Raw genomic sequence first — 458183 nt, forward strand, 5'->3', positions numbered from 1 at the left:
AAAAACGCCCACATCGCCCAAGGCGATGTGGCCGTTTTGTTTGGGCGCGGCGCCATGCCTGCGCCAAGTCGCTTCAGTGATTTGTCTGGTTTATTAACCGCAAGATTTGCGGCAAATAGCGTTTGTAATCACCGCAGGCATAGGCTGGGTCGTTGCAAATATTCTGATCTATCTCCGTTGCTGCGGCAGGCCGATGAAGTGAACCACCAATGCTGCTCGTGCGAATTTTATTTTAAATACCGAAGAATGGCCAAAACAGAATTTCCCTCATTAGAGATTTTCAGCGGATGGTCAAATCAGCCACTGACGTCGTGCAGTGTGGCTATCTGTCCTCTTGCCACATTCCCGAGAAATGAAAACATCAATCCGCCAGAGCCCGCTTCTCACTGGGCCCACTAAAAGAAGCAATCGCGCCCTCTCTGAACTAGTTCTTTTTGGGAAGTATGTCGGGCATTGACATTGCTGCCACCAGTTCCAAAAGATACAGGCACCAGGGCGAATATGACTGAGGAGCGTTGAGGCGTAAGGCCACGATGACTCTGCGCCATAGACTATGAAGAACTTCGAGCTTGAAGCTAAAGACTGTCTATTAAAACAAGGGGAATCCATTGGACTCGCAAACGACCACGCCAAGCGAATGCGAACTCCACGGATTCAATGGCAGTTTTTGAGTATTGGAATGGCTGCAAAGAGAAGAAATGAAGCTGCAAATTACCTGAATCTAGGGATAGATAAACAGTTAACAGAATGTTAAAAAAGGACATCGCATTGTTGTAAATGCCCATGGCCTTGAAGGTCAAAGCCTTGATGCCCCGCCTGTCGCCACTTCGCCAACGCGAATCTGCGCTACAGGCGCATTGCTTTTTTAATATGGAGAAGTTCCGTTCATGTCTGTTTCCCGATCTTTTACCCAAACCCTGGTGCTGGCTGGTCTGACGGCAGGCAGTGCCGCCAGCTATGCAGAAACGCAATGCTTTAATGCCTCAGCCCCGAATCCTTTGGAGGCCTGTGTGACCGATACCGGTAGGCCTTCAGTGTGGCTTGACCAGGCAGGCAATCGCGCCTGGCAGTATTTCGGTCAAAGTGATTGGGGTTCAGTTATTTTCCTGGATGGCGTCAATGCCCTGGCGCGCTATTCCACTGGCTACGGAGGGAGCCCAACCGTCGCTCCCGTGAGCAACGTGCGCACTGGCAGCGGCACCGCTGGAGACCCTTACACGATCACCACCGTCACCACCCTCGGCAGCAGTGGCGTGCAATTCACGCAAATCTTCAGCTATGTGAATGGTGACAGACAAATTCTCAAGCGCTGGGAACTGGAGAACACGGGCAGCAACACTTTTAACGACCTGCGTTTCTTCCATGGCGGTGACAGCTACTTCGGTGGCATTGACTCGGCGCGCAGTTGGTATGACGCCAACAACAGCATGGTCTACATCAGCAATGACTCGTTTGCAGCAACCGGCTATATGGGCTTTTATGCCAACCCAGCCACACCCGCTTCCGCGTATTTCGCAGGTTTCTATAGCGCAGGAAACCAACAAGCTTTAACAGGCCAGTTAAGCAGTACCGCCGATGCGAACTACCAAGACGCAGGCTATTACCTGCAGTGGAACAGAGCCAGCTTGGCACCCGGCGCACGCTGGGCCGTTGAGGCCACCGAAATTTGGTCAGACCCCGGCGCCTTGCAAGTCTTTGCGCCGGCCAATGACGCCGTAGTCCCTGGCCAAACCATCACACGCAGCTTCAGCATTCAAAACTTCAATGCCGGCAGTGATGTCAACGCTGAATTGGCGCTCAACAGCTTGCCAGCAGGCTGGAGCGCCAGCATAGTCAGCCCTGCGTCCCCCGTAGCACTGAGCCCATTGGCGTCGCAAACCGTGGTGGTGAACATCACGGTCGCCCAGGATGCGAGCCCAGGAGATGTGCAAGACATTGTGCTGAGCGCCACGGCAGGCGGCGTGACCAACCAGGCCAGCCTGCGCCTGGAAGTGGCAGCAATGGATTTTGCGATCAGCCCGACGGCTCTGGATTTTGGCAACGTCATCGTGGGCAATACGGTGCAGCAAACCATCAGCCTGAGCAATGGGGTGGGCTCGTTGCCTTTGGATGTCGCCAGACTGATCCACAGTCTGGGCGCAGAGTTCAGCCTGACAGCCGACACCTGCTCCAACACCACCTTGCCTGCAGCGGGCGCATGCACGGTCACGCTGCAATACGCGCCTACCCAGGTTGGCGCGGCCAATGCCACGCTGACCTTCCCATTCACCGCCCCCGTGACCACGACGCGATCGGTCACGATCACAGGCGCTGGCGTCACTGCGCCACCAGTGATTCCCACTGCCGCCGTGCCCGTGCCCATTGCAGGAGCCGCAGGTGCAGCCTCGCTGGGCGTACTGGGCCTGGCCGCCTGGCTGGGCCTGCGCCGCAGGAACAAAAAAGACGCCGCCTGAACGGCCTGGGCTTCGCAGCGCGCGGGGTCCATCATTCCTTGAGCCGCCTGAAAGCCTTTCAGCCTCCTTGGCGTCTATACGTGCCAGGGAGGCTTTCTCTTGGGCCGCATGCAAGCGTTGGACGGCAAGCGCTATTCGCCGCACAAACTGCGGCGAATAGCGGGGATAAACGCCGCATCCCGTTGCCGGGAGGTCGCGGAGTCACGCCTCAGTGGCTAATCATCCAAGGCCGATTCCCCACCTGGCTTTTCAGCGCTGGCTGCGCCGCAACCGCAGCGCTACCGGTCTTGGCGCCCCCACTGCAACATCCGCACCCACTCGGATGCCGCAGCCGCCCATAGTTGCCCGCAGCAGGGTCGTTGTCGCGCGACATGCGCGGCGCATGGCGGGCGCGCTCGTTGACCTCGGCGGCGCGGCGCTGCTGGGGAGATGTGCAGGCCAGGCGCGGGGCCTGGGTGATGACGCGCTCGGAGGCCGCGCCACACTGCGGGCAGGCGCAGGCCAGGTTGCGGTCGGACAGGCGGCGCAGCGCGTCGAACGCGCCGCAGTGCTGGCAGGCGTAGTCATAGGTGGGCATCAAAGTCTCCTGCACAAAAAGATAAAAGCGGGCCGGCGCTGCGGCCCGCGCAAGCCAGCAATTACTTGTCGTACGAGATCGGCATGTCGATGCTGCCATCCAGGTACTTGACCGGGCCGGAGGCATTCGGGTTGATGTCGAAGTCAAAGATCTGCGTGGGCAGCCACAGGGTGGCGCAGGCATTGGGTACGTCCACCACGCCGCTGATATGGCCTTGCACCGGGGCAGTGCCGAGGATGGAATAGGCCTGCGCGCCCGAGTAGCCAAACTTCTTCAGGTACTCGATGGCGTTGAGACAGGCCTGCTTGTAGGCCACGTTCACATCCAGGTAGTACTGCTTGCCCGATTCGTCGACGCTGATGCCTTCAAAGATCACATAGTCGTTGTAGGTCGGCACGATGGGGCTGGGCTTGAAGATCGGGTTCTTGATGCCGTACTTGGCCATGCCGCCCTTGATGATGGACACCTTCATGTGCACCCAGCCGGCCATCTCGATGGCGCCGCAGAAGGTGATTTCGCCATCGCCCTGGCTGAAGTGCAGATCGCCCACCGACAGGCCGGCGCCATCGACATAGACCGGGAAGAAGATCTTGGAGCCGCGCGAGAGGTCCTTGATGTCGCAGTTGCCGCCATGCTCGCGCGGGGGCACGGTGCGCGCGCCGCTGGCGGCGGCCTTGTCGCGCGCCTCACCCTTGAGCTGGCCCATGTGCGCCGTCGCCATGAAGGGCGGGTTGGCCAGGTTGCCGTCCGGGTTGGTGTCGATCAGCGCCTGCTCGCGCGCATTCCAGGTCTCGAGCATCTTGGGATCGGGCAAGGTGCCGATCAGGCCCGGGTGGATCAGGCCGGCATAGCGCACGCCAGGGATATGGCGCGAGGTGGTGAACATGCCCTGGAAATCCCAGATCGACTTCTGCGCCGACGGGAAGTGGTCGGTCAGGAACCCGCCGCCGTTCTTCTGCGAGAAAAAGCCGTTGAAGCCCCACTGGCTCTCGTCCTTGGCACCGATGTCGAGCAGGTCCACCACCAAGAGGTCACCGGGCTCTGCCCCTTTGACGCCGACCGGGCCCGAGAGGTAGTGCACCGTGGTCAGGTCCACATCGCGCACATCGTCGGCGCTGTCGTTGTTTTGGATGAAGCCCCCCGTCCAGTCGTAGGTCTCCAGCACAAAGTCATCGCCGGGGTTGACCCAGCAGGCCATCGGAATATCGGGGTGCCAGCGGTTGTGCACCTTCTCGTTGGAAGGGGCCGGTTGGGACAGATCAACCTTGATCAGGGTTTCGGGCATGTGCAACTCCTGTGATGCAGTCAATGGAACAAGAAACGCGCGGGCGGCCCGCGCAAGCGGTGTCAAACCGACAGGTACGACTTGATGTGGGCCTCGTTGGTGTTGGCGCGGTCGGTCTCGTGCACGATGCGGCCGCCCTCGATCACGAAGAGCCGGTCGGCCACATCCATCGCAAAATGCAGCACCTGCTCGGAGACGACGATGGTGATCTCGCGCATCTTGCGGATCTCGTTGAGCGCCTTGGCGATGTCCTTGATGATGGACGGCTGGATGCCCTCGGTGGGCTCGTCGAGCAGCAGCACCTTGGGGTTGGTGACCAGCGCGCGGGCAATGGCCAGCTGCTGCTGCTGCCCGCCCGAGAGGTTGCCGCCCTTGCGCCGGCGCATGTCCCACAGCACCGGGAACAGCGCATAGATCTCATCGGGAATCTTGCGGTCACGGGAATTTTCCAGGCCGGTCTCGATGTTCTCCTCGACGCTCAGGGTCGGGAAGATCATGCGGCCCTGGGGCACATAGGCAATGCCCTTGGCCACGCGCAGATAGCTCTCGTCGCGCGACACATCCTGCCCCGCCACCTGCACCGCCCCGCTCTTGAGCGGCAGCACGCCCATCAGCGCCTTGAACAAGGTGGTCTTGCCCATGCCGTTGCGGCCCATGATGGCCAGGGTTTCGTTGGGCCGGCCTTCGAAGGAGATGCCGTGCAGCGCCTCGCTCTGTCCGTAGGCCACGTGGATATCGTTGACTTTCAGCATATGCGGCTCCTCAGTGGCCCAGGTAGACATCGATGACTTTGGGATCGGACTGCACGGCCTCCATCGAGCCCTCGGCCAGAATCTTGCCTTGGTGCATGACGGTGACCTTGTGCGCAATGCGGGCAACAAACTCCATGTCGTGCTCGATCACGATCACCGAGCGGCCCACGCAGATGCGCTTGAGCAGATCGGCCGTCAGCTCGCGCTCGCGCGCGCTCATGCCGGCAATCGGTTCGTCCAGCATCAGCAGCTCGGGCTCCTGCATCAGCAGCATGCCAATCTCCAGCCACTGCTTTTGCCCGTGCGACAGCAGGCCCGATTCCATCTCCAGCACATGGTCCAGGCCAATCTCCTGCGCCACCGCCTGCACGCGCTGCTGCACGGCCGGCGTGCACTGAAAGCGCAGCGCGCCAAACACCGAGCGCCCCTCGGGGTAGGACACCTCCAGGTTCTTGAAGACCGACAGGTTCTCGTAGATCGAAGGCGTCTGGAACTTGCGGCCTATGCCCTTGCGCACGCGCAGGTACTCGTCCATGCCCGTCAGCTCCTGGTTCTGGAACTTGATGCTGCCGCTGCTGGCCTTGGTCTTGCCGCAGATCAGGTCGAGCAAGGTGGTCTTGCCCGCGCCGTTGGGGCCGATGATCACGCGCAGCTCGTTCTTGTCGACATAGAGGGTCAGGTCCTCGATGGCCTTGAAGCCGTCAAAGGAGACCGTCAACCCCTCCACCGCCAGTGCAAAATCGGTATTGCTCATTGCGTGCTCCTGGTTCAGACGCCTTCGGCCGCAGGCTTGCCGGCGACCGGCTCCTGCGCTTTGCTGCTGGTGGTTGCGGGCTTGGTGCTGGCAGGGCCGGCGCCGTGGCTGGGTGTGCTGACCGGTTTGGCTGCGCGCCGGGCCAGCAGCGGCCTGACCTTGCTGGCATACAGGCCCGCCAGGCCATTGGGGAAGAACATGGTCACGACGATGAACAGGCCCGCCATGCAGAACATCCACAGATCAGGGAAGGTCTCGGAGAAATAGGTCTTGCCAAAGTTGACCAGCAGCGCGCCGTAGACGGCCCCCACCAGGCTCATGCGGCCACCAACAGCGGCAAAGATCACCATCTCGATCGAGGGCACAATGCCGACGATCGATGGCGACATAAAGCCCACCTGCAGTGCAAACATCGCGCCACCAATGCCCGATATCGCAGCGGCCAGGCAGAACACAAAGACCTTGAACATCGACACGTCGTAGCCGGAGAAGCGCACGCGGTCTTCCTTGTCGCGCATCGCCAGCAGCAAGGTGCCCAGCTTGCTCTTCTGGATCCAGAGGCAGGCGACGACCGACAGCAGCAGCAGGCCGCAACAGACGTAGTAGAGGATGTACTTGGCGCTGTCGGTGCGGATGTCCCAGCCCAGCATCGTGCGCAGATCGGTCATGCCGTTGACGCCGCCGGTGTAGCCCTGCTGGCCGATGATCAGCACCGTCAGGATCAGCGCCACCGCCTGGGTGATGATGGCAAAGTAGACATCGCCCACGCGGCGGCGGAACATCGCAAAACCAATGATGAAGGCCAGCAGCGCGGGCACTGCCACCACCGCAAACAACGCAAACGGCAGGTACTCGAACGGCGTCCACCACAGCGGCAGCGCGGTGAGCTGGTTCCAGTCCATGAAGTCGGGGATGCCCGGCGTGGACTGGATCGCGGTGCTGACCTTGTCCGAGGCTTCGAGCTTGAGGAACATGGCCATCGCGTAGCCCCCCAGGCCAAAGAACACGCCCTGGCCCAGGCTCAGCACGCCGCCCCAGCCCCAGAGCATCACCAGGCCCACGGCCACAAACGCATAGCACAGGTACTTGCCCACCAGGTTCAGGCGGAAGATGTCCAGCCCCAGCGGCAGCAGTGCCAGCAGCACGACGGCCAGGATGGCCACATGGCCCAGGCCGGTTCGCTCCAGCCACACACGCATATCTTTCATGGTTGTCATCCTTTGCACCGGCTTTAGCGGCGCACCTTGCTGGCAAACAGACCTTGGGGCCGCAGCATCAAGACCACGACGATGAAGGACAAGGTCAGCACCTTGGCCATGGAGCCACTCAGGAAGAACTCCGTGATCGACTGCACCTGGGCAATGCCAAAGGCCGATGCCACGGTGCCCAGCAGGCTGGCGGCGCCGCCAAAGGTGACGACCAGGAACGAATCCACGATGTAGAGCGAGCCGGAGGTGGGCCCGGTCGAGCCGATGGTGGTGAAGGCCGCCCCGGCAATGCCCGCCACCCCGCAGCCAATGGCAAAGGTCAGGCGGTCGGTCTTCTTGGTATTGATGCCGATGGCGTTGGCCATCACGCGGTTGCTGACCGTGGCGCGCACCCGCAGGCCCCAGCGGCTGCGGTAGAGCGCAATCAGCACGCCGGCCGTCACCAGCAGCGCCAGCGCCAGCACAAACATGCCGTTGATCGGAATGTCCAGCCCCTCACTGGGCGACCAGGAACCCATCAGCCAGTCGGGCAGGGTGGGGCTCACCTCTTTGGGGCCGATCACCGTGCGGAACACCTGCTGCAGCCCCAGGCTCAGGCCCCAGGTGGCCAGCAGGGTATCGAGCGGGCGCTTGTACAGGTGCCGTATCAACGCCCACTCAGCCAGCCAGCCCAGCACAAACGCCAACACAAAGGCCGCCACGATCGACAAGGGGAAGTAGTAAGGCATCCAGGCCGGGGCATGGGCTTCCACCAAGGTGGAGGCCATGAACACGGTGTAGGCACCGATGGTCATGAACTCGCCATGCGCCATGTTGATGACACCCATCTGGCCAAAAATAATCGCCAGGCCCAGGCCCATCAGCAGCAATACCGCAAACAGGCTGAGGCCTGCAAAGCCCTGCATCAGCCCGATATTCATCATTTCAGAAAAAGTCATGGCGCTCTCTTGTCGGGTGGTGGTCGGCGGAAATGCGGGCCTCGGGGGAATGCCCCGGGGCCCGCTCTCGGAGTCCTGATTTACTGGTAGCCCTTGGGGAAGGGATCAGGCTTGATCAGTTCGGGCGACTCGGACACCACCTTGAAAGTCCCGTCCGGCAGGCCTTGCGCAATGCGCGACTTGCTCCAGAGGTGGTGGTTGGCGTCGATCTTCACGTAGCCTTCGGGCGCCGTGTTCAGCTCGATGCCCGGCGAGGCGGCCACGACCTTGTCGACATCGAAGCTGCCAGCCTTCTCGACAGCGGCCTTCCACAACCAGGGGCCCAGGTAGCCGGCCTGGGTCACATCGCCGATGACCGACTTGGGGCCGTACTTGGCCTTGAAGGCCTCGACAAACTTCTTGTTGTTGGGGTTGTCCAGCGTCTGGAAGTACTTCATGCTCGAGTAGAAGCCGGCAAAGTTCTCGCCGCCAATGCCCAGCATTTCGTCCTCGGTCACCGACAGGGTCACCAGGAACTGCTTGTCGCCGGTGATGCCTGCGGCCTTGAGCTGCTTGTAGAAGGCCACGTTGGAGCCACCCACGACAGCGGCAAAGATCAGATCGGGCTTGGCCACCTTGATCTTGTTGATCAGCGAGTTGAAGTTGGTGTTGCTGAGCGGGTAGTACTCCTCGCCAACGACCTTGCCCTTCTGGAAGGTCTCGATGTGCTTGCGCGCAATCTTCATCGAGGTACGTGGCCAGATGTAGTCCGAGCCCACCAGGAACACCTTGGAGGCGTTCTTTTCCTTCTTGGCCCAATCGAGGCTGTACAGAATCTGCTGGGTCGCTTCCTGGCCGGTGTAGATGACGTTCTTGCTCTGCTCCAGGCCTTCGTAGAAGGTGGGGTAGTAGAGCAGGCCGTTTTCCTTCTCGAAGACCGGCAGCACGGCCTTGCGCGAGGCCGAAGTCCAGCAGCCAAACACGGTGGCCACATGGTCGCTGATGAGCAGCTTCTTGGCTTTTTCGGCAAAGGTGGGCCAGTCGGAGGCGCCATCTTCCTTGATCACGCGGATCTTGCGGCCCAGCACACCGCCCATCGCGTTGATCTGGTCAATGGCCAGTTGCTCGGCCTGGATCGAACCGGTCTCGGAGATCGCCATGGTGCCGGTCGACGAGTGCAGCTGCCCGACCACCACCTCGGTATCGGTGACGGCCAGCTTGGTGGTGTTGACCTGGGCGGTGGGCGGGGTCTGGGCGCGGGCCAGCATGGGCAGACCCGCCACGCTGATGGCACCCAGGCCTTGCAAGAGACGGCGGCGGCGAAGCGACTGATGGAAATCCTGAGACATGCTTTTCTCCTCAAGTGGTTCAGCGGGCTGAACTGGTAACGGGTTGAAACCTGTAGCCACTCTAAAAGTGCAGCTGCCAAACACCCATACGTCATTTGACGTAGCCCCTGCGTAGCCACAGCGGGCTAAGCTTGCTCGCCCAACGCGCCTTGGGGTGCACCTCGCCGGCCGCACCTCGCCGGCCGCACCAGCCTTGCCGTGGCCTGAATATTGCTTAGTCTGCGGATCCCTTGCCCCCAGCGCCTGTGCGCTGCCTGTGATGACCAAGCCGTCCCAAAAGATCTTTCCGATCCGCCGCGAATACAACGCCTGGGTGGCCGACGAGACCATGGAGGACTACGCACTGCGCTATACGCCGCAAAAGGCCCGGCGCTGGAGCGAATGGCAGCTGCTGAACACGGCGATGGGCGGGCTGTCCTTTCTGGCGCTGGAGGCGATTGGCGCGACCATCACCTTGGCCTATGGCTTTAGCAGCGCCGCCTGGGCCATTGCGGTGATGGGCATCGTCATTTTTCTGACGGCCTGGCCCATCTCGGTCTGCGCGGCGCGCTATGGGCTGGACATGGACCTGCTCACCCGGGGCGCCGGCTTTGGCTACCTGGGCTCGACCATCACCTCGCTGGTCTACGCCACCTTCACCTTTATCTTCTTTGCGCTGGAGGCGGCCATCATGGCGCTGGCGGTGCAGATGGCGCTGGGCTGGCCGCTGGTGGTCTGCTATGTGCTGTGCGCGCTGGTGGTGATACCGATGGTGCTCTATGGCGTCACCTTCATCTCCAAGCTGCAGGCCTGGACCCAGCCGCTGTGGGCCGTGATGCTGCTGGCCCCCTACCTGTGGCTGGCCTTCCAGCAGCCGCAGTTTGTGCAGGAGCTGCCGGGCCTGTCGGGCCTGACCTCGGGCAGCGCCGATTTCAACTGGCTGTATTTCGGCTCGGCCAGCACGGTGATCTTTGCGCTGATCGTGCAGGTGGGCGAGCAGGTCGATTACCTGCGCTTCATGCCGCGCAAGACGGCCTCCAACCGGGGCCGCTGGTGGTTTTGCGTGCTGATGGGCGGGCCCGGCTGGATTCTGGTGGGTGCGGCGCGCATGCTGGGCGGCGCCTACCTGGCCTATGTGGCGCTGCAGTTTGGCTCGACCGTGGCCGAGGCCTCCGATCCCACCCACCTCTACCTCACCGCCTTTGGCAAGATCGTGCAGGACCCGGGCGTCGCCCTCTGGATTACGCTGGTCTTCGTCATCATGGCGCAGATCAAAATCAATGTGACCAATGCCTATGCCGGGTCGCTGGCCTGGTCCAATGTGTTCTCGCGCCTCACCCGCAGCCACCCCGGCCGCGTCGTGTGGCTGGTATTCAACGTGATGATCGCGATGCTGATCATGACCTTGGGCGTGTTCAGCGCGCTGGAGAAGGTGCTGGGCATCTACAGCAATATCGCAGTCGCTTGGGTCGGCGCGCTGGTGGCCGATCTGGTCATCAACAAGCCGCTGGGCCTGAGCCCGACGGGCACCGAGTTCCGCCGCGCCTACCTGCACGACCTCAACCCCGTCGGCCTGGGCGCCATGGGCATTGCCGCGCTGGCCGCCGGCATTGCCTACAGCGGCCTGCTGGGCGAGCTGGCCAGCGCCTTTGCGCCCTATATCGCGCTGGCCATTGCGCTTTTGGTATCGCCGCTGCTGGCCTGGGCCACCGGCGGGCGCTGGTATATCGCCCGCCAGCCCGCGCAGTTCGAGGCTGCGCAGCTGCAGTGCGCTGTCTGCCAGAACCAGTTCGAGCGCGCCGACATGGCCGCCTGCCCCGCCTATGGCGCGCCGATCTGCTCGCTGTGCTGCTCGCTCGATTCGCGCTGCCATGACCGCTGCAAGCCCAGCACGGCACGCGCCCAGGTGCAGTGGCGCAGCCTCTACGAGAGCCTGCTGCCCCAGCGTATCCAGCGCAGCATCAACTTTCGGCTGGCGTCCTATGCGGGCACGGTGCTGCTGCTGACCAGCCCCATGGCGCTGGCCCTGTTCGTGGTCTATATGCAGCAAAGCCTCTCGCCCGGGCAGACGGATCTGCGCTGGGCCTTTGTGCGCGCGTTCTCGCTGCTGGCGCTGCTGTGCGCGCTCTACGCCTGGTGGCTGGTGCTGGCCAAGGACAGCCGGCGCATGGCGCGTGAGGAGTCCGAGCGCCAGACGCAGATGCTGATGCAGGAGATCGAGGCCCACCAGCGCACCGATGCCCAGCTGCAGGCCGCCAAGGAGCATGCCGAGGCGGCCAACCAGGCCAAGTCACGCTATGTGGCCGGCATGGCCCATGAGCTGCGCACGCCGCTGACCAGCATCCTGGGCTATGCCCAGCTGCTGCTGCGGCGTAGCGACCTGCCCGGCCCCGCGCACGAGAACATCAGCACCATGCTGCACAGCGGCCAGCACATGCATTCGCTGATCGACGAGCTGCTGGACCTGGCACGCATCGAGGCCGGGCGCCTGCGGCTGGACCCGGCGCCGCTGCAGTTCCCCGAGTTTCTCGAAGCGGTCAACCGCATGGTGCGGCCCCAGGCCGAGGCCAAGGGCCTGCAGTTCGAGCTGCAGACGCAGGGCCGCATTCCAGCCTGGGTGCGGGCGGATGCCAAGCGCCTGCGCCAGATTCTGATCAACCTGCTGGGCAATGCCATCCGCTTTACCGACAGCGGCAGCATCCGCCTGCAGGTGGACTGCCACAGCGATGTGGTGCGCTTTGACATCCGCGACACCGGCATCGGCATCGCGCCGCAGGACCATGAGCGCATCTTCATGCCCTTTGAGCGGGGCAGCGCCGGGCGCCGCGCCGCCAGCACCGGCACCGGCCTGGGCCTGACCATCACCCGCATGCTGACCTTGCTGATGGGCGGGGAGCTGAGCCTGCAGAGCACGCCCGGCCAGGGCAGCACGTTCTCGGTGCGCCTGTACCTGAGCGAAGTGCACAACCCGCCGCGCGCACTGGCCGGCCAGCCCCAGGCCCGGCCCTTTATCGGCGGCTACCTGGGCCCGCGCAGAACGCTGCTGCTGGTCGATGACCAGCCCATCCACCGCCAGCTGATCGCCGGCGTGCTGATCCCGCTGGGCTTTACCGTGCTGGAGGCGGCCAGCGGCCAGGAATGCCTGGAGATCATCCGCGACACGCCGCCCGATGCCATCTTGCTGGACCTGAGCATGGATGACCTGAGCGGCTGGCAGACCGCTGCGCTGGTGCGCCAGCAGTACAGCGCCGTGCACCTGCCCATCGTCATCGTCTCGGCCGACCTGTTCGAGAACCAGCCCGAGCAGCTCGAGCGCGCCGGCTGCCAGGCCTTTGTCGGCAAACCGGTGCTGGAGTCCGAGCTGATGGACACGCTGGCCTGGCTGCTGAAGCTCGAATGGATAGAAGACATGGCCACTGGCTCGGCTGGGTCTGCCAGCTCAGCGGCTACGGCCCCCGCAGTGCCGCCACCGGCGCCGCAGGAGCCGCCCCTGCCGCCGGATCTGCAGTCGGACATCACGCGCCTGGCGCGCTTTGGCGATGGCGCCGGCCTGCGCAAACTGCTGGCGGCCGCCCAGGCCAGCCACCCCCAATCGCGCGGCACGCTGCAGGCCCTCGATGCCGCTGCCCAGCGTTTTGACTTCCCCCTCATTCTGGAGAGCCTCGGGCCTGCAGGGCCTGCGGACCGCTGACCATGCCCACTTTCACGCCCCATGCCGGTGTTGTCCTCGTCGTGGACGATGCCGTCGAGACCCTGGGATTTCTCTGCGACGCGCTCAGTCAGCAGGACTACACCGTGCTGGTCGCCCGCAATGCGGCCGAGGCGCTGGAGCGCCTGGAGATCGCCACGCCGGACGCCGTACTGCTCGACTGCGTGATGCCCGGCGAGAGCGGCTTTTCGCTGTGCCGCAAGATCAAGGCCCACCCGGCCTGGGCCCATGTGCCGGTCATCTTCATGACCGGGCTGTCGGAGACCGACCATATCGTCGAGGGCTTTGCCTGCGGCGGCGTGGACTATGTCGTCAAACCGCTGAAGCTGCCCGAGGTGCTGGCGCGCCTGGCCCGCCATATGCACAACGCCCATGTGGGCCGCATGGCCCAGGCCGCGGTCGATGTGGCCGGCATGGGCGTGGTGGTGCTCGACCGCCAGGGGCGCCTGGCCTGGCGCTCACCGCAAGCGGCGCTGTGGCTGGAGCAGGCCTTTGGCGCCAGCGCGGCAGCGGCAACGGCCTGGTTGCAGTCGGCCTGGGATACGGCGGCCCAGCACCCGCTGGGCAGCGGCAGCCTGCTGGCCCAGTCGGTGGGCGAAGTGGGCATTGGCGAGCGCATGCTGGTGCTGCGCCTGGGCCATGAGGGCCTGCGCGCCAGCACCCAACGCCTGCAGGACGCGGCGCTGACTCCGCGCGAGACGGAAGTGCTGGGCTGGCTGGCCAAGGGCAAGACCAACCGCGACATTGCGCAGATCCTGGGCATGAGCCCGCGCACCGTCAACAAGCACCTGGAGCATGTGTTTGAAAAGCTCGGCGTGGAGACCCGCGCTGCGGCGGCTGCCATCGTCAGCGGCTCGCTGGCGGCGTAAGCTCGGTGAAAGCCATAGGAAGGCTACGGATATTGCTTGGCTTGAAAGCCCCTGGTTGCGGGCCAAACGGCTTGCGCCAGCGCAAATAAATGTCCATCACTGCCTCTGGGCGCACGACATTTCGCCCAAGGCTTACGACATTTCAACTATCAATATTGATAGCAGCCCTGATAAACCGTGGTTGAGCCGGGCGGCCATTTGGCTTTAAGTTCGCGAAAAAAGCCTTTGTCAAAAACTCGAAACACTCAGGAAAAACAAGGGTTTACCTTAGAAAAAACCCCAGTCTGTTCTCGTTAGGATGGCACTCTTTTTCCCATTCAAGAGAGACAAGCCGTTATGAACAAGATGATGCAATGGACTGCACTGGCCCTGGCGGCCGCTACCGCCACCGGCGCCTATGCCGACGCCTCCTACCCCAACAAGCCCATCACCATCGTCGTGCCGTTCACGGCAGGCGGCCCCACCGACCGCGTGGCACGCGACCTGGCCGAAGCACTGCGCAAGCCCCTCAACGGCGTGACCGTGGTCATCGACAATGCCGACGGCGCAGGCAGCACCATTGGCATGGCCAAGGCCGCCCGTGCCAAACCAGACGGCTACACGCTGCTGCTCAACCACATCGGCGTGGCCACGGCCCCCATCCTCTACCGCAAGCTGTCCTTCGATGTGACCAAGGACTTCGAATACCTGGGCATCATCAACGACGTGCCGATGACCCTGATCGGCAAGCCCACCCTGGCACCGAACAACTACAAGGAACTGGCCGCCTACCTGAACAAGGAAAAGGACAAGGTCAACCTGGCCAATGCCGGTATCGGTTCTGCCTCGCACCTGTGCGGCCTGCTGCTGCAAAGCACCCTGAAGATCCCGCTGACCGCCGTGCCATACAAGGGCGCCGCTCCGGCGATTGCCGACCTGATGGGCAACCAGGTCGATGTGCTCTGCGACCAGACCACCAACACCACCGGCCAGATTGAGGGCAAGAAGGTCAAGGCCTATGCGGTGACCACCAACAAGCGCCTGACCACGCCATCGCTCAAGGACCTGCCGACCCTGCAGGAAGAAGGCCTGAACGGCTTTGAAGTGACGATCTGGCACGGCCTGTACGCCCCCAAGGGCACGCCGGCCGACATCCTGAAAAAGGTCAACGACGCGCTGAAGGTCGCCTTGAAGGACCCCGAGTTCATCAAGAAGTCCGAAAACCTGAGCGCCGTGGTCGCCACCGACCAGCGCATCACGCCCGAAGGCCACAAGGCCTTTGTGCAGGCCGAGATCGCCAAGTGGACGCCGATCATCAAGGCCGCAGGCACCTTCGCCGATTGATCCTCAGCCCCCATGCAAAAAGACTGCCTCGGCAGTCTTTTTTTCGTTGGATGCAGTGCGTTGCTACTGTCCGTATCAACCGCCCCAGACCACATCGGCCTGCTCGGCCGCACTGCGGCGCAGCATCTCGATAAAGGGCACCGCCCGCTGCTTGAGGCCGACGCTGGCCTTCACATCCTGGCCGTCGGCGTCTTCGGGGTCCTGGTCCAGATCCTGGGTTTTGGCCGCCTGCGCGCGCTCGTCCTCAGCGGCCACGGCGGCCTGGAGCGCAGCAATGGCCTGCGGAATCTGGTCGGTGGTAATGATGCCGCGTGGCGAGGCGTCCTTGCCGATGATCTGCAGCACCTTGCGGGCATCGGGCTCGAGCATGATCATGTCTGCAGTGGCCTGCGATTTGAATTTGAATAGCACGGTGCGCTCCTTATCGATACATATAGTCCCGGGTGAACGGGTATTGTGATTGTGCACCAGGCATGGTCCCTGTCGTCATCGATCTATCGGGCATGACAGCCAGCATCTGGTGCAGCGCCACCCAGCCATGCTCAAAACCGGTGGCGCAACCGGCCAGGTAGAGGCGGTAGGCGCGCAGCGTTTTGGCCGCCTGCGCGGGGTTGCCCTTGTGTGAGAGGATGGCCAGCGCCTCACCCAGCTGCGCCTCCAGCGCATCGGACCAGGCCCACAAGGTCTTGGCGTAATGGGGGCGCAGGTTGTCGGTGTCTACCATCTCCCAGCCGGCATGGGCCATCTCTTCGAGCACGGCGCTGACATGGATCAGCTCGCCGCCAGGGAAGATGTATTTCTCGATGAAATCGCCCATGCCCGCGCCCAGCTGTTCGTTGTCGGTGCCGCCAGCGGTGATGCCGTGGTTCATCAGCAAGCCGCCGGGCTTGATCAGGCGCTTGAGCACGCTGAAGTACTCCTGCATATGCGCGCGGCCCACATGCTCGAACATGCCCACCGAGGCGAGCTTGTCAAAGGGCTGGTCCACCTGCAGCTGGCGGTAGTCGCTCAGCAGCATCCGGACGCGGCCCTGCAGGCCTTTTTGTTCGATCAGCCGGTTGACATAGGCATGCTGGTTCTTCGACAAGGTGATGCCGGTGCCCTCGATACCATAGTGCTCGGCCGCCCACAAGAGCAGGCCGCCCCAGCCCGCGCCCACATCCAGAAAACGCTCGCCGGGCTGCAGCCGCAGCTTGCGGCAGATCAGATCGAGCTTGGCCTCCTGCGCCTGCGCCAGGCTGTAGCCGGGCTCGGCATAGTAGGCGCAGGAGTAGACGCGGCGCGGGTCCAGCCACAGGCCGTAGAAGTCGTCCGAGACGTCGTAGTGGAACTGGATCTGCTCGGAATCCTTGGTCAGCGTATGGAGCGCTGCCGAGCGGGAGCGCGCCAGCAGCCGGCTCCACCAGGTCGAGCGTGCGGCCACCGGGTCGGCGGGCATCAAGGCCACCGCTGCGGCCATGGCATCGCGCATCGTGCCTTCGATCTCGACATGGCCCTCGACGATGGCCGCGCCGACCACCCCCACATCGCCCGCCGCCAGCGAGGCCAGCGCCGCCGCATTGTGGCAACGGATACGTACTTGCGCCTGGTCCGGCGGACCGATCCATCCGCCCTGGGGCATGGAGATGGCAACCAACACTGGCAAACCCGCCAGCTTCTCTTCGAGCTTGGACTGCAGGATATTCATGCCACTTATTGTGTGACGCCGCTCCGTGCCGTCAATGGCATTTGTCTGACACACCTACTGACAGCATATGTATAAAAGATACAGCGAGCAGCGCCGATCAAGCGCGCTTAGCATTGCCCAGCGACCATGTCCACATCCCTGCCCTCCGACCCGACCCGCCCTTCAAACCCCGCGATTTTGCAGGGTTTGGCCGCGCTGCAAGCGCGCTTTCCAGACCATGACTGGGTGGTGCTGCAAGCCGACCCGGATGCCTGCCATGTCTGGCGCCTGGCGCCGCAAAACGCGTCACCTATTCGACACGATCTGCCACTGGGCTATGGCCAATTGGCAACACAGTACCTGAGCCGCGCATCGGCAGGGGCCGGCCAGGTGGAGCAGGTGATTGAGCTGGTGGAGGACCAGATCATGCCGCTGACCCGCAGCTGGCCAGCGCCGGGGCCCCAGCTGGCTTTGCTGTGCCGCGCGCCGGACATGGCAGCGCTGGCGGCGCAGCTGCACGATCCGCAAGCTGCCCTGCAGACGACCGACGCCATCGAGCAGCTGTTCAACCGCTATGCCCAGTACATGATGGGCGGCAGCCACGGCGGCCTGCAGCTGACGCCAGCGCAGGCGGCGCTGTTGATCTTGCTGCGCGAATGCCTGCACCACTGGGGCTGCCAGCAGGTCGCGCTGCAGGTCGCTCAGCCTGAGGTCAGCGCGCCTCGCGGCTGAGCCCATCGACGGTCTGGAACAGCGCCTGCCGCGCCTGGCTGATGATCTGCCCCTTCCAGGCCACGCTCTCGTCGTAGAAGGCTTCGCGCATCTGCTGGTGGATGGCGGCTTGCTGGTCTGCCGGCGCCTCGGGGTGCTGGTGCAGCCAGTGGTCGGCGCGCAAGGCATCCAAGGTGGCATGCACGGGCAGCACACCGTACTCCAGGGCCATACCGGTAAAGGCGGCCTGCGGGCATTCCTGCGCCACGCTGTTCCACAGCAAGCCGGTCAGCGGCGGCGACGAGGAGCTTCCATCGTCCAGCGAGGTGACTGGCGTCGCACCAGCGCCATCCCACCAGCGGCGCGCCCGCGCCAGCATGGCCGCATCGCCGGGCGGGCCGGTAAAGATGCGCTCGCCATAGCCATTGGGGCCCAGGCCGGTGTGCACGTCGATCCAGGCAATCTGGCGCGCCTGGCTGCCGTGCTGGCGCAGCACCTGGCGCAGGGTCTGGTTGCTCCAGGTGGGGGCCTGGCCGCCAAAGAACACGCCTTGCGGATGGCGGTACTGGCCCTGGGCGACCGCGGCCTGCCAGGCCTTGAGGCCATGCGCGTCGATAAAGTCCTGCATCGCCTGCTGCACCTGGGCCGTGGGCGGCCACTGGGCGGGCACGATCACGTCGTGCAGTTGGTCATAAGCCGGGTTGCCCGGCAGCGGCTGGGAGAAATCGACAAAGTTGCGGTTCAGGTCGACGTTCTCCTGCGTCACCCGCCGGCCGTAGGAAAAGCCATGGGGGTTGAGCGCATGCACATAGAGCACGGCCACGCCGGCGTTGCGTGCCTTGTCCAACCACTCGGCATCGCGCAGCGCATAGACCTGCACGCCGCTGCCGCAGTAGCCTTCGATGCCATGGCAGGCGCTGCTGAGGATCAGCAGCTGGTCGGCGTCCATCGCGCCATCGCGGGCCACATCCATGGCCAACGCTTCGCCCTCTACCCCGGTCAACGGATGGAGCTGTGACTGCAGCGCCAGGCCGGCGGAGGCGGCGGCCTCGAGAAACTGCTGGCGTGCTGCAGCATAGCTGGCTGAAAAGGCTTGTTCTACGGCGCTCATGCGGCGATACCTCCGTGGCGGATGTCGGCATTGACCATGCGCTCGACCTGCACCGCACAGTCATAAAAGGACGGTGCGCGTCCGATATCGGTCAGTTGCTGGTGGGTCAGCTCGTTGACGTTGGTGCCATTGGGCCCGTCCTTGCGCCACCAGATGCCCAGCCCCACCACCACGCCGGGCCGGGCGCGGCCATTGATGCTGGCATGGCAGACATGCTCGCCCCGGCCGTTGAAGACGCGCACCAGATCGCCATCGGCAATCTCGCGGCTTTGCGCATCGCTGGGGTGCATCTCCAGCATCGGGCGCTCTTCGGCACTGCGCAGCTTGCGCACGTTGACGAAGGTGGAGTTGAGAAAATTGCGCGCCGGCGGCGAGATCATCGCCAGCGGATGGCTGGCCGTGGGCAGCTCATGGTTGGGCAGGTAGTCGGGCAAGGGGTTGATGCCCATGGCCTCCAATGCCGCACTGTGGAACTCGCACTTGCCCGAGGGCGTCGCAAAACCGCCCTCGGCAAAAGGGGCGTCGGGCAGGTCCTGCGCGACAAAGCCCTGGTCCAGCAGTTGCTCGAACGGGATGCGCGTGGGATCGACCGCCTGGCGGCACAGCTCTTCGTCGCTGTCGGCAAAATGCGGCGCGGCAAAGGCGCTGTCGTAGCGCGCCATTTGGGCTGCCAGGTCACGGAAGATCTGCGCATTGCTGCGCGCCTGGCCCAGCGGCGCAATGGCCGGGCGGTTGAGCAGCACATCGGTGTGGCCGTAGCTGGTGTGGATGTCCCAGTGCTCGAGCTGGCTGGTGGCGGGCAGCACATAGTCGGCATAGTCGGCCGTGTCGGTCATGAAGTGCTCCAGCACCACGGTGAACAGATCCTCGCGGGCAAAGCCCTGGACCACCTTGGCCGAATCGGGGGCGACGGCTACCGGGTTGCTGTTGTAGCAGATGAGCGCTGCAATCTGCGGGCCGAACTCGGCACTGGCGGGCTTGAGCAGTGCATCGCCAATCGTGCTCATGTTGACGGTGCGGGGCTGGCGCGCGCCCAAGAGCGCCGGCATCTGCAGCGCCCCCCGGCGCGCCGGGGCTGACGAGGAGCTCGACAGCAGCAGGCCGCCTGCGCGGTGGCGCCAGGCGCCGGTGAGCGCTGGCAGGCAGGCGACGGCCCGCACCGCATTGCCGCCGCCGCGCGCACGCTGCATGCCGTAGTTCAGGCGAATGGCCGCCCGCTCGGTCGTGCCATAGTCGCGCGCCAGGCTGCGGATCTGCGCGGCATCGATGCCGCAGACCTGGGCGGCGCGCTCGGGCGGCCACTGCAAGGCACGTTCCTTCAGCGCATCCCAGCCCAGCGTGTGCTGGGCGATGTAGTCGTGGTCCAGCCAGTCGTTGGCGATCAGCTCATGCATCAAGGCCAGCGCCAAGGCCGCATCGGTGCCGGGCAGCAGCTGCAGGTGCTCATGGCATTTGTCGGCGGTCTCGCTCTTGCGCGGATCGATGCAGACCAGCTTGGCGCCATGGCGCTTGGCCTCCATCGCATAGCGCCAGAAATGCAGGTTGCTGCCAATGCTGTTGCTGCCCCAGATGAGGATCAGCCGGCTCTCGGCAAAAAACTGCACCCGCATGCCCAGCTTGCCGCCATAGGTGTGCAGCAAGGCCTCGGAGCCCGCGCTGGCGCAGATGGTGCGGTCCAGCAGCGAGGCGCCCAGCTGGTGGAAAAAGCGCCGGTCCATGCTCTCACCCTGCACCAGGCCCATGGTGCCGGCATAGCTGTAGGGCAGGATGGCCTGCGGATCGGTTTGCGCAATGCGGTGCAGCCGCGCGCTGATATCGGCCAGCGCCTCGTCCCAGCCCACCGGCTGGAACTGGCCGCTGCCCTTGGGCCCCACCCGCTTCATCGGCTGCAGTACGCGGTCTTCGTGGTAGCTGCGCTCGGTGTACTTGCTCACCTTGGCGCAGAGCACGCCGCCGGTATGCCCATGCGCGGGGTTGCCACTGACCTTGGTGGCTATGCCATCGACCACCGTGGTGACCAGCGAGCAAGTGTCGGGGCAGTCATGGGGGCAGGCCCCCAAAACGGTAGTGGTGGCAGCGGAGGTGGTCATGGCAGTGGCGGCGCCCAGGCGGGCGCAAAATCGGGGGGAGAGTTGTGCTGCACATGGTAGCGCCAGATGGCAGGGCCTGGGGTCGCGTGCAGCACGTTTCCGAGCGGGGCCCAGGCCCAGGGTTATTCCCAAGACATTTCAGCGCAGGGGCGCCCGGCTTTGCTGCACCATAGAGGGCTTGGCACGCCGCCCGCCCATGCCTTGGCCCCGCAGGCGCCGCCAGACAGATACACCCCCATGTAGCCAACAGGATTTTCCATGAAGCTGATTGATTCCATCGTGGCCGAAGCGGCCAGCATCGCCCAGATCCGCAAAGACATCCACGCCCACCCGGAGCTGTGCTTTGAAGAAGTGCGCACGGCCGATCTGGTGGCAGCCAAGCTGACGGAATGGGGCATTCCGATCCACCGAGGCCTGGGCACCACCGGTGTGGTCGGCATCGTGCACGGCAAGGACGGCGGCGCCAGCGGCCAGGCTGTGGGCCTGCGCGCCGATATCGATGCGCTGCCGATGCAGGAGTCCAACACCTTTGACCACGCCAGCCGCCATGCCGGCAAGATGCACGCCTGCGGCCATGACGGCCACACCGCCATGCTGCTGGCCGCTGCCAAGCACTTCTCCAAGTTCCGCGATTTTGACGGCACGGTCTACCTGATCTTCCAGCCCGCCGAAGAAGGCGGTGGCGGCGCGCGCGAGATGATCAAGGACGGCCTGTTCGAGAAATTCCCGATGCAGGCGGTGTTTGGCATGCACAACTGGCCCGGCATGGCCGCCGGCAACATGGCTGTCAGCCCCGGCCCGGTGATGGCCTCCAGCAACGACTTCAAGATCACCATCACCGGCAAGGGCGGCCACGGCGCGATGCCGCACATGGGCAATGACCCCGTGCCGATCGCCTGCCAGATCGTGACCGCCTTCCAGACCATCATCACCCGCAACAAGAAGCCGCTCGATACCGGCGTGATCTCCGTGACCATGATCCACGGCGGCGAAGCCAACAACGTGATCCCCGACCGCGTGGAGCTGCAAGGCACGGTGCGCACCTTCCGCACCGAAGTGCTGGACCTGATCGAATCGCGCATGCGCCAGGTGGCCGAAGGCTGCTGCGCGATGAACAACGCCCAGTGCGAGTTCCACTTCAACCGCAACTACCCCGCCACCGTCAACAGCGCCCCCGAAGCCGAGTTCGCCCGCCAGGTGATGGTCGACATCATCGGCGCCGATAAGGTGAAAGCGCAAGAGCCCACGATGGGCGCCGAAGACTTCTCCTTCATGCTGCAAGCCAAGCCCGGCGCCTACTGCTTCATCGCCAACGGCGAAGGCGACCACCGCGCCATCGGCCACGGCGGCGGCCCCTGCACCCTGCACAACCCCAGCTACGACTTCAACGACGACCTGATTCCCCTGGGCGCCACCTACTGGGTAGAGCTGGCCACCAAGTGGCTGGCCCAAGCGAAGAAATAAGAAGCGAAACCAGCGAACAAAAACAAAGAAAGCGCCCGAGGACAACCCCGGGCGCTTTTTCGTTGAAACACAGCTGAAACCACCCCGCCCCACCCAGGCACCACCTGCCATCCACCGGTATGCCGGAGCGGGCCCAAGAAGCAAGCGCAGCACCCACGCCACTACCCCAACGCCGAGATAGGGCTTGAGACGAGGCGTCGCAGGCGCAGACAGTACGTCTGTACGGCAAGCCTGCGCAACGAAGGATCAGGCCCTATATCGGCGCCTCAGCACGATTAACAGTCCAAACTCCAAAACAGCACAAGAACTCAACACCCCAGCTGATCGGCTAAGTCAAGGATGCTGCTGCAGTGGTAGGTGTTGTTTGGTTGGGGGGTTACATCTTTGGGTTGGTTGGATCCGTATTCATGGGGCCGTTGGATATACGCCGTCTGCAACCCACACCCCCGAGCCGCCGCCAAATCACTGTGATGCGCAGCAACGAGCATGACGGAGGAAGCCTCCACCCCAAAAACATCCGCCACACCCAGATACGCCCGGGGATCGGGCTTATAAGCCTGAAAAACTTCGGCCGACAGCACACAATCCCAGGGCAGCCCGGCGTTCTTGGCCATATGGGTCAGCAAGGCAATATTGCCGTTGGACAGCGGCGTAATGACAAAGCGGCTTTTGAGCCGCTGCAGGCCGGCAACGGCATCGGGCCAGGGGGACAGCCGGTGCCAGACCCGGTTCAGCTCGGCGCGCTCGGCCTCGGGCATGCCGCCCAGCCCAAACTGCGGCAGGATGCCGTCCAGGATGCGGCGGTGCAGCACATCCATGCGCGTCCAGCCCAGCTGGCCCTGGCGCACCAGGTCCATCGCCGGTTGGTAGCCCTTGCGCCAGGCCAAGGCAAAGGCGTCGCCATCGGCCTGGGGATAGCGGGCGGCCATTTCGCGCGCGATGCTGCCGTGCCAGTCCACCACGGTGCCAAATACGTCAAACGCCAGAATCTGGGGGTGCGCTACAGCCATGGATGGGTTTCCAACAAAGAAAAAACACCGCCGAGCATGCGCCAGCACGGGCAGGCGCCCTATCGCGCAGGCGTCAGCCCAGGGTTCTTTGAGAGCGCAGGCACAAAAAAAGCGCGATGTCTAGGACATCGCGCTTGGTGACTTAACTTTTTTAACCCGAATGGTTAACCAACTGGCGCTTCGATTTTAACGCAATTCGACAATTTTTAACTAATCTAATTGAATATTGTTGGTTTTTATCACGGGACCCAGTTTATTACGCTCTGTGACGAGGAATTTCTCCATCTCGCTGCGGCCCGTCGGCGTCACTTCCAGCCCCATGTCTTCGAGGCGCTTGACAACGGCCGGGTCCTTCAACGTGGCCTGCAGCTGCTCGCTCAAGCGGTTCACCCGGTCTTCGGGCGTGGCCTTGGGGACCACCAGGCCCTGCCAGGCATAGGCTTCAAAGCCCTTCACCCCCTGCTCATCCAAGGTGGGCACATCCGGAAACACCTTGGAGCGCTGCGGCGTTGCAATGCCAATGGCGCGCAGCTTGCCCGCCTGGATGTTCTGGAAGCCGGCCACCGAGTCGACAAACATGAAGGGCACCTGGCCGCCCAGGACATCCTGCACCGCAGGCGCCGCGCCCTTGTAAGGCACATGGACGAGGCTCAGCTTGACCTGCTCCTTGAAAATCTCGGTCGCCAGGTGGTGGGGCGAGCCTGCGCCGGGCGTTGCATAGCTGACGCCACCCTGCTGCGCCTTGGCCCAGGCGGTGAACTCGGCCAGGTTCTTGACCGGCAGCTTGGGGTTGACGACCAAGATCAGCGGAAAGCGCACCAGCATGCCCACCGGCGCAAAGTCCTTTTCGGCGCTGTAGCTGAGCTTTTGGTACAGAAAGGCATTGGCCGCCAGGGTGCCGGTGTCACCCGTGAGCAGGGTGTAGCCATCGGGCTTGGCGCGCGCGGCGTAATCGGCACCGATATTGGTGGCCGCGCCAGGCTTGTTGAGGATGATGATGGACTGGCCCAGGGCCTTGGCCATCGGCTCGGCCACCACGCGGGCGACCACATCGGAGCCGCCGCCCGCTGCATAGGGCACGACCCATTCAATGGGACGCTCGGGGTAGGCGGCGTGGCCGAGGACCGGCAAGGCCAGCGCGGCGGCAGCCAGCAGCTGGCGCAGGGAAAAAGGGGTGGGCATGGTGTTGTCTCCTGTTGCTAATCTTTTTGTCTCAGTGGCACCGGGCTAAGGGCGCCGGCCGGGGCCTGGTGGCATTGTCCACCTGCCCCCAGCCAGGCAGCTGTCGCTTACAGCGTACGCGCAGGCAGCATCTGGCCTTCGCAAGGGCCAAAGCCGATGCGGGCGGCACCGGGCCGTTCGCACCAGCCGCGCAGCACCACGGCGTCGCCATCTTCCAGCCAGGTGCGGGTCTCGCCATTGGGCAAGGTCAGCGGCTGCTTGCCGCCCACGGTCAGCTCGATCAGCGCGGCGGCCTGGTCCAGGCTGGGGCCGGACAGGGTGCCGGTGCCCAGCAGGTCACCGGGCTGCAGGTTGCAGCCGTTGATGGTGTGGTGGGCCACCAGCTGGGCCACAGTCCAGTAGGCATGGCGGTAGTTGGACTGGGTGATCTGCACCGCTGGCTGGCCGGCGGCACGCATCTTGGCCGTCTGCAGGTCCACGGCCAATGCAATGTCAAAGGCACCGGCATCGCGGTTGTGGGCGCTGTCCATATAGGGCAGCGGCTGCGGATCGCCGTCGGGGCGGGCAAAGGCGACGCGGTAAGGCGCCAGCGCCTCCAGGGTCACCACCCAGGGGGAGAGGGTCGAGGCAAAGTTCTTCGACAGAAACGGGCCCAGCGGCTGGTATTCCCAGGGCTGGATGTCGCGTGCCGACCAGTCATTGAGCAGGCAGAGGCCAAACACATGGTCCTCGGCCTCGCCAATGCTGACGGGCTCGCCCAGCGCGTTGGACTGGCCCACGAAGATGCCCATTTCCAGCTCGATATCCATGCGCGCGCTGGCCTTGACCGTCGGCACCGCTGCATCGGGCGCCTTGGTCTGGCCCACCGGGCGCTTGAACGGCGTGCCCGAGACCACGATGCTCGACGAGCGGCCATGGTAGCCAATCGGCACCCACTGGTAGTTGGGCAGCAGGGGGTTGTCCGGGCGGAACTGCTTGCCGATATTGGTCGCGTGGTGGATGGAGGTGTAGAAGTCGGTGTAGTCACCGATCCGCGCGGGCAGGTTGTACTCGGCCTGCGCTTGCGGCACCAGGAAGCCCTGCCACTGCGCCTGCTCGGCAGCGCCCACGCGCAGGCCGCGCGACAGCGCTAGGCGCAGCGCGCTCCAGGCCTGGGGGCCCAGCGCCATCAGGGCGTTGAGCGATTCCTGCGCGCCCGCCTCGGCGGCGCGCTGCGCATCGCCGCTCAGGCTGCCGCCGGCGGCCAGCGCCTGCAGGTCGACAATCTGGTCGCCAATGGCGACGCCGCCGCGCCAGGCTTGCTGGCTGCCTTGGCGGCGAAAGCTGGCAAAGGGCAGGTTCTGCAGCGGGAAATCGCTGCCAGCGGCCTGGGCGCTAGGGACCCAGCTTTGCAGCGCGGGGTCATGGGTTTCGTTGAGCAGGGTCATGCTTAATGTCTCCAAGTGGGGGAATCGCCTCAGGCTTTGCGCTGGGGCTTGAAATGCTTTTGCAGCCCTTGCCAGCAGCGGTAGTACTCGTGCTGCAGCTGCACCGTCTCCAGCGCGTAAGCGGTGGGCTGGATGACGGCGGGGGTCTCGAACATGAAGGCCATCGTGTTGTCGATGTAGTGCGGTTTGTGCGTATCGGACTTGCTGGCCTTGTCGAAGGTGTCGGCATCGGGCCCGTGGCCGCTCATGCAGTTGTGCAGGGAGGCACCTCCGGGCACAAAGCCCTCGGCCTTGGCGTCGTAGGCGCCCTCGATCAGGCCCATGAACTCGCTGGCGAAATTGCGGTGGAACCAGGGCGGACGGAAGGTGTCCTGCGCCACCAGCACGCGCGGCGGGAAGATGACAAAGTCCAGCGCATCCACGCCGGGCAGGGAGGTGGGCGACTGCAACACCAGAAAGATCGACGGATCGGGGTGGTCGTAGCTGATCGAGCCGATGGTGTTGAAGCGGCGCAGGTCGTATTTGTAGGGCGCGTAGTTGCCATGCCAGGCCACCACATCGAGGGGCGAATGGCCGATGCGCGCCGTCCAGAAGTGGCCGCGCAGTTTGGCCACCAGCTCGAAGTCGCCCTCCTTGTCCTCGTAGGCGGCGACCGGCGTCTGGAAATCACGCGGGTTGGCCAGGCCGTTGGAGCCGATCACGCCCAGGTCAGGCAGCTTGAGCAGCTCGCCGTAGTTTTCGCAGACATAGCCGCGCGCGGTACCGTCAAGCAGAGTCACGGCAAAGCGCACCCCCCGGGGCACCACGCAGATCTCTTGCGGCTCCACCGCCAAGGTCCCCAGCTCGGTGGCAATCTGCAACCGCCCCTGCTGGGGCACGATCAGCAGCTCGCCATCGGCATTGTAGAAATAGCGCCCTTCCATGCTACGGTTGGCCGCATACAGGTGGATGCCGCAGGCGGCATTGCCGGCCATGCTGACAATGCCCTGCAGAAAATCGCAGGGCGCATCGGGCAGCGGCAGCGGATCCCAGCGCAGCTGGTTGGGGGGCGTGGGCACCTCGTCAAAGCCGCCGGTCACATGGCTTTTCCAGCGCGGCAGGGCCAGCGGCGCAAAGGGCTCATGCATGGCGCCGGGGCGGATGCGGTAGAGCCAGCTGCGGCGGTTGCTGTGGCGTGGCGCGGTAAAGGCCGTGCCTGACAACTGCTCGGCATACAGGCCCAGCGGCGCGACCTGCGGCGAATTGCGCCCCACGGGCAGCGCCCCCGGCTCGGCCTCGGTCGCCCATTCATTGGCAAAACCTGTCATATAGTGCCGGGGCTCGGCGTTCAAACTGCGCATGCATGTCTCCTTTCAGTCGTTGTTGGGGCGGGTGTGCCGGCCGTGCGGACCTGGCGGTGAAGCGATCACTAGGAATCCCTAGGGAAAATACTGGACGTGGGCGTGCCCTGGGCGCTTCCGCAAAGCGGGGCTCCGTGACATAGTCGCGGTAGCTGTTTTCCCAGCCAGCATTGATACAAAACCAAGGAGACGCGTTGAACACGCCGCTGGACCGTACCTATACCCACCGCCTGCATGCGCTGGCCAAAGTCACCGACCGCACCACCCAGATGGTGTACGAGGAGGAGGTGGGCATCCCTATCAGCGAGGCCCGCTGCCTGGCAGCGATTGGCGCGTTCCATCCCTTGTCGGTCAATGACCTGGCGATGCGCGCCAACCTGAACAAGGCCCAGGCCAGCCGCTCCACCCAGGCGCTGGTCGAGCAGGGCCTGGTGCTCAAGCAGGCCAGCGAAGTGGACGGGCGCGGCGTGGTGCTCAGCCTCACGCCCAAGGGCTGCGAGTGCTGGGAGAAGGTCATGGTGGTCATCGCCCGCCGCAATGAAGAGATTCTCTCGGCGCTGACCATCGACGAGCGCGAGCAGCTCAGTGTGCTGCTCGACCGCCTGCTGCAGCACGCGCGCCAGACCAGCCTGCCCGAGTAGCGCGGCCCTGCTGCCCGCAGGGCTGCATGCATGGCGCCGCAGCGGCTTGCGCCGCCACTGGCAGGCATGCAGCCTGGCCATCATGCAGCGGCCTCCGGCTCGGCCACGGCATCGGCCTGCGCCTGGTAAAGCGAGGCCACACTCTGGTCAATCGCACCAAACAGGCTGTGGCCGTCCTTGCCCTTCATCTCGATGCGCACCGTGTCGCCAAACTGCATGAAGCCGGTGGCAGTCTTGCTTTTTTGCAGCACTTCCATGCTGCGCTTTTCGGCGATGCAGCCATAGCCCTTGGGCCAGTCCATGCGGCCGTGCTTTTCGGCGCCGCTGTTGCTGACGGTGCCGCTGCCCAGCACGGTGCCGGCGCGCAGGTGGCGCGTCTTGGCGGCATGGGCGATCAGCTGGCCAAAGTGAAAACCCATCTCCGGGCCCGCATCGCACATGCCGACCTTGCGGCCGTTCCAGCTGGTCTGCAAGGCCAGGTGCACCTTGCCGCCGCGCCAGGCATCGCCCAGTTCATCGGGGGTGATGGCCACCGGGCTGAAGGCCGTCACCGGCTTGCTCTGCACCAGGCCCGCGCCCTTGTCCTGCTCGGCCGCCTGCAGCTGGCGCAGGCTCACCGGATTGGCCAGCATCAGCAGGCGCACGCTGTCGAGCGCATCTTCAGGACTGCTGTCCTGCTTCACATCGCCAGTGATGACGGCCAGCTCGGCCGAGAAATCAATGCCCATGGCCTCGCTCGCCACGACGATGTCGTCACAGGGGCCGATGAAGGCGTCGCCCGCGCCCTGGTGGACCAAGGGATCGGTCTTCAGCGCCGCGGGCAAGTCCTCACCCGGTGCCTGGCGCAGCAAGGCCACATGGCTCAGGTAGGCGGCGCCGCAGAGCCACTGGTAGGCGCGTGGCAGCGGTGCCATGCACTGGGCGGGGTTGAAGTCAAAGCTGTGGCGCGCGCGGTCGGCATTGAGCGCGTCGTACAGGTCCTGCAGCTGGGGGGCGTAGAAATACCAGTCGTCGAGCACCTGCTGGAGGCGGTGCGCGATCCCGGAGGCGTAATGGGCCGTGCGCAGGTCGCGCGAGACGACGACCAGCTGGCCGTCGCGCGATCCGTCTTTATAGCTTGCAAGCTTCATACCGGTGTCTCACAGTCAAACATGCCTCTATCGTGCCAGATTGGCCCCAGGCTGGGCGCTTGCCACGCTGCTTGTGCCTATCGCAATGCACGCCTTGCAGCGTGAAATTACGATTAGTGAAATGCATTCCTTTATTTAGAATACCTTAAACTACCGCCATGGACAAGGATCGTGCAGGCATTCAGTCAGTCGAGGTGGGATTTGCGCTGTTGCAGGCGCTGGTGGAGGCCCAAGGCCCGCTGGCGCTCAAAGACCTGGCGCAGGCCGCTGCGATGCCGGCAGCCAAGGCCCACCGTTATCTGGTCAGCTACCAGCGCAGCGGCCTGGTCAAACAGGAGGCGGCCACCTCGCGCTACGACCTGGGCCCGATGGCCTTGCAGCTGGGGCTGGCGGCGCTGCGCCGCAGCGATGCAGTGCGGCTGGCGCGCGAGCGCATACCCGATTGGCTCGACCGCCTGGGCCACACGGTGGCGCTGGCCGTCTGGGGCAACCATGGCGCCACCATCGTGCACTGGGAGGAGCCGCCCCATGGCACCACCGGCCACCTGCGCCTGGGCGATGTGATGCCGCTGCTCTCATCGGCTACCGGGCGCTGCTTTGGCGCCTGGCTGCCCGCCGCGCGGACCGAGGCTGCCCTGGCGCGCGAGCTGGCGCAAGCACGCCTGGCCGGGCGCAGTGACCTGCCCCAGACCGCCGCCGCCGCGCACCAGCTGTTCGCCCAGGTGCGCAGCCAGGGCACCGCCTGCGTGGTCGACACCCTGCTGCCCAGCGTGGTCGCACTGTGCGCGCCCGTCTTTGATGCGCGCGGCCAGCTGGTGCTGGGCATCACCAGCCTGGGCACGCAGGCCACGTTTGACCCCGCCCCCCAAGGGGCCATGGCCCAGGGCCTGCAGGCCATCGCCGCCCAGCTCTCGCACGCGCTGGGCTACAGCGGCGCAGAACCGGGCGACCAGGCCCTGCTTTCGACCTAATCCAGCTGCCCTGTGGGCCTGCGCAGCAGGCACTACACTGGGCGTCTCATGCGCCAACGCCCTCTCATCCTGCTGACTTTTGCCGTGCTGGCCGCCCACGGGCTGCTGCTGGCCTGGCCCGGGGTGCAGGAGGCGATCAGAAAGGCGCGCATCACCGGCAGCACCCCCAAGGAGCTGCGCTTTGAGGTGCGCCAAATAGCCCCACCGCCCCCGGCGGCCGTGCCGCCTGCACCCACGCCGGCCTCCAGGCCCAGCGTGGCGCAAGCGGCGCCTGTCGCCCCCCGGCCCCAGGTCCAAAAAGCGCCGCCAGAACAAGCGCCAGCCAGCCGCGCGAGTGTGGGCCCCAAGTTCCGCGAAGCGTCCAGCGAAAACCCAGCCACCTCGGAGGCAGCACCTACCGCAGAAGCCGACGCGGCACCCGCGGCCCCGTCAGCACTGGACCAGCTGCTCGCATCCGGCGAAGCCAGCCCCGCGCCCACGCCGGAGCCCATCCCCGGCTCTGCTGCCGATCTGCAGCCGCTCAATGCCGTCGCAGACCAGGGCGATGCCAGCGCATCCACCTCGGAGGCCAAGGCCGAGACGGAGGCGCCCAGTGCTAGTGCTGCCAGCGAACCCGCGCCCGCCATAGGCATTGGCAGCCCCGGCTATGCCGGCCCGCTGCCTGCGATCAAGCTGCCGCCCTCGGCGCGGCTGCAGTTCCAGGCCAAGGGCTCGGCCAAGGGTTTCCAGTACTCGGCCAAGGCGCAGCTGACGTTCAAGACCGATGGCCAGCGCTACCAGGCCGAGCAGGAGGTGTCGGCCTTTTTGATGGGCAGCCGCAGCCAGACCAGCAGCGGCCAGATTACGCCCCATGGCCTGGCGCCCCAAAGGTTTGTCGACAAGGCGCGCAAAGAGCGCAGCGCCGAGCTCGATGCCCCGGCAGCCCGCATCCGCTACAGCGATGGTGACGAGCCCCAGGCCGTGAGCGCCGGTGTGCAGGACCGGTTGTCGATCTTTTTGCAGCTCTCGAGCATGGTGGCGGCCAACCCCGAGCGCTATACCCCCGGCAGCACGGTGGCCATCAACGTGACCAGCGCGCGCAGCGCCGAGGTCTGGACCTTTGTCGTCGACGGCCCCGAAACGCTGGATTTGCCCGCCGGGCCCACCCCCAGCCTGCGCCTGACGCGCCAGCCGCGCAAGGGCCAGGACCAAACGGCCCACCTCTGGCTGGCCCCTTCGCTGCAGTACCTGCCGGTGCGCATCCGCCTGTCCCAGTCCAATGGCGATTTTGCCGATCTGCAGCTGCAGGCGGCCACGGTGGACAGCCCGCCTTGAATCGCCGCGCTGCGCGGGTTTGTACGACAAAGCCTGCGCGATACGTCCCTGATTTGCGACGTTTGGCCGTAAAAAGGGCGCCAATTGCCAGGAATGCCATCAAAACCTGCTACAACGGACATGTGGACGCAGACTTGCAATGCCGCAAACTGCCACCACCTGCACTTCACAAGGAGGAACATCATGCAAATGATTTACGACTCGGACTCTTTTGTGGTGTTGCACCTGACGCCAGAGCTGCCCCTGTCCAACGATGGTGCTTCCGTCACCAACCCCACCGTTACCGAACCGCTGCGCCATCTGCAGCGCCAGGGTTTTGAGATTGTGGACAAGCGCAGCGGCAAGGAGCTCTACCTCGATGGCGCCTGGGCAGAAATGTTCCACCAGCAAATCCAGGCCTGGCAAGCCAATGCACCGACTGAAGAAGAAGTCGAGGCCACACTGGACCGCTACACCGGCCTGGCCCAGCAACCGGTGATCGTGCATTAAGCGCTGCACCTCTCGCCCCCATCCCCGCTGTTTGCGTACCCTCCAGGCGCAAACAGCTTTTTTTTGCCCAAAAGCAGCGGCAGCCCTTGACTTAGAGTGCGCTCTAACTTCGACAATGCCTGCATGGAACCACCTCTCAGCATTGAAGAAGCAGCGCAACGCACCGGGTTGAGCGCCCACACCTTGCGCTACTACGAACGTATCGGCCTGATTGCCGCCGTAGCGCGTGCGGCCGGCGGCCAACGCCGCTATGCCGCAGCCGACCTGGCCTGGCTCGCCTTTCTGACCCGCTTGCGCACCACCCGCATGCCCATCCAGAAGATGCGCCTGTTCGCCCAGTTGCGCAGCACCGGCGATGCCACGGTGCCCGCGCGGCGCGCCATGCTGCAAACGCACCTGGCCGAGGTGCAGGCCGACATCAGCGCCATGCAGCAAGCCGCCCAGGCGCTGCAAGACAAGATTGCCCATTACCAGGCACTGGAAGCCGCAGCCTCAGCGCCGCCCCACAAAAACACCACGCCGAAGAAGGAGTCGAACCATGGCTGAAACCACCCGCTACCAACGTGGCCTGGACAAACTGCGCGAAATCGATGGCCATGCCGGAGAGCACGTAGTGGCCAGCCTGGCCGGTATCGCGCCTGACTTTGCGGATTACCTGATCGAATTCCCCTTTGGCGACATCTACAGCCGCCCGGGGCTGGACCTCAAAAGCCGCGAGATTGCCACGGTGGCCGCCCTCACCGCGCTGGGCCATGCCGCGCCGCAGCTGAAGGTACATATCCAGGCGGCATTGAATGTGGGTTGCAGCCAGCAGGAAGTGGTGGAGACCATCATGCAGATGGCCGTCTATGCCGGGTTTCCGGCCGCGCTCAACGGCCTGTTTGTGGCCAAGGAGGTATTTGCGCAGTCAGCGGTGCCGCGCTGATCCCGCAAGGCCACGGCGGAAACACAGGGCCCACCAACGACAACGCCCGGTCTTGCGACACGGGCGTTTTTTCTCAGCGGCTGAAGGCCAGGTTCAGCGCCAGCGCAGGCTTAACCGCAGGCACCGACGGCGCCGCAGGCGGTGCAGTACTCGCAGCCATCCTTGCGGATCACCGCATGGGCGCCGCACTCGTTGCATTTTTTGCCGGCCATGGTCTGCAGGGCCTGGCTCACCACGGGCGCGGGCACGGCCGGGGTCAGGGTGGAGCTGCTGATGCCGGGCAGGTTCTGCTGGCGGCGGCGCTCCAGGATCTGCTGCACCGCATAGGCGATGGCGGCCACTTCCGAGTCGTGCCACATCGGCACATGGGTGCCATCGGCGCGCTGGTAGGTGCCCAGGCGCACGGGGCCCCGGTCCCAGGCGACCTTGCGCATGTCGGCCAGGGCACGCTCCAGGAAGCCACCGCGCGCGGCCAGCGACAGCAGGCGCATGCTGGAGGTGATCCACTGCTGCGACTCGCCGCTCTGGCCCACGGGCATGAAGAACTCCACCGCCCGGTCCACCATGCTCTTGCCATCGGCGCTGGGCACCGGCAGGAAGGAGACGATGATGTAGAGGCGCTGCTGGCCTTCCTGGGTCCAGTACTCGACCTTGTCGGCCACGGCGCTGAGCTCGCCCTCGGGGCGGCGCTCGATCACCAGCTTCATCGGGTCCACCAGCGCCGCTGCGGCGGCCTTCTCGGCGGCTGGGGCTTCGGGTTTGGCGGCGGGCGTGGTCTCCAGCACCGCACCCAGAATGCTGTTGGGGCGGTAGGTGGCCAGGCCCTTCAGGTTGCCGCGCCAGGCCTGCAGGTACAGGTTCTTGAAGTCCTCATAGGGGTAGTCGGCGGGGATGTTCACCGTCTTGGAGATGGCCGTATCCACATAGGGCTGCACCGTCTCCATCATCGCCAGGTGCTCGGTGGCCGACATCTCCAGCGCCGAGACAAAGTAGGCGGGCAGCTGCTCCACATCGCCGCCCAGCTCGCGGTACAGGCGCCAGCTGTGGTCTTCGACCTGGTACTGGCTCTTGCTGCCATCGGCCTCGCGCTTGTTGCGGGTGTAGGTCCATGAGAAAGCGGGCTCAATGCCGTTGGAGGCATTGTCGGCAAAGGCCAGCGAGACGGTGCCGGTGGGCGCAATCGACAGCAGGTGACTGTTGCGGATGCCGTGTTTTTGGATGTCGTCCTGGATGTCCTGGGGCAGGCGGCTGGCAAAGGTGCCCTTGGCCAGGTAGCCCTTGGCATCGAACTTGGGGAAGGCACCCTTCTCTTTGGCCAGGCCGACCGAGGCGCGGTAGGAGGCATCGCGCATGCATTCGGCAATGCGTTTGGCCATGTCGCGGCCTTCCTGGTCGGAGTAGCGCAGGGTCAGCATCGTCAAGGTATTGCCCATGCCGGTAAAGCCCACGCCAATGCGGCGCTTGGCAGCCGACTCCTCACGCTGCTGCTCCAGCGGCCAGAAGGTGGCGTCCAGCACGTTGTCCAGCGCACGCACCTGGGTGGCCACGACCTGCTCGAAGCTGTCGAAATCAAAGCTCGGCAGGCCACCAAAACCAAAGGGGTTGCGTACAAAGCGGGTCAGGATGATGGGGCCCAGGTCGCAGCAACCGTAGGACGGCAGCGGCTGCTCGCCGCAGGGGTTGGTCGCGGCAATGCGCTCGCAGTAGCGCAGGTTGTTGTCGTCGTTGATGTGGTCGAGGAACAGGATGCCCGGCTCGGCAAAATCATAGGTCGAGGTCATGATCGTGTCCCACATCGCCCGGGCACGCACCGTCTTGTAGACCCACTGGCCGTCATCCCGCAGCACCGCACCTTCGGCGCGCAGCTTGGCATTGGGCTTGCCGCTGTGCACCAGCTGCCAGTCGGCATCGTCCACCACCGCCTGCATGAAGGCATCGGGCACACCCACCGACACATTGAAGTTGTTCCAGCGGCCCGGCGTGCGCTTGGCGGTGATGAACTCCATCACATCGGGGTGGTCGATGCGCAGCACGCCCATTTGCGCGCCCCGGCGTGCGCCGGCCGACTCCACCGTCGAGCAGCTCTGGTCAAACACATTGATATAGCTGCAAGGGCCCGAGGCCATCGAGGCCGTGCCCTTGACCTCCGCCCCCCGTGGGCGGATGCGCGAGAAGTCATAGCCCACACCGCCACCGCGCCGCATGGTCTCTGCCGCTTCGCGCAGCGCCTCGTAAATGCCGGGGTAGCCTTCGTCGTCAAAGCCCTGGATGCAGTCGCCCACCGGCTGCACAAAGCAGTTGATCAAGGTCGCCTGGATGTCGGTACCGGCGGCCGACATGATGCGGCCCGCGCCAATGGCGCCGGCATGCAGGTTGGCGTAGAACCTGGCCTCCCATTCGGCCTGCAGCTCGGGCTTTTCCACCGCCGCGAGCGCGCGTGCGACGCGGCTGTAGAGGTCTTCGATGCTGGACTCATCACCCTTGAAGTACTTCTCCTTGAGCACATCCAGGCTGATGGCCTGGGGTGCCTGGGCAGCCAGGGCCTGGGGAGACTGGGTGATGTTGTCGCGTTTCATCTGTTAAATCCTCAAAAAATCGGTCGTGTGCCCGCAGATCACGGCGATGGGCTGCCGCTGGGGCAGCACTGGCGCCAGGCGACCCGCAGCCCGGCCCCATGCAGCGGGGCATGGCGCTCGGGCATGCCCAGGGTCAGGGCGGCAGTTTGGTGAAATCGATAGGCCAATCCAAACTCACTCGGGGGTTGGAGACCAACTGCCAATCTACCCCCAATTGCCGAACATGGAAACCACGAAACCACCCTTGTGGTGTGGCTGCATACCCGCTGGGACCGATTGCGAAAATGCCGTGCAGCCAACGCCTGGAAAGCGAGGAAGCGCTTATCCACCACCCTCTTCCAAGCCGCACGGGTTCTGGTCGATGTCCTTGATTTGCTGCGGTTTTCCGGGCCAGCGGCTTGCCCAGATGACCACAGGATGACAGAACAATAAATTTATAATCTTGACGTTTATTTACAAAGTCGCGACCTCGTTCTACCCAGTCAAAATACCAAACCCCGACTGGGGAACTCCCTTAGCCAACACTGCGACAATGGCAGGTTATGACCAACGCTTACATCCTCACTCTCTCGTGCCCTGATCGCCGGGGGCTGGTCCACGCGGTATCCGGATTCCTGCTGGAGCACGGCAGCAATATTGAAGAAGCCGCCCAGTTCAACGACCCGGCCACCGGCCTGTTTTTCATGCGCGTGCGTTTTGCCAGCACCGGCGCTGCCAGCCAGCTGCGCGAGGACCTGGATGCCTTTGCAAAGCCTTTCGAGATGCACTGGCGCCTGCATGCGGCCGATGAAAAGATCAAGACCGTCATCATGGTCAGCCGCCAGGGCCACTGCTTGAACGACCTGCTGTTCCGCTGGAAGGAAGGCTTGCTGCCCATCGACATCCGCGCCATCGTCAGCAACCACCGCGATTTCTACCAGCTGGCGGCCAGCTACAACATCCCCTTCCACCACATCCCGGTGACGGCGGCGACCAAGGCCCAGGCCGAGGCCAAGCAATTCGAGATCATCGAGGCCGAAGGCGCCGAGCTGGTCGTGCTGGCGCGCTACATGCAGGTGCTCTCCAACGACCTGTGCAGCAAGCTGTCGGGCCGTGCGATCAATATCCACCACAGCTTCCTGCCCAGCTTCAAGGGTGCCAAGCCCTACTACCAGGCCCATGACCGGGGCGTGAAGCTGATCGGCGCCACCGCCCACTATGTGACGGCCGACCTCGACGAAGGCCCGATCATCGAGCAGGACGTGGCCCGCGCCTACCACACCGACACCGTGGACGACCTGACCGCCCGTGGCCAGGACACCGAGAGCCAGGTGCTGGCCCGCGCAGTGAAGTGGCACAGCGAGTACCGCGTGCTGATGAACGGCCACAAGACGGTTATCTTCCGCTGATCGGCAGCCAACCCCAAAAAGCCAGCAGTACCCTGCTGGCTTTTTTACATGGCAACCTGAGCTGCGACCAAATCAGCGGCTTGGATAAAACTACCCCGGTTGGTTGGATGGCGACTTGGCCAAGCAAAAAGAAGTCGCGTTCCATTTATCGCATTGTTATACTTGGTTCACAATTTGACGCATTTGGGCAAAATCCCGTAACAGCCTTATCTGCGCCACCAGCCATTCATTTCTTCGGAAAGCGCAGCCGTGAAACCACTTTATCGACAACCGATATGGGGATTTTTTCTACTTTGCGTCCTATGCCTGGTGCCGCTCGCACGGCTCTGGGCGGCGACTTCCAGCTTTTCGCCGCAATCCGCCACGGTGGCCTCGGGTGGCAGTATCGCCATAGATATCTCGGCTTTTGACGGCCCGGACAACTTTGGCTTTGGCGAAGGCGCAGTTGCCCCGCCCAATCAGCTCGTAGCCCCACTGCATGGCATTGCCGTGGTTGGCCCCAATATCAGCGGCGAGCAGTTTGTGACCTATAGCCATGACGGCTCGGCCACGTCCTCTGACACCTTTACATTGGAAGACCCACAAGGCGACTCGCTGGTTTTCAATATCATCATCACAGCTTCGGGGTCTGCCATAAGTGTCTCCCCAGGCAGCCTGACCCTGAAAACCGGCATGGCCGCAAGTACGGCGTTCACGGCCACCGGTGGCATGCCACCCTACAGTTATGTTGTAGTGAGCGCTGATACATTGCCTGCGGGGCTGGCTCTGTCTCCGGATGGTCAACTGTCAGGCACGCCCAGCGTGCGCGGCAACTACAGCTTTTCAGTGAGAGCGACAGACAGCCTTGCAGTCAGCGGCACCAAGTCCTATACAGGCGTGCTGGCTAATCCCGATCTGTCAATTTCTCCTGCAACGATCCACTTGGCCACCGGAATGCCTGCCTCTGCCCAGGTTCCCGTTGCCGGCGGGGTAACACCATTGGCGCTTTCATTGCAGCCAGGCAGCACGATGCCGGCGGGCCTGACTCTGTCAGCAAACGGCGGCATCACCGGAACACCTAATGTTCCAGGTAGCTACACCGTGCAATTGCTGGTCAGCGACGCCTCCCTTGATCCTATCTTTCCCCTTGTCGATTACAGTGAAATACACCCACTGACCATCGTGGTAGCCAATGCCACCGCGCCCGGCGCGCCGGTCATCGGCACGGCAATCGGCGGCAACGGTGCGGCCCAGATAGCCTTTACTCCGCCGGCGTCCGATGGTGGTAGCGCCATCCAGTCCTACATGGCCAGTTGCGGCTCGAACAGCCAGTCCGGCACTGCATCACCGATTGAGGTGTCTGGTCTTATCAACGGTGCCACTTATATGTGCACCGTTACGGCCACCAATGCCATCGGAACCAGTGCAGCCTCTGGCAGTGTTGCCGTGATGCCCAAGGGCGCTCCACTGGCTCCTTCGCTGACCAGCGCCCAACCTGCCGATTCCTTCGCTGTCTTGACCTTCAGCGAGCCATCTTCCGATGGCGGTGACCCCATCACCGGTTACGCAGCCACCTGCGATGGTGGCGCGACTTTCCACAGCGGCTCTCCGCCGAACATCACTGTGCCAGGGTTGAGCAATGGCACCGCCTATAGCTGCACAGTGGTAGTCAGCAACTCGGTGGGAAGCACACCATCCAACGCACTGAGCGTGACGCCCAGAGCGGCACCAGCGGCCCCCAGCATCACAAGTGCAGTCCCCCTGAATGGAAAAACCTCGATCGTATTCACCGCACCTGCCAACAATGGCGGCTCGGCCATCCTTGACTACCGCGTCAGTTGCGGTGGTGGCCTGACTGCCACCGGGCCAGACTCACCGATCGAAGTGGGCGGTATGGCCAATGGCAGCGCTTATAGCTGCACGGTTGCTGCACGGAACGCGGCAGGCTTCGGTGCCGAATCTGCAGCCGCATCGGTCACGCCATTTGGCCCGCCTGGAGCGCCCACGATATCCAGCGCAACACCGGGAAATGCGCAGGCAACAGTGACATTCACCGCTCCGCTGGTTGACGGAGGCCGCCCTGTCTCCGACTACACCGCCAGTTGCAGCGCTGCAGGCGCTCCCACCCGCACGCAAGTTGGCACCAGCTCGCCATTGGTAGTGACAGGCTTGGTCAACGGCACCGCCTATAGCTGCAGCGTGACCGCCAGCAACCTTGCAGGGGCCGGCGCACCATCTGCCGTGGTCAACGTGACGCCTGGTGTGGTGCCCGATGCCCCAACCATTGGCCCCGCGACCCGAGGCAACGGACAAATCGTGGTGGACTTCACGCCCGCGGCGCCCAATGGCGTCGCTGTGATCGACTTCACCGCCACCTGCTTGCCGGGCTCTGTGTCCGTCACTGCCACCACAGGGCCCATCACGGTTGCGGGTCTGACCAATGGAACCGCCTACAGTTGCTCCGTCACCGCGCGCAATGCTATCGGATCTAGCCAGCCTTCTGCCTCGGTCACCGCCACCCCTGCCACACTCCCTGGCGCACCGTCCATCACGACGATCTCCTCAGGAAATGCGGAGCTGACTCTCTCCTTTGCGCCTCCTGCCTCTGACGGCGGCAGCGCCATCACGGCCTACAGCGCATCCTGCGGTGCAGGCACTACGGCGGTCAGTGGCACCAGTTCGCCCTTGAAGATCACGGGCCTGACCAATGGCACCACATACAACTGCACCGTCACTGCCAGCAATGACGTGGGCCCTGGCCCGGCCTCTGCCGCACAAACCGGTATTCCCAGCGCCAAGAGCTATTCCGCAGCATCGCCCAGCGGGACGGGCGTCATCACAGCCACGCTCAGCGGTGGTGGTGCTGGCTGCGGATTCGACACGAGCCGCTATCTGCCCGAATCCGAGATGGCTACCCCCTTGGCAGGTATCCGCTTCCCTGAAGGCCTGTTTGACTTCAAGACGACGGGCTGCGAAGTGGGATCGACCATCACCATCGAGCTGGCCTATCCGTCGGCCGTTCCAGCCGGCGCGCAATACTGGAAATATGGCCCGCAGCCCGGCAAGGCGCCATCGTGGTATGTGTATCCAGCCACCGTGGGAGCCAATACCATCACCTACACGGTGACGGATGGCCAGACCGGCGACGATGACTTGACTGCCAACGGCTCCATCGCCGATCCTGGCGGGTTTGGGGTCGCCGAGGCCAGCGCAGGCGCTGTGCCCGTCCCCAGCCAGTCGCAAGGAATGTTGGCCCTGCTCGCGCTGCTGCTGGCTGCACTGGCCTGGCAGCAGGCACCGCGCCGCAGTCGCGGTGCTACACACAACAAGCAAGGGGAGCACTGAGGTGAGATTCTTGACGCTGGAAGATTTCCAGCCCCATGTCGGCACGGTATTTGTGGGTCTGCTGGCCGATTCCGAGGTGCCTTTCCAGCTGGTGGAGGTGCAGCCGCTGCAATCGGCAGCGGGGGCGCAACTGTACCGCCAGCCGTTTTCCTTGGTGTTTCGCAACGAATCGGCTGTTCTTTTCCCGCAGCAGACCTATTCCATGCGTCATGCGAGCATGGGGGAGCAAGCGATCTTTGTCGTGCCCGTGGCACGTGATGCCACCGGCTTTCTCTACCAGGCCGTTTTCAATTAGCGGAGCGCCGCGCCTGCCGCTGGCCGCAGCCACTGCATCCGCAGGTGGCTGCCCATATCTTCCTGCACGCTAAACCCCAGCCGCTGGTAAAGCTGCAATGCGCCTGTATTGCCATGGGCCACATGCAAGCTCACCGCTTTACCGGCCTGCGCAGCATCCGCCAGGACATGCCGCAACAGCGCCGAGCCCAACCCTTGTGATTGGTACGCGCCAAGCAGGCAGATATCCACCACCGTGACGGTGTGTGCACCCTGGGCAAGGTAGAGACGGCCAATGGCTTGGACCATGCCGTCTGCGTTCTTCTGGCACACGATCCACCAGGCATCGCTCGTCCCTCCCTGCACAAAGTGCCGGTGCTGCAGCGCGAACTGGCTCTCCAGAAAAGCAGCCTTCACAGCAGGCGGCCAGGGAACTGGGGCCAGTTCTGCCTCGCGGGACTGGCTATAGAGTATCTGCAGCCATGGCAAGTCCTCATCACAGGCATGCCGCAGTGACAGGCCGTGCACCACCCATGCAGCAGGCTGTGGTGGCGCTTGCCGCGAGCCAGGAAATGGTGGAAGCTGCTGCACCCCGTCCGCCTTTCCCGCAATAACGCAGTTAACTAAATGAGGGGAATACCCCTTGCAGCGCAATGCAGAAATTCATGGCCAGGTAGGGCTGGCGGTTTTCATGAGGTTGAGAGCCGCCTGTGGGCTGAAGCGCAGTAGGTGCGAGTGAGGTCATCGTGCCAGCCGAGGCAAAGAACTTGGAGGAAGCTTGCGACGGCAGGTTCAGCGCAGCACTCGCCTGCGGTGTGGACAGGCGCTTGGCAGGATCACCTTGGTTGAAGAACTGCAGGGTGTGGGTATGGTTGGGTATTTGCTGCGAGTTCAGGGTCGCTGCTGCAGAGCCAAAAGTCTCGCCAATGACACGAGGCGTCAAACCTGGCCCTTGCCCCTGGTTGCAAGCTGCACGCCCGATCAGATTGGGCAACTGGAAGGTGGTTTGCCCATTGCCGCCATACTGGAGCCCCAGCAACGAATAAAGCGCTGTGTTTTGCTGAATGGCCAATGTAGAGCCATCGCAAAACGCCCAGCGGTACGGAGCGAAATTGAAGCCGAAAATCTGGATCTCGCCAATAAATGGTTCAGACATGGTGTACTACCTCTGAAAGGTCTCAGGTGCACAGCTGGGCACTGCTACTTACCCTTGCGAAGGGAAGATGCCTGCCCAGGCGATACAAAAACTCACGGCCAAGGTCGGCATCGCATTGTCATGGGGCTCGTTGCCTCCCGCAGCAGTTACCGCCTGCGGATAGGTTGCGATGGGGTCTCCTGCAACCTCGGTGGCATACAGGGCGTCCCCACTGATGGCTGCTAGCACCTTGTCGGATGCCGGGGTTTGCGATGTTGCAGCCGCTGTACTTACCCCCACTGCGTGCGTATGGGCCGGCATCTGCGAGGCAAGCAGTGTGACGGTTTCGGTGCCCACTGTTTGCCCAATGACGCGTGGACTCAGCCCCGGCCCGCTACCCTGATGAATCGGCAATCGCCCCCGCAGATCAGGAACAGCAAAAGTGCTCATCCCATCGCCTCCATAGGTGGTGCCGAGAAGGGTATAAAGCACCTCATATTCGGCAATGGACTGCAGACTTCCATCGCAGGCAAACCAGCCATTGGGAACGCGTCCAAAACCAAACATGCGTATTTCGCCAACATAGGGTGTGCTCATGGGTAAGGCCTCATGGATCGTCTGGGAAAGCTCGGCATCCGCATGCAGCTCAATTGCGGGAGGGATAGATTCCCTGTAGCGCAATGCAGAAGTTCAGCGTCGTAGAGGGCTGCATGTTGGGATGCGGCTGGGTGTTGCCCGCCGACGAGATGGATTGCGGCGCCAAGGGGACATTGGGCGAACCTGTCGCGTAAAGGGCCGTTGAAGCACTGGTTGCCAATGCATTGCCTTTGGGGATGCGGGTAGTGCCCGTGGCCGTGCTTGCTCGCAGAGTATGGGTATGTGATGGCATCTGGGCAGGCAGCAGCGTGACATTTTCGACGCCACCTTGTTGGCCGATGGAAGCAGGATTCCCCATCGCATCGGCATAGTGGATGGGAGTGCGGCCCCTCAGATCTGGCAGGGCAAAGCTGTTCACGCCATTGCCACCGTAAAACGTGCCCAGTAAGGAAAAAAGAGCGGTGTTCTGGGTGATGGGCAATAGTTGGCCATTGCATTGCGCAAATCCCTTGGGTGCGAAATTGAAGCCCGTCATCATGACTTGCCCCATAAAAAATTCGCTCATCAAATCTCCTTCAAACAGGCCACTGGACCCGCCAAAACTCCGCCACGCACCAAGCTCAAGAAATATTTAGAAGCATTTTGCATTATTTTTTGTCAGAATGGCATCTATATCTGCAAAGCCGGTCAGCGGCTTTCACTGTTTACAAGGCACAAGGAGGCCGCCATGGATCGCAGAAATTTTGCAAAGCAGGCCTTAACCGGCATGGCGCTGGCGGCCGCTGGCTCACCCGCGCTTGCCGCCCTGGCATCACAACCCTCTGCGGCAGACGCCTTGGTGCGCAACCCGGTGGCGTTTGCAGGGACGGTATTCACGCTGGAAAACGGAACGACGCTCACCTTGGTCAACGTGACCCATGCAGCCACAGACCCTCGCCTGGACCAATGGACGCTGCAGTTCCAGTGCAGCCAGCCGATCACGGAAGGGACCCATCGCCTGCGCGTTCCCCAGTCGGGACAGGACGTAGAACTGTTTCTGCAGCCGCATGGCCAAGCCGCCATCGCCTACATCAGCAAGCTTGCTACGCCTTGAGGCTGCCGCCGCGCCGCTCAGCCAAGTTTGCGGCCTCGCTGTTTGAGGCAATTTCTGCCTGATAACGCGCCCCATCAAGTGCCAGCAGCTCTGATTCTTGATTTCCTGATTCTCCATCCCGCCCCTTTCCCACAGCAGCTGCCAATGGCGATACAGTTGGGGCATGTCCGCTCACGCCTCCCCCCAACCCTCTACCGCAGACCGCGCCACGCGCCAGCGCGAAGTCGTGGCCGCCCTGCGCAAGCTGCTGCCCGATGACTGCCTGCTGTGGCACGACGAGGACACCACGCCCTATGAATGCGATGGCCTGACGGCCTACCGCCAGCGCCCGCTGGTAGTGGCGCTGCCCGAGACCTATGCCCAGGTGCAGGCGGTGCTGCAGGCCTGCCATGCGCTGCAGGTGCCCGTGGTGGCGCGCGGCGCCGGTACCGGCCTGTCCGGCAGCGCGCTGCCGATTGCGCTGGGCGTGACCTTGTCGATGGCGCGCTTCAACCAGATCCTGCACATCGACCCGGCTGCCTGCACAGCGGTGGTGCAATGCGGCGTGCGCAACCTGGCCATCAGCGATGCAGCAGCGCCCTATGGCCTCTATTACGCGCCCGACCCATCGAGCCAGATCGCCTGCACCATTGGCGGCAATATTGCCGAGAATTCCGGCGGTGTGCATTGCCTCAAATACGGGCTCACGGTGCACAACGTGCTGCAGATCAAGGGCTTCACCGTCGAAGGTGAGCCCATCGAGTTTGGCAGCCAGGCGCTGGATGTGCCGGGTTACGACCTGCTGGCCGCCGTGATCGGCAGCGAGGGCATGCTGGCCGTGGCCACCGAGGTGACGGTCAAGCTCATTCCCAAGCCCCAGCTGGCGCGCTGCATCATGGCTAGCTTTGACGATGTGCGCAAGGCGGGTGACGCGGTGGCGGCAGTGATTGCCGCGGGCATCATCCCGGCCGGGCTGGAGATGATGGACAACCCGATGACCGCCGCGGTCGAGGACTTTGTGCATGCCGGCTACGACCTGAGCGCCGAAGCCATCTTGCTGTGCGAGAGCGACGGCACGCCCGAAGAGGTGGCCGAAGAGGTCGCCCATATGAGCCAGGTGCTGCGCGCAGCGGGCGCCACTGCCATCAGCATCAGCCAGGACGAAGAAGAGCGGCTGCGCTTTTGGAGCGGCCGCAAGAACGCCTTCCCCGCCAGCGGCCGCATGAGCCCGGACTATATGTGCATGGACTCGACGATTCCGCGCAAGCGCCTGGCCGATATCCTGCTCGCCATCCAGCAGATGGAGAAGAAATACCAGCTGCGTTGCGCCAATGTCTTCCATGCCGGCGACGGCAACCTGCACCCGCTCATCCTGTTCGATGCCAATGACCCCGACCAGCTGCACCGCTGCGAGCTGTTTGGCGCCGACATCCTGGAGACCAGCGTTGCCATGGGCGGCACGGTGACCGGCGAGCATGGCGTGGGCGTGGAAAAGCTCAACAGCATGTGCGTGCAGTTCTCGGCCGAGGAAAACACGCAGATGCTGGCCTTGAAAGCCGCGTTTGACCCGCAAGGCACGCTCAACCCGGGCAAGGTGATTCCGACCCTGAACCGCTGTGCCGAGTACGGCAAGATGCTGGTGCGCGCGGGCAAGCTGTCGCATCCAGATTTGCCACGCTTTTAAGCCGCCGCTGGCGTACCGCCATGTCCGCCCTTGGCTGACAGGCGCCAGCGCCTGCCAAGCGCACAGTCAAGGCAGATCCATGACTGCAAAGGACTGCCTTGAAAAACCACACCCCCACCCTGAGCGCCGCGCTGCTCTGCGCGGCATTGCTGCCCGCCACCGCTGCCCATGCCCAGCACCCCGCACTGCAAAAAGCAGGCGATGTGCAGTATGTCTGCGGCGGCATTGGCATTGATGAATCGACCGCAATGCGTGCGGCGATGAAGGACTACCCGCTGTCGCTGCTGTTTGCGACCAGGTCGGGCGACTACCTGGCAAAGATCCAGGTGGTGATTGCCGATGGCAAGGGGCAGGAAGTGGCGCAGTTCCAGGCCCAGGGGCCCGTCTGCCTGCTGCGTCTGGACAGCGGGCGCTACACCGTGAAGGCCAGCGTCGAGGGTACCAAAACCATTGACCAGAGTGTGGAAGTGGCGCCAGCCGGTACGCCCGGCAAGACACTGGACTACCGCTTCTGATCAGACGGCAGGGCCCAGGCTGCCGGAGACGGCGCTGATGCGGCCCTGGCTGTCCAGATCGGCAACGATGCGGTTCACACCGTGCTGGCCGGTGATGCGTGAGCCGGTCTCCTGCACGCTGAAACCCTTGGCGGGCAGGTAGTGCTGCAGCAGCACGCGGTGGTCCAGCTCAAAATCGCTGATCAGCTGCGAGACGACGGTAGGCACCCGCTCGGGCTTGGGCGCAGTCGTTGGCAGGCCATGGTCGGGATCGATCAGCGCCAGCAAGATGCCTTCGCCATAGTTGCCCAGGTAGTAGCCGGCGCTGTTGTCGGCACCGGCGGCAATCAGGCCGATCACATGCAGGTCTTCCTGGCGCAGCGCGGTGCGCGGCTCGGTGAACAGCGCCAGGTTCTTGGCCGCGCCAAAGCCTTGCAGCTGGCGTGCCACCTCGGTAAAGGCGGGCGCCACCTCAGCCTGGGTATGGGCCCAGATCCACAGCCAGGTGCCTGATTGGAACGAGTAGGAGCCCAGCACCTGCATGCGAAAACGCAGGTCATCGCCAAAGGCGATCAGGCCCTGGGCCGTATCGGCTGACCAGGGGCGGTCGCCCACTTTTTCGGCAAAATCGAGCTGCCGGTCCCAGGCCATGCCGGCATAGGCAGACAGCGCCTCGCGCAGCGCAGGGTCGGCAATCGCGGGGGGAACTTCGGCGTCGCGGGCAGCGGCGGCCTCGAACAGATCGGCCTGGGGGCTGGGCGCTGCCTCGGCTGCAGGTGGGGTGGCAGCTGCTGCGGGCACATCGCCAGCGCTGGGGATGCTGGCCACCGGCGCAGCCAGCTCGGCCGCCGGGTCAAAGGCCGGCTCACGCGTGCCGCGCGCGGGCTCTTGCGACGCAGGGCCTGTCAGCGCCTCGGACGGGTGCGGGCTCGGGGTATCAGCGGGGGCAGCCGTTGGCGCGGACGGGTTCAGCCAGCCAAACAGTTTTTGCCACAATCCCATGGTGTTGATTCTCCTGCGGTAGCGGCACGCCCCATGCGCCCCAAGCGTCAAAGACCACAGCTTTGGGCCTATTGACGCTCAAAATGGGCACCTGCGCGCACCCATCGCCGCTTTGCTGCTATCAGTATAGGTGCAAACCACCATACCCCTGTTTTGCAGTTGCAACGGGGTGTAGGTCCACACTGTACAGGATGGGCTTGGCCGCTGCGCAAAACCGGCTCTCGCCTACCAGCGCCCGCCGCGCCGCTTGCGCTCAGTTCAGCGCCATGCTCAGGCGGCGGCGGTAGCTGCTCAGCAGCGCGCCCACCTCGTCTTCCTGCTTGCTGGCCTTGCCCGTCAGCGCAATGCCGCCGGCCGTGGTGCCCGGCACCGTGTCTGCGGCCTTGGGCTTGGGCGGGGTCAGCAGCTCCAGGATGGCGACAAACAGCTTGCGCGCAGCCTGGTCGTTCCAGGTTTTGTCGCGCATGATGATCTCCAGCAGCTCGTCCATGCTGGCCGTCCACTGGCCTTCGGCCATCAGCGCCTGCGCCTTGGCAAATCGGGTGTCGAAATCGCGCTTGTTGGCGGCGATCGCGGCATCGAACTGCTCCAGCGGCCAATCGCCCCGGTCGTCTTCGTGCACAAAGCGGATCGCCTGGGCCCAGGCCTTGAGCGCGACAAAGCGCAGCGGCTGCTGGATACGCTTGAGCGGCTCCTCGATCTGGGCTTCGGCCTCGGTCACCGCGCCCGTCTGGATCAGCAGGCGGGCATAGTCAAAACGGGCATCGTCATTGCTGGGGTCGGCCGCCAGCGACTCTTGCAGCATCTGCAGCGCGGCCTGCACATCGCCGCTGTCGAGCAATTGCTGGGCTTCATCAGCGCCCGCTTCGGCGGCCATCGCGGCCTCGGAGGGCAGGTGCTTGTCCAGAAACTCGCGCAGCTTGCCCTCTGGCTGGGCGCCCATGAAGCCGTCGACGGGCTTGCCGCCCATCATCAGCACGCAGGTGGGGATGGAGCGGATGCCGAACATGCCTGCCAGCTGCTGCTCCTGGTCGGAATCGATCTTGGCCAGCTTGAAGCGGCCGCCGTAGTCGACCTCGAGCTTATCCAGCATGGGGCCCAGGGTTTTGCAAGGGCCGCACCAAGGTGCCCAAAAGTCCACCAGCACGGGCACCTGCATGGATGCCTGGATGACTTCGGCTTCAAAATTCTCAATGGTGACGTCGATCATGTCGCTAAAAATCCGTGTTGATCAGGCAGCTTCACTGCAAAAAGTAAAATGGCGGGTTCCACCCTGGCGCGGGACCGGCATTCTTGCCCTTTGACACCCGCCAACCCACACTATGACACCCATCCAAGTTGGCGTGGTCATGGGCTCCAGCAGCGACTGGGAGACCATGCAGCACGCAGTTGCCATTCTCCAGCAATTCGGTATTGCCTTTGAGGCCCAGGTGGTCTCGGCCCACCGCATGCCTGACGACATGTTCCGTTTTGCTGAGAGCGCCGTAGAACGGGGCCTCAAGGCCATCATCGCCGGCGCTGGGGGCGCAGCCCACCTGCCTGGGATGATAGCCGCTAAAACCCCGGTGCCCGTGCTGGGCGTGCCGGTGGCCAGCCGCCACCTGCAAGGCGTTGATTCGCTGCACTCCATCGTGCAGATGCCCAAGGGCGTGCCGGTCGCCACCTTTGCGATCGGCCAGGCAGGCGCTGCCAATGCCGCCCTGTTTGCCGTGGCCATGCTGGCCAACGAAGACCCTGCGCTGCGCGCCAAGCTCGATGCCTTCCGCGCCGAGCAGACCGAGGCGGCCCGCAACATGACCTTGCCGGTGAACGAATGAGCACCATGAGCCCCAGCGCCCCGGCGCACCACCAGACCCAAGTGATCTTGCCCGGCGCCACCTTGGGCGTGCTGGGCGGCGGCCAGCTGGGCCGCATGTTTGCCCACGCCGCCCAGTCGATGGGCTATTTCACCGCCGTGCTGGATGCGGATGCGACCAGCCCGGCCGGCCTGGTCAGCCACCACCATGTGCGCAGCGGCTATGAAGACCCGCAAGGCCTGGCCGAGCTGGCTCGCCTGTGCGCTGCGGTGACCACCGAGTTCGAGAACGTGCCCGCTGCCGCGCTGAACCAGCTCGCGCAAAGCCTGCCGGTCTCGCCCGCAGGTTCCTCCGTGGCCATCGCCCAGGACCGCGCCGCAGAAAAAGCCCATTTCGTGAAATGCGGCGTTCCCTGCGCGCCCTATGCCGTCATCGAGACGGCCGAGCAGCTGGCCGCCGTCAACGACGCGCTGCTGCCCGGCATCCTGAAAACCGCGCGCATGGGCTATGACGGCAAGGGCCAGATACGTGTCAAGACCCGCGAAGAGCTGAACGCGGCCTGGGACGAGCTCCAGCATGTGGCCTGCGTGCTCGAAAAGATGCTGCCACTCGCCCATGAATGCTCGGTCATCGTCGCGCGCAGCCGCAACGGCGATATCGTGCACCTGCCGGTACAGCGCAACCTGCACCGCGAAGGCATTCTGGCCGTGACCGAGGTCTATGCCGGCAACCTGCCTGCCGCGCAGGCCGAGCAGGCCATTGCGGCGGCCCAGTCCGTGGCCCAGGGCCTGGACTATGTCGGCGTGCTCTGCGTGGAGTTCTTTGTGCTCGACGGCGGCCAGCTGGTCGTCAACGAGATCGCCCCGCGCCCGCACAACAGCGGCCACTACAGCCAGAACGCGCTGGATGTGTCGCAGTTCGAGCTGCAGGTGCGCTGCATGGCCAACCTGCCCTTGGTGCAACCGCGCCAGCACAGCGCCGCCATCATGCTCAACCTGCTGGGCGACCTGTGGTTCAAGGACAGCGCCAGCGCGCAGACCCCGGCCTGGGACCAGGTGCTGGCCCTGCCCGGCTGCCACCTGCACCTGTACGGCAAGGTCGATGCCAAGCGTGGCCGCAAGATGGGCCACCTGAACATCACGGCTGCCACACCCGAGCAGGTGCGCGAGACGGCCCTGAAAGCCGCTGCCATCCTGGGCATTGCCGCGTTCTAAGAGGACTACACGTGATTCTGGATGGAAAGCTCGACGCCTCGGTGCGCGCTGCGGCGCTGGCGCTGCAGGCGGGGCAACTGGTGGGCCTGCCGACCGAGACGGTCTACGGCCTGGCCGCCGACAGCGACAACGATGCCGCCGTGGCGCAGATCTTCAGCGCCAAGGGCCGGCCCGCCGACCACCCGCTGATCGTGCATGTGGCCGATGCCGCCGGCGTGCAGCGCTACGCCAAGGCCGTGCCGGTGTTTGCCCAGCAGCTCATCGATGCGTTCTGGCCCGGTCCCCTCACCCTGATCCTGCCGCGCCTGCCCGGTGCGGCCGTGGCCTCGACGGCGGGACAGGACAGCGTGGGCCTGCGCTGCCCCTCGCACCCGGTGGCGCAAGCGGTGCTGCAGGCCTGCCAGCAGCTCAGCCCGCCCGTCTGGGGTGTCTCGGCACCCAGCGCCAACCGCTTTGGCCGCGTCAGCCCGACCACGGCCGCCCATGTGGCGGCGGAACTGGGCGACGATCTGCTGGTGCTCGATGGCGGCGCCTGCGACATCGGCATTGAGTCGACCATTGTCGATTGCACGCGCGGCGTGCCCGTGCTGCTGCGCCCCGGCGCCATCACGCGCGACGATATCGAGCGCGCCTGCGGCAGCCGCCCCTTGTCGATGCAGGAGCTGAGCGCCGATACCCCGCGCGCCTCGGGCACCTTGCTCGCGCACTATGCGCCCAGCGCCAAGGTCCGGCTGATGGATGCCAAGCAGCTGCAATCGGCGCTCGATGTGCTGGGGGCCGACGCGCGCCATATCGCCATCTACCACCGCAGTCCGCTGCGCAGCGCCAGCCCCCATCTGCGCTTGCAGCCCATGCCCGATGCGCCGCTGGCTGCGGCCCGCGAGCTGTTTGGCCTGCTGCGCGACTTGGACGACTGGGGTGCCAAGCTCATCTGGATCGAGACCCCGCCGGAGACGGCCGACTGGGAAGGCGTCAGCGACCGCCTGCAGCGCGCGGCGGCGGCTGGCTGATGGGCCTAGCCCCTGGCGTTTTACCTCTCTTTACCTCATCACCTTGGTGGCCTGGATCAGCCTCGCTACACTACGCTCTACTTACTGGAGAACTCACATGGCAGCAAATTGGATGCGCCGTACCGTGTTGACCGCCGTGGCTGGTGCCTCGGTGGCCATGCTGGCGGCCTGCGGATCGAGCTCAACGGCGGACTCGATTCGCCCCGACAGCATCGTCACCTTTGGTGATGCAATGTCCGACCTGGGCCAAAACCCCAATGGCCGTCCCTACTCGGTCAGCAACGGCAGCTACAACAACTGGACGCGTGAAATCGCCTACCGCTATGACCTGACGATCACGGCGGCCAAGGAAGGTGGCACCGCCTATGCCTACGGCAATGCCCGCGTGTCCCAGGCCGATGCGACCGGCGTGACCAATGCCCCCTCCATCACCGCGCAGATCGACAGCTACCTCGCTGCCAACCCGACCTTCAGCAGCAAGCAGTTTGTGCTGATGAGCGGCGGCATGAGCGACGTGATTGCCGGCTACAACGAATACGCCGCTGGCACCAAGACCCGCGACCAGTACCTGGCCGACATGACCACCGCCGGCCAGCAAATGGCTGCGCAGGTGCGCCGCCTCAACACCGCAGGCGCCCCCCGCGTGCTGACCGTGGGCACGCCCAACCTGGGCCGCACCCTGTGGGCCACCACGCTGGACAACGCGCAACCCAGCGCCGACCCCAAGCCATCGAACACCCTGGAAGCGGCTACCACCGCCTTCAACAATGGCCTGCTGAACGCCTTGTATGGCCTGTCGGGCACCCAGGTGCTGTACGCCGATGTGCAGTACTACTTCAACTCGATGACCGGCAACCCTGGCAGCTACAGCTTCACCAACTACACCGATCCGGCCTGCACCACCGCAGATGCCACCAATGGTCTGAACATTGGCGTCAACCAGATCAACTCGTCGCTGTGCACCGCCGACACCCTGGTGGATGCCTCCAAGATCGACCAGTACCTGTTCTCCGACCTGGTGAACTACACGCCCCAAGCGCACCGCCGCTTTGGCGACTGGGTCTATGACCGCATGAAGGCCAACTGGTAAGCCATCGCTCTTTCAGCGAACTACACAGCAAAAATGGACACCGAGGTGTCCATTTTTTATGGCCGCTGCAACGCGACCGAGGCAGATCAGACCCGCGGATCAAGCCTGCATGCTGCCAAACTTGCCGCTGTTGAAGTCATTGACCGCCTGCACGATCTCCTGCTGGCTGTTCATCACAAAGGGGCCGTAGCCAACGATGGGCTCGTCGATGGGCTCGCCGCTCATCAGCAGCAGGGCCGCATCGCCATTGGCCTCCAGGCTCAGCTTGCGGCCTTCCTGGGCCATCACCACCAGCTGCGCCTCGCGCGCCACATCGTTGCCGTTGACCAGCACGGTGCCCTGCACGATGGCCAGCGCCGTGCTCCAGCCCTCAGGCAGTTCCAGCTCCAGCTTTTCACCGGCGACCAGGCGCAGATCCCAGACCTGCATCGGCGTAAAGGTCTTGGCGGGGCCTTGCTGGCCTTGGTAATCGCCGGCAATCACGCGCAGCTGGCCGCCACCGGGCAAGGCCACCGCAGGGATCTGCGATTGCACGATGGCCTGGTAGCCAGCGGCTGCGCCCTTGTCCTTGGCAGGCAGGTTGACCCAGAGCTGCAGCATGCGCAGCTTGCCGCCCTTGGCGGTAAAAGCAGGCGAATGGAACTCCTCGTGCAGAATGCCGGCGCCGGCCGTCATCCATTGCACATCGCCGGGGCCGATCTCGCCGCCCTGGCCGGTAGAGTCCCGGTGCGCCACCTCGCCGTCATAGACGATGGTCACGGTCTCAAAGCCCCGGTGCGGGTGCTGGCCCACACCGCGCGGTGCGCTGGCAGGGGCAAACTCGGCCGGGCCGGCAAAATCGAGCAGCAAGAAGGGGCTCAACAGCTTGCCATGGCTTTGGTAGGAAAACAGTGAACGCACAGGAAAGCCGTCGCCAACCCAGTGCTGGCGGGGTGCGTCTTGGACATGCAGTACGTTTTTCATCGGGGATTCCTGTCTGGCCTCCAAGCTAGGTGTCGGAAGGCTGTACCGTTATTGTGGGGTTGAAACACTGCGAGCGGTAGACGGCATAATTCGCCTTGATAGTTCTATTTCTTGAACGATAAAGGCCATCCAGCCGAGCGCCCCATGCAGCAATTTGACCTCAACGACCTGTTCTATTTCGTCCAAGTCGTCGACCACGGCGGCTTTGCGCCCGCCGGGCGCGCGCTGGGCATGCCCAAGTCCAAGCTCAGCCGCCGCATTGCGCTGCTCGAAGAACGCCTGGGCGTGCGCCTCTTGCTGCGCTCCACGCGCAAGTTTGCCGTGACCGAGCTGGGCCAGACCTACTACCAGCACTGCAAGGCCATGCTGGTCGAGGCCGAGGCCGCGCAGCTGAGCATCGAGGCGGTGCAGTCCCAGCCCCGGGGCGTCGTGCGCCTGAGCTGCCCCATCACCTTGCTGCATGAACTGGTCGAGCGCATGCTGACCGACTTCATGGTCATGTACCCGGAGGTGACGATCCAGCTGGAGGCCACCAACCGCCCGGTCGATGTGATTGGCGAGGGCTTTGACCTGGCGATCCGCGTGCGCACCATGCCGCTCGAAGACAGCGACTTGTCGGTGCGCATGCTCTCGGTCCATGCCCAGCACCTGGTGGCCAGCCCCATCCTGACCGCGCGCCAGGGCATTGTACGCAGCCCCGCCGATCTGTCGCAGTGGCCCAGCCTGTGGCTGGGCTCACCCGAGCAGCAGTTTGTGTGGAAGCTCGAACACGACAGCCTGCCCAGCATCCAGGTCCCGCACACGCCGCGCCTGATCACCACCGACATGGTGGCGCTGCGCAGCGCGGCGATGGCCGGCCTGGGTGTCGTGCAGTTGCCGATGATCATGGTGCACGAGCAGCTGGACAAAGGCACCTTGGTCAAGGTGCTGCCCGAATGGGGCCCGCGCAAGGAGGCGGTGCATGCGGTGTTTGCCTCGCGCCGAGGCATGCTGCCGGCGGTGCGGGCGCTGATCGACCATCTGGCGGCCGCATTCGCCAAAGTGCCCGGCTGCTGAGGCGGCCGGGCACTGTGGTTGCGGTAAGCGCGAGGACTACCCAGCGCTGATTACAGCTTCAAAATCCGCGCCGCATTGCCATGCAGCAGCTTGGGCAGTACGGCCTCGTCAAAGCCCAAGGCCAGAAAGTCGTCAATGCTCTGGCCGATGGGACGGAAGGGGTAGGACGAGCCAAACAGCAGCTGGTCGCCCAGGAACTGGTTGGCCGCCTGCACATAGGCCTGGTGGCCGGGCTGGAACACATACATGTCCGGCACCAGGTAGACATTGGCGTAGCGGAAGGCCAGGCCAATGGCCTCCTGCACGCGCGGCCAGTAGCCGTGGTAGACGACCAGCGGCAGATCGGGAAAGGCCTGCGCCACCTTGGCCAGGCACGCCGGGTCGTTGAAGCTCGGGTCCGGGGTGGTCGGGCCGCTCATCAGGAACACCGGCACACCCAGCTCCCGCGCGCGCTCATAAACGGGCCAATACACGGGGTCATCGGGGTGGCGCGCCGGGTCGCCAAAGCCGGGCTCCAGGTCGATGCCGCGCAGGCCCAGCTGCTTGACGGCCCGCTCGATCTCGTCGAGCGCCGCCTGCTCGCCTTGCAGCACCGGGTCCACCCCGGCAATGCCCAGCAACTCGCTATGGCCCTGCACGATCTGGTGGATGGTGTCGTTGGGCAGGTGCTGCGAAGGCGTGTGCCGCCCCACGACCACGGCCTGGCTCAGGCCGGCATCGCGCACCGCCTTTAAAAAGCCCTCCTGGGTCAGCGATTCCTCAAAATGCTTGTCGCTGCCGCGCGTGCCCACGCGCCGGTTCAGCCAGCGGGCGGTGTCATGCTCGGGCGAGCCGGGCGTTGCGCCAAAAAAGTTGTGCAAGAACGCTGGCCGGCAGCGCATATCGATCACGGGCAGGCTCATGAAGCCGACTCCTTCCATTGTTGAACACCACGAACATCAAACGCGCCGCCAGTCTGCGAGCGCGCGGTGGTCACGCTCTTCTTGCCCAGCAGCGGAAACACCAATTCGGCAAAGCGGATCGACTCCTCCAGGTGCGGGTAGCCCGACAGCACAAAGGTATCGGCGCCAATGTCCATGTACTCGCGCAGGCGCTCGGCCACGGTGGCCGCATCGCCCACCAGCGCGGTACCGGCACCGCCACGCACCAGGCCGACACCGGCCCAGAGGTTGGGTGCCACCTCCAACTTCTGGCGGTTGCCACCATGCAAGGCCGCCATGCGCGCCTGGCCGACCGAGTCCATGCGCGCATAGTTCTGCTGCGCTTTCGCAATGTCTTCGTCGGTCAGCTTGCTGATCAGGCGATCGGCATCGGCCCAGGCTTCCTCGTTGGTCTCGCGCACGATCACATGCAGGCGCACACCCAGGCGCAGCTGGCGGCCGGCAGCGGCGGCACGCGCCCGGATATCGGCAAACTTGCGCGCCACGGCCTGCGGCGGCTCGCCCCAGGTCAGGTAGGCATCGACATGCTTGGCTGCCAGGTCATGGGCAGCGTCGGACGAGCCGCCAAAGTACAAAGGCGGATGGGGCTTTTGCAGCGGTTCGAAAAAGTTCTTGCTCTGCTTGACCTTGAAGTACTTGCCCTCGTGGTCCACCGTCTCGCCGGCCAGCAGGCGCCGCCAGATGCTCAGAAACTCATCGGCATAGGCATAGCGCTCGTCATGGGCCAGAAACACGCCATCGGCCTCCAGCTCGGTGGCATCGCCCCCAGGCACCACATTGAGCAGCAGGCGCCCTGCCAGCGCCTGGTCCAAGGTAGCGGCCTGGCGCGCACTGGGCACCGGCATGCCCAGCGAGGTGCGCAGCGCCACCAGCAGCTTGATGCGCTGGGTGACCGCCACCAGGCTGGATGCCACCACCCAGGGGTCCAGGCAGGAGCTGCCGGTCGGAATCAGCAGCCCGTCATAACCCAGGTTCTCGCTGGTGGTGGCAATGCTGCGCAGGTACTCGGGCGTGGGCTGGCGGCCAAAGTCCGAGGCACCCAGGTAGCGGGTGTCGCCGGAGGTGGGCAGGAACCAGAACAGCTCCGGTGGGGATGAGGTAGAGGCCATGGCAAAGGGTCAGGGAGGCTGCAAGGCAAGGGCGTGCAGCAGACGCCGCAGGACATGCTGCGCCAGCCCGCCGGCAGCGCATGCAGGCAGGTGGCGTTTGAAAAGAAGCCTGGACGCGCTTAAGCGGCCTGGCGCTCCAGCGCATGCAAGGCAGGTTGGCTGCTGCGCTGGCTGTGCGCCAGCGCGCTCAGCACCGGCACCGCCAGGTCCACGGCCAGTGCGATATGCTTGTGCAGCGCTTCGCTGACCACCACACCGCCCTGGATGTCTTCGGGCGTTGCATAGACGCCGATCGGCAAGGTCAATGCCGAGAAAAAGCCGAACAGCGGGCGCAGCTGGTGGTCCAGCACCAGCGAGTGGCGCGGGCTGCCGCCGGTCGCGGCCAGCAACACGGGCGTGCCCTGCAGCGCATGCTGGTCGACCAGGTCAAACAGGTGCTTGAGCAGGCCCGGCAGGCTGCCCCGGAACACGGGCGAGCCGACGATCAGGAAGTCCGCCGTCTCGATCGCCTCCAGCGCATCACGGGCGGCGGCGGGCAGCGCATCCTTGTACAGCACCGGGCCGATGTCGGCCACCAGATCGACCAGGTCGATATGGCGCACATCCAGGCGCACGGCCTGGGCGGACTGGCCCAGGGCCTGGCCCAGTTGCAGGTGCAAGCTGTCGAGCAGGCTGCGGGTGCGCGAAGGCTTGCCCAGGCTGCCATTGACGATGACGGTTTTCAAGATGCGGCTCATGTTCATTCCAGTCGTTCACACGCAAGGGGCCAGGGCCCGGCCTATCCGGGTCGCTGCCTCCAGCGTCAAGACAACCATTACAACCACTGCGCCGCCGCAGGCCAAGGAATGAAATCTCATGTTCTTATGCGTTTTTTGCTGCGAGCCCCACCTGCCAGAAGTAGACCGGCTCGGCGCCGTTGAGCAGCATGTCGCCCACCGACTTGGCCTTGTAGATGACCGGGTTGTGCGAGGCCAGGGTGCGGGCATTGCGCCAGTGGCGGTCCAGCCGCAGGTCCTCGGCCAGCGCGCTCGACCCGCCCACATCGAACATGCGCGTCGCCGCCTGCAGCACCGCATCCACCACGGCAACCTGGGCCTGGGCCGCACGCAGCTCCAGCGCATCGAGCTGGGCCTTGTCGGCACGCGCCTGGCCCGCCTCGGCACTGCGCAGGACCGGGCCCAGCGCCTGGGCCACATCGCGCACCACCAGCTCGCTCATATAGGCGGTGCTGGCCAGCTGGCCCACGATCTGCTGCACCAGCGGATCGTCCTTGGGCAAGGCCGCTGCGCCATGGCTGAACACGCGGCGGCGCGCCTGCACATAGGCCAGGGTGTCGCGGCTCAGCGCGCGGGCAATGCCCGCCAGGCTCGCCAGGTGGAAGAGCTGCGCGAATGCCACTATTGGCGAAGGCTCGCCCGCGCGGAACTGCAGCACCGCATGCGCTGGCACCGGCACATCGCGCAGCACCGTGGTGCCCGATCCGGTCAGCCGCTGGCCAAAGCCACGCCAGTCATCAAGCCGCTCCACACCGGCCGCATTCCCGGCCACCAGCGCATGCACCGTCTGGTCGGGCTGGCCCGGCACCACCGCGCGCGCCAGCACGCTGATCCAGTCCGCATACAAGCTGCCGGTGCTGTAGAACTTTTGGCCATGGAGCCGCCACTGGCCAGGCGCCGCATCGTCAGGCACCAAGGTGGTCTGCAGGCTGCCCACGGCCCCCTCGCCCACCTCGGTGGTGGCATTGCCAAAGGTGGCGCCCTGGGCCACCAAGGGCAGCCAGTGGCGCTGCGCCTCGGCCGTGCCTTGGTAGAGCACGCGGTCCACAAACAGAAAATGCGGGCGCAGGATCTGGGTCAGGTTGGGGTCAGCCTCGGCCAGGTCCACCAGCAAGGCCACCAGCTGCTCCAGCGACGCGCCACTGCCACCCAGGCTTGGGGGCAGGCGCAAGGCGGTAAAGCCGCTCTCGCGCAGCCATTGCAGCGGTGCATGGGCGAGAGTGCGGCTGTGCTCGCGCTCGGCAGCACCTTCGGCAATGCGCGCAAACACCGGGGCAAAGCGCTGCTGCAGATCAGCCAGGCGCGGGGCCTTGGCGTCAGCAACTTCGGGCACTGGGCGTGTCAGCGTGGCCTCGGTCATGGCGCGGCCTTCGCGGCGTTCTTCCAGGGCAGCGAATAGAGCTTGGCGTCATCGGCAAACGAGGCGCTGATCTGCTTGGCGACCGCGGGCGACGCCTGGTAGAGCTGCACAAACTGCGCAATGCGCGGGTCCTGCTTGCGGTCGCTGCGGGCCACAAAGCGGATCGCGTAGTACAGGTCATCGACGGTGGAGTACAGCAGCGCACGGCTGGCCAGCTCGCGCTGGCCGGCGTTGACCAGGTGGGCCGGATAGCCCTGGGCAAGGGCCACATCGTCAATCGCCCGCACCAGCTGCGGGCCCTCCACCTCCAGCAGCTTGAGCTTGCGCGGGTTGCCGACGATGTCGTTGACGCTGGCCTTGGCGCCTACGCCGGGGCGCAGGCTGATAAGCCCGGCCGTCTGCAGCAGCAGCAAGCCCCGGGCCTGGTTGACCAGGTCATTGGCGACACCGACCGAAGCGCCCGTCGGGATATCGGCCAACGCCGCATACTTTTTCGAATACAGGCCGATATTGGGCAGCAGGCCCACACCCACGCTCTCAATCTTGTAGCCCCGGTCGCGGATCGCATTGTCCAAAAAGGCCTGGTGCTGGAAGTAGTTGATATCGATATCGCCGGCATCCAGTGCAGTGTTGGGCGTGGTCCAGTCGGTGAACTCGATCACCTGCACCTCCAGCCCAGCCTGGCGCGCCTCCTTGGCGGCGACCTGGACCGAGTCGGCCAGCGAGCCGGGCGTGACCCCGATTTTCAACGGAGCAGCCACGGCAGTAGCGGCACTGACCACCGCCACGGCACCGGCGCCCAGCGCCAGCAGGTATTTTTTCAGCGCAAACATCGTCATCGTCTTTCCTTCGTTGGGTGGCTGGCTCACTTCAGCCAGGGCAGGCTGTAGAAGCGGCTTTCATTGGCGTACGAGGCATGGATCTGCTGGCGCACCGCCTGGGATTGCTGGTAGATATCGATGAACTGGCGCACCCGCGCGTCCTTCACGTTGTCGGCCCGGGTGACAAAGTGGATGGCCCAGAAGGCATCCGTGCCGACGCTGTAGTACAGGCCCTGGCGGGCGGTCTCCAGCTGGCCCGCCTGCAGCAGGCCACCCAGGCTCACCACGGTGATGTCTGCATCATCCAGCGCCCGCGCCAGCTGGGGCCCGGCCACTTCGATGAACTTGAGCTTCTTGGGATTGCTGGCGATGTCGTCGATCTGGGCCAGTTGCGGCGCATTGGCGCGCAGGGTGACCAGGCCCGCATCGCGCAAGGTGGCAATGGCACGCGCCTGGTTGGAGGTGTCATTGGCCAGCGCCACGCTGGCGCCGGTGGGCAGGCTCGCCAGGCTTTTGTAGCGCTTGGAGAAGATGCCGATATTGCCGCGCGAGCCCACGGCCACGGCACGCAGGTCCTGGCGGTTTTCGCGGTTGAAGGTATCGAGAAAGGCCTGGTGCTGGTAGTAGTTCAGGTCCAGATCGCGGTTGACCAGCGCGGTATTGGGCAGGGTCCAGTCGGTGAACTCGACGATCTGGACGTCGAGCCCCTGGGCCTTGGCCTCGCGCGCTGCAATCTGGGCCGAATCGGCCAGCGACCCGGGCGTGACGCCGACGCGCAGTGGCTGGGCCTGGGCGGCGCCCAGGGTGGCGAGTGACAGCAGCAGGGCTGTCAATGAGGAGAAAAACTTCATGGCTGCTTTCAAAAAAATCTCGGTGCTTAGAGCCGGTAACACGACCCAGCAAACCGAAGGTTTGCGGTTGAGACTAGGCGTCAAACCGCAGGCAGTACAGGCGTACGACAAGGCTTGGCAACGACGTATCAAGGGTTGTGTTAACGGCTCTTATCGGCGCTGCCGCGCGCCGGGGTGGTTGGCGGGCAGACCATCGCCACGGCCAAACAGCTTGTGGCGCAGGCTGCCTTCTTCGTAGCGCGTGCGGTAGCGGCCGCGGTTTTGCAGCTCGGGCACGGCCAGGCTGGCAAAGTCCTCCCAGGTCTCGGGCACGACGATGCGGGTGAGATTGAAGCCATCGATCTCACCGACATCGATCCAGCGCTCCAGCGCATCGGCCACCTGCTGCGGGTCGCCGACGATGGTGTTGTAGCGGCTGCCCAGGCTGAACTGTTCGAGCAGCTTGCGCCGCGTGGTCAGGCCCTGCTGCTGGGCGGCCTGCACGGCCGACTGGATGGCATTGCCCTGGCCGTAGACGATGGGCTCGTCCAGGTCGTACTGCGCAAAGTCCACGCCGGTGCTGGCGGCGAAGTGCGCCAGGCCCCCTTCGGCACTGGCATAGGCCAGGTAGTCGGCGTATTTCTCTTCGGCCTCGGCCTGGGTGGGCGCCACCACCACGGCCGCGCCCACATAGATCTTGATGTCATCGGCCCTGCGCCCAGCGGCCACGGCGGCCGCACGCAGCTTGCGCGAGGCGTCCCTTGCGGCTTCCGGCGTGCGCGCTCCGATAAAGATGCCCTCGCCATGCTGGCCGGCAAACTGCAGCCCACGCTGCGAGGTGCCCGCCTGGAACAGCACCGGCGTGCGCTGCGGCGATGGCGCGCTCATGTGGATCGCATTGGCGCGGTAGAACGGGCCATCATGCACCACAGGGTGTACCTTGTCCGGCAGGGTATGGATGCGGCGCGCCTTGTCGGCGATCACGGCGCCATCCTCCCAGCTGCCTTCCCAGAACTTGTAGGCCAGCGCCAGAAAGTCATCGGCGCGGTCGTAGCGGCTGTCATGGTCGGCCAGGCCGTCCTGGCCCAGGCCGCGCGCGCCGCTGTCCACATAGCCGGTGACGATGTTCCAGCCGATGCGGCCATTGCTCAGCTGGTCCAGGGTGGTCACATCGCGGGCAAAGGTGTAGGGCTGGTGGGCGTTGACCGTCGCCGTCAATCCAAAGCCCAGGTGTTCGGTCACCGCCGCCATGGCCGATACCAGCAGCCAGGGGTTGTTCACCGGCAGCTGGATCGCCTCGCGCAGGGTCAGGTCCACGCCGCGTTGGTAGACGTCGTAGTAGCCCACCACGTCGGCGATAAAGATGCCGTCGAACAGGCCGCGCTCCAGCAGCTTGGCGATATCGGTCCAGTACTTGAGCGTGTGGTACTGGGTGGACTGGTCGCGCGGATGCGTCCACAGGCCGTGGTGGATATGTCCGACGCAGTTCATGTTGAACGCGTTGACATGCATGATTTTTTTGTCAGTCATAGCCAGTGCGGGTGAGCGCAATCAGTGAATGCCAGGGGTAGCGCCGCCGATCACCACGAAGGGATGACCACGCCATTGAAGGCCTGCTGGATATAGCTGCGCACCTCGTCGGTGCGGTAGGCCGCTACCAGCTGCGGCACCCAGGGGGCGTTGCGGTTTTTCTCCTGCACCGCAATCAGGCAGACATAGGGGCTGTCGCCGCCCTCGACCAGCAGCGAATCCTTCGTGGGGTTGAGCCCCGCCTTGTAGGCATAGTCGGCATTGATCGCGGCCAGCTCCACATCGTCCATCGCGCGCACCAGCATCGGTGACTCCAGCTCGACAAAGCGCAGCTTGCGCGGGTTGTCGGTGATGTCCTGGGTCGAGGCAAACACGCCCTTGATCGGGTCAATGCCGGGCTTGAGCTTGATGAGGCCGCCCTTCTCCAACAGCAGCAGCACGCGCCCGCCATTGGCCGGGTCATTGGGCAGCGCAATCTGCGCGCCCACCGGCACGTCTTCGAGCCGCTTGTAGCGCTTGGAGAACAGCGCAATCGGGCCCACCCAGGTGCGACCAAAGCCCACCAGCTTGTAGCCGCGCGCACGGATCGCCGCCTGCAGGAAGGGGCCGTGCTGGAAGCTGTTGGCATCCAGGTCACCTGCATCCAGCGCGGCATTGGGCATCACATAGTCGCTGAAGGACACGATCTCGATCTTGAGACCATAGTCACGCTCGGCCACCTTCTTGACGGCCTCGAACACCTGCTCATGCGGGCCCGAGGTCACCCCCACTTTCAGTACCTTGGTCGTCACCGGTACCGCTGCCTGCGCCGTGCTGCGCCAGGCCCCGGTGGCCAGCGCGGCGCCGGCCGCCAGCGACGAGGACAGAAAACGCCGGCGTTGGCCTGGCAGCGGAGAAGAAAGTTTCTGGGACATGGGAGTTCCTGGATGGCACTCAGGCCAAGGCCTGGGCGCGGGGCGTGGAGAGGGATGGAGAAGCAGCAACGCTTGCCCCACCGACGGAGGGCTGCTGGCGAAACTGCTGGGCATGGTGGTGGGCTGGGAGGCGGTCGCCCTGGCCAAACAGCTTGTGGCGCATGCTGCCGGGCGCATAGGCGCTCTTGTGTAGGCCCCGCGACTGCAGCTCGGGGACGACCAGGTCGATAAAGTCGCCAAAGCATTCGGGCACGACAGTGCGGGCCAGGTTGAAGCCATCGACGCCAGCCTCCTCGACCCAGGACTGCATCTCGTCGGCAATCTGCTGGGCATCGCCGACGACGGTGGCGTAGCGCCCGCCCAGCGCCAGCTCATCGAGCAGGTCGCCCAGGCGGTAGTCCTCGCGGCCATTGGCCAGGCGCTGGATCGAGTTCTCGATGCCATTGCTGCGGTGCTGCTGCAGCAGCGGCGTGTCGCGCTGGTAGGTGGAGAAATCAATGCCGGCCGTGGCAGACAAATGCGCCAGCGCAGCCTCGGGGCTGGCATAGCGGCAGTACTCCTGGTACTTCTCTTGGGCCTGGCGCGTGGTGGCGCCCACCACCGGGGTCATGCCCACCAGCACCTTGATGTCGCCCGGCTGGCGGCCGGCACGCACCGCCTCTTCGCGCAGCTGGCGCACCAGCGCAGCGGTGGCCGCCTTGTCCTGGATGGCCATGAACACGCATTCGGCATGGCGCGCGGCAAACTGCAGGCCTCGGCCCGAGCTGCCCGCCTGCAGCAGCACAGGCGTGCGCTGTGGCGAGGGCTCGCTCAGGTGATAACCATCCACCTGAAAATGCGGGCCGCTGTGCTGCACGCGGCGCACCTGCTGCGGGTCGGCATAGATGCGGCGCGCGCGGTCGCGCAGCACGGCGCTGTCGCTCCAGCTGCCTTCCCAGAGCTGGTAGAGCACGTCCATGAACTCATCGGCCCGGTCATAGCGCGCATCGTGCGCCAGCTGCTGGCGCTGGCCCATGGCGCGGGCGGCCGAGTCCAGGTAACCAGTGACGATGTTCCAGCCAATGCGTCCCTGGGTCAGGTGGTCCAAGGTAGAAAAGCGCCGCGCCAGCAGATAGGGCTGCTCATAGCTGAGGTTGACCGTTACGCCAAAGCCCAGGTGCTCGGTCACCGCCGCCATCGCTGGCACCACCAAGGTCGGGTCATTGATCGGCAACTGCACCGATTCGCGCAAGGTCACATCAACGGACTGCTGGTAGGTGTCGTAGGCGCCGATGATGTCGGCGATAAAGAGGCCATCGAACAGGCCGCGCTCGAGCTCCTTGGCCAGGCGGGTCCAGTAGTCCAGGCGGTGGTAGTGGCTCGATTGGTCGCGCGGATGCGTCCACAGCCCATGGTTGATATGGCCAACGCTGGCCATGTTGAAGGCATTGAGGATGATGGGCGCCCGCGCGCTGGCGGCGGTGCTGGCCATCACAGTGCTCCGTGGCGCGGGGGCAGCACGCCGCTCAGCGCATAGTTGCCGATGGCATGGTATTTCCAGCGCACCGGGTCATGCAAGGTATGGGTGCGCACATTGCGCCAGTAGCTGTCAAAGCCATGCTCGGCAAAGGTGGCTGATGTGCCGCCCAGCTCCAGCAGCTTGTTGGCCGCCAGCAGGCCGGCGGTATGCGCCAGTGCACGCGCCTGCGCGACGGCCACCGAGGCGGCAGCCACCGTGTGCGCCGTGGGCTCCTGCTGCGCGGCATCCACCAGGCTGCCCGCGCGCCGCAGCAGCGCCCGCGCCGCATGCAGGCGCAGCTCCACATTGCCCAGCGCCTGCAGGGTCAAGGGGTCGTCGCTGGCCTGTGCTACACCGGCATCCACCCAGGCACGCGACTGGCTGCGCACAAAGGGCAAGGTGGCGCGCAGCGCGCCCTCGCCAATGCCCAGGTCGATGGCGGCATGGATGATCTGCGCAAACGGGCCGATGGTGCTGGGGCTGTCAAAGCTCGATTGGAAAGGCACAATCCAGGCCTCGTCGATGGCGACGTTCTCCAGCAGCACCGAGCCGCTGCCGGTGACCCGCTGGCCCATGCCATCCCAGTCGTCGATCACCGTCACGCCCGGGGCCGTGCGCGGCACAAACACCATCACGCTGACGGGGTCCTGGGCCGCATCGATGACCTGCATGGTTTGCACCGGAATCCAGTGCGCAAAGATGGCGCCGGTGCAGTAGAACTTGCGGCCATTGAGCACCCAGCCCGACCCGCCCCGCTCCAGCCGCGAGCGGCGGCGGTAGTCGCGGTGACCAATCTCCGACAGCGCATTGCCAAAGCGCTCACCCGCCTGCACCCGTTCGTAGAAAAAGCGCTGCTGCGCCGCGCTGCCGCCCACGCGCAGCACCTCCAGCGCATAGAAATGGTTCTGCGGAATATGGCCCAGCGATCCATCAGCCGCCGCCACCGTGGCGATCAGCTGCGCCACGGTCCAGGCGCTGGCCTGCAGGCCGCCATAGGCGCGCGGCACGGTAATAGCCCAGAGGCCGCTGTCGCTGTAGGCCTCGATTTCTGCCCAGGGCAGGCGGCGCTCGCGGTCGCGCAGTACCGCATCGCCGGCCCAGGCGTCGGCCAGTTGCTGGGCTTTTTGCAGTGCGGCCTGCTCACTGGCAAACACGGGCGGGCGCTGGCGCGGTGCGGGGACGGGTGCTACCGGGTTGGCAGCGGCGATCACGGGGGGAGAGGTAGTCATGGTGCTTGCTCGGCGGCGGGGCGGCAGCGGGCTGCCGGCCTGCGCATCAAAATCGTTGTGCGTTGCGGCGGCTCAGTTCCACTGGTGGCGGCGCGGTGCGCGGCCATTGAGCAGGTAGTTGCCCAGCAGGTGGTATTTCCAGCGCACCGGGTCGTGCAAGGTGTGCACCCGGGCATTGCGCCAAAAGCGGTCCAGGTTGTAGCCGGTGCGGGCCGATGAGGTGCCGCCCAGCTCCAGCAGGCGTTCGCTGGCGTTGAGCGCCGCCTCGGTGGTCAAGATCTTGGCGCGCGCCACGGCCACCGATGCCTGCGCGCTGCTCTCGTCGGTGACGGGTTGCGCAGCCAATGCATCGAGCTGCTGCGCGGCATCGAGCAGCACCTCGCGTGCGGCATCCAGCTCCACCTGCAGCTGGCCAAACTCCTGGATGATGTAGGGGTCCTGCCAGGCATGCTCGACGCCCGAATGCACCCAGGCGCGTGTCTTGTCGCGCACAAACTGGCGTGCCTCGTCAAACGCGCCCTGGGCAATGCCCATGTCGATGGCGGCTTGCAGAATCTGCGATACCGGGCCGGAGAGAGTCGGCCGGTCTTTCAGGTCATGCAGCGCAATCACATCACGCGGCTCGACCTCGACATCGGTCAGCACCACACCACCGCTGGCAGTGGTCTTCTGGCCAAAGGCGTTCCAGTTGTCGATGATCTGCAGACCCGGCGCCGTGCGCCGCACCCAGACCTGCACGGGGCGCTGCGCCTCGTCCTCGGCGCGGAAAGGCACCCAGTGGGCGAACAGCGAGCCGGTGGAGTAGTAGCGCGTGCCGTTGACCAGCAGCCGGCCATCGGCCGTCTGGCGCAGGCTGGCGGTGGCATCACTCAGTTGCGCGGCGCGGCCCTTGCGCTCGGGCCCGGCATTGCCCAGCCGGTGGCCGCTCAGCACATCGGCAAACCAGCGGCTTTGCTGCGCGGGGCTGGCGGTATCGCGCAGGTTCTGCACCAGCGCAAAGTGGTTCTGTGGAATCTGGCCCAGCGATGCATCGGCCGCGCTGATGGTCGCAAACACCTGCACGACGGTGTGCCAGCTGGCCTGCAGGCCGCCATGGCTGCGCGGCACGGTGATGCCGCCCAGGCCGCTGGCGGTGTAGCGCTCGATCTCGTCCCAGGGCAACAGGCGTTCGCTGTCGCGCCGGGCCGCGCCGCCGCGAAAGCTCTCGGCCAGCGCAGCGGCCACTTGCAAGGCCTCGGCCTCGCTGCGGATCTGCGCGGGCTGGCTGGGCGGCAAAGGCAGGCGGGGTGAGAAATCGGCGGGCAACGCTGCGCCCTGGGCAACCGCTGAAGTCATTCGGTGCTTTCTGAAAGGGGTTCGGAGAGAGACAGGCCAGAGACGCGCCCTGGCCTGCAGACCACGGCACTGCGCCGTGGTGGGCCGCGATAACGCGGACGGTCAGCGGCTGCGCAGCCAGTGCGCCACGCGGTCGCCGGCGGTCTGCACAATGGTGACCAGCGCAATCAGCACCGCAATCACAATCAGCATCACCTGCGTATCAAAACGCTGGTAGCCGTAGCGGATCGCCAGGTCGCCCAGGCCACCGGCCCCCACGGCACCCGCCATGGCCGACGAGCTGATCAGCGCCACCAAGGTGATGGTGAAACCGCCGATGATGCCGGGCAAGGCTTCTGGCAGGTAGACATGGCGCACAATGTCCCACTTCTTGCAGCCAATCGCCTGCGCCGCCTCAATGAGGCCGGGATCGACCTCACGCAGGCTGACCTCGGCAATGCGCGCAAAGAACGGCGTGGCACTGATGGCCAGCGGCACAATCGCCGCCCAGACGCCAATCGTGGTGCCGGTGACCAAACGGGTAAACGGAATCAAGGCCACCAGCAGCACGATAAAGGGCGTGGCCCGGAAGCCGTTGACGACGCTGCCAACGGCGCGGTTGGTGCGGGGCGATTCGAGAAAGCCACCAGGCGCCGTCACGATCAACAAGATGGCCAGCGGAATGCCCGCCAGCAGCGCGATACCGGCCGAGGTGGACACCATGATGAAGGTGTCGGCCAGCGCCTTCCAGTAGCGGTCGATGGAAATACTCAGTTCAAACAACATAGCCCAGTACCCTGATTTCATGTGCGATGGTGGCGGGGCCTTGCGTCAGCGCAGCCCAGTCGTTGCGGGCGGCAGCACCATCGATGGCGATGATGAGCTGGCCCTGGGCATGGCCCTGGATGCGGTCCACACCGCCGTGCAGCAGGCGCACCTTGGCGCCCAGTGCCTCGGCAATGCGGGGAAAGTCCGGCTCCAGCCCGTCATGGCCGCTGTAGCCCAGCTGCAGCACCTGCTCAAAGCGGCCGGCTGCGGGGGCCTGCGGCTGCAGGCGCTGCTGCAGGTCATCGGGCACGCCGTGGCGCAGCGGTGCCAGCAAGGCCTGGGTGGCGGCATGGCGCGGGTTGCCAAACACCTGCCAAACCTCGCCCAGCTCGGCAATCTCGCCCTTCTCCAGCACCAGCACCTGGTCGGCAATCTCGCGGATCACGCTCATCTCATGGGTGATCAGGATCACCGTGATGCCCAGGCGTCGATTGATGTCGCGCAGCAGCGCCAGAATGGCCTGCGTGGTTTCCGGGTCCAGTGCCGAGGTGGCCTCGTCGCAAAGCAGGAACTCGGGCCGGGTAGCCAGCGCACGGGCGATGCCCACACGCTGCTTTTGCCCGCCGGAGAGGCGGCTGGGGTAGGTCTTGTGCTTGTCCTGCAGGCCGACCAGGTCGAGCAGCTCGGTCACCCGCTGCTGGATCTGCGCAGCCGGCACACCGGCCACCTTGAGCGGCAGGGCCACGTTCTCGAATACCGTCTTGGCCGACAGCAGGTTGAAGTGCTGAAAAATCATGCCGACGCGGCGGCGCAGTTGCACGAGGCCCGCTTCATCCAAGGTGCCAATATCGACACCATCGACCAGCACCTGGCCGCTGCTGGGCGCTTCCAGGCGGTTGATGGTGCGCAGCAGGCTGGACTTGCCCGCGCCGCTGCGCCCGATGATGCCGAAGATGCTGCCAGCAGCTATGTCCAGCGTAATATTCTGCAGCGCAGGCACCTCACCCGCCGATGATCGGTAGACCTTGCCCAGATCGCGGAATACTACGGTGCCTAAGGGGGCGGCGGCTACCGGCGCCTGGCCGCTTGCGGCGGTTGGTACCGCTGCGCTGGCGCGCGCAGCACGGCCCTCTGCGGCCGGCTCGGCCTCGGCGCGGAACTGCCTGCGCAATACGTTCGATACGGCGGAAAGGGCCATGTGCTTCTCCTGGTGTCCTGCCCTTACCAGGGCAAGGTGTAGAGCTTGGGGTCGTTGTTGAACTGCTGGCTGATCGCCTGCTTGACTGCCGCAGAGTTCTGGAACACCTGGACAAACTTGCGCAGCTTGGGGTCGTCGGCACGGCTGGCTTGCGAAACAAAGCCCATCGCATAGAAGCGGTCGGCAATGCCCGAATAGGCCAGGGCCTTGCTGGCCTGCTCCTTCTTGCCGGCGCTGACAAAGTAGCTCGGCCAGAGCACGGCCAGGTCCACATCGGGCAGCGAGCGGATCAGCTGCGGGCCTTCGACTTCATAAAAGCGCAGCTGCTTGGGGTTGTCGGTGATATCGGCCACCGTGGCGCCAGGTGCATCACCGGTGCGCAGGCGAATGAGGCCTGCCTTTTGCAGCAGCGCCAGGCCCCGGCCCTGGTTGACCGGGTCATTGGCAATCGCGACCTTGGCCTTGGCCGGCACATCGGCCAGCGACTGGTGGCGCTCGGAGTAGATGCCGATGTTCTGCAGCAGGCCCAGGCCGACAAACTTGAGCTGGTAGCCGCGTTCCTTGATGACATTGTTCAAAAAGGCCTGGTGCTGGAAGAAGTTCAGGTCCACATCGCCGTTGTTGACGGCCTCGTTGGGCACCGTCCAGTCGGTGAACTCGACCAGCTCCACATCCAGCCCCTGGCTCTTGGCATCGGCCACCACCGCCTTGATAGCGTCCGCCGTGGCCCCTGGCGTGGAGGCAATGCGGATCTTGTCCGCTGCCTGCGCCAGTTGCCACCCTCCCAGCATGGCCGCTGCTGCAATTGCCGCCACCACGCGTCTGTTGATCTTGTTCGTCATATTCTTCTCGCTTGCTTTTGTAGTTGGATAAGGGGTCGGTCGCCCGCCGCGCTTACTTCTTCAGCCAGGCCAGCGTGTAGAGCCGGTCGTCGTTGCTGAAAGACTTCTTGCTGACCGTTCGCACAGTCTCGGAGTTCTGGTAGATGCGGATGAACTTCTGCACCACCGGGTCGTTGACCCGGTCCTTCTTGACCACGAACTGGATCGCGAACTGCTGGTCCTCGATGCCCGAGTACGCCAGGCCACTCGATGGATCAAAGGCCTTGGCCGCAACGATGAAGTGCGGGTAGCCCTGGGCAATATCCACATCGCCGGTGATGCGCACCAGCTGCGGCCCTTCGACCTCGACAAAGCGCAGCGACTTGGGGTTGCTCGCAATGTCGTTGATCGAGCCCAGGTAGCCCACGCCCGGCTTGAGCGTGATCAGCCCCACCTTTTGCAGCAGCAACAGGCCCCGGCCCTGGTTGACCGGGTCGCTGGCAATGCCCACCTTGCCGTTGTTGGGCACATCGGCTACGTTCTTGTGCTTGAGCGAATACAGGCCCACATTGGCCAGAATGCCGGTGCCCGCGCTGGCCAGCGCATAGCCGTTCTTCTTGACCGCGTTGTCGAGGAAAGGCTGGTGCTGGAAGTAGTTGATATCGATATCGCCGTTGTTGACCGCAACATTCGGCGTGGTCCAGTCGGTGAACTCGATCACCTCCACGTCAATGCCCTGGGCCTTCGCATCCTTGGCCGCCGCATTGATGGAATCGGCATAGGCACCGGGCACAACAGCGATCTTGAGCTTGTCTGCCGCCACAGCCGGCAGCACGGCCACAGCAATGGCAGCGGAGATCAGCACACGCTTGAAACTCTGAAACATGGGACGTCTTTCTGGAGGTAAAGACTGCGCCATCACATGGCGGCAGCAGCAACGAAGCCTCCATTGGAGCTTTCGGGCTGGCTTTGCACCACGAAGAATTTCAAATATGGATATGAGAAGTCTGTGCTGGGGTGTCAGGTACTCAGCCTCGAACGTGTTCTCTCAGAAAACCATAGGGGTCGGAAGAAGTCGAGGATGTTCTTGTTCGGGCGGCGCTCTATGGAAACGCCTTGCGGTGGTTCTAGCGCGGGCTCGCAGGCCTCAGAGTTGGATGTCTGCTGAGGTCTTGGCTGGAGGCTAAAAGGCAGTGCTTTTGGAGCCTGGGTGAGAAGGAGTTTGTCAGGACACACGAGCGATCACTGGCTGAGCGCAGCGCTCAGGTGTCTACACTCAGCGCGCCCCTGGGGCGCACTAGACGCCACTCATTGGCTAGTTGCTGCAGAACTGTATCTCGGATAGTGGAGGGATTGGCCTTGGGTAGTTTGATGAGACAGGGCTTGCCAGCGTTAACACTGGCAAGCCCAAAAAACCCCATATCCTATTGCACCTTCGAATTAAGCAATGCAACATTTTTTTGAAATAAACCAAAATAAATTTATTACGGAATTCGCCCATTCAGCATTAATCCATAAATATCATCATTTCAAAAATTCAAATACAATATTCATCAACAACACGCACACCCAGATAATACCAATCATCTGGAGGCTCTCAGAAAATCAATTCAAAACCACCATTAAGAAGCCTTACGCCATTTACTTTTTATATTAACAATAAAATCACATGCTTTAAAAATACATCTTTAATATTAGAAAAATCTGAATAGCCACAGGAGAAAATATTTAACATCACCCCTTAATTACTTTTAATTGGGGCTATGCCGATTGGATTTTGGCATCCAGCCCGATGCATATCCCCTGAACCTCAGTCATTATTTTAATGGCAGTAAAGTCAAATTCAGATTAGCTAACTTTCTCATATTTCTTCTTTTTTCTAAGTCAACGCAATTTCCCCAACTTGCAAACCACATTGACAAAATTAAAACAACGAGAAAGACGAGACGGCCGGCACATAGAACACCAACGCTGCAGCTATCTTCGTCAATACAACGCCTATCAGATATAGTCCAATTTTTGTAATTACAAAACACACTCCTCAATGTCTACTTCATTAAACAACGTCACTACAACCTCATCACCATTAAATATATAAAGAGCATACACATAAAAAATCAACATTCAGACACAAGAATTCTTCGATAAATTAAACACAAAATAAAAGCCATAAATTCATTTTCCTGGCGTGGAAGAAATCAGATCACCCGCGCAATCAAATACCACTTCAAACTCCCCTCCTGGCACTCTCGGCTCAACTATGAATTTAACATAATAATTATTTCTTTTATATTCAACTTCAAATTTTCCAAATTGAATCAAGTCCTCATCCATCTTATAAAGTTTTTTCATTCTTTCAATGGCTTCCGCATCGCGCATCTTTCTACCACAGCCTCCTTCACACGAAGTGCCAAAGCATGCGGATAGCTGAGGGATTATTAAGATTACCAACAAGATCGTCTTCACATTGGGCATTGTCTTTTTTCTCCAAGTTCTTTTTTACTTGAAGCTATAGAAGCTTTAATTTTCATCTTGCAAAGTGCATCATCGCCGCACTCAGGAAGACTATCTGTGAGACATTTCAGCTCTGCACCATATGCCTCACACTCACCTTTCTCAGGGCTTATTTTATCGATATCAAACGGATTGACAAAGTAACTACAATCCATGGGGCATTTTTTCACATGCGCCTGATGTGTATCTTCATGCACTTTTGCACATTTTCTAGAGATATCTCGCCCATACTTTGCATGATCGTATGATTTAGAAAGACAGCTAATAGATCGTCCTTGACAACACATAACGGTTCCAGTCGCTAATGAAGGCATTTCAAAGTTAAGACCGTCGCTCGAAGTTGGTATTGAATTACAGCAGTCTTGATCTGTCATTTGAGGCTGACAACATGGTTTAGCTTGTAGCCCCTGGGGGTCATAATACATTATCGGATTAGATGATGCATAAGCATAAAAATTACTACCACCCTTTAAGCCAATAGGATCACTCTGTATATAGCGCCCAATTTGCGGCATATAATTCCGTCTGTAATTATAATGAGACCGACTCTCTTCATCCCAATATTGACCAGGAAATCTTAGATTGATATTTATAGAATTATCTAATATCTTCACAGACCCAAACGAATCATAAATTGCAGACCAAGTGATCAATCCATCCCCGTTAACCGAAACTACAGGAAACCCCAAATGGTCATTATGTATATAGTTATAAGCGGTCATCTTTTCACTTAAAGCACCTTTAACAACATCGGCCTGCCAAACTGGATTAGCTCCCCACTCCTCATCACTAACATCAGCCCTACCCCAGCCATAAGCCTTTGTCATCACTCCCTTTGAATCAAACTCAGCCACAAGACCTTGATTATTGTAAGCATAGTAGAAGGTATCAATATCTACACCATTCTTCTTGCTCTTACTTATGCGCCTACCGTACGGATCATAGCCATATATAACATCTAGACGGTCATTTTTATAGCCTATCAACCGCCCTGTAGCATCGTAACTATATAGTATTTTCGCTTCGGAGCTACTTTCAGCAACCAAATTCCCCTGAGGGCTATATGTAGCGCTCACCTCTTGTAAATTTTCATCAAACATATCACGTTTTGGATATGCTACCAACTGATTCCCTGCATAAACCCACCCCCCAGGTTGATGCAAACTAAATATGCGATTACCAGCATTATCATATTTATAAGCTTCGCTTTCAAAACCAAGATTTCGTGCATCGCCATTAGGCTCAACCTCAGTCAGTCGATTATCATCATCGTACGCATATTTAAATATGCCGTTTTGGTCGTCAATCTGCTTTATATTGCCTGTTACATCATATTCATACGACTTATGCGCAATCAGCCGATCCTTTGCAACGATGTTTATATTTTTAAGCCTATACAAACCATCAAATTGGGCTTCTGACCTACTACCAGGAAAAATTATATTAGCAGGTTTCCCGTGGAAATATTTCTCATAATTTATCACTTGCTTATTAGGTAACTTTATTTGAGATAAGTTAGCATCGGTATATTGATACGACTGAACTGAAGAGTCAGGATAGGACACCTCAACAATTCTCCCATCCCTGTCATACTTATATCCGATATTAAAACCAAAAACTTCAGCCTTATTGACCATCCCGTATTTAACAGTTGAATTTATCACTCTCCCCCGCATATCTCGCTCATAGACTACCGAGCTCAATAGCCTATCATCAAAACCCATTTGTTGATATTCAATCACTTGCCCGTCCAGATCATGCCGGTACGCTATGGATTGAATAGTCTTTAACGATGCATCACGGTATACCTCCTTTTGGAGATTATAAAGATTATCGTAATAAAACTCTTTTATATTCCCTCCCCCATCTACTCGTGAAATTAATTTACCATTCTTATTATACGTAAAATGCACTACCACGCCCAATGGAGAAACTGTCTTCACAACCCGCCCATTTCTATCATAAGCATATTTGAATCTATTATCACTCCCATCCAAAAACTCCGTCATTTCATTATCGAAACGATAGCTATACCCACTAAATCCACCAGCAGGAGTATTTACTGAAAGAAGCCTACCCAACGAATCATACGCAAAGAGTGTTACAGCACCAGCAGCATTAATAACGGCGACCCTTTCCCCGGCAGCATTATATTGAACGATCCGAGATCTTTTTTCACCGTCATCAAAGATCTCCGTAGTTTTCACCTTCCGACCTAACTGGTCGTAACTATATACCTCAGAATAGCTTGCATAATTCGTTGAAATTAGTAACCCGGCATTTTCCGTTTCATAGTCTCCATATACATACGACGTTTTTTCACCAGAGATATTATATATATTAGATATTCTACCGAACTCATCATACTCATTAACAATACTCAACCCGCTGGGACTGATTGTTTTTTGCACGCTTCCATATTTATCATACTGTACTTTACGTCCACTTCCACTCAAATCACCAGGCTCACTAATTTCAGTCAACCGCCCTAACTCATCATATTTAATATTGGTTTCGTAACCCATAGCAGTTGTCGATTGAATTCTTCGATTTAAAGAATCATATTTAAATCGCTCAACAATCTCTCCGGCAACAGATATCATCTCCACACTGCCAGATTTGTTATATCTGTAGGTTTTCCTATTATTTTCAGGGTCTATTTTTTCAACCAATGACCCTATAGAGTCGTATATCTGCGTAAAGGTATTGTCTTCGCCATCTTTGAAAATAATTACATTGCCCGCACTGTCGTACTGCCAGCTTTGGGTAATCGCATCTGCCTTGGTGGCATCCCCCGCGCCCTTGGTGCTGCTGGTGAGCTGGCTATGTTGGTCGTAGGTATAGAGGGTGGTGCGCTGCTCAGGCAAGCCTTTGGCCTCCACCCATTCCGTCACATTCCCCTTGCTGTCATAACGCCAGGTACTCACAACCCCCAACTGGTTGGTGTAGCTGCTCTGCCGTCCAAACACGGGCTCATACGTGTACTTCTCCACGCTGCCATCGGGATGGGTGATTTGCAGCGGTTGGTAGTTGCTGTCGTAGGTGGTGGTGGTGCTGTAGCCCCGGGCGTTGGTGTACTTCTGGTGGTAAGCGCCATCCCATTGGTTGGAGGCGGTCTTTTTACCGTTGAAGGTACGGCTGAGTTCATTGCCTTGCAGGTCGTACTGGGTGACAGTGGCATTGCCCCGGCAATCGGTGAAGGTGACTTCAAACACCCTTCGCTCGCGCAGGTAGTTGTTGGCACCCGTTGATGCGCAGCCGCTCTGCCCATCGAACTGGCCTACGCGTCCACCGCCCCAGAGGTTGGCCAGTTTTTGCGTGGTGCCGCTGGTACCTGTGGGGTCGATGGTGACGCCTTTCTTGCCCAGGCTCAGCATGGGCTCGGGCGCGGGGATGCTTTGGATGTACTGGGCGGTGATCTTGAGGCCCAGCGGGTCGGTGCGGCTGGTGATCTGGCCGTTGGCGTCGTACTCGTATTTCCAGGCGTGGCCCATGACGTCCGTAACTTGGGCCAGGCGCTGGCCTGCCCATTGGTAGCTGACGCTGCGCCCGGCCAGGTCTTCTATCTTGGTGATCAGGCCCCCTGCCATGGTGACGGTGTAGATGGTTTTGCCCCCGTGGTCCAGGATGCGGGCGCTGGTGGCGCTGTCGTAGGCGAAGCTGACTTTGACGCCGCTGGCGTTGGCGTAGCTTTGGATGACGCCGTCTTGGCTGTAGTTGATGGTGTTGCCAAAGCGGTCGTACCACTGCCAGCCGGTGTGTTGGCCTGCGGCATCTTTGAGCCGTTTGATGTAAACGGGTGCGTTGCCTTTGCTCTTGGCCATGTACAGATCGCTTTGACCGCTGCGCTCGTAAAGCACTCCCACACGTTCGATAACCTTGGCGTCGCTACCCAGCGGATCGAGCTCAAAGCTGAGTGGCGCCCAGGCAGGGTTGAGCCACCAGCGCCCCTGGCTCCAGGAGCGGGCAATATCCAAGCTGCCGCCCAGCACTTTGACGCTCAGGTCGGTGTTGCTCTCTTGGTACTCGCCGTTGATCCAGTTGATGCGTGGTTCGCCGGCTTTGGCGACCGGGGTGAAGCCCAGCTCGGTGTTGGGGACGAAGGCGCCGATGCCGGAGATGCCTTGGGCGGAGGCAAGGCTGGCCAAGCCTAGGGCAGAGACCAGCAAGCTGGTGCGCAGAATTTGTTTTGTAGTCAAGCCGTTGAGTACTTGTTGGCCCGCAGCTATTGCCGCCGCTGTCGCTGTTCCTCGTGCTGCGAATTTTGTAGAAATCGTCATCTGTCTTTCCCTCATATCCTTTAGTCCAGGCGCTGGGGCTGTGTGCCCCAGCACCTGCGCGTTATTTCCAATGTCTTTTTGAATCAGATCGGCATCCAGGCTTTAGCTGCTTCCCAGGTTTCCGGGACCGCGACCACCGCCGCCGGGTCCGGAGCCTCCAGGACCGCCGGGGCCAGATCCACCGCCGCCTCCACCGCCAGGACCTGAACCGGCACCTGCGCAGCACTCACCCCGACAATGGGGCGTGCACTGTGGAGCCAGAGGCAGTTGGGTGCCGGTTCCTCCGCCAGAACCACCGCCCCAGCCTCCACCGCCTCCGCCCCAGCCTCCGCCACCCGCTCCTCCAGCGCCACCTCCGCCGCTGCACGACGTACCGGTTCCGACCAAGCGGCTGTACTGCGAGAACACCACCCGGTTCTCTCGCTCGCCATTGACGCATTCAAACGAGCACTCAGCCGTGGCCCACACGCTGTACGACGAGCAGCTCGATGCCTTGCTGCTGAAGGTGTTGGCCAACGCGCGTTGCACAGCGGTGAAGTCGCCCGCCTTGGCATTGGTAAAGCCAATGCCCTTGGGGTGCAGCTTGACGGCAGTCACCCGGTAAGGAATGACCACACGCTGCTTGGCTGCCAGCACCTTGGGGATGTCCGCCAAGAACTCGTAGCGGTAGTACTCATCGGACTGGGGCGGTTTGAAGACGACTTCCTCGGCCTGGATCAGGCCGTAGTTGGTCAAGGTCAACTCGCCGGTGTGCTCCTCGCCAATCTGCAGCTCGGGCAGATTGATGGACAGCGGCTCCAGCAGCACCACGGGTGCGGGCACCTGGGTCTGGAACGTGGCCTCCAGGTTGATGTCGTAAACATCGGGAATGGTGGTTTCCGTAACGCTGAAATCAATGCTGATGGTTTGGTACTGCAGATGCACCCGCTCTGTGGTGGTGATGCCCGGGCGCACAAAGATGCGGCCGGTCTTGTCAGAGTGGCGCGGGCCACTGGCACGGTAGGTGTAGGTGCCTGGTGGCAGGTCCGTCACGACTGCCTTGCCTTCCGCATCGGTGGTGAGCGTGCGCAGATAGGTGAGCACGGCATCGTTTTGCAGGCGGATGCGTGCGCCCGCCACACCCTTGATAGGCTGGTTGTTCGCGCCCAAGGTTCCGGTAAACAGATCGGTGATTTGGAAGCTCACGCCACCCTGCCCGCTTTGGGTCACTGCCACCGATACCGGAATGACACCATCCCCGCTGTTGCCTGCGGTGACGATCAGCCGGTAGTTGTAGATGCCGTCAGCCACATTCTTGCCTGGGCTGGCCGTAACCTGGATGGGCACTTCGCCGCCCACATCGATGGCACCGATCTGGTTGCCGCTGGCCAGGAACACCCAGGCAGGCGGCGGGTTGCCGCTGTTGTCTACCAGCTTGACCTGCACATTCTGCGCAGCCACCAAACCGCGGTTGCCGATGACTACGCTCTCGGTGACGGAGCTTTCTTGTTGCACGCCAGTCTCGATGAACGTGGGCTTGGCAAACAGATCTGGGCGGGCCTGTACCAGCTTGTAGTTGATGCTGAATGTGCCGCGCGGCGTATCGCCTGAATCGGCTGCAAAGGCGGTGAGGACCACGGTGCCCGACTCACCAGCTGTCGCGCTGCCGGTGAACTTGATGACCATGGGCACGGAGGCACCGGCGGCAATATTGACGGGCGGGCCGGCATCCACGCTGATGCCCTGCGGCAGGCTGCCGCTGGGCTGGTTGGCGGGCACAACGGCCCAGCGCACACCTTCCACACCCGTGCCGGCACTGGCACGCGCCTGGATGGTGATGTTGCTCGCAAAATCGCGTGCGGCTGTCAGGTTGTAGCTGGAGAGGTTGAAGCTCAGGCGGTTGATCGTGAAGCGCCCTTGCTCTGCCGTGGCGGTTTCATCGGGGTGAACCACCGAGACGACATAGGTGCCGTTGTCATTGGCAGCGGGTACAAACTCATAGCGGTAATTGCCGCTCGCATCGGTTGCGATATTGATGCGGCGTTTGAAGCCTGCGATATCCAGCATGATGCGCAGCGCAGCATTGGGGATCGCCTGCGCGGTATCGCGGGTAACGGCGGCGCCGGTGATGACAATGCTTTGCGCCCCATAAGACAGCGCAGGGTTGATATTGGCCACCGTGCCGGTGTAAGGCGTCTTGGGCACCTCGGGCACGACGGGAGCGTTTTGCACGGTCACCACTCGGGTGGCCTGCGCGGTCTTGCCTGCGGCTGAGGTGGCCACGGCCTTCAAGGTATAGCTGCCATCGGCGGCAGTGTTAGCCGCCCACTGCGCGCTGTAAGGCGCTTGGGTGGGCGATGCCAGCAAGACATCGTTGGCGTAGAGTTCTACCTTGGCAATGCCCGCTGGGGCAGATGCCACGACGGTGATCGTTGCCGCGCTGGACAACACCGCATTGGGCGCGGGCGCCACAAAGCTGATGCTGGGTGGCGCGCTGGCATAGGTCACCGTGACCGCCGCGCTCTTGGGGCTGGTGCCGCGCGCATTGCTGGCGGTCGCCTCGATCTGGTGCACGCCTTCGGCAGGCAAACTGATGCTGGCCGCAAAGCTGCCATTGGCGCCCACGGCCACCGGAGAACCCGATGCCTGGCCATTCAAGAACAGCTGCAGCTGCGAGCCTGGCATTGCTGTGCCCGCCACATTCAGCTGTGGAACGGCCACGGTTGTACCTGCCGCTGGTTGGGTGATCACTGGCGCTGCAGGGGCACTCAGATTGAGGCTGAAAGGAATATCCAGCACTGCCGCAATGCCATCGGCATCAGTCGCGTTGATGCGGAAGCTGTGGTTACCATTGGGGAGCTGGGCAAAGTCCACCATCTGGCTGTGGTTGACGGGGCTGGCCCGGCCATAGCTGCGCTCAAAAATCAGCACGCCGTTGACGGCAGCTTTTAAGCTAGTGACGCCCACTGCACTTTCTGCGGTAACCGCCAACAGGCCCGGCTGGGTGATCGTGGCGTCGGCTTGCAGCGCCTGGCCGGCAAAGCTGGCAGTGATAACCGGGCCGTTGCCGCCTTGCTTTTGTACTTGCACGGTGCGGGTGGCTTGGGCCGTCTTACCGCTGGTGCTTGTTGCTTTGGCGCTTAAGGTGTACGCGCCATTGAGTACACCCGCCAAAGCCCAAGTGGAGCGCCATGGAGGCGACATCAGCGTGCTCAACAATCGGTCGTTGGCAAAAAGCTCTACCTTGGTGATTCCGCTGGCATCGGTCGCAGCCACTTCAATGGTGCTGTCCTCGACCAGCGTCGCATTCTCTTCGGGACTCACAAATGCAATGGCGGGGCCAGTGTGGTAGGAGACTGTAGTTGCGCTGCTGACAGGTCCCACGCCTCTGCTGTTGCGGGCCTGCGCGGTAATCAGGTAGGTGCCTTCTGCAGGTAGGGAGACAGTAGAACTAAATAGACCATCCTCTCCCACAGGCAGAAGTGTTCCAACCGCCTGGTCATCTAACAGCAACTGCACTCGGGCACCGCGCTGCGCAGATCCAGCAACACGGACTTGCGTCGTGTTGACCGAAGCGCCATTGACCGGCTCTGTGATCACGGGAACTGGCGGTGCCCCCAGTGCCAATGTCAGAGGCAGGTTCAGAGTCGTTTGTCCACCATCCGTACCATATGCTTCGATGGTCAGAATATGTGCCCCGTTGGGCCATTCCGAAAAATCCAGGAAGAGGCGGGAAACAACAGAGCCGGAGCCTCCTGTTGAATGTTGATGGTGAAACTCACCGTCTATGCTGACGGTGACTATGGAAACTCCCGCTGCACCGTTTGCCGTTACAACAAGCTCACCCGGCTCAGTGACGACATTGCTAGTCTCGACAAGCTGCATAGCATCCAAGGAAGCACTCACTGCAGGCCCATCAGGACGGGCAAAGGTAAACGCATGTGGCAGACTTGGCCCACTGGTGCTTTCGAGTTCTCTAGCGACCACATGGATCAAATGCGGACCCTCAGCAAGCAGCCCCCTCCACTCAATGCTGAATTTTCCTTCGTAGTCTGAGAAAACGCGGTCAACAATTAGCTGATCGATATAGATTTCAATTTGAGAATAGGGATCTGCCTTTCCTTGAATCAACAACGGCATCCGTGTGATCGCGGAGTCTGAGGCCGGAGCCGTAATCAGAGGCGTTGACAGCGTGTCCAGAATCTGAGTTGGCGACGTGCGAACGTTTCCCGCGATATCAAAAGCTTCAAACCTTGCATACAGTCGATCAAGGCGCCCTGGGAGCTCAAAATTTACTCTGGCAGTGGAAGCAGTCACAGGCTGATCTACTAACAGCTCAGAGAATCCAGGATCAGTTGCGACCGCAATCCTTCCCGAAGCAAAACCCGATAATCTGTCCTGGACTAGATACCAGATAGATACCCCTTTTTCACCTGCTTGGGCAAATGTGACAATTGCTTCTGGCGGGGTCTGATCCACTGTCGTGAGATTGGAAAAGGCTGACCATTCCTCCCAGGTACCACCATTGTTGATACTGCCGCGGACGCGTGCGCGGTAGTTTGTCCCTTCTGTCCAGCCTGATGGCCATTGGTAGGATGCTGCGTTGGACACCGTGTCACTTTTGACCACCTGGCCATTGCCATCCTGGATCTCGATTTCATAAGAATTGAGAGTGGAATTTAGGGTCCAGGTCCACTTGGGGGATTTATTGGTATAGCGACCGGAGGTTTGGGGCTGGTCAAGCGTTAGCCCTGAGATATCGAGAAATTCATAAGGACTTGCCAGGTCCGCCGTGTAGCCTCCTGCTCCATCAGGAGTGAAGAGTATGGATTGCTCTGCGTGAATTGTGCCCGCAGTGTTACACCCGATTTGGTTAAATGCACCGTTGGCTGATGTCATGCCAATCGTGGCTGATTTACCTTGCGCGTCTGCTCCAAGGAGATATCTGTAATTCAGCGCAACGGTGTTGCTGCTTTCACTGAGCACCGCCTGAAACGTGCCCATAGGAAGATTGCTGCCGAAGAAATACATGTTCGTCCATTGAACGATCAGCTTCCTGTTAGGCGCTTCCCCAACGGTGTCGTAATGGATAGTGCCGCTAACCTGCCCACCCACATCGGTACGCAGATCGTCCCAATAGGCAAAGATGGTGGATGGGAAAGAATTAGCAGAAAGGCAAGAATTACTAAAGCTGGAAGTGGGGCCAGCAAACTGCAGTAAACCGTTGGTACTGGCATAGAAGTTCGTATGGCTTTCCCCCCAATACGTGAATTCAAACCCTATGGGAAACGGCCCTGCATAACTGTCGTCACCCCTAAGACCAGTATTGGTTGCAGCCTTGGCTCCGACCATGCATTGCATCAGAACCAGCAGGCACATGGCGACATACCGCAACAGATGCCACACAGGTTTTCTGATGTGGGCACCACTTCTCTGGCTATTTGTGTTCAATGGCTTCATCTGAAAAACTTTCATAGACGTCCACACGGCGCTTGCAGCCGGTGGTTGGCGGTCTGTTGGATGGCGGCGGTTTGGGCCACTTGCTGTGCATATGCTTGCCAGCCGCCGTCTAGCCAATAGGCGGGCAAGGTGGCCATCGCAGCACTGGTAGAGCTGGCAGCACCGGATGGGTCGGCGGTTGGGGCCATGGCTTTTTCGACCTGCGCCCGCAAGGCATCGCTGACCACGCCATCGGTGATGACCATCAGCGCCTGGGCATAGCCCGCCTTGCTCGCGCGCTTGAGCCTGTCCCGGTAAGCACGCGCAATGGCGGCCACCAGCTTGGCATCGCGCTCTTTGCCTTCCACCTGGACGGCGACCAGCTGCTCGGGCGGTACCGGCCACTGCGCCTGGGGCGCACGTTGCATGGCTTCGCTGGCGGAGATCACCGTCCATTGCATGCCCTGGCCCAGAGCGGCTATCCAAGTCTGCGCATCCAAGGGCTGCAACAACGGTTGGCTACCTGCCGTCCCCGCTTGCGCGGCCTGCCATGCTCGGACACCGCCCCGCACCGCTTGCAGCTGGGCAAAGCCTTGCTGCCGCAGCTGACGGCAGGCCTGGTCAACCTCGGCGTTGTCGAGCCCAGTGCCCAACAGCACTACGGGCGTTTGCTGTAAAAAGCGTTTGCTGGCGATGTCGGAGAGCTCCAGCTCCAAAGCGCGCGCAATGGGTGCTGCGCGTTGCAGGCTGCGCGGCCGCACATCCACCAAGGTAGGGGGCTGGGCGCTTTGCATCGATGCAGCCGCCTCAGCAGCGTTTACCCAGCAGGCCCGGTCCAGCGTGAGCGGCGCGGTTTGCACCGGCCATGCCAACGCGGGCGTCTCTGTGGTTTGCGCTGCATATTGCGCAGCCGAGCAGCCCAACTCCTTGGACGGGGCAGAAGCCGATTCAGCCTCCACCAAAGGCGGAGGCGCAGTCGCTGGCCGCGACCAAGCTGATGCATCGCAGGCAGTGCCACCCAAGGCTGCGCCGACCAAGACGGCCAGCGCAGCGTGCACGCCCCACCTGGGGCCGCACGCCATGGTCTTAGCGGCCATCGCTCGCTCCCAGCACGCCCTTGCGTCGCAGCCCGGCCAGCGCCGCCAAACCGGTCAACAGCGACAGCATCAGCACAGCCAGCCAACCCAGGCCAGGCACTGGCACGGCTTGCTCATCGGCAGGCAGCGGTCCACTTTGGATCACCGGGCCACCCGGGTCTTTGATGACGCCATTGGCAACCAGGTCGTCATCGCCCAGCTCGCCATCGGTGATGGTGAAGCTCACCCGGTTGCCCTCCAGCTTGAGGTTCTTGGGCACATACCAGAGGCTGCGGCCACGCGAAGAAGGCGTGGGGCCGTACTTCATGTAGTTGCTCACCCCAAACAGGTTGGGCCACTCGGTCGTGATGGTCACCGTGCTGCCCACGTCGCAGCCGACCAGTTCGTACTCGAACACGCCATGGGGGAACAGCAGCACATCAAACAAGGGCAGCCAGCCCTGCGCCCGCTTGACGGCGGTCTTGTCAGGGTTGAAGCGGCAGCTAGCGCCCCCACCCGTGACCGAGGCCTTCAGCGTGCCCGTGCCCGTGGGCGTGGGGATGGTGACTTGCTTGTCACCCGCGGGGGCCGGGGTGTTCTTGAGGCCCAGTTTGACATCGGGCGCACCCGCCGTCGCCACCACCACTTCGTAGTCGCCCACCGTCGCGTTGGCGCTGAACATCAGCGATGCCGCCAGGCCCTGTGCATCGGTCGTCGCTTGCGCAGTCAAGCCACCACCCGCAAAGACAGCGCCTGCTCCGCTGGCGGGCATGCTGAAGCTCAGCACACGCCCTGCCACGGGTTCACCCAGGCCGTTGACCAGCTTGACGCGGATCACCTCGGCAAAGGCCGTACCCACCACCGCAGACTGGCCGCCACCGGCAAGCACCTGCAGGTTCAGCACAGGCGCCGTTGCAGCCGTGTTCGTCAATGCAAACCGCACGCTGTCTGCCACACCGCCTGCACTGGCCAGCACCTCGAAGTTGCCTTCGGTGTTGTTGGCCGTGAGCAGCGGCGCGCTGGCCAAACCATTGGCATCGGTTTGCACCTCGGCTTGCAAAGCGCCGCCTGCAAACGTGGCGCTTGCTCCGTTGGAAGGCAACTCGAAACGAATGCTGTGGTTTGCCACGCCCAGGCCTTGGCCATCCACCAGTTTGACGGCAAGCGCTTGCGCAAAGGCCGCGTCTACATGGGCCGACTGGCCGCTGCCGGCAACGCCAAGCAGCTGGAGCACTTGCACCGGCTGGGCCGTGTTGGTCAGCGCGAACGTCGCCTCGCCAGAGACACCTACCGCTGTAGCGCTCGCCTGGTAGCTGCCTTCGGCACCATGGGCCATCAGCACCGGGGAGGTTGCGACACCCTGGGAATCGGTAGTGGCGCTGGCCGTGTGGGCACCGCCGGCAAAGCTGGCCGTAGCACTCCCCACTGCCGCCGTTGGCAGCGTAAACACCACCACTTGGCCAGCCACCGCTGCGCCTTGCGCATCCACCACCTTGGCTTGCAAGCGCTGGGCAAAGGCCTGGCCCACTTGCGCCGTCTGGCCGTCGCCAGCCACCCGCTGCAGAGACAGCATAGGCGTTGCGGCATCCGCGTTGCGCAAGTCAAAGCTGGCCGTGGTGTTGACGCCTTCCACACTGGCCAGCACTTGGTAGCTTCCCACCACCGCATTGGCGGTGATGGCACCCGAGGACACCAAGCCTTGGGCATCGGTGGTGACCTGCAAGGCTGTTGTGCCGTTGCCAAACACCGAACTGGCGCCGCTGGCAGGTGCGGTAAAGCGCAGGGTCTGACCGGCTACCGGGGCACCGTTCTCATCTGCCAGACGTACCTGCAGCGGCGCCGCAAATGCAGTACCGACTTGGGCGACCTGCCGATTACCGCTGCTGATGGCCAAGGTCCAGTTCTTGGTAGTGGAGCCGTCGTCCTTCCAGGCGGCAGATACCAGGCCGATCCACTGCGCCACGGGCTGCAATGCCGCATCACGCCCCGCAGCTTGGGGCAGCGCACGCAGTTTTTCTTGCGCTTGCAGCAGCGCAGCAATCGCATCGCCCAGCTTTTGCTGCTGGGCCGCATCGGCGGCTTGGTCGAACAGGGCCACCAGCTGGGCCTTTGCTGCATCGGTCAAACCTGCAATGGCGGGCAGCGCTGTGCGTGCATTGGCCTCCGCCTGCTGCTGCGCGATGGTGCGCAGGCTGTGCGACCAGCTCTCCACCACCACCGCATCTGCGGTATTGCGCAGCTGGGATTCCAGGCTGAATGCCTTGGCATCTGCGGGCAGCTGCAGCCACAGCTCAATGCCCTGGTCTGCACCGGCAGCCAGGTCCATGGGCCAGCTCAGCTGGTCGCCGTTTTGTGCGGCTGCTGGCTTGGACGACAGCAGCTGGGCGCCGTTGGCCAAGGCGGTGCTCAGCGTGAGCTGGCGGGCCTTGTCGTCGCCATTGTGGATGACGGTCTTCAGGTACACGCTGGATTGGGCGAGCATCGGGTCTGCCAGCTTGGGCTTGCTCAGCACCATCTGGGCCTGAAGCCATGCCGTCCATTCCGTGCCGCTCAGCTGCTCAGCCAGGCTGTCAAAGCCCATGGCCAGCACCTGACCCTTGCCGTAGCTGCTGCGTGCTGCGGCGGTTTCTCCGGTCGCATAGCGCAGCTCGCTGGTCGCTTGCGCATCAGCGGCCAAGGCCCAGCTTGGGCGGGTCAGCGGCAGCGCGTTAGCACCCAACTGCAGTGCGGCGTTGGCCAACGGCTGATCGGCATAGCTGCCCCACATATCGGCAATGGCGCGCAAAGAGGTATCGGCAGTGCCGTCCACGACCAGAGATGCACCGCGCAGTACGGCAGCGCGCACTTCTTCTTGCAGGTTGGCGCTCAGATCGCCCAGCGACCCGCTCAGCCACAGCAGGCTGAAGTCGCCGGCACGCAGCGCCTTTTGGAAGGCAGCAGCTGTCTCAACGATCTCTGCCTCATCGTCATACGCGGCCAGCACGGTGTGTGCTGTCTGGCGCTTTTGCGCGGCGCAGGCGCTGTCGGCGCCGCAGCCGATATAGGCCAGCAGGCGCAGACCTTGGTCTGCCGTTTGCGTGGCAGTCACGGCTTCGCTGTCCTGGATACGGATGAGGGTCGAGGCGCTGTTGTTGCTGCTGATATCGTCCTTGGTGGACGAGCCAATACGCGCGGCTAACGCAAACTCCTTGGCGCTGCTGTCCTTGGCTGTTTGCACTTGCAGGGTCAGGATGGCGGTAGAACGCGTTGCCATATCGCCCAAGGTCCAGACCCCATTGGCATAGCTGCCCACAGCGGCCGATGGGCTCAGCACGGTTAAGCCCGCAGGTATTTCCACATTCACCGTGGTCGCCACAGCCGTTGCCGGGCCCAGGTTTTCTGCGGTGATCGTGACGGTGGATGTATCGCCGCGTTTGACGGTGGCCGGGGTGGCGCCGGCGGCCACTGCCAGGTCAGCCTTGGGCTCGGGATCGGGGTTGTCGGGCGTGGCGGCACGCTTGGCAAACAGATAACCGGCTGCAGCGGTGCCGGCAGTCAGCTCAATGCTACTGAACTTACCCGCCTCGCTCTGCCCGCCGGCGGACCCCGCCAGCGCCGAGCCATCCACCAGGCCATCGCTGACACCAGCGACCAAGGTGTAGACGCCTGGCTTGAGGTTGGTGAAGTGGAACGCGCCTTGCGCATCGGTGTACGCCGTTTGCAGCTCGGCGGCACCCGTGCTGGCTTGGGTACCGCTCAGTTTGATCTCGGTCACGGCAATGCCGGGCTCGCCGCTGTCGCGCAGGCCATTGGCATTGCTATCGCGGTACACCAGGCCGGCAATGCTGGCCTCGGCCGCGCTGGCCACAAAGCCAATGCTGTACTGGCCGCTGGTATTGGCATCGAAGATATTGAGAAAGTAGCTCCAGCTCAGGTCTTCATTGCGCTCCTTGGACAGCCAGACGTTTTCAGCAGGAACGATATAGCCATCCGAACGGGTCACTTGCCCCGGCAGCTTGGCGCCACGTGCAGGATCGGGCACCCGGGCATAGGCAAAGCCCTGGGCTACAGGGCTAAAGCGCAGGCTGGCGTTGTTGCCCTGCACGGTCATTTGCGCCGATGCAGTCTGGTCCTGCACCTCGGTGTCGGCGCCATCGGATTCATAGACCCGGTAGACGTCGCCATCCTTGGCGAGGAAGTCGCGCACCTTGTCGCGCCCCGGCAGATCCACGCGCACGTCCTGGATCAAGGTGTGCGTGCGCACCTCTTTGATGAGCGAGGTGACTGCGCCGCCCAGGGAATCGGCATGGGTGAAGCTGGCATTGAACTCGACAAATTTACCCGCTAGGCTGGTGACCATGGACCAGCGGCCCATTTTGGAAGTACCTGACTCTATATCGCCAAAGTCCAAAAGCAGGCTCTTGCCTGCTGGTTGGTCGCCCACATAGCCGCCCAGTATCTGGAAGCTGATCGCCAGGCCCTGCCGGTTCTCCACAATGCGGGGCTGGGCCGTGTCGATCTTGGTCTTGTTCGCGGTGCCTGCGCCCTGGTTCTTGATTCGGACGCCCAAGGTGAAGGGCTCTGCCGCTTCGGTCTCTGGCGTGAAGGCGTCATCGGCATAGACATCGCGCGGCAAAAAATAATCCAGCACCAGCTCGGGCTGGGGGCGTACCACGATGGATTCTGGCGCCACCTCGACGGAATCGGCCTTGCCATCGAGCGTGTAGCTGACCTTGGCCCCCACGTAGTACACAGCGCCTTGCGGGTTGCTGCCACCACTGCCCGCAGCAGGAATGATGAGCCAGTTGATATGGGCCACCGCCTTGGGCGCGATCACGCCATTCTGCAGGTTGGTGATGCCCGTGACCTGGTCGGTGCGGTAGAAGAACGTCGCCCCCTGGGCATTGGGGTCCGAGGTGGCTATGACCAGGTTGTTGTTGGCGTCGAGGAACCTCAGCTCGATGGAAACGTTCTCCAGCTTCTGGTCCGCCAGGCCATTGGTGATGACCATCTTGGCGTCAAACGCCTGGCGCTCCAGCGAGAGCTTTTGCTCAATGACAATTTTGACTTCTGCACACACGGCATCTGCGGCTTGTGCAAAGGCACTGCTGATCGAATACAGCAGCCCCAGCACGAACATGCCCACCACCGTCGCCCAGCTGGTAAACAGCGGGCGGCCCCTCATTTTTTGATACATACCGTGTGTCCATCTGTAGTCGGTCCAGGTCCATGGATGCACCCCTGGCCCTCCACTTCACTTGACATCCATCAATTAACAACAGCAATTTACTGATATCAATTGATAGTTTTATTTCATCTTGAAGCGCATTGGAATGAACACTGCTTACAGGAAGCTGACAGACAGTTAGGCAAATGCAACAGTCATCTGGAAGATGGGTACTGACCACCGCCAGTTGCTTGGCCAGAAAAGCATGCCAAGCATTGCCTCATGGAAGAGAAGCGGATCGAGGAGCAGTAGCAGGAAGGCAGCGCAATGGCCCGCCCGGGTTCGCACTGAAACCCGGGCAAAGAGTTGTGCAACGGATCGTTAGGCCAGCCGCGGCTGGCGCAGCTGCTGCATGCGGTAGATCAGCCCCTGGGGCAGGCGCCGGGCGAGTGCGATGTCGACCGCGTCGCGGCCTTTGAAGTCGGCTACTGAGACGTCGGCGCCGGCGTCGAGCAGCAGCTCCAGGGTCTTGAGGCGACCGAGGCGGGCGGCATAGAAAACAGGGGTTTCGCCGTGCTCGCGCAGGTTGAGGAGGGGCTGGGCCTGCAGCAGCGCGCGGCACATGGCCTCGTCATCGCGCCACACGGCGGCCCATAGCGAGTAGCTGGCATTGGCGCCGTGCGAGAGCAGCAGTTCGACCAGCGGCAGGTTTTCGCCTCGGGCCACGGCAAACCACAGCGCGGTGGCGCGAAAGTCGCCATTGCATTCGCCCATCGGGGCTTCGGCCTCCAGCACGGCACCGGCGGCCAGCAAGGTGGCGACGGTCTCCAGGCCGTTAGTGTCGGCAGACTGGGCGTTTTGCGCGGATACGCCACAGGCCACCTGCAAGGCGGTGCGCCCCTTGCCATCCACCGCCTGGGCCCACTGCGGCGCCTGCGCCAGCAGCTGGGCCACCAAGGCGGCATCCCAACGCTTGGCAGCAGCAAACAGCGAGGTCTTCGAAGGCAGACTCATGCAGGGCTCCTTATGGCTTGTGACCATGCTCCAACGCGCAATGTACACCGATACCGCCGCAGCCCAACCTTGGTGGCAGGCAGGTTTTTCCCGACCTGCCTGCGCTCTCCAGTGTTACTGGGCTGCCACCCAGTCGATCAGCGCATCCCAGGCGGGGCGTGCCTGCGGGGCATTGTCGCTGTTGGCCATGGCCACAACCACCCAGCGGCGTCCGTCGCGGCCATTGACATAGCCGGCAATGGCCGAGGCGTCGCGCAGGGTGCCGGTCTTCAGGTGGGCGCCGCCGGTATGGGCGCTTTTGCTGTTTTTCATCGTGCCGTCCACACCCACGATCGGCATCGAGGCCATCAGCTCGGGCATGACGTTGGAGTTCCAGGCGACCGAGAGCATCTTGGCCAGCGACCCGGCGGTGATGCGGGCATCGCGCGAGAGGCCGGCGCCATTGTCGATGGTGGGCTGCGCCATGCCGGGCACGCGCTCGCTCCACCACTGCGCCACCGCCTGGCGGCCGCCTTCAAAGGTGCCGACGCCCGCGCGCTCCTTGCCCAGGGTCAGAAACACCTGCTGGGTCATCACGTTGTTGCTGTACTTGTTGATATCGCGCACCACCTCGCCCAGGGTGGGCGAGCTGAAGCTCATCAGCGGCTGCACGCCGTCGGGCGTGGTGCCCATGCGCACCTGGCCGGTCACCTTGCCGCCCAGCTCGCGCCACATGCCTTCAAACACGCGGGGCGCAAAGCGGTCGGGGGCCGCCGGCGCCACGGCCCAGCTGTTCTCGCCGCAGGCGGCCGGGTAGCCGCCCAGAAACTGGATCTGCGTGGCATCGGCCATCTGCGCCTTGAGCGCGCCGCGCCAGTCGCCGCAGGCATTGCCCTTGGTCTTGAGCAGCGGCACCGTGCTGGGCAGGCGCAGATGCGCGATGGCCGGTTCGTAGGCGATGCGGGCCACACCAGCGGCGGCATCGGGGATAAAGCGCATGGTCAGCGACTTGTAGTTCAGCAGCAGCGCATCGGGCACGGCGTTGTAGGGCCGGTAGGGCTCGTTGTCAAAGCGTGCGGGGTCGATGGGTGGCAGCGCAAAGGCCGAGCGGTCCAGCACCACATCGCCAACGACGACCTGGATGCCCTGGCCCAGCAGGCGGCGCTGCAGCAGCCACAGGCGCTCCATCACCAGCTTGGGGTCGCCCGAGCCCTGCACATAGAGGTTGCCATTGAGGGCGCCCTGGGCGACCTGGCCGTCGGTGGCAATGCGGGTGTCCCAGGTGTAGGCAGGGCCCAGGATCTCGAGCGCCGCATAGGTGGTCACCAGCTTCATCACCGAGGCGGGGTTGCGGCCCACATCGCTGTGCACATCAAGGAGGGGGCGCTGCGCGCCGCTGACATCCATCACCACCACCGAGACTGCATCCGCAGCCACCTTGCCGCGCTGCAGGGCTGCTTCGACCTCAGCGGGCAAGCGGCTGGCGGGCCAGGCGCTTGCCGGCGCGGCGAGGGCTGCAGGTGCGGCAGCAATGGGGGCGGCGGAGGCCGGGGCCTGGGGCGCCGCAGCGACCGGTTGGGCCAGCCGGATGGGCGTGGGCGTGGGGTCGCTAGAGGGGGCGGCCGGCGTCTGCGCGCAGGCCACCTGGCTCAGCGCAATCGCGACCGGCAGCAGCCAGCGGCCGCTGCTGCCAGGCAGGCCAGCGCTCAGCCGCGCCAGAGACAGAGAAAGGGGCGCCATCGAAGAAATCTGTTGCATGGGCAGCAGTCTAGCGGCTATGCCCAAGCCCGGCATGCAGCCTTGGCTTTGCCCCGATAATGGCGAGTTGCCACCCCTCTACAGGGGCTGAAACCGGGCGCCAGCATAGCGCCCGTGCGCGCCCTACCCCATGAACCTGCTTGCCCTCGAATCCAGTACCGACACCCTCTTTATTGCCACCGCACGGGATGACCAGCGCTGGCTGCACAGCGGTGCCGGTGGCCAGCACACCTCCAGCCAGTTGCTGCCGGCGCTGCGCGGCCTGATGGCCGATGCGGGCCTGGGCTTTGATGCGCTGGATGCGATTGTGTTTGGCCGGGGCCCGGGCTCATTCACCGGCCTGCGCACCGCCTGCGCCATTGCCCAGGGCCTGGCCTTTGTGGCCAAGGGCGGCCAGGGCGTGCCGGTGCTGCCGGTCGATACCTTGATGGCCGTGGCCGAAGAGGCCCGCCTGCAATACGGCTGCACCCAGGTGCTGGCCTGCCTCGATGCCCGCATGGACGAGGTCTACAACGCCGTCTACCAGTATGTGGATGGCCACTGGCAGACCTTGGGCGATCTGCAGGTCTGCCCGCCGCAGCATGTGCAGGTGCCCGCAGGCTTTGTCGTGGCCGGCAATGCCCAGCCTATTTATGGCGAGCGCCTGGCGCCCGCTGCCACCCATCTGCAGGCCATGCCCACGGCCCAGGCCTTGCTGAGCCTGGCACCCCACCTGCTGGCGCAAGGCCAGGCGGTGGCGGCGCAGGATGCGCTGCCGCTCTATATCCGCGACAAGGTCGCCAAGACCACGGCCGAGCGCGAAGCGGAAAAGCGGGCCCAGGCCGCCGGCAGCCCAGGCACGGCGCCATGAGTTTGCCTGCCACGCCCCAGCTGCGCTGGTCCGCGCTGCGCATTGATGACCTGGATGCACTGCTGGCGGTGGAGAACCAGTGCTACAGCCACCCCTGGACGCGGGGCAACTTCATCGACTCGATGGCGATGGGCTATGCGATGCAGCTGCTCTGGGCCGGCGAGGAGCTGATCGGCTACTTTATTGCGATGCAGGGCGTCGACGAGCTGCACCTGCTCAACATCACCGTCAACCCGCGCCACCAGCGCCAGGGCTGGGCCAAGGTGCTGCTCGATCAGCTGCGCAGCTGGGCCGTCAGTGCGCGCGCGCAGGCGATCTGGCTGGAGGTGCGCATCAGCAATCTGCGCGCCCAGCAGATCTACCTGGCCTTTGGTTTTGAATCGGTAGGGCTGCGAAAGCGCTACTATCCGGTATCCCATGTCGAACGCGAGGACGCCATGGTCATGCGTTATCTGCTGCCTACCACCCCATGAGCCTGAACCTGGACGCCCGCCAACGCGCCATGCTGCAAGAGATGGGCCACCCGCTGTGGTGGCCCGAATCGCCCGCGCCTGCCGCCCAGGCGGCGCCGGAGACATCTTCCGCTCCTGCGCCAGTGGCTGCACCGCCATCGCGCGCGGAGGCGGTGCCTGCCCCAGATGTTGCTCCCACCGCAGCGGCTGCAGCAGCGACTACAGCAGTTGTTGCACCTACTGTTGCACCCGCTCCAGCGGCAATGCCGGCTGCTGCGCTCCCAGAAACGGCCGCGCCCGTTGCCGCTATTGAGCCAACGCCAGCGCCTGCAGCAGCTGCACGCCCCACGTCCCCACAGGCGCTGCCCGCTGGTTTTCCGCGCGTGCGCTTTGCACTGCGCGCACCGGTCCTGCTCGATCTGCAAGGCAAGCAGCAGCCCGCCGTGCCCCCCACCCAGCCGGCCTGGCTGGTGGTGGCCGAGCTGCCCGAGGGCGCGCCCCAGCAGGGCGAAGCCTGCCAGCTGCTGCTGCAGATGCTGCGCGCCATGCGGCTGACCGATGCCCCCGTCTACTGGGTGCCGCTGGCCCGCATCCCCGCCAACCAGGAAGGCGACGATGACCTGCCCAGCTACAGCATCGAGGCGCTGGTGCAGGAATGCCAGCCCGCCATGGCCCTGCTGCTGGGCCTGCCAGCGGTGCGCCATCTGATGCCGGGCGACCAGCCCTTCTCCAGCCTGCGCCAGCAGCTGCACCAGTTGGGTGGCAGCCAGCTGCCTGCCGTGGTCAGCTACGACCCCAGCCACCTGCTGCGCACCCCCCTGGCCAAGGCAGCAACCTGGGCCGATCTGTGCTTTGCGCTGGCCCAGGCCGGGCGTTAATTTTTCTTCACCAACCTGCCAATCTGCCGCCATTTGGCCGCCAAATAGCCGCCATTTGGTGAGTGTAGGCGCCCACTGACAGCCTGTGGCGTGGGGCGTTGACAACGCTGCGCGCGGACAAAGCGCATCGTCATGCGAAGCGGATGCGGGAATGCCATAATGGCGCCCATTCACAAACCGGAGTCTCTCCTTGGATCCCTACCCTAGTTGGTAGCTTCCACCCTGGCAAGCACATGGCTGCACAAGGGTCGGAAGCGCCCCCCGCCCCTTTTGCAGACCAATAACAACAAGGAAGTGAGCCCATGCTCAACATCTTTACGCTTGCCAATGGCCGTCTGGTGCAGGAAGAGATCGAGTCTCTCCAGGACCTGGCCCGTTTTCAGCCTATCTGGGTGGACCTCGAATCCCCCACCCTCGAAGAAAAGCGCTGGATCAAGCAGCACTATGGCCTGTCCATCCCCGAAGACGCGATGGACCAGGACATTGAGGAATCGGCCCGCTTCTACGAAGAAGACAATGGCGACCTGCACATCCGCAGCGACTTCCTGATCGATGACGAAGACGACCCGCGCAGCGTGCGTGTGGCCTTCATCATGAACCTGCACAATGCCGCGCTCAAAAGCTATGGCGTGCTGTTTTCCATCCACGATGAGGATGTGCCGGTGTTCCGCCTGCTGCGCCTGCGCGCCCGCCGTGCACCGGGCCTGATCGAGGACAGCAAGGACGTGCTGCTCAAGCTGTTTGACGCCGACGCCGAGTACTCGGCCGACACGCTCGAAGGCATCTACGACGACCTGGAAAAAGTCAGCACCCAGGTGCTGGCCGGCAATGTGACCGACACCCACGCGAGTGAAGTGCTCTCGGCCATCGCCCGCCAGGAAGACTTGAACGGCCGCATTCGCCGCAATGTGATGGACACCCGCCGCGCGGTGAGCTTTGTCATGCGCAGCAAGATGCTCAACTCCGACCAGTTCGAGGACGCGCGCCAGATCCTGCGCGACATCGAATCGCTGGACAACCACACTGCCTTCCTCTTTGACAAGATCAACTTCTTGATGGATGCGACGGTCGGTTTCATCAATATCAACCAGAACAAGATCATCAAGATCTTCTCGGTGGCCAGCGTGGCGCTGCTGCCGCCCACCTTGATCGCCAGCGTCTACGGCATGAACTTCAAGTACATGCCCGAAATCGACTGGCAATACGGCTATGCCTACGGCATTGCGCTGATGGTGGGCAGCGCGCTGATACCGATGCTGTACTTCCGCAAGCGCGGCTGGCTCAAGTAAGCACGGCAGCGCCCACTACACCTGCTTGGGCCGCAGGCACCACAGGGCCGTGCCGGCGATCGATGCGGCCAGCATCAGCACCCACAGTGCACCCAGCTGCCACTGCTCCAGCGCCAGGCCAAACAGAAAAGGGGCGCTGGCCTGGGTCATGCGGGCGGGCACCATCAGCAGGCCCTGGCGCTGGCCATAGCCTTGCGCACCAAACATGGCCAGTGGCAAGGTGCCGATCACCACGGTCATGATGCCGTTGCCCAGGCCAAAGGCCAGCGCATAGACCCAGGCGCCCGAGGCACCCAACAGCGCCAACGCCAGCGCCGCCACGGGGTAGGCCATGACGGCAATGCGCGCCGACCACAGCGGATGGGCGCGGCGCAGAAAAACATAGTCGGCAATGCGGCTGGCCACCTGGGCCGGGCCCACGAGTGCCGCCGCAGCCACCGCTGCCGTCGCCGTGGCACCGCTGACCACCAGCAGGCGCGGCAGGTGCGACATCATCGAAGTGCCGATGAACCAGATGGCGGCAAAGGTCAGCGCCAGCAAGACCAGGCTGAGCCACTGGCCCCGCAGCGCAGCAGCAGGCGCTGCAGGCACGCCCGCTGGGGCTGCTGCCGCATCGGTACGGGCGCGAGCCGCTGCATGGGGCAAGCTGGCATGCAGCGGCAGCAGCACCAAGAGCTGCACCGCCGCCCAGACCAGGCAAGCCTCGCGCCAGCCCCAGCTGTGCAGCAGCCAGGTGGTGAGCGGCCAGCTCAGGGTGCTGGCAAAGCCGCCAAACAAGGTGATGCCGACAATGCTGCCGCGCGCGGCCTTGCCATACAGGCGCACCGAGGTGGCAAAGGCCGCCTCGTACAGACCCGCCCCCATCGCCAGCCCCAGCAGCCACCAGACCGCAAACAGCTGGCCCTGGGTCTGCACCTGCGACAGCAGCGCCAGGCCCAGCGCAAACAGCACATTGGTGGCCATCAGGAGCGGCCGCCCGCCCCAGCGGTCAATCAGCCGCCCCGCTACCGGGCCAGTGAGCGCCATCATCAGCAGCGCCACGGAGAACGCCGCAAAGATGCGTGATGGCGCTATGCCCAGACTCTCGCCCATCGCACCGGCCAGGATGGCAGGCAGGTAGAAGGCCGAGCCCCAGGACAGCATTTGCCCCAGGCCCAGCTTGCAGGTGGTCAGCACCTGGCCGGGCGCAAAGGAGTGGGCGGGAAAAAGGGGCATGGTCGGCAACAGCGCATCAAGGCAGCGCGCCATTGTGACGAGGCTTGCCGCACTGCACAGTCACCCGCGCTACCGGGCAGACGTTTAACGGCTGGGCAAGCTCCGTACCAGGCTGCCGATGATGTGCTGCGCGTAGCGGCTGGAGATGGTGTTGATAAAGCGCGGAAAGTCCAGGTGCGCGCTGTCATCGGCCCGGTCGGATATGCTGCGCATGGCTGCAAAGGGCAGGCCATGGTCGGCGCAGACCTGGGCGACGGCGGCGCCTTCCATCTCGACGGCCAGCGCCTCCATGCCTGCGGCCTGCAAGCCGCTGCGCAGCGCCTGCACTTCGGTGGCGCTGCTGACAAAGCGGTCGCCGCTGACGACCAGGCCCTGGTGCATCTGCGGCGCGGGTAGGCCCAGCTCGGCCGTCCAGGCTGCGGCGCCCCCGGCCAGGCACTGCTGCACGGCCATGGCCAGCTGCGCGCTCAAGGCGGCGTCGCAGTCAAAGCGGGCGCGGCCATAGCCCGGCACCTCGTAGCGCGGAAAGAGCGGCGAGGCATCCATGTCGTGCTGCGCATAGCTGCTGGCCACGACCACATCGCCCACCTGCACGCCCGCGCCCAGGCCGCCGGCCACGCCGGTAAACACGATGCCCCGGGCGCCAAAGCGCTCGATCAGGGTGGCGGCCGTGCTGGCCGCCGCCACTTTGCCAATGCCCGACAGCGCCAGCACCACCGTATGGCCGTGCAGCTGGCCGCAGGTATAGCGGCGGCCGGCATAGTCGCTGGCGCGGGCATCCGCCAGCAGCGCGGCAATGCCGGCCTGTTCCTCGGGAAGGGCACTGAGAATGGCAAGGGTCACGTGGAAATCCCAAAAAACAGCAAAGCGGAGATTGTCGCTGCAATCTCCGCTTTGCCGGGCTGGTTGGCGGCTGGAGCGCTATGGCCTAGCGCCGCCGCCCTGCTCAGGCCTTGGTGGTTTCGTCGCGCAGCTCGCGCCGCAGGATCTTGCCGACCGGGGTCTTGGGCAGGTTGTCGCGGAACTCGATGTACTTGGGCCGCTTGTAGCCGGTCAGGTGCTCGGCGCAATGGGCGCGCAGCTGGGCCTCGGTCACATCGGCCGACTTGCGCACGACCACCAGCTTGATGGCCTCGCCAGTCTTCTCATCGGGCACGCCCACCACCGCGCATTCGGCCACACCGGGGAAGGACGCGGCCACGTCTTCGACCTCATTGGGGTAGACGTTGAAGCCGCTCACCAGCACCATGTCCTTCTTGCGGTCCACGATGCGGAACATGCCATCGGGCTCCATGATGCCGATGTCGCCCGAGCGGAAGAACTGGTCCTCGGTCATGGACTTGGCGGTCTCGTCGGGGCGTTGCCAGTAGCCGGCCATCACCTGCGGCCCGCGTATGCAGACCTCACCGCGCTCGCCCTGCGCCACCGGCTCGCCGGCATCGTCGAGGATCGCCATGTCGGTGCCCGGCATCGGGTAGCCGATGGAGCCCGAGGCCTTCTGGCCGGTGCCGACAAAGTTGCAGCTGGCCACCGGGCTGGTCTCGGACAGGCCATAGCCCTCGACGATGGGCTGGCCAGTGCGCTGCAGCCAGCGCTCGGCCACGGCCGACTGCACGGCCGCGCCGCCGCCCACGACCACGCGCAGGTTCTTCCAGTTCACCTTGTCGAAATCGGGGTGGCTCATCAGGCCATTGAACAAGGTGTTGACCGCTGGCAAGGTGTGGAATTCGTACTTGCCCAGCTCGCCCAGCACCGCCTTCATGTCGCGCGGGTTGGGGATCAGCAGCACCTGGTGGCCCAGGCGCATGGACAGCAGAAAACAGACCGTGAACGCGAAGATATGGTAGAGCGGCAGCGCGCAGACGCACAGCGGCTGCTCGCCTTGCGGAATGGTCTTGAGCGCCGGCCCATACCAGGCCTGCACCTGCATCACATTGGCGCCCAGGTTGCGGTGCAGCAGCACGGCGCCCTTGGCCACGCCGGTGGTACCGCCGGTGTACTGCAGCGCGGCCATGTCGTCAGGCCCGATGTCCACCGGCGAGAACGTGTGGCGCTCGCCCTGGCTGATCGCATCGGGGTAGCGGATGCTGCGCTCCAGGGTGAACGGCGCGACCAGCTTCTTGCTGTGGCGCACCACATAGTTGACGATGCTGCCCTTGATCAGGCCCAGGCAATCGCCCATGCTGCAGACAATGATCTGGTCGAGCTGGCGGTGCGCTGCGCAGTTCTGCACGGTGGCGCCAAAGTTCTCCAGCACGATCATCACCTTGGCGCCGCTGTCCTTGAGCTGGTGGTCCAGCTCCGAGGCGGTGTAGAGCGGGTTGACATTGACCACCACCAGCCCGGCGCGCAGCACGGCGGCAACGGCCACCGCATACTGCGGCACATTGGGCATCATCAGCGCCACGCGGTCGCCCTTGGCCAGCGGCAGGGTCTGCAGGTAGGCGGCCAGCGCCACGCTGTAGTCGTCGAGCTGGCGGTAGCTGAAGCGCGCCCCCATGAAGTGCAGCGCCGTGCGGTCGGCATACTGGATAAAGGCCTGGTTGAGCAGCTGCACCAAGGTCGGAATGCGCTCAGGGTCAATGTCCTCGGGGATCTCGGGTGGGTAAGCGGCCAGCCATGGGCGTTCGGTCATGCACAAGTCTCCTGTCGGTCATACAGCGGGTGCCGGCGCCCTGTGCGCACAGCCCGCTGCTGAGCCATGTTGTTCGATCTCGCCCTATTGTGCAAATTCTGCGCCCATTCCAAGTCTGGATATACCCGTAAAAAAGCAAAAAAAAGCCATGACCGGGGTCATGGCGGTTGCTGGGCGAGGGACGCGATCAGCGCTTGGCGGCTGCGGCCCCTGCAGGTGCCGCCCCTGCCGGCGCGACCACCGAAGCTGCTTTCTCTTCGGCGGCCTGGGGGTTGGGCTTTTCCTTGCCAAACAGCACATCGGAGTCGTCCTGCTTGGTCTCGTAGTAGGGCTGCTGGTCGATCTCGTAGGGGAACGGTGGCACGGTCAGCACGCCGTTGAAGTAACCGGTGCTCTCACGCATGGAGCGGGCCAGGTCCTGGGCCCAGTGGTCCAGCGAACGGCCGGCGGCCAGAAAGTCGACACTGCTGCGGATCGGCGGGCGCACCAGGCGCTGGTCCACCAGCACCTGCGCTTCGACATAGCCGCCATTGCTGGTGGTGAACTGGTAGGACACATAGGCCACCGGGCGCGCAAAGTAGACACCGGCCGCCTCCAGCCGGCCCGCCATGGCCGCATCGTTCTGGGCCAGCCAGTCGCTGCTGTTGGCGGTGCGCTTGATGCGCAGGCAGTCCACGCGGCCAATGTTCAGGCCCTGGGTGCGCTCGACCAGCACGCCCTTTTGCTTGGGGCAGTCCTGGGTCCAGACGGTGTTCTTGTTGTTCAGGTCATCGACGCTGGAGCGCAGCGACATCACGCCGACCAGTTCGCCCAGCTTGGTGCGCATCTGCCAGAGCTTGGCCTGCAGCGGTTTGTCCTTGGCCAGGTCTTCGGGCAGCACATCGAGCACCTCGCTGTCCGTGCCCCAGTAGGTCCAGCGCAGATCGGTGTTCTGGTCCATCGACACCAAGGTGCGGCCCACCGGCTCCACATTCGACGGCAGCGGTGCGCAGGCGCTCAGCACCACGGCTGCGGCAGCGCACCCCAGCCAGGACAGAGAACGGGCAGCGGAAAAAGACATAGACGGATCCTGAAAACAGTAGCGGCGGCCAACAGACAGTGCGTGGCCTGTGCCACACCGCCAAGCCCTGCATCATAGCAAGGCCCTTGCGGATTCTGTTCTAGGCCGTTGCGGATTCTGTCCGAGGCCGCCGGGCTGAATCAGGAGACTTTGGCCGCGAGTGTATCCAAATGCATCACTTGCTCTGGCAACTGGCCGGCAGATACTGTTGCGCCGCACCATCAGCGCTGCAATGCCAGATCACCTTGCCGCCCTCGCCCTGCATGGGCTGCATCTGCAACTGGCCATGGAGGGTCAGCGCAGTCAGCGACATATCGTCGCTGTCATACATCAGCCGGCCTTCCTGCTCCGGCGACACACCCGCATCGGCCAGTGAATCCGGCACTTCTTCATAGGTCTGGTAGTAGCGCGACAGCGCCTGGCGCACCGGCTCGGCCTGGGTCCATTCCTTCTCAAAGGCTTCCTTGCCCTTTTGCGACTGCATGCCCTGCATCAGCATCTGGCTGAAAGCACCGCCCCCGGCTCCGCCCTTGAGCGCCGGTATCGCGACGGCGGCCGCGATACCGATGATCGCGATCACCATCAGCAAGCCCACGGCCCCGCCACCGGCCCGGCCACCATAGGGCACAAACAGCGCAAACAGGTAAGAGAAGGGGTTGCGGCCCGGCATCTTGATGCCGGGGCTGATCATGCGCGCCACGCGCTTGGTCAGCCAGGGGTAGCCGCCCAGCAGCTCATGCAGATCGGGGAAGAAGCCCCGGTTCGTCATGGTCTGGCGCGCATACTGCACCAGGTTGATGGTCTTCCACTTCTGCGCGCCAGCGGCCAGCACCGACAGCGCGCGGCCGGCCGATTCCGAGCCTTCGCAGCAGGCACGGCCATGCAGGTCGCAGGTGTATTCCTGGGCGCGCGCATAGGCCGCGCCAATCAGCGGCAGCCACAGCACCGGCATGCGCCAGAAATGGCCGGTCAAATGGCCTTGCTTGATGTGGCCCAGCTCATGGCCAAAGTAGAAGTTGATGCCATCGGGCAGCGCGCGCATCGCATCCACCGTGTCGCTCAGCACAATGACAAAGTTGCGGCCCAGAAAGCGGGTGGCAAAGGCATTCATCAGGCCATCGCCTTGCAGCAAATAGGCCTCGGGCGGGTCGACCAGCTCCAGCTTTTTGCAGCACTGCAGGTACTGCAGGTAGAGCTCGGGGAACTGCTCGTCCGACAGCCGCACGGCGGTGCCACGCAGCCAGGCAATCAAGGCGGATTGGGCAAAGAGATAAAAAATGAAACCGATGAGCAGGTAGATCAGCACCGTGCCCAGGGTCAGCAACAAGATCAGCAACCATGCCAGCAGACCCAGAACCAGGGTGATGGCGCCCAGTGTCCGCTCACGCGGATACACCCACTCCTTCATATGTATCTCCTCTGTAAAGAGCGCGTATCATGCCCGAGACACGCGCGCTTTATAGAGAGAATTTATAAGATGTTGCAAAGCAGCAACTACCGCGTTCTGTTGCTTACATGCGGCTTACTTCGCGCAAGGTGACCAGCTCTTCGGCCATCGTCGGATGGATGCCAATCGTCTGGTCAAACAGCGCCTTGCTGGCGCCAGCCTTGATCGCCACCGCAAAGCCCTGGGTGATCTCGGCCGCATCGGCGCCCACCACATGCAGGCCCAGCACCTTGTCGCTGGCGTCATCGACGACCAGCTTGACCAGGCAGCGCTCGCTGCGGCCCGACAAGGTGTGGCGCAGCGGTTTGAAATCGCTGCGGTAGATGCGCACGGCCCCATGGCGCTCGCGGGCCTGGGCCTCGGTCAGGCCCACGGTGCCGATCTGTGGATGGGTGAACACTGCGGTCGGGATATTGTCGTAGTCCATCACGCGCGCGGGCTTGCCCGCCTCGGGTCCCCAAATATGGTCCACCCAGGCCATCGCTTCGGCCAGCGCCACTGGCGTCAGCTCCATGCGCCCCACCACATCGCCCAGTGCATGCACGCTGGGCTGGGCGGTGGCCAACTGCGCATCGACGACGATGGCGCCGCTCTTGTCCAGCGCAATGCCCAGCGCCTCCAGCCCCAGGCCGGCCACGTTGGCCTTGCGGCCGGTGGCATACAGCACCTGGTCGGCCTTCAGCTGTGACCCATCGGCCAAGGTCAATGTGCGCTCGCCGCTGGCCGCATCGTAGCTGATCTCTTTCACTTCGGTCTTCAGGCGCAGGTCCACGCCGCTCTTGCGAAGCTCTTCGGCGACAAAGCTGCGCACCTCGTCGTCAAAGCCGCGCAGGATCTGGTCACCCCGGTGCAGCAGGCTCACCTGCACGCCCAGGCCATGGAAGATGCTGGCCATCTCGCAGCCGATATAGCCGCCTCCCACCACCACCAGGCGGCGCGGCAGCTCGGCCAGGTCAAACATCTCGTCGGAGACGATCACATGCGCGCTGCCCGGCAGATCGGGGCGCATCGGCGTGCCGCCAGTGGCGATCAGGATATGGGCCGCGGTCAAGGTGCGCACCTCGGCGCCATCGGCAGAGACGACCACGGTGTGGGCATCGGCGAGCCGCCCTTGGCCGGCAATGCGCTCCACATTCGCGTTGCGCATCAGGCCCTCGTAGATGCCATTGAGCCGGGAGATCTCCTGCGCGCGCGCCGCTTTGAGTGCCTGCCAGTCCAGCGCAATCGCCTCGGGCATTTGCCAGCCGTAACCGCGCGCCTCTGCAAAGGCCTCGGCATAGCCGGCCGCATAGCTGTAGAGCTTTTTGGGGATGCAGCCGACGTTGACGCAAGTGCCGCCCATGGCCTTGGACTCCACCACCGCCACCTTGGCGCCCCGTGCTGCCGCCATGCGGGCTGCCCGCACGCCGCCCGATCCGCCGCCAATCACCACCAGATCCAGATCCCAGGAATGGCTTGTCTGCATGCTTTGCGCTCCTTTGTTTGCTATGCAAGGCATTGTGCAAAAACACCGGGCGCAGTGCGCGTGTGCGGTTATCGCCGCATCGCGTAGGCCCAAAGCAAAAGCCTGCAATGCGGGTGCGATTGCAGGCTTTGGAGGCCAGCGCCCAAAGGCACTGGCAGGGCAGGCAGATTTACTTGACCAGCTGGGCCAGATCGCCGGCGCTGTACTTCTTGGTCATTTGCTCCAGGCTGTAGCCCTTGATCTTGCCGCCCTGGCCTTCGCAGCCGAACTCGATGTAGCGGGCCTTGCAGACTTGCTTGGCCGCTTCACGGGCGGGCTTGAGCCATTCGCGGGCGTCGAACTTGTCGGGGTTCTCGGCCAGGAACTTGCGCACCGCGCCGGTCATCGCCAGGCGGATGTCGGTATCGATGTTGATCTTGCGCACGCCATACTTGATGGCTTCCTGGATCTCTTCGACCGGCACGCCGTAGGTTTCCTTCATCTTGCCGCCGTACTGGTTGATGATGGCCAGCAGCTCCTGGGGCACCGACGAGGAGCCATGCATCACCAGGTGGGTGTTGGGGATGCGGGCATGGATTTCCTTGACGCGCGAGATCGCCAGGATGTCGCCCGTGGGCTTGCGGCTGAACTTGTAGGCGCCGTGGCTGGTGCCGATGGCGATCGCCAGTGCGTCCAGTTGCGTGGCCTTGACGAACACGGCCGCTTCTTCGGGGTCGGTCAGCATCTGGCTGTGGTCCAGCTTGCCTTCGGCGCCAATGCCGTCTTCTTCGCCGGCTTCACCGGTTTCCAGGTTGCCCAGGCAGCCCAGTTCGCCTTCGACAGTGGCACCGATCTGGTGGGCCATCGCGACGACCTTCTGGGTCACATCGACGTTGTAGTCGAAGGACGATGGCGTTTTGCCGTCGCTCATCAGCGAGCCGTCCATCATCACCGAGCCAAAGCCCAGGTTCAGCGCGCCCTGGCAGATCTCGGGGGTGGTGCCGTGGTCCTGGTGCATCACCAGCGGGATGTGCGGGTACATCTCGGCTGCGGCCTGGATCAGGTGCTTGATGAAGGGCTCACCGGCGTACTTGCGCGCGCCAGCGCTGGCCTGCAGGATCACGGGCGCGCCGACTTCGTCTGCCGCCGCCATCACGGCCTGGACTTGTTCCAGGTTGTTGACGTTAAAGGCAGGGATGCCGTAGCCATTTTCGGCGGCATGGTCGAGCATTTCGCGCATCGAGATCAAAGGCATGGTGGTCGGGTCCGTTCTAATGCAAAGAAAGAGTGCTGCAGCGGCCACAGCAGCCGCGTCAACACCCTGGATTCATATTTGCGGCATGGTAACCGCTTGGTAACTGCCTATTTTAGCAAGCTCAGGCCATCTGGGCGAGAGGCATACTGAGGCGGTAGCAAGTGGTATAGGGTGCCAGCGCCTGCGGCTGCCCGAAAGCGCCCCCGTGCAAAGCCATGATGCGCTGCACAATCTGGTGGCCCAGCTGCAGGCTGTCCACCGGCTCGGGTGCTGCCTTCTCCTGCAGGCGGCCACCATCGTCACAGACCTGCAGCCAGCACTGCCCGCCATCGCTGCCGCCCTGCACCTCGATCTGCGTGCCCTCGGGGGTGTGGCGCAGTGCGTTCTCGACCAGGTTGCGCACGGCCACCTCCAGCAGCACGGCGTGGCCTTTCACCCACAGTTGCTCGGGCATGTCCACCGCCACACTGCCGCCCCGGCGCCAGGCCGCCTGGGCATATTCGGCGCCCACGTTGCGCGCCAGCTGCGCCAGATCGACCGGCGCGGCCTGCTGGGTCAGCGCCACACGGCTGCTGCGGGCCAAGGCCAGAATCTGGTTGAGCACATGGCCTGCGCGCAGCGCATCGGCATGCAGGCGTTGCACCGCCTGGGCCTGCTGGGCGGGGTCCAGCCCGCCTTGCAGCGACTGCGCATGCAGGCTGATCGAGGCCAGCGGCGTGCGCAGCTCATGCGCCACCTGGTTGGCCAAGGTGCGCTCGCGCTCCATCGCCTCGTCATTGCGGTCCAGCAGGCGGTTGAACGCCAGGGTCACCGCCCGGAACTCCTGCCAGTTGTGGCCGGTGGACAGGCGCTGGCCCTGCTCGGGCTCGAGCTGCTCGACATCGCGCGAGAGCTGGGTCAGGGGCTTGAGGCCGGCGCGTATCGTCAGCCCCAGCACCAGGGTGACCACCGGCAAAAGCCACAGCCCGGGCAGAATCATCTGCCCGGCAATGTCATCGGCCAGGTCATCGCGCTCTTGCAGGTTGACCAGCACGGCCACCTTGCGCGTGTGCTCGGTGTTCCACTGCGTGAAGGTGCGCCAGACCTCGTGCTTGGGGCCCAGCTGGGCATCAAAAAAGCCACTGCGCCCATCGGCAAAATGCAGGCGCGGCGCGCTGCCGACATTGAGCACCAGATCGCCCTCGGCGCTCCAGACCTGCAGGCTCATCGACTGCTGGTAGTCATGCGCATGCAGGCCTGGCAGCGGCACGCGCTCGGTCGGCAGGCCCGGCGGGGTCTGCGCGTTGGAGGGGATATTGAGCACCAGCGCAGCGACGCCGGCCAGGTGCCCGTCGGTCAGCTCATCGGCCTCTTCAATGCCGGTCTGGTAGGCCCAGTAAACAAAACTGGCCCAGACGATGACCAGCGCCGCCAGAATCCAGACCAGCAGCCGGGTGCGCAGCTGGGGCAGGCGCTGGGGCTTGGCCGCCAGGTTCACGAGGCCTGGTCCTGGGGCATGAAGTAGCCCACACCGCGCATGGTCAGGATGTAGTCGGCACCCAGCTTTTTGCGCAGGTGGTGGATATGCACCTCCACCGCATTGCTCTCGACCGAGGCATCAAAACTGTAGAGCTTTTCCTCCAACTGCTGGCGCGACAGCACCCGGCCATGGGCCTGCAGCAGGATCAGCAAGATGGTGTAGGCCCGGGGCGAGAGCTCGACGCCTTCGCCCCCCAGGCGCACCTGGTGCAAGGCCGGATCCAGCACCAGATCACGGTAGTGGATCAGCGGATTGGCGCGGCCAGCGGCGCGGCGCAGCAGCGCACGCAGCCGGGCCTGCAGCTCTTCGGCATCAAAGGGCTTGGAGAGGTAGTCATCGGCGCCCATGTCCAGGTTTTCGATGCGGTCATGCACGCCGTCGCGGGCGGTCAGCACGATGACCGGCGTGGCCGGATCGGGCAGGGTCTTGCGCAGGCCCGTGGGCGGCGGCGCATTGCGCAGCTGCTGCAACAGGCGCGAGCCATCGCCATCGGGCAGGCCCAGGTCCAGCAGCACCACGTCAAAGCCCTCGGCCGTCAGCGCGCGCCAGGCTTCGGCCAGGCTGGGGCACCAGTCCACCGCATGGCCGCGCTGCTGCAGATTGGCCTGGAGGCCCTCTGCAATGCCGGCATCGTCTTCCACCATCAGTATGCGCATGGCTGGCATTGTGCATGACTTGCGTCATTGCGCCTATGGCCTGGGCCCTGCACCTGGGACATTAAGAAAGCCTTAAGCCTGCCGCCGCAGCATCGCCAGATGCCTTCCTGCCCCCCTGCCTCGTTCGCCGATACACGCGCTCCCTTGTACAACCGCCGCTGGCTGCTGGCCACGGTGCTCAGTTTTGTGCTGATCGCGCTGTGGGATGCCGGGGGCCAGGACCTGGCGCTGGCCCAGCTCTGGGGCACGGCCCAGGGCTTTGCGCTGCGCGATGACCATTTTCTGGTCACCTATATGCACCAGGGCATGCGCAACCTCGGCTGGTTGGTCGTGCTGGCCTTGAGCCTGGGGGTCTGGCTGCCCTTTGGCGTGCTGCGCCAGCTGCCCACGGCCCGCCGGGTGCAGCTGCTCGTCAGCATTCTGGCGTCTCTCGCGGTGGTGGCCATCCTCAAGCGCAGCAGTGCCACCAGCTGCCCCTGGGATCTGTCGGTCTTTGGCGGCGTGGCCGAGTATGTATCGCACTGGCGCTGGGGCCTGCATGATGGTGGCGCGGGCCATTGCTTTCCCGCTGGCCATGCGGCCGCGGGCTTTTCCTTTGTCGGCGGCTATTTTGCGCTGGCGCGTGACACACCGCGCGCCGCGCGCTGGTGGCTGGCGGTGGCGCTGGTGATGGGCCTGTTGCTGGGCCTGGGCCAGCAGATGCGCGGCGCCCACTACATGAGCCACACCTTGTGGACCGCCTGGCTGTGCTGGACGGCGGGCCTGGCTATTGACATGGGCATGGCACGCCGCCGCAGCCAAGCTGCGGATTAAAGGCTTGCTGACTTAGCCGACCAGCCGCCAGTGGTTGTCAAACATCAGCCCGGTCACCGTATCCAGTGCGGTCACCACCTGCTCACTGCTGCGGCTGCTGCGCGCGGTCACCCCATGGCCGCCGCCTGTCCATAGCCGCGCGCCATCGCGGGCCACCGGGCAGACATCGCCCTGCGGACTGCTGCCCAGGTAGCGCGCCTGCGCATCAAACCAGGCCATGCAATCGGACTTGGGGCAGCTCACCACAAAGCCGCCTTGCGCCAGCGGCGCGCATTCCACGCTGCCGCCGTAGCCGGCCAGCGGCGGCTGGTCTTGTGCCAGCTGCAGGCGCTGGCCATCCCAAACGGCAAAGATAGCTGCGCTGTGGCGCCGCGCATCGTCATGCTCGGCCTGCAGCGCAATGCCCAGGCGCTGGCGCGCGGCATCCCAGGCCAGGTGGCGGATCGACAGGCGCGGGTCGGGCAGCTTCCACTGGCCCAGCAGGCGTCCATCGGCCGGGTGCAGCGCGACGAGGGACGGGTCCATGCTGTCCAGCCATTTCTTGCTGCGCCCCGTCTCGCTTTGCGTGGGGATGCCGCCATTGGCCACGACCAAGGTCCCCGCCGGCAGGCTGCCCAGCGCGGCGGGCAGCACCAGCAGCTCATGCGGGTCCATACCATGGCTGCGCCATTCGGCCAGTTTCTCCAGGCTCGTGGCATCGCGCAGGCCAATGCAGCCCTGGCTGTCTTCCAGATCGGTTTCGGTGGTGAACAGCATCCCGCTGCCGCCTGCGCCCGCCTGGGCCTGCCAGGCCCGTGCCGTCGCGGGGCCCGCCAGTGCCACATGGCCGTTAAAGCAGCGGTCCTCCTGCATCCAGGCCCATTGCAGCGTGTCTGTCTGGGGCTGCCAGCGCAGCAGCCAATCCCCGGGCCGGCGCGCGGCAAAGACCAGCTGGCCATCCGGCAGCGTTTGCACACCATGGCCGCGTGTGGGCAGCGGGGTGCGCGCCGCAATGCGCCAGGCATGGCCGCCGCTGGCTTGGGGCAGCACTTCGAGCACGCCGGCCCAGTCCTGCGCCATCGCGCTGGGGCCATCGCGCCAGACTGCTGCCAGCCGGGTGGCGCCCGGCGTGCTAGCCGCGTCCTTGGCAAACGACAGTTCGGCCAGGCCCAGCGCGCCCATCGCCGATGCGCCCAGCCCACGCAGCAGCGCGCGCCGGGGCAGGGATGTGGATAACACGGTCACAGCCTGTCCTCAGTCGCCATCGCTGTCGCTAAAGCCCAGTGGAATATCGAGCGCCGGCGCCACCTCGGCCTGGTACAGCGCGGTGATGCCCTTGAGCTTGGTAGCCAGCGCCAGAATCTCGCTGTTGGCCTGGGCGCCCTCCTTGGCAGGCAGCTTGCCAGAGGCCGGCATGGCGGCATCGACCACGCCAATGGCATCGCGCCAGCGCTGGGCCAGGGCGATATGGCCCTTGCTGAGCAGCAGTGCCTCAATCGAGATCAGGTCCTTGCCAGGCACGGGCGGCTGCTGGCGCTGCGCCGGGGTCAGCAAAGCCTGGGCATGCAGGGCCTGCCACTGGGTCTGCCACTCGCGCCAGTTGTCGGCCATTGCGATGCGTGCAAAGGCGGGCGCCTTGTTGCTGCCCTCGACCACCTTGACCGGCTTTTCCATCTGCGCCCAGCGCAGGCGCTCCAGGCCGCCCAACCACTGGTTGACCCATTCCTCGATGGCCGCGCCCGTCTCCTTGGCGCCGGGGCTGACCACATCCTCGGGCTCGCTCTCCGAGCCCTCGACGCTCCAGGTCTTGCTGCGCAGAGGCTCCAGCGCGGTCTGCAGGCTTTGGGCCTCGGCGCTGATCGCCTTGGCCACCTGCACTGCAAACGCACACTCGGGGCTGGCTGGCTGCAGGCCCTGGCTCAGCAGCCAGTCCAGCGCGCCAAAGCCCTTGGCGGGCGTGCCCACCAGCTCCATGTCGGCAGCGCTCTGCGGGCCTTTTTTGACGGCGCGGGTGATCAGCGCCGTGCGGATCGGCGTGAAATCAATCTGCCGCAGCGAGCGGCGCTCCACCAAGGGACCCACGCTGGGCGTGGACAGCTGCAGCCAGGCGGTATGGCTGCGCTGCCACTGGCCGCGCAGCTCCGCCCCCGCTGTTTTGGCGGCAGCCGCCGGCCCGGCGCAGAAGCTGGCAAGGGCCTGGTCCTGCGCATTGGCGGCCTGGCTAAACGCCGCTGCACGGGCGGGCAGATGCTGACCATACAGGCTTTGCAGCGCCTGGGCGGCCGTGTAGTACGGCATGGGGGTGTCGGCAGCCTGGGCCAACGGGGCAGCGCTGCCCATGGCGGCCAGGGCAACCAGAGCGCAAGCTCTGCCCCAGGATTGCGCGGCCTGGACGGGCCCCGTTTTCAAACCAACTTGCGTCATAGCGACTCCACAAACTTGACCAAGGCCTCGCGCTCGGCGGCATCCATGTTCAGCACCTGCTGCTTGGCCTGCTCGGCCTCGCCGCCATGCCAGAGGATCGCTTCGAGCACGCCCCGCGCACGGCCATCGTGCAGCAGGCGCTGGTGGCCGTTCACATCCTGGATCAGGCCAATGCCCCACAGCGGCGGCGTGCGCCACTGCTGGCCGTTGGCCAGAAAGTCCGGCCGGCCATCGGCCAGCGCCGGGCCCATGTCATGCAGCAGCAGATCGGTATAGGGCCAGATCTTCTGGCCGGCAATGTTCTTGGCCGTCAGCCGGGGGAAGGGGCCGGGGCCGGTCACATAGCTGGGCTTGTGGCAGACGGCGCACTGCGCCTGGGCAAACAGGCGCTGGCCCAGCTTGACGGCCGAGTCATTGACATTGCGGCGGGCCGCAGGCGCCAGCGTGGCCTGGTAGAAGATCACATCGTCGAGCGTCTTGTCATCGATCTCGGGCGCATCGGCGCGCGCCTGGGCCGCCGTGCGGCCGGCGCTGGACTTGTCCAGACCGCCGCCATGCGGCGCGGCCAGGCAGTCTTTTTGCGCCGGGGTGCAGTTCTCGTTCGGGAAGATGCGCGAGGTGATGCCCATGTCGCCCGAGAAGGCGTTGGCCGTCTGGTGCGCCACGCTGGGCGAGTTGGCCTTCCAGCCAAAGCGGCCAATCGCCTCGCGCTGGCCATAGGCATCCCAGACGCGGTTGACCTGGCCCTTGATGGGGCCGGCCAGCGCCGCCTGCTCCTGCACATTGGCAAGGATGTCGGCCTCGGCAATCGCCTCGATCAGGCCCACACCCACCACCTGGGGCGCAATGCGCGGGCCGATCATCACATCCTTGGCCATGGGCCCATAGCCCAGGTCGGTCAGCTCGTAGCGGGGCTGGATCAATTCGTAGGGCGTGCCATCGGCAAAGCGGCCCTGGATGGGCGTGCCATGGATGCGCACAATGCCCTCGGGCTTGACGCCCTGCACGGCCGCATTGTTGAACTGGTCGCCATAGGTCGGCTCGGGTACCACGCCCGCATGCGGGTCGGCCTTGCCGGGCACCGACAGGCGGATCAGCAGCGCCACCGTGGGGTCGGGATCAGGTCCCAGCGTGCGGTGGAACTCGGGCGGCTCACCGCGCCCGTCCATGATGTGGCAACCGCCGCAGCTGCGCGCAATGAAATGCGGGCCCAGGCCATCGCGCGCCCGGGTCGAGGCCGGTGCCTCCACCCAGTTGCGCTTGAAAAAGGAGTTGCCAATGACAAAGCGCGTGCGCTCTTCATCGGCGAGGGAGGCAAAAGGAAACGAGAACGCGTTCTTGCCGGTGGCAAACACCGTGGTGTCGCCGCCGGTCATCTCGCTGGGGTCTTGCGCGGGCGCCGCTTCGGCAGGCTTTGCAGGCGCGCTGGTCTGCGCGACGCTCGCCTCAGGGCGCAGGGCCACCGCCAGGGCGGTGGCCGCGCACAGACCCGCTGCTGCCCATGCCAGCCGCTGCACGCGGCCACCGGGCTTCTTGTCATTCATCTTCACAGACATAGTGCAGCAACGGTCCTTCGTCAGGGCTGGACCAGGGTCAGCTTGGTGATGCCGATGGCATTGGCCGCCTGCACCAGCAGCTTGGACTGCTCGGTGGCGCTGTCCACCGCCGCCTGGATGCGCTTGCGGCCGGGGGCGTCGGCGCCGCCAATGATTTCGCGGTCAAACGGTGCCTGGATGCCTTCGGTCGCCTTGACCGTGCTGGCAATCTGCGCGCTGGTCTTGCCCGACAGCTCGGCATTCTTGGCCGCCACCAGGTCGGCCAGCGAGGCCACCTTCAAGGTCGTGCCATCGCGGCGCTTGTACTGGCCCAGCCAGACGTTCTGGATGCCGGTGGCATTGGCGACCATGTCGCGGTGGGTGTTGTCGGAGAAGCAGGAATGCTCGTCTTCCTGGTCCTGCGAGTTCAGCGGCACTTCCATGCGCTCGCCGGCCAGCTCGCCGCGCGAGAGCGAACCCAGGCCGACGATGATCTTGCGCACCGATTCCACACCGCCCTTGTCGAACTGGGCGCGGTAGTTCTTCTGGCCGGGTGCCCAGGCCTTGCTGACGCCCGCCAGGTCGTCGATCAGCAGCTCGGTCACCACCTTCAGGTAGAGGCGGCGGCGGTCGGCATGGGGGCGCTTGCCGTCCACATAGTCTTCAAACGAGCGCTCGCCCGGGCCGGTTTCGGACAGGTCCTGGCCCCAGAGCAGGAACTCGATCGCATGCCAGCCGGTGGCAATGTTTTCCTCGCCACCGCGCTCGTTTTGCTTGGCCAGGTTGGCCTTGGTGATCTTGAACTTGGGGTCGTTGATAAAGCCTGAATTGGCCTTGCCCTCGACATAGTCGACATAGGACTCATCCATCGGCCAGGCGTTGATCTGGCCTTCGGGGCCGTTTTCGTCATCGATCGGGCCGCCGTAGAAGCGGAAGGCTTCCGTCTGGCCGTAGAACTCACGCGCGTCGATCCAGCTTTTGCGCGCCGCTTCCAGCGTGTCTTTGGAGGGGGCGGCGAGCAAGGCGGCAATGGCCTTTTGCATGTCGCGTGCCGATGCGAGGCTGTCGCTGTAGTTGGCATAGACCAATTCGCTGTAGCCCGTGGCTACCGCACGGGCGTCCAGCTTGCTGGCCTTGGCGGCCGCCGTCTGTGCAAACGCCGGTGCAGACACCCCTGCGACTGCGCCCAAACCCAGGCCCAAGGCCAACCCCAACACCGAACGGCGTACTAGTCGTTGCGACATAGATTCCCTCTTCCAAAAAAACAGGCAGGCACAGCGGCGCTGTGCTGCTAAACAACAAGGGCTTGGCTGGGCTGCGAGGTGCGTGCGTGTTGTGAATTTTTATCGCAGCAGCTTGGCTAGGTGATCGAAGGCCAGGCTGGTGAACCACCGGCTTGCCCCTGTCTCCGGGGGGCAAAAAAGCCTGGCTTCGAAAGGATTCAGCGCAGTCCTTTGATCCACACGGACGTGCGGGCAGGCTCGCTGAAGCGCCATAGTATCGCCGCAGTCACAAATCCGCACAAAATTGGACGGATCTAGAGACGCAAAAAGGGGCGCCCGTGAGCGCCCCTATGCAGGTCAAAGACCGCTGCGGTTTAGACCACGCGGCTGATCTTCATCATATTGGTGCCGCCGGGCGAGCCCATCGGCTCGCCACAGGTGATCGCATAGATATCGCCGCTTTGCACGATATCGCGGGCCTTCAGGTGCACCTCGGCCTGGGCCAGTGCGGTGTCGCGGTCGGCGCTGGTGTCCATCAGCAAGGGGCGCACATTGCGGTACAGCGCCATCTTGCGCTGGGTGGCCACCTTGGGGGTCAGCGCGTAGATGGGGATCTGGGTGCGGTGGCGGCTCATCCACAGCGCAGTCGAGCCGCTGTCCGTCATCGCGACCAGGGCCTTGGCACCCAGGTGGGTGGCGGTGAACAGCGCGCCCAGCGCAATGCTCTGGTCGATGCGCTGGAAGGTCTTGCCGACAAAGTCGGTGTCCACATCCCAGTCGGCCGAGGCCTCGGCCTGGGCGCAGATATCGACCATCTCCAGCACGGTCTCGAGCGGGAACTTGCCAGCAGCGGTCTCGGCGCTCAGCATCACCGCATCGGTGCCGTCCAGCACCGCATTGGCCACATCGCTCACCTCGGCGCGGGTGGGCACCGGGTTGGTGATCATGCTCTCCATCATCTGCGTGGCGGTGATGACGACCTTGTCCATCTCGCGCGCCATGCGGATCATCTTCTTTTGCAGCGCCGGCACGGCCGCATGGCCCACTTCGACGGCCAGGTCGCCGCGCGCGACCATGATGCCGTCGGACACGCGCAGGATGTCTTCGAGGTGCGGAATGGCTTCGGCGCGCTCGATCTTGGCGATCAGGCCGGGGCGGTGGCGGTACTCGGCCGCGGCCACCATGCACAGCTGGCGCGCCATTTCCATGTCGGTAGCGGTCTTGGGAAAGCTGACGGCCACATAGTCGGCCTGGAAGCTCATCGCGGTCTTGATGTCTTCCATGTCCTTGGCGGTGAGCGCCGGCGCGGTGAGGCCGCCGCCCTTTTTGTTGATGCCCTTGTTGTTGGACAGCTCGCCCCCCAACTTGACCGTGGTGTGCACGGCATCACCCCGCACCGCGTCCACCGTCAGCACAATCAGGCCGTCGTTGAGCAGCAGCACATCGCCGGGCTTCACATCGCGCGGCAGCTCCTTGTAGTCCAGGCCCACGCCCTGCAGGTCACCGGGCTCCTGGCGCGAGGCATCGAGCACAAACCGGGCACCGGGCTCGAGCATCACCTTGCCTTCGGCAAACTTGCCAACGCGGATCTTGGGGCCTTGCAGATCAGCCATGATCGCCACCTCGCGGCCGGCGCGCTGCGCAGCCTCACGCACCATGCGGGCGCGGTCCACATGGTCCTGCGCCTTGCCGTGGCTGAAGTTCAGCCGCACCACGTTGACCCCCGCGCGGATCATCTCTTCGAGCAGCGCCGGCTCGCTGGAGGCCGGCCCCAGCGTGGCAACAATCTTGGTGGCGCGGCGGATCTTGGGCGAAATCATGGGCAGGTCCCCTGTGTCTTTGTCTCAAAAGTGGGGCCGGCTCCGTCACCAGATGCCGACCCGATGTAATTCAGTTCCATTCTGACACGAGAAACGTGCACAGGGAGTTACATCGCGGTTTCATTCGATGTGCGTTTGCACAATTGCGCGGCCAACAAAAACACCTGCGCGGCGCCAGGCCGGGCAGGTGTGGGATGGGGGCGGAGGCGGATCAGGCCAGATCAGCAGGCCGGGCCGCGCCATCGCGCATCAGCGCCTCGATCTCGTCGGCCTTCACCGGCACACCGCGCGTGAGCAGCTCGCAGCCGTCGTCGGTGATCAGCGCGTCGTCCTCGATGCGGATGCCGATGTTGTGGAAGGCCTCGGGCACGCCGTCGGCCGGGCGCACATAGATGCCCGGCTCGATGGTGGTCAGCATGCCGGGGCGCAGGATGCGGCTGGGGCGGTTGAGGATCAGCTCGCCCGAGAGCGGATCGCGCCGCTCACTGGTGTGCCCGAGCTCGCTGGGCTCGATGTAGCTGCCGCAGTCATGCACATCCATGCCCATCCAATGGCCGGTGCGGTGCATGTAGAACTGGAAGTAGCTGCGGTTGTCGATGACATCCTGCACGCCGCCGACCTTGTTCTTGTCGAGCAGGCCCAGATCGAGCATGCCCTGGGCCAGCACGGCGACGGTGGCGTCATGCATGTCGTTGAAACGCTTGCCGGGCCGGGCCAGCGCAATGGCGGCATCCTGGCTGGCCAGCACCAGATCGTACAGATCGCGCTGCGGGCCTGTGAACTGGCCGTTGGCCGGGAAGGTGCGGGTGATGTCGCTGGCATAGCCATCGAGCTCGCAACCGGCATCGATCAGCACCAGCTCGCCGCTGCGGATGGGCGCGGCATCGGCGCGGTAGTGCAGCACGCAGGCATTGGCACCGGCGGCCACGATCGAGCCATAGGCGGGGTACTGCGAGCCGTATTCGCGAAAGGCCTGCAGCAGCTCGGCGTCCAGGTGGTATTCGCGCACATCCTGGCCGGCGCGAATCATGCGGGCCGAGCGCTGCATCGCCAGGATGTGGGCGCGGGCGCTGATGTCCCCTGCGCGGCGCAGGATCGGCACCTCATGCGCATCCTTGAACAAGCGCATCTCGTCGAGCACGGCACACAGATCGCGCTGCTGCTCGGGCACCAGCGCGCCATAGCGGGTGCGGGCGCGCACGCCGTTGAGCCATTGGGCCACCGTGCCCTCGAGCCCCTGGTGGATCGCAAACGGGTACCAGACCACGCTGCGGTTCTCCAGCATCTTGGGCATGCGGGCGGCCTGCTCGGCCACCGAATAGGCTTCGCTCACGCCCAGCGCCGCCACGGCGGCCTCGGGCCCCAGGCGGTAGCCGTCCCAGATCTCGCGCGCCAGGTCCTTGGGTGCGCAGAACAAGGTGGTCTTGCCATCGGCGCTGATCACCAGGCTGGCGTTGGGCTCGGTAAAACCGGTCAGGTAGTAGAAATAGCTGTCGTGGCGGTACAGAAAGTCGCTGTCGCGGTTGCGCGGGTGCTCGGGCGCGGTGGGGATGATGGCGATCCCGCCCTCGCCCAACTGGCGCGCGACCTGGGCGCGGCGCTCGGCATAGACGGACTGTGCGGGAATGGCTGGGGTGGGGGCGGGTGCTTGCATGCTGCTATCGTACTGCAGAGCTTTACCACTGCGCCTGAGGTTGCATCTGCGTGACAAGCCCTTGAGATCGTTTTTATGATTTCAGAGAGTTGGCACATAATGCCGCATGCCCCACCGCTGGAAACCCAACGTCACCGTGGCCGCCGTCATTGAGCGCGATGGCCGATTTTTGCTGGTAGAGGAAGACACCTCGGACGGCATCCGCCTGAACAATCCGGCAGGCCATCTGGACCCTGGCGAATCCCCTATCCAGGCCTGTGTGCGCGAAGTGCTCGAGGAGACGGCCTTTGACTTCAAGCCCTCGGCCCTGCTGGGCATCTACATGAACCGCTTTGTGCGCAGCAAAAGCGGCGCCGACACCACCTATATGCGTTTTGCCTTTACCGGCACCGTCGGCGCGTTCTACGAAAACCAGCCGCTCGATGAAGGCATACGCCGCACCGTCTGGATGACCGCCGACGAAATGCGCGCCGAGGCCCACCAGATGCGCAGCCCGCTGGTGCTGCAATCGCTGGACGACTACCTAGCCGGCCAGCGCTTTGCGCTGAACCTGATCTACACCGATGTGTCCGTGCTGGTGCAGCCCGACGGGGTGAGACCGCTCGAATAGGCCCGCACCAACAACAAGCCCATGGCCCAGCACCATGGGCTTTGTTTTTGGCGGCGCGCCGTCTGCGCTTGGCGCTAACGCGATTGCGCGCAGCGGGCAGGCATGGCAAGGTGCATCCACACCATAACGAGGAGACACACCATGCCAGACCGCAACCCCTGTCGTTTTGCCACCCGCCTGGCGCTGCCGCTGGCCGCTGCGCTGCTGGCAGCCGGCTGCAGCTCGCTGGGCACCCCGCCCACCCGCCAGCACAGCGCCAGGATTGCCGGGCTGGAAAAGCCCGCCGAGGTGCTGGTCGACCAGTGGGGCGTGCCGCATATCTACGCGGGCACCACCTATGACGCCTTTGTGGTGCAAGGCTATATGGCCGCGCGCGACCGGCTCTGGCAGATGGACCTGTGGCGCAAGCGCGGCCTGGGCCAGATGGCCCAGGACTTTGGCCCGGCCTGGGTCGAGAGCGACAAGGCGGCGCGCGCGGTGCTGTTTCGTGGCGACATGTACCGCGAATGGCTGGCCTATGGCTCGGACTCCAAGCGCGTGGCCGAAGCCTTTGTGGCCGGGGTGAATGCCTTTGTCGCCCAGACGAAGGCCGACCCCGGCCTGCTGCCCGAAGAGTTCAAGCTGCTGGGCTACCAGCCCGCGCAGTGGGCCGCAGAAGACACGGTGCGCATCCGCCACCATGGCCTAACCCTGAACTTTACTGGCGAGGTGGACCGCGCCCAGGCCTTTTGCGAAGGCAAGCACAACGGCGCCCGCGTGGACTGGCTGCGCCGCGAGCTGGTGCCCGATGTGAAGCCGCAGGTCCCGCAAGGGCTGGAGGTCTGCGGCCTGCCCGGCAAGGAGCTCAAGCGCGCCTATGCGCTGGCTACCGCCAGCCCGCGCTTTACCAAGGAAAACGTCAAGGTCTCCGTGCAGGACATGGCCCCCGAGCAGCTGCTGGCACTGGCCGAATCGACCTTGAACCAGCCCGATGCCAACACCCTGGCCAGCTACGGCAGCAACAACTGGACGATTGCGCCGGGCATGACCACCACCGGCCGCCCGATTCTGGCCAATGACCCACACCGCGCCCACGGCGCGCCCAGCCTGCGCTATATCTCGCACATCTCGGCTCCCGGCATGGATGTGATCGGCGCTGGCGAGCCCTTCCTGCCCGGCATCTCCATCGGCCACAACGGCCGCATCGCCTTTGGCCTGACGCGCTTTTACATGGACCAGGAAGACCTGTATGTGTACGAAACCAACCCGCAAAACAGCAAGGAGTACAAGTACTTGGGCCGCTGGGAGCCGATGACCCGCGTCACGGAAAGCATTGCCGTCAAAGGCGCGGCCCAGCCGGTGATCGTCGAGAACTGGTACACCCGCCACGGCCCGGTGCTGGCCGCCGAAGGCAACAAGGCCTATGCGCTGCGCGCCGCCTGGCTGGACCTGGGCATGGCGCCCTATTTCGGATCGATGGACTACATGCGCGCGCAGGACTTTGACCAGTTCCGCGCCGCAATGAACCGCTGGGGCGCACCGGGCGAGAACCAGGTCTATGCCGACAGCAGCGGCAATATCGGCTGGATCCCCGGCGGGCTCACCCCCATCCGCCCCAACTGGGACGGGCTGATGCCGGTGCCTGGTGACGGCCGCTATGAATGGACGGGCTTCCGCCATGGCGATGAGCTGCCCTGGGAGTTCAACCCCCAGCGCGGCTATGTGGTGACTGCCAATGAAAACAATGTGCCGCCCAACCACCCACTCTACCAGAAGGGCATCGGCTACGAATGGTCCGACTCGGCCCGCGCGCAGCGCCTGCATGGCCTGTTTGAAAAGGCGGCCAAGGAGGGCAAGAAGCTCAGCGTCGCCGACTCCGAAGCCTGGCAGACCGACATCGTCGCCGTACCGGCCCAGCGCCTGCTGAAACTGCTGGCACCGCTGCAAAGCAGTGATGCCCAGACCGCCCAGGGCCTGGCGCTGCTGCAGGGCTGGGACGGCACCATGGCCAAGGACAGCGCCGCCGCTGCGCTGTATGAGGTCTGGAGCAATGCCACCTTGAAAAAAGCGCTGACCGACCAGGTGCTGGCCGCCCACGAGCGCAGCTTTGCCAAGGAGACCAGTGCCACCCGCATGATCGCGGTGCTGGAGAGCCCGCAGGGCTGGATGAGCGAGGCCGAGCGCGACCAGGTCCTGCTCTCGTCCATCGCCCCGGCGATGCAATGGCTGCAAACCAAGCTGGGGGCCGATGCCAAGAGCTGGACCTGGGGCAGCCTGCACCAGGCGATCTTTGTGCACCCGCTCGCCGGCGTGGTGGACAGCGCCACCAAGCAAAAGCTCAATGTCGGCGTGGGCGGCATCGGCGGCTCCTGGGCCACGCCCATGGCCACCAGCTACAACGTCGATACCTACCAGCTGACCTCGGGCGCCTCCTTCCGCATGGTGGTCGATGTGGGCAACTGGGATGCCTCGCGCGTGGTCAACACGCCCGGCCAATCGGGCAACCCGGCCAGCCCGCATTACCGCGACCTGGCCAACACCTGGGCCGCGGGCCAGTACTTTCCGCTGGCCTACTCGCGCAGCGCGGTAGAAAAGGCCACGCGCGAACGCATTGCGCTGACGCCGCAATAAGCCGGGCGGGCAGCGTCTGCTGGGGACCTTGGGCGCTTATCGGCGCTGTTGGTCGCTGTTGGGCGACAAAACGCCACATAGCCCTAGCGAAGCAGGCGCCTGCCGCCAGGCGGATAATTGCACCCATGGTTAAACAGCGCATCGTAGTGGGGCTGAGTGGCGGCGTGGATTCGGCCGTCACCGCGTATTTGCTCAAAAAACAGGGGCACGAGGTCGTCGGCATCTTCATGAAGAACTGGGAAGATGACGACGACAGCGAGTACTGCTCGTCGAACATCGACTTTGTCGATGCCGCAGCCGTGGCCGACGTGGTGGGCATCGAGATCGAACACGTCAACTTTGCTGCCGACTACAAGGACCGGGTGTTTGCCGAGTTTCTGCGCGAGTACCAGGCCGGCCGCACGCCCAACCCCGATGTGCTGTGCAATGCCGAGATCAAGTTCAAGGCCTTTTTGGACCATGCCATGCGCCTGGGTGCCGAAAAGATCGCCACCGGCCACTACGCCCGCGTGCGCCAGAACCCCGACAGCCAGCTCTTTGAGCTGCTCAAGGGCCTGGACCCGGCCAAGGACCAGAGCTATTTTCTGCACCGCCTGAACCAGGCCCAGCTGTCCAAGGCGCTGTTCCCGGTCGGTGAGCTGAAAAAGACCGAGGTGCGCCGCATTGCCGAAGAGATCGGCCTGCCCAATGCCAAGAAAAAGGACTCGACCGGTATCTGCTTTATCGGGGAGCGCCCTTTCCGCGACTTTCTCAACCGCTATATCAGCAAGGAGCCGGGCCTGATCCTGGACGACCGCAACCGCAAGCTGGGCAAGCATGTGGGCCTGTCTTTCTACACCCTGGGCCAGCGCTCGGGCCTGGGCATTGGTGGCGTGAAGGAAAAAGGCGCCGCCCGTGGCGCGGGCGAGCATGCGCCCTGGTTTGTGGCGCGCAAGGAGCTGGACAAGAACATCCTGCGCGTGGTGCAAGGCCATGACCACCCCTGGCTGCTGTCGCAGGCGCTGGACGCCGACAACACGAGCTGGGTGGCTGGTCACCCGCCCGCTGCCGGCACCTATGGTTCCAAAACCCGTTACCGCCAGCCCGATTCGCCCGCGATCATCGGCGCCGATGCCACGCCCGCGCATTTCCACCTCGATTTTCCCGAGGCGCAATGGGCGGTGACGCCAGGCCAATCGGCCGTACTGTATGACGGCGAAGTCTGCCTGGGCGGCGGCATCATCGCCAGCGTGGCGCCTTCGGCGGCCGCTTAAATAGTCAAGCAGGCGCGCCAGGCGCCTGTGCCGCGCCCGGCAGTTCGTCGCGCAAGATCCAGGCCGCCTCCTGGGTCGAGGCATGCGCGGGGTAGCGGATCTTCATGCGCATGAACACGCGCACCGCCTGGTCGGGCTTGTTGGCGCCTTGCTTGAGCACGCGCACCGTCAGCTCCAGCGCCTGGGGCACCAGATCGCTGCCGGCATAGCTTTTCTCAAAACCATGCAGCAGGGCCAGCGTGTGCGGCAGCTGCATGCGCTTCCAGGCCGTCTGCGCCAGCGCCAAGGTGTGGCTGGCCTCGTTCAGCCGAAAGCCCTTGTCGCGCTTGTAGCAACTGCCCCAGACCTCCAGCGCATCGCTGCTGCGCTGCTTTTGCAGCAGCAGCGCGATATAGCTTTGCGCATGGCGCGCCAGCTCACCCGCCTTGTCGCTGAGCTTGAGCACGCGGTGGTAGCGGCGCTGGTCGGCCAGGCTATCGGGCTCGCTGCGCTGCCACTCGCGCGCTTCGGCCAGGGCGGCGTTCATGTCGCCGTTCTGCACCAGCTGGGCCACCTGGGCATCGCGGCGCTGGGCCAGCGCGGTCTGCGGGTCCAGCACGGGCGCGCCCGCTTCGGCCTGCGGCGCCTTGTCCGGCGTGATGCCCAGGTCCGCATGGTTCTGGTACATCACATAGCCGATCATCGCGGCGATCACGCCGTTGAAATAAATCACCACAAAGGCCAGCAGGGGCGCCAGCAACGCCTGGGGCATCACTGTGACTAGCAAGGCAAAGGCCATCGGCACGCCCTGCATCAGCAGGAACAGAAACAGGCACAGCAGGCCATAGGGCAGACCGATGGCGCCCATCGTGCTCAGCAGCATGAAGGGGTTGATGGCAGCGCGCAGGCTGCCGCTGGTGATCAGCACCATCAAGGTGGCGGGGATCAAGAAAGATGAGAGCAAATCACCCAGTGCGCCCAGTCCCGGGCTGACCCGGGCGAGCATGCCGATCAGAAAGCCATGCACCAGCAGCACGCCAAAGAACTTCCAGGGCAGCACCTTGAGGTCGGCATCGCAGGGGTAATCGTCGTAGTCATTGCTGTCAAGCACGCCGTGCGAGGCATAGGCTGCGATCTTGAACGCATGCCGGCTGATGGCCAGCAGCAGGCCCACTCCGACGAGCAAGCCGATCAACAGGCCCCACATCAGCATATAGGCGCAGAGCGACAGCACCAGCGCATACAGCAAGGGCTTGCGCTGCAGCGGAAACAGGAAAAAACTGTTGAGCTTGCGCCAGAAAGGCTCGATCACCCATTGGGCGCTGTCAACGTCGTCTTGCTGTGGTGAACGCAGTGGGCCCATGGCCAGCCTTTCTGTCTGCCGCCCTCACTGGCGCAGCTTGGCAGCGATCATAAGGCATGGCTTCACCAAAACTTTACATGGAGCTGACGCACCAGGGTGCTAACCACTGCCGCCCATGCGCTCGACCCGCGTTCAGGTGCTGGCCTGGCTGAGCCAGCGCGTGACCGGCTCCTGCGGTGCGGCGCGCTGCAGCGCGGGCAGCCAGCGCCGGGCGTCTTCCAGCCGGCCGGCCTTGGCCAGGCCATTGGCCACCAGCGCCAAGGTGGCGGGCCAATGCGGGTGGTCGGCGGCGCTTTCCAGCTGCTGGCAGATTTTTTGGGCATCGTCCCATGCACCCAGGCGCACAAAGCTGCGCGCCAATGCATGCAGGCTGTTGTCGCTGATGCGCGGGGCGGGCCGGGCGCGGTCTGCATAGCTTTGCCAGCTGTGGTGCTGCAGCTGGCGCACGGCATCCGTGTTGGCCGGCAGCTTGAAGATGGCGCGAGCGGCGCGGTGAAAATCCTCGCTCGCCGGCGCATGGCGGGCGCTCTCGAACCAGGCGCGCAAGATGGCGGCATCGCTGGGTGCCAGCTTGGCGGCCTGGCGCCAGGCGGGCGCTGCCAGCTCAAAGGCCAGCGCATCGGTGTGCTTTTGCGCGCGCTGCACGGCGGCGGCCAGTGCGGCACTCTGGGCCTGGGCCTGCTGCTTGTCACGGGCGGCCACCTCGACCACCGACTCCTTGCGCCGCAACTGCAGGTAGAGAGCCATCAGCAGGCCACCGGCCAGCAAGCCGCCAAAGTGCGCCATATAGGCCACGCCCTGCTGCCCCATGAAGTGCTGGGCCAGCTCAAAGCCCATCCATACCGGCAGCACCACCAGCGCGGGCCAGGTGGCGTAGTTGAAGTAGAAGGCCAGCATGTAGAAAAAGCGGATGCGCCGCATGCGGTAGAGCACCACATACATGGCCATCAGCCCGGCAATCGCGCCCGATGCGCCCAGCCCATAGCTGCCGGAGCCCGCATAGAACAGGCCCGCAAAAAGTGAGGCGCTGACACCGGCCACCAGGTAGAAGCACAGGTAGAGCCCCGCGCCCAGCGCCATCTCCAAGGTGAACCCGAACAGAAACAGGAACACCATATTGCCCAGCAGGTGGCCGGTGCTGCCGTGCAGGAAGGCGGAGGTCAGCGCCTGCAGCGGCTGCAACCCGGCGCCGGCCTCATAGCTCATCGCCCAGCGCGACGTAAAAGGCTTGGGCTCCAGCGGCGCAAAGCGGGCGCGGGCGGCCTGCCAGTCGGCATACAGCGGATCGGCCGCGGTGATCACCTCACCGGCCAGCAGCTGGCGGCGAAAACGCCCCTCCTGCTGCATCAGCATGTAGATCTGGCCGTAGTCCTGGTTTTTTTGCAGGCCCTGCACCATGCGCACCATCTGCGGCTGGATGCGGCTGTCCGGTTTGCGGCTTTGTGCCTGCAGATAGGTCACAAAGGCCGGCACCTCGATCGCCGGTAGCGCCGTATGCGCATAGGTTTTGGAGGCCCGCTCAGCCGCCCGCTCCTCACCCCCTTGCCAGACCCAGAACACCAGGCAGTTGATCGCAATTAACAGCACCGTCATCCACGGCGGCGACTGCCAGGAGGGCTTGTTTTCCAGAGGGATGGCAATAAACATGGCGACTATTGTGCAGTCGCCATGCCGGCGCGGTGTTGGATTTTTGCCTTAGCTTACGGGGGCGCTGATGCGGTGCAGCGCCGGCTTGGCCACACGCACATAGTCCTGCGCATTGAGCACCATCGAGCGGTCCAGCCGCCCGGCATTGAAGGCGATCTCGGCATGGCGCTCCACCAGGTCCGGGTCCACCACCAGCGCCACCTGCGGGCCAGGGCTGAAGGGCGGGATCGCGCCGATCACGCAGCCGGTCCGCTCCGTCGCCTCTTCCGCGCTGGCCATCGTCATCTTGGGCAGGCCGAGCGCGGCAGCCAGCAGGCGAAAGTCCAGCTTCTGGTCGCCCGGCAGCACGGCCAGCACCCAGTGCTCGGCATTGCGGGTCTTGCACAGCATGGCCTTGGCACCCTGGCCTGGCGTCGTGCCCCGGATGCGCGCCACCTCATCCGATTTGCCCTCGGCCGGGTGCTCCAGCACCCGAAAGCGCGCGCCCTCTCCCTCTAACAACTGCTGCAGATGCGCAAACACGCTCATGGCTGCACTCCGGGCGCGACCACCGCGCCTTGCACCTGGTGCTGCGCCAGCGCCTGGGCGACAAAACCGCTGGCCTTGGCCGCTTCCACAAAGGCGGCCAGCCACTGGATGGCGGCCTCGCCCCGGCTCTTGGGCAGGCCCATGGCCTGCTGGATCAGCATGAAATGCCCGGGCAACAGGCGCAGACCGGCATGGCTGGCCACCGCCGCCTCCAGCTGCACCTTGACGCCTGCGGCCACATCGCCCTGGGGTTGCAAAAAGACATCGACAACCGCAGGCGATGTGGGCGCGCGCAGGATGCGGGCGTTTTTCAGCGCACGCGTGAGGTAGAGGTCATAGGCGCTGCCCTGGCCGACCACCACCTCGTGCGCGGCCACATCCACCTGCGCGTTGTCGCTCAGCGGCGAATCACTGCGCACCATGTAGGCGCCTTCGATCAGCACATAGGGGGCCGAAAACCCAATGCCCGCGCCCCGCACCGGATCCACCGCGAAAAAGCCGACATCGGCCTGGCCCTGGGTGACGGCATCGACCGAATGGGCGGCCGCCTCAAACAGCTGCAGATCCAGCGGCAGACCCAGTTGGGCCGCCATGCGCGCGGCCAGATCGACGGAGACGCCTGCGGCCGAGCCATCGGCTCTTTTGTGCGCCAGCACCGGGTTGCCCACATTGATGGCGGCACGCAGGCGGCCGCTGGGCGCGATGAGGGATGCGATCTTGGTGCTATCCGAGGTATTGGCGGTATAGGCGGTATCGGTGCTAGGAGTCATGGCCGCTTTCATGCAAGGTTGAACAAAGGGCATGCCGTCAGCTGCGCGCCCCTCTCCAGGGCGGCACGGCCGCCATCAGGGGTGTTGCCGAGCCGGCATTGCGCGCGGCGCGTTCTGCGCCCATGCCGCATTCTCTACCGGCGGCACAGCCGCAGTGGGCACTGGCCTTTTGCGCCCAAGCCGCTGGCCCGGCGCTGGCCAAGCCAGCCAGGCCCGCGCAGCCGGCCCGCCTGCCGCCGGTCCTGCCCGCTGCGGGTTTTACGCTTTGAATCATATGGCGGCTTGGCAACCTACCTTCTAGTAGGTATAGTCAATGTCAACGCCACAACCCAGGTCCATTGACAATGTCTACCCGCGAAAAAATCATCCTGCTCAGCAACCACTTGATCCAGCAACGTGGCTTCCAGGGCTTCAGCTATGCCGATCTGGAGGCGGGTATTGGCATTCGCAAAGCCAGTATTCACCACCATTTCCCCAGCAAGACAGACCTGGGAATTGCCTACTGTGACTACAAGCGGGCCGATTTCAAAGCCCTGGAGGCCGAGCTGCAAAAGCTGCCCGCCGGCGTGCCGCAACTCCAGGCCTATCTGGATGCGTTTGCCGACTGTGCGGCGCAGGGGCAAATGTGCGGTGTCTACGCGATGCTGTCCGACAGCCACCTGTTTTCGCCCGAACTACAAACGGCGGTCTACCAGCTGGCACAGACCGAGCAGCAGCTGCTGCAAGACATTCTGGTCGCGGGCCAGCGCAGTGCAGCCCTGCATTTTGCGCAGCCCCCGGCAGAGCTGGCCATGGTGGTCAGCTCTGCGATCAAGGGCGCGCTATTGCTCAACCGCATCCCGCCCCATGGGGCCTATGAGCGCGCTGCCAAAGCCATTGTGGACTGGCTGAGCGCCGCCCCATGACATCCGCATCCCAGCCCCTTTTTTAACCAGGAGACCACCATGAAAAATGCCATCCATCGCTTTATTCGCTCCGATGCCGATATCGCTGTGCTGCGAGTCTCGGTGATCTTTATTTTTGCGCTGTTCGGCACCTTCAAATGGTTTGATTTTGAGGTCGCCGAGTTGGAGCCCCTGATCTCGAGCACCTGGCTCAGCTTTCTCTACACGCTCTTCGGTGTGCACGGGGGCAGCTACTTTTTGGGCGTGGTGGAGACCTTGGCATTTCTGGCACTGATAGTCGGCTTCAAAAGGCCCGCTTTTGGCGTCGTGGGCGCCCTGGTCGTCATCGCCACTGGCATCACCACCTTGAGCCTGCTACCCCAACTCTCCACGCTGGACGGTTTCATCGTCAAGGACGTGCTGCTGATTGGCGCCGGCGTTGTGCTGCTCAAGTTCGATCTGCGCCGCCAGCTGAACACGCCAGAAGCGAGCGCAACCGGCAGCGCCGCACCGATGGCAACGGGCCGCTAAGAACCGGCTCAAAGGCGGGGGCCGCCGGGCGTGGCACCAGATGCACCTGGGTATTGTTGCCCAGACGCTGCAGATTCAGGTCATCGCTGTCACGGCCCATGCAGCGGGCAACCCGCCCGAGCAGGTCAGCCAAAACCAGCCGTCCCGTGCCATCGGGGCTGCTGCAATAGCGCCACACCCATCGCTACGGAGAATGGGCCAAGCAATCCCGCAGCCTTGGCCGAAACGCCTGGCGCCCCATCAAGCCCACCCACCAAGGAGGCCATGGCAATGGGTGGGCTCGCTTTGGCAACCTCATGATGTACCGAGTCAGGCACACCGCTATCACCTACAAGCCCGCCAATTTCCTGGCGGCACTAAAGCTTGGATGTTCGAACGCTGGCACAAACTCATCGAGCTCTTGCTTTGTCATGCCAACCTCGGGGGACTGTCCTACCATGCGCCACTGCAAAATCGCCTCCACCTGCTTGCGCACAATGGCCAACGCCTGTTCACGAGACAAGGCAAACTGCGATGCTTGCCCCATCAACTGCGGCATGCTGGTGATCGGTCCGGTGTCTTCACTCAGCCAGGTCTTGGATTCCCGGTCCTTGTCGGGCATCGGGTTGATGTCGAACGCAGGCGAGAGCTGCCATTTGTTATCGCCCATGTAGAGGAAGCCCATGTTTTGCAGGTGGTCGTCGACGTTGGTGATGAGGTGGTTGAACACCTGACGCCGCCACAGTTCTTGGGCATCCGCGACGTAGTTGGCGCAGGCCCCTTTCATTGCATGGAGAACCTCGGTGTAGGCGTGTTCATCTTGTCGACTCGCCTGCAGCAAGGTGGCTCCCGAGATGTAGGGGATGCGTGCATCGTCAGGGGTGCGGTCAAATCGCCGTATGACCGCCACGGGAGTGCCTTGCACCACTGCGACATGCGCCTTCGATACGGTGATACCAGCCAAAGCCGCTAGCTTGAGTGCCAGCACCTCCGCACGAGTGACATTGCGCTCGTCTTTGACACTCGGGAACTTGCCCAATGCGAGATATCCCTCTTCGTCCAGGATGCTGCATTTCGGACGCATGCCGCCAAGCGATGTGCCCTTGCCTCGCAGATAGGCCAAATCCTGGGCGGTCTCCTTGCCGAGTTCAACTGCCCGTGAAGAGCTCAGCATCTTTTCGAGTTCGAGCATTGGCGGCGTTGCCCGCCTGCCTTCTGGTGCCGACTCAAGGTAAACGCCACGGGCGTTACGCAAACGCAGTGCCCCCATACGGCTGAAATCATCAACCGCACAAAGGTAGTCGAGCTCGGTCAACGCACCCAGCTTTGGGTCCTCCTCGCGACGCTTGGCATGTGCCCGAGCAATGACTCGACGGCCCCAAGCATCTGGCTCGGTATCCCCAAGGGCGAGGAAGAAAAGCGAGTCCTCCTTGGTCGCAGGCTTTCGGGTCTGGAAGCCCGGCGCGGCGGAGAGGTCCGCAGAGACGTTAAATGTGTCAGCGTGGTCGAGCCACTCCTGAAAGTAGCCGAACTGCGTGAATACGCGCGGCCCGTTTCGCACAAACACGAGCTTTCCCACGGGGGTGCCCGTTTTTCCAAGACACACATCCAGCTCCGTCTTGGTGTTTGGGGCAGCGGCATTTGCTCTAGTCACCATATCGCGGAAAACTTTCAGAAAGCTTTGGGTGTGTCGCGGCGCTTGCTGTGAATCCGAGATGGAAGTTCTGCGTCCATGAGGGCAAGTCCAACCGAATCCGTCTGCGTGTCCATCAGGAGGCTCAGCTTCTCCAAATCGCCAAAGACCTGCAGCGCACTGGCCAGATAAACGAGCGCTGTGCCTGGGTTGCCATCCTCCAGCCGGCGAACGGTGCTCACCGAGACGCCCATACGAGCAGCCAAGTCGGCTTGGGACAGGCCGCGACGCCTGCGTGCGAGCTCAATGTTCTGACCCAAGGCCTTGAGAGCCCGGTCTACAGTCAGGTTAAGAGTCAAAACCATTTAAGCATCCTCATAAGAACACCTAAATTCTACAAGAGCTCTAATTGGAGCCATTGTAGGATAGCAGCATGATTTACTCAATAAGCGCTCTCATAAGAATACTTGTACATGATAAGTATTCTTAAAAGATTGCTATCTGCCAACAAGGTGCAATAAGCTATCCAAAGAAGCCAATGAAAAGAAGCCGGGGAAGTCCACAATTTCATCCTCGCCTCGCCTCGCAGCAAACATTTTGAAGTACCGACTTGTCTTAGAACTCACTCAAGAAGATCTAGCAAAAAAGTGTGGGTAAGAAAAAACCCGCTTTCTCAGAAGAGAGCGGGTTTGCTTCAAAACTACTAGCAGTGCTTTTTAGAACGGAATATCGTCGTCCATGTCGTCAAAGCCAGACGCAGCGCGTGGGGCTGGCGCGGGCATAGGTGCCGGTGCTGGACGGGGAGGCGGTGCCTGGCGGGGTGCGGCAGCTGGAGCCATCGCCGGTGCGGGGGCACGGCGCTGGTAGTTGCCTGCGGGTGCACCGCCGCCGCCACCTTGGTCACCGTAGCCGCTGTCGCCATAGCCGTAGTCATCGCCACCGCCCTGGCCGCCACCGCCGCCCTGGCCTTGGCGGCTGCCCAGCATCTGCATCGAGTCAGCGCGGATTTCTGTCGCATAGCGTTCCTGGCCGGTGGCTTGGTCGGTCCACTTGCGGGTGCGCAGGCTGCCTTCCACGTAGACCTGGCTGCCCTTGCGCAGGTACTGGCCGACGATTTCAGCCAAGCGGCCATTGAACACGACGCGGTGCCACTCGGTGGCCTCCTTGTTCTCGCCGCTGTTCTTGTCGCGCCAGCGGTCGGTGGTGGCGATGGTGACGTTGGCCACCTGGTCGCCCGAGGGGAAGGTGCGGATTTCAGGGTCGCGGCCGAGGTTGCCGACGATGATGACTTTGTTGACGGATGCCATGGTAGAGGTAGTTCCTTTGAAAAATGGGCGCCTACTATGCGTTGGCAGTGTTGCAGGCATTGCAGCCTTCAAAGCGCCCATCACTGTGATTCAGGGGCGTATCCTACCCCAAAGCGGCCGGTCCTTCTCTGCGGGTGGCCGCAGATCCTGCAACAGGGCCTGCCAGGCCTGCCCCATTCCCAGCCAGTGCTTACTTTTGTGCAGCGCCAGCAGCAGCCACGGCGCGGCCCAGCGGCTGCAGCGGCCAGGTCAGCACCAGCCACAGCAGCGCCAGCGCGCTGGTGGCGATGAACAGATCCGTCACGCTGCCCCAGCGGGTCAGCGCCCCACCGAGCGCACCGCCGGCAAACAGGCCCAGTGATTGCAAGGTGTTGTAACTGCCCAGTGCCGCGCCGCGCAGCGATGCCGGCGCCATGCGCGAGACCAGGCTGGGCTGCGTGGCCTCCAACGCATTGAAGCCGCAGAAAAACACAAACAGCAGCACGCCCATCAGCCACAGCGCGGGCGCATGGCCCGAGGTCGCCACCAGGCCCAGGGCCATCTGCACCAGGGCCACCAGCGCGATCGAGCCCAGCAGGGCGCCGCGCAGGTAACCGCGCCGCTCCAGCGCAAACAGCCCACCCATCAGCACAAAGGACAGCAGCACGGCCGGCAGGTAGACCTGCCAGTGCTCGGCCTTGGGCAGGCCTGCGGCCACCAGCATCGCGGGCACCGCCACCCACATCGACATCTGCACCGTGTGCAGCACGAACACACCGGCATTGAGGCGCACCAGGTCGGCATGGCGAAACACCTCGCGCAGGCCGCCGCGCGCGCCGCCCCGGTGCAGCAAAGGCTCGGGAGGCACAACCCACAGCACCACGGCAATACCGCCCAGCGCCAGGCCGCAGGTCATCAAAAACAGGCCGCTCAGGCCGATATGCACCACCAGCAGCGGGCTGAGCACCAGCGCCAGCGCAAACATCAGGCCGATGCTGGCGCCCACCAGGGCCATGGCCTTGGTGCGCACTTCGTCACGGGTCTGGTCGGCCAAGAGCGCCGTGACGGCCGCAGACACGGCGCCGGCGCCTTGTAACGCCCGGCCCAGCAGCAGGGTATGCAGGTTGCCCGCCATGCCGGCGATCAGGCTGCCGGCGGCAAATACCAAGAGGCCCAGCACAATGACCTTTTTGCGCCCGAAGCGGTCAGACGCCATGCCCAGCGGCAGCTGGCAGAGGGCCTGGGTCAGGCCATAGACGCCCATCGCCAGCCCGACCAGGGCCGGGTCATCACCGCCCGGGTATTTGTGGGCCTCCAGCGCAAACACCGGCAGCACCAGAAACAGGCCCAGCATGCGCAATGCAAAGATCAGCGCCAGGCTGAAACTAGCGCGCCGCTCGGCCGGCAGCATGGCCGTGGAAGAAGAAACAGAAGTGAGAGACAAGGGCGATACGCAGGCAAACAAGGGACGGATGGCGACTATCGCCAGCGGCAAGTGTAGAGCGCAGCCGCAAGCCCTGCTGGCAGACGGAATCTCTGCGCCCAGCAGCGCATCAGAAACCATAGCTAGGCGCAAAGCTGCCGCAAGCCCTCACCTCGGTTTTGGCGCCAGACAGCGGGCCATGCCCCTGGGTTTATCCGCAACGCATGTGCAGCGATACCCGGCAGATTGCACAACGAACGGGCAGGCTGGCTATCATGAGGGGTTTTGGATCTTGAAGCCCACATGCCACCACGCACCCCCACCGACCCTTCCGCTGCCATCGACTTGCACCATGAACTCGGCCTGTCCGAGGCGCAGCAGGACGACAGCCGCTACCTGGGCGCGCGGCTGGCACACAGTCGCATCGCCATCCGTGGCGCGCGCACGCACAACCTCAAGAACATCGACCTGGACATTCCGCGCCACCAGCTGGTGGTGATCACCGGCCTGTCCGGCTCGGGCAAGTCCAGCCTGGCCTTTGACACTTTGTATGCCGAAGGCCAGCGCCGCTATGTCGAGAGCCTCTCGGCCTATGCGCGCCAGTTTCTGGGCCGGCTGGACAAACCCGATGTCGACCTGATCGAGGGCCTGTCACCGGCTATCTCGATCGAGCAGAAGGCGACCAGCCACAACCCGCGCTCGACCGTGGGCACGGTCACCGAGATCCATGACTACCTGCGCCTGTTGTATGCCCGCGCAGGCACGCCGTTCTGCCCCGACCACAACCTGCCACTGGCGGCGCAGACCGTCAGCCAGATGGTCGACGCCGTGCTGGCCCTGCCCGAGGACACCAAGCTGATGATCCTGGCGCCAGTGGCACGCGGCAAGAAGGGCGAGTTCGTCGAGCTGTTTGCGCAGATGCAGGCGCTGGGCTATGTGCGCTTTCGGGTCGATGGCCAGATGTACGAGCACGAGACCCTGCCCGCACTGGCCAAGAACGAGAAACACGATGTCGATGTGGTCATCGACCGCGTCAAGGTGCGCGCCGGGCTGCAGCAGCGCCTGGCCGAAAGCATTGAGGCGGCACTGCGTGTGGGCGGCAACGAAGGCAATGGCCGCGTGCTGGCGCTGGAGATGGACACCGGCGAAGAGCATCTGTTCAGCAGCAAGTTCTCCTGCCCAGTCTGCAGCTATGCGCTGGCTGAGCTGGAGCCGCGCCTGTTCTCCTTCAACTCGCCCCAGGGCGCCTGCCCATCCTGCGATGGCCTGGGCCTGCACGAGGTGTTCGATGTCGAACGCGTGGTGGCTTTCCCCACGCTCAGCCTGGCCAGTGGCGCCATCAAGGGCTGGGACCGGCGCAATGGCTACTATTTTGCGATGCTCGAGAGCCTGGGCCGCCACTACAAGTTCGATATTGAGCAGCCTTTTGAGAGCCTGCCCGAGGCGGTGCGCCAGGTGGTGCTGTATGGCTCGGGCGACGAAGAGATTGCCTTCAAGTACGAGCTGGCCAGCGGTGAGAACGCGGGCAAGATGGTCACCAAGAAGCACCCGTTTGAAGGCATCCTGCCAAACATGACGCGGCGCTACCGCGAGACCGATTCGAGCATCGTGCGCGATGAGCTGGCCCGCTACCAAAGCGTGCAGCCCTGCCCCGACTGCCACGGCGCGCGCCTGCGCCGCGAGGCGCGCTTTGTGCGCGTGGGTGATGGCGACCAGGCCCGTGCGATCCAGGACATCAGCCAGGTCACCCTGAGCGAGGCCCACGCCTGGTTCAGCACCGTGCAGCTGACGGGTGCCAAGGCCGATATTGCCGCGCGGGTGATCCAGGAAATCAGCACGCGGCTGCAGTTCCTCAACGATGTGGGCCTGACCTACCTGAGCCTGGCGCGCAGCGCCGAGACGCTCTCGGGCGGTGAGGCGCAGCGCATTCGCCTGGCCTCGCAGATCGGCTCGGGCCTGACGGGCGTGATGTATGTGCTCGACGAGCCCTCGATCGGCCTGCACCAGCGCGACAACGACCGCCTGATCGCCACCTTGCAGCACCTGCGTGACATCGGCAACAGCGTGATCGTCGTCGAGCATGACGAGGACATGATGCGCGCGGCCGACCAGATCATCGACATGGGCCCGGGCGCCGGCGTGCACGGCGGCCAGATCATGGCCCAGGGCCGCTATGCCGACATCTGCGCCCACCCGCAGTCGCTCACCGGCCAGTACCTGAGCGGCCAGAAATCGATTGCCGTGCCCACGCGCCGCACGCCCTGGCTGCCGGTGCTGGCCAGCACCGTAGGGGCACCCGTAGGCAAGGCCGCCGCGGACAAGGGCGGTTCGCAGTTCCCCACCGTGCGCACCTCGCTGGAGAAAAAGCCCGGCGGCAAAGCCAGCAGCACCAGCAGTACCAAGGGCCGCAGCGTGCAGGAAGCGGCTGCCCCCGCCCCGGTGGACCCGCATGCGGTGCAAAGCCTGCGTCTCATCGGCGCCAGCGGCCACAACCTGCGCGATGTCACCGTCGATTTCCCCGTTGGCCTGTTCACCTGCGTGACCGGCGTCTCGGGCTCGGGCAAATCCACCCTGGTCAACGACACCTTGTATGCGGCCGCGGCCCACAAGATCAACCGCGCGCAGGGCGATGTCGCGCCCTACCAGGAGATCGAAGGCCTGGACTATTTCGACAAGGTCATCAATGTGGACCAAAGCCCGATTGGCCGCACGCCGCGCAGCAACCCGGCCACCTACACCGGCCTGTTCACGCCCATCCGCGAGCTGATGGCCGAGACCAACACCGCCAAGGAGCGCGGCTATGGCCCGGGGCGCTTCAGCTTCAACGTCGCCGGCGGCCGCTGCGAGGCCTGCCAGGGCGATGGCATGGTCAAGGTGGAGATGCATTTTCTGCCCGATGTCTATGTGCCCTGCGACATCTGCCAGGGCCAGCGCTACAACCGCGAAACCCTGCAGGTGCAGTGGAAGGGCCGCAATATTGCGCAGATCCTGGAGATGACGGTGGAAGACGCGCACGACTTCTTCCGCGATGTGCCCACCATTGCCCGCAAGCTGCAAACCCTGCTGGATGTGGGCCTGAGCTATATCCGCCTGGGCCAGAGCGCCACCACCCTATCGGGCGGCGAGGCCCAGCGCGTCAAGCTGGCGCAGGAGCTGTCCAAGCGCGACACCGGCCGCACGCTCTACATCCTCGATGAGCCGACCACCGGCCTGCACTTTGCCGATATCGACCTGCTGCTCAAGGTGCTGCACCAGCTGCGCGATGCGGGCAACACGATTGTCGTCATCGAACACAACCTCGACGTCATCAAGACGGCCGACTGGGTCATCGACATGGGGCCCGAAGGCGGCGCCGGCGGCGGTCAGCTGGTGGCCCAGGGCACGCCCGAGCAGGTCGCCGCCAACCCAGCCAGCCATACCGGACGCTATCTAGCGCCTTACCTCCAGCGCTGAGGCAGCTTGCCGCGCGTCAACGAACCAGTCCATCCCCACTGCAGCCATGCCAGCAAACCTGATTTTCCGCACCGCAACCCTGGCCGATCTGCCCGCCATCATTGCGCTGCTCGCCGATGATGCGCTGGGCCGCGAGCGCGAGGTGCTGGCCGACCCGCCCGATGCGCGCTATATCGCGGCCTTTGACGCGATCTGCGCCGATACCAACCAGCGCCTGGTGGTGGCCGAGCTGGACGGGCAAGTGGTGGGCACGCTGCAGCTGTCCTTTGTGCCCGGCCTGTCACACACGGGGGCCTGGCGCGGCCAGATCGAATCGGTGCGCATTGCGGCGCAGCTGCGCGGCGCCGGCGCGGGCCAGCAGATGCTGGAATGGGCCGTGGCGCAGTGCCACGCGCGGGGCTGCACGGTGGTGCAGCTGACCACCGACAAAAGCCGGGCCGATGCCCACCGCTTTTACGAAAAGCTGGGCTTTGTGCCCAGCCATCTGGGTTTCAAGCGCAAGCTTTAACTGCCCGAGGGCTCCAGCCGAATCAGCTTGCCATCAGGCCCATCGGTCAGCAGGTAGACCAGGCCATCGGCGCCCTGGCGCACATCGCGGATGCGCTCACCCAGCGATTCGTAGAGCCGCTTCTCGCCCGTCACCTTGCCGTCCTTGACCGCCAGCTGGGCAACGCTGCGCGACTTGAGGCCGCCCACCAGCAGGCTGCCCTTCCAGGCCGGGCCATAGCGGTCGCTCGTGACAAAGGCCATGCCCGAGGGCGCAATGCTGGGCACCCAGTAGTGCAAGGGCTGCTCCATGCCGGCCTTTTGCGTGCCTTCGCCGATCTTGCCGCCGCCGTATTCCTCGCCATAGGTGATCACCGGCCAGCCATAGTTCTTGCCGGGCTGGGGCCGGTTGATCTCGTCGCCGCCCTGCGGGCCATGCTCGTGCTGCCACAGGCTGCCATCGGCGGCGACGGCCAGGCCCTGGCTGTTGCGGTGGCCGTAGCTGTAAATCTCGGGCAACGCATCCTGGCGGCCCACATAGGGGTTGTCCTTGGGAACGCTGCCATCCTTGGCAATGCGCACCAGCTTGCCATGGTGGTTGTTCAGGGTCTGCGCATCGTCGCGCTGCGAAAAGCGGTCCCCCAGGCTGAGGAACAGGTTGCCATCGGGCGTCTGGGCGATGCGGCAGCCAAAGTGGGCATTGCTCCTGGCCTTGGGGCGCTGGCTGAACAGGACTTTGACGTCTTCCAGTTGGCGCTCATTGGCCGCAACACGCGCCGTGGCCAGTGCCGTGCTGTTGGTGCCCGCCTGGGGCCCGGCTTCGCTGAAGCAAAAATAGATGCGGCGGTTGCTGGCGAACTGGCTGTCGGCCACCACATCGAGCAGGCCGCCCTGGCCGGCATCGACCACCTTGGGCACGCCTTGCAGCTCGGACTGCTTGCGGCCATCGGCATCGAGCAGCCAGAGCTTGCCGCCGCGCTCAGTCAGCAAAAAGCGCTTGTCCGGCAAGGGCGCGATGGCCCAGGGGTTGAGGTAGCCGCTGCCCACGACTGTCGGCTTGGGCAGCGCGGGCGCCGCCGTCTGCGCTTGCACAGTGCTGGCGGCGCAGATGGCCAGCAGCCCGCTGGCGCCCAGCGCCCATGAATAAAAACCCTTGCGTGCTTGTTTCTGTCTCATGTTTGCCCTTTGCGAAGTGCCTCTGACCTTACCATGCTGACCATGGAAACCCCCAACAGTTCCCCTTCGGCCTCCCCTAGCGCATCCGCTTCTGCCGCCGCCAGCCTGGCAGTCTGGGATTTTGTCGTCATCGGCGCCGGCATGGCCGGCAGCGCCACCGCCTGGCACCTGGCTGCCAGCGCCCAGGTGCTGGTGCTGGAGCAGGAATCGCAGCCCGGCTACCACACCACCGGCCGCTCGGCCGCGCTGTTTGAGGAGCACTATGGCCCCACCCAGGTGCAGGCGCTTACCCGCGCCAGCCGCCAGTTTTACGAGCAGCCGCCTGCCGACTTTGCCGAACATGCGCTGGTCAGCCCCCGGGGCGTACTGTATGTGGCAACGCCCGCGCAGTTGCCCGCGCTGCAAGCCGCCTACGACGAGGCACGCCAGCACTCGCCCGGCGCGCGCTGGCTGGACAGGGCTGAACTGAAGGCCTTTTTGCCGGCCTTGAACACCGAGGTGCTCGAAGCCGGATTTACCGACGATGGCGCCCGCGATATCGATGTGCATGCGCTGCACCAGGGCTTTTTGAAGGGCATGCGCCGGCGCGGTGGTCAGCTGTGGAACGACGCCCAGGTGCAGGGCCTGCACTGGGATGCCAGCGCCGGCCACTGGCAGATCGGCCTGGCCGATGGCCGCCAGCTGCTGGCGCGCCATGTCGTCAATGCCGCCGGCGCCTGGGCCGATGAGCTGGGCCAGATGGCTGGAGCAGCTGCCATTGGCCTCACGCCCAAACGCCGCAGCGCCTTCACCTTTGCGATGCCCGAAGGCATGGATGGCCAGCACTGGCCGGCCGTCATCGATATTGGTGAGCAGTGGTACTTCAAGCCCGATGCCGGCCAGCTGCTGGGCTCGCCCGCCAATGCCGATGCCACCCACCCGCATGATGTGCAGCCCGAGATGCTGGACATTGCCGAGGGCATTGACCGCATCATGCAGGCCAGCCATTTCGATATCCGCCGCCCCAGCCACAGCTGGGCAGGCCTGCGCTCCTTTGTCGCCGATGGCGAGATGGTGATCGGCTGGGATGGCCAGGCGCCGCAGTTTCTGTGGGTGGCGGCGCAAGGCGGCTACGGCATCCAGAGCGCCTATGGTTACGGCCTGCTGGCGCGCAACCTGGCCTTGCAGGAGCCGCTGGACCCGGCGCTGGCCAGCCAGGGTGTGCAGCCTGAAGCACTGTCGCCCACGCGCCATTTGCGCTGAATAGCGCAGTGCCAGCACGCAGCTGCGCTTGCTGGCACACTGCTGGAAAACCTTGAATAACATCCGGCGCTGCGCACACCAGCGCCTCCAGCCATGTCCGCTTCCAGCTCCCCCGTCCCCTTTCGCCCTACGGACCTCGCCTTGGCGCTGGTCGTGGTGGTGGTCTGGGGCATCAACTTTGTCATCATGAAATGGGGCCTGCAAAGCCTGACCCCGTTCGAGCTGGGCGCCCTGCGCTACCTCTGCGCGGCCTTTCCGCTGGTGCTGTTCATCAAGCCGCCGCGCGTGCACTGGCGCTGGGTGGTGCTGTTTGGCCTGCTGCAGGGCGTGGGCCAGTTCGGCTTCTTGTTCACCGCGCTCAAGGTGGGCATGACGGCATCGCTCGCCAGCGTGGTGCTGCAGACCCAGGTGTTTCTCACCGCGGTCTGGACCTGGGTACTGCTGCGCGAGCGGCCCGGCCGCCCGTTGGTGGCCGGCATGGGCATTGCCGCGCTCGGTCTGGCCTGCCTGCTGATCAATGAGCTGCGCAGCAATGGCGCTGGTGGCACCACCTTGGCCGGCCTGCTGCTGGTGCTGTGCGCGGCCACATCCTGGGCCTGCTCCAACGTGGTGGTGCGCCTGGCGCAAAAGGAAAACGCCCGCTACGACCCGGTGAGCTTTATTGCCTGGAGCAGCCTGATGCCGATTCTGCCCTTCATCGGGCTGAGCGCCGCACTGGACGAGGGCAGCGTCGGCAAGTGGCTGCAGGCAGAGACCTGGCAGCAGATTCCCGGGCTGGCCTGGATGTCGATCGCCTACCTGGGCTGGGTGGCCACCATCGTCGGCTATGGGCTGTGGACCAGGCTGATCCAGCGCTACTCCGCCAACCGGGTGGCGCCCTTTAGCCTCTGCGTGCCGGTCATTGGCCTGACCACCGGCATGCTGGTGCTGGGCGAGACGGTGACCGGCTGGCAGTGGGCCGGCGCGGTGTTTGTCGTGCTGGCGCTGGTGGTCGTGGTCTGGGGCGGCCGCTGGCTGCAGGCGGCGCGGCGCTAAGCTGCGCCCAACGAGACCGCACTCAGCGGTCCTCGATCTTCGCGGTCTCGACGATCTGCTGGTACTTGGCCACCTGGGCCTTCAAGAAGGCGCCCATGTCCTGGCCGGGCGCGGCCACCACATTGCCACTGGCTTCGAGCTTGGCGCGAAAGCTGGGCGACTGCAGCATGTCATCGATGGCCGCACGCAAGGCCTTTTGCACCTGCGGGGGCAGCTTGGCCGGGCCCATCAGCGCAAACCAGCTGTTGATATCGACCCTCGCAAACGCCGAGGTCTCGGCCAAGGCGGGGATATCGGGCGTGACGCTGGAGCGCTTGGCCTCGGTCGTGCCCAGCGCCACCACCTTGCCGGCGCGGATATGCGGCAGGCCCGAGGACAGCACAAACACGCCAAAATCCAGGCTGCCGCCCAAGAGGTCATTGGTCAGTGGTGCCACGCCCTTGTAGGGCACATGGGTCATCGCCACATCGCCGGCCTGCTGCACCATCTCGCCAGCAATGTGCAGTGCCGTGCCCACGCCCGAGCTGCCATAGCTGTACTTGCCCGGGTTCTGGCGCAGCAGGCTGAGGAACTCCTGCGTGTTCTTGACGCCGCTGGCCTGCGAGGCAACCAGCACCATGGGCTGGGTCGCCACCAGGCTGATGGGCGTGAAATCCTCGAACACCCGGTACTTGATGGCCTTGTTGATCAGCGGCGCAATCGCCATCTCATTGTTGGCCGACAGCAGCAGGGTGTAGCCGTCGGCCGCCGCCCGGGCCACCTTTTGCGCGCCGATGGCGCCACCGGCACCACCCAGGTTCTCGATCACCACCGGTTGCTTGAGCCGCTGCGCCAGCTCGGTGCCGACCATGCGGCCGACTGCATCGGTGCTGCCGCCGGGCGGGTAGGCAATCACCAAGGTGATGGCCTTGTTCGGGTAATGCGCAGCCGCTTGCGCGCCTGCCGCCATGCTGGCCGCCAGCGCCAGCAGACCCAGGCTGGCCATCCGGCGCGGGCGAGAGAAAAGCATAGGGAGCATCGGAAGTCCTTGTGGCGGTGGAAAAGGCGTCAGAAGAAAAGCGGCAGGCGCATTGTGTCTTGGCCCAAGAAGCCCCCGCACCATTCCGGAAAAAGAAGCAGGGTCCGTGCCAGCGTGCAGCACGGACCCTGTCGTTCTTGGCGTGGAGGCCGCTCAGTCCACGGCGTTCAGCAGATCGCGGGTCTGGATCGCAGCGGCGCGCGCCGCGCTGGCAAAGTCTTCACCGCTGCTCGCATACAAAATGGCGCGCGAGGAGTTGATGATGATCGGGCCGCCGCCAATGCGGGCCGCCTTGACGGTGGCCACCGCATCGCCGCCCTGCGCACCGACGCCGGGAATCAGCAGCGGCAGGTGGGGGGCGACGGCGCGCACGCGCTCGATCTCTTGCGGGCGGGTGGCACCGACGACCAAGCCCAGCTGGCCATTGGTGTTCCAGGGGCCCTGGGCCAGGCGCGCCACATGCTCGAACATCTGCGGCTGGCCGGGCACATCGGCCAGGGTCTGGGCCTGCAGGTCGTCCCCACCGGGGTTGGAGGTGCGGCACAGCAGGAAGGCGCCCTTGCCCTCGTACTTCAGGTAGGGCGTGATGGAGTCAAAGCCCATGAAGGGCGACAAGGTCACCGCGTCCGCCCCATAGCGCTCAAAGGCTTCCTTGGCGTACTGCTCGGCGGTCGAGCCGATGTCGCCGCGCTTGGCATCGAGAATCACCGGCACCTGGGGCGCCACGCGGCGCATATGGGCCATCAGCTTTTCCAGCTGGTCCTCGGCGCGGTGCGCTGCAAAGTAGGCGATCTGCGGCTTGAAGCTGTTGACCAGGTCATGGGTGGCATCGACGATGGCTGCGCAAAAATCATAGATCTTGCTGGCATCGCCGCGCATCGTGGCGGGAAAACGGCTGGGTTCCGGATCCAGGCCCACGCACAGCATGGAGTTGTTTTGGGTGGCTGCGGCGCGCAGCTGGTCGATAAAAGGCATGGGCGCTATTGTAAAAGCTGGCCGTGCCAGGGCCTTCGCAGAGCTGACTGCGTCGCACGGGGATTGCAGGCACAATCGCGCCCCATGCCTACCCTGTCGAGACAACAACTGGTGATCCTGTGCCTGCTGACCCTGGTCTGGGGGCTGAACTGGCCGGTGATGAAGACGGGGGTGCTGCACTTCCCGCCGCTGAGCTTTCGCGCGCTGTCGATGCTGATCGGCCTGCCGCTGCTGGCGCTGGGCCTGCTGGTGCTCAAGGTGCCGTTCCGGCTGGAGCGCCGCTACTGGGGGCCGCTCGTGGTGCTGGGCTTTTTCAACATGGTGATGTGGCACACGCTGATCATCGTGGCGATTCCGCTGCTGCCCAGCGGCCGGGCAGCCATTCTGGGCTATACCATGCCTATTTTTTCAGCAGCACTGGGCGCGCTGTTCTTCAGCGACCGGCTGCCACCGCGCGCCTGGCTGGGCGTGGCCGCTGCCGCTGGCGGCGTATTGCTGCTGCTGTGGAACGAGATGGACAAGCTGGGCGGCAAGCCTACCGGCGTGGCGCTGATGCTGCTGGCAGCGGCCAGCTGGGCGTTGGGCACCCAGCTGCTGCGCCGCACCCGCATCCCGGCGCCCACCTTGACCCTGGCCTTCTGGATGACCGTGATGACCACCGGCTGCCTGTGCCTGCTGGCCACGCTGCTGGAGCGCCCGCGCTGGCATGCGCCTGACCCCGTCGCCTGGGGCACCATCCTGTTCAATGCAGTGCTGGTGATCGGCTTTGCCCAGGTGGCCTGGTTCTTTCTGGTGCGCACCCTGCCGCCGCTGGCGTCCACTTTGAGCGTGATGCTGATCCCCGTGCTGGGCGTCTTCAGCGGCGCCTGGTGGCTGGGCGAGATCCTGCACTGGCAGGACTGGACGGCGGTGGCCTTGATGGTGCTGGCCATCGCCTCGGTGCTCTGGCCCAGCCGGGCGCGCCGCTGAGCCTGCACGAGGCGAGGCCAGGCTGCGGGTATCAGCGGCCTGCGGACTGCGTGGGCGAGGCCAGGCTGTCGTTGTCCATCGTCAGATAGACCAGCACCAGCAGCAGGGTGATAAAGAAGCGGAAGGCATCGGGCACACCATTCCACGCTTTGGACATCCACATGCCAAACCACTCACCGCCCACCGACATAAAGCCCACCTGCCAGGTGAGAAAGCCCAGGGTCAGCCCGGCAATCGCCCATTTTTTGGCAGCACGAAAACCGGCCGCATCGGCATGGCGGGCGCGCAAGAGCTGGCTGCCGCCGACCCAGCACAGCAGCGCCGTCAGCGTCTCCAGCGCAATGATGCCGGCATAGCCCAGGTGGTGGATCCATTCCGCATCGATGGCGCGGTAGAGGATGCCGTTGCCTGGGAAGGTGGTGTCCATCAGGAACACATGGTGCACAAAGGCAAAGTTGGTGGCGTAGTCGGTGATATTGCCAAAAGCCACCAAGGTGGCAAAGAAAGCCATGGCCAGCACCAGGGCGGACTTGGACAGACGAATCATCATTCGAAGCTCCAGACGTGAGAGTGTGAGAGAGGGATAGGAAAAGACAGACGGATGCCGTGGCGCCGAACAGCAAGGCTCGGCACCTGATCCATCAAAAGTGTGCCAACGCGGAGTTGGCGGGGAGGTGTGCAAAAAGCACGCAGGCGCGCAGATCGGGACTGGAAAACCTGAAGTCGGCAGCGGGTCTGGGAAACACGCAGGCCAACCGGATCGAATGTCGCGCCAGGAGGGAGGCTGGATTCTGCCAGCCCGCTGTGGAGGCTGTCAACGCTGACCGATCCGGCCATAAAAAAACGCACGGCCCCAAGGGGAGTGCGTTCTTGGTTCCAACCGGGCTGCGGCCCGGTGGTTGATCAGCGAGGCGCGTTCAGCAGACGGGTCACATCGCGGTCATTGGGCAAGGCATAGTCATAGCCCGACAGGATGCGGCTGTCTTCGGTACGCACCAGCTTGAGGCTGACGTAGGTGAAGTTGGCAGCGGGCGAGAAGGTGCCGACCAGCACCATCGAGGCGTTCTGGCTGCGGGCAATGTCACGCATCTCGCGCGACAGCAGCAGCTCGCCGGTGCCTTCACGCACATACAGATCGGTGCGCAGCTTGACTTCCTTGACGTGGAAGCCCCGGGCGGCCATCTGGTTGGCGTAGATCTCGGACAAGGTGCGGCCCAGTGGCGACGAGGCGCCCATGTTGTTCACATTGACCACGGTGGCCACCAGCACAGGGCCGGTACCGGTCGACTGGGGAGCGACCGAGGCGGTCAGCTTGTTGATCGCATCCTGGCTGTTGGCCAGGAAGACGCTGGCGTCGGCAGCCTGGTAGGTCGGCTCGCTGCGCACCGTGCTCACGGGCTGGGCAGGATCCATCCAGCTGGCGCAACCGGCCAGCACAGCGGCAGAGGCCACAGCGGCCAGGGTGGTCAGACGCTGCATCATTTGCCCACCACCTTCATGTTGACAGCGCGGTAGGCTTCGGTCTTGGCGAACTGGCCGACGGTGGCGTTGTCAACATAGTAGACATTGGACTTGCGCGCGACATACTGACCCTGGCGCAGCACCGTGGTGGTCAGCAGCACTTCGGAGTACGCAGGGGCACCTGCGATGGTGGCGGCCTGGTAGTCGGTGCCGATGGTCGGGCTCACGCCGGCGACGACCTGGCCGTTGTCGCCCTCATAGGCCCAGTTGCCCGCTTGCTGCAGGTTGTGGTGCACGACCTTGGCGTCGTAGCTCACTTCGAGCTGCTGGCCGGGGGTGGTGTAGACCGATGCGCCGTGCTGCACCAGCTTGGTCACGACCAGGTCGTGGAACACGCTGTCAAAGGCGCTGGCGTTCTGTGGCAGGGCCACATACAAAGGCGTCTTGGCGTTCAGACCATTGCGCTCCAGGGTGGCCAGCGTGTCGGCCACCACGTCGCTGGCCATCAGGTCCCAGTGACCCGCAGCGCGCACCTTCATCTGGGTTGGTTGTGCATAGTTGGCGCCGTATGGAACGGGCGCCTCTACCGCGCAACCCGTCAACGCAAGCACGGCGCTTGCCAGCGCCGCCGCTCCGATGGTCTTTTTCAAAGCCATGTTTCCCTCCTCGGAATTAGATAGCCGACGGGCCAACACCCGCCCAGGCTTGCATCCATTGTTGTAGATGTGGTGCTACCAAGACAAGTGAAACGATCCAAAGTGCGAGCAGAGCCACGCATTTTGTTGTTTTTGCTCACACTTTAGAAACGCCATTTGCCCACTGAATAAGCTCAGCCTGCCGCGCGTTTTTGCAGAATCTCGAAAGCTGGCAAGGTCTTGCCTTCCAATACTTCCAAAAAGGCACCGCCGCCGGTGGAGATATAACCAATCTTGTCCTCGATGCCGTACTTGGCAATGGCGGCCAGGGTATCGCCACCGCCGGCAATGCTGAAGGCGGGCGACTGGGCAATGGCCTGGGCCAGGGTTTCTGTGCCATGTGCAAACGCATCGAACTCGAACACGCCCACCGGGCCGTTCCAGACGATGGTGCCGGCCTTCTTGAGCTGCTCGGCCAGGCGGGCGGCCGTCTCGGGGCCGATATCGAGGATCAGGTCGTCATCGGCCACGTCGGTGGCGCGCTTGATGATGGCCTCGGCGTCAGCCGCAAAGGTCTTGGCCACCACGACATCGGTCGGAATCGGCACATCGGCGCCGCGTGCGGCCATGGCATCGATCACGGCCTTGGCGTCACCCACCAGGTCGGCCTCGGCCAGCGATTTGCCGATGTTCAGGCCTGCCGCCAGCATGAAGGTGTTGGCAATGCCGCCACCGACGATCAGCTGGTCCACCTTGCTGGACAGCGCCTGCAGGATGGTCAGCTTGGTCGAGACCTTGGAGCCCGCGACAATGGCGACCAGCGGGCGCGCCGGCGCGGCCAGTGCCTTGGTGATGGCATCGATCTCGGCCGACAGCAGCGGGCCGGCACAGGCGATCTTGGCGTACTCGGCAATGCCGTAGGTCGTGCCTTCGGCGCGATGGGCCGTGCCAAAGGCGTCGTTCACGTAGATATCGCACAGCTGGGCGAGCTTTTGCGCCAGCGCCGGCAGGTTCTTCTTCTCGCCGACATTGCTGCGGCAGTTCTCCAGCATCACGACCTGGCCGGGGGCCACGGTGACGCCGTCAACCCAGTCAGCGATCAGCGGCACCTCGCGGCCCAGCAGCTGCGCCAGGCGCTGGGCCACCGGGGCGAGCGAGTCCTCAGGCTTGAACGCGCCCTCGGTGGGGCGGCCCAGGTGGCTGGTCACCATCACGGCAGCGCCGGCCTTCAGCGCCATCTCGATCGCAGGCACCGACGCACGCACGCGCGTGTCTTCGGTGATCTCGCCGGCATCGTTGAGCGGCACATTCAGGTCGGAGCGGATAAAAACGCGTTGGCCTTGCACCTTGCCTTGGGCACACAGGTCGGAGAAACGAAGGATGTTCATGGGAATGGCTACCAAAGAGTCTAGAAACTGGGGCGCGCGCCATGCAGGGGCCTGCGCATGGCCGCCATTGTAGAGGCCTGCCCAGCCCGCCCCAAGCAGCGGGTCGCGCTTGCGTCTCTCAGCCCTGGCTTACCAGCCCAGGCCGATATGCAGCGGCAGGTAGACCGCCATGCCCACCACAATCGTGCCCAGGATGCCGCGCTTTTTGAAGTAATAGATGGTCGCGCAGATCACCGCCGGAATGCGGGCATCGAGCAAGGTGTCGGTCAGCTCGCCCTTGACCATCAACAGCTCGGGCGCAATGACGGCCATCAAGGCGGCCAGCGGCGCGTATTTGAGGCCGCGCTTGAGCCAGTCGGGCAAGGGCAGCTCGTTCTTCGGGATCATGAAGAACGCGCGGGTGACCACGGTGATGACGGTCAGGCCCACGATGGCGGTGAGCTGGTAGAGCAGATCCCAGTCGTCCTGGCTCATCGCACATGCTCCTCACGCACGGGCACGGCCGTGGTGCCATCGTCGGGCTGCTCGGGCCCGGGCGATGGCAGCGGTTTGTTCTTGGCCACCACCACTATCTTGGGCTTGCGCCCGCGCTGGTCCACCGCCTCGACCAAAAGTCCGATGGTCACCGCACAGGCAATCGCCACCAGAATATTGAGCTTGAGCGGAATGCCGTAGGCCGCAATCGCCGCCGTCGCGGCCACCAGCGCCGCCACCTTGGTGGCGCGGTCGATCAGCATCGAATAGAGCACGCCCAGCAGCGCCAGCACGCCGGCAAAGCCCAGGCCCCATTCCAGCGGCACCACATTGGCCAGCAAGATGCCGGCAATCGAAAAGCCCTGCCAGGTTACAAAGTTGAGCGACGAGGCGCCCCAGAAGTAGTAGACCTGCTGGGGCTTGGCCACCGGCGCGGTGTAGCGGCGCATAAAGGCGACAAAGATCACATCACCGCTGAAGTAACCAATGCAGAGCCGGTGCCACAGCGGCAGATGGGCAAAATAGCTGCGCCACATGCTCGACAGAATGACAAAGCGCAGGTTCACGCAGGCGGCGGTGAACCAGACCACCCACATCGGCGAGCCCATCGCCATCAGCGGCAGCACGGCCAGCTGGGCGCTGCCGGCATAGACCACCAGCGACATGAAGATGGCCATCGGCGCGGAGATACCCGCCTTGACCATGGCCACACCGGTGACCAGCGCCCATGCGGCAATGCCCACGGCCGTGCCCGACATGTCGACCACGCCGGCACGGAAACTGGGGTGGTCGATGGCGCGGCGCCGGTGGTGCAGGCTCATGGAGCCGCCACGGAGAGCCTGTCGTCACCCAACACCTGGCCGGGTTGCAGCGCATGGCCGCGCAGAAAATCTGCCGCCTGCAAGCGCTTGCCACCGGGCCGCTGCAGTTCGCTGATGCGCAAGGCACCTTCGCCGCAAGCCACCTCAATGCCCTGGCCATCGGCCGCCAGCACCTGGCCGGGAACGGCATCGGCGGGCGCATGCCGCTCGGGCTGTGCTGCCCAAATCTTGACCACCTCATCACCGACGCGGGTCGAAGCAGCCGGGAAGGGGTTGAAGGCGCGCACACGGCGGTCAATCTGCTCGGCGCTCAGCGTCCAGTCGATGGTGCTTTCGGCCTTTTCGATCTTGTGCGCGTAGGTGATGCCTTCTGCCGGTTGCGGCTCGCGCTGCAAGCGGCCCTCGGCGCTCAAGGCCAGTGCCTGCACCAGCATGCGGCCGCCCAGCGCTGCCAGCTTGTCGTGCAGGCTGGCGGTGGTGTCATCGGCGGCAATGTCCAGCGCTTCGACCAGGCACATGTCGCCGGTATCGAGGCCCGCATCCATCTGCATGATGGTGACGCCGGTCTGGGCATCGCCCGCCTCGATCGCGCGGTGGATGGGTGCGGCGCCGCGCCAGCGCGGCAGCAGGCTGGCGTGGATGTTGAGGCAGCCCTTGGCGGGCAAGTGCAGCACCCATTGCGGCAGGATCAGGCCGTAGGCGGCGACGACCATCACATCGGGCTGGGCCGCCAGCAGCGCCGCGCGTGCAGCAGCCGCTTCTTGCGGGTATTTGCCATCGAGCCGCAGGCTGAGCGGCTGGCTGACGGCAATGCCGTGCGCCAGCGCGCATTGTTTGACGGGGGAGGCCTGCAGCTTCATACCGCGGCCGGCGGGCCGGTCCGGCTGGGTCAGCACCAGCGGCACCTCGTGACCGGCGGCCAGCAACTGCTCGAGAGCCACACGGGCAAATTCCGGCGTGCCGGCAAAAACTACTTTCATGTCTTTTTTTAGGTAAGAGGCCAGTTGCGATCAGGCCACGCTGACCGGCTGTCAATCGCGCTGGCGGGGCTCGGGCAAAGGCTCATCCATGAACATCAGCTTTTGCACCACACCTTGCGGATCGATGTGCACATGCGCGAATCGCTTGATGCCATTGTCCCAGAATCGGTAGGTCCAGACCTGTCCCGTGAAGCTCCAGACCGACGTGATTTCCATCGGCGGGCCAAAATCCTGCAGCAGCTGCTGCTCGCTGAACTGGCCCATCGGGATGGCGCCGAAGTTATCGGCCGTCAGCACCTGGGTGGTCGTCTGCAGTTGGCCATCGGCGCCAAAGCGCAGCTGGTAGGCCTCGCGCCCCATCGGCTGGGTGGTGTAGAGCCAGCGCTCAGCTCCGCCGTCGAGCTTCTTGACGGTATTGGCAGGGCCGAGCTTGCTCAGCACCTCCTGCTGCGGGGTGCCGGGCTTGAACTGGGTGGGATAGGCACAGCCCGCCAGGGCGGCGCACAGGATGAGCAGCGCCATCGCGCCCCACGCGCGGCCGGGCAGCCAGCTCCGTGAAGATCGCGCCGTGCCCATATCAGCCCTTGGCGTCGGCCAGCTCGCGCTTTTGCTGCTTGACCAGCTTGGACTTGATGCGGTTGCGCTTGAGGGGCGAGAGGTACTCGACAAACACCTTGCCCAGCAGGTGGTCCATTTCATGCTGGATGCAGATGGCCAGCAGGCCTTCGGCGTCGATCTCGCGGCTGTTGCCGTTCTCGTCGAGTGCCCGGATCTTGACCGCCACCGAGCGCTCAACGCCGTCGTAAATGCCGGGCACGGACAGGCAGCCTTCGTCGCCGACCTGCTTTTCATCGCTGGCCCAGAGGATTTCCGGGTTGATGATGGTCATGGGCTCGTTGCGCTCTTCAGAGACGTCGATCACCACCACGCGCTCGTGCACGTCGATCTGCGTGGCTGCCAGGCCGATACCGCTGGCGTCGTACATGGTGGCCAGCATGTCCTGGACCAAAGTACGGATGCGGTCATCGACCACGGCCACGGGCTTGGCGACCTTGTGCAGACGGGGATCGGGGTAGCAGAGAATCGGGAGGATAGACATAGTTTTCGCTCTTGAATGTCGTTATTTTCGCCACTTTTGCGCTTCAATGCCCAGATGGCTTGCAATAATCATTGATCGATCAAGGGCTTGGCCCGAGAATCAGAGGCAATTACAAACATTGACAGCAGGCCCACTGTGGCCTGCCAGCGACTGAGAGGGAGTCACCCGGCCATGCGAGCATCCACCACGCCCCTGTTCCACCAGCTGCGCAGCAGCGCCGTTGCAGTCGCCTGCATGGCCTGCGCCGGCATGAGTGCCTGGGCCGCCACCCCGGCCGCGCAGTTGCCGGTCACCGCGCAGCAGCGCAGCACCGCCCAGCAAGTGGCGGCGCAGGGCATCCCCGAGGCCGACCTGGTCGCCAATGCGCCTGAGAGCTACGTGGTCAAGCGGGGCGATACGCTGTGGGATATCTCGCGCATCTACCTGCAGCAGCCCTGGCGCTGGCCGGCGCTGTGGGGCATGAACCTGCAGGCCATCGCCAACCCGCACCTGATCTACCCCGGCCAGACCCTGTACCTGGAGCGCCGCAATGGCATGGCACGCCTGGTCACCTCGCGCTCGGGTGAGGACGAAGTCATCCGCATCTCGCCGCGCGTGCGCAGCGAGAGCCTCTCGGGCACCGCGCTGCCTGCCGTCAACCAGCGCCTCATCGAGGCCTTCCTGGTCGAGCCCGAAGTGCTGGCCGCCGGCGAGAGCGAAAAAGCCCCGCGTCTGGTCGGTGCCGCGCAAGAGCGTGCCCTGCTGTCGCCCGGCGACCGCGTCTATGGCCGCTCGGCCGACCAGTCGCTGGAGACGGGCCAGGAGCGCCAGTACTACCGCGTGTTCCGCAATGCCGTGCCGATGGTCGACCCCGAAAACAACGCCGTGCTGGGCTATGAAGCCCAGTACCTGGGCAAGGTCCAGGTGATGGCCGGTGAGCGCAAGGAGACGACGCTCGATGCCAAGGGCCATGCCCACACCGACCCGGTGCCCGCATCGCTGGACATCACGTCGGTGAAGGAAGAAATCCGCATCGGCGACAAGCTGCTGCCGATGCCGCGCGCCAATGTCACCAGCTATGTGCCGCATGCGCCCGACGAGCACCTGCAAGGCAGCGTCGTGTCCATCTATGGCAGCAACAGCGTGGCCTATGCCTCGCGCAACAACGTGATCGCCATCAACCGGGGCCAGGCCGACGGCGTCGAGCTCGGCCATGTCTTCCGCCTGATGACGCGCGGCGCGCGCATCAAGGACAAGACCGACAGCGACCAGACCGTCATCAAGCTGCCCAACGAGGCCAATGGCCTGGCCATGGTGTTCCGCACGTTCGACAAGGTGTCCTACGCGCTGATTCTGGAAGCCAAGGAAGGCGTGAAGGTGGGCGACTCGCTGATCTCGCCCGACTACCGCCCCTGATACGGGTAACCGGGAAGGCGGCTCTTGCCCATGACTGAACAAGAGCTGCATGACTGGTTGCGCTTGAGCGCCACGCCCGGCCTGGGCAATACCGCCATCCGGCGGCTGCTCGCGCGCTTTGGGCTGCCCGCTGACGTGCTGGCCCAGACCAGCGCCGCGCTGGAGAGCTGCATCACGCCCGCGCAAGCCCGGGCGCTGCACCACCCCAGCCCCGAGCTGCAAGCGCTGCAGGCGGCCACCTGGGCCTGGCTGACCAGCGCGCCCGCCCCTTTGCAGCGCCATGTGCTGACCCTGGGCGATGCCGATTACCCGGCGTCCTTGCTGGAAACCGCCGACCCGCCGGTGCTGCTCTACATCACCGGCCATGCACGCTGGTTTGGCGCGCAAGGGCTGGCCTGGCCGCACCGGGCGCTGGCGCTGGTCGGCAGCCGCAACCCCACGCCCCAGGGCGAGCTCAATGCCCGCGCTTTTGCGCAGACCCTCGCGCGCCAGGGCGTGACCGTCATCTCCGGCCTGGCGCTGGGCATTGACGCCGCCGCCCATGCGGGCGCGCTGGAGGCCGCAACGGCGACGCAGCCCGCCACCATTGCCGTGATCGGCACCGGCATCGACCGGGTCTACCCCCGGGCCAACCACCCATTGGCCGCGCAGATTGCCGAGCAGGGCTGGATCATCAGCGAATACCACCTGGGCACGCCCCCGCTGGCGCAGAACTTTCCCAAGCGCAACCGGCTGATTGCCGGCCTGGCCTGCGGCACCTTGGTGGTCGAGGCCGCGACCGCCTCCGGCTCCCTGGTCACCGCCCGCCTGGCCAGCGAGCAGGGGCGCGAGGTCTTCGCCATCCCCGGCTCCATCCATGCGCCGCAAAGCAAAGGCTGCCATGCGCTGATCCGCCAGGGCGCCAAGCTGGTGGAATCGGTGGAAGATATTCTGGAAGAGCTGCCGGCGCTGGGCGGTGCAGCCGCGCGGGCGCCAGCTGCAGAACCTGCCCCAGCGGCCGCGCCTGGCGCAACGGCCAGCAACGACAAGAATGACCAGGGTTTGCTCCAAGCGCTGGGCTTTGACCCGGTCGATCTGGACAGCCTGTGCAGCCGCACCGGCATCGATATCGCCAGCCTGCAGATCCAGTTGCTGGAGCTCGAACTCCAAGGCCAGGTAGCGCGCCTGCCGGGCGGCTTGTTCCAGCGCCTGGCGGCAGGCTAGATCCAGCAGCCTTACTGCAGGAGCCGCTCGGGGTTGGCCTCGATCTTGGCCAGCGCATCGCGCGCGGCGCGCGCGGTGATGCCTTCGGCATCGCGCGGCAGCAACAGGCCGGCCTGCAGGTAGTGGCCCATGCGCCGCATCTGGAAGAGAAAGCACGAGCCACTCAGCGCCGCAAACAGATGCAGCTGCTTGTGCTGGCTGTGCCAGACATACTGCACCTGCAGCGGGCTGGCATTGTGGTCCAGCAGGAACCAGTTGCCGAGCGACAGGTTTTTCGCCCACTCCAGCACTTCGGGCTGTACCAGCGCACCATCATCGGCAATCACCTGGATGCTGCTGGTGTCGATGCCCAGCATCAGCTCGATGCTCTCGGCGCTGAGCGGGTACTCCTCGGTCACCACCTCATCAAGGGCATCTTCCAGATGGGCCAGGCGCTCAGCCAGCGCAATGATGCGCTCCTGCGGGATCTCATTGGTCTTGGCCAGGAAGGCCTCGGCCACGATGTCCATCAGGCTCTTGATCATCTCGTCCTGGCGCTCACCGACGATGTTCGACAAGGTCAAACCCTGGCGCAGCACGGTTTGCAACAGCGGCAACTGGCGGATCACCTTGGCGCGCTCTTCCTTGCTGGGCTTGGCCGACGCCGACCAGACCAGGTCCAGCGCGGCTTTCTTGAATTTTTGCGTGTTCTCGTGCTCGGCGCCAAAGCGGATGGCCGACATGGCCAGCACATCGGACCACTGCTTGAACAGGAACTCGCGCACATCGCTGTCCACCGGCATCTCCAGCAGCATGTCGCGCAGCTGGATCGTGTACTGGATGGCCAGCGTTTCCTTTTGCTCGATCTGCTGGGCCAGGCTCACCAGCTCGCGCGCGGTGGCAGTCTGGCCGGTCAGGTTCTTTTCGAGGAATTTCTGGAATTCCTTGAGCACCAGCTGGAACACGCGGCTGCCGGTGTCCGGGTACTGCTCGATGACCTGCACCACCCGCTTGACCTCGGCCTCCAAGGTCGTGCCATTGAGCGCAGCGGCCTCAAAGCCCAGCACGCAGGCGCCCATGCGGTCGATCAGCTGGCGCGCGGGGTGCTCGGTGTCGTTGAAGAACGCCGGCTCGGCCAGCGCCACGCGCAGCACCGGCACCTGCAGGCGTGCAAACCAGATGCGGATACCGGCCGGGATGCGGTCTTCGTTCAGGATGCTCTGGAACATCAAGGCGATGATCTCGATGATCGCCTTTTCCTCGTCGGACGAGGCCACGCTCTTGAGTGCCGACGATTGCTGGCGCACCGCCAGTGCCACCGGCGCCACCACCTGTCCGGGGTCAAAATCGTCATCGGCCGGCGCGGTATGGAACCAGGCCGACTGGATCGCCGTGGGCGGCGAGACCAGCGCATGCTGCAGCGCTGGAGAGATCACATAGCCGCCAGCGTCTCCCAGGGAGGCGCGCACCGAGGTCGGCCCGCCATTGGAGCGGCTGCCGGCGACATTCTGCAAAAAGCCCCGCAGCTGCGCCAATACGCCCTGGCTCTTCTGGCGGGCTGCACCCATGGCCACCCAACCGGGGGCACCGGCGCCGCCAGCTGGCATCAGGCCCGAAGGCATGCTGGCCGCACCCGAGGCCGCGCCTGCGGCCCCTTGCGCTGCAGCCATGCCGCCCGCCTGCTGGGCGGCAGCGGCTGCCGCAGCAGCTGCCGCCGGTGCATGGCGCTCGCTTTCAGTGCGTTTGATGCGGTAGCTGCGCAGCTCGTCTTCGCTGGCCGCGCCTTGCTCGTCATAGAAGCGCCGCACCGCCGTGTAGCCGCTGATGCCCAGGGGCGCCAGCGCTTCGAGCATCGGCGTCCAGAGCAGGTCCAGCGTCTTGCGGCTGAGGCCCGCGGCTTCCCAGGCTTCGATCAGCCGCAGGCACCAGGTCTCGGGGCGCAGCGCGTCAGCTGGGCCCAGCTCCTGGTCTTCCAGAAACTGGGTCACGCGGCGCACGCTGTCCAGCTCCAGCGCCACCAGCTCCAGCAGCTGGGCTGCCAGGCGCGAGGCGATGATGCGGCCTTCGATGGCCTCGTTGCTGACCAGCTCGAAGCTGGTGATGGTGGGGGGCGCTGCCACCGGCTCGGGGGCCGGCTCGCCCGCCAGCAGGCTTTGGCGCAGCAGCCTGTTGGCGCTGTCCAGCCAGGCTTGCTGGCGGCTGTCAAACTCGGTAATGGCAGCCGACAGCGCGACATGCGAGCGGGCGGGATCGGTACTGGGCCGCGCCATGATCTGGAGCAGCTCGGCGCGCAAGCGCGCTGCCACCCCGGGCAGACCCACGCACAAGCCCCCGACAAATCTCAGCCGCGCTTCACGGGCGAGCTTTTTTTGCCAGGTGCGATGGTGCGAAGGTGCAACAGCCACAGAAATCCCATCCCTTATCGGTCTGCTTTATACCGTAGCCCCGGCATTGGGGTCGTTCGGGTCCAGGTCCTTTTGGCTGACCTTGACCAGGTCTTCGCGCTTGACGCCCAGCCACATGGCGATGGCCGCAGCGACGAACACCGACGAGTAGATACCAAAAAGAATACCAATGGTCAGCGCCAACGCAAAGTAATGCAAGCTGGCACCGCCAAAAAGAAACATCGACAGCACCATCGCCTCGGTGGAGGCGTGGGTAATGATGGTCCGGCTCATCGTCGAGGTGATCGCGTGGTCGATCACTTCGGGCGTGCTGAGCTTGCGGAACTTGCGGAATGCCTCGCGGATCCGGTCAAAGATCACCACCGACTCATTGACCGAGTAGCCCAGCACCGCCAGCACACCGGCGAGCACGGCCAGCGAGAACTCCCACTGGAAGAAGGCGAAAAAGCCCAGGATGATCACCACGTCATGCAAGTTGGCGACGGCCGCAGCCACACCGAACTTCCACTCGAAGCGCATGGCCAGGTAGATCACGATGCCCAGCACCACGGCGCCCAGCGCCATCAGGCCGCCATGCACCAGCTCCTCACCGACCGAGGGGCCGACGAACTCGCTGCGCAGCAAGGTCACCCCGGGATCGGCCGCCTTGAGCGCGCCCATGACCTTCTCGCCCTGCTGGGCCGTGGTCACGCCTTTTTCGATCGGCAGGCGGATCATCACGCGGTCAGCGCTGCCCACGTTCTGCACCAGGATGTCCTGGTAGCCGAGCGAGGCGACCTGTTCGCGGATCTTGCCCACGTCCGCTGGCTGCTCGTAAGCCACCTGCATGACGGTGCCGCCGGTGAATTCCACCGACAGGTGCAGGCCACGGGTGGTCAGGAAGAACACCGCCAGCACAAAGGTGATGACCGAAATCGCGTTGAGCACCAACGCGTATTTCATGAAAGGGATGTCTTTTTTGATACGGAAGAATTCCATGGTCTTCCTCCTTAACGTTTAGCAGATGCCACGGAGCGGTGGTCTTCGCCCTCGGGCTTCCAGACCTGACCGATCGACACGCTCTTGAGCTTCTTGCGGCGGCCATACCAGAGGTTGACCAGGCCACGCGAGAAGAACACGGCCGAGAACATGCTGGTCAGAATGCCGATGCAGTGCACCACGGCAAAGCCGCGCACCGGGCCCGAGCCAAAGGCCAGCAGCGCCAGACCCACGATCAAGGTGGTGACGTTGGAGTCCAAGATGGTGTGCCAGGCATGTTCATAACCGGCATGGATGGCCGCCTGCGGCGACGCACCGGCGCGCAATTCTTCGCGCACCCGTTCATTGATCAGCACGTTCGAGTCAATGGCCACACCGATGGCCAGTGCCATGGCGGCAATGCCCGGCAGGGTCAGGGTGGCCTGCAGCATCGACAGGATGGCCAGCAGCAGCAAGACGTTCACGCCCAGCGCAATGGTCGAGACCACGCCAAAGATCATGTAGTAGATGCACATGAAGACGGCAATCGCGATGAAGCCGCCCACAATGCTCTTGATACCGGCTTCCACGTTCTCTTTGCCCATGCTCGGGCCGATCGTGTATTCCTCGATGATTTCCATCGGCGCAGCCAGCGAGCCGGCGCGCAACAGCAGCGAGGTATCGCTGGCTTCCTTGGTGCTCATGCTGCCCGAGATCTGCACGCGGCCGCCACCGATTTCGGAGCGGATCACCGGCGCGGTCACGACCTGGCCCTTGCCCTTTTCAAACAGCAAGATGGCCATGCGCTTGCCAATGTTCTCGCTGGTGACCTGCTTGAAGATGTTCGCGCCCTTGCCGTCCAGCGTCAGGTTCACGGTCGCTTCATGGGTCTGGCTGTCAAAGCCGGGCTGCGCGTCGTTCAGGTTTTCGCCGGTCAGGATGACCTGCTTTTTCACGACAATCGACTGGCCATGCGGGTCGCTGTACTTTTCAGAGCCAAAAGGCACGGGGCCGGTGCCCATTTCGGCAGCGCGCGCGTCCGAGCTGTCGTCGACCATGCGCACTTCCAGGGTCGCGGTACGGCCCAGGATGTCCTTGGCCTGCGCGGGATCCTGCACGCCGGGCAACTGCACGACGATGCGGTCGGAGCCTTGCTGCTGGATCACCGGCTCGGCAACGCCCAGCTCATTGATACGGTTGTGCAAGGTGGTGATGTTCTGCTTGAGCGCTTGCTCTTGCACGCTGCGCAGCGATTCAGGCTTGATGTTGGCGCGCACCACATAGGCGCCGCCCGTGCTGACCACGTTGGCCTGCAGGTCGGGCATGGTGTCCACAATCAGGTTGCGCACCGTCGTGGCCGTGGCCTCGTCTTGCAGGCGCACTTCGAGCGACTGGCCTTCGCGGTTCACACCGCCGTGGCGAATCTTCTTGTCGCGCAGCGCCAGACGCACATCGCTGGTCAGCGCTTCGGTGCGCTTGGTCAGCGCCGCCTGCATGTCCACCTGCAAGGTGAAGTGCACGCCACCGCGCAAGTCCAGACCCAGGTACATGGGCTTGGCATGCAAGGCGGTGAGCCAGGCGGGTGAGCGGGAGATCAGGTTCAGCGCCACCACATAGGAGGGGTCGCTGGTGTCAGGGATCAGTGCGCGCTCGAGCACGCCCTTGGCCTTGAGCTGCTCGTCTTCCTTGTCGAAGCGGGCACGGATCGAGCCGTTCTCCAGCGCGATGCTCAGCGGCTTGACGTCGGCATCGGCCAGCACCGTCTCCACGCGCTGCTGCAATGCAGAATCGACCGTAACAGTCGCCTTGACCGAGGCGACCTGGACTGCAGGCGCCTCACCAAAAAAGTTGGGCAGGGTGTATACAACCCCTACCAGAAGCGCGATCACAATGATCGCGTACTTCCAGACCGGATAACGGTTCATGATCGCGCTCTTACCTTACGCAAAATAGAAGGCGCAGCCATGCTGCGCCAATTGCTGTTTCAACGATGGATTACTTCAGCGTACCCTTGGGCAGCACCTGCACCACAGCACCACGCTGCAGTTGCACGACGACGCCCTGGGCCAACTCTACTTGCAGGAACTGTTCGTCCAGGCCCACCACGCGGCCCACCAGGCCACCGTTGGTCGCCACTTCGTCGCCCTTGACCAGCGCGTCGATCATCGCACGGGCTTCCTTTTGGCGCTTCATCTGAGGACGGATCATCAGGAAATACAGCACCACAAACATCAGCACCAAAGGCAGCATGCTGGTGAGGGTGGAGGTCATGCCGCCGGAGGCAGCAGCAGCCGGTGCGGTCTGGGCAAAAGCAGAAGAGATAAACAAATGAAGCTCCCAACGTGGATGCAGGCCTTGCCTGGATGACCAAAACCAAGGCCCAAAGAGAAGCATTGTATGCGTGCCCCTCTGCGAACACCCAGGCAATACCTTGGATGCCTCTGGTTTTTCCGGTTGTTTTCATGGAATTAAGCAGTTTTCATGCCAGTGCATTGGTAGAAGCCACTATGGCGAACACAGCCGAGCCGATGGTATTTACGTGCCAAAATGCCTGGCCCACCCTGTGGGAGCCCCGCCCGATATGACAAATTTGTCACACCACCCACCCCGGCAGGCTGACAAAAAAGCCGCCAGGCACGGTGTCCTGGCGGCTTGGTCGGCATGGCGTGCAGAGGCTGATGGCCAATAGCTTTACACCCGCGCCGGTTCTGGCTTGGCGGCCACCGGCGCATTGCCGGCATCCGCTGGGGCATGCCAGCGTGCCATCAGCTGCTGCCATTTGGCACGGGCAGCGGCCAGGTGGCGCTCCTTGACATGGCCGTAGCCACGGATGTCTTCGGGGATGCTGGCGATCTCGACGGCGAGCGCCAGGCGCTCTGCGCTCAGGCCCTGCAGCAGCTCCTCGATGCAGGCGCGGTACTCCAGGATCAACGCGCGCTCGGTGCGGCGCTCTTCGGTGCGGCCAAAGATATCGAGTGCGCCGCCGCGCAGGCCCTTGAGCCCCGCCATCACGCCAAAGGCCTTGCGCATCCAGCCGCCATAGGCCTTCTTGACCAGCTCGCCCTTGTCGTTGCGCTTGGCCGTGGTGGGCGGCGCCAGGTGGTGCACGATCTTGTAGTCGCCCTCGAACATGCTGGCAATCTTCTCGCTGAACTCGGCCGTGGTGTGCAGGCGCGCCACCTCGTACTCGTCCTTGTAGGCCATCAGTTTGAACAGATAGCGCGCCACCGCTTGCGACAGGCGGGTGCTGCTGCCCAGCTTGGCTTCGGCGGCATGCACCTGGTTCACAAAGGCCTGGTAGTCGGCTGCGTAGGCGCTGTCCTGGTAATCGGTGAGGAAGGCCACGCGCTTGGCCACCAGCTCTTGCAAGGAGGGTTTCTTCACCAGCTGGATCACCTGCTGGGCAGCAAACATGGCCTGCACCTGGGGCAGGTTGGCGGCGCACTGGCGGCCCCACTCAAATGCGGCCTTGTTGTTGTCCACCTGCACGCCGTTGAGCTCCATCGCCCGCATCAGCGCGGCATGGGACAGCGGCACCCGGCCCTTTTGCCAGGCGTAACCCAGGATCAGCGGGTTGGTGTAGATGCTGTCGCCCAGCGCCTGGGTGGCAATGTGCTCGGCATCGAACATGCCCACGCCCTCTTGGCCCACGGCCGCCAGGATCGCCGATTCACAGCCCGCCTCGGGGAACTGCCAGTTCGGGTTGTGCACAAAGGCTGCCGTGGGCGCGCCATGGGTGTTGAGCGCCACAAAGGTGCGGCCCTGTTGCATCGCAGCCAGGGTGGTCTTGTTGGCCGCGACGATGGGGTCGCAGCCAATGATGAGGTCAGCCTTGGCCGTGTCCACCTTGGTGGTGTAGATGGCATCGGGCGAATTGGCGATCTGGATATGGCTCCAGGTCGAGCCGCCCTTTTGCGCCAGACCTGCCGCATCCTGCGTGACCACGCCCTTGCCTTCCAGGTGCGCGGCCATGCCCAGCAGCGAGCCGATGGTGATCACACCCGTGCCACCGACACCGGCCACCACAATGCCCCAGGCCTGGGTGGCCACGGGCAATACCGGATCGGGCAAGGCAGGCAGCTTGGCCATATCGCCCTTTTTCTCCTTCTTGGCTTTTTTCAGCTGGCCGCCTTCGATGGTGACAAAGCTTGGGCAAAAGCCTTTGACGCAGGAGAAATCCTTGTTGCAGGTGCTTTGGTTGATCTTGCGCTTGCGACCAAAATCGGTCTCAACCGGCTCGACCGACAGGCAGTTGGACTGCACCGAGCAGTCGCCGCAGCCCTCACACACCGCCTCATTGATGATGACGGTCTTGGCTGGCGTGGCCAGCGTGCCGCGTTTGCGGCGGCGGCGCTTTTCGGTCGCGCAGGTCTGGTCGTAGATGATGGCTGTCGTGCCCTTGAGCTCGCGGAACTCGCGCTGGATGCGGTCGAGCTCGTCGCGGTGGTGCACGGTCACGCCTGCGCCCAGTTGCACGCCTTGGTATTTTTCCGGCTCATCGGTCACGATGACCAGCTTCTTGACCCCTTCGGACAACAGGCTGGTCATGATCTGCAGCACCGAATGGCCTTCGGGGCGCTCGCCCACGCGCTGGCCACCGGTCATCGCCACCGCATCGTTGTAGAGCACCTTGTAGGTGATGTTCACGCCCGAGGCAATGCTCTGGCGGATCGCCAGCAGGCCGCTGTGGAAGTAGGTACCGTCGCCCAGGTTGGAGAAGATATGCTGGTCGGTCGTGAACGGCGCCTGGCCGACCCAGGTCACGCCTTCGCCGCCCATCTGCGTGAAGGTGCTGGTGTTGCGGTCGGGCATCCAGTTGACCATGTAGTGGCAGCCAATACCGGCCACCGCGCGGCTGCCTTCGGGCACGCGGGTGCTGGTGTTGTGCGGGCAGCCGCTGCAGAACCAGGGCAGGCGGTCCACCGACTCCTGCGTGCTGTCCTTGAGGCCTTGCTCACGCGCGGCAATCACCTGCAGGCGAGCATCCATGCGGCGCACAATGTCATCAGGCACGCCCAGCTTCTTCAAGCGCTTGGCCAGCGCCTGCGCAATCAGCGCCGGGGTCAGGTCCGCCTTGGGGCGCAGCAGCCAGTGGTCGCTGGGGTTGGGCACCGACCACTCGCCGCCGGAGTGGTCGCCATCGGTCTCGTCAAACTTGCCCAGCACATGGGGGCGCACATCCGAGCGCCAGTTGTACAGCTCCTCCTTGAGCTGGTACTCGATCATCTGGCGCTTTTCCTCGACCACCAGAATCTCCTGCAGGCCCATCGCAAAGTCGCGCGTGATGGAGGCCTCGAGCGGCCAGACCACGTTGACCTTGTGCAGGCGGATGCCCAGCTGGCGGCAGGTGTCGTCGTCCAGCCCCAGGTCGATCAGCGCCTGGCGCGTGTCATTGAAGGCCTTGCCGCTGGCGATGATGCCAAAGCGGTCCTTGGGCGTGGAGATGACGTTGTAGTTGAGCTTGTTGGCGCGGATATAGGCCAGCGCCGCATACCACTTGTAGTCCATCAGGCGCGCCTCCTGCTCCAGCGGCGCATCGGGCCAGCGGATGTGCAGGCCGCCGGGCGGCATCACAAAGTCATCGGGGGTGATGATGTTGACCCGGTCCGGGTCCACCGAGACGCTGGCCGAGGACTCCACAATCTCCTGGATCGTCTTCATGCCCGACCAGACGCCGGAGAAACGGCTCAGCGCAAAGGCATGCAGGCCCATGTCCAGGATGTCCTGCACGCTGGAGGGGAAGAACACCGGCGAGCCCACGGCCTTGAAGATATGGTCGCTCTGGTGCGCCGCCGTCGAGGACTTGCTGATGTGGTCATCGCCCGCCAGCGCAATCACGCCGCCGTGCTTGGCCGTGCCCGCCATGTTGGCGTGCTTGAACACGTCCACGCTGCGGTCCACGCCCGGGCCCTTGCCGTACCAGATGCCAAAGACACCGTCGAACTTCTTGCTCTGCGGGTACAGGTCGAGTTGCTGGGTGCCCCAGACGGCCGTGGCACCCAGCTCTTCGTTGACGCCGGGCTGGAACTCGATGTGGTTTTCCTTCAGGTGCTTCTTGGCCGCCCACAGCGCCTGGTCGTAGCCGCCCAGCGGCGAGCCCCGGTAGCCGCTGATAAAGCCTGCGGTGTTGAGGCCCTGCAAGGCATCGCGCTGGCGCTGCAGCATGGGCAGGCGAACAAGGGCTTGCACCCCGCTCATGAAGGCACGGCCATGGGCCAATGCGTACTTATCTTCCAGCGTTACCGTCTCCAGCGCTTTGCGGACGGACTCGGGGAGTGAGGCATTCATCGTCTTGTCTCCTGGGGAGAGCACCCGGTGGCCGCTTGTGGCAGGTCCGGGATTGTGGGGCGTTATAAGAATCTGGAACCAAGTCCAGCAGCCAGCGCAAAACACCCTGGCTTTCATCGCTGCAGTGTATGACGGGCAGCGAGAATAAAGTATTCTTTTCCTTGCCGGGGTTTACCTAGTATTTGAAAGAATCTTGCTCAATAATGGCGATAAATGAACCAAATTGACAAATTCGACTGGGCCATCCTCTACGAGCTGCAAAAAAACGCCCGTTTGACGAATGCCGAGCTGGCCCAGCGCGTGGGCCTGTCGGCCGCGCCCTGCTGGCGCCGGGTGCGTGCGCTCGAAGAGGCCGGCTACATCACCGGCTACCACGCGACCCTGGACCGCCACAAGCTGGGCCTGGGCGTGCTGGCCTTTGTGCGCGTCGATGCCGCGCAGAACACGGCCGACATCACCTTGCGCATGGAGGAATCGATCCGTCTGCTGCCCGAGGTCACGTCCTGCCACTACATCAGCGGCGCGGGCACCTTTGAGCTGCAGGTGGTCGCCAAGGACCTGGAGAGCTTTTCCAGCTTTATCCGCAATGTGCTGCTGCACCTGCCCAATGTGAAGGATGTGCACACCACCTTTTCGCTCGGCGAGGTGAAATCCAGCAGTGCCTTGCCGCTGCCGATGACAGCCAACCCCAAAGGCGCGCCTTCGCGTTGACCGCTTTCGGCAAGTCAGCCGCCACCATGCAAAAGGCCAGCCTCGCAGCTGGCCTGTTTGGCTAAACCCGGCGCATCAGCGCTTGGCCACGCCCCGTGGCCACAGCACCCACAGCCGCAGCGGCTGCTTGACCCGGCCGGCAAAATCACCCGCCTCATGGCCCCAGCCGGCAAAGTAGTCGGCGCGCACGGCGCCCAGAATCGCGCTGCCGGTGTCCTGCGCCATCACCAGGCGGTTGAGCTGCACGGTGGGGCCGGTGGACGACAGCCACACGGGGGTGCCGTAGGGAATGCTGCCCCGATCCACCGCAATCGAGCGGCCAGGCGTCAGCGGCACGCCCTGGGCGCCATTGGGGCCAAACTCGGCATCTAGCGGCGACAGCGGCTCTTCCTTGAAGAAGACATAGCGCGGGTTGCTCCAGAGCAGCTCGTTGACCCGGGTCGGGTTGGCGGCAATCCAGGCCTTGATGCCCGGCCAGGTCGCATCGCGCACCAGGCCCTGGTCGAGCAGCCATTTGCCAATGCTCTTGTAGGGGTGGTCATTGGTGGCGGCATAGGCCACGCGGATCAGGCGCACCGAGCCATCGGCCTCCTGGATGCGAACCCGGCCCGAGCCCTGGATGTGCAGCACCATCGCATCGACCGGGTCGTTGACCCAGGCAATTACCTTGTCCTGCAGCTCGGCCTGCACCTGCGGCAGGGTCTCGATCTGCTGGCGGCTGAACCAGGGCTTGCGCGTGCCCAGCGTGGCCGGCGAGCGGTACAGCGGGATCGAATAGCCATTGCCCGGCTGGCGCGTGCCATCGAGCATGGGCTCGAAATAGCTGGTCAGCATGCCATCGGGGTTGCCATCGAGCGATTCGACACGGTAGGGCTGAAAGCGCGACACCATCCAGGCGCGCTGCTCTTCGGTCGAGGCCAGGCTCATGCGCCGCACCTCGGAGCAGAACTGCGCAAAGGGCACGGGCGGGCGGCTGCAGCTTTTGATCCAGGCGTTCCAGGCATCGGCCAGGTTGTCCTGCTCCAGGCCGGGCACTGACGACCAGTGCACGGGTATCCAGCGGCTCTTGGCCTGCTGGATCGCCGGGGGCAGCGGCTCATTGGCATCGGGGGGCAGCACCTCGATGCTGCCCGATACCGGCGGGCGGGTGGTCGGCGAAGACGGCTGGTCCAAAGGGACTTGGCTGGAGCAGGCGGCCAGAATTCCTACAATCGCAGCCATCGACAGCGTACGTAAGGAGCGGGTACCGATGGGACTGATATTGCTGGAAGCGCTATTGGCGTTGGTCATACTGGTGGCGATCGTCTGGTGGACGATGTTTGCCGGTCGCAAAAAAGGGGAAATCGTAAGCAAAGATGAGCAGCCCCCTCGCGACTAGCTTGCGCAAATCGTAGGACATGGCCGCTCATTGCCGTCATTTTTACCATTTTTGAACTTTGTCTCTGGCATTTGGCAGTTCTACTGCCCACAATTTGCATCTACGGGCTGCCCAAATTTCAGGGGCGGCCCTTGCATCAGAGGAGTTCAAGCATGCGTAAACAAATTCTAGTCTCTGCCGTTGCCAGTCTGGCCATCCTGAGCGGTTGTGCCAACATGTCTGACACCCAACGCCAAACCGCCACCGGCGCTGGCGTGGGCGCACTGGGCGGTGCTGCCGTGGGCGCGATTGCCGGCGGCCATGCAGGTTCGGGCGCGGTGATCGGTGCGGGCATCGGCGCGCTGGGCACCTATATCTGGTCGCAGCACATGCAAAAGCAAAAGCAGGAGATGGAGCAGGCCACCCAGGGCACCGGTGTGGTGGTGACGCAGACGCCGGACAACCAGCTCAAGCTCGACATCCCCAGCGACATCTCGTTCCAGACCAACCGCTCGGATATCCAGGGCAACTTCGCCCCCATCCTGGACCGCTTTGCCGAAGGCCTGCGCAACAACCCCAATGCCCAGGTGCGCATCATCGGCCACACCGACAGCACCGGCAACGATGGCATCAACGATCCGCTGTCGCTGGCCCGTGCCGAAAGTGCACGCAACTACCTGACGCAACGCGGCGTGAACGGCGCGCGCATCCAGGTACAAGGCATGGGCTCGCGCCAGCCGGTTGCCAGCAATGACACCCCGGCCGGCCGCGCGCACAACCGCCGCGTCGAGATCTATGTGGGTGAAGTGCAGCCAGGCCGTTAATACCTGCTTTGGCAGAATGCACACAGGGCGCCAGTTCAAGGACTGGCGCCCTTTTTTGTGGGCCCGCGCTAACGGCAGACTCAGGAAAGATCGCGCAGCAGGTTGGCCAGCTCCACCGCTGATTTGACCTGCATCTTGTCAAACACCCGGGCGCGGTGCACCTCGACCGTGCGCACGCTGATGGTCAGCTCATCGGCAATCAGCTTGTTGGGCAGGCCATCGATCACCAGGCGCATGACGGCCTGCTCGCGGTCCGTCAGCTCGGCCACGCGCTCGCGCACGCCTTGCTGCGAGCGCAGCGTCTCCAGATAGGCGCTCGACGCCTGCAGCGCATGCTCGATGCGGTCGACCAGCACATTGTCGGAAAACGGCTTTTCGCAAAAATCAAAGGCACCGCGCTTGACGGTGGCCACGGCGGTGGGCACATCGGCATGGCCGGTCAGAAAGATCACCGGCAAGGCGGCGATCACATCCATCTCGACGAGGCGATCAAACAGCGCCAGCCCGCTCATGCCGGGCATGCGCACATCCAAGAGCGCGCAGGCCGGGTCCACCTGCGGCGGGCGGCTGCGCAGCATGGCTTCAAAGGCCTCGGCCGAGGCAAAGCTCTCGCTCAGCAAGCGGCGCGAGCGCAGCATCCAGGCCAGGGCATCCCGCACCTCGGCGTCATCATCGACGATATACACGGTGGCATTCACTAGCGGCTGCATCTCTGAACTTTCAATCGTTGCGCCAGGTTGGCAGGGTAAAACTGAAGATGGTCCCGCGCGGCTGGTTGGGCAGGTAGCGCAGATGGCTGCCATGCTGCTCCACGACGGTGCGGCACAGGCTCAGGCCCAGTCCCATGCCTTCGTCCTTGGTGGTAAAGAAGGGGGTGTAGAGGCGCGCGGCCACCTCCTCGGTGATGCCCTCGCCCACATCGGCCACGACAAACTCCACCCAGGCCCGGCCATCGTCGCTGGGCGCCAGCCGCACCAGCATCTGCAGCACCCGGGGGTGCGTGCCGCCATAGTCCATGGCCTGCATGCCGTTGCGGCTGAGGTTGAGCAGCACCTGCTCGACCATGGTCCGGTCACAGAAAACGGCGGGCAAGCCCGGCGCGACCTCGGTGGCCACATCGACATAGAGTTTACGCGCCTGCAGCCGCACCAGCGGCAATACCGCGTCCATCAGCTCGGAGGCCTGCAAAAACTCGCGCGACTGGTCGCGCCGGCGCACAAAGCCATGCACGCTCTTGATGACCTTGCCCGCCCGCTCGGCCTGGAAGGCCATGCGCTGCACGGCCATGCGCACATCGGGCAGGTGCTCCTGCACCTCATCGGGCGAGGCGCCATCGGGCAGCAGGTTCATGATGCCCGTCGCATAGCTGGAGATGGCGGCCAGCGGCTGGTTGAGCTCATGGCTCAGCAGCGAGGCCATCTCGCCCACCGTCGCTAGGCGCGCGGTGGCCTGCAGGCGCTCCTGCGAGGCACGCGAGAGCTCCTCGACCCGGCGCTGCTCGCTCATGTCGACAAAGGCGCTCATCCAGCCGGTGTGCAGGCCGGCGGCATTGATGAGCGGTGCCTCAAAAATCAGCACCGGAAAGCGCCGGCCTTCCTTGTGCATGAAGGTCGATTCATAGCCCTCGCGCGGCGGCGGCAAATGGCCTGACAGGCGGATCTGCTGGCGGCGCGCGTATTCAGGCGCCATCTCCGGCGGCCAGTAGGGTGTGGCCTTGCTCGGGTCCAGAATCTCCTCGGCAGAAAATCCCACCATCTCGCAAAACGCCGGGTTCACATAGGTGACCTTGCCATGCAGGTCGCGCGCGCGCAGCCCTGTCACCAGCGAGTCTTCCATCGCCTTGCGAAAGGCCAGCGCATCACCCAGATCGCGCTCGGCCTTCAGGCGGCGGCGGTTGTCGCGCACCAGCACCACCAGCACGGTGATCAGCGCGATCGACATGCCGGTGACCAGGGCCGTGAGCACATTGGGGAAGACATTGGGCGCCGCATGCCAGCTGTCCACCCGCAGCATCAAGGCCACGCCGGGCAGATCGAGCAGCTGGTTCGAGGTGAACACGCGCGTGCCGCGCCGGGGCGTGCTGACAATCGCCAGGCGCGTGCCATCGGTTTCGGTGAAGGACAGCTCATGGTTGCGGCGCAGGCTCTCGTTGACCAGGTCCGACAGCACGTTCTGCAGGATGTAGGTGGCCACGGCAAAGCCGTGCAATTGGTCGCCAGTGATCACCGGCACGCACAGCTCCAGCAGCTCCAGCCCGGTGCCATTGCCCTGCGACAGGAAATAGCTGCCCGCGTACGAGGCCGCGCCGGTGTTGCGGGCACGCAGGCAGGCAGTATGGCTCTCGGTGTTCATGCCGGTGCGGTCGATGGCCGACCACTGCAGGTTCAAATAAGGCGACTCCTCGCTGGCCTCGATCTGCAGCTGCGGGTTGCGCCACTCGATATGGGCGAGATCGCGTTGGTTGCGCAAGATGGTGGCCGCGGCCGACTGCCAGGCCATCACATCGCTGTCATAGCGCGGCATGCTGCGCAGGCGGTTGACGTTGTCGTTGAACAGGCTGCGGATATCGCTGACGGCATCCTGGGCCTCGCGGTCCAGGCGCTGCTGCACTTCAGATATCTCATAGCGTCCGGCCAGCCAGACCTGGGTGACCAGGGTGCCTGCCACCAGCAGCACCAGCGCCGACCACAGCGACCAGCGCCGCCAGCTCTGGTGCCAGCGCTGCGCCAGCGACTGCGCCCAATGCGCCATCAGCATACGCGGTGCTGCAAGGCAGGCAGTTGCTGGCGCCAGCGCTGCAGTTGCGCCCAGTCCAGATCGGCCAGCACCACACCGGGCTCGCTCGCCTGCAGCGCCATCACCTCGCCCCAGGGGTTGATGGCCATGCTGTGGCCCCAAGTACGGCGGCCGTTTTCATGCTGGCCGCCTTGGGCTGCGGCCAGCACATAGGCCAGGTTCTCGACGGCGCGTGCGCGCAGCAGCAGCTCCCAGTGCGCCTGGCCCGTCGTATAGGTAAAGGCGCTGGGCACCAGCATCAGATGCGCGCCCGCCTGCGCATGCAGGCGGTAGAGCTCGGGAAAGCGCAGGTCGTAGCAGATGCTCAAACCGATGCGCCAGTGGTGGCCATCGCGGCTGGGCAGGTCAAACTGCTGCGGCGTGTTGCCCGGCGCGATGACGCGGTGCTCGTCATAGGACTCGCGCTCGTTGGCATAGCAAAACAAATGCATCTTGTCGTAGCGCGCCACGCAGTCGCCCTGCGGGTTGTAGACGCAGCTGCTGTTGTAGACATGCGCGGCATCGGGCCCCTGCAGCGGCAAGGTGCCGCCGACGATCCACAGGCCCAGGCTGCGGGCGCTGTCGGCCAGAAACTGCTGCATGGGGCCTGCGCCAAACGGCTCGGCCAGCGCCAGCTTGTCGGTATCGCGCTGGCCCATCAGGCAGAAGTACTCGGGCAGCACCGCCAGCTCCGCACCAGCGGCCGCTGCCTGCTGCAGCAGCTGCCAGGCCTGCGTGCGGTTGTGTTCCCAGTCTGTGCTGGTCACCATTTGGAGTGCGGCTACTTTCATCGATGCATCCTGCAAGAGAAACTGGCAGCTATTATCCGCAAGCCCAGGCTTGGAACTGGCGCCTGCGGATATCGAAGGTGACTCAGCGCAGCAGAGCCCGGACGCTCAATGCAGGGTGCCGACGGCGTTGCTGTCCGCTTCCTGCCTGCGGCCTATGCGCTTGACCTCGGGCTCCGACCAGGAGCCGCTGACCTCGAACTCCTGGGTCACCGCCTGCGTCAACGGCCCCTTGAACAAGGCCTGGGCCAGGAAGGTGCCAATGCCGATGACCGGGTTGATGGCGGTGGTCACCAGGGCCATCGTCGTGGTGTTCAGCTCGGGAATGACGACCACATGCAGGTTCTGCGTTTCATCGCGCAGGTTGGCACTGCCTTCGAGCAGCACGGCGGCAGTCACGCCCTTCATCTGCATATTGGTGGTCGAGGCCAGGCCATCGCTCACCAGCACATCGCCACGCACAAAGTCAAAGCCAAAGCCGGCGCTGAACACGTCCTTGAAGTCCAGGGTCAGCCGGCGCGGCAAGGCCTGCAGGTTGAGCACGCCCAGCAGCTTGGCCGCACCGGGCTCGACCTTCAAAAACTGGCCCTGGCCGACATCGATGTGCAGCTTGCCATCCATGCTGGTGTAGTCGGGGCTCACGGGGCTGCCCGTCCAGCCGATGCTTCCCTGCACCGAGCCCTTGCCCTGGCGCACCACGCCGGCCATACCCAGGCGGCCGAGCAAGGCGCCAGTGTCCTTCAGGTCCAGGCGCATCTCCAGCTCGGTACGGCGCCCGCCGCTGCTGCTGCGTTTGGCGCCCCAGTCGCCGCTGGCCTGCAGGCTGGCGGCATCGTTCGAGAGCACCATGTTCTTCAGCTGCCACCAGGATTTGTCCGCTTCGCGCTGGTTGACGGCCTGCACCTCCAGCCGGCCCACCGAATGCTGGCGCCAGCGCAGGTCCTCCACCACCACATCGAGCGCGGGCAACTGCCCGGGCTCCTGGCCCAGCGCGTCATCCTGGCTGGCGGCTGCCTTGCTGTCGGCACCCTCCTGGCCCACACGCAGCTGGCTCAGCCGCGCGCGGATGGTGCCGGGGCCCTTGGCCTCCTGCTCGTACTCCAGCTGGCCATCGAGCAGGCTGGAGCTGACCTGGCTGCGCCAGCGCGCGCCTGTGCGCGAGCCGCTCAGGTGCAGGTCGTGGATATCCAGGCCGCGCACCTGCAGGGTATCGAGGCGGATATCCCAGTGGTCGGGCAAAAAGGCGGCGTAGGCGTCGCCATCGGTGGGCGACGCAGGGGCCGCGCCTGCGGCCGCCGCACCCCCTGCCACGGGCGCACGGGCTGGTGCCATGGCCTTGAGGCGCTGGGCCAGCGCCTGCCATTCCTGCACATCAACCTGCGGCAGCTGCACCTCGGCAATCACGCCCTTGGCCGGCAAGGTCAGCGCGCCAGCACCCAGGCGCAGCACGCCGCTGACCACCTTGTCGGGCACGGCATCGTCACTGCTGATGTCGCGCACATAGCGCAGCTGCAGCCGCCCCCCCACATCAAGCTGCATGTTCTGCCGCACCAACGCTGAAGGCGCCGCCTCCGGCACCGTGCTGGCAAAGTGCGTTGGCCAGACTTCGTCGGCCGCCTTTTTCAGCGGCACCGGCAGCGCCAGCGCCATGCCGGCCAGATCACTGCGCACCTCCACCAGCGGCACGCCCTGGGCCATGCTGATGTCCAGCTGGTAGGCAGCCTGGCCTTGGGCCAGTTGCGCCAGCTGCACCACCGGGCCCAGCTCCTTGGCGCGCAGCAGGCCGTCGGCCGTGGCCACGCCATTGGCGCGCACCTTGAGGCGGGGGCCATGGTCTGCGCCAGCGGGCAGGCCGCTGACATCCATGCCACCCGAGAACTTGACCGCGCCGCCCAGCGCCTGGCCCTGCAGCTCCTGCAGCGCAAAACCATGCTCGGAGAACTGCACCGCACCGGTAACCTTGTCGACCACCGGCGAGTCATCATGGAACTGGATGCGGTTGCCCGGCAGCAGCACCTTGCCATCGACCTTGGACTGGGCCATGTCATGCACCGGCAGGTCGAGCTTGAGCTGCAGCTGGGCATCGCCATCGGCCTGGGTCTGCGCCAGCGCCTGCTGGGTCAGCGCATCGATCGCGCTGCCGCGCACGGTGGCCAGCATATCGGCCAAGGGCCCATTGGCCTGCGCATTGACAAGCACGCGTGTGGCATGGAAGTCGGGAATCTGGGCACTGGTCTGGTCGACCACGATGCGCTGGTTGCCGTCCAGAATGCCCTTGGCCTTGTTCACCTGCATGCCATTGCCTTCGAACACCAGCTCGCCCGAGAGGCGGTTGAGCTCCGGCCAGGGCTTTTCGCCGGGGTGCAGATGCGAGTTGGGCACATAGGCATAGCGCACATCGCGCACCGGTGCGACGATGCGGAACAGGCCATGGCGCGCATCGGGGAAAGGCACCTCCCACAGATCGCCATCGATCTCGAACTGCACATTGCTGGCCTGGCCGGCCAGAACGGCATCGCGCACATAGTGGCGCGCATCGGGCGGAATGTGCAGCGGCAAATAGCGGTGCACCTGGGTGCCATCGGCCCGCTCGAGCACGCCCTTGAGCTGCAGGATGCCGGGAAAGCGCGAGTGGGACCCCGTCTTCTGCGGGTCGGCCGTCTGCCAGGACCAGCGCGCATGGCCGGCCGCATGCGCATTGGCAAACTCCAGCCGCTCGGACTGCATCTGGATATGCTCGCCCTGCACCGTCCACTGCAGCTGGGTGCTGGCCGAGGTGATGGGGACCTGCGGGTCTTCAAACACCGACGGCAGGTAGAGCGCGCCATCGGCAAAGGCAATCTTGGCCTGGCCGCCACCGGCCCGCGCATCAATCGTCAGATCCAGCCCGCGCAGGCCAACATGCGGCTGCCCGGCAGCCAGCACCAGGCCGCCATGGCTGTCGCGCGCCGCATTGGCGCGTGGCGAGGCAGCCGGCATGCCAAAGGCCAGTTGGCCCACATCGGCCTTGACCTGCCAGTCCTGCAAGGTATCCATATCACCGCGCCAATGGGCCGATGCGCTGCGGATCAGGCCGGCGGGCCGGTTGCTCTGCAGCCACTGGCGGGCGTCGTCGGGAATGGGCAGCAGCCGCGCCAGCTGGGCCAGCGAGGCAATATCGAGCGACTGGGCGCTGGCTTCCGTCTCGCTGGGCTGCTTGCCCTGGGCATAGACATGGTTGATGCGGGCGCTGCCACCGGGCCATTGCTCGCCGTTGGCCGACTCCACCGCCAGGTTCTCCGTCAGCACGCGAAAGCCGCTGTCATCGGCGGCGCCGCCGATGCGGCCCTGCACCGAGCGCAGCAGCAGCACCGTGCCCTGCGCCGTTTTGTCATCGCTGGCCGCCGCAGCTTGGCGGCGCACGCCCACATCGCGCAAGGCCACATCGGCCGTGCCGTTCGTGAGCTTGCCGCGCGTCACATCCAGCCACAGCCGCGCCGAGCCCTGGCCTTGCTGCAGGCCCATCGCCGGCGGCAGGTAGGGCGCCATCGCGGCGGCATTGAGCTGGAGCGCCTCCAGGTAGAGCTGGCCGCTCCAGTGTTTCCAGCGGCCATCGTGCAGCGCCCACAGCGGCTGGTGCATGCGGCCGCGCAGCTCCAGCGCATCGCCCCAGTCCTCGGGCGGGCGCACACGCAGTTGCCATTCATGGCGCAGGCCGGGGTTGCGCAGCAGCAGATGCACGTCGCTGAAGGTGACCGGCGGCAGACCGCGCTGCTGGTCATCCCAGGTGATGCTGCCGCCCTGCAGCAGCACTTCGCGCTGGCGAAACAGCCAGTCGGCGGCACTGCCGCTGTCCTGGTTCTGCGATGTTTCCACCAGCACACCGGCCACGCGCACACTGCCATCGGCGCCGCGCTGCACCGTCAACTGCGGCGCGTTGATGACGATCTGCTCGGCCCGCAGTCGCAACAGTGACGGCACCGACAGGGCGACCTGGATCGTATCCAGGGTAAACCCGGCAGAGCCATCGGGCTGCGCGATGCGCAGGCCCTGCACCGCAATCGCAGGCACCAGGCCGTTGTTGCCATCGGCCTGCAGGCGGTCGATGCGCACCGGCACCCCCAGCGCCTGCGATAGCCTAGATTCCACTTGCGGGCGAAAGTCATTGATACGGGGCACAATCCACCAATGCAGCGCCGCCACGGCCATGGCCATCAGCAGCACCAAGCCCAGCAATAAGCCCAGCGACCATTGCACCAGCTTGGCAGCGAGCTTGAGCAATCGGGGCGCGCGCACAGTCAATCGAGTCCAATCAGTAAGGGGAAAGCGAAATTATGACCCGCGGCAAGTCCCTCGCTCGCGTTGCATATGTGAGCATTTGAACAGGTCTGCCGCAGGACATTGTCGATAAAGCGCTATGGCACACACGGATATCACGCCCCCGCAGGCCAGCCTGCCTCTGTCTGAGCATTCGCGCTTCGTCCAGCGCCTGCACCGCCGCTACGAGGGTTTGCTCGATCTGCTGCCCAGCGGCCCTCCCACGCATGCCACGATGGCCCCGACCCTGGCTGCACTGCAGGCCCAGGGCTATGCGCTGGGTGCTGCGCTGCGCATTCTTCGCCAGCTGGTGATGGAGCGCCTGGTGCATCTGGACTGCGACGAGCAGGCCGATCTGCAGACCATCACCCGAGGCGTGACCGAGCTGGCCGAGTTGGCGCTTGATGCCGCCTGCACTGCTGCGCGGGCCGAGCTGGACAGCCGCCATGGCGCCCCGCGCGACGCCGATGGCAACCCGGTGCAGCTGTGGGTGATCGGCATGGGCAAGCTGGGCGCGCGCGAGCTCAATGTCTCCAGCGACATCGACCTGATCTATATCTACGAGCAAGAGGGCGAAACCCAGGGCCAGCCCGATGGCCGGGGCAAGCTCAGCAACCATGAGTACTTCATCCGCGTGATCAAGCTGATCTACCAGCTGATCGGCGAGACCACCGAGCACGGCTTTGTCTTCCGCGTGGACCTGATGCTGCGGCCCAATGGCAACTCCGGCCCGGCCGCCATCTCGGTCGCGGCACTGGAAGACTACCTGCAAACCCATGGCCGCGAATGGGAGCGCTTTGCCTGGCTCAAGAGCCGCATCGTGGCGCCACTGGCCGATATCCGCAGTCCCAATGTGCAGGCGCTGCGCGGCGCGGTGCTGCCCTTTGTGTTCCGCCGCTACCTGGACTACGCGGTCTTCGATTCGCTGCGCAGCCTGCACCGCCAGATCCGCGAGCATGCGGCCAAGCGCAGCGCGGGCCACCCCGAGCGCGCCAATGACGTCAAGCTCTCGCGCGGCGGCATCCGCGAGATCGAGTTCATCGTGCAGCTGCTGCAGGTGGTGCGGGGCGGCCAGTTCCCCGAGCTGCGCTGCCGCGCCACCCTGGAGGCCCTGCCCCGCCTGGAGCGCGCCAACCTGATGGCGCCCGAGACCGCGCAGGCCCTGGCCGAGGCCTACACCTTTCTGCGCAAGGTGGAGCACCGCATCCAGTACCTGGACGACCAGCAGACCCATGTGCTGCCCACGCGCGACGACGACCTGCGGTGGATGGCGCAGACCCTGGGCTATGACGACGAGTGCCGCTTCTTGCACCAGCTCGATGCGCACCGCGAGCTGGTCGCGCAGGAGTTTGACAAGCTGCTGGGCGGCAACGAGGCCTGCAAGAGCGGCCAATGCGGCGGTGCCAAGGGGGCCGCTGCCAGCGCGCCCGAGCTGGAGACCGTACTGCCCAAGCTGCCCGAGGCAGTGCGCGAGCGCGTGCTGCAGTGGCAGCGCAATCCCCGCTACAGCTACCTGAGCGATGCGGGCCTGGGGCGCCTGGTGCTGCTGCTGCAACGCACGGCCCAGTGGCTCAGCCAGGGCCAGGTCAGCGAGATCGCCGCGGTGCGGCTTGCCGACTGGATGGAATCGCTGCTGCGCCGCGAAAGCTACCTGGCGATGCTGCAGGAACGCCCGGCCGTGCATGAAAAGCTGATGCACATGCTGGGCGCGGCCAAATGGCCGGCCCGCTACATGCTGCAGCACCCTGGCGTCATCGACGAGCTGGCCAGCGATGCGCTGATGCATGAGCGCTTCAACCCGCAGGAGTTTGAGGCGGATCTGGAGCGGCGCCGTGCCGCCTTGCAATCCACCGCCGAAGACGACGACGAGAACCTGCTGAACCTGCTGCGCCGCGCCCACCATGCCGAGACCTTCCGCACCCTGGCGCGCGACATCGAGCAGCAGATCACCGTCGAGCAGGTGGCCGATGACCTGTCGGCACTGGCTGATGCCGTGCTGCGCGTGACCACGCGCTGGTGCTGGGGCCGGCTCAAGAGCGCGCACCGCGCCGAGCCGCAGTTCGGCATCATCGGCTACGGCAAGCTCGGCGGCAAGGAGCTGGGCTACGGCAGCGACCTGGACATCGTCTTTGTCTTCGATGACGACGACGAACGCGCACCCGAGGTCTATTCGGCCTTTGTGCGCAAGCTCATCAGCTGGCTCACCGTCAAGACCGGCGAAGGCGACCTGTTCGAGATCGACACCGCGCTGCGCCCCAACGGCAACTCCGGCCTGCTGGTCACCAGCTTTGACTCCTACGCCAACTACCAGCAGCAGCGCGGCAGCAACACCGCCTGGACCTGGGAGCACCAGGCGATGACACGCGCCCGCTTTGTGCTGGGCAGCCCTGCGCTGGCGGCCCGCTTTGATGCGGTGCGCGAAGCGGTGATCACCGCCCCGCGCGATGCGCCAGCGCTGCGCAGCGAGATCGCCACCATGCGCGAGCGCGTGCGCAGCGCCCATGCGGTGCCCGCTGGCTTGTTCGATGTCAAGCACAGCGTGGGCGGCATGATGGATGTGGAGTTTGCCGTGCAGTACCTGGTTTTGCTGCATTCAGCTTGCAATTCCCAGTTGCGTCCCAACCTGGGCAACATCACCTTGTTGCGGCGTGCCGAAAGTGCCGGTTTGCTGCCCGAAGGCATGGGTGAGGCGAGTGCGAATGCCTACCGCGCATTGCGCCGTGTGCAGCATTTAGCCAGGCTGAACGAGGCGCCCACCCAGGTGCCTGAGACGGCCTTGCTGGAAGAGCAGCAGACGGTGCGGGCGCTGTGGGCAACGGTGTTACAGACTGCATAGATCCTGCAAAAAGGCCGATGGAACTCGGGAATTCATAAGGGTTTATACTGCGTGATCACCCGTCGCTAGCATTCACTTACGCGCAACGGCATTCAAAACGATGTACTATCGCCTATCATTCAGCGATTAATTCGACGAATGATAACGTAATGAAACAAATTATTTATTTGTTTACAATACATTTATGGTGGCTGGCGGAAACTTAAAAACGCCCGCCCACTCTTTGAACCATGTAAAGGCGACAGACGCAGTTTTTACGGACCCTTTTTAATGTTGCGAAGTCTTTCAGGCCCAATTCGGCATGACTGCAAACCTGAAGTGCTTCTCCTCCCTCCCTCTCTATCATTCACTTCGGGACGCTTCGCAACTTTTTTTATACCCAGGCCCAGTCCAGACGACTGGGCCTTTTTTTGCCCGCGCGCAGCCTGCCCGTGGCTGCAGGCTCGGGAGCCTCTCAGCCCTGAGCCAGCAGGTCGGAAGCGCCTCAGCCTTGGGGCTGCAGTTCGGGAGCGCCTCAGCCTTCAGGCTGCGTCGCCGCAAAGCTGGGCCGGGCTTCCAGGCGCTCCAGCAGCTGTGCCAGGTTGGGGTGGCGCGCTGCCCAATCCAGCTCGGGAAAGCGAAAGCGCAGCCAGGCCAGCGCGCAGCCCACGGCGATATCGGCCAGGCTGATGTGCACGCCCGTGCCGGCAAAATAGGTTTTCTGGCCCAGGCCGTTGCCCATGGCGTCCAGCCCCGCCCAGACCTTGCCCAGCTGGCGCTCCACCCAGGCGGGGCTGCGCTGCTCGGCCGAGCGGCCAGCAAAGGCATATTCCATGCGCGCCAGCACGGCGGCATCGAGCACGCCATCGGCCATCGCCTCCCAGCTGCGCACTTCGGCGCGCTCGCGGCCCAGGCTGGGGATCAGCCGGCCCACGGGCGACAAGGTGTCCAGGTACTCGACGATGACCCGCGAATCAACCAGCACCGAGCCATCGTCCAGCACCAGGCAAGGCACCTTGCCCAGCGGGTTGACCGAGGCGATCGTGGCCCTGTCGCCCCAGACATCCAGGGTCTCCAGGCGGTAATCGAGTTTTTTCTCGGCCAGCACCACGCGCACCTTGCGCACATAGGGACTGGTCAGGCTTCCTAGCAATTTCATAGCTTCAGGCTCAGGCAGGTGGCGTCGATCCGGTCCGCAGGGACCTCCAAGCTGCCATGGGCATGGGGGTCCGCACGGGACATTTGCACCTCTCGATTGTAATTAGGCAAATCCAGACTGCAGCCGCGGCAAACGGCCCGCTTCTACAATAGCGGCCCATGAGCCTGTCTTCCCTTACCGCCCTTTCTCCGCTGGATGGCCGTTACGCCTCCAAACTGTCCACCCTGCGCCCGATCATGAGCGAATTTGGCTATATGCATCGCCGTGTCCAGGTGGAGATCACCTGGTTCATCGCGCTGTCCGATGCCGGTTTTGCCGAGTTCTCGCCACTGTCCGAGGGTGCACGCAGCTACCTGCACGGCCTGGTGAATAACTTCAGCGAAGCCGATGCCCAGGCGATCAAGGACATCGAGAAGACCACCAACCACGATGTCAAGGCGGTGGAGTACTGGATCAAGAGCAAGTTCGAGGCCCGCCCAGAGCTGCTCAAAGCGGCCGAGTTTGTGCACTTTGCCTGCACCAGCGAAGACATCAACAACACCAGCCATGCGCTGCAAATCCGCGCCGGCCGCGACCAGGTGATCCTGCCGGGCCTGGACCGCGTGGTGCTCAAGCTGCGCGAGATGGCGCACCAGTATGCCGCCGTGCCCATGCTCAGCCGCACCCATGGCCAGACCGCCAGCCCCACGACCGTGGGCAAGGAACTGGCCAACGTGGTGGTGCGCCTGCAAGCGGCGATGGACCGCATTGCCAACGTCAAGCTGCTGGCCAAGATGAACGGCGCCGTGGGCAACTACAACGCCCACCTGTCGGCCTGGCCCGAGTTCGACTGGGAGAGCTTCAGCAAGAACGTCGTGGAAAAGCACGAGCCCCAGGGCCTGGGCCTCACTTTCCAGCCCTACTCGATCCAGATCGAGCCGCATGACTACATGGCCGAGCTGTTTGACGGCATCGCCCGCGCCAACACCATCCTGATCGATCTCTCGCGCGACATCTGGGGCTATGTCTCGGTGGGCTACTTCAAGCAGCGTCTGAAGGCCGGTGAAATCGGCTCGTCGACGATGCCGCACAAGGTCAACCCGATCGACTTCGAAAACGCCGAAGGCAACCTGGGCCTGGCCAACGCACTGCTGCGCCACCTGTCGGAGAAGCTGCCGATCAGCCGCTGGCAGCGTGACCTGACCGACTCGACCGTGCTGCGCAACATCGGCGTGGCCACCGGCTATGCCGCCCTGGCCTACACCTCGCTGATGACCGGCCTGAACAAGCTGGAGCTGAACGAAGAGCGCCTGGCCGAAGACCTGGACAATGCCTGGGAAGTGCTGGCCGAGCCGATCCAGACCGTCATGCGCCGCTATGGCGTGCAAGGCGCCTACGAAAAGCTCAAGGAAGTCACCCGTGGCAAGACGGTGCGCGCCGAAGACCTGCACCAGCTGATCCGCAGCCTGGAGATACCGCAGGCCGACAAGGAGCGCCTGCTGGCCATGACCCCGGCCAGCTACATCGGCAAGGCCACCGAGCTGGCCCAGCGCGTTTAAGTACGCTCCCCCCAAGAGGCCAGGCGCTCCCTGGCCTCTTGCCTTTTTTCTCTCACCGCCCGGCCAAGCGCAACGCGCCAGCCGGGCGCGCCGGATTCACCCCCGAAGCCCAGGCTTCGTCACCAGACCCTGCCCCATGGCTATCAAATCCACGATCTACAAAGCCAATCTGTCGATTGCCGATATCGACCACAACTACTACGCCGACCACAACCTGACCCTGGCGCGCCACCCCAGCGAAACCGACGAGCGCATGATGGTGCGGCTGGTGGCGCTGGCCTTGAACGCCCACCAGTTGCAGGACCTGTGCAATGGCGACGGCACCTTGGGCTTTGGCGCCGGCCTGTCCGACCCGGACAACCCCGATGTGCACCTGACCGACTTCACCGGTGCCAAGCGCATCTGGATCGAAGTGGGCCAGCCCGAAGAAAAGCCGATCACCAAGGCCTGCAACAAGTCGGACCACATGCTGGTCTACTGCTTCAACCATGCAGCCGAGATCTGGTGGAAGGGCCTGGAAGGCAAGCTCGCGCGCCAGGAAAAGCTCGAGGTGTTCCGCCTGCCGACCGAGGTGTCCCAATCGCTGGCCGATCTGGCCGAGCGCAGCATGCAGCTGCAGGCCACCATCCAGGAAGGCCAGCTGACCCTGTCCAGCGACAAGGGCACCGTCTTTGTAGAGCCTATTCGCTGGAAGTGATGCCGCCTGCGGCACGCGCCCGCTCGGCATAGCGGTTAAAGCGCCAGGCCGTGCCCTGCAGGCTGATGCGCCGCCACACCGCCCGCTTTTGCACAGGGCTGTAGGCCAGCCAGTGCTGCACCTCCTCAAAGCTGCGGCCGCAGCCCTTGCAGACCGCATCGCCCTGGCTGGTCGAGCAGATGGCGATGCAGGGCGTATCCGGTGTGGTCTCCCACCAGGCCAGCCAGGCCTGCATGGCCGCATCGCCCATCTCGCGCACATCCACCCCATCGCTGCGCTGGTAGACCAGCCGTGCATAGACCTTGGCCAGCGCAGCCACCTGCGGCGCCAAGGATGCGCCAGGGCCACTGGGCGCACGCTGGCGCCAGTGGTTGATGGCTGCTTCCAGATCGGTCAGGTGGATGATTTCCATAGCTGCCATCGATGATAGCCCTGCGGCGGCGAAACCGCCAAGCGGCGGTGCACCCCCGCTTGTTCACAGCTTGTTATCCACAGGTGTGGGCAAACACACACATGCGGGAATACTCTGTGCAGTGGCCCGGTCTTTGTCACCCCAAAGCGCTTGGTTTGTGTTCCAATACGCGCTGACGAAGGGGAGTAGCTCCCGTTGATGCCTTGCCAGCGGCAAGCGCAGAGACATGTAATGCGTCGTCAGTACGAAGCCTCACGGCTTCCGGCGCGTTAGGTTCATGGCCCACATGATCTGAGCAAGACCTTTGAAAACCATGGTGCCGCACCACAGGTCTTCGAAGCTACTGCCCGGCGGTTGGCCATCACGGCGCCAACGCTGAACCACGTCGCCTCCCTGACTTGTAACGACACCCCACTGGCTGGTCTGTGCATGGTGCATGGGCCGCTTTTTCAAAAATTAGGTGCTTACATGGACTTGGATTTTCTGACGCACGCGCCCTTCTGGATTGCACTGGGCCAAATCATCATCATCGACATCCTGCTGGGCGGTGATAACGCGGTGGTGATTGCCCTGGCATGCCGCAAGCTGCCCCCTGACCTGCGCCGCAAAGGCATCATCTTCGGTACCGCTGGCGCGATCATCTTGCGCGTCATCCTGATCGCGTTCGCGATGTTCCTGCTGGCCCTGCCCTTCCTGAAGTTTGTCGGCGCCATCTTGCTGTTCTGGATCGGCGTCAAGCTGCTGGTGCCTGAAGACGAAGACCATGGCAACATCCAAGGCAGCGACCGCCTGTTTGCCGCGATCAAGACCATCATCGTTGCCGACCTGGTGATGAGCGTGGACAACGTGATCGCCATTGCTGGCGCCGCGCAGAACGCCGGCGACGAGCACCACATGCTGCTCATCGTGCTGGGCCTGCTGATCTCGATCCCGATCATCGTCTGGGGCAGCCAGCTGGTCATCAAGCTGATGGAGCGCTTCCCGATGGTCATCACCGCCGGCGGCATGCTGCTGGGCTGGATTGCGGGCGGCATGCTGGTCTCTGACCCCGTGTTTGCCAACCCCGACAAGTGGACCTGGATGTTCAAGATCGACCAGAGCAAAACCCTGCACTATGCAGCCGCTGCGGCGGGCGCACTGGTCGTGCTGGTGCTGGGCAAATGGCTGGCCAGCAAAAAAGCCAAGGAACTCCCGGCGGCCAACGTACACTAAGCCCATACCCGCCCTCTACCACCAATGCTGGCAGCCCCACGCTGCCAGCCCCACTTAGGCCACTTGGATGAACGTAAAAATAGTCTTTGTAGATGATGCCGCCTTTGCCCTGCAGCGCTTGAACGAGTGCGCAACCATCAACGACGAGCACTGGGTGCTGGTGGCTTGCGCCCCCAAGATCACCCGCAGGGCCAGCCGCTGGGGCAATCGCAGCACCCTCGAAAAGTGGCGCAACAAGTGGGCCAAAAACCTGTTTGAGGGCCTGATCCCGCAAAGCACCCAGCTGCAGCGCGCCCGCGTCTCGACCCATATCTCGGAAGTGAGCGTGCAGCAAATGACCGCCCAGCTCCACGCCGAGTACCCCGAGGCCGAAGTGCTGGACTGGCGCCGCCCCAAGGCCATCTCCGAGCCACCATCGGCCGACTTTGTGCCACGCCCTGCCAAGCTGGCGGGCTCGCTGCTGGGCATTCTGGGTATCTGCTTCAGCTTGGTGCTCGACGGCGCGTAAAGCCGTCAGCCCCACCACCCAACACAAAGCGCCTTCGGGCGCTTTGTTGTTTCAGTTCTCGAACGAGTCGATGTCGAGGTAATACGGCTTGTCCAACTGGTGCTTGTCCAGCACCACGGTCCAGAACGCATCCTTGACAATAAGCGGCACATAGACCGCGTTGTCCAATGCCAGTTGGTGATCGGCCAGCAACTGCCGGATCTTGTCAGCCTGCGTCGGAAAGCGATCGATCAGGCGCTGCACCGGATGCGCCTGCGCCAGCACCTCGGATTGCACCTGCTCATACGGCACCCATAGATTGGCTTGTGCGGCTTCTGATACACCACCCAAAGCGAGCATGGTCGAGTTCAACTTCTCGACAGGATCTGTGGGCTTGCGCAGTCCCAGTAACTTAGGACCTGATAGCGGCAAACCACGTTGAATCACTGCTCTGGCTTTGAGCAGCTCTTTCGGATCGGGTTCATTGGCATGCACCACGCGAAAGCGGTCATATTCAAACCCCACGAAAACCGGACGCGCCTGCAGCACGGTGTAGATGCCATAGCCCAATGCTGCCAGCTGCACACAGGCAATCACAGCCACATCCCACAAGTTGGTGCGCAGCGGCTTTTTCTTGTTGAAGACCACCCAGGTCAGCAGCGGGCCCAGAATCAAGTCCACGCCAAAAATCAGCTCCATCAGATCCTGGCCACCGGACAGCCGGTAGAAAGGCGCCGGGTACCAGACAAAGTAGATCAGGCAGAACACGGCACTGAGAAGCACCAAGCCTACTAAAAAATGAATGCCGGCCGCTTTGAATTTTTCCCTCATTCCTTCACCCTTTTTATAGGCCCTGCGCGTCTGTCTTCTGCACATGACCTGCGCGAAATTATGCAGTAAGCTATGTCCGCATGAAGATCCTGCTCAAATGGCTGCTCTCCGCAGTCGCCCTGCTCTGTGTCGCCTACCTCTACAGTGGAGTGGAAATCCGCAGCTTTGGCGCGGCGCTGATTGCAGCGCTGCTGATAGGGCTGTGCAATGCGATAGTGCGCCCTGTGCTGATCGTGCTGACCCTGCCCGTGACGATACTGACCCTGGGCCTGTTCATCTTTGTCATCAACGCGCTGATGTTCTGGGCCGCGTCCGGCATCGCTGGCAGCGGCTTTGTAGTGCATGGCTTTTGGGCTGCGCTGATCGGCTCGGTGCTCTACTCCATCATCAGCCTGGTCATCGAATCACTTACGAGCCGCCTGCTCCTTGGCAAGTGACTGCATCTCGCGCAAGCGGGTGTCGATGATCGAGGCCTCGTAGTAGTCGTTGCGGTTCGGGCTGTTGCGCGCCATATCTTGGCCGGCGCGCAGGCGGTCTACCGCAGCGGCATAGTCATACTGCGCGGCCCGGCTTTCGGCCTCCGCACGGATGGAGCGCAGCGGCTGGTTCTGCTGGCGCAGCACCCAGGACAGCGCCAGCCAGGCCCCTGCATCCTTGGGCCACTGCACCACCAGGGTCTGCAGGCGGCTGCTGGTCTGGCGCAATACGCCTTCATAGGCCGTCAAACCCGTGGCAGGCAGCTGTGCCAGGGCTTGCGCAGCCAGCACCAGCTCTGGCCGGTCACTGCTCTGGCCGGCATCATCCCCCACCACCGCCTTGACCTCCGGCAGCAGCACATCGCGGCTGCTGTCCTGGATGCTCAGTGACTTGTCCGAGCCCTGTGTAATCACCGCTTCGTTGACCAGGCCAGTCATCGCATTGCTGACCGTCACCGAGGTGCTGCCCGCCTTGCTGGGCGGGGGTTTGAGCGGCTGGATCTTGGCCAGCGCCGCCAACGCATCCTGCGGCTGGCGGTTGCGCAATGCCAGATCAGCACGCAACAGCTGCGCCTGGCGCATCGCATCGGGGTGGGCCTGCACGGTGGCATCGAGCTGGTCCAGCGCAGCCAGGGCCTCCGCATGGCGCCCCAGCTGGTTGTGCGACATGGCAGCCAGATACCAGACACTCGCGCGCTGGTCCAATGAGCGGTTGGCAAAATCGGCCGCCGTGGTCAGCTGCACCCATTGGTGCAATACCTGGGGCTCAGGCTTGGACAGCATGCGCGCCCGGGCCGACATCATCTGCGCCACCATGCCCGTGTCCTGCGGTTTGCGTGCAGCACCAGCGGGCAAGCGCGACTGCATGTCGGCAATGCGCTCCGTCGTCAGCGGGTGGGTCCGCAAATACGGCCAGCTGCCATTGTCGTTCATGCGGTTGGCTTGCTGCAGCTTCTCGAACATGCTGACAAAACCCGCTTGCGAGTAGCCGGCAGGCGGCATCAGGCTCATGCCGGTACGGTCTGCCTCGCGCTCCATATCGCGTGAGAAGTTCAGTTGCGACTGGATGGCCGCGGCCGAACTGCCCACCATCAGCGCCTGGGCCGCAGCCGGGTTCTTGCTGGCCGCCAACGCGCCCAAAATCATGCCGGCAATCATCACCGGCGTCATGCGCGACTGGCGGGCCAGCATGCGCGCAATATGGCGCTGGGTGATGTGGCTCATCTCGTGGGCCAGCACCGAGGCCAGCTCGTCGCGGCTGCTGACCACGCCGACCAGGCCGGTCTGCACGCCCATAAAACCACCAGGCAGTGCAAAGGCGTTCACGGTGGCATCCTGGATCAGCATCACCTGCCAGGCAAAGCGCTCCTGCAGTTCAGACGTCATGGTGCCGCGCTGGCGCGCCGCCAGCATCAGCTCCTGCCAGATGCCGTTGACATATTCATAAAGGATCGCATCATCCAGAAACTGCGGATCGCGGTAGATCTCGCGCGCAATGTCATCGCCCAGGCGCCGCTCCTCGCTGGTGGTCATCTCGGCGCCCTCGCCCATTGCCGGCAAACTGGTGTCGGCCCGCGCCTGCATGGGGGCCAGGGCGGCCACTGCAGCCATATGGGCCGCGAGCAGGGCACATGCTGTGCGTTTAAAAAACCATGTATTCATTCAAAATTCCGTGCGGCAGCAGATGCTGAATCTGAATCAAGCCAGAGGGTGGCCAGAGCGGGCTCCTTGCCATCAAGCCTTCACCCCAACACGTATGATGAAGCACCACTGCACAAGTTGCATGCTGTATTGCCGCTTGTGACGTATTGAACACGGAAAGCACCATGACTGAACTCACCCATTTCGACGCCCAGGGCCAGGCCCATATGGTCGATGTAGGCGCCAAGCCTAACACCCACCGCATCGCAATTGCGGAGGGCTTTATCACCATGCAGCCGTCCACCTTGGACATCATTGCCGCGGGCACCGCCAAAAAAGGGGATGTGCTGGGTATTGCACGTATCGCCGGCATCATGGCGGCGAAGAAGACCAGTGAGCTGATACCGCTGTGCCACCCGATTGCATTGACGAAAGTGTCAGTGGAGTTCGAGGTACTTGCTGATCGGCAGGCCATCCGCTGCCACACCCGCACCGAGACCGTAGGCCCAACCGGCGTCGAGATGGAAGCGCTCACCGCCACACAGATCGCCCTGCTGACGATTTATGACATGTGCAAGGCGGTGGACAAAGCGATGGTCATCGGCGGTGTTCGATTGCTGGAAAAGCAAGGGGGCAAGTCGGGCACATATATTGCGTAACGGCAGACACCTCATCATCACCGCGCACCGGCGATCGCTTCCACAACCAGCACGGTGCAAGTGCTTGTACACCCCACCCCTTCCACCACTGAATTTCGAATGCTGCAAAACAGAAAATCGGCTATTAACTTTTGCCTGGTGCTTATTGTTCTGCTTGGCGCATATCTCAGAATCCACACGGCGACGAACACTGTGGTTGATAACCCTTTCCGCGCCGATGCAGGGCAGTATTACACCTACGCACATAACCTGCGTTTCAGCGGTGTTTATTCTCGTGATTTTTGGCCACAATCCAACAATTTCGAACACGGTCCTTCTGCAGACGCTATTCGATCCCCAGGCTACCCCTTATTCCTTCTAGCCTTTGTTGAAAAAACCCCGTCAGACAAAGGAATTCTTCAGATAACCCTAGCACAGGCAGGCTTGGGTATATTATCTCTAATCTTGGTATTTGGCCTTGCCAGAAAAATCCTTCCTGGTGCCTGGCCCCTCGCCCCCACACTTCTGACGGCAATATCACCTCAGCTAGTCAACATGGAAACCTATATTTTATCCGAAAGCCTTTTTGGGTTTCTTTTATTACTCGCTATCTACGTTTGCACGCGCTATAAAAGTGAAGACTGCAACAACAGAACCCTGATTATTTCCGGTTTCCTGTTTGGCATTGCCACTTTGGTCAGACCGACTACACAATACTTTCTACCGGTGCTATTGCTGTATGTGGCGCTGGCTTCGGGACGGCAGCTGCAGTGGCAGCACTATGTTGCTATCGCATCTGCGTTCATTTTGCCCAGCGCCTTCTGGATGGTAAGGAATGTCATCACTCTGGGCATCACCTCTGACCCGACACTCACCATCAATACGCTGGTACATGGCCATTACCCCGGCATGATGTACAACGCTGATCCCGCCACCTTAGGCTATCCCTACCGATTCGACCCCAAGATCCAAGAACTATCGTCATCGATCGGCAGTGCCTTGTCTGGCATTTGGGAGCGTGTCATGGATCAGCCTGCACAATACCTGCAATGGTACTTAATGGGTAAGCCTGTTGAGTTCTTGTCTTGGTCGGACGCCTCTACAGAGCAAGGATTCTTTACATACGGCGTATTGCAAAGCCCCTACCTCAGTTCGAAATTCTTCATATTCATTTATGTTTTGATGCAGCATACGCACTGGATATGGGTGGCATTAGCCATCTTTTCCAGCCTGTATTTATTACTCAAGCTTTTCAAGCAACCCCATTTCACCGACGCAACAAGCGTACTCTTGACATTTGTTTTTATCTATTTCATCGGCATTCACAGCGTAGGATTCCCTATCGCCAGATATAACACACCCATTCTCGCATTGATTTTTATTCTGTCTTTTTCGTTCTTATACACACTGACCCAGAAAATAAGAAGCCAGCCTGCCGTATCGATGGAGGCCGACGTCACATAGAAATACCAACCCCATTTATACGATATACATCTATCTCACAGCGAAAGTAATTAACATTTCACAGCTTTAGATATGTGGCAATTCAGGCTATGCTTCATATCTTGTTCTCATTTTCAAAAACTACGCCACACATCCTGACAATGTGCGGACAATAAGAATGAACAAAGAGAGGGCACCTCATGCATGTGCTTGTGACTGGAGGAGCGGGCTTCATTGGCTCGCATACTTGTCTGCATCTGCTGCAAAGCGGAACGGATCTCACCGTCATCGACAACTTCTGCAACAGCTCGCCCGAGGCGCTGAACCGGGTGCAGGCGCTTAGCGGACGCAGCCTGCATGTTGTGCAAGGCGATGTCCGCGACGCAGCACTGCTCGACCAAGTTTTCCAACGCGGCCAGGCCATTGATGCCGTGATCCATTTCGCAGGACTCAAGGCGGTTGGCGAATCGGTCGCCGAGCCTACCCGCTACTACGACAACAACGTCGCAGGCTCGCTGTCCGTGATACAGGCCATGGATCGCGCCTCAGTCAGTACCTTGATTTTTTCATCCACGGCCACCGTGTATGGCGATCCTTCCCCTGAGGATCTTCCCTTGCGCGAGACCGCGCCTTGCGGCTTCACGCTCAGCCCCTATGCCACCAGCAAATGGATGGTTGAACGCTGCCTGGCAGATCTGCAGCTGGCGCAACCCCATTGGCGCATAGCGTGCTTGCGCTATTTCAACCCTGTTGGTGCGCATCACAGCGGACGGATTGGCGAGAATCCGCGTGGCATCCCCAACAACCTCATCCCCTACATCAGCCAGGTCGCCTTGGGCATGCGCGAGAAAGTCTCGGTCTATGGCAACGACTACGCCACCCCAGATGGCACTGGCATACGCGACTATATCCATGTCATGGACCTGGCAGAGGGGCACGGCGCTGCCCTTGATTATTTGGGCAAACAACCGCAGGGCACGCTGCTCACCTTGAACCTTGGCACCGGCCAAGGTGCCTCAGTGCTGGATGTGATCAACACCTTCAGCGCTGCCTGCGATCGCCCCATTCCATACCAAGTTGTTGCCCGCCGCCCAGGCGATGTACCCGTGCTGTGCGCTGACACCACGCTTGCCAACCAGCTTTTGAACTGGCAAGCAACACGCAGTCTCGCGCAAATGTGCCAAGACAGCTGGCACTGGCAAACCCACAACCCCCGGGGCTACGATGCGTAGTCGCTGCTCACCGTAATTTTTCGCTATCTCACCATGACCACCATCGACAACACCACCAATCCATTGACGCGGCTGAGGCAGCGCATTGCTTCAGGGCAGGCCACTGTTGGTATTTTCGGCCTTGGCTATGTAGGGCTGCCACTGGCCCTGCGCTTTGCCGAAGTAGGCGTCAAAGTGATCGGCTTTGACATTGATCTGAACAAAGTGCAATTGCTCAACCAGGGCCAAAGCTACATTGAGCGCTTGACACCAGCGCTGGTGCAAGCCGCCCAGTCGCAGGGCTTTGAGGCCACGGCCGATTTCAGCCGAACCCAGGAACTCGACGCGTTGATCATCTGCGTCCCCACACCACTGAATGCCCAGCGTGAGCCTGACTTGAGCTTTATCGTCAGTACAGTCGAGGCGGCACTTCCTTATATGCAGGAAGGCCAGTTGATGAGCCTGGAGAGCACCACCTGGCCGGGAACCACAGAAGAGATACTTGCTCCCCGCTTGCAAACCCGTGGCCTGGTCCCCGGCCACAACTGCGCCCTGGTGTTTTCCCCAGAGCGCGAAGACCCTGGCAACCCCCACTATGGCACCAAAGACATACCCAAGGTCATTGGCGGCATGACCGCGTCCTGCCTGCAACTGGGCCAGGCCTTGTATGAGCTGGCCATCCAGACCATGGTCCCGGTCAGCAGCACCAAGGCCGCAGAAATGACCAAGTTGCTCGAGAACATCCATCGCAGTGTGAACATTGGCCTAGTCAACGAGATGAAGATTGTGGCCGACAAGATGGGCATCAATATTCACGAAGTGATCGATGCTGCCGCCACCAAGCCTTTCGGTTTTGTGCCCTACAAGCCAGGCCCAGGCTTAGGCGGCCATTGCATTCCTATCGACCCGTTCTATCTGACTTGGAAGGCGAGAGAGTACGGGGTCAATACACGGTTTATTGAGCTCGCCGGCGAGATCAACCACTATATGCCGCAGTGGGTGGTGGGTAAAGTTGCTGACGCTCTAAATGAATGTGGAAAGGCCATCAATGGCAGCCGCATCCTGGTACTTGGCCTTGCGTACAAAAAGAACATAGACGACACGCGTGAATCCCCTGCGGTGGAGATTCTGGATTTGCTGCGTGCCAAAGGCGCGCAAATAGATTACAGCGACCCGCATGTTCCAGTTTTTCCGCGCAAGCGCGACTATCACTTCGATTTGAAATCCGTTGCGCTCGATACAGCCAGCATCGCCAGCTACGACTGCCTGGTACTGGCGACCGATCACGATAGCTTCAACTACGCGCAGCTGCTAGAGCACGCAAAGCTCGTTGTCGACACGCGTGGACGACTGTCTGGGCCTAATGTCCTGCGGGGTTGAAGAGGTAAACAGCCGTGCATAACACACTGCAGAAAATCTGGGCACTGTTCACATCAGGCGAACGGAGAAGAACCGTGCTGATGCTAGTGCTGGTCATATTAATGGCCCTGGCTGAGACGATGGGGGTGCTCTCAATCATGCCATTCCTAACGGTCCTAGCCCGCACGGACGTAATTCACGAGAACGCTTGGTTGAGCGCGGCCTACCAGCACTTCAGCTTTACCAGCACAAACGCGTTCATCATCGCCTTGGGCTTTACTTCCATGGCTCTGGTTATCGCATCGTCACTGTTCAAGGCAGTCACGCTGCACACCATCAACCGCTTCATCTACATGCTTCGCCACTCGCTCAGTGCGCGGTTGCTGTCGCGCTACCTGCACCAGCCATACGAGTTCTTTTTGACACGGAATCCTGCCGAGCTGTCGAAAAACGTCTTGTCCGAGGCAGACCAACTCACATTCAGCCTGCTGCAGCCTCTGGCTCAGCTTATCGCGCATGGCACTGTCATGCTAGCGATAGTGGCGCTGATCGTGGCTTATGACCCCTTGATGGCGGCCGGCATCGTGGTGGCAGTGGGGTTGCTATATATAGTGATCTACCTGCTGGTACGCGGCCGACTTCGGCGCATGGGACGCGCACGACAGGAAGCAGATGCTGGGCGCTACAAAAGCTGCTCCGAAGCATTGGCAGGCATAAAGGACGTGAAGGTCACCCATACTGCAGAGGCTTGGCTAAATACCTACACGCATCACTCGCGAGAATTTTCGCGTCACATGGCCTCCGTTGAAACCATTACCGCCTCGCCGCTGTACATTGTGGAGGCCGCAGGCTATTCAGGGTTGATTTTGATTGCCCTTATCTTGCTTCAGCAAAGCAACGATGTGGCCCACGTGCTTCCCGCATTGGGCATGTATGGTTTTGCGGCGTATCGCTTGTTACCAGCTGCGCAAATCATGTATCGCGGGTTTGCCCGGCTGCAATATTCTAACGCTACGCTGAAAACCATCCACGACGACCTAATGCTGGTTGACGAGCCCGTCCCAAAACGTACCGCAATGCTGCGCCCCCAACACGAAATACGGCTGAGTGGAATTAACTACGCTTACCCATCCACCCCCGAAAAGCCAGTGCTGCATGGCTTTGACCTGCGCATCCCTGCCAATGTCAGCCTTGGCATTGCCGGAGCCAGCGGCAGCGGAAAAAGCACGCTTATGGATATCTTGCTGGGCCTGCTGCAGCCACAAGCGGGTACCGTGAGCGTGGACGGTCAGCAGATAGACGCAGGCAACCTGCACGCCTGGCAGCAGGCTATTGGCTATGTGCCGCAAAATATCTACCTAAGCGATACAAGCGTAGCCGCAAACATCGCCTTTGGCGTGCAGCCAGATGCCATCGACATGCAGGCAGTAAGACGTGCTGCCCGTACCGCCCAGATCCATGAATTTATAGTGAATGAATTGCCCCAGGGCTACGCCACGCTTGTGGGCGACCGCGGCATCCGCCTGTCGGGCGGGCAACGCCAGCGCATTGGCATTGCTCGGGCGCTCTACCATGACCCTGCAGTGATTTGTATGGATGAGGCCACAAGTGCCCTTGACGATGAAACCGAAGAATCTGTTAATTTATCCATGAGTAATCTATCCGGTCAAAAGACAATTATTATAATCGCCCACCGTCAAACCACATTAAATTCTTGCGATCAAATAGTAAGAATTTAAAATTAAAATAATAATATTATATTTTCATCGCAAAAGATAGTTATCAAGAAATTGCTATAAAGGTCATCAATGATTGGCATTCCAAAGAATCTCGGCCATATTTGGATTGGTCCTCGACCAGCTCCCCTGGAGTGGATGAACACATGGAGGGACCATCACCCAGATTGGAGCTACACTTTATATGATAATGATTTTTTAAGCAATTTTCATTTTCAAACCCAAAAACAAATAGAAGAATACTTAAAAAGAGGCCAATATGCCGGGGTCGCAGATTTAATGAGATTAGAAATTCTCTATGAAAATGGGGGATTACTTGCACCAGCCGACTCAATATGTTTACGCAACACTCAAAACTTGTTCCCTCAAAAGAGGGCCTATACAGTTTATGAAAATGAATTCGTACGTGGCGAATTAGTCTCTCCAATTCAGGCATGCGAACCTGGCAACGAATTTGTAAAAACCCTGATTGAACAGCTCAAAAGCACCGACCCCAACGATTTAGATGAGCCATGGATTTCGACTGGAAATCTATTCATGGCGCAAATGATTAAAAAATTGAATCCTGAAATAACAATATTTCCGTCGCAAATACTCATCCCAATTCATTTCACGGGTGTATTATATGAGGGAAGTGATAAACCCTACGCTATACAATTATTTTCAACAACACAAAATACTTACAAGAAAAATAATGTTATCTCAAGAGCTATTTCGTATATCTCTAGAGTACGAATGAAAAAATACAATAGAAAAAAACTTGCCATCGTTAAAAGCAAAAAACTAGAAGAAGGCAAAAAGAGATTTTTAAACGGCCAATAGCTTCCAGTGTTTCACAATTTTGGAATAAATCTTCGTTAAAAAGCTCACATGCCCATAGTCAGCATAATAATACCGACTGCCAGACGCCCTGATTTACTACACAGAGCCATTGAGAGCTGTTTGGTTGGCATATACAAAAATGAAACCGAGGTTCTTGTAATAGCTAATGGACCCGATATTTCTTGGAAAAAAACGGCAGATTTATATGAAAACGATAGCAGGGTGATTTTTCACTATTCCTGCATAGCAGACCAGAACAATGCGAGAAATATAGGAATAGCCTTAGCCAAAGGCGATATCGTTCGTTTTCTCGACGATGATGACTATTTGATGCCCATCGCAGCCAGCAATCAGTACAAATTGATGCAACAGCATGATCTAGATTGGTGTGCAGGGGGAATATCAATAGTCGATGAAGAAGATCACACTATCGAAGAATTATTTCAACCTCAAATGCCTACTGCAGCCCAAACGGCTATTAGCAGGAATAGACTGCAATTGGTTCATGCACATGTATACAGACGCAAGTCAATAGAAAAATTAAGATGGACGGTGGGACTTCGTCAGTCCGAGGATATAGTTTGGATAATTAACTATGCTACAAGCTCAAAGCTGCGCTGGATGATTATTAACGAGGTTGTAGGTGCTTGGTATCAACACCGTGGAACACGCCTATCCTTAAATCGCCCATCTGGTTTCATCCACGAAGCTACGGCGAATGCAATTCTAAATGCCGAACGATACATGAAAGAATTCGATATGTGGAGCAGTGACACATCAAAAGTGGGAGCTGAAGCAATCTGGGATCTAGTTCACCGCGCCTTTTTCTTCCGCCCTTTTTTTTGGTCTAATATTGCAAAAGAGGCTATCCGCTTAGACAAAAATACTAAGCCAGATTATTCAATTTATAAAAATAAGTTCCTTAAATATCTTGACCCCAGACTCATCCTCTGGGCGGCATTGCCTATAGTTTTTCTTCGCAATTTATTCAGATTTATTCGAGCTATTTTCATAACACCGAATTATCGTCGCACTCTTTAAAAATATTTAATAATGTTTATCGCAACTGTCATTGTCACCTTTAATAGAAAAGATTTGCTTGATAAAGTGCTTGGTTTGCATTGCTCACAGACAAAGAGCTCTGACAGCATCATTATTATAGACAATGCATCCACTGATGGAACCCACACAATGCTGTCACAGAAAGGCTGGCTGCAGAATTCAGCTATTTCATTGATAGAACTGACTCAAAACACCGGGGGTGCTGGAGGCTTCTCAACGGGGCTTCAAAAGGCGATCGAATACGGTGCAGAGTGGATTTGGATGATGGATGATGATGCAGAACCTCATGCTACTGCGCTACATGAATTAATGAAAATAGCGAATAATCCTAAGAATATTTATGGTTCACTGGCTGTAAACAAATCTGACACATCTTGGCTCACCACGGTCGTCAATCCACCACTAGGGATTATTGACACTGCAGACAAAATCCCTTCTGAAGCAGAGGTACAATTTTTGCCATTTTTGGGATTTTTAATCCATCGGGATCTGGTAAAGAAAATTGGCCTACCCGACGCAGGTTTTTTTATAGCTGCTGACGATGTGGAGTATTGCATAAGAGCTCAAAATTTTGGAGCAAAAATTATAGTCGCAGGCCATAGCCGTATTGAGCACCCAAAATCCCATACATCTCAGATTAACATATTTGGAAAGAAGATATTTTTCTTATCCCTACCTCCATGGAAGCGCTATTACGATACACGCAATCGATTACTGATTGCAAGAAAGCATTATGGCTTTAGATTTTTTACACAAACCATCCCGGGTTCTATTCTTAGATTTTTTATTGCCCTAATTAAGGAACCGCAAAAATTAGCACAATCCCGAGCATTCATCGCCGGCTTCATTGATGGTGTAATGCAAAGAAAAGGGAAACGCCATGTGCATTGGGGTATTAAATGACAAATCTCAAAATTCTAGTAGTTGGCGCTGGTTTTGCTGGCAGTAGCTTAGCAAGAGAATTAGCACAAACAGGAAATTCTGTTTTTATAGTTGACAAGCGACCTCATATCGCAGGCAATGCCTACGATGAACACGATGCCCATCTCACATTGATTCACCGCTATGGCCCCCATATATTTCACACCAATAGCGAGCGCGTCTTCAGTTATTTGTCGCAATTCACCGAATGGCGTAAATACGAACATCGTGTACTAGGGGTTGTCGATGGAAAAGGGTATCCTTTCCCGATTAATCGAGACACCCTGAACCAGCTTTATGGAATGGATTTGGACGAAGCAGGTGCAGCAGAGTTCTTCGAAAAGCATCGCGAACCTCGTGACCCTGTTCGAACGAGCGAGGACGTAGTCCTCAACAGTGTTGGGCGCGACCTATATGAAAAGTTCTTTCTCAACTACACCCGCAAGCAATGGGGCATGGATCCCTCAGAGCTGAAGGCGGGTGTAGCGGCGCGCATCCCTGTCCGTACCAACACCGATGACCGCTATTTCACTGATACCTACCAGGTTATGCCTGCACAGGGCTATACCAAGATGTTTGAGCGAATGCTCGACCATCCCAACATCGAAGTTCAACTGGGTGTTGATTTTTCGGAGCTGACAGACCTGGAGCGCTACGATCACATTGTCTATACCGGCCCTATTGATGCGTACTTCAAGCACTGCTATGGCCCACTGCCCTATCGTTCCTTACGCTTTGAGCACGAGCACTTGGCTGATGTGCAGCAGTTCCAGCAGGTAGGCACTGTTAATTACCCGAATGACCATGCCTACACGCGTATCACGGAGTTCAAGCACCTGACGGGCCAAGAGCACACGGGAACGTCCATTGTGCGCGAGTATCCCGAAGCCGAAGGCGACCCCTACTACCCCATTCCGAGCGATACCAATGAAGCGCTTTTCAAGCGCTATCGCGAACTGGCGGAGAAGGAATCGGGAGTGACTTTCGTCGGACGGCTCGCCGAGTATCGCTACTACAACATGGACCAAGTGGTAGGCGCAGCATTATCGGCTGCACAAAAACTGATAGAGCGCCTCCGTCCCTCTTCTTGAAAACCATCTATGCGCATTGCTTTCTTATGTAAACGCCGCTATATGAGCAAGGATGTGGTTCTTGACCGCTATGCCCGCTTGTATGAAATCCCCCGACAACTGGCCCTTCTTGGACACCAGGTGCTAGGGCTCTGTTTGGACTATCAAGGCAGAGAGAACGGCGAGTGGACCCATGAGGCCAAGCCAGGGGAATTGCATTGGCGCTCACAGGCTTTGCGCGGTAAAGGGCTGTCGGTACGAGTCAATTATGCGAAGCAGGTGTTGGACTCGCTTCGCGCATTCAAGCCAGATATCATCATTGCAGCGTCTGATATTCCGCATATCGCCTTGGGGGCCTGGCTAGCGCGCAAACTCCAATGCCCCTACGTTGCAGACCTCTACGACAACTTCGAAGGGTTTGGACAGGCCCGCATTCCAGGATTTGTGCGGGCACTACGCTGGGGCATAAGGCAGGCGGATTTGGTGACGACCACGAGCGAAGTGCTACGCCAGCATGTTCTAACAGTGTGCAAACCAAAGGGTATGGTTCTTGCGATGCCCAGCAGCGTGGATTGGGCCGTTTTTCATACACAAAGTAAGAAAGCATGTAGAGAAGCCTTAGGTCTACCAGAGAATGCCAAGCTAATAGGAACGGCTGGAGGACTCTACCGAGAAAAAGGGATTGAACCCCTATTTGAGGCTTGGCCACACATTGCTGCGAAGCGACAAGACGTGCATCTGGTCCTCGCCGGACCGACTGAGGCTCAACTTCCGCCCCCGCAAGGAGACCGCGTCCACTACCTTGGAATGCTCTCACATGCGCAGGTTGCGACTTTGTTCAATGCGCTGGATGTCGGTGTTATTTCTGTCCTGGACACCCCTTTTGGCAGACACTGCTTTCCGCAAAAAGCCTATGAGATGCTGGCTTGCGAGCTGCCGGTGGTGGCATCCAATGTAGGAGCCACTGGGGGCCTGTTTTCCAGTTATCCAGACTTGCTCTTCAAGCCGGGCAGTGCAGATGACCTGGTGCGGGCAGTATTGATACAGCTTACTCTGGGAAACCGCCCTCAGCTACCGATCCAGGATTGGAGTGAGTTGATCAAAGACATGGAGCAGCACCTCCCTGCTCCGCAGGATCAAAACACGCAATCAGGAATGGGCCATCTGCGTTAAGCCCCTTAATCCTGCAGGTCCAGTCTTAAGCAGAGGTACCTCCATCGAGTTGCGACGCAGACGCATTTTTCAACACCGCAGAATACCGTGCAGCCACAGCATCCCAATTGAGGTGGTCAATCAGATATGCTCGCATCTGGTTTGCTTGGAGCTGCGCCGCCTCGGGGTGGTTAAGTGCCGCCAGAATTGCAGCTACCAGCGCCGCCGTATCCCTGGGGTCCACAACACATTGATGAGCGTAATTTCCAAATATATCTGCCAAGCCAGCGACATTGCCAGCGATGGCAGGGCACCCGCAACCAACGGCTTCCATCAGCGCAACTGGTAGCCCTTCTTGGTCTCCGGATGCAGCCTGTACAAAGGGAGCAACAAACAATGCTGCACGCTGGTAAAGCTGAGGCAATGCGTCTTGGCGCACCGCACCAAGAAAATTCACCTTGTCGTTTAAGCCAAGGGCAGAAACCTGGGCCTTGAGCCGCTCCTCATCCGGGCCGAACCCAGCGATGGATAAAGTCGTATCCGGTCTTGCTTTGATTAACTCCGGCATCGCGTCCAGCAGATGGCTCAGGCCTTTCTTCTCAACCAATCGTCCCACGAATAAGAGTTCGGAAACGCTGCGCTCGCTATTTACCGCAGGCACAAAGCGATCCACCATGTCCACGCCCATAGGGATCACATCCAGCTTTTTTGGAGAGATGCCCATCTGAACCACGCGGTCGAGCATGGCCGAGCTCACCACAGTTGCAGAGTGGGACTGCTGAAGCACCATCTTCTTCAGCCCGTTCAGCAAGCCGCCTTGCAACGCAAACAGGTCCGCACCATGCGAAGTGACGACATACGGTACCTTTCTACCGCTCGTCACCTTCAGCAATGCAGCCAATAAACCTTGGGGAATGAGCCAGTGCGCATGGACTACATTCACATGAAGACGACGAGTTATGCGCCAAGCGCTCCAAGCCTGACACCAGACGAAACTTGGAACCAGCAGATATTTCCATTTGCTGTTACGCAGATTTGTAACAATGCCGCCATTGTTCACCAAGGTTTCCCAGCGCTCTGGCGCATAGCGATAGCGGATAACCTCCACACCTTCTATTACGTCACGTTCTTTTGCCCCTGCAGCATGCGGGCATACCACCACCACATGCCAGCTGCTAGACAAGCGCTTGGCAAGCTCAAGGATAAAACCTGGTTCTGGATCACCTTGCCAACGGGGAAAAGTCGAAGCCAATACAAGCACGACGGGCTTTTTACCCTCTGGCATCACTATCACTTGCGTCCTTGGTACATCAATGCTGTGATTTGCTCCGAAATCAACCCCATCAGAAATATGACCACCGACCCCGTATATAAAAGTGCACTCATATTAGTGAATCGTTCTGAATGAAACCAAGTCCATCCATACCAACCTGAGGCCAACATGAAAATAATCAGTGCAATAGGCGCAAATATTTTAAGAGGAGAAAACAATGTTCCAATTTTAAAAATAATTAACAGAAATCTAGCGCCGTCTTTCCAAAGACGAATATGACTTTTACCGATGCGCTTTGCTGCATGAATAGGAATATATGTCACTGAATATCCTGCACGGAAAAACGCCATTGTGCTTGTGGTGGGGTAAGAGAATCCATTTGGGAGAAGATACAAGAATTCACGGAATTTCATTGCATCAACTACTCTAAACCCTGAGGTCAGATCTTGGACCTGGTGACCTGTCATCCAACTGGCCAATTTATTATAGAATTTATTAGCAAGGCCTCGACCCATATTTGCTTGAGAACCTTTTTGCCGAGCCCCTACCACCATGTCATGACCTTGTTCCATCTGCTTAAGTAGGCGATGTATATCCACAGGATTGTGCTGTCCATCTGCATCCATGAACACGATTGTTTCCCCCGTCGCAGCTCGAGCACCAGTTTTAATTGCCGCTCCATTTCCTTTTGAATAAGGATGAGTTATCACTTTAGCCCCTGCATTTATTGCAAGGCTTGCGGTCCCATCATTAGACCCATCATCTACGACAATTATCTCCGCATTTGGAAATTCGGCTCGAATCGAGGCCACTGTGGATTCAATTGCCAAAGATTCGTTCTTTGCTGGGAGCACCACAGATATCAAGTGATTATTTAATACCTCCTTCATTTCACCCCTCCGTTTCCTCTACAACAATCTCGAGCGCATTTTTTAAACTTTGCAAACGGATACCCCAGGCTTCCCTTGTCATGCCATTAGGTGTATTTTGCAAAATTTCATCGATCCAAAATATAGCCTCCCTAGGTTTTCTTTCTCGAAAAAGAGTGATGGCTATGGCCTCACCAATACTCAAAGATGGAAAATCGAAAAAGGCTTTCTTAGCATACTCAACATACCTCGGGATATCCCCCGTCTCCTTTTCCATCAGTGCAATTTCATAATGAACATGGTGACGTATAGGAGCATACCCATTCACAGACTCATTCAACAAGAGTTTGTACAGAAATTTTTTATACTCTTGTGAAGATATACCTTCACATCGGCCACTCCTTATGGCATCGCCGAGACTAGCCAATCCTGTAGATATACCTGATGGCTTACTTACGGAATCAGCCAACGTCTCAAGTCTTGAAAAGGCCAATTCCTGCTCTCCAATACTTGAGAACTGACATACTTTAGGAATCATCTGTATTGCCAAATCGATAGATCCAGTTCTTTCTATGAAACTATTTGCAACCCTGAAGGCCTCTTCAGTTCTGTGAAGAGTTAAAAGGTCATTAACCGCAGATTGTTGAGCTCTGGTTGAGCCAGGATTACTAATTCGCCAAACTTCGTTAGCGACAAATGGTGAACCCCATAATTTTGTTATTTGCTGAAGAGTTATTATAATAAATATAAAATACAGCACACCTAAAAGCACTACAACAATTCTCTTTTCATAGAATTTCAAAAGGCCGAAAAATATATAAATCAGCAAAAAACAAAAACCCAATACCGCCAAGTAGTTTCGATGCTCAAAATATAACTCCAACGGTATGAATGTCGACTCAATCTGATGACAACCAAGAAACCAAAATACAGCAAATAATGTATATTTTAATATGTTTTTTTGGAACTCATTTTTGACGCGGGAAAACAGAAATACTCCACCACCTATCACTGCAAGCCAAGCCGCGGCAGCTATATATGGCAACAACATGCTCCAAGAATATACAGAATGACCATCATGGTACGGGCCTAGTAGAAAAGTACGCGGCAAAAATGATTGCCGCATGTACTCCCAAAGGATTATTGATTCACTTGCCAGCCTTTCAGAAAGAGAGAAATCTCTATTGAATTTATAATTATTCTGAATACCATCCCAGCTAATATAAAGATGCACAAATAAAAGTAGGGTAACAATTAATCCTGCGATTGATAGCCATGCCGCCCACAAAATTTTTCTTCCACGCCCCGCACTACTCCACGACTTTTTATCAATGAAAAAGAAAAACTCAACCAATGCAACCAATGTTGCAACCATCACACCATTTTCTTTAGAAAAATAAGCCAATAAGCCACCAATAAGCAGCAGTGCACTTATAAAAAATATATTTAAAACTGAAGGAATAGAGTGCGTATTTTTATCTCTAACAAGAACATAACCATACAAGGTCAACAGCACAAAAAAAGCTGACACATGCGTCATGCGCTGTACTGGCAACAAAATGCCGCTAGCATGAATAGGTAATAGCAACCACAAAATTGCTCCTAGTGCACTCATGTAGGAAGACAGGTTACTCAAAACGCTATCTTTTTGATAGAGTCTTCGAATAAATAGAAAAATCAACATCCCATTGACGCAATGGAGAATTAGAGTAGTTTTTGAAAACCCCCATGGATTCTTCGGCCAGTCAGCATAGTTCGCCAAAAATGTTACAAGGGAAATAACGCGCCCACCAGGCCCCGCCACTCCACCAAATAGAAAATCAATCAGGCCATCGCGTGAACTCACGTCCGCTAGTCCGCGTAAGTTGATATAGTCATCAAAGCCCCACATCATTCCTTCTGCCTGTTTGTAAAGGAGAAATGCAATGGTGATTCCAGTAATCAAAATACCAAGAGGAATAAGACGTATTTTCACCGAACCAATACTCATAATGTAGTCATAAAAAAAGCCCGACATATGTCGGGCTTTTAGGAATTATACTAAGAAAGTATCAACGGAATGCGGAAGCACGGTACTTTTCAGCGAAGCTGCAAGTTCCCTTCCAAGTGACACTGCCGCCTGCATCAGTGGGCGTGATAGAGCACGTACCTGTGGCAACCTTGCTATTGACTTTGTTGCCGTAGGTCGCTTCAATAACACCATTAGCTTTAACGAGGACCTGCGTCACATATGAGCCACGAATCGATCCTGCGGCAGCTACGCCAGCGGAACCATTGCTAGCAGGAAAGCGACCGCGTTCAGACCAAAAATCGATAACACCATTCTTGGCACCGCCCATCAAAACCGGACCTTCCGACACTTGCGTACGGATGGTGTAGTCTTGGTAAGCAGGCAGAGCGATAGCAGCCAAAATACCGATAATCGCCACAACGATCATCAGTTCGATCAGGGTGAAACCCTTTTGCATAGTACGCAGCATGTTGAATCCTCTCTATGTAACCAGTGATTAGGTAGCCTTGTCGAACTGACTTGGCGTGTGGTGTAGACAGCAAGTGCTGTGCCAACTTCTCAGCGCCTGCAGGGCGCGGCCCGCGCTGACAAAAATGCGGCGTTTTGTTAACTTATTGTGGAAGACGTTCATAAATGTCACCCCGCTATGCGTTCTGTCATTTTTGTCACCTCGACCGATAGCGCTGTACGGTGAATCCGCGAAGAACCAACAAAAAATGGCACCCGCAGGTGCCATTGTCTAAGGTGAGCCAACCTAAGCTGCTAGACGCAGCCTACCCCAAAAACTCATAAGCCATCCCCGCCAGCTCAATCCTATCCCCCTTGTGCATCGACAGCCCCACGCCATTGAGCGCCTGGCCATTGAGCACCACATCGGCCGAGCCGTCAACCTTGGTGGCGATATAGCCCTTGCCGCGCTTGGTCAGCGCAGCAACAGCGATCCCAGGGCGGCCAACAGTGGTGACGACCTTGGACAGGATGATGTCTTCGCTGGCGCCGCTGACGGCGCGCAGGTAGGGGCTGGGGGTGTAGGGCTGCTCTTCGGCAGGGGGGAAGTCGGCGGGGACCGTGGGGCTGTCTTCGCCGTGGTCGGCATGGGCGGGCTTGGCCGTCAGGCTGCCGGCTTCGCTGGCATGCATGTAATGGCTTTCGGGCACGAGAGAGTTCATCAAAAAGCGGATGCGGCATTTGCCGATGTCCAGCAGGTCACCGCTTTGCAGCACCTGGCGGCGCACCTTCAAGCCGTTGACCTTGGTGCCATTGGTGCTGCCCAGGTCTTCGACGACGACGATGCCGATCTTCTTCTCATAGGTGAAGGCCACATGCTCGCCGCTGACCGCCATGTCGGTCAGCACGATGTCGTTGGTGGAACGGCGCCCCAGGGTGGCCCTGGACTCCGTCAGCATGTAGTCCTGGATCACCACTCCATCTAATGAAACTATGAGTCTTGGCATATTGATAAACCTCGTCACGATTATATGCACATAAGCTATACAAATGACACTTTCGATACGCGGTTGACAAAGGATCACGATGTGTTGGGTGCTACCGGATTTTAGTTACGGGTTTACCCTTGATTCCCCTTGATGACTGATGCCGATCAATGCGTTGGCTGCTGCAGGCGCTCTTTCCCCTTGACGATGCACCCTCTCTGCAGCCCGGCGTAGAAATGCAAAAAGCGCCCGAAGGCGCTTTGTGTTGGGCTGAGAGGATCAGCCGCTCAGTGTGCAGGCGCGGTATTGCGCTTTTGCAGCCACAGCCCCAGGCCCACCACCAGGGCGGCGCCAGCGGCAGCTGCCAGGTAGTGCAGCGCAGGGTTGGCTGCTACAAAGCCGTGCAGCAGCTTGTCGTTCATGATGGTCTCGCCACCCACCCAACCGATGAGGCCAGCGCCCAGGATCACGATGACCGGGAAGCGCTCCATCAGCTTGATCATCAAGGTGGAGCCAAAGACCACCAGCGGGATCGAGATCGCCAGGCCCAGGATCAGCAGCAGCATATTGCCGCCGGCAGCTGCCGCCACGGCAATCACGTTGTCCAGGCTCATCACCAGGTCGGCGATCAGGATGGTGCGGATGGCGGCCATCATCGTGCCGGTGCCCTTGCCCGCGCCCTCTTCTTCGTCATGGCTGGTGAGCAGTTGCAGGCCAATCCATAGCAGCAGGCAACCGCCGACGATCTGCAGGAAGGACAGCTCCAAGAGCTTGGCGGCGACCACGGTCAGCAAGATGCGCAGCACCACGGCGGCGCCGGAGCCGAACATGATGGCTTTTCTTTGTTGTTCAGGGGGTAGGGAGCGCGCTGCGAGCGCGATGACAACGGCGTTGTCGCCCGAGAGAATGATGTTGATCCAGATGATCTTGACCAGCCCGATCCAGAAGTCGGGATGATTGACGTAATCCATGTTGCGCTCCGTAGTTATGAATAAAGACGCCAGACCTGAACGATCTGGCGTCTTCTTTTTATGGAGTACGCAGTTTAGCGGGGCACGCAGCCCCTGGCATGCGTAATTTTGCTTACTTCAGCAGGCCTTGCAGCAGGCGGCCCATTTCGGATGGGTTGCGGGTGATGGTGAAACCGCACTCTTCCATGATGGCCAGCTTGGCATCTGCCGTGTCGGCGCCGCCGGAGATCAGCGCGCCAGCGTGGCCCATGCGCTTGCCGGGAGGGGCAGTCACACCAGCGATGAAGCCCACCACAGGCTTCTTCATGTTGGCCTTGCACCAGAGAGCGGCTTCGGCTTCGTCTGGACCGCCGATTTCGCCGATCATGATCACAGCGTCGGTGTTCGGGTCGTCATTGAACGCCTTCATCACGTCGATGTGCTTGAGACCATTGATGGGGTCACCACCGATACCGACAGCCGAAGACTGGCCAATGCCCAGCTCGGTCAGCTGTGCCACGGCTTCATAGGTCAGCGTGCCGGAACGGCTCACCACACCAATGCGGCCTGGCTTGTGGATGTGACCGGGCATGATGCCGATCTTGATTTCGCCGGGGGTAATCAGGCCTGGGCAGTTAGGGCCCAGCAGCAAGGTCTTCTTGCCGCCAGCCGCTTCCTTGGCCTTCATCTTGTTGCGCACTTCCAGCATGTCGCGCACGGGGATGCCTTCGGTGATACAGATGGCCAGGTCCAGGTCGGCTTCCACCGCTTCCCAGATCGCAGCAGCAGCGCCAGCAGGCGGCACATAGATCACGGACACGGTAGCACCGGTGTCCTTGGCAGCGTCCTTGACCGAACCGTAGATGGGGATGTCGAAAATCTTTTCGCCAGCCTTCTTGGGGTTCACGCCAGCGACGAAGCAGTTCTTGCCGTTCGCGTATTCCTGGCACTTTTCAGTGTGGAACTGGCCGGTCTTGCCCGTGATGCCTTGGGTAATGACTTTGGTGTCTTTATTGATATAGATAGACATGTGTGTTCTCCAGGGCTTACTTCACTGCGGCAACGATCTTGGTGGCGGCTTCGGCCATGGTGTCGGCCGAGATGATGGGCAGGCCCGATTCGGCCAGCATCTTCTTGCCCAGCTCTTCGTTGGTACCCTTCATGCGCACGACCAGTGGCACGCTCAGGTTCACCGCCTTGCAAGCGGTGATCACGCCGGTAGCGATGGTGTCGCACTTCATGATGCCGCCGAAGATGTTGACCAGAATGCCCTTGACCTTGGGGTTCTTAAGCATGATCTTGAAGGCTTCGGTGACCTTCTCAGGGGTGGCACCGCCGCCCACGTCCAGGAAGTTGGCAGGCTCGCCGCCGAACAGCTTGATGGTGTCCATCGTGGCCATGGCCAGGCCAGCGCCGTTCACCAGGCAGCCGATGTTGCCGTCCAGGCTGATGTAGGCCAGGTCGAACTTCGAAGCTTCCACTTCTGCTGGATCTTCTTCGTCCAGATCGCGGAAGGCCACCAGCTCTGGGTGACGGAACAGCGCGTTGGGGTCAAAGTTGAACTTGGCGTCCAGTGCAATCACGTTGCCCTTGGAGTCACGGTTGAGCGGGTTGATTTCAACCAGCGATGCGTCCGTGTCCATGTAGCACTTGTACAGCTTTTGGCAGATGTCGATGAACTGGGCCACCGAATCAGCAGGCATGCCGATGCCCTTGGCCAGCTCTTCACCATTGGCTTGCGTGAAGCCAGCAATGGGGTCGACCAGCACGGTGATGATCTTTTCGGGAGTGCTGTGCGCCACTTCCTCGATGTCCATGCCGCCTTCGCTCGAAGCGATGAAGGCCACCTTCTGCGTGCCACGGTCGGTCACGGCAGACAGGTAGTATTCCTGCTGGATGTCGGCACCGTCTTCGATGTACAGGCGGCGCACCTTCTGGCCTTCAGGGCCGGTCTGGTGGGTCACCAGCTGCATGCCGAGGATTTGCTCGGACAGCGCCTTCACGTCGTCGATGGTCTTGGCAACCTTCACGCCACCGCCCTTACCGCGGCCACCTGCGTGAATCTGGGCCTTCACCACCCACACGGGGCCGCCCAGCTTCTGTGCTGCTTCCACTGCTTCTTGCACAGTGAAGGCGGGGATACCGCGCGGAACGGGCACGCCGAACTGACGCAAGATTTCCTTGCCTTGGTATTCATGAATTTTCATGATGTCTCTCAGTAAAACAAAATGGGAAAAAACCCGGCGGCCGAGCGCGCAGAACAAAGAACTCGCAAACAAGGCAGAAGGCCTGGCAGTCCGCGAATTTACCATGCTGCACTGCGCCATGGGGGGCAGCGCCTGCAGGAGCCCCAATGCGCTTCCGGGGTTTGTCGGCCGCCGGAATGCATATAGCTATTATTTGTATAGCTAACCAGCCATGTTGGGCAGTCGTCTCCGTACACCAGGTCTGTCAGCCAAGGCAGTCAATGCCTGTCGGAGGCCTGCGTAAAAGTTGTCGATAAATACCCGAGCGGTGCAGGATTTTTGGCACAGCCGCCCGGGGCTGACACATTTTTGCGCTAGTGCGCACTGCGCTTAGGGCCAGCACCGGGCCATCACAGGCCCAAAAACAGCATGTCCGGCGCATCGCACAAGCCCTTGTCAGAACGGACTGCAAATTTGCCATCCGCCTGCACGCATCGCGCCGCTTTGTATGACAATAAGCACTTTCCCGAACCCAAGCGCCCGCTGCCCAGCTGGCGCCAACGCACAGCAGGAGTGATGGCAATGGCAAAAGTGTTTATCGACGGCGAAGCTGGCACCACCGGTTTGCAGATTCGCGAACGCCTGGTGGACATGCCCGGCATTGAGTTGGTAAGCATTGCGCCCGAGCTGCGCAAGGACCCGGAGGCCAAGCGCGCGCTGATCGCGGGTGTGGACTTGGTCATCCTCTGCCTGCACGACGATGCCGCCAAGGACACCACGGCCATGGTCGATGCCATCGAGCAGGAAACCGGCCGCACTATTCGCATCATCGATGCCTCCACGGCCCACCGCGTCAACGACCAGTGGGTCTATGGCTTCCCCGAGCTGAGCGCCGGCCAGAAAAGCGCCGTGCAAGCGGCCAAGCGCGTCTCCAACCCTGGCTGCTATGCCACCGGCGCCATCGCCATCCTGCGCCCGCTGATCGATGCCGGCCTGGTCCCCGCCGATGCCGCGCTGGCACTGCCTTCGGTGTCCGGCTACTCCGGTGGTGGCCGCCAGATGATGGAAGCCTATGAGGCCGGCGGCGCCGCGCCTTATGAGGCCTATGCACTGGGCCTGACGCACAAGCACATCCCCGAAATCCTGAAATACACCGGCCTGACCCGCCGCCCGGTGTTTATCCCTGCCGTCGGCAACTTTGCCCAGGGCATGCTGGTGCAGCTGCCGCTGCACCTCGATGAGCTCCCCGGCAAGCCGCTCTTGAGCGATCTGCATGGCGCCCTGGCCGCCCACTACGCCAAGACCAACCAGGACGAGCAATGGGTGCAGGTGCTGCCGCCCACCGACGACAACAAGCTGGCCGCCGATACCCTGGCAGGCACCAACAAGCTGGAAATCCGCGTGTTCGGCAACGAGCAGCTGCGCCAGGCCGTGGTCATCGCCCGCCTGGACAACCTGGGCAAGGGCGCCAGCGGCGCTGCAGTGCAAAACCTCAAGCTGATGCTCAACCTCTAAGTTCAGCCCTCATCCTCCCCCAGAAAAGCCGCTCGCCAGCGGCTTTTTTCATGCGCGCGGGGTGTGCAACACCATCGACATTGGCCGACACCGCCCCAGGCATTCTCTGCCTACCATGGGTCCAAACTACAGCCATAACACGATGAGACAACTCCCCACACGCCCGCTGCGCCGGCTTGGCGCTGTCTGGCCTTGGGCGCTGCTGCTTTGTGCAGCCGCCCAGGCCCAAAGCGCCAACCCCCAACAAGGCGAGCAGATCGCCAACAACGGCCTGCCGCCCAGCGTGGCCTCCTGCACCAGCTGCCATGGGGCCAAAGGCCAGGGCATGGCCGCCTTCCCGCCACTGGCCGGCCAGGGCGCCAGCTATCTGCGCAGCCAGTTGGATGCCTTTGCTGATGGCTTGCGCGGCAACCCCATCATGGCGCCCATTGCCAAGGGTTTGACGCCGCAGCAGCGCGCCGATGTTGCCGCTTACTTTGCCAGCCTGCCATCGGGCATTGCCGCCACACCAGGCCCGGCCGAAGCCAAAGACAAGGGCGCCTGGCTGGTGGAGCGTGGCCGGCAGCAAGATGGCATCCCCGCTTGCGCCAGCTGCCACGGGCCAGGCGGCGCGGGGGTGGGCGAGCATTTCCCGGCCATTGCCAAGCTCAGCGCCGGCTATATGCAAGCGCAGGTCGATGCCTGGAAACAAGGCAGCCGCCCGCCCGGCCCGCTGGGCTTGATGGAGGGCATTGCCAAAAAGCTCAGCGCCGACGATGTCAGCGCCATCGCCCAGTACTACGCCAGCGCCTCAGGCGCTGCCAAGCCTTGAGCGGAGAACCCCATGGATTACCAGCGCCCCAACCATGTGGAAACGCCCGAGGAGCAGGCCCGCGTCCAGCACAGCGAGTGGCAGTACCTCAAGATCTTTGTGGTGGTCGTCGTCGCCATCGTACTGGTGGCCGCCATCGGCTTTGGCGTGCAGGTGAGCAAGAGCATGGGCGAGCTGGCCCATGAGCGGCCCGCCGCAGCGCCCGCCCAGACCGCGCAAAAACCAGCAGCACCCGCCACCCCCAGCCCCGCACCCGCTAGCGCCGCATCGGATGCAGCCCAACCAGCGCCAGCAGCTGCCACAGCCAGCGCAGCCAAAGCGCCAGCTGCTGCCAGCACTGCCGCCTTTGCCCCGCCCGCCGCCGATGCGATTCCCGACGGTCCGATGGGCGATGTGATCCGCCGGGGCGAGCAGATCTTTCTGCACACCAGCACCCAGGCCAAGGCCTTTGTCGGCAACACCCTCAACTGCGTCAACTGCCACCTGGATGCAGGGCGCGCCGCCCACTCCGCACCGCTCTGGGGCGCCTACACGCAATACCCCGCCTACCGCAGCAAGACCAAGAGCGTGGACACCTTCTCCGAACGCCTGCGCGGCTGCTTCATGTACAGCATGAACGGCAAGGCCCCGCCCCATGGCGATGAGGTGTTGGTAGCACTGGAGGCCTATGCCTACTGGATGGCCAAGGGCGCGCCAGTGGGGGAGAAGCTGCCCGGCGCCGGCTACCCCAAGGTGGCCAAACCCGCCCAGGTGCCCGACTATGCGCGCGGCCAGAAGGTGTTCAACGCCCAGTGCGCGCTGTGCCACGGCGATGATGGCCAGGGCCAGCGCAGCGGCGATGTGCAGGTCTTCCCTCCCCTCTGGGGCAAGCAATCGTACAACTGGGGCGCCGGCATGCATGAGGTGGACAAGGCCACCGGCTTTATCAAGGCCAATATGCCGCTTGGCAAAGGCAATACGCTCAGTGACCAGGACGCCTGGGATGTGGCGACCTACATCAACAGCCACGAGCGCCCGCAGGACCCGCGCTTTACCGGCAATATTGCAGACACACGCAAGCGCTTCCACGACAGCGAGTTCTCGCTCTACGGCCAGACCGTCGACGGCCAGCAACTGGGCCGGGGCGCCCCATAAAAAAACTGCCAGCGCCGCCCCTGTAGAGGGCATGCGTTGGCAGCTTTTGCTAGCTATCCAATCAGATGCCGGGCACTATCCCGCCGTGCACATGCCGCTGATCAGCGCTCCACCGTGCGGTTCCAGCGCTTGTTCCACTCGGGGCGGTCGGCGTTGACCACATCCCAGTCCACGGCCACGGCGTTCTTCAGGATGGCGTTCATCTTGTTCTGCTCTTCGGCTGGCTTGCCTTGCAGCTTGGTCTTGGGGTTCACGGGGTTGTAGCTGCCGTTTTCCATCGCCAGCGCCTGTGCTTCCGGGCTCACCAGGTACTCCACCAGCTTTTGCGCCAGCTCGGACTCGGGGTTGTTGTTGAGCACGCACATGGCGGTCATCAGCACGACAGCGCCTTCCTTGGGCGCCACATATTCCATGGGGATGCCCTTGGACTTCATCAGCTCGGCCTGCGTCAGGGTGTAGGGGAAGATGGCGGCATCACCGGCCTGCATCATCTCCACCACCTTGGACGAATTGGGGATGTACTCCACCACGTTCGGGCCAATGGTCGTCGGCCAGGCCTTGAAGGCCGGGTCCACGTTCTTTTCGTTGCCGCCCTTGAGGCGGTTGAACATCAAAAAGGCATGCAGGCCAAAGGACGAGGCCGGCATCGACTGCACCACCACCTTGCCCTTGAGCTTGGGGTCGGCCAGGTCGTTCCAGGAAGTGGGTGCAGCCCAGCCCTTTTCGGCAAACATCTTGGTGTTATAGGCCAGGCCGGTCAGGCCCATCGACAGGCCAATGGCGCTGTCCTTGATCTTGGCGATGTCCGGGATCTCGCTGTAGCCGGCAGCGGGCTTGAGCTTTTCGCACAGACCCATGCTGATGGCGCGGTACATCACGCCGTCATCCAGGGTCATGACCTGCATCTGGGCCTTGTCCTTGGAAGCCTGGGCCTTGGCCAGGATGTCGGTCGAGGTGCCTGGCACCACCACCACCTTGACATTGTTGGCCTTCTCGAACGCGGGGAACACGAACTGCGAGTAGGTGCGCTCCATGTTGCCGCCATTCATGCCGATGTAGATGGTTTTGGTCTGTGCCTGCACCGCGCTGGCCGCAGCCACCACAGAGGCCATCAGGGCGATGGCGCGCACAGGAGTTTTGAGGGTCGTCGTCCAAGAAGACATGTGGATTCCTTTCAGGTTGAACATGCGGGGTCGGTAAATCGGTCTATACGGAAAGCATCAATCGGCGTGCTGCTGCGGCCCTGGGCAATCAGCTCAGCCATCACATCGCCCACGCCCGGCCCGAGCTGAAATCCCCCGCCGGCAAAACCAAAGGCATGGTAGAGGCCGGCCTGGCGGCTGCTGGCGCTGATGATGGGCTCGTGGTCAGGCAAGGCGCCTTCGTTGCCGCTCCAGGTGCGGATCAGCTGGGCGTTCTTCAACTGGGGCAGCAGCTCCACCAACTGCGGCAGCTGCGCCCAGACGGTGGTGTGGCGGTTGCGCGCGCGGGTGTCGTCCAGCACCAGTCCGGGCCCGCCGCCAAACACCACATTGCCCCGGCGCACCTGGCGGCAGTAGATGCTGCCGCCCTCCACGCCCAGGCTCCAGTGCAAAAAGTAGGGCAAGGGCTCGGTCACGCCCATGGCCGGCGGCCGGATGCGCATGGGCACCGGCTCGCCGCACTGCTCGGCAAACTGGCCGGCCCATGCGCCTGCGGCGTTGACCACCACATTCGCGCGGATCTCCATCTCGGGCGTGCGCACCACAAAGCGCTGGCCATTGTGCGCCACCTCCAGCACGGGGCTGTGCTCGAACACCTGGGCCCCCGCCCGCGCGGCCGCCGTGGCAAAGGCCGGTGACAGCAGGCGCGGGTTGGCCTGGCCATCATCCGGGCAGAAGGAGCCGCCCACGACCTTGGCGCCGCCGACCGGAAAGCGCTTGTGCAGCTCCGCGCCATCGAGCAGCTGCAGGTCCAGCCCACAGTCGCGCGTCTTCTCGGCATAGCGCACTAACGATTCCATATCCGCCTGCGAGCGGGCAATCTTGAAGTGGCCCGAGCGCTCGTACTCGGCCTCGGTGCCGATCAGCGCGGTCAGGCGCCCCCAGTGCTGGTGGGCGCGCTGTGACAGCGGTAGCATCGCCAGCGACCGCCCCTGGCGGCGCACACCGCCAAAGTTGACGCCGCTGGAGCGCGAGCCGCAGAGATCGCGCTCGACCACCACCACCTGGATGCCGCGTTTGCGCAGGAACAGCGCCGTGCTCGCGCCCATGATGCCGCCACCAATCACCACCACCTCGGTGGCCAGTTGCTTAACCATGGTTGGCCTCCTGGTCCGTGCTGACCACGGTCATGTCCAGCGGCAGGGGCTTGATCGGCGCCTGGCCCCGGATGCGGCCTATCTGCGCCACCGGCACCTTCAAGGTATCGGCCAGGATCTCGGTCGCAGCCACACCGCACATGCGGCCCTGGCAGCGGCCCATGCCCACCCGGCACAGCGCCTTGATGCGGTTGATATCGCCCTGCGGCTGGGTGGCAGCGGTAGCGCGCAGCTCGCCAGCCGTGATGTTTTCGCAGCGGCAGACCACCAGCTCATCGGGTGCACGCTCCGCCCAGTCGTCGGGAAAGGGAAACGCCACCTCCAGCGCCTGGCGGAACTGCTGCGTCTTGTCCAGCTGCTGGCGCAGCCTGGCCTGGCGCGCTGCATCGGTTGCAATGCCCCGGTCCTGCAGCAAAGCCAGCGCCGCCAGCTCGCCCGACATCTCGGCCGCATCCGCGCCCATGATGCCGGCGCCATCGCCCGCCAGGTAGACGCCGGGCACGCTGCTGCGCCGGTCGGCATCGATCTGCGGCACATAGCAGCGGTGCAAGGGCGCAAAGGTGAACTCGCAGCCCAGCAGATCGGCCAGCTGCGTCTCGGGCCGCAGCGCATAGCCCAGGCCGATAGCGCTGCAGTTGGTACGTTGCTCGGCGCCCTGTGCATCCTTCCACACAATAGCCTGCACACGGTCTGCGCCTTCGGCGCGCAGCAGCTGCACGCCATGGTGCACCGGCACATCGTGGAACATCAGCCAGCTCAAAAAGTACAGGCCCTTGGCGGTGACTGCCGGTTGGGCCAGCATCGCTGGCGCAGCCTTGTAGCGCTGCACGGCCGGGGCGGTGTCCAGCACCGCCAGCACCCGGCCACCGGCCTTGGCGTACTGGTAGGCCACGAGATACAGCAAGGGGCCGGTGCCGGCAAACACCACGGCGTCGCCAATCGCACAGCCCTGGTACTTCAAGGCCACCTGGGCGCCGCCCAGGGTGTAGACACCGGGCAGGGTCCAGCCGGGCAGCGGCAGCACGCGGTCGGTGGCGCCGGTGGCGACGATCAGATCGCGCCAGCGCAGGGTATTGGCGGTGCGCTGCGCCGTGTGCAGCAGGTCCAGGCTGTGGCCCTGGGCATTCCAGACCAGGGTGTCGGGCCGGTAGTCCAGCTGCGGGCGCAGGCGGTCAAAGGTCTGGTGCAGGTCGCTGGCGCGGCCGGCCTCAAAGCCATACAGGTCCTTGGGCGTGCGGCCAAAGCCATCGGGCTGGCGGCGGTAGATCTGGCCTCCGGCCTTGGGCGCCTCGTCGATGACGACCGGGCGCAGGCCATGGGCCAGCAGGGTTTGCGCGGCGCGGATGCCGGCAGGCCCGGCGCCCACGATGACGGGCGGGCCGTCGGTGGGCCGGGGGTCGTCCAGGTAGAAATCGCTGCCGATCATGGTTGCACCTGGGTCGCATTGGTGGCGGTAGCCTGGGCCACGGCCTCTGCCGTGGTACAGATCTGCATGCCCGCCTGCAGCAGGGTCGAGCAGGCGCGCAGCTTGCGGCCGGCCTGCTCGCCACCCAGGGTGACCCAGCAGTCCTGGCAGGCGCCCATCATGCAAAAGCCGGCGCGCGGGCTATGGGCAAACTCATGGCTGCGCAGCTGGGCCGACTGGGTCAGCACGGCAGTCAGCACCGTGTCGCCCTGCAGCGCCTGGGCAGGCTGGCCGTTGAGCACAAACTGCAGCGGCGGGCGCCCCTGCTCCTTGAGGCGCTGGAGCTGGCCGGCCGGCAAAAGGGGAGTCGCGTGTGCCATCAGTGCTTGCCGATCAGGATGCGGTCCAGGCCATAGACCTTGTCGAGCAAGAGCATCAGCCCCAGCGTGATGAACACGATCAGCGCCGACACCGCGGCCATCATCGGGTCCAGCGACTCGGTGGCATACATGTACATGCGCACCGGCAAGGTCACCGTGCTGGGCGAGACCACAAAGATCGACATGGTCAGCTCGTCAAAGCTGTTGATAAAGGCCAGCAGCCAGCCGCCGGTGATGCCGGGCAGGATCATCGGCAAGGTGATGCGCTGGAACACCTTGGCGTTGCTCGCGCCCAGCGAGTACGCGGCCTGCTCTGCGCTGCGGTCAAAGCCGATCAGCGCGGCCATCACCAGGCGCATGGTGTAGGGCATCACCACCAGCGCATGGGCAAAGATCAGCCAGCCAAAGCTGCCCTGGCCACCGACCAGCGAGAACATACGCAGCATGGCCACACCCAGCACCAGGTGAGGAATGATCAGCGGCGACAGGAACAGCGCCTGCAGCGCGCCACGGCCGGGGATCTCATAGCGCACCAGCGCAATGGCGGCGGGCACGGCCAGCGCGGTCGAGATGGAGGCAGCCGCCACCGCCAGGCCCAGGCTGTTCCAGAACGACTGGACAAAGTCGGCATGGTGCAGCACCTGCTCGAACCAGCGCAGCGAGAAGCTGGTGGTCGGCAGGGTCAGGGTCTCGGCCGGGGTGAAGGCCACCAGGCAGACAATGACCAGCGGCGCCAGCATGAAGATGATGACCAGCGCGTTGAAGATAAGGGCAATGGGTCCGTTTTTTTGCATGTCAGTTACCTCGCCTCTCAGCCCAGGGTCTTCTTGTAGCGGCCTTCAACCATGCGGTTCCAGCCCAGCATGATCACCAGGTTGGCGGCCAGCAGCACAAAGGCGATGGCCGCGCCCAGCGGCCAGTTCAGCTCGTGCAGGTACTCGTCATAGATCAGAGTGGCCACCATCTTGACCCGGCGCCCGCCCAGCAGGCCGGGAATCGCAAACGAGCTGGCGGCCAGGCCGAACACGATCAGGCTGCCCGAGAGAATGCCGGGCAGCACCTGCGGAAACACCACGCGTCGCAAGGTGGTGAAGTGCGAGGCGCCCAGCGACAGCGAGGCGCTCTCGACCGAAGGATCGAGCTTTTGCAGCGAGGTCCAGACGGGGATCACCATGAAGGGCAGCATCACATGCACCAGCGCAATGACGATGGCCGTCTCGTTGTAGAGCAGCTTGACCGGGCCGATGCCCACCAGGCGGAAGATGTCATTGATCAGCCCCTCGGGGCCCAGCAGCATGCTCCAGCCAAAGGCCCGCACCACCACCGAAATCAGCAGCGGCGCCAGGATGATCAGCAAGAAGATGGAGCGCCAGGGCGCGCGCATCTTGCTCAGGATGTAGGCCTCGGGCGCGCCGATGGCGATGCAAATCAACGTCACCAGGCCCGAAATCCACAAGGTGCGCCAGAAGATCTCGTAGTAGTAGCTGTCGGTGACGATGTGCACATAGTGCTCGATCGTGAAGCTGCCCGCGACCGGACCGGTGTCCACGTTGTAGGCATTGAAGGACAGGATGGTGGTCAGCAGCAGCGGCACCGCCAGCATCACCGCAAACAGCAGCAGCGCCGGAGCGCTCATGGCCCAGGGGGCCCAGGTGCGGCGCTCGCTCATGCAGCCACCCCGTCACCGGCGATCAGGCGCACATTGCGATCGGACCAGTCGATCCCCACCTGGCTGCCCACCTGGTGGGGCGCCTCGCCATCGTTGGCCGCCGTCACGGTAATGCTGCCCAGCGGGCATTCCACGGTGTAGAGCCAGAGGTTGCCCAGGAAGAAGCGCTCGCGCACGGTGCCCTGGGTGCGGCCGGGCGAAATGGCCGACAGTTGGATTTTCTCGGGGCGCAGGCCCAGCAGCAAACGCGTGCCGTGGCTGGCCGCAGCGGCGGGCACATCCTGCACCGCCATCTGCACATCGCCCACATGCGCCAGCCACTGGCCGCCCTGGGCATGCACGGTGGCCTGCAGCAGGTTGGCCTTGCCGACAAAGGTGGAGATAAAGGCGTTGTGCGGGTGCTCATACACCGTGTGTGGCGTGTCCACCTGGGTGATGCGGCCGGCTTCCATCACCACCACGCGGTCACTGATCGACATGGCTTCGCTCTGGTCATGCGTGACCATGATGGTGGTCGTGCCCACCTTGCGCTGGATCTCGCGCAGCTCAAACTGCATCTCTTCGCGCAGCTTGGCATCGAGGTTGGACAGCGGTTCATCGAGCAGCAGCACCGGCGGCTTGATGACCAGCGCCCGGGCCAGGGCCACGCGCTGGCGCTGGCCGCCCGAGAGTTCACGCGGATAGCGGTCGGCATAGGGACCCAGGTGCACCAGGGCCAGCGCTTCGCTGGCACGTTCGCTGCGCTCGGGCTGCGCCACCTTGCGCATCTCCAGGCCGAACTCGACGTTCTCGCGGACGGTCATGTGCGGAAACAGCGCATAGGTCTGGAACACGATGCCCAGGCCGCGCTCATTGGCCTTGGCGCGGGTGATGTCCTTGCCGTCCAACTCAATGCGGCCTTCGGTCACATCCACAAAGCCAGCAATCATCTGCAAGCTCGTGGTCTTGCCGCAGCCCGAGGGGCCGAGCAAGGAGACGAACTCGCCCTTTTGCACATCCAGGTTGAACTGGCTGACCACCCGGTTGGGGCCGTACTGTTTGGAGACGTTGTGGAGACGCAGAAAACTCATGGAAATCACCTCGGTGGCACAGGGTTGCGGGGCCCGTCGGCCATGTCGCACGGATGAACGACATTTGCAACTATTTGTCTATTTTCGGAATGTGGTTTGAATCCACACACGGTGTAAACACTGATAATGGAAGATAAATTTGATTTATTCCGATAAATGGAATAAAAATCAGATGTACCGAATTTTTATTCCGAAAAACCATGAGCACCGACACCTCTGAGGACAACAGCCACCAGCGCGGCACCCTGCACCGCAGCTTTTTGGTGATGCGCGCGCTGGCCGCACACCAGACCGAAGGCGTGCGCGTGACCCATCTGGCCAAGGAAATCGGCCTGACCCAGGCCACCACGCACCGGCTGCTGCAAGGCCTGATCCAGGAGGGCATGGTCGAGCAGGACCAGGTGCACAAGCTCTACCGGCTGAGCCTGGATTTGTTCTCGCTGGCCGCCCAGGCCGGTGCGGTAAGCGACCTGCGCAGCCTCGCGCGCCCGGTGCTGCTGCGCCTGTGCGCCAGCCTCAACGACACGGTGATCCTGATGGTGCGCTCGGGCTTTGACGCGGTCTGCCTGGACCGCATCGAAGGCCAGTTCCCGATCCGCACCTTTACCGGTGATATCGGCGGGCGCGTGGCGCTGGGCGTGGGCCAGGGCTCGCTGGTCATCTTGGCCAACCTGCCCGAGGCCGAGCGCGAGGAGGTGCTGCGCTTCAACCTGCCGCGCATGCAGCACTACAACGTCTATGACGAGGTCTACATGCGCACCGAGATCGACAAGGCGCACCGCCAGGGCTATACCGCCAAGAACTCCGGCCTGCTCGAAGGGATGGCTGGCCTGGCCGTGCCGGTGTTTGACCGCAATGGCCAGGTGGTCGCGGCCCTGTCGATCGGCACCCACACCGCGCGCCTGAGCGACGAACGCCTGCCCATCGTGCGCGACATGCTGCTGCGCGAAGCCAAAACCTTGAGCGCGCAGATCAACCCCTTTGACCCGACCTTGCGCCACCCGATGCATGCGATCTCCACCGGGGACCGCACCCGCTCGATGTAAGCCCAGCCCTGTCACCTTCCGTTTTTCTGCACTTCAACGCCCCCCGCCATGGCCTCCAGCACTCCCTTGCACCTCATCATCAAAAGCGGCGGCAGCGCTGCGATCCCGGAATGGACGGCCCTGTTTGCCGAATTTGCGCCGCATGTGGTGGTGCATGACTGGAACACGCCACCCGCCGATCTCAGCCTGGTGGATTTCGCAATGGTCTGGGAGCCCGAGACTGGCGCGCTGGCCCGCTATCCGCAGCTCAAGGCCATCTTCAGCTCGGCCGCGGGTGTGGACCATATCCTGGCCGATAGCGAACTGCCGCCAGCGCTGCCCATCGTGCGCATGGTCACGGGCGAGTCGCAGCAGCGCATGGCCGAGTTCTGCCTGATGGCCACCTTGATGCTGCAAAAAAACATGCCGCGCGCGCTGGCCCAGCACCGCCAGCAGCAGTGGATCGAGTTCAACCCGCCCCATGTGGCCAGCGAGCTGCGCGTGGGCATTCTGGGCCTGGGCACCCTGGGCGCTGCAGCCGCGCAGATGCTGCGCGCCGTGGGCTACCCGGTGCAGGGCTGGTCGCAAACGCGCAAGCAGATCGAGGGCGTGACCAGCTACTGCGGCCAGGACGAGCTGGCCGCGTTCTTGCGCAGCAGCCAGGTGCTCATCTGCCTGCTGCCCGATACGCCGGCAACCCGGGGCATTCTCAATGCTGCGCTGTTTGCCCAGTTGCCCACCGGCGCCCAGCTGGTCAATGCCGGCCGGGGCACGCAGCTCCACAGCGCCGACCTGGTGGCCTCACTGGACAGCGGCCAGCTGGCCGGCGCGCTGCTGGATGTCACCGAGCCCGAGCCCTTGCCGGCCGATTCGCCGCTGTGGACGCACCCCCGCGTGATTCTCACGCCCCATATCGCCGCCAGCGCCAGCCGCCGCGCCAAGGCGCGCCAGGTGGCCTTGTCGATGGCGCAGTGGCAGGCCGGGCAGGCGCTGGACAACTGCTTTGACCGGGTGCGCGGCTACTGACCAACTCGGGTAAATGGGGCCGGCCAGGCCGCTGAAAGCCGGGCCGCTGCAAAGCCACCACTGGCGCCACTGGCGCCATATCCGAGTGTTTTGCGATGCCAAGCCCTTGGCCCCACCAGGGCCGCCCAATAGCCGCTAGGATGCGAGCCGCCCTCGTCTGCATCCCCTCCTCTCCATGTCCACCCCTTCCCTTGTGCCCAGCCAGCGCGCGACGCTGATTGGGCTTTCTGCCGTGCTCTGCTGGTCTGCACTGGTGAGCCTGTTCCGCAGCGTTGCCGAACACCTGGGGGCGATCGGCGGGGCCGCCTGCGTCTTCTCGCTCAGCGCCTTCCTGGTGACCTGGCGCTTTGGCCTGCCGCGCGCCGCACAGCTCAAGGCCATGCACCCGGCCTATCTGCTGGGCTGCGGCCTCTTGTTTGTGCTCAACGAGATCGCTTTTTCGCTGTCGATGGGCTGGGCCAGCCACCGGGGCCAGACGCTGGAGCTGGGCATGATCAACTACCTCTGGCCCAGCCTGACCTTGGTGATGGCCACGGTGCTGGGCCTGCAGCGCTTTCGCGCCGGCCTGGTGCCGGGCGTGCTGCTGTCGATGGCCGGCATTGTGCTGGTGGTCAAGGGCGACAACGCGCTGTCCCTGGCCAGCCTCTGGGCCAATGTGCAAAGCAACCCGCTGGCCTATGCGCTGGCGCTGTGCGCGGCCTGTCTCTGGCCTTGCTATTCGGTGGTATCCAAGCGCTACACCCAGGGCGCCAATGCACTGCCGGCCTTTCTCTGGGCCGTGGCCGCCGTGCTCTGGATCAAGTACGCGCTCAGCCCCGAGCCACCGCTGCGCTTTACCCTGCCCGCCTTGCTGCAGCTGGGCCTGCTCAGCGGCTTGACCGCCCTGGGCTACAGCTGCTGGGACCATGGCCTGCGTGCCGGCAACCTCACGGTGATGGCCGTGGGCTCCTACTTCACCCCCGTGCTGTCTGCGCTGGTCGGCACGCTCTGGCTGCAGGTGCAGCCGTCCTGGAGCTTTTGGCAAGGCGTGGCCCTGGTCACACTGGGCTCGCTGGTGTGCTGGTGGGCCACCCGCAGCCCGGGGCCGGCCGATGGCAAAAAGCTGGCCGGCTAAGCACCTGCCCGCGCTTGCCAGTGCCAACACAGGGCGGCATCGCCAGCCTTTGTATACACATGCAAACACCTAGGTGGCGCGCCATGGCCAAAAGCGCGCGCCGCACTATAGTGGGCGGGTTGCCCGCGTTTTTCCGAGCTGCCCATGGACTACTCCCGCCCCAACCATATCCCCACCGCCGCCGAGCAAGAGGCCGACAAGCGCCTGGAGCTGCGTGGCCTGATCGCATTTGCCGTGCTCACCGTGGTGGCGACCATCGCTGCCGCGCTGGTCTTTGGCAGCCATATCAGCTAATCGCTGATTTCTTCACCCCTCGGAAACGACACCGCCAGCGTGGCTGCCGGGTGTGGCTGCGGTCCGCTGGCCGTCTGCCTGCAGAGCTGCGCTTTTCCAGCTAGGATGCAAGGCTGCTTTTCGCAGCTTTCCCTGCATCCACCGCGCGCCCATGTCTTCCTCTCCGATCTCCCCCGCCCAGGTCCCTTCGCAACGCGCCACCCTGATTGGCCTGTCGGCCGTGCTGTGCTGGTCCACCTCGGTGGGCCTGTTTCGCAGCGTGGCCGAGCATCTGGGCCCCATTGGCGGGGCGGCGGCGGTGTTCAGCTTGGGGGCCTTGCTGGTCACGCTGCGCTTTGGCCGCCCGCGCCTGGCGCAGCTGCGCGCCATGCACCCGGCCTACCTCTGGGGCTGCGGCCTGCTGTTTGTGCTCTACGAGATCGCGCTGTCGCTGTCGCTGGGCTTTGCCAGCAACCGGGGCCAGACCTTGGAGCTGGGCATGATCAACTACCTGTGGCCCAGCCTGACGATTGTGCTGGCGACAGCCTTTGGGCTGCAGCGCTTTCGCTTCGGCCTGGTGCCGGGGGTCTTGCTGGCCATGGCCGGCATTGTGCTGGTGCTCAAGGGCGACAGCGCGCTGTCCATCGCCAGCCTCTGGGCCAATGTGCAAAGCAACCCGCTCGCCTATGGCCTGGCGTTCTCGGCCGCCTGGCTCTGGCCCTGCTACTCGGTCATCGCCAAGCGCTATGCCCATGGCGCCAATGCGCTGCCGGCTTTTCTCTGGGCCGTGGGCGCCGTGCTCTGGGTCAAGTACGCGCTCAGCGATGAACCGGCGCTGCACCTGTCCTTGGCGGCCATCGTGCAGCTGTGCATGCTCAGCGGCCTCACCGCGCTGGGCTACAGCTGCTGGGACCACGGCCTGCGCGCCGGCAACCTCACGGTGATGGCCGTGGGTTCCTACTTCACCCCCGTGCTGTCTGCCTTGGTCGGCACCGTCTGGCTGCAGGTGCAACCGTCCTGGAGCTTTTGGCAGGGGGTGATGCTGGTGACGGCCGGCTCGCTGATCTGCTGGTGGTGTACCCGCAGCAAATAGCGCCGCGCGGGAAGCGCCACGCTGGACAGCGCCCGCGCTGAATGCTCAGCCTTTGCGTGCCGCTTCCAGCGCGGCAATATCGATCTTGGTCATGCCCATCATCGCCTCGAACACCCGCTTGGCTGCGGCGCGGTCGGGGTCGGACATGGCCGCAGTCAGCATGCGGGGCGTGATTTGCCAGGAGATGCCCCAACGGTCCTTGCACCAGCCACAGGCGCTTTCCTGCCCGTCATGGCCGACGATGGCATTCCACAGGCGGTCGGTCTCGGCCTGGTCGTCCGTGGCGATCTGGAAGGAAAAGGATTCATTGTGCTGAAAATGCGGCCCGCCGTTCAGCCCGATGCAGGCAATGCCCGCCACGTTGAACTCCACCACCAGCACATCGCCCTGCCGGCCATCGGGGTAGTCACCCGGCGCGCGGTGTACCGCGCCCACGGCGCTGTCCGGAAAAGTCTGGGCATAGAACTGCGCGGCATCGAGCGCATCGCCCTGGTACCAGAGGCATACGGTATTTTTTGCGGTCATCGTCGGTCTCCTGTTTGCACAGACGACTAGCCTAGCGGCTCATGGCCCGCCTGCAAGTAGGACAGCGCTGCACAGCAAGGGCGCCGCCGCACTGCGGGCAACGAGGTCTCAGGCGCCGCTGCGCCTTTTCTCGCGCAGCATGAACAGGTACAGGCCCTCGACCTTCTCGCGCGCCCAGGGCGTTTTGCGCAAAAAGCGCAGGCTAGAGTTGATGCTCGGGTCCAGGCAAAAACAACGCACGGGGATGCGCTCACCCAGCTCTTCCCAGCCAAAGTACGCGACCAGCTCGTTCAGGATGTGCTCCAGGGTCAGGCCATGGAGGGGGTTGTTGGGCTGTTCGGCGGTGCTCATGGCCGCCATTGTCGCCCAGCAGGGGCACTGGCTGCGGGGCTGGGGCTTTGCGGGCCGCGCATGGCACAGCCCAGCTGGGCACTGTTCAGCGGCTAATCGCCATCCCCACCGCGCAGCACCTGGCGCACCACATCCCCGCCAAAACCCCGGCTGGCCAGAAAGCGCATCTGCTTGGCCCGCTCCTGCGGGCTCTCGGGCGGCGCGCCAAAACGGCGTTGCCAGACCTCGCGGGCGCGCTGCAGCTCGGTGCTGCGCAGGCGCTCGCGGGCATCTGCGATCAGCTCGGCATCCACGCCCTTGTGGCGCAGTTCCTGCAGCACGCGGTTGGCACCGTAACGGGCAGCCTTGGTGTGGATGACGCTGTCGACAAAGCGCGCGGCGCTCAGAAAGCCCTTGGCTTCCAGCTCGTCGAGGATGGCCGCCAGGTCCTCGCCCTCTTCCACATGGGGCGCGAGCTTGCCCTGCAGCTCAGCGCGCGAATGCTCGCGCTGCGCCAGGTAGCGCAGCGCACGTCCTTTGAGGGAGAGTTTGCTAAAAGACATGCGTTCTCATTGCTATAAAACAAATAGCTGCTTGCGCACAGCATCTGTGCACAAGCAGCTATCTCAGCGCTCAGGCTTCAGCAGCGATCAGCCTTCGGTGCCGGTCGCTACCGGGCCGTCCACCACGCCGTCTTCGGCGGGGCGCAGGCTGATGTTCAGGCTCTCGCGCACCTTGTTCTCGATCTCGATGGCGAGGTCGGGGTTTTCGCGCAGGAACTCACGCGAGTTGTCACGGCCTTGGCCAATCTTCTCGCCGTTGTAGGCGTACCAGGCACCGCTTTTCTCGATGATGCGGGCATTGACACCCATGTCCAGGATTTCGCCTTCGCGCGAGATGCCTTCGCCAAACAGAATGTCGAACTCGGCCGTCTTGAACGGAGGCGATACCTTGTTCTTGACCACCTTGACCTTGGTTTCGTTGCCGATGGCCTCATCGCCGCGCTTGATGGTGCCGGTGCGGCGGATATCGAGACGCACCGAGGCGTAGAACTTCAGCGCATTACCGCCGGTCGTGGTTTCGGGGCTGCCGAACATCACGCCGATCTTCATGCGGATCTGGTTGATGAAGATGACCATGCAGTTGGTCTTCTTGATCGTGGCGGTGAGCTTGCGCAGCGCCTGGCTCATCAGGCGGGCTTGCAGGCCGGGCAGCTGGTCACCCATTTCGCCTTCGATTTCGGCCTTGGGGGTCAGGGCCGCGACCGAGTCGACGACGATCAGGTCCACCGCGCCGGAGCGCACCAGGCTGTCCACGATCTCGAGCGCCTGCTCACCGGTGTCGGGCTGGCTGATCAGGATATCGCCCAGGTTCACGCCCAGCTTTTGGGCGTAGCTGGTGTCCAGCGCGTGTTCGGCATCGATAAAGGCGCAGGTGCCGCCCAGCTTTTGCATCTCGGCAATCACCTGCAGGGTCAAGGTGGTCTTGCCCGAGGACTCCGGGCCGTAGATCTCGATGACCCGGCCGCGCGGCAGGCCGCCAACGCCCAGCGCAATGTCCAGGCCCAGCGAACCGGTGGACACCACCTGGATGTCCGACACCGCTTCGCCTTCGCCGAGCTTCATGATGGTGCCCTTGCCGAACTGCTTTTCGATCTGGGCCAGTGCGGCGGCCAGCGCCTTGGCTTTTTCGCTGTTGGCTTCGGGTTTGGTGGCGGTGGCGTTCATGGATTTCTCCTTGCGTTTGATGGTCATGTCTTCGATCTGGAGATCCAGCTGTTTGCATATACAGCCTGGATGCTTGAACAGTAGTTTATGGGATGGATATATTTTATAGAAGTACTTTTTTAGTCAGTTTAGTTGACTATATGCACAATAGCGACTTCAGCCTTTTTCAGCCATTGCAGGCGCGCTCACCATGCCCATTCTTCTGCCCCATTTGCCCGACGACAGCTGGCGCCTGACCCATATGGGCCGCCTGCTGGGCCATGCGATGCGCCGTTTTGATGCCCGGGTGCTGCAGCTGATGGCCCAGGACGAGGCCGTGCCGCTGGCGCTGTCGCACCTGGCCGAGCGCGACCAGGTGAGCGCCGCCCACATCCACATCACCCGCCACCTGTCGCTGGCCGGCGACCGCCTGGTGGACCTGGCAGCGCGCGCCGGCATGAGCAAGCAGGCGATGGCCCAACTGGTGGACCAGTGCGAAGCCTGGAACCTGGTGACCCGCGAGCGCGACCCGCGCGATGCCCGCGCCCGCACGGTGCGCTTTACCGAGACCGGCCTGCTGTGGCTGCAGGCGTTTGAGCGTGCCGTCAGCCAGGCCGAGGCGGAGTTCCGCGCCGAGGTCGGCGAGCAGGTCGCCACCGTGATCCAGCTGGGGCTGGAGGTGTATGGGGCCGACAGCTGAGCGGCTGCGCCTGGCCGCGTTCAGCGGCGCTTGCGCGCGAATTTGTAGAACAGGTTGGGCTCGGAGACGATGTAGATATTGCCGCTGTTGTCCATGGCCAGGCCTTCGGGCTGCGGCACCCGCTCGGCCAGCCCTGCCATATCGGCCCACAGCGGCATCACGCTGAGCAGGTCGCCGGCGCGGCTGTACTCGTACAGCACCGACGATTCCTCCCCCAGCAGCAGCAGGTTGCCGCTGCGCGGATCGACCTCGATGGCGGCCAGGTCGGTGCTGGGCATGTCGTCCACCGCCGGCACCTCCCAGGTCGAGACCTTCATATCGACCAGTCCCGGCTTGAGCTTGGACAGCGGCGCATCCATCACCAGCACCTGCATCGGCCATTTCTCGGTCACGGCCAGCAGCTGCTGGCGCTTGGCATCCCAGCCCAGGCCTTCGAGCGCAAAATTCTTGATGGCAATGTCATTGAGCTGCACATAGGGGCTGTGCTCCAGCGACACCTCGGTCACGCCCTTGCCAAACTGCACCCAGTGGATGCGGTTGGTACGCTCGTCGGCAATTGCAAACCAGTCGCCCTGGATATGGGCGATGCCTTCGGTGTCGCGGGCGCCCAGCAGCGGCGCCAGCCGCAGCAAGCGGCCATCGGTGCTCAGCTCGGCAATCTGGGGCGGGCGGTTGGTCACCGCAAACAAGGTCTGGGTCTCGGGGTTGAAGGCCAGGCCCGAGAGGTTGTCGGCAATGCCGCTCACCACCTTGGCATCGATGCTGACCTGGTAGTGCGGCAGGTTGGCAGGCGGTGCCGAGCGCGGTGCCGACTGCAGCGCATCGGTATGCCCCGGCATCGCAATGACGTGGTGCCACTGCAGGTACAAGGCAGTCAACACCAGCAAGGCCGTGACCAACACCAGGCGGCGCTGTCGCTGCGACGCCTGCCACCTCACCTGTACCTTGGGCCCTGGTCTCATCACCACCTGCTGCAGTCTCACCCCACCAGCCACAGGCCGGATGCCCGCATGTTCTGGTCAAGACGAGGCGCTATCCTACGTGAGAGCAGCCTCGGTTTGATGACGCCGGGGTCGGTTTTACGTCTGTGCAACAAAAAAGCAGGGGCTCATAGGTGGCCAGCAAGGCCATGGACTCGCCTAGAATCATTGACACCATCCACATCACGACTACAACACCGATAGGAGACCGCATGCGAATACTGATTGCCGAGGACGACCAGGTGCTGGCCGATGGCCTGCTGCGCAGTCTCCGCAACTCCGGCGCCGTGGTCGACCATGTCTCCAATGGCACCGAGGCCGATGCCGCCCTGATGGCCAACAACGCGTTTGACCTGCTGATTCTGGACCTGGGCCTGCCGCGCATGCATGGGCTCGAAGTGCTCAAAAAGCTGCGCGCCCGGGGCTCGGCGATTCCGGTGCTGATCCTCACCGCCGCCGAGAGCGTCGATGACCGGGTCCAAGGCCTTGATCTGGGCGCCGATGACTACATGGCCAAGCCCTTTGCGCTGTCCGAGCTCGAAGCCCGTGTGCGGGCACTCACGCGCCGGGGCGTGGGCATGAGCACCAGCCTGATCCAGCATGGGCCGCTCGCCTATGACCAGGCCGGGCGCGTGGCCACGTTCGACGGCCGCATGCTGGAGCTGTCGGCCCGCGAGCTGGGCCTGCTGGAGGTGCTGCTGCAGCGCTCGGGGCGGCTGGTCAGCAAGGACCAGCTGGTCGAGCGCCTGTGCGAATGGGGCGAGGAGGTCAGCACCAATGCGATCGAGGTCTATATCCACCGCCTGCGCAAGAAGATAGAAAAGGGCCCCATCCGCATTGCCACCGTGCGTGGCCTGGGTTATTGCCTGGAGAAGATCCAGCCACCGGCCCCGCACTGAACAAACCCCCACCCTCCGGCCACAGCGGGGCGATGGCCGCCCCCGGCCCCATTCACGCAAGGACAGCCTTGGCCCTGTTTCGCAGTGAGCAGCGATCTTTGTTCGGAGAGATCCTTGACTGGATGCTCACGCCGCTGCTGCTTTTGTGGCCCGTATCGCTGGCATTGACCTGGCTGGTGGCCCAGGACCTGGCCAACAAGCCCTTTGACCGCGCGCTCGAATACAACGCCCATGCGCTGGCGCAGCTGGTGGGGGTGCAGGGCGGCAAAACCTATTTCAACCTGCCGCTGCCGGCCAGCGAGATCCTGCGCGCCGACGATGCCGACAAGGTGTACTACCAGGTGACCACGCCGTCGGGCATGTTCCTCGCGGGCGAATCGGCGCTGCCCATGCCCGCCAAGGACCTGGAGCGCAGCATCGGCATGGTCCAGCTGCGCGATGGCGAGCTGCGCGGCGTCGATGTGCGCATCGCCTGGATCTGGGTGCAGCTGTCGCTGCCCGAGCCCAACCTGGCGCTGATCCAGGTTGCAGAGACACGCGAGAAGCGCAGCGTGCTGGCCACTGAAATCATTAAGGGCGTCATGCTGCCGCAGTTTGTCATCCTGCCGCTGGCGGTGCTGCTGGTCTGGCTGGCGCTGGCGCGCGGCATCAAGCCCCTGCACCTGCTCGAAGAGCGCATCCGCGCGCGCAAGTCCGAAGACCTCTCGCCGATCCAGCACAAGGATGTGCCGCTTGAAGTGGTGCCGCTGGTCGACTCGGTCAATGGCTTGCTCGAGCGCCTCAACGATTCGCTGGCCACGCAGAAGCGCTTTCTCGCCGATGCCGCGCACCAGCTCAAGACCCCGCTGGCGGGCCTGCGCATGCAGGCCGAGATGGCCCAGCGCGCCGATGCCAAGGAAGACGACCTCAAGCTGTCCTTGCAGCAGATCGGGCGCTCGAGCATTCGCGCCACGCACACCGTCAACCAGCTGCTGTCGCTGGCGCGCGCCGAGGGGCCCAGCGCGCTGCTGCAGCGCACGCCCTGCAACCTGGCCGAGATTGTGCTGGATGCCATGCATGACGGCATTGACCGGGCCCTGGCCAAGCACATCGACATGGGCTACGACGGCATGCAGGTCGATGACCGCGAGGTCTGGGTCAACGGCAATGCCACCTTGCTGGGCGAGCTGGTGCGCAACCTGCTGGACAACGCGATCAACTACACACCGTCCAGCGCCAGCGCGCCGGGCATCATCAATGTGCGCCTGATGGCCGACCCCTTTGGCCATGTGATCGTGCTGCAGGTGGAAAACTCCGGCCCCGGCATTCCCGAGGAAGAGCGCGAGCGTATTTTTCAGCCCTTCTACCGCGTGCTGGGCAGCGAGGTCGATGGCTCGGGCCTGGGCCTGCCCATCGTGCAGGAAATCGCGCGCCAGCATGGCGCTACCGTGGGCCTGGAAGACGCCCACCCGCGCCAGGCCCAGCGCGGCGTGGTGTTCAGCGTGTGCTTTCAGACCACGCTGGCGCCGCAGCCGTCCAGCTGAACGGCGCAGCCATCAGGAGCAGCTGCGCAGCTCCTTGCCGTCCATCACATGCCAGCTCTGCACGCGCTTCTTGGTGACCGCATCCATCTTGGGCCAGCGCACGGTGTAGCTCACGGCCTCGGGGCGCTCGACCACCACCTTGGCGCCGCTCACGCCTTTTTTGCCCATGGTCGCCAGATGGCGCTCGGCCGCCTCTTCACTGGAGAAGCGCCCCAGCGAGATGCCCGGCTCCAGGCTGGCGATACGGGCGCGGTCGGTGCTGATGTCGAGCGCGCGCAGCTCGTCGCGGCGCGTGTCCAGCGCCTCCTGGCTGCTGAACTTGCCGACATAGACCATCCAGCGGCCCGCGCTGGTGCTGCTGTCCAGGCGCCAGCTGCCTTCTGGCAGCTTGGCCAGTTGCAGGCGCAGCGCATCAACCTGCTTGGCGTCAAAGCTGCCAGCCACCAGGCATTCCTTTTTCTCCGGCTTCTCCGCTTTGTCTGCCAGCTTGTCGGCGGGCTTGTCAGTCGCTTTGTCCGTTATTTTTGCCGCGAGCTTGTCGGCTTCGGCAGCCGTTTTGTCTGCGCTGTCGGCGGCCGGCTCCGCCGCCGCAACAGCAGCGGGCTCAGGCGCGGGGGCGGCCACCGGTGCCGGCGCCGGGGTGGGCTCTGCGGGGGCCGTGCGGGCCTGCTCCTGGGCCTGTTTGGCCTCTTGCGAGGTCAGAATGCGCAGCGCCTCGGGCTTGACCTGCTGCTGCACCCGCTCGGGCTCGGAGGGGTCTTCCGGGCCCCAGCCCAGGCTGCGCAGCATGCCTTGCGAGAAGGCGTAGTAGCCGGCATTGGCCAGTAGCAGCAGCACGATGGCAAAACGAATCATCTCCGCTCCCGTCTGTTGGTTCTCTGATCCTGCGGCGCGCTCAGGCCACGCCCGCCTGGGGCCGCACGCTGACTTCCGAGCTGGTCACATCGACCACGCCTGCGGCAGTCTGCACGCGCAAGGCGCCATCAGCGGCCACACCCAGCGCCAGGCCAGCGGTGCCATCGCTCAGGCCGACCTCGCGGCCAGCGAGCGCATCGCGCGCCGCATAGGCCGCCTGCAGCGGCGCAAAACCCTGCTGCGCAAAGGCCTGGATGGCGGCCACCAGCGGCGGCACCACGGCCTGCAGCGCCTGCGGGGCATCCCAGCGGCTGTCGAGCATCTGCAGGCTGCCGGGAATGGTCGACAGGCCCTCGGCCTGCGGGGCCCGCACATTGATGCCGATGCCAATCACCACATAGCGCTCGGCCTGCTGCTGGCCATCACCCGCATGCGTGCGGGCTGAGACAAAGCTGGCGGTCTCGACCAGGATGCCGGCCAGCTTGTGGTCGCCGGTCAGCCAGAGGTCATTGGGCCATTTGAGGCCAATCGTCGGAGTGCTTGAGCCTGCCTCGGGCAGCTGGGGCTGCAGGCTTTGCGCCACCGACACACCAACAGCCAGCGACAGGCCCGACCAGTCGGCTGGCGCCAGCGGCAGGCCCAGCGACATCAGCAGCGAGTCACCCACCTCGCTGCGCCAGGGCTTGCCCATGCGGCCGCGCCCTGCCGTCTGCTGCTCGGCCACCAGCAAGATGGGTTCCTGCCGGCCGGCACGCGCGCGGCGCATCAGCTCGGTGTTGGTCGAGTCGATGCTGGGCAGCACCTCGATCGTGAAGCCCGGCAACTGCGGCTCCACCGCCTCCCAGATCGCTTCAGCAGGCCAGCGGATCGGCGTGTTCTGCGCCTCGCTCATGCGCCCGCCTTGGCGGCCTTGGCGCCCTGGGTCTTTTTATCGGCTTTGGCCTTCTTGTCGCTCTTTTTCCTGTCCTTGGCCTTGTCCTTTTCCTTGCCCAGGGCCTTGTCTGCGGCCTGGGCCTTGTGCTTTTCCGCTTTGGCAGGTTTGGCGGGCTTCGCCGCATCGGCAGATGCTGCCTTGGCCTTGCGCTTCTTGGGCAGCACCGGCTCGGGTAAATCCGAGGCGGGCACCTTGGGCTTCCAGCCGCGCTTGGGCGCCAGCATCGTGCCCCGGCATTCGGCCGCGCCGCAGTGGCAGGCGTAGTCGGCCTTGAGCTTGGCGGTGTAGCGCTCTTCGATGATCAGGCCATAGTCATAGCCCAGCTCCTCGCCCGCGCTGATATTGCGCAGCGCGCTGATGAAGATGCGGTCATCGGCCTCTTCGGCAAAGCAGTTGGGCTCGCAGCTGTGGTTGATCCAGCGGGCCGAGTTGCCGCCATCGCCCCCGTCGATGACGCGGTCGCCATCGATCTGGAAAAAGAAAGTGTGGTTGGGGTGGTCCGGGTCGTGCGGGTGGCGGCGCTGGCTTTCTTCGTAGCTGATGACCTTGCCCGCATATTCGACAATGACTTCGCCTTCTGCGATATCCTGCAACGCAAAAACGCCCCTGCCGTGCACGCCCGAACGCCGTACCTGGATACGACGACCTGTTGAAAAATGGGGAACATGGTTCGGCATGGGATTTTTTCTGCTACTTTAAAAATAAGCACATGCGCATGTGCGCACACGTACACATGCAGGCGCCCGCGCACATGCGCGTAAAGCGTGCATTGTAAGAGCGTGCTCAGAGAGCCAGCAACCCACAGTGTTGGCAGACCCCAGTTTGATGAGAGTGAACCCATGTCCAAGACCCTGGTCATTGCAGAAAAGCCGTCCGTTGCACAAGACATTGTTCGTGCACTGACGCCGGTGGCAGGCCAATTTGCCAAACACGACGACTACTTTGAAGCCGAGACCTTCATCGTGACGAGCGCGGTGGGTCACCTTGTGGAGATCCAGGCCCCCGAAGAATTCGATGTCAAACGCGGCAAGTGGAGCTTTGCCCATCTGCCCGTCATCCCGCCTTACTTTGAGCTCAAGCCCGTCGACAAGACCAAGACGCGCCTGAACGCCGTCGTCAAGCTGGCCAAGCGCAAGGATGTCACCGCGCTGATCAACGCCTGTGACGCGGGCCGCGAAGGTGAGCTGATCTTCCGCCTGATCGAGCAATACGCCGGTGGCGCCAAGGGCGGCCTGGGCAAGCCGATCCAGCGCCTGTGGCTGCAGTCGATGACGCCCCAAGCCATCCGTGACGGCTTCAACAAGCTGCGCTCGGATAACCAGATGCTGGGCCTGGCCGATGCCGCCCGCAGCCGCTCCGAAGCCGACTGGCTGGTGGGCATCAACGGCACGCGGGCGATGACCGCGTTCAACTCGCGCGATGGCGGTTTCTTCCTGACCACCGTGGGCCGTGTGCAGACCCCCACGTTGTCGCTGGTCGTCGAGCGCGAGGAAAAGATCCGCAAGTTCGTCAGCCGCAACTACTGGGAAATCCACGGCGAGTTCAACGCCCAGGCCGGCGCCTACCCGGGCAAGTGGTTCAACCCGGCCTGGAAGAAAAGCGACGACGCCGAGGCGCGCGCCGACCGCGTCTGGAGCCAGCAGGAGGCGCAGGCGATTGCCGAGGCCGTGCGCGGCAAGCCCGCCACGGTGACCGAAGAGTCCAAGCCCACCACCCAGGCCTCGCCGCTGCTGTTTGACCTGACCAGCCTGCAGCGCGAGGCCAACAGCAAGTTCGGCTTCTCGGCCAAGACCACCTTGGCGCTGGCCCAGGCGCTGTACGAGCGCCACAAGGCACTGACCTACCCGCGTACCGATTCGCGCGCGCTGCCCGAGGACTACCTGCCCGTCGCCCGCCAGACCTTCGAGATGCTGGCCCACAGCAATATGCAGCAGCTCGCGCCGTTTGCGCAGCAAGCCATTGGCGCCAACTACATCCGCGCCAACAAGCGCATTTTTGACAACAGCAAGGTCTCGGACCACTTTGCCATCATCCCGACCACGCAGGCGCCCGGCGCCTTGAGCGAGGCCGAGCACAAGCTCTACACCTTGGTGGTGCGCCGCTTCATGGCAGTGTTCTTCCCCAGCGCCGAGCACCAGGTCACCACGCGCGTCAGTCAAATTGACGACCACCACTTCAAGACCGAAGGCAAGGTGCTGGTCAAGCCCGGTTGGCTGGCCATCTACGGCAAGGAAGCGGCCCACGAAGTGGAAGACGCCAAGGAAGGCGACAAGGGCCAGAACCTGGTGCCGGTGCAGCCCGGCGAGAAGCCCACGGCCGACCCGGTCGAGCCCAAGGGCCTCAAGACCAAGCCACCTGCCCGCTACTCGGAAGCGACCCTGCTGGGCGCGATGGAGAGCGCCGGCAAGCAGATCGACGACGACGAGCTGCGCGAAGCCATGCAGGAAAAGGGCCTGGGCACGCCTGCGACGCGCGCGGCCATCATCGAAGGCCTGCTGACCGAAAAATACATGCTGCGCGAAGGCCGCGAGCTGATCCCCACGGCCAAGGCCTTCCAGCTGATGACCTTGCTGCGCGGCCTGCAGGTCGAAGAGCTCTCGCGTGCCGACCTGACCGGCGAGTGGGAGTACAAGCTCGCACAGATGGAAAAGGGCCAGCTCTCGCGCGAAGCCTTCATGGCCGAGATCCAGGCGATGACTGAGCGCCTGGTGAAAAAGGCCAAGGAATACGACCGCGACACCATCCCCGGCGACTACGCCACCCTGTCCGCGCCCTGCCCCAACTGTGGTGGCGTGGTCAAGGAAAACTACCGCCGCTATGCCTGCACCGGCGTGGGCGGCAACGGCGAAGGCTGCGGCTTCTCGTTCACCAAATCGCCTGCCGGCCGCACCTTCGAGACCGCCGAGGCCGACCAGCTGCTGCGCGATCGCAAGATCGGCCCGCTCGACGGCTTCCGCTCCAAGGCCGGCTGGCCCTTTGCCGCCGAAGTGGCCATCGTGCGCGACGAGGACAACAACAACTACAAGTTCGAGTTCCTGTTCGAGGACAACAAGTCCGACGAGGAATCGGGCGAGCTGGTGGACTTTGGCAGCCAGAACACCTTGGGCGCCTGCCCCAAGTGCGGCGCACCGGTGTTCGAGCATGGCGCCAACTATGTCTGCAGCAAGGCCGTCCCCACGGCCCAGCAGCCCACGCCCAGCTGCGACTTCAAGAGCGGCCAGATCATCCTGCAGCAGCCCATCGAGCGCGACCAGATGGCCAAGCTGCTGGCCACCGGCAAGACCGACCTGCTCGACAAGTTCGTCTCCAACCGCACGCGGCGCAGCTTCAAGGCCTTCCTGGCCTGGGACAAGGAAGCCGGCAAGGTGAACTTCGAGTTCGAGCCGCGCGACAGCAAGTTCCCGCCGCGCAAGGGCGCAGCCGCCAAGACCGCTACCAAGACGGCCACCAAGACCGCGAGCAAGACCGCTGCCAAGGCCACCAAGACAGCGGCCAAAACCGCTACCAAGACAGCCACCAAGTCCGCCGCCAAGACGCCGCGCAAGGTCGCCGCGACGCTGACCCCCAGCCCCGCGCTGGCCGCCGTGATCGGCAGCGAGGCCACGTCCCGCCCCGAAGTCATCAAAAAGCTCTGGGACTACATCAAGGCCAACGGCCTGCAGGACGCCAAGGACAAGCGCGCGATCAATGCCGACGCCAAGCTGCAGCCGCTGTTTGGCAAGGACCAGATCAGCATGTTCGAGATCGCCGGCATTGTTGGCAAGCATGTGAGCTGAGCGCCGGGATGCAGCACCACCGCGCAGCCCACCGGGCCTGCCAGCAGCGCTGAGCATGGCCAAGGGCGAGCCGCTGCAGCTGCTGGCCCTGGCTGCAGGCATCTATCTGCTGCTGGAAGCCAGCTTTCATGGCATGGCCTGGCTGCTCGCCCGCATCATCGACCGCGAGGCGCGGCGCCAAGGCCAGCTGACCGAGCCCAGCCCTGCACACTGGCGCGCCATCTTCTACCGCTTGTTTGCGGTGCTGGCCGTGCTGATGATGAGCCATTGGTTCAGCCTGAGCCTGAACTGGCCCCACACGCAGCCCTGGCAGCAATGGCTGCTGGGCGCCGTCATCATCGCCACCGTGCTGTCGGTGGTGATGCTCAGCGATGCCGCCATCATCCAAAAGCTCAAGAAGGACAGCCAGCCGCACTTCAGCAATATGCAGGAGATGGGGCTGCTCTACATCCTGCGCCACCTGCCTGCGCACCGGCCGTGGTACTTCAGCGCGGCCTACCTGCCACTGGCCCGGCGCCTGAACGGAGGCATCAGCCTGCTGGCGTTTTTGCTGCTGTACCTGGATTTGCGTGTTTACCAAGGGGGCTGATACAGTGCCAGCCATGCCCCAACGCCTGCGTCCCTCACCATGTACCTGCGCCCTGCCTACCGCCGGCTGATCTGGCTGGCCCTGGTGGCGGCTTGCGCTGCCGCCCTGTATGCCTGGCGCGGCCCGGCGCTCATCGGTGACGCCGAGCAGGCCGCCAGCGGGCTGTGGCGCAAGGCCTCGTCTCCTCCTCCACCCAGCGCTGAAGAGCAGCAACGCAGCCAGGCGCGGCGCGCTGCGCCCGACGGCAGCAGCGGCCAGGCACGGCCCGCAGCCGTGCCGCGCAAATGCCAGCTGGGCGGCCAGACCATCTACACCGACGGCCCCTGCCCGGCAGGCAGCCAGGAGCAGATCGTGCCGGAGAACCTGTCCGTGATCCCGCGCTGAACCGGCCCGCTGCCAATACCGCAGTGCCCCACCCGCGTGCGCCATCTGCGCGATACTGCCTGCGCAATGCAACGTGGTGCTGCATTGCATCGATAAAGGACATGCGTGCAATCAGCGGACAGGCAATGGTTTGACGAGGCGTACTACCAGCGCTTTTATTTCGACAAGAAAACCAGTGTGGTGGACCCCGCGCATGCCGCGCGCCTGGGCGCCTTTGTCTGCAGCTACCTGCAATACGTGCGCGTACCGGTACAGCGTGTGCTGGATGTGGGCTGCGGCATCGGCCTGTGGCGCGATGCGATTGCGCAGCACTTTCCGCAGGCCAGCTACCACGGGGTGGAGTACAGCGAGTACCTGTGCCAGCGCTACGGCTGGGAGCAGGGCTCGGTGGTGGACTATGCGCCGGCCGATGGCCAGCCCTTTGACCTGGTGATCTGCCAAGGCGTGCTGCCCTACCTGAGCCCGGCCGACCTGAAGCTGGCGCTGGCCAATCTGGGCTGGCTGAGCAAAGGCGCGCTCTATGTCGAAGCCGTGGCGCGTGAAGACTATGAGCGCGACATCATCGACGACGAGCTGACCGACCCGCGCCTCTACCGCCACCGCGCCGAGCTCTACCGCCGAGGCCTCGCCCAGGGCTTTACCGAGCTGGGCGGTGGGGTGTGGCTGAGCCGGCGCGCCGATGTGCCGCTGTTTGCGCTGGAAGCGGTGCAGAACTGAGCGGCGCCAAGGGCAGCGCTAAACCCGCTGCGCTGCTTGGTTGGGCAGGGCGACGACAATAGCGCCCGTGTCATCCCAGCCCTCTTCCCCCCTTGCCAGCGAGGCCGCCAACACCGCTGGCGCCCTCGCCCCCCATGCCGTCTCGCGCCTGCGCGCCGAACGGCTGCAGCGCAGCACCCGCCCTTTTCTGGCCCGAGGCGGCCCCAAGGGGGAGCGCTGCGAGGGCTGCCGCCTGCGCCCCAGCCACTGCCTCTGCGCACTGCGGCCCACGCAGGCCACCACGGCGGGCGTATGCCTGCTGATGCACGATGCCGAGCCACTCAAGCCCAGCAACACCGGCTGGCTGATTGCCGATGTGGTGGCCGAGACCTGGGCCTTTGGCTGGTCACGCACGGAGATGGATGCTGGGCTGGAAGCGCTGCTGGCCGATCCGCAATGGCAGCCCTATGTGGTCTTCCCCCAGGAGTTTGTGCATGAGCCCGGCCGCGCCGTGCAGCAGCTGCCAGCACCATCCCCGCAAGAGGGAGGCCGCAGGCCGCTGTTTATCCTGCTCGATGCCACCTGGCCCGAGGCACGCAAGATGTTCCGCAAGAGCCCCTATCTGGACCGCTTTCCGGTGCTCAGCCTGCACCCCGAGCAGATCTCGCGCTACCAGCTGCGGCGCTCGCGCCGCGACGACCATTTCTGCACCGCCGAGGTCGCAGCCCTCTGCCTGGATCTGGCCGGCGACCAGCGCGCGGCACAGACCCTGGAAACCTACCTGGACATCTACACCCACCACTACCTGCAGGCCAAGCACCAGCTGCCGCCCGACTGGCGCAGCGCCGCGCACCAGCAGCTCCTGCGGCTGCAAAACGCTCTGTGACAGCGCTGTCACTGTCGTATATCCATAGCTAATCTGGTTGCTGTGGCAGCCAACACCCCGCGTCAACCCTGACAGGGTTAACCAAGAAGTTCTGCGGCACAAGCAAACGCCGGTTTTGCCGGAATTCTCCTACGTATGGGCCTTTCCAGCGAGAACATTGCGTACCGGGCCCTGCCGGGACGATTGCATGGCCGCCAAAAAATTAGATCGTTTTTCAGAACAATCTATTCCGATTTAGGCTATTTATCGGAAGCGGGGCGGTGCATACACTAACTACATCGATCAACGAGAACCACACAAGGTGCACCGCACCACCCGTTGAGCGAACCAGCCCCTCATGGTGAGTCGCTGGAGTTCTCCAGGAGTTAAAAATGAACGCACGTATTTTCTCGATCGCCGGTGTAGCTGCTCTGATGTTGGGTGCCGGTGTTGCCCAGGCCAATCCCTTTGAAGGCGACCAGTCGATTGCTCCCCATGTTGCCGCCACCAGCGCCGTGAGCCGCGCCGATGTGCAAGCGCAATTTGTCGAAGCCCAAAAGAACGGCACCCTGTTGTTCAAGGGCGACCAGCTGCAAGCCAATGCCTTTGAAAAGGGCAGCAGCAACCTCTCCCGCGCCGAAGTGGTGAAAGCCGCCCACGACGCCCGCGTTGCCGGCACCCTGCCTGAAGGCGAAAGCTTCGGCGAATAAGCCCGGGCAGACGCGCTGACGCGCTGAGAGTGGGCCGCAGGCCTCTCTCGCAGCCCTCCCCCCAATTTCGAATCAACCTATTTTTTGGACGCCGCCGCTCTTACCGCGCAAATCCGTGATTTGCCAGCAGCGCGGGTCCGTGGAGAGAAACCATGTTTGCACGCAATATGTCCGCTTTGATGATGGCCGCTGGTCTGGTGTTTGCCGGTGCTGCCAGCGCCGCTACCACCGCCCCCGTGGGCAATGGCTCGGACTACCCCGCCTACCCTGCTGCCCACAGCACCCTGACCCGCGCCGAAGTGCAGGCCCAGGTGAGCGAAGCCCAGCGCAATGGCTCGATGGCCGTGATCGGTGACCGCATCAACACCTTGGGTGCAGAAAGCCGCACATCCAGCCTCAGCCGTGCCCAAGTGCAGCAGCAGGCCCATGAAGCCCTGGTCGCCGGCACCCTGCCTGAAGGCGAATCCTTCGGCGAATAAGCGAAGCAAACCGCTCTGCCAGGCAGACGCTGGCAGGGCGGTCAGATTCCAGGCCTTCGCGATTGGGCGAGGCTTGAGAGACATTACAGCGGGTATGCCCGCCACACAACGAAAACGCATTTAGTGCGTAGCCCGGCCAGACCTTGTCCCATTGCGTCTGGGCCGTGCTCTTGGTAGCCACTGCCGGTTCGCCGGCAGTGGTCTTTTTACGTCTCAATCCAATGCAAAACCAGTTTCGGTGATCTGCAGCTGGCCGTTCTCGCCCTTCTGCAACCAGCCTTGCTCACAGGCATAGTCCATGGCAGGCTGCTGCTCTGCAGCGCTGACGCCATTGCGCTCCAGCACATTGCCAAGGGCCTCGGCATCCAAACCATCGCCCGCGCGCAGCAGCTCCTCGTTGACCATCAGGTAGAGCAGGTGCTTGGCGTTCTTGCGTGTTGCTTCGGTATCGGTCATCCGTCTTTTCCTCCATCAGCATAAAAAAACCGCAACTCGGTTGCGGTTCAGGTGTGGTGGCCCTTACTGGGCCTTTTTCATCCAGTCCGACAGCTCATCGGCATGCTCTTGCTCCTGCTCCAGGATCTGCTCGATCAGGCGGCGCGTGGTGTGGTCCTTGTCGCCAATCAGGTCGACCATCTGGGTGTAAGCCTCGATGGCGACGCGCTCGGCCACCAGGTTGGAGCGGATCATCGCATGCAGGTCCATGTCGTCGTTGTAGTCGGCATGGCTGCGGCCGCTCAGGCTGTCGGGGTTGAAGTCGGGCTCGCCACCCAGCTGCACAATGCGCGTCGCAATGCGGTCGGCATGGGCCTGTTCTTCTTGGGCATGTACCAAGAACTCCTCTGCAATGGCGGGCGATTCCAGGCCCGTCGCGGTGAAGTGGTGGCGCTTGTAGCGCAGGATACAGACCAGCTCGGTGGCCAGCGAATCGTTGAGCAGGCGGATGATGTCCTCGCGGTAAGGCGAGTCATTGGGCAGCACGGCGCCCTGGTCCAGGCTTTTCTTGGCGGCATCGAGACGCTTGGAGTCAAGCGCCAGCGGGGTGCGGGTTTTGTCTAGCATCGCGGCTTCCTTTGGTGGGTGGTTGTTGTAAACACTACCCCTCCAAGGTAAGCCCGCAGCAGCCCCGCGTCTGTGAGACAAGGGCTACTGTGCTTGCGCTAAAAGTTCAGAATCCTGCCCCGGGCTGGGCCAGGTAGTCCCGCTCTGGCGGCGTGCTGCTGCGGCCCAGAATGGCATTGCGGTGCGGAAAACGCCCAAAGCGGCTGATGACGGCCTGGTGGCGCAGCGCGTAATCCCAGGTGCCTTGCAAATAGGTCTGCAGCTCGGCGGGCGCCGGGTGGCTGTCGCGCAAGCGGGCGGCCAGATCAACGCTGCGCTGCTGCAGGGCTGCATCCTCGGCATGCTCCAGCGGCAGATAGACAAACACCCGCACCACTGCCGGCAACGCTTGGTCCTGGCCGCTGTCGCACAGGCCCAGCGCCAGCTGCAGCGCCAGCGGGTCACCAGCAAAGGATTCGGGCGTTCCCCGGTAGATATTGCGCGTGAACTGGTCGAGCACGATGATGCGGGCCAGCGTATCCCAGACACCTTCGGTCCAGCCAGGCAAGTCAGCTGTTAGCGCTGCCTGCACCGTGGCGCCAAATTGCGCGCGAATGCGCGCATCGAAGGCATCGGACTTGCTGAACCATTGCTGCTTGTGCTGCAGCGCCTCGCTGCTGGAGGGGCGGGCGCTACCCAGCCAGAATTGCAGCACCTCGTCGGCAGAGGCGATGGGCGCGGACGCAGGCGCGGGTGCAGGTGCGGATGCGGAAGCTGAGGTCATGGCAAGGCCTGTATCTATCAAAGCCCGTTTTTACCATGCAGCCGCAGCATGCAAACACAACAAAGCCGGGCAAGGCCCGGCTTTGTTCTGGGTGACCACCGTTTATGCGGTGCGCGAGCCTGCAGGCTGCTGCACAGGCTTGCTGCTGGAGCGGTCGCGCAGGCCCAGTGCCCAGCGCTCGATGGTGTAGAAGGACAGCGCGGCAAACGCAGCCGAGATCGGCAGGCCCAGGATCACTACCCACTGCCAGTCGGTATGGGCGCGCAGCAGGCGCACAACCGGGTAGTGCCAGAGGTAGATACCGTAGGACATCTTGCCCACCCAGACCAGGGCTGGCAGGCTCAGCATGTCGAACAGCACACCCTTTTGCTTGCTCACCGCAACGATGATGGCAGCGGCGACCAGCTCCACCAGCGCAAAGCCCCAGAGCAGTGCACCGGCGTCGTCCCACTCATAGCCAATCACGGCAAAGGGCAGCACCGGCAGCAGCCACAGCAGGTATTTTTGGCGCGCATGCAGCGCATCCATCCACTCGGGGCGGTGCACGGCCACAGCGGCCAGCGCGCTGCCCAGCAGCATGCCGGTGGCACGGGTGTCAAAGCGGAAGAAGATTTCGTAGAAGTGCTGGCCCTGGGCCACCCAGTAGGCGCGCCAGACAAACATCAGCGCCACCAGCAACAGCACCGGGCGCCACAGCTGCTTGCGCGCGGTATGCGCCAGCAGCAGCACCAAGAGCGGCGGCCAGACCAGGTAGAAATGCTCCTCCACCGACAGCGACCACATGTGCAGCAAGGTGTCCGGGCTGTCAAAAAAGGCGATGCCGTAGTCGGCCAGGTACAGCGCCGAGACGACAACATCCTGGTTCACATCATCGAGGCCAGGCCAGATCAGCGGCGCAAACAGCCAGTAGGCGGCCAAGAACAGCAGCAAGGCCGGGGCCAGGCGCAAAAAGCGGCGCTTGTAGAAGCGCCAGAAGTCCAAGCGGCCCGATTGCTGGTGTTCCTTGAGCAGCAGCGAGGTGATCAAAAAGCCGCTGAGCACAAAGAACAGGTCCACACCAAAGAAGGCGCCATCGAACATCGGCGCATGGGCGTGGGACAGGAACACCAGGACGATTGCCACTGCGCGCATACCATCGAGCGCAGGGTTGTATTTCATACGGAATCCAGACAAAACCAAAGATCTCCATCTAACCGCAACAGGGCCTCAGCCGTTGTTGCGCTCCCAGACTTGGTGTCATTTGTTGCGCTGTTTTGGTGCAGGCCCGGAGGCTGACCAACCAGCGCTTGCTGGGAATTAAACATCTGTGCTTAACGCGCCAGGTGGCACGAAAGCTGACCCATCGGGCTTTGCGGTCCCCGCATTGCCGCTGGTCTCCAGGGCATGCAGGGAATACCAACCATGCGCCACGGCGCGACGATTGAGAACCCGAGCCTATCGATTAAGTTCCGGCGTGGATGCATTATTTTGTGACCAATGCAGCCTAAATGCATGCATCTTGCAGTCAGCATGCAGCGCACCTGCCATCAGACACAGCAAGCCCGCTCCTCGCCGTCCATCCCCTCTGCCTTGCCTGGCCCGCTGGGTCTGTGCCCGGGGCCCCTGCCTGCCTCGCACGGTGTGCAAAGCCTGCATGGCGATGATCGCCTGCAGGCCCCCAAGCGCTGTGTAGGAAAAGACGAAAGGCGCCCGTCAGCACCCGGGCGCGAATTGTGCCAGCTCGCCAGGCACTGCGCCCGCAAAGGGCTTGGGCAGGCTGACAAAAAATAACATTGCAAAGCAGGATCGGCGGGGCGCCCGGCAGAAACAGCGCCCCCTGCTGCCAGGGTGACAGCTTGCGTGCTAACCCCCATGCCAGCGCGCGCCGCTTTGCGTACGCTCTGGCTACGCTTTTTCTTTTGCCATGACCACCTCTGCCCTCTCCCCCCTGCCCCAGATCGAGCACTACGCGCAATGGCTCAGCCAGCAGCATGGCCTGCACTTTGACGACTACGAGGCCATGCATGCCTGGTCGGTCGAGCACCTGGCTGCATTTTGGCGCAGCATCTGGGACTACTACCAGCTTGAATCGCCTACGCCAATCACCGAGGTGCTGAGCGCCGATGCCATGCCGAATGCGCGTTGGTTCAGCGGCGCCCAGGTCAGCCTGCCGCGCCAGCTGCTGCGCCATACGGCAGCGGCCCATCAGGCCGGGGTGCCGGCGATCGTCAGCGACAACGAACTCGGCCAGGTGCGCGAGATGGCCTGGCCCGAGCTGCAGCGCCAGGTGGCCTCGGTGGCGGTGGCGCTGCGCAGCCTGGGCATTGGCCGGGGCGACCGTGTGGCCGCCTATATGCCCAACATCCCCGAGACGGTGGTCGCCATGCTGGCCTGCGTCAGCCTGGGCGCAATCTGGAGCGTCTGCGCCCCCGACATGGGCGTGGCTGCCGTGGTGGACCGCTTCAAGCAGATCGAGCCCAAGGCCTTGATCGCCGTTGATGGCGTCTACTACGGCGGCAAGCCGCTGGACCGCAGTGCGGTGGTGCAGGCCTTGCTGGCCGAGCTGCCCACGGTGCAGCACTGCATCAGCGTGCAAAGCCCCTATGCCGCCGCAGCGGTGGGCAGCCACAGCTGGAACTGGGCCACCACCGGCCAGGACGCGCAGGCCGTGGCGGCCTTCGAGCCCGAATGGCTGCCGTTTGACCACCCGATCTGGATCGTCTATTCCAGCGGCACCACCGGCCTGCCCAAGCCCATCGTGCATGGCACCGGCGGCATCCTGCTGGCCCTGCATGTGGCGGGGCTGCACAACGACCTGGGCGCCAGCTACAGCGACAGCCATGCCGGCGAGCGCTTTCTCTGGTACAGCTCCACCGGCTGGGTGATGTGGAACATCCAGGTCAGCGGCCTGCTGTTTGGCACCACGATCACGATCTTCGACGGCCACCCGGGCGGCAGCAGCAGCCAGCCTGATTGGGGCGTGCTGTGGCGTTTTGCCGCGCGCCACCACACCAGCATCTTTGGCGCGGGTGCCGCTTATTTCAGCAACTGCATGAAAGCCGGCCTCGACGTGGGCGCCATCCCTGGTCTGCAGCAGGTGCGCACCTTGGGCAGCACCGGCTCGCCGCTGGCACCCGAGGTGCAGCGCTGGGGCAGTGCCCAGCTGCAGGCCGCCGGCGCCGGCGAGGTGTTCTGGTGCAATATCTCGGGCGGCACCGATTTTTGTGGCGCCTTTATCGGCGGCAACCGCAGCCTGCCCCAGGCGCCCGGCCGCATGCAATGCCGCTGGCTGGGCCATGCGGTGGAGGCCTGGAACGAGCAAGGCCAGGCTGTGCGCGACGAGGTTGGCGAGCTGGTCTGCACCCGACCTATCCCGTCGATGCCGCTGTACTTCTGGAACGACCCGGGCAAGCAGCGCTACCTGGACAGCTACTTCGACCACTGGCCCGGCATCTGGCGCCATGGCGACTGGATCCAGATCAACAGCGACGGCAGCTGCGTGATCTATGGCCGCAGCGACGCCACCATCAACCGCCAGGGCCTGCGCATGGGCACCAGCGAGATCTACAACGCCATCGAGGCGCTGCCCGAGGTGCAGGATTCGATGGTCATCGACCTGGAGTACCTGGGCCGCAACAGCTATATGCCGCTGTTTGTGGTGCTGCGCGATGGCCTGGTGCTGGACGCCGCCATCCAGGGCCGCATCGAGCAGGCGATACGCACCGCCCTGTCGCCGCGCTTTATCCCCGACACCATCGCGCAGGTAGCCGAGGTGCCGCGCACCCTCACCGGCAAAAAGCTGGAGCTGCCGATCAAGAAACTGCTGCTGGGCCAGCCCGCCGACAAGGTGCTGAACCCGCAGACCATGGCCAACCCTGGCTGCCTGCCCTGGTACGAGGCCTTTGCCGCCCAGCATCTGGCACGGCTCAGCCAGCCGGCCGCTGGCTGAAAGCCCCGCGCTGCAGCGATTAAAGGACGGTGCGATAATGGAAATCTATCGAGATGCAGCGGCTGGGCACCCCAGCCTCGGCGCCTGAGCCCCAGGGCCCGCGCCACAGCGCCTTCTCGCCTCCGACCCTCCTCCTGAAGATACGCAGCCCACCCGCCTGCGTGTCTGCAACCTGTATGCCTTCATCCATTTCTCTGCGCCTGGTGTTTATCCTGGGCCTGCTATCCGCCATTGGCCCTTTTGCCATCGACATGTACCTGCCGGCCCTGCCGCAGATTGGCGCCAGCCTGCAAGCGCCCGTCGGGGCCGTGCAGGCCAGCCTGACGGCCTTCTTCCTGGCGCTGGGCGTGGGCCAGCCGCTGTTTGGCACCCTGGCCGATATGTGGGGCCGCAAAAAGCCGCTCTACCTGGGCCTGGCGATTTTTGTGCTGGCCAGTGTCGGCTGCGCGCTGGCGCAGGACATCCACACGCTGGTGGTGCTGCGCTTTATCCAGGGCCTGGGTGCGGCAGCGGGCATGGCCATTCCGCGCGCGGTGGTGCGTGATCTGCACACCGGCCACGAGGCCGCGCGCATGATGTCGCTGCTGATGCTGGTTTTCAGCGTCTCGCCCATCCTCGCGCCGCTGGCCGGCAGCGGGGTGATTGCAATCGGCGGCTGGCGCATGGTGTTCTGGGTGGTCGCAGTGGCCGCGCTGATCGGCATGGTGGCCATGGCGCGCGGCCTGCCCGAGACGCGCGCATCCAACAACGGCGTGGACGGCAGCCTGGGCGGTGTGCTCCAGGCCTATGGCCTGCTGCTGCGCGACTGGCACTACCTGGGCCTGGTGTTTATCGGCGCCTGCGCGATGGCGGGCTTTTTCGTCTACCTGGCCGGCTCGCCCTTTGTGCTGATCAACCACTACGGCCTCAGCACCACGCAGTACAGCATGGCCTTTGCGTTCAATGCGATTGCCTTTATCGGTGCGGCGCAGTTCACCGGCATGCTGGGCAAGCGCTTTGGCCTGGTGCCCGTCGTCAAGCTGGCCGCTAGCGCCAGCGGCGTGGTGATGTGCTGCCTGCTGGCCTACTACCTGGTGGGTGGCGACCAGCTCGCCGTGCTGATTGGCCTGTACTTTGTCGCCAGCGGCCTGATGGGCCTGGTGATTCCCACCACCTCGGTGCTGGCGCTGGAGGCGCATGGCCAGATTGCCGGCACCGCCTCGGCCTTGCTGGGCACCTTGCAGATGCTCACCGGTGCGGTCGCCATGCAGATTGTGGGCCTGTTCTCCAGCGGCAAGCCGCTGCCGATGGTGGTGGGCATGGCCACCGGCGCGCTGTGCGGCGTGCTGCTGACCTGGATCACCTTGGGCGGCAAACGCGGCGCCCGGGTCTGACACCCTCCAATGACAACGCCCCGCAGCTGCGGGGCGTTTTTGCTTTCTGAGGTTTAAACCTTGGGCTGGCGGTAGGCCAGACAGAGCTTGTTGCCGTCCGGGTCGCGCAGGTAGGCCAGGTACAGGGCCGCAGGGCCTTCGCCGCGCCAGCCCGGTGGGTCTTCACAGGCCACGCCACCATGGGCCAGCCCCACCGCATGGGCCTGGTCCACCTGCTCGGTGCTGCTGGCGGCAAAACCGGTCGTGCTGCCATTGCCGATGCTCGCTGGCTCGCCATTGATGGGGGTGCTGACGCTGAAGGTGCCGCCATTGGCGCGCCAGAAATAGCGGTTCTTGTTGGCAGCGCCCGCGGGCACGCCCAGCGCGGCGAGGAAGGCGTCGTAGAACTGGCGCGATTTCTCCAGATCGCTGGTGCCGAGCATGATGTGGCTGAACATGGGTGTCTCCTTGCAGATGGGTAAGGCGTTGGGGAAAGTTCGGGCAGCAGCCACTATAGCGGCGCTGGCGGGCGGCTGAATACGCGCGCTTGTCGCGCAGTATCCACCATCCGCCCCAGCGGTCTGCAGCCAGCACACAACAGTGCCTGGCCGTGCAAGTGCCAGTCCTTAGCCCCTGGCGCTGGTCACCTGTCGCCTGCCTGCCAATCACCGGACACGCACAGTCGCTATAGTCGCCCCGAGCCTGCTGGCATGCGTTGCGCGTGCCGGGTCCAGGCACCATCCAAACATGAATTTACAAAATATCCTCGGCCCGCAGGCCGCCTCGCACCTGCGTTTGATGGGCATGGCCTTGCTCTGGGGCGCGTCCTGGCCCAGTGGCCGCATGGTGGCCCAGCACATGCCGCCACTGGCGGCGTCGGGCCTGCGTTTTGTGCTGGCCGCCGTGGTGCTGCTGGTCTGGCTGTATGCGGCAGGCGGCATGGCCGGGCTCAGGCACTGGTCGCCCAAGCGCTGGCTGGGCATGGCCGCCGCTGCGGCCACAGGCGTGTTTGGCTACGCGGCCTGCTTTTTGAGCGGCCTGCAGTACCTGCCCGCCAGCAAGGCGGCGCTGGTCATCACGCTCAACCCGGTACTCACCTTGCTGCTGGCCGCCTGGATCTTTCGGGAACGCATCAACCGCACGATTGCCTTGGGCATGGCGCTGGCGGCGCTGGGCGCGGTGCTGGTCATCTCGCATGGTGACCCGGCCCAGCTGCTGGCCGGCGGCCTGGGCCGGGGCGAGCTGCTGATCCTGGGCTGCGTGGCCTGCTGGGTCAGCTACACCTTGCTGGGGCGCGCCATTCTGGCCGGGGTCGATGCGCTGTCCACCACCGCCGTCACCGCCACCATCGGCGCCGTCATGCTGCTGGCCGCCAGCCTGGTGGTCGAAGGGCCGCAGGGCATGGCCCAGGCCTTCGATGCGGGCCTGCCCGCCTGGGGCGCGCTGCTGTTCCTGGCCTGGGGCTCTACTGCGCTGGCTTACGCCTGGTATTTCGATGGCGTCAAGGCGCTGGGCGCTGGCGCGGCATCGGGCTATATCACCTTGGTGCCGGTGATTGGCGTGGCCTGCTCGGCGCTGTGGCTGGGCGAGCAGATCGATGCACCGATGCTCGCCGGTGGCGCGATGGCGCTGGCGGGCACCGCCGTGATGAACTGGGGCCGGCGCACACCGCGTGCTGCGGCGGCTACAGCGGCCGCGCACTAAACCGCCAGCGGGTTCTCGGCCAGCTGCGGCGGCAGCTCTGCCCAGGGCTCGTTCATGAACTGCTGGGCCGCATAGTCCATAAAGGCCTGCACGCGCGCCGGCCGCGTACGGCCCGGCGGGGTGACGATGTTCAGCGACAGCACATCGGCCTCCCAGCCCGGCATGGCGGTCTGCAAGCTGCCATCGCGCAGCTCCTGCCACACCAGAAACGAGGGCTGCAAGGCCAGGCCCATGCCGGCCAGCAACGCCGGCTGCAGCGCCTCGGCATTGTTGACCTGCATCTGTATCGGCATCACCTGCGTGTACTCGCCGTGCCGCGCATGGCGAAAGCGCCAGCTGGTGCCATAGCGCGCCAGGCTGTACTGCAGGCCCTTGTGCTGGGCCAGATCACGTGGGTGTACCGGGTGGCCATAGCGCTCGAAGTAGGCCGGTGAGCCGACCAGCAAGATGCGCACCTTGCACAGGGTGCGCGCAATCAGGCTCGAATCGCTCAGGTTGGCAATGCGCAGCGCCAGGTCAAAGCGGTCGCGGATCAGGTCCACCTGCTCGTCGGCAAAGTGCAGGTTCAGCTCCACATCCGGGTGCATCTTCATGAACTTGGGCAGGATCGGCGATAGCCGGGCAATGCCAAACGACATCGGCGCGGCAATGCGGATCTGGCCGCGCAGGCTGGTGGAGCGGTCGGTGATGTCGGCCTCCACCGCCTCGCCCTCCTGCAGGATGCGCGTGGCCCGCTCCAGCGCGCTGCTGCCGGCATCGGTCAGCGCCATGCGGCGCGAGGTGCGGTGGAACAGGCTGGTCTTCATGCGGCCCTCCAGCCGTGTGATGGCCTTCGATACCGTCGCCTGCGACAGCGCCAGCTCGGCAGCGGTGCGCGCGAACGATCCGGTCTCGGCCACCTTGGCAAAAATGGCCCAGGCCTCCAGGTCAGGCAGCTTGCTCATGGCTTCATCGCTTTCTCGATCACATTAAATATGGAATGAATGCTTTTCTATATTTTCTATTTTAATCATATTCAAGGCGACCTACACTTTCTTCATCGACGACAAAACACCTGGAGAAAGACATGATTGAACGACGCAGCTTTGACAGCCTGGGCGGTGCCAACCACGGTTGGCTCGATGCCAAGCACCACTTCTCTTTTGCAGACTACCGTGACGCCCAGCGCGTGAACTGGGGCGCTCTGCGGGTCTGGAACGATGACACCATCACCCCGCAAACCGGCTTCCCACCGCACGGCCATGCCGACATGGAAATCATCACCTATGTCCGTGAAGGTGCCATCACCCACGAAGACAGCCTGGGCAACCGCGGCCGCACCGAAGCCGGTGATGTGCAGGTGATGAGCGCTGGCAGCGGCGTGCGCCACTCGGAATACAACCTGGAGTCCACGACGACCCGCATCTTCCAGATCTGGATCCTGCCCGACCGCCAAGGCGACAAGCCCAGCTGGGGCGCCAAGCCCTTCCCCAAGGGCGACCGCAGCGGCAAGTTCGTGACCCTGGCCAGCGGCATGGACGGTGATGGCGACGCGCTGCCCATCCGTGCCAATGCCCGGGTGCTGGGTGCCACGATCAAGGCCGGCGAAAGCCTGGACTACGGTTTTGCGCATGCCGACCGCTATGGCTACCTGGTCCTTGCCAAGGGCAGTGCCTCGGTCAACGGTGTGGCGCTGTCCAGCCGCGATGGTGCCGCCATCCATGGCGAGACCACGATCCGCATCACCGCCACGGAAGACACCGAAATCGTGCTGGTGGATGCACCGGCCCTGAACTAAGTCCGCCCAGATTCCTTTTAAACACACGCCTTCCCCGTTTTTTCACTTTTCCAAGAGCACGCACCATGACCAACAAGCAATTTCTCGAAGTCCTGACCCCCGCCAACAGCCAGATGATCTTCATCGACCAGCAGCCCCAGATGGCCTTTGGCGTGCAGTCCATCGACCGCCAGACCCTGAAGAACAACGTGGTGGGCCTGGCCAAGGCGGCCCAGGTGTTTGGCGTACCGACGACGATCACCACGGTCGAGACCCACAGCTTCTCGGGCCACACCTACCCAGAGCTGCTGAATGTCTTCCCCGGCAACCCCATCCTGGAGCGCACCTCGATGAACTCCTGGGACGACCAGAATGTGCGTGATGCGCTGGCCGCCAACGTTGCCAAGGGCCACAAGAAGATCATCGTCTCGGGCCTGTGGACCGAAGTCTGCAACACCACCTTTGCTCTCAGCGCCATGCATGATGCCGGTTACGAGATCTACATGGTCGCCGATGCATCGGGCGGCACCTCGCTCGAAGCGCACAACCAGGCCATGCAGCGCATGGTGCAGGCCGGTGTGGTGCCCGTCACCTGGCAACAGGTGCTGCTGGAATGGCAGCGTGACTGGGCCAAGCGCGAGACCTATGACGCGGTGATGGACATCGTGCGCGAACACTCCGGTGCCTACGGCATGGGTGTGGACTATGCCTACACGATGGTGCACAAGGCGCCAGAGCGTGCACAGCACGGCAACACCATCGGCCCCAAGCCCGCTGTTTAACCGTTTTAGGGGGCAACGCCCCCGCCTGCCGCCCACACCACCCACCACGCACGCCACCGCCATGACCACCTCCAGCCCCGACACCATTTTTCACAACGGCCGCTTCACCACCTTGAACAAGGCCCAACCCACGGCCAGCGCCGTTGCCATCCGCGATGGCAAGTTTGTCGCGGTGGGCAGTGATGCCGAGGTGCTGGCGCTGGCTGCCAGCGGCACCCGCAAGATCGATCTGCAAGGCCGCAGAGCGCTGCCCGGTCTGTTTGACAACCACACCCATGTGATTCGCGGCGGTCTGAACTTCAACATGGAGCTGCGCTGGGACGGGGTGCGGTCGCTGGCCGACGCGCTGGAGATGCTGCGCCAGCAAGTGGCAATCACACCGGCACCGCAGTGGGTGCGCGTGGTGGGGGGGTTTAGCGAGCACCAGTTTGTTGAAAAGCGCCTGCCGACCCTGGCCGAGATCAATGCGATTGCGCCGGACACGCCCGTGTTCCTGCTGCATATGTATGACCGCGCCTTGCTCAACGCTGCTGCGCTGCGCGCTGTGGGCTTCCACCGCGACACACCCCAGCCACCGGGTGGCGAGATTGTGCGCGACAGCCAGGGCAACCCGCAGGGCCTGCTGCTGGCCAAGCCCAATGCCACCATCCTGTATTCCACCCTGGCCAAGGGCCCCAAGCTGCCCTTCGAGTACCAGGTCAACTCCACGCGCCACTTCATGCGCGAGCTCAACCGCCTGGGCGTGACCGGTGTCATCGACGCCGGTGGTGGCTCGCAGAACTACCCCGATGACTACCAGGTCATCGAAGAGCTCAACCAGCAAGGCCAGATCACCGTGCGCCTGGCCTACAACCTGTTCACGCAAAAGCCCAAGGAAGAGAAGGACGACTTTCTGCAGTGGACGCAGTCGGTCAAGTACAAGCAGGGCAACGACTACTTCCGCCACAACGGCGCTGGCGAAATGCTGGTGTATTCGGCGGCCGACTTTGAAGACTTTCGCCAGCCCCGCCCCGACATGCCGCCGCAGATGGAGACCGAGCTGGAAGATGTGGTGCGCGTGCTGGTCCAAAACAAGTGGCCCTGGCGCCTGCATGCCACCTATGACGAGACCATCAGCCGCGCGCTTGATGTGTTCGAAAAGGTGCACCAGGAAACACCCATCGACGGTCTGAACTGGTTCTTTGACCATGCCGAAACCATCTCCGACCGCTCGATCGACCGCATCGCTGCGCTGGGCGGCGGCATTGCCGTGCAGCACCGCATGGCCTACCAGGGCGAGTACTTTGCCGAGCGCTATGGCCACAAGGCGATGGAAGCCACACCGCCGGTCAAGAAAATCCTGGAAAAAGGCGTCAAGGTGTCTGCCGGCACCGATGCCACCCGCGTGGCCTCGTACAACCCCTGGGTGTCGCTGTCCTGGATGGTGACCGGCAAGACTGTCGGCGGCATGCAGATGTACCCCGAGCGCAACCTGCTCGACCGCGAAACCGCGCTGCGCATGTGGACCGAGAACGTGGCCTGGTTCTCCAACGAGGAAGGTGCGCGTGGCCGCATCCAGGTGGGCCAGTTCGCCGACCTGATCGTGCCGAGCAAGGACTACTTCCAGGTGGCCGAGGATGAGATCTCCTTCCTCACCTCGGACCTGACCGTCGTCGGTGGCCGCGTGGTGTATGGCGCAGGCAGCTTTGCCCGCCATGACGACAACCCCCTGCCCCCTGCGATGCCCGACTGGTCGCCCGTGCGCCGCTTTGGGGGCTATGGCGCCTGGGGCGAGCCCGAAGGTGCTGGCAAAAATTCGCTGAACCCCGCGCGCTACCGCAGCCTGGCGGCTGCCTGCGGCTGCGGCAGCCAATGCGGCATGCACGGCCACCAGCATGCCAATGCCTGGGCGTCGAACGTGCCGGCCTCCGACATGCAAGGCTTTTTTGGCGCACTGGGCTGCTCCTGCTGGATGTCCTGAGCGCTGCAACACCACCCACCCCCCACCTATTCCCGCTGACCCGCAACCCCTCCGGGTCAGCCCCCGATCCGAGCACGTCCATGAACCACAACCATCCCGACCATCCCCCGGCGCAGCCCGCGGCCCCGGCCCAGCCCGCCGGCGGCAGCTTTGCCCCCTTGCAGCAAAAACTGTTTGCCGTGCTGTGGATCGCCACCGTCGTCGGCAACACCGGCAGCTTTGTGCGCGATGTGGCCAGCGCCTGGCTGATGACCGACCTGTCGCCATCGCCAACGGCCGTCGCGCTGGTGCAGGCGGCAGCCTCGGCCCCGGCCTTTCTGCTGGCGATACCGGCAGGCGTGCTGTCGGACATCCTGGACCGCCGCAAGTTTCTGATCGCCATCCAGGTGCTGCTGGCCTGCGTCAGCATTACCTTGATGACCCTGTCGGCGATGGGCATGCAGACGGTGGGCTCGCTCGTGGCACTGACCTTTCTGGGGGGCATTGGCGCCGCACTGATGGGCCCGACCTGGCAGGCCATCGTGCCCGAGCTGGTCGCCAAGCGGGACCTCAAATCAGCGGTAGCACTCAACTCGCTGGGCATCAATATTGCCCGCGCCATTGGCCCGGCTTTGGGTGGTGTGGTGCTGGCGGGCCTGGGTGCCTCGGTCACCTACGGGGTGGATGTGATCAGCTACGCCTTTGTGATTGCCGCACTGCTGTGGTGGCCGCGTCCCAAGGCCGAGCAAGACGACCTGAGCGAGCGCTTTGCAGGCGCCTTCCGTGCCGGCCTGCGCTATGCCCGCTCCAGCCGCGAGCTGCATGTGGTGCTGCTGCGTGCCTTCCTGTTCTTTGCACTGGCCAGCTCGGTCTGGGCGCTGCTCCCGTTGGTGGCCCGCCAGCTGCTGGGCGGTGGGGCCGGCTTCTACGGTGTGCTGCTGGGCGCCGTCGGTGTCGGCGCCATTGGCGGTGCCTTCCTGCTGCCCAAGCTGCGTAGTCGCCTGTCGTCCGATGGCCTGCTGCTGATGTCGGCCCTGGTCTCCGCTGCCGTGATGGCCTTCCTGGCGATATCGCCGCCCCAATGGGCTGCCGTGCTGGCACTGCTGCTGCTGGGCCAGTCCTGGATCACCGCGCTCACCACCCTCAACGGCGTTGCCCAGGCCATCTTGCCCAACTGGGTGCGGGGCCGTGCGCTGGCCGTCTACCTCACCGTGTTCAACGGCGCGATGACCTTCGGCAGCCTCAGCTGGGGCTTTACCGCCAAGGCGCTGGGTGTGCCCAGCACCTTGCTGGTGGGTGCTGCCGGCCTGGTCGTGATGGGCCTGATCGCCCACCGCATCAAGCTGCCCGAAGGCGAGGCCGACCTGGTGCCATCCAACCACTGGCCCGAGCCGCTGACCGCCCACGCTGTCGACAAGGACCGGGGCCCGGTGATGATCCAGATCCGCTACCACGTGGCCAAGGACAACCACGCGCCCTTCCTGAAAGCTCTCGCCCGCCTGTCTGCCGCCCGCCGCCGCGATGGCGCCTATGCCTGGGGCATCGTGCAGGACACCGCCTCCGAGGACCACTTCATGGAGTGGTTCCAGGTGGAATCCTGGGCCGAGCACCTGCGCCAGCACAAGCGGGTGACCCATAGCGATGCCGATGTGCAAAGCGAAGTGGCGCAGTACCACCAAGGCAGCGAACCCCCGGTGGTCCAGCATTTCCTGTCGGTGAACCACCCCGCCCAAGGCCATGCCTGATCGTTGAACCCCAGCACCCAGTCTGCCCAGCGGCAGCCTGGGTTTTGCGTTTGAAAGCGGCCTGTCAAGCACCGGTAAAACCGGGTAAAGAAGGCCGCCACGGGGCGCAAAAGCCGCGATCCCCGCCCATGCGGCGTTTAGCATGCGCGGCATGTCTTCCCCCAAAATGCCCATAGCAGCCACCCCGTCACGCCGCCAAATGCTGCGCCATCTTGCGCAAGCGGCCTGGGCCGTTCCCGCCCTCAGCCTGGGCGCCTGCAGCAGCATCACCAAGGCCCCGGCAGCTGCCAACGCCGCGCCTGCCATCGGCAATGCGCCCTGGGCGACCGGCGGCACGGCCGCCATCAGCGCGGCCGTGCGCGCCAGCAACCCCTTTGCCGCGGCCGCTGCCAGCGCATGCACGCTCAGTTGCGAAGCGACCATCGGCCCCTGCCACACCCAGTCGCCCGAGCGCGTGGACATCAGCGATGGCTGGGATGGCTTGCCGATGCACCTGCAGCTGCGACTGCTCGATCTGCAGTGCCAGCCCATTGCTGGCGCGCTGGTGGAGATATGGCATACCAATTACACGGGTGGCTACTCGGGCGAGATCGTCCCGATGTGCAACAACAACGCAGCCGACACCCAGCGCCAGTTCTTTCGCGGCTGGCAGCGCAGTAATGCCGAGGGCATTGTGCGTTTTGACAGCTGCTACCCCGGCTGGTATGCGAGCCGCGCCAACCATACCCACATCCGCATTCTGCAAGGCGCCTATGAGGCCAGCGATGCGGCCAGCAGCTGGCTGACCACGCAGCTCTTGTTTCCCGACGCGCTCAACAGCGCAATCTTTGCCCAAGCGCCGCACTACCAGGACAAGGGCCAGCCCGACACCACGTTGGACAGCGACAACGTCGTCGGCGAGGAGCCCGACAAGAGCGCCTATCTCTGGGAGGTGCAGAACATCGCCGGCGTGATGCTGGCCAGCAAAACCCTGGTGCTGCGCAGCAATCTGGGCGATACGCTGTGCCAGGTCAAAGGCAGGATGCCGCCCGGCCCACCGCCGGGCATGCAGGGTGGCCCTGGCGGACCCGGTGGGCCGGGGGGACCAGGCCGGCCACCGCCCGGCTTCCAACCTGGTGGCCCGCGCCCGCCACTGCCGCCGGGCGTGCAGGCGCCTCAGGGCTGATCAGCCGCGCTCAAAAGCCTGCGCGCATTGCCAGCCCAGCGCTGCCAGCGGGCCGGCTTTGGCGCCCGTCGCAGCGGCATCAGCGGCCGCCGCCGTGCCATCGGCAGCGCGCTGCGCAATGCCGTAGAGGATGGCGGCCATGCGGAACAGGTTAAAGGCCAGGTAGTACTCCCACAAGGGGCCCGGGTCGCGGCCGGTGCGCTCGGCATACAGCGCCAGGTACTGCCGCTCGTCGGGGATGCCCAAGGCCGCCAGATCACAACCCCCCATGCCGCGCCACAGCGCAGGCGGCACGCGCCAGGCCATGCCGTGGTAGGCCAGGTCGGCCAGCGGATCGCCCAGGGTGGACAGCTCCCAGTCCAGCACGCCAATGATCTGCGGCTCGCTGCGGTGCCAGACAAGGTTGTCCAGCCGGTAGTCGCCATGCACCAGGGTGGTCTCTTCGGCCTGCGGCAGGTGCCGGGGCAGCCAGTCCATCAGCTGCTGCATCGCAGGGTCTACGGGCACCCGCAACTGCTGGGTCTGCTGGCTCCAGCGCCTGGTTTGGCGCGCCACATAGCCGCCGGCGCGGCCGTAGCTGCCCAGGCCCAGCGCGGCCGGGTCCAGCTGGTGCAGCGCGGCGATCACGCGGTTCATCTCTCGGTACAGCGCGCCGCGCTCGGCCGCCTGCATGCCGGGCAAGGCCGGGTCCACCAGCACCCGTCCGTCCAGAAAATCCATCAGGTAGAACGGCGTGCCCAGCAGCTCGGCATCGTCGCAATAGGCCAGCATGCGCGGTACGGGCACCGCCGTGCCGGCCAGGGCCTGCATCACCTGGTGCTCGCGGTCAATCGCATGCGCTCCGGCCACCAGGCTGCCGGCGGGCTGCTTGCGCAGCACCATTTGCCGGCCGCCCAGCTGCAGCTTGTAGGTGGGGTTGGACTGGCCGCCCGCCAGCACGCTCACCGTGATCGGCTCGCCATTCGACAGGCCCAGACCGTGCAGATAAGGCTGCAGCAACTGCGCCAGCGCCTGCGGGCTGTGCGTGGCCGTGCTCACAGCGGGCGCGGCGCTGCGGGCACCGCCTGGATGATCGCTGGCACGCCGCGCTCGGCCTGCGCATCCTTCTCGGCCGCCTGCACCAGCTTGCGCGCCATGCTGAAGCGGTGCACCTCGCTGGGGCCGTCATAGATGCGAAAGGCGCGCATGTCCATGAAGATGCGCATCACCGGGGTCTCCATGGTCACGCCCTGCCCGCCCAGGATCTGCACGCAGCGGTCCACCACGCGCCATTCAGCCTCGGAGCAGACCACCTTGGCCCGGCTCGATTCATAGCTACCCTGCTCGCCCTGGTCCAGCAGCCAGGCGGTGTGCCAGATATGCAGGCGCGCGGTGTGCAGATCCATGTCGTTGTCGGCCAGCATAAAGCCCACGCCCTCGTGCGAGGACAGCGGCTTGCCAAAGGCGGTGCGGCGGCGGGCATAGGCCAGCGCCACATCCTGCGCACGCCGGGCCTGGCCCAGCCAGCGCATGCAATGCGTCAGCCGCGCGGGCGCCAGGCGCACCTGGGCATAGCGAAAGCCCTTGCCGACCTCGCCCAGAATGGCGCTGGCAGGCACACGCAATTGGTCAAAGCGCAGCACGCCGTGGCCACCGGTAAAGCAGGCATCCATCGCATCCATGGAGCGCTCCAGCGTGATGCCGGGCTGGTCCATATCGCTCAGAAACATCGTGGCGCCGCCGTCTTCGGTGCGGGCCATGATGATGGCGTAGTCCGCCCCTTCGGCGCCGGTGATGAACCATTTCTGCCCGCTGATCAGGTAGTCATCGCCATCGCGCACCGCCACCGTGGCGAGCGCCGCCGGGTCGGAACCGGCACCGGGTGCCGGCTCGGTCATTGCAAAGCAGGAACGCAGCTGGCCCGCTACCTGCGGGCGCAGCCAGCGCGCCTGCTGGTCCGGGGTGGCCACCGCCTCCATCAGGTGGATATTGCCTTCATCGGGCGCATGGATGTTGAGCGCCGTCGGGCCCAGCCAGGAGTAGCCGGCCTCTTCAAACACCACCGCTTTCTCGATATGCGTGAGGCCCAGCCCGCCCAGCGCGCGCGAGGCATGGGGCGTGAGCAGGCCGGCTGCGCGGGCGCGCTCGACCAGCTCGCGGCGCAAGGCTTCATCGGGGCCATGGCGGCTTTGCCGGGCATCGTTCTCCAGCGGAATCACCTGCTCGGCGATAAAGGCGCGGGTCTTGTCGCGCAGCGCCAGCAGTTCGGGGGACAGGGAAAAATCCATGGTGCGGTCTTCGGGTAAGGGGGCCTGCAGATGGTGCCATGCGCCGCGTGCCAGGCGGTCACCGTTGAGACAGAGTCGCCCGCCCCGGCGCTGCGGCACTAAAAAGCGCTGCAAAGGGATGACACCCTGGTGTCGTACCCCGGACTTGCAGATGGGCTATAAACAAAGCATGCCCATCCAAGCCGAATCTGCACCCATCACCTCCGAGGCCACCACCCAGGCCTATAGCCGCCACCTGCCACTGGCGGGCACCACCAATTTCCGCGATCTGGGCGGCTACCAGGGCCTGGACGGCCGCACGGTGCGCTGGCGCAAGCTGTTCCGCTCTGACCACCTGGCCTTGCTCAGCCCCGAGTCCCAGCTGCAGCTGCTGCGCGAGCTGGGCGTGGCCCGCTCGGCCGATTTTCGCGGCCAGCGCGAGCAGACCGTGGACCACTATGCGATCGACGGCCTGCAGCACCATTCGCTGGCCATCGAGCCGACCCTGGTGCAGCGCGCCTTCAGCCTGATGCAGCAAGGCCAGCGCCTGACGCCCGACCACACCGTCGTGCTGATGCAGGACACCTACCGCAGCTTTATCCACGACAATGCCGCGCCGTTTGCGCAGTTCTTCGAGATGCTGCTGGACAGCGATGCGCCCATCGTCTTCCACTGCACCGCTGGCAAGGACCGCACCGGCTGGGCCGCCACCTTGCTGCTGACCACCCTGGGCGTGCCCCAGCATGTCGTGCTGCAGGACTACCTGCTGACCAACGACTACTACCACCGCCCGGCCGAAGCCGTGGCCGCTGCCGCCCACATCCCCGAGGAAGTGCTGCAGGTGCTGTGGCGGGTGCAGGAACCCTTCCTGACCGCCGCGATCCAGCCCGTGCTGCAGGACTATGGCAGCATCCCCAACTATGTGGAAAAGGTGCTGGGCGTGGATGCAAAGGCACAGCAAAAGCTCGCGCAGATGTATCTGGAATAATCGGTTGTTCCTTCGACCTTAGGCTCTGCTGTGGGCCTCCCGCCGATGAACCAACCGCTCTCCCCTCCCCGCCCGCCGGGCGCCTTCCGTTGGACACCCCGCCAGATCGCATTGGCCAGCCTGCTGGTGCTGGCCGTTGTGCTGTGCTGGCTGCCGGCTTTTCAGGCCATCGCCGACCGCTATGTGGATGACGGCCTGCAGCGCTCCCTGCTCAGTTTTGCCACCGCCCGTGCGCTGCACAGCGTCGTGTCGGTGCTGCAAGGCACCGAGCTGGCCGTGCAGCCGATGGGCGTGGGCCTGACCTTGACGCTGGGCCAGGTGCTGGCGCCCATCAGCGACCTGGTAGCGCAGTTTGCCGACTGGATGCTCTGGGCCAGCATCGCGTTTGGCCTGCAAAAGCTGCTGCTGTCCATGGGCGGCAGCTATGGCGTCACCGGCGTGCTCACGCTTATCGCGCTGGCCTGGCTGCTGCTGCGCTGGCGCCAGCAGGCGGTGCCCACCTGGCTCAGCCGCTTGCTGGTGGTGCTGCTGTTTACCCGCTTGGTGATGCCGGTCACCATCATCGGCAGCGAGGCGCTGTTCCAGCACTTTATCGCGCAGACCTACCAGGAAAACCAGATCGCCACCGAAGGCGCGGTCGGCCAACTGCAGCAGTTTGATGTGCGCGCCCCGGCCAAGACCCCGGGTGCTGCGGCCAGCGCGGGTGAGGCGACGCCGACCCCGCCGGCCAACCCTGCCGTGGCGCCGTCATCCAGCCTGTGGGAGCGCTTCAAGCAATGGGGCCAGCAGGCCCAGCAATCGGCCAGCCAGGCGGCATCGGGGGTGCAGGACCTTGTACGCAACCCGGGCGATGCGCTGCGCGACAAGCTCAGCGAGCTGCAGCAGCAACTCGACCAGCAGGTCGAGCGCTTGGTGACCTTGATGGTGGTGTTTGCGCTGCAGACCCTGGTGATACCGCTGGTGCTGGTCTGGGCGCTGCTGCAGCTGTGCAAGGGCTTGCTGGCCGGGCCACGCCAGCCAGCTGCCAAATCGTAGGAGCAGGCTCGCTTACAGCGCAGCGTGCCACTGCGCAATCGCTGCGCCCACCTTGGCCATCACCGCATCGCTTTGTGCGGTCGTGCGCCCGCCACCGGTCAGGTAGGCGGTGATGATCAGGCCTTCCGAGGCCGCATTGGGCCAGGCGATCAGGCAGTCATTGGCGGTGCTGTGGGCACCGGCACCGGTCTTGCCGCCCACGCGCCACTCCGACGGCAGGCCCGCGCGCACGCGCTGGTCGCCGGTGCGGCTGTCTGTCAGCCACTGCTGCAGCATCGCGCGCCCGTAGCCCTTGAGCACATCGCCCAGCAGCAGCGCCTGCAAGGTCGCCTGCATGGCTCGCGGCGTGGTGGTATCGCGGGGGTCGCCGGGCTCGGCCGTGTTGAGCAGCGGCTCGGTGCGGTCCAGCCGCGTGGCCTTATCGCCCAAAGTGCGCAGCCAGGCCGTCAAGGCTTCGGGCCCGCCGCTGGCGCGCAGCAGCAGGTTGGCGGCGACGTTGTCGCTGACCACCACAATCGCTTCGCAGAGCTCCAGCAGGCTGATGCCACCGGGCTGGTCCTGGTACTTTTCCGTCACCGGCGCATAGGGCACCATGTCGGCCGAGGTCACCCGCACCTGCTGGCCCAGGTCCAGCGCACCGGTTTGCCCCAGGTACAGCACATGGGCAGCCAGCAAGGTCTTGAAGGTGCTGCACATCGCAAAGCGCTCATCGCTGCGGTAGCCGGCCTCACCGCCCGTCTCGGCATCGAACGCATAAACGCCCAGGCGGCCACCGCTCTGGGCTTCAATCAGGGTCAGCGCCTTGTGCAGCGCACGGTCGGCACGGGGGTGGGCTGACTGGCGGGATGCGCAGCCGGCCAGGCCAAAAACAGAGCCGCTGCCCATGACCAGGGTGGCGGCTACAAAGTGGCGTCGTTGCATGGTCTTGCTCGGTAGAGGTTGTCATCCCGGAGGATGGATAGCTACCGAGCATACCCCGGCCCAGGGCCTGGCGACACGATATGGCGCAAGCTTTGCGGCGGCCGGGCAACAGGCCCGGAACGCGCTCAGGCCTTTTCGATCTTCAGAGCGACCTCATCCAGCAGCGCGGCAATCTTGTCGATCTGCTCGGCCGACAGTGCCGTCTCGCCGTCGCCGGCCATCTTCAGGCGCAGGGCCATCTTGAAGTTCTCGATCGCGCGCACCAACTGCGGCGGGCGCTGGCGGGCGTCGCGGTCCTTGCCCCGGGCCAGGCGTGTCAGCAGCAGCTGCAGTGCATCGGCCTGCTCGGCCAGGGCCTGCTCGCCTTCGGCGGTGATGGTGTAGCGCTTGCGCCCGCCTTCGGATTCGCTGGCCGTTGCATGGCCCATGTCCACCAGGTAGCTCAAGGTCGGGTAGATCGTGCCGGGGCTGGGCTGGTAGTCGCCGCCCACCAGCTCGCCCACGGCGCGGATCACCTCGTAGCCATGGCTGGGTTGCTGGCCAATCAAATGCAGCACCAGCAGCTTGAGGCCGCCGGCCTCGAACATGCGCTCGCGCTTGTGCGCCAGGTGGCGCGCAGCATCTGGCCCGTGGCCATGGCCGTGCGGGCCGTGGCCCGGCCCATCGCCATGGTGGCGTGGGCCCCGGCCGGGGCCGCCCTCTTCGCCCATATGGCGGCCACGGGGGCTGCAGAGGTGATGGTGGTGGTGAAAGTGGTGATGGGGATGTGGCATCTGTGTTCCTTTACTAAGATGCATATAAGATATATCTTTCAATCGAAGATTTCAAGCTGGTTTTTTGTAAAGATATATCTTTACTGCCGATACCGACATCGCTACACGGATCGCGTAAAAACGAATAATATATAAAACATATACAATTAACATATGTTTTATAGAGGATAGCCATGGGCATCGTCAAAATTTCCGACCCTATGCATGAGAACCTGCGCATCGCTGGCGCGGCGCTCTCCCGTTCCATTAATGCGCAGGCCGAGCACTGGATGCGGGTGGGCATGCTCGCCGAGATGTACCCCGATCTGGACCACCGCGCGATCTGCCAGGTGCTGGTGCAAGCGGAGCTGGACGGTGGCCTGGATATCCATGCGCTGGTGGCCAAGGCAAGGATGGCGGCATGAAGCAGCGCATCACGCCGGTGCATACCGCCAGCGAACTGGCCCTTGCGCGCCAGGCCGCGCAGCTGGCGGCCGAGGTGCTGGAGATGATTGCGCCCCATGTGGTGCCGGGGGTCAGCACCGCAGCGCTGGATGCCATTTGCCACGACTACATCGTGAACGTGCAAAAGGCGGTGCCGGCCAATCTGGGCTACCAGGGCTATCCCAAGACCATCCTGACCTCGGTGAACCATGTCGTCTGCCACGGCATTCCGTCCGAGGACCGGATTTTGAAAAAGGGCGACATCGTCAACATCGATGTGGCCGTCATCCAGGATGGCTGGTTTGGCGATACCAGCCGCATGTACTTTGTCGGCACGCCCAGCATTCTGGCCAAGCGCCTGGTCGAGACCACTTACGAGGCAATGCGCGCGGGGATTGCCCAGGTGCGGCCGGGCGCCAGCTTGGGCGATATCGGCCATGCGATCGAGACGGTGGCCAAGGCGGCAGGCTTTGGCGTGGTGCGCGAGTTCTGCGGCCATGGCATTGGCCAGACCTACCACGATTCCCCGAATGTGCTGCACTACGGCAACCCGGGCGAAGGCCTGGTGCTGGAGGCCGGTATGCTGTTCACGATCGAGCCCATGCTCAATGCCGGCAAGCGCCAGGTCAAGACCTTGGCCGATGGCTGGACCGTCGTGACCCAGGACCATTCGCTGTCGGCGCAGTGGGAGCACATGGTGGCGGTGACGCCCGATGGCCATGAGGTGCTGACCACCTGGCCGAATGGCACCGGCAGCTACGCGCCGGTCTAAACCTCAGTCCGCTTGGTTGGCCCCCTCAGCGGGCCGTGGATCGATATCGACCACCAGCCGCTCGGGCTCGACCAGCGCATCGAGGTGCTTGCAGGCCCATTTGCTGTGGCCATCGATGCCGGCGACCGTATGGCCGTCGGCAATCACATCGCCGTGCTCGACCAGGTAGACGCTGGTATTGAACACAAAGCGTGAGACTTCGGCGGGGTCCATCTCGGAGAACAGCAGCTGCACATCGGGCACGCCAAAGGTGGCACCGCCCAGGCTGTCCATCAGCATTTCGCCGGGGCGGTTGCTGATGTTGAAAAAGCGCACATTGACGACGCCGTAGTAAACAAAGCCTTCGGCATGGGCCTGCAGGTAGCGCTGCGGGTTCAGCAGGCAGCCGGCATTGGTCTGGCTGATGGCAGTGACGCCCCCGTTCTCGATCAGCACATGCATGACCGCTTGCAGGATTTCGAGCCGCTCGGGCACAGGCAGGCCCCGGCCCATGAACTCGCTCACCAGCACGCAGTGCTGGCACTGGGCCAGCGCGCTTTCCTTTTCTGGCCAGTCCCAGGTCTGCTCCAGTGCGCTGGCGTAGTCGGTGGGCGCCATAGCCTCGCCTGCGCGGATGATCGCGACCTCGCTGGGCACGCCCTTTTTGTCGCTGTAGTCCACGCAGTAGTCGCGCAGCGCCAGCAAGATGGTGTCGCCATCTGCGACCAGGTGCACCGCCCCCAGGCGCTTGGCCAGTGCAGCGCGCAGGGTTTCGCCGTCCAGCATCGCGGGCTGGGCGTACAGGGCCTCAAAGGCCCACATATCGGGGGCCATGCGGAGCTCGGGATTCGGTGGTGCCATGGTGCGCTCTCGGGCAGTGAAGATAGCCTGCATCTTGCCATGGCGCGCCCAGCTCTTGTCACTGCGGCTTTACCGGAGAGGCCTAAGATGGCGCCACTCAGTGGAGCAAAAAATGGATAACAGCGATCTGGAATATGTAGGCTTTTGGGCGCGCGTCGGTGCGGCCCTGATCGACACGGTGGTGTTGCTCGTCATCATCACGCCGGCCCTGGTGGCGATATATGGCTGGGACTACTTTATGGCAGAGGGCCTGGTGCAAGGCCCGGCCGATGTGCTGATCAGCTGGGTGCTGCCAGCGGTCGCCTGCATCTGGCTGTGGCACAAGCTGCGGGCCACGCCGGGCAAGATGCTGATAGGGGCCGAGATTGTGGATGCCGAGACGGGAGAGGCAATGGGCCTGGGCCAATCTGTCGTCCGCTACCTCGGCTATTTTGTGTCCATTGTGCCGCTGTGCCTGGGCCTTATCTGGGTGGCCTTTGACCCGCGCAAGCAGGGCTGGCACGACAAGATTGCGGGCACCGTGGTGGTGCGCCGCAAGGGTGGGCGCACCCGGCCGGTTACTTTCAAGGGCCAGCGGCTCGGTTAAGCTGGCCCGCATCTGGGGCCAGCCTGGGCGTCTTACTCCAGGTGGGTCAGCAGGTGCAGCCAGAAGCGCGCCCGCATCTCCAGGGTCGACACCAGGATGTGCTCGTACACCGTGTGGGCGCCGTCGCCATCGGCTCCCAGGCCGTCCAGCGATGGCACGCCCATCGCCGAGGTGAAGTTGGCATCGCTGCCGCCACCGGTGGGGGGGGCTTCTTCCAGCGCAAAGCCGGCTTCGCGGGCCGATTGCTGGGCCTTGGCCAGCAGGGCTTCGGCGCGGGCGTCCTTGACCATTGGTGGGCGGTTCACTTCGACATCGATATCGAGCGCCAGGCCCTCGCCCACAGGGCGCAGTGCGCGCATCTTGCCCACCAGCTCATCGGCGGCCTGCAGATCGGGCAGGCGGAAATCGACCACGCATTTGCAGAAGGCCGGCACGGTGTTGGTGGTGGTGCCGCCTTCGATGGTGCCCACGCTCACGGTCACGCCACGCTGGTAGTCGGTCATCGCTTCCAGCGCCAGGATTTGGTGCGCCATTTCGCGGATCGCGCTGCGGCCCTTGTCATGGGCGACACCGGCGTGCGATGCCAGGCCCTTGACGCCCAGGCGCAGCATGCCGGTGCCCTTGCGCGCGGTCACGCAGCGGCCGCCATTGGCGCGGGCCGGCTCGGCCACCAGGCAGTAGCGCGCATGGCGGGCAAAGGCCTCGATGTGCTTGCGCGATGCGTGGCTGCCGGTTTCCTCGTCGGGCACGACCAGCAGGTCCACCGGCAGCGGGGTGCTGCCTGGCGTGGCCACGGCGCTCATGGCGGTCAGCGCCAGGTAGATGCCGGCCTTCATGTCGTAGCCGCCAGGGCCGTAGAGGCGGTCGCCTTCGATGCGGATCGGGTTGTCGGCCAGCATGCCGATGGGGTGCACGGTGTCCGAGTGGCCCAGGATCAGCAGGCCTTCTCGCGTATCGCCCTCGGCGCGGTTCGTGATGTGCAGCACGGGCAGCACCGGGCCCAGGCCCTGCTTGCCTTCGGCCTGGGTCTCGATCACCGTGGCGCGCAGGCCAGCGGCCGCTGCCTGGGCACGCATCATCTCGACCATGCGGGCGATCGAGGCGGGGTTGTTCGAGGGCGATTCGCAGCGCATCCATTCCGAGATGCCATCCACCAGTTGTTGCGTTGTTGCTTGCATCGTTGTTCCTTGGGTCTTGTCGAAAAGTGATAGAGCTTGGTCAGGCGGTGACGCGGCCGGCCCAGGGGGCCAGCCAGTCCGCATCGGGCATGCGCCCCTCAAACCATAGGTGGGCGCAGACATGGCTCATGGCCTCGCCATCATGGCCGATGCCCGCGACTTCATGCAGTTGCCAGGCCAGCTCAATACCCAGCCGGGCAGCCGCCTGCTGGCCCGCTGCATAGTAGTGGTGGGCACGGGCAAAGCGGTGCGGGCCCTGGCGCAGCGCGGCGGGCTCGGCCGGCAGGTTCGGGTCCTGGGTGTCGGTGTCGCGGTCGCCCGCCAAAATGACCAGCGGGGTGCGCAGCAGCTGGGCCAGCGCATCACCCGCCAGGCCAATGCCTGCCAGGCCTTGCGGAAAGTCCTGCTGGGCATCGGGCAAGGTGTACCAGCCCGGGTTGCCCGCTGCCACGCCGGCAAAGCCGGCCGCGCCCAGGGTGCTGACCAGGCGGTGCACAAACTGGCCGCCGGCCGAATGGCCAAACAGGTAGAGCGGCTGCTGCTGCACCACCCCGGCATCGCGCAGCTGCTGGGCCAGGTTCATCACCGCCTGGTAGGCCCAGTAGTCACGCGGCTGCAGGTCGCCCGCTTCGCTCCAGACGCTGCCGTTGTTGTAGCTCTCCACCCCCGGCCAGTGCCCGTTGCCAAAGGTCGGCGCGATGATCTGCAGGCCATAGCGGTCAGCGGCGGGTATCCAGAAGTCGCGGTAGTCGTCGCCATTGCGCAGCACGCCGTGCTGCACCAGCACCACCGGCGCATCGGCGGCTACGCCTTCAGGTCGGTAGCAGTTCAAGGTGATCGGCAGGTAGAGCGCGCCGTCACCGGCCTGCCAGTCGATGGCAAAACGGCCGTGCTGCTGGGTAAAACGTTGCCAGTCCATGCGGTGGTTTCCTCTGTGCGCGTCCAACGGGTCAGTCCAACAAATGGCAGGCGGTCACATGGCCGGCTGCCGTCTCGCGCAGGCGGGGCACCTCCTGCTTGCAGCGCTCCATCGCATGCGGGCAGCGCGGGTGGAAGGTGCAGCCCGAGGGCGGGTTCAGCGGCGAGGGGATCTCGCCCTTGATAGGCGTGAACACGCGCTTGCGCCGGCCCACATCGGGCACCTCGGCCAGCAGCGCCTGGGTGTAGGGGTGCTGGGCCTGGCCAAAGATCTCGGCCGTGGGCGCCATCTCCACGATCTTGCCCAGGTACATGATGGCCACCTTGTCGGAGATGTGACGCACCACACCCAGGTCATGGCTGATGAAGAGGTAGGTCAAGCCGCGCTGGGCGCGCAGGTCCATGAACAGGTTGATCACCTGCGCCTGGATGGACACATCGAGTGCGGCCACCGGCTCATCGCAGACCAGGAACTCCGGCGTCACCATCAGCGCGCGGGCAATGCCGATGCGCTGGCGCTGGCCACCGGATATCTGGTGCGGCAGGCGGGCGCGGTACTCGCTGGCCAGGCCCACTTCGGCCAGCGCGGCATCGACACGGCCCGGCACTTCGGCCGCTGGTGCCAGCTTGTGCACATGCAGCGCCTCGCCCAGTATCTGGTGCAGCTTCTGGCGCGGGTTGAGCGAGGCCTGCGGGTCCTGGAACACCATTTGCACGCCCAAGGTGTAGGCGAGCTTGTCCTGGCCGCCCAACTGGCTCACATCCTGGCCCTTGTAGAGCAGCTGGCCTTCGGTCGCAGGATGCAGCCCGGCCACCACGCGGCCCAGGGTGGACTTGCCGCAACCGGATTCGCCCACCAGACCCAGCACCTCGCCCTTGGCGATCTGCAGGTTGACGCCGTTGACGGCATGCACGGTGCGCGTCTGCGCGGGCTGCCGGGCGACGGCGCCAACGATTTTCTGCAGCAGATCGGGCGCGCTGACAAAGCGCTTGTGCACATCGCGCAGTTCAATCACAGGGGTAGTCATCGCGGTCATGCGGCAGGTGCCTCCAGCGGTACAAAGCAGCGGAATGCGCGGCCGGGAATGGTAGTGACGGGGGGCTGCTCATCGACGCAACGCGGGGTGGCGCGGCCGCAGCGCGGCGCAAAGGCGCAGCCGGGCACGCGGCCCGACAGGCTGGGCGCCATGCCATTGATCTGCGTGAGGCGCTCGCCCGGCGTGGCCTGGGCGGGCAGCGAATTGAGCAGGCCCTGGGTGTAGGGGTGGAGCGGGGCATCCAGCACCTCGGCGACGGTGCCGGTCTCGACAATGCGGCCGCCATACATCACGGCCACACGGTCGGCCAGTTCGGCGATCACGCCCAGGTCGTGGGTGATCCAGATCAGCGCCGTGCCCTGGGCCTGGCAGATCTGCTGCATGCGGTAGAGGATCTGGCCCTGGATGGTGACATCGAGCGCCGTCGTGGGCTCGTCGCAGATGATCAGGTCGGGGCGGTTGAGCATCGCAATCGCAATCGCCACGCGCTGGCGCATGCCGCCCGAGAACTCATGCGGGTAGCTGCGCAGGCGCTTCTCGGGTGCGGGGATGCCGACCATGGCCAGCGCCTCCACACAGCGCTGCAGCGCCTGCGCCTTGGGCAGCTTCTGGTGCGCGTCGATGGCTTCGAGCATCTGCTCTTCGATGCGCAGCACCGGGTTGAGCGTCATCAGCGGATCCTGGAAGATCATCGCGATGCGGTCGCCGCGCAGCTTGCGCATGGACTCGGCCGACAGCTCGCGCAGGTCCTGGCCCTTGAACAGCACCTTGCCCTGGGTGACTTCACCGGGAGCATCGATCATGCCGAAGATGGAGAAGCCGGTGACCGATTTGCCCGAGCCGGATTCACCGACCAGGCCCAGAATTTCACCCGCCTCCAGGCGGATATCGATGTCGCTGACAGCGGGCCAGGCGCCCTCTTCGGTGTGGAACACCGTCTGCAGATCTTGTACTTCAAGCAAAGGGATAGTCATTACTTCCTCGGGTCCAGAGCTTCACGCAGGCGGTCGCCGATCAGGTTGATCGACAGGATCAGGGCCAGCAGCGCCAGGCCGGGGAACATGCTGATCCAGTAGTCACCCGACATCAGGTACTGAAAGCCGTTGGCAATCAGCAGACCCAGGGAGGGTTCGGTAATCGGCACACCCACGCCCAGGAAGGACAGGGTGGCTTCGAGCACGATGGCATTGGCGATCTGGATGGTGGCGAACACCATCACCGGGCCCATGCAGTTGGGCAGCAGGTGGCGCGTCATGATGCGCCAGCCGGGGAAGCCCAGGTTCTTGGCCGCCTCGATGTATTCCTTCTTGCGCTCCTGCAGGGCACGGCCGCGCATGATGCGCGCGTAATGCGCCCACTGCACCAGCACGATGGCGATCACCACCTTGTCCACGCCCCGGCCCAAAATGGCCAGCAGCACCAGCGCCACCAGGATGGTGGGAAAGCCGAGGATGAAGTCGACGATGCGCATCAGCACCGTATCGACCCAGCCGCCAAAATAGGCCGCGACCAGGCCCACCAGGCTGCCGATGATGGTGGCGAGCACCACGGCGCTCAGGCCCACCATCAGGCTGATGCGCAGGCCATGCAGGATGGCCGAGAGCATGTCGCGGCCCTGGTCGTCGGTGCCCAGCCAGTAGGTCATGCCCGAAGCAGCTTCGGACATCGGCTTGAGGCGGCCGTCCATCAGGTCGAGCGCGCCCAGGTCATAGGGGTTTTGTGGCGACAGAAACGGCGCCAGCAGCACCACGGCCAGCAGCAGCACGAGCGCGATCACCGCACCTTTGACGGAGGGCTTGCTGCGCAGTTTCTTCAGGATGGCACGCCGCTGGGGCGTGTCTTGCAGGGGCTGGGCCCGTTTGCTGGGGTCGATGGTCATCAGGGATTTATCGGGCTGCATCATGGGGCCTCCTGCAGCTGTACGCGCGGATCGAGCACCGCATAGGCCAGGTCCACCAGAAGGTTGATCATCACGAAGATGAAGGTGACCAGCATCACATAGGCCACCACCACCGGGCGGTCGAGCTTGTAGATGCTGTCAATCAAAAGCTTGCCCATGCCGGGCCAGGCGAACACGGTCTCGGTGATGGTCGAGTAGGCGATCAGGGTGCCGAACTCCATGCCGATCACGGTGACCACGGGGATCAGGATGTTGCGCAGGATGTGGCGGGTCAGGATGCGGCGCTCGCTGATGCCCTTGGCACGCGCGAACTTCACATACTCCTGGGTCTTGGCCTCCATCACACCGGTGGCGGTGAGCCGCAGCACCAGCGCGATATTGCCCAGCGCCAGGTTGATGGCCGGCAGCATCACATGGCTCCAGCCATCGGCAGTGAACAGCGACAGCGGCACGCCCAGCACATTGACCGTGTCACCCCGGCCCGACGAGGGCAGCCACTGCAGCCAGACGGCGAACATCAGGATCAGCATCATGCCCTGCCAGAAGTTGGGCAGCGAAAAGCCCAGCACCGAGCCGCCCATCAGGCTGCGGCCCAGTGGCTTGTCGTTGAAGAGGCCGGCCACCAGGCCCAGCGGAATGCCGATCAGGCAGGTGAGGCCAATGGCAACCACGACCAACTCGAAGGTGGCGGGAAAGCGCTGCACGATCAGCTCGATCGCGGGGATGCCATGCACAAAAGAGGTGCCCAGGTCGCCCTGGAAGGCGCGGGTCAAAAAACTCCAGTACTGCAGCCAGACCGGCAGGTCAAGCCCCAGGCGCTTGATCATCGCCTGGCGGTCTGCATCGCTGGCCTCGGCGCTCACCAGCAGCTCGATGGGGTCGCCCACCGCGTAGACCGCCATGAACACCACCAGCGAGACCGCCAGCAGCACCAGAAAACTTTGCACCATGCGGCGCAGGATATAGACGATCACATTACGTCCTCAAAATTAGAATGCCATGCGCTGTCACCTGCATGGTTGTCGCCCTCTGTGGAGTCTTTTCATCGTGGGGCGTACAAAATCACAAAGCCCGCATGGCCCCACCACTGGAGCTGGATGCGGGCCATGCCAGGGACCGGGCCTGTTTGGCGCCCGGTGTGGCACCAGCTGTCTATTTCGGTTTGACCGACATGGCCAGCGTGTACTGGTCGCGTCGGCCTTCGTAGCTCAACCCTTTCTTGAATGCCCAGATGCTGCTCTCAAAGTGCAGCGGAATCAGCGGTACGTTGGCCAGCGCAATCTGCGTGGCCTGCTGGTAGGCGGCCTTGCGCGCGCTCGCATCCATCTGCGCCATCGCCGGCACAAACACCTCATCAAACGCGGGCAGGCTAAAGCCGCCGTAGTTGCTGGTGCCCAGGCCCTTGTCCTTGTCGGTGCTGGCCACCCAGTACTGGAACAGGCCCGAGGCCTCGCCGTTTTCCGACGGCCAGCCGCCCATCGCAAAGCTGAACTCGCGCTTGGCGCGCTTGGGGAAATAGATGGCTGCGGCCTGCGCATCCACCGTGGTCTTGATGCCGATGCGCGTCAGGTACTGGGCCACCGCCTGCGCGATCTGGCCGTCGTTGATGTAGCGGTCATTGGTGGTGGTCAGGGTCAGCTCAAAGCCTTGCGGGTAGCCGGCCTCGGCCAGCAGCTTCTTGGCGGATTCGGGATCGAACTTGATCTCGGTGGGCTTGTCGAGGCTGCCGAACATGCCCGTGGGCATGTACTGGTTGGCGACGGTGGCCATGCCATCCATCAGCCGCTGCACGATGGCCTTGCGGTCAATGGCCATGTTGATGGCCTGGCGCACACGCAAATCCTGCAGCGGGTTCTTGCCATCGGCGGCCTTGGCAAACGGGCTTTGCGCGCGGCCGGCGTCCGGTTGGAAGAAAATCAACCGGGTGGACGGCGTCGCGACAAAGTCGAGCTTGCTGTTGTCCTTGATGCGTGGCAGGTCGCGCGCAGCGGGGCTTTCGATGACATCGTAGTCCCCGGACATCAGCCCGGTCAGGCGCGGGCCGGCATTGGGCACGGGCACCATCTTGACGCTCTTCCAGTGCGGCTTGGTGCCCCAGTAGCCTTCGTTGCGCTCCATCTCGATACCGGTGCCCTTGACATAGGACTTGAGCTTGTACGGGCCCGTGCCGATGGACAGCTTGCCGGTGTTGAAATCGGCCACCGTCGGCCAGGGCGAGGTGACGCCGCAGCCCTCCTTGGGCGCAAAGCGCAGCTTGTCGAACTTGGCGATGCCGCTCCAGATGATGGGCAGCGAACGCGCCAGCTCATTGGGCATCGTCGGGATCGGCCGCTCGCTCTTGATGATGACGGTGTAGTCATCGGGCGTCTGCACATCGCTGAAGCTCTGGGCCGGCTCCATGTAGGAGCGCGAGACATTGGTCTCGTTGTTCAGCACGCGGCACAGCGTGAACAGCACATCCTTGGAGGTGAAGGGCTCACCATTGGAGAACTTCACACCCTGGCGCAGTTTGAGCTCCCAGGTATTGTCATCGACGGCACGCCAGGACTGGGCCAGCCCCGGGATCAGCTCCATCTGCGCATTGCGGTTGATCAGCGACTCGAAGATATGGGCCGAGAACGCGTCGTTGGTGGTGACCTTGTGGTAATGCGGGTCAGCGGCGGTGGGCTCGGAGGCGAGGCCGATGGTCAGCGACTGGGCTGCCGCCATGCCCGCAGGCAGGGCGAGCGCAGCCAGGCTGGCCAGCGACAAGGGTGTGCGGCGCGAGATCTTCTTGGTAGACACAGGTCGTTCCTCCTTGGTTAAAAGCCTCGTAGGGCAATGCAAGTGCCGTGCCACTACCTATTTCTCATCGCCCACGCCGGGGTGCGAGGCCCCGGCTGCCGCAAGCGCGCGGCTTACTTGGCGGGCTTGACCGATGTGGCCAGCGTGTACTGGTCGCGGCGGCCTTCGTAGCTCAGCTCTTTCTTGAAGGCCCAGATGCTGCTCTCGAAGTGCAGCGGGATCAGCGGCACGTTGTCCAGAGCGATCTGCGTGGCTTGCTCCAGCATGGCCTTGCGCTTGACCGGGTCCACCGTCTTGGCAGCCGGGATGTAGACCTTGTCGAAATCGGCATTGCTGAACGCGCCGTAGTTGCTGGTGCCCAGGCCCTTGGGCGAATCGGTGCTGGCCACCCACAGCTGGAACAGGCCCGAGGCTTCGCCGTTCTCCGAAGGCCAGCCACCCATCGGGAAGCTGAACTCACGCTTGGCGCGCTTGGGGAAGTAGATCGAGGCGGTCATCGCATCGACCTTGGTCTTGATGCCGATGCGGGTGAGGTACTGCGCGACGGCCTGCGAGATCTGCGCATCGTTCATGTAGCGGTCGTTCGTCGACGACAGGGTCATCTCGAAGCCATTGGGGTAGCCGGCTTCGGCCAGCAGCTTCTTGGCGCCTTCGGGGTCGAACTTGATCTCGGGGGCCTTCACGCTGCCAAACATGCCATCGGGCATGTACTGGTAGGCGGGGGTGGCCATGCCGTCCATCAGGCGCTGCACGATGGCCTTGCGGTCGATCGCCATGTTGATGGCCTTGCGCACGCGCAGGTCCTGCAGCGGGTTCTTGCCGTCGGGCGCAGTCACAAAGGGCGACTTGTCGCGGCCGATGTCGGGCTGGAAGAACACCAGGCGGGTGGACGGCGTGGCGACAAAGGCCAGCTTCTTGTCTTCCTTGATGCGGGCCAGGTCGCGCGCGGCCGGGTTCTCGATCAGGTCGTAGTCACCGGACATCAGGCCGGTCAGGCGCGGGCCGGCATTGGGCACGGCCACCATCTTGACGGTCTGCCATGCAGGCTTGGGGCCCCAGTAGCCGTCATTGCGCTCCAGGGTGATGGCATTGCCCTTCACATAGGACTTGAGCTTGAAGGGGCCGGTGCCAATGGCCATCTTGCCGCTGTTGAAATCGGCCACCGTGGGCCAGGGGCCCTTGTAGCCGCAGCCTTCCTTGGGCGCGAACTTGAGCTTGTCGTGCTTGATGATGCTGCTGGAGATGATGGGCAGGTTGCGCGCAAACTCGGCCGGGATCAGTGGCACGGGCTCGGCGGTCTTGACGATGACGGTCAGGTCATCGGGGGTCTGCACGTCGGTGATCAGCTTGGTCGTATCCATGTACGACTGCGAGACATTGGTCTCGTTGTTCAACGTGCGGCAGATGGTGAACAGCACGTCCTGCGAGGTGAAGGGCGCGCCGTTGGAGAACTTCACATCCTTGCGCAGCTTGAACTCCCAGGTCAGGTCGTCCAGGTTCTTCCACGAGGTGGCCAGCGAGGGCACCAGCTCCATGCTGGCGGTGCGGCCCACCAGCGAGTCATAGACATGCGCCGAGAACGAGTCGTTCGTCGTCATCTTGTGGTAGTGGGGATCGGCCGCTGTGGGCTCGGAAGCCAGCGCAATGGTCAGGTGTTGGGCGTGGGCTGCGCCAATGAGCGAGGCACCCACCAGCGCCAGGGCGCGCTTGTTCAATGCGAAATTCATGTCTGTCCTTGGGATCTTGGCTAGCACTGCCAGCAGGCAGCGCTTTCGAACCGGGAAGCGGGACCATCGCGCACCAGCGCGCGCCATCGTCCGCAGCCGGAAAGCCTGCGAATTCTCACACGAAATGACATCTGCTCACGCTCACGCAGCCCGTGAAAAGTGGGCATTTACCCCAATAAAACAAGGAGATGGGCCATCTTTTGCTGACATTGTTCGTGCAGCACACAATGTTATGCAAGCTGCGCAACAATGCGATCCCTGCGGGTGGGAAAATCCAGCACGCGTAACGCCGTCTGATCGGTACGATGCGCATCCACCCGCCCCCTGCCAATACGCTTTCCAACCCCTATGCGCCGCCGCCTTTTTTTGGCCTCCAGCCTGTTTGCCGCCAGCATGCTGGCCGCCTGCTCCTTGCTTGCCCCACCCAGCTACACCCTGTCTGCCGCCGAACTGCAGACCATCGTGTCCAAGTCCTTCCCCCGCTCCTATCCGCTGCTTGGCCTCTTGCAGCTCGATGTGCAGGCGCCCAGCCTGCAGCTGCTGCCCGAGACCAACCGCATCCAGGCGACGATGCGCGCCGAGATGTCGGGCAAGGTGCTGCCCCACCGCCTGGACGGCACGATGGTGCTGGACTTTGCACTGCGCTACTCGCCAGCCGACCACAGCCTGCGTGCCACCCAGGTGCAGGTGCAGTCGCTGCAGATGACCGGCCTGCCCGAGGCGATGGAGGTGATGCTGCAGGCCTACGCGCCGCGCGCGGCCGAGCATGCGATGGAGGATGTGGTCGTGCACACCTTGCGCCAGGAGGACCTGGAGCGCCTGGACAAGGCCGCCGAGCTGCCTGCCACCTTCCAGGTGACGGCCGAGGGCCTGCGTATCGAATTTGTGAAGCCCCAGGACGCGAAGTAGGCCGACAGGCCCGCGCCCAATCTGCTTTATGCTGCTGGCAAGGCGCACACCTGCAAGCCGCCTGCCTATTGTTTGGAGAGATCCCCATGAGCACCCTTGCCGATTTCAGTATCACCCGCAAATGGCCTGCCACCCGGCCTGATCTGCTGCAGCTGTATTCGCTGCCCACACCCAATGGCGTCAAGGTCTCCATCCTGCTCGAAGAGCTGGGCATGCCCTATGAAGTGCACAAGATCAGCTTCGAGAGCAATGACCAGACCTCGCCCGAGTTTGTCGGCACCTTCCCGAACAACAAGATCCCGGCCATCATCGACCCCAATGGTCCCGGCGGCCAGGCGATTGCACTGTTCGAGTCCGGCGCCATCATGGTCTACCTGGCCGAGAAGACCGGCATGTTCCTGCCGCAGGACCCGGTGAAGCGCTACGAGACCCTGCAGTGGCTGATGTTCCAGATGGGCGGCATCGGCCCGATGTTTGGCCAGGTCGGTTTCTTCAATATCTTTGCCGGCAAGGATTTTGAGGACAAGCGCCCCTTGACCCGCTATGTGGACGAATCCAAGCGCCTGCTGACCGTCCTGAACAAGCACCTGGCAGGCAAGGAATGGGTGGCCGGTGATACCTACACGATTGCCGATATCGCTATCTTCCCCTGGATCCGCAACATGATCGTGCGCTACAACGCCGAGGCCCTGATCGGCTGGGGCCAGTACCCCGAAGTCAGCCGTGTGCTCAGCCACTGGCTGCAACGCCCGGCCGTGCAGCGCGGTTTGCTGATCCCCTGATCTGCTTTGCTTTTAAGCAAAAAAATGCCAGCCCGAGGGCTGGCATTTTGCTGTGTGGCAGACGCTTAAACGGCTGCGCTCACAATGATTTCAACCAGCAACTCTGGGCGCGCCAGCTTGGCTTCACAGGTCGCTCGGGTAGGCATATTGGCCTTGTCGGCCCATTCGCCCCAGACCTGGTTCATGCCGGCAAAATCCTTGTCGATGTCCTTGAGCCAGATCTGCACGGTCAGCAGGCGCGCCTTGCTGGTGCCGGCTGTTTTCAAGTAGCCGTCGATCTTGGCCAGCACGTCGCGGGTCTGGGCGCCAATGTCGCCCGAGATGTCGCCAGCGGTGACGCCGGCCACATAGACCACGCCGCCGTGCACAACGATGCGGCTGAGGCGTTCATTGCTGTCGATACGTTGGATGTCGTTGCTCATCATTTACTCCCTGAGATAAAAATACGACCGCTGCAGCTAGGCAGTAGCAAAGCGGTCCACACGAAACGCCGAAATCGGCAAGCTGCTGGTGCCCTGGGTCACCAGCTCGGCCACAATGCAGCCGGTAATCGGACTGAGCTCAAAGCCATGGGCAGAGAAGCCAAAGGCATGCACGAGGTTATCAGCACTGGCACTCGGGCTGATGACCGGAATCTCGTCAGGCATAAAGCCCTCGATACCGGTCCAGGCCCGTGCAATGCTCACATCGCGCAGATGCGGGAACAGGTCGATGACGGTCTGCGCGCTCTTGGGCATGCGGTTGAGGTCGACCATCGCATGGCGTTGGCTGGCATCGGCCTCGCAGCGCAGGCCGCCACCAATCACCACCGTGCCATTGTCGAACTGCTTGAACGACAGCGGCCGGCCCATCGCGCCCAGCACCGGTTTGACAAAGGGCGCCACGCGCTGGGTCACCATCAGCATCAGGCCGCCGGCCACCATCGGCACCGGGTCGCCCACCTGCGCGGCAAAATCGGCGGCCCAGGCGCCTGCGGTGTTGACCAGCCAGGGCGCATGGAATGCGCCCTGCGCGGTGCTGGCCTGCCACATGCCGCTTTGCTGGTCGACCCGCAGCACAGGCGCCTGCTCGACGATCTGCACGCCCAGCTTTTCGGCCGCCAGGCGGTAGGCGGTGGCCACCTTGTAGGGCAGCGCATAGCCATCGCGGTCGGCCCAGATGCCTCCCACCACATGGGGCGAGATGCTGGGCACCAACTCGCGCACCTGCTGCTGGTCCACCCATTGCTCATGGAAAAAACCCAGGCCGTTGAGCATGGCCACGCGCGCCTTGGCCTTGATCTCATCGGCCTCGTTCTCGGCCACCTGCAGTTGGCCCGAGGGCACAAAACCGCCGTCGCTGCCGATGATGTCGGCCAGGCCATGCCAGAGCTGCTCGCGCGCGGCCAAGGCCAGCGGAATCTCGGCCACATGGCGGCCCAGGGTGCGCACGCCACCGGCATTGACGCCGGAGGCATGGCGGCCGCAGTACTCTGCCTCGATCAGGCGCACGCGCAGGCCTGCCTTGGCCAGCTGGAAGGCGCTGGACAGGCCTTGCAGCCCGCCCCCGATCACCAGCACATCGCTGCTGCCCGATGCCGGGCTGGCTATGCCGGCCATGTCACACGCCCGCGGCCAGCTGGGCCAGCGACAGCGACTTGAGCGGCGGCCGGATGCGGTAGTAGCCCACCTCCTGCGGCGGCAAATTGGCTTCCTTGGCGATGATCTCGGTCACCGTCAAACCGCATTGGCGGCCCTGGCAGGGCCCCATGCCGCAGCGGCTGAAGGACTTGGTCTGGTTCGGGCCCACGCAGCCCAGCTGCACCTGCTCGCGGATCGCGCCTGCGGTCACCTCTTCGCAGCGGCAGACCACGACCTCGTCGGCCGGAATGCGGAACTCGTCCTTGGGCCGGTACTGCTGGTTCAGGAAGGGGCGGATGCGCAGATGCTGCGCGATCTGGGCGCGCTGCTGGGCACCGTCTTCGCTCGCGCCAAAGCCCAGGCTGTTGGCCACGCCAATGCCGGCCAAGGCACCTTGCATCTCGGCCACCAGCGCGCCGCCAATGCCGGCGCCGTCACCGGCGATATAGATGCCCGGCAGGCTGGTCTGGCCCCAGCTATCCAGCACGGGCACCCAGCACAGCTGTTCATCGTCCCAATGGTGCTCGGCCCGCAAGGACCAGGACACCTGGGTGTTGGGCACCACGCCCTGGTGCAGCAGCACCAGCTCGCAGTCGATCTGCTGGGCCCGGCCCGCGCTGCTAAAGCGCACCTGGCGCACGGCGTCATCGCCCTCGATGCGCAAGCCACCCACATCCTTGAAAAACGGAATACCGGCCGACTTGATCTCGCGCAGCAGGCCCAGGCCCTTGCGCACATAGCCCCAGCCGGCCAGCAGCGACGAGGCATGGCTGATCGCCAGGCGCCAGTCGGTACCCGCCGAGGTATCGAGCACCGCGCGGATGTCCACACCGGCGCGCAGGTACTGCGCCGCCAGCAGGTAGAGCAAGGGGCCGCAGCCGGCCAGCACCACCGGTACCTGTGGCACCACCGCGGCGTTCTTGAGCAAAATCTGGCCAGCACCGGCGGTCATCACACCGGGCAGGGTCCAGCCCGGCACGGGGAAAGGCCGCTCCATCGCGCCGGTGGCGATCACCAGCGACTTGGTTTCGATGCGGGTGGTGCGGTCATTGCGCAGCACATGCACGGTCTTGTCGGGGTCGATCTGCCAGACCGAAGCGCCGGCCCAGTGGGTCAGGCCACTGGCGCGGACCTGCTCGGCCAGCGATTTGCCGTAGACATAGTCCGCGCCCAGAATGCGCTCGCGCTGGGCATCGGTCTGGGTGATGCTGCGGTAGATCTGGCCGCCCACCTGGGGTTGCTCGTCGAGCAGCAGCACATCCAGGCCGCGCCGCTTGGCCGCCAGGGCCGCTGCCATGCCGGCCGGGCCTGCGCCAATCACGACCAGGTCACGCAGCTGGCCGGGCGCGTCGTTCAAAGGGATAGCGGGCTTAGACATGCTTGGCCTCCTGCGCGTCCAGCAGGCTGGGCGCCGCTTGCATGGTGGTCACTTCCATGCCGTCTTCGGGGGTGATCAGGCAGGCCTGCTGGTTGGGACGGCCATTGACGTCGACCATGCACTCAAAGCACACGCCCATCATGCAGTAAGGCGCGCGGGCGCCCTGGCCCACGGGCGAGACGCGCACCGCGGTGATGCCGGCTGCCAGCAGGCCAGCGGCCAGGCTGCTGGCGGGCGACATGCGTACCACCGCGCCGTTGACCAGCACCGACACCGTGCCAGCGGCCCCGGCCTGGTGGCCAGGGAGGTATTTGAAAAGGGCTTTAGATGCCATAGGGTTTCACTTCCGTTTCCGGCGTAAATCGTGTCGCGGGGAATGCCTCGATGGCGGCCGGCCGCAGGCCCGTGGCCACCCAGGGGGCGATGCAAAAGACGTGCTGGGCCGCCAGCGTGACGCCGCTGTGGCAGGTCACCGCAAAGGCGCCGGGGTGGCTGGCCGACTCCTGGTACATGGGGAAGCCATCGGGCGACATCACCCGCAGCGCCGCCCAGGTGCGCACCACGCGGGCGTTGGCCAGCACCGGGAAGCACTTGACCGCGCGCGCCGCGATCTTGGCGCTGACCGGCACGCGCACCATGTCGTCAAAGCCCAGCTCCTCCATCGAGTCGCCAATCTGCACCGTGCCCTCATCGGTCTGGCGCACATAGTTGGTGGGGTGCGGCAAAAAGGGCTGAACCCGTTCGGTGATGAAGACCTGGCCCTTGTTGGGCCGCACCGGCACAAACATGCCCACCATGGCCGACAGCTGTTGCGTGGCATGGCCGGCGGCAATCACGATGCGCGGCGCCTGCCAGGCGCGCTCGCCCGCGCTGACGTGGAAGATGCCGCCTTCCTTGCGGATCGCATCGACCTGCATGCGGTTGTGGATGCGCGCGCCCTTGGCGATGTTGGCACTGTAGAGCGCCCGCAGCAGCTTCAAGGGGTTGCAGTGGCCGTCCATCGTGGAGTAGGTGGCGCCCACCACCTCGGGGCCCAGGCCCGGCAGCTGCCGGGCGGCCTCATCGCGGCTGAGCACCGTGGTGCGGTAGGCGGGGTCGCCCACCTCGGACTCCAGCCACTGCAGCTTGGCCAGGCGCTGGGCCATCTCTTCCTCGCTCAGGCAGATATGCAGGCCGCCGGGCTGCATCAGCTCGACGTCGATGCCGGTCTGCGCCTGCAGCTCATCGCGCAGCGCAGGCCACTGGCGCGCCGAGCCAAAGCTCCAGCGGGCGTAGTCGGCCATGCCGTAGCCCTTGCCCTGCACCCAGACCAGGCCGAAGTTGCCGCGCGAGGGGCGAATCGTGTCGTCCGCGCCGTCGATGACCGTGACCGACAGACCCTGGCGCAGCAGCCCGTAAGCCACGGAACTGCCCACCAAGCCTCCCCCGATCACGATGACATCGCTGCTATGTGTGTTGTTATTCATTTTTTGCTCTCAACCTTTGCCAATCAAAACCTTCTCCAGGCCGACCAGCTTGTCCAGGATGACCATCAGCACCAGGGTGCCGACGATCAGCACGGTGGAGACCGAGGTCACCAGCGGGTCGATGGTCTGGGCGATGTGGTTGTACATGGCGACCGGCAAGGTCATCGTGCCGGGGGTGGCCACAAACACCGTCATCGTCAGCTCATCAAAGCTCTGGATGAAGGACAGCATCCAGCCGCCTGCGATACCGGCCATCAGCATGGGCACGGTGATGCGCATGAAGACGGTGCTGCGCGATGCGCCCAGCGACAGGCCGGCATGCTCGATCTCGCGGTTCATGCCCGTGGCTGCGGCCAGCACCATGCGCAAGGCATAGGGCATGATGCAGATCACATGGGTGAACATGAGCCAGAAGAACGAACCCGACAGCCCGGCGATGTTGAAAAAGCGCAGGAAGGCCGCGCCCAGCACCACGTGGGGAATCATCAGCGGCGACATGAAGAAGGCCATCAGCACCTCGCGGCCGGCAAAGCGGTAGCGGGTGATGGCCAGCGCAGCCGGCACCGCCAGCGCGATGGCAATCGAGGCCGAGGCCAGGCCCAGCTTGGCCGAGAACCAGAAGGCCGACTTGATCTCGGTGGCATCGAGGATGGCGCGGAACCAGCGCAAGGACAGGCCATCGGTGGGGAAGGAGATGAAGCCCTTGTCGGTAAAGGCCACCGCCACCACCACGACCAGCGGCGCCAGGATGAAGCTGATGAACAGCGCGTGGAAGACCAGCGCCAGAGGACTGTTTTTTTGCATGGCTCAACCCTCGAAAACAGCTTTGAAGCGGCGCTCGATCCAGCGATTGCAGCCCACGATGATGACGATATTGGCGACCAGCAGCACCACGGCAATGGCAGCGCCCAGCGGCCAGTTCAAGGTGTTGAGGAACTCGTCGTAGGCGGCCGTGGCCACCACCTTCAGGCGGCGCCCGCCCAGCAGTGCCGGCGTGGCAAAGGCCGATGCCGACAGCGCGAAGACGATGATGCTGCCCGAGAGGATGCCCGGCAGCAGCTGAGGCAGCACGACACGGCGGAACACGGTGCGCTGGCTGGCGCCCAGGGACAGGCCGGCGTTCTCGACCTGGGGATCGAGCTTTTGCAGCGAGGCCCAGACGGAGATCACCATGAAGGGCACCATCACATGCACCATGGCAATCGTCACGCCGGTCATCGTGAAGGCCAGGCGCAGCGGCTCATCGATGATGTGGAACAGCATCAGGCCCTTGTTGATGAGGCCGTTGTTGCCCATCAGGATGGACCAGCCCAGCGTGCGCACCACCACCGAGATCAGCAGGGGCGCCAGGATGATCAGCAGAAACACACCGCGCCAGCGGCCGCGCATGCGGGAGATGATGAGGGTCTCGGGCACACCCAGCACCACGCAGAGCACGGTGACGATGGCCGACATGAGGGCGGTGCGGCCAAAGATCTCCAGGTAGTAGCTGTCGCTGAAGATCTCCAGGTAGTTCTTCAGCGAGTAGACGTTCTGGATGCCTTCCATGCCGTTGAAGACATTGAGCGACAGGATGGCGGTCAAGGCCAGCGGCGCCAGCAGCATGGTCACAAAGACCAGCAGGCCGGGGCCGGACATGGCCCAGGGTTTCCAGCGGTTCTTGCTATCCACGGCTGGCCTCCTGCTGGGTCAGCACGCGCACATCGTCGGGGGCCCAGTTCAGCGTGACCTCGTCGCCCTCATGCAGCGCAGCGCGGCGTGCATTGGGCAGGCTGATGTGGATGTCGCCCAACGCAGTGCTGACATTGACCACCCACTGGCTGCCCAGGAACAGCAAGGTCTTGATCGTGCCGGGCAGGCCGCCCTGGCCGGCCGGGGCCACCTCGATGCGTTCGGGCCGCAGGTAGACCACGACCGGGCCGCTGGCCACCGGGCTGGGCGCGCCCAGCACCATGTCGCCAATCTTCACGGTCTCGCGGCTTTGGGCCTGGCCTTCGAAGCGGTTGGTCTTGCCCAGGAACACCGAGGCAAAGTCGCAGCTGGGCTTGTCGTAGATCTGCTGGGGCGAATCGACCTGGGCGATCTGGCCGTTGTGCATCACCGCAATGCGGTCGCTCATCGTCATCGCCTCGACCTGGTCGTGTGTCACCAAGATGGTGGTGATGCCCAGCTGGCGTTGGATGGCGCGCATCTCGACATGCATTTCCTGGCGTAGCTTGGCGTCCAGGTTGGACATGGGTTCATCGAGCAGCAGCACCTCGGGCTGGATCGCCAAGGCGCGGGCAATGGCCACACGCTGGCGCTGGCCACCGGAGAGTTCACGCGGGTAACGGGCGCCGAGCCCATGCAGGCGCACCAGCGCCAGCGCATCCTGAATCCGCTGCTGCACGACATCGCGGCTGAGCTTGCGCATCTCCAGACCAAAGGAGATGTTCTGCTCCACCGTCATGTGGGGAAAGAGCGCATAGCTCTGGAACACCACGCCCATGCCGCGCTGCTCGGGGCGCAGCTGGGTGATGTCCTTGCCGTCCAGCACAATGCGGCCCTGGCTGGGGTCCAGAAAGCCGGCAATCATCTGCAAGGTGGTTGTCTTGCCGCAGCCCGAAGGGCCCAGCAGCGACACGAACTCACCGCGCTGGACATCCAGGTGGAAGTCCTTGACGGCAACAAAATCCCCGAACCTCTTGGCGAGGCCCTCGATACGTAGAAAACTCATGTGAAACTCCGGGGCCTGCGGCCCGCGTGGGGCGGCGCGGCAGGCCTGTGTAGGGCGGCTGGCGGGTTAACGTTCTACCGTGCGGTTCCAGCGGTTAGTCCATTCGGAACGCTTGACGTTGACAATCTTGTAGTCCACGGTCTTCAACTGGGCGATCTGCTCGGGGCCATAAGGCACTTGCTTGGCGACCTTCTCATCCAACTTGACCTTGCTGTTCATGGGGCCCCAGGCCTGGGTCTCGGCGAGCGCCGTTTGCGACTCGGGCGTGTAGAGGAACTGCACGAACTTCTGCGCGCCAGCCTTGGGCTGCTTCTTGGCAACGGGGCAGACGGAGGTGAACAGCGCAAACGCGCCTTCCTTGGGGTAGACGAACTTCACGGGAAAGCCGGTATCGGCCAGCGCCTTGACGCGGCCGCTGCCCCAGACACCGATGACGGCATCGCCGTTCTGGAACAGCTCGGTCATCTTGCCCGGCGACGGCTCCCAGGCCAGCACATTGGGGCCCACTTCCTTGATCAGCGCCTGGAAACCAGGGTCGATATTGCTCGCGCCGCCGCCGTTCATCTCAGCAAACATCAGCAGGGTCTGCAAACCGTAGCCGTTGTTGATCGGCGGGATCACGGTCTTGCTCTTGAATTTCTTGTCTTTCAGGTCATTCCACGACGTGGGAGCGGCCCAGCCGGCCTTCTTGAAGGCTTCTTCGTTGTAGAACAGGCCGGTGGCGATGACGCCCAGGTTCAGCGACTTGTTGCCCGCCGTCTTGGCCATGGGGTAGAGGTCGTTGTAGACCGGTGCGGCCTCGATATCGCCGCAGAAACCGAACTGCACCGCCTGCTCCATCGGGCCGTCGTCCATCAGCGCCACGTCGTACTGGGGGTTGTTCTTTTCAGCCTGCAGCTTGGCCAGGGTGTCGGTGGAGTTGCCAGGCACGTAGATGACCTTGTTGCCGGTCAGCTTCTCATAGGCGGGAATGATCTTTTGCTTGAAGGCGGTCTCGGTTGAGCCGCCATAGCCACCGACATAGATGTCTTCAGCATGGGCAATGCCAGCGGTGGCAGCAAAGGCAGCGGCCAGAGAGAGAGCCAGACGGGATACGGTCATCGAAATTACCTCCAGAAAGTAGCGTGGAACCAAGTGGAATTCAATCTGTCTGGTAGCCAATGATAGGCATCTGCAGGCAAAATTGAATCGGTGAATTCCTGCTTCAATGCCTTTATGGGATGGAAATTTCTCAATCGATAAACCATTGAAATAACTACAAAATTAGTAATTTTGTAGACTATTCGATTGCATTAGGCCATTAACTCATGTCTTTACAACATGGATAAGAAGATCACACTGCGCCATCTCGAAGCCTTTCGGGCGCTGATGCTGCGCCGCTCGGTGACCGCAGCGGCCCAGTCGCTGGAGGTGACCCAGCCGGTGGTGACACGGCTGATTGCCGAATTCGAGGCGCGCATCGGCATGCCGCTGTTCGAGCGCGTCAAAAGCCGGCTGCAGCCGACGTCGGCCGCGACCTTGCTGCTCGAAGACGTGCACCAGGCGCTGATGGGCATCGAGCGTATCCGCAACATCTCCGAGAACGTGCGCTTTCGGCGTCTGCAGCGGCTGGAGGTGACGGCCGCGCCGGCGATGGCGACCTCGTTCCTGCCCAGCGCCATTGCCAAGTTCAGCGCCCAGTTCCCCGAAACGCTGGTCACCTTGCACATGCAGGCCTCGCCGGCCGCACTGGACATGGTGCAGGCCGAGCGCTGCGATATCGGCTTTGTGATGCTCTCGCCCGACCACACCCGCTTCAAGGGCCTGGAGACCTTGGTGATCGGCAAGCTGGTCGTCGCCGTGCCCGCCGGCCACAAGCTGGCGCGCAGAAGCAGCCTGTCACCGATCGACTTTGTTGACGAGCCCCTGGTGTCGCTACCCACGATGATGGAAACCCGCACCAAGCTCGACAGCCTGTTCCTCGTCAACCGCGTGCAGCGCCGCGTGAACATCGAGACCCAGATCTCGTACGCCGCCATCAAGCTGGTCGAGGCCGGCGCCGGCCTGGCGATCATCGATCCGCTGACGGCCTGCAGCTACCACGGGCCCGATGTGAAGTTTGTGCTGTTCGAGCCCGCTGTCCCCTGCGAGTACTCGATGGTGCTCTCCAACCGTCATGCTTCCACCCTGGTGCTCAAGCCCTTCATCGACCTGGCTAAGGCGGAGATCAAGCGCATGCTGCCCAAACGCTGGATCCTTTAAGCAGCGCTTTATTCCGGCGTAATACCCGCCGCCTTGATCACCTGTCCCCACTTGGTGGTCTCGGCCGCCTGGAACTGCGCCAGCTCGGTCTGGCTCGTCGTCCAGGGGTCGGAGCCCGACATTTCGAAGAAGGACTTGGCAGCGGAACTGCCGACGGCCTGGCCCAGCAGCTGGTTGAGCTTGGCGCTGACGGCAGCGGGCACATTGGCAGGGGCGTAGGCGGCAAACCAGTAGCCCATGTCATAGCCCTTCACACCGGCCTCGGCAATGGTGGGCACATCGGGCAGCTGGGCGCTGCGCTTTTGCGTGGAATAGCCCAGCGCGCGCAGCTTGCCCGCCTTGATCTGCGGCACACCGGTGGAGACGTCGGTGATCATCAGGTTGATCTGGCCGCCCAGCAGGTCGGTGATGGCCAGCGGGTTGCTCTTGTAGGGCACATGCAGGATGTCCACATGGGCCAGCTGCTTGAGCATCTCGCCCGCCACGCGGCTTGACGAGCTGCCGCTGCCAAAGCTGAGCTTGCCCGGGTTGGCCTTGGCGTAGGCGAGCAGATCGCCCACCGACTGGTGGGGCGCATTGGCCGGCACCACCAGCACCTGGCCGCCCTTGCCCAGACCGGTGATGGGGGTGAAGTCCTTGACCGGGTCATAGGACAGCTTGCGGTAGAGGTGGATATTGGCCGCATGCGTGGTGTTGGTGGTGATCAGCACCGTGTAGCCATCGGCCGGGGCCTTGGCCACCGCCTGCGCTGCAATCATGCCGCTGGCGCCGGCCTTGTTCTCGACGATCACCGGCTGGCGCGTCTGCTCGGTCACCGCCTGGCCCAGCGCACGCGCCAGCTGGTCGGTGGCGCTGCCGGCCGCAAAGGGCACGACAAAGGTGATCGGCTTGGACGGGTAGTCGCCCTGCGCAAAGGCCAGGGGGCTGATAGCCAGCGCCGTGGCACAGGCCAGCAGGTGGCGGCGGGTGGAAAATGTCATCTCTTGTCTCCGGTTGGTTTCTTATTCAGGGATGGATGGGGGATCCGCATCAGGCGGGCCCACCAGATGGGCCTGCAAATGCAGCGGCAGCGCGATCGGCATTTGCAGCACGCGAAAGCACAGGGTCTTGCCATGGCTGTCGAGGTTCAGCGCGTCGTTGACGCCGCCGTCCAGCACGTCGTCCAGCACCAGGTTCATCGCCTGCAGCTGGGGCAGCAGGTAGCGCTGCACCTGGCTCGGCCGGCGGTCGGCAAACAGTGCGGCCACGGCCGCTTCGGTAACCTGCTCACAGATAACCTCCCACAGCGCGGGATGCCAGGCAATCACGCTGATGTTGGAGCGGTTGCCCTTGTCGCCGGTGCGCCCATGGGCCAGGCGGTACAGCGGGACGGTGATGTGGTCGTTCATGCGGCAGCCTCCTCTTGCGCAGCCCAGGTAAAGCCGGTGGCAATCAAGGCTTGGGGCACCAGGCAGGACACCATGCCCAGGCGCTGGCGCATATGGCTGCGCACGCCACCACCCCCTGCCGGCCCGCAGCAGTACAGCGCATTGATCTCGCGCGGCAGGCGCGCTGCGGTGGCCTTGTCGGCATGCTGCCAGGCCATGCGCAGGCGCACATCCTGCGGTGCGGCAGACAGGTCGGCACCGGCCAGCCAGTCGCTGGCATCGTTGCCCCAGACGCTGGTGACGCCGATCAGGTCGGTGCGCAGCGGCGCAATGCCCTGCAGGCGCTGGGCGACGGTCTGCGCCGCCAGGCGCGCGCGCTCGGCCGCACGGGGCCCGGCGTAGGAAATCTCAGCCTCGGCAAACCAGCCCGAGGCATAGCAGGTGTTGACCTTGAGCGCCTCGGGGCGCGGGTGGCCGATGACGCCCTCCAGCCGCACGCGGTTCTCGCCCTCGGCCCGCACCTGGGCTTGGCTGATGTCGGCCACCACATCGGGGGTCAGGTAGCAGCGGGGGTCGTGGATCTCATAGAGCAGCTGCTCCTTGACCGTGGCGGTCGTGATGCAGCCGCCCGTGCCCTCGGGTTTGAAGATGCTGCAGTTGCCGCTGTCGTCGATCTCGGCGATCGGGTAGCCCAGCCGGTCCATGCCTGGCACTTCTTTGTAGCCCGGGTCGGCAAAATAGCCGCCGCTCACCTGGGTGCCGCATTCCAGCAGATGCCCAGCCATCGTCGCGCGGGCCAGGCGGTCCCAGTCGTCCCAGGCCCAGCCAAAATGCGCCATCGCCGGGCCCAGCACCAGCGAGGGGTCGGCCACCCGGCCGCAGACCACGATATCGGCGCCTGCCAGCAAGGCCTCGGCAATCGGCCGCGCACCAATATAGGCATTGGCGCTGACCAGCGGCTGCTCGGGCATCTGCGCACCCAGCGCCTGGGCCAGCATGGGCCGGTGGGCCGGGCCGCTCAGGTCATCGCCCTGCACCACGGCAATACGCGGCGCGCGCAGGCCCAGGCTGCGCGCCAGCGCGGCAATGGCGCGGGCAGCGCCTTGCGGGTTGGCCGCGCCAAAATTGCTGACGATGCGGATGCGGTGCGCCAGGCAGTCGGCCAGCACCGGGCGCAGCAGCTCGAGCAGCAAGGGCTCGTAGCCGGCCTCGGGGTCGTCGCGCCGGGCCAGCTGGGCCAGCGCCAGCGTGCGCTCGGCCAGCGTTTCAAAAATCAGAAACGCGGGCTGCTGCAAGGCCACCAGGGCCTGCACCACCGGCGCTGCCGCATCCACCCGGTCGCCTGAAAAACCAGCCGCGCAGCCGATCAGCATGGCTGCGGGCGCTGTCTTGTCTGTCTGCATAGCATCTCCTGCAGCCCACTATAGAAAAGAGGTTCTATGTTGTGAAATCGATAATTGAGATCGATTAATCTGCATGACAAATGAATCTATCCCAACGCGACATCCAGGCCTTTCTGGCGCTGGCCAGCCAGAAGAACTTCACCCGGGCCGCCAGCCTCTGCCACCTGTCCCAGCCGGCTTTCAGCGCCCTCATCCGCGCGCTGGAAACCACGGTGGGCCTGCGCCTGTTCGAGCGCAGCACCCGGCATGTGCTGCTGACGCCCGAGGGCGAGCAGTTTCTGTTGTCGGCCCAGCGCATTGCGGCCGAATTTGCCGCCTGCGAAAAAGCGATGCGCGCTACCGCCCAGCTCGTCCAGGGCCGGGTCGCCGTTGCGCTGCTGCCGTCGCTGGCCGCTGGCTGGCTGCCGCCGGTGCTGCGCAGCTTTGCCGGCCAGCACCCCGGTGTGCAGCTGCAGGTCTTCGATGTGTTGTCCGAGCCCTGCATTGCCGCCGTGGCCAATGGCGACGCCGACTTTGCGCTGGCCGCCATCCGCGCCGACACGCCCGATTTGCGTGCCGAGCCCTTTTGCAGTGACCGCTTTCACCTGGTCTGCCCGGCCGACCACCCGCTGGCCGCGCTGGACGAGGTGCTGCTGTCCGACCTGGCGGCCTGGCCCTTTGTGCACCTGGCCCGGCACAGCAGCGTGCGCCAGTACCTGGATGCCGCCTTTTTCCCGCAGGCCATGCAGACCCTGGTGGAGGTCGAGCAGCTCGCCACCGTGATGGGCCTGGTCAAGGCCGGTCTGGGCATCAGCGTGGTGCCGGCCCTCAGCTTGTTTCACTTTGCGCAGCCTGGCCTGGTCACCCGGCCGCTGCATCTGCCCGGCATGGACCGCCAGATCTACCTGGTGCGCAGGCGCGAGCCGCAGCTGTCGGTGGCGGCCCAGGCGCTGTACCAATTAATGCAACAAAAACGCCCAGATTTCTCCCATATTGCTTGAGGCCCTCTACACTCCAGCGCTGATGTCCTTGCCTACGCTGCCCCCGTTCGCACCGCCTGCGCCCGCGATACCGCTGCCCTACCTGGCGCTGCGCACGCGGGTCTTGTCACTGCTGGCATGGGCTGCGCTGTTTGCGCTGCTGGCATGCGCCATGCGCATGCTGCTGAACTACCCCCTGTGCGTCAACGACGAGAAGAACTGGATCGGCATCGCCCAGCAGCTCGACCAGGGCGTGGCCTGGCCGGTCTCGGGGCCTGCCTTTGTCAACACGCTGCGCCAGGCGGCCTGGGTGACCGGCTCCAGCCACGCCGAGGTGATGCCTTGGATGGGGGTCTGCGGCGTGTTTATCGTCGTCGGAGGCCTGAGCTGGGGCTACTACCGCCTGGGGCTCAAGACCTTGGTGCCGGTGTTTGCAACGCTGGCGCTGTCGAGCTATTTCTGGGCGCCCTTGCTGGAGGCACGCCCGCAGCAATGGGGGCAGCTGGCGGTATTTCTGGGCACCATCTCGGCCTGGCGCTGGCTGCAGCACCGGGGCGGCCTGGCCTTTTTTGTCGCGCTGCCTGCCGTCGCCTTTACCCATATCCTGAGCCATGCGGTGCTGGTCTTTCTCTGCCTGGTGCTGGTAGCGGCCCATGGCATTGCCCAGCGCCGCTGGAGCCTGCGCCACCTGGCCATTGCGCTGCTGTGCATCGCCAGCTTTGCGGTCTATGCCTGGCCCGGCGGGCCTTATACCGATATGCTGCGCGACCTGCGCCAAGCCCATTTTCGGCACTGGCCGCTGAGCCTGCCAGCCTCCTTGGCCCTGCTGGTGGCTGTGGCCGCCGTCGCCTGGGCCAGCCGCCGCTGGTGGCATGGCGACATCCGCTGGCCGGCGGCCGCCCTGGCCGGCTTGCTGCGCCACCAGCGTGCTGCCGGATGGTCGCTGTGTATCGCTGCGCTGCTGGTGCTCACGATGCAGGCCTATCTGCTGCCACCGGCGGCATGGGCGCCCTATGGTGGCTCCTGGATCCGGTTTGTCGTGTTCCAGTCCGGCAACCTGCTGCTCGCGGGTTTTTTGCTGGTCGGTGCCGGGCGCTGGCTGGGGGGCTTTCACCAGCAGCGGATCGATCCGGGCATGGCCCGTTTTCTGGTCTGCGTGCTGGCGGGCATTGCGCTGCTGGGCCTGCTGGCCGTTGCCGCGTCGTGGTGGCTGCTGGACACCAACTGGATGCTGCGCGTGCTGAACTACGGCATCTTCTTTGCCGCCGCACCTGCGGCACTGGGCATGGAGCATGTCACCCGCCACTGGCCGCGCGGGCGCCGGGGCTTGCTGCTGGGCGCGGGCATGGCCGCCAGCGTGCTGGCAGTGGTACGCCCGCCCATGCTGCTGGGCTGCTGAGCCAGCCGCCCAGGCAAGAACCTATGCGCTAGCCAAACGCTGGCTAGGCGCTGCGCATGAACAAATGCCCACCCACCAGGGCCTGGCGTGCACCGGCCCAGGCAGCCATCTCATCGCCCCGCAAGAGCAAGGCATGGCGGCCCAGCTGCAAGTGGCGAACCCCGCGCCGCGCCAGCCAGCGCTGCCACCAGCCCGCAGGCGGCGCCGGCAATGGCTCGCTGCCCGTCTCGCCCAGCAGATCGGCGGCAGAACGGATGGACAAAGCGCTGAGCGGTTGCTCAGCAGCGAGCCGCTGGACCAGCGCGATCACCTCGGACCAGCCCAGGTCGGCCAGCGACACCTGCGCCAGGCCGCCCAGGGCCTGCGGATCCGCGCGGCGCTGGCCGCTGGCATCGACGCAGAGCAGCAGGCTCTCGGGGTGGGCCGCCTGCCACTGCTGCAGCAGCGGCCACTGCGCAGCCTGCTGCACTACCGCAACCTGCAAGGGCCTGGCCGCTGCCGCAGCCTGGGGCTGGGCAGGTGCCCGCTCGCTGGCGGGCAGGATGCTGTCGTAGACCTCGGCAATGCGCCGCTCGCACTGGCCAATGGTGAAATAGGCGTCGGCCGCCTGCTGCGCTGCCAGACCACGCTCGGCCAGCTGCGCCTTGGCGGCCAGGGCCTGGCGCATGGCCTCTTTCCAGGCCTGCACCTGGTCGGGGGCATAGCACTGGCCGCTGCCCGACTGCCCCACCACCCAGGACATGCCCGAGCCATCCAAGTCAGAGGCAATGCAGGGCTTGCCATGCTGCATGGCTTCGATCAGCACCAGGCCAAAGGCCTCGGTGCGCTCGCGCGAGGCCAGCGCAAAGATATCGCAGCTGTTGAACAGCGCATGCTTTTGCGCCTCACTGACCTGGCCGAGCAGCTGCACGTTGGCACAGCCTTGCTGGGCGCGCTCGCGCGCAATCAGCGCTTCGAGTTCCTTGCGCTGCTCGCCTTCGCCGGCAATGATCAGCTGCACATCGGCAAAGCCGGCCACGGCCGAGACCAGCGTGTCAAAACCCTTGTAGTAGGTGAGCCGGCCGACCGACAGCACGCGCAGCCGGGCATCGCCCCAGAGCTGCAGCTGCGGGGCCTCGGCCTGCGCCTGCTCGAGCACGCCCTGGCCCAGCGGCTTCAGGCCCAGCGGGATCGCCAGGGTCTTGAACAGCCAGCGCTGCAGCGGAACGCTGGCGGCCATGTAGGGCGGCGACGTGGCCAGGATGGCCGCGCTTTGCCGCAGCAGCTTGGTCTCGAAGGGCCGGTAGACCTGGTAGCACAGCTGCAGCAGGCTGTCCCATTTGGAGATCAGCACATCCGAATGCCAGTGCGTGACCCAGGCCACCCGGCGCGCGGCGGGCATGATGAGCGCCCAAAATGCCGCATTGTTGGGCATGTGCAGATGCAGAACATCGGGCGCAAAGTCGCGGATGGCCCGGTGCAGCGCCAGCGGAAAACCCAGCGCAATCGGCGCGAACACCAGGGTGATCTGCACCGGCACACGGATGAGCCAGGGCGGGTCATCGGGCAGCGGATCGCCATGCACCACCGCGCGGGCGTCAATGCCATTGGCGCGCTGCTGCTCGATCAGATCGGCCAGAAACGATTCCATGCCGCCCCGGTAAGGCGGGTAGAACTTGCCCACATGCAGCACGCGCTGCGGCGCATCGCCCGCCTGGGCATGCAAGGGCGCAGCCTGGGGCCGGCCCAGCCAATCGCGCAGCATGTTATTGGCCGCCTTGCAGTTGCTGCAGCAGGCGCTGGTAGACCGGGTTGGCCGGGTCCATGGCGCTGGCGCGTTGCAGGTTGGCAATGGCCTGGGCCCGGTCGCCCTGCTCGCGGTAGGCCAGGGCCTTGCCGTAGTAGGCGGGGGGGTTGGGCTGGCGCGAGAGCGATGCGTCAAAGATCTGCAAGGCCTGCGCAAAATCGCGCTTGCCAATGAACGCAATGCCCAGGCCCACCTCCAGGCGGGTGTTGCCCGGCGACATCTGCAGCAGACGCTGGTAGTTCGCAATGGCCACGTCGTAGTGGCCGGAGGGGATGGCGACCTCGGCCTGCTCCAGCAAGATCTTGGGCAGCAAGACGTCTTCGGGCTTCATTGCCAGGGCCTTGGCATAGCTTTGGAACGCCGGCTCCATCTGCTGCGTCATCTTGTAGGCCGTGGCCTGGTGGTAGGCCAGCGCCGCATTGTCAAAGCCTTGCTTCTGGGCGCTGTCAAACGCGGCCAGCGCCTCGGGGTAGCGCTTGAGCAGCTCCAGGGTCATGCCCCGGTTGAACTGGGCCGAGCCCAGCGGTTCTTGCAGCGCAACGGCTTTCTCAAAGTCCTGCAGCGCCTGCTCGTAGATCAGGTTTTCCAGCAGCGACGCACCCCGGTTGATAAAGGGGCGCCAGCGGCCAAAGGCGTTGAAGGGGGCCTGCTCGTCCACCTTCTGGGCGGCATCGCTCCAGGCGCTGTACTCAGACTTGAGGCTCAGGCTGCGCTCCGTGGCCAGGGCCGTCAGCACCAGCCCGGCGGCGCAGGCGATGGCTACCATCAGCTTGCGCGGAAACAGCAGCAGCACCAGGGCCAGCAAAGCCGGCAGCAGCATCGCCCAGATATAGCTGCGGTAGAGCACAAAGGGGTCTTGCAACCAGCTGGTGACAAACTCGGTGCTGAACAGCAGCGCCGTGCACAGCAGCACCAGGCCCACCAGACCCCAGGCATCGCGTTTGCGCAGCAGCAGGACCGCGCTGCCCACCACCAGTGCCACGTAACCCAGGCCGCCCAGCAGATGGGGCAGGCTGCCAAAGCTCAGCGGAAAGACCGGGCGCAGGTCCAGCGCCATCCACTGCACATTGGGCAGGAACCACAGCAGGCCGTACTGGAAAAACAGCTTGCCCTGGTTGAGCAGGCTCAGCGGATAAATTGACGAGGTGATGCCGGGGTAGAGCTGCTCGAGCTGGCGCACATAGGCCCAGGAGGTGTCATCGGTGGCAACAGCGCCAACAAAGGCGCCCAGCTGCGTCCACAGCAGCGCGGTGAACAGGCCGATCAGCACGGCAATCGCCACGGCGATCGCCAGCAGCTTCTTCCACGACGGCCGTTTGACAAACACATACAGCGGCAAGGCCAGCGCCGGCAGCACCACCGCATGCTCTTTGCTCATCAAGGCGCAGAGCAGGAAAACCACGGCCAGCGCCGCCCACTGCAGCCCCGCCCCCGCCAAGGCGCGGATATACGCCCAGCAGGCCAGCGCGGAAAACAAGGTCATCATCACCATGCTGCGCTGGATCAGATAACCGACGGCATATACGCCCACCGGGTGCACGGCAAACAGCGCCACTGCGGCAAATATCGCTATCTGAATATTGGTGTCAAAACCCGGCTCTGCCCGCGCCTCGTCCGAAAACTGGGTGTGTTTGAACAGTGCCGACACCAGCAGCCATATCGCATAGCAAGTGGCCAGGTGCAGCACGATATTGATGACCCGCTGCACGGCCATACTCTCGCCAAAGAGCGACTGCACCCAGACAAAGCTGCCATAGGACAGCATGCGCACCTTGGGCTCGAGTAAGCTGCCATAGCGGCCAAAAATGGTGCCGTCCGACAGCCGGCCATCGTCGAACACCAGGCCGTTGTGCAGGCCCAGGCCATAAATCGTGAGGACGGCGGCCAGGAGCGCCAGCACGCCCAACGACCAGAAAATTTTTGATTTTTGCATCGGCTAGTTGGCTTGAGAAAATGCCCTCGCCTTGCGTTTGCAGGGCCCGGACCACACCTGCAGCAGGTGCGCGAGCCATTCTAGAGGACTATTTACCCTCTGTATAAAGCGCTCGGGGCGCTGAGCCAACAGCTCGGCCAGAGCAGCCCCCGATAATCGGCGCAGGATTTATTGCAAATCTTTGTGCCCATAGGCACAAAATCCCGGCTTGGGCCCTTTTTTGGGATGCAGGCGGCAGGTTTCGGGCCGTTTTTCATACACGGTGCAGCGGCGCGCCACCGGGTCAAGAAACTGGCAGTCGCCACTGGCGCGGCGCGCCATCGTGAAGATATTGTGCTTGGGGTTGTAATGGTCGATCAGCCGGGCCTTGAGCAGGCGCTTGGCGATCAGCTTGTGCGCGATATTGTCCACTTCAAAGGCGTCCACCAGGCCCAGGCGCACCAGATCGGGCAGCTGCACCTCCAGCGGCATCGTGCAGCAGTTGGCCGCGCAGCTGTCGCAGAGCCCGGCCTTGTACTTGGTCCAGGTCTCCAGGCGGTCAACATCAACAATTCGGATCGGGGATTTCATGGCGGGGCGCTGCGCAAGCGGCCGGGCAGAAGTGGCCGCTTATTTTTCAAGCCCGCCAGTATCGCGCCAAAGCGATGCCTGGGGCCCGCGCTTGGGCATGCTGACCCGGCTGGCGCTCAGCCTTGCTTCAGCCACACCGCGCCATCGCGCTCTTCCACCTCCACCGCATCGAGGCTAGCTCCCCGGCAGGGGCCGCCGACGCATTTGCCGGTATCGGGCTGGTAGATGGCGCCGTGGTAGGGGCAGAGGATGAACTGGCGGCCGCTCTCCAGAATATCGCCGTCAAAATCCATCGCCACGCTGGCGTGCTGGCACTCATTGATCCAACCGCGCAGCTGGCCCTGCCAGCGGATCACAAAGGCCTTCTGGCCATTGGGCAGCTGAAAGAAAAAGGGCTTGCCGTTGTCCTGTAGCTCGGCGCTGGCACCGAGGGGTTCGGTGCCGTCAAACAAGATCGTGGGGGTGGTGGGCTCGGTCATGGCGGGCGCGCTGTCTTTGTCGTTGTCGTCAAAAAGAAAAGGCAGCCGCCCCATGCACATCGGCACGCGGCGGCTGCCCGGGGGCTGGCTGTATTTATACGCTGGCAGCCGTAGTGGGCATGCTGGCAATCACCTGGGCCACGGCGGCGGTCAGCTTCTTGGCATAAGGCACATGCAGGAACTCATTGGGCCCGTGTGCATTGCTCTTGGGGCCCAGCACGCCGCAGACCATCATCTGCGCCTTGGGGAAGCCGGCGCTCAGCATCCCCATCAGCGGGATCGAGCCGCCCTGGCCGATAAAGCCGCAGTCGGCGCCAAAGTGCGCGCGGCTCGATTGGTTGAGCGCGTTCAGGAACCAGTCGCTGGTGTTGGGCGCATTCCAGCCATTGGCGCCGCTGGCCCCTTCCCAGGTGACCTTGGCCTGGTAGGGCGCGTTGTCTTCGAGCAAGGTCTTGAGCTCTTGCATGCACTGCGTGGCATCGACCAGCGGGGGCAGGCGCAGGCTCAGCTTGAACGCGGTATAGGGGCGCAGCACATTGCCGGCATCCTGCAGCGCAGGCAGGCCTTCGGCGCCGGTAACGGACAAGGTTGGCTCCCAGGTGCGCTTGAGCAGCGCCTGCGTGGGGTCGGTGGTGGTGGGCAGTGCAAACAGGCTCGAGCCATTGCAGTCAAAATGCGCCCAGGGGAAGCGCTTGTACAGCTCATCGCCCAGAATGCCGGCCGTGGCCTGCGCCTGGGCCAGGCGCTCAGCGGGCACCGCGCAGTGAAAGCTCTCGGGCAGCAGGCGGCCGGTCTTGCTGTCTTCGAGGCGGTCGAGCACCTGGCGCATGATGCGGAAGGACGAGGGCACGACACCCGAGGCATCGCCCGAGTGCACGCCTTCGGTGAGGATCTCCACCTTCAAGGTGCCTGCGACCATGCCGCGCAGGCTGGTGGTCAGCCACAGCTGGTCGTAGTTGCCCGCACCGCTGTCCAGGCAGATGACCAAGCCCACATCGCCCAGGCGGGGCTTGAGCATGTCGATATAGACCGGCAGGTCGCCCGAGCCGCTTTCCTCGCAGGTCTCGATCAGGCCGACGATACGCGGGTGCGGCACATTCTGGCGCTTGAGCTCCTGGATGGCGGCCACGCTGGCATAGGTGGCATAGCCGTCGTCGGCGCCGCCCCGGCCATAGAGCTTGCCGTCTTCGTATTTGGGGGTCCAGGGGCCCAGGTCATTGCGCCAGCCGGAGAACTCGGGCTGCTTGTCCAGGTGGCCATACATCAGCACGGTCTGCGTGCTCTGGGCCTGGGTGGCAGGCACTTCAAAGAACAGCACCGGCGTGCGGCCCGGCACACGCACCACTTCCAGGGTCAGCCCCTCGACCTTCTGCGCCTCGATCCAGGTGGCGGCATTGCGCACCACCGTGTCGATGAAACCATGCTGCTCCCAGTTGCCATCAAAACCCGGCGACTTGGCGGGGATGGCGATGTAGTCGGTCAGCTGGCGAAGGATATCGCGGTCCCACTGCTGGCTGATGTGGCTCAAGGCCGCATCGGCTTGCAGATGGGCGGCGTCTAGGCGGGCGTTCATGGGTGAATCTCCTGGAGGTGCTGCCACGACAAGGGCAGCCGCAGGCATAAGCGTACCAGCGCCAGCGCCGCCCGGCTATCGCCTCGGGCAAAGCCCTGCTGCCGTCATCCAGCGCAGGGCCCGGCCGGGCAAGGCCCGCAGTGCGGCTCAGGCGTGCTCGAAGTGGAACACCGCCGTGCCCGCGCGGGCATTGGGCAGCCAGCGCCGCACCTCACCATTTTGCAGGCCAAAGCTGTCCAGAATGCGCAGCTTGTTCTTGAGCGCCAGCACCTCGAAATCCTTGAAGGTGCCCACGCGGATATTGGGCGTGTCGTACCACTGGTAAGGCAGGCGCTTGGTCACCGGCATGCGGCCTTGCAGGATGGACAAGCGGTTGGGCCAGTGCGCAAAGTTGGGGAAGGCGACGACGCCCTGCTTGCCAATGCGCGCAGTCTCGCGCAGCATCACCTCGGCATTGCGCAGATGCTGCAAGGTGTCAATCTGCAGCACCATATCAAAGCTGTTGTCCTCGAAGATGGCCAGGCCGTCTTCCAGGTTCAGCTGCAGCACATTCACGCCCCGGCGCACGCAGGCGAGCACATTGGCGTCGTCAAACTCGATGCCATAGCCGCTGCACTGGCGCTCGCGCTGCAGGTAGGCCAGCAAGCTGCCATCGCCGCAGCCCAGGTCCAGCACGCGTGCGCCCAGAGGCACCAGGTTGGCAATCGCCTGAAAGGTGGAAGAAGCTTCGGTCATGCGGCCTCCTGGGCGCTGGGCTGGCCGGCGCTCAGTTCGCGGGCCATGTTCTCGAAATAGGAGCGCATCACGCCCATGTAGCGCGCGTCGTCCAGCAAAAAGGCGTCATGCCCATGGGGTGCGTCGATCTCGGCATAACTGACGGTGCGGCGGTTGTCGAGCAAGGCCTTGACGATCTCGCGGCTGCGCGCCGGCGAAAAGCGCCAGTCGGTGCTGAAGCTCACCAGCATGAAGCGCGCCTTGGCGCCGGCCAGCGCCTGGGTCAGGTCGCCGCCGAAGGGCTTGGCCGGGTCAAAGTAGTCGAGCGCACGGGTGATCAGCAAATAGGTATTGGCGTCGAAGTAGTCGCTGAACTTGTCGCCCTGGTAGCGCAGATAGCTCTCGATCTGGAACTCCACATCCTGGGTGCTGTATTTGAGGTCCATGCCTTCGCGCAGCTGGCGGCCGAACTTCTGGTTCATCACATCGTCGCTCAGGTAGGTGATGTGGCCGATCATGCGGGCAATGCGCAGACCGCGCTTGGGGATCACGCCGTGCCGGTAGAAGTGGCCGCCATGGAAGTCCGGATCGGTCACGATGGCGCGGCGCGCCACCTCGTTGAAGGCAATGTTCTCGGCCGACAGGCAGGGCGCGCTGGCCACCACCACCGCATGGCGCATGCGGTCGGGGTACTGCAGGGTCCAGGACAGTGCCTGCATGCCGCCCAGGCTGCCGCCGAGCACAGCGGCCAGTTGCGTGATGCCCAGGCGGTCCAGCAGCAGCGCCTGGGCGTTGACCCAGTCCTCCACCGTGACGACGGGGAAATCGGCGCCATAGACCTGGTCCGTGTCCTTGTCCGCATCCGGGTTGCGGTGCATGGGCCCGGTGGAGCCAAAGCAGGAGCCCAGGTTGTTGACGCCGATGACAAAGAACTGGTTGGTATCGACCGGCTTGCCCGGGCCGATCATGTTGTCCCACCAGCCCTCGCTCTTGGGCTGGCCCTCGTAGTGGCCGGCCACATGGTGCGAGGCGTTGAGCGCATGGCAGACCAGGATGGCGTTGGAGCGGTCGGCGTTGAGCTGGCCGTAGGTCTCGTAGGCCAGGTGGTAGTCGCGGATGGAGGCGCCACTTTGGAGCGGGAGCGCCTCCGGGAAATGCATTGATTGGGGTGTCGCAACGAATGACATAAAAAACCCGGCAACGCTAAAAACGAGGCCGGGTCGATGGAATGCAGTCGCCTACCGAGTCTTTAGCTGGATTTATAAAGCGCCCGCAAGCTGAAGCAAATCGGCGCCGTGAAATCTCAGTGTACTGCAAATCGGCCGCAGATGTGCTGCATCAGCTGCCGCCCAGGTAGAGCCGGTTGGAGCTTTTGACCTCTTCCATCACCGCGTAGGTGCGGGTCTCGCGCACGCCGGGCAGCTGCCACAAAACCTCACCGGCAAAGTGGCGGTAGTGGTTCATATCGGCTACGCGGATCTTGACCAGGTAGTCAAAGCCGCCGGCCACCATATGGCACTCCATGATCTCGGGCCGCACCTGCACCGCCGCCTTGAACTCGTCAAACACATTGGGGGTCGTGCGGTCGAGCAGCACCTCGATAAAGACCAGCATCGCTGCACCCAGCTTTTGCGGGTTCAAGCGCGCCTCGTAGCCGGTGATATAGCCTTCCTTGGTCAGGCGCTGCACGCGGGCCAGCACGGCCGTGGCCGACAGCGACACCGCCTCGGCCAGCTTCAGGTTGGAGATGCGGCCATCGCGCTGCAGCACGGCCAGAATGCGCAGATCGATGCGATCCAGGTCCTCCGGCGGGTCGATGATGGCGGTCATGGGCTGAATTTTTCACTATGAATGGGGCCTATTATGGAGAGAAATTCAAACCACAAACGATCACACTGGCGGCATTCACTATTTACTTGCTAACCGAGCCCGCCATGACTGCCAACGCCATTGTTGACAACCAGCCCTCCACCACCTTGCCCATTTCGGCCGCAAACAGCAGCCCATCTGGCGCAAGCGCTCCTGTTTTTAATGAGCTGGTATCGGCCTTGCAGCCCGCCTCGGCGCTGCGCGCGGCCATCACTGCCGCCTACCGCAAGCCCGAGCCCGAAGCGCTGCAAGCGCTGCTGCTCCAGGCCACGCCGCCCGCCGCCATCGCCCAGGCGGGTGATGCGCTGGCGCTGCAACTGGCCCGCACCCTGCGCGAGCGCAAGGCCGACAGCGGCCGCGCTGGCCTGGTGCAAGGCCTGCTGCAGGAGTTTGCGCTGTCGTCGCAAGAAGGCATTGCGCTGATGTGCCTGGCCGAGGCGCTGCTGCGCATTCCCGACACGGCCACCCGCGATGTGCTGATCCGCGACAAGATCGCGCACGGCCAGTGGAAGGCCCACGTGGGCAAGAGCCCCTCGATGTTCGTCAATGCCGCTGCCTGGGGCCTGGTGCTGACCGGCAAGCTGGTGGCCACGCACAGCGAGGGCTCGCTGGGCCAGTCGCTCACCCGCCTCATTGGCCGGGGCGGCGAGCCGCTGATCCGCAAGGGCGTGGACATGGCCATGCGCATGATGGGCGAGCAGTTCGTCACCGGCGAGACGATTGGCGAGGCGCTGAAGAACGCAGAGCGCCTGGAGGCCAAGGGCTTCCGCTACTCCTACGACATGCTGGGCGAAGCGGCGATGACCAGCGATGACGCCAAGCGCTACCTGCGCGACTATGAGAACGCCATCCATGCGATCGGCAAGGCCAGCCATGGCCGGGGCGTGTACGAAGGCCCGGGCATCTCGATCAAGCTGTCGGCGCTGCACCCGCGCTACAGCCGCGCCCAGTACGACCGCGTGATGGCCGAGCTCTACCCCGTGGTGCTGCAGCTGGCCGTGCTGGCCAAGGGCTACAACATCGGTCTCAATATCGATGCCGAAGAAGCCGACCGCCTGGAGCTGTCGCTGGACCTGCTGGAAAAGCTCTGCTTTGCGCCCGAGCTGGCCGGTTTTGCCGGTATCGGCTTTGTCGTGCAGGCCTACCAAAAGCGCTGCCCCTATGTGCTGGACTTCATCATCGACCTGGCCCGCCGCAGCCAGCACCGGCTGATGGTGCGCCTGGTCAAGGGGGCCTACTGGGACAGCGAGATCAAGCGCGCCCAGATCGACGGCCTGGAAGGCTACCCGGTCTACACCCGCAAGGCCTATACCGATGTGTCCTACCTGGCCTGCGCACGCCAGCTGCTGGCCGCGCCCGATGCGGTCTACCCCCAGTTCGCCACGCACAACGCCCACACCCTGGCCACCATCTACCACCTGGCCGACCCGGCCCGCTACCAGCCCGGCCAGTACGAGTTCCAATGCCTGCACGGCATGGGCGAGCCGCTGTACGAGCAGGTCGTGGGCCGCAACGCCAGCGAAAACCTGGGCCGCCCCTGCCGCATCTATGCCCCGGTGGGCACGCATGAAACCCTGCTGGCCTACCTGGTGCGCCGCCTGCTGGAGAACGGTGCCAACACCAGCTTTGTGAACCGCATTGCCGACCAGGACATCCCCCTGGCCAAGCTGGTGGAAAACCCCGTGACCACCGCCCAGCAATGGGCGCAGAGCGAAGGCCAATTGGGCCTGCCCAACCCGCACATTGCCCAGCCGCGCGCGCTGTATGGCGCAAGCCGCAGCAATTCGGCAGGGCTCGACCTGTCCAACGACGACCGCCTGCGTGCGCTGCAGAACGACCTGCAGGCCAGCGCCCAGATGGCCTGGCATGCCCAGCCGATGCTGGCCGATGGCGCGCCCGCATCCACCCAGGCCAGCGAGCCGGTGCTGAACCCGGCTGACCACGGCGACCAGGTCGGCAGCGTCACGCAGGCATCGACCGAGCAGGTGGAATTTGCGCTGGCCGCCGCCCAGGCCGCCGCTGCCCACTGGCAGGCCACCCCGCCCGCCCAGCGCGCTGACTGCCTGGCCAAGGCCGGTGACCTGCTCGAAGCCCATATGCCCACCCTGATGGGTGTGCTGGTGCGCGAGGCCGGCAAGACCTGCTCCAACGCGATTGCCGAAGTGCGCGAAGCGGTGGACTTTCTGCGCTTTTACGCAGCCCAGGTGCGCAGTTGGGGCCAGGCGGATTACCAGGCGCTGGGCCCGGTGGTCTGCATCAGCCCCTGGAACTTCCCGCTGGCCATCTTCAGTGGTCAGATTGCCGCCGCGCTGGCTGCCGGCAACACCGTGCTGGCCAAGCCGGCCGAGCAAACCCCGCTGATCGCCGCTGCCGCCGTGCAGGCGCTGTGGCAAGCCGGCGTGCCGCGCGATGTGCTGCAGCTGCTGCCGGGCACCGGCGAGACCGTGGGCGCCCGCCTGGTGGGCGACCACCGCGTGCAGGCCGTGATGTTCACCGGCTCGACCGAGGTGGCTCGCATTCTGCAAAAGACGCTGGCCCAGCGCCTCGACGCCCAAGGCCAGCCCGTCACCCTGGTGGCGGAGACCGGCGGCCAGAACGCGATGATCGTGGACTCGTCCGCGCTGGCCGAGCAGGTCGTGGTCGATGTGCTGTCCTCGGCCTTTGACTCGGCCGGCCAGCGCTGCTCGGCGCTGCGTGTGCTCTGCGTGCAGGAAGAAGGGGCCGACCGCCTGCTGCACATGCTGCGCGGCGCGATGCAGGAGCTCCAGCTGGGCAACCCCTGCCAGCTCAAGACCGATGTCGGCCCCGTGATCGATGCCGAGGCCAAAGGCGTCATCGACCAGCACATTGCCCGCATGCAGGCCGCTGGCCACCAGGTCTGGCAAAACAGCGGCGCCAGCGCGCAAGGCACCTTTGTGCCGCCCACGGTGATCGCCATCGGCCAGCTCTCCGAGCTCAAGCGCGAGGTCTTTGGCCCGGTGCTGCATGTGCTGCGCTACCGCCGCGAGAACCTGCCCCAGCTGCTGGCCGACATCAATGCCACCGGCTACGCGCTCACCCTGGGCCTGCACACCCGCATTGACGAGACCATCAACCAGGTGGTCAATGCCGCGCATGCCGGCAATATCTATGTGAACCGCAACATCGTCGGCGCCGTCGTCGGCGTGCAGCCCTTTGGTGGCGAAGGCCTGTCGGGCACGGGCCCCAAGGCCGGCGGCCCGCTGTACATGCTGCGCCTGCTCAGCCGCATGCCCGCCACGGCCACCGTGGATGCGCTGGCCCATCTGCCGCGCATGGCCGGTAGCGAGGCCCCGGCCGCCAGCACCGGCCAGCGCGGCAATGCCCATGGCCTGGAACAGGCCGATGCCGCCCCCGCCGCTGCGCTGGAGGCGCTGCAAAGCTGGGCCAGCCAGCAAGGCCAGGGCGATCTGGCAGCGCTGTGCCAGCGCTATGCTGCCCATACCGGCAACGGCTTTGCCGCCGAACTGCCCGGCCCCACCGGGGAGCGCAATCTGTATGTGCTGAGCGGCCGTGCGCGCGTGGGCTGCGTGGCCAGCACCAGCAGCCTGCTGCTGGCCCAGCTCGCCGCCGTGCTGGCCGCTGGCTCCACCGCCGTGTGGCCCGCAGGCAGCAGCCATGCCAGCCTGCTGGCCCAGTTGCCCGCCTCGGTGCGTGCTTCGGTGCAATTGTCTGCGCACAGCGAGCAGGCCTTTGTGCAGTCCGAAGCCTTTGATGCGCTGATCGTCGATGCGGCCAGTGGCTGGCTGCCCACGGCCAGCCGCCTGGCCGGCCGCGCCGGTGCCATCGTGCCGATCACCGCCCAGGCCGCCGACGGCAGCGTGCCGCTGTTCCGCCTGCTGGCCGAGCATGCCATCAGCATCAACACGGCTGCGGCCGGCGGCAATGCCAGCCTGATGACCTTGGACTGAGGCTGAGGCTTGGGGGCACAGCCCCATGAAAAAAGGGCTCGAGATCGCAAGATCCCCAGCCCTTTTACTTTTAGTTAGTACGTTGCCAGTGTTGCTAGCGCCACCAGCGCTATCAGTCCATCATCGTGAACAGCGCGGCCACCCCCAGCACCAGGAAGATCACCGCGCAGACGCGGTGGATCCAGCGGATCGGCAGCTTCTTGGTGATCTTGTCGCCAAACCAGACCACCGGCGCATTGGCCAGCATCATGCCGATCGTGGTGCCGGCAACCACCCAGTAATAAGAAGCGGGGTACTTGGCGGCCAGGCCCACGGTGGCCAGCTGGGTCTTGTCGCCCATCTCGGCCAGGAAGAACAGCAGCACCGTGGTGCCGAACACGCCCCAGCGGCCGCTGCTCTTGCCCGCTTCGTCCTCGTCGATCTTGTCGGGGATCAGCATCCAGCCGGCCATCAGGATAAAGGACACGCCCAGAATCCAGCGCAGCACATCGGGGCCCAGCATCGTGGCGATCCAGGCGCCAACGGCGCCGGCCAGCGCATGGTTGACCAGCGTCGAGACAAAGATGCCCAGCACAATGGGCCAGGGTTTGCGGTATTTGGCAGCGAGGACGAGGGACAGCAGCTGTGTCTTGTCGCCCATTTCGGCAAGGGCAACGACAGCGGTCGAGAGGAGAAAGGCTTCCATAGAGTGGGGATCGTTATTGCAGCCGGATATAGCAAGACAGCATTGACCGCATCGCGACTCCGGCATTGGATCGCAACGTGGTCAATGGTCTCGCCCAGCATCCTCATCACCAGATGCCGTGTACGCCATAGGCCGCGAAGGCCCAAGTTTGTTGACGCACACTCTGCGGCGCATCGCGCGCCCAGCAGGCTACTCCCCAAAGACTGGCGCATCATACGCCCAAAAGCGATGTTGCGCCGCAACACCTACGCCCGCCAGGGAAAATACCAAGGGCTGGTTGCGGGAACTGTCAACACAGCGTAAGGCGATTCACCCATAATGGTGAAGCTCAATGTGCCCCCGGGTACACTAGAGCGCGCGGTGATCCGTCTTGGAAGTTGTCACAGGTTTGTTGATTGCATCAGGCTCCATCGCTTTTTTTACTTTTTTCGGAGTCCTCAAATGGGCAACAAACTTTACGTGGGCAACCTGCCTTACTCTTTCCGTGACAGCGATCTGGAAAGCACTTTCAGCCAATTCGGTACCGTCTCCAGCGCCAAGGTCATGATGGAACGTGACACCGGCCGTTCCAAGGGCTTCGGCTTTGTGGAAATGGGTTCGGACGCTGAAGCACAAGCTGCTATCGAAGGCGTGAACGGCCAAGGCTTTGGCGGTCGTAACCTGGTCGTGAACGAAGCACGTCCAATGGAAGCACGTCCTCCACGCAGCGGCGGCTTCGGCGGCGGTGGTGGTGGCCGTGGTTTCGGCGGTGGTGATCGTGGCGGCTTCGGCGGCGGCGGTGACCGCGGTGGCTTCGGCGGCGGTGGCCGTGGTGGCTACGGTGGCGGCAGCTACTAAGCACATCGCATCCAAAACCTCTGAGAGGTTTTGACAGTGAGATGACGGGTTTTCCCGGAAAAAAGGCCTCTTTGAGGCCTTTTTTGCATCTGGTTGCAGCTTCTGCGCCACAACTGAGGGGCACAACTATGCCATTCTCGGTTTTTATGCCAGAAAATAAAGGATGGAGCATTCCTCCATTGGGCTACTGCGATAGATGACCGGTGTTCTACAGGGCGCGATCGCATTATTTAAGAGTTATCAGGAGTCCCTCAAATGGGCAACAAGCTTTACGTCGGTAATTTGCCATACCAGGTTCGCGACAACGATCTGGAACAGGCCTTTGGTCAGTTTGGCAGCGTAACCAGCGCCAAGGTGATGATGGAACGCGACACGGGTCGCTCCAAGGGTTTCGGTTTTGTAGAAATGGGCAGCGATGAAGAAGCCCAAGCTGCGGTCAACGGTCTGAACGGTCAGCCCCTGGGCGGCCGCAATCTGGTCGTGAACGAAGCACGCCCCATGGAGCCCCGTCCTCCCCGCAGCGGCGGTGGTGGTTTTGGCGGCCCACGCGGTGGTGGCTTTGGCGGCGGCGGCGGTAACCGTGGCGGCTTTGGCGGCGGCGGTGGTGGCTACGGCGGCGGTGGTGGCGGTGGCTACGGCGGCGGCGGTGGTGGTGGTTACGGCGGTGGCGGCGGCGGTGATCGCGGCGGCTACGGTGGTGGCGGTGGCGGCGGTGGTTATGGCGACCGCGGTGGTCGCGATGGCGGCGGCGGCCGTGGCGGCAATGACCGCGGCTTTGGTGGTGGCGATCGTGGCGGTGAGCGCGATGGCGGCTTCCGCAGCCCCTACGGCAATGGTTCGCGCAACCGCGGCGGCAACCAAGGCTACGACAACAACGACGACTATTGATGCCTGCAGGCACAGCCCGGCGCTGTGCCGCACCGCAACGACAAAGCCCCGCCAGGGGCTTTTTTCATGCCCGGCTCAGGACCTGCTTTCAGTCTTGACCCGGTGGCGCCTCTTGCACCCGCTCGCGGTGGCGGTGCTTGCGCGGGCGGTTGGCCAGCGCGCGGTCATAGAGGGCATTGGGCAGGCAGCGCAACAGCTTGGCCACCCAGCCCATCTGCCAGGGGATGACGGCATAGCTGCGCGCCTTGGCAATCACCGCAAAGGCCTGGTCGGCAAAGGCCTCGGGCTGCATCAGGAACGGCATGCCGTAGCGGTTGTGGCTGGTGAGCGGCGTGGCGACAAAGCCCGGGCAGATGGTGACCACCTGCACGCCGCTGCGCTGCAGTTCCACCCGCAGGCTCTCGCAGTAGCTGATGACCGCCGCCTTGCTGGCGCAGTAGGCACCGTGGCCGGGCAGACCGCGTATGCCGGCCACGCTGGCAATACCGACCAGCTTGCCACTGCCGCGCGCCTGCATGGGCCGCACAAAGGCATGGAAGGTGGCAGCCATGCCAATCACATTGGTCGCATAGGTCTGGGCCATGACCTCCAGGTCCTCGCGCTCGGCCGTGTCGATGCCGTAGCTCACCCCGGCATTGGCCACCACCACATCGGGCAGGCCCTGCTGCTGCAGGCATTGCGCGCAGGCAGCAATGGTCTGGTCCTGGTCGGCCACATCCGCGCCATAGATGGCGTAGCGGCTGGCGTCCATCGCCTGCGCCTGGGCCCATTCCTCGATCAGCGCGGTACGGCGGGCCACCAGCGCGAGGCGGTAACCGGCCTGGTAGTAGCGCCAGGCCAGTGCCTGGCCGATGCCGCTGGAGGCGCCGGTGATCAGCACCAGCGGTGCATCGCTCAGGGGAGTGGACATGCGGCGCTCAGCGTGCGGGCTGCAGCACGCCCTTGACCCGGCCCTTGAGCTCTGCGACCTGGGTGATGTTGTTGAAGACCATCGAGTCGGCCGTGAACCGGTCCTGGCCCCGGATGATCTCGACGGGCTTGTTCGAGCTCACCCGCTCTTCATTGACAAAGGCGTGCAGAAACTCGCCCCGGAACTCCATCTGCGGCGCGCCTGGCTTATTGCTGCTGCGCACCACCTTGGCATTGCCAAACAGCTGCACTTCGGAGCCATCGGCATTGGACAGCGCGCGGTTGGCGGTGGCCACCGTGGTGGAACCATCCTGGCGGATGGCACGCATCGTGGCCGTGTCGATCTCCAGCGTGTCGGTGTCCATGTAGTGGCGCATCTTGTTGCCCTGGATCTCGCTGGTCAGCACGCCGGTGCCGTCAAAGCTGCGCACCGAAAAGTCGTTCATGTAGTAATCCACCTCGTGGCCGGCCACCACCTGCTCGCGCACGCTCTGGGGCTTGGGGGCATTGCGCACCAGCCACCAGGTGCCCAGCGCCAGCAGGCCCATCAGGATCACCGGCAGGTAGATGGACGACAGGTCCATAAGGCGTCGCAGGCGAGATTTCATTGTCCGTACCGATCGAGCAGGTTGACATAGGCACCGCAGGCGGCCAGCACGGCGTCGCAGAGCTCGCGCGCAGCACCGGCGCCGCCTTGGCGGGTGGTTACCCAGTGTGCCACGCCCAGCACTTCGGGGTGGGCATTGGCGGGGGCGCAGGCCAGCTGGCAGCGGCGCAGCACCGGCAGATCCGGCCAGTCATCGCCAATCGCAGCCGCCTGGTGCCAGTCCAGGCCCAGGGCCTCGAGCATGGCCTGGGCGGCAGGCAGCTTGTCCTCGGTGCCATAGCGCACATGCGCGATGCCCAGCGCCGCCAGGCGGTGGCGCAGCGGTGCCGAATCGCGCCCGGTGATGACGGCCGGCACAATGCCGGCCTCGCGCAGCATCTTGAGGCCATGGCCGTCGAGCGTGTGGAAGCGCTTGAGCGTCTCGCCCTGCTCGCTGATGTACAGGCCCCCATCGGTGAGCACGCCATCCACATCGAAAAACACGATCTTGATGCCCTGGGCGCGCAGCAGCAGCTCAGCGGGCCACTGCTGGGCGGGGGTGATGGCGGGCAAGGTGAATGTGCTGGCCATCAGATCACCTTGGCCCGCATCAGATCGCCCACATGCACGATGCCCACCAGACGCTGGGCCGCATCGGTCACCAGCACGCTGGTGATGCGGTGGGCCTCCATCATCGCGGCAGCGTCGGCCGCCAGTGCGTCGGCCGATATCTGGCGCGGCGTGGCATGCATCACCTCAGCGGCCGTCAGCCCGCGCAAATCGGCACCGGCCTCAATGCGGCGGCGCAGATCGCCATCGGTGAACACGCCCTGCAGCAGGCCATGCGCATCGACGATGGCAGCGGCCCCCATGCCCTTGGCACTCATCTCGCGCATCAGGTCGCTGAAGCTGGCGCTGGGCAGCACCGTGGGCAGCGCATCGCCCGTGCGCATCACATCGGCCACATGGGTGAGCAGACGCCGGCCCAGCGCGCCACCGGGGTGGGAGCGGGCAAAATCTTCGGCCTTGAAGCCGCGCGCATCCAGCAGCGCCACAGCCAGTGCATCACCCATCGCCATTTGCGCGGTGGTGCTGGCCGTGGGGGCCAGGTTCAGCGGGCAGGCCTCCTTGTCGACCTGGGTGTTGAGCACCCAGTCGGCATGGCGCGCCATCGAGGACTGCAGGTTGCCTGTCATCGCCACCACGGGCACGCCCAGGCGCTTGAGCACCGGCAGCAGCACGGAAATCTCGCCACTCTCGCCGCTGTTGGAGATGGCCAGCACCAGGTCCTGGCCCGTGACCATGCCCAGATCGCCATGGCTGGCCTCGCCCGGGTGCACAAAAAAGGCCGGCGTCCCGGTCGATGCCAGGGTGGCGGCAATCTTGCGCCCCACATGCCCGCTCTTGCCCATGCCGGTGACCACCACACGCCCGGGAATGTCCAGCATGCGCTGCACGACCTGGACAAAGTTGTCGTCCAGGCGCTGCGTCAGTGCCGCAATGGCCTCGGCCTCGATCGCGAAGGTAGACGCCGCCAGGCGCAGAATCTGCGCCGCTTCAACGGGGCGCTTGGGCTGTAGGGTGCTCATGGAGGCTGATTTTATCGGAGCGCCCGCGCCCCGGCGGGCGCAGGTCATTGCCAAACATGCTTAACCTGCGCCGGGCGCCGGTTGCTGCTGCCGCAGTTGGACTACCATGGCGGCTCCTCCCCTTTTCTGCCCGCCCACCATGCACGCTCCCGACGTCAACGCCTTTTTACGTCACCACATCCGCACCGTTCCCGATTGGCCAGCGCCGGGCGTGCAGTTCCGGGACATCACCCCGCTGCTGCAGAACCCGCAGGTCTTCCATGTGCTGATCGATGCCTTTGTGCACCGCTACATGTCGCGCGACATGCGCCCCGATGTGGTGGCCGGGCTCGATGCGCGCGGTTTCATCCTCGGCGCCGTCATCGCCTACCAGCTCAAGGTGGGCTTTGTGCCGATCCGCAAAAAGGGCAAGCTGCCCTTCACCACGGTCGAAGAAACCTATGAGCTCGAATACGGCAGTGCCACCGTGGAGCTGCATGCCGACGCCGTGAAGCCCGGCGACAAGGTGCTGCTGGTCGATGACCTGATTGCCACTGGCGGCACGATGATGGCCGGCAAGAAGCTGCTGGAAAAGCTGGGCGCCCAGGTGATGGAGGGCGCAGCGATTGTCGACCTGCCGGAGCTGGGCGGCTCCAAGCGGCTGACCGACGCAGGTCTGCCGCTGTTCACCTTGGTGGATTTCGCGGGGCACTGACTACGGCCAGCGGGCCTTCGCACCTCAGCAAAGAGCTGCCAAGGACCCGCGCAAAGTCTCTTCGCGCCGCGCCAGAGGCTTTGAAAATGTTCTCAGTGCAGATCGCCGTACTGGGTATTGCTCAGGCCGCCAAAGCTGGTGTCGGCCGTGGGCGCGGGCGCACCGCCGCGCTGCGCGGCCTCCCGGGCGATCTGGGCATTGTGCGCGGCGCTGCGCGCGGGCGGCACAATCGGCGCGGGCCGGGGCGCCGCACTGGTGGCAGCGCGGTTTGCAGCCGATGCACCGTCGAGCGCAGGCACCGGGTTCAGCGCCGCCTCGAGCAAGGCTTTCTTGAAGGCGGCAATCTCCGCCTCATCGACCGGGTCCATGCCCAGCGGCACCGGCACCACGGCCGGCTGGGGCGCGGTGACCACACTGGGGGCCTTGGAGCTGGTGACACCCAGCTGGGCATTGAGGCGCCAGTAGACGGAAGTGATCACGATCTCGAAACGGGTCTTGGCCGAGTAGGCGATCAAGGCCTCGATCTGCGTGAGCTTGTCGGGCGAGGCGCAGTGCTGCTGGGCCAGGTCCACCATCACGATGAACTGCGTGGCACGCTTGTCCAGCGCCAGCACCTTGAATTTGTAACCTGCCGACAGAATGCCCGAGCGCACCATCGACTCGCGCACGGCGGAATACACCATCTCGCGGCGGGCCGAGCGCTCACCGGGGCGGGGCGCGGCGCTGTCGTGCTGCGGTGCCGCAGCCATGGGCTTGGCGGCCACCAAGGGGCTCTGGGCGGCCAGCATATCGTGCTGGCTCACACCCAGCGGTTCGGCAAACATGGTTTGCGGCCCCAGGGGCGCAAAAGCCGATTTTTTTTCTGGTCGACTGAACCATTTGGCAAATATAGACATGCCACTCCCTACCCTGATCAGAATTTGAGCCGCAGACACAGGCCTTGGGGGATATGGCCTGGCTGGCCGCATCCCGCCTTGCAGGCCCGCAAACCTGGGGTTGGCTGGGTCTGCATCCGCGACTCTCTTATGGTCACCCGTTTCATCACGCAACAGGCGTTTGTAATTGTAGGAAGGAGTATTGCATACACTGGTCAGAAAAGCGCGCGCGATTTGACCAATGCCAAGCTTTTATGTTGCGGCGACGCGGCGTTTTCGGTTGCCCAGGCGCTTGGCCAGCACCGATCCGGCCGCCATCGCCAGCGCGACGGCCACCGTGGGCTGGCGGTTGCACAGCTCGGTAAAGCGGATGCTCGACAGCCCCCAGAGGCGGCAGCCGGCCACCGCCTGCACAGTGGCATTGCGCGGCTGGTGCGAGAAGAACGCGCCTTCGCCGACAATGGAGCCCGCGCCGACGATCGCCAGGCGAATGCGCTGCTTTTCGTCCTCGAAATGCACGCTGAGGCTGCCGCTTTCGACGAAAAACAAGGTGCGCTCCTGCGTGCCTTGCTGAAACAGCACCTGCGATGCCGCCAGCTGGGTCTGCGTCAGGTACGGGGCCAGGATCTCCCACTGCGCAGCCGTCAGCGGGTTGATCATGCTTTCCTCGTCCTGGCAGTTGTTAATGGCTGTTACCAGGGGCTTGATGTCATTGGTGCTATGAAACATGAAATCCTCCTCCGCAATCCTGGCGGTGGATCCACCAGTGATCTATCGAAATTCCTAATCCAAGAAATCTAACCGAGTGGCTGCACAATGGCTGGGCGGCGGGGCAAAAATTTGTAAGAAGTATCGCCCAGCCCACAATTCCTGACCAAGCACGCCGCCTCCCACCTTCTCTCCTAGACGTTTTTCAGATTCCATGCATGCATTACTAGAGGCCATCGCCACCATGCCCGCGAGCCAGCAGGCGCAACGCCTCTTCCACGGCCGGGGCGGCCTGTTTCCCGGTTGCGAACACCTGTCGCTGGACCTGTACCCACCGGCGGTGGTGCTGACCAGCTTTGCGCCGCTGGCCGACGAGGCGCTGCAAAGCGTGGGCGGTGCGCTGCAGCAGCGCTGGCAGCAGCTCTACCCGGGCGAGCCGCTGACCTGGGTCTACCAGTGCCGGGCGCTGGGCGCGGCCGAGACCCGCCTGGTCCAGGGCAGCCTGCCCGAGCCCCATACGGTGCAGGAAGACGATGCCCGCTACCTGGTGCATGTGCTGCGCGGGCAAAACCATGGTCTCTTTCTGGACATGGCCGAGGGCCGGCGCTGGGTGCGCCAGTTCATCGCGCGCCAGCCCGATCCCGAGCGCTGCACCGTGCTCAACCTGTTTGCCTATACCTGCGCCTTTTCGGTGGCGGCGCTGCAGGCAGGCGCCGGCCAGGTGGTCAATATCGACATGAGCAAGGCGGCCTTGGCCAGCGGCCAGCAGAACCACCGCCTCAACCAGCTCGCAGGCGGCCAGTTCTGGGGCCATGACATTTTCAGCAGCTGGGGCAAGATCACCCGCACCGGGCCTTACCAGCTGGTGATCATGGACCCGCCCAGCTACCAAAAGGGCAGCTTTGTCGCCACCAAGGATTACGCGCGCCTGATCAAGCGCCTGCCCGATCTGCTGGCGCCGGGCGGCTTTGCGCTGCTCTGCCTCAACGCCCCCGAGCTGCCGCTGGCCTTCTTGCAAGACCAGATGGCCGCGCTGGCGCCGGAGCTGGAGTTCATCGAGCAGGTGGCCAACCCGGCCATCTTTGCCGATGTCTCGCCCGACCGGGCGCTCAAGGTGCTGGCCTACCGCATGCCCAGCTGAGGCTGCGCCGCTGGTTCAGCGGTTTAGAGCCGGTAACACGATCCAGCAAACCGAAGGTTTGCGGTTGAGACTAGGCGTCCTGCCGCAGGCAGTACTGTAGTACGACAAGGCAGGGCAACGACGTATCAAGGGTTGTGTTAACGGCTCTTAGTCGATGACGACCAGCTTGCCGCGCATCGGCTCGGCATGCGTGGGGAAGGAGCAGAAATAGGTGTAGTCCTCACCCTGGCGCAGGCGCTCGACCGGGAAGCTCACCGAGGCATGCTCGCCGCCCGACAGCATCTGGGTGGCAGCCAGCACGCGGGCATCGCCACGGCTGAGCCAGGCGCGCTCGGGGCCCGAACGCTGGCCTTCGCGGATCACCGCCTCGGTGTCCTGGCTGCGCGTCAGCACCCAGTTGTGGCCCGCTTCCTGCCAGGGCTTTTTGCCGGTGTGCAGCAGGTGCACGATGAACTGTGCGCAGCGCTTGCTCACGCGCAGCTCGGTCAGGTCAAACTTTTTGCCGGGCTGGCCTTGTACATGGGCCTCGCAGACCGGGGCCGGCGCCGTGGCGGGCGCGGCGGGCTGCGCGAAGGCGGCGCTGCTGGCGCCCAGGGTGGCGGCGCAAAGGGCAAGATGGTGCAAGGAAAACGTCATGGTGGATCGCTTGGGTGGTTGAGAAAGAAGAAGCAGGCGGTGGATCCCTCTGGCCGCTCAGCGCAGCAGGCCATCCACCATCACCTGCGGAATGCCGCGCGAGCAGGGCTCGACACGGGCCCGCACGCCATAGACACGGGCCAGCAGCTCGGGGTTGATCGCGTCGCTGGGCAGGCCATCGGCCTGCAGCTCGCCGCTTTTCAGCACCAGCACGCGGTCGGCATGGCGCAGCGCCAGGCCCAGGTCATGCAGGACCACCAGCGTGACCATGCCGCAGCGGCGGGTCTGCTCGCCCACCAGTTCCATCACATGGAACTGGTGGTTCAAATCCAGCGCCGACAGCGGCTCATCGAGCATCAGCACCTGGGGCTGGCGGATCAGCGCCTGCGCCAGGCCGGCCAGCTGCGCCTGGCCGCCCGATAGCTCATCGAGGTGGCGCATGGCCAGGTGGTCAATGCCCAGCAGCTGCAGCAAAGCGGCGCACTGCATGACGGCATCCTGGGCCGGCTCCGCACCCACCTGCAGGCTGTGGGGCGAGGCCTTGCGCGCGGCCATCAGCGATTCGATCACGCGCAGATGCACGGCCGCCGGCAAGGCCTGGGGCTGGTAGACCACGCGCCGGGCGCGCTCGGCCAGGCTGGCCTGGTCCAGCGCTTCACCGTGCAGGCGCACCTGGCCGCTGGCACGGGTCAGCCCCGCCAGCGCCCGCAACAAGGTCGATTTGCCACTGCCATTGGGCCCCAGCACCACGGTGACCTGGCCGGGCTGCAGATCGGCCAGCGACAGCCCAGGAATGACCACGCGCCGGCCATAGGCCACCTGCAGTCCGCTGATCTGCAAACCGCCCGCGCTCATGCCCGCCCCCGGGTGCGCAGCACAATGGCCAGAAAGAAGGGAATGCCCACCAGCGAGGTAACGATGCCCACCGGCACGATGACGCCGGGCACCAGCGCCTTGGAAGCGACGGAGGCCAGCGACAGCACCAGCGCGCCGGTCAAGGCCGAGGCAGGCAGGTAAAAGCGGTGGTCATCGCCCACGAGCCGGCGCGCAATATGCGGCGCGACCAGGCCAATAAAGCCGATGCTGCCGACAAAGGCCACCGACAGGGCCGCCAGCAGGCTGATGCGCAGCAGCGCGCCCAGGCGCAGGCGCCGCACATCCACACCAAAGCTGGCCGCGCGGTCCTCCCCCAGGCGCAGCGCGGTCAGCCGCCAGGCATTGCGCATCGACAGCGGCAGCACCACCGCCAAGGCCAAGGCCAGCGCACCCAGCTTGGGCCAGGTCGCCCGCGAGAGGCTGCCCATGGTCCAGAACACCAGGCCCTGCAAGGCCTCGGCCGTGGCCACAAACTGCAGCAAGGACACCAGGGCATTGAAGCTGAACACCAGCGCAATGCCAAACAGCACCACACCCGTCGCGCTCATGCCGCCCCAGCGGGCCACCAGATCCAGCAGCAAGGCCGAGGCCATTGCAAACACAAAGGCATTGGCCGGCACCGCCCAGGATGCGGGCACGCCCGGCAGGCTCCAGTCCAGCACAATCGCCAGCGCTGCGCCAAACGCGGCGGCCGACGACAGCCCCAAGGTAAAAGGGCTGGCCAGCGGGTTGGCCAGCACGGTCTGCATCTCGGCGCCCGCCAGGCCCAGCGCCAGGCCGACGGCGACTGCCATCAACGCATAGGGCAGGCGAATGTCCCAGACAATCACGCGCAGCGCTGGCGGCGCGGCATCGGGCGTGTACAGGGTCTGCAGCAGCTGCGGCAGCGCCAGGCCCGAGGGGCCGGTGGTGAAGTCAAACAGCAGGGCCGCGACAATCGCGCTGGCCAGCAGCGCCAGCACCAAAAGGCGCCAGCCCGTCAAGCGGCGGTAGGCCTGGGCGCGCTGCTGGGCCTGGGCCACATCGACGGCCGAGCTGGCAGCGCCTGCGGCCAGCGGCGGCACAGCCACGCTCATGGCTTGGCCTTCAAGGGGGCGATATCGCCCCAGTACGCGCCTTGCATCGGCAGCGCCGGCAAGAAGCGCTGGTTGATCTCAGCCATCGTCGCCTGCGGGTCCACATCGGCAAAGCGCTCGGGGTAGAACCACTTGGCCATGGCCTCGATCGCCAAAATATTGGTGGGCGCATCATAGAAGTTGTGCCACAGGCCATGGGCGCGGCCCGCGCGCACGGCGCTCAGCGTCTCAAAACCCGGACGCTGGGTCAGCTCGCGCAGGCTGCTGCCCAGTTGCGCGGCGCTCACCCCTTCGCCCGCCCGCACCATCGGCCGGCTGCCCTGGGGCCGGCTGCCGGTGGCGATGTAGACGGCCGGGTCCTGGGCGATCAGCGCCTCCTGGTTCAGGTCGCCAATCGCGCCGGGGATCTTGCCTGCCGCGATATTGATGCCGCCAGCGGCGTCAATGAACTCACCCACATTGCCCTTGCCGGCCGTGTGGCAGCAGCCATCCCAGACACCGGCCAGCAGCTCGGCAAACACCAGTGGGCGCTGGTCCGCAGGGATGCCCTTGACGCGGGACTGCACGCGCTGCAAATGCGTCTCGTAGAAATCGGCATAGGCATTGGCCTGCGCCTCGCGCTGCACCGCCCGGCCCAGGATGCGGATGCTCTTGGCGGTATTGCGCACCGGCTGGGCGCGGAAGTCGATGAACACCACCGGCACGCCGGCTTTCTCCAGCGCCTGCACCAGGCTGCTTTGGCGGCCCGGGCCATGGCCGCCCAGACCAAAGATGGCGATATCTGGCTGGGTGGACACCGATTTTTCGTAGCTGACGCTGTCCTCCGAGGTACGGCCAATCAGCGGAATCTGCGTGATCTGCGGAAAGCGCTGCTGGTAGGCCGCCCAGCCATTGGGGTCGGCAAAGGCCAGCTCACCTTGCCAGCCCACAATGCGCTTCAGGGGCTCAGCGCCCTCCATCAGCGCCAGCGCGTACAGAAATCGGCCTTCGCCCAGCAGAATATGGTCCACCTTGGCGGGGATCTGCACGGTGCGGCCTACGATATCCACCACCGTCGTGCCCTGCGCGGCTGCGACCTCACTTGCAGCTTGCGCCGGGGCAGCGATGGTCAGGCCTGTGGCCAGGCCCAGCCCCAGCGCCAATCCCAGCGCGCGCAGGCGTATGCCCGCTTGCGCAGCAGTACAAAAACGGGACGGAATCCGGGCAGCGGATGCACCTGCACCTTGCAGTGCCGGGGAGAGCTTCAATGCGGTCATGGTCACAACAAACTAGAATGAAAATCGTTCTTATTGATCAGTGAGCCGCCACTCTAATCAGCGCCGCAGCGGCCCAAGAGCCGCTGCCCGCCTGATTTGCAATGCCATGTTGTCGCCCCGCCCTCCAACACAATCCATTACTTATCCGGAGAAAACCGTGACGCCCCCGCCCCCCGCCAGCCTGCCCGGCAAGGCCCGCATCCTGGTGGTCGATGACGACCCGGAGATCCGCGAGCTGCTCTGCGACTACCTGCGCGCCCAGGGCATGCAGGCGGCTGCCGTGGCCGATGGCCAGGGCATGTGGGACTGGCTGGCCCGCCACAGCGCTGACCTGGTGGTGCTGGACCTGATGCTGCCCGGCGTCGATGGCCTGGCGCTGTGCCGCAGCCTGCGCGAGCGCACCCCTATCGCGGTGGTGATGCTGACAGCGCGCGGCGCGCTGATGGACCGCATCCTGGGGCTGGAGATGGGCGCCGACGACTACCTGCCCAAGCCCTTTGACCCGCGCGAGCTGCTGGCCCGCATCACTGGCGTGCTGCGGCGCACGCGCCAGGTGCCGGCATCGATGCACGAGCCCGAGCACCTGGCCACCCTGCGCTTTGCCGGCTGGACCTTGAACATGCAAAGCCGCAGCCTGCATGACCCCGATGGCCTGCTGATCAGCCTGGCCCAGTCGGACTACCGCGTGCTCTGCGCGCTGGCGCAGAACCCGCAGCGCACCTTAAGCCGCGACTACCTGGCCGAATACACCTTTGGCCGCGAGCGCCAGGCGCTGGACCGCGCCGTCGATGTCTGCATCAGCCGCCTGCGCCAGCACCTGGAGCCCCAGCCGCGCCAGGCCCAGCTGCTGCGCACCGTGCGCAATGCCGGCTATGTGCTCGCCTGCGAGGTCGAGACGCTGGCGTGAACAGCGCCGCTGCAACCCCAGGCCAGGGCCGCTGGCGTCCCAACGGGCTATCGTGGCTGGCGCGGCTGTGGCCGCAGACCCTGTCCGGCCGCATCGCCGCCATCCTGGTCATCGGCATGCTGGCCGCCCAGGCGATGACCGGCACCATCTGGTGGGAGATGCGCCGCAGCCAACTGCTGGAGGTGCCCCTGCGCCTGGTGGCGGCACGCGCTGCCGATACGCTGGCCTTGCTGCAGGCCAGCCCGCCCGAGCAGCGTGCCGCGCTGGTTGCGCAGTGGCAAGGCAGCCGCTACCAGCTGCAGCTGGTCGACGGCGCAGGCGCCACCACCGCGCCCTCGCCCTACCCCGAAGCCCAAGCCCTGGTGGCCCAGGTGATCGGCGAGCGCCTGGGCCAGCCCGTGCCCTTGCAGTTGCAGCAGCTCGCGCTGCTGGGCGAGCGCCACGCAGAAGGCCGCCGCCACCCGGTGCTGCTGGCCGACCAGCCCGAAGCCCATCTGCGCCTGCTGCTGCAAATGCAGGATGGCCAGTGGCTGCAGATCGATGCGCAGGAAGGCGAAATCGGCCAACCGGTGCAGCCGCTGCAGGCGCTGGCCGACTATGTGCTGCGTGTCTACCTGCTGCGCAGCCTGGTGATTGTGGCCGTCGCCCTCATTGCGGTGCGCCTGGCGATGCGCCCCCTGCAGCGCCTGGCCGCCGCCGCCGAGGCGCTGGGCCGCAACCTGCACAGCCCGCCGATGGATGCGCGGGGCCCGCGCGAAGTGCAGCAGGCGGCCCAGGCCTTCAACGCGATGCAGCAAAAAATCAACGAAGGCCTGGCAGAGCGCACACGCTTTTTGGCCGCTGTATCGCATGACCTGCGCTCGCCCATCACCCGGCTGCGCCTGCGCGCCGAAATGCTCGAGCCCGACGCCCTGCGCGCCAAGTTTCGCAAGGACCTCGAAGAGATGGAGCACATGGTTGCCTCCACCCTGGACATGCTCACCGGCGCCCATGCCAGCGGCCCGCGCCAGACCATGGACATCCATGCTTTGGTCCATGGCGTAGCCCAGGACATGCACGAGGCCAGCGGCCTGCCGGTCCCCGTCAGCGGCCGGGCGCTGCAGCCCTACACCGGCTACGCCCAAAGCCTGCGCCGGGGCCTGCAGAACCTGGTGGAAAACGCGCTGCGCTATGCCGGCGATGCGCAGTTGCACATCGACGACGATGGCCAGCAGCTGCGCATCCACGTGCGCGACCATGGCCCCGGCATCCCCGCCGCACAGCGCGAACGGGTGCTGGAGCCCTACTACCGCATGGAGCCCTCCCGCAATGCCGCATCCGGCGGCGTGGGGCTGGGTCTATCGATTGCGCAGACGGTGGCGCAGGCCCATGGGGGCGAGCTGTTGCTGCGCGAGGCGGATGGGGGCGGGTTGGAGGCGGTGCTGGTGCTGCCTCGGGGGCTGGAGCCGCGATGAACCACAGCAGTTCTTACATGTAGCCCGTGGACCGTCTGCCGAACGCTCAGCAGAATCCCAAACGTCGTGCGCGGCCGCTCATGCTGAGTTATCCGGAATTTCGGGACAGTTCTAAAAGAACTTAAAGATTCCTAGATGCGCACTGACGCAGCGCACGCGCCAGAACCTCCCATCACTTGCCAATACAAAAGCTCGAAAAAATCACCCCCAGCAAATCATCCGATGTGAATTCGCCGGTGATCGCATTGAGTGATTGCTGCGCCAGGCGCAGCTCTTCGGCCAGCAGGTCGAGGGCGGGGCTGTCCACATGCAGCTGGGCATGGGCGATATCCAGGTGCTCTTCGACCTGTTGCAGCGCCTGCACATGGCGGGCGCGGGCGATGTAGGTGCCTTCGGCGGCGGGCTGCCAGCCGGCCATGGCCAGCAGTTGCTGGCGCAGGGTGTCGAGGCCCGCGCCGGTTTTGGCCGACAGCACCAGCGGGGTCTGGTCGCCCGCAGCGGCAGCAGCAGGCGGGGTGCTGAACTGGGCGGCGGCCTCGGCGCTTTGGCGGTGCGCCTCGTCGGGGGTCAGCGCATCGGCCTTGTTCCAGACCTGCAGCACGGGCACATTGGCAGGCAGCTGCTGCTGCAAGGTGGCGGCAATCTCGCGGTCGGCCTGGGCATAGTCGGCCTGGGCCATGCGGGTCAGGTCGTGCAAGAAGAGCACCGCGTCGGCGGCGGCGATTTCTTCCCAGGCGCGGGCAATGCCGATGCGCTCGACCTCGTCACTGCTCTCGCGCAGGCCGGCGGTGTCGATCACATGCAGGGGCACGCCTTCGATCTGGATGGTTTGCGCAACCTTGTCGCGCGTGGTGCCGGCAATGGGGGTGACGATGGCCAGCTCGGCGCCAGCGAGCGCATTGAGCAAGGAGCTTTTGCCTGCATTGGGCTGGCCGGCAATCACCACCTTGATACCCTCGCGCAGCAAGGCGCCCTGGCGGGTGCGCTGCATGACGGCCTGCACGGTGGCGCGCAGCTGGTCCAGCTGGCCATAGGCATCGGCTTTTTGCAGAAAGTCGATCTCCTCTTCGGGGAAATCCAGGGTGGCCTCGACCAGCATGCGCAGGTGCACCAGCGCATCGCGCAGGCGGTGCACCTCTTGCGAGAAGGCACCGGTCAGCGAGCGGCTGGCGCTGCGCGCGGCCGCCTCGGTGCTGGCGTCGATCAAATCGGCAATTGCCTCGGCCTGGGCCAGGTCGATCTTGTCGTTGAGAAACGCGCGCTCGGTGAACTCCCCCGGCTCGGCCAGGCGCAGGCCCGGCAGCAGCGGCGTGCCACTATCAGCCTCCGCCTGCGCGGCTTCCAGGCAGCGGGCCAGCAGCAGCTGCAGCACCACCGGGCCGCCGTGGGCCTGCAGCTCCAGCACATCCTCACCGGTGTAGCTGTGCGGCGCGGGAAAGTACAGCGCCAGCCCCTGGTCAATGGCCTGGCCGTCTGCTGCTTTAAAGGGCAGGTAGGTGGCTTCGCGCGGCTTCAAAGCCTTGCCGCAGAGGCGCTCGACCAGCGGCGCAATCGCCTTGCCCGATACGCGCACAATGCCCACCGCTCCGCGCCCGGGGGCAGTGGCAATGGCAACAATCGGATCGTGGTGGCGTGCAAGCATGGGCAGGTCTTTGGCGCGAGTGGAGCAAGCCCCACATTATCGGGCGACCAGGCCGGCGGCATGCCCGCCAGGCTATTGGCCTGGTTCACCGCACTTCGCCCCGCCCCATGAAAAAAGCCTGCTGGCGCAGGCTTTGGGGTGGTTGGAGTGTGCAGCGAGACGCTTACTTGACCGTGGTCCAGGCGGGGATGGGGCGCGCATCGGCGCGGTAGACGGTCTCGATGCCCTTGCGCATCGCCCAGGGGAAGATCTGGTGGTGCACGGGGATCGTGTAGAAGTTGTCCTTGGTCATCTTCAAGGCGTCGTTGATCAAGGCATCGCGCTTGGCCGTGTCGGTCTCGGTCTTCATCGCGTCGATCTTGGCGTCCAGCTCCTTGTCGGCAATGCGGCCGCCGTTGTAGACGCCGCCGCCCGCTGCGCCCTTGCTGTGGATCAGCGCGTCGAGCGAGTAGAGCGCATCAAAGGTCGCCACACCCCAGCCGAACAGGTAGGCGTTCGGGTCGGAGTTCATCACGCGGGTCACGAACTGCGCCATCGGCGTCGCCTGCAGGCTGGTCTTGATGCCGATGCGGGTCCACATCGCGGTGACGGCCTGGCAGATCGCCTCGTCGTTCACATAGCGGTCGTTCGGGCATTCGAGCTTGAGGTTGAAGCCATTGGGGTAACCCGCTTCAGCCAGCAGCTTCTTGGCGCCTTCGACGTCGTACTTGGCGGCACGCTCTTCGAGCTCCTTGCTCCAGCCGTGCACCATCGGTGCCACCATCGTGCCGGCGGTGATCGACATGCCGCGCATCGTGCGCTTGTGCAGGCCGTCGGTGTCGATGGCCATGTACATGGCCTTGCGCACGCGCACATCCTTCATCGGGTTCTTGCCCGGGGTGCCAGCGCCTGGCAGCTCGTCGCGGAAGATGTCCAGACCCAGGTAGATGGTGCGGTTCTCGGTACCCTCGAGCAGCTTCAACTCCGCGGTCTTCTTGATGCGGTCCTGGTCTTGCGGCGGCGGGTCGACCATGAAGTCGACCTGGTTGGAGATCAGTGCCGCGGTGCGGGTGGCGGCCGACTTGATGGGGGTGAAGACGATCTCGTCGACGTTGCCGGTGGGCTTGTCCCACCAGGCGGCGTTCTTCTTCAGGGTCAGCTTCACATCGGGCTGCCAGCTGACGGCGACAAAGGAGCCGGTGCCATTGGTATTGCGGCTGGAGTAGCTTTCTTCCTTGCCGGCGTAGTCCTGGGTCTTGACGGCGTTGTTCTTCTCGGCCCAGGCCTTGTTCATGATGCGTGCTTCGGTCAGCTCGCGCAGCAGGATGGGGTTGGGGCCCTTGAGGATCAGATCGACGGTGAAGTCATCGACCTTCTTGACTTCCTTGATGCTCTGGGTGGCGCTCATCATGTTCGATGGCGGGGTCATGATGCGGGTCAGCGAGAACACCACATCATCGGCGGTGAAGGCTGCGCCATCGTGGAATTTGACGCCCTTGCGCAGCTCAAAGCGCCACTGGGTGGGGCTCACCTCGGTCCACTTGGTCGCCAGTGCGGGCTCCAGCTGGAAATCCTTGCCGTAGCGCACCAGCGGCTCATAGACCTGCTGCAGGAAAGCATGGGTGGTCTGGTGGTTCTGTGCGTGGGGGTCCAGGGTCAGGATGTCGTTGGCACCTGCCCAGCGCAAGGTGGCCGCCTGGGCCGCGCCTGCACAGACCAACACTGCCAGCGCCAGCGCGCTAGGTCGAAAAACCGATACTTTCGCCATACCTGAACCCCTATTTTGTTGAACACATTTTCAAACAACTCATGCTAACGAAAAAACGGTCGCTAATGCGACCGTTTGGGAGGTGTATCCGGGAATGCCCGCCTAGGCAATCCCTGCATTGACAAATGCTGGCTACTTGAACTTCGGCAGGTTGAACTGCGGCGGCACACCCATGCGGGTATTGATGATCCACTGCTGGGCAATCGACAGCAGGTTGTTGGTCAGCCAGTACAGCACCAGACCGGCCGGGAAGAAGAAGAACATCACGCTGAACATCAGCGGCATGATCCACATCATCTTGGCTTGCATCGGATCGGGTGGTGCGGGGTTCAGCGCCGTCTGCAGCAGCGACGACAGGGTCATCAGCACAGGCAGGATGAAGAACGGATCGGGCACCGACAGGTCATGGATCCAGCCGATCCAGGGCGCGTTGCGGATTTCCACCGACGACAGCAGCACCCAGTACAGCGCGATGAACACCGGGATCTGGATCACGATCGGGAAGCAACCGCCCATGGGGTTGACCTTCTCTTCGCGGTAGATGCGCATCATCTCCTGCTGCATCTGCTGGGGCTTGTCCTTGAGGCGCTCGCGCATCTCCATGATGCGGGGGTTGATCGCCTTCATCTTGGCCATCGATGCATAGGCCTTGGCATTGAGCCAGTAGAACGCGATCTTCAGCAGCATCACCAGGGCCACAATCGACCAGCCCCAGTTGCCGATGAAGCCGTGCAGCTTGTCGAGCAGCCAGTACAGCGGCTTGGCCAGAATCGTCACCCAGCCGTAGTCCTTGACCAGTTCCAGACCGGGAGCGATGGCTTCCAGCGTCTTTTCAATCTGCGGGCCCACGAACAGGCGCGCATCGATGGCCTTGCTCTGGCCGGGAGCGATCTCGCCCAGGTGGGTGATTTCGCCAACCGAGTACAGGTTGGTGCCGGCCTTGCGCACATAGATGTCGCGCTGCGTGCCCTGGGGCAGCAGCCAGGCGCTGGCAAAGTAGTGCTGCACCATGGCCACGTAGCCGTTGTCCGCTACCTTGTCCACGCTGTCGGTCTTGCCGTTTTCGATGTCCTTGAAGTCGACCTTGTGGTACTTCTTGGCTTCGGTGTAGACGGCCGGGCCGGTGAAGGTCGAGTAGAACGAGGATTCGCCAGCGGGCTTGTTGCCATCACGCGTCAGCTGCAGGTACAGCTGGGGGTTGACTGCGGCCGAGCCGGTGTTCACCACCTCTTGCTTCAGGCCAATCGCATAGTCGCCGCGCTTGAGCGTCCAGGTCTTGACCAGCTTGACGCCGCCCAGATCCGGCGACTCGAACACCACGTTCAGCTCGTTCTGGCCTTCGGCCAGCTCGCGCGGACCGGGCTTGAGGGTCATCGCCGTCTTGTGGGTCGGGAAGTTGCCGCCGATCAGACCGGTCTGTGCGACGTAGACGCGGTTGGCGCTCTCGTCGAGCAGCTTCACGGGCTTGATCTTGTCGTCCTGGTCGGCGTACTTGAGCAGCTCGGCACCCACCAAGGATGCGCCTTCGCTGTCAAAGGTCAGGCGCAGCAGGTCGGAGGCCACGGTCAGCTTCTCGCGTGCAGCAGCAGGGGCTGCCGCATCTGCAGCAGCCGTGCCGGGCACGTTGCTGGCGTTCGCAGCAGCCGCAGGGCTGGCGGCGCTGGCAGCGGGCAGACCGTTGTCGGTGCTGACTGCATCTGCAGGCGCCTGGGCCGTCACCTCAGGTGTGGGGAAGAATGTGGGTTTGCGACCATTGTGGATTTGCCACTTGTCCCAGAGCAGGACCAGGGAGAAACCAAATATCACCCACAAGATGGTGCGGCGAATATCGTTCATGAAGACTTCTCAGAGGGGGAAGAGGATGAATCGGCGGGAGTCACCAGACGACTGAACCAGCGCGGATGCGCGGGGACCGGGTCATGGCCGCCCTCGCACCAGGGATGGCAGCGCACCAGGCGGCGCACCGTCAAATAGCTGCCCATGGCAGCACCGTGCTGTTCCAGCGCCTGCAATGAATAGGCAGAGCACGTGGGCTCGAACCGACAGGCAGAACCTAGCCAAGGGCTCAGCAGCAGCCTGTAGCCGCGCACCAAACCCATGAGCAAGCGTTGCATCATACGCTAAGCGCCTTGGCGCCTTCGCCGCGCTCGGCTTTGGCCGGCTGGCTGTTCTTATGCGCCCGGGCAAACAGCTGCATCAGCTCGGCCCGCACCGCCTGCTTGAGCAGGTCGGAGCTGGGGCTGATGAACTGCTTGCGGTCGAACGTGCTGCGCAAGCGCACCACATGGGCGGCGACAGGCAGCTGCGCCTCGTGCAGCGCAGCGACGGCATAGATCTGCCGCTTGATGGCGTTGCGGGTGACCGCGCGGCGCGCCCAGCGCTTGGGCACCATGGCACCCAGCCAGGCCGCCTCCAACGCAAAAAGAGCCTGTGCCCCAACCTTTGCAGGTGGGTCACCAGGCCCTGATGGGGCAGCGGCGCTGCCCGAGGCGTCGGCAGACAACACCAGCCTGTGCAGCGCAAAGTGCGCTGTACGGGCGATGGTGCCGCCTGCCATGGCGGCTTGGAATTGAGGGCGAGTCTTAAGGCGATGCATAAGTGTCACCCACTGGTGCACTACCTGGCACCCGGAAGGTGCCCGTCACCCTGTCAGCCTTACAGGCCCAGACGCTTGCGGCCCTTGGCGCGGCGTGCGTTGATAACAGCGCGGCCACCCTTGGTCTTCATGCGGACGAGGAAACCGTGGGTACGGGCGCGGCGAACTTTGGAAGGTTGGTAAGTACGTTTCATGATGCAATTCCTAGAGAGGCTTGGTTCCGGTTTGTTGGCCGCTTGCATCCAAAAATGAACACAAAAGCAACCAAGCTCAAGCCCTGCTCAAGCGCAACACCGGTGAAATAGTGCGGACCACCCCCATGGCAAGGGCACAAGGCCTGCTGCCAGCGCGGACGGACACGCGCGTAAAATTCGCCCTGACATGCAGGGAAACCGCAAATTATCGCAGTGTTTACTGTCCTTGGCAATTACTTGGCTTTGTCCTCGGTTTTTTCTGTAATATGCGCAGACTTTTGCCAAGTCTGCGGCCAGCCCATCGAGGAAACCCGAGCATGGGGTTTGTGCAGACCAGTCCGTTGTGTGGATAACTTTTGCACAAGCTACAATAGGCAGCCGATCAACCTTCCCCCTTATCCACAACAACAATAGCGTGGGGGATGAATCTTTCCGTGGGATAACAATGGATGAAGCCAGCCTGGGCCAAGGTTTGTGGCGTGCAGTTGTAGAGCAACTCGCCCAAGAAATGCCCGAGCAACAGTTCAACACCTGGATCAAGCCGCTGACCGCTGTCGTGTCGGACGACTTGTCCAAGGTCACGCTCTATGTGGCCAACCGTTTCAAGCTTGACTGGATTCGCGCCCAATACACCGGCCGCCTGGCCGCCATGCTGGAGGAAACCTACGGACAACCCGTGGCCATCGAGTTGGCCATTGCCCAGCGTGATGCGGCCGTGCGCACCGTCGTGCGCCCGCCGGTGCGCAGCGGGGGAGCGCTGGCCGCATCTGCCCAGGGCAGCGGTACCTCGTCGGGTATGGGCCTGGGGCCGTCCTACGGGCCAGCGAGCCGCAACCCCGGTCAGGCTGCCGCCAACGCAGCCGAGCAGTACCGCAACAGCATCCAGATCAGCGACACCAGCCCCGCGCCCCATGCGGCTCAGGCCAGCAGCGCCGAGGGCGATACCGGCAATGCCAGCGGCAACTTCCGCAACCGCTTGAACCCGGTGCTCACGTTTGACACGCTGGTCGAAGGTACCGCCAACCGCATGGCACGCTCGGCGGCCATGCATGTGGCGGCTTCTCCTGGCCATCTGTACAACCCCTTGTTCATCTACGGCGGCGTCGGTCTGGGTAAGACCCACCTGGTGCATGCCGTGGGCAACAAGCTGCTGGCCGACAACCCGGACGCCAAAGTTCTCTACATACATGCCGAGCAGTTCGTCTCGGATGTGGTCAAGTCCTACCAGCGCCGCACCTTTGACGAGTTCAAGGAGCGCTACCACTCGCTCGATCTGCTGCTGATCGACGATGTGCAGTTTTTCGCCAACAAGGACCGCACGCAGGAAGAGTTCTTCAACGCCTTTGAAGCGCTGCTGGCCAAGAAGAGCCACATCGTGATGACGTCCGACACCTATCCCAAGGGTCTGGCCAATATCCACGAGCGCCTGGTCTCGCGCTTTGACTCGGGCCTGACGGTGGCCATCGAGCCGCCCGAGCTGGAGATGCGCGTTGCGATTCTGATCAACAAGTCGCGCGTTGAAGGCACGGAGATGCCCGAGGAAGTGGCCTTCTTCGTGGCCAAGAACGTGCGCTCCAATGTGCGCGAGCTCGAAGGCGCGCTGCGCAAGATCCTCGCCTACTCGCGCTTCAACCAGAAGGAAATATCCATCCAGCTGGCGCGCGAAGCGCTGCGCGATCTGCTGTCGATCCAGAACCGCCAGATCAGCGTGGAGAACATCCAGAAGACCGTCGCGGACTACTACAAGATAAAGGTCGCCGACATGTACAGCAAGAAGCGCCCGGCCAGCATTGCCCGCCCGCGCCAGATTGCCATGTACCTGGCCAAGGAGCTGACCCAGAAAAGCCTGCCGGAAATCGGCGAGCTGTTTGGTGGCCGCGACCACACCACCGTGCTGCACGCCGTGCGCAAGATCGGTGGCGAACGCCAGCAATTGACCGAGCTGAACCAGCAATTGCACGTGCTGGAGCAGACCCTCAAGGGCTAGCCGATGGAATTTTTTGATTTCGCCAATTGCCTGCGCGCCGCAGGCACAATGGCAAATGGGACAGGTGCAGAGGGGGCTCCGTGCACAACTGCCGTCCACAACAACACCGCAATTTGACAAGAGGTTGAAATGATTGTTCTGAAGGCCACACAAGACAAAGTCATCGCAGTACTGCAGTCGGTCGCCGGTATTGTCGAGCGGCGCCACACTTTGCCGATTCTGGCCAATGTGCTGATCCGCAAGACCGGCAATGCCCTGCAGCTGACCACCAGCGATCTGGAAATCCAGATCCGCACCACGGCCGAGCTGGGCGGTGACATGGGTGACTTCACCACCACCGTGGGCGCCCGCAAGCTGATCGACATTCTGAAGACCATGCCCAGCGACCAGACCGTGAGCCTGGAGACGCAGCAGTCCAAGATGATCCTCAAGGGTGGCAAGAGCCGCTTTACCTTGCAGACCCTGCCTGCGGAAGACTTCCCGCTGGTGCAAGAGGCGCCCTCCTTCGGCCCCGTGTTCAGCGTGCCGCAAAAGGTGCTCAAGGACCTGATGAGCCAGGTCTCGTTCGCGATGGCCGTGCAGGACATCCGTTACTACCTGAACGGCATCCTGTTCGTGGCCGAGGGCAACACCCTGAGCCTGGTGGCCACCGACGGCCACCGCCTGGCCTTTGCCAGCGCCACCCTGGATGTGGAAGTGCCCAAGCAGGAAGTGATTCTGCCGCGCAAGACCGTGCTGGAACTCCAGCGCCTGTTGTCTGATGCCAGCGGCGACAACCAACCCGTCATCGAGATGCAGTTCGCCAGCAACCAGGCGCGCTTCACCTTTGCCGGCATGGAGTTCGTCACCAAGCTGGTCGAGGGCAAGTTCCCCGACTACAACCGCGTCATCCCGCGCAACCACCCCAACAGCATTACCCTGGGCCGCGCGCCACTGCTGGCCAGCATGCAGCGCACGGCCATCATGACCAGCGACAAGTTCAAGGGCGTGCGCCTGACCATCGAGCCCGGCACCCTGCGCATTGCGGCCAACAACGCCGAGCAGGAAGAGGCTGTGGACGAGCTCGATATCGACTACGGCGGCCCGGCTGTCGAAGTCGGCTTCAACGTTACCTACCTGATCGATGTGCTCTCCAACATGGGCCAGGACATGGTGCGCATCGACTTTGCCGACAACAACAACTCGGCGCTGATCACCAACCCGGAAAACGACACCTTCAAGTACGTGGTCATGCCGATGCGCATGTAAGCGACGGACACGACCCATGCGCCGGCTGGCAGATGCAGGCCGGCGCAGGACCGAGATTTATTTGATTCAAAGACATGGCAGGGCGCCGCGCCCTGCCAGTGCAGTACCAAGGCAGCTTCATGACCGCAGAAAACCAGCCGGAACAATCCCCCAGCACGCCAGGCCCCGATGCCGGCGGCTATGGCGAAGGCGCCATCCAGATCCTGGAAGGGCTGGAGGCTGTGCGCAAACGCCCGGGCATGTACATCGGCGATACCTCGGACGGCACCGGCCTGCACCACCTCGTGTTCGAAGTGGTGGACAACTCCATCGACGAGGCCCTGGCCGGCTATTGCGACGACATCCTGGTGACCATCCATGCCGACGGCTCGCTGTCGGTGGTGGACAACGGCCGGGGCATTCCCACCGGCGTGAAGATGGATGACAAGCACGAGCCCAAGCGCTCGGCCGCTGAAATCGCGCTGACCGAGCTGCACGCCGGCGGCAAGTTCAACCAGAACAGCTACAAGGTCTCGGGCGGTCTGCACGGCGTGGGCGTGTCCTGCGTGAACGCACTGTCCATCAAGCTCAAGCTCATCGTGCGCCGCGAAGGCCAGGTGCACCAGATCGACTTCTCGCGCGGCTTTGTGCAAAACCGCCTGATTGAAGTGGTCGACGGCGTCGAGATCTCGCCGATGCGCATTGTGGGCGCGACCGAGAAGCGCGGCACCGAAGTGCACTTCCTGCCCGACCAGGAAATCTTCAAGGAAAACTACGAGTTCCGCTATGAGATCCTGGCCAAGCGCCTGCGCGAGCTGTCCTTCCTGAACAACGGCGTGCGCATCCGCCTCAAGGACGAGCGCGATGGCAAGGAAGACGACTTCTCCGGCGCCGGCGGCGTGCAGGGCTTTGTCGAGTTCATCAACGGCACCAAGAAAGTGCTGCACCCCACCGTGTTCCACGCCGAAGGCAGCCGCCCGGCCGAGACCTATGGCGGCATCCCTGGCACCGAGATCGGTGTCGAAGTGGCCATGCAGTGGAACGACGGCTACAACGAGCAGGTGCTGTGCTTTACCAACAACATCCCCCAGCGTGATGGCGGCACCCATTTGACCGGCCTGCGCGCGGCGATGACCCGCGTCATCGGCAAGTACATCGCCGACCATGACCTGGCCAAGAAGGCCAAGGTCGAAGTCACCGGCGACGACATGCGCGAAGGCCTGTGCGCGGTGCTCAGCGTCAAGGTGCCCGAGCCCAAGTTCAGCAGCCAGACCAAGGACAAGCTGGTCTCCAGCGAAGTGCGCGCGCCCGTCGAGGACATCGTCGGCAAGCTGCTGACCGAGTACCTCGAAGAAAAGCCCAACGACGCCAAGATCATCTGCAACAAGATCGTTGAAGCAGCCCGCGCCCGTGAAGCCGCCCGCAAGGCCCGTGAAATGACGCGCCGCAAAGGTGTGCTCGACGGCATGGGCCTGCCCGGCAAGCTGGCCGACTGCCAGGAAAAAGACCCGGCGCTGTCTGAAATCTACATCGTCGAGGGTGACTCCGCAGGCGGCTCGGCCAAGCAAGGGCGTGACCGCAAGTTCCAGGCCATCCTGCCGCTGCGCGGCAAGATCCTGAACGTGGAAAAAGCCCGCTACGAAAAGCTGCTCTCCAGCAGCGAAATCGTCACCCTGATCACCGCGCTGGGCACCGGCATCGGCAAGGTGAGCGAAGACTCGGGCAAGAGCAGCACCGACGACTACAACCTCGCCAAGCTGCGCTACCACCGCATCATCATCATGACCGATGCGGACGTCGACGGCGCCCACATCCGCACCCTGCTGCTGACCTTCTTCTACCGCCAGATGCCCGATCTGGTCGAAGCCGGCCACATCTACATTGCGCAGCCGCCGCTCTACAAGGTCAAGAACGGCAAGGAAGAGCTGTACCTCAAGGACGGCCCTGCCCTCAACCAGTTCCTGCTGCGCGTGGCCCTGCAAGGCGCCAGCGTCAGCACCGGCGGCGCCAACCCGCGCACCATCGATGGGGAAGAGCTGGGTCGCCTGGCCGGCATGCACCTGGCTGCCGAAACCGTCATCGACCGCCTCTCGTCCTACCTGGACGCCGAGGCGCTGCGCGCCATCGCCGACGGCGTGCAGATTCGCCTCGACACGCTGGACGACGCCATGGTCTGTGCCCCGGTGCTCGAAGCCAAGCTGCGCGAGCTGACCACGACCGGCGTGCCCGCCGAGGTCACCGGCGAGCTGGACCCGCACACCGAAAAGCCGATCCTGCGCATCAGCCGCCACCACCACGGCAACATCAAGAGCTCCATCCTGACGCAAGAGTTTGTCGAAGGCCAGGACTACGCGGCCCTCGCCGCCGAAGCCCAGAACTTCCACGGTCTGCTCGCCGAAGGCGCCAAGGTCACCCGTGGCGAAGGCGAAAAAGCCAAGATGGAAAAAGTGACCGACTTCCGCCAGGCCATGCAGTGGCTCATCAGCGAAGCCGAACGCACCACCGCCCGCCAGCGCTACAAGGGCCTGGGCGAGATGAACCCCGAGCAGCTGTGGGAAACCACGATGGACCCCCAAGTCCGCAGCCTGCTGCAGGTCAAGGTCGGCGACGCCATCGAAGCCGACCGCGTCTTCACGATGCTGATGGGCGACGAGGTCGAGCCACGCCGCGACTTTATCGAGACCAATGCATTGCGGGCGGGGAATATTGATGTGTGATGGATGCTGTTCCCGTAGGGCGTCGTATTGTTTGAGACTCGCGACACAATTTTGCGACTGGATGCCGCAAACCAAGCGACACACCTACCTTTAGCCATAAGATGAACACTCTTGGCATCACCAGCAAAAAGAGCCCGGATTCCTCCGGGCTCTTTTTTCCTTTCTCTATGGCTGTAATTTCTCATTGATCTTGCAAATTTTCTCACTGCATGCAAATTGAGAACCGACGCTCACACTGTCTGCACGTGCGGGCTGGCCGGTCTACCCTTGCGGGCAACTGGCTGGCTTAGCGCCTGCGAAGCTTGAGCATTCGAGGTTAGGATGACGGCTATCGGCCATGAGGTGCCGCTGGTGGGATCAAGAAGCAGACATTCAACGTATGACATGAGTGGCGGTCGGAAGCGGGCGCAGCCCGCTGGAAGCCGTCCGCTCGATGGAAGGGTTGGGCGACTGCTTCAACGGCAACACTAACACTTCCGCCTTCGTGGAACGCCACGCTGGCCATGCGCGTGGCAACAGCTATTTCGTTCAGTTCGCTCGGCAGAGCCTCTATTTGCAGCGGTGTGGACGGGGCGCAAACTAGTTCGTACCTGCCTGTGGACTCAGCATTGGTTCTGTGAACGTCGCGCCAGTCAAACGTGTATACGCCTCTTTAGGCCATGGCAACGAAAGTGCTCGGGTTCTTGTACTCGATCAGCTGTCGTGCTGCCGCGACTTTCGGCAACGAGGCGAGCGCCTCTTCCAAGGAAGGATGAAGGTCTGCTCCATGCAGAGCGCTGCTTGGAATCGGACCTTCTCCGCCCGTGACGAACGCCCCCATATTCCCCAGTCGATCGGCCGCGAGCCATACGCAATCTATTCCACAGCGATATTCGACCGAGCTACTCATAGGCGCCTAACGTGAAGGTAACCGGCGGGCCATAGGCAGGCGGTAGCCGGCCGCAGGCACGTCCGCGTTGACCGACATGTTATGCAGCATCCCCGAGATTGATGATCTCAATGTGCGGGACATACTGCCCAATGAGTTGAATGGCACCAGCTGACAACCTTGTTGTGACTAGGACCACTTCACGTCCTTCACGTTTTGGGAAGGCTGTTGCGATAAGCTGCGGGAGCTTAAGGACGTCGCTCAATGCAAAGTATGGAGGCAATACGACATAAGTCACGTCACAGCCTTCGACCACTTGGGCCGATGTGCGCCCCGCATGCACTTCCTCAAAGGTGAGCGACACCGTACACGGAGAGAACTGCGAAAGATCCTCGGCCTTCCGGATAAACGTAAACGTGTTGTGGTTGGATGCGCCAACGCGCTTGCAAGAGAAAATGACGGTCGACCGGAACTGCTCCGCAATGATTTTCAGCGATGCTCCCCCGCCGCCGGTCGGGGAGTGGCGAAGCTGATTACTGTTGAATGCGCTGCCGTCATCCTCTATGGTGACAGACGACGCGGAGATCAACAGCCTTACCACACGTGCCGCCCCGTGAGCGAATGCATTCCTGATGAGTTCTATACAAGAGTCTCGGACTGCATCTGCAACGTCTTTGCCCCAAATGTCGGCGAGGCAGCTGTACCGCAGCGCATCTCCGATCAAAGCATTTTCGCCTGCAAGCCCCGGGATTGGGATCTGGGCATCGGGTAGGCGGAAATCTTCCATCCTTGCAGGGTCTAGGCTGACCTCACGTCCAAGTTCGTGTCGTAGCTTTGCCTTCAGCTCCGCGATTTCCCGCCAAGTTTCTAGTATTGGAATGGTGAACGTCTCCTCGTCGGCATCAATGAGTTTGCCGTGGCGGAAGCACATCCAGATACCATTCGTGATGTCGGAAAGGCGCTGCGGGGTTGCGCCAGGCAGAACTCGGCGGGCGCTGCCGCCGGAGCTCGCGGCCGCGATATGGCATGCCATTCCGGTACTGTTTGTGGACGTGTTCGACTCGTCGCTCGGTCCGATGGTCGGCGCCTCACACCCCGGAAATGAACATCTAAAGCCCGCACGCTTAGCGAGGGCCTCTTTAACTGCCGGCGAGAAGTCAGCTGCGCGAGTCATGCTGCATAACGTAATGTAGACCGCACCTAGCCGCAAGCCATATCTGGCGCTTGCGATCTAAATTGGCACGAAAGAAATGCGGAAAGGGACTTGTAGCGTAGCCTGATGACACGTATGCTATATAAAAACACAGTACAAAATTTAGCCATAAAACCCGCCTCCCCTCCTGTGTTACGCGCCACACGGTTGCTGGATCAGGTCCGTGAGCGAATTCGTTGCAAACACTATAGCCTGCGCACCGAGCAGGCCTATGGCGTATCGGGGAGCCGCTGTGCCATATAGAAGACGGTACTTCGACTGCCTATTCTTGAATGCTGGTTCGCTCCCCTCGAGGATCTGAACGACCCGGTCCTTGATCTTTGGGTGCTCGATTGCGCCGGCCTCATACTCGAATGTGCAGCTCATCTTGTCACATGAAGCGTAAACGATCTGCTCGGCATCGCACACTACTGCGAGATTAGGATTGTGGGTCACCATGATCACCTGCCGTCGCTCCTTAGCCCGTTTGATGCACTTGACCAGCACCTTGTAGATAGTCTGGTTGTCCAAGTTTTCTTCCGGTTGGTCGATGACGATGGGAATGTCGTCCTTGTCGACCAGGAGATAGAAGACCAAGAGCAGTAGCCCACGTTCGCCAGGCGAGAGTTGACCGATTTCTTGACCCGCGTAGGTCAAAGAGTAGCGCGGATTGAGATATCCCAAGCCAAATATGTAGTCCAGCACTTCAAGAGACTCTGTCCCTTTGCGCAGTTGGTCCACTAACCGCGTCTCGCGCTCTGCTTGCCCCTCTCGCTGGTCGATATGAAGTAGTTCATCGATGCGAGTTGCAAATCCAGCCGCGTCGGCCGCAGAATCGAAGTTGAAATCGCCGAACATGCCGCGCAGCCGTAGAACGCTTTCTTCGACACCAGAAAACGAACCTCGTACCTGCCGATTGAGCTTGCTAAGAAACTGGTCCTCAAATCCGGTCTCTTCAATACGTACATGAAATTTCAGCGGCAGTTGCATATCCATCTGCTGCGCCGATGCGACGAAGGTCTGCACGGGTCCATATAGCCGCTTGTATTCATCGACCATCGCATGGATCTGACCATGGATCTGTACCACCAGTTCTAGTCGCTTAGCCTTCAGGGCGACCAGCTGTGCGGGCAGTTTAGCCAAAGACGCGATCTCAGCAGCCAGCCACAGAATAGTCCCCGGCTTGTCTTCGGCACCGTTGACCTCTGCCTTGCGGCGCTCCCAGGCCAGCAAGTCCTCCTTATAGCGAACGAAATGCCGCTGTCGCTCACCGAGCTTACTTTTAGCCTCCACTATAGCTGCTGATGCCTCTGCCTTGCGATGATGAAAGCTGCCGGGCGTCTCGCTCTGTAGCCTCGTGTCAATCTCAAGGATCTGGGCCTGCGCGTCGTTGACAATCTGGTCGGCAGGCTCAGCGTGGATTTCGACCCGAACCAGTGATTCAATAGGCAGTTCGATCCCCAGCTCCTCAATTAGGACTTTCAGCTCTCCAACAAAGGTGTCGCGTTGATTGCCAAAATTGGCTAGCGACTGTTGAATCCGGCGCGCCACAGCCTGCCTGCGCGTCGCAACGGCCTTCGCCTCACGCTGAGCGCTGGCCTCCTTTTCGATATGCTGAACGGCTAGCTCCAGTGCTTCAATATGTGCAGCTGCGGCCTTGGACTCCTCAAGCGCTTCAGATGAGGAATTCGGATCTTCAACCACTTGGGGCTTGGAAGCCTCGAGCGCAGCGAATTCGGCTTTCTTAGCAGCCAACTGCTCTTGCAGCGCCTTCCCAAACTCGGGCGCGTTGCGACGCTCAGCTTCGAGGATTTCGACATTGACCTTTGACACGGCCGTCCTTAGGGCCTGACGTGATTTGTCGATCTCCGAGACCTTGAATGCCAGCAGCTCGTCCATCGACGGCTGTGCGAGACGGTCTTCGTCCGGCACGTGAGAGTAAATGATCTTGCGGAGTTCGGCGTCGAATGTGCTTGATCCGCGATCACCGAGTTCGTTGCACAGATCCTCAAGGTAGCTTTGCGGGAGGTACTTTACTCGCTCTACAGCGCTCAGCGAGGGATCCTTGTCGAGATCCATCAGCGATGTGTTTCCGTCGTGCCAAGTCAGCGTAGCAGTGAATTGCGACGCGAGTCGCCCCTTCGCACTGCGGAATCGGGTCGGAGTCAGAAATGAGAACTTTGCGAAATTGCGTGCCGACCCCGCCAACGCCACGATGTCGGACAATGCACTTTTGCCGCTGCCCTTGTTGCCAATGATTGCAACTAGGTCGGGGCTCAACGGCAGTTGAAGGTTGAACCATGTCTCAGCCAGGGGCGAGCCTTGCTTCTTGGCCACCGAAACCGACCGAATGAATTTGGTCTTGTTCCCATCGACCAGGGTCTGCTTGGGCGGAATGTCACCAACAAACACCCGATCATCGAATTCCTCGATGGCCTGCACTAGTCCACTGAAAGTGGAGTCAGCTTTGATCCAAGTGAAGCAGTTGCCAATGCGATCCTTGTCCTTCGAACTACTCAACCAGTGGGCATCAGAGCAGTCAAGCAATCGGTCATTGACGCTGTACTCACGAAGCTTTGCTCGTGCCTTGTCATACTGCTGCGGCGAATCGGCGGCGGTGAAAACCAGGTGCGCGCCGTTGATCAACGTCTTCTTTTCAGCGATTGTGTGATCATTCCACTTCAAGTTTTCCCACTCGGTCTTGCCGACGGCCACCACGCACCTTCCGAGCAGCGCGTCGTTCTCTAGCGCCTTGAATACGGCATCGGCACTAGTGTTCAAATTGTTGAACCCTTCCATTAACGCGCTGCTGTAGTCTCCCCGTATTTCCTCGGGAATGGTTTCAAGGATTGCCCGGCCCAGCGCTTCGATGCTGGCGCGTGAAATGACCTGCTGCCACTTCCCTTGGCCTGCCGATCCGGGTATTAGACGGTAACTTGGCGATATCGCACCAATGAACTGCTCGCGGATGAACTGGGCTTCGACTTGATCGAAGATGACGTGAAGATTGATGCGGCTCCAGCCCGAACCCGAGTCACTAGCCTTCACCGTTCCACCAAACTTATCTAGCCGCAGTTCGACGACCGGGAGGATGAGGTCGAGATTCGCCAAACGGCCGCTGCGCTTGGCCTGTAGGACCTTCTCGTAGCCATCCACGAGAACGTAATCATTGATACCTATGACTTTGAACTCCGGCGGGAGTGCTTCAAGATCAGCCAGAAAAGATTCCCAAGCCTTGTCGTAACCTCCAGGGTAGTTCTGGTAAAAGGAATCAGGCGTGTGAACGTGGAGGTCCCATTTCTTCCAGGCGGATCCAGGCAATACCATCGGCATCATTTGTTCCTGTGTAGTGTTTTAAATCTGCAGCAGATTATTTATAGGCTTGTAGTACTCCGAATTTCCCTTCATGTGCAGGTATTTTTCGTCAGCACGGCCAAGATAAGTTGCGAAGCTACCGAAGTCATCGGTGTCTTCAAGTTTACCCCGGCAACTGCGCGACACAGCTTGCATGCACGGCAACTGATGGTATCCACTGCATATATAACCATCTAGTCGCCAAGACCTAGCCGGGATTGTGAAGCTCTAATTTTCAAGTATTCGACGCGCGCCAGAGCTCAATGGTCTGTTCAAAAAAGTGAAGCTGCCAGCCGCTTGGTGACCGGTCTTGAACGGCGCCGCCGCTCCAGACATGGACATGCGAAGGTCTCAGAGAAGCTTGGAGCTGGTTTAGAACATGCTCTGTCATTCGGATGTCTGCCATCAAAGATGACTGCATGACAGGACATGCTTCACATGCTCGTTCGTGCGAAATTTATTTAAAAGCACAGAGCTACTTGAGATCGCCAAGATCACAAGAAGGTGCTGATCGCAAGTGCCGTGAAAGATCTTCGCTAAGAATGGATGCTTTCCGCGAGACCATAGGCACTCCAAATTCGGGATCGAATCTTTCGCCAGGGAAAAAAGCGGCCTCCACCGCACGAAGTGAGAGCATCCCAAATCCATGAACACGAAGCAGTTCATGAGGGTAGCTTGACCTAATCTGATCGACTGTCTTGATGTCGCACCGCGCCAACGCATTGACGGCACGTGGAGACAGCACGCATGCGATTATGGCGGTGTCATTCATCGAAATGCTCCGATCTCCAAATTTCTATACAAAGTATGCAGAGGTGCTGTCACGATGGTACAGGACACCTGTCAACACTCTCAGGTCCGTCATTTTTCGTTTGAGCCCAGCAACCGCAAAAGATGTTCGACGCTCAGACACTGTTCGATCACCCCACGTTCACTAATAACAACAGCAACTGTAACAGAATTTATCTAAATCGCCTTAGAAATCTACTGCGTTGCGTGATTTTATATACATCAAACAATACCACTTACCCTCTAAAAAAAGAAAACACAGCAGCATATTTTCTACTAGAAAATTATCAAATCAAATTTAATGCAACAGTAGAAAAATCTTGATCTGATTTGGAACAATCTATATTGTTCTCTACTTATGGATATCAAAAGCCTGTTGCTCATTCCCGACAGTTTTCGCAAACTTCGCCTTCGCCGAGGTCAGACTCAGCGCACTGTAGCTGACCAGGCACATGTGGCTCAGTCACTGCTATGTGCGATAGAGAAGGGGCGAAAGATTGTGGGGCTCGAACAGGTGGAGCGAATTGTCAGAGTTCTGACTGACGACTCTGTTGAGATACAGCGCTTCAAAGACTTTGCCACTCACGATCAGATCGTCGCCATCGTGTCTCAACGCTGTAGCGAGGGTCAAGCCCAAACGGTATCAGTTGCTCTTCGAGCACACTACATGCTCTCAGAAGGAGAGCTAGAAAACATTACATCTCTACTCGAGGAGTGCATCACGGCCAAAAGCCTCCTCAAAAACCCCCGATCGGAGCTAAAGATGAGCCCATAAAAGACAAACGGCGAGCACCCTCACGAGTACTCACCGCTGCCTCGGTTCGCTGGAAGCTTCACCGGCTTTCACCTGAAGTCTCCCTCATTCCGCTGCCAGCGTCAACTCCCCCTTCGTCAGGGGAGGCATGTACTCGTCCTTTAATTACACATTCGTGCTCAGAAATGAGTGCGCAGGATATCTACATGCCTAATATTTTCATTAAGTGGCCTATTACCAAAGCTCAAATATCGGAACGCATTGAAGCTCTCATCTCCTCTCGTTCGCCCAGAAAGGTTATTACGCGCTCTGGGCGGAACGTTCGAGGATTGTTCCCCAGCCTCAAATCACGTTCTCGCAAGGAGAAATTCGAGTCAAATCTGGAGGCTTCCGCCTTAGGAATTCTTGAAGTCTCTTCAGCAACCCTTCGGCTGAGGACTCATCCCTATGTGTTGGTGCTAACCGGCGGCGAAGATACCAAAGATTTTTTCTACACACCTGACGTAGAGATCGAAACTGCAAATGGCAAAGTAATCATTGAGATCAAAGGCCTTCCGTATCTTAAAAGTCAGAAATCCCAGACACGCTACCGGTCGATTAGCCAAGCACTCCGAGGGCAGCGCATCCCTTTCATAACGATTCTCTCTTCAGACATTGAGAAGTGGCCGACACAAGACGAGGTCCAGCAGCTTTTAAAAGCTCGACCTTGGCCTCGTTTTGGCACACGCAGACAACTTCAATCCGGCGTACCAGGCTTGGATGTGAATGAGTGCTCAGAGGAATTTTTAGAGCGCTGGCGTAAGGCAAGCGAGGAGTGCGATGCCTTGCTAACACGCTTGATGCGCCGTGGTCCTGACGAAACGCTCGCCCAAGTTGCCTAAGGAGAAGTTATGCAATACGAACTTCCCTTCGACAACAAGAAGACTGTCTACCTCGACGACATAGCGTGCAAGTTCCTGGGTGTGACCAATGATGAGCAGGTGCTGCTTCAAAACCAGGAATCCGGTGCCACCGTCATCGTCGGCTCTCAAGAGTTGGTTCAGAAGTACCTTACGGGAGGTCTAAAGCTCGCCGTTACTGTCAGGCACATGCGTGTCCATGGCGATGAGCATGGCGCTGCTGTGCGTGCTGACAAGATGTCTCCGTTTGGGCGGTTCAATTCTGACCGGCACATCGCGTACGTGACCCAGCTCAATGAGCGCTTTGCAACTTGCGGCAGCCGAGCAATGCTGCAAAAAGCCATTGATCAAATCGCTCATGAGCGTGGCGAGCAGATCCCGCCGCATGCGTCCACCGTCTACCGCTGGTTAGGGGAATATCGAGCCGATGGCATTTCTGGGTTGCTGAGTCGGATAGGAAACTGTGGACGTGCCAACAAAAGCAGACTACCGGCTCCGGTCGATGCGATCGTTCATCAAAAGATCGAGGAGACCCTCGATAGCAGCCACGTCTGGACCGCTGAGGCCATCTTGGACAGCATCCGGGCAGAGATCAACATCAGGAATAAATTCCTGACTCAGCACGATCGGCTGACTGCCCCATCTATACGCACCTTGCAGCGCAGGCTTGCATCGCTTCCGCAGTTCGATGTGGCCGTAGCCAGATATGGGATTAAAGAAGCCGAGCGAAGGTTTGCCAACCACGGCGTTGCACGGCGGACCAAGCGGATACTGGAGCTCGTTGAGATTGACCACACGCCACTGGACATCCTCATCGTCGATGAAAACGGCAATGTCATTGGCCGACCCGTTCTTACGCTGATTATTGACCGGTACTCAAGGGTTGTACTGGGCTTTCATCTGTCTCTCGATGGTTACGGCGCGCACTCAGTTTTCGCCGCATTGCGCCACGCGCTGTTGCCCAAGACCTATATTAAAGAGGGCAGGTTTGCAGATCTCAACCTAACCTGGCCATGCTTTGGCTGGTTTGAGCGCTTGCTGATGGACAACGGCAGGGAGTTCCACTCCCGTGCGGTAACCGATGCCTTGCTCAATCTCGGCATCGTCGGCGAGTTCGCCAAGTCCCGGCAACCTAACGACAAGCCTTTCGTTGAGCGCCTGCTAAAAACCATCAATTATTCATTTGTTCATCAACTGGCTGGCACCACGTTTGCGAAATATGACCAACGGCAGGGCGTGGACTCTGAACAAGAAGCTGCTTTTACCCTCGAACAGCTCGACATTGCTCTTCATGTCTGGCTGCTGGATAGATACCATCGACGCCCTCACCGGGGCCTTAGAAACAAGACTCCGCTGCAATTGTGGAATGAGTCTGCACAGGCTTTTCCCCCAAAGCTGAAGTGCGACGTCGATCACGTGGATTTCGAATTCGCGGAACGGAAGGAGTCGGCACTGCAGCACTATGGGATTGATCTCAACACCTTCAGGTATACCTCCACAGAGCTCATGCAGTTGCGCCGAATGCTGCCCGCGAACCAGAAGGTGGAGGTTAAGTGGCCACGCAGGGATGTGGGCCACATCTTTGTCTGGGATTCGCTCGACGAGCGCCCCATCAAGGTGTTCAACACGGAGTCTGAGTTCAGCGGCCTCAGCCTTGAGCAAGCACAAGCCGTACGCAAACACCACGCCCAGGATCTCCCGGAAAACCGTGCAATACGAGCTACCGCAAGCGCGACTATCAATCACATGCAGGATGACGCACGGAAGTCAAAAAGACTAAAGGAGCGCAAAGCAGGCTCACGTCTGGCTGGAATGAACAGCAGTAGTTTCCGCGATCCGAAGCGCTCGCCATCGCGGCAAGGCCCCCTGCCTCCATTTCAATTTCAAGTAGATGTCGATACAGGGCATGGAAATGACCTAGATGTTTTCGAAATGCTGGAGCTGGAGGCTGAACTGTGAACACTCTGCACACCAGCCAAATTAACTTCAGCCAAATTTCGCAAAAAGTATCCAGCGCGTTTGGCAAGTTTCCCCAAGTTACAAGCCTGTTGAACACGCTAGACGAAAGGCTGCGATCGGCGTTGTCCCCAGGTGAGCCGGAGCACTTGCTGATCACCGGGCTGCCGGGGACCGGCAAAAGCACCCTACTGAACCACTTCACCAAGCTTCACCCAAGCGTAGTTCATGAGGAATGGACAGAAGTGCCCGTGGTCTATGTTGAGATTCCACCCAGGACAACGATCAAAGCCTTGGCTGGCATTGTTCTGCGCGAAATGGGCTCGCCATATTGGGACAAAGGCGACGAAGCTCAACGGACCATCCAGCTGCGAACATTGATCATTGGTTGTAAGACCCGCATGATCATCTTCGATGAGGTCAATCACTTGGTGGATCGCGGAGGCGTCCGAACGCACTATCACGTAGGAGATTGGATCAAGCAGCTATGCCGTCCAGGTGGACCAGTCCTTGTGCTCGCGGGCATACCGCGAGCAGAGCTATTGCTCGCAACAAACGCTCAGTTGCGCAGTAGATTCGGAGAGCAGATGTTCGTTCATGCTCTGTCTGCAAACGGCGAGGACATCAAGCTATTTTCAAAGGTTCTCAAGAGCTTTGAGAGGATGCTGTCGCCGCTCCCATGCATCGACCTGGGCGATGCTGCTGTGACGCGTCAATTCGCATTTGCTACAGATGGCCGGCTGAGGTCAATCTGCCACCTGCTACGACGTGCAGTCACCATTGCCTCCCAGCAACCCGATCCAAAGATTGACGGGCAGACTCTGGCTCAAGCTTTTGTAGAAGTGGTTTACCGCGAAGCAACTTCTGAGCGAAATCCGTTCCATCCCAAGTTCAATGGCGTCGCGCTTACCCGCGCGAAGGAACCCTTTGCTCAGGAGGCACAACGTGGATGATTTGCAGAAGATGCATCCTGCTTCCGGGACAGCGCTGCTGGTGCGACCGGCACGAAAATGGGACGAGTGCGTCATTGGTTTTCATGGTCGAGTAGCCGCGCAAAATGGCATCAGGCGCAGAGAGTTGGAACCGCTCTTGCCACGCCAAAAAGTTTGCACCCATGCGTTCGGTCATCCGCTACCAGCTTGGGCTTGGAAGTACCGAGGAAAGGAGTATTTCACCTCCGCATGCATCCATTGCATATGGGAGAACCGCTACATCAAACAGGCATGGAGGATCAAGCTCGTGGAAGTCTGCCACGTGCATCACACGTTGCTCAGCCCTGCGCGCGGCGTGGATAACAAGCGCTGTAGCTTTGATGCCATCTATTCAAGCCTTGATGATCCGACATTCCGCTCGGACAACACCTGCCATGCCAACTATCGCGATGAAGAATGGAGAGTCTTCCAATCCATCTGGCCTTGGATAAATGAACAGCGTGAAGTGGGCTCCCAGGAGCTCGCTGCCAGCACACTCATCGCCACCTTACTACAGCGCTTGGCATATGCCAGAGCGGAGGATGGTGACGCCATCCAGCGGCAACCATTCCTTGCCCAAGTGGACCGTTGGGCCAAGTCAATTGACCTGGACATATGCGCATCCAGATACGGTATCGATGAGTTGCTAGTGAGATTGCCAAGCTCGCTCCACCGTGCTGCGGCCTATCGATTTCTCAATGAGGTAGTGGATGCCGAAAGGATCCAACGGTCGGTCATGCGCGAGCTGCCTCTACAGCGATGGCTGTCCCTGCTGCAATCGCTACTGGCGACAGGTTCTGATGCTCTAGCACCTTACAGACACAGTGCCTATGGCGGCGCGTCGTTACGACAGCGGATAGAGGAGCTGTACGTTCCCGCAGAAAAGGGGCAGTTTCTATTGGAGATTATTGAAAGAGCCGTCACCCAAGCCGTACGAGAGCGCCCAATACACGGTCGCATATTCAAGCTTCACAGAGCTGTTTCGCTTGAGGCGGTGGCCGCAGACATCTGCATGCCCCACGAGGTCATTCGCTATCTGCAGCTCGGGCACTGCCAGCAGCTCCTGATGGCTCTACGTCGATGTGAATTACTGCGAGCTTGGCAGGCTGGTCCGCACCAGTTCTATCTGTGCAGCCAGATGGAGGGCATGCTGGAAAAGCTCACGCGTCACGCTCATCCCTTTGAAGGGCAAACTGCCCTTTCGCTCAACGAGCCGGCGCTTTACCAAGGAATCCATGACCAAGCCATTGAAGAGTTGTTCTCAAGCATCTCGATGGGGAAGGTTCTTGTCTGGCATGACCCCAAGTGTCCGGGTTTAGAGGGCATCAAGGTCCCACGATCAATCCGAACCGAGTTGGCAGCCCGCACTCGTCAGCTCGACACCGAGAAGTCCTCTTAGCATGCTCATCTCTCCAACCAAATTCCCATTGGAGTCAGAGGTGGGCTTCCTACTGCGCGTTGCTCATGCCAACGGATTGTGTGAGCCTAAATGGCTCGCTACGGATGCCACAAAAGGACTTCACCAACGACTGCGCATCTGTCCCCGCTGCTTGTTCGAGCCAAGTGCTTATTGGTTCGCCGCGTGGCAGAGCGGGCCTCCCGTCTGCCACCAGCATCAATGCTGGCTCATTGATGCATGTCCCGACTGTCTGAAGCCATTTAGCTTTTCAACTTGTAGGCTCTTATCGTGCAGATGCGGTCAGGCATATCAGGCACATTGCAGTGTTCCGGTGGATCCACGAATTTGGAAGAGCCTCTATGTGGATAGAGTTGATCCAGATGTTCTGATGTGGATGGGCTCTTTGGCCAAGCATGGGTTACAAGGCAAGCCAGGCAAACGCGCAAGCTCCAAACAGGTGCAAGAGATTGCTGAATTCATCGAGCTTGGATCGGCTGCGGCAGTGGAATGGCCAAAGGAATTTCATGCTCTTCTCAGCCGCATCCGTATCCCACAGACAGGTGCCAACATTGCACTTGCAAGCAGCGCATTTCCAGCATTCGCTAAGCGGATTCGCTCAATCCGTGATGCCGATTGGAGAGCCAGAATCGAGATCGAATTTCTTGCCTATATAAGGAACACGCAGGGGCAAGAAAGTGCCCTTCTTTCCAGACAAATCAGATCTACGAGCAATGCAAAACTGATTGCTGGGAGGCACGGACTCTCCGTGGACCGTATCAAACGGGTAGCTTCGCAAAATGCGTTACCCGTGCGCGTAACGGAAGGAGGCCGAAAGCGGTACGTCATTGCGCCTGAAATCGAGGAGCGAATGATTAAAGAGCTTGGTGACGAAGTGTCGACCAAGCATGCGTCAGCCGTCCTAGGCCTGCACCCTACGCGCATCACTGCTCTACGCTCAGCGCAAGAATTGTCTGCGTTGGGACGAGGGATTAGGCTTGCCTCAATTCGCATATTCAAGGATCAGATACTGGCGTTGGCGACACTAGTCGAGTCGCGATCAGATCGATGGGTGTCCTTGAGCAAAGCCCTCAAGGCGTGTATACCTCGCACGATGACTGCTGAATTTTTCCAAGCGATCAAGACACGCCAGATTGAGGTGAAGTGCACCACCCATCTGCCTTCTCAGACACTTGGTGAAGGGCTACTAATCCTACCCGACCAGGTACTTGCATGGCTCGCCACCCGGCGTACGGTACAACGATGCTCAGACCTCAAGCTCGACATCACTCATGTAGCCAAGGCGCTTGGTGTCAAGCCGGATGTGGTGCGCTCGCTTGTTCTCAAGGGCTTCCTCACTCCCATAGATACTCGTGCCAACGCGCGGGCGCCGCAGTATTTCCATCGGCGGGACATTGATCGGTTTCAAGAGGCGTTCACCAGCCTCAAGTCATTGGCTGCAGAGGCTGGCATTGCCCCCAAGCAAGCGCCCTCTTGGGCTCGCCACGTTGGTTACGAGGTCGTAAGCGGCCCCACTATAGATGGTTGCCGACAGTATTTCGTACGTAAAGCGGAGATCCGAAAGACCGCACGTCTGGCGTCATAGCAACACCCATCGCGAGCATGGGCGCAACAGCTTGCCCACGCTCTTGATTCAGATTACCATTAGCCTAGAGCGCGCTTGAGCCTCCTCGCTCTCTAAACATATGATGAGGTCCGCGTAGCACCGCCCATGGTCGGCTTGTAAAGAGCAAATAGTGGGAAGGTTAGGCAGCGGCTAACCATTTGGACAATTAAATTGCGCGCCAATTTTTTGTCTGAGACCGGGTTGCGAGTTTCTGAACTCTTGTCCGGGATGTGTAAGCGCCAGGCGACTCTGCTCTCCTGAACGCGACTTGAAAGCCAGATCCGTTGATCTGGCTTTCGCCTTTGAGGCCCACGTTACTACAATGTAGAAGCGGTGATCCGCGCTACTGTAATGTTCAGATTCCTCGATAGGATGGATGATCCCACTTGGCCGGACCATCTAACGTATCTGCTGCGTCACTTCAATGCGGACTTGCGGTCAACAATAGGATAGACAACTATGACCCCGAACAGCCTACCCAAGATCCCTCAGCAAGACCCAACTGCTGCTGGCGAGGACGCCCGCTATGAACTCGACGACGGCCCCCTAAGCGAGGCGCAAATCCAAGCCATCCAGAAGTTAGCCGACCAGCAAGCGTTTACTGGAGCGACTATCCGCAAAACTAGCCTTCTGCCAATCGAACTATAGGCTCCTAGCCTTGGGGAAGATCTCGTGAAGACGTCATGGAACGGATCGGCGAGCCCGTGTTTGTGCACTGGTATAGGCTTTTGCTAAGCGGCCCGTTGGAGTGAAGATTCCAGCAGCCACTGCAGCCTCGAAGGCCTCTTTACCTTTCAGCGCCTTTACTACGTAGCTACCACGCGGCATTTTTTGCCTTGCGGCATGAACCAACTTAGCTGCATTGGGTTCCACAACTTGCTCTACCTCATGCTTATTGGAAGTAGATGCACGCGTTGCCGTGCGGCGCTTTCGAGGTTTAGGCTGCGATGACATGGGATCACTATGACACAACTGGATTCTAGTGCCGATGCAAATTTGATCAGCCAAGCCACAAAGGGGGATGCGGACAAAAACTTGGACTGGTTTTATGCTGCAACTCCGCTGCGCCCCGCATAGATTCATCCCACAAAGCATACATCTTGATTGCATAAATCAACAACGAAGGTGTCTCGCGTCTACTCCCCTGTCAAATCTATCAATACTTTGCTATAAATCCGCTACATAAATATTTAATGAGGGTTACCATGCAATCTTGGTCTACTGTGTTCCGGCTAACGTCGCTGGTGTTTTTGACTGGAGCAGCATCGATCGCTGCAGCACAGGTGCCCAAGGTGCTGATCATTGGCGATGCATATGTGTTGTCAGGCACCTTTTTCGGTCAAACCTATGCAAACGGTGCCTATAACGAAATGGTGGCAGCGGTCACTGCATTGGGCGGCTCTGCGGCAGATGTCACGCAAAAAAACTTTGATATCACAGGCGCTGGCGGCAACCCCACAACGATCACGGCCAGCGATTTCATTCCACCCGGTGGCGGACAATACGACATTGTGGTGATGACCGCTGTTTATGGCGGCTTCAATGCTGCTAGCGTGACCGCAATGCAGTCCGCGATTCAGACCCGTGCAGCCAATGCCTTCTTCCTGTATCCCGATCAGTGTTCGGCATGCGCACCTAACATTGACCAGATCACCAGTCCCATCATCAATGCGGCAACTGGTTGGGGCATTTCAAGAGGCGTCCTGTTCAACGACAGTTCGCAAGGAGCTGGGCCTGGCAGCGTCGTTCTCAACAGCGCCACGCCCCTGGCAAGCTCGTTTACCTCACTCAACCCCATGACGGTGCTCGATTATCGAGCACTAAACAATGTACCCGCGTACAACGTGCTGTACATGCCGCCGCAAACTGCCTCGCCCGGCGACCCATCGCCTCGCCCCCCAATCACGATGCCCACCCCAGCGGACGTCGCCAACAACACCCGTATCAACAATGTCTCGGCCCTGATCGTGCCCCGGGCACAGTCCTTCAGCGGCAATGGCGCCTGCATCTTCACGATCAGTGATGTCAATCCACTGGCCCTGCCAGGAAATCCACCCGTAGGCAGGCTGGGCTCGATCATGGTCAACGCCGCCGTATCCCCTACCGGCTCCTGCGCCGCGCAATCGGGCAGTATTGCGATCAGCAAGACACTCGCATCGCTTCCCGCACAGGCTCCCGTGGCCTGGCCATTGAACTTCCAGTTCACGGTCACCTGTGACAAACCTGCGGCAGGCACCAACTATGCCGTTCCCCCGCTGGCATTCAGTGCGGACGGCACACAAACCACCACCGTCACAGACATCCCTGCGGGTGCCAACTGCAGCGTTTCAGAACAGGCCCCGACCGCCATCTCGGGCTTCCGTTGGGAAATCGCTCCTGCTGCCCCCATTAACGTAGCAATCTCCGAAGGTGCCCAATCTCCTGCTGCGTTCACCAATACCCTGGTGCCGACGACCGGCAGCATCGCCATCACTAAGACCCTGGCTCCGCTGCCAGCGGGCGCGCCAGTGACCTGGCCGCAGAACTTCAACTTCACCGCCACCTGCAACCTGCCGACGGCAGGGTCCACCTATACGGCCACTGCCAGCTTCAATTCCGCCGGCAGCCAGACTGCCACCATCGCCAATGTACCGGAGGGTGCCCTCTGCAGTCTGAGCGAAACACAGCCCGCCGCTCCGGCCGCACATACCTGGGATGCTGCAGCGTTCTCTCCTGCAAGCGTTACGGTGGCCGCTGGTCAGACTGTCAGCAGTGCCATCACTAACCGCCTGCAGACAATTCCTCCAGCGCTGGGCACTGCCCTCATCACCAAGACCCTGGCACCACTGCCAGCCGGAGCACCAGTGACATGGCCCCTCTCGTTCAACTTCACGGCCACCTGCGACAAGCCTGCGGCAAACACGCCCTACACCACAAGTCTCAGCTTCACTGCTGCCGGCAGCCAGACCGCCACCCTGGCCAACATTCCGGCCGGCTCTAATTGCACGCTAAGTGAAGCGATGCCCGGTGCACCGTCTGGCTACACATGGGACGCGCCTGCTTTTGCTCCTGCAACGATCAGCGTGGCAGGTGGGCAATCGGTGAGCACGGCGATCACCAATACCTTGAGAGCCAATGCAGTAGCCGCAGAGGCAGTGCCGAGCAATACAGCGGCAGGCTTGGCGGCAATGGCAGCGCTGCTTGCCGCTTTGGGTATTCGTCAACGCCGTCAGGCCGCTCGCGCCTAACCGATTTATGTAAACCCGGATTAAAGTCTAGAGATCACTCCATCAAATTTAGGACATGCCGCCCTTGTGCCGTAGCACCGGGGCGGCTCTTTTATTTCTGGCTACAGACATGGGATGCGCACTCGCGCATTCAGCTCGATTCAATCATCTGGCGCGTTTGCCGCACTGCAGAGCTGGAGTTGTGCAACAACGCCTTCGCTGTACGCGGTCGGCCAGCTGCCAGCAAACGCAGAATCGCCAACAGATGTACCCGAGCGGCCATTGCGACAGCTCCAGAGCCCTTTAAGTTGATTTGCACATAAGCATGCCCCTCCGCATGCCCTTTGTGGTTTAGCCGATCAGATTTGCCTCGGCACTAACAAGAAATTGACCGTTTCCCTGAACTCCAAATGGTTGTGGCCCACTCTCCCAAGCATTAAATAGTTCTGTCTTATGCAACAGCATCTTTCGGATGTATCTATTTGAAATCTTGTTCCATGGTTGGACGTTTCGCTGCCGTGCGTGATTTATCTAATTTCTGCAGCGGCTCATCTGCAATCTTCTTACGTAATCCTATAAATGAACTGAGCGCTCACTTATCAAATTGCGTTTCCCCGAAAAAAGGTGTGAGATTTGCTTATTCATGATCTAAATCAATCAATAGAAAATAACTCATAGGGTTACTGACTATTGACCATGGATTTTGATTAGCAAGAATTAGAGTGATGCTTCTTGCATTTTTATGCAAGGCGCTAAGGCTTTAATGGGTAAGGGCAACTGAAAACCGCCTAAGCCGTTAACTATCCGTATCAGGAGATTCAATGCAGCAGTTTTATAGACGCTCAACATCAAAATTTTCGAGGTCTCGGCCTATGACAAGTAGAGGGCCGATCTCTGCAGCAATCGCTGGCCTTGCCGCACTCGTAGCGGCTACTGGTGCTCATGCACAAACCGATGAAACTAGCCTCCCCAGTATTCCTGATTATTTTGAGGAAAAAGCTGCATCGCTGGGCGGCTCTGTATCTCAAGCGCCTAATGAGACGATCAGTACATTCACGGGAAAACTCAGCTACAACGTCACGGATATCTTCATTCCTGGTAACGGAGGAATGGATCTGGTTGTTGGGCGTAGCTACAACAGTATTGATGATCCCATGGCGACTATCGCCACCTGGAGTGACTACGAGTACAGCCCGGCAGGTCTTGGCTGGACCATGCACATGGGTCGTGTGATACGTGGGACGAACAAAGCCCTTTGCTCATCTTCATGGACAGTGGCTTCTGCCAATCCAGTGCTGGAGCTGCCCGATGGCAGCAGACAAGTTTTCTACGAGCAACCTTTCGTGGACAACAACGCCTGGATGACCAAGGATTTTTGGCGGGCGCAGTGTGTGGGCGGTACGTTTACCGTTTATTCACCAGACGGGCGAAGCTACCGCATGACCAAGGTGGGCCACTCCTTTGGAGCAGTCGCTAGCAAACAAACAGCCTATTATCCAGAGCGTATTACAGACAGAAACGGCAACTGGTTCGATTTGAGCTACCAGTTTTTGGGCAATGGCGTTCTGGCGATGAGCCAGGTGGCTACGAGCGATGGTCGGTCGGTTAACTTCGAGTACACCGACTCCAAGCTTTCCAAGATCGTAGATGTTAACAATTCACGGGAGTGGAAATACACCGTCAGTGCTGGCTCGGGCTCGCGCAACTACCTCACCAATGTCAAGAGACCAGATGGGCAGTCTTGGAAGTACAGCTATAGCGCAACTCCCGGTGTCGGCTCGCTTAGCCGGGTGACCTATCCGGGCGGTGGCAGCATTGACTATGCATACACCCATGTGGATTTTCTGGCGGGCACTCCGCGCCACCGTCAAAGCACCGTAGTAGCCAGTAAAACATCCAAAACTGATGCAGCGGGGACGTTATCAGGGACTTGGACTTACGCGTACGAAGTAGCCAGCGATGAATTGCCAGTAACCACCAGCAGTGGCCAAGTCAGTCATTCGTATGGTGTGCCACCAGCCGTACGCAGCCAAGTCAATGTAACCACAGTTACCGATCCAAAAGGAAATGCCACCGAGCACTACCACATGGGGTATCACTCGGTTCGGCAATCACCTACTGCTGTAGGCGTCTACATGGGGAGCAGTAGCAGCGTAGAGAATGTGCTACTCGGCTACCAGGATTTTATTATCTCAAGCCAGATAGACGTCGTAAGCCAAAATTACACGACCAATAGTTTTAATCCGACTGCGCGTGTTTTAAGGCTGAATAATCACTATCGCGCAGGGGAAAACTTCTACATAACCAAGTCCAATTTTGATGGCTACGGAAATCCAGGTACCGTTGTTGAGAAGGCCACCAACAATTCTGACCGAACCTATACGCGTACCACTTCTCTTACCTACGATATCAATACCAGTAAATGGCTGCTGCACCAAGTGGCCAGCCAGAAGGTATCGGGTGAGGGTCAAATGCATTTGACGACCTGGCTGCGCGATAGCAATGGCAATGTACTGTCTGAGACTGCTGCCGGTGTCATGAGCACGGCCACCTACCACCCCACAGGGGATCTGGCCAGCAAAACAAACGCGCTTGGACAGGCAACCAGCTATAGCAACTACTTCAGAGGCATTGCACAAAAGGAAGAGCAACCCGAAAGCGTGACCATCTTGCGCACGGTCGACAACGCAGGCAATGTCACCTCGGAAACCAACGGGCGCGGTAAAACCACCTCCTATACCTATGACAACTTAAACCGTGTGACATCGATCGCGCACCCGGTCGGCGCGGTCACTTCGGTAGCTTGGACGCCGACTACGCGTACCGTGCAGCGCGGCGCTATGACAGATGTCGTGACCATGGATGGGCTGGGCCGAACCGTGCGCAGGCAAGTGAGCGCTCCCGGTGAAACCTCTGTGTGGGTCAACTACACGCGCAATATTCTGGGGGAACTGGTCCATCAGTCTTACCCCAATAGCCTCATGGGCACAGGGTATGACTACGATGCATTGGGCCGTGTTGTTGCGACGCTCACACAAACGAATGCTGGAGCAAACTCCGGAGCCAATATTCAATGGACCATGTATGGAGGTTTGCGCATATTTAACCAAGACAACGTAGGACGTGCGTCATCTGATTTTTATAGGGCTTACGGAGATCCAGATAAGCGTGAGCGTGTCAGGCTTGCAGCAGGAGAGGCAGCTGCGGGCAACAGTTTGATTGTGAAGGCGGATGTCTCTACGCCCCGAAATCTGTTGGGCCAGATCACTTCGGTGAGTATGGGCGGGAAAACGCGTACTTATGTGTACAACAACCAATATTTCTTAGCTTCGAAAACTGATCCGGAAATTGGCATTACCAACTTTGGACGTGATGCCATTGGCAAAATGACCAGCAAGTCTGTGGGCACTGGCCCGGCCACCACGTACACCTATGACAACCGCAATCGCATTAAAAGCATCAGCTACCCTTCCTCGGAAGACAGCGCTGTACCCAATGCGGCAGGCGTCATCCATGCCTATGACAAAAATGACAATCTGCTGAGCTCCGTAAATGGTAGTGTTAGCCGCAGCTATACCTACGACGACAACGACAAACTGTCTTCAGAGAGCTTGGCCGTTGCAGGCACCAGCCAAACGTTGCAATACGCATATGACACGAATGAAGCGTTGTCCTCTATGACCTACCCTTCAGGTAATCAGGTGAAATACCAACCAGATGCCTTTGGGAGAGCTCGGGCAGTGTTACCGTACATCAGTACCATTAAATATCACCCCAATGGAGTTGCCAGCGAGATTAATTATGCAAATGGCACTATATCAATCACTGGTTTGTATGACAATCAGCTTCCAAGGGAAATAAAGTATGCAAAAGGCACTGCCAAAATTATTAATTACTATAATTCCTATGATGCTGCGGCTCGGCTGAGCGGAATTCAAGATACGTTAGGCTTAGGGTATTATCGAGTATATAACTATGACAAACTAGATCGTGTTATATATGAAAAGACAAACAAAGGTGAACGAAAATATGCGTATGATAATGTGGGAAATTTAACATCCCTTCAGACACCCACAGGTCTCAACACGTACGCCTACGATGCTGCAACAGGTACTCTTGACGGAGTGACCGGGGAACTCTACCGTTCTTTTGACTACGATCAGGCCGGAAACGTTACCTCTAATGGCTATAACACCTTCGGCCATGACCGGGCGAATAACATGCGCTGTGTCGATTGCGGAACCGCCGCCCAAAAGCTGCAGAACTATGACGCCTCCAATATGCGCGTTCAGACGCTCGACAGCAATGGAAGCACCTTGTATATGCACAGCAAGCAAGGTTTGCTGATGCAGACACTCGACGCTAACACCCGTAAAGAGCATATTTACTTGGGCGACCGTCTCGTGGCAGAACGACGTATCAACGTCAACTGATAAGCAAGGACTAAAAATGTTTTATATAAATCAACTGCAGACATGCCTTGCGCTTCATAAAGTCATTCGTGCTATGTTAATGGGCTTCACCTGTGCTTTGACCATGAGCGTACACGCTCAAAATATATATTCAGCGACAAGCACTGCATCGCCCAGTGATTCCAATGTTTATCCATCAACTATCACACAAGAAGCGCATTCCCTGCAAGCTTCTGAAGTGATTTCAATGCCGGAATTCATCTATGAACCTGTGTCCGAGCAGGCGAAAATTGCAGCTCAGCCTGACCAAGTCATTTATCAACGCCGCAAGCTGAAAGAGCAGCCAGCAAGTAGTGATATGACTATCACGACGACAGGAGCGTGCCCAACCGTGCCGGTTAGTAAAGAAAAGGCAATGGAGTTGGCTGTTACCGATGAACTGCTGTGCGTACCGGTGCAGTGAGAGGGAGTTCAAAATGAGCTTAAATGATCGAAAACAGAATAGTCGTCACAACTCCTATTTCGAGGCTTACCCCTTGATGAAGCTGTTCCCTGTAGCTCTACATTGGCTAAAAGCCAAGCGCTCGGCTGGACTAGCAGCATCGTCACAGGCCCTGGTCTCTGTGTTCATCATGGGAGTGCTGCTGCTTGCTGGGGCTCCTACCCGAGCCGACACGGTTACCTATATCCATAGTGACTTCAGCGGTAGTCCCCTGGCAGCTACGGATGAGTCTGGCAACTTGCTGTGGAGAGAGTCGTACTACGCGTATGGCCAGAAGACGCAGTGGCAGCCCGCTGCTGATGAACAGTCGCAATGGTTCCATGGCAAAGAGCAGGATGCCGACACAGGCATGCAGTACTTTGGGGCTCGATACTATGATCCTAGTATTGGCCGTTTCCTAGGGATGGATCCCGTTGATTACCAAGATGGGAATATTCATAGCTTCAATCGCTATGCTTATGGTAATAACAATCCTGGGAAATATAAAGACCCCGATGGGCGCAACCCACTCTTGATTGTTCCATTGGTCTGGATGGGCGGTGGAGCGATGGTAGAAGGGACGACCAATGCAGTTGCGCAATGGCTCCTAAACCGAAATGTGCAATGGACGGGTCTGGGTGGAGTTTTTGATGCGGCGAGCGAAGGTGCTATCCTGGGGCCTGTACTGGGTGCAATCAGTGCTCGAACAGGTGCCGTCAGCAAAACTGCCGAAGCAGCTGCAGACGCTGCGCGTGCAGCTGGCAGGACAAAAGGAGCTGCTTCAGAGCTCCGAATCGGAGATAGAGTTTTTACAGATGTGAGCACTGGCGGTGCTTCACGGACACTACATCCTGATGTTAACGCAGCTTTGGATAAAGTACCTAAAAACAAGCGAGCTCCTTGGCATGGTTACTGTGCGGAGATGGGTTGTCTCAGTCAATCACTTGATGCAGGTGTCAATCCGGAAGGTGGAACCAGCCGGGCTGTGAACATCGGATCTTCAGGGCGAGGTCATGGGACGCCAAAGCAAACTTGTCCAAGTTGTAGAAATGTACTCGATCAATTTGGAGTAAATCATGATTAATAGAGATGAGTTGGAGGATGTATTGTCTCGAGTCGCCAAGCTTGGTGATAGCCAAAAGGTGCATGTGCAATTGGTGGTATTTATGTTGCGAAGCCTCGCAAGGATTCGTCATCTGTTGCCAGGAATTGGTCTCCAATCATTGCAAATGGCGGAGAGATATTGGTTGCAAAAGGTCGGTTCTCCCGAGGATCTCGAAAATGCACGCGTCGCATGTTGGGATTATTTGGAAAATACTGGTGCAAGTGTGGGCAGTGAAACGAAAGAACAAGCTGCCATGAGAGCTGTAATTTGTGTTTTATATGCGGAGCCAGATGCGGATGATTTTTCTGTAGATACGGTGCGATGGTTTGCGGATTTGATGGATCGCATTTGAAGTCTTTCAAATGATCTGCCAACTTTTACCAAGGGTTAATTTTCTTACTTACCACGTGAAAATTAATCTATATTGCAATTGGCAATCGGTTATTCTAATAAAATTCGGTCAAAGTTATTTTTATTTAATTGATTTAAATGGAAAAATCAGAAGCTGAATCGGAGGCGGTTTCATCAAATTCGGTGAAGGGTTCGGAAAACAGAATTCAACACACTATAAGTGGAAAAAATTCTTAGAATTCTTTGACTTTCAATACAGGCAGGATTATTCACTTTGTCTTGAAAATCCGCGTGTCCGTGGTTCGATTCCGCGCCAGGCCACCAAACGCATTCTGAAGCCCATCCTCTGTGATGGGCTTTTTTGCGTCTGGGCCTGCCTTTTGGCCTGTGCGATGCGGGACCGCTTGTCAATGCGAGCAGCGCCTGCTTGAGACCTGCAGGGTAGAGCGCAGCGCCGCCACATCAAACCAGCGCGCCGTGTAACAGGTGCCGCTGTTTTCGCGTAAGCGGATGTGGTTCGGGTGTGCGAAGAGCGTTGCATCAAACACCACATTGGCGATGAGCAGCACCTCATGGCCAGATGCACCACGGTGCGTGTACAGGTTCTCCATCACCAGGGGTGGGCCCTGAACCTCCACCTCAACACCCAGCTCTTCCTGAAACTCACGCTGGAGCGCTTCTTGCCAGCGCTCACCAAATGAATCACCCTGGGTTTGGAGGAGGCTCAACACTCTGAGAGGATTGAGCCATGACGAAGTCAAACAAGTTTTCACCTGAGGTCTGCGAGCGTGGCGTACGCATGGTGCAAGAGCACCGAGGCGAGTACCCATAGCTGTGGGCAGCCATCGAGTCCATCGCGCCCAACATTGGCTCCGTGCCGCAGTCCTTGAACGAATGGGTCAAACGCGTCGAGGTCGATGCCGGCGTGCGTGAGGGAGTCACGACTAGTGAGGCACAGCGGGTCAACGAACTGGAACGCGAGATCAAAGAACTAAGACGGGCCAACGAGATATTGAAGTTGCCCAGCGCGTTTTTCGCACAGGCGGAGCTCGACCGCCGGTTGAAGTCTTGTAGGATTTCATCGACAAACATCGCGATGCGTACGGGGTCGAGCCAGTCTGCAAGCTCTTGCAGGTCGCCCCGTCAGCGTATCGGCGCCATGCCGCCTTGGTGCGTGAACCTCACAAGCGTTGCGCAGGGGCTCGCCGAGATGATGCCCTGGTCCCTGAGATTCAACGTGTAAAGCGGGCCAACATGCAGGTCTATGGCGTCGAAAAGGTCTGGCGGCAACTGGCTCGCGAAGGCGTGGCAGTGGTCCGTTGTACTGTCGAACGGTTGATGCGCAGGCTGGGGCTGCGCGGTGTGATGCCAGGCAAGGTCGTGCGCACCACCGTCAGCGATGCCAAGGCGCCATGTCCGTTCGACCGGCTCACGCATCACTGTCATATTCTGGAGACTGGCAATGATAGCTTTCGCTTCAAGAACAGCTCCGCACAGCAACCACCAACTACCGTGAAGAAGGAGAGGACCAGCAGAACTCTAGCCTCATCGTGAGCCAACAACTCACGAATCAGAGTGGGTCAAGATTGGATGGAAATGGTGGGTCAGGTTTGCATGGAAATCAACAGTCCAGAGACGACTTGACCATCTAGCTGGACAAAGACATGTAGTGGTTGGCTCTGCCAAGTCGGTGTGCCTGGGGTGGCAAAACCTTACTGGCTTGCTGTAGGTTCTCATTGATCTTGCAAATTCGTGTCCTTGTAGATCAAGGAGATTTGCAGAATCAGTGAGAACGGTTGATACAGCCAGTCTCACACTCTTGCAAAGATCCTACCGACCACGCCAGCAGTGATCTGCGGACGGAACTTACTCGATGGCAGCTTGCGACTGTGGATTCAACCGATAGCCGCCATCCTACCTTCGAATTGACCAGGCGCACCAGCAGCCTCACGGGCCGGCGACACGCTAAAAGCAGCCCTGCCCCCCCTCGGTCTGAGCTTAAAGCGCCCCGAGTTCAAACTTCAGTGAGAAAAATTCAAAACTCACGGAGAACCGACACCTGACAGTCGGTTCCCCATTTGCATGCAGTGAGAAAATTTGCAAGATCAATGAGAACCGACGCTTGCGAATCGCAGTCGCATTCAATATGGCGCAAAGTAGGTCAGTCGCAGGCGCTTTGACCAAAGGGAACCTACCCTCATGGCACCTCACATCTATGTCCTTGAATTAGTTCGCAACAAGTCGCGGGCTCTGCGACACCCTACGTGTTCGTAGGGCGCCGTATTGTTTGCGACTCGCGACACAATTTTGCGACTGGATGCCACAAACCAAACGACTCACCTACCTTTAGGCGTTAAATGAAGACGCTTGGCATAGCCAGCAAAAAGAGCCCGGATTTTTCCGGGCTCTTTTTTATACCTTCTTCTATGGAAAATTTGCAGTGATTGCTGCCATCTATGATCTCATTGCACTATTTCGCTCACAACCGCATAGCGGTCATTCGCGCACGGATGTTCGAGATGGCTCTGTGACGGCTTTCAACTCTTGATGGGCATGTTTTCGTACCCCAAGCGGTGAGCGTTGGAGGGCGAGGTCAGGCCTTTCGCGCGAGCACCTCAAACTCGTGGTGAATTTCGGCTGGATTCGATGTGTTGCGCAGGCCCGTGCTGAATCGCGCGACGGCATGAAGAAAACCCATGTGGTCAGTAACCCTGTAGAAGCCTGATTCTGGCTCCGGCCTTCCAAGACTTGGCGGCAAGGCCTCATCCCATCCCTCTTCGGCCGCTGGCCATGGCCGCAGGGCATAGTCGCCCTTCTTGTGCGGGTACAGAACCCATTTACTGCCATCGCCAAAGGCGTAGCAGAAGAAGCTGCCGTTCAATTTCACCTCCTGCGCCCAAGGTGGAGAGGGTGACGCCACAGGACCATCAGGCTCTTGGTGCTGCGTGAAAACGCGCGGTACAGGCTCTTGGATCACTCTGCTGGCAAATGCCGCTCTCAAAGCTCGAAGCTTTTCCCGTGGATCGAAGGCAACAGTAGATCTTGCAGCCAGGCGTTGGGCTTCCCGGCGACGCTCTTCCATTTGGGCAGCGAGTCGTCTTTGCTCCTGCGCCAGCGCCTGCTCCCGGATAAGGCGCTGACGCTCTTCCTCCTCAAACCGCGCCAGCAAAAGATCTGTATTGGTATCCAGCAGCTCGCGCTCCTCGGTAGTAAGAGGTCGACCAGATCCACCGAAGTTGAACTGGGGCTGTCCCAGAGCTTTGGCGCTTCCATAGCGGCGCTCAAAGCATGTGCGGCCCAGCACCATCAGGACTCCGCCCTCGCGCACGATATGGATTGCCGCGTGCACCCCATGGCCACAACCAGGGTTCTGGCAGCGAACCCGCTCGTTTTCAGGTACACGAACAATCCCCAAGAGCTTTGAACCCATTGTTTGCATCTAGAACACCTCCGCTTTTTCGACAGTCTACAAGTGGCGATTCAAAGGACGCTATGGCTATCGGCGCATTGCGCTTGAACTCAAGCGCAATGGCCGTCATGTGAACCACAAGAGCGTGCAGCGCCTGATGCAGGTAATGGGGATGAAGTCCCTGGTTCGGCCCAAGAAATATCGCTCCTATCGCGCCGGGCAGCACGCGGTGGTGGCCAATGTGTTGCAGCGCCAGTTCATGGCCGAACAGCCTAACCAGAAATGGGTGACGGACGTGACAGAGTTCAACGTCTTGGGTAAAAAGCTATACCTGTCGCCTGTCATGGATCTATTCAACGGCGAGGTGGTGAGCTATCAGATGAATACGCAACCGCACTTGAAGATGGTGGGTGACATGTTGCGCAAGGCGCTAGGCAAGCTGGGCAGGGAGGAAAAACCATTGCTGCATTCCGACCAGGGCTGGCAGTACCAAAGTCGTGCCTATCGCCGCTTGCTGGCCGATCATGGCCTGGTGCAAAGCATGTCACGTCGGGGCAATTGCTTGGATAACGCAGCGATGGAAAGCTTCTTCGGAACCTTGAAGTCCGAGTTCTTCCACCTCAACAAGTTCAGCAGTGTGGCGCAGCTTCAAGAAGGTCTTCACAATTACATCCATTACTACAATCACCAACGCATCAAGCTAAAACTAAAAGGCCTGAGTCCGGTGCAATACCGGATTCAGGCCTTCAGTCCCTAGCTTCCAACTGTCCAACTTCTTGGGGTCAGTTCAATCGCCGGGCGTTCCACATTACTTGCGCAATGCTAGCCAGATCAATGCTGGCGGCTTCTGACATTGGCCGCCGCAAAGCCCAACAGCAGGAGCGCCATCAGCACCAGCATGGCGTTGCCGAGGCCGGGCACGGCCTTGACGGAGCCGCCCACATCGCCCGTCGTCGCCTTCAACGGCGTGGTAACGACAATGCTCACCACGCCATTGGCAATGGTCACTGCAGGATTGTTCTGGTAGCTCGATGCCTCCCAGGTGAATCCGCCAGGAGCTGCCGGCATGGGGCCTGTCGCGGTCGCCGTGCAGCTGGCAGCCGCGGGCAGGCTGCTGATGACAGCGGGCACGCTGGTGCCATGGGTCACGGTGATCGCCAAGGAGAAGCTGCCATCGGCGCCGCAGTTCAGCGAGAAGTTGAACACCCCATTGACCTGCGCAACCCCATCGGCCGGGCCGGTAAACAACTGGCTCAGATCCAGGCTGCCGGTCTGGCGCTGCAGGGCATTGGTCACGCTGACGGCCACGGGTGCCGATGCCAGCGTTGCGGTGGGGCTGGGGCTGATGACGGGCGTGCCGGTCCAGACGTAGCCTGCGGGCGCAGCAGGTGGCGCGTTCTCTGTCACCGTGCAGGCATCACCGTCGTAGAAGCTCAAAGCAGCACTGCTGGCGCTGCTACTGCCAGCGGCAACGGTGGCAGACCAGTTTTGCGGCGCTTGTGCGCCACAGGTGACGGTGCCGCTGAAGGTGAGCGGAGCGGGCAGGCCACTGGGCGACAGACCCGTGATGGTTTTGCTGACCGTCACCGCTGCGCTGGTGTTGAAGATCTGGAGATTGACCGAGCTGCTGTTGGACGAGGTCACCGGATCCACGACACCAGAAGGTGCGGCGGCATAGGCCACGTTGGGATAGGTTCCGGGGATGTTTCCAGCGGTACCTACGATGGTGAATCGCACTTGGCCGCCATTCCCAATCGCCGCAATGCTGCTGCTGACGGTGCGCGTGGCAGCGTCATAGTTGACGGGGCCGCAGGTGCCCGGCGCCACTTCAACCGCACAGCTTGCGCTGGCGTAGACAAAGCCATTGGGCAGCGGATCGGAAAACGCCACATTGCTGACATCGGCAGGACCGGCGTTCACCACGCTGACGGTGTAGGTCACCGTCTCTCCGGCCTGGACGGTGACTGGCGCTACCGTCTTGTTGGTGGAGATATCCGCGCATACAAACGGCTGCTCCACCAGGATTTCGTCATTGAATCGCTCGGGGTCGGTGACGCCGACCGGTGCAGAGACCCGAAAGTTATTCTGAATGGTCCCGTTGGCAGAGGTGCAAGCGCTCGTCATGTTGGCCACCATCGTGTAGGTGATGGTGACGGCACCGCCTGATGGCAAGCTGGGCACGGTGGTCTGGAACAGATAGCCCGCGCTACCGACCTGGCCGCTGTAGTTCTGGAAAACGCCGTTGTCGGGACAAACCGCGCCATTGGTCGCCGTGCAGCCGGCAAAGCTATAGGCGGCATTGAGCTGGACGCCCGCACCGTAGGCATAGGGGAAATCCAACATGGACGCCCCATCGGCCGCTGCCGGGCCGTTGTTCGTCAAGGTCATCGTGTAGGTGACTGGCTGGCCAGCGACAAAGATATCGGTACTTTGCGTTTTGGTCGCGACCAGGTCAGCCTGTGGGCAATCCGCTGTGGCATCGACGGTTTGTTCCACTTCGGCGCGATTGTTGGATGCATTGGAGTCCGTGACACCCGGTGGCAGTCCCCGTGTCTGAAACACATTCTGCAAAGGCCCGGAGGGCAAGCCGCATCGCAAGGGCGCATCCGCCACCATCGTGTAGGTGATGGTGATCGTGCCTCCTGATGGCAGCGCCGGTACCGACGTATTGAACAAATAGCCCGCGCTTCCCACCAGCCCCGAGTAATTCTGGAATGCGCCAGCGTCCGGACAGACAGCGCCATTGGCCGCCACACAGCTCCCAAAGCTGTAAGCCGCATTCACGTTGGCAGCAGCCGTGCCGCCGTAGCCATAAGGGAAATCCTCGATCAAGACGCCATCCGCAGCGGTGGGGCCGTTGTTGGTCAGCGTCATGACGTAGGTCACCGGCTGGCCAGGGACAAAATCGTCAGCGCTTTGCGTTTTGGTAACTTCCAGGTCCGCCTCCGGACAGGCGGCCGTCGCAGCTACTGCCTGCTCCACTTCTGCGCGGTTATTGGTCGGATCGGGGTCGATGACGCTGGCGGGCATGCCTCGGGTCTGGAACACGTTTTGCAGTGCGCCTGCCGTCAAGCCGCACATCGATGGCGCTGTCGCGACCATCGTGTAGGTGATGGTGATGGCACCGCCCGATGGCAAACGGGGAACCGCGGTATTGAACAAATAGCCTGCGCTTCCTACCTGACCGCTGTAGTTCTGAAATGCACCGGTGTCCGGGCACACGGCACCGTTCACTGCGCTGCAACCGCCAAACGTGTAACTGGCATTCACGCGGGCCGCAGAGCTGCCGCTGTTTCCGTAGGGGAAGTCCTCCATCATCGTGCCATCCGCTGCCGCAGGGCCGTTGTTGGTCAGCGTCATGACATAGGTCACCGTCTGGCCAGAGACAAAACTCTGAGCGCTCTGCGATTTGCTGACCACCAGATCGGCACCATAGTTCATCGCCGTGCTCACCGAACTCGTATTGGACTCGGGCATGGGATCGGTGACGCCCGCAGGAGGGCTCACCGTCGATGTATTGGTGAGCGAGCTCGGCCCTGAGACTGCAAAATTCCCCAAGATCTCAATCGTCACCTTCCCCAGTGCGGGAAACGTGGGCAGGACGCCGGAGACCGCGCTGTTGTCCGCCACGATGCTGGCGGGGCACGATGCCCCATTCGTGGCGGCAACACAGGAGGCCGAAACATTCACCACGCCGGGCGGCAGGGTGTCCAAAAAGCTGGCATTGTTGGCCGCATTGGGCCCATTGTTGTCCAGCACCAGCGTGTAGCTGAATGCACCACCGCCGGCTGCCGTAGCCGGGCCCGATTTCACGATCTGCAGGTCGGCGGTTTGGCCCCAGGCAATCACGGAAATGGGCAGCAACGCAAGGATCGCCCCCAGCTTTCGCAGAAGGCTGCTGAAGTAGTTGTTTGTCATATCTGGATATCCCGTTGGATCTTTCTGAGCCCGCCAGCCGCTCCAAGCCGGATGCGTTCGGGTGTGCATTTACCAAAAAAAATGAGCTATTTGGCAAATGTATACACGGCCGTAGATATCTGCAAATAATGTTAACAAATGTATATTTGCTCTACAAAACGGCTCCATTGCAGGGCGATCCTGGAATGCAGGCCGCGCCCGATGCGGGCGATGCCGTCTTGGTTCTTGGCAAGGGATAGATCCAGAACAGGGCAACCTGGGCACAGGGCTTAGGCGCGACAATTAGAATGATTCTTATTTTCGTCACTAGCCCCCTGCCTGCAGGGACTGCCGCCGGCCCTCCGCCCCCTCCATGCTTGAGCGCTTCTACCGCGAACTGTTGAACTTTCTCCACCGCCAGGTGGGCGACCGCGATGCGGCGGCGGACCTGGCGCAGGAGAGCTATGCGCGGGTGTTGGCAGCACAGCGCTCGGGGCCACCGGTGATGGATGGCCGGGCGCTGCTGTACCGCACCGCGCGCAACCTGGTGATTGACCAGCACCGCCGTGCCGCGCTGCGGCGCCATGACAGCCTGGACGAGGTGGCGGCATCCGATGAGCCGCCCGCGCCCCAGCATCTGCAACCCGAGGAGGCCCTGGTGCGACAGCAGACCGTGCACGGCTATGTGCAGGTGATCGAGAGCCTGCCGCCGCGCTGCCGCGAGGCCTTTGTGCTGCATGTCATCGATGGCCTGCCGCAGGCCGAGATCGCAGCGCGCATGGGCATATCGGTTAGCATGGTCGAGAAGCATGTGGTGCGCGGCACCCTGGCCTGCAAACGGCATGGGCAGGGGCCTGGCGCTTAGTGTGCACCGCTTCAATCGCCTCCTCCTCACCGCCCCTCTCGCTCCATTCCCTCCCGATTTTTCTGCGCATGTCCAGCACCTCTTCATCCTTCAACCACCTCCCGGGTGACTTGCCCGAAGGGATGGCTGCGGACGAGGCCAACGATGTGGACGCGCTGGAGCACGAGGCCGCAACCTGGGCGGTACGCTGCAACGCCGGGCTGGATGCGCAGGGCCAGGCGGCCTTGCAGACCTGGCTGGCGTCTGACCCGCGCCATGGGCCCGCGCTGGATGCGATGCGCGCCAGCATCGCGGGCGTGCAAAGCCTGCCGGCCCACGACCTGGCCCGGCTGCGCGCCGGCCTGCCCCAGCGTGATGCACAGACATCTACTCCGCGCCCCCGCTTTTGGCAAGCCTGGCTGCGCCCCGTGCTGCCCTATGCCGCCACGGCCCTGGTGGCAGCGGCGGTGGTGGGTGCGGGCTGGTTTGGCTGGTGGGTACCACCCAGCTTTGAGCAAAACTATGCCTCGCAACGCGGCCAGCAGCTGATGGTCACCTTGCCCGATGACGCAGCCTCCGGCAGCACCGTGCAGCTCGATACCGACACGCACCTGACCGCGCGGCTCTACCGCAACCGGCGCGAGGTGGCGCTGGCCGATGGCCAGGCGATGTTCTCCGTGCATTCCGACCCGGGCCGGCCCTTCCAGGTGCTGGCGGGCGATCTGCGCATCACCGTGGTCGGCACGCGTTTTTCGGTACGCCATACGGCGCAGGGCGTGGGCGCGGGCCACACCCAGGTGGCGGTGGAAGAAGGCCGGGTGAAGGTGGAGCGGCTGCAGCGCGATGCGGACCAGACCGACAAGGCGCCGGCCATGGTGCTGCTGACGGCCGGCCAGATGCTGGAAGACAGCAACGCGCAAGACGCGGGCCTGGGCACCATCACCGAGGTGGCGCCCGCCGCCGTGGCCCAGTGGCGCAGCGGTCGGCTGAGCTTTAACCGCACGCCCCTGGCCCAGGCCTTGGCCGAGTTTGAGCGCTATGGCCCCACTGGCCTCGTGGTGCGCGACCCGGCCGTCGCCGCCCTGCCGGTGGGCGGCAGCTATGGTTTGAACCAGCACCAGCGCTTTGCGGAATTTTTGCCGCACCTGCTGCCGGTGCGCCTGGTCAAACGCGATGGCCTGACGGAAATCGTCGCCCGCTAAACGTCACGGACCAGGCCCTGGGTCCTTCGTTGCCAACCCTTGCCGTACTTCCGTAATGTCTGAGCCTTTGGGCGTCGTCTCATCCACCAAGCTTCGGTTTGCCGGGCCGTGTGAGCGCCTCAAAAATTATTCAAAATTTTTTTCCTCGGGACCTGCGGATTCCTGGCCCAGCTGCGTCTACAGGGAGTGGCGGCGCTGTGCGCAGCGCAACAGCCGTTTCCCTTTACCGCTCCAGGAGTCCCTTGCATGCTGCGCACCGCGCCCCTTTTTCGCTCTCGCCCCACGCCCCTTGCCATGGCCGCCGCACTGGCGCTGGGTATCGCCGCTGTCCAGCCGCTGACGGCGCATGCGCAAACGGCAGCATCGTCGCAGGAGGGGGCCCGCAGTTTTGCGATTGCAGCGCAGCCGCTGGCCCAGGCGCTCAATGAGCTGGCACGCCAGGGCGATCTGCAGCTGGGCTTTCCGGCCGGGCTGGTCGCTGGCAAGACAGCACCTGCCGTATCGGGCCAGCTGACGCCGCAGCAGGCGCTGGACCGTCTGCTGACCGGCAGCGGCCTGCAGGGCGCGGTCAAAGACCGTGCGGTGCTGGTGCGGCCTGCACCCCCTGCCCCATCGGGCGATCCAGCAGGCACCGTGGTGCTGCCCACCGTCTCGGTCACGGCAGCGGCCATCGAAGCCTTGCCCGGCCCCTATGCCGGCGGCCAGGTGGCGCGCGGCGGCAAGGTCGGCCTCTTGGGCAACCGCGATGTGATGGACACGCCCTTCAGCACCACCCAGTACACCGCCAAGCTGGTGGATGACCAGCAGGCGCAAACCATTGGCGATGTGCTGGTCAACGACCCCTCGGTGCGCAACACCTACGGGCGCAACGCGGGCCGGGAGGAGTTCAACATCCGTGGCTTTACCGTCTTCAACTACGACGTGTCATACAACGGCCTGTATGGCCTGTCACCGCGCAATGCGGCCTCGCTGATCGGCGTGGAGCGGGTAGAGGTGCTGCGTGGCCCCAGCGCGCTGCTCAACGGCATGGCGCCCGCGGGCTCGGTGGGCGGCGGCATCAACCTGGTGCCCAAGCGTGCCGGCGCCACGCCGCTCAATCGCGTGACGGCCTCGTACGCGCAAGACAGCCAGTTTGGCGTGCATGCCGACTTTGGCCGCCGCTTTGGTGCGGACCAGGAATGGGGCGTGCGCCTCAACGTCGCCAAACGCTCGGGCGATACGCCCATCCATGGCGCCAGCGAGCGTGTCGATGCCTTGGCGCTGGGCCTGGACTACCAGGGCGAGCGGGTGCGGCTGGAGGCCGACATCAACTACCAAAAGCGCGTCACCCATGGCCGCAGCAGCCTGCTGTTCCCACCGTCGGAAGGCACGCCGATTGCCGCAGCGCCCGACAACAAGACCAACTTCCAACCGTCCTGGAGCTATTGGGATGCCAAGGAGCGTGCCGCCATCGTGCGCGGCGAGGTGGATATCAACCCCAACCTGATCGCCTACGGCGCGCTGGGTGCGATGGGCTATGACTTTGACAGCCTGCAGACCACGTCGCAACTGCAGGATGCGCAAGGCACGCTGATGGCCCGGCCCTACCGCCTGAAGGAAGCCGTGAACACCCGCACTGCCGAAGTAGGGCTGAAGGGCAAGCTGCAGACCGGCAGCCTGGGCCACGAATGGGTGCTGAGCACCAGCGGCTATGCGCAAGACAATGGCCTGCTGCGCCAGAACGGCACGGTTTACGCGTCCAGCATCTACAACCCAGCCGACATTGCCAAGCCCTCGATCAGCATCGGCTCCAACCTGCCCCGCACCGGCGAGACGCGCATGACCAGCGTGGCGCTGGCCGACACCATCTCCACGGCCGACAAGCGCTGGCAGCTGACCCTGGGCGCGCGCCACCAGGAGGTGCGCACCCGCACCTTCAACGGCACATCGGGCGCGGAAACGGCGCGCTACGACAAGTCGGCGATCACGCCGATGGCGGCGCTGCTGTTCAAACCCACACCAGGCATCTCGCTGTACGGCAACTACATCGAGGGCCTGTCCCAGGGCTCGACCGCGCCCGAAGGCACGGCCAATGCCGGCGAGATCTTCCCGCCCGCCAAATCCAGGCAGCTGGAGCTGGGTGCCAAGTTCGACACCGGCAACTTTGTCACCACGGCCAGCCTGTTCCAGATCAGCCGGCCCAGCAGCTTGCTCGATGCCTCCACCACGCCCTCGACCTTCCGCATGGATGGCGAGCAGCGCAACCGGGGCCTGGAGATCGTCACCCAGGGCGAGGTGCGCCGTGGCCTGCGCCTGCTGACGGGTGTGGCCTTCACCCATGGCAAGCTGACCAAGACCGAGGATGGCCTCAATGATGGCCGCACGGCCCCTGCCACCCCCAAGGTGCAGATCAATATCGGCGGCGAATGGGACACTGCCTGGGTGCCGGGCCTGACCTTGACCGCCCGCGCGCTGCACACCAGCAGCCAGTATGTGGATGTGGCCAACAGCCAGCAACTGCCCTCCTGGAATCGCTTTGACCTGGGCGCTCGCTACCGCTTCACGGCCGGCAACACGCCGGTCACCCTGCGCCTGACGGTGGAGAACCTGCTGAACAAGAACTACTGGCAGTCTGCCGCACGTGAAGGCCTGACCATGGGCGCGCCGCGCACCGTGCTGCTGTCGGCATCGACGGAGTTCTGATTGCGCACTGACCAGGCGGCGCGGGCCGCCCAGCCGCGCAGGCCTGCGACGGGCTGGACCGTGGCATCGCGCCTGCTCGCCGGCAGCCTGGGCGGCTATGCGCTCGCGCAGCTGCTGCCGGTGGCCCTGGTCGCCAGCCTGGCCCCGGCACTGCCGCGGGCCGATGCGGTGCTGGTGGCGATGCAGCTGAGCTTTGTCGTGTATGCCGCTGCGCTGATGGCGGCCTTTGCCGCCCGCAGCGCAGGCCGCGCCTGGGCGGGCATGCTGCTGGCCGGCTTGGGCAGCGCGCTCGTCGCCTGGATCGCCCTGTGAGCCCATCGCATCCCCCCAAGCGCCCACATCGCCCCCTGCGCCCGGCGATGGCGGGCCTGCACACCTGGGCCGGTGTGCTGTTGGGCTGGCTGCTGTACTTTATGTTTGTCACCGGCACCGCCGGTTATCTGGATACCGAGATCGACCGCTGGATGCGCCCCGAGCTGCCCCCGGCGCAGTACCCGCTGCCACCGGCGCCCCAGGCCGCACATGCGCTGGCCTATCTACAGGCCCATGCGCCCGGTGCGCTCAGCTGGTCCATCCAGCTGCCGGTGGACCGCAACGAGCCCTATCTACGCGTCGATTGGTCGCCCGCCGGCGCCGCACAACCGCAAGCCGTGTGGCTGGATGCACAGACCGGCGCACCCTTCGCCGTGCGTGATACGGCGGGCGGCCAGGCGCTCTACCAACTGCACTGGCGCCTGCATTACCTGCCCCCGGCGCTGACGGAATGGCTGGTCGCCATCGCATCCATGGTGCTGCTGCTGGCGCTGCTGACCGGCATCGTCGCGCACCGGCGCTTTTTTGCCGATTTCTTCACGTTGCGGCTGGGCAAGGGCCAGCGCTCCTGGCTGGATGCGCACAACCTGGCCAGCGTCGCCAGCCTGCCTTTCCAGCTGATGATCAGCTACTCGGGCCTGGTCTTTGTGATGTTCTCCTTCATGCCGCTGATCGCCAGCGCCTGGTACGGCCAGGCACCAGGCGCGGCGGTGCGCAGCTTTTATGGCGAGCTGTTCCCGCCAATGGCCGCGGCCCCGGCCTCCGGCCAGCCTGCGCCGCTGACCGCCATTGCCCCGCTGCTGGCCCAAGCCCAGGCCCGGTGGCAGGGCGCTCCCGTGGCCGTACTCACAGTACAGAACCCGGGCGATGCCAACGCGCGCATCAGCGCCATCGGCAACTTTGCCGGTGGCCCCGTGCGTGAGGCCGGCATCCTCGTCTTTGATGGCGTCAGCGGCGCCTTGCTGGCCGAGCGCCTTGCGCGGCAATCGGCGCCGCGTGCCGCGCGCGACCTGTGGCTGGGCTTGCACGAGGGCCTGTTTGCAGGCACAGTGCTGCGCGCGCTGTACCTGCTGTCGGGCCTGCTGGGCTGCGTGATGATTGCCACCGGCATGGTGCTCTGGTCCGCCAAGCGCAGCGCACGCCAGCCGAGCGTGGGCCATGCACTCGTCAGCCGGCTCAACCCTGCCGCCATTCTGGGCCTGCCCGTGGCCATTGCGGCCTACCTCTGGGCCAACCGGCTGTTGCCCATCGGCATGGAGGCGCGCGCGCAATGGGAGCTGCATGCGCTGTTTGCCACCTGGCTTGTGAGCTTTGTCTGGGCGGCCTGCACCGCACCTGCCAAAGCCTGGCGCTGGCTGGCCTGGTGTGCAGCGCTGGGCTTTGGCCTGCTGCCTGTGCTGAATGCCGCCACCAGCACACGGAACCTGCTGCAGTCGCTGCAAACGGGCGATACGGTGATGGCCGGTATGGACCTGGGCTTTATCGCCTTGGGCCTGGCATTTGCAGCAGGCGCCCTGGCCATGCAACACCGCCAAAAGGTTCGCCGCTGATGCTGGTACTGTCTGCGCTGTGCATGCTGCTGGGCTTGGCCGCGCTGGCCTTGGCGATGGACCGGCATGCGATGCATCTGCCTTTAGCGTGGTCAGGCCTCCGTGCACGGCGTGGGTTGCAGGTGCTGGGCGCAACGGCCTTGCTCGCTTCGCTGATTGGCACCCTAGCGGTGATGGACAGTGACCTGGCCTGGATCACCTGGCTGGGCTTGCTGGCGCCCGCCACACTGTGCATTGCGGTAGGTATGAGCGGGGTCGGTCGCGGCCAGGAGCGCGGGCGATAGGCGCCCCTGCCATCCAAAGCAGCGTGCACCAAGGGGCCAGCAACCGCCAAATCCGCACTGCTACACTGCTCCCGACCTCACTCCCTGCCCTTTAGCCTTGGCCCAAGCACCCCACAACCGCGCCGCCCAGCGCAAGCGCAAGTCCAGCTGGTCATCGCTGCGCATGCCCCAGCACATGGCATCTACCCTGCAGAAAAAACACTGGCTGCGTCTGCATGGCCTGTGCATGGGGCTGCTGGTCTTGCTGGTGATGTGGGCGGTCACGGCAGCGCTGCTCCATTCCGGGGTGACATCGATGGCGCTGCGCTATGCCATCAGCCTGGGCGTGGGCTATGCGGTCTACCTGCTGGTGCTGCGGCTGTGGGCGGCCTACCTGGTGCGCAATGCCTACGAGCGCAAGCGCGAAGACTCCTGGGCCGATGGCATCGACCCGGTGCCCGATCTGCACGTAGGCAAAGGCGCGCCCGATTGGCAGTCGGGCGGCGGCGGCAATTTTGGTGGTGGTGGGGCGTCAGGAGATTGGGCGGATGTGGACCTGTCGTCGACCGCATCCGGTGCTTCCAGCTCCTGGACCGATGCCGTCGATGTGGTCGATATCGGCGGCGGCGATGAGGGCATCATCATTGTGCCCATCCTGGCCGTGTTTGCCGGCCTGCTGCTCGCCTTCTTTGGCTTTGGCGCACTGCTGTGGCTGTACTTTGGCGTCGATGTGCTCTTGACCGTGGCGGTGGAACTGGCCTTTTCGATGATGACCGCCCGCGCCCTCGTGCGGGTGGAGCGCGCAGGCTGGCTGGCCTCGGCCGTGCGACTGACCTGGAAGCCGCTGCTCGGCGCCCTGGTCTGCGCCGTGGCGCTGGGTGCGCTGGCCGACTGGTGGGTGCCAGAGGCCACCACCTTGCGCGAAGTGATTGCCCATATCCGGGGCACGCGATAACAACCTTGGCCTACCCAGCGCTGCCACAAAGCCGGTTTATGCTGCTCCTTTGCTGGCCGCCACGGCTTCCCCCCATTCATGACAAGGACTGTTCATGCCCATCGTCGTTACCGCCCAGAACACCATCCAGATTGGCGCTGCCGAGCCCCTTCAAGGCAATGCGCCCGAAGGCAGCTATGCAGCGGTGTTTGAAGACGATGGCGACACCGCCTACTTCTATGCGCTGGATTTTGCGAACGCCGAGCAACCCATCCAGAACGCGCTGCACATCTACAACGTGGCCGATGTCTCGGACAAGCACCTGCCGTCCGAGATGACGATTGGCTGGTCCACCGATGGCAGCAAGGTCGTGCTGCTGATCAATGGCTACCCGCATGCGGTGTTTGATTTTGCGGCCAAGCATGGCTACTGCCGCACCGCCTTCCCGCCGCCCGATGCAGATTCCGGCTGGAGCGGCCATGACTGGTCGGACGAGGCCGTCGAGCTGTTTGCCACCGAAGCCTGAGACGACAAGGAGCATCGCCATGCACAGCCACCAGTTTGACCGTTGGCCCTTTGCCGATGCGCACAACACCGCCAGCTTTTCTACAACCAAGGTGGTACGCGAGCATCTCCCAGTGTTGATGGTCTCGCATGATGCAGATGGGGCTTGGCAGTTTCTGGATGCCAGCACCGACGAGCCCGGCGAGGCCCTCTTGGTCTGCATGGCTTGCATCTATGAGCGCGACCAGAGCCTGGCGCAAATCGCAGACCTGCCATTGGGTTGGAGCGCCTGGCGCCAGGAAGTGGGCGGCGCCTGGGAGCGGTTTGAAAACCCGCCTGAGGACGACGACGAAGACGCGGACAGCACGGATTGAATCCAAGGCATCAGCGCCCTGCTCCAAGCCACCTCCACCCCCAGGGCTGCCGCCATCCCTTATTCTTGGGGTTTTGTTCAACCCAAGGCCCGCATGCCCTACACCGTCCAACACGAAGAAGCCGATTCCAAAGGCGCGTTCTTTATCAAACGCGATGCCGCACGCGTGGCCGAGATGACCTACAGCCGCACCAACGCCACGATGATCATCATCGACCACACAGAAGTGGATGATTCACTGCGCGGTGAAGGCGCAGGCCGCCAGCTGCTCAATGCGCTGGTGGCTTGGGCCCGTGAGACCCACACCAAGGTGCTGCCACTGTGCCCCTTTGCCAAGGCCCAGTTCGCCAAGGATGCGTCGCTGCGCGACGTGCTGTCCTAACGCCTGAGGAACCTCAGCCGCGCCCTATATAGCAGGCTGCCGCCATGGCAACCTGCGCGGAGCGCGTGGACTCTGAGCTTCAATACATGATTCTCGCCACGCCGCTTTTGACTGCGAATCTACTCAGAAAAATTTGCTTTTCTGAACTCCAACTCATAGCTCGGCATTCCCACACCGCCGCCAGCCGCTGACTGTTCCAACTTCAACACGGACACATCTTCGCGCCTGGCAAATTCTTCAAAGATAAGCGCTAGCATATAAAAAATATGCTTTGGCGCAGCAATGTAGGCCGTCAGCGGCTTCATTTCTTTGGCTATTATTTTCCCATTGACCTGCACCGAATAGGGCCAAGCCTTCTCTATGAGGCCGGCCACCGGTAAATTTAAAAACGGCTCTGCTGTATTTTTACCAAACACCCAGTCAGCAGCAAATCCAGAAAATGGCAACATTGCTGAAAATTCATTCAATGTGATTTTTGAAAAATCACACTTCAGATCAATATCATTCCAGCATTGCAGCGCGATATACCTGACATCCCCCGCAGCCCCATTTGGAATTCTCAAAGAAAAGTATTCCCGTTGAGACTGGGATATGCTTTTGAAAAATCCAGCCACCTCCAAGAAGTCGGAATGAGTCACCACCAGACCTGGCAGGGTGATGTACCCATTGACAACCCGATGCTGCCGCCTTCTCTCAATGACTGGATAGCTAATTTTCATAAACATCATCAGTTAGAGAACGCTTCTCCCGCGTATACCTTGATATCAACGCGAATTTGCTTCTTCACATGGTCCTTATCCGCAGGATTGGGACCAAAGGAAAACGTAGGGCCTGCACATACCCCGGCAGGCGGCCGCGCAGAGATCCATGCGGCAGCCTGAGAGAAGTAAACCACCCGGCTGCTCATCTCAGCAGGCGTCAGCAAACCCTGCACCCCTTCCAGCATATTCAAGCCTTGCACGACGGTAAACGGCATGGGTTGCGCCCAAGCCAAAGATTTGGTATTACCATTTCCAGGAATATCTAGCCCCTGTGCTTGAATAGTTCCCCTATGGCATTTATTGTCATTCGGGCAGCTATTTTTTCCAGCATACGCTGATCCTGAGAAAACAAGCGCTGTAACGCCAAAGGCAGCCATGATCTGGGCAACAGCGCTTCCACCGCCCACTACCATTCCGCCCAGCACGCCAGCAACCAGGTACCCCAGCGCGATAAGCATGGCGATCATCGCCAAGATGATCAAGGTGGTAACGATCAGCTCGATCGCTCGGGCAAGAGGTTCCGACTTGGTCTCGCAGGTCATTCCCTCGCCGCCGTTGGCACCAGTCCCAATTATATATGCACCGCTGCCAGTTTGCGGATCGATCGCCACGTAGGCTTCTGCATCCCAATACATGGCACTGACCTTATCCTGCGGCGCATAAACAATATAGCCATAAGAAACGTAGTTGGCTATCTGCTGCTTTAATGTAGTATTAAGACTAGACTTTGATAAAAAACTCGAAAGATTATCACTGGTAATAGAATATATTTTCTGACCCTTTTTATTGGCTTCAGACAGGACTTGCGCAGCAGCCACACCCAAACCAGAAGGCCACTGAAAAACTTCGTCGATGACAGAACCTTCCAATGAAGAGTTCTTCATCCCCATCATCACATTCATGTTGACAAAGGCTTGGTTATTGAAAACACCTTTGTTTTTTGAAATGGCATGGGTAATGCGAGGAATATCAATAGAATAAGCCTTGTAGGCACCAATTCTTGGCACACCCCATGAATAAGTCACCTCCAGTGGATTGGAGAACATCCCTACCGAAGGAAGTCTCAGATACGCAAATCCATTTAACTTTGCGAGCACCTTATCGGACACATCCGCTCTGAGAAAATACCCCAAGTTCAAATGATGAAGATTCTCAGTGAAGGTGTTCGGATTGAAGCCATGGTACCGCGCCTTAACCATTTTCTCTGTGACACCCACCGAACTGACACCAAAAACAATGGCATCGCCTACTGCTGAATCCACTGAAAAATTCTTCTGCACACTACCCAACGTGGGTGAATAGATATCAAACCCCCACCACTGCTCACTTCCCATGCGCCGTGGTCCAGAAGTAAACAGTTCCTGATCATTCAGCAGCAGTTTCGTTTTTTGATTGACAAGATATACTGGCAAATTTTCTGCATTATTAGATGCATAGTTTTGTAAAAGCTCGGCATCCGCAGTGGTGGCTGGAACGCCGATGGCACTTATCTTGTTGGAGCCAATATTCGACAGCTGTATTTTTTGGGTATAGCTAGAGTTACCGAGAGATTTATCTATCGCATTTTCGAACAATTTGATGGACACAGACCACTTTTGTGAATCCGGAATCTGAGCCACTGCGAAAGACTCTGTAACAACCACATAAGGCAGTTGCCCCGAAAGCGTGGAGGGTGCCGATTCCTTGATGATCTTTTTGCCCATGATCGCATCCTCACTGAGGTCAATCAGATTGGCTTTGATATGGGCTTGAATCTTGCCGCTATTGTCATTTAAAAAATTTTGCAGGGTCAAGAAATCTACCTTTGCTACCCAACCTTCTGCGCTATTAGCCTCTGACCCGTTGCCAGCGAGTGCCAGCGCCTCTGCCTGACTTAATCCAGAAAAATCTTTAAACTCTACGCCGTTGGCATAGCTGTATTGCTTGTAACTCGAGTCCAATGGAATCCACGCATTAATATTAGCATTGGTATTGTTATGTTGAGGAGGTACGATATCCGCACCGCCCTGAACCGAGCCTTTACTGGCTGCATAATTGATATATGCAGTAACCCACACATGTTCCATTTTTATCTTCTGAATAACTCCAGAAGACACTACACCGACGTTAGCGATTCCCCCTTGGCCCAGCATGTTTTGCGCTGAAGCTGCGTCGTCGAAATTGCCAATGAGGTTCTTTGCTCGGTCCACTGGCAGTTCGATGGTGCCAAACTGGTAGCGGGCGGGGATACCGCTTGCTCTCAAAAGCGCTATGGTCAAACTCGCTATGTCTAAAGAGTTGCCTTTTCCCGACTGTAAAACTGAATCCGCATTCTGCATACTTCCCCATGAAGGAAGCCACTCAATATGGTTCTTGACCCAATTCTGAATCGCAACCGGGTTTTTTTGAAGTTCTGCCGCTTTGGCTTTGATCGCATCGGTCAGGACAACTTCTTCCGTCTCCGCTAAATCGGCGTTTGATGGAGCCTCCTCAGCGGTTGGAAGGGTTGTGAATTGCACGCCACCCACGCTCGTCACTTTGGTAACTTTCGCCACATGCGATTCACTGATGCCAAGCCGCAAATTCCACTCTTGGCGCGTTTGAGCGGGCTCATTTTTGTAAGGTTGAGACGCGTGCCACGGCAGGTCCTTGCTGGTGTTCACGGTCTTTTTATGGGTGTTCTCGGCAAGAAATGCGCCCAGCTCTTGCAAATCAGCACTGTTCACCGAACCCGCAGTTTTGGCCACCAAGGCGCCTCTATCAACGACCAGGCGCGCAACCAGCGCGTCCAACTTCCGCACCTTCTGCTCAAACTCGGCAGCTGCCGCATCGTGGCGGGCCAAGAACTCTGCACTCAGACCTTTTTGCAGCAACGTTGCGCGCATGCTGTGCAAGTCCGCGCGCGCGGCAGCGCTTTCGTCCTGAAGAGCGGCCAGCGTCGCTTGCAGCGATGCCGGGGTCGTCTTGGCGTTGTAGACGGGCGCTGGGCCTGCCTTCTTTTGCTGGGTCAGCGCCAGCGACTGCTGCACCAACAAGTCCTGGGTTTGCTCGCTGGCTTGTTGGATCAGGTCTTGCAAGCGCAGCGAGCTGGCATGTTCCATTTTCTGGGCCTGGTAATTCGCGGCCTTGAGCTTGGCATCCCAGTCTTGCAGGCGCTGCATTTGGCTTTGCGCCAAGGGGCTGTAGGCCTGTTCGGCTTTTTCCTGGGCGATGGCGCTCAGCGGTTGCAGCGCCAGCGCGATGTGGGCTGCAGCCACTACGTAGGCAACAGGACGCACTATTTTCTTGAAGCCGCGCATCACGGCATCGGTCGCTGCGTCACCCGCTACGGCTGCCATCTGGCTGTTGGTCATAACGATCGCCATGTCGTTCTCTCTCTCGTTTTTTGTCGTTGTCATGTGCGGGCCCATACGTTGGCGCATGGGCCCGTTTTGTGGTGGTGCTCAGCGGCCCGCTGGCCGGCGCCGCAGTCCAGCCGCGGCCAAGCAGGCCAGCGCGGCACTCAGCAGCAGCAACCCAGCAGGGCCGTTGGCTGGCACCTTCTTGGCATTGCCGGGGTCTATTCCGGTGCCATTGCCATTGCCGCCGTTGCCAATCTTCAAGGTTGCAGTCGCCACCGCTTCCTCGCAGCCCGCTGCGCCCAGGCTGGCAATCACCAGCACGTGGGCGGGCGCACCTTGCGGCACGGTCCAGCGGTAGTTCTGGCTCCACTGGCCAGAAGCTGCTACCGACACATTGGCGCTGGCCTCTTCCATCAGCAGCGCGCCGCTGTCGGGGTGGACCACGCGCAGGGTGACAGCGCCGTTGGCCAGCGCAGCGCCGGGGTTGTCCAGCTTCAAGCCCAGTGCGATGCTGTCGCCAATGTTGGCCGTGCTGGGCGTTGCGGTAATGGCGCCAACGGCACCAGGCACGCAAGCGGCTGCCGCCTTGACCTGGAAGCCCGTCGTGCTTTCAGACAGGAGGTTGCCCGCGCTGTCGTACAGCCTGAGCTGCGCCTGGTAGGTGCCCGCTTCCAGTTGCCCGGCCGGCAGGGTGTAGCCAAACTCGCGCGATCCGGCGGGTACCAGCTGCGTGATCGCCTCCACCTGCTGGAACGATGGGGTCGCCTTCATCCGCTCACGCTTGGTACTCGCCAGCTGCAGCACCACGGTTTCTGCACGCAGGTTTTGCTGCACTACGTTCGATGAAGTGTTGCCTGCACGTGAGGTGATCTGCGTGGCCTGGCCCACCAGGTACTCGGCTTTGTCGGTGCTGATCTTGGTGGCATTGCCGGGCCCCGGGCCGCCCACCACCTTGAAGGGTGCGGAGGCACTGCCGTAAACCACCCCTTCTGGCGATACCAGCTCGGCCAGCAGCAGGTAGTCGCCCGCCAGCACGCCCGCTACCGGCCAGGTACTGTCCACCTGCAGGGTCTGCCCCACACCGACGTTGACCGGTGCAGGCAAAGGCAGAGATGCCACTGCATCACCATTGGTATCCAACACGGTAAAGCGCACTTGTGCCTCACGCGCAGCCACACCTTGGTTGGTGACCGGGGCAGAGAAGAACGCTGTCTCCTGGCTGGAGTAAACCGGCTTGTCGGTCAATGCCTGGATGCTGATGTTGGCATTGGCAGCAATGCGTGGCACCACGATGGGCGACACCACTTCGCCCACCACAAAGCTGTTCTGGAACTTCAGGCTGGCGATCTGCGCGGCGGGGCGCACTTCTTCAATCGCCATATTGGCCAGCGCCAGGTCAAAGTTCACTTCACGGCCCGTCTCGGTAATGCCGGTGAACGACCACAGGTACTGCGTGGAGCCATCGGCCTGCGGCAGTGTCTTGGTGGGCGCGGGCTGGATATTTGTCGGCACCGTGTTGGCAGCAAAGTTAACCACCAGATCAGCATCGAGCGCGCCCAGGCGGTCCAGCATGGTGGGCAGCCAGATCTCAATCCAGGTCGAAGACAGCAGCGATCCGCCCAGCCCCTGGTTACTCAGCCAGGAGCCATCGGCGCGCTGCTGGTTGAGCACATACTGAATCGCTCGCCGCAACCTCGGGTCGCTGCGCGAGGGGTTGGTGAAGTCCAGCGCCACGCCGACGATGGCCGTGGCCACCGGGTCGCTGGTGGTGTAACCCGTCGTATTGCCCCAGCCGCCATCCTTGTTCTGACGGCTCCACAAGGTCTGCGCAATGTCGTAGATCAGCGTATCGAACTCCGCAGCGCGCGCCGTACCTTGGTAGTACTCGCGCAGCTTGGACAGGCCCATCATTCTGAACGCCGTGTCCGCATTGTTCGAGGCATTGAATATCGAGCCAGCCACCAGCTTGGTCGCCGACTTCGCCAAGGTCGCGTCGATTTTGGAAGCTACCTCCGAGGCATCGGCTGGTGTGAAGCCCATGCGGTTGACGCTGGAGCTATTGCTCCACAGCAATGAGCCATCCGGCAGTGCAACGGCGGTATTGACGGCGGCAAAAGTCAGGCGCTCGACAATCCAGTTCTCGTTGTACCAATACAGCCCATTGCTGGTGCTCAGCAGATAGCCCTTGTCGCCCCACCGCACCAGCTGGTAAGGCGTGCCATTGGTATATGCCGCTGGCGTATCTCTGAACGCGCCACTCAGCTCAAAACGCAAGACGCGGTTTTGTCCGGGATGGGTCACCAGGATGGCGCCATCGGGCTCCTGCTCCAGCTGCCCACCCGTCGATTCAAGCAGGTTGCTGTTGAGGAACTCCGACAGGTTGCCCGCGTCATCGAGTTTGAAGAGCTTGGTCTGCCCATAGGCCTTGAGCAAGTAGCCCCCGCCTGCCAGCTCCATCGCATCGCTGCTGGCCTGGCTGCTGATCTTGACGGGCGTGCCCACGGTGTCCGACAGGTAGACACCCGAGGTGGTGGCGATCAGCAATTTGCCATTGGCCAGCACACGCAGGTTCTGGATCGGCAAACCCGTCGCCACTGGCGTCGCCTGGGCAGAGGCCAGATCCACCGCATAGACAGTTTGCCGGCCCCTGTCCCCCACATAGACCTGGCCGTTGGCAGCCACGGCCAAGCGCTGGTCACCGGTGCTGAGCCCTGCAATGCTGACTGGCGTATTGGTTTTGACGGTGCCCGGGCCGTGCTTGTTCAGCAGCGTGCTGTAGTCCACCAGGCTGGCCACATTGATGCCCGTCGATTGCCCGGTTGAGCCCCACCAGTGGCCGCCATAGTCCGGATTCCACTCGCCGTTGTTGGCGATGGAGACAATGGCTTCGGCCAGCTTGCGGTTGCTCGATGCAATCTCCTGCGGGTTGTGCCACTCCTTGGTTGCCCACAGGCCCAAGGTGGTGGTGGTACGGATGTAGGTTTCGCCCGAGTAATTGACTTTGCCGTCCGCACGCACCTGCTGCAAGATGGCATTCATCAGCTCGTTGCGCTTGTTCTGGTCGAGCGGCTGCACAAAGCGCAGGTTCTTCTCGCCCCCCACCACAGCCTGCGTCTGCACATGGCAGGCAAAGCACTTGAGATCGCTCACATGGTGCTGGTAGGCATAGCTGTCGCCATAGCGCACGGCCTTGGTCACGGCATCCCGAATCACGGGCGCCAACGGATCGGTGCTGCTGCCCGATGCCATGTCCAGCCCGGTGATCTTGATCTTGCCTTTGACGGACTGGTCGCCGGGTGGCACCACCGGCTTGTCAACCGTGAACTCGGCCTTGGCCATATCACCCACATACAGGCTGGACTGGATAGCGGCGCCCGGCGCAATGCCTGCCGTCACCTCCACCTTCAGGCTGGCCGCCTTGTCGGGCATCCAGGTACCAAAGCTGATCTCCTGCAGGCCACCAAGCGCAATGCTGGGGGCTTGCGCCGTGGTCTGGTACACCAGCGCGCCGGTGGTGGAGTCACTCACCTTGAGCAAGTAGCCCGATGCGGGCAGCACCACGTTGCCATCGTTCTTGACCAGGGCGCTGAAGGCCACCGGCGTATTCGCACCAGCCTGTACGACCGGCGGCTCTGCATTGGCCGAGCCAGAGAATGCGGCCTGGGGTGTGATGTCCAGTGCGGCGCGCAAGCTGCCGGTGACCACGCCGGTGGGGTTGTCCTTGCCGCGCGAGCCGGGCTCGACCAGCTTGGCAATCACCGCATACCGGCCGGCGGCATGACTGGCGGTGTTCCACTCAAAAAACACCTCCAGCGCTTGGCCAGGGTTCAGCGTCGCATCGCCCAGCGGAATGGCCGCCGCATCCAGCGCAGACAGCGTGGCCACCACATCGCCGGCGGGGCCCTGGATCTCCAGCACGATGCTGGTGGTCGATGCCGCTGCCGAGTTGTTCTTCAGCTTGACGCTGGCCTTGACGGACTTGTTCAAACCCGTGGTTGCGGGCGTTACCACCAAGTCGGCGAGATCGAGAAAGCCCACCCCTGCCGACGCCGGAATCACAAAGTCCTGCGTGATATCGCCGGGCTCGGCAATCGTCAGTTGGTAGCTACGCGATTGGAAGCCACTGGCAGACACCTGCACATCCCAGGCGATGCCTGTGAGCCCATCGAGTACATAGGCACCGGCCGCATTGGTCAGTGCACTGTTCGCACCCACCGCCACCGTGGCATTGGCAATCGCTGCGCCCGATGTATCGGTCACCAGGCCATGCAAGACGCTAGTTTGGCGCGCCGCAGACATCTCAATGGTGCCGGCATCCAGGCGCGAACCAATGCTGGAGGTACCAGACTGGCTGATGGTGCCATAGCCCGCCAGGGTGTACTTCAGGGTGATGGCCCCGATGGGCGCCGTCATCGAGAACTTGCCATCCGCACCCGAGGACCCAGTGGTTTGGGATGAGGGCCCTTGGATCGCGATCGCGACACCGGCCAGTGGCGCTTTCGTCGCCGCATCGATGACCTGGCCGCTCACCGGCACCGAAGTGGCGCTGGCAGAGCTCGCGTCGATCAGCGCAGGCGAGAACACGCCCGTGCTGCCGGCAGGCAGGTTGGCCGTGCCCGATGCACTGACCCAGCCCGCTTTGTCAGCAGAAAGAACGACTGCACCGGCGGCCACGCTGGTGATGCTGTATTTGCCTGCGGCATCGGTGCTTGCCTGGTAGCTTGTTCCAGCTGCCGTGTTCTTCACCATCACCGTCACCCCGGCCATCGGTGCGCCACCGGTCTCTTGGGTCACCGTTCCTTGCACCGTCACCGTCGTCACTGCGGGGTCCGGGTTGGCAGGCGGGGTCACGGTGATCGCCTTGGTCAACGTGGGCGAGAAGCTCAAGCTGCCGCGCGCCTGCACTACCCCCGATCCCATCACCAGGCTATAGCCTTCCTTGGTCGCCGCAACGCCTACCTGGCCGGCGGGCGATACCGCAATTTCGTACAAGCCTTGTGCATTGGTCTGCACCGAGATGGGTGCTCCTCCCGAAGCCGGTGTCACCGTGACCGTTGCGTTCTCCAGCGGCGTGTTGCTGCTGCCATCGAGCACCATGCCCAAGACCGTGCCCGAGTTGGCCTGTTGGCCCGGGTCGGTCGGCTTGACTGCCACCAAGGCCAAGGCCCTCAGAGCGAGGGCGGTCGTGTAGCTGTCGGCTTCCCAGGATCCATCGGGCTTTTGGCTGCCCAGCAAATAGCTCCGCACCTGGGTGGCGACCTGCGGGGCCGATGCGGTGTAGGGATGCACCGCTTCAAACACCAAGGCCGTGAGCATCTGGCTCTCGCCCCATGCGCCAGAGGCGGCTTGCTTGGCGAGCAAAGCCTGCGCCAAGGTCTGTGCCAAGGCCAGGGTGCCGGCGTCTTTCAGGGCATCGGCGTTGATGGCGCGCAGCACCACGGCCGTGGTGTAGAGGTTGGCATAGCCGCCCGCCTTGAGCATGCCGCCAGACTGCTTGGACATCAGCCACTGCATCACCCCTTGGCGCGTGGAAGCTGCCGGTGCGGCAAAGGTGCTGTACCCCCAGGCCGTGTCGATAATGCCGGGCACCATCTCGTCGGGATAGGTGGCATAGCCTTTGTCGGCAATAAACCGAGAGGACAACGGCGAGGTAATCTGCACACCCTGCTGGGTTTTGAGCGACTGCCAGCAAGCCAGGGTTTCGGTCGGTACGTTATCGCCCGATGCAGGCATGGCATTCACCAGCGCCGTTACCTGGCTGTTATTGCCTGCCAGGCGCAGCAACGTTTGCGCCGCTTCGCATTGCGCCTGCGCAGCGGTACCAAAGCGCGATTTACTGGCCAGTTTGCCGGAGGGCAGAACCTGCCCCTGCAACCATGCCAAACCTTTGGCCTGCGCCACGCCATCGGCCCGTGCTGCAGTCACCCCGGCAGCCATGAACAGCAGCAATAACAGCCATATCGATAAGCGTCTGCCCAACGCACGAAAAAAATGCTTCCCCTCTGACACCATGGTCGTCACCATCCATCTCTCGTATTTATAAAAATCGCAGCAGACACGACAACGCGGGTGCGTACAGGCATCCCTCCGTTTCAGATCTGCAGGTATTGGGTTATCCCGGTATTCGCCACCACAGCGGGTGAGCCAGCCAGCGCGGCGCTGGTTCCAACCTCTCTGAAAGGGGTCGATGGCTATGAGAATTGACCAAGAGTGCGATCAGCTAGTCATAGTGATCACTCACCACGCATTGCCAGCGTGGTTTTCGCCAGGGTGGCGAAGCATTACGACATCGATGCAGCGCGCGGCCGCTTCCCTCCCCCAGGCTCCCCTTATATACATTTTGTTTCCATTTGATATAACTATGGAGGCAAATGTAGACGAGCTTTACAAAAGCACCTAGCGTGTTTGTAACCGTCGAAATGACGGTGGGTTTCTCATGGACTGTCAGCGACTTGTCAGTATGGGCGGCTATGCAGCGTTGCGCCAGCTATTCACCATCAGCCTATGGAATATATTGTTTAGCTCTATCTATGCTTGGCTGTAAGCTCTGTTTTTCGATAGCAGTTGCCAAGTCTCACCGGCATGCCCTGTCCCTATTCGTCCCAATAGTTCTTGGCAAAATGCAGCCAACAATCTCCGCAAAGCAGCGGCCATATTTATACAGATTCACACATATTGAAACAAAACAGCTGTGCTTTTAAGCGTGCCGGGTTTGGATATGTCTCATTTCGGCGTAATGCGTCGTTACGTCCTCAAAGGCAGTTGTGTTGGTATCAACAGCCGTCTGAAACCATTCAATGACGCGATAAAGCCTGGCGACAAAAACCCTTTGGCGGGCGAGCGCGTTGAATGGCAGCTGTACTCCGTATTCCGACGACCAATACGCAGCCAATCAAACGGCCAACACCCCATCCCGCAACTGCGCCAGCGCCCCATTGCCCAGCGCTTGCGCGTTGTAGCACAGCCCAATGCGGCGTTTGAGCTCCACCTCCAGCGGCTGGGTCTGCACGCCCGGCATTGCTTGCGCGAGGGATTCAGGCACGATCGCCCGGCCCACACCGGCAGCCACCAGGTCCAGCGCCAGCGAGAAATTGCCGGCCAGCGCGGCGGGGGTGTCGGCGCGGCTGCCGTAAATCGGCATCAGGCGTTGGTGGCTGGCGTGGCTGGGGCAGACGATCCAGTCGGTGGCGAGGTCTTGTGGGGTGCCCGCTGCGTTGTCTGGTGGCAGCGCTTGGGCGGGCAGGGCCAGCACATAGCGCTCGCTGAGCAGCGGTAAAAACAGCTCGTCCTCGCAGCGCAGCTCTTCGCTGGCCAGGCGCGCATCGCCCTCGCATTGCGCCAGCAGGTGCAGCTGCAGGCCGGGCACGCAAGCCCGGGCGGTGGCGGCCAAGTGCTGCACGGTGCTGCGGGCCACATCTTCTTCGACGCCAATGGTCAGGCGCGCACGCGCGCCGCGCTGGCGAAAGCGCTGGGCCAGGTCGTCGGCCTCGGCCACCATGCGGCGCAGCTGGGGGTAGAGCGCGCGGGCATCGTCGGTCACCTCCACCCCCCGCGCCTTGCGCACAAACAGCGCCGTGCCCAGGGCCTCTTCCAGCAGGCGGATGCTGCCCGACAGCGCCGGCTGGCTCAGGTGCAGGCGCTGCGCGGCAGCGGTGATATTGCGCTCTTCAAAGACGGCGACAAAGGCGCGGAACTGGCGGTAATCCATCACAAGCCATAAGCAAAACGTATGAATGAAAGAAGAATAAACCATTTTTCAAACGCCATATGCTCGATCTACACTAGATTCTCTACTGATTCATCAGAAAAATCTATTTCTTTAGAAAGCCACAACACCATGCAAAACCGCCAACCCCTGATCGTCATCACCGGTGCCAGCTCGGGCATTGGCCTGGCTACCGCCCAGCTGTTTTCGTCGCTGGGCCACCCGCTGCTGCTGCTGGCGCGCCGGCTCGAGCCCATGCAGGCGCTGAACCTGCCCGACACGCTGGCAATCTCTGTCGACGTGACCGACCGCGCCGCACTGGCCGCCGCCGTGCAGCAAGGCGAAGCCCGCTTTGGCCCGGCCGATGCCATCGTCAACAATGCCGGCGTCATGCTGCTGGGCGAGATCACGCGCCAGGACCCGGACCAGTGGGACCGCATGCTCGACGTGAATGTCAAAGGCGTGCTCAACGGCGTGCATGCCGTTGCCGCCGGCATGGTGCAGCGCCAACGCGGCAGCATCATCAATGTGAGCTCGGTCGCGGGCCGCAAGACCTTCCCCAACCATGTCGCCTATGTCGGCACCAAGTTCGCCGTGCATGGCCTGTCGGAGAACCTGCGCGAAGAGCTCGCTGCCCACAACGTGCGCGTGACCACCATCGCCCCCGGCGCGGTGGAGACCGAGCTGCTCGGCCACACCACGGATGCGGCCATCAAGTCCGGCTATGAGGACTGGAAAACTGCCATGGGCGGCAAGGTGCTGGCGGCCCAGGATGTGGCCAACGCCATCCACTACGCCTATGCGCAGCCGGCCGGCGTCTGCATTCGCGAAATCGTGCTGGCCGCAACGCGCCAGCAAGCCTAAAAGCACCGGCTTTATCCCGGCCACAGCCTCCATCGCCGCCAGCAGGTTGCGGCCTTGGAGGCTTTTTTGCGGACGACTGAAGATGCCCCACCCAAGCGAAACTGATCCTAAGTATTAGTTTTAATTAATTTGTTATCAAAATCTCCGCTTAATAGCTAGTATTTGTAGAAATACTAATACTTAAAAATCTACTGAAAAGTGCCCCAGGCACTGCAGTGGATCCACAACGGAGACGACATGAAGACAACCTCGGGTCTCGATGTCCGCGCCTTGAAGATTTTCGAGGCGGTGGCGTCTTCGGGCAGCCTGTCCAAGGGCGCAGCAACGCTGGGGGTCACGCAATCGGCGGTCTCGCAGACGATCACGCAGATCGAGGCGATCTTGCAGACGCAGGTGTTTGACCGCTCGCAGCGGCCCTTCAAGCTCACGCCGGCAGGCATTGCACTCAGCCGCCGCGCCGGGCAGATTGTGGAAGACATGGAGCGGCTGGTGGTGCATGTGCGCGATGCCGACCTGGCCAGCCGCCCGGCGATTCGCGTCGGCATGATCGACTCCTTTGCCGCCACCGCAGGGCCGGCCATCGTCAAGAAGGTCACCGAATCGGCCAGCCAGTTGCTGCTCTGGTCGGGCCTGGCCAACAGCCATGCGACCGCGCTGATGAAGCGCCAGCTCGACCTCATCGTCACGACCGACACGCTCGACGACATCGACCATATCGTGCGTCGCTCGATCTTCTCCGAGCCCTTTATCGCGGTGATCCCCAAGGTGCGCGAGAAAGAGTTCAAGAACGCCGACCTCACCACCCTGATCGAGAAGATGCCGCTGATCCGCTTCAGCGCCCGCTCGCACTTTGGCGCGCTGATCGAGCGGCACCTGCGCCGCCAGGGCTTCACGCCCCGCCCCTATCTGGAGATCGACACCTCCGACGTGGTCATGGCCATGGTCGCCGCCGACCTGGGCTGGACCGTCACCACCCCCATCTGCCTGCTGCAGGGCCGCACCTACAGCGGGCAGATCACCGCCATTCCGCTGCCAGGCGCCAGCCTGCACCGCACCATCTACCAGCTCTCCCGCGAGGGGGAGTATGTGGACATGGCCGAGAACTGCTTCCAAGTGAGCAGAAGCGTCATGGAAAACGACATCTTTCCCGATGTACGCCAACTGATCCCCTGGCTCAGAAGCGGGATCGCGCTGAGCTAGCCAGCCCTTGCACAAGCCGCTCTCCATGGCTGGGATGCCACCGCATCCGCGCCAGGGGAGCGCCTTGTCCAGCGATTGGCCAGCTCTTGAAAAACAGGAAATCCAAGGAGACACATATGACCCTCAGCCGCCGTTCCTTTATCCAACAAAGCGCCGCCGCCTCGTTCGCTGGTGCGCTGTCGCTGCCCAGCTGGGCGGCCGATGCGACCGTCAAGTACGGGGGCTCACCCTGGCTGGGCCACTACCCCGCCCACCTGGCGATGGCCGAGGGCTATTTGAAGGAGGTAGGCATCAACCAGGACTGGCAGTCCTTTGCTACCTCGTCGGCCCGCATGAGTGCCTTCATGTCCGGCGGCGTCGATATTGGCTGCGCTGGCATTGTTTCGGCACTGGCGCTGATGTCGCGCGGCGCCAAGCAGTTCGCGATCATTGCGATCCCAGAAAACTTTGGCCGCGTCGAAGGCCTGGTCGCCCGCAAAGGCATCGAGACCGTGGCCGATCTCAAAGGCAAGAAGATCGGCGTGACCTTTGCATCCAGCACCCATTTGCTGGTGCTCGATGTGCTGGAGCAGGCCGGCATCAAGCCGGGCGAGGCCGATGTGCTCAACATCCCCGGCCCGGAGCTGCATGGCGCCATCAAGACCGGCCAGATCGATGCGGCCGCTGCCTGGACCCCGCACTTTGACAACATCCTGCGCGAGCCCGGCGTCAAGCTCTTGGCCGATGACTCGCAGTTCAGCCTCTACAAGTCCTTCAAGGTCACGCCCGGCCCCGATGTACTGCTGGTGCGCCGCGAGTTTGCCGCCAAGAACAGTGAGCTGGTCAAGCGCTACCTGTCGGCCTACTTCAAGGCCAGCGATCTGCTGCGCGAGCAGCCCGAGAAGGCCTCGCAGGCGCTGCTCAAGTTCACCGGCCTCACCATGAAGGAGCAGATGTCGGCCGTCACCGGCTCGGACTGGTACCCGCAAGCCCAGCAAAAAGAGCTGCTGACGGGCGAGTTTGTGCAAGGCCTGCAAAAGCTCGCCGAGATGCTGGTCAAGCACAAGCAGATCGACAAGGCCCCGGTCGTCAAAGACTGGATCGATGCCTCCTTTGTCTGAAGGCCGGAGCACACCCCGTGATTGCCAAACCCCCTTCATCCATGGCGCTGGCCGCCACCAGTGCGGCTTCCGTGCTGCTGTTCATCGCCGTCTGGGAGGCCGTGTGCCGCGCAGGCCTGGTCGACCCCATCTTTCTGCCCCCGCCCAGCGCCGCGCTGGGCAAGGCCGCCGCCATGCTGGGCGACGGCACCTTCTGGCCCCACATCCTGGCGTCTGCGCGCCGGGTGATGATCGGCTTTTTGGCGGCCACCGCCGTCGCCATTCCGCTGGGCATTTTTCTGGGCACCTCGTCGTACGCCCGGGCGGCCTTTGACCCCATCCTGTCCTTTCTGCGGCCGCTGCCCTCGATGAGCTGGATTCCGCTGTCGCTTTTGTGGTTCGGCATCACCGAGACGCAGAAGTACAGCATCGTCTTCATGGGCTGCTTTGCGCCAGCGATGGTCTATGTGATCGAGGCCACGCGCAATGTCGATCCGCTCCTGGTGCGCGCCGCGCAAAACCTGGGCGCCAACCGCTGGCAGGTGATGAAGGAGGTGATCCTGCCGGGCAGCCTCTCGCAGATCCTGAGCGGCTTCAAGGTGATCCTGGGCCTGGCCTGGACCTGCGTGATCGCCGCCGAGCTGGTCGCCGCGCGCGAAGGCCTGGGCTTTCTCATCATGAACGGCAAGGAGTTCTTCCAGACCGAGGTGGTCGTGCTGGGCATGGTGCTCATCAGCACCACGGTGCTGATCACCGACTTTTTCTTCCGACTGATTGAAAACTGGGTACTGAGGTGGAAACAATGAACGCGCAACACAAAGGCCCGATGATCTCGATCCAGGGGATCGCCAAGCACTACGGGGATTTCAAGGCGCTCGAACGCGTCGATCTGGAGATTGAAAAGGGCGAGTTCGTCGTGCTGCTGGGCGCCTCGGGCTGCGGCAAATCCACCTTGCTCAACCTGGTCACCGGTTTTGACAAGCCCACGGCCGGGCGCATCGTCGTCAACGGCCGCGAGGTCAACAAGGTCGATCCGCACTGCGGCATGGTGTTCCAGCAGTACGCGCTCTTTCCCTGGCTCACGGTGCTCGACAACGTCGCCTTTGGCCTCAAGATGAAGGGCATTGCCAAGGCCGAGCGCCTGCAGGTGGCGCGCCGCTTTATCGACATGGTGGGCCTGCAGGGCTTTGAGGACAAGTACCCCAATGCCTTGTCGGGCGGCATGCGCCAGCGCGTTTCCATCGCCCGGGTGCTCGCCAATGACCCCGATGTGATTCTGCTCGACGAGCCCTTTGCCGCGCTCGATGCGATGACGCGCCAGGTGCTGCAGGACGAGTTGCTGCAGATCTACGAAAAGAGCAAGAAGACCATCATCTTCATCACCCACTCCATCGACGAGGCGCTGCTGCTGTCCACCCGCATGCTGATCATGAGCGCGCGGCCCGGCCGCGTGGTGACCGACATCCGCAACGACCTGCCCATGCCGCGCAATGCGCAGGTGCAGCTCTCGCCACGCTACAACGAGCTCAAGGGCCAGATCTGGGACACCGTGCAGTCCGAGGTCATGCGCAGCCTGCAGGCCACCCGCCACTAACCCCCACCACCCCATGTCCAAGCAACCTACTTTCCCGAGCTACCAAGCGGGCTCGGGCTGGAATACCTTGCTCCCCAAAAGGCAAGCCAAGACCCAGGCGCCCAGCGAGCGGCACTTTGATGCCATCGTCATTGGCGCCGGCGTCACCGGCCTGGCCGCCGCCCGGCGCATTGCCGAGCTCGAGCCCCAGGCGCGCGTGCTGCTGATTGACGCCAGCACCGTGGGCGACGGCTCCTCGGGCCGCAATTCGGGCTTTTTGATCAACCTGCCGCACAACACCGGCATGTCCGGCCACGGCAGCCCGATCGAGGTGGCGCGCAAGCAGATAGCGCTCTACAACACCGGCCTGGCCTGGCTCAAATCGCTGATCGACCAGCACCAGATCGACTGCGGCTGGAACCCTGTGGGCAAATACCACGCGGCCGCCACGCCCGACGGCGCAGCGCGCCTCAAAAGCACGCTCCAGCAGTACCAGGACTGGGGCGTCGCCTACACCGAGCTGGGGCGCGATGCCTTGCAGCAGCAGCTGGGCACCACGCACTACCACTACGGCTACCACTCGGACAACAACGTCTTTGTGCAGCCCGCCGCCCTGGTGCGTGGCCTGGCCGACAGCCTGCCGGCCAATGTGCAGCTCTGGGAGGGCGAGCCCGTGCTGTCGCTCACGGAAGGCAAGCCCCACCGCGTGCGTACCGCTACCGCCGAGCTGAGCGCCCCGCGCATCGTCATCGCCAACAACGGCTTTGCCCGCAAGCTCGGCTTTGCGCGTGACCGCGTGTTCACCATCTACACCTACGCGGGTCTCACCGAGCCGCTGGACGATGAGGAACTGCACAAACTGGGCCCCGCGCCGGAATGGGGCGTGATCCCCGCCAACCGCCTGGGCACCACCTTGCGCAAGGTCGCGGGCGGGCGCTTTATGGTGCGCAGCTCGTACTCGTACGACAGCGAAGAGCCGCTCGCCCAGGTGCGCCAAGCGCTGCAGGGCTGCTACCAGATGCGCTACCCGCAGATGCGCACGCATGCGCTGCCGCTGGTCTGGGGCGGTGTCACCGCCCTCACCCGCAACGGCGCGCTCTACTTTGGCCAGGTGGGCGATGGCCTCTACATCTCCATCGGCTGCAATGGCGCGGGCATGCTCAAGGGCAGCATGTTCGGCAAGCTGCTCGGCGAGATGGCCTGCGGCCAGCAGTCGCCCCAGCTGGCCGATGCGCTCGGCTTTGAGCGCCCCAGTTGGCTGCCGCCCGAGCCGCTGCGCCGCATCGCCGTGGTCAGCACCATCCAGTACCAGAAATACAAGGCCGGCATTGAGCGCTGATGCGCGCTGATGAATGCCAGCTTGCGCCATCACCCAGGAGAACAGCAGATGACTACCACCAACACCATCACCCGCATCGGCGGCAACCACCGCATGTCCCAGGTCGTGCGCCACGACCACACCTTGTACCTGGCCGGCCAGGTCGCTGACCAGGTCGATGCCGGCATCAGCGGCCAGACCGAAGAGGTGCTCGCCAAGATTGACCGCCTGCTGGCCGAGCATGGCAGCCACAAGGAGCGCATCCTGAGCTGCCAGATCTACCTGGCCGATATGCGCCACTTCGCCGAGATGAATGTGGTCTGGGACCAGTGGGTCGCCGCCGGTCATGCACCCGCCCGCGCAACGGTGGAAGCGCGCCTGGCCAGCCCGGCCAAGCTGATTGAAATTTGCGTGGTGGCCAGCACGGCCGCTTGATGCCGCCGGCATGGCGCCCGCCATTGATGAGCCCCGCTCATGATGGCGTGCCATGTCAGCCGTCTAGTCATCACGGGGCTACATACCTACATTGATAGGCATGAACTCTGCTACCCACACCCCCATCCCCACCCGCCCACTCGGCCGCAGCGGCCTGCAGGTCTCCGCCCTCGGCCTGGGCTGCATGGGCCTGAGCTTTGGCTATGGCCCGGGGCTCAGCCGCAGCGCAGGCGTGCAGCTGATCCGCGATGCCGCAGCGCGGGGCGTCACCTTTTTTGACACGGCCGAGGCCTATGGGGCCTTGAACGAAGAGATGGTTGGCGAAGCGCTGGCGCCGGTGCGCAACCAGGTGGTGATTGCCACCAAGTTTGGCTTCAAGGATGGTGACTCTCAAGCCGGGCTCGACAGCCGGCCCGAGCGCATCCGCGCGGTGGTCCATGCCTCGCTGCAGCGCCTGCGCACAGACCATATCGACCTGCTCTACCAGCACCGCGTCGATCCTGCCGTGCCGATGGAAGAGGTGGCCGGTGCCGTCAAAGACCTGATTACCGAAGGCAAGGTCCGCTACTTTGGCCTGTCCGAAGCCGGCGTCGATTCGATCCGCCGCGCCCATGCGGTGCAGCCAGTGGCAGCCTTGCAAAGCGAGTATTCGCTGTGGTGGCGCGAGCCCGAGCAGGCCACCTTGCCGCTGCTTGAAGAGCTGGGCATTGGCTTGGTGCCTTTCAGCCCGCTGGGCAAGGGCTTTTTGACCGGAGCGATCCAGGCAGACGCCGCTTTTGCCCAGGATGATTTTCGCAATATCGTGCCGCGCTTTAGCACCGAGGCGCGCCAGGCCAACCAGGCGCTGGTCGATGCGCTGGGCAGCATGGCCCAGGCCAAGGGCATCACCTTGGCGCAAGTGGCACTGGCCTGGCTGCTGGCCCGCAAGCCCTGGATAGTGCCCATCCCCGGCACCACCAAGCTGCACCGGCTCGAAGAGAACCTGGCTGCCACCCAAGTCGTGCTGGACAGCGGGGACCTGCAGCGCATCAGCGAGGCCCTGGACCGCATTGCCATTGAAGGTGCGCGCTACCCCGCCCATCTGGCCAGCCGGGTCAGCCGCTGAGGCCTGCGGCCATCGCCCCCACTGGCGCGTGCAGGTGCAACACCCCAGGGGCCCATGCCAGCGCTGCGCTCAGGCGGCCATCAACAGCCATATGCAGCGAGCCACCCAGATAAACACCGCCCATCCATGGGCGGAATGTGCTGCAGCCAGCATTGCGCACCCCCTGCAGGTCAAAAACGACGACTTCCTCTCTCGCCTTGCGAATCAAATGCGCAGGCATTGCAATGCGTTGCAACCCCATTTTCATGACCTATATCAAGAATATTTGATAGCAAGATTTTGACAATGTTTGACAAAAGTGAATAATCACATGCATTCAGAAAATTGACTCCAGACATCTACACAAGTCCATGTTTTTATGAGGTATTTCTAACGCCATAAGTTTGGTATAGTAATTTTTTCATCTCTTATAACTATGATAAAAAACCTCATCATAAATTTAAATACTAAATGAGGTGAGAGCATGAAACTAGGAAAACTGTTGGCGGGGATGGTGGTTGCCGTGCCGGCGATCGTGCTGGCGCAGGCCAATATTGAAAATGGCACCTTGCGGGTGGGGGTGCGCAACGATGGCTCGCTGATGCCCCAGGAAATATCGCCGCTGACTGGCATTACCTATTTGACGAGTGGTGCCGATGGGCTGACACCAGGGTGCTTCTGCGAGGCCTGGGGCGTTGCCGATGCCCTGAGCAATACGTCGGGCTATACCGGCGCCGATGTCGGTATTCAAGGGATTACGTCAGAGTCTTTCAGCGCTACGGCCACCACCGCTACCGCCGTGGCCAATGCCTTCAATACCTTCCGTGTGACCCATGCTTTTGCGCCTTCTTCGGCCACCAGCAATATTTACGAAGTCAAGGTCACGATCGAGAACATCTCGTCCGCACCAGTCGAAGCCCTGTATGGCCGCGCAATGGACTGGGATGTGTTCCCCACCCAGTTCAGCGAATACACGACCATCCAGCGCGGCAGCAGCACGGCGCTGGTCTTCTCCAGCGACAACGGTTTTCACAACGCAGACCCTTTGAACCCCGACGCTGGCATTCTGTTTACCAACCAGGATATTGAGGACAGTGGCCCCGAGGACCACGGCGCGCACTTCCGCTTCAACTTTGGCACCATTGCTCCCGGCGCCAAGGTGGAGTTCACCATTGGCTATGGCGCAGCGGGCAACCAGGTCGATGCGCTGGCAGCCTTGGCCGCCTTTGGCGCCGAGGCCTATTCGCTGGGCAAACCTAGCCAGAATCCGCCCGGAACCCCCAGCACCGATGGCACGCCCAACACCTTTATCTTTGCCTTCAAGGGCATTGGCGGGGTGCAGCTGATTGGGGTGGACGCCGTCAATGACACCGCCCCTGCCATTACCCGCCCCAGCAGTGGCACAGTCACCGCCGTCAATGTGCTGGCCAATGACACGGTCGATGCGGCACCCGCCACCACCAGCAATGTGGCCCTGACGCCCGTGGGCACCTGGCCCACCGGCATCACCGTCACGCCCGATGGCAATGTGCTGATTGGCACGACCGCTACGCCGGGTGCCTACACGGTGAGCTACCAGATCTGCAGCACCGTGCAGGCCACGCAATGCGATACTGCCACCGTCACCTTGGAGGTGACTGCACCCGTGGTCGTCGTGCCCAAGGCCGTGCCGGTCGGCCACCCGCTGGCGCTGGCGGGCCTGGGTTTGCTGCTGGTCGGCCTTGCCCGCCGAAAGCTGGTCTGAGCCTGCGGCGCGTCGCGGCCTAACAAGACCCCAGGGTGCGCTGCACGGCCACCCTGCCCTATCCAATCGATGCCCCGTGGCCTGCGCCCGGGGCATTTTTATTGCTGGTGCCCAGTGCGCCGCCGCCGCTGCTGCACCCTGGCGCGGGCACAAAAAAGCCGGGGCAGCTGCCCCGGCGGTTTGGCGTAGCGGCGCTCAGGAGCCCGGTGGAGTGGCCCACCCAGCCCCTGCTGCCGCGCAGTGGCTTAGTGCATTCCGCCCTGGCGGCGGCGCAGCGTGGCAGCACCCAGCAGCATCAGCGACAGCACCACCAGCGCCCATTGCTGCAGCGTGGGCACTGCAGCGGGCACGGCCGGCACCGTCCGCACAAGGGTGTAGACAAAGGACGCCGTGTTGCCGCTGGCACCGGTGACCAGGTCCACCGGTACCGGCAGCGTCTCGCTCCAGATGTAATCTGCGGGGGCCGCGGGCATGGGGGGCGTTTGCTCCACCGTGCAGCTGGCGCCCACAGGCACATTGGTGATGGCAATCGCGCCAGCGCTGCTGCCGCTCAGGTTCACGGTGGCGCTAAAGCTGCCATCGGCGCCGCAGTTGGCGGTATAGCCAAAGCGGCCGCTGATGCCCGCTGCCGGGCCGCCGGTCACGGTGGTGCTGATGGTGATATCGGTATTGGCGCGTGCCAAGGTGTTGATCAGCAGCGCATGGTTGGCCGCTGGCGGCGCGGCCATGGCGACGGAGACGCTGGGCGCCGGGTCTTCCACCCAGATATGGTTGGCGGGGGGCGCGGGGCGTGTGCCCTCGGTCACCACGCAGCTGCCGCTGGCGATTACTGGCGTGACTGTGACACTGCCGGTCTTGGGCGTATCCAGCGTGATCGAGGTGTCGATCGCGGGCAAGGCCAGCCCATCGCTGCCGGTGCAAACCACCGAGACGGGGAAGCTGCTGCCGGTCAGATCCACCGGCGTGATGTTCGCCGGCCAGACCACTTGCTTGGCGATGGAGAGTTGCGCGGGCTGGCAGGCCAGCGTGGCCGTCGCTGGCGTGTTGACCTGGCCAATCGGCGAGACAAAGTCCGTGCCCGGCGTGATGGTGTTGGTCACCGATGGGGTGTCCATGCAAGCCTGACGGCCAGCATCGGTGTTGGGCCAGACCACCGGCACCGTGATGCTGCAGCCGCCTGGCGGAATGGTCACACCACTGCTGCGGATGACATTGGCGCCGGCTACGGCACTGAGGCTGCCGCCCGTGCAGGTATTACCCACCGCACCGGCGCCGACCACCAAAGGCGCGGGCAGGTTGTCGGTCATATCGACATTGCTGATGGGATCGGGCGTGCCATTGGACAGGTTGATCGTCAGCACGGTGCTGTTGTCGCTGCCGCCCAGGTAGATATCGCTTTTGTCAAAGCTTTTGCTGACCTTGGGCAAGCCGCAGGCGCCGGTCTCGGAGGTGGCTGCGTCCAGGAAGGCGGGCGCTACCTTGCCTTGGTTGTTAGCCCAAGTCGGGGAGCCAGGCACGCCGGCAGCAAATGGGGTGAGATCGGTCACCGCAAACACGCAGGCGCCGTTGCCGTTGTTGGACTGCGAGGAAGGGATCAGCAGCCCGTAGACATTATCGATGGGAGAGCCCCCTGCAGGGGGAAAGCTGCTTGAAGGCGTGCCCCTGGCCAGATACAGCGCATTGCTAGCAGGCACATTGTTGATGTAGGTGATGTCACCACCTGCAAATGGGTTGAGTCCTGCAAAGGAAGAAGAGGATGGGGAGTTGGTATTAAGAGGAAACTCGGCATAGCCTGATAGGGTGGTTCCTATCGAAAAACTGGCACCTGCTCCCGTGTTGAGTGCATCGATCAGCCGTTGTGCGTTATCTCCATTAATTGCTCGGCAGCAGCCATCCACGAAAAATACGATGGAATTGGCCCAGCGATTGGTGACCGCACTTTGCAACACTGCCCAATTGCTGGCATGAATGGCTGTGTAGGCACTTGCAACGATTACCAGATCATAGGGGCCCGGGGCATCGGTGAAAGTGGATTGCGAAATTGCACCGGCATCTCCTAGTACCGACAGTCGGGTGAGATCACTGGGGTTGGCCAATGCGCCCGCAAACTCGCCCTGCAGCAGGTTGAAGGCGTCTCGGGCATCCACGGGCTCTGCATTGGCGCCAGCAACATTGGTCGTCAGCAGCAGCACCTTTTGTGCCCAGGCCTGCTGTGCACCCGCGCATAGCAACAAAGCCGCCAGGCATAGCCTGAAAAAATGGGGGAAATTTTTCATTGCTTCCTCTCTTAACTTGTCCATCTAAAAAACAGATCTGCAACGCAAACCGATGGACCGCCTCGCGGGCGGCTGTTGCGGGCGGCTGTTGCGGCCGGCCGTAGCAAGCGCCTGCTGTTACGCGGCCCTGATGGCGCACAAGGGCCGCAAGGAGGCGACCTTGCGCTGCAGAGATATCGTGTGAAAAGTCATCATACATACGCAAAAGCTATTGAGAAAATTTACCGATTGATAAAATGCAATCTATTGCGATTGTGTTGTTAATTGATTAAAAGCATTTTTAGCGATTGACAGGCCATCGGGTCTGCCGGGGGTGGGTGCCGCAGCAGAGACGGCCCAAGCGGCCCGTGCATGGCGCAGCGGTTGTGCCCATGGCGAGGTGAACAAAGCTAGGGATATACCCGTGTGCTCGCAAAAAAACCTGAGGCAAATCAACACCGCCTTGCCCGATCCGTGCTGCTTGTCCATCAACCTATGGACAGACAGCGCTGGATAGCCACAGCAGACTGGTTGGCATGGGCGCAGACGCTGTGGCAAGGGCCGGGCTTGGCTTGGCAGGCAGCCGCGTTGGCGTGAATGAACACCATGGATGGACTACCGAGGAGCACCAAAGCGATGGCAAAACCTTTTGCATCATCGGCCGACATGACGGCCAAAACCGAGACACTGGAGATCCTGGGCGAGGGGGTCTATGCGCTGACCGCGCAAGGCGACCCGAATGTGGGCGCGATCGAGGGCGAGGACTTTATTGTCGCGATCGAGGCGCGCGCCACACCAGCGGCAGCGCGTGACTGGCTGCGCACGCTGCGGGCCCACACGCAAAAACCCATCAAATACCTGGTGCTGACGCACTACCATGCCGTGCGCGTGCTGGGCGCATCGGCCTTTGAGGCCGAGCACATCATCAGCAGCGACGTGACCCGCCAGCTGATCGAGGAGCGCGGCGAGCAGGACTGGGCCAGCGAATACGGCCGCATGCCGCGCCTGTTCAAGGAGTTCGAGGGCATTCCGGGCCTGACCCGGCCGACCCAGACCTTTGCCACCCGCCACGAGATCGAACTGGGAGGCGAGCGCGGCAAGCTGGAGCTGCAGTTCAACGGCCGGGGCCATACGGCGGGCGACATCGTGGTCTGGCACGACAAGAGCAAAACCCTGTTTGCGGGCGATCTGGTGGAGGCCGAAGCGGCCTTGTACACGGGCGATGCCCACCACTTTGAATGGGCCGGCGCAACGCTGGACCAGCTCAAGCAGTACCGCGCGCAGAACCTGGTCGGCGGCCGGGGCGCGGTGGCCCGGGGCGAAGCGGCATGCGACGCGGCCATCGAGCAAACGCGTTCGTTCCTCCAGGGCATGATCGACCAGGTGGGGCCGGTCTTCCGGCGCGGCAGCACGCTCAAGGAGGCTTTTGAGGCCACCCACCAGGCATTGGCGCCCCAGTTTGGCCGCTGGCCCATTTTTGAGCACTGCCTGCCGTTCAATGTGCAGCGCCTGTGGGACGAGTTCGACGGCATCAGCTGGCCGCGCATCTGGACGGCCGAGCGCGACCGGGACGTCTGGGCCCAGCTGCAAGGGTGAGCGCCATGGCAGCGAGCACGATGCATTCCGTGGCGCAGGCGCGCAGTGCCGCCGCGCCGCCCGCCCCCCCGCAGCAGGGGGGCATTCCGGTGTGGCGCCATATCGGGGCCACGCCGGCAGCCAGCCGCCAGCCGCCGCGCGCCAGCGTGGTCATCGCCGGGGCCGGGCCCGTGGGGCTGGCCATGGCGCTGGACCTGGCCCAGCGCGGCCATGCGGTCGTGGTCATCAGCCGGCTGGACTTTGTGCCGGGGGGCTCCAAGGCGATCTGCTTTTCCAAGCGCTCGCTCGATATCTTCGAGCGCCTGGGACTGGGCCAGCCACTGCTGGACAAGGGCGTGACCTGGAATGTGGGCAAGGTGTTTTGGGGCGCGCGCGCCGAGCCCATCTACCAGTTCGACATGCTGCCCATCAAGGACCAGCAGTACCCGGGCTTTATCAATATCCAGCAGTACTACGTCGAAGAGGCCTTGCTCGATGCGTTGCGCGCACTGCCCAATGTGCAGCTGCGCCTGGGCCAGCAGATCGAGTCTTTGCAGATCCTGGAGGACCATGTGCGGCTGGGCGTGCAGGCGGGCGCGCAGCATTACACGCAGGAGGCCGACTGGCTCATCGCCTGCGACGGCAGCAAGTCGACGCTGCGCGGCCTGATGGGGCTGGACTTCAACGGCCGGGTGTTTGAGGAGAACTTCCTCATCGCCGACATCCGCATGCCCGAGGAGCGCCCTGCCGAGCGCTGGTTCTGGTTTGATCCACCGTTCAACCCGGGCCAGTCGGCGCTGATGCACCGCCAGCCCGATGGGCTGTGGCGGCTGGATTTTCAGCTCGGCTGGGGCATTGACCGCGAGGCCTGCGCCCAGCCCGAGAACGTGGAGCGCTATGTGCGCGCGATGCTGGGGCCCGGGGTGCCGTTCAGCAAGGAGTGGCACAGCATCTACACCTTCCAGTGCCGCCGCATGGCGCGCTTTGTCCATGGCCGCGTGCTGTTTGCCGGCGACAGCGCCCATCTGGTGTCGCCCTTTGGCGCGCGCGGCTGCAATGGCGGCCTGGCCGATACCGACAACCTGGGCTGGAAGCTCGACCGGGTGCTGCGCGGGGAGGCGGGGGAGGCGCTGCTGGAGAGCTACAACGACGAGGCCATTGCGATGGCCGATGAGAACATTCTGCATTCGAGCCGCTCCACCGACTTCCTCACGCCCAAGAGCACCGCGAGCCGGGCCTTGCGCGATGCAGTGCTGGAGCTGGCAGCGCGCGAAGCCTGGGCCCGGCCCTTTGTCAACTCCGGAAGGCTGTCCACGGCCATCCACTGCCCGCACAGCGCGCTCAACACCGCCGATGCCCAGCCCTGGGCAGGCGGACTGCGCCCCGGCTCGCCGGCGGTGGACGCGCCGCTGGCCGGGCATTGGCTGCTGCCGCGCCTGGGTGGGCGCTTTGTGCTGCTGGCCCACCAATGGCATGAGGCTGTGCCAGAGGGCGTCGAGCTGCTCGATATTGCCGCGCTGGGCGACACGGCCCTGCTCCAGGCGCGCTATGCGCTGGCGCCGGGCTGCGGCTACCTGATCCGCCCGGACCAGTATGTGGCCGCGCGCTTTCAGGCACCGGTCGCGGCCAGCGTCTTGCAAGCGGCGCTGGATACCGCTTGCGCCAGCACCGGTGCCGCCCCGTTGCCCAACCGATTCACCCCTGCCACAGGAGCACGGCCATGACCCGCCTGATCCGCCACCCCAACCTGGAGCGCGTCGATGATATTTACCAGCAACTGTTGCAGATGCACGAGGGCCTGGACGAGGCCCAAAGCCTGCAGGCCAGTGCCAGGCTGATCTTGCTGCTGGCCAACCATATTGGCGACAGCAGCGTGGTGCTCAGCGCCATCGCACTGGCTGGCTCGGCTGCGGGCGAAGCGGCGGATTGACCGCGCCCCGGGGCCTTCATTTGGCTCGGTGTCCCGATGGCTCGGTGGCCCGGTGGCTCGGTGGCCTGTTCGCAAGCCGCAACGCCAGCGCCAGCCAGCAAATAGGGCATAGACCCACTTTATAAAAGGAGACAAGCACATGGGGAATTCATCGATCAGCAGCCTGCCCGCGTCGCGGGCAGGCACCACCACCCCGGATGAACGCCGGGTGCTCACCGCCACCTTGGTCGGCACGGCCATCGAATGGTATGACTACTTCATCTACGCACAGATGGCCGGCCTGGTGCTGGGCACCTTGTTCTTTGGGCCTTTGGCCCAGCACAACCCGGCCATGGCGCAGATCATTTCCTTTGCCACCATCGGCATCTCGTTCTTGTTCCGGCCGCTGGGTGCGGTCGTCTGCGGCTCGCTGGGAGACCGGCTGGGCCGCAAGGCCGTGCTGGTGATGACCCTGGTGCTGATGGGGGGCGCGACGATGCTCATCGGCCTGCTGCCCACCTATGCCCAGATTGGGGTATGGGCGCCCATCTTGCTGGTTGTGCTGCGCGTGGTGCAGGGCTTTTCTGCCGGCGGTGAATGGGGCGGCGCGGCGCTGATGGCGGTGGAACACGCCCCGCGCCACCGGCGCAGCTTTTTCGGCTCCTTTCCGCAGATCGGGGTGCCCATTGGCCTGCTGCTGGCCACCCTGGTGCTCAGCATCCTGACCTCGTCCATGTCCAACGAGCAGTTCATGACCTGGGGCTGGCGCATTCCGTTCCTGCTGTCGATTGTGCTGATCGGGGTCGGCACCTTGATTCGCCGCAGCGTGGGCGAGTCGCCGATCTTTGAGCAGATGCATGCCCGCAAGGCGGCGTCATCCACCCCGCTGCGCAGCCTGTTCCGCCACCACGGCGGCACCGTGCTGCGCACCGCGCTGATCTTTGTCGGCAACAACGCCGCTGGCTACTTGCTCATTGCGTTCTTTGTGGCCTATGGCCGCAACAAGCTGGGCCTGTCGGCCACGCCACTGCTGATGGTGACCATGGCCGCCTCGCTGAGCTGGCTGGTGTTCACGCTGGTGGGCGGCATCCTGGGCGACCGCTGGGGGCGGGTGCGCACCTTCCAGATCGGCTATGTGCTGCTGGCCCTGTGGGCGGTGCCGATGTGGTGGCTGGTCGATTCGGGCAGCCTGGGCCTGTTCTTTGTGGCGCTGGCGCTGCTGAGCATTCCGCTGGGCCTCACCTATGGCCCGCAGGCCGCGCTCTATGCAGAGATGTTTCCGGCCCATGTGCGCTACTCGGGCGTGTCGGTGGGCTATGCGCTGGGCACCATCCTGGGCGGGGCCTTTGCCGCATCCATTGCGCAGTGGCTCATCACCAGCTACGGCCAGTCCACCTACATTGGCATCTATATCATGGGGCTGGCCCTGCTGTCGCTGGTTGCCGTCAGCACCACGCGGGAGCGCATGGGCGTCGATCTCAAGCAGTAGCGGGTGCCAGCGGGGCAGCGCCCCGCGATGGCCCGCGTTGTGCCACGATGCCACCCACAACAACCAAGAAGGCTGCCCAGGCCGCAGCAAGGAGTCGCCACCATGCAAGCGTTGATGTTCGATCCCTCGATGGGGCAGTCGCTGCTCGATGCGGCGCTGTCGCCCGATTTTGCGCAAACGCTGCTGGGCGCCTCGCGCGGCCTTGACCAGGTGGAGGAAATCTTCGCCTACCAGGTCGATGCAGCGGGCGGTGTGCATGAGGTTCTGGCCGCAGGCGAGCGCCGGGGCATTGCCGAGCGGACAGGCGCCTACGCCCGGCGCTTCCATGCGATGGACCCGGTGCTGCAGGCCCAGTCCTTGCGGGGCAAGCGCAGCGGGGCGTTCTCTCAGCAGGTGCGGGCCTGCCACCTGCCCTCGGGCGAGTACCGCGAACTGTGTTTTGAGCAACCGGGCTTTGTCGACAAGCTCAGCTTCACCTGGGGTGATGCATCGCAGCGCCTGCTGATTCTGAGCTTTTACCGGGGCCTGCATGTGCAGTCGGACTGCCCCAGTCCGCAGCTGACCGCCCTGGGGCAGCTGGCGATGGTGGCCTTGCATGCCCGGGTCGGTGCATCGGCTACCCTGACCCGGCCAGAAGTTGATGCCGAAGCGGTGCTTCTGACGCGCCTGCAGCGCAGCTTTCCGTCTCTCACCGAGCGCGAGCGCCTGGTCATTGCGCGCTCCTTGCTGGGGGACAGCGCCCAGGACATTGGCACCGCGCTGTCCATCAGCGCCGCGACGGTGCACACCTACCGGCTGCGTGCCTACCAACGTTTCCGGTTTCGCCGGGCCAGCGATTTTCTGCCCGGGCTGCTGAATTAGCGCCAGCGGTCGTCAAAGCCGCTGGGGCGCTCGCAGCGGCAGCGCGCTTGCGCAACAAGCGGGCCTTGGCGCACAAGGGCAGCCAACCAACAGGCGTAAAAAAACCGGGGCATCAAGCCCCGGTTTTGCTGGTTGTGGTCACCAGGCCAGCAGTGCGGAGTGGCTCGCCCTGCTGGATGCGGGTTTAGCGCTTGCGCAGTTGCAGGCTGGCGCCGGCGGCCAGCAGCAGCGCCAGCAGCAGCAGGGCCACGCGGCTGTCCACCGGCACGGGCGTTGGCGTGCCCGCTTGTGCCTTGACCAGGCTGTTGCTCACCGTCACAGGCACATTGGTGTTGGCGGCAATGGTCACTGGGCTGCCTTCCACCGTTGGCGCATCCCACTGGTAGCCAGCCGGTGCGGCAGGCAAGGTTTGCGCAATCGTGCACTCAGCGCCGGCCTGGGCACCGGTGATGGTGCCGGTCGTGCTGGCCGGTGGCGACACGATGGTCACGCTGTGGGTGGTTCCCGCCGTTGGCAGGTTGCAAGTGGCAGTCACGACAAAGCTGAAGGGACCGGTCACGCCATCGGGCAGGGTGGTGTTCAGGTTCACCAGGATCTCGCCGGTCTGCCCGGTGAGTGCATTGGTCACACCGACTGCCACCGCGCCGGTGCTGGGCACCACGACGGGTGCGGGCACCGAGGGAGCCGCCCACACGTAGTTGGCAGGCGCCGTGGGCAGTGGCTGCTCTTCCACCACCGTGCAGTTGGCACCAGCTGGCACATTGGCGATCGTCACCTTGGTGTTGGTCGGGTAGTCGGCCAAGGTCGCGGTGTAGACCGAGCCAGTGCTAGGCAGGTCGCAGGTGGCGGTAAAGCCAAAGCTGAAGGGGCCCGTCACACCGCTGGGCAGTGCCAGGGTCTTGGTCACTTCAATGCCCGCTTGCTGGCGCACCAGGGTGCTGGCCATCGTGGCGGCAATGGCGCTGTTGGCAGCCACCGTGACGTTGACATTGGCAGCCGCCGGGCCCCAGCTGAAGTTGGCGGGTGCCGTGGGCAGCGGGCCTTCGGCCACCACACACTGCGCGCCAGCGGGCACATTGGCAATGGTGGCCGACGTCGCGGTCGGGTAGCTCAGGCTCGCAGGGAACACCGTGCCGGCACTGGGCAGATCACAGGTGGCCGTATACGTGAAGTTGAACGGACCGGTGACGCCACTGGGCAGGGTCAGCGTCTTGTTGATGGTGATGCTGCCAAACTGCTGGTTCAGCGCATTGGTCACCGCCACCGAAGCCACGCCACTGCTGGGCACCGTGACCGGTGCAGGCACGCTAGGCGCTGCCCATTCGTAGCCATCCGGTGCGGTTGGCAGGGTGTTTTCCGTCACCGCGCAGCTCGCACCCGAGGGGATGCCAGGGATCGTCACCCGGGTGTTGGTCGGGTAGTTGGCCAAGGTCGCGCTGAAGGTCGAGCCCGCGCTGGGCAGGTTGCAGGTGGCGGTAAAGCCAAAGCTGAAGGGGCCGGTCACACCGCTGGGCAGCGCCAGGGTCTTGGTCACTTCAATACCGGCCATCGACCGCACCAGGCTGCTGGCCATCGTCACGGGTGCCGATGCGTTCAAAGGCACGGTCACCGGCACATTGGCTGCGGCAGGGCCCCAGCTGTAGTTGGCAGGTGCTGCAGGCAGTGGGCCTTCGGCCACCACACACTGCGCGCCAGCGGGCACATTGGCAATGGTCACTGCAGTCGCCGTCGGGTAACCCGTCAACGTACCGGAGTACACCGTGCCAGCGGTAGGCAGATCGCAGGTTGCCGTGTAGCTGAAGTTGAACGGACCGGGCACATCGGCTGGCAGGACCAGGTCCTTGGTCACCGTGATGCTGCCATACAGCGCGTTGAGCGTATTGGTCACCGTCACGGCCACATTGCCGTTGGCCGCGATCACCACGGGCGCAGGCTCCGAGGGAGCCGCCCATTCGTACGAGGGAGGAGCCGTGGGCAGGGAGTTGTCCTCCGTCACCGTGCAGTTGGCAGTCGCGGGCACCTCGTCAATCGTCACCGAGGTGTTGGCCGGGTAGCCGGTCAAGGTGGCAGGGTAGGTAAAGCCGGCGGTGGGCAGGTCACAGGTTGCGGTGAACGCAAAGTCAAAAGGACCGGTCACACCAGCGGGCAATGCCAGCGCCTTGTTGATGGTCAGGCTGCCCTGCTGGCGCTCGGCAAACAGGTAGTCCACCGCCACCGCGCCCGTGGGCACCGCAATGCCGCTGATGCTGCGGTCCACGGCCGTGCCGGAGGCTGTGCCATTGACGGTACCGGGGGTGGCGCCGACGGCCAGCCACTGTGCACCGGGGGCGATGCTCAAGGTCCAGGAGCCGCTGGCAAGACCCGGGAAGTTGGCCTGGCCGTCGACCGTAGCGCCCGGCGCAAAGCTGTACACGCCCGAGGCGTCGGTCACGGCGCTATGCGTTTCGCCCGCCGTGCAGGAGGGGCCGGCATCGCAGGTCAGTGTGGCGGTGATGCCCGACACGCCCGCTTCACCAGCGTCCAGCGTGTTGTTCATGTTCAGGTCGTTGAACACCAGACCCGTCAGGCTGGCAGCTGCCTGGCCACGCAGTTCCACCTGGCCGCTGGCGCTCAGCACCAGGCCGCCCGGGCTCAGCTCGCGACCAAACACGTCGTTGAACAGCTGGGTAGTGGGCGTCAGCGGCGAGGTGCTGCGCATCGTCAGGTTGGCAATACCGCTGTAGCCCGGTTGCAGCGTCGAGCTGGTGGTAAAGCGCAGCGCCGTCACACCCGCAGGGAAGGCACCGCCGGCATAGGCCGTCCAGGCCACGCCGGTGGCCGCATCTTCATTGCCGGGGGTTTGGACGGCAGCACGCACCGTGGCCGCAGCCGTGGTGGTGTACTCGATGCCGATCGTGCCCTGGCCGGAGCCGCCCATGGCGGCGGTGGCGCTGATCATTTGCAGCGGGCCCAGGCCCGTGGTGCCGCGGTCGTCGCCATCGAAGGGCAGCACATCAACCATGCGCAGCTGGCCCTTGGCCGTGCTGGTGGCATTGCCAAACGAGATCGCATAGGTAAAGGGCTGGCCGGCGGTGATGCGGGTCACCGGGTTGGCTGGGTCGTTGTTGTCGACCGTGCCGCCGCTGACCAGCGCCTTGCTCATCTGGAAGCCGGCAACGCCTGACACCGTGGTGCTGACCCGCTCGGTGCGGTCTTGCAGCAAGGCCGTAGGGAATATATTGGCCACGCCGGTGTAATCGGCAAAGCTCAGGTCATTGCTGGCCGCCACCAGACCCACCAGCGGGTAGGTGCCCACCGGAGAGATATAGGCCGCCTGGGCCTGGAAGGTGATGGCCGGGTGCGCGGTGGCATGGCCCTGGTAAGGGGCCGGGCCCACGGCGCCACCGGGCGCTGCCAGGTCACCCAGGGTCAGCACCAGCTTGGCGGGCGCGCCATCATCGGCCGTGCCGGGCAGGCTGTCCGGGCCCAGATCGGCGGGGGTGAGCACATAGGTTGCCCCGGGCGGCAAAGACGGCGCAATCGAGCTTTCCAACGGCTGGATATAGGTGTTGGGGAAGTCAATGGTGATCTGCACATTGCGCGAGACACCATCAACACCCGGCGTGGTCGCGCCAATGGTGGTGGGCGTGACGCTGATCGGGAAAATATCGCCGGGCGACACACTGCCCGGCAGCGCAATGCGGTGGCGCACCAGCGCTGAGGTGGCCTGCACATAACCGCCACCGTTCCCACCGTTGGTATTGCTGTTGCCGTCATAGTTGGAATACACCCGACCGCTGGCCGCCGTAAAGTACTGGCGGAACCAGGGCAGTGGTGCATCATCGGCCAGCGCCAGCGATGCGGGACTGCTGCTGCGCTGCAGCGGCAGCACCAGGCCTACGGCTTGGCCAGGCGTCAAACTGGGGCTGTAGGCATAGCGCACGCTGGTGATGGTGTTGGGCGGCAGCGATGCGTAGTTGCTGGTCCACAGCGGATTGTTGTCACCGGCTACCCCGCAGTTGGCGGCACGGCGCGCGGCATCATCGGCATAGGGCTGGGCCGAATACTCCAGCACCATGTCAGCGGGGGCCACATCGGGAAATCCCAGATGGGTCGGAATGTAAAAGAGCGTGGTGGTACCCACCTTCAGACTGGCGGCAGCACGCAGCTCCAGCAAGGCCGGATTCCAGGCGACGCAGGATTGCGCATCGGTGGCCGGGTCTTCGGAGGTTGGACGGTTGGCCAGGCCCAGCAGGGCATTAAAAGTCTGGCCAGGCACCACTTTCTCAAAGCCCTGGGTGTAACCATGGCCGTCGCCATACATGTAATTGCTAACGTCATACACCGCGCCGCCGCTGATGGTCAGCTGCACGGTCTGGGTCCGGTTCACAACCACGCTAATACAGGTTTGCGAGGGATTCACGGTGGTGTTGGCAGCACAGCTAAAGCCCGGCTGGTAGCCCGGTCCTGGCACTGCATTGGGCTGGCCGCCCAGACCCAGTGGCGCAAAACTGGCCAATTGCGCCGTGATATAGCTGACTTGGCCCGCCGGGAAGTTCGGGATCTCAGGCACGCCAATCTCGACAGTCGCCAAAGCCGTGCCTCGCCAATCGGCTTCCATGCCACCGACAGCAGCGGCATCGAGGAAATGGGTGACGGGGCTGTTGAGCTGCACCGTCACATCGGCGCCCGGGGCAGACTGCGTGCAGGTGGCCCCGGCGGGGCAGTTGGTGACCACCGCACCGGACTGTACCTTGATGGTGACAGCCACCGGGTTTTGCAACGCCTCATAGCCCTTGAAGTTGCCACTGGCTGGCAACAAAGCGCCCAGGCTGATGGCCAAGGGCATGCGCCGCTGCCAAACGCCTGGCGAGGTTTCCACACGCACAATAGTGCCCGCTTCCGCCCGTACGCGGGTGTCGGTTTTGGGCGTGGCAGACACGGTGACAGGGGTGGACGTTGCCGACGTGGCGCCCGAAGCTGCCGTCAGCGCCACCGAGGCGCCATTGGCCACATTGCCCACCCAGCTGAGCACCTGGAACGACTCCACACCCGCACTGGCGGGCTGGCGGTTACAGGTCAGCACGGTTCGGGCCGCGTTCAAGCTGCCGCCGCCAGGGCCATTACACACGGTAGCAGCAGTGGCGGTCGCATCCCAACGCATGCCCGCAGGCAAGGTCGCGGTGATCACGCTGTTGCTGGTATCCGAGGCGTTGTAGTTGATGGTGTAGAGGACCGAGTCCTGGCTGCGCACCACGCCGTTGGTGGGACCACTGTCATTGCCAGGGTTGTTGTTGGCGTCGAACGGGCCGCTGCCGTCGGCATTGACCACCGTGCTGGTGATGGTGATGGCCGCTTGCGCCGGGCTGGCCAGGGCGCACAAGCCCGCCAATACCAAAAGGGCCTTGCTGATGGCCGCGCCGCTGAGAGCGCTCCCCCCGGGCCTTGACGCAGCCCCTTGCGCTGGTGAGCGCATGCGATGCAAATAATTTTTTATCACATCAACTCCATTCATTGGAAATATTAATATTTATAGATTTTAGTGGCCTCTGCACCCAAGCTAGCACCTCTTACAAGTGCTGGCACAAAAACCACTAATTCCTCCTCAGTTTTAGAAAATTGACATTCATTCACTACAAATCTCACAACCCAGGGTTTACGAGGGTGCTTTCGGATCGACTTTTTGGCGCCCTGTTTCTTACCGATCCAGTCTGTAAGCCACGTGGCCATAAGGGTTCTGTGCCTTACATCCTGCGCTGCAGCAAACCGGTCAGCCCGGGCATCCTGTTAACAATTAGTCGTCAAAATTGCATATAGGCGGCTTTGCTTTATTTCGTAACCATTCGTTTTTCATGCATCTTCCCCACAGCATTTACCGCTCATCAGCGGCCTCAAAAAAACTACCAATTTCTGCAAAATTTGCTGTATTAGCAATGCTCTAGGTGTAAGTTGGTTTTCGTAATTTCTGATCAAGAGAACATCAGATATGATTGGTCAGTTATTTAATTAATGTCTTTATTTATTAGTTTCTGATTTGTTAACTTCTGACAACCAGACCCTGTAACTTACTCGGACAACAGGGTACTAAATCCCCCGCGATCAATAGCGGAGCATGCCGTTTCACCGTTGCCCAATACTGAACGGATACGGAACTCCAACGCAGCAAATGCCTGCCGCAAAGACCCTCCATGGCAAGGGCCCACCATGGAACTACCAAGGATTGGGCCGGGTATTGCCCGGGCATAGGTCGCCCGTATGTACCCCTGTGCTCCTGGCAGTGCATGCAGCAGAACTTGGCTAAAAATAGCTTTCAATGATTCATTTAATTGAATTCTTAGCATAAAGCTATAATTTAGGCACATGTGTTGTCAGATGCCACCGGGCTCCTGCCTTGGCGGCCAAGACATGTTGTCTTTAGGCCTGCAAGCACAGGATGGGCTGCCATCCAGCGATCGCGGGCCTGACGCCTTTTTCATCCCGGGTGGTCATCCCACCGCCCGCCTTGCACTGTCGCTGCCCTCGGGTCATACCGATCTGCGCTACAGGCAGTGCAACACACCCCCTCTTTGCTGCCATGTACCTCTTGATCATTGCTGTCAGCCTGGTGATGCTGAAAATCTATGAAATTCCACCAATAGATAGCTGGCCATGGCCCCATGTGCTGCTGCCCTCGTTGCTGGCCCTGCTGTGGAAGCTGTGGGCCGACTGGTCGGGCTACACACGCCGGCGCAGCCGGGCGCGGCGCGCCCGCAAGCAATCGGCCCGCTATGTGAAAGACAAGGACCTTTTCAAATTCAACGCGACCCGGTCCCGCGACAGATAAGAGCGGCCCACACCGCCCCGGCAAACCCACCCCGTGTTTGCCCTGGAGACGAGAGGCGAGCCGCTGGCGGTGCCACAAGCACCGCCGGGCCTGGCTACCGGGCATGTGTGGGCCACTCAGCGCCGGCTGCATACCGCGCAAGGTATGCGCCATTCCCCCCACGCACTAGAAGAAGTATTTATGCTCACCTTGATTGGCTTAGCCATTGTTGTTGTCATCGTCGCCTTGCTGCTGAGCGAGAAGGTCTCGCCCGTGATCAGCATGGTGCTGGTGCCCCTTGCCGGCGCCCTGATCGCTGGCTTCAGTACCAGCGAGATCACCGGTTTCTACCGCCATGGCATCAGCTCCGTGGTGCAGGTGGTGACCATGTTCATCTTTGCCATTTTGTTTTTTGGCGTGATGAACGATGTGGGCCTGTTTGACCCGCTGATTCGCGCCATGGTGCGCATCACGCGCGGCAATGTGATTGCCGTGGCCGTGGGCACGGTGCTGATCTCAGCCATCGCTCAGCTCGACGGCGCAGGCGCCTCCACCTTCTTGCTGGTGGTGCCGCCTTTGCTGCCGCTCTACCAGCGGCTGAAGATGAGCCCCTACCTGCTGTTTTTGCTGCTGGCCGCCAGCGCCGGCGTGGTCAATATGCTGCCCTGGGGCGGGCCGGTGGGCCGCGTAGCGACCGTGCTGGAGATGGATGCCGTGGCGCTGTGGCGCGAGCTGGTGGTGGTGCAGGGCCTGGGCCTGGCCTTGCTGCTGGTACTGGCGGTGTTTCTGGGCCTGCGCGAGCAGCGCCGCATCCGCCAGCAGGCGCTCAAGGCCGAGCTGGCGCAAGCCCTGCCTGCTGCGGAGTCCGGCTCTGAGCCTGCACCGGCGTCTGCAGCGGTGGCCCCATCGGCGCCCACATCAGCTCACCCCAGCCATGTCGACGAGCTGGCCGCTGCACTGCAGCCCCATGCCGCCACCGAACTGGCCATCCAGGCCGCTGCAGCCAAGGCCGCCGATGAAGCGCGCGCGCAGCTGCTGCGCCCCCGGCTGCGCTGGGTCAATGCGCTGGTGTTTTTGCTCACCTTGGCGGTGCTGGTGATGGGCGTGTTCCCGCCCGGCTATACCTTCATGATTGCGCTGTGCGTGGCCCTGGTCATCAACTACCCCCAGCCCAAGGTGCAGATCCAGCGCAACAATGCGCATGCGGGCGGCGCCATCATGATGGCCAGCATCATCTTGGCGGCCGGTACGTTCCTGGGCATCCTCAAGGAGTCGGGCATGCTCAACAGCATTGCGCGGGCCTTGGTTGATGTGCTGCCAGCCGTGCTGCTGCCCTATATGCACCTGGTCATTGGCGCGATCGGCATTCCGCTGGAGCTGGTGCTGAGCACCGATGCCTATTACTTTGCGCTGTTCCCGGTCGTCGAGCAGATCACGTCGCAGGCGGGGGTGCCATCCACCTCGGCAGCCTACGCAATGATCATCGGCAGCATCGTGGGCACCTTTGTCTCGCCGTTCTCGCCAGCGCTGTGGATGGGCCTGGGCCTGGCCAAGCTGTCGATGGGCCAGCATATCCGCTACTCGTTCTTCTGGATCTGGGGCTTGTCGCTGTCACTGTTGGTGCTGACCTGGATGCTGGGCATCATCTGACCGGCACGGTGCCAGCCCTGCCCCAGGGCAGCGGCCGGCCGCGCAACACGGCGCTGGGCGGGCCTGGGCCAGCCGCAGCGCCCGCTGCGCACCGTGCTAGCGGCGCAGCAGACGGACCGCTGCAGCGCGCGCAGGCGCGCTCTCCTCGGCCGGTGCCGGCCGCGCTTGCAGCGACTGCCGGAAATCGCGCGCATAGCCAAAGCTGGGCGCCGGGTGGCGCGCGGCAAACCAGAAGGTGGTGGCCGCCGCAATCTGCGGCCTGCAGTACCAATAGGCATGGCCATCGCCGTCCATGGCCCACCAGCGCGCATCCTCTGGCGCCTGGCTCCAATCGATGCTTGAGAAATTCATAGTTGAGCTTGTAAAAAATAAAGGACATCCCCGCGCCGGCCGCCCGGCCCGTCGATGGGCCCGGTCTGCAGCACCAAGGAGCGGAGTTTCGGAAATGCACCAGGGACCGCCCTTGCTGCAGCAACGCCGGCCCGGTCAAGACATGGCATTCGGGCAAAGGGGCAGGCTGCTGCGGGCATGCACAGCGCATGGGCAGCATGGGGGCAGCAGGCTGCGGCAGACAGCGCGCTGGCCCAGGGCCAGGGCCAGGGAGGCGCTGAACGCCACCGGTCAAAACCGCCCTGTGGGCGGCACGCCAGCCTCGGGCCGATCTGTGCGAAAAAACCAACTTAAATAATATACTATATCTATCGTTAATAAATAGCGATAAATTCAACAAATGTTAGGTATGCCCACGATCTACCCCATGTGTGGCACAGTCGCTACCCATCGCGGCGCCAGTGCTTCGCCCTTCATCGGTAAAAATACCGATGAAACAGAGGCGTTTTCGTAAAAATCTCCGGAACTTTTACGCTCCGGCCTGGTGCTATCCAGCTGCCATCGGCACCTGTTCCCAGCCATTTTTTTACGCATCTGTAAAAAATTTAATTACATAGCAATTTACAATTGGAGTAATTATTTTGATTTGAAAAAATGAATTCATCATGACCCACGTTTACCAGCCGCAGAGATCGGCATCCATCCCCACATTGCGGCAGCTCAGCTGCTTCAAGCAGGCCGCTGAGCACCCCACCTTCACGCAGGCCGCCCAGTCGCTGGCGATGAGCCAGCCGGCCTTTTCCTCCGCCATTCGCGAACTTGAACTCACGCTGGGCGTCACCTTGTTTGACCGCAGCATGCGGCGCGTGCGGCTGACGCCGGCGGGCGAATCGGTACGCGCCCAGGTCAGCTGGATGATTGCCACCTTTGACCAGGGCATGGAGGAGATGCTGCAGCGGCTGCAACACCAAAGCCATGCCATCCGCATCCACTGCATCCCCTCGGCATCGCAGTGGATTGCGCCGTATATGGCCCAGTTCCAGCAGCGCCACCCGGAGGTGCATTTCGTGCTCGACGACATGCACAGCGACACGCTGATCGAGTCGATCACGCAAGGGGATGCGGATATCGCGGTGGGCCTGCAGTTCGACACGCCCTCGCACATCGATTCGCGCCTGATCGCCACCGACGAGATCATGGTCGTGCTCTCCCCGCGCCATCCACTGGCCCAGCAGGCCAAGCTGCACTGGCACCATCTCAAGGACCAGCCCCTGGCGGTGCTGCGGCGGGGCAATACCTATGACATGATCACCACCGTGCTGCGCGAGCAGGGCGTGCATGTCAATGTGCCGCACAACCTGTCGTCGATCGAATCCCTGTACGCGCTGGTGCACAGCGATCTGAAAGTCGGGCTGATATCCAGCCTGAGCAAGCAGGCGCACTCTGATCCGCAGCTGTGCTACCTGCCGATCGCCCGGCCGCAGCTGGCCAGAAAAATTTGCCTGATGAAGCACGGCAAGCAGGCCGGAACGCCGTTGCTGGTGCAGGCCTTCTGGGACATGCTGTGCGATACGCTGTGAGCCAGCCCCGGAGACCGCTTACGGGCTGCCAACCGGCAACTGCATGCCCCTCCCCGGCGCCAGTGCGCCAGCGCCACAGCCCAGACCGGCGCTAGTCTGAATAGCCTTTGGGCCAGGCACCAGGCCGCTCACAACAGGCCTCCCAGTTTTTGCCCCGCGCCGTGTGGCCAATGCCGGGGTTCAGGCTGTTGCTCGGGTCCAGCTGGCGGTAAAAATCAGCCAGTGCAGGCTTGGCCACATAGAGGTGGCCCACATTGTGTTCGGCCGGGTACTCGGCCCGGCGCGCATCGAGCAGCGTCCACATGCGGTGCTCCATCGCCAGCGGATCGACACCCTTTTTCACGATGTAGTCCTGGTGGAAGACATGGCAGAAAAAGTGGCCGTAGTAGAGCTTGTGCACCATGTCGGCCTCGACCTCGGCCGGTAGCTGCTCCACCCAGTCACGGTCATTGCGGCGCAGGGCAACATCGAGCGCGACGATGTCTTCGACCTGGGCGCGGTGCACTTCGCGGTAGCGGATGGCGGCGCCGGCAATCGCAAAGCGGTGCAGGAAGGCCTTGCGCCCTTCATCAGCATCACACTCAAACCAGCCGCCACTGGCGCTGCCAGCAAAATGCGTGCTCAGAAACGCGCGTGTGGCGTCTGCCGTGTCGTTGGCCACGCGCAGCAGCAGGTGGTGCTCATAGCGCTCGCGCCACTGGCGCATGCGCGGCGGCAAATGGCTGGGCAAGAGGTTGGTGACCGCCTGGATGATGCGGTCGCTGACGCCGCGCAGGCCCAGGCGCTCAAAGAAGCCATCGACCCGGCTTTTGAGCGCAAAGGCCGCAGGCACGCGGGCGGTGCCAAAGCGGTCAATCAGCAAGAAGGTGTCCTTGCCGTATTGCTCGCCAATGTCGTAGGCGGTGCGGTGGATGTACTCACCGGCAATCGGCAGCTCCGGCAACGCAGTGAGCAGATGGCGGCGCACGGTGGTCAGGTCGTCGGCCGCATTGCTGCCGATATAGAACACGGTGCTGGGCACTTTGGGAAAGGTATCGAGCCGCACCGCAAACAGGCAGAGCTTGCCGGCCGAGCCCGAGGCCTCAAACAAGCGCGAGGGATCGGCATTGAAGCGCGCGGGCGAATCCCGGTCCACATCGCGCACGGCGGCGGCGTAGCGCGGGTCGGAGGCAGCGCGCTGCGCATCGTGCGTGATGTCGGCCTCGCGGTAGTCGCCGTTGTGCAGGCGGGTCAGGATCTCTTGCGGCGTGGCACCCAGCGCAATGCCGAGGTGGTTGACCAGCGCCAGCGAGCCATCGGCCCGCACCTGGGCATAGAGCGCCAGCTCGGTATAGGCCGGTCCGCGCCGCACCAGCGAGCCGCCGGAGTTGTTGCAGATGCCGCCCAGCACCGAGGCACCGATGCAGGACGAGCCGATGACCGAATGCGGCTCGCGGCCCAGCGGCGCCAGCACCTGCTCCAACTTGTCCAAGGTCGCCCCCGGCAGGCAGACGACCTGGGCGCCACCCCCAATCACCTGCACCCCGGTGATGCGCAAGGTGTTGATCAGCACAATCTCGCGGTCATAGCCGCTGCCGTCGGGCGTCGATCCACCCGTGAGTCCGGTGTTGGCCGCTTGCATGATGACGATGCGGTCGGCCGCCACAGCGGCCTCCAGCACCTGCCACTGCTCCCACAGGCTGGCCGGGCGCACCACCGCCAGCACCGGGCCTTCACCGGTGCGGTGGCCTTTGCGAAAGCGGCGCGTGGCCTGGTCGCCCGTCAGCACATGGGCGGGGCCGACGGCCGCGCGCAGCTGGGCCAGCAGCGCATCGCGCGAGACGGGGGTGGTGGTGGCAGCGGTCATGGCGGGTCTTGGTAGGGTACGTCGTTTACTGGCGCACCAGCAGATCGCCGTTGATATCGGCCACCTTGGCCACGCTGGTCAAGGTCATCGCCACGCGCATTTCCTTTTCCATCAACTCCAGCAGGTGCTTGACGCCCGCCTGGCCCGAGGTGGCCAGCGCATAGATAAAAGCGCGGCCGAGCAAGGTGGCGTCCGCCCCCAAGGCGATGGCGCGCACGATGTCGAGGCCATTGCGGATGCCCGAATCGGCCAGGATCTTGATCTGGCCCTTGACCGCATCGGCAATCGCCGGCAGCGCACGGGCGGAGGACAGCACGCCATCCAACTGGCGGCCGCCATGGTTGCTGACCACAATGCCATCGGCGCCAAAGCGCACGGCATCCTTGGCGTCTTCCGGATCGAGGATGCCCTTGATGACCATCGGGCCCTTCCAGAAGTCGCGGATCCATTCCAGGTCCTTCCAGGAGATCGATGGATCAAAATTGCTGCCCAGCCAGCCGATGTAGTCGGCCAGGCCCGTGGGGCTGCCCCGGTAGGCGGAGATATTGCCCAGGTCATGCGGGCGGCCGTTCAGCCCCACATCCCAGGACCAGGCGGGGTGGGTGAGGGACTGCCAGTAGCGGCGCATCGCCGCATTGGGGCCGCTCATGCCCGAATGCGCATCGCGGTAGCGGGCGCCGGGCACGGGCATATCGACCGTGAACACCAGGGTGGAGCAGCCGGCGGCCTGCGCGCGCTCGAGCGCGTTCTTCATAAAGCCCCGGTCCTTGAGCACATAGAGCTGGAACCACATCGGCCGGCCCAGGCCCGGCGCCACCTCTTCAATCGGGCAGACCGAAACGGTGGACAGGGTGAAGGGAATGCCATGGGCAGCGGCGGCGCGCGAGGCCTGCACCTCGCCCCGGCGGGCAAACATGCCCAGCAGGCCGACGGGCGCGAGGATGGCGGGGATAGAGAGCTTTTCGCCAAACAGCTCGATGCTGGTGTCGAGCTGGCTCATGTCCTTGAGCACGCGCTGGCGCAGGGCCACATCGGCGTAATCAGCCACATTGCGCTTGAGCGTTTGCTCGGCATAGGCGCCGCCATCGATGTAGTGGAACAGAAAGGGCGGCAGGCGCTTTTGCGCGGCGGCGCGGTAGTCGGATGCGGAAGATATGATCATGGTGGCGCTCTCAGGGCTGGGAGGTTTGTCTCGGTATGTTGGTTGTCAGGATCCGCGCAGATCAGGGCACACCCGGCAGGCTGGGCATCAGCTCGGCCGGCAGGCGCATCGATCGCTCGCGTCGCGCGCGCTCTTCATCCATTTGCAAGATGGTGTGGCGCACATGCTCCAGGTGCTCGCCAATGCAGGCGCGGGCGCGCTGCGGGTCGCCCTCCAAAATCGCCTGCATCAGGCTTTGGTGCTGCACGGTGAGCTGCTGCAGCGTGACCGGGGCGCTCAGGCGGAACATGTCGTGGCGGTTGCGCTCCACGGTAGACAGCACCACGGTGAACAGGCTTTGCATCACCTGCACCAGCACCAGGTTGTGCGATGCCTCGGCAATCGCCAGGTGGAACTGCGCATCGGCGCGCGCAGCCAGCTCGGCATGGCCGCTTTGCTGGTGCTCGATCATCACGTCAAAGCAGCGCTGGATGCGTTCCTTGTCTTGCGCGGTGGCACGCTGCGCGGCCAGCCAGGCGGTGCTGCTCTCCAGCGCATGGCGGGTTTCCAGCACGTCATAGCGGTAGTTGGGGTCGGCATCGATCAGCCCGGCCAGCGGCGCCATGGCCTCTTGCAGCCAATCGGCAGATGGCACGGTCTGCACATAGGTGCCATCGCCCCGCCGGGCCGACAGCACCCCCTGGCTGATGAGCTTTTGCAGCGCCTCGCGCACTGACGTGCGCGACACCCCCAGCTCCAGCGCCAGTTGCCGCTCTGCCGGCAGGCGCTGGCCCGGCTGCAGCCCACGGGCCTGCACCAGGGCAAGCAGTTTTTCGACGACATGGTCAGCGAGGCGCATGGGGAAGAGCTTTCAGGTGGTATGTGTTCTCGTCGCGGGCGCCACCAACGGCGATGGCGCAGCAACGCTCAATGACCCGGAATCATCCATGGAAACACATAAGCCTGCAGCGTAGTCATCAAACCGATGATGACCGCAAAGATCAGGCTGTGCTTTACCGTAAAGCGGAACAGATCCGATTCGCGCCCCGCCAGACCCACGGCCGCGCAGGCAATGGCGATGGACTGGGGCGAGATCATCTTGCCCGTCACACCGCCGGTGGTGTTGGCGGCCACGGTCAGCACCTGGGGCAGGCCCAGCTGCTGCGCGGTGGTGGCCTGCAGCGCGGCAAACAGTGCATTGGCAGAGGTGTCCGAGCCCGTCAGGAACACGCCAATCCAGCCCAGGAAGGGCGAGAAGAAGGTAAAGGCTTGGCCCGTGTGCGCCAGTGCCAGCGCCAGGGTGGCCGACAGGCCCGAGTAGTTGGCGACAAAGGCAAAGGCCAGCACCATGCCGATGGAGTAGATCGGCACGGCCAGTTCCTTGAAGGTCTCGGCCAAGGTTGCCACTGCCTTGGACGGCGACAGGCGGGTGAAGGCGATGGTGATCAGCGCCGCAATCAGGATGGCGGTGCCGGTGGCCAGCAGCCAGTTGAAGGTGTAGACGGCGCCATATGGGGCAGCAGCGGCCACGACGGGTGGCGTCTTCTCGACCAGGTTGTGCAGAAACGGCACCGGAATATTGATGACGGTGGACGCCAGCGGGCCACCCGCGGCAAACAGCGCCTTGAAGGGCTTGATGCTCCAGACCGTGACCATGGCCGTCAGGATGATGAAGGGCGACCAGGCCTTGATGACGGCAACAGCCGTCAGCGGCGCGCCCGAGGACACCGGTGCTGCAGGCACGGCGGCCGCACCCTGTTCACCCGCCTCTGGCGTAAAGCGGAAGATGCGCTTGGGCTGCCAGACCTTGAGGAACAGGGTCAGCGCAATCAAGGACACGATGGCCGAGGTGATATCGGGCAGCTCCGGGCCAATGTAGTTGGCGGTGAGGAACTGCACGATCGCAAACGAACCACCACCGACCAGCACCGCAGGCCAGGTCTCCTTCACCCCGCGCCAGCCATCCATGATGGCCATCAGCCAGAACAGCACGAGCACGGTCATGAAGGGCAGCTGGCGGCCCGCCATCTGGCCAATCGCAAACGCATCGACGCCCGAGACCTGGCCGGCGACGATGATCGGAATGCCCATCGCGCCAAAGGCGACCGGCGCGGTATTGGCGATCAGGCACAGCCCAGCGGCATACAGCGGCTTGAAGCCCAGGCCCACCAGCAAGGCCGCCGTGATGGCCACAGGCGCGCCAAAACCTGCCGCGCCTTCCAGAAACGCGCCAAAGCAAAAGCCCACCAGGATGAGCTGCAGGCGCTGGTCCGGCGTGACCGACAGGATCGACGAGCGGATCACATCGAACTGCCCCGTCTTGACGGAGATCTTGTACAGAAACACGGCGGCCACAATGATCCAGGCAATGGGCCACAAACCATAAAAGAAGCCATAGACGGCCGAGGCCAGCGCCGCGCTGACGGGCATGCGGTAGAACAACAACGCCACTGCCAGCGCCAGCACCACCGTGACGGTGCCCGCCTGGTAGCCCTTGAGCCGCAGCTTGGTCAGTGCCAAAAAGAAAAACAGGATCGGAATCAAGGCCACCAGGGCCGACACCCAGATGTTGCCAGCCGGGTCGTAGTTTTGCTGCCAGAGAGTTTGCATGGCGATGTCTCGAAGTTATTGGAGGGGCGCTTGAGGCGCCTTGTTCTTGGGCTGTTCACCGGGGGCTTGGCGCAAACGGGCTGCTTGGGATGCCCTGTGCTTGGCCTTGGCTGGTGAATGGCTTGTTCGCTATGCCGCCGGTTGGACCTTTGGTTTAAATTGGTATTACCAATAAGCCATGAAATCGCTAACCTGCGGCAAAGTTGGGCGATTATTGGGGAATCATGCAAATTTATTGCCAGGGTAAACCCGTAATTTAACAATTCATAGGCCAATTTTCATTATTGGTAATACCAATTCAAACCAACAAAATTGACCTTGGTCGCTGAATGAAGGCACTGACCACTCGCCACAGTGCTGGCATGGCAGTGACCGCTCACCCGTCCTCCGCCAAGAGGAACGTCAGAGAAATTCCCCAATTTCAGGGATAGCATTTTTCGCCCACTCGCATACCATCGCGGGGGTCCGCCCGCGCGTTTTTTTGCTTATCCATGCTTGAACCTTCGTTGCTTGTTGAAGATGCTCTTTTGCCTGTCCCCGTCCTGGTCGTGGAGGACGAGCCGCTTCTGCAACAACGCTTGCGCCAGGTGCTGCACCAGCTTGGCTATGAGGACGATGCGCTGATCTTTGCCGGCACGCTGGCAGAGGCGCGGGCCGTGGTCGCCGAGGGGCCGGTGGGCCTGGCCTTGGTGGATTTGCGCCTGCCCGATGGCAATGGCCAGTCGCTGATCGAAGAGCTGCGGGCCGAGGATCCGGGGCTGGGCATCCTGGTGGTGTCGGCCTGGAGCTCCGAAGAACTGATCCTGAGCGCCTTGCGCGCTGGGGCCACGGGCTATGTGCTCAAACAGCGCGACGATTTCGAGGTGATGCTGTCCATCCGCAGCGTGCTGCGCGGGGGCGCGCCGATCGACCCTTTTATTGCCCGGCGCATTTTGCAGCTGCTGCCACTGCGCGTGCCCAAGCCGGCCGACCACGCAGCGCCCGCTGCCAGCGGCGGCGAGCCCGATGTGGGCCTGACGCCCCGGGAGGCCGAGATCTTGCGCCTGGTAGCCGATGGCATGAGCAACCGTGAGATCGCCAATGAAGTGCATCTGTCCCGCCATACGGTGGAGAGCCATGTCAAGCGCATTTACCGCAAGCTGGCCGTCTCCTCGCGCATGATGGCGGTGCGCGAGGCGCGCGCCCGGGGAATGATTGAGTGAGCCCGCGCGCTCACCCCCTGCCCCGCCTGTTGCAAGCCGGGGCGTACCTGCTGGCGCTGCTGCTGGCACTGCTGTTTGGGCTGCTGGCTGGGCCTGCGATGGCCCAAACCGCGCCAGCCAGCACTCCCCAGGCTGGCAGCTGCAAGGCGCGAATCCTGCACGTGGATGCGGCACGCGCCAGCGCACTCAACCCGCAGCTGCCAGCCCCGACCGAGGGCTGGGAGCCGGTCACGCTGCCCGATCTCTGGACCCAGCGCTGGCCTGCGCACGATGGCGCCGTCTGGTACCGCATTGCCTGGCAGCGCAGCTGCGCCAGCCCACCACCTGGGCTCGATGCCGAGTCCTCCTCGCCCCCTGAGCCCATTGCATTGGGCATTGATGGCATCAGCGTGGCCGGTGCGGTGTATGTGAACCATGACCTGCTCTGGAGCGATGCCTCCCTGGTCGAGCCGCTGTCACGCAGCTGGAATGTGCCGCGCTGGTGGCTGCTGCCCGAATCGCTGCTGCAGCCCGGGGTCAACACTATCTGGGTGTATGCGGTGGGCCACCGCGCCTTGAGCCCGGGCCTGGGCCAGCTGCGCCTGGGCGCGCCGCAAGAGGTGGCCCAGGTGCAGGCGGGCAAGCAATGGCGCCAGCGCACGGTCTACTTTGTCAATGCCGTGCTGTGTGCGATGGCCGGGGTGCTGTTCTTCAGCATCTGGTTGCTGCAGCGCAAGGCCCGCACCTATGGCTGGTTTGCGCTGATGGCCTTGTGCTGGATGCTGTATTTGAGCACCTACCTGGCGGGCAGCCAGTGGCCCTGGCCGGATTCGCTCACCCGTGCCCGCTTCAGCCTGGTGGCACTGCTGGGCTATGTGCTGAGCGTGTGCATCTTCACCTTCCGCTTTGGCGCGCAAAAGCTGCCCTGGGTGGAGCGCTTTTTGTGGCTGCTGGCCTTTGTCGGTGCAGCGATCACCTGCCTGTTGCCGGCCGAGCATTCGCGCCAGGGCTTTAGCCTAGTGTGGCAGGGCGCGACGGCGGTGTTCCTGGTCAATGGGCTGCAGTTCCAGCTCCACGCCTGGTTTCCGCGCAAGCGGCCGCGCAATCTAGCGCATATCCTGCTCGCCTGCATCTGGCTGCTGCTGACCTTGGTGGCGCTCAACAACCTGTACTCGGTGCTGGACCGCTGGCAGGTGGCGCGCGACTGGGCGGCGCTCAGCGGCGTGCTGGTGATTGGCCTGCTGATGCTGCTCCTGGGCGGCCAGCTGGTGCGGCAGATGCATGAGGTGCGGCGCTTTAACCGCGAGCTCAAACAAGGGGTGGAATCTGCCCGCAGCGAGCTGGCCCAGGCGCTGCAGCGCGAGCATGTGCAGGCGCTGGAGAACGCCAAGCTGCAAGAGCGCATGGCCCTGGCCCATGACCTGCACGACGGCCTGGGCGGTGCCCTGGTGCGCAGCATGGCGCTGGTCGAGCAGGCGGACGAGACCATCAGCAGCGCGCGCGTGCTGTCCTTGCTCAAAAGCATGCGCGATGACCTCAACCAGCTGATCGACTACGGCTCCAGCGCCGGCGCATCGGTGCCCGACACCCCCGTGCAATGGGCCGCGCCACTGCGCCACCGCATCACCCGCATCTTGGATGAGATTGGCGTGCAGACCCACTGGAGCATTGCCGCGCAGTGGCAGGGCAGCGTCGAAGAAGGCAAGCGCCCCAATGCGCTGCAATGCCTGCTGCTGACCCGGCTGGTGGAGGAGGCGCTGTCCAACGTCATCAAGCACAGCCATGCCAGCAAGGTGCGGGTGGAGTATTCGCAGCCCCGGCCCAACCAGCTGCTGGTGCGGGTCGAGGACGATGGCGTGGGCTTTGATGTGCAGGCCGTGCAGCGCGCCGGCCAATCAGTGGGCATGCGCAGCATGGCCGCCCGCGCCGAACGCCTGGGCGCCAGCTTCAGCGTGCAATCGAGCCCGGCCGGCACGATGGTAACGGCGGTGCTGCAGCTGGGGGCGGGGCTGCCTGCGGCAGCGCCGGGGGCCGCTGCGCGTTGAGCGCGATCTGCCTTGCTACAGACAATGAGAGGGGGTGCGGTGACGGGCTCTGCTGCGCGCGCAGTGAAGATCGCCCATGGCTCACCATCAAAAAAGGCCACCACAGACAGCTGCCTGTGGTGGCCTTGAGTCTTTATCCGCAACAAAGATCAGCGCTTAGTGCTTGACTGCCTCACGCCAGCTGATGCGCTTGCCCTGGGGCTTGGGGGCTGCCACGGGGATACGGATATCAATCGGATCGCCCACCACACCGGTTTGGACGTGGCTGGTGACCGTGCCATCTTTGTCAGCGGTCAGCGCATTGCCGACGATGAGGGTATCGGGCACCTGCACGCCCGCCTGTCCGCCATCGGGGCCATCGACCACTGCCTGCCCGGTCTCCACGTTGAGGTAGTTCAGCCAGCCGTAGCCGCCTGCCTCGCAGGGTTCATCCGTGGGCACATTGCTGGCAACGACCAAGGTCGTGCCGGCCAGGCGCAGATTGACGTTCACCCGCTCACGCTTATCGGGCAGATCCACATACCAGCCTTTTTTGCGGTCTTTGCAGGCAGCCTCGCTGCTTGCGCAGCTGATACGGCGCGTCTTCGTGCCATCGGCCGCCGTGGCTACTGTCAAGACTGATTGCTTGAGGTCTGCGCGGAAGGCTGGCCCCGTGGAGGTGTAGCCCTCTGCCCTGTCATCAAAGCCATAGATGGACTGCGGGTCCGCATTGCCCAAATCCGCAGGCCCAAACAGCCGCCCGGTGGCCACCAGAATGCGCGGCAGCTGGGTGCTGCCCTGCACCAGCTCCACCCGGGTGGTGATGGGCTGGGGTTTGCCGCCATGGACCAGTTGCACCACCTTGTTCACCTCGAAGCGGCTGGTCGCCACATTCCACTGAAAGCGCCAGACATTGCCGTCCAGATCGCCGCCGTAGAGCAAGCGGGTGGTGTTGTCGCCTGCGGGGTCGCGCAGGTAGTTGTTGAGCTCGCGCAGGCCGCTGCCGGTGGGGGTGGTCATTTGCTCCATGCGTTCGCCGGTGCTGGCATTGAGCACAAACACATGGTTGCGCCCATCGGCATTGTTGTAGCCCGAGGTCAGGAACACGGCCCAGGTGCCATTGGGGTGCTTGGAGACCAGGGGCCGGCCAAAGCTCAGGCCCATGTTCGGCAAGCTCGCTTCCCACAGCGGCTTGGGGTTCCTGGGGTCGCTGATGTCGAGCGCATAGTAGCCCTTGCCGCCCTTGTTGAAGCCGCCCACCAGGATGGTTTTCCAGCCGCTGGCGTCGCGGATATCGGCCACCACGGGCGCGCCGTCGACAAAGTAGCGGTGGCCGCCGTCGTAGTCGACGCTCGCCAGCCGCGCCATCTCGGGCATCACGGCGGTGGGGACAAAGGCCCAGCGCTCGCGCGCTGCCTGGGGCACGTCCCGGCCACCAACGGTTTCGGTCTTGCGCAGGTCGGTCTCGGCATCAAAGGCATGCAGCATGCCGTCATTGCCGCCCACATACACCATGGGCTTGCGGTTTTGCTGGCTCAGGCGGTAGGCGGCATAGCCGTCATCCCGGTAGCGGCGGGTGGGCTTGCCCACATACAGCGGCTGCGAGCCGATGATGTCGCCCAGCCGGCTCTCGCGCGGGCGGAAGAGGCGCTGGGCATCGCCCAGTGCAAAACCCTCCAGGCTGCGGTCGCCGCGCAGAAAGTTCACCAGGTTGGCACCTGCTGCAGCCTGCTGTTGCGCATCGCTCATCTGCGCATACTGGGCCAGGCGGGTGCTGATGGCCGAGGCATCGAAATGGCTGCGCAAGCTGCCCAGGTTGGCATAGCTGAATTCGGCCAGTGCACCGGCATTCATGAACAGAATGCGGCGGTTGTCGGTGGCCAGGTCGCGCTTGTCCAGCGCCTCTTTGGCCGACCAGCCGACAATGGGCGTGCGCCGCCCTGAGTTCAGGCCGATTTCAAAGGCCTGCAGATCGCCCGACCAGCGGCCGGTGCGGTAAGTGGCGGCATAGGCAAAGTTGTTGCCCGCCTCGGTGATGGGCGAGGACACGCCGACACTGGCGCCAGAGCCCAGGGCCGCACGGATATCGGCAAACACCTCGGCCAGGCCGGCCTGGATGGCGACCGGGTCGTTGGCGCTGAAGTACAGCCCGCGGCCATTGACGGCGGTGTGCCAGAAGTCGTCGATGGACTCGGGGCGCTCGTAGTCGCGGGCGTCGTCCTTGGGCCAGATGGGCCAGGTCTTAAGGCCGCTGCGCAAATGGGCAAAATCGCCCGCGCCGTTTTTGTAGTTCTTGTCGTAGCGCAGGGCACCCGAGACGCCCATGCCGATCACATAGGTGCTCATGTGCTGCCAGGTGGCCTTGTCATCTTCGGCGCCCGTCCCCACGGGCCGCACCTTGTTGTCCCAGCCGCGCGGCGTATCGCTGCTGCTGCCCGGGCGCAGATCGGTCGCGTAGTAGTACTGCGCCACATCGGCCAGCGAGTTGCTGCTGCCGCCCGTTGCCGGGCTCAGATGCTCTTCATCGCAGGGCAGCTTGCCGCAGCGGGTATGGGCCGCTGGCAGCGCAGACCAGGGGGCCGTGCCGGGCTGGGGTTTGCCATTGGTCGGCTGGACGACCGTCGGCGGTGGATCGAGCGGATAGCAGACCGCGGGCGATTCCAGATCGCCGCTAAAGGGGACAATGCCCGGTGGGCTGACCAAGGTACGGCCTGTTTCTGCAGCGCCCACCAGGCTCACGTTGTAGGTCATGTAATCACCGTCGTAGACCTTCTTTTGGCCCTTGTACTCTTGGCAGGTGGCTGCCGGGCAGTCATCCGGCTTGGTGGGCACAATCGTGGTCGAGCCCAGGCCCACGCCGCTGCAGTCGGTCACCACATGGGTCGCTGGGTTGTAGCCGGGCACGCACAGCTCGCCTTGCGGCACGTTGATGGTGGTGGGGCCTTCTTGCACGCACTGGGTCTCTACACCAATGGAATTGGTGCCAGGCTGGCAGGCGGCAAAGGCTTCGGCCGATTGCAGGTAGACGAGGCCGTCGGGGGTGCTTTCGTCGACCTTCAAGCAGGTTCTGGTGCTCCAGCCATTTTCCTTGATGGGGCGCCCTGCGCCCTCCGACTGCGCAACCAGCGCCTCACAGGTTCCATAGGCCAAGTCAGCGTCATAGCTGCGTTGTCTGCAGTTGGAGACCACTTTATAACCATCCACCAGGTCTTGGCAGTTGGGTACGCCCTGCACGGGCTCTGTCATGGGTTGACAGCTCGATTGCGTCCACTCCGGAGGGCCAGACGCCTCAATCACGCATGTCTGCACATTCTCCGTGCGCTGCAGCCTCGGCTGGCACACGCTGTAAATGCAGCCATTCGCTGGTGTGGCATTTTGGGGCGTACAGGTAGCCGGATTGGTCGGTGTCGGCGCAGGCGGCTGCACGCCCTCCATGCCCGGTGCCGGTACGCACTGGTCCGGCCCTCCCGGCATATCGCTCCTGTCGAGGCATTCGATGCCCACCCAGCCGTTGTCGGCAGCTGGGGCCCGCGGCGTACACGATGGCACGCCCCGCCAAGGGTTACGTTGCACCGCGCACGTCAGATCGTAGAGCGGCGCGGGATGGGTGCGGCAGCTCGCCGAGTCTTGCTGCACCGGGCCGCCCCAGGTGTCGCGGATGTTGCTACATTCCACCATGTAGTTTCCCTCGATCCCGGCCTTGCAAGCACTGGGCGCCACCGTGCTGGTCAAGGGGGCGCCTCGCGCCTCACAAAGGATGTTGATGCGGCCGGGCCGGTCGGGCAATTCACCGGGCCTGCAGACGGCCACCCTCTCTGAGGCGCCGCGCTGCCGGCACTCGGTATAGGTGCTGCTGGCCGCATCCCATACCGGTGCACTGGTTACCGGGCAGCTGTTGTCCGTTTCGCCCTCGTCGCCATTGATGGCCTCACGGGTGCAGCTGGTATGCCTAAAACCATTGGCCTGGCTGGCTGCCTGAGGAACACACTGGTCCTGGGGCACATAGCGCTCCTCGCGGTGGCTGCTGTCGCAGTTGCTGTATTCCACCAGCGCGGTGCTGCCGCCTGCAGCGGCAATATCGGCCGCCAGCTGGGGGTGCAGGCTATTGCAGGCCAATACGGGGCCGCTGTAGGCCGGCACAGCTACGCCTTCGCAGGCAATGGTGCCCACGCCGGGCACATACTGGCCATTGCGGCTGCAATAGGCCGAGGCGCTGACATCGCGGTCGGTGGGGCCGTCGCACTCCACCTGGTAGTCTCCCGCCCTGCCGGATGTGCAAGACTGCACCACCTTCCAGCTGTCGCCCCCGGGCGGCTCGACCTTGCAACCGCTGGCAAAGGCCTCGCACACGGCCTTGTCGGTGGTCTTGAGCTCCACCTCGCCCAGTGCCGGGTTTTTATACCAGTAAAAATAGCGCTTCTCACGCATCTGGCTGGCGACCGCCCTGGCCCAGGGCGTTTGGGTTTCCGTGCTCCAGGTGGTGACCAGCTTGTTGCGGTACTGTTTTTTAGTGATGTAGTTCCAGCTGATTCTCTGCTGGTACTGGTTTTTGCTGACGGTATGCGTGCCTTGGGCATACCAGTACTCGCTCTGCGACACCAAGTTCCCGCTGTCATCTGAGCCAGGGGCTTTGTGGGACACCAGCAGTGTTTGGTTGTATCGCTTTTGGGTCCAGCGCAGAGAGCCGACCTTTTGGCTTTGGCGCAGCACATCCTTTTTGATGATCTTCTTGTAGACCGTCTCGGTCTTGGTGCCGCCACCGGGCACGGTCACCTTCCAGCCAGCGGTGCAGTCGGCCAGGCCGTAGGTCACCGATGCATCCCGCTCCAGCTTGTAGCCACTGACCGAGCCATCGTAGACCGGGCGGGGACGCAAGCCTTCGGGCCCGGTCAGCGACAGCGGCGGGCCATCCTGCTGGCCGACCAGGGTAGTGCCATCGATTTGCACCGGGCCTTTGCCCCGGGTCTCCTGGCCCACGTTCCAGTAGCCATCGGTGGTGACGATGGCATAGTGCCGCTGGCAGGCGGAGACGACGGGATCGACAAAGGGCCGCATGCTGTCATTGATGCTGTCGCTTTTGCCCGCGTAATAGCGGCCCACCCGCGCCAGCGCCTCGCGCGTGGGCGAGGTGCCTCCGGTTTGGGTGCCCTGGATGGCCTGAAACCAGGCCTGCTTGTCGCTGCCGGCAAAATCTTGCACCGGCAGAAAATGGCTGTTTGGGCCCGTGCCTGGCTTGGCCACCGTCAAAAAGCCCACCCGGAAGTTGTCATTGAGCGTGCCAAAGGCCAGGCTGACGGAGGACTTGGCCATGTTGATGCGCGTGCGGTAGTAGCTGTACCAGATGGCAAAGTTGCGCTCTTGCGCGGCAGCATTGCCCAGCTTGACGCGGCTCCAGCGGCCACGCATCTGGCCGCCCGGCACCCCGTCGATGGGCTGGGCGACAGTGCCGCTGTCCTGCACGCTGCCGTCATCGATGTGGAGGCTAGGGACATCGGGCCAGGTACAGCTGGCCTCCCGCTCCCAGCTGGGCATCGTGGGGTAGGTGGCGCTGCTGGGGTGCCATTGGAAGTAATAGGCCCGCTGGGGCGGGTCGTCGTTCAGGCTCTGGCGGCGTGTGTCGCCGTCGTACGCCCTAAAGGCGTTGGCAAGGTTGACGGCGCCGCGCGCCTGGTCATAACCATCCTTCCAGGCCGCCGAGAAGCTGGGCACCGGCATGTCGGTGATGCCATCGGCCTGCTTGGGCAGCGGATAGCGGGTATCGGGGTTGTAGTAGAGCGTATTGCACAGCGCGCTCTTGTAGCCCACCGGGAAAAAATTGGCGTTTTTCTCCCAGTCATCGGGCATATGGCTCCATTTCATGGAGTCCGAGGTGTCGAGCAGCAGCATCACATTGGGCTTGGCCTGGTCGGCCAGAATGCCCAGCGGAATATCGGCAATGTCCACCGCATCCGACGATGCGGAATCGGCTGCCGCACTGCTGGCAAACAAGCCCGCTGCCACGGCGGCGGCGGCGAGCATGGCCCCAAGGCCTGCGGCCCGGCGCCCGCGCAGCGGGGGTTTGAATTTCTGAAGCATTTCCCTCTCCTTCGTCCTCATGGCTGATCGGCCCCTGCGGGCCTGCGGCGGCAGCGGGCGTCTGCGCGCTGTTCACTGCCGACCTTGCTGATTTTTTTCTGTCTGGCCTTGGCAGAGGCGGCCCATTGCAGAGCTGGCCTTCTGCGCTGCGCCTTCAATACACCGTCATCTGCACATAGCTCACGGTCGCGCGCGGGCCCAGGGCCCGGGCGCTGATGCGGTACATCGGCCGGTCGTTGCAGGGCAGCACACTGCCTGCGTCGTCCGACGAGCCCGGACAGCCGGTGTTCGGCGGCGTGACGCAAGACTGGCCATCTGCATTCCAGGCGCCGGTATTGCTGCACAGGCGGTGGATCATGTAGTGCACCTCATTGCCCAGACCGTCATCGGCGCTGGCTTGTTTGGCACCGGCGCTCCATGGCAGGTCCTTGGCGGCGATGCCAGGAACGACCAGCGCGTAATAGCCCTGGCTGGGGTTGTTCTGATCCAGCGCGGTGCCGTTTTGCGACAGCTGCTCGAGCTGCGCCAGGCCATACTCCAGGCCCAAGTCGGCCCCGGTGGTGGCGGTCTGCTTAAAAGCCAGGCTGCCGGCAATGGACGAGCCTGTGGTGGTGGTGCGCACCAGCGCAAGGCTGGTGAGCGTCATCACCAGCAGCACGATGAGTGCTACGAGCAAGACCACGCCACGCGCGGCCTGCGGGCGGGTTGCGGAAAGCCTTGTGCGGCCTTGGCGTTTCATGATGCTTGTTGTCCCCACAAGGTATTGCGCAGCGGGATCAGGCTTTCGTAGACGCGGTAGCGGTAGTGCTTCCAGTCATCGCCAGTCATTTCGAATTGCTTGCTGCCATTGGCCCAGCGCGGTGGCTCCTGCGTCACTTCATCGCGCTCGTACTGGGAGCTGCGCACCAGCACCGCCAGACGCACGGCCAGCACCCTGTCCCAGGTCCAGCCGCCGCTCAAGGTCGTCGTCCACTGGTCACTGCCGGCAATCTGGCCGTCACCGTTCAGGTCATAGCCATATTCCGCATGGAAGCTGAGCACATCGTGTGCCACCGCCACGCTGTCGGTGCTGGTCTCGTTCAGGTGGTTGTAATAGACCAGCTCCTGGCCTTCCAGGCTCCAGACATGCAACTGCGGCTCGGGCCCCAGGTTGTAGAGCGCGCCCTCACCCAGGCTGGTCATGCCGCCATCGAGCATATTGCGGCGGCCGCCATGGTTGAAGCGAGGCGCCACCGCGCTGCCGGTATAGAAGTTGGTGTAGCTGCCGGTGCCCTGGCTCACCCGGTTGCTGGGATAGGTTACGCTGCCCGTGTCCGCCGCCACTGTAGATCCCGCGCCAGCGGTGATCTCCATCATCAGGCAGTCTCGGTTATCGCTGTCCGAGGTACCCACCGCCACATCGCCCGCATGCAGGCCAGCATTGGATTTCTCCATGCTGAGGACGCCATTGGCACTGGCCTCGTAGCGCGATCCGCTCACCATATTGGCCGTAGAGCCGCTGAGCACCCAGAGCTGCGTACGACCTTCAGAGGTTGCAATGCGCACGGGGACCAGCGGAAATGTGAAGGCACGGCCATTGCGATGGGCTTGCACCGAACAGCCCAAATGCCGCGCCTCCATCGCCGCAAAGCCCAGGCCCGCCGAGCGGATGTCGCGCTCAATGCTGAACAGGGCCAATGCGCCCGCCGTTTGGGCGTCGGTCACGGCAGAGACGGTGCGGCGCTGCTTCTCAGACACGCCATAGAGCTGGTAGATCACCAGCATGCTCGCCATGCCGATGGCCACGCCAACAAGGATTTCGATGATAGAAAAGCCCGCTTGCAAGGGGCGCTGCACCTGGTTGCTGCCCTTGGGCTTGCTGCGCTGCAGACGAGGCATGGAGGACGCTTTCATGCGAGAGGGCCTAGTGGACATAGGCCTGGATCTGGTAGTTGCGCAAGCCGGCGTCATGCGGGGCTTGCCAGCACAGCGTGACCGTCACCTGGTTCAGGCCGCCGGCGGTGTTGACGCGAATCTGCTGGCCTGCATAAACAGCGCCAGGCAAACCCAGCACATGCTCCGGGCCACCGATGGCAGCAGACAGCAGATTGCCCAGCTCAAAATCATCAGTGCTCTGGCCGCTGAAGCGGCATTGCTCCACATCACCGTCAGGCTGATGCTGCAGTTCCAGTAGCGATGCAGCCAATGCTGCAGGCGAACTGCGGTCGACCTTGAGCGAGATGACCTGCACAATTCGGGAGGCATACATGCCCGCCTCCGTGCGGTAATGCGCCTGGCCCGACCAGTTGACAGACCGGGCAGTGAGCCCGGCGATGCCCAGAATGCCAAACACAATGATCATGATGGCGACCAGCGATTAGATCAGCATCATGCCTCTCTGCCCTGCTGCAGTTGCGTGGGAATGGGAAGACAAGGCCCTGCGAGATATCAGCATTTGCGGTTGTCTCCCTCATCGGTGATGGACGGATCGCACAGCCGGACCTGGCCGCCCGGCGAGATGACCACGCGCAGGCAGCGCTGGCCACCACTGTCTTCCAGGCAGGCAGCGTTGGTAGATTTGAAGGTCACGGCGTTGGCCTGGGATGTGCGGCCCAGGCTGTCAAAGGTGACCGTCTCTTGCTCGGTTTCCACCGTCACAGCCGTTGCACTCTCTGCTGGCTTGCTGGCGATCTCTATCTCACCCACCATCAGCTTCCAACCCAGGCCGCTATCCGTCAGCCCGAGAGCCACATTGGCATTGCGGCGCAGCGCTTCAGCCCTTGCCATCTGAGCCCCGTCATAGTAGGCCTGGGCAACCGTGCGGATCTTGGAATCCAAGATATAGACGCTGGCCGATGGCATGGCCATCAGCAGCAAAAAGACGGTCAGTGCCAAGCCCACCATCAGCTCGACCAAGGTAAAGCCTTGGTTGGATTGGAGCCTGTGCATCAGCAGCTTCCATCCTTGCGGACGGACCAGCAGCCGCTGCCCTTGGTCCAACCCGACGGTGTGCTGGCGGTGTTGCGCGCGCCTTCGTGGGTCAAGACGAAAACAAAACCGGACATGGATCCTTTGCCCTCCGCCTTCACCGTGTAATAAGTTTTGTGCCCGTCACAGATGTATTTGAAGCGGGCAGTTTCTGCCGGCCCCGCAGCTATCCTGCTTTGACAGGCTCTCACATAGGTCCGGTTGTCTTGGTAGAACTGCTCCATCTTGGCCCCCATATCAGCCAGTGGCGTGATGCCCGCCACGATCTGCCCACGCTTGACGTACTCGTCATAGCTAGGCAAGGCAATCGCCGCCAGGATGGCCACAATGGCCACGACGATCATCACCTCGATCAACGTAAAACCGCGCTGCATCCAGCGCCGTACAGGGCCGCTGCAGCCCGTGTGGACTCGCGTCAGCGGTATGCGGACCGCTTGAGAAACCTTCATAACGACACCCCCTCACCGCCGCCGCACCAGAGGCGGCAATGCTCCAAAAAACCGGCTGGTGGATTTCTCCCGGCAGACTCCGCCAGGGAGTCGGAAGGCTTCCATCCATCGATTTCATTTATTGAAATTCAGAAATTCATATGAACTTCATCAGGAGGGCATCATACGTGTCTGTTAGTAAATTACTTTCCAATAACTTACATCAATAGTTATTTTATAAATCTATAACTGCCTAAATTTTGAGCGAGTCAATGCGCTCTGCGCAGAAGACTTGGAGCGGTCCGCAACGCCGTAATAGAAATATTTTGATAGCATCCTAGATAGCAAAAACGTTGGTTAGCGGATGCTGAAAGGCTGGGGAGCCACGGGTGACGGTGAGGAGCGGCGTGCGTTTGGCAACCCGCAAGCGCGCAGGCGCAGCCGATGGCGGGGCATCGGTGCACACAGTCCATGCTGTTGCAAATGTGCAGCGTGATGGATATCAAGGCTGCAGCTGCCAGGCCAGGCCATCGGCCGCCAAGTAGTGAAGGAGCCAGTCGCACTGGCGATGCGCGCCGCAGCAAACAATGGTGGCTGGGCCGCTATGACCAGGCCACCCCCATAAACAGGCCGCCGTACCCACCGCGATCTGCCATGGCGCAGCGCCAGGCAGTGCTGTGGGCTCCAGCAGGCCTGGGTCAGCGCGCCTGCAAGGCCTTGAGCAAGGTAGCAGCGTTGGCCTCGACCATGTCGACGTAGGTGCTGGCAGGGCCGCCTGCGGGCGAAAGCGCATCGGAGTACAGGCGCCCACCGATAGAAGCACCGGTCTCGCGGGCGAGTTGCTCCAGCAGGCGCGGGTCGGAGATGTTCTCCAGGAAGATGGCGCCAATGCGCTCTTCGCGTACCTGTTTGACGAGGGCCGCCAGATCACGGGCCGAAGGCTCGGATTCGGTTGACAGGCCGCGCACCGGTACAAAGCGCAGGCCGTAGGCCTGGGCAAAATAGCCAAAGGCATCGTGGGTGCTGACGACACTGCGCCGATCGGCCGGCAGCGCGGCAAAGCGCTGGCGCAGGCTGGCATCCAGCGCTGTCAGACGGGCGATGTACTGCGTGGCCTGCTGGTCGTAGCGGGCTGCATTGGCCGGGTCTGCTTGGGCCAAGCCCTTGGCGATATTGCGCACATAGGCGATGGCGTTTTTTACATCCTGCCAGGCGTGGGGGTCGTTGGGGCCATGGTTGTGGGCATGGCCGTGACCATGGTCATGGTCGTGATCGTGGTCATGCCCCGCTTTGTTAGCGCCATGGTCGTGCCCGTGGTCATGACCCTGGCCCTTGGGCAAGCTGCGCACGGCAATGCCTTGGGATGCCACGATCTCCTGGCCTTGAAAGCCCGACGCTTTTTTCAGGCGCGGCAACCAACCCTCAAAATCCAGCCCATTGGCCACCAGCACCTTGGCCTGCTGCAACTGGCGTGCCTGCTGCGGCGTCGGCTCAAACACATGGGCATCGCCGTCGGGGCCGACCAGCGCAGAGACGCTGACCCGATCACCGCCGACCTGGCGCGTCAAATCCTGCAAGATGGAAAAGCTGGCCACCACGGGCAGCGGCTGGCCCGCGGCCCAGACCGGCACCATGGGCAAGGCGCTGGTCAGCGCCAGCCCCAGCAGCGCGCGGCGGTTCAGGTAAAAGTTGCTCATTCGGATACTCCCATTGGTTCAGACACAGAATCGTTGGCCGGCCTTTGGCGCTGCGCCCGCACGCTGCCCAGACGGCCCAGGCAGAGCGACAACAGGTACAAGCTGCCCAGGCTCAAGGTGATGGCGGCCGATGCCGCAATGCCCGCGTGGTAGGACAGCAGCAGACCCAGCAGGCTGCCGGCCATCGCAATAGCGGTGGACAGCGCCATCTGCAGGCCCACGCCGCGCAGCCAAAAGCGCGCACTGGCGGCGGGCAGCACCACCAGGGCCACCGCCATCAAGGTGCCCAGCGAATGGAAGCCCCCCACCAGGTTGAGCACGAGCAGCAGCATGAATACCGCATGGCTGATGCGGCCCATGCGCCCCTGCAGGCGCAAAAAGCCGGGGTCCAGGCATTCCATCAACAAGGGCCGGTACACCAGCGCCAGGCCCAGCATCGACAGGCTGGCGATGGTGGCGGTCAGGTACAGGGTGGGGTCATCCAGCGCCAGCACCGAGCCAAACAGCACATGCAGCAGATCCACATTGGAGCCGCGCAGCGAAATCAGCAATACGCCCAGCGCCAGCGAGATCAGGTAGAAGCCGGCAAAGCTCGCATCCTCGCGCAAGGCGGTGTAGCGGGTCACCACGCCCGAGAGCATGGCCACGATCAGGCCGGCCGCCAGGCCGCCGATCGTCATCGCCGGCAGCGACAGGCCAAACAGCAAATAGCCCAGGGCCGCACCCGGCAAGATGGCGTGCGACATGGCATCGCCCACCAGGCTCATGCGGCGCAGCAGCAAGATGGTGCCCAAGGGTGCGGCGCCGGCGCTCAAAGCAAGGCAACCGGCCAACGCGCGGCGCATAAAGCCATAGTCCACAAAGGGCTGCCACAGCAGCTCGGCGATCATGCGCGCCTCCGGGCACTCGCGCGGGCGGCCAGGCTCGGCAGCACATCGGCGCTTGCACCCCAGGCCAGCTGCGTGCCCGCCAGCGCCAAGGCCTGCGGAAAGAATGCCTCCACAACCTCGCGGTCATGCAGCACGGCCAGCACGGTGCGGCCACGTGTATGCCACTGCTGCAACAGCTGCAGCAGCACATCGATGGAGGGCTCGTCGACGCCGGTGAAGGGCTCGTCCAGCAGGATCACCGGCGGGTTCTGCACCCAGAGCCGGGCAAAGCGCATGCGCTGGAACTGCCCGCCCGAGAGCTCGGCAATCCAGCGCGGCTGCCAGCCCTGCAGGCCCACGGTCGCCAGCGCTGCGCTGATCTGCGTCCGCTGCGAATCGCTGACGGCCCCCAACGCACCCGTCTGCGCCCACAGGCCCATGCTGACAAAGTCTTCCACGCTGATGGGAAAGTCACGCTCCACCTCGCAGGCCTGCGCCAGGTAGCCCAGCGCGGCGCGTGGATAGCGGCAGCGCAGCGACCCCTGCATCGGCGCAAGCTGCCCCAGCAAGCCCTTGAGCAAGGTCGATTTGCCGCCGCCATTGGGGCCGACGATGGCCGTCATCGAGCCGGCCGCAAACTGCCCACTGACACCGCGCAGCGCCAGCTTGCCGCCATAGCCCAGGCCCAGGTTGGAGAGTTCAAAATCGATGCCATGCACTGCCGCCGCCGGCAGGCTGGGAACAGACTGCATCATGGCTGCTGCACCGCCCATAGCACCACGCCCCAGAGCAGCGCGCTCAGGCCCAGCGCCAGCAGGCAGCGCGAAAGCGCAGACGCCTGCAAGGCGCTGCGGCGCCTGGTTGTTTGTATTGATCCCATAGCTCGCCCATTCTTAGGTGCCATGCCGCCCAGTCAAGCTGGCAACATCGGCGATGCACCTGCAGCATTTTCAAAATGTGATGTTATAACATCAAATGAAAATACTAACGAAAAAAAGCGCAGCCCAGCCTTGCGCAGGCCGCCATGGACCGAAGCAGAAAAATCGTGAGTTGTGAGGAGAGAAGGAGGCTGGCCGAGGCGCTTAGAACCTGTTCAAAGTCTCCTCGCGCCGCGACAGTGTCTTTGCGAGATGGGATGCGAGGCGCAATACCGCAGCAATAGCCCAGCTATTGCGAGGATTTGCAACGACGCAGACCGCTCGCAAAGCCACTGTCCCTGTGGGTTGGAGTGAAATCGGGCGATTTCTGCGCGCTGGCCCTTGCTTGCACCCCGGTGCAAGCTGCGGACCATCGCTTCGAACTCATCCCGATTGCACTCCAACGCGGCTGCGTAGAGACTTTGAACAGGTTCTTAGGCCGCCGGTGCCGCAGCGCAGCGGCTGCAGGTGCCATGCATCTCGACATGGGTGCTGCTGGGGCGGAAGCTGTTGGCCTTCGACCAGGTCTTGAGGCGCCGCTCCACCGCGGGCTCCAGAAACTCATCGACCTGGCCGCAGGTATCGCAGATGGCAAACACCACCAGACCATGGTCATGCCCTTCGGCATGCGTATGGGCGCAGACCACAAAGGAGTTGAGGCTCTCCACCCGGTGCACCAGACCGTATTCGATCAGCTTGTCCAGCGCGCGGTACACCTGCTGGGGCGCACGCAGGCCCTCTTCGCGCAGCTGATCGAGCAAGGCATAGGCACTGGCCGGATTGGCCTCGCGCGCAAGCGCTTGCAGCACCAGGGCTTGGTGCTTGGTCAACTCAGGCTGGGGCGTTTTGGCGACTGTGGACATGGTGACAACAAAGGCAGAGGCCAGAGTTTAGCCGGTCTGCTGTGCGGACGCTGCCAGCGGGGGCTCCCCAGCGGCGGCGCCCTCCTGCTCTTGCCCGGCTTGCACCAACCAGTGCTGCACCGCCTGCCAATGCGCATCGCCGTAGAGGCGCCTGAAGCGCTGGGTTTCCTCCAGCCCCGGATTGCGCCAGACCGCCAGGCGTTGCGCGATGAAGTCGGCGCTCAAGGGGATGCCGCATTCGACGCTGATGCAGTGCCGCCACTGCGCGTAGGTTCTTGGAATCATCGGTGTCCTTTCCACATCTCAGCAGCTGCCAGCCCCGGTCACCCAGTGAACGTTTGAGAAAAGCCAGCTTGATTTTGTTATGTTATAACATATCAAATCGCCAACACAGGCACCACCCAGCGCTGACCGGGGCATGCAGCAAGCCACCCCAGCCAGCGCCAACCCCGCATTCCACGATGACTTCCAGCACCATCTCCTACCCACTGGCAACGACACGCCCCCCCAAACTCCCCGTCACCGTGCTCTCCGGATTCCTGGGCGCCGGCAAAACCACCCTGCTGAACTACATCCTGAACAACCGCGAAGGCCGGCGCGTGGCGGTCATCGTCAATGACATGTCCGAGGTCAACATCGACGCAGCCCTGGTGCGCCAGGGCGGGGCGGAGCTGTCGCGCACCGATGAGAAGCTGGTGGAGATGAGCAATGGCTGCATCTGCTGCACCTTGCGCGAGGATTTGCTGCTGGAAGTCAGCCGTCTGGCCAGCGAAGGCCGCTTTGACCAGCTGGTGATCGAATCCACCGGCATCTCCGAGCCCCTGCCCGTTGCCGAGACCTTTACCTTTGCCGGCGAGGACGGCCGCAGCCTCAGCGATGTGGCGCAGCTGGACACCATGGTCACGGTGGTAGATGCCTTCAATTTTTTGCGCGACTACAGCTCGCGCGACCAGCTGCGGGCACGCGGCCAATCGCTGGGCGATGAGGACCAGCGCACCGTGGTGGACCTGCTGGTCGAGCAGATCGAGTTCTGCGATGTGATCGTGCTCAACAAGGCCGACCTGGTGTCTGACGCCGAGCGCGAGCAGCTGATGGGCATCTTGCGCGGCCTGAACCGGCGCGCCCGTATCGAGCTGGCCGCGTTTGGCCAGGTGCCCCTGCACAAGGTGCTGCAAACGGGTCTGTTCGATTTTGAGCAGGCCTCCCAGGCCCCCGGCTGGCTGCAGGAGCTGCGCGGCAGCCACCAGCCGGAGACGGAGGCCTATGGCATTGGCAGCTTTGTCTACCGCGCACGCCGCCCTTTTCACCCCGAGCGCTTTTTTGCGCTGATCAACCAGGAATGGCCGGGTGTTGTGCGCTCCAAAGGCTTTTTCTGGCTGGCCAGCCACCCCACGTTGGCAGGCCAGTGGTCACAGGCCGGTGCCGTGGCCCGCCACAGCGCCGCCGGCTACTGGTGGGCCGCCGTGCCGCAAGAGCACTGGCCACAGGACGCAGAGGCGCTAGTCCTGATCCGCAAAGCCTGGGACGAGCGCGTGGGCGATGCGCGCCAGGAGCTGGTGCTGATCGGCATGGACATGGATGAGGTGGCGTTGCGCACGCAGCTGGACAGTTGCTTGCTCAGCGATGCGGAGATGGCGCAGGGGCCGGGGGTGTGGACGGGGTGGCGGCATTCGTTTGTGGATTGGCCTGAGAGCAAACTGCCGCACTCCCATTGAATGCGTTGCGGCTTTGCTCCCCCACTCGCAGGCTCGGTCTACAGGCGTAGCATCCTTAAGCCAGCATCTGATACACCGCGATGGTTTCCTCCACGCATCGATCCCAAGACAGAGTAGAAGCACGGGCGAGTCCCTTTGATCGCGCTTCCGCTAGCCATACCTCATCGCAAATACATGCTTCCAATGCGTGCCTCATGTCTTCCACATCCAGGGGGTTCACCAGCTTCGCAGCGCCTGCCGATACCTCAGGCATACATGAGGTGTTGGAGGTCAGCACAGGTGTGCCACTGGCCATGGCTTCAACAATCGGGAGGCCAAAGCCTTCGTACAAAGACGGATAAGCCATGAGCCGCGCCCCTGCATACAGAGCAGGCAGCCACCGCTGTTCAACAAAGGACATATAGCGCAGCCACCCCTCCTGGCTCGCCTTTGCCATGCGTGCATGAACCGCCTCTGAATTCCAACCCTTGCCACCCGCGACCACCAGAGGGCAAGCTCTGCGAATCTCATCAGGTAATAACTCGTATGCCTGTATCAGGCGCTCCACATTCTTGCGTGGCTCGACGGTTCCCACAAACAGGCAATAGTGCCCTGGGCGCAGACCCAGGGCCTGCATGGCCGGCGCCAACATCTCGGGCGTGTGAGGACAGAACGATTCATCTGCCGCTTCGAGGATCGCAGTAATACGCTCTGGAGGCATCAAGCCGCGTTCGAGCATCTCCTGACGTACTGCCTCTGAGACGGTGATTACATGGGTTGTGCGCGCAAGGCTAGGTCCCAAAGTCAAATTCAGATAATCCACCCGCGCCCTGGGGTGGAACTGCGGGTACATCACATGAGACAAGTCATGTACGGTGCTCACAGTCTTCCCTTGGAACGGCGGAACTATGTAATTGGGTGCGTGGTAGATCGACTTGTCATTGCCTCGAAGCCGCCAGCCGAAGTATGTGGGCGTCAACGCGCAATAGACACGAACTGCAAGAGGACTGGTTGCAAGGCGGGTCCGCAATGTAGGGCCTCTCGGTACCGCTAGAGGGGTCGAAGATGGGTCACCTGCGGCTGTTGAACTGTGCAACGCGGCCAGTGGATCATCCAACCATTGGCCCATTGAAAAGTAGCGCAGTCGTTCGACCGTGTCGTGCTGAGCGAGTCTTCTCGCCACCTCATAGGAATAGCGGCCGATACCGGTGAGAGGAGGTCGCAAAGCATCGGCCGCCAAAATGACGTCCAGCTTTTTTGTAGAGTTTTGCGGTATCAAGAAACTATCCATCCCATGACCAAGCCCATCCGGCAGCCTTTGACAGGGCCGACCGGAGGTCTCACAAATTTGAAAGAGCCGCACCAGCTTGCCGTTGCACTTGCCCTATCCCCAAGCTATCAAACTTAACAGCACTCGCATCGCCATGCATTTGCCGAAGTCAGTGACGGTTTGAATGAACTGCAAGGATGCGCCATCGACAAACCGGCGCATCATCATATCCAAGTTGCTAGATGGACACCCAGTCGGCTAACAGCTTGCGGAACAAGGCTGCAGATGTCCGCGGGAAGACATCAGCCCAGCACATGGAGGCGTACGACCAGTGCCCGAAACACCTGATTGATATAGGCATGCCATCTTGGAAAAGGTTAGGAAGTTCTAGGGAGGCATCAAGCCTTAAACATGTCCTTACAAACCGTTTGCCAAAGTTATCAGCTATCTCTCCCCAAGTCATTCATGCAGCAGGGAAAGAGCTGTTACCCTGCTAGCCTCATGTTGCGATGGTTCCTACGAGGTCTCTTTGAACAACGACGAGCTTATAAATTTATGTCGAACGCGATTTTATTTGAAATAGCTATGAGGCAATTTTCAATAAACTAACTGACATTAAATCAGAAAATATACCAACTAAAAAATGATATCAAATTCCTCAAGCTCACGCGCTATTCCACTGGATATTCTACGCATATTCGCAGCACTATGGGTTCTTGTACATCACTGGATTAGCTCAGAGGGCCTGGCCAAAAACTTACAACATCCTTATGATGTGTCCTGGGTTCCTCATTGGGTAGCCGTGGCTGCTGCACCAGGTTTTCTCGGCGTTGATATATTTTTTATTCTCAGCGGGATTGTGATCAGCAGGTCGGCGATCGGGCGTTCATGGTCAGAATTTGCAGTTGCTCGCTTTTGCCGACTTTATCCTGCTTATGCAGTAGCTATCGCATTGGCCATTCTTTTCGCACCTGTTACGCTCATAAAATACCCCTCACTGTCTCAGTCCATTCTGGGGCTTACGGGTCTTCAATGGTTTGTAGGTGCTCCTACAATCGTAGGTCCTGCATGGACCCTGTTTATAGAAGTCCAATTCTATCTACTGATTACAGTGCTTTTGCTAATTTTTGGCAAATTGACTAAATTGCAGCTACGCAATGCTGCCAAAGTCTGGTGCTTGGTTTTACTTTTGGCACCAAGCCTCCAATTGCCATGGTTGAACTTCATGGCGATTTCTGAGTTTGGTGCATATTTCGCATTGGGCATGCTACTTGGGTTATGCAATTCAAAAGAAGAGTTTCAATCTGATCTTCCTGCCATACTCACTCTGTTAGCACTCTGCTGGGTGAGAATGGTTGCCCGACTTACCGGAGCTAACGCGGTACCCCTGCATGAATTGTTCGCTATTTTCATGCTCGCCGGAGTTCTCTTTACCGTATATCTTTGTTCGAAAACTGATTTGTTTGGCAAATATCGCAACTTCGTCAATCCACTTGCACTCATGTCCTACCCTATATACCTCTTACATGAGCCTTTAGGAATGCCCGCAATTGGAATAATGGCAAAATATGGAATGCCGCCCATAGTTGCATTCGCCGTAGCGACTATCGTGCTATTTTTCGTCTGCTGGATGTGTGTTAAGTATTATGAGCCAGCCGCAAGAGCATTCTTAAGAAAAAGAATCTTCAGTGTTCAAAAATCAGCTTAAACCTTACACAAGACTCAGTAACCCAAGCAATACATTCCAAATAAAAAGGCAGACGTGTGTCTGCCTTTTTTATATATTCATTGGCTTAGACACGAGCGTAAGCCGACCTGACTCATATAATCATCCAAAGCATCCTGCCAGGGCCGAAGTGGCGACAGACCGTCAAACTTTGTTCGATAAGAAACAGCTGCTTCATTCTCAGAAACATCCGCACGACGGTTAAAAGCGGATGCATCTATGGGGCGAACTTCAATCGCTGCTCCGGAGAGCTCGACAATACGCTTTACATATTCAAACCGGCTGGCTGCACCCTCATTGACAACGTTATATATACCAGCATTGTCAGCACTTATCAATTCTAAGATTCGATGAGCGCAATCGCCCACATAAGTGGGCGACCCAACTTGCATATAGTTTGCAGAGATAAAGTCAGCAGCAGCACGAATTTCATTAATTCGATTATTAATGAAATTCTTCTTATTACTCAGAGCTCCCCCAAAAAGCCACCCGGTTCTAATAACCAAGGAACTCGGAGAAGCAAGCACGACTTTTTCAGAGAGCAATTTTGAATGATGATGCACAGTCGTTGGCTGCGGCACATCATACTCATGATAAGGAACGGAGCTTCCTCGTCCATAAACTCCTGTGCTAGAAATATAAACAAATCTATTTTTGTTTATTTGAGAATAATTAAATAATTTCTCCGTCAAAAACACATTATCAAAATAGCATATTTCTGGCTCAATTTCGCACTGCTCGACATTGGTGTTAGCTGCTGCATGAATAACAACATCAAAGCCGTCAAGCATTGATTTGCGCTGGATCTTATCGGCTGCGAGAAATCCGACGCGATCCAGAGATACACCTACATGCCCAGCGCCTGAAATCTGCCGCAGAAGCTCTGACCCTAACATGCCGGATCCACCTGTTACCAGAATCCTCATCGTACAAACTCCCGCGTCATAGATTCTGTAGGGTCGTGTTCAATACTTGCAATGTTGAGCAGTAAATTATTTGATTGTCCTACACCTTCAAACGCCATCCAAATACCCGGAGGTACAAATAAGCGCTGGTAATTATTTTCACCCAGCACCACTCTCTCAGACTGACTTCCATCTTCAGACTCAAGATGAAAACATATTTCACCCACCGGAACTAGCAAATTCATGGACATCCGGAGATGCTTTTTCCAGCCTTTTACTTCCCCATGCAAAACCATGGAGAAATAAGCCTCACCAAAATCAACATAACCGTCGGAGCTTTTTTTAAGTCCGTGGAAAATATTCCCTTTGGCATGAGGGATTATTTTAGTTGGAAAAACCGTGGCGCCGCAGCTTAAGCGATATGAGTCCATCGGTTACCTCTCTCCGTTGCCAATTGCATATATTGCTCAATCTGCAGCTGCGTGATTTTCTGGACATCTTGATTTTGGATGTAATAACCAGCATACCACTCACCAACCATACGCACACATTCCCGGTAAAAGAGCGTGGGCTCCCAGCGCAGATGAAACAAGGCTTTGTCGCAGTTGAGCTTAAGCAAACCAGCTTCGTGAAATGGAATATTTCCTGTAATCTGATAGCAGTCAAAATCCTTATTCCAATATTCGAATACGTCTGCAATCAACTCAATGACACGTCGATTTTGCTCTGCACGCGGCCCAAAGTTAAACGATTCACCATTCAACTTATCATTGGTGGCAAGATTTGCTCCCAACCACAGGTAGCCAGACAAAGGCTCTAGAACATGTTGCCAAGGACGAGTCGCTTCGGGTGACCGAATCTGTACCGGTTTATGGTCGTTCCAGCTCAGTACGGAATCAACAATGATCCGATCCTTTGCCCAGTCACCACCGCCAATCACGTTCCCCGCACGAGCACTCGCAATTCGGATGTGCGGCTGGTTCTTCAAGAATGATTGGAAATATGCATGAAAGACCACTTCCGCAGCGCCTTTCGAGGCGCTATAAATGTCTTTGCCTCCAAGATGGTCAGTCTCGCGATAACCCCATTCCCATTCCACATTTTCATAGCATTTATCAGATGTAATGATAACTGCGACACAAGGTTTGGAGAGGCGTCTGATAACGTCAAGAACGTTCGCCGTACCCATCACGTTTGTGGATATGGTGCCCAATGGGTCAAGATAGGATGTTGAGACAATAGCCTGCGCCGCCAAATGGAAGACAAAATCAGGCTCTAATCCTTGAATTGCTTGCGCTAACGCGCCTACATCACGCACGTCCACCACTTTGTGTTGGATATTTTTTTCCATATCCAATATTTCAAACATGGACGGCGTTGTAGGGATCCCATCCGAGATCCCCATCACCTCAGCACCGAGCATCATCAGCCAACGGGTCAGCCAAGTTCCTTTGAATCCTGTATGGCCCGTGACAACAACTTTTTTGCCTTTATATACATTATTGAACATTACCAGACCTTCCACGGCGCTTGATCTTTAGCCCAGAGCGATTCCAGCTGTTGCTTATCACGCAAGGCATCCATAGGCTTCCAAAAACCGGTGTGTCGGAACGCATTCATTCGGCCATCTTCAGCAAGCTGCCGCAGCGGCTCTTGTTCAAATACCAGATCATCTCCGGCTGGTAGATAGTCAAAGACAGACTGCTCGCAGACAAAAAATCCACCATTTATCCAGTTTCCATCACCTTTAGGCTTCTCGGCGAAACGCACAATTTCGTTGGAACTGTTGATGTCTAACGCACCGAAGCGACCCTCTGGTTGAACGCTGGTCATCGTAATGGCTTTACCTGACTTCTGATGGGCATCCACCAGATTTCGGACGTTAACGTCCGCCACGCCATCACCATAGGTGAGCATAAAAGGCTGGCCCTCAGTATATGCCTTGGCCTTTCGAATACGTGCCCCAGTCATTGCGAGCTCACCGGTATCGATCAATGTAATACGCCATTTTTCCGAACGATTATTATGAATAATTGTCTTATTCTCAGCCAAATCGATGGTGACGTCACTGGTGTGCAAATAGTAATTTGAAAAATACTCTTTGATTACGTAGCCCTTGTAGCCCAAAAGAATAATGAAATCATTAAAACCGTGTGCTTCGTAAATCTTCATGATGTGCCAAAGCATTGGCTTGCCACCGATTTCAACCATCGGTTTAGGTCTCAAGCTCGTTTCTTCCGCTAGACGCGTACCAAGACCACCGGCGAGGATCATTACTTTCATCTTTTACCCCTTATGCTTTTTTGATGATTTCCTGCAATTTTTCAGGAATCTGACCAATAAGTGCAAAAATCTGACTCATTACTCGAAGGAACTTAGGCCTATCTTTGTTTGAGACCGAGCTTCCAGCCAACTTAACTTTCTCATCCAACATCAGCAGATTGACATCTCGCCCTTGCAAATAAGGGGAGTCGGCGTCATGCCAGGAGCAAGAGAAATGATGGCAAATCGAAGTATTTTCGGTATAGGCATCGATTTCAAATCCTCCTTTATTATTTCGCATGACTGGCGTCAGAGGTGAAAAATACTCTTGCGGGTAAATTTTCACTCCATGCTGAATAACTGGAGTTTCCAGGTGAGGCGTAGTACCCATGCCATCCACGTTATGGCCATGGTGTGCAAAATACAAGGATGTCAACTGAGGGGACATAAAATAAAATATCTTACGCCGCCACAATGATACCGGGCCTAATCCCTCATAGACTTGGCACATAAAGTTTGCCAAAGGACTATTAGCGCGAGTAGCCATAGAGTGGCCCGTATACCAGCCGCCAGCCTTATTATCAACTCCTATAAAAGAGTGATGCTTCTCGCTCGCTTCCAATTCCTCCACGAGGCCTCTAAATATATTGCCATTGACTATTTCAATGTCGGCATCCAAATATATTCCACCGTGTTCGCGGAGCACCCACCATCGGAAGTAGTCACTAAGAAATGCATGATCTCGCAATTCGTACATCATTTTTGAGAAATGACATGCCTCAACAGGGAGATTTGTAACATTCCAATGCCGAATTTCAAATTCAGGAAGCTCCTTTTTCCAGGTCTCTAAATAACCTAAATAGGGATCAGGCTTTCCATCAAATCCAAAATAAATTCGATGCAGAATTTTTAAAGATGACTTAGTTTTTTGCATATAGCCAGATTTTCTTCATCAAGTCAGCAGGATTCTTCAGGCCGTATTTGATAATTTTGCCGAAATCAAATTTACCGTTATCTTGTCGAAAATCGACATTTCCTGGCGGGGCTTTTATTCTTCGAGCAGCCAAATCTTCCAGATATTTACAATAATCACTAAAAAGCATGGGCTCCCGGCGATGTTTTTCTGCCTCGGGATCCACTTCTTTTACGTTGAGATTAGCAAATAAATGATATATGCAGGTATTTTCGCTGATATTTAGCTTTTTACCTGTAGTAGTAAATTTAGGTGAAAAATATTCCTGCGGATATATTTTTACACGCCCTACAATAACTGGCTCTTTCAGCTTTGGAAAAAATCCTTTGTTGGCTGTGTAACCCTTGTCCCGGAAGTACAAACTCATCAATTGAGGACCAATCAAAAGCCGCTCGGCCCGCCAGTGCCATAGCCCACTTGATAGCCGATTTTTATACATGTCATGCATGAAATCGACAATCTCTGCACCTTTTTTCGCACCGATGGTTTGGGCGGTTGGAAAGCCATTATCAAAGTCTTCCACTCCCACAAAGGCATCGTACTCGTCAGATGCTATCAGTTCATCTATAAGGCGATCAAAAACACCACCATTCAGCACTTCGCAATCGCTGTCGAGATACGCCCCCCCGTATTCCTTCAAAGCATCCCAGCGCACAAACTCACTCAGGAATACAGGGTCATTAGCCTCAGCGGAGCGTCGCATCCAATCATTCACAGTAACGTCAACGTTATCTTTTCCCCACCGCATTATTTTATAGCCAGGCAATTCTCTCCGCCAAGTTTCTAAATAATGAAGAAATGGATCTTTAAACGGTCGATAGTTTTCGAAATAGACACGATGTAGAATTTTTTCCATCACTTATAATTTCAATGTGGGGCGGAAAATAAAATAGATAATATTCCGCGTAATATTCAAATATCTTTCTTCAAAGAAAGCTCATCAACTTTTTTAACAAGATTATCAATGCGCTGATCTAGTCTTTTTATCAGGTCATCGATCCCAATACCTGTTTCGTATCGCAATGGATGGTCAATAGCCTCGACCAACCCCTCCACCCCGCCTGGCTTTTGCGCGATAATCCCATAATCCTTGCTGACACCGTAAAATATATCTTTGAAGGTTATATCTTCTTTTTTGTAAAGATCTTTGTTCTCTTGCAGACGAATTATTGAGTATTTTTTATATCCGAAATATCTTGCCAGATTTATCATTTGCAAAATTGGAATCGGTCGAATGTGCGTGTGGTCTAGATAAAAGTTGCTAGTGATGACAAACAGATTTTCTGGATTGGGAGTTTCCGCAATGAGTACACCACCAGGAATAAGAACCCGTTGGCTTTCCTTAAAAAACTCAATGATCTTGTCAAATGGCAAGTGCTCCAATACATGAAATGCACTAAGTACTGCAACACTTTGATCTGGCAAATTTTTGAGGAATTCGGAGCCATTTCCTAGCGCAACATCCAAACCTTTTTTTTGTGCAGAGTTAAGCATTCCTTGATCTATATCGACACCTTTAGTCTCGAATCCTAGACGGCGAAGCATGTCTAACCATTCGCCACGTCCACACCCAAAGTCGAAGGCCAACGGCCGTTCCACAAAATCTATAAGCGGCTTTACATAGCTCAAATAGATTGAACGATATTCTCGAACTTGGTCTTCCGAAGCGTAATTAACACTTTCGAAAAATTCATAAAAATGATCAGTCATGTGAGATTTCCAAATGTGGCTCTATCCACGCCACACCAATGAAGTACTTTTGAGACAAATTAATAATCTTGAATATTATGGCCATGTCTCGCCATTCATAATTCTCTGAAAGATGGCTTTCAGTTTTGTGCAGCGCAAGGGCTATTGAGTAGCTTCCCGGACCAAGATCTGCTTTGAATCTATATCTGAAGGTAAGATGAGCCCCTTCTCGGACATCATTCATCACTTGACCATGGTGGTATGAATTGGTGCCAAAGACCTCTTGACCAAGACGATCCTTGATCATGAAGCCTGAAACCAATGTACTCATATCCGAAAGTGCTTCGACCTGTATTTCTAACGTGACTTCAGCACCAACGCCGACTACTTCGATTTCGCGGCCCGAAGCATCGCGAAGAGCGACTTTGGCAACTCTGCATTTACCTGTACCAGATACAGTTTGCACCACTCCCTGCTCATTCACAGTCTGCGAAATTTGACTATTTGTATCGTCTACCACCGCCGCATTGTAGTAATCAAGAACTGCTTCGGGCTTACCTTCCAGTAACTTCTGCCCTTTGGATAGCAAGATTGCACGATCACAGATTGACTGAATTGCGCCTTTATCGTGGCTGACGATCAAAAGTGTCGTACCTTGCTTTCTTAGCTCTCGAATACGCTCAAAGCTCTTGTGCTGAAAATAGGCGTCACCGACCGAAAGCGCCTCATCCACGATAAGGATATCTGGCCGCACCACTGTTGCCACGCTAAACGCCAAGCGAACTTGCATCCCGCTGCTATATACGCGCACTGGCTGATCTATGTAGTCCCCGATTTCAGCAAATGCTTCTATAGCTGGCATACAAGCAGCAATTTCCTCTTTTCGCAAGCCCAGCAGCTGCCCTGCCATGAACACATTCTGCCGTCCACTAAAATCAGGATGGAACCCCATTCCAAGCTCGAGTAAAGCAGCCACCCTGCCATTCATTTGGACGCTGCCAGTTGTCGGCTGGGTAGTTCCAGTAATAATCTTTAGCAGCGTACTCTTTCCGGCACCATTAACGCCGATAATACCAACCGCTTCTCCAGGCTGAACAGTAAAACTAATATCACGTAACACCCAGGTTTTTTCATGCGTGATACGACCAGAAATCCATTCCCATGCTCTGATCCACTTACTGGGGTACCGCTTGTAGGCCTTGCCTACATTAGTAACAGTTAAAGCATTGGTCACAACTCGTCCACCATTTCACCCACTCGGGAAATAAAAAATACTGCACCCAGCACCAGGAAGATTGCAGTCAATGCGATCAATGGCAGTAGTGGCCCGACAGCAGGAATTGTTTTATCAAGAAATATCTGTTGGTATGCAGCTATGAGAGGCTGCATGGGATTTAGCATCATCAGATCACGCACTTTCCCTGGTAACGCCGGGAGGGTGTAGACAATAGGAGTGAGCCAGAACCAGAATTGCAGGACTACCCCAGTGAGCTGACCGACATCCCGAAAAAATACATTGAGTGTTCCCAAAAAAATACCTAGACCCAACGTAAAAAGAATCTGCAGAGCCAGCAGAGGTATAAATGCCAAAAGAGCAATACCGGGCCAGTGCCCTATGATGGCTAAAAATACCAAATACAGTGCAAATATGATTGCAAAATTGATCAACGCTGATGCGGTGACAATGGCCGGCAGACATATCCTCGGAAAGTTTGATTTTTTGATGAGATTGCCATGTTCAAGAAAGACGCTATTCAAGCGTCCTAGCATTTCACCAAATAAACCCCAGGTGATAACCCCTGCACAAAGATAAATACTGAATGCGAAGGGCGTTTGCTCATGGCCAGGAAGGGTGGATCGCATAAGCTGGCCGAACACCACTGTGTAGATGATGATCATGGTCAGGGGGTTGGCCACAGACCAAAATGCACCAAGCAGCGATTCACGGTATTTGCCGTGAAACTCTCTCATCACGCTGCTCCAAATGAAACCCCGGTAGGTCCACAAGGCGCGAATCATCGACAGTTTAAGCATGGCTCTCACTTAGCTGTTTGCACTACAGGCGCACGCCCATAGGTATCCTCAAACCGAACAATATCGTCCTCACCCAAATAGCTACCCGACTGCACCTCGATGATCTCCAGCGGCACCTTGCCGGGGTTGGCCAGGCGGTGGACATGGCCCAGCGGGATAAAGGTGGACTCGTTCTCACCCAGCAAGAAGGTCTGATCGCCATTGGTCACTTCGGCCGTACCCTTGACCACAATCCAGTGCTCGGCACGGTGGTGGTGCATTTGCAAACTCAGTTGGCCGCCGGGATTGACGACGATGCGCTTGACCTGGAAACGGCTGCCGCTGTCGATGCTGTCGTACCAACCCCAGGGGCGGTGCACCTTGCGGTGGGCCGAGGCCATGCTGCGGTTCTGGGCCTTGAGCTGCGCCACCACCTTCTTCACATCCTGGGTGCGCGATTTGTCGGCCACCAGCACGGCATCGGCGGTCTCCACCACTACGACATTGTCCAGGCCCACTGCAGCGATCAGGCGGCTTTCGGAGAACAGCAGGCTGTTGTTGGTGTCGATGGCCAGGGTCTCGCCACTGCCGGCATTGCCTTGTGCATCGCGTGGCAGTACATCCCACAGGGCATCCCAGGCGCCCAGATCCGACCAGCCGGCATCAAGCGGCACTACGCGGGCAGGCACGCCCAGCTCAGGGCGCACCGGCAGCTTCTCCATGACCGCGTAGTCAATGGAGTCTGCGGGGCAAGCCGCAAACAGTTCGGCATGGGGGCGGATAAAGTCCATGTCCCGGCTGCTCTGCGCCATGGCCTGCTCGCAGGCCTGCAGCATCGCGGGTTGCAGGGCGGCCATGGCCTTGAGCCACTGGTCAGCACGCACCATGAACAAACCGCTGTTCCACAGGTACTGGCCGCTGCGCAGGTACTGCTCGGCCAGTTCCAGGGTTGGCTTCTCGGCAAAGCTCTCGATGCCAAAAGCACCATTGCTGTCTGCAGCGCCCTTTTGGATATAGCCATAACCCGTCTCGGGGCGGTTGGCCACAATGCCAAAGGTGACCATCGCGCCTTCGATGGCCAGCGGCCAAGCCGCTTCAACGGCACGGTGCAGTTGCTCGGGGCGCGTCATCACATGGTCGGCCGGCATGGCAAGCAATACCGCATCGGCGTCTGCAGCCAAGGCGGCCAAGGTCAGCGCGGGGGCAGTGTTTCTGCCTGCTGGCTCCAGCACCAGCTTGGCATTGGCAATACCTTGCTCCTGCAATTGCTGCGCAGCCAAAAAGCGGTGGTCGGCATTGCACACCAGCACAGGGCTGGTTTGCATAATGCCAGGGTGGACGCCATTCAAGCGCAGCGCCGTGTTCTGCAGCATCGACTGGCCATCGCCTCCCAGGCTCAAAAACTGCTTGGGATAGTGCTCGCGCGACAAAGGCCACAGGCGGGTTCCACTGCCACCACACAGAATGACAGGCGTTAGTTTTGGCATTCGAATCAATCTCGGTAAATAGGAGTTGCAGCAGCGCCTCAGCGCTTGTCGTTGGCCGCTTGCTGGTTTTTGAGCTGCAGCAGCGCCAGGCTTTGGTTCAGGCGCCGTACCTGCCGCTCAATACGGGTATTGACCATATCCGCATGCAGGGCCTTGATAAACAGCACACCGACTGCACAGACCAGCAGCAAGGTGGGGGAGTAACGAATCCCCAGCTCGTCGGCAAAGTGGTCCAGCAGACGCGGCCACACGCCCAGCAATACGGCCAGCAGGGCAACAACCATCCAGAACAGGCCCAGGCGCAAATACAGCCGGTCGCCGCGGATCAGAAACAAAATCACCGCAGCAAAAAGCACACCCAGAACGGTGGTCGTAATTTGATAATTGGCCATTCCAACCTTGATTCACAGGGACATACCGAAGGCCCGGATAAGGCGCAAGCGGCGCATGTCCCATGGCGGCGTCTTTACTGCCTGAAACAGAAAATTCTTTTACCCTGCTCAAATCGCTTATTTGAACAGCCGCATGATTCTACTGTGCAGGGACGCCGGGGATTGCAGCCAAATGTCACTGCTTGGCGTGGGTTCGGCCTCTTCAAGCCTCAGCGGAGCTGTTCGTGGGCTGCCGGCCTCTGCCAACTACCGCATAAAACCCCAGTACCCGCGATAGCGGCCAATCCATGCCACACTCCCCGCCTATGTCTAGTTCCGAATGGGCCCGCAGCGCTGTTTCCGCCTTCGATCGCATGGTCAATGTCGAGGGTGGCTTTCGCTCGCGCCCCGGCCAGCGGCTGATGGCGGAGAAAGTGGCCGAGACTTTTGCTGCCGCTCAGCTGGGCAAGCTCGAAGAGGACGAGGAGCCACAGCGCGCCATTGCGGTGATCCAGGCAGGCACGGGGGTGGGCAAGTCGCTCGCCTATGCAGTGCCGGCGATTGCGATGGCACTGCAGCGGGGCACCCGGGTGCTGATCTCGACGGCGACCGTGGCGCTGCAGGAGCAGCTGGTGAACAAGGATTTACCGGCGCTGGCCCAGCAGATGGACCAGCCTTTCAAATACGCGCTGGCCAAGGGCCGGGGCCGCTATGTCTGCAAGCTCAAGCTCGAGCGCCTGGCCAGCGTGGCCCAGGGCGATGGCGCGGATGGCGGCGAGCCTATCGACGATGATTTCTTTCCCGAAGAAGCGGCGCAGGCGCGCCAATCGCAGCGCAGCCCGCAGGAAAACGCCGCGCGCCTGCAGTTCTACACCAGCATGGCCGATGCGCTGACCACCCGGGGCTGGGATGGCGACCGCGACAGCCTGGACACGCCGCCCGAGCCCGAGGTCTGGAGCCCGGTCGCCGCCGAAGGCAGCTCCTGCACCGGCAAGCACTGCCCGGTGTTTGGCAGCTGCAGCTATTACGAAAAACGCAAGGACCTGGTCCAGGCCCAGGTGCTGGTGGCTAACCATGATCTGCTGCTGTCGACGCTGGGCGCACGCCTGCTGCCCGAGCTGGACAACTGCCTGCTGATCCTGGACGAGGCCCACCACCTGCCCGCCACTGCGCTGTCGCAGTTCGCCTGCGAGATGAACCTGAGCCAGCTCACCTGGATCGACAAGCTCGCCAGCCGCGCCCAGCGCGTGGGCGCCTTGGTCGAAGTCAGCGAGATTGCCGATATCCCGCGCCACTCGGGCCAGTTGCGCCAGCATTTGCAAGATTGCGCCAGGCTGCTGATGGATGAATACGGCGAGGGCATGCGCCAGCAGCTGCAGTCGGGCGGCCGGGGCCCCGCCCGCGTGCGCCTGCCCCGGGGCGAGCTGCCGCCCGCGCTGGTCGAGCCGCTGGCCCAAGCCGCGCACCATGCCAGCGCTTTTCTGGATGTGCTGCAGGCCATCTCCAAGGCCTTGCGCGCACAGATGCGCGACCGGCCCGACGAGGCCAAGCGCCTGTCCACCTTGTATGCCCAGGTGGGCAGCCTGGCCCCGCGCCTGGAGGCCGTGCATGACACCACCCAGCTGCTGCTGCAGGATGCGCCCCAGGGCAGCGTGCCGGCTGCCAAATGGTTCACCCTGGATGTCGTGGGCGATTTTGTCGCGATCAAGGCCTATGCAAGCCCAGTAATCCCCGGCTCCACCTTGCGCCACCACTTGTGGAGCCAGGTGCGCGGCGCGGTGCTGACCTCGGCCACGCTCACCAGCGGCGGTCAGTTCGATTTCTTCTTGCGCGAATCGGGCCTCAACAACGACCCGGCCGTCTCGACCTTGGAGGTCGCCAGCCCCTTCAACTATGCCGAACAAGGCAGCCTGATCGTCACCGAGACCCAGGCCGATCCGCGCACGCCCCAGCAGTTTGCCAACGAGATGGTCGATGCGCTGCTGGAAGACCTGGCCCAGGTGCAATCGGGTGGCCTGGTGCTGTTCACCTCGCGCGAGCAGATGCGCCTGGCCGTTGACGCACTGCCCACCGCGATGCGCCAGCATGTGCTGGTGCAAAACACCTTGCCACGCAGCCAGCTGCTGCACCAGCACCGCGAGCGCGTGGCCGCTGGCATGCCCAGCATCATCTTTGGCATGCAAAGCTTTGGCGAAGGGCTGGACCTGCCCGGCGCGCTGTGCGAATCGCTGTTCATCACCAAGCTGCCCTTTGCGCCGCCCGATGACCCGGTCGACGAGGCCCGCGCCGAATGGCTGAAGAACTCGGGCCGCGACCCTTTCAGCGAGATTGTGGTGCCCGCCACCGCCATCCGGCTGGCCCAGTGGGTCGGGCGCGCGATCCGCACCGAGGTAGACCAGGCCCATGTCTACTGCTACGACAAACGCTTGGTGCGCACCGGCTATGGCCAGCGGCTGCTGGCCAGCCTGCCGCCTTTTACGCTGCAGCGCCGCACAGCCAGCACTGCTTAGTCCTTGGCGGGCGCCTCGCCCGGGCTACGCAGGTGCACGCCTTCGAGCGACGGTGGCACCAGCGGCGGCAGCGGCGAGGCCACCGGCGCCCCAAAGCCTTCACCGTTTTGCCAGTCGCGCAAAAAGCCCTCGATCTCTTTCTGGCTCTGGCCGACAAAGTTCCACCAGATCATCACGCCGCCTTCATAGGGCGTGCCGCCCAGCAGAATGCAGCGGCTGCCGGCGCCGCATTGCAGATCCAGGCTGGTTTGGCCATCGGGCAGGTAAACCAGTTCGTTGCTGGGGGCCGCCTCGCCATTGACCTGCACATCACCGTAGAGGCACAGCACCGCGTATTCAAAATCGAGCCGCAACGCCAGGCTGGCACTGCTGGCCTGCGCCGCTTCCATATCGACGGCTACCAGCGGGCTGTGCACCTCGGTGGGTGCCTGCTGGCCCAGCCAGTCCCCCGCCAGCACCGTCATCTGGATGCCCTGATCCTGCAGCCGGGGCAGCTGCGGGTAGTGCTGAAAGCGCGGCGGCATAAAGCGCTGGTCCTTGGGCAGCGCAATCCACAGCTGCACCGCATGAAAGTCCGGCTTGCCCAGGCTCTCTTCCGAATGCGCAATGCCCTTGCCGGCGGTCATCAGGTTGACCTGGCCAGGGCGAATCGGCTGCTCGCTGCCCAGGCTGTCGCGGTGCAGGATCTCGCCCTCGATCATCCAGGTGAAGGTCTGCAAACAGGTGTGGGGGTGCGGGCCCACCTGCATGCCAGGCCCACTCTCAAAGTGCGAGGGCCCGGCATGGTCCAGAAAACACCAGGCGCCCACCATGCGCCGTCCGCGCTGGGGCAGCGCGCGCAGCACCGGCACACCGCCCACATCCGCAACGCGCCCGGGGTAATGCCGCAAGGCCTTGTTATCGATACTCATATTCCATCTCCTTCATCGGGGGCGGGAGCGCTTGCGCGAAGGGCGCGCACATTCCGCCGAAACAGACCTACACGTGACTGTCTTGCGGGTATGGTACAAACAAGTGGTGCGGACGTGATGACCAGAGAGGGCATCACTGCCACATATTCCAACGTGTTAGCGCCCGGCAGCAGCCGGCGCGACGACAGGCTCCCAGGGATTCGCTTTGGCAGCCGGTGCAACTCTCAGATTTGCCAGGTCGTGCTGGCGGCTTCCATGACTCCGGCTTGGCAACGCATGATGCCAGGCTGGAATTCGGTGCCCCCTCATTGAAAGGAGACAACCAATGACGACTCAACACTCCCACAACTACCCCGAGAACTTCAAGGCTCGCGTGGTAGGCATTGTTCAGCACCGCATCGGCGACGGTCAGCTCGAAACCATCCCAAGCCCCATGGAAGTCGATGTCTCGACGGCCATCGCCAGCTTTGTGCTGTCCTGGACCATCGAGGGCCAACCCGTGACCGTGTCGCTGGCCAAGCCCGACTTTGACTACCACATCGACCACAACAATATCGTTGTGCAATAAGAGCGACGACCACGGCCTTTGAAACCTTGCTACAGAGCTGTTAATTTCCTTAACCGCTTTGTGCATCGTCTCCAGGTTGTGTGAGGCACTCTGAACGTTTTCAAGCGCTGCAAAGTGCTTTCACCTGCACGCCGGTTTGTACGGCCTGCGCGCTTTCTCGGGTGTCCGGCCAGCCTCAAGCCAGCGCTGTGACCACCCGCACCTCCCCCACCAACAACTTGTGCACCGGGCAGGCTTCTGCAATCTGCTGGAGCCGGCTGCGCTGCTCGTCGCTCAGATCACCCTCCAGGTGAATGCGGCGCACGATGTCGCTGCCCGCTGCGGCGGCGCCATCGGGGTTGAGCGCCAGCTCCACCCGCACACCCGTCAGTGGCCAGGCCTTACGCTGTGCATACATCTGCACCGTAATCGTCGTGCAAGCACCCAGGGCCGACAGCAGCAGCTGCATGGGGCTGGGTGCGGTATCGCCCCCACCAACGGCCTGGGGCTCATCGCCATGCCACAGATGGCCCTGTGGATCTTGCAGATCCACGCGGTAATTGCTGTTCGTGCTCTGTGCCTGGGCTTGTGCCTGCTGCGCCATATCGGTAGATCTCCTCAATTTGATAAGGCAATATAGGCCTTTCTGCCCAAGCACGGTTGCAAACGGGCACAAAAAAACCAGCGCCGTTGCCGGTGCTGGTTGTGTGTGTCGCATGCCCCGGGCCATCGCCCGGGCACAGAGCGCGCCAGGCGCTTACTTGGCGGTGACGACGCGCACCATCTCCAGGCACTTGTTCGAGTAGCCCCACTCGTTGTCGTACCAGGAGACGACCTTCACAAAGGTCTTGTCCAGGGCAATGCCGGCTTCGGCATCGAACACCGAGGTGCAGGTCTCGCCACGGAAATCGGTGGCCACGACCTTGTCTTCGGTGTAACCCAGCACGCCCTTGAGCGCGCCTTGCGACTGGGCCTTCATTTCGGCGCAGATCTCTTCGTAGGTCGCTTCGCTGTTCAGCTCCACGGTCAGGTCGACCACGGACACATCAGACGTAGGCACGCGGAAGGACATGCCGGTCAGCTTCTTGTTCAGCTCAGGAATCACCACGCCCACGGCCTTGGCAGCGCCGGTGCTCGATGGGATGATGTTTTCCAGAATGCCACGGCCGCCGCGCCAGTCCTTGTTCGAGGGGCCGTCCACGGTCTTTTGCGTGGCGGTTGCTGCGTGCACGGTGGTCATCAGGCCGCGCTTGATGCCCCACTTGTCATTGAGCACCTTGGCCACAGGGGCCAGGCAGTTGGTGGTGCAGGATGCGTTGGAGATGATCGCCTGACCGGCGTAGGTCTTGCAGTTCACGCCAAACACGAACATGGGGGTGTCGTCCTTCGAGGGGGCCGACAGAATCACCTTCTTGGCGCCCGCATCGATGTGCTTTTGTGCCGTTTCCTTGGTCAGGAACAGGCCAGTCGATTCGATCACCACATCGGCGCCGACTTCGTCCCACTTCAGGTTGGCAGGGTCGCGCTCTTGCGTCAGGCGGATCTTCTTGCCGTTGACGATCAGGGTGTTGCCTTCGACGGCAATCGTGCCCTGGAAGCGGCCGTGCACGCTGTCGTACTGCAGCATGTAGGCCAGGTAGTCAGGCTCGAGCAGGTCGTTGATCGCAACGATCTCGATATCGGAAAAATTCTGCACTGCAGAGCGCAGCACATTGCGGCCGATACGGCCAAAGCCGTTGATGCCTACCTTGATTGCCATAGTGATCTCCAAGTAATGAAATGCCGCATGCCCGCCGGCCTGGGCCACGCTCGCTGCCGCTGGCGCCACTTGCCGGAGGGGCCAGACCTGCCAAACCGCAGCCAGGGGCATGCTACAGAGAGCGGGCCGGGAAGGTGCGAGGAGAGGGCGGTCTGATTTTGCCGCGTATTGTAGAGAACACTGGCTGGGCCCTGGAATAGTGGGCCATTGCCAGCCCCGCGCCAGCTATCGCCGGCGTGACTACCGGCACGCAACAGCCGTTGCCGGCCCGGGCCCCAGGCTGTGCAACAATCCTTGCCAGCACGGGCGCCCTCCCGGCATCCTTTCAACAGCCTGCAGCAACACTGCCCCAGATGGTGGGCCGCCTCACAAACGCCATGAGCCAGTCGCTCCCCTCTTCACCATCCAGCCTGCGCACGGCGGTCGTCATTCCCTGCTACAAGGTGACGCGCCATATCCTGGCGGTGATTGCCGAGATCGGCCCCGAAGTCGATGGCATCTATATCGTCGACGACTGCTGCCCCGACGGCAGCGGCCGCTTTGTGCAGGAGCACTGCCCCGACGCGCGTGTGCGGGTGCTTTTCAACGAGGTCAACCTGGGCGTGGGCGGCGCCGTGATGGCGGGCTACCGCGCAGCGATTGCAGACGGCTATGGCGTGCTCGTCAAGATCGATGGCGACGGGCAGATGGACCCGACCCTGGTGCCCCGCTTTGTGGCCCCCATTGCCAGCGGCCGCGCCGATTACACCAAGGGCAACCGGTTTTTCAACCTCGAAAAGATCGCCCGCATGCCACGCATCCGCATCTTTGGCAATGCGGTGCTGTCGTTCATGACCAAGTTCTCGTCGGGCTACTGGAGCAGCTTTGACCCCACCAATGGCTTTACCGCCATTGCTGCGAGCACGGCCGCGCAGCTGCCGCTGCACAAGATCAGCCAGCGCTATTTTTTCGAGACCGACATGCTGTTCCGCCTGAACACGGTGCGCGCCGTGGTTCTGGACATCCCCATCGATTCGCGCTACGAGGACGAGGTCAGCAACCTCAAGATCCACAAGGTGCTGACTGAGTTCATGGCCGGCCACCTGCGCAATTTCTGCAAGCGCATTTTCTACAACTACTACCTGCGCGGCATGTCGGTGGCCTCGCTGGAGCTGCCGCTGGGCCTGCTGCTCATCACCTGGGGCACCGTGTTTGGCCTGTTCCACTGGGTCCAGTCCATCGTCTCCAATGTGGCCACCACTGCGGGCACCGTCATGGTCAGCGCGCTGCCCATCATCCTGGGCGTCCAACTCGTGCTGGCCTTTATCGCGTTCGATGTGGCGTCCGAGCCCACGCAATCGCACCGCCACGACGGCGAAGGCCTGGGCCGATAAGCACTGCCCTGCCCGCTACCGCGATCACCCAGCAACAGGCATAAAAAAACGCAGGGTACAGGCCCTGCGGCCCGCATCCCTGCGTTATTGGTTGCTGAGGCGGCGCGCGTTTAACGCTTTTGCAGCGCCACTTGCACCGTGTTGGCCACGTTGTCGGCGGTAAAGCCAAAGTGCTCGAACAGCACGCCAGCGGGGGCCGATTCGCCGTAGGAATCAATACCCACCACGGCCGCGCAACCGTACTTCCACCAGAAGTCGGTCACCCCCATCTCGACGGCCACGCGCGGCAGGCCGGCGGGCAGCACGCTACTCTTGTAGGCCACGTCTTCGCGGTCGAAGGTGGTCGTGCTGGGCATGGAGACCACGCGCACGGCGATCTTGCGCTCGGCCAGCAGGCGCTGGGCCTTCAAGGCCAGCTGCACTTCCGAGCCGGTGGCGATGATCACGGCTTGCGCCTTCTTGTTCAGGCCGATGTCCGAGGGCTCGGACAGCACATAGGCGCCGCGGCTGATGTTGCCGATCGCGTCGCCATTCTTGGGCGCATAAGGCAGGTTCTGGCGCGACAGCAGCAGCGCGGTGGGCTTGTTGCGGTTGGTCAGTGCCACGCTCCAGGCCACGGTGGTCTCTGCCGTATCGGCCGGGCGCCACACATCCAGGTTGGGGATCAGGCGCAGGCTGGCGGCGTGCTCGATCGACTGGTGGGTGGGGCCGTCTTCGCCCAGACCGATGGAGTCATGGGTGAAGACGTGGATCACGCGGCGCTTCATCAGCGCAGCCATGCGGATGGCATTGCGGCTGTAGTCGCTGAAGGTCAGGAAGGTGCCACCGTAAGGGATGAAGCCGCCATGCAGCGCCACGCCATTCATGATGGCGGCCATGCCGAACTCGCGCACACCGTAGTTGATGTGGCGGCCGATCTTGCCGTCTTCGGTCTTCACCACGGCGCCGCTGTCGTCCACGCGGAAAGCGGGGGTCGACTTGGTGTTGGTCAGGTTGGAGCCGGTCAGGTCGGCCGAGCCGCCCAGCAGCTCAGGCATGGCCGCGGTAAAGGCTTCCAGCGCCAGCTGGCTGGCCTTGCGGCTGGCCACGGTCTCGCCCTGGGTGTGGGCCTGGGCCACGGCTTCCACAGCCACTTGGGCAAACTGCTTGGGCAGGTCGCCGGCCATGCGGCGCTTCAGTTCTGCGGCCAGCTCGGGGAAGGCCTTGGCGTATTCGGCAAACTGCGCATCCCAGGTGGATTCGGCCTTGGCGCCAAAGGTCTTGTGGTCCCAGGCTTCGTAGACATCGGCCGGGATCTCGAACGGTGCCGAGGTCCAGCCCAGCGCGGCGCGGGTCAGGCCGATTTCTTCGGCGCCCAGCGGCTCGCCGTGGGCCTTGCTGGTGTCCTGGCGGTTGGGGCTGCCCTTGCCGATGGAGGTCTTGCAGATGATGAAGCTGGGCTTGTCAGCGACCTTCTTGGCCTTGGCAATCGCGTCGCTCACGGCCTTGGGGTCGTGGCCGTCGATCGGGCCGATCACGTTCCAGCCATAGGCTTCAAAACGCTGGGCGCTGTTGTCCACAAACCAGGGTTGCACCTTGCCGTCGATGGAGATGCCGTTGTCGTCGTACAGCGCGATCAGCTTGTTGAGCTTCCAGGCGCCGGCCAGTGCGCAGGCTTCGTGGCTGATGCCTTCCATCAGGCAGCCATCGCCCAGGAACACATAGGTGTGGTGGTCCACCACATCGTGGCCGGGGCGGTTGAATTCAGCAGCCAGCAGCTTTTCTGCCAGTGCAAAGCCCACCGCATTGGTCACGCCCTGGCCCAGCGGGCCGGTGGTCGTCTCCACACCGGGGGTGATGTCCACTTCGGGGTGGCCCGGGGTCTTGCTGTGCAGCTGGCGGAAGTTCTTCAGCTCGCTGATCGGCAGGTCGTAGCCAGTCAGGTGCAGCAGCGCGTAAATCAGCATCGAGCCGTGGCCGTTCGACAGGATGAAACGGTCGCGGTTGATCCACTGGGGATTGAGCGGGTTGTGCTTGAGGTGCTTGCTCCACAAGGCCACTGCCATGTCGGCCATGCCCATCGGCGCACCGGGGTGGCCGGAATTGGCTTGTTGAACGGCATCCATTGCGAGTGCGCGGATCGCATTCGCCATATTCTGATTGTTGACCATGGGAGTGGAGGAAGAAAAAAGCGACAAAGGCCGCATTTTAGCGGCCTGCCGTTCGCGGCGTCCTATACGCCAGTCTTGGCCTACGTCGGTGCAGGGCCACCGCCTACCCCAAGGGCTTGGGCAAACACTGACAATGCGCAAGCTATCGCCAATAAAATTCTATTAATATTATTTATACTGGCTATCGTTTGTTAGCTACCGCTTGAAAGGATTGACCATGCAACGCACCCTCTCCACCACCGCTCTGGCCTTGACGCTCGCCCTGGCATCGCTGAGCGGCAGCGCCCTGGCCAGCACCGCCGACAAGATCGCTGCCGTGCAAGCGGCCCGCTTCGACCTGGCCCAGGCCGTCCAGAGCGCGCAGAGCCAGCATGGCCTCAAGGTGCTCAAGGCCGAGATCGATACCAAGAAAAAGCAGCCCATCTACGAAGTCAGCGGCATCAACGCCCAGGGCCGTGAGATCAAGCTCAAGTTCAGCGCGCTGGACGCCGCCAAGGTGACGGAAAACAAGGACGATGGCGCCGCCGAGAAAAAGGACACCGACCGCCTGGCTGCCGCCAAGATCGGCATCAACGATGCCATCGCCACCGCCTTGAAGCACACCCCCGGCAAGGCCATCGAAGTGGACCTGGACGACCACCTGGGTGTGCTGACCTATGACGTCAAGATCCTCAACGCGGCCAATACCGAGGTGGAAGTGCGCGTCAACGCCGTTGAAGGCAATATCCACCAGTAAGCGGCTTTAAAAGCAAGACGCCAAGGCCAGCCCCGTGCTGGCCTTTTTTGCGCCCGGGGTTTGGACTCAAACCAAAGCTTGCGCCATGTACTGCGCATCCTCGCCATAGCTCAGCAAGGCCTCACGCTCCTGGGCCGACCAGGGCAGCAGCGCTGCATAGCCTTTGCGCTGCCAGTACGGCTGCGAGCCCATCACCGACACCAGCGCCGAGTAACGCAGCCCATCGCTCAGCGCCTGTTGCAGCATCGCCTGCAGTAGCGCAGAGGCCAGGCCCTCGCCAGCGCGCGCAGGAGCCACGGCCATGTCATGCAGGTACAGCGTGTCAGCAGGCGCTGCACCAGCAAAGCCGCCATGCAGCGGGGTCACCTTGCCCAGCACGGAGCGGTAGGCCGCCAGATAGGCCAGCACCTGGCCTTGCTGCACGGCCACCAGCGAGCACTGCACAGGGCTGGCCAAGCGCGCCGCATACAGCGCGGCACTCTCCATAAAGTCTGCGCCATAGCAGGCCAGCTGGACCTGCATCAGGCCATCGAGGTGCTGCGCGGTCAGGGGTTCAAGAGACCAAAGGGGCTGGTCGTTGGAATGAAAACGCATCGGCCCATTGTCGGCGATGCGGCAGCCATCACATCAGGCCAAGGGCACCAGTGGCTGGGCGGTGGATGCCGGGACCGCCGTGCGCGCGGCATTCATCACCATCGACAGCAGGCTGTAATAGCCATTGATGCCGATCAGGTCCATCACGCCCTTGTCGCCAAACAGCCGCTGCGCGCGCGCCCAGGTGGCGTCGCTCACCTGGCGCTGCTGGTGCAGCTCGATGCAGAAGTCATGCACAACCGCTTCGTCCTCGGGCATCGCATCGGGGCGGCGGCCTTGGGCCACGGCATCCACGGTCGCCTGGCCCACCCCTTCACGCAGCGCAATCGGCGCATGGATGGCCCATTCCACCTGCTGCGTCCACTGGCGGGCCGTGACCAGAATCGCCAGCTCGGTCAGGCGCACGCCGATGGCACTGCGGTAGCGCAGGTACTCGCCCAGGCGCTGGGTGTGGTCCATCAGCTCGGGGCTGCGCAGCAAGGGCACAAAGGGTGAGATCAGCGCGCCGCGCGGGCCATCGATGATGGGCTGGGCATAGCGGCGCTGCTCTTCGCTCCAGGCCTCTGGGGGCAGGGGCGGCATGCGGTCCTGGAAGGGCGTCATCGGGCAGGTCTTTCAGATCGTTTCGGGGGCGTATTCAGGCAGCTACCGGTTGCTGGGCCAGCACTTTGTCAATCGCATCGCCCAGCCGCTCGACCACCTGGTCCAGCTCGGCCTCGCTGCTGATAAAGGGCGGCGCCAGCAGCACATGGTCGCCATGCAGGCCATCGATCGTGCCACCCATGGGGTAGCACAGCAAGCCATGGGCCATGGCTTGCGCCTTGACCTTGGCATGCAGCTTGAACGCCGGGTCAAAGGTGGCCTTGCTGCTGCGGTCCTGCACCAGCTCCACGCCCCAGAACAGGCCCCGGCCCCGGATATCGCCGACATGGGGGTGTGCGTCAAAGCGGGCATGCAGCTGCTTTTGCAGATAGGCGCCGCGTGCCAGCACCTGGGGCAGCAGCTGGTCGCGCTGTATCACCTGCTGCACCGCCAGCGCAGCGGCCGCCGCCATTGCATGGCCGATATAGGTATGGCCATGCTGGAACAGGCCGCTGCCGCGCCGCATCGCATCGACGATCTTGCGCTGGGCCAGCACCGCGCCAATTGGTTGGTAGCCGCCGCCCAGGCCCTTGGCAATGGTCATCAGGTCGGGGCTGATGCCCTCTTGCTCGACCGCGTGCAGGGTGCCGGTGCGGCCCATGCCGCACATCACCTCATCGGCGATCAGCAAGATGCCATAGCGGTCGCAGAGCGCACGCAGGCCCTGCCAGTAACCGGCAGGGGCCGCCACCGCGCCCAGGGTCGCGCCCACCACCGGCTCGGCGACAAAGGCGATCACCTTGTCTGGGCCCAGCTCTTGGAACTTGGCATCGATCTCGGCCAGCAAGCGCGCCACATAGGCGGGCTGGCTTTCGCCGTCCAGGCGGTCGCGGTATTCATAGGCGGGGGCCACGCGCCCCACGTCCATCAGGATGGGGGCAAACTGCTTGCGCCGCCATTCATTGCCGCCCACGGCCAAGGCGCCCAGGGTGTTGCCGTGGTAGCTTTGGCGGCGCGCGACAAAGTGCGTGCGCTCGGGCTGGCCGATCTCGACAAAATACTGGCGCGCCATTTTCAGCGCCGCTTCCACCGCCTCGGAGCCGCCGGAGACAAAGTAGACATCCGTCATGCCCGCTGGCGCATGCGCGACCAGGTGGTCGGCCAGCGCCTCTTGCACCTCGGTGGTGAAAAAGCTGGTGTGGGCATAGGCCAGCTGGTCAAGCTGGCGGTGCATCGCCGCCAGCACATCCGGGTGGGCATGGCCCAGGCACGAGACCGCCGCGCCGCCACTGGCATCCAGGTAGGCCTTGCCGGCCTGGTCAAACAATTCCACGCCTTTGCCGCCGACCGCAACAAGAGGAACCTGGGCCAGAGAACGATGGATGACATGGCTCATGCGAGCACTCCTTCACAATGCGTCACCAGCCCTGCGCCGGCAGCGATACGCACAGTATAAGGATCATTTGTAGTTTTTCAATAGATTATTGGATCATTTGTTCCATTTCGATCTATTTCTGTTCCCAGGCTTCCCCTTCCCTCCCTCTCTCGCTATCCCTTCAACGCAAGCCGCCTACATAGCGCTTGGCGCTAGCCACCAGGCCTGGCGCAACGGCATCCGCAGCGGGCCCTGCCGCCGCAGCGGCCATGGTTGCTGCCGCCGGTGCAGGCGCGCCCGGCAAGCTGGCCGCAAAACGCAGCGCCAGCCGCTCCAGCTCCGCATCCTGGTTGCTGCGGGCATGGTTCAGCGCAAACTGGGCCATGGCCTGGCCGTAGGCGGTATCGCTGGCCATCCACTCGGTATCGGTGACCCGGCCCGTCTTGCGGCGCAGCGCCACATGCAAATGCGCGGCGATCGCCAGGCGTTCACTGTCATTCATACAAGCTCCTCCGTGGCAGAACCTGATGGATAGGCTGCGCGCCCCAGGCGGCGCAACCTGCCTCAATAAGAGGCGCTAACACGGCCCCGCACACCGCAGGTTTGCGGCGGAGACGAGGCGCAAATCCGTAGGCTGTACACCGCGTACGACAAGGGTTTGCAACGACGTATCCAGGGGCGTGTGAGCGACTCTCAATGCTGGCTTTCCTGGTGCAGGCTTTGGTCCAAGCCATCCAGCTCCTGCTGCGCCGTCACCCGCAAAGGCAGCAGCACCCGGATGATGGTCAGCAAAATAGCGGTGCCCGCTGCGCTGTAGACGGCCACAGCCGCCACGGCCACCAGCTGGTTGAGCACGGTCGCATCCACACCGGCAATGGCGCGGTCGGCAAACAAGGCGGTGAGCAGCGAGCCGGCAATGCCGCCCACGCCGTGCACGCCAAACACATCAAGCGAGTCATCCACACCCAGGCGGCGCTTGAGCCAGGTGGCGCCCCAAAAGCAGGCCACGCCCGCAATAAGGCCAATGGCGACCGCGCCGCCCACCTGCACAAAGCCGGCCGCCGGGGTAATGGCCACCAGCCCCCCAATCAGGCCAGAGAGCACGCCCAGCAAGGTGGGCGCGCCGCGCACCCACCACTCGACCAGCATCCAGGACAGCGCGCCCGCAGCGGCCGCCACCATGGTCACCAGCATCGCCAGCGCGGCACGGCCATCGGCCGACAGCGCCGAGCCGGCATTGAAGCCAAACCAGCCAATCAGCAGCAGCGCGGCGCCCATCGCCGTCCAGCCCAGGCTGTGCGGCTCAAAGGCCTGGCGGCCATAGCCCTGGCGCCGGCCCAGCATGGCCGCGCAGACGAGGGCCGAGACGCCCGCATTGACGTGCACCACCGCGCCACCGGCAAAGTCCAGCGCGCCCAGCTTGTTGAGCCAGCCATCGCTCTCCCAGACCCAGTGGGCCACCGGCGCATAGACCAGCACGCTCCACAGCCCCGAGAACAGCAGCAGCGCCGAAAAGCGCATGCGCTCGACCACGGCGCCAATGATCAAGGTGGTGGTGATGACAGCAAAGGCCATCTGGAACAGCGCATAGAGCGACTCGGGCAGATGGGGCGCCAGGTGGCTAACCGACACGGTGCCCGCTGCCGCATCCAGGCGCATCGATGAGAACCAGGCCCGGTCCAGCCCGCCCAGCCAGGCGCTGGACTTGCTGAAGGCCAGCGAATAGCCCAGCGCAAACCAGGTGAGCGCCACCACGGCCGCCACCGCAAACACGGCCACCATCGTGTTGACCACGTTCTTGCGCCGCACCAGCCCGGCATAGAAGAGCGCAATGCCCGGCAGTGTCATCAGCAACACCAGCACCGTAGAGACCAAGAGCCAGGCCGTATCGGCCTTGTCAATCGCAGCCATCTGCACCATTTGCATGCCATCCCCTTTGTACGTTGTCATCCATTGCGGGTTTGTTTCAAAAGGTAGCAGTTTCTATGCCATGGGCCGGGAAAGCGCCTGGATACGGGGCCTGCGGGCATGCGCAGGGGTGGCCAGCGCTGCCAGCTAAAGCCCGATCGCACCACATCGGTGCCCTGGGCGATGGACCAAGCCCTCAAAAGAAAGCCGGCGCTTGCATCGCTGCAGGCGCCGGTTCTGTAGGAAGGGGTTAAAGCGGGGTTCAGTCCGCCGCCAACACCTTGCCCGGGTTCATCAGCCCCAGCGGATCGAGCGCCTGCTTGATCGCCCGCATGGCGGCCAACTCCTGCGGCGTACGGCTAAAGCCCAGGTAAGGCATCTTGTGCAGGCCAATGCCATGCTCGGCCGAGACGCTGCCCTGGAACTGCTGCACCAGGCCGTACAGCACGGCTTCCAGCGCCTCGTCCTCGCCAAGGATGGTTTGGCTGTCGGTGGTCACGTGCAGGTTGCCGTCGCCCACATGGCCAAAGAACAGGCTGTGGTGGCCGGGCCAGCGCGCATCAAAGGCGGCGCGGCAGGCGGCGGCAAAGCGGCCGATATCCACCTGGGGCAGGCTGACGTCAAAGTTCACCGGAGGGTGCATGTGCGCGGTCATCTCGGCGGGTGCCTCGCGCAGCTTCCACAGGCTTTTGGCCTGCTCGCTCGATTGCGCAATCACTGCATCCACCACCTCACCGGCCTCCATGGCCTCGCCCAAGGCCTCTTCCACCGCAGCGCGCAGCGCAGCCTCGTCCTTGCCATCCACATCGATCAGCGCCTGCAGCGGGTGCTGCTGGTCAAAGGCCGGCTGCAGCTTTTGCCACTGGATGGAGGTCTGCACAAAGTCGCTCCACATCAGCTCAAACGCGGCCACGCTGTTGCCAAAACGGGCCTGCATGCGCGCCAGCACCGCCAGCGCCTCGTCAAAGCCGGGCAGCGCCACCATGCAGGTGGCCTTGGCCTGCGGGGCGGGCCGCAGGCGCAGCAGCACACGGGTGATGATGCCCAAGGTGCCCTCGGCACCGATAAAGAACTGCTTGAGGTCGTAGCCGGTGTTGTTCTTCAGCATGGGGCGCAGCATCGGCAGCACCGTGCCATCGGCCAGCACCACCTCCAGCCCCAGCACCTGCTCGCGCATCATGCCGTTTTGCAGCACGCCATTGCCGCCCGCATTGGTCGAGACATTGCCACCAATCTGGCAGCTGCCGCGCGCGCCCAGGTCCACGCCAAACACCCAGCCCGCCGCCACGGCCGCTTCCTGCACCGTCTGCAGGGTGACGCCGGCCTGCACCGTCATCAGGCCGGTGCGGGCATTCACGTCCTCGATCTGCTGCATGCGGTCCAAAGCCACCGCCACGCCCTGGGCCACTGGCACGGCCGCGCCGGCCAGGCCCGTCAGCCCGCCCTGGGGCACCACCGGCACCCGGTGGGCATGGCAGATGCGCAGCAAGGCACTGACCTCTTCGGTGCTGCGCGGGCGCAGCAGCGCCAGCGGCGGCACCGGCGGGGTTCCGCTCCAGTCGGTCCAGTACTTCTCGGGGATGGCGCCCGCGCCGCGCGAAAAGCCGTTGGGGCCCACCGCTTGCTCAAGATCGGTCCAGAAAGCCGCCGCAGGAGCGGCTGCCGCGTTGTCGGTGCTAGAGGTAGTCATAGCCCGCTATTGTCGGCCGATTTGCCTGCCGGGCGCGGTCTGCCAGCAGCAAAACCTGCTCGGTCAGTAGAGCAAAAAAAGGCATCCCTGGCCTGTAGTTACAGCCTGGGATGCCGTTGGGGCGGAACTGCGGTCAGCGTGCCGGTTGCTGCACGTAGGCCAGCAAGGTCTCCACCATGCGGCGCACATGGGGCTGCACCTTGGCGGCCACGGCCGGCAGGTAGTCAAAAGGCATGTGCTCCTGCATATAGCTGCTCTGCGTCATCTCCAGCTGGATGGCATGCACGTTCTGCGCCGGCTGGCCGTAGTGGCGCGTGATGTAGCCGCCCTGGAAGCGGCCATTGAGCACGCTGCTAAAGCCGTCGGCCTCGCCTTTGCGGGCCTCGGCCAGCAGCGCCTCGCCCAGGCCTTTGCCGCAGCTGGCGCCCTTGTTGGTGCCCAGGTTCAGATCGGGCAGCTTGCCGTCAAAAAAGCGCGGCAGCACCGACTGGATCGAATGCGCATCCCACAGGCCTGCTGCGCCATGCTGGGCCTGGATACGGGCCAGCTCGGCGGCCAGCTGGTCATGGTAGGGCTTCCAGACCTGGTCGCGGCGCTGGGCAATCTCGGCGTCATCGGGCTGCAGCGCGGCGCCTTGGTAGACGGGGGTGTCGGCAAAGGTGTCGACCGGGCACAGGCCGGTGACGCTCTGTCCGGGGTAGAGGCTGGCGCCATCGGGGGGGCGGTTCATGTCCACCACCAGGCGCGAATGCGTGGCCACCAGGGTCGAGGCCCCGATCTCCTGCGCAAACGCATAGAGCAGCGGCAGGTGCCAGTCGGTGTCATGCACCTCGCGCGCCTCGGGCGTGAAGCGCTCGGCCAGCGCGGGCGGCACATAGGTGCCCACATGGGGGAAGGAGATCAGCAGCGGCGCCGTGCCTTGGCGGAATTCAAACGCTGCGCGGTCGGTTTCAAAATGCATGGATCACGTCTCCTGAAGAAGTTCGCTGCGCGCGGCCACAAAGCCGCGCTGCGCGCTGTGGTGCAGCCGGTGGCGGCCGTCGGCCACGCGGCACTGGCCGCCCACCCAGACACGGGCCACCGCACTGCTGCGGCTGCTGGCAAACACATGGGCATCGAGCTGCTCGGCAGCGGGCAGCCCGGCCAGCGCCAGGTGCTGACCATCGAGCACCACAAAATCGGCTTGCTGGTCCAGCGCCAGGCCGGCCACCGCGCGGCCACTGGCCTGCGCGCCGCCCTGCACCGCAGCCAGCAGCATATGGCTGCCCACATGGGGCTGCTTGGCGCTGGCCGCCACATTGCGCTGCTGCGATTGCAGGCGCTGGCTGTACTCCAGCATCATCAGCTCTTCGGCGGCGTTCACGCCGATATGGCTGTCCGAGCCAATGCCCCAGCGGCCGGCACCGGCCTGCCAGCGCGGCAGGTCGAAGATGCCATCGCCCAGGTTGGCTTCGGTCAGCGGGCACAGGCCTGCCACAGCCTGCGAGGCGGCTGCGGCCGCGTATTCGGCCTCGTCCATGTGCGTGGCATGCACCAGGCACCAGCGCGCGTCCACCGGCATATGGTCCAGCAGCCAGGCCACCGGGCGCTGGCCGCTCCAGGCGACGCAGGCGTTGACCTCGGCCATCTGCTCGGCAATGTGGATATGCACCGGCGCCTGGGCGCTCAGCGCATGCAGGCCCTGCACGGCCTCCTGCAAGGCCTGGGGCGCCACCGCGCGCAGCGAGTGCGGCGCCAGGCCCAGCGCCGCGCCTTGGGCAGCACAGGCGGGGGCCAAGCTCTCCAGCAGGCGCAGCATGTTGTCGGTGCTGCGGATAAAACGCTTTTGCCCGTCGTTGGGTGCCTGGCCGCCAAAGCCGCTGTTCTGGTAGAGCACCGGCAGCAGGGTGATGCCGATGCCCGCCGTCTGCGCCGCACGCAGCAGCGCCAGGCTCAGCTCACCATCGGGCGCATAGGCCAGGCCATCGGGTTGGTGGTGCAGGTAGTGGAACTCGCAGACGCTGGTGTAGCCGGCTTCCAGCATCTCGATGTACAGCCAGGTGGCAATCGCCTCCAGGTGCTGGGGCCCCAGGCGCGCGGCAAAGCGGTACATCAGGTTGCGCCAGCTCCAAAAGCTGTCCTGCGCCTGGCCGCGGAACTCCGAGAGCCCGGCAAAGCCGCGCTGAAACGCATGCGAATGCAGATTGGGCATGCCCGGCAGCACCGGGCCGCCGGCCTGTGCCACGCCGGCGCAGCGGGCCGCGTCCACGCCGGCTTCGATGGCGCTGAAGCGGCCTTGCGCATCCCAGCGCAGCAGCACGTTCTGCGCCCAGCCCGTGGGCAGCAAGGCCTGGGCGGCAAACAATTGGTTATGGGTATTCATCGCATCAGACACCGGCTGCTACCTCCTGCAGCGCGACGGCGATCAACAGGGCGTCGTCGCTGCCCGCTTCCAGCTGCAGCGGCTGGCCGGGCGCAGCGGTCCAGTACAGGCCGTCCTCGCCACCGGCCACCAGCGCAGCGGCATGCGCTGGCAAGCGCCAGCTGCCAGCCCGCGCCAGCAGCAGGCCCTGGGCACTGCCCAGCTGCAGGCTGCCACCCCGGTGGATCGTCACCTGTGCCTGCACGCGGCCGCGCCGGGTCATCACATTCAGATCCTGCGAGGCGCCGCCCAGCAGCTCGCAGTCCAGCGCCACATCGCCCGAGAACGCAAAGGGCTGCAGGCAGTGCTGCAGCAGATGGTCCACGCGTGCGTCGGCCGATTGCAAATGCACGCCGTCACCACCCAGCAAGGTGATGATGCGGTCCACCCCGGCAAAGGCCGAGAACGGCCCGCTGCTGGCGATCTGCGCAATGCTGATGCGCCAGGCAAAACTGTCGATGCTGGCGCCAGGCGGCCAGCACAGCACCTCTTGCGTCGTGCCGCCGCCGTTCTTCCATGGCGTAGCGGGCAGCGCGCTGCTGCTGAAAAATTGCATGCTCATCCCTGCCCGTTTATTGCTTGGTCAACACGGCCTGCAAAAAGCTGCGCGTGCGCTCCTTGGTCGGGTTGCTGAAGATGGTCTGCGGGTCACCGGCTTCGATGATGCCGCCGCCATCCATGACGACGACCACATCGGCCACTTCCTTGGCAAAGCCCATTTCATGGGTCACCACCATCATCGTCATGCCTTCGGCAGCCAGCATCTTCATCACCTGCAGCACCTCGCCCACCAGCTCGGGGTCGAGCGCCGAGGTCGGCTCGTCAAACAGCATCACCTTGGGCCGCATGGCCAGCGCGCGCGCAATCGCCACGCGCTGCTTTTGCCCGCCCGAGAGGCTGCCGGGCATCGCATCGGCCTTGTGGCCCAGGCCCACTTTTTTCAGCAGGTCATGCGCCAGCGCATCGGCATCCTTGCGGCTCAAGCCATGGAGCTTGCGCGGGCCCAGGGTCACGTTGTCCAGCACCGACAGGTGCGGGAACAGGTTGAAGGACTGGAACACCATGCCCACCTCTTCGCGCAGCGCGTTGAGGGCTTTTTCGGGCAGCATCTGGCCGTCCTGCACCAAGGTGCGGCCACAGATCTCGACACTGCCGCCCTGCGGCACTTCGAGGCCATTGCAGCAGCGCAAGAACGTGCTCTTGCCCGAGCCACTGGGCCCGATGACGACGACCACCTGCTGGGGCTGCACATCAAAGTCGATGCCGTCAAGCACCACATGCGTGCCAAAGGCCTTGCGCAGCCCACGGATGCGGACCATGGATTCGGAAAGTTGGGGAGCTGCGGTCATTGCACCATGCCTCCAGCGCGCAGGCGCTTTTCAAAATGGCGCAGGGCCAGGGTGGTCACGCCGGTCAATACAAAATAAATCACGGCAATCGCCAAATACACTTCCAGCGAGCGGTAGGAAACGCTGATGATCTTCTGGCCCTGGTGCATCACATCGTGGATGGTCAGCAGCGAGACCAGCGCCGAGTTCTTGATCAGCGCAATGAACTCATTGCCCAAGGGCGGAATCATCCGCACCACGGCCTGCGGCAGGATCACCGAGAGCATGGCCTGGCCCGACGACATGCCGATGGAGCGCGCGGCCTCCATTTGGCCGCGGTCGATGGACTGGATGGCGCCGCGCACCACTTCGGACACATAGGCACCCGAGTAGATGCCCAGGCCCAGCACGCCGCAGGCAAAGGCCGGCAGCATGATGCCGAACTGCGGCAGGCCGAAGAACAGAATGAACAGCTGCACCAGGAGCGGCGTGCCCCGGATGGCGGCCACATAGGCCGTGCAGATGCCGTAGATGATCCTGTTCTTGGGGTTGAGCCGGCCAATGCCGATCAGCAGACCCATCACGCAGCCCAGCACCAGCGCAGCGGCCGTGATCTCCACCGTCACCGCCGCACCGCGCAGCAGATCGGGCCACCCTGCCCAGACGGGCGAAAAATCCAAATCCATAGTCAATCCTGTCGTCTCAGATCAGCGGGCGGGCCCGGGCGCCCCCGGGGGGGCCCCAGGGCATTTAATTGGGGGGGGGGGCCCCAATTGACACCAGGGGGAGTTGGCCCCCCCCGCCCAGGGGGGGGGGAGCGCCGGG

Annotated in this window: 382 protein-coding genes, 4 pseudogenes, 1 riboswitch and 1 other annotated feature; of the genes and pseudogenes, 156 read left to right on the forward strand and 230 right to left on the reverse strand. The window is 62.6% G+C overall.

The window, feature by feature from the left end; translation table 11 throughout:
- The 3 genes from WH265_RS07880 to WH265_RS07890 all read left to right on the forward strand — a co-directional run.
- A partial coding sequence (locus WH265_RS07880) for a hypothetical protein (protein ID WP_339557882.1) occupies positions 1-399 on the forward strand: 399 nt, incomplete at its 5' end.
- Positions 400-553: 154 nt separating this feature from the next.
- Entirely contained in the window at positions 554-754 is a 201-nt protein-coding gene (locus WH265_RS07885) for a hypothetical protein (RefSeq protein ID WP_339557883.1), read from the forward strand.
- A 418-nt stretch (positions 755-1172) separates the two neighbouring features.
- The gene (locus WH265_RS07890; protein WP_339557884.1) at positions 1173-2453 is read left to right on the forward strand and encodes a choice-of-anchor D domain-containing protein; all 1281 of its coding nucleotides are present in this window, start codon (positions 1173-1175) and stop codon (positions 2451-2453) included.
- A gap of 208 nt (positions 2454-2661) precedes the next feature.
- On the opposite strand, the gene WH265_RS07895 is transcribed toward WH265_RS07890, so the two are convergent.
- From WH265_RS07895 to urtA, 7 genes are all read right to left on the reverse strand, one after another.
- Positions 2662-3030 (reverse strand): zinc ribbon domain-containing protein, encoded by a 369-nt coding sequence (locus tag WH265_RS07895; protein ID WP_339557885.1) that lies wholly within the window; start codon positions 3028-3030, stop codon positions 2662-2664.
- Between the two features lie 61 nt (positions 3031-3091).
- Positions 3092-4315, reverse strand: a complete 1224-nt coding sequence (gene fmdA / locus WH265_RS07900) for a formamidase (RefSeq protein WP_339557886.1) — start codon at positions 4313-4315, stop codon at positions 3092-3094.
- Positions 4316-4377: 62 nt separating this feature from the next.
- Positions 4378-5067, reverse strand: coding sequence for an urea ABC transporter ATP-binding subunit UrtE (gene urtE, locus WH265_RS07905; protein WP_116926172.1), 690 nt, complete (start codon positions 5065-5067; stop codon positions 4378-4380).
- A gap of 10 nt (positions 5068-5077) precedes the next feature.
- Entirely contained in the window at positions 5078-5821 is a 744-nt protein-coding gene (gene urtD / locus WH265_RS07910) for an urea ABC transporter ATP-binding protein UrtD (RefSeq protein WP_021028661.1), read from the reverse strand.
- Positions 5822-5835: 14 nt separating this feature from the next.
- On the reverse strand, positions 5836-7020 hold the full coding sequence (gene urtC, locus WH265_RS07915) for an urea ABC transporter permease subunit UrtC (RefSeq protein ID WP_445228509.1): 1185 nt from the start codon (positions 7018-7020) through the stop codon (positions 5836-5838).
- Positions 7021-7052: 32 nt separating this feature from the next.
- Positions 7053-7967: an urea ABC transporter permease subunit UrtB gene (gene urtB, locus WH265_RS07920; protein WP_021028659.1), complete on the reverse strand. Its 915-nt coding sequence runs from the start codon at positions 7965-7967 to the stop codon at positions 7053-7055.
- 80 nt (positions 7968-8047) lie between these two features.
- Complete coding sequence (gene urtA, locus WH265_RS07925; protein WP_021028658.1) at positions 8048-9295, reverse strand: urea ABC transporter substrate-binding protein; 1248 nt, start codon at positions 9293-9295, stop codon at positions 8048-8050.
- A 259-nt stretch (positions 9296-9554) separates the two neighbouring features.
- Here urtA and WH265_RS07930 point away from each other — a divergent pair, with 259 nt between their 5' ends.
- From WH265_RS07930 to WH265_RS07940, 3 genes are all read left to right on the forward strand, one after another.
- Positions 9555-12965 (forward strand): hybrid sensor histidine kinase/response regulator, encoded by a 3411-nt coding sequence (locus tag WH265_RS07930; protein WP_339557888.1) that lies wholly within the window; start codon positions 9555-9557, stop codon positions 12963-12965.
- A gap of 2 nt (positions 12966-12967) precedes the next feature.
- Entirely contained in the window at positions 12968-13852 is an 885-nt protein-coding gene (locus WH265_RS07935) for a response regulator (RefSeq protein WP_312987378.1), read from the forward strand.
- A 336-nt stretch (positions 13853-14188) separates the two neighbouring features.
- On the forward strand, positions 14189-15175 hold the full coding sequence (locus WH265_RS07940) for a tripartite tricarboxylate transporter substrate-binding protein (protein WP_021028656.1): 987 nt from the start codon (positions 14189-14191) through the stop codon (positions 15173-15175).
- A 75-nt stretch (positions 15176-15250) separates the two neighbouring features.
- On the opposite strand, the gene WH265_RS07945 is transcribed toward WH265_RS07940, so the two are convergent.
- Entirely contained in the window at positions 15251-15586 is a 336-nt protein-coding gene (locus tag WH265_RS07945) for a DUF1840 domain-containing protein (RefSeq protein WP_116926167.1), read from the reverse strand.
- Between the two features lie 10 nt (positions 15587-15596).
- Entirely contained in the window at positions 15597-16862 is a 1266-nt protein-coding gene (locus tag WH265_RS07950; protein WP_339516217.1) for a class I SAM-dependent methyltransferase, read from the reverse strand.
- Between the two features lie 126 nt (positions 16863-16988).
- On the opposite strand from WH265_RS07950, the gene WH265_RS07955 reads away from it, so the two are divergent.
- Positions 16989-17573: a hypothetical protein gene (locus WH265_RS07955; RefSeq protein WP_339557889.1), complete on the forward strand. Its 585-nt coding sequence runs from the start codon at positions 16989-16991 to the stop codon at positions 17571-17573.
- Here the strand turns inward: WH265_RS07955 and WH265_RS07960 are convergent.
- Together WH265_RS07960 and WH265_RS07965 are read right to left on the reverse strand one after the other, a co-directional pair.
- Positions 17554-18663, reverse strand: coding sequence for a M14 family metallopeptidase (locus WH265_RS07960; protein WP_339534682.1), 1110 nt, complete (start codon positions 18661-18663; stop codon positions 17554-17556). The genes WH265_RS07955 and WH265_RS07960 overlap by 20 nt on opposite strands.
- On the reverse strand, positions 18660-20753 hold the full coding sequence (locus tag WH265_RS07965) for a molybdopterin-containing oxidoreductase family protein (RefSeq protein ID WP_339557890.1): 2094 nt from the start codon (positions 20751-20753) through the stop codon (positions 18660-18662). The genes WH265_RS07960 and WH265_RS07965 overlap by 4 nt, the downstream gene beginning before the upstream one ends.
- 258 nt (positions 20754-21011) lie before the next feature.
- Here WH265_RS07965 and WH265_RS07970 point away from each other — a divergent pair, with 258 nt between their 5' ends.
- A complete protein-coding gene (locus tag WH265_RS07970) occupies positions 21012-22217 on the forward strand; it encodes a M20 aminoacylase family protein (RefSeq protein WP_021028679.1) in 1206 nt (401 codons plus the stop codon).
- Between the two features lie 308 nt (positions 22218-22525).
- On the opposite strand, the gene WH265_RS07975 is transcribed toward WH265_RS07970, so the two are convergent.
- The 4 genes from WH265_RS07975 to hmgA form a co-directional block, all read right to left on the reverse strand.
- Complete coding sequence (locus WH265_RS07975) at positions 22526-23227, reverse strand: haloacid dehalogenase type II (RefSeq protein WP_339557891.1); 702 nt, start codon at positions 23225-23227, stop codon at positions 22526-22528.
- Positions 23228-23437: 210 nt separating this feature from the next.
- On the reverse strand, positions 23438-24409 hold the full coding sequence (locus tag WH265_RS07980) for a Bug family tripartite tricarboxylate transporter substrate binding protein (RefSeq protein ID WP_339557892.1): 972 nt from the start codon (positions 24407-24409) through the stop codon (positions 23438-23440).
- Between the two features lie 107 nt (positions 24410-24516).
- Positions 24517-25836, reverse strand: coding sequence for a fumarylacetoacetase (gene fahA / locus WH265_RS07985; RefSeq protein WP_339557893.1), 1320 nt, complete (start codon positions 25834-25836; stop codon positions 24517-24519).
- Between the two features lie 29 nt (positions 25837-25865).
- The gene (hmgA, locus tag WH265_RS07990; protein WP_339557894.1) at positions 25866-27176 is read right to left on the reverse strand and encodes a homogentisate 1,2-dioxygenase; all 1311 of its coding nucleotides are present in this window, start codon (positions 27174-27176) and stop codon (positions 25866-25868) included.
- Between the two features lie 194 nt (positions 27177-27370).
- Between hmgA and WH265_RS07995 the strand changes: the two genes are divergently transcribed.
- On the forward strand, positions 27371-27817 hold the full coding sequence (locus WH265_RS07995) for a MarR family winged helix-turn-helix transcriptional regulator (protein WP_021025643.1): 447 nt from the start codon (positions 27371-27373) through the stop codon (positions 27815-27817).
- An 80-nt stretch (positions 27818-27897) separates the two neighbouring features.
- Here the strand turns inward: WH265_RS07995 and WH265_RS08000 are convergent, their stop codons facing one another.
- Positions 27898-28947: a fumarylacetoacetate hydrolase family protein gene (locus WH265_RS08000; RefSeq protein WP_339557895.1), complete on the reverse strand. Its 1050-nt coding sequence runs from the start codon at positions 28945-28947 to the stop codon at positions 27898-27900.
- Between the two features lie 158 nt (positions 28948-29105).
- Here WH265_RS08000 and WH265_RS08005 point away from each other — a divergent pair, with 158 nt between their 5' ends.
- The 5 genes from WH265_RS08005 (at position 29106) to WH265_RS08025 (ending at position 32646) form a co-directional block, all read left to right on the forward strand.
- On the forward strand, positions 29106-29918 hold the full coding sequence (locus WH265_RS08005) for an IclR family transcriptional regulator (protein WP_339557896.1): 813 nt from the start codon (positions 29106-29108) through the stop codon (positions 29916-29918).
- 48 nt (positions 29919-29966) lie between these two features.
- Complete coding sequence (locus tag WH265_RS08010) at positions 29967-31232, forward strand: DUF3108 domain-containing protein (RefSeq protein ID WP_339557897.1); 1266 nt, start codon at positions 29967-29969, stop codon at positions 31230-31232.
- A 183-nt stretch (positions 31233-31415) separates the two neighbouring features.
- On the forward strand, positions 31416-31721 hold the full coding sequence (locus WH265_RS08015; protein WP_021027590.1) for a BTH_I0359 family protein: 306 nt from the start codon (positions 31416-31418) through the stop codon (positions 31719-31721).
- 123 nt (positions 31722-31844) lie between these two features.
- Positions 31845-32267 (forward strand): MerR family transcriptional regulator, encoded by a 423-nt coding sequence (locus tag WH265_RS08020; RefSeq protein ID WP_021027591.1) that lies wholly within the window; start codon positions 31845-31847, stop codon positions 32265-32267.
- Positions 32260-32646, forward strand: a complete 387-nt coding sequence (locus WH265_RS08025; protein WP_339516185.1) for a carboxymuconolactone decarboxylase family protein — start codon at positions 32260-32262, stop codon at positions 32644-32646. Before WH265_RS08020 ends, WH265_RS08025 begins: the two co-directional genes overlap by 8 nt.
- A gap of 110 nt (positions 32647-32756) precedes the next feature.
- On the opposite strand, the gene WH265_RS08030 is transcribed toward WH265_RS08025, so the two are convergent.
- Positions 32757-35222 (reverse strand): adenosylcobalamin-dependent ribonucleoside-diphosphate reductase, encoded by a 2466-nt coding sequence (locus tag WH265_RS08030; RefSeq protein ID WP_339557898.1) that lies wholly within the window; start codon positions 35220-35222, stop codon positions 32757-32759.
- Between the two features lie 38 nt (positions 35223-35260).
- The gene (locus WH265_RS08035) at positions 35261-35389 is read right to left on the reverse strand and encodes a hypothetical protein (protein ID WP_339557899.1); all 129 of its coding nucleotides are present in this window, start codon (positions 35387-35389) and stop codon (positions 35261-35263) included.
- A gap of 375 nt (positions 35390-35764) precedes the next feature.
- On the opposite strand from WH265_RS08035, the gene purU reads away from it, so the two are divergent.
- The 3 genes from purU to WH265_RS08050 all read left to right on the forward strand — a co-directional run bounded on the left by purU (position 35765) and on the right by WH265_RS08050 (position 40229).
- Positions 35765-36610: a formyltetrahydrofolate deformylase gene (purU, locus tag WH265_RS08040; RefSeq protein WP_021027594.1), complete on the forward strand. Its 846-nt coding sequence runs from the start codon at positions 35765-35767 to the stop codon at positions 36608-36610.
- A gap of 249 nt (positions 36611-36859) precedes the next feature.
- Positions 36860-39934 carry a fibronectin type III domain-containing protein gene (locus tag WH265_RS08045; RefSeq protein ID WP_339557900.1) on the forward strand — a complete coding sequence of 1025 codons (3075 nt, stop codon included), beginning with the start codon at positions 36860-36862 and terminating at the stop codon, positions 39932-39934.
- 1 nt (position 39935) lies between these two features.
- The gene (locus tag WH265_RS08050) at positions 39936-40229 is read left to right on the forward strand and encodes a DUF6916 family protein (RefSeq protein ID WP_445228499.1); all 294 of its coding nucleotides are present in this window, start codon (positions 39936-39938) and stop codon (positions 40227-40229) included.
- Here the strand turns inward: WH265_RS08050 and WH265_RS08055 are convergent.
- The 4 genes from WH265_RS08055 to WH265_RS08070 are packed head-to-tail and all read right to left on the reverse strand — an operon-like array spanning position 40226 to position 42504.
- Positions 40226-40798, reverse strand: a complete 573-nt coding sequence (locus WH265_RS08055) for a GNAT family N-acetyltransferase (RefSeq protein ID WP_339557901.1) — start codon at positions 40796-40798, stop codon at positions 40226-40228. The genes WH265_RS08050 and WH265_RS08055 overlap by 4 nt on opposite strands.
- A 28-nt stretch (positions 40799-40826) precedes the next feature.
- Positions 40827-41363: a phage tail protein gene (locus WH265_RS08060; RefSeq protein WP_339516175.1), complete on the reverse strand. Its 537-nt coding sequence runs from the start codon at positions 41361-41363 to the stop codon at positions 40827-40829.
- Between the two features lie 48 nt (positions 41364-41411).
- Positions 41412-41939 (reverse strand): phage tail protein, encoded by a 528-nt coding sequence (locus WH265_RS08065; protein WP_339516173.1) that lies wholly within the window; start codon positions 41937-41939, stop codon positions 41412-41414.
- Positions 41940-41988: 49 nt separating this feature from the next.
- Positions 41989-42504, reverse strand: coding sequence for a phage tail protein (locus tag WH265_RS08070; RefSeq protein WP_339557902.1), 516 nt, complete (start codon positions 42502-42504; stop codon positions 41989-41991).
- Between WH265_RS08070 and WH265_RS08075 the strand changes: the two genes are divergently transcribed.
- The 3 genes from WH265_RS08075 (at position 42481) to WH265_RS08085 (ending at position 45210) form a co-directional block, all read left to right on the forward strand.
- Positions 42481-43032, forward strand: coding sequence for a hypothetical protein (locus WH265_RS08075; RefSeq protein ID WP_339557903.1), 552 nt, complete (start codon positions 42481-42483; stop codon positions 43030-43032). The genes WH265_RS08070 and WH265_RS08075 overlap by 24 nt on opposite strands.
- Before the next feature lie 163 nt (positions 43033-43195).
- The gene (locus WH265_RS08080; protein ID WP_339557904.1) at positions 43196-44695 is read left to right on the forward strand and encodes an FAD-linked oxidase C-terminal domain-containing protein; all 1500 of its coding nucleotides are present in this window, start codon (positions 43196-43198) and stop codon (positions 44693-44695) included.
- 98 nt (positions 44696-44793) lie between these two features.
- Entirely contained in the window at positions 44794-45210 is a 417-nt protein-coding gene (locus WH265_RS08085) for a carboxypeptidase regulatory-like domain-containing protein (RefSeq protein WP_339557905.1), read from the forward strand.
- Here the strand turns inward: WH265_RS08085 and WH265_RS08090 are convergent, their stop codons facing one another.
- Both WH265_RS08090 and trxA read right to left on the reverse strand, forming a co-directional pair.
- Complete coding sequence (locus WH265_RS08090; RefSeq protein ID WP_339557906.1) at positions 45211-46191, reverse strand: DUF6882 domain-containing protein; 981 nt, start codon at positions 46189-46191, stop codon at positions 45211-45213.
- Between the two features lie 253 nt (positions 46192-46444).
- Positions 46445-47401, reverse strand: coding sequence for a thioredoxin (trxA, locus tag WH265_RS08095; RefSeq protein ID WP_339557907.1), 957 nt, complete (start codon positions 47399-47401; stop codon positions 46445-46447).
- Positions 47402-47513: 112 nt separating this feature from the next.
- Here trxA and purE point away from each other — a divergent pair, with 112 nt between their 5' ends.
- From purE to WH265_RS08115, 4 genes are all read left to right on the forward strand, one after another.
- Positions 47514-48008, forward strand: a complete 495-nt coding sequence (gene purE / locus WH265_RS08100) for a 5-(carboxyamino)imidazole ribonucleotide mutase (protein WP_021027607.1) — start codon at positions 47514-47516, stop codon at positions 48006-48008.
- Positions 48009-48013: 5 nt separating this feature from the next.
- Entirely contained in the window at positions 48014-49201 is a 1188-nt protein-coding gene (locus WH265_RS08105) for a 5-(carboxyamino)imidazole ribonucleotide synthase (RefSeq protein ID WP_339557908.1), read from the forward strand.
- 11 nt (positions 49202-49212) lie between these two features.
- Positions 49213-50211, forward strand: a complete 999-nt coding sequence (locus WH265_RS08110) for an L-threonylcarbamoyladenylate synthase (RefSeq protein WP_339557909.1) — start codon at positions 49213-49215, stop codon at positions 50209-50211.
- Positions 50212-50308: 97 nt separating this feature from the next.
- Positions 50309-51301: an SGNH/GDSL hydrolase family protein gene (locus tag WH265_RS08115; protein WP_339534637.1), complete on the forward strand. Its 993-nt coding sequence runs from the start codon at positions 50309-50311 to the stop codon at positions 51299-51301.
- Positions 51302-51400: 99 nt separating this feature from the next.
- On the opposite strand, the gene WH265_RS08120 is transcribed toward WH265_RS08115, so the two are convergent.
- Complete coding sequence (locus tag WH265_RS08120; RefSeq protein ID WP_339516154.1) at positions 51401-52264, reverse strand: pirin family protein; 864 nt, start codon at positions 52262-52264, stop codon at positions 51401-51403.
- 144 nt (positions 52265-52408) lie between these two features.
- On the opposite strand from WH265_RS08120, the gene WH265_RS08125 reads away from it, so the two are divergent.
- Positions 52409-53320 carry a LysR family transcriptional regulator gene (locus tag WH265_RS08125; protein ID WP_339557910.1) on the forward strand — a complete coding sequence of 304 codons (912 nt, stop codon included), beginning with the start codon at positions 52409-52411 and terminating at the stop codon, positions 53318-53320.
- A gap of 50 nt (positions 53321-53370) precedes the next feature.
- On the opposite strand, the gene WH265_RS08130 is transcribed toward WH265_RS08125, so the two are convergent.
- The 22 genes from WH265_RS08130 to dacB all read right to left on the reverse strand — a co-directional run bounded on the left by WH265_RS08130 (position 53371) and on the right by dacB (position 89614).
- Positions 53371-54222, reverse strand: a complete 852-nt coding sequence (locus tag WH265_RS08130; protein ID WP_339557911.1) for an amidohydrolase family protein — start codon at positions 54220-54222, stop codon at positions 53371-53373.
- Positions 54219-55370 carry an FMNH2-dependent alkanesulfonate monooxygenase gene (ssuD, locus tag WH265_RS08135; RefSeq protein WP_339557912.1) on the reverse strand — a complete coding sequence of 384 codons (1152 nt, stop codon included), beginning with the start codon at positions 55368-55370 and terminating at the stop codon, positions 54219-54221. The genes WH265_RS08130 and ssuD overlap by 4 nt, the downstream gene beginning before the upstream one ends.
- Before the next feature lie 119 nt (positions 55371-55489).
- Positions 55490-56107, reverse strand: a complete 618-nt coding sequence (locus tag WH265_RS08140; RefSeq protein ID WP_339557913.1) for an NAD(P)H-dependent oxidoreductase — start codon at positions 56105-56107, stop codon at positions 55490-55492.
- Positions 56108-56231: 124 nt separating this feature from the next.
- Positions 56232-57506 (reverse strand): acyl-CoA dehydrogenase family protein, encoded by a 1275-nt coding sequence (locus WH265_RS08145; RefSeq protein ID WP_339557914.1) that lies wholly within the window; start codon positions 57504-57506, stop codon positions 56232-56234.
- A complete protein-coding gene (locus WH265_RS08150) occupies positions 57503-58345 on the reverse strand; it encodes a MetQ/NlpA family ABC transporter substrate-binding protein (RefSeq protein ID WP_445228500.1) in 843 nt (280 codons plus the stop codon). Before WH265_RS08150 ends, WH265_RS08145 begins: the two co-directional genes overlap by 4 nt.
- Before the next feature lie 26 nt (positions 58346-58371).
- Complete coding sequence (locus tag WH265_RS08155) at positions 58372-59178, reverse strand: MetQ/NlpA family ABC transporter substrate-binding protein (protein ID WP_339557915.1); 807 nt, start codon at positions 59176-59178, stop codon at positions 58372-58374.
- Between the two features lie 150 nt (positions 59179-59328).
- Entirely contained in the window at positions 59329-60687 is a 1359-nt protein-coding gene (locus tag WH265_RS08160; RefSeq protein ID WP_339557916.1) for an LLM class flavin-dependent oxidoreductase, read from the reverse strand.
- Between the two features lie 50 nt (positions 60688-60737).
- Positions 60738-61601 carry a MetQ/NlpA family ABC transporter substrate-binding protein gene (locus WH265_RS08165; RefSeq protein WP_339534620.1) on the reverse strand — a complete coding sequence of 288 codons (864 nt, stop codon included), beginning with the start codon at positions 61599-61601 and terminating at the stop codon, positions 60738-60740.
- A 19-nt stretch (positions 61602-61620) separates the two neighbouring features.
- Positions 61621-63072 carry an LLM class flavin-dependent oxidoreductase gene (locus WH265_RS08170; RefSeq protein WP_339557917.1) on the reverse strand — a complete coding sequence of 484 codons (1452 nt, stop codon included), beginning with the start codon at positions 63070-63072 and terminating at the stop codon, positions 61621-61623.
- Complete coding sequence (locus WH265_RS08175) at positions 63072-64328, reverse strand: SfnB family sulfur acquisition oxidoreductase (RefSeq protein ID WP_339557918.1); 1257 nt, start codon at positions 64326-64328, stop codon at positions 63072-63074. Before WH265_RS08175 ends, WH265_RS08170 begins: the two co-directional genes overlap by 1 nt.
- Positions 64329-64400: 72 nt before the next feature.
- Entirely contained in the window at positions 64401-65663 is a 1263-nt protein-coding gene (locus WH265_RS08180; protein WP_339557919.1) for an SfnB family sulfur acquisition oxidoreductase, read from the reverse strand.
- A 102-nt stretch (positions 65664-65765) separates the two neighbouring features.
- Complete coding sequence (locus tag WH265_RS08185) at positions 65766-66428, reverse strand: methionine ABC transporter permease (protein WP_021026291.1); 663 nt, start codon at positions 66426-66428, stop codon at positions 65766-65768.
- Positions 66418-67608, reverse strand: a complete 1191-nt coding sequence (locus WH265_RS08190) for a methionine ABC transporter ATP-binding protein (RefSeq protein ID WP_339557920.1) — start codon at positions 67606-67608, stop codon at positions 66418-66420. The genes WH265_RS08185 and WH265_RS08190 overlap by 11 nt, the downstream gene beginning before the upstream one ends.
- A gap of 23 nt (positions 67609-67631) precedes the next feature.
- On the reverse strand, positions 67632-68450 hold the full coding sequence (locus tag WH265_RS08195; protein WP_116926130.1) for a MetQ/NlpA family ABC transporter substrate-binding protein: 819 nt from the start codon (positions 68448-68450) through the stop codon (positions 67632-67634).
- A 52-nt stretch (positions 68451-68502) separates the two neighbouring features.
- Entirely contained in the window at positions 68503-69315 is an 813-nt protein-coding gene (locus WH265_RS08200) for a MetQ/NlpA family ABC transporter substrate-binding protein (RefSeq protein ID WP_021026289.1), read from the reverse strand.
- A 1289-nt stretch (positions 69316-70604) separates the two neighbouring features.
- On the reverse strand, positions 70605-70808 hold the full coding sequence (locus WH265_RS08205) for a hypothetical protein (protein WP_339557921.1): 204 nt from the start codon (positions 70806-70808) through the stop codon (positions 70605-70607).
- Between the two features lie 83 nt (positions 70809-70891).
- The gene (locus tag WH265_RS08210) at positions 70892-75223 is read right to left on the reverse strand and encodes an RHS repeat-associated core domain-containing protein (RefSeq protein WP_339557922.1); all 4332 of its coding nucleotides are present in this window, start codon (positions 75221-75223) and stop codon (positions 70892-70894) included.
- Positions 75224-75325: 102 nt separating this feature from the next.
- A complete protein-coding gene (locus tag WH265_RS08215; RefSeq protein WP_339557923.1) occupies positions 75326-80677 on the reverse strand; it encodes an Ig-like domain-containing protein in 5352 nt (1783 codons plus the stop codon).
- Positions 80674-81513 (reverse strand): rhodanese-like domain-containing protein, encoded by an 840-nt coding sequence (locus WH265_RS08220; protein WP_339557924.1) that lies wholly within the window; start codon positions 81511-81513, stop codon positions 80674-80676. Before WH265_RS08220 ends, WH265_RS08215 begins: the two co-directional genes overlap by 4 nt.
- A 214-nt stretch (positions 81514-81727) precedes the next feature.
- The gene (locus tag WH265_RS08225; RefSeq protein WP_339557925.1) at positions 81728-86893 is read right to left on the reverse strand and encodes a choice-of-anchor U domain-containing protein; all 5166 of its coding nucleotides are present in this window, start codon (positions 86891-86893) and stop codon (positions 81728-81730) included.
- A gap of 351 nt (positions 86894-87244) precedes the next feature.
- Entirely contained in the window at positions 87245-87877 is a 633-nt protein-coding gene (locus tag WH265_RS08230) for an ankyrin repeat domain-containing protein (RefSeq protein ID WP_339557926.1), read from the reverse strand.
- A 114-nt stretch (positions 87878-87991) separates the two neighbouring features.
- A complete protein-coding gene (gene dacB / locus WH265_RS08235) occupies positions 87992-89614 on the reverse strand; it encodes a D-alanyl-D-alanine carboxypeptidase/D-alanyl-D-alanine endopeptidase (protein ID WP_339557927.1) in 1623 nt (540 codons plus the stop codon).
- 130 nt (positions 89615-89744) lie between these two features.
- Between dacB and tsaB the strand changes: the two genes are divergently transcribed.
- The 4 genes from tsaB (at position 89745) to corA (ending at position 93083) form a co-directional block, all read left to right on the forward strand.
- Positions 89745-90464, forward strand: coding sequence for a tRNA (adenosine(37)-N6)-threonylcarbamoyltransferase complex dimerization subunit type 1 TsaB (tsaB, locus tag WH265_RS08240; RefSeq protein ID WP_339557928.1), 720 nt, complete (start codon positions 89745-89747; stop codon positions 90462-90464).
- The gene (gene rimI / locus WH265_RS08245; protein WP_312986787.1) at positions 90461-90937 is read left to right on the forward strand and encodes a ribosomal protein S18-alanine N-acetyltransferase; all 477 of its coding nucleotides are present in this window, start codon (positions 90461-90463) and stop codon (positions 90935-90937) included. The genes tsaB and rimI overlap by 4 nt, the downstream gene beginning before the upstream one ends.
- Positions 90934-91794, forward strand: coding sequence for a hypothetical protein (locus WH265_RS08250; RefSeq protein WP_339557929.1), 861 nt, complete (start codon positions 90934-90936; stop codon positions 91792-91794). Before rimI ends, WH265_RS08250 begins: the two co-directional genes overlap by 4 nt.
- Positions 91795-92096: 302 nt before the next feature.
- On the forward strand, positions 92097-93083 hold the full coding sequence (gene corA / locus WH265_RS08255; RefSeq protein ID WP_021025633.1) for a magnesium/cobalt transporter CorA: 987 nt from the start codon (positions 92097-92099) through the stop codon (positions 93081-93083).
- Positions 93084-93098: 15 nt separating this feature from the next.
- Here the strand turns inward: corA and WH265_RS08260 are convergent, their stop codons facing one another.
- From WH265_RS08260 to WH265_RS08300, 9 genes are all read right to left on the reverse strand, one after another.
- Complete coding sequence (locus tag WH265_RS08260) at positions 93099-94298, reverse strand: MFS transporter (RefSeq protein ID WP_339557930.1); 1200 nt, start codon at positions 94296-94298, stop codon at positions 93099-93101.
- 84 nt (positions 94299-94382) lie between these two features.
- Positions 94383-95141, reverse strand: a complete 759-nt coding sequence (locus WH265_RS08265; RefSeq protein WP_339557931.1) for a 5'-methylthioadenosine/adenosylhomocysteine nucleosidase — start codon at positions 95139-95141, stop codon at positions 94383-94385.
- 103 nt (positions 95142-95244) lie between these two features.
- Positions 95245-96933: an AMP-binding protein gene (locus WH265_RS08270; RefSeq protein WP_021027038.1), complete on the reverse strand. Its 1689-nt coding sequence runs from the start codon at positions 96931-96933 to the stop codon at positions 95245-95247.
- A 187-nt stretch (positions 96934-97120) separates the two neighbouring features.
- Positions 97121-97993, reverse strand: coding sequence for a hypothetical protein (locus WH265_RS08275; protein WP_339516104.1), 873 nt, complete (start codon positions 97991-97993; stop codon positions 97121-97123).
- A 175-nt stretch (positions 97994-98168) separates the two neighbouring features.
- Positions 98169-99401: a M48 family metallopeptidase gene (locus WH265_RS08280; RefSeq protein ID WP_021027036.1), complete on the reverse strand. Its 1233-nt coding sequence runs from the start codon at positions 99399-99401 to the stop codon at positions 98169-98171.
- A 103-nt stretch (positions 99402-99504) separates the two neighbouring features.
- Entirely contained in the window at positions 99505-100905 is a 1401-nt protein-coding gene (gene gorA / locus WH265_RS08285; RefSeq protein WP_339557932.1) for a glutathione-disulfide reductase, read from the reverse strand.
- A gap of 169 nt (positions 100906-101074) precedes the next feature.
- A complete protein-coding gene (gene fba / locus WH265_RS08290; protein ID WP_339557933.1) occupies positions 101075-102139 on the reverse strand; it encodes a class II fructose-bisphosphate aldolase in 1065 nt (354 codons plus the stop codon).
- A 121-nt stretch (positions 102140-102260) separates the two neighbouring features.
- The gene (locus WH265_RS08295) at positions 102261-103610 is read right to left on the reverse strand and encodes a histidine kinase dimerization/phospho-acceptor domain-containing protein (RefSeq protein ID WP_339558202.1); all 1350 of its coding nucleotides are present in this window, start codon (positions 103608-103610) and stop codon (positions 102261-102263) included.
- 2 nt (positions 103611-103612) lie between these two features.
- Positions 103613-104314, reverse strand: coding sequence for a response regulator transcription factor (locus WH265_RS08300; RefSeq protein ID WP_339557934.1), 702 nt, complete (start codon positions 104312-104314; stop codon positions 103613-103615).
- Between the two features lie 99 nt (positions 104315-104413).
- Here WH265_RS08300 and WH265_RS08305 point away from each other — a divergent pair, with 99 nt between their 5' ends.
- Complete coding sequence (locus tag WH265_RS08305; RefSeq protein ID WP_339557935.1) at positions 104414-105127, forward strand: phosphatase PAP2 family protein; 714 nt, start codon at positions 104414-104416, stop codon at positions 105125-105127.
- A 12-nt stretch (positions 105128-105139) separates the two neighbouring features.
- Here WH265_RS08305 and WH265_RS08310 read toward each other — a convergent pair whose 3' ends face one another.
- The 6 genes from WH265_RS08310 to WH265_RS08335 all read right to left on the reverse strand — a co-directional run bounded on the left by WH265_RS08310 (position 105140) and on the right by WH265_RS08335 (position 113762).
- Positions 105140-106345: a DUF1513 domain-containing protein gene (locus WH265_RS08310; RefSeq protein ID WP_339557936.1), complete on the reverse strand. Its 1206-nt coding sequence runs from the start codon at positions 106343-106345 to the stop codon at positions 105140-105142.
- Positions 106346-106360: 15 nt separating this feature from the next.
- Positions 106361-107446 carry a hypothetical protein gene (locus tag WH265_RS08315; protein WP_339557937.1) on the reverse strand — a complete coding sequence of 362 codons (1086 nt, stop codon included), beginning with the start codon at positions 107444-107446 and terminating at the stop codon, positions 106361-106363.
- An 80-nt stretch (positions 107447-107526) separates the two neighbouring features.
- A complete protein-coding gene (locus WH265_RS08320) occupies positions 107527-109074 on the reverse strand; it encodes a di-heme oxidoreductase family protein (RefSeq protein WP_339557938.1) in 1548 nt (515 codons plus the stop codon).
- 32 nt (positions 109075-109106) lie between these two features.
- Entirely contained in the window at positions 109107-110309 is a 1203-nt protein-coding gene (locus tag WH265_RS08325) for an imelysin family protein (protein ID WP_339557939.1), read from the reverse strand.
- A gap of 353 nt (positions 110310-110662) precedes the next feature.
- Positions 110663-112108 carry a pyruvate kinase gene (pyk, locus tag WH265_RS08330; protein ID WP_339557940.1) on the reverse strand — a complete coding sequence of 482 codons (1446 nt, stop codon included), beginning with the start codon at positions 112106-112108 and terminating at the stop codon, positions 110663-110665.
- A 211-nt stretch (positions 112109-112319) separates the two neighbouring features.
- The gene (locus WH265_RS08335; RefSeq protein ID WP_339557941.1) at positions 112320-113762 is read right to left on the reverse strand and encodes an aminopeptidase P N-terminal domain-containing protein; all 1443 of its coding nucleotides are present in this window, start codon (positions 113760-113762) and stop codon (positions 112320-112322) included.
- A gap of 106 nt (positions 113763-113868) precedes the next feature.
- Here WH265_RS08335 and WH265_RS08340 point away from each other — a divergent pair, with 106 nt between their 5' ends.
- From WH265_RS08340 to mnmA, 3 genes are all read left to right on the forward strand, one after another.
- The gene (locus tag WH265_RS08340) at positions 113869-114372 is read left to right on the forward strand and encodes an NUDIX hydrolase (protein ID WP_021027024.1); all 504 of its coding nucleotides are present in this window, start codon (positions 113869-113871) and stop codon (positions 114370-114372) included.
- 141 nt (positions 114373-114513) lie between these two features.
- Entirely contained in the window at positions 114514-116982 is a 2469-nt protein-coding gene (locus WH265_RS08345; RefSeq protein WP_339557942.1) for a penicillin acylase family protein, read from the forward strand.
- A gap of 125 nt (positions 116983-117107) precedes the next feature.
- Positions 117108-118235 (forward strand): tRNA 2-thiouridine(34) synthase MnmA, encoded by a 1128-nt coding sequence (gene mnmA, locus WH265_RS08350; protein ID WP_339557943.1) that lies wholly within the window; start codon positions 117108-117110, stop codon positions 118233-118235.
- 4 nt (positions 118236-118239) lie between these two features.
- Here mnmA and WH265_RS08355 read toward each other — a convergent pair whose 3' ends face one another.
- From WH265_RS08355 to WH265_RS08370, 4 genes are all read right to left on the reverse strand, one after another.
- A complete protein-coding gene (locus WH265_RS08355; RefSeq protein ID WP_339557944.1) occupies positions 118240-119577 on the reverse strand; it encodes a hypothetical protein in 1338 nt (445 codons plus the stop codon).
- A 132-nt stretch (positions 119578-119709) separates the two neighbouring features.
- Positions 119710-121224: a rhomboid family intramembrane serine protease gene (locus tag WH265_RS08360; RefSeq protein WP_339557945.1), complete on the reverse strand. Its 1515-nt coding sequence runs from the start codon at positions 121222-121224 to the stop codon at positions 119710-119712.
- Between the two features lie 48 nt (positions 121225-121272).
- Entirely contained in the window at positions 121273-121752 is a 480-nt protein-coding gene (locus tag WH265_RS08365) for a YbaK/prolyl-tRNA synthetase associated domain-containing protein (RefSeq protein WP_339557946.1), read from the reverse strand.
- Positions 121749-122522, reverse strand: coding sequence for a transporter substrate-binding domain-containing protein (locus tag WH265_RS08370; protein ID WP_339557947.1), 774 nt, complete (start codon positions 122520-122522; stop codon positions 121749-121751). The genes WH265_RS08365 and WH265_RS08370 overlap by 4 nt, the downstream gene beginning before the upstream one ends.
- 344 nt (positions 122523-122866) lie before the next feature.
- Here WH265_RS08370 and WH265_RS08375 point away from each other — a divergent pair, with 344 nt between their 5' ends.
- Entirely contained in the window at positions 122867-123427 is a 561-nt protein-coding gene (locus tag WH265_RS08375; protein WP_339557948.1) for a TetR/AcrR family transcriptional regulator, read from the forward strand.
- A gap of 39 nt (positions 123428-123466) precedes the next feature.
- The gene (locus tag WH265_RS08380) at positions 123467-123937 is read left to right on the forward strand and encodes a DUF417 family protein (RefSeq protein ID WP_339557949.1); all 471 of its coding nucleotides are present in this window, start codon (positions 123467-123469) and stop codon (positions 123935-123937) included.
- Between the two features lie 328 nt (positions 123938-124265).
- Here WH265_RS08380 and WH265_RS08385 read toward each other — a convergent pair whose 3' ends face one another.
- The 4 genes from WH265_RS08385 to WH265_RS08400 form a co-directional block, all read right to left on the reverse strand.
- The gene (locus tag WH265_RS08385) at positions 124266-125573 is read right to left on the reverse strand and encodes a type II toxin-antitoxin system HipA family toxin (RefSeq protein ID WP_339557950.1); all 1308 of its coding nucleotides are present in this window, start codon (positions 125571-125573) and stop codon (positions 124266-124268) included.
- 14 nt (positions 125574-125587) lie between these two features.
- A complete protein-coding gene (locus WH265_RS08390; protein WP_339557951.1) occupies positions 125588-125914 on the reverse strand; it encodes a helix-turn-helix domain-containing protein in 327 nt (108 codons plus the stop codon).
- A 351-nt stretch (positions 125915-126265) separates the two neighbouring features.
- Complete coding sequence (ssb, locus tag WH265_RS08395; RefSeq protein ID WP_339557952.1) at positions 126266-126856, reverse strand: single-stranded DNA-binding protein; 591 nt, start codon at positions 126854-126856, stop codon at positions 126266-126268.
- Positions 126857-127046: 190 nt separating this feature from the next.
- Positions 127047-128246 carry an MFS transporter gene (locus tag WH265_RS08400; protein WP_021027011.1) on the reverse strand — a complete coding sequence of 400 codons (1200 nt, stop codon included), beginning with the start codon at positions 128244-128246 and terminating at the stop codon, positions 127047-127049.
- 315 nt (positions 128247-128561) lie between these two features.
- Between WH265_RS08400 and uvrA the strand changes: the two genes are divergently transcribed.
- Positions 128562-131711, forward strand: coding sequence for an excinuclease ABC subunit UvrA (uvrA, locus tag WH265_RS08405; protein WP_339557953.1), 3150 nt, complete (start codon positions 128562-128564; stop codon positions 131709-131711).
- Between the two features lie 46 nt (positions 131712-131757).
- Entirely contained in the window at positions 131758-132219 is a 462-nt protein-coding gene (locus WH265_RS08410) for a GNAT family N-acetyltransferase (RefSeq protein ID WP_339557954.1), read from the forward strand.
- On the opposite strand, the gene WH265_RS08415 is transcribed toward WH265_RS08410, so the two are convergent.
- Entirely contained in the window at positions 132216-133373 is a 1158-nt protein-coding gene (locus WH265_RS08415) for a PQQ-dependent sugar dehydrogenase (protein ID WP_339557955.1), read from the reverse strand. The two genes, WH265_RS08410 and WH265_RS08415, sit on opposite strands and share 4 nt — an antisense overlap.
- A 42-nt stretch (positions 133374-133415) precedes the next feature.
- On the opposite strand from WH265_RS08415, the gene WH265_RS08420 reads away from it, so the two are divergent.
- Both WH265_RS08420 and WH265_RS08425 read left to right on the forward strand, forming a co-directional pair.
- A complete protein-coding gene (locus tag WH265_RS08420) occupies positions 133416-134615 on the forward strand; it encodes an NAD(P)/FAD-dependent oxidoreductase (protein WP_445228501.1) in 1200 nt (399 codons plus the stop codon).
- 93 nt (positions 134616-134708) lie between these two features.
- Positions 134709-135650: an EamA family transporter gene (locus WH265_RS08425; protein WP_339535472.1), complete on the forward strand. Its 942-nt coding sequence runs from the start codon at positions 134709-134711 to the stop codon at positions 135648-135650.
- Positions 135651-135672: 22 nt separating this feature from the next.
- On the opposite strand, the gene WH265_RS08430 is transcribed toward WH265_RS08425, so the two are convergent.
- On the reverse strand, positions 135673-136668 hold the full coding sequence (locus tag WH265_RS08430; protein WP_445228502.1) for a Bug family tripartite tricarboxylate transporter substrate binding protein: 996 nt from the start codon (positions 136666-136668) through the stop codon (positions 135673-135675).
- Positions 136669-136821: 153 nt separating this feature from the next.
- Positions 136822-137643 carry an orotidine-5'-phosphate decarboxylase gene (gene pyrF / locus WH265_RS08435; RefSeq protein ID WP_339557956.1) on the reverse strand — a complete coding sequence of 274 codons (822 nt, stop codon included), beginning with the start codon at positions 137641-137643 and terminating at the stop codon, positions 136822-136824.
- Positions 137644-137727: 84 nt separating this feature from the next.
- Here pyrF and WH265_RS08440 point away from each other — a divergent pair, with 84 nt between their 5' ends.
- Positions 137728-138612, forward strand: a complete 885-nt coding sequence (locus WH265_RS08440) for a DMT family transporter (protein WP_339516057.1) — start codon at positions 137728-137730, stop codon at positions 138610-138612.
- A 31-nt stretch (positions 138613-138643) separates the two neighbouring features.
- Here the strand turns inward: WH265_RS08440 and WH265_RS08445 are convergent, their stop codons facing one another.
- The 9 genes from WH265_RS08445 to def form a co-directional block, all read right to left on the reverse strand.
- On the reverse strand, positions 138644-139162 hold the full coding sequence (locus WH265_RS08445; RefSeq protein ID WP_339557957.1) for a DUF2165 family protein: 519 nt from the start codon (positions 139160-139162) through the stop codon (positions 138644-138646).
- A 353-nt stretch (positions 139163-139515) separates the two neighbouring features.
- Positions 139516-140094 (reverse strand): FlgO family outer membrane protein, encoded by a 579-nt coding sequence (locus WH265_RS08450; RefSeq protein ID WP_021027001.1) that lies wholly within the window; start codon positions 140092-140094, stop codon positions 139516-139518.
- Positions 140091-140729 (reverse strand): hypothetical protein, encoded by a 639-nt coding sequence (locus tag WH265_RS08455; RefSeq protein WP_021027000.1) that lies wholly within the window; start codon positions 140727-140729, stop codon positions 140091-140093. The genes WH265_RS08450 and WH265_RS08455 overlap by 4 nt, the downstream gene beginning before the upstream one ends.
- A gap of 173 nt (positions 140730-140902) precedes the next feature.
- On the reverse strand, positions 140903-142096 hold the full coding sequence (locus WH265_RS08460; RefSeq protein ID WP_339557958.1) for a phosphoglycerate kinase: 1194 nt from the start codon (positions 142094-142096) through the stop codon (positions 140903-140905).
- Positions 142097-142225: 129 nt separating this feature from the next.
- A complete protein-coding gene (locus tag WH265_RS08465; RefSeq protein ID WP_021026998.1) occupies positions 142226-142570 on the reverse strand; it encodes an AzlD domain-containing protein in 345 nt (114 codons plus the stop codon).
- Positions 142567-143391 carry an AzlC family ABC transporter permease gene (locus WH265_RS08470; protein ID WP_021026997.1) on the reverse strand — a complete coding sequence of 275 codons (825 nt, stop codon included), beginning with the start codon at positions 143389-143391 and terminating at the stop codon, positions 142567-142569. Before WH265_RS08470 ends, WH265_RS08465 begins: the two co-directional genes overlap by 4 nt.
- Positions 143388-144371, reverse strand: coding sequence for a methionyl-tRNA formyltransferase (gene fmt / locus WH265_RS08475; RefSeq protein WP_339557959.1), 984 nt, complete (start codon positions 144369-144371; stop codon positions 143388-143390). Before fmt ends, WH265_RS08470 begins: the two co-directional genes overlap by 4 nt.
- Positions 144372-144422: 51 nt before the next feature.
- Entirely contained in the window at positions 144423-144893 is a 471-nt protein-coding gene (locus tag WH265_RS08480; protein WP_339557960.1) for a hypothetical protein, read from the reverse strand.
- A gap of 55 nt (positions 144894-144948) precedes the next feature.
- Positions 144949-145470: a peptide deformylase gene (gene def / locus WH265_RS08485; protein WP_021026994.1), complete on the reverse strand. Its 522-nt coding sequence runs from the start codon at positions 145468-145470 to the stop codon at positions 144949-144951.
- A gap of 171 nt (positions 145471-145641) precedes the next feature.
- Between def and WH265_RS08490 the strand changes: the two genes are divergently transcribed.
- Together WH265_RS08490 and dprA are read left to right on the forward strand one after the other, a co-directional pair.
- Complete coding sequence (locus tag WH265_RS08490; RefSeq protein ID WP_339557961.1) at positions 145642-146865, forward strand: LysM peptidoglycan-binding domain-containing protein; 1224 nt, start codon at positions 145642-145644, stop codon at positions 146863-146865.
- Positions 146866-146895: 30 nt separating this feature from the next.
- Positions 146896-148068, forward strand: coding sequence for a DNA-processing protein DprA (gene dprA / locus WH265_RS08495; protein WP_339557962.1), 1173 nt, complete (start codon positions 146896-146898; stop codon positions 148066-148068).
- Between the two features lie 11 nt (positions 148069-148079).
- Here dprA and WH265_RS08500 read toward each other — a convergent pair whose 3' ends face one another.
- The 5 genes from WH265_RS08500 to WH265_RS08520 all read right to left on the reverse strand — a co-directional run bounded on the left by WH265_RS08500 (position 148080) and on the right by WH265_RS08520 (position 157697).
- The gene (locus tag WH265_RS08500; RefSeq protein WP_339516045.1) at positions 148080-150452 is read right to left on the reverse strand and encodes a DUF1631 family protein; all 2373 of its coding nucleotides are present in this window, start codon (positions 150450-150452) and stop codon (positions 148080-148082) included.
- A gap of 27 nt (positions 150453-150479) precedes the next feature.
- Entirely contained in the window at positions 150480-151430 is a 951-nt protein-coding gene (gene secF / locus WH265_RS08505; protein WP_312986838.1) for a protein translocase subunit SecF, read from the reverse strand.
- Between the two features lie 11 nt (positions 151431-151441).
- Positions 151442-153334 (reverse strand): protein translocase subunit SecD, encoded by a 1893-nt coding sequence (secD, locus tag WH265_RS08510; RefSeq protein WP_339557963.1) that lies wholly within the window; start codon positions 153332-153334, stop codon positions 151442-151444.
- Between the two features lie 70 nt (positions 153335-153404).
- On the reverse strand, positions 153405-153737 hold the full coding sequence (gene yajC / locus WH265_RS08515) for a preprotein translocase subunit YajC (protein ID WP_021026469.1): 333 nt from the start codon (positions 153735-153737) through the stop codon (positions 153405-153407).
- A gap of 363 nt (positions 153738-154100) precedes the next feature.
- Entirely contained in the window at positions 154101-157697 is a 3597-nt protein-coding gene (locus WH265_RS08520; protein ID WP_339557964.1) for an indolepyruvate ferredoxin oxidoreductase family protein, read from the reverse strand.
- A gap of 213 nt (positions 157698-157910) precedes the next feature.
- On the opposite strand from WH265_RS08520, the gene WH265_RS08525 reads away from it, so the two are divergent.
- Positions 157911-158408 carry an Lrp/AsnC family transcriptional regulator gene (locus WH265_RS08525; RefSeq protein ID WP_116926075.1) on the forward strand — a complete coding sequence of 166 codons (498 nt, stop codon included), beginning with the start codon at positions 157911-157913 and terminating at the stop codon, positions 158406-158408.
- A 75-nt stretch (positions 158409-158483) separates the two neighbouring features.
- Here the strand turns inward: WH265_RS08525 and mltA are convergent, their stop codons facing one another.
- Entirely contained in the window at positions 158484-159725 is a 1242-nt protein-coding gene (gene mltA, locus WH265_RS08530; RefSeq protein WP_445228510.1) for a murein transglycosylase A, read from the reverse strand.
- Between the two features lie 213 nt (positions 159726-159938).
- Between mltA and WH265_RS08535 the strand changes: the two genes are divergently transcribed.
- On the forward strand, positions 159939-160589 hold the full coding sequence (locus WH265_RS08535) for an OmpA family protein (RefSeq protein WP_021026474.1): 651 nt from the start codon (positions 159939-159941) through the stop codon (positions 160587-160589).
- Positions 160590-160669: 80 nt separating this feature from the next.
- Here WH265_RS08535 and WH265_RS08540 read toward each other — a convergent pair whose 3' ends face one another.
- The 4 genes from WH265_RS08540 to WH265_RS08555 all read right to left on the reverse strand — a co-directional run bounded on the left by WH265_RS08540 (position 160670) and on the right by WH265_RS08555 (position 168427).
- Positions 160670-161299, reverse strand: a complete 630-nt coding sequence (locus WH265_RS08540; protein WP_021026475.1) for a response regulator transcription factor — start codon at positions 161297-161299, stop codon at positions 160670-160672.
- 10 nt (positions 161300-161309) lie between these two features.
- Positions 161310-163340: a sensor histidine kinase gene (locus WH265_RS08545; protein WP_339516619.1), complete on the reverse strand. Its 2031-nt coding sequence runs from the start codon at positions 163338-163340 to the stop codon at positions 161310-161312.
- A complete protein-coding gene (locus tag WH265_RS08550) occupies positions 163340-164155 on the reverse strand; it encodes a carbon-nitrogen hydrolase family protein (protein WP_339557965.1) in 816 nt (271 codons plus the stop codon). Before WH265_RS08550 ends, WH265_RS08545 begins: the two co-directional genes overlap by 1 nt.
- Before the next feature lie 105 nt (positions 164156-164260).
- Positions 164261-168427, reverse strand: coding sequence for a YhdP family protein (locus WH265_RS08555; RefSeq protein ID WP_339557966.1), 4167 nt, complete (start codon positions 168425-168427; stop codon positions 164261-164263).
- Between the two features lie 121 nt (positions 168428-168548).
- Between WH265_RS08555 and glnE the strand changes: the two genes are divergently transcribed.
- A complete protein-coding gene (gene glnE / locus WH265_RS08560; RefSeq protein WP_339557967.1) occupies positions 168549-171284 on the forward strand; it encodes a bifunctional [glutamate--ammonia ligase]-adenylyl-L-tyrosine phosphorylase/[glutamate--ammonia-ligase] adenylyltransferase in 2736 nt (911 codons plus the stop codon).
- A 514-nt stretch (positions 171285-171798) separates the two neighbouring features.
- Here glnE and WH265_RS08565 read toward each other — a convergent pair.
- Entirely contained in the window at positions 171799-172422 is a 624-nt protein-coding gene (locus WH265_RS08565; RefSeq protein ID WP_339557968.1) for a glutathione S-transferase family protein, read from the reverse strand.
- A 158-nt stretch (positions 172423-172580) separates the two neighbouring features.
- Here WH265_RS08565 and purB point away from each other — a divergent pair, with 158 nt between their 5' ends.
- Positions 172581-173960 (forward strand): adenylosuccinate lyase, encoded by a 1380-nt coding sequence (gene purB, locus WH265_RS08570; protein ID WP_116926070.1) that lies wholly within the window; start codon positions 172581-172583, stop codon positions 173958-173960.
- 136 nt (positions 173961-174096) lie between these two features.
- The gene (locus WH265_RS08575) at positions 174097-174657 is read left to right on the forward strand and encodes a YaeQ family protein (protein WP_021026607.1); all 561 of its coding nucleotides are present in this window, start codon (positions 174097-174099) and stop codon (positions 174655-174657) included.
- Here the strand turns inward: WH265_RS08575 and WH265_RS08580 are convergent.
- A complete protein-coding gene (locus WH265_RS08580; protein ID WP_339557969.1) occupies positions 174641-175069 on the reverse strand; it encodes a DUF3717 domain-containing protein in 429 nt (142 codons plus the stop codon). The genes WH265_RS08575 and WH265_RS08580 overlap by 17 nt on opposite strands.
- A gap of 468 nt (positions 175070-175537) precedes the next feature.
- Between WH265_RS08580 and WH265_RS08585 the strand changes: the two genes are divergently transcribed.
- Complete coding sequence (locus WH265_RS08585) at positions 175538-176281, forward strand: TerC family protein (RefSeq protein WP_021026609.1); 744 nt, start codon at positions 175538-175540, stop codon at positions 176279-176281.
- 67 nt (positions 176282-176348) lie between these two features.
- Positions 176349-176789, forward strand: a complete 441-nt coding sequence (locus WH265_RS08590) for a hypothetical protein (protein WP_021026610.1) — start codon at positions 176349-176351, stop codon at positions 176787-176789.
- A gap of 51 nt (positions 176790-176840) precedes the next feature.
- Here WH265_RS08590 and tfpZ read toward each other — a convergent pair whose 3' ends face one another.
- Positions 176841-177599, reverse strand: a complete 759-nt coding sequence (gene tfpZ / locus WH265_RS08595; protein WP_339557970.1) for a TfpX/TfpZ family type IV pilin accessory protein — start codon at positions 177597-177599, stop codon at positions 176841-176843.
- A gap of 80 nt (positions 177600-177679) precedes the next feature.
- Between tfpZ and WH265_RS08600 the strand changes: the two genes are divergently transcribed.
- Positions 177680-178036 carry a phage holin family protein gene (locus tag WH265_RS08600; RefSeq protein WP_339557971.1) on the forward strand — a complete coding sequence of 119 codons (357 nt, stop codon included), beginning with the start codon at positions 177680-177682 and terminating at the stop codon, positions 178034-178036.
- Here the strand turns inward: WH265_RS08600 and WH265_RS08605 are convergent.
- Positions 178004-179686 carry a M48 family metalloprotease gene (locus tag WH265_RS08605; protein ID WP_339557972.1) on the reverse strand — a complete coding sequence of 561 codons (1683 nt, stop codon included), beginning with the start codon at positions 179684-179686 and terminating at the stop codon, positions 178004-178006. The two genes, WH265_RS08600 and WH265_RS08605, sit on opposite strands and share 33 nt — an antisense overlap.
- Positions 179687-179901: 215 nt before the next feature.
- Here WH265_RS08605 and moaC point away from each other — a divergent pair, with 215 nt between their 5' ends.
- From moaC to WH265_RS08655, 10 genes are all read left to right on the forward strand, one after another.
- Positions 179902-180375 (forward strand): cyclic pyranopterin monophosphate synthase MoaC, encoded by a 474-nt coding sequence (gene moaC, locus WH265_RS08610; RefSeq protein WP_339557973.1) that lies wholly within the window; start codon positions 179902-179904, stop codon positions 180373-180375.
- A gap of 54 nt (positions 180376-180429) precedes the next feature.
- Positions 180430-181818, forward strand: coding sequence for an ArnT family glycosyltransferase (locus WH265_RS08615; RefSeq protein WP_339557974.1), 1389 nt, complete (start codon positions 180430-180432; stop codon positions 181816-181818).
- A gap of 179 nt (positions 181819-181997) precedes the next feature.
- Positions 181998-183029 (forward strand): UDP-glucose 4-epimerase GalE, encoded by a 1032-nt coding sequence (gene galE, locus WH265_RS08620; protein WP_339557975.1) that lies wholly within the window; start codon positions 181998-182000, stop codon positions 183027-183029.
- Positions 183030-183062: 33 nt separating this feature from the next.
- On the forward strand, positions 183063-184388 hold the full coding sequence (locus tag WH265_RS08625; protein WP_339557976.1) for a nucleotide sugar dehydrogenase: 1326 nt from the start codon (positions 183063-183065) through the stop codon (positions 184386-184388).
- A 14-nt stretch (positions 184389-184402) separates the two neighbouring features.
- Complete coding sequence (locus WH265_RS08630) at positions 184403-186106, forward strand: ABC transporter ATP-binding protein (RefSeq protein ID WP_339557977.1); 1704 nt, start codon at positions 184403-184405, stop codon at positions 186104-186106.
- A 69-nt stretch (positions 186107-186175) separates the two neighbouring features.
- A complete protein-coding gene (locus WH265_RS08635; protein ID WP_339557978.1) occupies positions 186176-186925 on the forward strand; it encodes a glycosyltransferase family 32 protein in 750 nt (249 codons plus the stop codon).
- A 48-nt stretch (positions 186926-186973) separates the two neighbouring features.
- Entirely contained in the window at positions 186974-187966 is a 993-nt protein-coding gene (locus tag WH265_RS08640; protein WP_339557979.1) for a glycosyltransferase family 2 protein, read from the forward strand.
- A gap of 12 nt (positions 187967-187978) precedes the next feature.
- Positions 187979-188890, forward strand: coding sequence for a glycosyltransferase family 2 protein (locus WH265_RS08645; RefSeq protein WP_339557980.1), 912 nt, complete (start codon positions 187979-187981; stop codon positions 188888-188890).
- Positions 188887-189999 (forward strand): UDP-galactopyranose mutase, encoded by a 1113-nt coding sequence (gene glf, locus WH265_RS08650; RefSeq protein WP_339557981.1) that lies wholly within the window; start codon positions 188887-188889, stop codon positions 189997-189999. Before WH265_RS08645 ends, glf begins: the two co-directional genes overlap by 4 nt.
- 9 nt (positions 190000-190008) lie before the next feature.
- Positions 190009-191151, forward strand: a complete 1143-nt coding sequence (locus tag WH265_RS08655; protein ID WP_339557982.1) for a glycosyltransferase family 4 protein — start codon at positions 190009-190011, stop codon at positions 191149-191151.
- Between the two features lie 25 nt (positions 191152-191176).
- Here the strand turns inward: WH265_RS08655 and WH265_RS08660 are convergent, their stop codons facing one another.
- The 8 genes from WH265_RS08660 to sucC form a co-directional block, all read right to left on the reverse strand.
- On the reverse strand, positions 191177-192415 hold the full coding sequence (locus WH265_RS08660; protein WP_339557983.1) for a glycosyltransferase family 4 protein: 1239 nt from the start codon (positions 192413-192415) through the stop codon (positions 191177-191179).
- Positions 192416-192420: 5 nt separating this feature from the next.
- Positions 192421-193293, reverse strand: a complete 873-nt coding sequence (locus WH265_RS08665; RefSeq protein WP_339557984.1) for a glycosyltransferase family 2 protein — start codon at positions 193291-193293, stop codon at positions 192421-192423.
- A 1-nt stretch (position 193294) separates the two neighbouring features.
- A complete protein-coding gene (locus WH265_RS08670) occupies positions 193295-195289 on the reverse strand; it encodes a hypothetical protein (RefSeq protein ID WP_339557985.1) in 1995 nt (664 codons plus the stop codon).
- A gap of 34 nt (positions 195290-195323) precedes the next feature.
- Positions 195324-195740: a pilin gene (locus tag WH265_RS08675; RefSeq protein ID WP_445228511.1), complete on the reverse strand. Its 417-nt coding sequence runs from the start codon at positions 195738-195740 to the stop codon at positions 195324-195326.
- Positions 195741-196056: 316 nt separating this feature from the next.
- On the reverse strand, positions 196057-196737 hold the full coding sequence (locus WH265_RS08680) for an FHA domain-containing protein (RefSeq protein WP_339557987.1): 681 nt from the start codon (positions 196735-196737) through the stop codon (positions 196057-196059).
- Positions 196738-197003: 266 nt separating this feature from the next.
- Positions 197004-197687 carry a TerC family protein gene (locus tag WH265_RS08685; RefSeq protein ID WP_312986859.1) on the reverse strand — a complete coding sequence of 228 codons (684 nt, stop codon included), beginning with the start codon at positions 197685-197687 and terminating at the stop codon, positions 197004-197006.
- Between the two features lie 112 nt (positions 197688-197799).
- Positions 197800-198696 (reverse strand): succinate--CoA ligase subunit alpha, encoded by an 897-nt coding sequence (gene sucD, locus WH265_RS08690; protein WP_021026616.1) that lies wholly within the window; start codon positions 198694-198696, stop codon positions 197800-197802.
- A gap of 16 nt (positions 198697-198712) precedes the next feature.
- Positions 198713-199873 (reverse strand): ADP-forming succinate--CoA ligase subunit beta, encoded by a 1161-nt coding sequence (sucC, locus tag WH265_RS08695; protein ID WP_339557988.1) that lies wholly within the window; start codon positions 199871-199873, stop codon positions 198713-198715.
- A 561-nt stretch (positions 199874-200434) separates the two neighbouring features.
- Here sucC and argC point away from each other — a divergent pair.
- The 3 genes from argC to WH265_RS08710 all read left to right on the forward strand — a co-directional run bounded on the left by argC (position 200435) and on the right by WH265_RS08710 (position 203312).
- Positions 200435-201367, forward strand: coding sequence for an N-acetyl-gamma-glutamyl-phosphate reductase (gene argC, locus WH265_RS08700; RefSeq protein ID WP_339557989.1), 933 nt, complete (start codon positions 200435-200437; stop codon positions 201365-201367).
- Positions 201368-201509: 142 nt separating this feature from the next.
- Positions 201510-202178: a c-type cytochrome gene (locus tag WH265_RS08705; RefSeq protein ID WP_339557990.1), complete on the forward strand. Its 669-nt coding sequence runs from the start codon at positions 201510-201512 to the stop codon at positions 202176-202178.
- Between the two features lie 165 nt (positions 202179-202343).
- On the forward strand, positions 202344-203312 hold the full coding sequence (locus WH265_RS08710) for a c-type cytochrome (protein ID WP_445228512.1): 969 nt from the start codon (positions 202344-202346) through the stop codon (positions 203310-203312).
- Positions 203313-203413: 101 nt separating this feature from the next.
- Here WH265_RS08710 and WH265_RS08715 read toward each other — a convergent pair whose 3' ends face one another.
- Genes WH265_RS08715 through WH265_RS08745 form a run of 7 tightly spaced genes read right to left on the reverse strand, consistent with a single transcriptional unit; the run spans position 203414 to position 210135 of the window.
- Complete coding sequence (locus tag WH265_RS08715) at positions 203414-204475, reverse strand: ABC transporter substrate-binding protein (RefSeq protein ID WP_027010839.1); 1062 nt, start codon at positions 204473-204475, stop codon at positions 203414-203416.
- Positions 204476-204486: 11 nt separating this feature from the next.
- On the reverse strand, positions 204487-205611 hold the full coding sequence (locus WH265_RS08720) for an NAD(P)/FAD-dependent oxidoreductase (protein WP_339557992.1): 1125 nt from the start codon (positions 205609-205611) through the stop codon (positions 204487-204489).
- Positions 205604-207037 (reverse strand): FAD/NAD(P)-dependent oxidoreductase, encoded by a 1434-nt coding sequence (locus WH265_RS08725; protein WP_339557993.1) that lies wholly within the window; start codon positions 207035-207037, stop codon positions 205604-205606. Before WH265_RS08725 ends, WH265_RS08720 begins: the two co-directional genes overlap by 8 nt.
- Positions 207034-207396, reverse strand: coding sequence for a (2Fe-2S)-binding protein (locus WH265_RS08730; RefSeq protein ID WP_339557994.1), 363 nt, complete (start codon positions 207394-207396; stop codon positions 207034-207036). The genes WH265_RS08725 and WH265_RS08730 overlap by 4 nt, the downstream gene beginning before the upstream one ends.
- Entirely contained in the window at positions 207396-208190 is a 795-nt protein-coding gene (locus WH265_RS08735; protein WP_116926056.1) for an ABC transporter permease, read from the reverse strand. The genes WH265_RS08730 and WH265_RS08735 overlap by 1 nt, the downstream gene beginning before the upstream one ends.
- Before the next feature lie 17 nt (positions 208191-208207).
- Positions 208208-209065 (reverse strand): ABC transporter permease, encoded by an 858-nt coding sequence (locus tag WH265_RS08740; RefSeq protein ID WP_133856288.1) that lies wholly within the window; start codon positions 209063-209065, stop codon positions 208208-208210.
- Positions 209062-210135: an ABC transporter ATP-binding protein gene (locus WH265_RS08745; protein ID WP_021026626.1), complete on the reverse strand. Its 1074-nt coding sequence runs from the start codon at positions 210133-210135 to the stop codon at positions 209062-209064. The genes WH265_RS08740 and WH265_RS08745 overlap by 4 nt, the downstream gene beginning before the upstream one ends.
- Before the next feature lie 200 nt (positions 210136-210335).
- Here WH265_RS08745 and WH265_RS08750 point away from each other — a divergent pair, with 200 nt between their 5' ends.
- From WH265_RS08750 to yddG (WH265_RS08770), 5 genes are all read left to right on the forward strand, one after another.
- Positions 210336-211181: an IclR family transcriptional regulator gene (locus WH265_RS08750; protein ID WP_133856286.1), complete on the forward strand. Its 846-nt coding sequence runs from the start codon at positions 210336-210338 to the stop codon at positions 211179-211181.
- 48 nt (positions 211182-211229) lie between these two features.
- Entirely contained in the window at positions 211230-212186 is a 957-nt protein-coding gene (locus WH265_RS08755) for a 2-hydroxyacid dehydrogenase (protein WP_339557995.1), read from the forward strand.
- A gap of 175 nt (positions 212187-212361) precedes the next feature.
- Positions 212362-213300 carry an aromatic amino acid DMT transporter YddG gene (gene yddG, locus WH265_RS08760; RefSeq protein WP_312986868.1) on the forward strand — a complete coding sequence of 313 codons (939 nt, stop codon included), beginning with the start codon at positions 212362-212364 and terminating at the stop codon, positions 213298-213300.
- Between the two features lie 144 nt (positions 213301-213444).
- The gene (locus WH265_RS08765) at positions 213445-213594 is read left to right on the forward strand and encodes a hypothetical protein (RefSeq protein ID WP_021026630.1); all 150 of its coding nucleotides are present in this window, start codon (positions 213445-213447) and stop codon (positions 213592-213594) included.
- Between the two features lie 151 nt (positions 213595-213745).
- Positions 213746-214666 carry an aromatic amino acid DMT transporter YddG gene (gene yddG, locus WH265_RS08770; protein ID WP_339557996.1) on the forward strand — a complete coding sequence of 307 codons (921 nt, stop codon included), beginning with the start codon at positions 213746-213748 and terminating at the stop codon, positions 214664-214666.
- A 45-nt stretch (positions 214667-214711) separates the two neighbouring features.
- Here the strand turns inward: yddG (WH265_RS08770) and WH265_RS08775 are convergent, their stop codons facing one another.
- From WH265_RS08775 to recA, 4 genes are all read right to left on the reverse strand, one after another.
- Complete coding sequence (locus tag WH265_RS08775) at positions 214712-215191, reverse strand: VOC family protein (protein ID WP_339557997.1); 480 nt, start codon at positions 215189-215191, stop codon at positions 214712-214714.
- A 108-nt stretch (positions 215192-215299) separates the two neighbouring features.
- Positions 215300-215551, reverse strand: coding sequence for a VF530 family protein (locus tag WH265_RS08780; RefSeq protein WP_116926050.1), 252 nt, complete (start codon positions 215549-215551; stop codon positions 215300-215302).
- Between the two features lie 83 nt (positions 215552-215634).
- On the reverse strand, positions 215635-216084 hold the full coding sequence (gene recX / locus WH265_RS08785; RefSeq protein ID WP_339557998.1) for a recombination regulator RecX: 450 nt from the start codon (positions 216082-216084) through the stop codon (positions 215635-215637).
- A gap of 87 nt (positions 216085-216171) precedes the next feature.
- Positions 216172-217248, reverse strand: a complete 1077-nt coding sequence (recA, locus tag WH265_RS08790) for a recombinase RecA (RefSeq protein ID WP_339557999.1) — start codon at positions 217246-217248, stop codon at positions 216172-216174.
- 190 nt (positions 217249-217438) lie between these two features.
- Here recA and WH265_RS08795 point away from each other — a divergent pair, with 190 nt between their 5' ends.
- On the forward strand, positions 217439-217927 hold the full coding sequence (locus WH265_RS08795) for a MarR family winged helix-turn-helix transcriptional regulator (RefSeq protein ID WP_021026637.1): 489 nt from the start codon (positions 217439-217441) through the stop codon (positions 217925-217927).
- Between the two features lie 20 nt (positions 217928-217947).
- On the opposite strand, the gene WH265_RS08800 is transcribed toward WH265_RS08795, so the two are convergent.
- The gene (locus WH265_RS08800) at positions 217948-218889 is read right to left on the reverse strand and encodes an SdiA-regulated domain-containing protein (protein ID WP_084635769.1); all 942 of its coding nucleotides are present in this window, start codon (positions 218887-218889) and stop codon (positions 217948-217950) included.
- Positions 218890-219119: 230 nt separating this feature from the next.
- On the opposite strand from WH265_RS08800, the gene WH265_RS08805 reads away from it, so the two are divergent.
- Positions 219120-219806, forward strand: coding sequence for a response regulator (locus WH265_RS08805; protein ID WP_021026639.1), 687 nt, complete (start codon positions 219120-219122; stop codon positions 219804-219806).
- A gap of 68 nt (positions 219807-219874) precedes the next feature.
- The gene (locus tag WH265_RS08810) at positions 219875-221329 is read left to right on the forward strand and encodes a sensor histidine kinase (protein WP_339558000.1); all 1455 of its coding nucleotides are present in this window, start codon (positions 219875-219877) and stop codon (positions 221327-221329) included.
- Positions 221330-221341: 12 nt separating this feature from the next.
- On the opposite strand, the gene WH265_RS08815 is transcribed toward WH265_RS08810, so the two are convergent.
- From WH265_RS08815 to WH265_RS08825, 3 genes are read right to left on the reverse strand one after another with little or no spacing between them, the layout of a single operon-like run.
- Entirely contained in the window at positions 221342-222184 is an 843-nt protein-coding gene (locus WH265_RS08815; RefSeq protein WP_339558001.1) for an SPOR domain-containing protein, read from the reverse strand.
- 40 nt (positions 222185-222224) lie between these two features.
- Positions 222225-223076, reverse strand: a complete 852-nt coding sequence (locus tag WH265_RS08820; RefSeq protein WP_339558002.1) for a biotin--[acetyl-CoA-carboxylase] ligase — start codon at positions 223074-223076, stop codon at positions 222225-222227.
- Positions 223073-223795 (reverse strand): SET domain-containing protein, encoded by a 723-nt coding sequence (locus WH265_RS08825; protein ID WP_339558003.1) that lies wholly within the window; start codon positions 223793-223795, stop codon positions 223073-223075. The genes WH265_RS08820 and WH265_RS08825 overlap by 4 nt, the downstream gene beginning before the upstream one ends.
- Positions 223796-223957: 162 nt before the next feature.
- Between WH265_RS08825 and WH265_RS08830 the strand changes: the two genes are divergently transcribed.
- The 7 genes from WH265_RS08830 (at position 223958) to WH265_RS08860 (ending at position 230617) form a co-directional block, all read left to right on the forward strand.
- Entirely contained in the window at positions 223958-226894 is a 2937-nt protein-coding gene (locus WH265_RS08830) for a DNA topoisomerase III (protein ID WP_339558004.1), read from the forward strand.
- Between the two features lie 55 nt (positions 226895-226949).
- A complete protein-coding gene (locus tag WH265_RS08835) occupies positions 226950-227483 on the forward strand; it encodes a hypothetical protein (RefSeq protein ID WP_339558005.1) in 534 nt (177 codons plus the stop codon).
- Between the two features lie 39 nt (positions 227484-227522).
- A complete protein-coding gene (locus tag WH265_RS08840; RefSeq protein ID WP_339558006.1) occupies positions 227523-227867 on the forward strand; it encodes a hypothetical protein in 345 nt (114 codons plus the stop codon).
- Positions 227868-227972: 105 nt separating this feature from the next.
- On the forward strand, positions 227973-228584 hold the full coding sequence (locus WH265_RS08845; protein WP_339558007.1) for a class I SAM-dependent methyltransferase: 612 nt from the start codon (positions 227973-227975) through the stop codon (positions 228582-228584).
- Between the two features lie 67 nt (positions 228585-228651).
- Positions 228652-229449 carry a tRNA-uridine aminocarboxypropyltransferase gene (locus tag WH265_RS08850; RefSeq protein ID WP_339558008.1) on the forward strand — a complete coding sequence of 266 codons (798 nt, stop codon included), beginning with the start codon at positions 228652-228654 and terminating at the stop codon, positions 229447-229449.
- 371 nt (positions 229450-229820) lie between these two features.
- Positions 229821-230138, forward strand: a complete 318-nt coding sequence (locus WH265_RS08855; RefSeq protein ID WP_312990346.1) for a hypothetical protein — start codon at positions 229821-229823, stop codon at positions 230136-230138.
- Positions 230139-230290: 152 nt separating this feature from the next.
- Positions 230291-230617 (forward strand): DUF4148 domain-containing protein, encoded by a 327-nt coding sequence (locus WH265_RS08860; RefSeq protein ID WP_339558009.1) that lies wholly within the window; start codon positions 230291-230293, stop codon positions 230615-230617.
- A gap of 213 nt (positions 230618-230830) precedes the next feature.
- On the opposite strand, the gene WH265_RS08865 is transcribed toward WH265_RS08860, so the two are convergent.
- The 4 genes from WH265_RS08865 to WH265_RS08880 form a co-directional block, all read right to left on the reverse strand.
- The gene (locus WH265_RS08865) at positions 230831-231073 is read right to left on the reverse strand and encodes a hypothetical protein (RefSeq protein ID WP_133856265.1); all 243 of its coding nucleotides are present in this window, start codon (positions 231071-231073) and stop codon (positions 230831-230833) included.
- A 63-nt stretch (positions 231074-231136) separates the two neighbouring features.
- A complete protein-coding gene (locus tag WH265_RS08870) occupies positions 231137-231679 on the reverse strand; it encodes a ferritin-like domain-containing protein (RefSeq protein WP_021026510.1) in 543 nt (180 codons plus the stop codon).
- Between the two features lie 106 nt (positions 231680-231785).
- Positions 231786-232442 carry a DUF924 family protein gene (locus WH265_RS08875; protein ID WP_339558010.1) on the reverse strand — a complete coding sequence of 219 codons (657 nt, stop codon included), beginning with the start codon at positions 232440-232442 and terminating at the stop codon, positions 231786-231788.
- Positions 232443-232544: 102 nt separating this feature from the next.
- Positions 232545-233600: an acyltransferase family protein gene (locus tag WH265_RS08880; protein ID WP_021026508.1), complete on the reverse strand. Its 1056-nt coding sequence runs from the start codon at positions 233598-233600 to the stop codon at positions 232545-232547.
- Between the two features lie 745 nt (positions 233601-234345).
- Here WH265_RS08880 and WH265_RS08885 point away from each other — a divergent pair.
- Positions 234346-236370 carry an acetoacetate--CoA ligase gene (locus WH265_RS08885; protein WP_339558011.1) on the forward strand — a complete coding sequence of 675 codons (2025 nt, stop codon included), beginning with the start codon at positions 234346-234348 and terminating at the stop codon, positions 236368-236370.
- Positions 236371-236546: 176 nt separating this feature from the next.
- On the forward strand, positions 236547-237743 hold the full coding sequence (locus tag WH265_RS08890) for a multidrug effflux MFS transporter (protein WP_339558012.1): 1197 nt from the start codon (positions 236547-236549) through the stop codon (positions 237741-237743).
- 53 nt (positions 237744-237796) lie between these two features.
- Here the strand turns inward: WH265_RS08890 and WH265_RS08895 are convergent, their stop codons facing one another.
- Entirely contained in the window at positions 237797-238180 is a 384-nt protein-coding gene (locus WH265_RS08895) for a VOC family protein (protein ID WP_021026505.1), read from the reverse strand.
- Positions 238181-238469: 289 nt separating this feature from the next.
- Here WH265_RS08895 and WH265_RS08900 point away from each other — a divergent pair, with 289 nt between their 5' ends.
- Complete coding sequence (locus WH265_RS08900; RefSeq protein ID WP_339558013.1) at positions 238470-239426, forward strand: DMT family transporter; 957 nt, start codon at positions 238470-238472, stop codon at positions 239424-239426.
- On the opposite strand, the gene WH265_RS08905 is transcribed toward WH265_RS08900, so the two are convergent.
- Positions 239423-240370, reverse strand: coding sequence for a LysR family transcriptional regulator (locus tag WH265_RS08905; RefSeq protein WP_116926028.1), 948 nt, complete (start codon positions 240368-240370; stop codon positions 239423-239425). The two genes, WH265_RS08900 and WH265_RS08905, sit on opposite strands and share 4 nt — an antisense overlap.
- 122 nt (positions 240371-240492) lie before the next feature.
- Here WH265_RS08905 and WH265_RS08910 point away from each other — a divergent pair, with 122 nt between their 5' ends.
- The 5 genes from WH265_RS08910 to WH265_RS08930 all read left to right on the forward strand — a co-directional run bounded on the left by WH265_RS08910 (position 240493) and on the right by WH265_RS08930 (position 246813).
- Complete coding sequence (locus WH265_RS08910; protein ID WP_339558014.1) at positions 240493-241203, forward strand: pirin family protein; 711 nt, start codon at positions 240493-240495, stop codon at positions 241201-241203.
- A gap of 65 nt (positions 241204-241268) precedes the next feature.
- Complete coding sequence (locus WH265_RS08915) at positions 241269-241964, forward strand: hydrolase (protein WP_339558015.1); 696 nt, start codon at positions 241269-241271, stop codon at positions 241962-241964.
- Between the two features lie 61 nt (positions 241965-242025).
- Positions 242026-243924 (forward strand): amidohydrolase, encoded by a 1899-nt coding sequence (locus WH265_RS08920; protein WP_339558016.1) that lies wholly within the window; start codon positions 242026-242028, stop codon positions 243922-243924.
- An 80-nt stretch (positions 243925-244004) separates the two neighbouring features.
- Positions 244005-245648, forward strand: a complete 1644-nt coding sequence (locus WH265_RS08925; protein ID WP_339558017.1) for an MFS transporter — start codon at positions 244005-244007, stop codon at positions 245646-245648.
- A gap of 151 nt (positions 245649-245799) precedes the next feature.
- Positions 245800-246813: a dioxygenase family protein gene (locus tag WH265_RS08930; RefSeq protein ID WP_339558018.1), complete on the forward strand. Its 1014-nt coding sequence runs from the start codon at positions 245800-245802 to the stop codon at positions 246811-246813.
- Here the strand turns inward: WH265_RS08930 and WH265_RS08935 are convergent, their stop codons facing one another.
- Positions 246814-247851: a phosphotransferase family protein gene (locus WH265_RS08935; RefSeq protein WP_445228503.1), complete on the reverse strand. Its 1038-nt coding sequence runs from the start codon at positions 247849-247851 to the stop codon at positions 246814-246816.
- Entirely contained in the window at positions 247848-249080 is a 1233-nt protein-coding gene (locus WH265_RS08940) for an acyl-CoA dehydrogenase family protein (protein ID WP_339558019.1), read from the reverse strand. The genes WH265_RS08935 and WH265_RS08940 overlap by 4 nt, the downstream gene beginning before the upstream one ends.
- A 169-nt stretch (positions 249081-249249) precedes the next feature.
- On the opposite strand from WH265_RS08940, the gene WH265_RS08945 reads away from it, so the two are divergent.
- Together WH265_RS08945 and WH265_RS08950 are read left to right on the forward strand one after the other, a co-directional pair.
- Complete coding sequence (locus WH265_RS08945; protein WP_312989002.1) at positions 249250-250047, forward strand: tyrosine-protein phosphatase; 798 nt, start codon at positions 249250-249252, stop codon at positions 250045-250047.
- A gap of 45 nt (positions 250048-250092) precedes the next feature.
- Positions 250093-251082 (forward strand): hypothetical protein, encoded by a 990-nt coding sequence (locus tag WH265_RS08950; protein WP_339558020.1) that lies wholly within the window; start codon positions 250093-250095, stop codon positions 251080-251082.
- Positions 251083-251094: 12 nt separating this feature from the next.
- Here WH265_RS08950 and bla read toward each other — a convergent pair whose 3' ends face one another.
- Together bla and WH265_RS08960 are read right to left on the reverse strand one after the other, a co-directional pair.
- Entirely contained in the window at positions 251095-252003 is a 909-nt protein-coding gene (bla, locus tag WH265_RS08955; protein WP_339558021.1) for a class A beta-lactamase, read from the reverse strand.
- A 125-nt stretch (positions 252004-252128) separates the two neighbouring features.
- Positions 252129-252776, reverse strand: a complete 648-nt coding sequence (locus tag WH265_RS08960) for a PadR family transcriptional regulator (protein WP_339558022.1) — start codon at positions 252774-252776, stop codon at positions 252129-252131.
- A gap of 173 nt (positions 252777-252949) precedes the next feature.
- Here WH265_RS08960 and WH265_RS08965 point away from each other — a divergent pair, with 173 nt between their 5' ends.
- Together WH265_RS08965 and map are read left to right on the forward strand one after the other, a co-directional pair.
- Positions 252950-253180, forward strand: a complete 231-nt coding sequence (locus tag WH265_RS08965) for a ParD-like family protein (protein WP_021028183.1) — start codon at positions 252950-252952, stop codon at positions 253178-253180.
- The gene (gene map, locus WH265_RS08970; protein WP_339558023.1) at positions 253177-253971 is read left to right on the forward strand and encodes a type I methionyl aminopeptidase; all 795 of its coding nucleotides are present in this window, start codon (positions 253177-253179) and stop codon (positions 253969-253971) included. The genes WH265_RS08965 and map overlap by 4 nt, the downstream gene beginning before the upstream one ends.
- A gap of 3 nt (positions 253972-253974) precedes the next feature.
- Here map and WH265_RS08975 read toward each other — a convergent pair whose 3' ends face one another.
- The gene (locus tag WH265_RS08975) at positions 253975-254811 is read right to left on the reverse strand and encodes a DUF4261 domain-containing protein (protein ID WP_339558024.1); all 837 of its coding nucleotides are present in this window, start codon (positions 254809-254811) and stop codon (positions 253975-253977) included.
- A gap of 112 nt (positions 254812-254923) precedes the next feature.
- On the opposite strand from WH265_RS08975, the gene WH265_RS08980 reads away from it, so the two are divergent.
- Positions 254924-255397 (forward strand): RDD family protein, encoded by a 474-nt coding sequence (locus WH265_RS08980; protein ID WP_339558025.1) that lies wholly within the window; start codon positions 254924-254926, stop codon positions 255395-255397.
- 32 nt (positions 255398-255429) lie between these two features.
- Here WH265_RS08980 and WH265_RS08985 read toward each other — a convergent pair whose 3' ends face one another.
- The 8 genes from WH265_RS08985 to WH265_RS09020 all read right to left on the reverse strand — a co-directional run bounded on the left by WH265_RS08985 (position 255430) and on the right by WH265_RS09020 (position 264941).
- Entirely contained in the window at positions 255430-256575 is a 1146-nt protein-coding gene (locus tag WH265_RS08985) for a M20 family metallopeptidase (RefSeq protein WP_339558026.1), read from the reverse strand.
- A 40-nt stretch (positions 256576-256615) separates the two neighbouring features.
- Positions 256616-257494, reverse strand: a complete 879-nt coding sequence (locus tag WH265_RS08990; RefSeq protein WP_339558027.1) for an alpha/beta hydrolase — start codon at positions 257492-257494, stop codon at positions 256616-256618.
- 31 nt (positions 257495-257525) lie between these two features.
- The gene (locus WH265_RS08995; protein ID WP_133856240.1) at positions 257526-258530 is read right to left on the reverse strand and encodes an ABC transporter ATP-binding protein; all 1005 of its coding nucleotides are present in this window, start codon (positions 258528-258530) and stop codon (positions 257526-257528) included.
- Positions 258527-259504, reverse strand: a complete 978-nt coding sequence (locus WH265_RS09000; protein WP_339558028.1) for an ABC transporter ATP-binding protein — start codon at positions 259502-259504, stop codon at positions 258527-258529. The genes WH265_RS08995 and WH265_RS09000 overlap by 4 nt, the downstream gene beginning before the upstream one ends.
- Positions 259504-260430, reverse strand: a complete 927-nt coding sequence (locus WH265_RS09005) for an ABC transporter permease (RefSeq protein ID WP_021028175.1) — start codon at positions 260428-260430, stop codon at positions 259504-259506. The genes WH265_RS09000 and WH265_RS09005 overlap by 1 nt, the downstream gene beginning before the upstream one ends.
- On the reverse strand, positions 260430-261404 hold the full coding sequence (locus WH265_RS09010; RefSeq protein WP_339558029.1) for an ABC transporter permease: 975 nt from the start codon (positions 261402-261404) through the stop codon (positions 260430-260432). Before WH265_RS09010 ends, WH265_RS09005 begins: the two co-directional genes overlap by 1 nt.
- 178 nt (positions 261405-261582) lie before the next feature.
- Complete coding sequence (locus tag WH265_RS09015) at positions 261583-263199, reverse strand: ABC transporter substrate-binding protein (RefSeq protein ID WP_339558206.1); 1617 nt, start codon at positions 263197-263199, stop codon at positions 261583-261585.
- Positions 263200-263327: 128 nt separating this feature from the next.
- Entirely contained in the window at positions 263328-264941 is a 1614-nt protein-coding gene (locus WH265_RS09020; RefSeq protein ID WP_339558030.1) for an ABC transporter substrate-binding protein, read from the reverse strand.
- A 348-nt stretch (positions 264942-265289) separates the two neighbouring features.
- Here WH265_RS09020 and WH265_RS09025 point away from each other — a divergent pair, with 348 nt between their 5' ends.
- Both WH265_RS09025 and WH265_RS09030 read left to right on the forward strand, forming a co-directional pair.
- The gene (locus tag WH265_RS09025) at positions 265290-265850 is read left to right on the forward strand and encodes a DUF1439 domain-containing protein (RefSeq protein WP_339558031.1); all 561 of its coding nucleotides are present in this window, start codon (positions 265290-265292) and stop codon (positions 265848-265850) included.
- A gap of 86 nt (positions 265851-265936) precedes the next feature.
- Positions 265937-266632, forward strand: a complete 696-nt coding sequence (locus WH265_RS09030) for a glutathione binding-like protein (protein ID WP_116925501.1) — start codon at positions 265937-265939, stop codon at positions 266630-266632.
- A 65-nt stretch (positions 266633-266697) separates the two neighbouring features.
- Here the strand turns inward: WH265_RS09030 and WH265_RS09035 are convergent, their stop codons facing one another.
- The 9 genes from WH265_RS09035 to WH265_RS09075 all read right to left on the reverse strand — a co-directional run bounded on the left by WH265_RS09035 (position 266698) and on the right by WH265_RS09075 (position 274912).
- A complete protein-coding gene (locus tag WH265_RS09035; RefSeq protein WP_027011185.1) occupies positions 266698-267054 on the reverse strand; it encodes a RidA family protein in 357 nt (118 codons plus the stop codon).
- A gap of 36 nt (positions 267055-267090) precedes the next feature.
- Positions 267091-268230, reverse strand: coding sequence for an NAD(P)/FAD-dependent oxidoreductase (locus tag WH265_RS09040; protein ID WP_339558032.1), 1140 nt, complete (start codon positions 268228-268230; stop codon positions 267091-267093).
- Between the two features lies 1 nt (position 268231).
- Entirely contained in the window at positions 268232-269629 is a 1398-nt protein-coding gene (locus tag WH265_RS09045; RefSeq protein WP_339558033.1) for an FAD/NAD(P)-dependent oxidoreductase, read from the reverse strand.
- Positions 269622-269963 (reverse strand): (2Fe-2S)-binding protein, encoded by a 342-nt coding sequence (locus WH265_RS09050; protein ID WP_021028167.1) that lies wholly within the window; start codon positions 269961-269963, stop codon positions 269622-269624. Before WH265_RS09050 ends, WH265_RS09045 begins: the two co-directional genes overlap by 8 nt.
- Positions 269953-271095 (reverse strand): NAD(P)/FAD-dependent oxidoreductase, encoded by a 1143-nt coding sequence (locus WH265_RS09055; protein ID WP_339558034.1) that lies wholly within the window; start codon positions 271093-271095, stop codon positions 269953-269955. Before WH265_RS09055 ends, WH265_RS09050 begins: the two co-directional genes overlap by 11 nt.
- A gap of 9 nt (positions 271096-271104) precedes the next feature.
- Positions 271105-271899 carry an ABC transporter permease gene (locus tag WH265_RS09060; RefSeq protein ID WP_339558035.1) on the reverse strand — a complete coding sequence of 265 codons (795 nt, stop codon included), beginning with the start codon at positions 271897-271899 and terminating at the stop codon, positions 271105-271107.
- Between the two features lie 3 nt (positions 271900-271902).
- Positions 271903-272733 (reverse strand): ABC transporter permease, encoded by an 831-nt coding sequence (locus WH265_RS09065; protein ID WP_339558207.1) that lies wholly within the window; start codon positions 272731-272733, stop codon positions 271903-271905.
- 25 nt (positions 272734-272758) lie between these two features.
- A complete protein-coding gene (locus WH265_RS09070; protein WP_021028163.1) occupies positions 272759-273811 on the reverse strand; it encodes an ABC transporter ATP-binding protein in 1053 nt (350 codons plus the stop codon).
- A 66-nt stretch (positions 273812-273877) separates the two neighbouring features.
- The gene (locus WH265_RS09075; protein ID WP_312987975.1) at positions 273878-274912 is read right to left on the reverse strand and encodes an ABC transporter substrate-binding protein; all 1035 of its coding nucleotides are present in this window, start codon (positions 274910-274912) and stop codon (positions 273878-273880) included.
- A gap of 219 nt (positions 274913-275131) precedes the next feature.
- Here WH265_RS09075 and WH265_RS09080 point away from each other — a divergent pair, with 219 nt between their 5' ends.
- Positions 275132-276052: a LysR substrate-binding domain-containing protein gene (locus tag WH265_RS09080; protein WP_339558036.1), complete on the forward strand. Its 921-nt coding sequence runs from the start codon at positions 275132-275134 to the stop codon at positions 276050-276052.
- Between the two features lie 8 nt (positions 276053-276060).
- On the opposite strand, the gene WH265_RS09085 is transcribed toward WH265_RS09080, so the two are convergent.
- Genes WH265_RS09085 through WH265_RS09095 form a run of 3 tightly spaced genes read right to left on the reverse strand, consistent with a single transcriptional unit; the run spans position 276061 to position 278822 of the window.
- The gene (locus tag WH265_RS09085; RefSeq protein ID WP_339558037.1) at positions 276061-277032 is read right to left on the reverse strand and encodes a Bug family tripartite tricarboxylate transporter substrate binding protein; all 972 of its coding nucleotides are present in this window, start codon (positions 277030-277032) and stop codon (positions 276061-276063) included.
- 21 nt (positions 277033-277053) lie between these two features.
- A complete protein-coding gene (locus WH265_RS09090; RefSeq protein WP_339558038.1) occupies positions 277054-277440 on the reverse strand; it encodes an AtuA-related protein in 387 nt (128 codons plus the stop codon).
- Positions 277437-278822 carry an acyclic terpene utilization AtuA family protein gene (locus tag WH265_RS09095; RefSeq protein ID WP_339558039.1) on the reverse strand — a complete coding sequence of 462 codons (1386 nt, stop codon included), beginning with the start codon at positions 278820-278822 and terminating at the stop codon, positions 277437-277439. Before WH265_RS09095 ends, WH265_RS09090 begins: the two co-directional genes overlap by 4 nt.
- 80 nt (positions 278823-278902) lie before the next feature.
- On the opposite strand from WH265_RS09095, the gene WH265_RS09100 reads away from it, so the two are divergent.
- Together WH265_RS09100 and WH265_RS09105 are read left to right on the forward strand one after the other, a co-directional pair.
- Positions 278903-279802 (forward strand): LysR family transcriptional regulator, encoded by a 900-nt coding sequence (locus WH265_RS09100; RefSeq protein ID WP_339517120.1) that lies wholly within the window; start codon positions 278903-278905, stop codon positions 279800-279802.
- A gap of 22 nt (positions 279803-279824) precedes the next feature.
- Positions 279825-281180, forward strand: a complete 1356-nt coding sequence (locus tag WH265_RS09105; RefSeq protein ID WP_339558040.1) for a hypothetical protein — start codon at positions 279825-279827, stop codon at positions 281178-281180.
- A 43-nt stretch (positions 281181-281223) separates the two neighbouring features.
- On the opposite strand, the gene WH265_RS09110 is transcribed toward WH265_RS09105, so the two are convergent.
- The 8 genes from WH265_RS09110 to WH265_RS09145 all read right to left on the reverse strand — a co-directional run bounded on the left by WH265_RS09110 (position 281224) and on the right by WH265_RS09145 (position 290065).
- Positions 281224-282924 carry a glycosyltransferase gene (locus WH265_RS09110; RefSeq protein ID WP_339558041.1) on the reverse strand — a complete coding sequence of 567 codons (1701 nt, stop codon included), beginning with the start codon at positions 282922-282924 and terminating at the stop codon, positions 281224-281226.
- 1 nt (position 282925) lies between these two features.
- Positions 282926-284899: a tetratricopeptide repeat protein gene (locus WH265_RS09115; RefSeq protein ID WP_339558042.1), complete on the reverse strand. Its 1974-nt coding sequence runs from the start codon at positions 284897-284899 to the stop codon at positions 282926-282928.
- 168 nt (positions 284900-285067) lie between these two features.
- Entirely contained in the window at positions 285068-285469 is a 402-nt protein-coding gene (locus WH265_RS09120; protein ID WP_021025658.1) for a YkgJ family cysteine cluster protein, read from the reverse strand.
- Between the two features lie 116 nt (positions 285470-285585).
- Complete coding sequence (locus WH265_RS09125) at positions 285586-285948, reverse strand: Rieske (2Fe-2S) protein (RefSeq protein ID WP_339558043.1); 363 nt, start codon at positions 285946-285948, stop codon at positions 285586-285588.
- Positions 285949-286042: 94 nt separating this feature from the next.
- The gene (locus WH265_RS09130; RefSeq protein WP_312987960.1) at positions 286043-287521 is read right to left on the reverse strand and encodes a M20 family metallopeptidase; all 1479 of its coding nucleotides are present in this window, start codon (positions 287519-287521) and stop codon (positions 286043-286045) included.
- 147 nt (positions 287522-287668) lie between these two features.
- Positions 287669-288256 carry a methionine biosynthesis protein MetW gene (gene metW / locus WH265_RS09135; RefSeq protein ID WP_021025655.1) on the reverse strand — a complete coding sequence of 196 codons (588 nt, stop codon included), beginning with the start codon at positions 288254-288256 and terminating at the stop codon, positions 287669-287671.
- Positions 288253-289422, reverse strand: coding sequence for a homoserine O-succinyltransferase MetX (metX, locus tag WH265_RS09140; protein ID WP_339535647.1), 1170 nt, complete (start codon positions 289420-289422; stop codon positions 288253-288255). Before metX ends, metW begins: the two co-directional genes overlap by 4 nt.
- Positions 289423-289573: 151 nt before the next feature.
- The gene (locus WH265_RS09145; RefSeq protein ID WP_021025653.1) at positions 289574-290065 is read right to left on the reverse strand and encodes an Lrp/AsnC ligand binding domain-containing protein; all 492 of its coding nucleotides are present in this window, start codon (positions 290063-290065) and stop codon (positions 289574-289576) included.
- A 104-nt stretch (positions 290066-290169) separates the two neighbouring features.
- Between WH265_RS09145 and putA the strand changes: the two genes are divergently transcribed.
- Complete coding sequence (gene putA / locus WH265_RS09150; RefSeq protein WP_339558044.1) at positions 290170-294033, forward strand: trifunctional transcriptional regulator/proline dehydrogenase/L-glutamate gamma-semialdehyde dehydrogenase; 3864 nt, start codon at positions 290170-290172, stop codon at positions 294031-294033.
- 112 nt (positions 294034-294145) lie between these two features.
- Here the strand turns inward: putA and WH265_RS09155 are convergent, their stop codons facing one another.
- Entirely contained in the window at positions 294146-294718 is a 573-nt protein-coding gene (locus WH265_RS09155; RefSeq protein ID WP_339558045.1) for a TMEM165/GDT1 family protein, read from the reverse strand.
- A 96-nt stretch (positions 294719-294814) separates the two neighbouring features.
- A riboswitch (yybP-ykoY riboswitch) is annotated at positions 294815-294928 on the reverse strand.
- 231 nt (positions 294929-295159) lie between these two features.
- Between WH265_RS09155 and WH265_RS09160 the strand changes: the two genes are divergently transcribed.
- Positions 295160-295555, forward strand: coding sequence for an RNA recognition motif domain-containing protein (locus WH265_RS09160; RefSeq protein ID WP_021025438.1), 396 nt, complete (start codon positions 295160-295162; stop codon positions 295553-295555).
- A gap of 255 nt (positions 295556-295810) precedes the next feature.
- Positions 295811-296356, forward strand: a pseudogene (locus tag WH265_RS09165) (RNA recognition motif domain-containing protein); the annotation flags it as partial.
- Between the two features lie 175 nt (positions 296357-296531).
- Here WH265_RS09165 and WH265_RS09170 read toward each other — a convergent pair.
- From WH265_RS09170 to WH265_RS09185, 4 genes are read right to left on the reverse strand one after another with little or no spacing between them, the layout of a single operon-like run.
- Complete coding sequence (locus WH265_RS09170; protein WP_339558047.1) at positions 296532-297353, reverse strand: SDR family oxidoreductase; 822 nt, start codon at positions 297351-297353, stop codon at positions 296532-296534.
- Between the two features lie 7 nt (positions 297354-297360).
- Positions 297361-297960 carry an LPS export ABC transporter periplasmic protein LptC gene (lptC, locus tag WH265_RS09175; RefSeq protein WP_021025689.1) on the reverse strand — a complete coding sequence of 200 codons (600 nt, stop codon included), beginning with the start codon at positions 297958-297960 and terminating at the stop codon, positions 297361-297363.
- Positions 297957-298529 (reverse strand): KdsC family phosphatase, encoded by a 573-nt coding sequence (locus WH265_RS09180; RefSeq protein WP_339558048.1) that lies wholly within the window; start codon positions 298527-298529, stop codon positions 297957-297959. Before WH265_RS09180 ends, lptC begins: the two co-directional genes overlap by 4 nt.
- Positions 298529-299527 carry a KpsF/GutQ family sugar-phosphate isomerase gene (locus WH265_RS09185; RefSeq protein WP_339558049.1) on the reverse strand — a complete coding sequence of 333 codons (999 nt, stop codon included), beginning with the start codon at positions 299525-299527 and terminating at the stop codon, positions 298529-298531. The genes WH265_RS09180 and WH265_RS09185 overlap by 1 nt, the downstream gene beginning before the upstream one ends.
- 139 nt (positions 299528-299666) lie before the next feature.
- On the opposite strand from WH265_RS09185, the gene WH265_RS09190 reads away from it, so the two are divergent.
- On the forward strand, positions 299667-300221 hold the full coding sequence (locus WH265_RS09190) for an adenine phosphoribosyltransferase (protein ID WP_021025692.1): 555 nt from the start codon (positions 299667-299669) through the stop codon (positions 300219-300221).
- Positions 300222-300313: 92 nt separating this feature from the next.
- On the opposite strand, the gene WH265_RS09195 is transcribed toward WH265_RS09190, so the two are convergent.
- Together WH265_RS09195 and WH265_RS09200 are read right to left on the reverse strand one after the other, a co-directional pair.
- Positions 300314-301045: a hypothetical protein gene (locus WH265_RS09195; protein ID WP_339558050.1), complete on the reverse strand. Its 732-nt coding sequence runs from the start codon at positions 301043-301045 to the stop codon at positions 300314-300316.
- A gap of 303 nt (positions 301046-301348) precedes the next feature.
- Positions 301349-301825: a Crp/Fnr family transcriptional regulator gene (locus WH265_RS09200; protein WP_339558051.1), complete on the reverse strand. Its 477-nt coding sequence runs from the start codon at positions 301823-301825 to the stop codon at positions 301349-301351.
- Between the two features lie 193 nt (positions 301826-302018).
- On the opposite strand from WH265_RS09200, the gene WH265_RS09205 reads away from it, so the two are divergent.
- Complete coding sequence (locus tag WH265_RS09205) at positions 302019-302945, forward strand: class I SAM-dependent methyltransferase (RefSeq protein WP_339535655.1); 927 nt, start codon at positions 302019-302021, stop codon at positions 302943-302945.
- Between the two features lie 147 nt (positions 302946-303092).
- Here WH265_RS09205 and azu read toward each other — a convergent pair whose 3' ends face one another.
- From azu to WH265_RS09225, 4 genes are read right to left on the reverse strand one after another with little or no spacing between them, the layout of a single operon-like run.
- On the reverse strand, positions 303093-303581 hold the full coding sequence (gene azu / locus WH265_RS09210) for an azurin (RefSeq protein WP_339558052.1): 489 nt from the start codon (positions 303579-303581) through the stop codon (positions 303093-303095).
- A gap of 57 nt (positions 303582-303638) precedes the next feature.
- Positions 303639-304436 carry an ABC transporter ATP-binding protein gene (locus WH265_RS09215; RefSeq protein WP_339558053.1) on the reverse strand — a complete coding sequence of 266 codons (798 nt, stop codon included), beginning with the start codon at positions 304434-304436 and terminating at the stop codon, positions 303639-303641.
- Complete coding sequence (locus WH265_RS09220) at positions 304433-305533, reverse strand: FecCD family ABC transporter permease (RefSeq protein ID WP_339558054.1); 1101 nt, start codon at positions 305531-305533, stop codon at positions 304433-304435. The genes WH265_RS09215 and WH265_RS09220 overlap by 4 nt, the downstream gene beginning before the upstream one ends.
- A complete protein-coding gene (locus tag WH265_RS09225; protein WP_339558055.1) occupies positions 305530-306789 on the reverse strand; it encodes an ABC transporter substrate-binding protein in 1260 nt (419 codons plus the stop codon). Before WH265_RS09225 ends, WH265_RS09220 begins: the two co-directional genes overlap by 4 nt.
- 157 nt (positions 306790-306946) lie before the next feature.
- Between WH265_RS09225 and WH265_RS09230 the strand changes: the two genes are divergently transcribed.
- Together WH265_RS09230 and WH265_RS09235 are read left to right on the forward strand one after the other, a co-directional pair.
- Positions 306947-307696: a response regulator gene (locus WH265_RS09230; protein ID WP_339558056.1), complete on the forward strand. Its 750-nt coding sequence runs from the start codon at positions 306947-306949 to the stop codon at positions 307694-307696.
- On the forward strand, positions 307693-309150 hold the full coding sequence (locus WH265_RS09235) for an ATP-binding protein (RefSeq protein WP_339558057.1): 1458 nt from the start codon (positions 307693-307695) through the stop codon (positions 309148-309150). The genes WH265_RS09230 and WH265_RS09235 overlap by 4 nt, the downstream gene beginning before the upstream one ends.
- A gap of 172 nt (positions 309151-309322) precedes the next feature.
- Here WH265_RS09235 and mnmE read toward each other — a convergent pair whose 3' ends face one another.
- The 6 genes from mnmE to rpmH form a co-directional block, all read right to left on the reverse strand.
- On the reverse strand, positions 309323-310792 hold the full coding sequence (gene mnmE / locus WH265_RS09240) for a tRNA uridine-5-carboxymethylaminomethyl(34) synthesis GTPase MnmE (RefSeq protein ID WP_339558058.1): 1470 nt from the start codon (positions 310790-310792) through the stop codon (positions 309323-309325).
- A 163-nt stretch (positions 310793-310955) separates the two neighbouring features.
- Positions 310956-312539, reverse strand: coding sequence for an ABC transporter substrate-binding protein (locus WH265_RS09245; RefSeq protein WP_021025799.1), 1584 nt, complete (start codon positions 312537-312539; stop codon positions 310956-310958).
- Between the two features lie 132 nt (positions 312540-312671).
- Positions 312672-314375: a membrane protein insertase YidC gene (yidC, locus tag WH265_RS09250; RefSeq protein WP_339558059.1), complete on the reverse strand. Its 1704-nt coding sequence runs from the start codon at positions 314373-314375 to the stop codon at positions 312672-312674.
- Complete coding sequence (gene yidD / locus WH265_RS09255) at positions 314372-314656, reverse strand: membrane protein insertion efficiency factor YidD (protein ID WP_084635722.1); 285 nt, start codon at positions 314654-314656, stop codon at positions 314372-314374. Before yidD ends, yidC begins: the two co-directional genes overlap by 4 nt.
- The gene (locus WH265_RS09260; RefSeq protein WP_339558060.1) at positions 314653-315135 is read right to left on the reverse strand and encodes a ribonuclease P protein component; all 483 of its coding nucleotides are present in this window, start codon (positions 315133-315135) and stop codon (positions 314653-314655) included. Before WH265_RS09260 ends, yidD begins: the two co-directional genes overlap by 4 nt.
- A gap of 59 nt (positions 315136-315194) precedes the next feature.
- Complete coding sequence (rpmH, locus tag WH265_RS09265; RefSeq protein WP_084635723.1) at positions 315195-315329, reverse strand: 50S ribosomal protein L34; 135 nt, start codon at positions 315327-315329, stop codon at positions 315195-315197.
- A gap of 445 nt (positions 315330-315774) precedes the next feature.
- Here rpmH and dnaA point away from each other — a divergent pair, with 445 nt between their 5' ends.
- The 3 genes from dnaA (at position 315775) to gyrB (ending at position 321260) form a co-directional block, all read left to right on the forward strand.
- Entirely contained in the window at positions 315775-317316 is a 1542-nt protein-coding gene (gene dnaA, locus WH265_RS09270) for a chromosomal replication initiator protein DnaA (RefSeq protein WP_312987924.1), read from the forward strand.
- A gap of 129 nt (positions 317317-317445) precedes the next feature.
- Positions 317446-318564, forward strand: a complete 1119-nt coding sequence (gene dnaN / locus WH265_RS09275; RefSeq protein ID WP_133856196.1) for a DNA polymerase III subunit beta — start codon at positions 317446-317448, stop codon at positions 318562-318564.
- Between the two features lie 119 nt (positions 318565-318683).
- Positions 318684-321260 carry a DNA topoisomerase (ATP-hydrolyzing) subunit B gene (gyrB, locus tag WH265_RS09280; protein ID WP_339558061.1) on the forward strand — a complete coding sequence of 859 codons (2577 nt, stop codon included), beginning with the start codon at positions 318684-318686 and terminating at the stop codon, positions 321258-321260.
- A 968-nt stretch (positions 321261-322228) separates the two neighbouring features.
- Here the strand turns inward: gyrB and WH265_RS09285 are convergent.
- The 3 genes from WH265_RS09285 to WH265_RS24220 form a co-directional block, all read right to left on the reverse strand.
- Complete coding sequence (locus tag WH265_RS09285; RefSeq protein WP_339558062.1) at positions 322229-323161, reverse strand: hypothetical protein; 933 nt, start codon at positions 323159-323161, stop codon at positions 322229-322231.
- Between the two features lie 312 nt (positions 323162-323473).
- Positions 323474-326653: a TrlF family AAA-like ATPase gene (locus WH265_RS09295; protein WP_445228504.1), complete on the reverse strand. Its 3180-nt coding sequence runs from the start codon at positions 326651-326653 to the stop codon at positions 323474-323476.
- 496 nt (positions 326654-327149) lie between these two features.
- A complete protein-coding gene (locus WH265_RS24220; protein ID WP_445228505.1) occupies positions 327150-327446 on the reverse strand; it encodes a DNA-directed RNA polymerase subunit alpha C-terminal domain-containing protein in 297 nt (98 codons plus the stop codon).
- Positions 327447-327821: 375 nt separating this feature from the next.
- On the opposite strand from WH265_RS24220, the gene WH265_RS24225 reads away from it, so the two are divergent.
- From WH265_RS24225 to WH265_RS09350, 12 genes are all read left to right on the forward strand, one after another.
- Complete coding sequence (locus WH265_RS24225) at positions 327822-328238, forward strand: helix-turn-helix domain-containing protein (protein WP_445228506.1); 417 nt, start codon at positions 327822-327824, stop codon at positions 328236-328238.
- 185 nt (positions 328239-328423) lie between these two features.
- Positions 328424-329098, forward strand: a complete 675-nt coding sequence (locus WH265_RS09300) for a hypothetical protein (RefSeq protein ID WP_339558063.1) — start codon at positions 328424-328426, stop codon at positions 329096-329098.
- 9 nt (positions 329099-329107) lie between these two features.
- Positions 329108-331075, forward strand: coding sequence for a Mu transposase C-terminal domain-containing protein (locus WH265_RS09305; protein WP_339558064.1), 1968 nt, complete (start codon positions 329108-329110; stop codon positions 331073-331075).
- Complete coding sequence (locus tag WH265_RS09310) at positions 331072-332025, forward strand: TniB family NTP-binding protein (RefSeq protein WP_339558065.1); 954 nt, start codon at positions 331072-331074, stop codon at positions 332023-332025. Before WH265_RS09305 ends, WH265_RS09310 begins: the two co-directional genes overlap by 4 nt.
- On the forward strand, positions 332018-333442 hold the full coding sequence (locus WH265_RS09315; RefSeq protein ID WP_339558066.1) for a hypothetical protein: 1425 nt from the start codon (positions 332018-332020) through the stop codon (positions 333440-333442). Before WH265_RS09310 ends, WH265_RS09315 begins: the two co-directional genes overlap by 8 nt.
- A gap of 331 nt (positions 333443-333773) precedes the next feature.
- Complete coding sequence (locus WH265_RS09320; protein ID WP_339558067.1) at positions 333774-335045, forward strand: hypothetical protein; 1272 nt, start codon at positions 333774-333776, stop codon at positions 335043-335045.
- A gap of 480 nt (positions 335046-335525) precedes the next feature.
- Positions 335526-335714 (forward strand): hypothetical protein, encoded by a 189-nt coding sequence (locus WH265_RS09325; protein WP_339558068.1) that lies wholly within the window; start codon positions 335526-335528, stop codon positions 335712-335714.
- Between the two features lie 557 nt (positions 335715-336271).
- Positions 336272-338293, forward strand: a complete 2022-nt coding sequence (locus WH265_RS09330; RefSeq protein WP_339558069.1) for a DUF5979 domain-containing protein — start codon at positions 336272-336274, stop codon at positions 338291-338293.
- 800 nt (positions 338294-339093) lie between these two features.
- Entirely contained in the window at positions 339094-342705 is a 3612-nt protein-coding gene (locus tag WH265_RS09335; protein WP_339558070.1) for a hypothetical protein, read from the forward strand.
- A gap of 16 nt (positions 342706-342721) precedes the next feature.
- Positions 342722-343147 (forward strand): hypothetical protein, encoded by a 426-nt coding sequence (locus WH265_RS09340; RefSeq protein WP_339558071.1) that lies wholly within the window; start codon positions 342722-342724, stop codon positions 343145-343147.
- A gap of 13 nt (positions 343148-343160) precedes the next feature.
- On the forward strand, positions 343161-344249 hold the full coding sequence (locus tag WH265_RS09345) for an RHS repeat-associated core domain-containing protein (protein WP_339558072.1): 1089 nt from the start codon (positions 343161-343163) through the stop codon (positions 344247-344249).
- Complete coding sequence (locus WH265_RS09350; protein WP_339558073.1) at positions 344242-344622, forward strand: hypothetical protein; 381 nt, start codon at positions 344242-344244, stop codon at positions 344620-344622. Before WH265_RS09345 ends, WH265_RS09350 begins: the two co-directional genes overlap by 8 nt.
- 406 nt (positions 344623-345028) lie before the next feature.
- Here the strand turns inward: WH265_RS09350 and WH265_RS09355 are convergent, their stop codons facing one another.
- The gene (locus WH265_RS09355; RefSeq protein ID WP_339558074.1) at positions 345029-345349 is read right to left on the reverse strand and encodes an NUDIX domain-containing protein; all 321 of its coding nucleotides are present in this window, start codon (positions 345347-345349) and stop codon (positions 345029-345031) included.
- A 20-nt stretch (positions 345350-345369) separates the two neighbouring features.
- Here WH265_RS09355 and WH265_RS09360 point away from each other — a divergent pair.
- A pseudogene (locus tag WH265_RS09360) lies at positions 345370-346052 on the forward strand (IS3 family transposase); the annotation flags it as partial.
- Positions 345648-345764 (forward strand) — a sequence feature (AL1L pseudoknot). (Overlaps the previous pseudogene by 117 nt.)
- A pseudogene (locus tag WH265_RS09365) lies at positions 346044-346175 on the forward strand (ATP-binding protein); the annotation flags it as partial. The pseudogenes WH265_RS09360 and WH265_RS09365, both read left to right, overlap by 9 nt.
- A 1039-nt stretch (positions 346176-347214) precedes the next feature.
- Here the strand turns inward: WH265_RS09365 and WH265_RS09370 are convergent.
- Positions 347215-348060, reverse strand: a complete 846-nt coding sequence (locus tag WH265_RS09370; protein ID WP_339558075.1) for a hypothetical protein — start codon at positions 348058-348060, stop codon at positions 347215-347217.
- Positions 348061-348103: 43 nt separating this feature from the next.
- Between WH265_RS09370 and WH265_RS09375 the strand changes: the two are divergent.
- A pseudogene (locus WH265_RS09375) lies at positions 348104-348787 on the forward strand (IS3 family transposase); the annotation flags it as partial.
- Between the two features lie 74 nt (positions 348788-348861).
- On the opposite strand, the gene WH265_RS09380 reads toward WH265_RS09375, so the two are convergent.
- Positions 348862-351948 carry a DUF5979 domain-containing protein gene (locus WH265_RS09380; RefSeq protein ID WP_339558076.1) on the reverse strand — a complete coding sequence of 1029 codons (3087 nt, stop codon included), beginning with the start codon at positions 351946-351948 and terminating at the stop codon, positions 348862-348864.
- Between the two features lie 352 nt (positions 351949-352300).
- Between WH265_RS09380 and WH265_RS09385 the strand changes: the two genes are divergently transcribed.
- The 10 genes from WH265_RS09385 to WH265_RS09430 all read left to right on the forward strand — a co-directional run bounded on the left by WH265_RS09385 (position 352301) and on the right by WH265_RS09430 (position 360973).
- The gene (locus WH265_RS09385; RefSeq protein WP_312987456.1) at positions 352301-352792 is read left to right on the forward strand and encodes a sigma-70 family RNA polymerase sigma factor; all 492 of its coding nucleotides are present in this window, start codon (positions 352301-352303) and stop codon (positions 352790-352792) included.
- 68 nt (positions 352793-352860) lie between these two features.
- Positions 352861-353973 (forward strand): FecR family protein, encoded by a 1113-nt coding sequence (locus tag WH265_RS09390; RefSeq protein ID WP_339558077.1) that lies wholly within the window; start codon positions 352861-352863, stop codon positions 353971-353973.
- A gap of 294 nt (positions 353974-354267) precedes the next feature.
- Positions 354268-356655, forward strand: a complete 2388-nt coding sequence (locus tag WH265_RS09395) for a TonB-dependent receptor (protein WP_339558078.1) — start codon at positions 354268-354270, stop codon at positions 356653-356655.
- On the forward strand, positions 356656-356967 hold the full coding sequence (locus WH265_RS09400) for a DUF3649 domain-containing protein (protein ID WP_339558079.1): 312 nt from the start codon (positions 356656-356658) through the stop codon (positions 356965-356967).
- A complete protein-coding gene (locus tag WH265_RS09405; protein ID WP_339558080.1) occupies positions 356964-358517 on the forward strand; it encodes a PepSY-associated TM helix domain-containing protein in 1554 nt (517 codons plus the stop codon). The genes WH265_RS09400 and WH265_RS09405 overlap by 4 nt, the downstream gene beginning before the upstream one ends.
- Positions 358517-358801: a DUF3325 family protein gene (locus tag WH265_RS09410; RefSeq protein WP_339558081.1), complete on the forward strand. Its 285-nt coding sequence runs from the start codon at positions 358517-358519 to the stop codon at positions 358799-358801. The genes WH265_RS09405 and WH265_RS09410 overlap by 1 nt, the downstream gene beginning before the upstream one ends.
- Before the next feature lie 97 nt (positions 358802-358898).
- A complete protein-coding gene (locus WH265_RS09415) occupies positions 358899-359735 on the forward strand; it encodes a hypothetical protein (RefSeq protein WP_339558082.1) in 837 nt (278 codons plus the stop codon).
- A 94-nt stretch (positions 359736-359829) separates the two neighbouring features.
- Positions 359830-360240, forward strand: a complete 411-nt coding sequence (locus WH265_RS09420; RefSeq protein WP_339558083.1) for a DUF2251 domain-containing protein — start codon at positions 359830-359832, stop codon at positions 360238-360240.
- A gap of 19 nt (positions 360241-360259) precedes the next feature.
- The gene (locus WH265_RS09425) at positions 360260-360592 is read left to right on the forward strand and encodes a hypothetical protein (RefSeq protein ID WP_339558084.1); all 333 of its coding nucleotides are present in this window, start codon (positions 360260-360262) and stop codon (positions 360590-360592) included.
- Positions 360593-360685: 93 nt separating this feature from the next.
- Complete coding sequence (locus tag WH265_RS09430; protein ID WP_339558085.1) at positions 360686-360973, forward strand: GNAT family N-acetyltransferase; 288 nt, start codon at positions 360686-360688, stop codon at positions 360971-360973.
- A 119-nt stretch (positions 360974-361092) separates the two neighbouring features.
- Here WH265_RS09430 and WH265_RS09435 read toward each other — a convergent pair whose 3' ends face one another.
- The 4 genes from WH265_RS09435 to WH265_RS09450 form a co-directional block, all read right to left on the reverse strand.
- On the reverse strand, positions 361093-361692 hold the full coding sequence (locus tag WH265_RS09435) for a hypothetical protein (RefSeq protein ID WP_339517078.1): 600 nt from the start codon (positions 361690-361692) through the stop codon (positions 361093-361095).
- An 8-nt stretch (positions 361693-361700) separates the two neighbouring features.
- The gene (locus WH265_RS09440; protein WP_339558086.1) at positions 361701-365078 is read right to left on the reverse strand and encodes a transglutaminase-like domain-containing protein; all 3378 of its coding nucleotides are present in this window, start codon (positions 365076-365078) and stop codon (positions 361701-361703) included.
- Positions 365079-365156: 78 nt separating this feature from the next.
- Positions 365157-370979: a carboxypeptidase regulatory-like domain-containing protein gene (locus WH265_RS09445; RefSeq protein WP_339558087.1), complete on the reverse strand. Its 5823-nt coding sequence runs from the start codon at positions 370977-370979 to the stop codon at positions 365157-365159.
- Between the two features lie 967 nt (positions 370980-371946).
- Positions 371947-372762 carry a LysR family transcriptional regulator gene (locus WH265_RS09450; RefSeq protein WP_339558088.1) on the reverse strand — a complete coding sequence of 272 codons (816 nt, stop codon included), beginning with the start codon at positions 372760-372762 and terminating at the stop codon, positions 371947-371949.
- Positions 372763-372891: 129 nt separating this feature from the next.
- Between WH265_RS09450 and WH265_RS09455 the strand changes: the two genes are divergently transcribed.
- The 9 genes from WH265_RS09455 (at position 372892) to WH265_RS09495 (ending at position 382056) form a co-directional block, all read left to right on the forward strand.
- A complete protein-coding gene (locus WH265_RS09455) occupies positions 372892-373623 on the forward strand; it encodes an SDR family oxidoreductase (RefSeq protein WP_339558089.1) in 732 nt (243 codons plus the stop codon).
- A gap of 237 nt (positions 373624-373860) precedes the next feature.
- Complete coding sequence (locus tag WH265_RS09460; RefSeq protein WP_339558090.1) at positions 373861-374823, forward strand: LysR family transcriptional regulator; 963 nt, start codon at positions 373861-373863, stop codon at positions 374821-374823.
- Between the two features lie 116 nt (positions 374824-374939).
- The gene (locus WH265_RS09465; RefSeq protein WP_339558091.1) at positions 374940-375923 is read left to right on the forward strand and encodes an ABC transporter substrate-binding protein; all 984 of its coding nucleotides are present in this window, start codon (positions 374940-374942) and stop codon (positions 375921-375923) included.
- Between the two features lie 41 nt (positions 375924-375964).
- Complete coding sequence (locus tag WH265_RS09470; protein WP_021028878.1) at positions 375965-376708, forward strand: ABC transporter permease; 744 nt, start codon at positions 375965-375967, stop codon at positions 376706-376708.
- A gap of 20 nt (positions 376709-376728) precedes the next feature.
- Positions 376729-377496 carry an ABC transporter ATP-binding protein gene (locus WH265_RS09475; protein WP_116925529.1) on the forward strand — a complete coding sequence of 256 codons (768 nt, stop codon included), beginning with the start codon at positions 376729-376731 and terminating at the stop codon, positions 377494-377496.
- 13 nt (positions 377497-377509) lie between these two features.
- The gene (locus WH265_RS09480) at positions 377510-378814 is read left to right on the forward strand and encodes an NAD(P)/FAD-dependent oxidoreductase (protein WP_339558092.1); all 1305 of its coding nucleotides are present in this window, start codon (positions 377510-377512) and stop codon (positions 378812-378814) included.
- Between the two features lie 48 nt (positions 378815-378862).
- Entirely contained in the window at positions 378863-379228 is a 366-nt protein-coding gene (locus WH265_RS09485) for a RidA family protein (protein ID WP_021028875.1), read from the forward strand.
- Positions 379229-379352: 124 nt separating this feature from the next.
- Positions 379353-380333, forward strand: a complete 981-nt coding sequence (locus WH265_RS09490) for an aldo/keto reductase (protein WP_339558208.1) — start codon at positions 379353-379355, stop codon at positions 380331-380333.
- A gap of 463 nt (positions 380334-380796) precedes the next feature.
- Positions 380797-382056 carry a hypothetical protein gene (locus WH265_RS09495; RefSeq protein WP_339558093.1) on the forward strand — a complete coding sequence of 420 codons (1260 nt, stop codon included), beginning with the start codon at positions 380797-380799 and terminating at the stop codon, positions 382054-382056.
- A gap of 245 nt (positions 382057-382301) precedes the next feature.
- Here the strand turns inward: WH265_RS09495 and WH265_RS09500 are convergent, their stop codons facing one another.
- Positions 382302-383750 carry an IPTL-CTERM sorting domain-containing protein gene (locus WH265_RS09500; RefSeq protein ID WP_339558094.1) on the reverse strand — a complete coding sequence of 483 codons (1449 nt, stop codon included), beginning with the start codon at positions 383748-383750 and terminating at the stop codon, positions 382302-382304.
- Between the two features lie 1197 nt (positions 383751-384947).
- Between WH265_RS09500 and WH265_RS09505 the strand changes: the two genes are divergently transcribed.
- The 5 genes from WH265_RS09505 (at position 384948) to WH265_RS09525 (ending at position 390145) form a co-directional block, all read left to right on the forward strand.
- Positions 384948-385907: an MBL fold metallo-hydrolase gene (locus WH265_RS09505; RefSeq protein ID WP_339558095.1), complete on the forward strand. Its 960-nt coding sequence runs from the start codon at positions 384948-384950 to the stop codon at positions 385905-385907.
- A 5-nt stretch (positions 385908-385912) separates the two neighbouring features.
- On the forward strand, positions 385913-387610 hold the full coding sequence (locus WH265_RS09510) for an FAD-dependent oxidoreductase (RefSeq protein ID WP_339558096.1): 1698 nt from the start codon (positions 385913-385915) through the stop codon (positions 387608-387610).
- A complete protein-coding gene (locus tag WH265_RS09515; RefSeq protein WP_312987487.1) occupies positions 387607-387816 on the forward strand; it encodes a DUF2783 domain-containing protein in 210 nt (69 codons plus the stop codon). Before WH265_RS09510 ends, WH265_RS09515 begins: the two co-directional genes overlap by 4 nt.
- 139 nt (positions 387817-387955) lie before the next feature.
- The gene (locus WH265_RS09520; RefSeq protein WP_339558097.1) at positions 387956-389284 is read left to right on the forward strand and encodes an MFS transporter; all 1329 of its coding nucleotides are present in this window, start codon (positions 387956-387958) and stop codon (positions 389282-389284) included.
- A 102-nt stretch (positions 389285-389386) separates the two neighbouring features.
- Positions 389387-390145, forward strand: coding sequence for a helix-turn-helix transcriptional regulator (locus tag WH265_RS09525; RefSeq protein ID WP_339558098.1), 759 nt, complete (start codon positions 389387-389389; stop codon positions 390143-390145).
- A 184-nt stretch (positions 390146-390329) separates the two neighbouring features.
- Here the strand turns inward: WH265_RS09525 and WH265_RS09530 are convergent, their stop codons facing one another.
- A complete protein-coding gene (locus WH265_RS09530; protein ID WP_339558099.1) occupies positions 390330-395516 on the reverse strand; it encodes a DUF5979 domain-containing protein in 5187 nt (1728 codons plus the stop codon).
- A 1182-nt stretch (positions 395517-396698) separates the two neighbouring features.
- On the opposite strand from WH265_RS09530, the gene WH265_RS09535 reads away from it, so the two are divergent.
- Together WH265_RS09535 and WH265_RS09540 are read left to right on the forward strand one after the other, a co-directional pair.
- Entirely contained in the window at positions 396699-396947 is a 249-nt protein-coding gene (locus WH265_RS09535) for a TIGR04438 family Trp-rich protein (RefSeq protein ID WP_339558100.1), read from the forward strand.
- A 180-nt stretch (positions 396948-397127) separates the two neighbouring features.
- Positions 397128-398576, forward strand: coding sequence for a CitMHS family transporter (locus WH265_RS09540; protein WP_339558101.1), 1449 nt, complete (start codon positions 397128-397130; stop codon positions 398574-398576).
- 96 nt (positions 398577-398672) lie between these two features.
- Here the strand turns inward: WH265_RS09540 and WH265_RS09545 are convergent, their stop codons facing one another.
- Positions 398673-398927 (reverse strand): hypothetical protein, encoded by a 255-nt coding sequence (locus WH265_RS09545; RefSeq protein ID WP_312988232.1) that lies wholly within the window; start codon positions 398925-398927, stop codon positions 398673-398675.
- Between the two features lie 644 nt (positions 398928-399571).
- Here WH265_RS09545 and WH265_RS09550 point away from each other — a divergent pair.
- Positions 399572-400486 carry a LysR family transcriptional regulator gene (locus WH265_RS09550; RefSeq protein ID WP_339558102.1) on the forward strand — a complete coding sequence of 305 codons (915 nt, stop codon included), beginning with the start codon at positions 399572-399574 and terminating at the stop codon, positions 400484-400486.
- A 91-nt stretch (positions 400487-400577) separates the two neighbouring features.
- On the opposite strand, the gene dld is transcribed toward WH265_RS09550, so the two are convergent.
- The 4 genes from dld to lldP all read right to left on the reverse strand — a co-directional run bounded on the left by dld (position 400578) and on the right by lldP (position 406083).
- Complete coding sequence (gene dld, locus WH265_RS09555) at positions 400578-402332, reverse strand: D-lactate dehydrogenase (protein WP_339558103.1); 1755 nt, start codon at positions 402330-402332, stop codon at positions 400578-400580.
- Between the two features lie 25 nt (positions 402333-402357).
- Positions 402358-403494: an FMN-dependent L-lactate dehydrogenase LldD gene (gene lldD / locus WH265_RS09560; RefSeq protein ID WP_339517058.1), complete on the reverse strand. Its 1137-nt coding sequence runs from the start codon at positions 403492-403494 to the stop codon at positions 402358-402360.
- A 61-nt stretch (positions 403495-403555) separates the two neighbouring features.
- Complete coding sequence (gene lldR / locus WH265_RS09565; RefSeq protein WP_339558104.1) at positions 403556-404332, reverse strand: transcriptional regulator LldR; 777 nt, start codon at positions 404330-404332, stop codon at positions 403556-403558.
- A 68-nt stretch (positions 404333-404400) separates the two neighbouring features.
- The gene (gene lldP / locus WH265_RS09570; protein ID WP_339558105.1) at positions 404401-406083 is read right to left on the reverse strand and encodes an L-lactate permease; all 1683 of its coding nucleotides are present in this window, start codon (positions 406081-406083) and stop codon (positions 404401-404403) included.
- Between the two features lie 491 nt (positions 406084-406574).
- Between lldP and WH265_RS09575 the strand changes: the two genes are divergently transcribed.
- A complete protein-coding gene (locus WH265_RS09575) occupies positions 406575-407285 on the forward strand; it encodes a response regulator transcription factor (protein WP_043339384.1) in 711 nt (236 codons plus the stop codon).
- Positions 407282-409309 (forward strand): sensor histidine kinase, encoded by a 2028-nt coding sequence (locus WH265_RS09580; RefSeq protein WP_339558106.1) that lies wholly within the window; start codon positions 407282-407284, stop codon positions 409307-409309. Before WH265_RS09575 ends, WH265_RS09580 begins: the two co-directional genes overlap by 4 nt.
- 156 nt (positions 409310-409465) lie before the next feature.
- Here the strand turns inward: WH265_RS09580 and WH265_RS09585 are convergent, their stop codons facing one another.
- From WH265_RS09585 to WH265_RS09635, 11 genes are all read right to left on the reverse strand, one after another.
- Positions 409466-415363, reverse strand: coding sequence for a pilus assembly protein (locus WH265_RS09585; protein WP_339558107.1), 5898 nt, complete (start codon positions 415361-415363; stop codon positions 409466-409468).
- A 154-nt stretch (positions 415364-415517) separates the two neighbouring features.
- Entirely contained in the window at positions 415518-416102 is a 585-nt protein-coding gene (locus WH265_RS09590; RefSeq protein WP_339558108.1) for a pilus assembly PilX family protein, read from the reverse strand.
- The gene (locus WH265_RS09595) at positions 416099-417256 is read right to left on the reverse strand and encodes a PilW family protein (RefSeq protein ID WP_339558109.1); all 1158 of its coding nucleotides are present in this window, start codon (positions 417254-417256) and stop codon (positions 416099-416101) included. The genes WH265_RS09590 and WH265_RS09595 overlap by 4 nt, the downstream gene beginning before the upstream one ends.
- Positions 417257-417266: 10 nt before the next feature.
- Positions 417267-417704, reverse strand: a complete 438-nt coding sequence (locus WH265_RS09600; RefSeq protein ID WP_339558110.1) for a hypothetical protein — start codon at positions 417702-417704, stop codon at positions 417267-417269.
- An 86-nt stretch (positions 417705-417790) separates the two neighbouring features.
- Positions 417791-418291, reverse strand: coding sequence for a GspH/FimT family pseudopilin (locus WH265_RS09605; protein WP_339558111.1), 501 nt, complete (start codon positions 418289-418291; stop codon positions 417791-417793).
- Positions 418291-418704 (reverse strand): type IV pilin protein, encoded by a 414-nt coding sequence (locus tag WH265_RS09610; protein ID WP_445228513.1) that lies wholly within the window; start codon positions 418702-418704, stop codon positions 418291-418293. The genes WH265_RS09605 and WH265_RS09610 overlap by 1 nt, the downstream gene beginning before the upstream one ends.
- A 752-nt stretch (positions 418705-419456) precedes the next feature.
- Complete coding sequence (locus tag WH265_RS09615) at positions 419457-420455, reverse strand: metal ABC transporter substrate-binding protein (protein ID WP_339558113.1); 999 nt, start codon at positions 420453-420455, stop codon at positions 419457-419459.
- On the reverse strand, positions 420452-421345 hold the full coding sequence (locus tag WH265_RS09620; RefSeq protein ID WP_339558115.1) for a metal ABC transporter permease: 894 nt from the start codon (positions 421343-421345) through the stop codon (positions 420452-420454). The genes WH265_RS09615 and WH265_RS09620 overlap by 4 nt, the downstream gene beginning before the upstream one ends.
- Entirely contained in the window at positions 421342-422079 is a 738-nt protein-coding gene (locus tag WH265_RS09625) for a metal ABC transporter ATP-binding protein (RefSeq protein WP_339558116.1), read from the reverse strand. The genes WH265_RS09620 and WH265_RS09625 overlap by 4 nt, the downstream gene beginning before the upstream one ends.
- A 596-nt stretch (positions 422080-422675) precedes the next feature.
- Positions 422676-423104, reverse strand: coding sequence for a Fur family transcriptional regulator (locus tag WH265_RS09630; protein ID WP_339558118.1), 429 nt, complete (start codon positions 423102-423104; stop codon positions 422676-422678).
- 27 nt (positions 423105-423131) lie between these two features.
- Positions 423132-423389: a hypothetical protein gene (locus tag WH265_RS09635; protein WP_339558120.1), complete on the reverse strand. Its 258-nt coding sequence runs from the start codon at positions 423387-423389 to the stop codon at positions 423132-423134.
- Positions 423390-423565: 176 nt separating this feature from the next.
- On the opposite strand from WH265_RS09635, the gene zigA reads away from it, so the two are divergent.
- Positions 423566-424819, forward strand: coding sequence for a zinc metallochaperone GTPase ZigA (gene zigA, locus WH265_RS09640; RefSeq protein WP_339558121.1), 1254 nt, complete (start codon positions 423566-423568; stop codon positions 424817-424819).
- Between the two features lie 55 nt (positions 424820-424874).
- Here zigA and WH265_RS09645 read toward each other — a convergent pair whose 3' ends face one another.
- The gene (locus tag WH265_RS09645) at positions 424875-426089 is read right to left on the reverse strand and encodes a glycosyltransferase family 4 protein (protein ID WP_339558123.1); all 1215 of its coding nucleotides are present in this window, start codon (positions 426087-426089) and stop codon (positions 424875-424877) included.
- A 622-nt stretch (positions 426090-426711) separates the two neighbouring features.
- Here WH265_RS09645 and WH265_RS09650 point away from each other — a divergent pair.
- Positions 426712-427776 carry an acyltransferase family protein gene (locus WH265_RS09650; RefSeq protein ID WP_339558124.1) on the forward strand — a complete coding sequence of 355 codons (1065 nt, stop codon included), beginning with the start codon at positions 426712-426714 and terminating at the stop codon, positions 427774-427776.
- Positions 427777-427853: 77 nt separating this feature from the next.
- Here the strand turns inward: WH265_RS09650 and WH265_RS09655 are convergent, their stop codons facing one another.
- Genes WH265_RS09655 through WH265_RS09705 form a run of 11 tightly spaced genes read right to left on the reverse strand, consistent with a single transcriptional unit; the run spans position 427854 to position 437515 of the window.
- On the reverse strand, positions 427854-428720 hold the full coding sequence (locus tag WH265_RS09655; protein WP_339558125.1) for an SDR family oxidoreductase: 867 nt from the start codon (positions 428718-428720) through the stop codon (positions 427854-427856).
- Positions 428717-429130, reverse strand: a complete 414-nt coding sequence (locus tag WH265_RS09660; RefSeq protein WP_339558126.1) for a WxcM-like domain-containing protein — start codon at positions 429128-429130, stop codon at positions 428717-428719. Before WH265_RS09660 ends, WH265_RS09655 begins: the two co-directional genes overlap by 4 nt.
- Entirely contained in the window at positions 429112-430209 is a 1098-nt protein-coding gene (gene rfbG / locus WH265_RS09665) for a CDP-glucose 4,6-dehydratase (RefSeq protein WP_339558127.1), read from the reverse strand. Before rfbG ends, WH265_RS09660 begins: the two co-directional genes overlap by 19 nt.
- Complete coding sequence (gene rfbF, locus WH265_RS09670) at positions 430209-430982, reverse strand: glucose-1-phosphate cytidylyltransferase (RefSeq protein WP_339558128.1); 774 nt, start codon at positions 430980-430982, stop codon at positions 430209-430211. Before rfbF ends, rfbG begins: the two co-directional genes overlap by 1 nt.
- Before the next feature lie 10 nt (positions 430983-430992).
- Complete coding sequence (locus tag WH265_RS09675; RefSeq protein ID WP_339558129.1) at positions 430993-431895, reverse strand: glycosyltransferase family 32 protein; 903 nt, start codon at positions 431893-431895, stop codon at positions 430993-430995.
- Entirely contained in the window at positions 431882-432790 is a 909-nt protein-coding gene (locus WH265_RS09680; RefSeq protein WP_339558130.1) for a glycosyltransferase, read from the reverse strand. Before WH265_RS09680 ends, WH265_RS09675 begins: the two co-directional genes overlap by 14 nt.
- Before the next feature lie 56 nt (positions 432791-432846).
- Entirely contained in the window at positions 432847-433644 is a 798-nt protein-coding gene (locus WH265_RS09685; RefSeq protein ID WP_339558131.1) for a class I SAM-dependent methyltransferase, read from the reverse strand.
- On the reverse strand, positions 433637-434857 hold the full coding sequence (locus WH265_RS09690; protein ID WP_339558132.1) for an ABC transporter ATP-binding protein: 1221 nt from the start codon (positions 434855-434857) through the stop codon (positions 433637-433639). The genes WH265_RS09685 and WH265_RS09690 overlap by 8 nt, the downstream gene beginning before the upstream one ends.
- Complete coding sequence (locus WH265_RS09695) at positions 434854-435657, reverse strand: ABC transporter permease (RefSeq protein ID WP_339558133.1); 804 nt, start codon at positions 435655-435657, stop codon at positions 434854-434856. Before WH265_RS09695 ends, WH265_RS09690 begins: the two co-directional genes overlap by 4 nt.
- Before the next feature lie 5 nt (positions 435658-435662).
- A complete protein-coding gene (locus WH265_RS09700; protein WP_339558134.1) occupies positions 435663-437123 on the reverse strand; it encodes a mannose-1-phosphate guanylyltransferase/mannose-6-phosphate isomerase in 1461 nt (486 codons plus the stop codon).
- Between the two features lie 38 nt (positions 437124-437161).
- Positions 437162-437515, reverse strand: a complete 354-nt coding sequence (locus WH265_RS09705; protein WP_339558135.1) for a DUF2304 domain-containing protein — start codon at positions 437513-437515, stop codon at positions 437162-437164.
- Between the two features lie 305 nt (positions 437516-437820).
- On the opposite strand from WH265_RS09705, the gene dinG reads away from it, so the two are divergent.
- Positions 437821-440004, forward strand: a complete 2184-nt coding sequence (dinG, locus tag WH265_RS09710) for an ATP-dependent DNA helicase DinG (RefSeq protein WP_339558136.1) — start codon at positions 437821-437823, stop codon at positions 440002-440004.
- On the opposite strand, the gene WH265_RS09715 is transcribed toward dinG, so the two are convergent.
- On the reverse strand, positions 440001-440915 hold the full coding sequence (locus WH265_RS09715; protein WP_339558137.1) for a pirin family protein: 915 nt from the start codon (positions 440913-440915) through the stop codon (positions 440001-440003). The two genes, dinG and WH265_RS09715, sit on opposite strands and share 4 nt — an antisense overlap.
- Positions 440916-441240: 325 nt before the next feature.
- Between WH265_RS09715 and WH265_RS09720 the strand changes: the two genes are divergently transcribed.
- Positions 441241-441483 carry a hypothetical protein gene (locus tag WH265_RS09720; protein ID WP_021026201.1) on the forward strand — a complete coding sequence of 81 codons (243 nt, stop codon included), beginning with the start codon at positions 441241-441243 and terminating at the stop codon, positions 441481-441483.
- Between the two features lie 175 nt (positions 441484-441658).
- Here the strand turns inward: WH265_RS09720 and WH265_RS09725 are convergent, their stop codons facing one another.
- Together WH265_RS09725 and gap are read right to left on the reverse strand one after the other, a co-directional pair.
- On the reverse strand, positions 441659-442066 hold the full coding sequence (locus WH265_RS09725; RefSeq protein WP_339558138.1) for an OsmC family protein: 408 nt from the start codon (positions 442064-442066) through the stop codon (positions 441659-441661).
- A gap of 153 nt (positions 442067-442219) precedes the next feature.
- Positions 442220-443221, reverse strand: a complete 1002-nt coding sequence (gene gap, locus WH265_RS09730) for a type I glyceraldehyde-3-phosphate dehydrogenase (RefSeq protein ID WP_021026203.1) — start codon at positions 443219-443221, stop codon at positions 442220-442222.
- 377 nt (positions 443222-443598) lie between these two features.
- Here gap and WH265_RS09735 point away from each other — a divergent pair, with 377 nt between their 5' ends.
- Entirely contained in the window at positions 443599-444594 is a 996-nt protein-coding gene (locus WH265_RS09735; RefSeq protein WP_339558139.1) for a glycosyltransferase family 2 protein, read from the forward strand.
- Between the two features lie 110 nt (positions 444595-444704).
- Here WH265_RS09735 and tkt read toward each other — a convergent pair whose 3' ends face one another.
- The gene (gene tkt, locus WH265_RS09740; protein WP_339558140.1) at positions 444705-446744 is read right to left on the reverse strand and encodes a transketolase; all 2040 of its coding nucleotides are present in this window, start codon (positions 446742-446744) and stop codon (positions 444705-444707) included.
- Between the two features lie 217 nt (positions 446745-446961).
- Between tkt and WH265_RS09745 the strand changes: the two genes are divergently transcribed.
- A complete protein-coding gene (locus tag WH265_RS09745) occupies positions 446962-447480 on the forward strand; it encodes a PepSY domain-containing protein (protein WP_148293103.1) in 519 nt (172 codons plus the stop codon).
- A 66-nt stretch (positions 447481-447546) separates the two neighbouring features.
- Here the strand turns inward: WH265_RS09745 and WH265_RS09750 are convergent, their stop codons facing one another.
- The 11 genes from WH265_RS09750 to WH265_RS09800 form a co-directional block, all read right to left on the reverse strand.
- Positions 447547-448074, reverse strand: coding sequence for a GNAT family N-acetyltransferase (locus WH265_RS09750; protein ID WP_339535788.1), 528 nt, complete (start codon positions 448072-448074; stop codon positions 447547-447549).
- A gap of 33 nt (positions 448075-448107) precedes the next feature.
- A complete protein-coding gene (locus WH265_RS09755) occupies positions 448108-448677 on the reverse strand; it encodes a carboxymuconolactone decarboxylase family protein (RefSeq protein ID WP_339558141.1) in 570 nt (189 codons plus the stop codon).
- 34 nt (positions 448678-448711) lie between these two features.
- Complete coding sequence (locus WH265_RS09760; RefSeq protein ID WP_339558142.1) at positions 448712-450052, reverse strand: aspartate aminotransferase family protein; 1341 nt, start codon at positions 450050-450052, stop codon at positions 448712-448714.
- A 160-nt stretch (positions 450053-450212) separates the two neighbouring features.
- On the reverse strand, positions 450213-450533 hold the full coding sequence (locus WH265_RS09765) for a hypothetical protein (RefSeq protein WP_021026210.1): 321 nt from the start codon (positions 450531-450533) through the stop codon (positions 450213-450215).
- A 191-nt stretch (positions 450534-450724) separates the two neighbouring features.
- Positions 450725-451957: an ammonium transporter gene (locus WH265_RS09770; protein ID WP_027010741.1), complete on the reverse strand. Its 1233-nt coding sequence runs from the start codon at positions 451955-451957 to the stop codon at positions 450725-450727.
- A 244-nt stretch (positions 451958-452201) separates the two neighbouring features.
- Entirely contained in the window at positions 452202-453629 is a 1428-nt protein-coding gene (locus WH265_RS09775; protein WP_339558143.1) for an FAD-binding oxidoreductase, read from the reverse strand.
- Positions 453630-453762: 133 nt separating this feature from the next.
- On the reverse strand, positions 453763-454590 hold the full coding sequence (hutG, locus tag WH265_RS09780) for an N-formylglutamate deformylase (protein ID WP_339558145.1): 828 nt from the start codon (positions 454588-454590) through the stop codon (positions 453763-453765).
- 3 nt (positions 454591-454593) lie between these two features.
- Positions 454594-455991, reverse strand: coding sequence for a formimidoylglutamate deiminase (locus tag WH265_RS09785; RefSeq protein ID WP_339558146.1), 1398 nt, complete (start codon positions 455989-455991; stop codon positions 454594-454596).
- A 4-nt stretch (positions 455992-455995) separates the two neighbouring features.
- The gene (locus tag WH265_RS09790) at positions 455996-456586 is read right to left on the reverse strand and encodes a HutD/Ves family protein (RefSeq protein ID WP_339558147.1); all 591 of its coding nucleotides are present in this window, start codon (positions 456584-456586) and stop codon (positions 455996-455998) included.
- A gap of 16 nt (positions 456587-456602) precedes the next feature.
- Positions 456603-457379, reverse strand: a complete 777-nt coding sequence (locus tag WH265_RS09795; RefSeq protein WP_312988274.1) for an amino acid ABC transporter ATP-binding protein — start codon at positions 457377-457379, stop codon at positions 456603-456605.
- Positions 457376-458044: an amino acid ABC transporter permease gene (locus tag WH265_RS09800; protein WP_339558149.1), complete on the reverse strand. Its 669-nt coding sequence runs from the start codon at positions 458042-458044 to the stop codon at positions 457376-457378. Before WH265_RS09800 ends, WH265_RS09795 begins: the two co-directional genes overlap by 4 nt.
- Positions 458045-458183: the final 139 nt, after the last annotated feature.

The sequence above is a fragment of the Comamonas sp. MYb396 genome, from assembly GCF_037479555.1.
In the GTDB taxonomy this organism is placed as follows: Bacteria; Pseudomonadota; Gammaproteobacteria; order Burkholderiales; family Burkholderiaceae_C; genus Comamonas.

Excerpts from the sequence above, each read along its gene's own strand:
- WH265_RS07885 (WP_339557883.1), top strand. The coding sequence starts at position 554 with ATGAAGAACTTCGAGCTTGAAGCTAAAGACTGTCTATTAAAACAAGGG.
- WH265_RS07895 (WP_339557885.1), bottom strand. The coding sequence starts at position 3,030 with ATGCCCACCTATGACTACGCCTGCCAGCACTGCGGCGCGTTCGACGCG.
- fmdA (WP_339557886.1), bottom strand. The coding sequence starts at position 4,315 with ATGCCCGAAACCCTGATCAAGGTTGATCTGTCCCAACCGGCCCCTTCC.
- urtE (WP_116926172.1), bottom strand. The coding sequence starts at position 5,067 with ATGCTGAAAGTCAACGATATCCACGTGGCCTACGGACAGAGCGAGGCG.
- urtD (WP_021028661.1), bottom strand. The coding sequence starts at position 5,821 with ATGAGCAATACCGATTTTGCACTGGCGGTGGAGGGGTTGACGGTCTCC.
- urtC (WP_445228509.1), bottom strand. The coding sequence starts at position 7,020 with ATGCGTGTGTGGCTGGAGCGAACCGGCCTGGGCCATGTGGCCATCCTG.
- urtB (WP_021028659.1), bottom strand. The coding sequence starts at position 7,967 with ATGACTTTTTCTGAAATGATGAATATCGGGCTGATGCAGGGCTTTGCA.
- urtA (WP_021028658.1), bottom strand. The coding sequence starts at position 9,295 with ATGTCTCAGGATTTCCATCAGTCGCTTCGCCGCCGCCGTCTCTTGCAA.
- WH265_RS07930 (WP_339557888.1), top strand. The coding sequence starts at position 9,555 with ATGACCAAGCCGTCCCAAAAGATCTTTCCGATCCGCCGCGAATACAAC.
- WH265_RS07935 (WP_312987378.1), top strand. The coding sequence starts at position 12,968 with ATGCCCACTTTCACGCCCCATGCCGGTGTTGTCCTCGTCGTGGACGAT.
- WH265_RS07940 (WP_021028656.1), top strand. The coding sequence starts at position 14,189 with ATGAACAAGATGATGCAATGGACTGCACTGGCCCTGGCGGCCGCTACC.
- WH265_RS07950 (WP_339516217.1), bottom strand. The coding sequence starts at position 16,862 with ATGAATATCCTGCAGTCCAAGCTCGAAGAGAAGCTGGCGGGTTTGCCA.
- WH265_RS07955 (WP_339557889.1), top strand. The coding sequence starts at position 16,989 with ATGTCCACATCCCTGCCCTCCGACCCGACCCGCCCTTCAAACCCCGCG.
- WH265_RS07960 (WP_339534682.1), bottom strand. The coding sequence starts at position 18,663 with ATGAGCGCCGTAGAACAAGCCTTTTCAGCCAGCTATGCTGCAGCACGC.
- WH265_RS07965 (WP_339557890.1), bottom strand. The coding sequence starts at position 20,753 with ATGACCACCTCCGCTGCCACCACTACCGTTTTGGGGGCCTGCCCCCAT.
- WH265_RS07970 (WP_021028679.1), top strand. The coding sequence starts at position 21,012 with ATGAAGCTGATTGATTCCATCGTGGCCGAAGCGGCCAGCATCGCCCAG.
- WH265_RS07975 (WP_339557891.1), bottom strand. The coding sequence starts at position 23,227 with ATGGCTGTAGCGCACCCCCAGATTCTGGCGTTTGACGTATTTGGCACC.
- WH265_RS07980 (WP_339557892.1), bottom strand. The coding sequence starts at position 24,409 with ATGCCCACCCCTTTTTCCCTGCGCCAGCTGCTGGCTGCCGCCGCGCTG.
- fahA (WP_339557893.1), bottom strand. The coding sequence starts at position 25,836 with ATGACCCTGCTCAACGAAACCCATGACCCCGCGCTGCAAAGCTGGGTC.
- hmgA (WP_339557894.1), bottom strand. The coding sequence starts at position 27,176 with ATGCGCAGTTTGAACGCCGAGCCCCGGCACTATATGACAGGTTTTGCC.
- WH265_RS08000 (WP_339557895.1), bottom strand. The coding sequence starts at position 28,947 with ATGAAGCTTGCAAGCTATAAAGACGGATCGCGCGACGGCCAGCTGGTC.
- WH265_RS08005 (WP_339557896.1), top strand. The coding sequence starts at position 29,106 with ATGGACAAGGATCGTGCAGGCATTCAGTCAGTCGAGGTGGGATTTGCG.
- WH265_RS08010 (WP_339557897.1), top strand. The coding sequence starts at position 29,967 with ATGCGCCAACGCCCTCTCATCCTGCTGACTTTTGCCGTGCTGGCCGCC.
- WH265_RS08015 (WP_021027590.1), top strand. The coding sequence starts at position 31,416 with ATGCAAATGATTTACGACTCGGACTCTTTTGTGGTGTTGCACCTGACG.
- WH265_RS08020 (WP_021027591.1), top strand. The coding sequence starts at position 31,845 with ATGGAACCACCTCTCAGCATTGAAGAAGCAGCGCAACGCACCGGGTTG.
- WH265_RS08025 (WP_339516185.1), top strand. The coding sequence starts at position 32,260 with ATGGCTGAAACCACCCGCTACCAACGTGGCCTGGACAAACTGCGCGAA.
- WH265_RS08030 (WP_339557898.1), bottom strand. The coding sequence starts at position 35,222 with ATGAAACGCGACAACATCACCCAGTCTCCCCAGGCCCTGGCTGCCCAG.
- purU (WP_021027594.1), top strand. The coding sequence starts at position 35,765 with ATGACCAACGCTTACATCCTCACTCTCTCGTGCCCTGATCGCCGGGGG.
- WH265_RS08060 (WP_339516175.1), bottom strand. The coding sequence starts at position 41,363 with ATGTCTGAACCATTTATTGGCGAGATCCAGATTTTCGGCTTCAATTTC.
- WH265_RS08065 (WP_339516173.1), bottom strand. The coding sequence starts at position 41,939 with ATGAGCACACCCTATGTTGGCGAAATACGCATGTTTGGTTTTGGACGC.
- WH265_RS08070 (WP_339557902.1), bottom strand. The coding sequence starts at position 42,504 with ATGAGCGAATTTTTTATGGGGCAAGTCATGATGACGGGCTTCAATTTC.
- WH265_RS08080 (WP_339557904.1), top strand. The coding sequence starts at position 43,196 with ATGTCCGCTCACGCCTCCCCCCAACCCTCTACCGCAGACCGCGCCACG.
- WH265_RS08090 (WP_339557906.1), bottom strand. The coding sequence starts at position 46,191 with ATGGGATTGTGGCAAAAACTGTTTGGCTGGCTGAACCCGTCCGCGCCA.
- trxA (WP_339557907.1), bottom strand. The coding sequence starts at position 47,401 with ATGATCGACGTCACCATTGAGAATTTTGAAGCCGAAGTCATCCAGGCA.
- purE (WP_021027607.1), top strand. The coding sequence starts at position 47,514 with ATGACACCCATCCAAGTTGGCGTGGTCATGGGCTCCAGCAGCGACTGG.
- WH265_RS08105 (WP_339557908.1), top strand. The coding sequence starts at position 48,014 with ATGAGCCCCAGCGCCCCGGCGCACCACCAGACCCAAGTGATCTTGCCC.
- WH265_RS08115 (WP_339534637.1), top strand. The coding sequence starts at position 50,309 with ATGGCAGCAAATTGGATGCGCCGTACCGTGTTGACCGCCGTGGCTGGT.
- WH265_RS08120 (WP_339516154.1), bottom strand. The coding sequence starts at position 52,264 with ATGAAAAACGTACTGCATGTCCAAGACGCACCCCGCCAGCACTGGGTT.
- WH265_RS08125 (WP_339557910.1), top strand. The coding sequence starts at position 52,409 with ATGCAGCAATTTGACCTCAACGACCTGTTCTATTTCGTCCAAGTCGTC.
- WH265_RS08130 (WP_339557911.1), bottom strand. The coding sequence starts at position 54,222 with ATGAGCCTGCCCGTGATCGATATGCGCTGCCGGCCAGCGTTCTTGCAC.
- ssuD (WP_339557912.1), bottom strand. The coding sequence starts at position 55,370 with ATGGCCTCTACCTCATCCCCACCGGAGCTGTTCTGGTTCCTGCCCACC.
- WH265_RS08140 (WP_339557913.1), bottom strand. The coding sequence starts at position 56,107 with ATGAGCCGCATCTTGAAAACCGTCATCGTCAATGGCAGCCTGGGCAAG.
- WH265_RS08145 (WP_339557914.1), bottom strand. The coding sequence starts at position 57,506 with ATGACCGAGGCCACGCTGACACGCCCAGTGCCCGAAGTTGCTGACGCC.
- WH265_RS08150 (WP_445228500.1), bottom strand. The coding sequence starts at position 58,345 with ATGACGATGTTTGCGCTGAAAAAATACCTGCTGGCGCTGGGCGCCGGT.
- WH265_RS08155 (WP_339557915.1), bottom strand. The coding sequence starts at position 59,178 with ATGAAGTTTTTCTCCTCATTGACAGCCCTGCTGCTGTCACTCGCCACC.
- WH265_RS08160 (WP_339557916.1), bottom strand. The coding sequence starts at position 60,687 with ATGACTGACAAAAAAATCATGCATGTCAACGCGTTCAACATGAACTGC.
- WH265_RS08165 (WP_339534620.1), bottom strand. The coding sequence starts at position 61,601 with ATGTCCCAGAAACTTTCTTCTCCGCTGCCAGGCCAACGCCGGCGTTTT.
- WH265_RS08170 (WP_339557917.1), bottom strand. The coding sequence starts at position 63,072 with ATGGCCAGCACCGCCGCCAGCGCGCGGGCGCCCATCATCCTCAATGCC.
- WH265_RS08175 (WP_339557918.1), bottom strand. The coding sequence starts at position 64,328 with ATGACTACCTCTCCCCCCGTGATCGCCGCTGCCAACCCGGTAGCACCC.
- WH265_RS08180 (WP_339557919.1), bottom strand. The coding sequence starts at position 65,663 with ATGACTTCAGCGGTTGCCCAGGGCGCAGCGTTGCCCGCCGATTTCTCA.
- WH265_RS08185 (WP_021026291.1), bottom strand. The coding sequence starts at position 66,428 with ATGTTGTTTGAACTGAGTATTTCCATCGACCGCTACTGGAAGGCGCTG.
- WH265_RS08190 (WP_339557920.1), bottom strand. The coding sequence starts at position 67,608 with ATGGCCCTTTCCGCCGTATCGAACGTATTGCGCAGGCAGTTCCGCGCC.
- WH265_RS08195 (WP_116926130.1), bottom strand. The coding sequence starts at position 68,450 with ATGACGAACAAGATCAACAGACGCGTGGTGGCGGCAATTGCAGCAGCG.
- WH265_RS08200 (WP_021026289.1), bottom strand. The coding sequence starts at position 69,315 with ATGTTTCAGAGTTTCAAGCGTGTGCTGATCTCCGCTGCCATTGCTGTG.
- WH265_RS08205 (WP_339557921.1), bottom strand. The coding sequence starts at position 70,808 with ATGCGCGATGCGGAAGCCATTGAAAGAATGAAAAAACTTTATAAGATG.
- WH265_RS08210 (WP_339557922.1), bottom strand. The coding sequence starts at position 75,223 with ATGACGATTTCTACAAAATTCGCAGCACGAGGAACAGCGACAGCGGCG.
- WH265_RS08215 (WP_339557923.1), bottom strand. The coding sequence starts at position 80,677 with ATGAAAGTTTTTCAGATGAAGCCATTGAACACAAATAGCCAGAGAAGT.
- WH265_RS08225 (WP_339557925.1), bottom strand. The coding sequence starts at position 86,893 with ATGTATCAAAAAATGAGGGGCCGCCCGCTGTTTACCAGCTGGGCGACG.
- WH265_RS08230 (WP_339557926.1), bottom strand. The coding sequence starts at position 87,877 with ATGAGTCTGCCTTCGAAGACCTCGCTGTTTGCTGCTGCCAAGCGTTGG.
- dacB (WP_339557927.1), bottom strand. The coding sequence starts at position 89,614 with ATGCAACAGATTTCTTCGATGGCGCCCCTTTCTCTGTCTCTGGCGCGG.
- tsaB (WP_339557928.1), top strand. The coding sequence starts at position 89,745 with ATGAACCTGCTTGCCCTCGAATCCAGTACCGACACCCTCTTTATTGCC.
- rimI (WP_312986787.1), top strand. The coding sequence starts at position 90,461 with ATGAGTTTGCCTGCCACGCCCCAGCTGCGCTGGTCCGCGCTGCGCATT.
- WH265_RS08250 (WP_339557929.1), top strand. The coding sequence starts at position 90,934 with ATGAGCCTGAACCTGGACGCCCGCCAACGCGCCATGCTGCAAGAGATG.
- corA (WP_021025633.1), top strand. The coding sequence starts at position 92,097 with ATGCTCAACATCTTTACGCTTGCCAATGGCCGTCTGGTGCAGGAAGAG.
- WH265_RS08260 (WP_339557930.1), bottom strand. The coding sequence starts at position 94,298 with ATGCCCCTTTTTCCCGCCCACTCCTTTGCGCCCGGCCAGGTGCTGACC.
- WH265_RS08270 (WP_021027038.1), bottom strand. The coding sequence starts at position 96,933 with ATGACCGAACGCCCATGGCTGGCCGCTTACCCACCCGAGATCCCCGAG.
- WH265_RS08275 (WP_339516104.1), bottom strand. The coding sequence starts at position 97,993 with ATGTCTTTTTCCGCTGCCCGTTCTCTGTCCTGGCTGGGGTGCGCTGCC.
- WH265_RS08280 (WP_021027036.1), bottom strand. The coding sequence starts at position 99,401 with ATGAAGGAGTGGGTGTATCCGCGTGAGCGGACACTGGGCGCCATCACC.
- gorA (WP_339557932.1), bottom strand. The coding sequence starts at position 100,905 with ATGCAGACAAGCCATTCCTGGGATCTGGATCTGGTGGTGATTGGCGGC.
- fba (WP_339557933.1), bottom strand. The coding sequence starts at position 102,139 with ATGCCTTTGATCTCGATGCGCGAAATGCTCGACCATGCCGCCGAAAAT.
- WH265_RS08300 (WP_339557934.1), bottom strand. The coding sequence starts at position 104,314 with ATGCGCATACTGATGGTGGAAGACGATGCCGGCATTGCAGAGGGCCTC.
- WH265_RS08305 (WP_339557935.1), top strand. The coding sequence starts at position 104,414 with ATGCCTTCCTGCCCCCCTGCCTCGTTCGCCGATACACGCGCTCCCTTG.
- WH265_RS08315 (WP_339557937.1), bottom strand. The coding sequence starts at position 107,446 with ATGGGCAGCGCTGCCCCGTTGGCCCAGGCTGCCGACACCCCCATGCCG.
- WH265_RS08320 (WP_339557938.1), bottom strand. The coding sequence starts at position 109,074 with ATGAATGACAAGAAGCCCGGTGGCCGCGTGCAGCGGCTGGCATGGGCA.
- WH265_RS08325 (WP_339557939.1), bottom strand. The coding sequence starts at position 110,309 with ATGTCGCAACGACTAGTACGCCGTTCGGTGTTGGGGTTGGCCTTGGGC.
- pyk (WP_339557940.1), bottom strand. The coding sequence starts at position 112,108 with ATGATTTCGCCCAAGATCCGCCGCGCCACCAAGATTGTTGCCACGCTG.
- WH265_RS08335 (WP_339557941.1), bottom strand. The coding sequence starts at position 113,762 with ATGCAAGCACCCGCCCCCACCCCAGCCATTCCCGCACAGTCCGTCTAT.
- WH265_RS08340 (WP_021027024.1), top strand. The coding sequence starts at position 113,869 with ATGCCCCACCGCTGGAAACCCAACGTCACCGTGGCCGCCGTCATTGAG.
- WH265_RS08345 (WP_339557942.1), top strand. The coding sequence starts at position 114,514 with ATGCCAGACCGCAACCCCTGTCGTTTTGCCACCCGCCTGGCGCTGCCG.
- mnmA (WP_339557943.1), top strand. The coding sequence starts at position 117,108 with ATGGTTAAACAGCGCATCGTAGTGGGGCTGAGTGGCGGCGTGGATTCG.
- WH265_RS08355 (WP_339557944.1), bottom strand. The coding sequence starts at position 119,577 with ATGGGCCCACTGCGTTCACCACAGCAAGACGACGTTGACAGCGCCCAA.
- WH265_RS08360 (WP_339557945.1), bottom strand. The coding sequence starts at position 121,224 with ATGTTTATTGCCATCCCTCTGGAAAACAAGCCCTCCTGGCAGTCGCCG.
- WH265_RS08365 (WP_339557946.1), bottom strand. The coding sequence starts at position 121,752 with ATGAGCGTGTTTGCGCATCTGCAGCAGTTGTTAGAGGGAGAGGGCGCG.
- WH265_RS08370 (WP_339557947.1), bottom strand. The coding sequence starts at position 122,522 with ATGACTCCTAGCACCGATACCGCCTATACCGCCAATACCTCGGATAGC.
- WH265_RS08375 (WP_339557948.1), top strand. The coding sequence starts at position 122,867 with ATGTCTACCCGCGAAAAAATCATCCTGCTCAGCAACCACTTGATCCAG.
- WH265_RS08380 (WP_339557949.1), top strand. The coding sequence starts at position 123,467 with ATGAAAAATGCCATCCATCGCTTTATTCGCTCCGATGCCGATATCGCT.
- WH265_RS08385 (WP_339557950.1), bottom strand. The coding sequence starts at position 125,573 with ATGGTGACTAGAGCAAATGCCGCTGCCCCAAACACCAAGACGGAGCTG.
- WH265_RS08390 (WP_339557951.1), bottom strand. The coding sequence starts at position 125,914 with ATGGTTTTGACTCTTAACCTGACTGTAGACCGGGCTCTCAAGGCCTTG.
- ssb (WP_339557952.1), bottom strand. The coding sequence starts at position 126,856 with ATGGCATCCGTCAACAAAGTCATCATCGTCGGCAACCTCGGCCGCGAC.
- WH265_RS08400 (WP_021027011.1), bottom strand. The coding sequence starts at position 128,246 with ATGCTGCCGGCCGAGCGGCGCGCTAGTTTCAGCCTGGCGCTGATCTTT.
- uvrA (WP_339557953.1), top strand. The coding sequence starts at position 128,562 with ATGCCACCACGCACCCCCACCGACCCTTCCGCTGCCATCGACTTGCAC.
- WH265_RS08410 (WP_339557954.1), top strand. The coding sequence starts at position 131,758 with ATGCCAGCAAACCTGATTTTCCGCACCGCAACCCTGGCCGATCTGCCC.
- WH265_RS08415 (WP_339557955.1), bottom strand. The coding sequence starts at position 133,373 with ATGAGACAGAAACAAGCACGCAAGGGTTTTTATTCATGGGCGCTGGGC.
- WH265_RS08420 (WP_445228501.1), top strand. The coding sequence starts at position 133,416 with ATGGAAACCCCCAACAGTTCCCCTTCGGCCTCCCCTAGCGCATCCGCT.
- WH265_RS08425 (WP_339535472.1), top strand. The coding sequence starts at position 134,709 with ATGTCCGCTTCCAGCTCCCCCGTCCCCTTTCGCCCTACGGACCTCGCC.
- WH265_RS08430 (WP_445228502.1), bottom strand. The coding sequence starts at position 136,668 with ATGCTCCCTATGCTTTTCTCTCGCCCGCGCCGGATGGCCAGCCTGGGT.
- pyrF (WP_339557956.1), bottom strand. The coding sequence starts at position 137,643 with ATGCCTTTTATCGACCAGCTGCGCGCCGCAGCCACCCAAAACAACTCC.
- WH265_RS08440 (WP_339516057.1), top strand. The coding sequence starts at position 137,728 with ATGCCTACCCTGTCGAGACAACAACTGGTGATCCTGTGCCTGCTGACC.
- WH265_RS08445 (WP_339557957.1), bottom strand. The coding sequence starts at position 139,162 with ATGATGATTCGTCTGTCCAAGTCCGCCCTGGTGCTGGCCATGGCTTTC.
- WH265_RS08450 (WP_021027001.1), bottom strand. The coding sequence starts at position 140,094 with ATGATGCAGCGTCTGACCACCCTGGCCGCTGTGGCCTCTGCCGCTGTG.
- WH265_RS08455 (WP_021027000.1), bottom strand. The coding sequence starts at position 140,729 with ATGGCTTTGAAAAAGACCATCGGAGCGGCGGCGCTGGCAAGCGCCGTG.
- WH265_RS08460 (WP_339557958.1), bottom strand. The coding sequence starts at position 142,096 with ATGAACATCCTTCGTTTCTCCGACCTGTGTGCCCAAGGCAAGGTGCAA.
- WH265_RS08465 (WP_021026998.1), bottom strand. The coding sequence starts at position 142,570 with ATGAGCCAGGACGACTGGGATCTGCTCTACCAGCTCACCGCCATCGTG.
- WH265_RS08470 (WP_021026997.1), bottom strand. The coding sequence starts at position 143,391 with ATGAGCCTGCACCACCGGCGCCGCGCCATCGACCACCCCAGTTTCCGT.
- fmt (WP_339557959.1), bottom strand. The coding sequence starts at position 144,371 with ATGAAAGTAGTTTTTGCCGGCACGCCGGAATTTGCCCGTGTGGCTCTC.
- WH265_RS08480 (WP_339557960.1), bottom strand. The coding sequence starts at position 144,893 with ATGGCGCTGCTCATCCTGTGCGCCGCCCTGGCGGGCTGTGCCTATCCC.
- def (WP_021026994.1), bottom strand. The coding sequence starts at position 145,470 with ATGTCTATCCTCCCGATTCTCTGCTACCCCGATCCCCGTCTGCACAAG.
- WH265_RS08490 (WP_339557961.1), top strand. The coding sequence starts at position 145,642 with ATGCGAGCATCCACCACGCCCCTGTTCCACCAGCTGCGCAGCAGCGCC.
- dprA (WP_339557962.1), top strand. The coding sequence starts at position 146,896 with ATGACTGAACAAGAGCTGCATGACTGGTTGCGCTTGAGCGCCACGCCC.
- secF (WP_312986838.1), bottom strand. The coding sequence starts at position 151,430 with ATGGAATTCTTCCGTATCAAAAAAGACATCCCTTTCATGAAATACGCG.
- secD (WP_339557963.1), bottom strand. The coding sequence starts at position 153,334 with ATGAACCGTTATCCGGTCTGGAAGTACGCGATCATTGTGATCGCGCTT.
- WH265_RS08520 (WP_339557964.1), bottom strand. The coding sequence starts at position 157,697 with ATGAATGCCTCACTCCCCGAGTCCGTCCGCAAAGCGCTGGAGACGGTA.
- WH265_RS08525 (WP_116926075.1), top strand. The coding sequence starts at position 157,911 with ATGAACCAAATTGACAAATTCGACTGGGCCATCCTCTACGAGCTGCAA.
- WH265_RS08535 (WP_021026474.1), top strand. The coding sequence starts at position 159,939 with ATGCGTAAACAAATTCTAGTCTCTGCCGTTGCCAGTCTGGCCATCCTG.
- WH265_RS08540 (WP_021026475.1), bottom strand. The coding sequence starts at position 161,299 with ATGCAGCCGCTAGTGAATGCCACCGTGTATATCGTCGATGATGACGCC.
- WH265_RS08545 (WP_339516619.1), bottom strand. The coding sequence starts at position 163,340 with ATGGCGCATTGGGCGCAGTCGCTGGCGCAGCGCTGGCACCAGAGCTGG.
- WH265_RS08550 (WP_339557965.1), bottom strand. The coding sequence starts at position 164,155 with ATGAAAGTAGCCGCACTCCAAATGGTGACCAGCACAGACTGGGAACAC.
- glnE (WP_339557967.1), top strand. The coding sequence starts at position 168,549 with ATGGCACACACGGATATCACGCCCCCGCAGGCCAGCCTGCCTCTGTCT.
- WH265_RS08565 (WP_339557968.1), bottom strand. The coding sequence starts at position 172,422 with ATGAAATTGCTAGGAAGCCTGACCAGTCCCTATGTGCGCAAGGTGCGC.
- purB (WP_116926070.1), top strand. The coding sequence starts at position 172,581 with ATGAGCCTGTCTTCCCTTACCGCCCTTTCTCCGCTGGATGGCCGTTAC.
- WH265_RS08575 (WP_021026607.1), top strand. The coding sequence starts at position 174,097 with ATGGCTATCAAATCCACGATCTACAAAGCCAATCTGTCGATTGCCGAT.
- WH265_RS08580 (WP_339557969.1), bottom strand. The coding sequence starts at position 175,069 with ATGGAAATCATCCACCTGACCGATCTGGAAGCAGCCATCAACCACTGG.
- WH265_RS08585 (WP_021026609.1), top strand. The coding sequence starts at position 175,538 with ATGGACTTGGATTTTCTGACGCACGCGCCCTTCTGGATTGCACTGGGC.
- WH265_RS08590 (WP_021026610.1), top strand. The coding sequence starts at position 176,349 with ATGAACGTAAAAATAGTCTTTGTAGATGATGCCGCCTTTGCCCTGCAG.
- tfpZ (WP_339557970.1), bottom strand. The coding sequence starts at position 177,599 with ATGAGGGAAAAATTCAAAGCGGCCGGCATTCATTTTTTAGTAGGCTTG.
- WH265_RS08600 (WP_339557971.1), top strand. The coding sequence starts at position 177,680 with ATGAAGATCCTGCTCAAATGGCTGCTCTCCGCAGTCGCCCTGCTCTGT.
- WH265_RS08605 (WP_339557972.1), bottom strand. The coding sequence starts at position 179,686 with ATGGCTGCAGTGGCCGCCCTGGCCCCCATGCAGGCGCGGGCCGACACC.
- moaC (WP_339557973.1), top strand. The coding sequence starts at position 179,902 with ATGACTGAACTCACCCATTTCGACGCCCAGGGCCAGGCCCATATGGTC.
- galE (WP_339557975.1), top strand. The coding sequence starts at position 181,998 with ATGCATGTGCTTGTGACTGGAGGAGCGGGCTTCATTGGCTCGCATACT.
- WH265_RS08625 (WP_339557976.1), top strand. The coding sequence starts at position 183,063 with ATGACCACCATCGACAACACCACCAATCCATTGACGCGGCTGAGGCAG.
- WH265_RS08635 (WP_339557978.1), top strand. The coding sequence starts at position 186,176 with ATGATTGGCATTCCAAAGAATCTCGGCCATATTTGGATTGGTCCTCGA.
- WH265_RS08640 (WP_339557979.1), top strand. The coding sequence starts at position 186,974 with ATGCCCATAGTCAGCATAATAATACCGACTGCCAGACGCCCTGATTTA.
- WH265_RS08645 (WP_339557980.1), top strand. The coding sequence starts at position 187,979 with ATGTTTATCGCAACTGTCATTGTCACCTTTAATAGAAAAGATTTGCTT.
- glf (WP_339557981.1), top strand. The coding sequence starts at position 188,887 with ATGACAAATCTCAAAATTCTAGTAGTTGGCGCTGGTTTTGCTGGCAGT.
- WH265_RS08655 (WP_339557982.1), top strand. The coding sequence starts at position 190,009 with ATGCGCATTGCTTTCTTATGTAAACGCCGCTATATGAGCAAGGATGTG.
- WH265_RS08660 (WP_339557983.1), bottom strand. The coding sequence starts at position 192,415 with ATGCCAGAGGGTAAAAAGCCCGTCGTGCTTGTATTGGCTTCGACTTTT.
- WH265_RS08665 (WP_339557984.1), bottom strand. The coding sequence starts at position 193,293 with ATGAAGGAGGTATTAAATAATCACTTGATATCTGTGGTGCTCCCAGCA.
- WH265_RS08670 (WP_339557985.1), bottom strand. The coding sequence starts at position 195,289 with ATGTCGGGCTTTTTTTATGACTACATTATGAGTATTGGTTCGGTGAAA.
- WH265_RS08675 (WP_445228511.1), bottom strand. The coding sequence starts at position 195,740 with ATGCAAAAGGGTTTCACCCTGATCGAACTGATGATCGTTGTGGCGATT.
- WH265_RS08680 (WP_339557987.1), bottom strand. The coding sequence starts at position 196,737 with ATGCCAAGACTCATAGTTTCATTAGATGGAGTGGTGATCCAGGACTAC.
- WH265_RS08685 (WP_312986859.1), bottom strand. The coding sequence starts at position 197,687 with ATGGATTACGTCAATCATCCCGACTTCTGGATCGGGCTGGTCAAGATC.
- sucD (WP_021026616.1), bottom strand. The coding sequence starts at position 198,696 with ATGTCTATCTATATCAATAAAGACACCAAAGTCATTACCCAAGGCATC.
- sucC (WP_339557988.1), bottom strand. The coding sequence starts at position 199,873 with ATGAAAATTCATGAATACCAAGGCAAGGAAATCTTGCGTCAGTTCGGC.
- argC (WP_339557989.1), top strand. The coding sequence starts at position 200,435 with ATGGCAAAAGTGTTTATCGACGGCGAAGCTGGCACCACCGGTTTGCAG.
- WH265_RS08705 (WP_339557990.1), top strand. The coding sequence starts at position 201,510 with ATGAGACAACTCCCCACACGCCCGCTGCGCCGGCTTGGCGCTGTCTGG.
- WH265_RS08710 (WP_445228512.1), top strand. The coding sequence starts at position 202,344 with ATGGGCGAGCTGGCCCATGAGCGGCCCGCCGCAGCGCCCGCCCAGACC.
- WH265_RS08715 (WP_027010839.1), bottom strand. The coding sequence starts at position 204,475 with ATGTCTTCTTGGACGACGACCCTCAAAACTCCTGTGCGCGCCATCGCC.
- WH265_RS08720 (WP_339557992.1), bottom strand. The coding sequence starts at position 205,611 with ATGGTTAAGCAACTGGCCACCGAGGTGGTGGTGATTGGTGGCGGCATC.
- WH265_RS08725 (WP_339557993.1), bottom strand. The coding sequence starts at position 207,037 with ATGATCGGCAGCGATTTCTACCTGGACGACCCCCGGCCCACCGACGGC.
- WH265_RS08730 (WP_339557994.1), bottom strand. The coding sequence starts at position 207,396 with ATGGCACACGCGACTCCCCTTTTGCCGGCCGGCCAGCTCCAGCGCCTC.
- WH265_RS08735 (WP_116926056.1), bottom strand. The coding sequence starts at position 208,190 with ATGCAAAAAAACGGACCCATTGCCCTTATCTTCAACGCGCTGGTCATC.
- WH265_RS08740 (WP_133856288.1), bottom strand. The coding sequence starts at position 209,065 with ATGAGCGAGCGCCGCACCTGGGCCCCCTGGGCCATGAGCGCTCCGGCG.
- WH265_RS08745 (WP_021026626.1), bottom strand. The coding sequence starts at position 210,135 with ATGAGTTTTCTGCGTCTCCACAACGTCTCCAAACAGTACGGCCCCAAC.
- WH265_RS08750 (WP_133856286.1), top strand. The coding sequence starts at position 210,336 with ATGAGCACCGACACCTCTGAGGACAACAGCCACCAGCGCGGCACCCTG.
- WH265_RS08755 (WP_339557995.1), top strand. The coding sequence starts at position 211,230 with ATGGCCTCCAGCACTCCCTTGCACCTCATCATCAAAAGCGGCGGCAGC.
- yddG (WP_312986868.1), top strand. The coding sequence starts at position 212,362 with ATGTCCACCCCTTCCCTTGTGCCCAGCCAGCGCGCGACGCTGATTGGG.
- WH265_RS08765 (WP_021026630.1), top strand. The coding sequence starts at position 213,445 with ATGGACTACTCCCGCCCCAACCATATCCCCACCGCCGCCGAGCAAGAG.
- yddG (WP_339557996.1), top strand. The coding sequence starts at position 213,746 with ATGTCTTCCTCTCCGATCTCCCCCGCCCAGGTCCCTTCGCAACGCGCC.
- WH265_RS08775 (WP_339557997.1), bottom strand. The coding sequence starts at position 215,191 with ATGACCGCAAAAAATACCGTATGCCTCTGGTACCAGGGCGATGCGCTC.
- WH265_RS08780 (WP_116926050.1), bottom strand. The coding sequence starts at position 215,551 with ATGGCGGCCATGAGCACCGCCGAACAGCCCAACAACCCCCTCCATGGC.
- recX (WP_339557998.1), bottom strand. The coding sequence starts at position 216,084 with ATGTCTTTTAGCAAACTCTCCCTCAAAGGACGTGCGCTGCGCTACCTG.
- recA (WP_339557999.1), bottom strand. The coding sequence starts at position 217,248 with ATGAACGCCACCGCCACCAAACCCGAAGCCAACAGCGAAAAAGCCAAG.
- WH265_RS08795 (WP_021026637.1), top strand. The coding sequence starts at position 217,439 with ATGCCCATTCTTCTGCCCCATTTGCCCGACGACAGCTGGCGCCTGACC.
- WH265_RS08800 (WP_084635769.1), bottom strand. The coding sequence starts at position 218,889 with ATGAGACCAGGGCCCAAGGTACAGGTGAGGTGGCAGGCGTCGCAGCGA.
- WH265_RS08805 (WP_021026639.1), top strand. The coding sequence starts at position 219,120 with ATGCGAATACTGATTGCCGAGGACGACCAGGTGCTGGCCGATGGCCTG.
- WH265_RS08815 (WP_339558001.1), bottom strand. The coding sequence starts at position 222,184 with ATGATTCGTTTTGCCATCGTGCTGCTGCTACTGGCCAATGCCGGCTAC.
- WH265_RS08820 (WP_339558002.1), bottom strand. The coding sequence starts at position 223,076 with ATGAGCGAGGCGCAGAACACGCCGATCCGCTGGCCTGCTGAAGCGATC.
- WH265_RS08825 (WP_339558003.1), bottom strand. The coding sequence starts at position 223,795 with ATGCCGAACCATGTTCCCCATTTTTCAACAGGTCGTCGTATCCAGGTA.
- WH265_RS08830 (WP_339558004.1), top strand. The coding sequence starts at position 223,958 with ATGTCCAAGACCCTGGTCATTGCAGAAAAGCCGTCCGTTGCACAAGAC.
- WH265_RS08835 (WP_339558005.1), top strand. The coding sequence starts at position 226,950 with ATGGCCAAGGGCGAGCCGCTGCAGCTGCTGGCCCTGGCTGCAGGCATC.
- WH265_RS08840 (WP_339558006.1), top strand. The coding sequence starts at position 227,523 with ATGTACCTGCGCCCTGCCTACCGCCGGCTGATCTGGCTGGCCCTGGTG.
- WH265_RS08855 (WP_312990346.1), top strand. The coding sequence starts at position 229,821 with ATGAACGCACGTATTTTCTCGATCGCCGGTGTAGCTGCTCTGATGTTG.
- WH265_RS08860 (WP_339558009.1), top strand. The coding sequence starts at position 230,291 with ATGTTTGCACGCAATATGTCCGCTTTGATGATGGCCGCTGGTCTGGTG.
- WH265_RS08865 (WP_133856265.1), bottom strand. The coding sequence starts at position 231,073 with ATGACCGATACCGAAGCAACACGCAAGAACGCCAAGCACCTGCTCTAC.
- WH265_RS08870 (WP_021026510.1), bottom strand. The coding sequence starts at position 231,679 with ATGCTAGACAAAACCCGCACCCCGCTGGCGCTTGACTCCAAGCGTCTC.
- WH265_RS08875 (WP_339558010.1), bottom strand. The coding sequence starts at position 232,442 with ATGACCTCAGCTTCCGCATCCGCACCTGCACCCGCGCCTGCGTCCGCG.
- WH265_RS08880 (WP_021026508.1), bottom strand. The coding sequence starts at position 233,600 with ATGAAATACAACCCTGCGCTCGATGGTATGCGCGCAGTGGCAATCGTC.
- WH265_RS08885 (WP_339558011.1), top strand. The coding sequence starts at position 234,346 with ATGACCACCTCTGCCCTCTCCCCCCTGCCCCAGATCGAGCACTACGCG.
- WH265_RS08890 (WP_339558012.1), top strand. The coding sequence starts at position 236,547 with ATGCCTTCATCCATTTCTCTGCGCCTGGTGTTTATCCTGGGCCTGCTA.
- WH265_RS08895 (WP_021026505.1), bottom strand. The coding sequence starts at position 238,180 with ATGTTCAGCCACATCATGCTCGGCACCAGCGATCTGGAGAAATCGCGC.
- WH265_RS08900 (WP_339558013.1), top strand. The coding sequence starts at position 238,470 with ATGAATTTACAAAATATCCTCGGCCCGCAGGCCGCCTCGCACCTGCGT.
- WH265_RS08905 (WP_116926028.1), bottom strand. The coding sequence starts at position 240,370 with ATGAGCAAGCTGCCTGACCTGGAGGCCTGGGCCATTTTTGCCAAGGTG.
- WH265_RS08910 (WP_339558014.1), top strand. The coding sequence starts at position 240,493 with ATGATTGAACGACGCAGCTTTGACAGCCTGGGCGGTGCCAACCACGGT.
- WH265_RS08915 (WP_339558015.1), top strand. The coding sequence starts at position 241,269 with ATGACCAACAAGCAATTTCTCGAAGTCCTGACCCCCGCCAACAGCCAG.
- WH265_RS08920 (WP_339558016.1), top strand. The coding sequence starts at position 242,026 with ATGACCACCTCCAGCCCCGACACCATTTTTCACAACGGCCGCTTCACC.
- WH265_RS08925 (WP_339558017.1), top strand. The coding sequence starts at position 244,005 with ATGAACCACAACCATCCCGACCATCCCCCGGCGCAGCCCGCGGCCCCG.
- WH265_RS08930 (WP_339558018.1), top strand. The coding sequence starts at position 245,800 with ATGTCTTCCCCCAAAATGCCCATAGCAGCCACCCCGTCACGCCGCCAA.
- WH265_RS08940 (WP_339558019.1), bottom strand. The coding sequence starts at position 249,080 with ATGGATTTTTCCCTGTCCCCCGAACTGCTGGCGCTGCGCGACAAGACC.
- WH265_RS08945 (WP_312989002.1), top strand. The coding sequence starts at position 249,250 with ATGCCCATCCAAGCCGAATCTGCACCCATCACCTCCGAGGCCACCACC.
- WH265_RS08950 (WP_339558020.1), top strand. The coding sequence starts at position 250,093 with ATGAACCAACCGCTCTCCCCTCCCCGCCCGCCGGGCGCCTTCCGTTGG.
- bla (WP_339558021.1), bottom strand. The coding sequence starts at position 252,003 with ATGCAACGACGCCACTTTGTAGCCGCCACCCTGGTCATGGGCAGCGGC.
- WH265_RS08960 (WP_339558022.1), bottom strand. The coding sequence starts at position 252,776 with ATGCCACATCCCCATCACCACTTTCACCACCACCATCACCTCTGCAGC.
- WH265_RS08965 (WP_021028183.1), top strand. The coding sequence starts at position 252,950 with ATGGGCATCGTCAAAATTTCCGACCCTATGCATGAGAACCTGCGCATC.
- map (WP_339558023.1), top strand. The coding sequence starts at position 253,177 with ATGAAGCAGCGCATCACGCCGGTGCATACCGCCAGCGAACTGGCCCTT.
- WH265_RS08975 (WP_339558024.1), bottom strand. The coding sequence starts at position 254,811 with ATGGCACCACCGAATCCCGAGCTCCGCATGGCCCCCGATATGTGGGCC.
- WH265_RS08980 (WP_339558025.1), top strand. The coding sequence starts at position 254,924 with ATGGATAACAGCGATCTGGAATATGTAGGCTTTTGGGCGCGCGTCGGT.
- WH265_RS08985 (WP_339558026.1), bottom strand. The coding sequence starts at position 256,575 with ATGCAAGCAACAACGCAACAACTGGTGGATGGCATCTCGGAATGGATG.
- WH265_RS08990 (WP_339558027.1), bottom strand. The coding sequence starts at position 257,494 with ATGGACTGGCAACGTTTTACCCAGCAGCACGGCCGTTTTGCCATCGAC.
- WH265_RS08995 (WP_133856240.1), bottom strand. The coding sequence starts at position 258,530 with ATGACCGCGATGACTACCCCTGTGATTGAACTGCGCGATGTGCACAAG.
- WH265_RS09000 (WP_339558028.1), bottom strand. The coding sequence starts at position 259,504 with ATGACTATCCCTTTGCTTGAAGTACAAGATCTGCAGACGGTGTTCCAC.
- WH265_RS09005 (WP_021028175.1), bottom strand. The coding sequence starts at position 260,430 with ATGCAGCCCGATAAATCCCTGATGACCATCGACCCCAGCAAACGGGCC.
- WH265_RS09020 (WP_339558030.1), bottom strand. The coding sequence starts at position 264,941 with ATGAATTTCGCATTGAACAAGCGCGCCCTGGCGCTGGTGGGTGCCTCG.
- WH265_RS09025 (WP_339558031.1), top strand. The coding sequence starts at position 265,290 with ATGCGCCGCCGCCTTTTTTTGGCCTCCAGCCTGTTTGCCGCCAGCATG.
- WH265_RS09030 (WP_116925501.1), top strand. The coding sequence starts at position 265,937 with ATGAGCACCCTTGCCGATTTCAGTATCACCCGCAAATGGCCTGCCACC.
- WH265_RS09035 (WP_027011185.1), bottom strand. The coding sequence starts at position 267,054 with ATGAGCAACGACATCCAACGTATCGACAGCAATGAACGCCTCAGCCGC.
- WH265_RS09040 (WP_339558032.1), bottom strand. The coding sequence starts at position 268,230 with ATGGCCGGCATAGCCAGCCCGGCATCGGGCAGCAGCGATGTGCTGGTG.
- WH265_RS09045 (WP_339558033.1), bottom strand. The coding sequence starts at position 269,629 with ATGTCTAAGCCCGCTATCCCTTTGAACGACGCGCCCGGCCAGCTGCGT.
- WH265_RS09050 (WP_021028167.1), bottom strand. The coding sequence starts at position 269,963 with ATGGCATCTAAAGCCCTTTTCAAATACCTCCCTGGCCACCAGGCCGGG.
- WH265_RS09055 (WP_339558034.1), bottom strand. The coding sequence starts at position 271,095 with ATGAATAACAACACACATAGCAGCGATGTCATCGTGATCGGGGGAGGC.
- WH265_RS09060 (WP_339558035.1), bottom strand. The coding sequence starts at position 271,899 with ATGCAAAAAAACAGTCCTCTGGCGCTGGTCTTCCACGCGCTGTTCATC.
- WH265_RS09065 (WP_339558207.1), bottom strand. The coding sequence starts at position 272,733 with ATGTCCGGCCCCGGCCTGCTGGTCTTTGTGACCATGCTGCTGGCGCCG.
- WH265_RS09070 (WP_021028163.1), bottom strand. The coding sequence starts at position 273,811 with ATGAGTTTTCTACGTATCGAGGGCCTCGCCAAGAGGTTCGGGGATTTT.
- WH265_RS09075 (WP_312987975.1), bottom strand. The coding sequence starts at position 274,912 with ATGACCGTATCCCGTCTGGCTCTCTCTCTGGCCGCTGCCTTTGCTGCC.
- WH265_RS09080 (WP_339558036.1), top strand. The coding sequence starts at position 275,132 with ATGGATAAGAAGATCACACTGCGCCATCTCGAAGCCTTTCGGGCGCTG.
- WH265_RS09085 (WP_339558037.1), bottom strand. The coding sequence starts at position 277,032 with ATGACATTTTCCACCCGCCGCCACCTGCTGGCCTGTGCCACGGCGCTG.
- WH265_RS09090 (WP_339558038.1), bottom strand. The coding sequence starts at position 277,440 with ATGAACGACCACATCACCGTCCCGCTGTACCGCCTGGCCCATGGGCGC.
- WH265_RS09095 (WP_339558039.1), bottom strand. The coding sequence starts at position 278,822 with ATGCAGACAGACAAGACAGCGCCCGCAGCCATGCTGATCGGCTGCGCG.
- WH265_RS09100 (WP_339517120.1), top strand. The coding sequence starts at position 278,903 with ATGAATCTATCCCAACGCGACATCCAGGCCTTTCTGGCGCTGGCCAGC.
- WH265_RS09105 (WP_339558040.1), top strand. The coding sequence starts at position 279,825 with ATGTCCTTGCCTACGCTGCCCCCGTTCGCACCGCCTGCGCCCGCGATA.
- WH265_RS09110 (WP_339558041.1), bottom strand. The coding sequence starts at position 282,924 with ATGCTGCGCGATTGGCTGGGCCGGCCCCAGGCTGCGCCCTTGCATGCC.
- WH265_RS09115 (WP_339558042.1), bottom strand. The coding sequence starts at position 284,899 with ATGCAAAAATCAAAAATTTTCTGGTCGTTGGGCGTGCTGGCGCTCCTG.
- WH265_RS09120 (WP_021025658.1), bottom strand. The coding sequence starts at position 285,469 with ATGAAATCCCCGATCCGAATTGTTGATGTTGACCGCCTGGAGACCTGG.
- WH265_RS09125 (WP_339558043.1), bottom strand. The coding sequence starts at position 285,948 with ATGACCGAGCCCACCACCCCCACGATCTTGTTTGACGGCACCGAACCC.
- WH265_RS09130 (WP_312987960.1), bottom strand. The coding sequence starts at position 287,521 with ATGAACGCCCGCCTAGACGCCGCCCATCTGCAAGCCGATGCGGCCTTG.
- metW (WP_021025655.1), bottom strand. The coding sequence starts at position 288,256 with ATGACCGAAGCTTCTTCCACCTTTCAGGCGATTGCCAACCTGGTGCCT.
- metX (WP_339535647.1), bottom strand. The coding sequence starts at position 289,422 with ATGTCATTCGTTGCGACACCCCAATCAATGCATTTCCCGGAGGCGCTC.
- WH265_RS09145 (WP_021025653.1), bottom strand. The coding sequence starts at position 290,065 with ATGACCGCCATCATCGACCCGCCGGAGGACCTGGATCGCATCGATCTG.
- putA (WP_339558044.1), top strand. The coding sequence starts at position 290,170 with ATGACTGCCAACGCCATTGTTGACAACCAGCCCTCCACCACCTTGCCC.
- WH265_RS09155 (WP_339558045.1), bottom strand. The coding sequence starts at position 294,718 with ATGGAAGCCTTTCTCCTCTCGACCGCTGTCGTTGCCCTTGCCGAAATG.
- WH265_RS09160 (WP_021025438.1), top strand. The coding sequence starts at position 295,160 with ATGGGCAACAAACTTTACGTGGGCAACCTGCCTTACTCTTTCCGTGAC.
- WH265_RS09170 (WP_339558047.1), bottom strand. The coding sequence starts at position 297,353 with ATGTCCACTCCCCTGAGCGATGCACCGCTGGTGCTGATCACCGGCGCC.
- lptC (WP_021025689.1), bottom strand. The coding sequence starts at position 297,960 with ATGAAATCTCGCCTGCGACGCCTTATGGACCTGTCGTCCATCTACCTG.
- WH265_RS09180 (WP_339558048.1), bottom strand. The coding sequence starts at position 298,529 with ATGGCCAGCACATTCACCTTGCCCGCCATCACCCCCGCCCAGCAGTGG.
- WH265_RS09185 (WP_339558049.1), bottom strand. The coding sequence starts at position 299,527 with ATGAGCACCCTACAGCCCAAGCGCCCCGTTGAAGCGGCGCAGATTCTG.
- WH265_RS09190 (WP_021025692.1), top strand. The coding sequence starts at position 299,667 with ATGCACGCTCCCGACGTCAACGCCTTTTTACGTCACCACATCCGCACC.
- WH265_RS09195 (WP_339558050.1), bottom strand. The coding sequence starts at position 301,045 with ATGTTTGCCGAACCGCTGGGTGTGAGCCAGCACGATATGCTGGCCGCC.
- WH265_RS09200 (WP_339558051.1), bottom strand. The coding sequence starts at position 301,825 with ATGTTTCATAGCACCAATGACATCAAGCCCCTGGTAACAGCCATTAAC.
- WH265_RS09205 (WP_339535655.1), top strand. The coding sequence starts at position 302,019 with ATGCATGCATTACTAGAGGCCATCGCCACCATGCCCGCGAGCCAGCAG.
- azu (WP_339558052.1), bottom strand. The coding sequence starts at position 303,581 with ATGACGTTTTCCTTGCACCATCTTGCCCTTTGCGCCGCCACCCTGGGC.
- WH265_RS09215 (WP_339558053.1), bottom strand. The coding sequence starts at position 304,436 with ATGAGCGCGGGCGGTTTGCAGATCAGCGGACTGCAGGTGGCCTATGGC.
- WH265_RS09220 (WP_339558054.1), bottom strand. The coding sequence starts at position 305,533 with ATGAGCGTGGCTGTGCCGCCGCTGGCCGCAGGCGCTGCCAGCTCGGCC.
- WH265_RS09225 (WP_339558055.1), bottom strand. The coding sequence starts at position 306,789 with ATGACCGCATTGAAGCTCTCCCCGGCACTGCAAGGTGCAGGTGCATCC.
- mnmE (WP_339558058.1), bottom strand. The coding sequence starts at position 310,792 with ATGCTTGCACGCCACCACGATCCGATTGTTGCCATTGCCACTGCCCCC.
- WH265_RS09245 (WP_021025799.1), bottom strand. The coding sequence starts at position 312,539 with ATGGCGAAAGTATCGGTTTTTCGACCTAGCGCGCTGGCGCTGGCAGTG.
- yidC (WP_339558059.1), bottom strand. The coding sequence starts at position 314,375 with ATGAACGATATTCGCCGCACCATCTTGTGGGTGATATTTGGTTTCTCC.
- yidD (WP_084635722.1), bottom strand. The coding sequence starts at position 314,656 with ATGATGCAACGCTTGCTCATGGGTTTGGTGCGCGGCTACAGGCTGCTG.
- WH265_RS09260 (WP_339558060.1), bottom strand. The coding sequence starts at position 315,135 with ATGCATCGCCTTAAGACTCGCCCTCAATTCCAAGCCGCCATGGCAGGC.
- rpmH (WP_084635723.1), bottom strand. The coding sequence starts at position 315,329 with ATGAAACGTACTTACCAACCTTCCAAAGTTCGCCGCGCCCGTACCCAC.
- dnaA (WP_312987924.1), top strand. The coding sequence starts at position 315,775 with ATGGATGAAGCCAGCCTGGGCCAAGGTTTGTGGCGTGCAGTTGTAGAG.
- dnaN (WP_133856196.1), top strand. The coding sequence starts at position 317,446 with ATGATTGTTCTGAAGGCCACACAAGACAAAGTCATCGCAGTACTGCAG.
- gyrB (WP_339558061.1), top strand. The coding sequence starts at position 318,684 with ATGACCGCAGAAAACCAGCCGGAACAATCCCCCAGCACGCCAGGCCCC.
- WH265_RS09285 (WP_339558062.1), bottom strand. The coding sequence starts at position 323,161 with ATGGCATGCCATATCGCGGCCGCGAGCTCCGGCGGCAGCGCCCGCCGA.
- WH265_RS09295 (WP_445228504.1), bottom strand. The coding sequence starts at position 326,653 with ATGCCGATGGTATTGCCTGGATCCGCCTGGAAGAAATGGGACCTCCAC.
- WH265_RS24220 (WP_445228505.1), bottom strand. The coding sequence starts at position 327,446 with ATGAATGACACCGCCATAATCGCATGCGTGCTGTCTCCACGTGCCGTC.
- WH265_RS24225 (WP_445228506.1), top strand. The coding sequence starts at position 327,822 with ATGGATATCAAAAGCCTGTTGCTCATTCCCGACAGTTTTCGCAAACTT.
- WH265_RS09300 (WP_339558063.1), top strand. The coding sequence starts at position 328,424 with ATGCCTAATATTTTCATTAAGTGGCCTATTACCAAAGCTCAAATATCG.
- WH265_RS09305 (WP_339558064.1), top strand. The coding sequence starts at position 329,108 with ATGCAATACGAACTTCCCTTCGACAACAAGAAGACTGTCTACCTCGAC.
- WH265_RS09325 (WP_339558068.1), top strand. The coding sequence starts at position 335,526 with ATGACCCCGAACAGCCTACCCAAGATCCCTCAGCAAGACCCAACTGCT.
- WH265_RS09330 (WP_339558069.1), top strand. The coding sequence starts at position 336,272 with ATGCAATCTTGGTCTACTGTGTTCCGGCTAACGTCGCTGGTGTTTTTG.
- WH265_RS09335 (WP_339558070.1), top strand. The coding sequence starts at position 339,094 with ATGCAGCAGTTTTATAGACGCTCAACATCAAAATTTTCGAGGTCTCGG.
- WH265_RS09340 (WP_339558071.1), top strand. The coding sequence starts at position 342,722 with ATGTTTTATATAAATCAACTGCAGACATGCCTTGCGCTTCATAAAGTC.
- WH265_RS09345 (WP_339558072.1), top strand. The coding sequence starts at position 343,161 with ATGAGCTTAAATGATCGAAAACAGAATAGTCGTCACAACTCCTATTTC.
- WH265_RS09350 (WP_339558073.1), top strand. The coding sequence starts at position 344,242 with ATGATTAATAGAGATGAGTTGGAGGATGTATTGTCTCGAGTCGCCAAG.
- WH265_RS09370 (WP_339558075.1), bottom strand. The coding sequence starts at position 348,060 with ATGCAAACAATGGGTTCAAAGCTCTTGGGGATTGTTCGTGTACCTGAA.
- WH265_RS09380 (WP_339558076.1), bottom strand. The coding sequence starts at position 351,948 with ATGACAAACAACTACTTCAGCAGCCTTCTGCGAAAGCTGGGGGCGATC.
- WH265_RS09385 (WP_312987456.1), top strand. The coding sequence starts at position 352,301 with ATGCTTGAGCGCTTCTACCGCGAACTGTTGAACTTTCTCCACCGCCAG.
- WH265_RS09390 (WP_339558077.1), top strand. The coding sequence starts at position 352,861 with ATGTCCAGCACCTCTTCATCCTTCAACCACCTCCCGGGTGACTTGCCC.
- WH265_RS09395 (WP_339558078.1), top strand. The coding sequence starts at position 354,268 with ATGGCCGCCGCACTGGCGCTGGGTATCGCCGCTGTCCAGCCGCTGACG.
- WH265_RS09410 (WP_339558081.1), top strand. The coding sequence starts at position 358,517 with ATGCTGGTACTGTCTGCGCTGTGCATGCTGCTGGGCTTGGCCGCGCTG.
- WH265_RS09420 (WP_339558083.1), top strand. The coding sequence starts at position 359,830 with ATGCCCATCGTCGTTACCGCCCAGAACACCATCCAGATTGGCGCTGCC.
- WH265_RS09425 (WP_339558084.1), top strand. The coding sequence starts at position 360,260 with ATGCACAGCCACCAGTTTGACCGTTGGCCCTTTGCCGATGCGCACAAC.
- WH265_RS09430 (WP_339558085.1), top strand. The coding sequence starts at position 360,686 with ATGCCCTACACCGTCCAACACGAAGAAGCCGATTCCAAAGGCGCGTTC.
- WH265_RS09435 (WP_339517078.1), bottom strand. The coding sequence starts at position 361,692 with ATGAAAATTAGCTATCCAGTCATTGAGAGAAGGCGGCAGCATCGGGTT.
- WH265_RS09440 (WP_339558086.1), bottom strand. The coding sequence starts at position 365,078 with ATGGCGATCGTTATGACCAACAGCCAGATGGCAGCCGTAGCGGGTGAC.
- WH265_RS09450 (WP_339558088.1), bottom strand. The coding sequence starts at position 372,762 with ATGGATTACCGCCAGTTCCGCGCCTTTGTCGCCGTCTTTGAAGAGCGC.
- WH265_RS09455 (WP_339558089.1), top strand. The coding sequence starts at position 372,892 with ATGCAAAACCGCCAACCCCTGATCGTCATCACCGGTGCCAGCTCGGGC.
- WH265_RS09460 (WP_339558090.1), top strand. The coding sequence starts at position 373,861 with ATGAAGACAACCTCGGGTCTCGATGTCCGCGCCTTGAAGATTTTCGAG.
- WH265_RS09465 (WP_339558091.1), top strand. The coding sequence starts at position 374,940 with ATGACCCTCAGCCGCCGTTCCTTTATCCAACAAAGCGCCGCCGCCTCG.
- WH265_RS09470 (WP_021028878.1), top strand. The coding sequence starts at position 375,965 with ATGGCGCTGGCCGCCACCAGTGCGGCTTCCGTGCTGCTGTTCATCGCC.
- WH265_RS09475 (WP_116925529.1), top strand. The coding sequence starts at position 376,729 with ATGATCTCGATCCAGGGGATCGCCAAGCACTACGGGGATTTCAAGGCG.
- WH265_RS09480 (WP_339558092.1), top strand. The coding sequence starts at position 377,510 with ATGTCCAAGCAACCTACTTTCCCGAGCTACCAAGCGGGCTCGGGCTGG.
- WH265_RS09485 (WP_021028875.1), top strand. The coding sequence starts at position 378,863 with ATGACTACCACCAACACCATCACCCGCATCGGCGGCAACCACCGCATG.
- WH265_RS09495 (WP_339558093.1), top strand. The coding sequence starts at position 380,797 with ATGAAACTAGGAAAACTGTTGGCGGGGATGGTGGTTGCCGTGCCGGCG.
- WH265_RS09505 (WP_339558095.1), top strand. The coding sequence starts at position 384,948 with ATGGCAAAACCTTTTGCATCATCGGCCGACATGACGGCCAAAACCGAG.
- WH265_RS09510 (WP_339558096.1), top strand. The coding sequence starts at position 385,913 with ATGGCAGCGAGCACGATGCATTCCGTGGCGCAGGCGCGCAGTGCCGCC.
- WH265_RS09515 (WP_312987487.1), top strand. The coding sequence starts at position 387,607 with ATGACCCGCCTGATCCGCCACCCCAACCTGGAGCGCGTCGATGATATT.
- WH265_RS09520 (WP_339558097.1), top strand. The coding sequence starts at position 387,956 with ATGGGGAATTCATCGATCAGCAGCCTGCCCGCGTCGCGGGCAGGCACC.
- WH265_RS09525 (WP_339558098.1), top strand. The coding sequence starts at position 389,387 with ATGCAAGCGTTGATGTTCGATCCCTCGATGGGGCAGTCGCTGCTCGAT.
- WH265_RS09535 (WP_339558100.1), top strand. The coding sequence starts at position 396,699 with ATGTACCTCTTGATCATTGCTGTCAGCCTGGTGATGCTGAAAATCTAT.
- WH265_RS09540 (WP_339558101.1), top strand. The coding sequence starts at position 397,128 with ATGCTCACCTTGATTGGCTTAGCCATTGTTGTTGTCATCGTCGCCTTG.
- WH265_RS09545 (WP_312988232.1), bottom strand. The coding sequence starts at position 398,927 with ATGAATTTCTCAAGCATCGATTGGAGCCAGGCGCCAGAGGATGCGCGC.
- WH265_RS09550 (WP_339558102.1), top strand. The coding sequence starts at position 399,572 with ATGACCCACGTTTACCAGCCGCAGAGATCGGCATCCATCCCCACATTG.
- dld (WP_339558103.1), bottom strand. The coding sequence starts at position 402,332 with ATGACCGCTGCCACCACCACCCCCGTCTCGCGCGATGCGCTGCTGGCC.
- lldD (WP_339517058.1), bottom strand. The coding sequence starts at position 403,494 with ATGATCATATCTTCCGCATCCGACTACCGCGCCGCCGCGCAAAAGCGC.
- lldR (WP_339558104.1), bottom strand. The coding sequence starts at position 404,332 with ATGCGCCTCGCTGACCATGTCGTCGAAAAACTGCTTGCCCTGGTGCAG.
- lldP (WP_339558105.1), bottom strand. The coding sequence starts at position 406,083 with ATGCAAACTCTCTGGCAGCAAAACTACGACCCGGCTGGCAACATCTGG.
- WH265_RS09575 (WP_043339384.1), top strand. The coding sequence starts at position 406,575 with ATGCTTGAACCTTCGTTGCTTGTTGAAGATGCTCTTTTGCCTGTCCCC.
- WH265_RS09585 (WP_339558107.1), bottom strand. The coding sequence starts at position 415,363 with ATGCTTCAGAAATTCAAACCCCCGCTGCGCGGGCGCCGGGCCGCAGGC.
- WH265_RS09590 (WP_339558108.1), bottom strand. The coding sequence starts at position 416,102 with ATGAAACGCCAAGGCCGCACAAGGCTTTCCGCAACCCGCCCGCAGGCC.
- WH265_RS09595 (WP_339558109.1), bottom strand. The coding sequence starts at position 417,256 with ATGAAAGCGTCCTCCATGCCTCGTCTGCAGCGCAGCAAGCCCAAGGGC.
- WH265_RS09600 (WP_339558110.1), bottom strand. The coding sequence starts at position 417,704 with ATGATCATTGTGTTTGGCATTCTGGGCATCGCCGGGCTCACTGCCCGG.
- WH265_RS09605 (WP_339558111.1), bottom strand. The coding sequence starts at position 418,291 with ATGCACAGGCTCCAATCCAACCAAGGCTTTACCTTGGTCGAGCTGATG.
- WH265_RS09610 (WP_445228513.1), bottom strand. The coding sequence starts at position 418,704 with ATGCAGCGCGGTTTTACGTTGATCGAGGTGATGATCGTCGTGGCCATT.
- WH265_RS09615 (WP_339558113.1), bottom strand. The coding sequence starts at position 420,455 with ATGAGCAACTTTTACCTGAACCGCCGCGCGCTGCTGGGGCTGGCGCTG.
- WH265_RS09620 (WP_339558115.1), bottom strand. The coding sequence starts at position 421,345 with ATGATCGCCGAGCTGCTGTGGCAGCCCTTTGTGGACTATGGCTTTATG.
- WH265_RS09625 (WP_339558116.1), bottom strand. The coding sequence starts at position 422,079 with ATGATGCAGTCTGTTCCCAGCCTGCCGGCGGCGGCAGTGCATGGCATC.
- WH265_RS09630 (WP_339558118.1), bottom strand. The coding sequence starts at position 423,104 with ATGTCCACAGTCGCCAAAACGCCCCAGCCTGAGTTGACCAAGCACCAA.
- WH265_RS09635 (WP_339558120.1), bottom strand. The coding sequence starts at position 423,389 with ATGATTCCAAGAACCTACGCGCAGTGGCGGCACTGCATCAGCGTCGAA.
- zigA (WP_339558121.1), top strand. The coding sequence starts at position 423,566 with ATGACTTCCAGCACCATCTCCTACCCACTGGCAACGACACGCCCCCCC.
- WH265_RS09645 (WP_339558123.1), bottom strand. The coding sequence starts at position 426,089 with ATGGATAGTTTCTTGATACCGCAAAACTCTACAAAAAAGCTGGACGTC.
- WH265_RS09650 (WP_339558124.1), top strand. The coding sequence starts at position 426,712 with ATGATATCAAATTCCTCAAGCTCACGCGCTATTCCACTGGATATTCTA.
- WH265_RS09655 (WP_339558125.1), bottom strand. The coding sequence starts at position 428,720 with ATGAGGATTCTGGTAACAGGTGGATCCGGCATGTTAGGGTCAGAGCTT.
- WH265_RS09660 (WP_339558126.1), bottom strand. The coding sequence starts at position 429,130 with ATGGACTCATATCGCTTAAGCTGCGGCGCCACGGTTTTTCCAACTAAA.
- rfbG (WP_339558127.1), bottom strand. The coding sequence starts at position 430,209 with ATGTTCAATAATGTATATAAAGGCAAAAAAGTTGTTGTCACGGGCCAT.
- rfbF (WP_339558128.1), bottom strand. The coding sequence starts at position 430,982 with ATGAAAGTAATGATCCTCGCCGGTGGTCTTGGTACGCGTCTAGCGGAA.
- WH265_RS09675 (WP_339558129.1), bottom strand. The coding sequence starts at position 431,895 with ATGCAAAAAACTAAGTCATCTTTAAAAATTCTGCATCGAATTTATTTT.
- WH265_RS09680 (WP_339558130.1), bottom strand. The coding sequence starts at position 432,790 with ATGGAAAAAATTCTACATCGTGTCTATTTCGAAAACTATCGACCGTTT.
- WH265_RS09685 (WP_339558131.1), bottom strand. The coding sequence starts at position 433,644 with ATGACTGATCATTTTTATGAATTTTTCGAAAGTGTTAATTACGCTTCG.
- WH265_RS09695 (WP_339558133.1), bottom strand. The coding sequence starts at position 435,657 with ATGCTTAAACTGTCGATGATTCGCGCCTTGTGGACCTACCGGGGTTTC.
- WH265_RS09700 (WP_339558134.1), bottom strand. The coding sequence starts at position 437,123 with ATGCCAAAACTAACGCCTGTCATTCTGTGTGGTGGCAGTGGAACCCGC.
- WH265_RS09705 (WP_339558135.1), bottom strand. The coding sequence starts at position 437,515 with ATGGCCAATTATCAAATTACGACCACCGTTCTGGGTGTGCTTTTTGCT.
- dinG (WP_339558136.1), top strand. The coding sequence starts at position 437,821 with ATGTCTAGTTCCGAATGGGCCCGCAGCGCTGTTTCCGCCTTCGATCGC.
- WH265_RS09715 (WP_339558137.1), bottom strand. The coding sequence starts at position 440,915 with ATGAGTATCGATAACAAGGCCTTGCGGCATTACCCCGGGCGCGTTGCG.
- WH265_RS09720 (WP_021026201.1), top strand. The coding sequence starts at position 441,241 with ATGACGACTCAACACTCCCACAACTACCCCGAGAACTTCAAGGCTCGC.
- WH265_RS09725 (WP_339558138.1), bottom strand. The coding sequence starts at position 442,066 with ATGGCGCAGCAGGCACAAGCCCAGGCACAGAGCACGAACAGCAATTAC.
- gap (WP_021026203.1), bottom strand. The coding sequence starts at position 443,221 with ATGGCAATCAAGGTAGGCATCAACGGCTTTGGCCGTATCGGCCGCAAT.
- WH265_RS09735 (WP_339558139.1), top strand. The coding sequence starts at position 443,599 with ATGAGCCAGTCGCTCCCCTCTTCACCATCCAGCCTGCGCACGGCGGTC.
- tkt (WP_339558140.1), bottom strand. The coding sequence starts at position 446,744 with ATGGTCAACAATCAGAATATGGCGAATGCGATCCGCGCACTCGCAATG.
- WH265_RS09745 (WP_148293103.1), top strand. The coding sequence starts at position 446,962 with ATGCAACGCACCCTCTCCACCACCGCTCTGGCCTTGACGCTCGCCCTG.
- WH265_RS09750 (WP_339535788.1), bottom strand. The coding sequence starts at position 448,074 with ATGCGTTTTCATTCCAACGACCAGCCCCTTTGGTCTCTTGAACCCCTG.
- WH265_RS09755 (WP_339558141.1), bottom strand. The coding sequence starts at position 448,677 with ATGACGCCCTTCCAGGACCGCATGCCGCCCCTGCCCCCAGAGGCCTGG.
- WH265_RS09760 (WP_339558142.1), bottom strand. The coding sequence starts at position 450,052 with ATGAGCCATGTCATCCATCGTTCTCTGGCCCAGGTTCCTCTTGTTGCG.
- WH265_RS09765 (WP_021026210.1), bottom strand. The coding sequence starts at position 450,533 with ATGAATGACAGTGAACGCCTGGCGATCGCCGCGCATTTGCATGTGGCG.
- WH265_RS09770 (WP_027010741.1), bottom strand. The coding sequence starts at position 451,957 with ATGCAAATGGTGCAGATGGCTGCGATTGACAAGGCCGATACGGCCTGG.
- WH265_RS09775 (WP_339558143.1), bottom strand. The coding sequence starts at position 453,629 with ATGACTACCTCTAGCACCGACAACGCGGCAGCCGCTCCTGCGGCGGCT.
- hutG (WP_339558145.1), bottom strand. The coding sequence starts at position 454,590 with ATGCATTTTGAAACCGACCGCGCAGCGTTTGAATTCCGCCAAGGCACG.
- WH265_RS09785 (WP_339558146.1), bottom strand. The coding sequence starts at position 455,991 with ATGAATACCCATAACCAATTGTTTGCCGCCCAGGCCTTGCTGCCCACG.
- WH265_RS09790 (WP_339558147.1), bottom strand. The coding sequence starts at position 456,586 with ATGCAATTTTTCAGCAGCAGCGCGCTGCCCGCTACGCCATGGAAGAAC.
- WH265_RS09795 (WP_312988274.1), bottom strand. The coding sequence starts at position 457,379 with ATGACCGCAGCTCCCCAACTTTCCGAATCCATGGTCCGCATCCGTGGG.
- WH265_RS09800 (WP_339558149.1), bottom strand. The coding sequence starts at position 458,044 with ATGGATTTGGATTTTTCGCCCGTCTGGGCAGGGTGGCCCGATCTGCTG.